The sequence below is a fragment of the Kordia sp. E genome (assembly GCF_056033805.1).
The window spans coordinates 288,358-749,730 of record NZ_JBRASR010000003.1 but is presented as its reverse complement, the minus strand read 5'-3'; the positions used below and the strand labels follow the sequence as shown (position 1 = coordinate 749,730).

Genomic DNA, 461,373 nt, shown 5'->3' with positions numbered 1-461,373 from the left:
ATATGTATCAGTTTCCTGTATTCGTGTAAAAATAGAACCGAAACAATTCCTATTCCTGTAAAAGATACAACAGCAATAATAACAGGAATCAAAGCGCAATTTTCAAAAGATATTACGATCTGTTTACAAGAAGTTTCCGCTTTGCGCGAAGCAACAACAAAAGATAGTATTCTATATTATTTTTCACAATCACGATTAGCCTTTAAGCGATTAGAACCTATTTTATCTTTTTATAATAGTGCGAATTATTATGGACTAAACAAAGCCAACTTACCCAAAGTTGATGAAGGTGACAATGCCGAAAAAGTAATAGAAGCCTCAGGTTTTCAAGCTTTAGAAGAAGCAATTGCTGAAACCGACATAAATATTGAAGCAGTTCATGCGTACGCTAATGATATTTACAAAAAACTACAACTAGAACAAAGACACAATTCTATCTTAAAACATACCGACTATAAATTTTTATGGTTAACTCGACAAGCATTGGTACGTGTAATGTCTTTAGGAATATCAGGATTTGATTCACCTGTGCTATTGCAATCCATTCCTGAGAACAAAGAAGTATTTGTGAGTTTGTCCACTTATTTCAAACTATACGAAGATCATTTTAACGACAAGCAATTATATAAAAGTTGGATGACTGCCTTTAAAGAAGCACAACGAGCATTTGAAAATGCAGAAAGTTTTAATGCTTTTGACCGTTATGGATTTATCAAAAACAACTTGCATCCAATGGTTTCCTTATGGAATCAGACAGCAACGGATTGGAAAGTAGAATTTCCATTAGAACGAAAACTTAACTACGGAATTGAATCATTTTTTGATCCATATACTTTTAATCCAAATTCATTTAAACCAAGACACAGTCCGAAAGTTTCTCCCGAAATTGTACAACTTGGAAAAGAACTCTTTTTTGACGCCTCTCTTTCTAAATCTGGTACAATGAATTGCGCTAGCTGTCATCAACCTGAAAAAGCTTTTACAGATGGTTTACGTTTCTCAAAAGATACTAATGGAAACTCAGTAGAACGAAACTCTCCTAGCCTTTTATACGCAAGTTTACAACAATCGCAATTTTATGATGCGCGTGTGGAAAATTTAGAAAATCAAATCTTAGCTGTCATTAACAATGAAAAGGAATTTCATACCAATACTGATCTTATTATAGAGAAATTAGAGCAATCTACCACTTACAAAAAACGATTCGAATCCTTATACAAAAAAGGAATTGATCATAAATCGGTTCGAAATGCTATTGCAACTTACATTCGTACGCTAACACCTTTCAATTCAAAATTCGATCGAAATATTTCTGGAAAAGAAGACACATTTACTGAAAAAGAAATACTTGGTTTTAATCTTTTCATGGGAAAAGGAAAATGTGCAACATGTCACTTTGCTCCTGTCTTTAATGGAACAGTTCCACCTTATTTTATAGAAAGTGAATTGGAAGTTTTAGGTGTTCCAAATTCAAAAGTTTGGAAAAATGCAACTGTTGATGAAGATGTCGGACGCTATAATGTGGCACAAGCCGAATTGAAACGATTTGCCTTTAAAACACCAACAATTCGCAATGCTTCTAAAACTGCTCCTTATATGCACAATGGTGTGTATGATACCTTAGAAGAAGTATTAAAATTTTACAATCTTGGTGGTGGCTCAGGTATTGGAATTGAGTTAGAAAATCAAACACTTCCTCCCGATCCATTAAACCTAACAGATGAAGAAATAAATGCACTAATTACCTTTATAAACACTTTAGAAGACACACTCGACGAACGTTACAAATTATAATCTAACGGCAACGTATTAGCAATTCGCTTTTCACCAAAAAATCCTCCGAAAGATAATTTTCTCGGAGGAGAAAAGTTTCCAAATTTGTTGATATAAAATTCTTTGTTTTCGTATGGAATGGTCATAAATGACTTATGAAAACGATCGTATACAATCGTAAGTTTTTCAGCTTTCATATCAACTTTGGTATTTTCGCCTTCCTGTGTTATTTCAAAATATCGATATGGTGGCACAATAAATCCTTTCCGAAAAACTTGAAAACCATTTTCTTCCAATTGTTTTTTAGATAACGATCGCATAAAGTATAGAATCGATTGTCCAAACTCTTTTTCTCTAGCCTTTGTATATCGTTTTCGTACTTTTTTACTTAATTCAGTATAAAAACTTGTCCCTTCAACGTATACGCGATTTGTAGTAGTAAATCCATTCCGTGATACATTTAAATTGGCTTCAAACTCTTCCATTGCATACGAAATTGTATATCCTAAGTATTTGTTTTTAATTTGAATTGGCTTAGAAGCATACGCTGTTAAGGTTTTTGTCGTTGGATTAAATACTACTTCAATATCTTTTTCATTTAAAATTTTGCAATCTCTGGCTTCACGGCTATTTCCAATAAATTCACGTCTAAAAATCGCCATCTTTTTTTTACGTGACCACGGATCATTTTCAATGTAAACAACACCTAAAGCTTCTTTCTTAGGCTTTAAATAAATTTTAACTCCGCTGGTTAACTTTCGCACATCAAACGCCTGTCTACTATAGCCTAAATAACTCACAACCATAGCAGACTCAGTAGAAGCTTTGTAACTTATAATAAATTTTCCTTGCGTATCAGTCGCCGTTCCGTTTGTTGTTCCATCAAAATATACAGAAACACCATACAATGGCTCTTTTGTTTTTTCATCAAATACATAACCAGAAAGAGTTTGTGCTGAACACATGTATGAAAAAAGAATGGCAAACCAGAAAAAGTGTCGAGAGTAATTTATAAACATATAGGTGAGATTATCTAAGTAATGAAAATAATAATTATTTTTGTAATAAGACTTCAATTTAATATGAATTTAACTGAATTAAAAGTCTTTCTTGACGAAAAGGTTTTGGAATACAATCAACCGAAATTCGTAGAAAGCGATCCAATTCAAATCCCGTATCAATTTCAACAAAAAGAAGATATTGAAATCGCCGCTTTTTTAACAGCAACGATTGCTTGGGGAAATCGAAAAATGATCAATAAGAATGCAAAGAAGATGATGGATTTGCTAGGAAATTCACCATATGACTTTGTTATAAATCATACTGAAGAAGATTTAGAATCATTACAGTCGTTTGTACACCGTACATTTAATGGAACTGATTTTGTTTTTTTCATAAAAGCATTAAATAATATCTACAAACATCACGGTGGATTGGAAGCTGTTTTTTCTAATTCGGGAGAACCTCGATTACAAAATGTAATTTCTAAATTCAAAGAAGTTTTCTTTAGTATTCCGCATCCTGATCGCACTCGAAAGCATGTTTCTGATCCGAATAAAGGAAGTGCTGCAAAGCGTATTAATATGTTTTTACGCTGGATGGTACGAAATGATAATACTGGTGTTGATTTTGGAATTTGGAAATCTATATCGCCTTCTCAATTATCATGTCCGTTAGATGTACATTCTGGAAACGTAGCACGTAAATTAGGATTATTGAAACGCAAACAAAACGACGGAAAAGCGTTGTTAGAATTGGATACTGCTTTACGAAAACTAGATCCTAACGATCCTGTAAAGTACGATTTTGCACTTTTTGGATTAGGCGTTTTTGAGAAGTTTTAGTCCAAAAAAAAAGCAAACCTGAGTTTGCTCTTTTAATAGTTTCTATTGAATTTACTGATTACAGCATCTAGATTGCTTTGTTGGAACTTGCCCACATGCATAGCAATATGACGCACATTGTGTTCCTGCAGCTGTATAACCGCCTCCTGTAAGTTCTAGTTTGGTAACGTTAGAAACTAACTTTTTGTTTAATGTCAAACTTTTTAAATTCTGTTTTTTCATACTAATCGTTTTTAATGTTTAATTCGAAACGAAACTAATATGAAAAAGTAGTACATACAACAAAAGCAATCTAGTATTAGACAATTATAGACTATACAAAAAAATCATAGCAATCTTATTTTCAATTCATTAAAATAAAAATTTAATTAGTAAGCATAAAAAAACCTCATCAATTGATGAGGCTTCTATTTTCGTATAATTTAAGTCTTTTTTGTTATTTTACGCGGCTAAAAACAATAGCATCTTCTGTAAAATCTGTGGGTCTTCCTGATCCACCGCCAAATGTCATTGCCATTTGCATTTCATTTCTGGATTTCATTTTTATGATTCCTTTTAAACGTCCAAGTTCTTCCTTTGCAACATTGTCAAAAATGATAAAATCAATTGAAGTTGGTGTTGTTCCATTATTTACTGTGTATTTCATAGCTGCATTCACACCTTGGTGATCGTATGATTTTCCACCCATAGTTTGCCCATTGAACTCAAAAGTAGCAAATCCATCTTCCGTTAAGGTTAAAAAACCGATGTCTCCTTTATCTTTTCCTTTCCATTTTCCTACATGTTGACCGGTTGGCGCAGTAAAAGAGAATAATAGCATTAAGGTAACGAGTACAAACGACAGTTTTTTCAAAATTTTCATATCGGGATATTTATTGTTTTTAAGGTTAACAAGATAAATCAATATTTTAAAATAGGCTAATTATTTTTTTTTGATCAGTCTTGTCCATTTTTTTATATATTATTGATAGGTAAGCAAATTATATGCCAATAATTACTGATGACGTTTGTATACTATATTTACTAAAATTTTCTATAACTGGAACGTTAATTTTCAGGCAATTGTTCTTGAATTTGATACGTACTAAAGTTCAAGAAATTCCCAGGATGTGCCAATACGTTTTGCAATAAGAAAGGAGTATCTGGATTGGTTCCTGAATATTGAGTGCTTCCATCCATATTTAGATCAAGGATATCATATCCGTTTACAATATATGTTGGAAAGCTAAGGAAGTTACCAGCATCATTCAGTACTTTCGATAAAATACTTGGTGTGTCAGGAAGTGTTCCTGAATATTGAACGACTATATCTCCATTTGCATTACCTGTCCACATAGCAACAATTCCCGCTGGCATTCCAAAGGTCGTTTGCGCATTTGTTCCGTAAGTAATTTGACTCGCAGCATTTGTAAAATCTACGGAAGTGACAACATCAGTTAAAGCAATTACATTTTCAGTCATGATTCCTAAATGGTTTCGGTGTTTTATAACGACATGATAGTTTGTATGATCGGCTGTAAAGCTTAAGGCAGAAACTCCATCTGTAGCTACCACATCTCCATCACGTTGCAGTAGTGCCGATTGTGACGATGTTACAGTTGTATTGTCATTTTCATCGCGCAATTCTACCCAAACCCAATCCACAATAGCATTGCTTCCAGTAGTAGTAAATACCGCATTTGCAGCAGTTATTCCATCTGTGTATGGACTTGTTGTTGGAAGTAAACTAGCCACTCGTAAATCATCTCTCATAAGTGTTTCTTCAACTGTATTTAGGTCTAAACTTGCTCCTTGCAGATATATTTTTGGTGCGATCACTACTGTTTGACAAGAAACTTCATTGAAACTTGTATGCGCATCTTTATACACCCAATTTGCATTACTATAGGCTTCATTATCTACTTTAATACAAGTTAAATTTGGATTATCATTTGAATCGAAAAAGACTTCAAAATATAAAAGATCTTCTGATAAGATTAAGTGATTTGCTCCATTTTTCATATTTAATACGCTCAAGTTATTATTACTACAGAGGAGCTTTTCTAACTTAGTATTATTACTAACATCTAAATTTGTTAGGGCATTAAAACTACAATGTAAAGATGTTAACATTGAATTATTACTAACATCTAGGCTCGTTATGGAATTATTATTACAATGTAAAGACTTTAGCTTTGTATTGTTACTAACATCTAAACTTGTTAAGTTGTTACCGTACAAACCTAATAATGATAAATTTATAAAATCTTCAATACCTGTGAGATCAGAAATGTTTTTACTACTAACGTCTAAGTTTAATACATTTATTATAGAAGCCGTTGGGACATAATCGTCGTTTGCAATACCATTTCCTAGATTATTTGCTTCTAAATGCGCTTCAAAATTATCATCGGGCACATAGGTAAGACATGATTGACTAAAACTAGCACCAGGATCAATGGTTGTCCAAGTTGTAGTACTGTATGATGCATTATCTACTTGAATACAACTTAAAGTTGGATTGCCTGTTGTGTTGAAATCTACTGAATTATTAATAAGTTGATTGTTTCCATTTTGAAAGGTTAAAAACTGTAATTCATTATTGGAAGCATTGAGAGAACCTAGTACTGTATTATTGTTCAGATTTAAAATTTTCAAATTATTAGCACTACAATTTAAATTAGCTAGACTCACAAAACCTTCAATTCCAGTTAAATCTGAAATGCCTTTATTACTTACATCTAAACTTGTAACAAGATAAATATTTGCTGTTTCTACCTGATCATCTAAAACTGTATCATACCCAAGATCGATTAGTGCTTGCTCAAAATTAGTATCAGGAACGTAGGTTGTACATGATTCGCTAAAGCTTGTATGTGCATCTTTATACACCCAATTTGCATTACTATACGATACATTATCTACTTGAATACAGGTTAAATTTGGATTATCATTTGAATCGAAAAAAATACGAAAATATAAAAGATCTTCTGATAAGATTAAGTCATTTGCTCCGTTTTTCATATTTAATACGCTCAAGTTATTATTGCTACAAAAGAGTGTTTCTAACTTAGTATTATTACTAACATCTAAATACGTAATGTCATTAAAGCTACAACTTAGATAGGTTAACATTGTATTATTACTAACATCTAAACTTGTTAAGTTATTATTATAGAGTTCTAATAATGATAAACTTAAAAAATCTTCAATCCCTGTGAGGTCAGAAATATTTTTACTACTAACATCTAAGCTTAGGGCATTTGTTACAGAAGTCGTTGAGACATAATCATCGTTAGCAATACCATTTCCTAGATTATTCGCTTCTAGATGCGCTTCAAAATTATCATCAGGTACATAGGTAAGACATAATTCACTAAAACTAACGCCAGCATCAATGTTTAACCAATTAGTAGTACTATATAGCGCATTATCAACCTCTACACAGGTTAATCCAGGATTATTATTGATAAAAAACTGAGTGAAATTAGCGTTATTCCCGTTTTTAACATTTAACAGTGTTAATGTATTACTAGCAGCAATGAATTGTGTTAATGCTATATTTGCTTGTACATCTAAATAGCTTATTTGGTTAGCAGAACAAATTAAAGTTTCTAAATTGAGATTCTGACTAAGATCTAAACGCGTTAATTGATTAGCAGCTACAGATACTGAAATCAATGCTGTGTTTTGGGTTAAATCTATCGATGTCAACAAATTATTCTCACAGTTTAAATTGGTTAACAAGCCATTCTGTGTCACATTTAGTGTGCTTAATTGATTGGTATGCACTACTAAAGATTCAAGTGCTGTAAATGCCTCAATGCCTGTTAAATCACTAATGTTTTTATTTGAAACATCTAAAGTCGGTATTACATTGATATTAGAAAATAGCACGTAGTCGTCTAAGGGTCCTGAGTCATAGCCCAAATCTATCAATGCTTGTTCAAAATTATCATCTGGAACATATACTGTTGGAATTGTAAAAGTAATAGACCAATCATCTATTGTTCCTATATCTCCATTTGCAGCATCACAAACATTTAAAGTCCAATCACCATCAGCTATTAGTGTAGCTGGCGTATTAAAACTAGTAAAACCTCCTGCTCCTTGTGGTGCATAATTTCCTGTTATAGAATTGGTAGCTGCGGTAGGAAAAACGCCTCCTCCGTCAATAATAGTACAATTTGTAAAATTATCTCCAAAACCTCCTACTCCTGAATTAATTAAATCTAAAGTAACCATTCCTGAAGGGTCCGTTAGGCTCAATCGAACGTCAGAATTATATATGTGTGTAATATTTAGGGTTACACTTTCGATAGCTGAGCTAGAACTTCCTGCGCCTAATGTTCCTATATTAGTTACAGTTAATGGAATATTTAATTCATCAACCGTTCCGCAGGTTAAATTAACGGTTCCATTTCCATTTTGCATGTCATAAGGACCATTACTATTTGTAAATGTTAAAGATTGTGTACCAAATGTTTGTGCAACAGTTACATTTGCTGTAAAAAATAGCAATGCAAGGACTAAGAGATGTTTCATCTAATTGTTAGTTTAATTATTTTTATACGCAATAATTACTATAAAAAACTATCCTAACAAGTTGGAAGTATAGAGGTAAGTTATAAACACTGATTTAGGGGATCGAGCTATAGCGTTGCCAAGGTAGACATTAATATTTTAACATTTCAATAAAACGTTACAATACTGAATTTCTTTCACTTACACTATAGTTCAAACTAAGTTTTAAATTGTGGATTATTATTTTTAAAACTACAAACCAACAATCGCTGCTTCCGCACAACGTTCGCCATCCATAGCTGCTGAAACGATTCCGCCAGCATAACCGCCGCCTTCTCCGCAAGGAAATAATCCTTTCACTTCTGGATGTTCTAAATTTTCTTTTCTCGGAATGTTTACGGGAGAAGATGTTCGCGATTCTACACCAATAACATTTGCTTGATCCGTATAATATCCATTCATTTTTTGTCCAAAAGCGGCAAATCCTTTGCGCAAACGTCCACCAATTGATTTTGGCAATAACGAATGTAAAGGTGCTGAATTTAAACCTGGTTGATACGAAGTATCATTTAAATCATTCGATAACTTACCTTCTACAAAATCTGTCAATCGCTGTGCTGGTGCTACCTGACTTCTTCCGCCTGCCGTGAATGCTAGTTTTTCTAAGTCTTTTTGAAATTCTAATCCTTTGAGAACACCATATTTTTCGTATTTATATAAATCTACATCTGCATTGATTTCGACCACAATTCCTGAGTTGGCAAATTTGTTATTTCTACGAGATGGTGACATTCCGTTAACCACAACTTCTCCATTGGCTGTTGCCGCTGGAACGATAAATCCGCCTGGACACATACAAAATGAATATACTCCACGATCTCGTACTTGATGTACCAAACTATACGCTGCCGCAGGTAATAATTCGTTGCGTTCACCTGTACAATGATATTGAATGTTGTCAATAATTTCTTGTGGATGTTCTACACGAACGCCCATAGCAAAGGATTTTGCTTTCAATGCAATTTCATGTTTGTGTAATAATTCATAAATATCTCTTGCAGAATGTCCTGTTGCCAAAATGACACGATTTGCTGTCATTTCCCGACCATCTAGTAATTGAATGGCTTGTATTTTATTTTCTTTAATGATAAATTCGGTCACACGTGTGTCAAAATGAACCTCTCCACCATATTTTAGAATCGTTTCTCGTATGTTTTGAACAACTCTAGGAAGTTTATTTGTTCCAATATGTGGATGTGCATCTACTAATATTTGATCCGTTGCACCGTGATAGACTAAGTTTTCAAAGATTCTACGGACATCTCCTCGCTTTAGGCTTCGTGTGTATAGTTTTCCATCAGAATAGGTTCCTGCGCCACCTTCGCCAAAGCAATAGTTTGAATCTTCATTGACAAAATGTTCTTGATTGATCGCTCGCAAATCGCGACGACGGTCTTTTACATTTTTTCCACGCTCAAGAACAATCGGCTTGAAGCCTAATTCTATACAACGCAATGCTGCGTACATTCCGGCTGGACCGAAACCAACAATATGAATTTCTTTCGCATTTGATACATCTTTATAATCAAATTGATATTCGCTGGCTTCTGGAAGTGCCTCATTGATATAAACAGCTACTTTATAATTGAAGATAATCAACGGTTTACGTGCATCAATAGATTTTCGTAACACTTTGATTCCACTTACCTCATCTTTGCTCACACGCAATTGTTTCATTGCTTTTTGCAACACAATATCGTTTTGTGTTTCCTCTTCTAAAGTAACGCGCAACTGAATTTCTTTAATCATGCTGCAAAGCTATTCAATTTTTTGAGAATTAAGTTTATGTGTTTATGTGTAATTATTTTTTTGGCTAAATCTATTTTAATAGAAAAACGTTTACTACATTTTTACAGTTTCGACTTGTATATTATTATAAAAGTTGCCATTTACAATCTTGCTCTATATCAGCAAAGGAAATAAATGGCATTTCTTATATTTAGTTAAAGATTATTAATACTGTATATCGCCTTCATATGGTGGAAGATAGGCTTCTAATAACCTTTTCAACGTTTGGTACTGAGCTGAACCTATTGGGTCTGTCGTAATATAGTCAAAAGCAGCTTGTTCTAATGCAGCTATATCTGATCTGTTACAACTAAATGATTTATTTATATTTTGTTTCAAAGTTGGTTGAATTCTAATTCCAGCTGTAATATTATTAACATCAGAATTGTTTACTATACGACTAAACTCATCATCTGCGGTAAACTGATTCGCATACATTAATAAATCTATAATGCGAGCACGACCAGCTTCTTTTCCATTTATGTTATATAAATCTGCTCCTGCCCAATCATATGAGTCCCAAAAACCATATACTTGTCCGTATTCATGAGGATCAGCATCTGGATGATTACTTTTTTCGTTAGTAACTCCAACACCTCCATTATTAAGGTTAACTCCACAACCTAAAGAAATAACTATAGTATTTTCTAAATCAGTACCGTTTTTGTTATTTTCACGAACCATATTTACTCCTACCATAACTGGGTTGTTAGCGATTACACCACCATCAATTACCCATCTTTCTCGAGCAGAAGATCTTTTATACTCATTACCACCAACATGTGCTATAGGGAAAAATATTGGAGCTGCACTGGTACCCCTAGCCGCTTCCCATGCGTAATAGTTTTCGTTTTTTGTTGCATCGTTTGCATTACTCCATTTAAATTGATAAGGTCCATAATTTACACCTTCTTGTGGAGCTGATTGGTTAGCTCCACCTATTCCGTTAACAACATAACAAGTAGTAAATATTTCACGAACTCTACTATTTTCCATAGTAAGCATATTTTGATACGCTTGTTTCATCGTATACTCTGACCCGACCATTTCTCGCAAATAACGTTCTATTCCTCCTGCTGGATAATTACCAGTTATACCACTAGATTCTGCTCTATCTGCATAGTAAAATGGACCACTATCATCATCAGGAACAGCAAATAGCATATCATTACAATGATTTAAATAAATATCTCGTACTTCTTTTGCCGTTCTTGGAATTGCACTACCTGGTTTCGGTGTCGTTAATCCAATTGTAAGAATACCTCCTGTAGAAGTTCCACCTATAATATCAAACATGGAATAAACTGGTCTTTGCAAATCTTTTTCCAATTTTGCTAATATGGTTGCAGGAACAATTCCTTTAACACCACCGCCGTCAATTGTTAATAAAATCGTTTGATTTCCCTTGTTTACAATAACATCTCCTGTATCAGGATCAGTAGTTTCTGAAGATGAACTCGTGAATTCGTCACATCCTTGACATAGAAAAAGTGTTGTCGCAATAAAGAGTACTAAGAATTTTGTTTTCATTTTTTTGTTAGTTTTAGTTAATGTTTGTGGCTATTAATTAAAAGTAACTTTTCGTCTTGTATGAATTTTCAAATATTTGCACAGCACAATAGATCTGAAGAAAAGGCATTCTAGAATGCATCTTTCTTTACAAAGTACTTTATGTTGGTAGTAATGATTTTTGGCTATTGACATTATTAAGAAATCATTTTCCTATTTGACATAGTAAATAAATGTCTATGGACTTAAGATTCTTAGCGTCTATAAAATGTCAATTTTAGTTGGAGGAAAAATTACATTTGTAGTATTAGCTTAAAGATTGATTTTTTAAACTGTGTAAATATATTATTCTAAACAATGCGAATTATACGTGTTTCTACGTGATTTTAATAGAAGTTTAATTTCACTACTCAAAAAATTGTTTCCAGAACGATTCATCCTTCCAGCGTGTTTCTTGTTGGTATAATTGATTTTTAGATTGTAAATACTGTTGAAAAATCACTTTCATGGTTTTGTCATACTCGGGAAATGCTTCTGCATCGGCTTCTAATAGTTTTTTTTCAATCGCTTTTGAAGCTTCTTTTGAAGTATAGATAGCATTTGTAATTCCGTGTGAAGATAATGGATCAAAAGACATTGCTGCATCTCCAAGTGCTAACCAATTTGTTCCTGCAATTTGTGTAGCAACTGACGAATTTGCATTACCACCTTTGAATTTTATTTGATTGGTTTCTTGTAGAAAATCTTTTAGATATGTCGTTTCACTTAATATGGATTTCCATTGTGAGACATCTTTTAATTTAGACAGAATTTCATTTCCTTTGTGAGTAAATATAGTACAGATATTTTCAGTTTCATTGAGTGCAGAGACAATTCCCCAACCTTTTTTAAAACTTTCCACATAGACTTCATGCGTTAATTTTGGGTGTTTTATTTTTGGAATATGGCAACTTACGGCAACTAATTCATCATATACTTTATGATCAATATTGAGTTTTTGTAATACAGCACGATTTCTTCCTGTAGCATCTACTAGGATTTTTCCTTGCACAATTTTTACACCATCATTTTTGGCCAATACAACTGTGCTTCCATGTTCTTCATGAATGATTTCAAACCCTTTATTGTATGAAATGATGTTTTCTTTTACAATTTCTTGTAATTGTTGAAGTGTCTGTTGCTTGTTTATTTTTAACCCATTTTTATATGGATTGTGATGAAAAAAATTAATATCTGTTACACGTGAACTTCCCCACATGGAATGATATCCGTATGTTTTTCGATACGCATTTTCTTCAAATAAAGAAAGTAATTGTAAGTCATGAAGTAATGGCATCGCTGTAGGTGGCAACGTTTCACCCAAAGCAAAAATTGGTTTTTCACCTTGCCGTTGTAATAATACAAACGGAATCCCTTTTCGTTGTAAAAGCACTGCAAGCGTTAAGCCTGCAATGCCATTACCTATAATAATTACTTCTTTTTTCATGTAATCTAACAAATGATATTAGTTTCAAAGTACTTCTCGATACTATTTTCTATCTATCTCAACTGCTCTCGATATGACAGAAAATCACTCGAAGTGACGTTTTGAGTATCTAACAATCCAATAGTAGAGCAAGTCTAACATCTAGTTATCTTTCGAATCATACGCGACATACACGATCTCAGGAATTCCATCAATATCTAAATCAAGTCTTCTTCCCGTAACAACGCCAATATCTTTCCATTGATACACCATGTTAATCAAGCCATTCATATAACCACCTTCCGCGTGATATCCTATGAATCCTGTGCTTGCCGTGTGTAACCATTCCAAACGATTGGCATAAATATTACGTTTTGTATCATCTGTGATCGTTGGATCTAGCAGTTTTTCATAACTGTCTTTTGGCAATACATGCACTGGTAAATTTGCTGCCCACCAAGATGGAACTGGATATTGTTTTTCAACATACACTGCCTGACAACTTCCTGCATCTGACTGCCACGGAATTCCCATCCATTTCGTTAAATCACCTGGAGTAATTTTCCAAAACCAGCTATCTTTATTTCCTGGTTCCATCGATCTACGGATATCTTCTGAATTCATAGAGAAACCAAAGTCGTTGTAAAAGATGTTCTCTTGTTCTTCTTTAGAAGCTAAGTTTAATCGTACTTCACGTAAACCATACGCACCAATTCTATAGTCATGATTGTCTACAATAAATCGGTATGCTTCTCTATTTTCTGAATAAATATTATTGTGTCGCATTGGCCAAGTCAACTCTACTCCTGGATGAAATCCACCACCATATAAAGTTTCCAAAACTGCTCTTGTCATTAATAAAGGTTTTTTAGCTTCATTATTTGCCGATTCCTGGAATTGATCGCGATAAAACGCACCCATTTCATTCATATCTTTAAAATCGAAACCTTCTGGCGTATAAAAATGTCCATCGCGCCATTGTCTTAATTGTTCATAAATCATTGGTGGAATGGCAAACCATTGTGCTGGACTTCCCGGATAATCAATTGCATCACCAGGATAATATGGTAATTTTAATTCTTCCGTTCCACTTCCACGATTTACTAAATCTGTTGAATTCTTGCTAGGAATAATTGGCTCATTAGACATGTTGTATGCAGGGTTACGGAACATATTGAAAATCTTTTCACGTACTGCATCTGCTTCTGCCTTAGGCTCTTTTTGATAAATGTATTTGAATTGATCTTTTTCTATTAATTCATCGATTGTTTCTTTGAATGATGGCGCTAAAAAGTCACCCAAATTAACCCATTGCATTCTATACAAACGATACATCATTGGAAAAACGGTTCCCAATTCTGGCTCATGATATTCGTTAGAAGCTCCCGTAATTAAATCATACATCGTTGATAATGGCTGAATTTGTGGTGCGTAATCTGGCGGTGCAGAAGCTACCCAAGCAGATGATTTTTCATCTTCTAACTTATATTCTTCTCCAGTATCTTTTCTAACGATTTTTGCAGTAATACGTCCATCACAAATATCATCGTACCAATTTGAGTTATCGGCAAAATCTGTATTTAGATCAGACGGATTCAAAGCAGCAGAAATTCCATCTGCTCCGTAAAATATTAATGTTCCATCATCGTCATACTCAACCGTTCCAAGATTTACATCTTTTGAATCTACATTCATACGTTTTGCCAACATACTAACTCCATCTTTTGAAAATCTAGAAGAAGGAAATTGACCTTTTATTTCTTTGCGTTTCCCGTTTGCATCAACACTTACCATTCCAGGATGATTCACCAAATCTTTGCGATAATCATACCCATCTTTTACTCGCAATCCTTGATCTAATACATTCGGGTTTCGATATGCAGCATTAATTCCTGGAGCCAGTTTATCTTTTACAAAGTTTGGCGATAAGTTCTGATTATCAGCAATTACAGATAAATCTAAACTATTATTGAAATCGTACCAAAATGGTTTTTTATTCGCAACTTCTACTGACCATTCAATATCGAAATCGTCAGTATTAACTTGTCGTGTTGGATTTCCATGATCGTCACATTCGTAAATATAAAAACGTTGTGCTTGTTTCTTTAGACGTCCATCTTTCGTTAAATATTCTTGATCTGTATCATATAAGTTTTTCCAAGGAACTTCTGGACTAAATATTACTTCTTCTTTCGTTGCAGGACCATTTCCAAGTCGTGCAATTCCGATAGAAGGATAAATTCTAAATTTTGGAGTTGTGTTTGACATAATATAGTTGATTTTTAGGTTCTGTTCAAAGATAGAAGTCATGATAATTTTATACTAGCGTGGTTCTACGTGGTTTTATCAAAGTTCAGAAAATACGTGTGCAAGTAAATTGTTTGGTATATATTTAAATATTAAAAAAAGTAATATGAAATACCGAATTATAGCAGAAGAATTTGTTTTCAAAGATTTTTTCAAGATTAAGAAAGCCAAAATACTTCATGATACATTTAATGGAAAAGAGATTACGGTTAATCGATTGTCATTTGAGCGAAATAATTCCGTTGCTATTCTTATCTATGAAAAAGATACAGATACTTTTTTGTTCACAAATCAATTCAGATATCCAACAACAGAAAGTACTAATGGCTGGTTACTTGAGATTCCTGCGGGTTCTATGAAACCTGTGGATGATCCTGAGTATAGAGTTCGACAAGAAGTAAAAGAAGAAATTGGTTATGAAATGGATACTATTGAATTGATTTGTTCGTCATTTGTATCGCCTGGCGGTTGCTCAGAAAAAACGTTTTTATACTTTGCTGAAGTCAATTCTACACATAAAACTTCAAAAGGTGGTGGATTGGAAAGTGAACAAGAAGATATACAATTGGTCAAATTACCAAAAACTGAAGTCATTAAAATGTATCACAATAAAGAGTTTCAAGATGCAAAAACTATTATGGCAATTCAGTGGTATTTGTTGAATAAAAATGATTCCTCATTAACTAACAAGTAATAATAGTAGATAGAAACTCGTTTCATATAGGTAACACCAACCTATTATGTTTTCATCTATTTATACCAAAACTAAACTATTACTATGTTTTAGTTTGATTTTTCTTAGCTTTTCCTCTTGTCAAAAAAATGATAGTGACGAACTAAAAACATTCAATTCCTTTTTGGAAACAGACTACGCTTTCAACACTATTGTTTTAAATAAACTCCAAGCTGATTATTTTAAAGCAAGAAGTGAAAGGCCTAGAATGAATTCGGAACAGCTCAATACTATTGATCTTCATTATGAGCAACTTATCTCAAAAATTGATCATGCTACCACTTCAAAAGAAGCAACTATTGAATCACTTGTACAAGAATATAATCAACTTCTTACTTCTCTTAAAAACATGCTCGCACCATTTTATAAAAAACAACTAGATCAATATATACTTACTGTAAACGGTATGAAATTTAGCAATGAATATCGCTTAAAGATGATGAAAAATAGTCTCACACGTTCAATGATTTATGGATATCAATCCTTTAATGGTAATTTAATAATTGGTGGTGGTTTTTGGAAAGTTCGTGTGAAAACAATGTTAGATCAACATGAAAATCAGGTAAAAATTACTTTAACATCAAATTTTATTCAAACCATGAAAGAAAAGAAGGATATTAAAGTTGATCAAGTAATTTTTAATGGTGTTGATCAAAAAATAAAATACAACATTACTGAAAATCATGATTTTACAGATATTATCCTAGATTCTTTGAAACCTGGAACGTATAAAATTGAAGGAAGTGTTCTGTTTTTTGATAGAAGTGGAAAAAAAGACATTCCGTTTCGTGAGACATTTGAAGTAAATTAATCTAATAAAAGTAAAATTATGCATTCTATATATAAATTGATTCTGCCAACAATCATACTATTTCTGAGTTTGTCATCGTGTCAAAAAAACAATTCTGAAGAGATAAAAACATTGAATTCATTTTTATATGAAAATTTTACTATAAATGCTCAAGTTTTAAAATATCAACAAGAAGAGTATCGTACAAAGGTTTCAGAAAAACCACGAACACGTATTAAAAAGCTTGATACAATTAATGAAACTTATACTAAACTCATTTCAAACATAAGCAATGCTATTGTAGCTGAAAATTCTGAAATTGATTCCTTAAAGACAGAATACAATCAATTGTTAGATGAAATTGGACAGTTTGTAAAATCCGATGAAAATTATACTATCGATCGTTTTTTGACGAATAATAAAGACCTTCAACTTGATTCAAAATATCATTTAAATGTACTACGAAATAACCTTGTGATTGCTATGAGTTATGTATATGATTATTCAAACAAATCGCTAAACATTCAAAATAGTATTAAATCATTAAAACACATTGATACAAGAGTTGATCATTATAATAAACGTACCATTGTAACACTGTCTTCCGCAATTGCACAAACTTCTAATAAAAATAGACATATAGTTATAGATCGGATTACGCTGAATGACTCAGAAACCAAACTAGACTATACAGTGCTGGTAAATGCTGCTTTTGCAGATATTACATTCGATTCTTTACAACCTGGGATATATAAAGTACAAGGGAAACTTCAGTTCCCTGAAGAAGAAAAAGTTATAGACCTTCCATTTTCTCGAAAGTTTGAAGTTAAATAATATACACTTCTCTCCTATTCTAAATCTTAATTTTATGCTAATTATTTGCAAATAATTGATATATCAACTATTATTGTATCAAATATTAAAATATGAATCTAAAATCTCCTTCAGAAACTATTTTTTACACTATAGAATCTACGATTAAAGAATATCGAAAGTCTTCACAGAAACAACTTTCAAGCGAAGTGAGTGATATGACTATCGACCAAGGTATGATTTTAGTTTTTTTAGATAAGTATCCAGATAAAACGCAAAAAGAAATTGCAGCAATGGCTTTTAAAGACAACGCTTCTATGACTCGAATGTTGGATTTGATGGAAAAGAAAAATTATCTAAAACGATCTATTAACGAGGAAAATAGAAGAAGATATAAAATTGAAATTACCACAAAAGGCAAACAAGTTTTAAAAACCTTAGCTCCTACTATTGTAACCAATCGAGAAAATGCGCTCGATGGAATTTCAGAAGCAGAAATTATACAATTAGAAGCAACTTTAAAGAAAATCAAATCAAATTGTACATCATAAAAATGTCATTCATCAGGCGTCATTCATCAATCATTAAATCAAAAAAATGAAACACATCAAATTTAAAACTATCATTGTATACTGTTTGCTCTTATGCGCTACAAGTATGTTAAAAGCTCAAAATGAAGCTGTCAATTTAACGCAAACACAAATTACTAAAGTCATTGATTCCGTTGAAAGTATTTTGACTTCAAATTATGTATTTCCAGAAGTCGCGAATAAAATGACTTCACTGATTAAAAATAATCTTAAAAAAGGAACGTACAAATCTATTACTGATCCGCAAATATTAGCTTCTACACTTACGAAAGATTTGCAGAGTATTAGTCATGATAAGCATTTGAGAGTTATATATAATCCTGCTCAAATTGCCGCTGAAGAACGTGTTGTTACGACAGAAGATAGTTTGGCATACATAGAAAATCGTGTGAACCAAATGAAGTTTCAAAATTTTGGTTTTAAAGAAGTTAAAATTCTAGACGGTAATATTGGTTATTTAGATTTACGTGCTTTTATGAGTACAGAATATGGAAGTGAAACTGCGGTTGCTGCGATGAATTATTTGAGTAATGCAGATGTAATTATTATTGATCTTCGTAATAATGGTGGTGGATCGCCAAGTATGATTCAGTTGATTACAAGTTATTTGTATCGGCCTGAACCAATTCATTTGAATAACTTTTATAACAGACCAGCTGATTCTCGTACACAAACATGGACGTTGCCACATGTGCCTGGCAATCGAAATCCGGATGCAAAAGTATATGTATTAACAAGTAGCAGTACATTTTCTGCTGCGGAAGAGTTCTCGTATAACTTGAAAAACTTAGAACGCGCTACACTTATTGGTGAAACTACTGGCGGCGGTGCGCATCCTGGAGGAACAATCAATGCTGCCGAAGGATTTATGGTTTGGACACCAACGGGAAGAGCCATTAACCCGATTACAAACACCAATTGGGAAGGAACTGGCGTTGTGCCACATATCAAAGTAGAAGCTGACAAGGCTTTGGCTGTTGCCGAAATGAAAGCATTAGAATATTTAGTCAATAAAACTAAGAATCCACAATTAAAATCAAGATACAATTGGGCATTGAGTAGTAAAAAAGCAATCAGTAATCCTATAACAGTACAACAGTCTGTCTTAAAATCGTATGTAGGAACTTATGAAGTTCGAAAAATTTCAATGGAAAACGGAACATTATACTACCAACGTGAAAACCGCGGAAAACACAAATTAGTTCCACTGAATGACAACGAATTTATGGTTGGTGATATTTCGTATTTCAGAGTTCGATTTATAAAAGAAAATAATAAAATCGTTGCCCTTCAGGGAATGTATGATAATGGACGAACTGATAAAAACCTTAAAACCAACTAAACCTAACTAACCTAATTTTTTTTTCATGTCCTAATTTTGAAAAGGAACCTTGTTATGAGGTTCCTTTTTATACTGTTGAGTTTTATCAATTATGAAAATACTTGTTGCGCACACCTAACCTTTATCATATTTTTCAAAAAATATAATAAGTCATTTAATTAAAATTTCCTGTTACACATACATTAGCCTCAATTAAACACAAATCAATAATGAATAGAATACTACTAATACTTGGCTTATCTTTTATATTTCAACAATTTGCAATTGGTCAAACCAATAAGAATATTGAATATTTACAAAAAGTTGGCGCTTTAGATAGCATATATTCCAAAACCTTAAATGAATACAGAAAAATATATATACAACTTCCTTCCAGCTATAACCCAACTGAAAATAAAAAATATCCAATAGCATACATTTTGGATGGAGAAGTATTTCTTCCAACAGTTAATAACGTGCTAAACTATTATAGTGTAGCTTTTATGCCTGAAATGATTCTTGTTGGTATTTCCAATGATAAGAATAGAATGCGTGACTTGACGACTTCAAAAGTAACAGAAATGTATGGAATGCCTTTTACACAAGAAAATGGTGAAGCTGCCAATTTTAGTAAGTTTATAGAAACTGAACTGATTCCTTTTATTGAAAATAAATACCCGGTAACCAGTTTTAGAACGCTAATTGGTCATTCGTATGGAGGAATATTTACATTATATACGTTAATCAATCATCCACAATTATTTTCTAATTATGTAGCTATTGATCCAAGCCTTGATTGGGATAACCAAAATATATTAGCGCAAGCACAAGACAAACTCCCAAATAACAATTATAAAGGAAAGTCTTTGTTTATATCTTTAAGTGGACAACTACATATGCAAAACCCATTGGTTACTTTGAAAAATGTGATGCAAGACACATCAGAGTTTACCTTATTCGCTAGATCTAACATTGCTTTTTCAAATTTCATAAAGCAGAACAAAAATAATGAACTAGCATATAAATGGAAATTTTATCCAAAAGACATACATGGTACGATTCCATTTCCTTCCATCATGGACGGTTTAATTTTCAATTTTGAATGGTATCAAATGGAAAAAACCGATAAATTTAATTTGCCAACAACTCCAAAAGAAGAGTTATATAGCATTATAAACTATCGCAAAAATAAGCTTAAAAACTATTTTAGCTATACTGTTCCACCATATCCTGAAGATTTACTTAATGTGCTAGGTTATATGAGTTTAGATAGGAAACAATTAGAAAAATCCAAAATGTTTTTTGAGTTTGCAATCGAATTTTATCCAAATAGCGCAAACGTATATGATTCTATGGCAGATTATTACGAGAGAAATGAAGATTATAAAAATGCTTTAAAATTTATAAGGAAAGCTTATAATATAAGTAATGTAGATTATTACAAACAGCGAATAAAACAGCTTAAAGAAAAGATAAACAAAGGCTAACATTAAAAGAACGTTACTCAATCCGATAGCATCACAATTTAAAAAAAGGAATCTCGTCATGAGGTTCCTTTTTTAAGTTAACAGAATTTACATTTATTAAAAAATAATACATTTTATTAAAATGTATTCAAATAAAATGTATATTTGTCATATGTATAGCAAAGAACTCACAAAAGGCACCTTGCAACCTATCATTTTAAAGTTGTTAAGTCAGCATGAAAAAATGTATGGTTATGAAATCACTCAAAAAGTAAAAGAACTCACCAAAGGAAAAATTGATATTTCTGAAGGCGCGCTTTATCCTATTCTACATAAGTTAGAAAAGAGCAATGTATTAGAAACGGAAAAAGTGTATATCGGTAAACGTGTTCGGAAATATTATTCGGTAACCAAATCTGGCAAACAAGTTATAGCGGATCAAACCAATCAAATCAATGATTTTATAAAAACACTGTCGTTAATTTTTAATCCTAATCCTGCTTCAAAATGGTACTAACAGACGAAAATATCGATTATATTGCTAATAATTTGGAGTTATATGGTTTAAAAAACGAAGAATTGAAAGAAGACATTTTAGATCATATCTGCACCTATATAGAAAACTCAGAAGCAACTCATTTTGATGAAGCATATAAAGCTGCCATTCAACAATTTGGTGGATATTTAAACATCCATCACATACAAACAGAAACGAATGTGCAATTATATTTAAAATCAGCTAAAAATCGTACTAAACTCTTGTTTATAGTTGGTTTCTTAAGCGCAGTACTAATTGCTTCAGGAAGTTTATTTAAAATTCTGCATTGGCCTTTTGCAGGTCAAATATTATTCTCTGGATTTGTCCTTTTAATTCTGATGACGCTTCCACTCTACTTTTACACTAAGTACAAAGAAAAATTACTAAAATATCAATCATAATACGAACATTAAAAATCAATCAAAAATGGAAAAATCAGTTTATGTTTTAGGCTTTTTTGCCTTATTTATTCTTAGCACAGCAGCTCTATTTAAAATTATGCATTGGCCATATGCTGGCATCTTAATCTTTATCGGTTTTATGCTACTCAACTTTGGCTTTTTACCAACTTTATTTTACAAGTTATACAACACCGAAAAAAGTAAGGTAACTGCATAGTTATAGCAATAATTTTATAAAGTTTGAAAAAGGAATCTTGTAATGAGATTCCTTTTTTTGTTTTGTGAGTTTTATGGATTATGGAAAACCGTAAGGAAAAATGTGGTGCTTATTTTAGTTTTATAAAACTAAAAGGAGACTTAGTTGTAAGTTTCTTTAATATACAATTATGAAATGAACTTATGGAAGTATTTTTAAATAGAGACAATTCTGAATATCGAGCCTTCATTTGTAATAAGTTGAAATATGAAAACTTAATTGATACCGCTATTCCGATTAAGGGAAATAAACATTTTGACAAAGTCATACGAATTGACTTTTTTGGGCTTTCTGGGGCATCACTTTTAAATTTTAATGATGATAGAAAAGGTTTAATTTCTGAAAAATTTGAAGAAATTTTTAAAAATTTAGAAAAGTTTACTTTTGATAGAGTTTTGGTCAAAGTAAGATTCCTTTTTAGTTATGTTTATTCTGACTTTGCTTTTAGCTTAATCGAAGCAGAAAAATCTCAAAATCGAGCAACTGTCAATCAACAAAGTCATTGGTTGAATTTTAATTCAGAAACTGATATTACAGAAGAAGAATTCTACAGTTCTCAAATCTTCAAGAATCAAAATACTGCTTTAAAACATTTACAAAGATTAAAAGAGACTTATAACTCTGAAGAAACAAGCGCACATAAAATAAATATTCGCTTTAGCCCAATTCCAATAAATTATTGTGGTGTATTAATTAATGATTTTACAGCTTTTGATTGTTATTCCTATTCAAAATTAAATAAGTATAGTAGTAAACTGATGTTTGCTTCACCTGTTCTAACATTAACAAAAAATACTTTAAATAAAAGAAAGTTTCAAGAAGTCGAAGACCATTTTAGGTATTTATGGAACCACGAACTAACGTTATTTAGTGAAGATGCCACATTTTTTGATATAAACAAACAACATTCCTTGAGTAAAATTAAAAAACCAAATGAAATAAAATTTGAATATAAATCAAATAAAATAATGGAGTTAGAGTTACTACGAGATTCTAATACCGATAACGTTGAGTCTAGAATGAACTCTTGGTTATTTACTGCAAAAAATAGACTAGTACATAATACTCGAATAATTCAACAACATCCCGTAAAGGAATCTATTTTCATTGCTTGTTGTTGGAAAAAACAGGACGATAATTCATATAAACCAAATTTTATAGCAAAAAGTGTTAATGATTTTATTCAAAAATCATTTGGCTTAAAATCAAAAAGTAAAGTAATTAATACATTATTAGTTGAACCAAACCCAGGAAGCGAGCTTTCTGTTAAAATATATTCTGCATTAAAACAAGCTACTTTATCTATAATAATTTTGACAGATGATATAGTTGCTATCGATGATTCAATTTATCCAACTCAAAATGTTATCCACGAATTAGGGTTTATGATGCATAAATTAAGAGCAAGAATTACAGGTAGAATTTTAATCCTAAAACAAAAAGATGTAAAAATACCCTCTAATGTTGGAAACTATGAATATGTAGAATTTCAGAAAGAAAAATTATTGCTTAAATATTTTGATATTATAGAATGGTTATATGAGAAATGTGCAACTGTAACGCATAAAATGATTAGGCAAACTTTTACCAAATATCAAGAAGAGTTAAATGAACAATTAAAATATAAAAAAATTAACCTCACAGAATATCACGAAATTAATCGAAAAATCACTCTACACAACAACGCATATAAAACATAGTTCACAAATACATAAATCTAAGGCCAAATCTCCCACTCTAGCGCAAGTTTATAACTTGTGCCAACAATCTAACTAAAAAATTAGTAATTTGTGGTAAAATCTCTATTTTCAAACTCTATAACGGCACGAGTTAAAAACTCGCGCTAGCCATTTATCAAAAAAATCATGAGTCGCTCCAAACAAAAAAGTAAAATTCACGGAAATACAATGGCAAAATCTGAAAAAGAAAATAAACAAAATGCTAATAGAAAATTACGCAGAGTTGTAAAACAAAAGGTGAAATTAGAAGAAACAGAATTACCCAATATTCGAGAAGTTTCAAATGTTTGGTGTTTTAATAAAGATGGCAAACGATATAATCCTGACATGACTGAAAAAGATTTGAGAAAATAAATACTTTAAATCTCCTTTTAACACTTCTTTATAAACCACAAAACATGGTAAAATAAAATTAAACGTTTATATTTGACAAACGTTTATTTAGGAATGCAATTCAAATACCCAGAAGTACTTTACGCGCTATTATTACTACTCATTCCTATTCTTGTTCACTTATTTCAATTACGCAGATTTGAAAAGACCGCATTTACGAATGTAAAGTTTCTGCAAAACGTTATTCTTCAGACACGTAAGAGTTCACAATTAAAAAAATGGTTGATTCTTTGTACACGATTATTAGCACTTGCTGCCTTAGTTATTGCCTTTGCACAACCATATTTTGCGAATAGAGATATCGTAAAAACAGAAAACGAAACGGTGATCTATTTAGACAATTCGTTTAGTATGCAAACGAAAGGTGAAAAAGGTGATTTATTGAAACGTGCCGTACAAGAATTACTAAATACTGTTCCAGAAGATGAAGAAGTTTCTATTTTCACGAATACGGAAACGTATAAGAACACAACAATAAAGAGTATTCGAAATGAATTGCTGCAATTAGAGTATTCAAATAAACAAGAAGCGATTCCGGCTGTGATTCTAAAAGGTCGAAAGTTATTTACGAAACAACAGAATTCGGTTAAAAACCTAATTCTAATCTCCGATTTTCAACAACAAGAACAGTTGTCAGTTCAGAATGATAGTACATTTACCACAAATTATATTCAGCTAAAACCAGCAAACGCAAACAACATTGCGTTAGATAGTTTATACATTTCAGAACAAGACGCAAGTTCAATCACGATTGCAGTTGTGCTGAAAAATTCAGGGATTCCTGTGCAAGATGTTCCTGTTTCATTATATGATGGCGGAAGTTTGATTGCAAAATCATCTGTGAATTTAGACACACAAAACGCATCAGAAGTCACGTTTTCGATTCCTTCAAATAAAGTTATTCAAGGAAGTATAAAGATTGATGATAATTCATTACAATTTGACAATCAGTTGTTTTTCAACATTAACAAACCTGAAAAGATTAATGTATTAGCGATTAATGAAGCTGATGACGAATTTTTGAAGAAGTTGTATACAGATGACGAATTCAACCTGATTTCTGCACCTGTAACACAATTGAACTATAACGCAATCGCAACACAACAGTTAATCATTCTAAATGAACTAAAAACGATTCCGAATCCATTGTTGACAGCGTTGCGAAATTTCAAACAAAACGGTGGTTCTTTAGTGATTATTCCCGCTAAGGAAACTAACTTAACAACCTATAACACATTATTACAAGCAAATAATTTTGGGCGTTTTCAAAAGATTCCAAATGTAAGTGAAAAGAAAATCACGAATATTAACTTCTCGCATCCATTGTTTACAAATGTGTTTGAAAAGAAAGTGACGAATTTCCAATACCCGAAAGTGAATCATTATTTAGCACTAGAGAATGCAAGTGCAGCTATTTTACAATTGGAAAACAATGCGCCTTTTTTACTAGAAAAGAACCAAACATATCTATTTACGGCTGCGATTAACAATGAAAATTCTAACTTTAAGAATACACCGTTGATTGTTCCGATTTTGTATAATATTGGAAAAAACAGTCTGCAACTCACAAATCTATATTACACGCTTGGCAAGGAAAACACGTATGATATTCAAACATCGTTGTCTCAAGATGCTGTATTAACAATTGCCAAAGACACGGAAGAGTTTATTCCATTGCAACAAACCGCAAATAATAAAGTACGTTTGACAACGGATGAATTTCCGAATGTTGCAGGAATTTACAATATCAAAAATCAAAATACAGTATTACAACAAGTTAGCTACAATTTTGATCGACAGGAAAGCACATTACAATATCATAACATCGCCAATTTATATCCAAATAACACGCATACAACGGTAGCACAATTTTTTGAAGATTTAAAAAATGAACAGTCCGTAGCTTCACTTTGGAAATGGTTTGTTATTTTTGCCTTACTATTTTTATGTATTGAAATTTTGATTTTAAAATTCGTCAAATGAACCTCATCATAAAATCCGCTACTATTATTGATGTCCAGAATAAACTTCATGGGACTACAAACGATATTTTGATAGAAAACGGAGTTATTACACAAATTGCTTCAAGCATTGAAAATCCAAACAAGTACGATACTATTTCACACGAAAACTTGCACGTTTCGCAAGGTTGGTTTGACAGTAGCGTAAGTTTAGGAGAACCAGGTTTTGAAGAACGTGAAACGATTGAAAACGGATTGAAAACGGCTGCAAAAAGTGGTTTTACAGCAATTGCGGTAAACCCGAATGCAAATCCGATTGCTGACTCGAAAGCAGATATTTCATTTTTGAAAAGTAACGCACACGGAAATGCAGTTAACCTCTATCCTATTGGCGCATTAACAACGAAAAGCGAAAGTGTAGCGTTAGCCGAATTGTTTGATATGAAAAATGCTGGCGCAGTTGCGTTTGGCGATTATCAGAAAGCAATTGACAATCCGAATTTATTAAAAATTGCCTTATTATACGCTTCAAATTTTGATGGTTTAGTTTTATCATTTCCACAAGAAAACAAAATTGCAGGAAAAGGAATTGTCAACGAAGAATACAATAGTACACGTTTAGGATTAAAAGGAATTCCAGCTTTAGCGGAAGAATTACATATTGTTAGAGATTTATTTCTGTTGGAATATACACAAGGAAAATTGCACATTCCAACAATTTCTACAGCGAAATCTGTCGAATTGATTCGTGAAGCAAAAGCAAAAGGCTTGAATGTAAGTTGTTCGGTTGCGATTCATAATGTTGTATTGTCTGATGATGAATTGGAAGAGTTTGACACGAATTATAAAGTATTACCTCCATTACGAACACAAAAGGATTGTGGAGCTTTACTAGAAGGCTTGAAAGACGGAACGATTGATATGGTAACAAGTGATCATAATCCAATTGATGTTGAACACAAGAAGGTTGAGTTTGACAATGCCATGCATGGAACTATTGGTTTGGAAACTGCTTTTGGGGCATTACAAACCGTTTTAGATACAGAGAAAACGATTGAATTACTGACTGCTGGAAAAGATAGATTTGGAATTGAAACAGCTCAAATTGCTGAAGGACAAAAAGCAAATCTGACACTTTTCAATCCAACTGGGAATTATACATTTACAGAAAAGAATATTCATAGTACATCTAAAAACAGTGCTTTTTTAGGGAAAGAACTCAAAGGAACTGTGTACGGAATTGTTCATAATCAACAAAAAATAGATTCAATATGAATCCACAAATAATTGAAGAAGGAAGAAAAAATGCAATTATTTCCTACATCACATTAATAGGAACTGTAATAGCAATTGTTTCAAATGCAAATAAGAAAAATCCATATACAAGTTTTCACATTCGACAAGCGTTAGGGCTCAACACGATGTTTATTGCACTTGCTGTTCTTGTCAGTTATTTTGACAATTGGATGATTTCCGCTGCATTTTATGTATTCTTTGCTGTATTGTGGTTTTTTGGACTTACCAATGCTATTCAGTGTGAACACGAACCGATTCCACTCGTTGGCGAGTTGTTCCAAAAACTGTTTAAATCTTTATAATTTTACCAATATGCAAGCTAAAAAGTTATCACTTCATCATATCATCAAAGCACCAAAAACGGCTGTAGAAAAAGCACCTGTATTATTATTATTTCATGGATATGGAAGTAATGAAGAGGATTTATTTTCGTTCGCTGCCGAATTACCTGAAGAATTATTTATTGTGTCGGTTCGTGCGCCAAGAGATTTACAACCGTATGGATATTCTTGGTATGATATTCATTACACAGCTACTGAAAAAATAAGTAATGACGAACATGCAATCGAATCACGTGATGCAGTTGCTACTTTTATTGATGAAGTTGTGGAGAATTACCCTGTAGATGCATCTAATGTGACACTTTTAGGATTCAGTCAAGGAACAATTTTAAGCTATTCAGTAGCATTTACCTATCCTGAAAAAGTAAAAAATGTGATTGCATTAAGTGGTTATTTAAACCATAAAATATTCGACTTCAATAGTACTGAAAAAGAGTATAGTAATTTAGATTTTTATTGTTCTCACGGAAGTGTAGATCAAGTGATTCCTGTGGAAGCTGCTCGAGAAATTGAACCGTTTATGCAAAAACATAATTTGAAACATGTCTATGAAGAGTTTCCTGTAGGACATGGTGTTGCTCCACAAAACTTCTATTCATTTAAAGCTTGGTTGGAGAAGCGAATTTAGTATGTTTTATAAAAAAGACATTGAAGTTGACATTGAAGCATCTAAAAAATCAAACAAATTAGTTCTTATTCGAAATTATTCTTTTTCGCTTCTATTTGAAATTTTATTGGACGGTATAACTGCCATAACGCTATTTTGTTTCTTTCCCTTTATAAGCATCCTTGTACTTATTAATAACTTAGACGATCAATTTTATTTTATACTCTCTTTAGTATTCTTACTCATTACAGTTCCATTTGGTTGTATATCAATATATTCAATGATTGCTCCTGAAAGACTCCGAAGAATTCGAGGAATATCTATGAAAAAAAACAAACGTGTTTTTAAAGAAATGATAGAAAAATCTGATTGGTACGTTAACAGAAATAGTAAGGAAATGGTTCAGTTTAAAAAAGATTGGAAATGGACATCTATGAATTACGGCCAAGAACTTGTCGTTATCTATGATGATAAAGATGTTTTAATCAATTGTATTTCGTTAGGAAGAGATGGAATAAAATCACCTGTACATTGGTTTAGTAATCGAAAAGTGGAAAAAAAGCTTCAACAACAATTTGTAGAACATATACAATTGACACATCCTAACTCTTGAAGTATTCATTAAAATAAAACAGAAAAAATCTATTCTTTCAAGATGTATCTTGAATCAAGAAGATTATTATTCATAAAAACTCCAGACACACATCATTATTTGAAAATCAAGTATTTACACGCATATAAGGCTTGAGATTTTGTGGTAAATTTAGTACTTAATAGTATTAAATCTACAAATAATGAAAAAAGCAAAAACGAAAAAAGAAGATGTTAAGTTTGTACAAACGAAAGAAACAGAACTCTTACTAAAAAGATATCGAGAAGATTCAAAAGCGCTATTTAGCGAATTAAATGCACCTGTATTGGCAAATGCAAGAGATATTGAATACAGAGCTTTTAAACGTCCATACCAAGGTGGCAATACAAATGTATTAATTATCCTGGCAAACGGATGGTATTATCCAACGCCAGAAGTGAAACTCTATTTTGAGTCTACTGAAAGTGGAGAATTTAAACTAATGCAAAATAATTCTTCTGCTGGTTTTTTCTTAGTAACTTATCATAGTGCACAATGGACTTCTGGAGCCGGTTTAGTAAATTTAGGAAGTACTATTACCGTAGAAGATGCTTATGGAAAGCATACTGTAAAAGTAGAATCTTTGTAATTTTTTTTAAAATGCATTATAAAAACCAAAAGCGCCAAATAATCATTTAGCGCTTTTGGTTTTTATTAATATCATTAGTACTTATCCGTTATATTTATTGTACAATACTTCAGCAATAATTTCAAAAGTTAAGTTTTTGTCTTTGTCAATTTCGTAACGAAGGATAATTTCTCCCCAATAACCACCATCGGAAAAACTACATAAAATCCACTTATGATTAATTACTTTTACTTTATCAATCACAAAAACACCATCCATTCCAGCAAATGGAACTAATGGATTGTCTTTACTAGCAGAGTTTTTATCATAAATAACATCTGCAATATATTGTGATAATTCACCTTGAAATTTATATTCATCAAAATATTGTAATGCTTCACCATTATTAGTTAAAGAGAAATAACTCAAATCTAAATTTTGATTTACTAACAGATTAATAGAATCATTTTTACTAGTGATTCCTTCTTTCAAACCGTCACGTTCTGTTCTCAATTTTTCGATTTTTGAGTTCATCTCCTCATACATTTTATTCGTATTAACATACTGAAATAAAGCGAGTAAAATCACGAAAATAAGTGCGTAGCCAAGAATTCTCTTTGTCATGTTGTTGTTATTTTTTAAATCGTTATTTATATAACGTTAATTGTAAGTGTATCGTACGCCAAAAATACGTTTTCTGGCAATGTTTTGGAAACTTCTGCATGAAAACCTAACAAATGACTTATATGTGTTAAGTATGCTTTTTCTGGTTGAATGTCTTCAATAAAATCTAACGCTTCTTGTAATGAAAAATGTGATATATGTTCTTGTATTCGCAACGCATTGATTACCAAAACTTTTAAACCTTTTAGTTTTGCTCTTTCGGCTGGCTCTATTGTTTTTACATCTGTCAAGTATGCAAAATCATTAAAACGATATCCAAAAACTTGTAATTTGTAATGAAATACATTTATAGGAGTTATGGTTACACCTTTTAATATAAATGGTTCATGATTTACAACTTCATGCTGAATGACGCCTGGCGCACCTGGATATTTATTTTCTGTTGCAAAAATATAATCAAAACGTCTTTCTAATTCTCCAAACACACGTTTGTGCGCATACGTATCAATATCTCCTTGGCGGAAATAAAAAGGTCTAATATCATCTAAACCTGCTGTATGATCTGCATGTTCATGTGTAAATAGAATTCCATCAATATGACGACAATTGGCTCGTAGCATTTGCTGACGAAAATCTGGTCCGCAATCAATCACATATGTAGCATTTTCCCAAGAAATTAACACCGAAACACGCAGACGTTTATCACGTAAATCATCACTCAAACATACAGGATGATCACTTCCGATAATAGGAATGCCTTGCGAAGTTCCTGTTCCGAGAAAAGTAACTGTCATCATAATTTTGGTAATTTGTTAAAAATCAGGTGTGTTTTTAGATGGATGTGTTCAATTCATCGATCATTCTTCAAATTTAACTTATTATTTAACAAAAAACCCGAAATAATGTATTCAAAAAAATAAGGAATGCTTATTTTTGTAATCAACAAATTCAAACTACGCATGGCTATTGTCTATAAAGGTGACACGAACATAGAGAACGTACCTTCCCTAAAAGCGAAAGCACTACGAATCAACTTAAACAGTCAGATCTACGGTACATTTGCCGAAATTGGTGCTGGACAAGAAACTGTTCGTCACTTCTTTAGATCTGGTGGAGCGTCTGGTACAATTGCAAAAGCAATGAGTGCGTATGATAAGGATTTTAGTGATGCAATTTATGGTGTTGAACAAGATCGTCGTTATGTAACAGAAGCCCGCTTAAAGAAGATGTTATCGCATGAAATGAAATTGTTGAATGATCGTATTCCTCGTGATAAACATCCTGATAAAATGTTTTTCTGTTTTGCAAATACAGTAGCTACTATTGATTTTGCAAAAAAATACAAAGGTCATGGTTGGATGGGAATCAAATATCAAACTGATCCAACACAAGAATACAACGAGATTATCTTACACGTTCGTTTTCAAGAAAATGACGCAAAATTGCAACAAGAAACACTAGGGATTATGGGTGTAAACCTTATTCATGGTGCTTTTTATAAATATAACAATCCAAAACATTTATTAAAATATCTATACGATCATATTGATAAAGATAAAATTGAGATTGATACTATTAACTTCTCAGGACCACAATTTAAAGACGTTGATAACCGCTTAATGAGTTTACAACTCTTGAAAAATGGAATGACGCAAGCCGTTATTTTCGGACCTGATGGAAATAATATTCTTCCTGCACGATTACTTTATAAGAAGAACATTTTGGCACTTCGTGGAAGTTTTAGACCTGTGACTAAAGTGAACATGGATATGTTCCAGAAGTCATATGATATTTTTATTCGTGAAAATAAAGTAGAAGAAGAAAAGACAGTAGTATTGTTTGAAATTACACTTTCAAATTTACGTGCGGAAGGAGAAATTGACGAACAAGATTTTATGGACAGAGCACAATTACTCGGTTCACTTGGTCAAACAGTAATGATATCAAACTTTAAAGAATACTATAGATTGGTAGAATACTTCTCTAACTATACAAAAGAACGCATGGCATTAACTATGGGAGTAAATAACCTAGTTGATATCTTTGATGAAAAGTATTATCGTCACGTAAGTGGAGGAATCTTAGAAGCATTCGGAAAACTGTTCTACAGAGATTTAAAAGTTTACTTATATCCAATGAAACGTAAGGAAACTGGTGAATTAGTCAACAGTAATAATATAAAAGTACATCCACGTATGAAAGAATTGTACAAGTTCTTTAAGTACAATGGAAAAATGGTTGATATTTTTGATTTTGACAATGACATTCTACAAATTTTCTCTAGAACAGTATTAAGAATGATTGCTAGTAATGAAGAAGGTTGGGAAAGTATGTTGCCCGATGGAGTCGCTGAAATCATAAAAGAGAAAAAACTATTCGGCTATTTGCAACAAAATAAAAATGAATTGATCGAAAATAAATAATACAATAAAAAGCTCCTTAATAGGAGCTTTTTTTTATACCTAAAAATTTCAACGACTACTACATGACAATTTCTGATTTCACAGCAAATAGTACTCTTTCCAATTGGTATGTTGTAAATGATGGCGTCATGGGCGGACTATCACAAGGAAATTTTATGTTGAATGATGCTGGAAATGGAGTTTTCAAAGGAACGGTTTCACTTGAAAACAATGGCGGCTTCTCTTCTATCCGTTATGAAATTGGAGATACAGATATTACAGGAAAAAGAGTTTTTTCAATTCGTTTAAAAGGTGATGGAAAAGCGTATAAATTTAGAATAAAGCAACATGTAGAAGATATGCATACGTTTATTACAACTTTTAAAACTTCTGGTGATTGGGAAACTATTGAAATTCCACTAAACAGTTTACATGCAAGTTATCGCGGACGCAAATTAGACATTGGACACTTTACTGCAAATAAATTTGAAGAACTTGGTTTCTTAATTGCGAATAAACAGCAAGAATCCTTTCAATTGGAATTGGAGTATATCCGGTTGAAATAAAGAATTAAAAAAACAGACGTTACATATTTGTAAGGTCTGTTTTTTATATTTTATTATAAAATCTTGTCATTCCGCACTTGATGCGGAATCTACTTTTAAACAATATAGATTCCTGTCTTCACAGGAATGACAACTGAGTTAAATTTTGAGAAGGTTAACATCTCAAGACACTACTCCACCAAAGCTAAAATCTGTGCAGCGTGATCTTTCGTTTTTACTTTATCAATTACATGATCTACAACGCCTTCTCCGTTAACTAAAAAGGTTTTACGGTGAATTCCATCATAAATTCTTCCCATAAATTTCTTTTCTCCCCAAACGCCAAATGCTTCAATCACTTCTTTGTTTTCATCTGCTAATAATGGAAATGGAAATTCGTATTTATTCTTAAAATTAGTTTGTCTTTTTTCAGAATCGGCACTTACACCTAATAATTCAAATCCTTTACTTTGCAATTCGGCATAATTGTCTCTCAAATTACACGCTTCTACTGTACAACCTGGCGTACTTGCCTTTGGGTAAAAGAAAACTATCAAGTTTTTTCCAGTAAAATCTGATAAAGAAACTGCATTTCCATCTTGATCATTTACAGTAAAATCGGGTACTTTATCACCTATTTTTAAAGTATTCATAGCGTATCGGTATTTATTATTTATTTTTGCTTAAAAATACTGAAAAATGACCAAACAAGAAAAGGTTCAGTTTGTAATTGATACACTTCAAAGGATATATCCAGAAATTCCTATTCCGCTCGATCATAAAGATCCGTATACCTTATTAATTGCGGTTTTAATGTCAGCACAAAGTACGGATGTGCGTGTAAATAAAATTACGCCGTTATTGTTCGCGAAAGCTGATAATCCGTATGATATGATCAAACTTTCAGTAGAAGAAATTAGAGATATTATTAGACCAGTTGGTTTATCGCCTATGAAATCGAAAGGTATTCATGGTTTATCACATATTTTGATTGACAAACACAATGGTGAAGTTCCACAAAATTTAGAAGATTTAGAAGAATTACCAGCTGTCGGACATAAAACGGCAAGTGTTGTAATTAGTCAGGCATTCGGAATTCCTGCATTTCCAGTAGATACACACATTCACAGGTTAATGTATCGTTGGAATTTGACCAATGGAAAAAATGTAGTTCAGACGGAGAAAGACGCAAAACGTTTGTTCCCAAAGGAAATTTGGAACGATTTACATTTGCAAATTATATGGTACGGTAGAGAGTATTCTCAAGCGCGCGGTTGGAACTTAGATAATGATATTATTACCAAAACTATTGGAAGAAAGTCAGTAATTGATGACTATTATAAAAATAAAAAGACCCGTAGCTAACGAGTCTTTTCCAAAGTTTAGTTGAGAAGCGTTTCAAACTTCATCCTTTTGTAATTAATAACACTTAAAGCCTTTGAATAGTTCAATAAGAAATTAATTGTTTCCTTTTTCGGCAACATTTTTTTCATTTCAGATGAACTTTTAATGTAATTTTTCGCCATACGTCGTTTTTATATTTAAAAGAACAACGCACAGAATTATATTTTATTGTATTAGTTTGTTAAAACTATATTATGTTTATCGATAACTTTTCGCAAATTAATCAACGCGTAACGCATTCTTCCCAAAGCTGTATTGATACTTACGCCCGTTTTTTCCGAAATTTCTTTAAAGCTTAAGTCCTGATACATACGCATCAATAACACTTCTTTTTGATCAGACGGCAATTCATCAACTAAGCGACGAACATCACGTTCTACCTGATTTTTGATGATTTTTTTCTCCGCATTTAAATCTGTATCACTCAAAACTGAAAAGATATTAAAATCACCGCTGTTGTCATACTTTGGCATTCTATTATTCTTTCTAAAATGATCGATTACCAAATTATGAGAAATACGCATGACCCAAGGTAAAAATTTACCTTCTTCATTATAATTTCCTTTTTTGAGAGTTCTGATCACTTTGATAAAAGTGTCTTGGAAAATGTCTTCTGTAATATCTCTATTCAGAACTTTGGAATATATAAAACTATATATTCTTTGTTTGTGACGCTTAATTAATACGCCGAGCGCACACTCGTCACCTTTAATGTAATTAGATACTAATACTGAATCTTGCAGAATCTGTTCCATAGCAATACTTTTTGTAATTGATAATTATCGAGGCTGATAAAATCTATTTAAATTTTCAAAAGTATTTTTTTGCTATAAGCTTCTGTTTTTTGTGGAATAATTTATAAAGTCAAATATAACAACAATAGTTAAAGAAATGCAAATAAAATTCAATATTTTAACATTTATGCTGAATTTATTGACCTGAAACGCTTGTTTTAAAGAATGAAACAGATATTGTTTAGAATATTCTTTGCATCAAATTCATTTTATTTCGAGTTTTAAAAGCAGTATCTTTGCGATTATTTTTTTACAATGACACAAGATCTAGCGACTATAAATCCAAAAGAAAATATTATTATTAAAGGTGCAAAACTGCACAACCTAAAAAATATTGATGTGGTTATTCCACGTAATAAATTGGTTGTGATTACAGGGCTTTCTGGTTCTGGAAAATCGAGTTTGGCTTTTGATACGTTATATGCAGAAGGACAACGAAGATATGTAGAGAGCTTATCTTCGTATGCACGACAGTTTTTAGGTCGTTTACATAAACCTAAAGTAGATTATATTAAAGGAATTGCACCTGCAATTGCCATTGAACAAAAAGTAAACTCTACCAATCCGCGTTCGTCCGTAGGAACCACCACAGAGATTTATGATTATTTAAAGTTATTGTTTGCCCGAATTGGAAAAACCATCTCTCCTATTTCTGGTAAAGAAGTAAAAAAACATACCGTTTCAGATGTAATTAATTATGTAAAAACATTTGAGGAACGAAGTAAACTTTTATTGTTAGCACCTGTAACGGTTCCTGAAGAACGAAGTGCGTTTCACACAATTAAAGTTTTGGCACAACAAGGATATGCTAGAATTCAAAAGAATAACGAAATCTTACGAATTGATGAAATTAATGAAGATTTTTCAGAAGATTTCTCACTCGTCATTGATCGTATTGTAGTTTCGCATGATGAAGATTTCTACAATCGATTAGCTGATGCGGTTCAAACTGCATTCTTTGAAGGAAAAGGCGAATGCTATATAGAAACCGTTAGCGATCAAAAAAGTGCGCATTTTAGCAATAAATTTGATTTAGACGGAATGAAATTCCTCGAACCAAATGTACATTTATTCAGTTTTAATAATCCTTATGGAGCTTGCCCAAAATGTGAAGGTTACGGAGATGTCATTGGAATTGATTCAGATTTAGTCGTTCCAAACACAGGACTTTCAGTCTATGAAAACGCTATTTTTCCTTGGCGTGGCGAAAGTATGAGTTGGTACAGAGATCAATTGGTGAATAATGCATATCACTTTGATTTCCCTATTCACAAACCTTGGTTTGAGTTGACTGAAGAACATAAAAAACTAGTTTGGAATGGAAATAAATATTTTGAAGGATTGCATCAATTCTTTTCATTCTTAGAAGAGAAAAGTTATAAAATTCAGAATCGTGTGATGTTGTCACGATATCGTGGAAAAACGAAATGTGCCACCTGTGAAGGAAAACGACTGCGAGAAGAAGCTAATTATGTGAAGATTGGTGGAAAAACCATTACTGACTTGGTTGTACTACCGTTGGATGAATTGATAGTTTTCTTTGATGAATTAAAGCTGAGTGAACATGATCAAAATATCGCCAAACGTTTATTAAAAGAAATTAAAAATCGTTTGACTTTTTTAACGAATGTTGGACTCGATTATTTAACACTAAATCGTAAATCGAATTCTCTTTCTGGAGGAGAATCACAACGAATTAACCTAGCAACTTCATTAGGAAGTAGTTTAGTTGGTTCAATGTATATATTAGATGAACCAAGTATTGGCTTGCATCCAAAAGACAGTGAACGCTTAATACAAGTATTGATTTCTCTTCGTGATTTAGGAAATACTGTAATTGTTGTTGAGCATGATGAAGATATTATGCGTGCTGCAGATGAAATTATTGATATTGGTCCAGAAGCTGGAACACTTGGTGGACATGTAGTCGCTTTTGGTGATTATGAAACGATTTTGAAAGCAGATTCGCTGACTGCTAATTACCTCAACCAAACAATCAAAATTGAAGTTCCTTCAACACGTAGAACTTCCAACCATTTTATAAAAATTGTTGGCGCACGTGAAAATAATTTAAAAAATATTGATGTTACGTTTCCTTTAAACATGTTAACTGTTGTTACAGGTGTTTCTGGAAGTGGAAAAAGTTCGTTGGTAAAAAAGATTTTATATCCTTCTATGCTAAAAGAAACTGGCGGATATGGAGAAAAAGCGGGTCAATTCACAAAACTGGAAGGAAAATATAGTACTGTTAATCATATCGAATTCGTTGATCAGAATCCTATTGGACGTTCTTCACGTTCAAACCCTGTAACATATATAAAGGCGTATGACGATATTCGCGCGTTGTATGCAAGTCAGAAATTGTCTAAGATTCGTAATTACAAAACCAAACATTTTTCTTTTAATGTAGATGGTGGACGTTGTGAAACCTGTAAAGGTGAAGGACAAGTAACGATTGAAATGCAGTTTATGGCAGATGTACACTTAGAATGTGAAACATGTGGCGGAAAACGTTTTAAGAAAGAAGTGTTAGAAGTTGCCTTTGAAGGAAAAAATATTGATGATATTTTGACCATGACAATTGATGATGCTATGGATTTCTTTACAAAGCATGAGCAAAAGAAAATTCATCGCAAGTTAAAACCATTACAAGATGTTGGTTTAGGCTATGTAACACTTGGACAAAGTTCGTCTACACTTTCTGGTGGAGAAGCGCAACGTATTAAACTTGCATCATTTTTAGTAAAAGGAAATACGAAAGATAAAGCATTATTTATTTTTGATGAACCTACTACAGGATTGCATTTTCATGATATTAAAAAGTTATTGACTTCATTTGATGCGTTGATTGAAAAAGGGCATTCTATAATTGTAGTTGAACATAATATTGAACTTATTAAATGTGCAGATCATATTATTGATTTGGGTCCAGAAGGTGGAAAAAATGGCGGAACACTTGTTGCATCTGGCACACCAGAAGAAATTGTAAAACAGAAAGCTTCATTCACTGGAAAATATTTGAAAGAAAAGTTATAATTAAAAAACTGTCTAAAAATTTAAAAAAACACGTCATTCTGAATTTATTTCAGAATCTCATACTATTGATTTACAATGATTATGGGAAACCAAATCAAGTTTGGTTTGACGAAAATTTAACTTTTTAGACAGTTTTTTTAGTAAGATTACCTTCTATTATTACTTAATAATACGCTTGTATACTTTTCCTTTTTCAGTATTAATCTGAACAAAGTAAACTCCGCTATCAAGATTTGAAAAATCAAGTTTCACAATTGTATCAGTATTTCTTGTTTTAGTTTGAAGTAATTGTCCATTCATGTTGTACAATTGAATCGTTTCAAACGCAACTTTAGAAGCATCAATCGTTAATTCATCTACAACAGGATTCGGATATACTCTAAAATCATCTAATTCAACATCTGGAGTACTTAGTAATTCCGCATCAATTGTGATTTTAAAACTAGTTGTTACACCAGTTCCTGTATATGTATTCTTCATTCTTACATATATATCTTCTAGTGCTGCTGTGTTTGTATATGCTTCAGGACTTACGATTGCATTTGATCCTGTATTTGCATCTGCTTGTGATAGATGATACGTAAAATCGAAAGAATATATAGCTGTATTAATTGTATTTCCTATCATTCTATCTTCAAACATTGTTAAATCAAATGTTTCTGTTCCATTTGTATCATCATCATTAATAACAATATTATCTGGTTCATCATCTATTATAGGAAATGCTCCAAAAGAGTCATTTCTAACAAACAATACAGTATCAAATACATTATCTAAATGATCAGCAACTACAATCTTTAATCTGTAATTGTGTCCCATTGTCAATTCGTCCATTAACACAAATACTTTTGTTTGTCCATTTAAATTAATAGGAGAATTTGCAGCAGGAATTGATGGAATATTGGTATTTGCAACATCGTAATTGTAACGTTCAAAATATGCTGCATTCGAAGGAGCACAAGTATTGTTATTATCACCTCCACGAACATTGGTAATAGATATTGGTGTCATTGAACCTGGAACTACCGCTATATTTTTAGTAGTTCCTGCATCAATATCTGTTAATAAAAATGCGAAAACATCTCCAAATTGACATTCAAATTGTCCATATTCTTCAGAGGCTAATATAAAGTCCAAGCTTATATTAGGTACATCTGCTACAAAATTAAACGATATATAAGAAGCGTTAAACGTATTTGATGTGGATGTATTTAATTCTAAATCAAGATCTCCTGACCAATTATTAACTCCTCCACTAATAGTAGTCGTATTTGCTCCAGGTACATCAGCGACATTTCCTGTAGACAAAACTAATCCTTCATCAAAAGGAAAGTCAGTTCCGTTTGTATAAAAGTATCCAATACCATTTACACTATTAAAAACTGTTCCTGTTCTGGTAACAAAATTAGAAGCAGGAAAATTAGGGTTTCCTATAAATTGATCTTGTATAATTTCTTGCGCAGTAAATCCTTCATTGATTGTCATTTGGGCATCCGCAAAATTAAACGCAATAAGGCAGAATAAGAGTAGTATTTTTTTCATTGGTAACTGGTTTGTAATTAATGTTGCTACTAAAATACTACACATAAGGGAAAAACAATAATAATACATCTTGCAATTCCACAGATTATGCGAGAAAGTATGTAATTAATTATTTATACTTCTTTAGGATACACGCTTAATAAAGAAAAAACGAAACAATCCATAACATCACAAACGTAACTGGTACTACAAAAATTAAGTAAACAAATGATAGTATACAGGTTTTAATAAATGTTTTGATGTATCCTTGTTCGTAGAATCGTTTTAAGCTAATAATCAGATAGAAGAACGTTGATAAAATTAATAAAACATCAATTACATTGGGAATATCTACAATATAGTTTGTCACTAAAATAATGCTTGAAGCCAAAAACATAAAGGCAAAATAGTAAAAACTAAATACCATATGATGCGCAAAACGTCCTTGTTTTCTGTATAATATTTTTAATAAAAATGCAAAAATAGGAATTAGGAAAAACATAGAAATAGGAATGGTGTCAAAGAATGCTTTTAACAATCCTACACCTCTATTATGTCTAAATTTAATGACTTGTTTCCCAACAAATCTTGCAAACCAACCATCATCATCTTTATAGCCAATTGCTTTTAATTTTTCATCAAGACTAGCATTACTATTTTCTAACGAATCCAATAAATCTGTATCAAAATCGAATCCCAGAACACTAGCGTGCATCTTTTTGTTGCCCGCATTTTTTGTTTTTATAGAATCTTCTTCTAAATTTTCAACTAAGACATTTTTCAATTTAGCTATTGCTAAACTATCAGTGCCTTCCATCTTTGCTGCTTGTATTTCCAAAGCCTTTGCTATAGAATCTCTAACACGATTCGCTTCTGTAACAATCTCCCTTTCCTTACCAAATTGTTCTTTCAGAGAGTTATCAAATTGACGCTGACTAGAACGTGTTGCAATTGAAAATAAAAAGAAAAATACAATTGACGCAAATAAATAAAACTGCGCTGGATGCAAGTATAATAAACGTTTCCCTTTAACAAACTCCTTGGCTAAAAATCCTGGTTTTATTAATAATGGAATGAAACTTCTAAAAAATCGGGCATCAACCGAAAAATAATTCATAATCGTATTATGAAAAAGTAAACGCATACTCAATTTATCATCTACTTTCTGACCACAATTTGGGCAAAAGTTATGATACTGTGTCAATTGATAATCGCAATTGGAGCAATGTTTGGCTTCGGATGACATATGTTTTAGTTACGGTTAGTTGGCATTACAATACACGCAAAGATGCTAAATTCTATTTACAATGAACAATTACACTGCAAATAAATACTTGATAATCTATTAATAATTTTATTTAATTCAACGCAATTTTTTATTATACGATGAACTCAAATTTAGTATGCTAATCTGTACACTTTTCCGTTTTAATGTTACATTTTTAAAGATATTTTTTGAATTACGCTTAAAAAACAACTTCTCAAAACCTACCTAAACTACTAACACATAATGCATTACATTTTTGGCACGCAAATTGGTTTTAACTAAGACAAATAGCGCTCGCCGAAAAGCTTAAAGAGTAGGCATAACCCAAAAAGTATACATTATGAAAAAAATTTACCTTTTATTCGTAGGATTGTTACTAAGTGTAACAACTACACAAGCAAGTGAAACTAGCAACCAACTAGAAACTGCCGAAAATGGGTTAACTAATCGCTATCGTTATGCACAACCGATTAAGTTTGTAGAACGAGGTGTAGAGTTTTTCATTTTCCAAAATGGAGAATTTGATTTTAACACACATCCAACGAATTATAATAGAACACGAAGAGGTTCTATTAATTCAACTTATGGAGCTCCAAGAGTTCGTACAAGAGGAAATCGTTACAATACTAGAAATATTGGTGTTCGTGTAGAACATGATCGTAACGGAAGAGTTCGTAGAATTGGAAATCTATTTATCAACTATGATAGTTACGGAAGAGTAAAAAGAATTGGATCTATATATATGCGTTACCATTACAGACATGGAAAAATTAAACAAGTTGGTGGATTACACTTAAAATATAACCGTAGAGGAAGACTCATAAGACAATATGGAAGTGTAAAACCAATTATAACATGTACGTATTGTGGAGTAAACAATTGTGGAATTGATCATACAGATATTAACTTTGATGATGATTTTCAAAATGGACACGATACACCAGCAAATGATGATGATTTATACTATTACAGAAAAAAAGGAAATCAAAAGAAATTGAAGAAACAATAAATAGTAGTAACCAATAGTAATGTAAAAACCTCGTGAAATGTCTGACTCACGAGGTTTTATTTTTTATAGTATAAAGAAAACGCTCCAACTATTTCTTCGCCGTTTTCATATAATTTCATCAATGATAGAGCCAACTAAACTACAAAAATTAAATCGTGTCAGACGAATATAATTTTTTCTCTTCCATGGTTTCAAGAACTAAAACAGCACTACTATAATTTTTGCCTAAAGTAATTATTTGAAACTACTTTTTAGTATGGCAAAACCTTACTTCCTATCCGTTATTTTGCTTATTTAATGACTTATCATTCAATACCTTTTTTATTAGAAGGTGACTTTGGCACGTTGTTTGGTTTATAATTAGCAAGAACATTAAAACAATCTGTTATGAAAAAAATATTAATTGCACTCACGGGACTCTTCTTCTTTGCTACAACAACAGCAGAAGCAAAACGGACTGAAGCTACAGCAGCTTTTGTTTATAACAACTCATTTTCGTTTGTAGAACAAGGAATTACATTTTCAGTATATAATGACGGAGAGTTTGATTTTTATATCAATCGCCTTCATTCTGGAATTAATGCAAACTTGAATACTGGCGGATTAGATATCAGTTTCAATGCTGGATATAACTACAATCCATACATTCAGTATGATGATTACGGAGCTGTAATTCAAATTGAAAACGTTCCTATTTACTACGATTATTATGGTCGCGTTTTTAGAATCGGAAATATTTCTATGAATTATAATAATTTCGGAAATCTACTTCAAGTAGGAAACATGAATGTATATTATGATAATTACGGACAGTATGCATATACATCAGGTTATATAAATAGATTCAATAGAAGAAATGTTTTTTATGGTAATTGGTTCATTCGTCCAAGTGTAAATTTATGTCTTGTAAATTATAGACCATATAGAAGATATTATACACCAATTCGTTACACGTTTTGTTCACCATATAGAAATAACTTCAGACGTTCATATGCATCTGTAGGGCGTACATATCGTTATGCAGCAAACAATTCAAGAAGAAGTGTGTATAGAAATGACAGAAGAGTTACACGTAGAAATGATGTTGCAGTTAATAATACTAGAAGAAATACAGTAACACGTAACACAAGAACAACTAGGAATAACACACGACTTGCGACAACTAGAAACAATACGCTTCAAAACACAACACGCAACAATACACGTACTACTAGACAAAATAGTACACGTAACACACGTAATAATGTAAGAAGTACTAGAAACGATAGAAATACAGCTACAATTGGAAATGTACGTACAGGTAACTCTAGAATTGATAGAAATAATACCACAAAACCATCACGTACTAATAACGTGAGATCAAGTTCAACTCGAAATAATACTAGAGCAGTTTCACCAACAAGAACGACTCGAAATAATAATTCAGTAAGAAGTACACGAAATACAAACACAAGAGTTGCCAATACATCAAGAGGTAATTCTACTAGAAATAGAGCAACACAAACAAATAGAAGTTCTCAAAGAAGCAACGCTACAAGATCGAATAAAAGATCACGTAATACGGCTTCACAAAGATCTAATCGCTCACAACGAAAAGCTACAAGCTCTCGAAAGAGAACTACTAGAAGTAGAAGTTAACACTTAGTTGTTTAGTTATATAAATTAACCTTGCCTGATATTCTTTACCAAAATATCAGGCAAGGTTTTTTTATGAAAGGTTATGAAGTAAGCTAGCCAATCGTTTAGTCAACGCTTTGCGCGAATATTTTTGTAATCCAATTGGCGAAGTAGTAAGTTGTTCCTTTTTATATAAATGATAATACGCCAAAATTTGCGCTTTTAATGCTTCTTTTTCAGAATATAAAAAGTAGGTTCCAGTATTTGTTTCTTTGATAATTTTTGAAATATCAGCGCCTTCTGGACCAAGTCCAATAATTGGTCGTTCGGCAACCATATATTCAAATATCTTTCCAGCAATAATTCCTTTTGTTTTTTCAGCATTAATTTCAATCAACAACAATACCTGTGAAGTTCGTTGCAATTCCAATGCTTTTTTATGAGAAACATAGCCAAAATATTCTGTATACTTATCTAAACCTACTTCACTAATCATTCGTTTAATACGATCACTTATCACACCGGCGAATTGCAACTGAAAATCTTCAGCAAAATCTGTTTCTTCTTGAAGCAATTCTGCCAAGACTTCCCATAATACTGTAGGATTGCGTTCTGATAATAAAGAACCGATATGTGAAATAGTAAACTTTTCGCTTAATGGTTTGTGTTCATATTTTTCAACATCATAACCATTTGTAATGACTTCTATTGGTTGTGTTGTAATCTCGGAAAATTCTTCTTTTGTAGTAAAACTTGTTGTTATAATTGTATCGGCAGTTTGCAACACTTCAGCTTCTAACTGTTTATGTTTTTGCTTTGATTTCTCAGTTAATTTCAATTCTGCATGATATCCAATCGTTGTCCATGGATCTCTAAAATCTGCTAGCCATTTTATAGTTAACTCCTTTCGTAATTGGAGCCCAATCATATGTAAACTATGTGGAGGACCAGTTGTAATAATAGTATCAATATTTTCTTCTTCAAGATATTTTTTTAAAAACTTCACTGAAGGTTTTATCCAATATTTACGTGCATCAGGAATAAAAAAGTTTCCGCGTATAAAAAGCAATAACTTTTCAATTAAGGTTTGTTTTTCTTTTGCGATAATACCTTTACTGATTTTTTTTGTTTTCTTTTTGGAAAAAATAGTTGCAAGCGAATACGGCTCAAAAATTGATTTCCTCAAAATTGTAATATCTTTTGGAATATCACTTGAAAATGATTCGTCTACAATTGGATAATTAGGGTTTTTAGGAATATATAATACTGGTTCAATGTCAAAATCACGTAAATATTTTACGAATTTTAACCAGCGCTGTACGCCTGGTCCACCAGCTGGCGGCCAATAATATGAAACAATGACTACTTTTTTTGGCATAACTCTGAGGGATTAATTATGCGTTCACTTCTCTCCTACGTCTGAACTCGAAATATAAAGCTCCAATGATTAAAAGTACTAAAATTATGGTACTTGCCAATGAAACTGTAATTCCTGTATCTACAATTTTAGGTTCAAATTTAAAATCAATTGTATGTGTTCCTGCTGGAACTTCTATTCCACGTAACACGTAATTCACACGGTAATGCGGCACTAATTTTCCATCTACATAGGCATTCCAACCATATGGATAATGAATTTCTGAAAATACAGCAAAACCAGCTTCTTTATTTTCTGCCTTGTATGTTAGTTCATTAGGCTTGTATTGAATCAGTTCAATAGTTGATAATGAATCTTTTCCGTATGCTGCTTTTAAATTCTCAGCGGCTTCTTGTCCTTTTCGGAACACAACTTCATTTCGTGTGTTTAATCCTGCTAAAGACAACATTTCTTCATCAGCTGTATCAACAAGGTTTAGTTTATTTACAAACCAAGCATTTCCATTCGGATATGGATTTCGCATCGCTACAGCGCCTGCTCCAGCCTGATCTTGTTCTCCTTCCAAGTCTTTAATGATATACTTTACATTTAGCATATTAATAACGCCGATACTGCGCTCAGTTACTTGAAACTGTTCATTGCCATGATCTAAATAGAAATCATACAATTCTTGAAACTGTCGTGGTTTTGCAGCATGATATCCGCCAAGTGTATTGTGAAAATAAGCTGTACGTGAATTTGCCATTCGCAATCGCGGTTCAAATACACGATAATGCCCTTTATCTTTTAAAATTTGTTTATCAACTTCTAAGGTTCTGTATGGTTGTTCAAATTGTGCTTTTGATACAAATCCTTCCGTAGAAACATAACGCCTTGCAACACCTACTAAATCGAACAATAAAAATCCTACTAGTAAAACAATTACGATATTTTCTTTTAGTTTACCCTTGATGAATGCAAATAAAACTGCCGCCGATACTAGAATTAAAAGTAAAGAACGGATTGAATCGTGTGTGAATATTGCCGAGCGATCTTCACGAATGATCTCCATAAATTCTGGGCCAAAAACTGCTTGTTCATAATAGGCATCATTTAAACCAACAAAATCAAACAATGCCGTTTTAAATAATAAAAAGAATACGATAATTCCGCTAAGAATGGCTGCACTTAAAATTAATGCGCGCTTCTTTTGCTCCGTTTTGACTTCTTTATTGAATAAACTTACCAATGCCAATACACCTAAAATTGGAATACACAATTCTAAAATTACTTGTATGGACGAAACTGCTCTAAACTTACTGTACAATGGAAAGTTTTCCAACATGAAATCTGTAAGCCAGCTTAAATTTTTTCCCCAAGACAATAATAATGACATCAAAATTCCACCGACAAGCCACCATTTTGTTTTATTTCTTACCAAGAATAATCCTAACAATGCCAAGAAAATAATAACTGCTCCAACATAAGCTGGCGCAGCAACAATAGGTTGATCTCCCCAATATGTTGGAATATTACGAACAATATCTCTTGCTTGTGTCGGAGAAATGTTTCGTTGTAATAAAAACTTATACGATTTTGAACCAGTTCCTAAATCTTCAGAATTTGCGCCTCCCATAAATCGTGGAATTAACAAATCAAAAGTTTCAACTTTCCCGTAACTGTACTCTGTAATATATTCTTTGGAAAGTCCTTGTGTTTCTTTTTTGCTTCCGTCTGGCTTAATAGTCAATTCACTTTTACCACGCATACTCCAATCTGCATACTGCTTGGTTGTTAATAAGCTTGCCCCATTGACTCCAATTGCCAAAACTACTGCAACAACTAATAATCCGACAGCTTTAAAAAAGTGTTGTAACTCGTTGTTTTTAAATGCTTTTTTTAAATATTTTTGATCTAGTTTAAAAGGTTTTTCTTTACTGAATAAATAATGAACGAAGTATACCAAACCAAGTATAATAACTAACAACATTAAATAATAGGTCATCTGTGGATGTGCTGTCATAATTTCTAATGACATGGCAACTGCGGTTAGCAAAAATCCCCATATATATTTCCGTTGAAACGTTAGTAGAATTCCCGAAAGCACCAACGGAAAGTACGCTACAGCATGTGCTTTGGCGTTGTGACCAACGCCGAGTATAATAATAAAGTACGTGGAAAACCCGAAGGCGACAGCTCCGAGAAACGCGAGTTTGTAATTGACTCGCATCACCAATAATAAGATATAAATTCCTAGAAAATATAGAAAGAGATAATCTGCAGGTCTTGGTAAAAAACGCAACGTTCTATCAAGCGTTTTTACATATGTGTGCGGATAACGCGCTCCGAGTAAATACGTTGGCATTCCCCCAAAAGCATTGTCTGTCCAATACAATTCTTCTCCTGTAGCATCTCTAAAATCATTTTGTTTTTTTGCCATTCCAGCGTACTGGACAATATCGGTTTGCTGAATTTTTTTTCCTTGTATTACTGGATAAAAATATGCCAACGACATTCCAATGAATAGTACTATTGCTATTACATGAGGAATTATTTTTTTGAAATCTATTTGCACTTGATATTATTTTTTAGCGTGTCAATGAATAAAAGCAATATACTACCCTTTTTTAAAAGGCATAATTGAAGTATTAATCTACTTCTTCAAAATCTATATATTCACCCACTTTTTTTGAAGGTTTTGTTTTTGACGCTTTGTCTATAACTGTTTCACCTTCTCTTGGTTGTTGTTGATTTTGTGCGTGTTGCTTGAATTGTTCTGAAAATTTCTTTTCAGCTTTTTTTGCTACATATCGTAACAGAATTGGCGCAAATAATCTGCCTAAAACACGTAATGCGTAAATGACAAGAATTATAATCGCTATTGTTCGTAGTAAGTTTATTAACATAATCCTGAAAAACCTATATTTTTTCAAAAATACAATTTATGAAGATTTAATATCGTTTTTACTAGATAAAAAACTATATTTTTATGTAGTTTTGACTTTAACCCAATAAAAAATGATGAAAACAAATCCCTTCTTAGCAGTCCTCGGTTTTTTATTTTTATCCACTTCTGCCTTTGCGCAATACACAGAAGTAATCAATTCAAATCGTCCTGGAGCTTCTATTAGTGCTTTTGCCGTTGGAAAAAACGTGTTACAGTTTGAAGGTGGAATGTTTGTAGAACAGCAGAAACACAAGAAGCTAAATACCGAAGTGAAAGCTTTTGGGTTAGATTTTGCTTTGCGTTACGGAATGTTTAAGGAACAACTTGAAATTAGTTGGGAAGGAGCATATCAGTTTGATACATTCACAAATAATTCAACAAATCCAGCATTTGCGTTTAACAGAAATGGTTTTTTATCACATACAATTGGAGCTAAATATATGATTTACGATCCGTATATTAAATCTTCACAAGAAAAACCAAATTTATTGAGTTGGAGAGCAAATAACTCGTTTCGCTGGAAAGATTTAATTCCTGCAATAGGTGTTTACGCTGGAGCGAATTTTATATTTTCAGACAATCCATATTTCCCAAGAAACGAACCTTCTTTCAGTCCTAAAGTTACATTGGCTACACAAAGTCATTTTGCAGGACGTTGGGTTTTTGTTTCTAACATTACATACGATCGTATTACTTCTGACACAAAAGAACTAAGCTATATTTTAACATTGACACATGCGTTTGATAATCCAAAATGGTCTGCATTTGTAGAACACCAAGGAATTGACAGCGATCGTTATGCTGACGCCTTATTTAGAGCTGGTGGCGCATATTTATTAGGTGAAGATTTTCAATTAGATGGTTCAATTGGCGCAAGTATAAAAAATACACCAACACGTTTGTTTGCTTCTATTGGTATTTCATACCGAATTGATGATTGGCACGTTGATGAATTGATTCCAATTGACGAACAAGATCCAAAAGGTGACGAAAAGAAGAAGAAGAAAAAAGATGAAGATGAGTTAAAGAAATTTGAAGATGAAGGTGATGGCGGTTCTATCTAATATCCTTTTTTCAAACTAACCCAAATTGATGATTAATGATTGACATTCGTGAAGCTACTTCTAAAAAGGATTTAAAAACTTTTGTAAAATTCCCATTCGGTCTTTATAAAGGTTCCAAATATTGGGTTCCACCTATTATAAAAGATGAATTAGAAACATTTAATAAAGACAAGAATCCAGCATTTATAGATGCTGACGCACGTTTTTTCTTAGCATATAAAAATGGAAAATTGGTAGGTCGTGTTGCTGCAATTGTCAATTGGATTGAAATTAAAGAACAAAAACTTTCCAAAATGCGTTTTGGTTGGTTTGATATGATTGACGATTTAGAAGTTTCAGGTGCTTTACTTGATAAAGTGGCCGAAATTGGAAGATCGCATAATTTAGAATACATGGAAGGTCCGGTTGGATTTTCAAATTTAGATAAAGTTGGCGTGCTTACGGAAGGGTTTGACCATATTGGAACCATGATTACTTGGTATAATCATCCGTATTATGAAAAACATCTTATTCATCACGGATTAATTAAAGAGAAAGAATATTTAGAAAATAAATTTCCTTTTGAGAATGTAAAGCCGAAGTTTTTTGAGCGTGTACAAAACTTAATCAAGAAACGTTATCAACTTCGCGAACTCAATTTTACGAAGACAAAAGATATAATGCCGTATGTAGATCAAATGTTCGATTTATTTAATGCATCGTACGCTTCGTTGTCTTCTTTTGTTCCTATCAATGATATTCAGAAAGCATATTTTAAAGATCGTTATTTGAACTTTATCAATCCAGAATTTATCAAATTTGTGGTTGATAAAGATGATAAATTAGTTGCTTTTGCAATTGTTATGCCTTCATTTGCGGAAGCATTACAGAAGATGAATGGTAAATTATTTCCTTTTGGGATTTTCCACTTATTAAAAGCTCGAAAAAAACCAAAAAATATTACATTCTACCTAATTGGTGTACATCCTGAATATCAAAGTAAAGGTTTAACCGCCATTTTATTCATGGAATACTACTTAACGTTTACCGAAAAAAATATCGAGACTTGTATCCGAACACCTGAATTAATTGAAAATACAGCAATTCACCAGCTTTGGAAACATTTTAAACCTGTAACACATAAGCGTCGTAAAACGTATAAGCGAAATCTTTAGGTTTCTTAGATGTTAGACTCACTCAACTTCGATCAACGTATTTAAAATAACTCTAAATCGTCATTTCGAGTATTATTGAGATCAAAATATATTTTGATTGAAAATACCTAGCATAAGCTATAGCAAGACAAATTTGTATTGAAAAATATTTCTATTTCACTCAATATGGTACTTAAAAATAGTCTAATCTACTCACTACTAAAATCTCAATACTATCTAAAAAGCAGTTAACACTTCATCAAAAGGAACTTCAAGTTGTGTTCCATCAATCATATTTTTTACAACACAAGTATTGTTTTCCAATTCATCTTCACCAATAAGAATCACAAACGGAATGTTACGCTTATTAGCATAATTCATTTGCTTTTTCATCTTAGCCTTATCTGGATACAACTCTGCACTTTTTCCAGCTTCTCGTAAGGTTTTAATCAGTTTCATAGAAGCAAGCGCTTCTTTCTCACCAAAATTAATACACAATACATCTACTTTATCTGTAACAGTTTCAGGGAACAAACCAAGTTCTTCTAATACCAAGTATATTCGATCCAATCCAAATGAAATTCCAACTCCACTCACATTTTTCAATCCAAAAATCCCTGTCAAATCATCATAACGTCCACCGCCGCCAATAGAACCCATTTTCACGCCTTTTGGTGCAGAAACTTCATAGATTGCTCCTGTATAATAATTCAATCCTCTAGCGAGTGTTATGTCTAAATCTAGGGTTGCCGTTTTTAATCCTAAAACCTCAATAGCTTCAAATACAAATTCTAAATCGGCAATTCCTTTCATTCCTTCTTCAGAACTAGAAAGTAATCCTTTTAATTGTGCTAGTTTTTCGTCTAAACTTCCTGAGAAACCAAATAATGGTTGCACTTTTTCTATCGCTTCCGCAGAAATGCCTTTATTGAGCATTTCGTCTTTCACGCCTTGCTCACCAATTTTATCTAGTTTGTCTAACGCAACTGTAAAATCGATTAATTTGTCCTTTGCTCCTATCACTTCCGCAATTCCAGAAAGGATTTTTCGATTGTTTATTTTGATCGTAACACCTTCTAAACCTAAGTTCGCAAATACTTGATCATATAATTGTACAAATTCCACTTCTTGCCATAAAGACTTTGAACCAACTACATCTGCATCACATTGAAAGAACTCTTGGAATCTTCCATGTTGCGGTCTATCAGCACGCCAAACTGGTTGAATTTGATAGCGTTTAAACGGAAATGTAATATCATTTTGGTGTTGCACCACATATCGTGCAAACGGAACTGTAAGATCATAACGTAAGGCTTTTTCGGCTAACGAATTTGAAAAACGTGCTAAATTTCCATCTTCCAATGCTTTCAAATCAGCTTTCTTAACCTTTTCGCCTGAATTCAGTATTTTAAAAATCAAACGATCACCTTCTTCTCCGTATTTCCCAAGCAACGTTTCAGATTTCTCAAAAGATGGCGTTTCTATTGGCTGAAATCCAAAGCTTTGAAAAGCTATTTTTATAATGTTAAATATGTAGTTACGTTTCGTTACTTCTATTGGAGAAAAATCTCGTGTTCCTTTTGGTATGCTAGGTTTCTGTGCCATGATTCTGTATTGTACAGCAAATATAGTTCTATTTTCTTTTTTGTGTAACTGTTTAATGATTGAAAAATTGAATGATTATAAAATTGAAGTATTTCCTAAACTTTTAGGAGCGGTATTTGAAGATTTAAAAATTATTTTAAAGAAAAAACAATTATTTTTGTAGTCCTAGTAAATACCTAATGTAGGAATTAAGTATTAACACTCGTAAATATAACAATCACATAAACTAGTTTTACAATATTATTAATCATAAAAAACTAATCTTATGGGAAACACAATTGGAGCCACTTCTTGGCTTGACAACAACGGACAAATTCACCTTAGAGTTTACAGTTTACAACAATCAAATGGAAAACTATTAGAAAGATGTTGGGATAGTAACAAATGGTACGATGGTAACCTAACAAATCAGTTTGATGCAATTTCTGGTGCTGGAGCAACTTCATGGCTAGATAAAAGCGGGCAGATTCATATTAGAGTATATGCCGTTGGTACCAATGGTAAAATTATGGAATTTTGTTGGGATAAAGACAAATGGTACTCAGGAGCATTAAGCAATCAATATCAAGGAAGTTCAACTCCACAAGCAGCTTCATGGTACGATAAAGATGGACAAGTGCACATCAGAGTATATGCATACAACCAAGACAATGTACAAAAAGAATATGCTTGGGATGGATCAAAATGGTACATTGGTGCATATACTGAATAACTACATTTTTCAACCTACTATTAAAAAAGAGTTTCTTAAATAAGAAACTCTTTTTCTATTATTATTTTTATTTGAATGCTTAGTTCTAAAATATTGAAGAAAGAATTTAGGTTATTTACTTTTATGGAATAACTTATTTTTTTCTAACTTGTTCTCGTTAAGAATTATCAATCATGAATCTCAAACCAATCAATTGCCCAAAATGCCACGAGGAGCAACCTCGAATTCGAAAACCAAAAGGTTGGAAAGAAATTTTATGGGGCGGAAATACCTGTAAAAACTGTGGCTGTAAAATGGATAGATTCGGTAAAGAACGAAAATGATTTTTTACTGAAATACACCCTATGTTTTCAAAATTATCAACTGTGTTCGAATTGACATTTTAGAAAAATCATACATCTAAAATTGTAAATCGCTTACGCCATCATTGCTTCAAACCATTGAAATAACTGACCTTTGGTAATGTTTGAACCTTGTTGCACTAATGCAAATTTATCCGCATTACGATCTTCTGAATACGCTTTATTTGCTGTTAAAATTTCCACTTCTTCCGTAGAATAGTTATCACGTAACCATGCAAACCCTTCTTTTGTTGTAATATCAATACCTTCTTGAAGCACTTTGACAGCAATTAATTTCATTTCATTTTCACCTAAGTGAAATAAATATAAATGTTGCGCCGAAATATTTTCTAAATAGGCAGCTTGCGTCAATACACCTTCCCAAACTAAATCACTAAATACATCAACTTCTTGTTCAGCAACTGCTGGCTTTTCAGTTTTCAACTTGCTCCATTCATCTGCTGTGATGGACTGTGTTGCTAAAAAGTTGATAAATTCTTGGTGTAATTCTTCTAATTGTTCTTTTGTAAGTCTTGCGTATTTCATGATATTCTAAACTAAAAGTGCTTGCTGTTTTGCAAATGAGCGTGCAAATTTACAACTATTACATTATTTCCCATAAAAAAAGCCACTCAAAATTGAGTGGCTTTACACAAACGATATTTGTTTGTTTTATTTTGCTTCTGCAATAACTTCGAATGGTAAGTCTACAACTACACTTCTGTGTAATCTTACTTTCGCTTCGTATTTACCAGTTCTTTTAACACTTCCACCGATAACCTTGATAAATTTTCTATCAAGTGAATGACCAGCTTTTTCAAGTGCTTCAACTAAGTTAATATTGTTTACAGATCCGAAAAGTTTAGTTCCAACACCTGTTTTTGCAGTAATCTTAATTTCTAAGTCTAACAATGCTTTCGCAACTGCGTTAGCCTCACCAACTAATTTCTCTTCTTTGTATGCTTTTTGTTTCAAGTTCTCTGCCAAAACTTTTTTAGCTGAACTTGTTGCTAACGTTGCAAATCCTTGAGGAATTAAGTAGTTTCTTCCGTATCCGTTTTTTACAGTTACGACGTCATCTTTAAATCCTAAATTTTCAACGTCTTGTCTTAAAATAAGTTCCATAATGTGTCTCTATTTTATTTTAACATATCGCCAACATATGGCATTAATGCTAAGTGACGTGCTCTTTTTACAGCTACAGACACTTTTCGTTGATATTTTAATGAAGTTCCTGTTAAACGACGTGGTAATAATTTACCTTGTTCGTTTACGAATTTGATTAAGAAGTCTGGATCTTTATAATCGATATACTTGATACCAGATTTCTTGAAACGGCAATATTTCTTTGCCTTCGTAGTCTCTATGTTTAAAGGAGTTAAATATCTAATTTCACCTTCCTTTTTTCCTTTTGCTTGTTGTTCTATTGACGACATAATTTCTTAAGATTTAGCGGTTTTTCTATTTCTTCTTTTCTCTGCCCAAGCAATAGCATGTTTGTCTAACCTTACAGTTAAATAACGCATGATACGCTCGTCACGTCTAAATTCTAGCTCATAAGGAGTAATAACTTCTCCTGGTGCTTGGAATTCGAATAAGTGATAGAAACCACTTTTTTTGTGCTGAATTGGGTAAGCTAACTTTTTTAGTCCCCAATCTTCCTTTGAAATCATTTTTCCACCTCTAGAAACAACGAAATCTTCAAATTTCTTTACTGTTTCCTTTATCTGAGTTTCAGATAAAACGGGATTTAAAATGAAAACAGTTTCATAATGATTCATAAATACTATTTTTTAATTAAAAATGAGCGCAAATTTACTGTTTTATAATTTGAATGCAAATAAAAAACAATCTTTTTTTTGTGCAAATATGTAATAAAATCCGTAATAAAACCGCGATTTTGTTGCGACTTTGATTTATTTTTTATAACATTGCATGTACCCAAATTTGATAAAATCGCTTTTAACATATGAAGCTTAACTGTATTATCGTAGATGATTCTTCTATACAGCGCATGGCTGTGGCGAAGTTGACGCTAAACCATCCATCTTTGAACCTCATTGCTGAGTACAGCAATGCTATAGAGGCAAAGAATGGACTGAAAACGAACAATGTCGATTTAATCTTTTTGGATATTGAAATGCCTGTTTTAAATGGATTTGACTTGCTAGAGTCTTTAAAAAATCCACCACAAGTAATCATGGTTACTGGAAAAACTGAATATGCTTTTAAGGCATTTAACTATGATGTTACTGACTTCTTACACAAACCTTTAACGAAAGATCGTTTTGACAAAGCCATTTCGCGTGCGCTTGATAAATCTAATTATGGTGGAAAAAGTGCCGAAGATGATGATCATATTTTCGTGAAAAGTAATTTGAAGAAGCGTAAGGTTATTTTAAACAGTATAAAATGGATTGAAGCATTAGGTGATTATGTAAAGTTAGTTACTGATGATAGCAATATTGTTGTTTTGTCTACCATGAAAGCTTTTGAAAAGCAGTTACCTGAGAATAAATTTTTACGAATTCACAAATCCTACATCGTGAATTTGGACAAAGTTGATCGTTTTAATAGTAAGAATGTTGAAATTTCAGGTCAATTAATTCCATTAAGTAGAAATAAGAAAGTAGAACTTTCTGAAGCACTTTCTAATATTTAGAAGATCTAAATACTATTTCTTAATTACTTCTCGATACTATTCTTTCTGAAAATCACTCGAAGTGACGTTTTTTTTAACTTAATATTAAGTCATTCACTTCCTTATACCACTTTAAACTGTATCCACATCAATAATCACACGTACACTTCTATAGTTTGCTATTGAAGAAAAACTATTCTTTATACGATTGATCACATCTTTTGTCTTTGCCAACGATTGTTGCTTTGGTATTTTCAATAAAATATGTTTCAAGTATAGATTTCGAATTCTAGCAATTGCGGGGAATTCTGGTCCCAATACGTTTTCTCCAAAACTATTACGAAGCGATTTTGCAAACCAAGCCGCACTTTCATTGACACGATTGTATTCTTTGTGTTTGAGTGTAATTTTAATTAATCTATAGAAAGGCGGATAATGAAATTGTCGTCGATCATTGAGTTGATCTTTAAACATTTCTTCATAATTTCCAACCGAAACTTGTTGCAGTATTTGATGATACGGATTATACGTTTGCACAATTACTTTTCCACGCTTTTTTGTTCTTCCGGCTCTACCGGCAACTTGCTGAATGAGCTGAAAACTACGTTCATGTGCTCTAAAATCAGGGAAATTCAACATGCTATCTGCATTCATGATTCCAACCAAATTCACATTTCTAAAATCCAATCCTTTTGTCAGCATTTGCGTTCCTACTAAGACTTGAATTTCTTGTTGCTCAAACGCAGAAATGATTTTTTGATATCCGTATTTCCCACGTGTTGTATCTAAATCCATTCGCCCAATTTTTACTTCGGGCATTAGTTCTTTTAATTCCTCTTCTATTTGCTGCGTTCCAAAACCTTTTGAATCTAATTCAGTACTTCCACACGCCAAACATTGATGCTGCATGGCAATGTGATGACTACAATAGTGACAACGCAATTGATTTTTGTAATGATGAAACGTTAAACTTACATCACAATTGGGACATTGTGGCGAATGTCCACATGTATTACATTCAATAATTGGCGCATAACCACGCCTGTTTTGAAATAGAATTATCTGTTCGCCATTTTCAAGCGTTTCTTCCATTTCTTCTAGCAAACGGTCAGAAAAATGACCTTTCATACGTTTTTTACGATGCTTTTCCTTGATATCGACTAATTCCATATCTGGCAATAAAACATTTCCATAACGCCGTGTAATCGTCGCGATGGCATATTTATTTGTTTTCGCATTGTGATAACTTTCTATACTTGGTGTAGCCGAACCTAGTATTATTTTTCCTTGATGCATTTTTGCCAATACAATTGCCGCATCACGTGCGTGATATCGTGGTGCTGGATCAAATTGTTTGAAAGATGTTTCATGCTCTTCATCCACTATGATTAAACCTAAGTTTGAAAATGGTAAAAATAACGAAGACCGCGCACCTAACACAATTTGAGCTTTCGGCTTATTTTCCAACACATTGTTCCAAACCTCAACACGTTCATGAACTGAATATTTGGAATGGTAGATGGCAACTTTTTCGCCAAAATATTGCTGTAATCGCGAGATTAATTGTGTTGTTAATGCAATTTCTGGCAACAGATATAATACTTGTTTTCCAGTTTGTATAATTTCTTCAATCAACTTTACATAGACTTCCGTTTTTCCAGAAGATGTGATTCCGTATAACAAACAAACATCTTGCGTTTTAAAGGCTGATTTGATGGTTTCATACGCTTCCACTTGATATTCATTGAGTTCTTTAGAAGCTTCCGTTTCATCGCCATTATACTCTACTCTATCTTTTTGAATGTAGTATTCCTCAAGAATTTCTTTATTAACCAACGTTTTTATAATTGCAGAACTTGCTTTGCTTTGCTTACTTAATTCCTTGACTGTAATTGGCTTTTTGGTCGTAGCCGAAAGTGAAAATAATGTAAGAATGACTTCACGTTGTTTTTTTGCTCTGCTTAATGTTTCAAGTAGTGTTTGTAGATTTTCTTCCTTTGTGTATGTTTCATGAAGCTTTACGTAGCGAACTAATTTTGGTTTGTATTGCTCGTAAATTTCTTCGTATACCTGAATTACTTCTTTGTCAATTAACCGCTTTAAAACTGGTAACACATTCTTCTTCTCAAGAATACTACTTATTTCCTGAATCTTCAATAATGATTGATGCTGCAAGGCTTCAAAGATTAGAAACTCATCATCTTTTAATTCATTTTCATTTATCTCAGAGTTTTCATTTTTAGAAATTATTGTTTCACTTTCTAATAGAAAAGCACTTGGAACAGCCGAACGAAATACTTCGCCCAAACTAGACATGTAGTAATCTGAAATCCATTGCCAATGCTGCAATTGTTGTTTGGTAACAATTGGGTGTTCGTCTAAAATTTGTTGAATTTCTTTTGCTTCGTATACTTCAGGAGCAATTTGATGAATCTTATACACCAAAGCGGAATATACTTTGCTTTTCCCAAACGGAACAGCGACACGCATTCCTTGTTGTAGAAATTGTGCTTCTGCTTCGGTTATACTATACGTAAATAGTCGTTGAAGCGGAATTGGTAATATGACATCAATGAAATAAGCCATTTTTCAAAGGTAAATACTTTCTATAAAAAGAAGCACTATTCTTCGATCATTTTCATAAGTGTATGATGATTTATTCTACTGATGATTCCAGAATCATATTTAATATAAACTTGTTTGTCTTTAATAAATATTTGATAGTCTTTTGTTGGAAAAACTTTTAAGTACTTATCTACTTTCGTATTCTTTACCGTAAGCACGTTCATTCCCCATACTCCTATTTTTTTATATTCTGCTATAAGAAATCCTAATTCATCACCTTTTTGCAATGTATATACTCCAAAAGAGCCATCAACTTCTATTTTATCATATATCGCTTCCAGTTCTTGTTCTCCATTTGCGTTGTACAAACCATATTTGTCTTTTTTACGAACCATTATTTTATGATTGTGATATAAACCATCAGTTAATAATCCAGGCGGAATTATACCATTCATAGGTCCGTTACTATTTTTTCTATTACTCCCAGAAGAATTTACAGTGACATCCATTTCAAATGGAACAATGATTTCGTCGTATTCCATAGGCAGCAAAAAGCTACCATCTGACTTTACGATTCCCCATATATAGTTTCCGCGCTTTTTCTTAGCCACCAACATCATTGGTTGCTCTCCACGCAACAAGTATGGTTTTCCAATACTATCATATTTTGCAGGAATAACCTCTCTACCAAGCACTAAACCAAATTTTCTTCTATTCTTAAAAACGATATAGTTTTCATGATAATGACGTTCTACATCATTTTTGTGTGATTTTGTTTTGTGATATTCATAGCCAAAATTATAGGATACAATATCTAAATCTTCAACTTTATCAACAGGGATAACCTCAATGGTTTCTTCAGCTTTTTTTGCTTTATTTTTTATCGTTATGAATTGTACTTCATTTCCATTTTGCACAAATTCATATTGAAACGTATTAAATGAAGAAGGTTGTCTTTTTGCTTTCTTCTTTTTATCACTAGCCTTATATCTAGGATCTGCTTCTATTTCTTCTTGCGGTAATTCTTCAAGTTCTTTTTCAGTTGATGGTATTTCTTGTCCAATTGATAGATTAACAAAAGCTACACAACATACCAAAACGATTATTTGTTTACGAAAAATCATATTTCAAAAGTAATTACTTTAACTAAAAAAACCACTCTTTTTGAGAGTGGTTTTTGTGTTTTTATATATGTGTGTTATTGCACACGATACCAATTTTGTGTTCTGTATAGAAATGCCACATAACCACGCACATATAGTTTATTAGAGTCGTCAGTATCTAGCCAAAGTCTACATTTATATTCTTTTCCTTTTTCTGGATCAAGAACTTTTCCTCCTTCATATTCATTATCATCTTTGGTAAGTCCATTGATGATTACCATTCCTAAAACTGGCTTATTTTTTCGATCACCTTTACATTTTTCACATAAACCATCACGTTTTGCAGGGTTTAGAATTTCAATCACTTTTCCGTAGATTTTTCCATCTTTCTGATAGATTTCTACAATCGATTTTGCTTCTCCTGTTTTGTCGTCAATGGTTTTCCATTTGCCTTCTATGCTTTGCGCAAATGCAGCCTGAAAGCTCAAAAACACTATGGTTGTAATTATATAAAGTATATTTTTCATTAATACAACTGCACTTAAACTAGTTACCTAACATTCCTTTTTTCAGCTTTTTATCTGCTGGCTTGTCTGATAACCAGATTCCAAATAATGCTTTTTTAAATTTCAATCCTGAAATTGTTCCTTTTTTAGTTCCGTTTTTATAAACTACTACACCAGTTCCATTAATGTATGCAATATCAAAGATGTCTCCGTCATTAATTTCATCACTAAAAAAACCTTTAAATTTTTCTATTTCTGTTGAAATTGGGGCTACATTTCCACCTGTTGCATTTTCAAAACCTTCATTTACAGCATTGATCATTTTTTTACTAGAAATTAAGCGTGATGTAATGTGTAATTTTATCGCCATTGATTCATCAGCCTCCATGATATCTTTCGCATCACTTGATTTCTGCTTTAGGTATAATCCTCCAGAATATAATTTAAACCAAGCTTTCTTTCTAACTCCTGCGCCATTGTATACAAGCTCTTGACCTTCAAAATTTACTGTCTCAGGAAGTGTCGCTGCACCAATTTCTATTTGTGCATATGAAGCACTCATACCTACGATTAGAAAAGCGATTAACGCATAAATTGTCTTTTTCATTTTATATTGGGTTTATTTATAATTTCGTGTTGTAATATAGTACTTTTTATTATGCAAACATAATAAATTAGTCTACCTGCTTATTCATTTTTAACATATCTAAAGACGCATTTAACTCAAACCCTAAGAGTAATATATTAGCATTCAACCATATATACATCATTAGAATTAACAACGCTCCAATAGAACCATATAATTCATTGTATTGAGAAAAGTTTGAAATATAAATTCCGAACAAATACGATGTCAATACAATTAGTACTGTTGTTAATAAAACGCCTGGAGAGAAAAATTTTGCTCTTCGCCCTTGATACGTTCCAAAATGATATAGAATTGCAGTTCCAATGTAGACCATCAAAATAATAAACAGAAATTTCGCAATGTTAATAGCTGTTTCGTTACCACTTGCAACTTGAATACCAGTTGTTTTTCCTGCTAAATCACTTATGTATGGAATGACATATATTTCTACATATCCTAATACCACAATGGTAAAAATCAATAACAATGCCAAGATTAATCCAACACTTAAAGCAAAAGCATATTGCTTGAAAAAGCTTCTTCTTTTTTGAATGTGGTATGAGTTTTCAAATCCTGCAAAGATAGCACTGACACCATTTGCCATTAAAAATATTGATAATAAGAAGGTTGAAGAAAGTAATCCTCCACGTTTATTTTTCACAATATCTACAATGATTTCATTAAAAAAACTTGCTGTTTCATCAGGCAAGAACGATGTGATTGTGCTTATAAAATCTGCCTGAAAATTTTCAATTGGAACGTATGGTAGTAAGTTCAATAAAAATAGTAACGATGGAAATATTGCCATAAAGAAACTAAATGCAATTGCGCCTGCCCGAGAACCTAATGTTCCATTGGCAATTCCGACAATATACATTTCGATTAAATCGTAGATAGACAAGCCTTCTAACCCAGGAAGTTTTATTTTCTTGAGCAATACTACTAAAATGTTTAGCAGCGGGATTTTGGCTAATTTATCTTCGATGTCTTTAGACATTATTCAACGGCTTTTAGACTTAGATCTAAGTTGTATACAGAATGTGTTAACGCACCTGAAGAGATATAATCTACACCACAAAGTGCGTAATCACGAATAGTTTTTTCGTTAATTCCTCCTGAAGATTCTGTTAGGCATTTATCGCCAATTAATTTTACGGCTTTTCGCGTATCTTCATAGTTAAAGTTGTCAATCAATATTCTATAGACACCTTCCGTTTGAAGAATTTCTTCTATTTCTTTTAAATCGCGTGCTTCGACAATTATTTTTAAATCGCGATTATTTTCTTTTAGATATGCTTTTGTTTGTGTAATTGCTTGTGTAATTCCACCACAGAAATCAATATGATTGTCTTTTAGCATAATCATATCATATAACGCAAAGCGATGATTTACTCCGCCACCAATTTTTACCGCCCATTTTTCAAGCGCTCTAATTCCTGGTGTTGTTTTACGTGTATCGAGAATTTTAGTTCCTGTTCCTTCTAGCAATTCTACAAACATATTTGTTTTGGTAGCAATAGCACTCATACGTTGCATCGCATTAAGCACTAAACGTTCTGCTTTTAGGATGGATTGCGATTTTCCTGTAACGTAAAAAGCAATGTCGCCATATTTTACAGTAGCTCCATCTTCAATAAGTGTTTCTACCTCCATTTCAGGATCTACATAATTGAACACCATTTTTGCAAATTCAATTCCTGCAATAATGCCTTCATCTTTTACCAATAGTTTTGCTTTTCCTATTGTAGTTGCAGGAATACAAGCAAGTGAACTGTGATCGCCATCTCCAACATCTTCACGGATAGCATTTGCGATTATTAATTCTAATTCTTTTTGAAATTGCGTTTCTGAAATCATTTTTTATAAATAAGATAGTATTTATACCAAAATTGCAACGTTTAAATTGTATTTCAAAATTGAAACGGATAATTATTGGAAATAAAAAAGCATCATACATGTTTGTATGATGCTTTTCCTGATTAAAAATTTATTTTTTAGCAATGAAAACTATCATCTGAAGAGCACCAACAGTTTGAGCCAATATCTCTGGACTCTGTCCAACAAATTGTTTCAATAGTTATTGGTTGCGGATCAGCAACTTGACAATTATGACTTCCTGGTGGTCTTCCACCTTGTAATGCTGATAAGTTTCCAATTGTTTTTTTAGCTAAACTTAGTTTACCAATTTGATTCTTTTTTTTCATGATTTTAAATTTTAATGGTTAATAAATTTTAACTTAAAAATACACTGTCTGTTCAATCATAAAAAATGAAACTTATGACATTTTATAAAACATCACCATAATTTATTTTACTTTTACAGTATGAATGTAAGATTGCTCGCCATTGGCCGAACAGATGATAAACAGTTATTGCAATTGATTGATCAGTACCTAAAACGTTTATCACATTATGTAAAGTTTGAGTTAGATATTATTCCTGATATTAAGAACACTAAAAATCTTAGCGAATCACAACAAAAAGAGAAAGAAGGTGAATTAATTTTAAAGAAGCTCTCTCCTACTGATGTATTGGTTTTGTTAGATGAAAATGGAAAACAGTTTACTTCCGTAGAATTTTCAAGCTATTTGCAAAAAAAAATGAATTCTGGCATTAAGACCTTAGTATTTGTAATTGGCGGACCATATGGTTTTTCTGAGTCCGTTTACGCGAAAGCGCAAGGAAAAGTTTCCTTATCAAAAATGACATTTTCACATCAAATGGTACGACTATTTGTGGTAGAACAAATTTACAGAGCCTTTACTATTTTGAGAAATGAACCGTATCATCATCGATAAAATTATACTTATGAAACTCGTATTTGCCACCAATAACCCAAATAAAGTAAAAGAAGTACAATCGTTACTTCCTAAAGATGTTACAATTTTAAGCCTAAAAGATATTGGTTGTGAAGAAGATATTCCAGAAACACAGCCTACAATTAAAGGAAACGCAATTCAGAAAGCTCAATATGTGAAAGAGCATTACGGTTACGATTGTTTTGCTGATGACACAGGTTTGGAAGTGAATGCATTGAATGGTGAACCAGGTGTTTTTTCGGCGCGTTATGCAGGTTCGCAACGAAATGCTGACGATAATATGAATAAATTATTGAATGAACTTCAAGATGAAACTGATCGGTCTGCACATTTTAAAACAGTTGTAGCACTTATCCTAAATGGTAAACAACATACATTTGAAGGCATTTGTGAAGGAACAATTATTGAAGAGAAAAGAGGTGAAAAAGGTTTTGGCTATGATCCTATATTTATGGCAAATGGATTTAAAGAAACGTTTGCTCAAATTTCACTAGCAGAAAAAAATCGTGTGGGACATCGTGGGAAAGCAGTACAAAAATTGATTGATTTTTTGAACAAGAAGCAAAAAAGCTAATTCAAAAATTTTAAACCTGATTACCTAACATAAAACAATTACCTGATTCACAACAAAATACATAACGAACTTATTGCGAATCAGTTTATTATGCTTACACAGCAATATATAAAAATAAAACACTACCTTTGCCGCTTGAAATCCCAGAGCGGGATGAAGTTATGCAGCGTCAAGGTATTTTATTAGGTCGTGCGCTCCATGTAACTTCTCAAGACAGCAAGTAGCTGTACGAACCTTTATAAATTACATTATGACAAAATTTGAAGAATTAGGTCTTCAAGACTCGCTTTTGCGTGCAATTCAGGACATGGGCTTTGAAACGCCTAGTGAAGTACAAGAAAAAGCAATTCCAATTTTACTTAACGAAGACACTGATATTGTAGCATTAGCACAAACAGGAACTGGTAAAACTGCCGCATTTGGTTTCCCGTTAATTCAAAAAATTGACCCAAATAGTAGAACAACACAAGGATTAATTCTTTCTCCTACACGTGAATTGTGTTTACAAATTACAAACGAATTAAAAAACTACTCTAAATACGAAAACATTAATGTTGTTGCTATTTATGGTGGAGCAAGTATTACAGATCAAGCAAGACAAGTAAAGAAAGGTGCACAAATTGTTGTGGCAACACCTGGACGTATGCAAGATATGATCAATCGTCGTTTGGTAGATATCTCTAAAATAGAATATTGTATCCTAGATGAAGCTGATGAAATGTTGAACATGGGATTCTTTGAAGACATTACAGCAATTTTATCGCATACACCAGATGATAAAAGCACTTGGTTATTCTCTGCAACGATGCCTAGAGAAGTATCTACGATTGCTAAGAAGTTTATGCATTCGCCACAAGAAATTACAGTTGGGTCACGTAACTCTGGAACCGATACTGTAAGTCACGAATTTTACGCAGTAAGCGGAAGAGATCGTTATTTAGCATTAAAACGTTTAGCAGATGCAAACCCTGAAATATTCTCAGTAGTTTTTTGTAGAACAAAACGTGATACACAAAGTGTTGCTGAAAAATTAATTGAAGATGGTTACAACGCAGCAGCGATTCATGGTGATTTAAGCCAGAATCAACGTGATTTAGTGATGAAATCATTCCGTACACGTCAAATACAAATGTTAGTTGCAACTGATGTTGCAGCTCGTGGTATTGATGTAGACAACATAACACACGTAATTAACTATCAACTTCCTGACGAAGTAGAAACCTATACACACCGAAGTGGTCGTACTGGTAGAGCTGGGAAATCAGGAGTTTCTATGGTAATTGTTACGAAAAGTGAAATGCGTAAAATCAAATCGATTGAACGTAAAATTCAAAAGAAATTTGAACAAAAAGCCATTCCAACTGGAATTGAAATATGTCAAGTTCAATTATTTCACTTAGCAAATAAAATTCACAATACAGAAGTAAACGAAGAAGTAGAAAAGTTTTTACCTTCTATCAGTGAAATTTTCGAAGATACTACAAAGGAAGAATTAATAAAGCGTATGGTTTCTGTTGAATTTAACAGATTCTTCAATTACTATAATAAAAAACGTGATTTAAATCAACCGAAAGGAAATAGCGAAGAGAGTTCTTCACGTGGAAGAAGTAATGAACACAGTACACGTTACTTCATCAACGTTGGTGAAAAAGATGGATATGATTGGATGCGTTTAAAGGATTTCTTAAAAGAAACTTTAGATTTAGGACGTGATGATGTATACAAAGTTGATGTAAAAGAAAGTTTTTCTTTCTTTAATACTGATGTAGATAAAAGAGAAAAAGTTTTAGCACACTTTACAGATTTCAAAGTTGACGGACGTTTTGTTAATGTTGAAGAATCAACCAACACTGGCGGTGGCGGTGGAAACCGTAGACGTTCTGGCGGCGGCGGTGGAGATCGCAGACGTCGTAGAGATGGCGGCGGAAGCGGCGGTGGAGACCGAAGAAGAAGAGATCGCAGAAGCGAAGGTTCTGGTTCATCTGATGGAGGAAGACGTAGAAGAAGCGGCGGAAGCGAAAGCAGTGGCGGATTCAGAGGAAGATCAAGAAGAAAATAACAATAATATTGTTAATATTAAGTAAAAAGTGCGCTACGGCGCGCTTTTTTTAGTTTTGTTTAGTATTTTTATATAAAATTTAGTCAAGTTGGCTATTTTTAAACATTGCATACATGAAAAAGGCATTTACTTTTCTACTCTTATTTTTAACCATTTCCTCTATTACTGCACAGTCAGTTAAAAAGGAGGTGAAGTTGTACGCAAAAGTTATCAATGACGCAGATGACAAGCCAATGCCAAATGTGCATGTTGTAAACTTAACAACTATTAAAGGTGTTATTACAAATGAAAAGGGAGAATTTGAATTGACTGCAAAAGCAGATGATATGCTATTCTTTTCATTTCTTGGTTTTAAATCGATTAAAGTTCGTGTTACAAATGATATGTTAAAGTATAAAGGTTCTTCAACAATTCGATTGACTGAACTTGCATACGCTTTAGAAAAAGTAGTGCTTACTCCTTATCAATTGACTGGATATTTAGATATTGATGCAAAAAATGTTCCTATTCGACCAAATTACCGTTATCGTATTGCCGGACTTTCATCTGGTTATGAAGCTGGAGGAAATGCACCAGGTGCAATTTCGACGGTTTTAGGAGCTATTTTTAATCCTGGTGACTTCTTACAGAACTTGTTTGGAAAAAAGCAATCACAGATGCGTAAACTGCGTCAAATGAAGGAAGATGATGAAATTAGAAACTTACTAGCTTCAAAGTTCGACCGTCAAATGTTGCGTGAATTATTGCAAGTAGAACGTGTTGATATTGATGAAATTCTATCATTATGTAACTATTCAAAAACGTTTATTACAACTGCAAACGACCTTCAAATCTTAGATGCAATTAATGATTGTTATGAAGAATATAAAATCTTAAGCAGACAAAAAAAGAAGTAATTTATCTGTGCTATTTCATTCCTACGCATTACTTAGATACATCAATCAAACCTTACTAAAACTACTTAGATAATAGTTTTTTTGTGATCTTTTGATTTACAAAATTCATTTGTTAAAGCTCCATAAAATAACCATTCAACATGAATTCCTTTTCTTGTTTGGATAGCTGTATAGATTGTTGCCACAAACTCTATTAAGTTAAAAGTAAGCATGACAATTAAATAAATAATATGATTTCGAGTGAATATTCCATCACTATAAATCACTGAGACTGTCCACCAGAAACCAAAACTATTTATAAAAAACATAGATAGCTGTGATAATAATGCTTGCGTACAATGCCAACGAACAAAATAGGTAGATTTTCTATTGGCAAGATAAAATATGACTGTAGCAATAAGTGTTGCTATTGGTATCGGAAGTCCGACTACAATGACGACTAAAGAAATTAAATAGCTATTTGATGCTGATTCTGCTTCGTATTCTTCAGGTTCGTAACTAAATTTCTTTTCCTCTATCATAATCCTTTTGTGATATTCCAAATCCAATTAATGATTACAAGCGTAATCAATGGTATTGCATATTTTGTTTTTTTTAAATACGTTTCTACTTTTTTATAGAAGTTAAACAAAGAACTTCTTTTCGTCAATACATCTATAACAATCCAAAGTGGAGCAACAAACATAATAATCCCAACAATAAGACCTATTGGATTTATTAGTATAGCTTCACTAAGATTACCATTTGTTAGTGAAATAATTGAACGCGTAGTTCCACAGGATGGACAAGGTATACTTGTAATATTTTTTATAAAACAAACTCCAACAGAGTTGCTTTCTACCGTAGTAGTAGAAATATTATAATAAAGCCAAATATACCCTGTTATACAAGCTATAAATAATAATACATATAGCTTATTCCTGTTGAGTGCTGTTTTAATTTAAAAACTGTTGAATTTTTTGTAAATTCTTTTCTCTTGTAGCTCCTTGAATCATGAACCAGTCAATGATAGCCCAAATTCCCATTCCACCACAAGTTAAAAGTTTACCAACTCCAAGCCCAGTATCTCCAATCATAAATCTGTCTATACCTAAGTTACCCGCTAGGATTGAAACGATAAGTGTAGTTGTAGGATCTTTGAATTGAATAGTTGATAACATCGCCCATTTTGATTCATCAAGTGTAAGTAGTTTTTCTCTAATAGCGTTAATTTGATGACCTTCGAAAAATTTTCCGTTTGTCATAATGAACATGTCGACTTTTTGTGCTTCCATTGTTAGTTATTTAATTATTATTTATCCTACTCATATGGCTTTTTGGCTTCGCCCCGTTTTTTTTATAATGAAGTCAAGTCTCCATTTTGGCTGTTAATACTATAAATTTTGTTTGGGAACTGTAAAGGGTTTGTATGCAAATACAAGTTTCTAAACATAACGATAACACCAAAAAATGGAAATCAAATCTTGTAGATGAATTATTCTAATCTTTATGGTGTTAGTCGCCAATAAAACTATAATAATCTTCATCAAAATCAAAATTAATAATAAGGTTTTTAATCCTAAGAAAACTTTATACACTATCAAAAGCAGAAATATTAGATACAATTTCACATTACAACTGAGCTTAATACACACCTGAAATTCTATTTTTTTGTTAAAAATTTGGTACGCAATCGTTGTAGTTTTTGTTTTTTAATTGAATCTCAATTTCTGAATATGAAAATACTATTGTAACGCTTATATTGCAGTAGTTCAAAACTTAATTAACACCAAAGTATGAAGCCATTATTTGTATTATTTGTTTTATCTCTATTTATTTTCGGATGCAAATCTAACTCATCTGAAGCTACAAAAACGACCTCAAAAGAACAACCATTTGTATGGGAAGCTGCCAATGTATATTTTATGCTTACGGATCGTTTTCATAATGGAAATAAAGCAAATGATGTTGTATATAATAGAACAAATGAACCTGCAAAATTGCGTGGTTTCATGGGTGGTGATATGGCAGGAATTACACAAAAAATAAAAGAAGGATACTTTGATAAATTAGGCATAAATGCAATCTGGTTTTCTCCAGTATTAGAACAAATTCATGATAGCACAGACGAAGGAACAGGAAACACCTACGCTTTTCATGGGTATTGGACAAAAGATTGGACAAATTTTGATGCCAATTTTGGAACAGCCGCAGACTTTAAAGAATTAATAGATACTGCACACGAACATGGAATTCGAGTTTTAATGGATGTTGTCTTGAATCATACAGGTCCAGTTACTGAAAAAGATCCTGTTTGGGACAATAATTGGGTTCGTACTGAACCTGGTTGTAGCTATCAAAACTATGATACTGCGGTAAATTGTACATTGGTAGAAAACCTTCCAGATGTATTAACCAATCGTGAGGAAGCTTCTGATTTGCCAACGCCTTTAGTTACAAAATGGAAAGCTGAAGGACGTTATGAGCAAGAAACAAAAGAGTTAGACGAATTTTTCCAAAATACTGGTCTAGCAAGAAATCCAAAAAACTATATCATTAAATGGTTAACGGATTATGTCCGTGAATATGGCGTTGATGGATATAGAGTTGACACCGTAAAACATGTAGAAGAAGAAGCTTGGAATGCATTAAATGAGCATGCTAAGATTGCTTTTGCTGATTGGAAAAAAACAAATCCAGAAGCTGTTTTAGACGATAATGAGTTTTTCATGTTAGGTGAACTCTATGGATATGGAATTTCACAAAAACGTTTCTACGATTTTGGTGATAAAAAGGTAGATTATTATGCAAATGGGTTTGATAATTTGATCAACTTTCAATTTAGAAGTGATGCAAATCAAGATTATGAAAGTATTTTTTCTAAGTACAACCAAGTACTTCAAAATGATTTAAAAGGAAAAAGTATTATGAATTATATTAGTTCACATGATGATGGACATCCTTTTGATAAAGATCGAACTAAAACCTATGAATCTGCAACAAAACTATTATTAACACCAGGGATTTCACAAATCTATTATGGTGATGAAACGCAGCGTTCATTACGCATTGAAGGTACAAATGGTGATGCTACCTTACGTTCGTTTATGAATTGGGAAACAATCAACAATCCTGAAACGAAAGCTTTACTAACACATTGGCGAAAATTAGGAACGTTTAGAAAAGCGCATCCTGCAGTTGGCGCTGGAACACACAAAATGTTATCAAACAGTCCATATGCTTTTGCAAGAAATTACAAAGATGATACTGTTGTTGTTGGGTTAGATTTAGCAAAAGGAATCAAAGAAATTACAGTTGCCAGTCAGTTTGAAAATGGTGCAACTGTAACCGATCATTATTCTGGAAAAACAGCAAAAGTTGAAGACGGAAAAGTATCAATTGACTCTGAATTTACTATTGTACTTTTACATCAATAAAACTAGTTATGGTTTTGAAAACAAAGCCACTCTATTTCCCTCTGTATCAATAAAAACTGCCATATAGCCAGTTTCAGGAGAAATTTGTGTTTTTCCTTGTACAATAGTTCCACCAGCATCAGAAATAATCGCTAACTCATTTGCAACGTCTTCAGATGCAAAATATACCAATGATCCGTCGGTTTTACTTGGAATGTACGATTCTTGTTGTATCAACGCACCTGTACAATTTTCAGGAGCTGGTTTTGGTGGAAACCAACCGTATAAGACGCTTCCAAAACTTTGTACTTTAATGGAAACTTTAAAAACTGTCTCATAAAATTTTTGAGCGCGATCCATGTCTATGACAGGAATTTCAAACCATGCAATCATAATAATCTATTTTTTATTTTCTAAATATGTTTTTAAATCTACTAATCCTTCTTCAAAATCTTTTCCTACTGCTTTATCCATATTCATGAATAACATGAAAATGCTGAAAGGGAATTTGTTTTTACCCGAAAATCCCCAAGTAACTCTAGTTTCCGTATCATTCACAAATTCAGTACTTAAATACGCATCTGACTCAGATTTCCACGGTTTAAAAAAACGTAGTTTAGAAATTACTTTTTCGTTCTCAACAATTTTCAGAATTTCCTGCTCGCCCATTCCTACATCTTTATTTCCTTCCCATCGTGCAATGAAACCAACTTCTCCATCTGTTCCTTCATACGATTGTTTCATATTTGGATCTTTCTTTTTCCAAGGCGACCAATGATCTTGATTCTTGATAGATTTCATGAACGCGAAAGTTTCCGCTAATGGTCTTTTTACAATTATATCTCTAGAAACAGAAAAATTCTTGGGAGCTATCATTCCTAAAAGAATAATTAAAACAATTAATCCTATTAAAATGTACAATACAATAAGCATAATGAATGGTTTTTTTGGTTTTTCTACTTCACATATTCAGTCAAAAATCAGCATAAAAAACTATAAAACAACGACTTGCAACAGTAAGTATATTCTAAAATTAAGTTTTTATTTCTAGTATTCAAATTATATTAAAAGAATCCTTGTTGTTTTTTAAATTAGGTCATTACCAAAAAATTATTAATTTTAAATACTTAAAAACCTAACAGTATGAAATACGAAGCAAACTCCGTTGATGATTATATTGCTCAACTCCCTGAAGAACGAAAAGTTATATTAGAAAAAATGAGAGCTATTATTTTAGAAAATCTCCCTGAAGGATTTTCAGAACGGTTAGGCTACGGTATGCCTGCATATGTAGTGCCTCATGAAATTTACCCAGCTGGATATCATTGTGATACTAAACTTCCGTTACCATTTATGAATATTGCTTCACAAAAGAATTTTGTTGCCTTATACCACATGGGAATTTATGCAAACCCTGAATTAATGGAATGGTTTGTTGGAGAATACCCAAAACACTGTAAACGCAAGTTAGACATGGGGAAAAGTTGTATTCGTTTCAAAAAAATGGATGACATTCCGTATGATTTGATTACAGAATTGGTAACAAAAATGTCTCCACAAGATTGGATTGATTTATATGAAGCAAATGTAAAAAAGAAATAGTTTTTTAAGCATTATTTTCTTCGTACCGTTTTATAATATCGTCAATACTTTTGATTGTTTTTTTACACCAATCAAATCGTTTTTCTAGAATTTCTTCTTCGGTTAGTTTCCAAGGAATTTCAGAGTTTCGAAGTGTATTTGTTGCATGTTGAATTGTAATCGCTGCTGAAACTGAAATGTTTAAACTTTCCGTAAAACCAACCATTGGAATTTTTAAAAACTCATCAGCTTGCGCTAATACTTCTTCACTTAAACCTTCTGTTTCTTTTCCAAAGAAGAATGCGGCTTTTTGTGTAACATCAAATTCATGTATATATTGAGAATCTTCATGTGGTGTTGTAGCTATAATTCGGTATCCCTGACTTTTTAAGGTATCAATACATGCTTGCGTATTATTATAACGGTGAATATCAACCCATTTTTGCGCGCCCATAGCAATTTCCCTGTCCATTTTTTTACCCAATTGCGCTTCAACAACATGTACATCTTGTAAACCAAAAACATCACAACTTCGCAATACAGCACTTGTATTATGTAATTGATAAACATCTTCTACAGCAACCGTAAAATGTCGTGTGCGTTCTGCTAATACTTTTGTAAACAAACCTCTTCTACGTTCGGTAAGATATCCTTCTAAATGTTCCAATAAATCTTTATCAATCATTCTGCAAAACTATCATAAAAACATATTCGAGCAAAATAGTAGAAAACATTTGAGTAGTCTAAGTAAATTCATTAATTTAACCTTAAAAATTATTGCCGAATGAAATACCATGCATTATTGTGTCTCATACTCTGTATGACGACTTCTTTTGCACAACATACCGAAGAATTTTCCGTTAATTTTGCCGTAAATGATACAATCAATGATGCGAAAGTATTTGCTTTTGCAAATACGCTGCAAACATCTCTCTATAAGCTTGATAAAAAGTTTTTCTTAGAACATTTTGATTCAGCGTCTTTTGCAGATAAAATACTTATGAATGATGAAGAATCTCTGAAAAATAAAGATATTCAAGCATTTAATGAAGCATTTAAAAACGGTTTTTTGAAGAAGTTTGATATTTTCCCTGTGAAGATTATACAAAGCATCGAAAAGAAAGCTTCGTATGATGTGGTAAATTATTATTACGATGAGCTCGAAAAAAAATATCATTTGCTATTCAGAACTTATTCAGACAATGACGGACTCAATTATCATGATTATCAATTGAATTATGTAGCTGAAAAGTTTAAAATAGAAGATATATATATTTATACAACTGGAGAATATTTAAGTGATACCATCAAACAGTTGTACCTAATTAATTTACCAAAAACATATATGGATGGTATTGATAGGAAAGAAAATAGAAGGAATAACATTTTATTTTTTTATAGTTATCAGAAATTAATCGCGCAAGAAAAATTCAAAGAAGCATACGATTTATTGTCAAATTTAGAAGGTGATATTAAAGAACAAAAAGTAATTTATATCATGAAAATTCAAGTAGCTTCAGCCATTAGTGAAGTGTATTATATGGAAGCAATAGATGAATTGTTGAAACAGTTTCCCGATGATCCGTCTACACAATTGATGGCGGTTGATTATTATGTAATGTTGAAAGATTATAATGCAACAATGGCTGCGCTAGATGCGTTAGAAATTGCCACAAGTGACACATTTGTTGAATACATGCGTGGAAATTTGTCTTGGGAATTTAATGATTATGAAGCTGCAGAAAAAGCATATAAAGCAACAATGCAAGAATATCCAGATTTTGAAGCTGCACGATTAAACTTGTTATATATGTACGATGAAGCAAAAATGTTTGAAGCATGTGTTGCAATGCTTGATGATTTTATTGCGAATGATTTTTACACAAAACAAGACTTGATCAATTTTATTGATGCTAAAGCAAACGAATTAAAAAATATACCAACTTCTGAATACTATAAAGAATGGAAAGAAAAAAAATAGTTGTACTAACTGGCGCAGGAATTAGCGCTGAAAGTGGCATTAAAACGTTTCGTGATGCCGATGGATTATGGGAAGGACATGATATTATGGAAGTTGCGTCGCCAATTGGTTTTGAAAAAAATCCAGCGTTGGTACTCGATTTTTACAATCAACGTAGACGACAATTGAAAGATGTGTATCCAAATGAAGGACACAAAGCATTGGTAAATTTGGAAGAAAAGTATGAGGTTTCTATCATTACACAAAATGTAGATAACTTACACGAACGTGCAGGAAGTTCAAAAATCATTCACTTACATGGTGAACTTATAAAATCGAGAAGTACAAAAACACCGTATAAAACGTATACATGTACAGAAGATATCGTTTTAGGTGATTTGTGTGAAAATGGTGCACAATTACGTCCACATATTGTTTGGTTTGGCGAAGCTGTTCCTATGATTGAAACAGCTATTACCGAATGTGCTCAAGCAGATATACTAATTATTATCGGAACTTCCATGCAAGTATATCCAGCTGCAAGCTTGATTGATTATGTCCCGGAAAACACAAAAATTTATTTTATTGATCCAAAACCAGCGCTGCCAAATAAATCTTATCAAAATTTGACGGTTCATGCTGAAAATGGTTCTGTCGGCATACCAAAAGTTGTAAATGAATTATTGAAGTAGTTTAAAAATGGTTTTACATTTAGCATTTTATATTTATAATTGATTTTGTTGATTTGAAAAACAATAGTGTATCTAATTCTATTATTTCTCAATACTAAAATCTAATTCCTCAATACTAAACTTAATGCGCTTGCTCCTTACCTATTCCGTATATAGCTCTAGCATTTGTAACCCAATCCTCTAATTCTTTAATTTGTGCTTCTGTAAGCTCTGCATCACCATGTGTCCATAAGTATGAGGAAATTGGCATGTGTCCTTCTTCTACTTCTTCAATGATTTCTTCTAGTTTATGATCTTTTCTTTTAGTTGAATATGTGCTCCATTCTGAAAAGTTCAATTCATCCTTTCCATGCTTCACATGTCCGTCCATCCAATATGAAACTGGTTCTATATTGCTATACCAAGGATAACGAGTATTACTTGAATGACAATCATAACAAGCTGTTGTTAATATTTTTTGCACAGAAGCTGGTGGATTTGTTTCTGTTATAAAAGGTTCTAAATCAGTTACATTTCCTATATTTTTTTCGGGTCCAAAAAATTGTAAAATTATCAATGCAAATAATGCTAAAACTGCTATTTTTTTAAGTATCTTCATTTCGTTCTTCTTATTTGGTTTAAAAATATAAAAAGTATGACATTTGAACAACTCTATTCGGAGCTAAATTATGTTAATCATTCTCGCGAAAAGCGAAACTACTATGCAAACATCGTTTTAAACAATCTTGAATTGCTTCCAACCTTGCTTGATGTCGTATTTACTGTTGATGATAAAATTTCGGCAAGAGCTGCATGGTTGTTTGAGTTTGTTGCACGTGAACAGTTAGATGCCATTCTTCCACATTTGGACATTTACACAGAAAAAATGCAAACTGTACATTTAGATCCTGCCGTTCGTCCAATAGCTAAAGTGGCTGAATATTTGATTGAAGCATATTATCATAAATCACCAAATGAAACAAAAGAGAAATTAACACTTCAACATCGTGAAAAAATTACAGAAACTTGCTTTGATTGGATGATTAGTGATCAAAAAGTAGCTGTAAAAGCGTATTCTATGCGTTCATTATTTTTGTTAGGAAAAGAATTTGATTGGATTCATGAAGAATTAATCATCATTTTGGAACGTGATTATGCTTTACAAAGTGCCGCTTTTAAAGCAAGGGCTCGCGATTTAATCAAACGTATTAAAAAACTGCGACAGTAAGTAACTAAAATGTAGTGTAATAAATTTTATTTCGTACAACGGAACAAGTATATTTGTCAGCTTAAAACAACAACACAACGACAATGACGCTTACTCCGCTTAACGCAATTTCTCCCATTGACGGAAGATATCGTAACAAAACTATCTCATTAGCTAATTATTTTAGTGAAGAATCTCTTATCAAATATCGTGTTTTGGTTGAGATTGAATATTTTATTGCTTTGTGCAATGTGCCTTTGCCACAATTGGAAAATTTTGATGCTTCTTTATTTGACGATTTACGTAGTATTTATGAAAACTTTTCTGCTGAAGATGCACAAGCAATCAAAGACATTGAGAAAATAACGAATCATGATGTAAAAGCAGTTGAGTATTTTATTAAAGAGAAATTTGACAAATTAAATATCTCACAATATAAAGAGTTTATTCACTTCGGGTTAACGTCTCAAGATATTAATAATACTGCTATTCCACTTTCTATTAAAGAAGCTTTACAAGATGTTTATCTTCCAGAGTTGGTGACTGTTTTGGAAAAATTGAAAGCATTAGCTGCAGAATGGTCAAACATTCCAATGTTGGCAAGAACACACGGACAACCAGCTTCTCCAACGCGTTTAGGGAAAGAAATTGAAGTTTTTATTACACGTATTGAAGCGCAAGTTGAATCTATTTCAGGAATTCCACATGCAGCAAAATTTGGTGGAGCAACAGGAAACTTTAACGCACATAAAGTTGCGTATCCGTCTATTGATTGGAAAGCGTTTGGAAATGATTTTGTAGAACGAATCTTAGGATTGCATCATTCATTCCCAACTACACAGATAGAACATTATGATCATGTAGCTGGAATTTTTGATGGATTGAAACGTATTAATACGATTTTAATTGATTTAGATAGAGATTTTTGGACGTACATTTCTATGGATTACTTTAAACAAAAAATTAAAGCTGGTGAAGTAGGATCGTCTGCAATGCCACATAAAGTAAATCCTATTGATTTTGAAAATAGTGAAGGAAATTTAGGAATTGCTAATGCAATTTTTACACATTTATCAGCAAAGCTTCCAATTTCACGTTTGCAACGCGATTTAACAGATTCTACCGTTTTACGAAACGTAGGAGTTCCTTTCGGTCATACTATTATTGGATTTCAATCTACATTAAAGGGATTAAATAAATTATTATTGAATGCTGAAAAGTTTGAAAAAGATTTAGAAGATAATTGGGCAGTTGTAGCGGAAGCAATTCAGACTATTTTACGAAGAGAAAGTTATCCGAATCCGTATGAAGCTTTAAAAGGACTCACGAGAACTAACGAGAAAATTACTCAAAGCTCAATTGCTTCTTTTATAGATACTTTGGAGACTTCTGATGCTATAAAGTCTGAATTAAAGAATATAAACCCTAGTAATTACACTGGAATATAAATAAAAGCTAGTTTCCCAATATTTTTTATTAATTTTGCAAAGTTATAAATTGTGTAAATAAATGAGCGGTTTAAATATTAATCTAAAGAATCCTAAAAAAAACGAGAGTTTGACTACCAAAGAAAATATAGGACGATTACAAATTAAGAAAATTATTTATAATAAGGCTATCAAGTCATATATTCAAGATAATTATGAGTCTGGAGTACATTTTGGTAGCATGGATAATAACTTAAATGAAATTTTAAAGGATTTATCACTAGACTCCATTATGGAGAGTTCTTTAAAACTACCATTCATTGACATAAACAAGCTTTCTACGATTAATGAAAATGAAAATGAATTTTCAAATTTCAACTTATATGAAAACTTCACTTGTACTTTTGTGGCTAAAGATGGTATAAATTCAAAGGAGTATATGGAAGGTATTCGCAAATTGGAAACTTCTTTCTTGAATATCTACAATGAACAAGCAAATAAAGAAGTTAATGAGCTAGAGCATCAAAATAGAATGGCTATAAGAAAGAGAGAATTGCGAGAAATTATATTTTTCGTAGTTATCGCTATCGTAGCACTCGCTGTTATTTATATGTTTTCAAGATAAAAGAAAACTTATAAAATATATAAAAATTGGATAAATGTATATATAAATACATTTATCCAATTTTTTATTGTGGTATATTCATAAAATTTGAAAATACACCTAAATCCATTCCATCTGCGCTAAAGTCTTGTTCAGAAACTAGCTTATAGAGCTCCATAAATTTATTCATTGTCATATCATCACCAATGATACGTGCAACGGCAAAACCAACATTTTTGTCAGTTACAAACACGACAATTTCGTCAATAGAATCTTCATCACCTGTATATTTAATAACACCACGTGATCCCATACTAATGAGCTCTTGATATTTTTGTTGCTTTAAAATAGACTTTATCTTTTTATTTTCTTCTACGTATGCTTCTTTTAAAGAGTCCGATACTCTATATGCCAATACATTAACACGTTCAATAGCATCATATGCTTCTGTTTGTGCTTCATTCATATCAGAAGCAATTGGCGCTAAAATACTTTTAGGAATACTACTTGAAGAAAAACCTTTGTTTTCGGCATTTGTCAGAATATAGTTTTGCAAGCTATTCTTATCCGAACAACTACTAAAACAAACGAGTAGTATAACTACCGAGATTATTGATTGTAAATTTTTCATTTTTTGATTGATTGATTGATTGATTGATGTAAAAGTAAAAAACGCATCAATAGAACAAGCTATTGATGCGCTTAAATATTAGAATGTTATTTAGTTTTTCTTTTTCGCGTTTTTTAAGTGCTCTCCACCTGGAATGTTCATTTGATTTGTCAATTTTGAAATTTGATTCAAATCAATATCTCCTGTTAACGAAACCACAACTGTGTCAATGTCCATTTCACTATCTTTCACTTTATCTTGAATTCCAGTTATGAACATTAATAACTCTTTTACTTGTGTATCGCTTCTACCTGATTTTACGTAGAACATCATACGAGTACTTCCTTCTTTTACTTCCATTAACTCTTCTAAATCATTAGAACGCTTTCCAACCCATTTTTGAAGATCTGCTGAAATTTTTGAATTACTTGTTGCAATTGTTTTAAAACTTGTGATACTATTCACCATTTGCAAAAATTCTTTTGCATCAGGATCGTCAGAATCTAATCCCATTGTTGCAAGCATCTTAAACATTCTTGGCTTTATAGAAACGTATGCTACGTCTTCATTGTCTGAATATTTATCAAAAATATTTTGTCCAAATGTAACTAATGGCAACGCCATTAAGAATACTAATATTACTATCTTTCTCATGTCTTAATTGTTTTGTGTTATAAAAATTTTGTTTGTTGTTTCTGTAAATTGATTTAAATGATTGATGCTACTTGCTCCCGTATTAAAATTTTCGGAAACTAATGTCATCGTTTCTTTGAATTGTGCATACGCTAATTCAGCTTCTTTTCTTTCCGAATAATCTTTGTATTGCGTAACTCCAATGGCACTCATGAAGATTAATACAGCAGCAACAGAAATCCATTTTAAATAGTTTTTTCTAGGTTGTAATGGAACGTTCTTTGTGTATTGTTCTCCTTTTAAATTAGCAAAGTGTTGAAACATTGATTGATATTCTTGCAAATGTGGCGCCACATTGTCTTGCGAAAAATACAACTGTAACTCTTGTTCTTCTTGAACCGTTGTTGTTGCTTCAAAATACTTGTCTAATAATTTTTCTATGTTAGCTAATTCCATAGTTGTGTTTTTTAATAAGTTCTTGTCTAACGTACTTTCTTGCTCTTGATAATGCAACTCTAATTGCTGTCGGATTCATGTTTACTACTTTCGCTATTTCATCAAAATCATATTGCTCTACATCTCTGAGCTGAATAATAATTTTTTGCTGCGCAGGTAGTTGTTCTAAAATCTGATGAACAAAACTAACACTATCTCTTAATTCTACTTCTTTTTGTAAAGACGTATGTTCGTCTTTATAATTACTGTGAACTAATTTTAAATTACTTGCTTGTTTTGATTTTAATTTATCCAAACAATAATTTTTAGTCATTGTCATTGCAAAAGCTTCTACATTGTTAAACTCTGCAATCTTTGTTTTTTTTGACCATAATTTCAACAATACTTCTTGGGTTGCATCTTCAGCTTCTTCATTAGAAACTAGCAAACGCTTTGCCAATCTGTATAGCTTATCTTTAAACGGCAATATCATATGTAAAAAATCTGCCTGTTTCATCTAATGGTTGTTTTTGTTTTTCGATTGCTTATAAGGAAGACGAACGAGTTACAAATTTGTTACAAATAATTTTTATTTTGCAATAATCTCGCTACTTTTAGTGTTTATAAGTAAACCCACAAGTAAGAAAGTACTATGATAAAGAAAATTATGAATATAAAAAAATTGCTCTTCTTGTTTGTTGCTGCTTCAGTTGTTACTGTAAGTTGTACAGATCAAGATGATAACCTGTTTAGCGTTCCCTCAGACGTGGAAGTACAAGATTTTGTATGGAAAGGATTGAACCTATGGTATTTTTGGCAAGGTGAAGTAACGGATTTAGCTGATAGTAAAGATGATAATAGTGAAAGTTATATCTCATTTTTGAAAAGTTATCCAAATCCTGCAGATTTATTTGAACATTTGCGTCATCCTGATGATCGTTTTAGTGTTATTGTAAGTGATTATGATGAACTTCAGGCTTCTCAACAAGGAAATTCAGATTCTAACGGAGTAGATGTTCGCTATATATTTTTAAATAGTGGAAGTTCAGAAGTTATTGGATATGTTCGATATATTGTACCTAACTCAGATGCAGACGGAAAAGATATTCGTCGTGGAGATGTTATTTATGGTGTAAATGGACAAAGTTTATTTTTTAATTCTGACACAGATAACAACTTAAATTTACTAGATCCTACAAATTACACATTCAACTTAGCTGATTTGACAGTTACTGGCGGTGTACGTTCTATCACTCCAAACGGAAGAGATATCGATCTAACAAAAACAAACATTACTGAAAATCCAGTTTTAGTTGCTTCAACGATTGATGTTGGACCAAAAAAAGTTGGATATTTAATGTACAATCAATTCATTTCTACTTTTGATGCGCAATTAAATGGTGCCTTTGCAACTTTTCAAGCAGAAGGTGTTACAGAATTAGTATTAGATTTCCGTTACAATCCAGGAGGATTTGTCAGTTCTGCAATTGCTTTAGGAAGTATGGTAACAGGACAGTTTGATGGACAGTTATTTACTAAATTCCGTTACAACGATAAAATTCAACCACAATTAACAGATGCACAAGAAAACAGATACTTTGTAAATGCAATTAGCACAGGAGCCGGAATTAGTAGTTTGGGCTTAACTAAAGTATATGTTATTACAACAGGAAGTACAGCTTCTGCAAGTGAATTGGTAATTAACTCATTAGAACCTTATATTGATGTAATTCAAGTAGGAACGACTTCTAGAGGGAAAAATGAAGCATCTGTTTCGTTATACGATTCACCTACTTGGACATTTGGAGATTCACAATTAAATCCAAATCACAAATGGGCAATGCAACCCTTAGTTTCTAGATTAGAAAATAGCGCAGGTTTCTCAAACTATACTGATGGATTAGTTCCAGATATTGAAATTGCTGAAGACTTAACGAATTTAGGTATTTTAGGAGATGAAACAGAGCCACTTTTAGCTGCAGCTATTAATAGTATAGCAAATTCAGGAAGACCTTTAAATACTGATCGAATGAAAATTGTTCCTATTGATGCTATTACTGATACTAAATTGCGAACTATTACTGCTGATCGTATGTATATCGATTTAAAAGTTGGCAAAAACGATGACGGATTGCAAAATTATAAACTAGTGATTCCACAAGAATAATCTAGTCAGGTTACAACATATAAAAAACGCTTCTAATTTCTTAGAAGCGTTTTTTTTGATTAAATTTTAGTGTTCAATCTTCTAAATGGTGAAAATTTCACATCATTAATCTTAGCGTTTAGTTAGCTTACTTTTTATCACAAAAAACGCTTTCACAAACACAACCAGTAAATACAACTGTAGATTGTTGTGTTGTAGGTAATGCTCTACCTCCATTTATTATCGTAACATTACTGATTGTTTTTTTCTTAAGCAATAAACTTTTAGTTTTATTATTTTTCATGGTTTTAAAGTTTTAATTAAACATAGTGTAAAATATAAAAACAGATTATGAACCATTTACGGGAAAACCATAATTATTCTAATAGCATTTACAAAAAACTTCTTTTGTGAATTTGACAATACTAAACCCAATAACATACCTATTGCTTTATTATTTTTCGCATTGCAGTTTCCTTATCGCCTTTCAATGCTAACATATACATTCCTGTTTTAAGATTAGAGACATCAATTGTAATTTCTGTAAAAGAAGTAGTTTTCTGATATACAACTCTTCCAGCTAAGTCATATAGTTCAATTGAGGTAATGTTTCTATTATTCGTACTTGAAATGGTTAAATAATCTTGTACAGGATTTGGGTACGTTACTAATGTATTGGTGAGTTCTGTATCGCTTACGCTTAATAGTGAACTATCTACAAACACCCTGGCTATTCCAGTTCCACTATTACTATTTACTGGATTTGTAGCATTAAATGCTCCAATACTAAAAAATGCACCATTATCACTTAAACTTACAGAAGAACCTGCTAAGTCAGCTGCACTATTTGAGTTATTAAAAATTCCCGATACAGGACTCCATGTGTTTCCAGAAGTATTTTCATATAAATATGCTTCTCCAGAACTAGTTCCATTACTATCATTAAAAGGAGCTCCAACAGCTAAGAAATTAGCATCATCACTTAACGCAACTGAACTTCCATATCGATCACTATTACTTTCTCCGGCAATACTAACTATAAACACATATGTACCAGAAGTACCATTATATTTATATATTCTAACAAACCCTGAACCGTTTGCTGGATCACTTGTTTGTGGTGCGCCTGCAACTAAAACACTACCATTATCACTAAGTGCAACTGTAGTTCCTAAAGCAAAATTTTGACCTACAATTGCATCTACAAAAATTTGACTCCAATTTGATGTGTATTCATACACTTTTACTTGTCCAGAGTTTGTTCCGCTAGCACTACCGTTTGCATCTGAAAAAGGAACTCCTATCGCCAAAAATGTACCATCAGCATTGAAGTTTACAGAGTTTCCAAATCGGTCACCATTTACAACGCCACTCATAGTACTTCCCAATTGTGCCCACGATGTACCATTATACTCATACACTCTAACTTCTCCTTTCGCTGTACTAACTCCAGAAGCTGCAACCGCAAGTTTAGTTCCGTCTGCACTTAAGTCTACAGCACTCCCTAACGTATCAAAATCTGCTTGCCCTATAAAGTCTGAACCAAGTTGCGTCCATGTTCCTGCAATGTTTTCATATACACGCGCATATCCTCGTACAGGTCCGTTTATAGTTCCTTGTGGAGCGCCAACAGCAATTATAGATCCGTCAGCACTAATAGCAAGACTACCGCCAAAATTATCTGTTGCATTATCACCAATTATATCATTTCCGACTTGTACCCAACTACCAGTTGTAAACTGATACACTTGTACTTTTCCTGTATCGGAAGTTGTTCCTGTGATACCATCATATCCTATAGAACTTATGATTATAAAATCGCCTGTAGCATTCATTGCAGAATTGCCACCAAATCTGTCACTTGTTAATCCACCAGCATCTGCAATAATATCTCCTTGCAATGCGTATTGAGAAAACCCTAGTATGGGAATCATTAAAATGTAAAAAAGTAATGCTCTTTTCATGAAATTTGTTTTAATAGTTTGTAAAAAATGTAATAATCATATCTGTTTATATGTATTGATATGATACAATCTGACATTGTTTTACAAAACAAGACTAAAATTGATTTCGCGAAAAATTTTGACCGTCTACAAATGGTCTACATATAGCCATAAACGCCTATAAATAGTGAGATATAGTGTTTTCACCCTATTGATTTAGTATTTTTATTACAAGGTGTATAAAAAGTTTTTCAAATCATCTTCTTTGTTAAGCTCAAGCTTTTTCTTGAGTCTGTAACGATGCATTTTTACACTTTTGGGTTCTATGTTTGTTAGAATAGATACTTCTTTGCTCGACAAATTCATACGGATGTATGCGCATGATTTTAAATCATTATTTGTTAGATTAGGAAACTTGGCATTAAGCACTTTGAAGAAGTTAGGATGTACACTATTAAAATGCTTTTGAAACGTTGACCAATTATCGTCTAAATTCAATCCATGTTTTACTAAACCTTCTAGTTCATTAATTACATTAGATTTTGAAATGTCTATATCTTTTAATGTATTTAACTTATTTCCTAAATTCAAGAGTAGTTCATTTTTTTGGAAAGAATTCATTGTTACAGAACTTAGTTCTACTGCTTTTAATTCTAATTCCTTTTTTTGAAGTGCTACTTCCAGGTTAGCAGCTTTCTTTTCTTTTTGAAGTAAATCTTCTTTGAGCTGAAACCCTTTTCGTTTCATCTTATATCTATTAAACAAAAGGAATAACACAATAATCAACACTACAGAAAAAGCAATTGCCCAATTTCTATATAACTTTGAAACAGCTATCTTTTTATCTTTCTGTACCGTTTCTGTTTTTAAGATTTGTATTTCTTTTGCTTTTTTCTCCGCTTCGTATTGTTCTTGATAAAAAGCTACTTTTTCAGACACATCTTTCGTAAACAAACTATCTTTAGTTGTTATGTATGCGTTAAAATTGTCATGTGATAGTTCATACTTCTTAAGCTGAAAATAACTATCTGTTAATCCTCTATGCGCATCTACCCGATATGGTAAAGAACTAGATTTTTCTGCAGCATCTTTTGCTTGAATATAATATTGATTTGCTTTTGCATAATTTTCTCGTTTGTAATGAAATCCGCCTAAATTAATAAACGTCATTGCAGTATTATCTATATCTCCAATACGAACAAATAGATCATTTGCTTTTACATAATACTCAATAGCTTCTTCTATTTTTTCCTCTGAAGCACTTATGTTTCCTAAGTTTGAGTATACACCTGCAAGCCCTCTTTTATCGCCAATTTTTAATGCAAACGCTAAATAATCTTGATAATATGGTTTTGCTTTTGCATAATTGCCTGTTTCATAATAAATAGTTGCGATGTTATTTATGGAACTCGCAATTAATCTTGGATTTTTAATTTCTTTCCGATACTCATAAGATTCTTCCAAGTATGACAATGCTTTATCATAGTCTTCTAAGTTTTTATACAACAAGCCAATTCCATTTAATGCATCTGAAGTTTCTTTTTTCAATTCATTCGCTTTATAAATTGGCAATGCTTTAAAATAGAAATCTAATGCTTTTTGGTATTCACCTTTTTGTCTGTATAATGCTGCCAAATTATTATATGATTTCGCTATCGAAGTAGAATCGTTCACTTTAATGCGATATTCCAATGCTTTCGCATAATTTACCAAACTAGAATCTATGATTCCAAGTCGTTGATACAGAACGCCCATATTATTATGCGCATCTCCTTTTTTCTTAAAGTTATCAGGAGAAATTAATTCGAGAGATTTAGACCAATATACTTTTGTACTATCGTACTTTCTAGTATAAAAATATGCTGTTCCCAAGTTTTTATAGGAATTTATAAGACCAGTGTTATACTTGAGTTTTTCACTTAACGTGATAGCTTCTGGCAGATATTGAAATGCTAATTTGATATTTTTACTAAAATTCTTTCTGCTAATATCATTCAAGAATAACACTTTAGTAGTATCATTTTTCATTTCTTGAAGTTTCAAATTGAGACTATCAACTTGTGCATACATTTGAAATGACAAGAATAAAATAAGTAGCGTAGCTTTTTTCATAGCTGTTGGTTGGTTAGTTTTTGGTGAGTTAGAAGACTACTTTGCAAGGTTTCAAAGAATCATACCGTTATAACGACAAACAAGATACAAAAAACGCCTCTAAATCATTAGAAGCGTTTTTCTCTGTTTAAATTTTATTATTTAATTTTCTGAATCGTTACAATAGCACCAGTTGCATCTCTATCTGCAAGTGTAGAATCACTTTGTGTTACATCGTCAAAAGCAAAACCATAATCATCTCTATCAATAGCGTTTTCATGAATGAATTTTGAATATACATTAAAGCAATCTAATATACTTTTATCAGCTAATGTCATCGTATTTGTATAGAAATTATCTTTATATGTTGTCCAGTTTTTATCCTGAGTCTTGGTTGTTGGTGGCATTAAAAATAAAGTATCATCTTTAATATTTGGATGTGCTAAAAGTCCAACATTAAATGCAGCTCCTAAATTCTTTGCAGGAACAGATTGTGGTGTATTATTTGGTGCAGCAAATAAATCGGCACAACCAAAAACACTTCCTTTTATCTGGCTACTTCCAGATGGTTTACTAAACGAAATAGCTGGAAGTTTTCCTCTTCCGCCCTTTTCCGAGAATACAAATTTATCATTAGATACAACTCCTTCAAAAACAACTCCTTCATAACCTGCATTTGCTTTCGCAATTTCAGACATATCTACTTGAATCGTTTTGTTTTTTCCTTCTGCATAAAAATTCCAAACTGCGTCTACGTAGTTTTGAAAAGAAGACGCATCAAAATCATTATCTATTACAGGATTTGACACCAATGCTTTGTTTGGCGCAATAATTCTTAATACTCCATCACCATTTGGGTTTTGAATAATTTTTGCCCAATTTCCTTTTAGTCCATCACTAAATGACTTAAAAACTTCTTGTCTGTTTTTGGAAAATCCTTTTGGGCCATTTGTCGTTCCATTTGGTAATTTTTCTTGTAATTGTAAAGGAACACAGAAGAAATCAACATTTGTAATATCTATATATGGAAAACCATCTGTTGGCAAAAACGAAATTTCAAACTTGTCATAAATTACATTAAAACTTGGATCTGAAGGATTTCCAATATTTGGTGGCGAAATACGATCTGCAAACTTTAAGGCACTTCCAAAAGAAAGATATACAATTCCCGAATCTATATTAGGCATGTTAATGATTCCGCCTGTAAAGTCACTTAATTTCATAGCCGTAGCCGTATCTGTCCATGCTTTAGAAGTTGCATTGTAAAATTGTTGTTTTTTATTCCCTGAAATAGAAGCATTAATTCCTTTAATCGTAATATGTATTTCTTCATCTGAACCAGAATTATTTACAATTGTAATTGGAAATGGGTTTGGGCTACTCATTATTGATATGGTTTAAAAGTTAGTATGACAAGATAATGTAACAAAACAAGATATGTAAACGTAGTTATACGTAATTACTAAACTTGAAGGAATCTGACACTGTCTTCTCTCCTCAATACTTTTAAAATTTTTAAAAAATCACCCAAATTGGTGATACAAAATCCTCTTTTTATGTGTTTTATAACATATAATCGCTAACTAATTTTGGTGTAATTAATATTCATTAAAATTTAAAATTATGAAACCAATAAATGATTTAATTATTGTTCATTTTCAAGAAGGCTTTTTTGATAATACGAATCAAGACATTAAAAATACAGTAGTAACGACATTGACACCAATGGTTAAAAACGCAATCAAAGCAAATATGAATGTATGTTTCTGGGAAGATGTAACAACCAGCGATCCGACATCTGTTATTGACCTTTCATCTTTCAATAAAAAAGTAAGTCGCGAGGATGCACCTGGTGGAGTGAACGAATCGTACACAGTACATGGAGCAGAAATTACCTTAACTGGCGGTTGGTTTGGCGCTTGTATCAAAAATGCTATCCGAAGTATTATGATTGCGTTCTTTAAAAATCAAAAACTCATTAAAACAGGTGAACTTACCGTACGTATGCCTGCAAAAGCTGTATATGATGAAAATGAATTGTTAGCAGATATCACAGAAGCTAACATTAAACATGATATCGTAGATGCGCTTGAAAGATCTGCTATTTTAAATAGATTAGAAGTAAAAGAAAGAGGTTTACAAGTAAGAATTATTAAAAGCAAAACACAAGAAACCATTTTAGAAAAAATCCTTGTAGAAGTCCCTACCAAGCCAACATTACAAATTTTTGATGTTGTTTTCTTGATTGACTGATAAAACTTTAAAAAAACGCTGTCTAAAAAGTCGAAATTTTGTCAAACCTAACTTGATTCAGAATGACGATTTTTAAAATTTTTCAGACAGCTTCTTTTATTTTATTATAACTTTTGAATTGTCACCACAGCTTTGGCAGCATTTTTATTAGCTAGTGTAGAATCGCTTTGTGTTACATCATCAAAAGCGAATGCATAATCATCTCCATTAATAGCATTTTCATGAATAATAGCTGCATACACATTATAACAATCAATTACCTTATATGTTGGTGGCGTTGTATTTAAATTGATAATTTTAGTATTTGTATAAAAATAAGGCTTATATGTTTTCCAATTTTTGCCTTTTGGTGATAATTTTGTAGTTGACGGCATTAAATATAATGTAGTGTCTGTAATTTTAGGATGTGCCAAAATACCTACATTAAAAGCTGCTCCTAAATTTTTAGCAGGAACGGATTGTGGTGTGTTGTTCGGAGCATCAAATAAATCTGCACAACCAAAAATACTTCTCTTAATTGAATCGCTTCCTACAGGTTTATCAAATTCTATACTAGGTAAAGCAGTTCCTTGAGCATTTTTCCCTGAAAAAACAAATTTTCCATTGATTACCATTCCTTCAAAAACTACATTATTATATCCTGGATTATTTAGTGCTATCTCTGACATATCTATCTTGATTGACTTTCCATTTCCTTGTCCATAATATTGCCATACATAATCTACATAATGTTGAAAATCAGAAGCCTCAAAATTATGTGTATTTGGAGTTTTTTGTACCAGTGCTTTATTGGGTGCTACAACTCGCAACATTTTTGTCTTACCTGTAGCTGTTGTTATTTCTTGTTTAATTTCTTCCCAATTATTATTGATAAGTCCTTTGGTAAAGGCTGTAAAAACTTTTTTCTGACTTTTTTTAAATCCTTTCGGGCCAATGGTAGTAGCGTTAGATAGCATCATTTCTAATTGCAATGGAACACAAAAAAAGTCAACATTTGTAATATCAATATATGGAAAACCATCTTTTGGTAAGAAAGTAATTTCAAACTTATCGTATATTGTATCAAAACTAGGATTGGAAGGATTTGCAAAATCTGGAGGCGTAACTTTATTAAATTGTAGCGGTTTATCAAATGAAAGATATACAATGCCCGATTCTATATATGGAATATACACAATATTCCCTGTTGGATATTTACTTACTGGTAAACTAACTAATTTTGTTGAAACGATAGTATCTACCCATTTTTTATTTGCTAAATCATAAAATTGTTGTTTATAATTATTTGGAATACTTGCGTCCATCCCTTTCACAATGATATATACCGCTTTCGAAGAGCCTGAATTATTTACAATTTTTACAGGAAACGGAACAGGAGATTGAAAAGGTTGTGCTGGTAATGTGGTTAGATTACTTGACATATTATTTATTTTAAAGATTATACGATCCTTAAACGTAAGAAAATCATCTTGTCCATTTTACCGTACAAATACCTGATTTTCAGCGATATCATATAAAAAAGCCATTGGTTTCCCAATGGCTTTAGTCGACTTACTATATTAAATAAACTCTACAGGTTCAAAGAAAAACCAACGCGAACGTTTGTTCCTCTTGTTGTAAATCCTGTAATCTCTGTGTATTCTTCGTTGAAGATGTTAGAAACCGCTAAGAATCCACTTAAACGCTTGCTAAATTTGTGATTTACATTTGCACCGATTAAGCTAAACGATTCTAATGTTACATCCTCAAACGTTGCAAAGTTTGTATCTAAACGATCAGATGTAAACTGATACGATACAGAAGCATTTGTTTTTTGTGTAAATGCATATCCAACGTTTAAGTTGGCTTTGTGCTTTGGTATACGCAATACTTTTACATCTTTCTTTTCAGTAAATGTATAGTTTGCATCAATTGTTAAGTTTTCAATTGGTTTTGCAGCTACTTCAAATTCGAAACCATTTACTTTGAAATCTTGAGAAACATTTTGGTATTCTCCAGCAAATGTTACAAAATCAGTTACTACATAATTAATAAAGTTTTGCTCGTCTCTGTTAAAATATACGGCACTAGCACGTAATTTTTCAGATAACTTTACTTCTACTCCACCTTCTATCGTTGTATTTTCTTCCGGCTCTAAGTTTGGATTTGGTCCAAAGTTTCCAAATAATTGCGATAATGATGGTGCAATAAATGAAGTACTGTATGAAGCAAATGCTTTTATATATCCTTTTTGGAATGGCATACGGTACGATGGGTTCAAGTTGTACGTAAAGTGACTTCCGTATTCACTATGATTGTTCATTCTCGCCCCAGCGTTTACATTCAATCCAAAATCAGAAACATATACAACATTTACATATGGATCTACAATTGAAGACGATTGCTCTTCTGCATATACAGTTTGATTATCAATATAATTTACACCAATAACTGTATAAAATTTATTATTAAAATTGTATTTATTATAAATATCTAAAGCAATTGTTTCTCCTTCAAAATTAGAAGGGAAATTTGATTTAAATGCACGCTCAATTGAAGTATATGCAGCATTTAACGTTACACTACCATTTTTGTACGTATACTTTGGAGCTACTCCAAAACGGTATTGTTCACTTTCACTTTGAAAGTCTGCATCTTCAATAGGAAATGAGTTGTCATAATCACTATTAAACTTATCTAAAGTACCATAAACACTAGCTTCAAAAGCATCAGAAAATTTATAACCAACTTTTACATTAGTGTTAATTCTTGAAAAAGGATCACTTTCTTCTCCAATTACAGCAGATAGTCCATCAGTACTTTGATGTCCAAAACCAACTACATATGTCAATTTATCAACAGTTCCATCAATACGAGCACTGTTAGAAAAATCGTTAATATCATAGTTTGAATCGTCTTGAGATTGGTTAGTTCCGAAAGAACTATTTACAGTCAATGCGATATCATTTTTAGATGCTTTCTTTGTTGTAATATTAATTACAGCAGTTGCAGCACCACTTCCGTATAATGTACTTGAAGCTCCTTTGATAATTTCGATTGATTCAATTCTATCTAAAGAAATTAGACGTAAATCGAAGTCATTTGCAATAGAAGAAGGATCATTTACTTGAATTCCATCAATTAAAATTAATACTTGGCGGTTATTTCCTCCACGTACAAAATAACTAAGGTTTTGTCCAGCGTTACTTCTACTTCCTAAAATTTCAATTCCACTTTTCGTGTTGATTACCTCAGCAACCGATTTTCCTTGACTTCTTGCAATTTCTTCACTAGAGATAGAAATTACAGTTTTTCCAGAGTTTTCACGTTTTAATGCATGACGTGAATCAGAAATTACAACTTCATCAAGTTGTTCGTTTTCATCTTGTTGTTGTGCAAATACCGCAGTACATGCCAAAAACAAGGTACTAATAGATAGTACAGTTTTTTTCATTTGTTTTCGTTTTATGGGAAAAAGTATGGGTATCCATACGCAAACTCTTATCCCGAAAGTTTGACATTTTATTTACGAAACTTGGCAGGTCTCCTGACTTGCAATTTGCTATATACCTTCCCGAATACTCAGTGGTCATGTAGTTATAGCAGCTCATTTTTGAAATGAGGTACTGAACAATGCTCAGCACATGCTTACAGTTGCGGGAACAGTTCAAGAATGAAGGTTTGTTACCTTGTCACTTGATTCCCTTTTAATTCGCACATACTATTGTATGTTTGAAACCAAAATTCGGCGCAAAAATAAACATTCTTTAGAATCTATCTACTAAAAGATGAAATAATATTACTTTTGGAAAAAATTAGCTAAAACCATTTATGCAATCTTTCAAATCTATTTACTGCCTTCTTATCATACTTTGTGTGTTTTCTTTTTCGTGTAAAACCGAGAAAAAAGAAGCTCCAAAAGAACCCTTACCTGTAACACAAGAAGTTACAAAGACAAACGAATCTTTACGACATGCAAAAAAGTTTTCTATTGAAAAAAGTGGCGATATTACTGTAATTACAGTGTTTTCTCCGTGGCCAGATGCTGAACAAAATTATACGTATGCATTACTTCCTAGAGACAAAGCAGCTGCCGTTACACTAGATCGCGATGCATATGATGCAATTGTATTAACACCAATTGAACGTGTTGTCGTAACTTCTACAACACATATTCCAACGTTGGAAATGCTTGGTGTTGAGCATACATTGGTTGGTTTTCCTGATACAGATTATATTTCTTCTGAAAAGACACGTGCGTTAATTGATGCCAAAAAAATAAAAGATATTGGTCAGAACGATCAAATAAATATGGAATTGTTAATTGATTTACAACCAGAATTAGTCATTGGTTTCTCGATCAGTAATTCAAACCCAACGTATAAAAAGATTGAAGAAGTACATATTCCTGTTGTTTATAATGGTGATTGGACAGAAGGAACACCTTTAGGAAGAGCTGAATGGGTAAAATTCTTTGCACCATTTTTTCATAAAGAAGCTAAAGCAACTAAAGTATTTAATTCAATTGAAAAAAATTACACAGAAGCAAAAAAATTAGCATTAAAAGCAACTAAGAAACCAACAGTTTTAGCAGGTGCTATGTATAAAGATATTTGGTATTTGCCTGCTGGCGAAAGTTTTCAGGCACAATATTTAAAAGATGCGAATGCAGATTATATTTGGAAAGACTCAGAAGGAACTGGAAGCTTATCATTAAGTATTGAAAGTGTATTAGATAAAGCCGTAAATGCTGACATTTGGATTGGACCTGGACGTTCTAAAACCTACGAAGACTTAGAAAAAGCAAGTAAAATGTATGCTGAGTTTGCTCCTTTTAAGCATAAAAAAATATATTCTCCCGCAAATACGATCGGGAAAACTGGTGGAACTATGTATTATGAGTTAGCACCAACACGACCAGATATTGTCCTAAAAGATATTATTAAAGCTGTACATCCTGAGATTTTACCAAATTACGAACCTTACTTTTTTAAACCTTTATTGTAGTTGCCAAATCAATCGTCATATCGAATTACATTTATTGTACTTAGCATAGTATTGATCAGTTGTTTTCTGATCAATATTAGTTTGGGTTCAGTTGCAATTCCATTGAAAGGAATTTTTGCAACGTTTACAGGTGGCGAAATTGATAAAGAAACTTGGCGAATTACTATTTTAAGTATTCGTTTACCGAAAGCAGTTGCCGCAATTTTAGTTGGTTTTGGATTGTCATTAAGTGGTTTGTTGATGCAAACATTATTTAGAAATCCGCTTTCGGGTCCTTTCGTATTAGGATTAAGCTCTGGAGCAAGTTTAGGTGTTGCATTATTAATTATGGGCGCATCTGTTTTTGGCGGCTTTTTTGGAACATTATTATTATCAAGTTATAGTTTGGTTATTGCAGCAAGTATTGGAAGTTTTCTCGTATTGCTTACGGTGATGGCTGTTTCTTATCGTGTAAAAGATACCATGTCCATTTTAATTATAGGTTTGATGTTTGGAAGCATTACAGGCGCAATTGTAAGTGTATTGACCTATTTTAGTGATGCGGACGAATTAAAGCAATTTATGATGTGGACACTTGGTTCCTTAGGTGGTTCTAATGCACAAGAATTAAGTATTCTAGCATTTTTAATAACTATTGGAATTGGATTGAGTATTTGGGCAATTAAATCATTAGACGCATTTCTTTTGGGTGAAAATTACGCTAGAAGTTTAGGTGTAAATATTAATAAGTCGCGTATAATTGTTATTATAGCAACAAGTTTAATGGCTGGAAGTTGTACTGCATTTGTTGGACCAATTGCGTTTATTGGTTTGGCAGTTCCGCATATAACACGTTTATTTTTTAATACGACAAATCATCGTATTTTAGTTCCAAGCGTTTGTATGATTGGTGCAATTTTAATGTTGATTTGTGATAGTATAGCACAAGTTCCATTTAGTGAAATTACGCTTCCTATCAATGCAATTACGTCTATTATTGGCGCACCAGTTGTGATTTGGTTGTTGGTTCGTAAACGGAAAATGATTTTTTAATAATAGATCGCTTCGCTTTTGCGATTGTTGAGATTAATTCAAGATTGCTTAAAAAAGTTTTTATGAAGTAAAATTACTTGTTAAAATTTCTATTTCGTTAGTATAAAAGTTCTTGCAATTTCTATATATATGTCACGAAAATTTTCGAAATCTTCAGTTTTATCTGTCCCATTTAGTATATATCCGTTTTTATTTTTCACAAAGTATATCTGAAGAGATGTAAATTTTCCTCTACCTTCTATTGTACATTCATAAATTACAAATCTTGCTTTAATTCCATTTAAATCTATTGACTTTTCTTCAATTAGCTTTAAGTCTGGAAATTTATTTTTGATAGAAGTTAAATTACCTTCATAATATTCTTCTGTCGAATAGTCTTTATTCTGTTTTTTTATACCCAGTGCAAGTTTACCTTCTTTTTTTGTTTGTTTTAACGTATCGGTTTCTAGTGGCCCACCACTTATTAAAGTAAAATTCTGATAATTATCTATAACAGTCCAATTACTTGGAAAACGCATAGAAAAATGATTAGTAGAATCTAAATACTGTTGTGTTAGTTTATATGTATTCGTAATTGGAAGTTTATCTAAATCGATTCCTAAACTTTGTATTTTTTCATTTTTATCCGTGAATGGTTTTAGTTTTATATCGCTCAACCACTTCTCATACATTGCTGATGTTAGTTTCCCTTCTCTTCCTAACTTATTTATTTTCTCAAGTGCTTGATCAATTTTTGTTTCAAGAAGTTCAATTTTCCTATTATATTTTTTTTCAATTTCTGTATTGCTAATCTTTTTTTTATAATCAGCAATTACTAAATCATAATAATAATTCGTTGAATCTAAGTAATTTGTAATTTCCTTTTTAGTTTCGTCAAGGACTAATTTTGATTCCTTACTAATTTGAGAGTTACATGAAGTTGAAATTAATAAAAGTCCAAATAAAAATATTCTACTACTTTTTCGGACAATACTTGAAAAGGAATGCATATTATTAGTTTTTGTATTGCCTAAACTATTAGTTTCTTAACTGAAAACAAAACTTCATCTATACTTTTTAATGTGCTTTATTTTTAGATATTAGATCAAATTATAAACTCAAAACGTCTTTTCGAGTGATTTCATAGCATAGATAATAGCTAACAAAAAATTAAAAATGTAATTTAGCATTAACAAAAATATTTCTATCAACACAACAAACACACATACCGTTTTACAAGCTTCTTCACTTTCTATTGGTTATCAAGATAAGAACAATACAAAAGTGATTGCAGAAGCTATTAATTTTCAAATTTCTAAAGGAAAATTAGTGGCATTGGTTGGTGCAAACGGAATTGGAAAATCTACATTGTTACGAACGTTGGCAAAGATTCAACAACCACTTTCAGGTGAAATTTTATTACAAAATAAGTCGCTTCACACTTTTTCTAGTGGTGAATTAGCGAAAGAAATTGGACTCGTTTTAACAGAGCAATTGCCTTCTAAAAACTTGACTGTCTTGGAATTGATCGCGCTTGGACGCCAACCATATACCAATTGGATTGGAAATCTTTCAAATCATGATCATGCTATTATTCAAAGTGCTTTAAAGAAAACTAACTTACAGGAATTAAAGCATAGAAAATGTTATACATTGAGTGATGGACAATTGCAAAAAGTAATGATTGCACGTGCATTGGCACAAGATACTTCTATGATTATTCTGGATGAACCCACAACACATTTAGATATGTATCACAAAGCGTATGTGTTGAATTTATTGAAAAAATTAGCACACGATACACAAAAAACGATGTTGTTTTCTACGCATGAAATTGATTTGGCTATTCAATTATGTGATGAAATGATTGTAATGCATGACGGAAATGTATTTTCTGGAACACCGTGCCAATTGATTGAACAAGGTATTTTTGAAACCTTGTTTCCAAATGATTTGATCACTTTTGATGCAACTTCAGGGAGTTTTAAAGTGAAAAGTTGAGTCAATTATTCTTGTGAATTCCAGTAATCAATTAAACCTTTCTCTGAGAATATTTTTGTAAAAGATCTACTTCCTTCAAGACTTGAACCACTTCCTCCATGAACTTCTATAGATGTTTCAAAATCTGCATTTATATTATAGTACCATCTTTTCTGAATTAACAATTGATCGCTTGGAATTTTTTCAATTTCGCCAATCATTTGTACTGTATCTACCATAACGACCTTCAATCGAGCTAGCATTTTTTTCTGCTGTTCTTCTGCATATTTGTCATACGCTTCTGTATTTGCCATATCTTTTAGCATATTTGACATACTCAAAGGCGAGCTAGATTCATAAGTTTCAGTAAGCAAGTAGTATGGTTTTCCTGTTACATTTAATAACAAACCTTTTTGAGTTTCTTCTCTCTTTACATCAACTAAAGTATCTACAAGCACTTTATTTTGATAAATAGATTTTATTTTATTTTCGCCGTAATTGTGTAATAGTGTTTTTGATTCATTCGGTTGTAATACATAAATTTCTTCATTAATATGTATTTCTAGTTCATCCGCTAATTGATTGTGTGTTTGTAATTGCTTTCCCTTATTACATGAATACATGCTTATAATACAAAGGAACAGTAATAGTTTATAAAATTTCATTCGGTTGTTTTGTGAGATAGTAAATATAAAAATTTCTATTAATATGAAAAGAAAAAGCGCCTTATCGAGAGATAAGGCGCTTTTATAAAACTAACCAACCAAAATGTAATGCGACTCTCTTTACTCAAGTAACCAGCTCTATGTACTGTCATCATCGTAATACACATTATATAAGACAACTTCCGTGCCAAAATGTTACAGTTATTCTTAAAAAAATCGTGAAACTGTTAAATAATATGTAAAGAATTGTGAAAATTTTCAAATTTGTAAATTCTACTATCGGGCGGAATTAGTTCAACTTACAACTTTGATTACGCCTTTCAGGTTTTTCAAAGTTGAGTTTCACTAATAAAAAAAACACTTCACAAGCGTGAAGTGTTTTTTTACTAAACTAACCAACCAAAATGTACTATGACTCTCTTTACGCAAGTAACCAGCTCTTTGTACTGTCATTATCATAATACACTTTATATAAAACAACTTCCGTGCCAACATATTGTATGAAACCTTAAAAAGAATTGCTTTTTTTGTTAAATAAAAGTTAGAAAAATCTTTAAATAGGTATAAGCACTAAAAATTGCTCTAAAAAAAATTCCGCTATGTAGCAGAATTAGTTCAACTTACACTATTAATTGTATCCTTCTGACTTTTCAATAGTGAGTTTTACCAACAAAAAAACGCTTCACAAGCGTGAAACGTTTTTTTACTAAACTAACCAACCAAAATGTAGTATGACTCTCTTTACGCAAGTAACCAACTCTTTGTACTGTCATTATCATAATACATTTTATATAATTCAACTTCCGTGCCAAAAATGACATTGAACTATTAAACTTTAGCCAATGTTTTATAATTATATTTAGGTTAGAAAGCTATTTTGTCTAAAATGGGCAGGCATATTATTTGAAACAAAGTGTATCGTTAATACGACTGACTATTCAGCACAGTTAATAACTGAATTTGTACATGTTCTAAGGTCTGAATACTGGCATGTATGTACAACTGATTCTTGTTGACATGCTTTTTTAGAACCACATGCATTTCCACTAATTCCTCCATTAATTTCTTGTACATTGAAATTAGAGATCATTCGTTTTTTAAGTGATAATGATTTAAAGTTTTGTTTTTTCATAATATTTAAATTTTAGTTAATACTTCAAAAGTATTATTAGAAGAAGACAAAATATCTAGTTTTTAAACCTTTGTGATGATGGGATATGTTAATAGTGATCAATGAAAATGATGTGTGATAAAACCAATTAATTTAGGGATAAAACTATTTTTCTCAATTGATTATAATTTACTTGACAGTATCATAAAAGAAAAAACGCTTCACAAGCGTGAAACGTTTTTTTTACTAAACTAACCAACCAAAATTGTACTATGACTCTCTTTACGCAAGTAACCAGCTCTTTGTAATGTCATCATCATAATACAAATACTATAATTCAACTTCCGCGCCAAAACCATCACAGAATTATTAAAAATTTTATAAAATGATTCTATTTCTTGAAGTGAACTGATTCGATTATTGATTGATTTAAATACTATTTCGTTTAAAAACAGCAATACTATCTTATAGATTTAAACGAAATATATAGTTGATTTGTATTTCTAACCGTCACAAACAACACAAGAGTAATAGTTACATGTTCTTTGAATTGTTACAGGCTCACACTTCAAAGATTGTGGACAAGCAACTTCTGTGGCGCATTCATTATTTGCCCATGTTATTCTTCCACCTATAATTGTAGTGTCATTAAAATTAGAAATTGACTTCTTGTTTAATTTTAGTGATTTAAGATTTTGTTTTTTCATGATTTAAAAGTTTTAAATAAAAAAATGCAAACCGAAATCCACATTTTCTTTTAAGGTTTAAATAATTATTTTTCACTAAAACGTAGCAAGTGTACATGTTCTACGATCTGAATAAGCACACGTATGAACGACTGTGTGGAATCCACAAGACTTAGAAGGTCCGCATGCTGTTCCGCTGATTCCTCCATTAATTTCTCCTTGATCGAAATTGGAGATTGTGTTTCTCTTCAATGATAATGTTTTAAAGGTCTGTTTTTTCATAATTTAAAATTTCAGTTATTACTATGATTAATGCTTTCAAAAGTATACATCTGAAAAAATAAAATGCACTATTTTAAAGGCTTCGGGATGGATGCCTATATAAATAGTGACGATTAAATAATGAAGTGGGATGGAATAATAATAATTAGGGATATAATTATTTTGTCTAAAAAATTAATTTAGTCAATTGATCAACATATGAATTGCTCACAGGTAATTTTTCGCCATTAATAGTTACTTCTTTACTATTCTTTTCGGCTACTTTATCTATTCTAATAATATACGAACGATGAATTCTTAAATATTCTAATGGATCTGGAGTCAGTTGTATAAATTCTCCTATTTTATTTCGGATTATATAATTCTTCGTTTCGGTTACTATTTCTATGTAATTTGCTGAAGATTTTACATATAATATGGTATTCGTTTTGATTCTGATCTCTTTCCCCGATTCTTTGAATGAAATGTATTTTTCTTTATGCTTGATTTTTTTAACAAGTAATCGCAGCAATTCCCTAATAATATGTCTATTGTAGGAAAGGATTCTATATTTAAAAAATAGATATATCAGCAATAACCCTGATACTATTACAGAAATGACAAACCAACCTTGTTTCCAAAATGGAGCCTTTATACAAATAGGAATTTCTAAGAATGTTAGATTTTCACTTTTCTCAGAAGTAGTTGCGGCAATTTTTAATGTATAGTTTCCGTATGGCAATGCTGGATATAATATTTGTCTGTGTTTTGTATAAGACCATTTTGTATCTAATCCTTCTATTTTGTATTTATAGACCAATTCGCCAGATTCCCTAAAAGAAATTCCTTCTACCAAAAATTCTATTCTATTTTCTTGATACGAAAGGGTTTTTAATTTTTCTACATCGACAGCTATATCATTCACATATGATTCTTTTATTTGAAGGTAATATGAGCTTGCCTCCTTTTTTTTATCGAATAAACTTTTCGGAGCGTATATAAGTCCATTTCTAGAAGCAATCCAGACAGTATCATTGATAGCTTCTACATCGATTATTCCATCATTTAGTAAACCGTTAGAACTCTTTAATCCTGTTACTTCAAAAGTTTCATCAGTTGTGAATTTTATTTTATTCAATCCAGAATTAGTACATACCCATAATTCATTTTCATTTTCAAGATAAAGTTCATTTATAATATCATTAGACAATCCGTCTTCTTTCGTTATCGTGCTAACTTTTTCCGCCTTTTTATCATATATAATAACTCCAGCGCCTAAAGTTGCAAAATAGATTTCTTTTCGTTTTTTATTGATATCTATGTCATCTACTCTATTTTTAAATAGCGGATTTAGTTTTTCTAGAGAAGTTGTTTCTTCATTTTCAAAAACATGTACTCCAGAAGCTGTTCCTAAATAAATTTCAGTATTCCAAAAACAAGCATCATGAACTCTAAATGGTACATTATGATGCACTGTTCTTTTTTTGTTAATGACTGTAAAAATAGAGTTTTGAGAAATCAAAAGCCCTTCTTTTGTTGGTTCTGATAACTTTAGTGTAAAAGTAGTTAATGAATTTTTCAGGTTTTCCTTTACATTATTATTCTCTTTACGAAAAAATACAGCTCCCGAATTGATATATAAATGATTATAAATAGAATCAAACTCTACAAATGCTCTAAAATTATTATCTGACTTGTATTCAACAGAAAGCTTTTTCTGAGTATCTAATTTTAATACATCTCCCGTATCATATCCTATATATAATTCATTGTCTTTGTTTTTCGTTAATGAATTTATAGGAGCATTTATGGCTGTAGGAACAAACTTTATTGTTGGTTCTTTACTATAGAAAACTCCTGAATTTAATGTTGAAAACCAATAACCGCCTTCATTATCAATTAAAAAGTCGGTAACTGATTCCCTTTCTAAAAAACGTTCTGTAATGTTTCCATCTATGTCTGCAATAACTCCACCTCCAAACTTATACCCTATAAAAAAATGAGTATCGTCAATTGCTTTTAAGACTATAGGCATTTTAGGTGTTTTTATCCTTGTAATAATTTCCCCTTTAGTATTAACTACTGACACAGCATGATCAGCTTTAAACACCATATGTTTATTGCCTTTTAATGTAATGGCTACATGATTACTTCCACTTTCTACTTTAAATGTTACAGTATTCTTATCATTTATAATAGTATCTTTTGTCCAATAAAAAAAAGATTCATTATTACTTTTTATCTCTAACTTCAACCAACGAGCTCCTTCTTTATTCAGTATTTCTTTTTTAGGTTCTTCAAGAATTTTCCCTTCTTTAGAAATAATTAATTTACCGAGCATAAAATTACAACTAAGGTGTAAATTATCTTGATCGTCTATATAAAAACTAGTGATCTGCTGCGTAGGTTTTAATACTCTTTCAAGTATCTTATTATACCTATAAGGCGTAAATCCATTAAAATTTTCATTAAAATAGAATATCTGACGATCCAAAGTAGTGCAATATATAGTACCATCTTCTTGTGGATAAAAGTCTAAAACAGCTGGATTTAAAATACCATCTTTAACACCATATGTTTTAAATTCATATCCATTATAATTTGCTAATCCTCTATCAGTAGCAAACCAAATGACACCATTTTTATTTTGATGAAGATAATATACTTCCAAACTTGGCAATCCTTCATTCGTTCCAAATTCTTCATATATATAATTTTGAGAAAACGAAAATTGACATATCCATAAAAGGATAAAGAGAATATATTTTGAATTCATATTTTTTAATGATGGTGAAGTGTGTTTTTAGTCGGAATAGCTAATATAATAAAGATTTTGAATGTAAAGATCTTCTTGTATTATAAGTCATGTATGTATAAAATAGTCTCATATAAAAAAACACTTCACAAGCGTGAAGTGTTTTTTTAAACTAACCAACCAAAATTTGTAATGCGACTCTCTTTAATTCGAGTAACCAGCTCTGTCTAATGTCCTCACCGCGTTACGTTATAGTATAAAACAAGTATCGTGCCAAAAATAAATTCTTGTATGTTTTTTGTTTGAATTAGAATTCGATATTTTTAAGGATTAATACATTATTCTTGAAAAAAATACTAGAAACCGAACGTCTTGTGTTACGCGAATTTACAGTTGAAGATGCAGCTTTTGTTTTACAGCTTGTCAATTCGCCTTCATGGCTAGAATTTATTGGAGATCGTGATATAAAAACGATAGAAACTGCAACGCTTTACATTAAAAATGATTTAATGCAAAGCTACGAGCTAAATTATTTTGGATTGTGGTTAGTTTCATTGAAAGATACAGGAATTCCTATTGGCATGTGTGGTTTGGTTAATAGAGATTATCTTGAAAATATTGATATCGGTTTTGCACTTTTACCAAAGTATAAACGAAAAGGATATATGTACGAAGCCGCAAATGCAACAATGAATTATGGAAAAAAGGTATTTGGCATTGATAAAATAATAGCAATTACAGATACTAAAAATGTTGCTTCTATTGGATTACTTAATAAAATTGGATTACAGTTTGAAAAAGAATTACAATTATCAAAAAATGATACAGTTTTATTATTTTCATAATTTATAAATATATAAGATGCATCCACAACTAAAAAAAGGAATTTATATAAGTCTAGTAGTGTATAGTGTCATTTTATTAATAACGCTGATATTATATCTAAAAATTCCTCGTCAAACTCATGCTCCGGCGATTTATTTCTTAATTCTAATTGGATTGTTTTATGTATCAGTTGCATGGGCTTTTATAAGCCTAATTTTGATTGTTTTCAAAAAAACGAGAATGCTTGGTTTAGGAATGCTTTCTATAAATAGTATATATATTATTTTCTGCCTGACTTGGGTTTTTATTTTCAATTTAAACCATTAAAAAATTATATTTCTAAACCTTTAACGAAAAACTCTTTAGGTAAATACTGTTCACTAAATTTTTGTTGAAAATAATTAAACCACATTATTTTATATAAAACCTCAAGTACTATTTTCTTTTTCTCCCCATTCAAGTAAAATAAAATCTTGGATGTTTTTTGTTTGAATTAGAATTCGATATTTTTAAAGATTAATACACTATTCTTGAAAAAAATACTTTAAACATACAAAAAATCGTTGCTATTACTGATACTAAAATGTTGCTTCCATTGGATTACAGTTTGAAAAAGAATTGCAACTATCCGAAGATGATACAGTTTTATTATTTTCATAATTCATAAATACAAAAAATGCATCCACAATTCAAAAAAGGGCTTTTAATAACATTACTTGTCCAAACAAGTATCTTTTTAATTTATTCATGGTATACTAATACAAATGTACTTGCATTACAGAGTATGATTCTTATTATTTTATTTTTTATATCGCTTATTTTGACATTCATAAATGTATTCAATTTAGGGTTTGATAAAACACGAAAACTACATCTAGGAATGCTTTATATAAATAGTATCTACACTATTATTTACTTGATTTTAATTTTTATTCTATTTCAAGAATTGAATACTTGATGACTTGTACTATTTTAAAATGGAATACTATCTTTACACAAAATCTAATTCATGTCAGAAATCGTTATCTATATTATCCTTATTGTAGTGTTTTTAGCTGTTGGTATTTTCTTGGGAATGTACATCGGAAATCTTAAAACAAAAGCACAGCAAGAAGGTTTACACGAACGTAATCGTCAATTGCAATCGCAGTTTGATAATTTGAAACAATCCGCTATCGCTGAAACTACAAAACAAAACGAGTCGTTTCAACAACAAGTGAATGATGTAAAAAACAATCTGACAAAAACCGAACAAGAACGTGAAGAAATTCGTCGTGAAAAAGATTTCTTGAATGTAGAATTGGCAAGAAAGAATTCTGAGTTTGAAAATCTACAAAAACAAAACATAGAACGCGATGAAGCCTTAAAAACGCAACAAGAACAACTTCGTAAAGATTTTGAATTGTTAGCCAATAAAATTCTTGAAGAAAAATCATCCAAATTTACAGAGCAAAACAAAGAGAATATTAAAAACATATTGACGCCACTTCAAGAGAAAATTCAACATTTTGAAAAGAAAGTTGAAGACAGTCAAAAAGAAAACATTAGTATTCATTCCGCTTTGCGCGAAAAACTTTCAGAGTTGAGCAAAGCCAATCTACAAATCAGTCAAGAAGCTATTAACTTAACCAAAGCGTTGAAAGGTGATAGCAAAATGCAAGGAAATTGGGGCGAATTGGTCTTAGAACGTGTTTTGGAAAAAAGTGGCTTGGAGAAAGATCGTGAATATGTTGTGCAACAAAATTTTACCCGTGAAGACGGTTCGCGTGTATTGCCCGATGTAATTATCAATTTGCCAAATAACAAGAAAATGGTGATTGATGCCAAGGTTTCATTAACGGCTTATGAGCGATATGTAAACAGTGAAGATGAAGAAAGAGAAGTAAATCTTAAAGAACATTTAACGTCTATAAAACGTCATGTAGATCAACTTTCTGCTAAGAAGTATGAAGATTTATATGAAATGGAAAGTCCTGATTTTGTATTGATGTTTGTTCCGATAGAACCAGCTTTTGCTATTGCAATTAATTCAGATAATACTCTATACAATAAAGCTTTTGAGCAGAATATTGTCATTGTAACACCGACAACACTTTTAGCTACATTACGAACTATTGATACGATGTGGAATAATGAAAAGCAACAACGAAATGCAATTGAAATTGCGCGACAAGCTGGAGCATTGTATGATAAGTTTGAAGGATTTATGGGCGATTTAATCGGGATTGGAAAAAAGATTGATGCTACAAAATCTGATTATTCTGCGGCAATGAACAAACTTTTTGAAGGTCGTGGAAATATTATCAAAAGCCTTGAAAAGATTAAGAAAATGGGCGCAAAAGCAAAAAAATCACTTCCTGAGGCAATCGTTAAACGTGCAGAAAACGATACAGAAGTAAATCAAGATGAAGAACCGAGAAGACTTCTCTAATTTTCAGTTTTCAGTTTTCAGTTTTCAGTTTGTAAAAAATGTCATTTCGAGTGAAATTCGATAGAATTTTGTATCGAGAAATACTCGTTGTATAATACATTTTTATTTTCACAATACTTCTCAATACATTTTTTCTACATTACATTACGAAAAATCACTCGAAGTGACGTAAAAGATATTAATCACCAAAGTGAATAATATAAAAGCAAAACAATCAAAAAAACACCTTATCTGCGAGTTTGATAAGGTGCTTTTGTAACGCTGCCATTCATTTGGTAATGACTTCATATTATACCTGACTTACGGTAATTGAAACAGCATTTCCTAAATCTAAATCTTTGTTTACCTCAACTTTTTCAAGGATTTCTAATAATTTTTTATCTTTTTTCCATTCTCCATTTACTAAGGTTTGTACATCATACATTGCGCCATCAGTTGCAAATTTGATTTTTAATCCTTTGTAGTGAAAATCATATTTTTCCATTGTAGAAGCATAGTTGTCTTGGAACCAAAGTTCAGCTTCTCTAGCTTCTTTTGTTAATTGTTCTGGTGTTCTAGCTCTTCTCTTTTTTGCTGCAACTGATTTTTCTAATGCAAGTTTTAATTCTTCTGCTGCTTGTGTCAAGCTATCATTTAATCGTTGTTCAGCCTGTGCTTCCGCTAATTTTACATAATCCATTGTTTGTGCAATTGCAATACATTCTTCTAATGCTTTTGCTTCAAATTCGCTTGTTGTTTGTGTTGCTACAGGAATTGTTGTTTCAACTGCTGCTACTTCTTCTTGTGTTACTTGTGTTGCTTCTCTTGATGAAAAATTACATGCTGTAAATGCTAATGTTACTAATCCTAAAGTTGTGAATACGGTACGTTTCATAATTGTTGTTTTTAAGTGTTATACTTTATTTATAGTTCAAATATGCGACGAAACGCTGGTACAATTTGGGTAGCTTTAGTATTCGTTATGAATGATCTAGAATTCGTTATAAAAAGATCAATTTGATCATCTTTTTTATAAATTACAATTCAAGAAAACATAACGAAACCCCTGAAGTTAAACACTTTCAAGGGTTTTATTTTATTTACACAAACTATTAAATTTGTGTTTTTTAAAGTTTCGTATAACTTACTCCTTTAATATTTATTGGTAAATATTCTTTTTGATTTGATTTCATCAAAGGTTGCATCACACATAAAACCGTCGTTTTTCCTTTAACACTTAATGTGTTTCCTCTAACTTTTGTCAACCATCTAAATTTCTCTATTGGAATATTAAATTCTTTGATCACATTTACTAAATCGTCACTTTCCAAAATCCAATCCATGATTTCTTGTTTGTTGTTAAAATCTGGAATATCTGCTTTGTCTTCAAATTCAAATTCCCATTCCACAGGAATATTGAAACGATAGGTATACATTTCTCCTTGCAATTGCTCTGTTCTTGTTTTTAGAACTGTTTCCCAATCTGCTTTTATAGTTGGATAATTCTGTTTAAACTCACTTGCCAGCGTTCTTGGTCCAGGCGAATGTGCTGTTGGATAGTAGCCATAATACGTTTTTGCCAAATAATGATCAGCGTATTTCCCACCAAATACATTAAAGTATTCAGAAGCATATATCTTTACAGAAGTATCATGTGTAAACGCTCTTTTTAAGCTTGCTAACAAGGTTTTGTTCTTTCCCAATCCACATGAATGGAATATGATTTTAGTCTGTTGAGAAACAATATTTGATGCTAACGGAATGATTTCTTTGTTGAGTAATGCTTCTTGCAATGTAGCTTCCGTAACACGTTCGCCTTCACTGGACGTTTTCATCGACAAACCACGCCAAGGATTGCTATGACTTACAATATGAATATCTCCATACATAGAACTATCATAATGCAATCGAATCCAATTGAGGATTTCGGCAAACGCTTGCACATCATCAATTAACTGATAATGTGCATTGCTAAAGTAGTTTTTTGCGTTTGTATAATACGTATTATTACCTTCATCAAATCCGGCTATGAATACAATTGCTTGTTTTTGCTGAACTTCTGTTTCAACCTTATGATTTCTTGCGAAAGCAATTATTGAAAAAAAACAGAAAAGAATGATTGTGTATATTTTCATTTTTAATTATTTAATAATAGGTTCATTATAAATTGATATCCAAAATTTTAAAATCTAACGATACAATCTTATTAGGTTTTTAATTTTCTCTTTCTTTGTTTGCCCAAAGAAAAGAAACAAAAGAAAAGGCATTTTTCCAGAGGTGTTTTTAGCTGAAAAAGCTAAAACCGTAATTATTTTTCTAAATTTCCTCCAAGGTTTCAAAAATTTTTAACGAAAAATAATTTCTACACTTCGGAAAAAAGAGAGCTTCAAACTCTATTCTTTAATAGAATCATTGTTAGCTATAGTAATGATGACTTTTTTACCATTTGAAAACGTTTCTATATCTTTAATTTCAAGTAACTTTTCAAGTAGTACTTCATTGGTAATCCATGTATTATTCACTAGAATTTCAACTTTAAAAATTGTTCCATTACTATCTAAATACACTCTGATTCCATCATATTTTGCTAAATACTTTTCAATGATTTGTGTGTAATTTAGCCTAAACCATGCTTTTGCTGCTGCATTTTCAAGAATCGTCGGCATTGCTTTCTTTTTTCTTTTTATGATCGTTTTTCCTTTGATGGAAGCTGCTGCTCCAACCGCGCTATTGTTTACATTTTTTGGCATTGGCAATGGTTGTTTTACCGTTTTTCGACTTCCGTTTGCATTCACAACTTCATTGTCAACAGCTACAAAAGAAGTGTATTGTGTAACTAAGTTGTATTTTATACCTAAGTCGATCACTTCTTGTTTACTATTGTTTCCAAAACGTTTTCTGTAATCATCCAAACGTTCTATTTTTTTACGCGCCCACAAGTAACGCAACGCTTCGTTATCTTTACTCAACATACCATCAGCCACATTAAATTCCTTTCTAAAAATTCCGTTTCCTTGTTGTCCTGTAATGATGAGTTTCCCGTTTAAATCACCTTTGTATTTTCCGAAAAGTAAAATTGGTCGTGATGCAAATACATCTGGAATACTGCTTGGCGTTACATCATACGCTTCAAAACCTTCCGCTTTGATACGAATTTGAGTCAATAATGGTGATTTTATGTAGTTTCTAAACTTTTCAGCAAGTTCATGTGCTTTGTTCATTTCTGTAACTACAAACGATTCGCTATTACTTACTTTTGCCATTCCTTCTAGTAAATATCTGTTCACACTAGAACCAATTCCGAAAGTAAATACATTGGCTTGTCCTAAGTTTTTCTCAATCGTTTCAAACGCTTCACGTTCTATACTAACATAACCATCGGTAATTACTACCATTGATCGTGCGCTCGTTTTGTCCATTCGTGGTAATGCATATGCTGTTTTAAGCGCATTTAATAAACGTGTTCCGCCACCACCACGAACATTAGTTAAGAAATTGACTCCTTTTTGAATGTTTTCTTTGGTACATGCCATTGGTTCAGGTGATAAAACTCTTGATCCGCCAGCAAACAGAAGTATATTGTAATGATCTGTTTCTGGTAAATTCACTAATAAATTACGTAATAGTTTTTTAGAAACTTCCATCGGATATCCATTCATAGAACCTGAAACATCTACTACAAAAAGATATTCTTTCGCTGTAGGTTTTGTTTCTACAGAAGCTTTTGGCGGTTCCATTGTATAAGCAAAAAACTTTTCATCATTGTGTTCGTATAATAATAATCCAGTTTGAATTTCATTTCCACGCATTCCATATGTTAAAATGAAATCACGATTAGATGGATTTTTGTTTTCGTTTGTCAACGAGATTTCTGCAATACGCGTATTTGGATATTTCACCTTAATTTTGTGTGTGTTTGAAGAAACATCTGCAATTGGAATCCCTGAGTTTATTTGCGCTGTTAAGTCAAACTGAAACGTATCCTTTACACCGCTTTTTGTATATGGCTGATTGAATGTTTTTTCACCCGAAGTCATTTCACCTGTAAATCGCGGACCAACAACACCTGGGAATACAAATTCGTATGTTCCGGCAACAGGAACCAACATTTCTGTATAATATATATCAATAGTTATAACATCGTTTTGTACAATGTTTCCAACATTCATTTGAAACACATTTGGTCTATGTTGATCAAGTTTTGCTGCTCTTTTCCCTTCTTTTAATGCTTTATCATATACGCGCTGCGCTTCTTTCTTTTCAAAGATTTTAGCATTAATCGTTCGATCACCAATCGTCATTTGCATTTTGTGTACAGCCGCTTGTGTAGACAATGGAAATACATACTTTGCTTCTATCGGGATGCTTCCTGTGTTTTGATACGTTTGTGAAATATGCACATGTGCAATGTTTCCTGTAATCTTCACATCTGCTTTTGTAGATTTTAAAGGAATTACTGCGTTTGGTGTGAGTACTTCTAAGTATGGGCTTTCCGTTTTTTGGGCGAATCCGAAGCTGGAAATGAATGCGATAATGATGATAAAGATATGTTTCATAGTATTGGATTTTTGATAGTTTTTGTTCTTGATGATTCAAATATCCTATGAAACTGTGGCAGAATGTGTGTCGTTTTAGTATTCGTTAAGTATAGTTTAGTATTCGTTTAAAATCTACATATTCTTAAAAAGAAAACTAATATTTTATATATGTATGATTGAAAAAACCAAAGCGAACTTTCGTTCGCTTTTGTACTGTACTAAAAGTATTTTTTATTAGTTATTCCACGCAAGTTGCTGAATTAACCGTTGTACTTACTGGTTCGCATCTAGCCCAACCTGTTTTACAAGTTACAGCTTCAGAGCAACCATCAGTCACATAACAATATCGTATGGTATCACAATTTATATCTAATGTCGTATTACAGACTCCGGCAGTTGCGCCTCCTTTAGCTTTAAGGGACTGAAGATTTGAAATAAAATTTTTGTTTAATGCTAACTTTGATTTGATGTTTCTTTTTTTCATGGAAAATAAATTAAATGTTCGTATTTATCAATGAATAAGGCTATCTTATTTTACCCTATTTATAAACGAAAATATTTTTTTATACTATATGAAAAAACAGCGAATTAGAAGATGGTTGCTATCAATTAGATATTGGTAGGAATGAATTAGATCATGGAAAAAGAATTTAATTTTTAGCGAACTCTATTTCACGCAAATGAACATATTTTAATAAATATCTGTTATAAGTGTGTTTTGCAGACCTATGTCAAAAAGGAAGTAAGATTGTTCCGAAAATTTTCACCAATTGGAATTTCAATTTCTCCAATTTCAAGATCATTTTTTGTGTAAGCTGTAATTTTATCCTTATTAATAATATATGAACGATGAGTTCTTATAAAGCGTTTATCTAACTTTTCCTTAAAAGCTGATATACTCGATTTAGTAACGTGGCTTTTTTTCTCTAAATGTATTTTTACATAATCTTTTAAACTTTCTATATATAAAATAGCATCTAAGTGTACTTTTACCTGTTTTCTATCTTCTCTTACATAAACAAAAGCATTTTTGTTTTCAGGAGTAACAATATCAATTGGATCAGAAATACTTGCTCTTTGCAAAGTTCTAAATTTTTCTATAGCATTAAAAAAGCGCTGAAAGGTTATAGGTTTTAAAATATAATCTACTGCATTCAATTCAAATCCTTCAACAGCATAATCTCTATAGGCAGTTGTAAAAATAACTTTGGGTTTATGAATTAGGTTTTTAAAAAAATCAGTGCCTTTTAAAACTGGCATTTCTATATCTAAAAACAGTAAATCTATTGTTTCTTCTTGGAGTATTTTACTAGCTTCAATGGCACTACCACAGGAAGCGATCAATTCAAAATCGTCCAATTGAGACAAATGTGTTTTTATAAGTCCTCTTGCCAACTTTTCATCATCAACTATTAAACATTTGTATTTCATTTTACAGGCAATTTTAAACGCACATTAAAGCTATTGGTTTCTTCTTTTATATCTAAAGAATAACTTTCTAAATATACTAATTTCAGTTGTTTTTTTACGTTGGTTAATCCAATGGTTTCTTTTGTGGCTGGTGCTATATTTTTAGCTATAGAGTTTGTGATATCAAACTGAATAAACTTCCCTTCTACTGAGATCTTTATATCTATGTATGCTTTTTTTAGTTCTTGTGAAACACCATGCTTAAAAGCATTCTCTATAAAGGTTAAAAGAATTAATGGCGCAATTCTAACGTCAGTTGTCACATTTTTATTAAAATTAATAACTACACGTTCATCATATCGAACTTTTTCCAAAGCAAGATAATTTTCTATGAGTTCAATTTCCTTATGTAAGGGTACATATTTTTCATTACAACCATATAACATATAATCTAACATCTCAGAAAGTTTTGCAATTACCTCAGGTGCTTCATCAGATTTATCTATAGATAAGGCATATAAATTATTTAGGGTATTAAACAAAAAGTGAGGATTTAATTGATGTTTTAATGCTGATAATTCTGTGGACTTTTTTTGCTCATTAAGTTGTAAATAGACCTGCTTTTCTTTGTGAAATTTAGCTATTACTAATAGTATGGTAGGCGTTAGCAATATTGTAGACTTTCCTAAAAAAACACGAAGACTTAATAGTTTCTTCCAAAATATTTTATTGGAATCATATGCAGAATTATCTGGTGACTCAAAATATTTAGGAATATGATAATATTCGTGAAGCCCTACAAATAAGACAAATACAACAGCTAATAACAACAGTAAACTTATTGCCAATTGAATGTTCTTTTTCGGTGTTAAAAAGCGTGGGATTAAAAAATATAAACAAGTGTACCCCACAATAGCTTGACATAAAACATAAATAGCATAATGTTCTATAACTTCTTGATAACCGCTATAATAACTCATATTCACAGTACCAACGAAATAAGCATAAATTCCTAGCCAAAACAAAATATGTTTGACCTTTGGAATACTAAAAAATGTTGCTAATTTTTTCAAACTACTCATATGCGCACTAAAATACAATTTTAATGAGGATGTAAATTAAAAGTAGCTCAAAACTGGTTTTTTGTAGCTAAAAGAAGAAATACAATAGACAAAACTTTATTTCTTGTAAATACAACTTTCCAAACGTAAAAATAACCTATTAGTCTACTTTCTAAAATAACAATGCATGCTTAAGATAGTTTTGCTTAGTGTTTTTAAAATATCAACACTTTGGTAAACTTTTTAATTTAAGTAAATGAAGAGAATTGTAATTCTTATACTATCAGTTTTTGTGATGCTTCATGTTCAGGCTCAATCTGGATTAGAGTCAAGTAAAATAGTTTTTAGTAACAGTAGTATTCAATTAGATGGAGAACTAAATGAATCTATATGGAATGATCTTATTCCTGAAGGTGGATTCCTTAATTATATACCAAACAATGGAGATTTGGCTTCCAATAAAACAGAAGTAAAAATGTTTCATAACGGAAAAAGTCTGTACATAAGTGCTGTGTATTATGATACAACTCCTAAGGTACAAATTGGATCTTTAAAACGAGATGATATCGGGACTTCTGGAGCCGATAGTGATTCATTTGCCATAATTTTGGACACTTATAATCAACAACAATCAGGATATTTCTTTATTGTTAATATGGGTGGTGCGTTAATAGATGCATTGGTTTCTAGAAGTGGAGATGGCTTCGATGTAAGCACTAGTTGGAATACTGTGTGGAATGCTAAAACTTCTACAAAAGGGAATTTAAAAATATTCGAAATAGAAATTCCCTTAAAGGCACTAGGCTATAAAGCAGATACATCTGAATGGGGAATTATGTTTCACACAAGAAATATTAAATTGAATGAGTGGACAACTAGCACGCCAATAGATCGTAATTACTCGCAATTCGATTTACGATTTACTAAAACTTTTAAGATGGAAAACCTTTCGGAGAACAAATCATCTCGATTTGCTGTAACACCATCTGTCACACTAAATCATACAGAAGATGTTGCTAATAATAGTAAGGATACTACAGTAAAACCTAGTGTAGATGTTCAATACAATGTAAGCTCTTCCTTAAAATTAGATGCTACAATTAATCCCGATTTTTCACAGATAGATGTTGATAGACAAGTAACTAATTTAAGTCGATTTTCGGTATTTTTTCCAGAGCGACGTAATTTCTTTTTAGAGAATAGCGATCTTTTTACAAATCTTGGAGTTGTTGGCGTAAATCCGTTTTATTCTAGACGTATCGGTGCAGACAGCGACATATTATTCGGATTAAAACTATCTGGAAATATTGCCGAGAAAACACGTTTGGGCGTACTAAATGTAGCTACAAAAGCCAAAGATGATAATCCCGCACAAAATTACGGAGCGTTGGTAGTACAACAACAATTGTCCAAATCTTTTACAGCGACAGGATTCTTTATTAATAGACAGGAAACAGATGGTTTCTCTTTTTTAGATGATTATAATAGAGTAGCTGGACTTAACGTAAATTATCAATCCAAAAATAACAAATGGACTGGGCTTGCAAATTTTGCAAACAGTGCTACTAGTAATATTTCAGTTGATACTAACTTTTACAACTTAGGAGTTTGGTACAATACTATAAATACTGCTGGATATGTTGGTATTAGAAAAGTAGAAAAAAATTATATTACAGATGTTGGCTTTGTACCGCGCTTATATAATTATGATGCTATTTCAGAAAATGTTATCAGAGAAGGCTATACACAAGCTAGAGGTCGTATTAGTTTGACTAAATTCTATAAGGATTCAAAAATTATTGACAATCATCGTTATTTGAATTTGTGGAATAACACTTATTGGGACGATCAAGGTAATGTAACGCAATCAACAGTAGTATTAAACAATGATTTAGTATTTAAAAATCAGTCATTTTTGTATGGTGGAATGCGATACGAGTATGTAAACCTAAAGTATGCCTTTGATCCGTTGAATAATGGAAATGCAATTGTAGCTGACAAATACAGATATGTAGATCTTGGTTTTGGGTATTCTTCAGCCGATAATAAGAAGTTTCAATATGGCGGTAATGCAAGTTATGGTAGTTATTATAGCGGGCATAAAAATCGAGTTAGTATGAATGCTCAATATAGATTAATGCCGTTAGCGCGTTTACAAATTCGATACGAACGAAATCATATAGATTTAAAAGAATTGGGAAGTGAAACGTTTCATTTAGCACGCTTTACAAGTGAAATTTTCTTTTCTAATCGATTAAGTTGGACAACTTATATACAATACAATACTCAGTTTGATAATTTCAATATCAATAGTCGTTTACAATGGGAATACAAACCATTGTCATATATCTATTTGGTAATTTCAGATAATTATAATCAGGATATTATTCGTAAAAATTGGGGTATAGCTTTTAAAATGAATTATCGATTTGATTTTTAATCATGCAACTCTAGAGAAGGACAAATTTTATATTTTGTTTTGTGTAGTTTTCTCGCATTGATTTCATTTTTTCAATTTAGCAACTTCTATTGAAATGAATTTCGGAAGATAGCTTGGAACACAATTTTTTGCTACTATTTCATCTTTATAAAGCCCCGTTTTTTCTCCTATTAAAATGCATCTATCACGATACTTCTCTTCCCATTTTCCTATTTGTCCTGCCGTAAAGTTCATTGCCCATTGAACTTCTGGCTTTTCTTTCATTAGGTTTTTCTCTAGTAAACTTAATAAACTTTCAGTATTAGAATGATTTGTATTTCCCATCCATCTTAATCTTGCTTGATAATACCAAAATACTCTTCGTTGTAATTTAGATGAACTTTTCTCCCAAGATTCCATTAAAGATATTATCTTTTTGTCTTTGGCTAATTGATTAGCCATTAACCAATCTATTAATTGATTTCTCTCATCAAACTCGTGTTTCTGAATGTCTTTATCAAGTTGGTCAATCATCTCTTGATTTAGAAGCTTTTTGTCTAGTATTAGAATTGCCAACTGACGAGGTAAAAATTCGTTCGTTGACCAAAGTTCCATAGCCAAAGTGTGATCTTTTTTTATTTCTTTTGCAATTTTCCTCAAGTCTCCCAATTTCGTAGTTTCCTTGTCGATTTCGGAATATATTTTTTGTGCTTTTGACGATAATTTCATTTCGTTCTTGATTGTTTTTATAAATTACACACAACATATGTATAGCAAGAATTCTTGTTATTTCTAGTATAATTTAATCTATTTTATTTCTATAAAACCTGTCATAGTTAAAACTACAATAATCTTATCCAAAGACAAAATCATTTTATAAGGTTTTTAATTCCTATTCAAATCGAAAAAGGTAACACATTACTTATTTTCAACTCAAGTAGAAACACCTGTTTTTGATTGATTTACAACTGATTACACACCATTTCCTATAAAGAATTCTTTTTTTCTTTTATATTTAACTAACGGAAATAATTGATAATCATTTTAAACCAGCCATATGAAACCTACCTTCTCTCTTCTACAGAAAATACTATTTTGTTTAGTATTTATAAGTACTATAACATCTTGTAAAAAAAACGTTGATCCAACAATATCATTTAATACCGAATATGGTATTACTGGTGATTCTATTACTATTATTGATGATGACAATGCAATAATAAATGTTGCTTTGAGTGATCTTGATAAGTATTCACATTATACGTATACATTGCGTAATGCGAATGGAAAAGTGCATACAAACGACACGCTTGAACTTTCTAAAGAGTTTTCCATTGACTTAAAAAATACTGCGAAGCTCAAAAAATATACAAACCAAGATTTAGATGTTGATGTCACGTTGATTGGTGATGGAGTCAGTAAAAAAATCAGACATGATATACAGTACCTATTTGATGCTACAGCTCCAATCCCGTATGTAGTCATTACAACCAAAGATGGAGTGATGCCAGTAGATAGAACACGAATAGATGGAGAGTTTAAGTTTTACGATGTTAGAGAAGATGGTTTATACAGTCTGTCTGGTCCATATCAAGCAAGCTCAGGAACCATTCATGCAAGAGGTCAAGGAAGTTTGGGTTTTCCTAAGAAAAGTTTTTCATTAAATTTTGGAAAAGAGAATCCACTATCCATCATGGGAATGCCTGAAAGTCATAAATGGGTTATGATTGCCAATTGGGTTGACACTTCGCAATTATGCAATAAAGTATCATATGATACCTATGCGGACATGGGACATTATGGACCGCAAAGCAGACATGTACAAGTATTTTTGAATAATCAATATTGGGGATTATATACATTTGGGGAAAAGATACAACAAGGAAAAAATCATGTGAATACTGCGAAGAAAAGTGATGGTGGATTTATTGTGAAAGAAGTAGACAATTCACCTGACTTTACAACGGTTTCTGGAAGAACATTTCAGTATGAATATCCTGATAGTGAAGATGCTACTAACGAACAAAAAACACATATTCAAGAAACTATTAATTCGTACGAAAATGAAGTGATTAATGGAATGGACTGGGAAAAAAGTGTCGCTGAAAAAGCTGAGATTGATTATTTTATTATAACCGATGTTTTTGCCAATCCTGATAGTTATTACAATGGAAAAAATGTGTTCTATTTCCTCAATCTTGATAACGAATTAGAACCTGTTATTTGGGACTATATATGGTCGTTTGGAACGCCATATTATACGTGTTATGGAAATAATCCTTGGTGTTATATTTATTCTCCTATTGGTGCAAACTATTGTACGCCATCACCAAGATGCACATGGAATACAAGCTATATTAACCCAGCGAGCGAACTTATGTATGGAAACCCTAAGTATGTAAATGAGCTTGGTTATAATCGCTTTTTACTGATGGAGGATTATATGAAGACAGCTCAAAATGTGAATATGTTTAAGGATCGATATTTCGATTGGAGAAATGGTACAAACGGGAAAAAACCTGTATTGTCTGATACTCATATTTTAGGAAGAACTCAGAAGTTGATTGAAATTTTACGTTCTGGTGAAATTTATAAAAAAGATAGTATTCGCTGGTCGGTTGATCCTGATTTTAATAGGAAACGTTTTTCTCCAGAAGATATTCGCAATAAAATAAAAGAGCGTTTGGAGTTTATGGATTCGGTTGTTAAGAATTTAAAAGTCGTAAAATAACGAACTATCTATTCATATTAGATGCTTGAACATTGTAATTTCTTTTTTAATGGTTTTTAAATCGTGTAAGAAGCAGTATTTTTATACTATTATATTTTACACTTATATCATCTATTATGTCTATACAATACAAATCTGCTTCAGCATCTAGAGTTGTTATTTCTGAATTAATGCTGCCATCGCATTCTAATTTTAGTGGAAAAATTCATGGAGGTTATATTCTTTCTTTGTTAGATCAGATTGCTTTTGCTTGCGCTTCTAAACATTCGCGAGCGTATTGTGTGACAGCTTCTGTAGATACTGTTGATTTTTTGAACCCGATTGATGTTGGCGAATTAGTCACGATGCGCGCTTCTATTAATTATGTTGGAAAAACTTCAATGGTTGTGGGAATTCGTGTAGAAGCAGAAAATATTCAAACCGGTGAAGTGAAACATTGTAATTCTTCATATTTTACAATGGTGGCACGCGATAATGAAGGAAAAGGTATTGAGGTTGACGGTCTTATTTTAGAGAATACAATAGAGATTAAGCGCTTTTTGAAGGCTTTGAAACGAATTGAAATGAAACGTAAACGTCGTGAAGAGTTTGACCGAGAAGATTTTGTTCCTGCTGATTATTTGTCAGATTTGAAAAACTATAAAGTCAAAGTTACGTGTACGGATACACTTTAGTGTTTGTTGTTCATATGGTCTGGTTATGATGATTAGACCAAGAAATTTATTGCTATTCACGTTTATTTATTCAACCTTTTATTTAAAATGCTATTGAACATGCATTCTCACATCAAAAAGAAGATAATAGAGTTGGATTGCCTTGTAAAATCAACCACCAAAAAAAGAATGTTCATAAAAATTCACTCGTAACTACCATTAAACCGTATCTAAAGATTTATAGAACGGGAAAAAATTCCTATTGCTACTCGTAAAAAGGACAACTTATTACATGTCTTTTCTCCTAGAATAAATCATAATATCCTGTCTGCTTTTTACGCTTATTAACGCAAATACTACGCTTATATCTTCAATCCATCTATAAATAGATTCTCTATTTTTTATACACTTCATACGCTATACTTTTATCAAAGATTAATCTCACTAATTAATAGTATCAAAGATAAAAGCATGATCAGCGTCAAACAATTTGGAGATGATGCATATTTCACAAACATCAATAAAAATAGAGCAATTTCACATTTATATAAACACAAAAATCAAACATTATGAAAAAACAGAATTTAAAGTCATTAAAATTAAACAAAAAATCTATCTCCAATATTCAATCTGAGAGAAATACTGGAGGTCATAATCCTAATACTTGGACTTCATATTGGGCTTACTGCGAAACTAATAATCCAGTACAATGCAGATCAATGAGACATACTGGTTGTTTTTGTGATGCAAATAGCTAACAAGCATTGAATCTTTAATCATAGTCGAAAGTAGTTTTGACCATGATTCTTAAAATATATAGTAACATTAAATAGTATAATTATGAAAAAAATAATGTACGGAATTATATTCCTTTCGCTTATAACAATTGGATTTGTGTCATGTGATAAAGATAGTATAGAATCAATTGAAGATGAAAAAACAGCAATAGTTAATAAAAAACTAGAAGGCATTTATTCCAATGGGGAACTTCTTGTTTTTGAGACTTATAAAGACTTTGAAACAGTGGTTCAAATGCCAACGCCTGAAATAGAAGCAGAATTTATGAGCAAGGTTTCAACGATGGATCACACTTCATATGGAAAAGCAAAAGCATTAGCAAAAAACAAGGTTGATTTGGTAAAGGACGCGTATTTAGCACAAATTCTAAACAAAGACTTAGCTGTTCAAATTGGGGATTGGATTTATAGAGTAAATAAACCAACGGAAAAAGTGTATGCGCTTTCTGTTAAAAACGCTTCTGATTATAATGATTTGATCGCTGAAAATATTAAGAATCCAAATATATTACAATTTAGTACAGAAGAAAATGTAATTGAATTACTTGAAACGAAATTAGATTTTGGAGAAAAAGCACTTCGTAAAGATTGTCAAAGTTCCAAACAAGAGAGTACTGGTTGGAAAGAATATGCTGATTGGGTAGATGAAAATGGAATATATGGTCATGCTGGACGCAGATATAAATTTAATAGTAAGATGAAAGTTCGTTATGATAATTGGGGAATTTACCGAAAACTATTTGCTGAATTTGAGCATAAAGAATCGTTCTGGGGAACATGGGATGAAACTCATTTTTCTATGCAAGTATATGGTAGTTATAAAGTTAGAAATGGTAGTACTGGTAATTATAGTCTTTTCCCAACATATCAAATTTATGGAACATGGCGTATGAATAGCACCAGTGACGATTTTTACGACTTTTTAGATGACAAAAAAGAACTCCAAATTTACCGAGGGACAAAATGTCTTAGTGAGTTTGAATTGAGAGGTTGGGCAATTTTTAGAAATAAAGAAACTCGAAATCCAAGATTAGCTCCAAATGACGGATCAGGAGTTTACATCTTAGGAAATTAATACATAGAAATAATATTTCCGTAGTTATTGATTTGAAAAAGTTATACTCAATAATTTCGAAATTAAACTGACATATTATTTTTATAAAAGCACTATAACTGCAACTTCAAATGTTCAATTATAGTGCTTTTAATATAATGCCTTGTTTGTGAAATATAAATTTGTTGATTCATTTTTCAAAAATGTTTTTTATCCTTTAAAAAAGACAATAGTAGATAACAGAGCTTTAGGACAAACTCTTGCATGTAAACTTTTAAGCTAAAAAAGAATTATTTCTTTACGAAACGTTTTGTAATTGATTTTTTATCTGTAATAACTTTTACAAGATAAATCCCTGATTTCCATGAAGTGATATCGATAGCATTGTGCATTGCTGTCAGTTTCCCTGTATAAATTTTTCTACCTAACAAATTATATACTTCCACAGCAGCATTTTTCTTTTGTGCAAGTCTAATGTTTAATTCGTTGATTCCAGGATTTGGTAAAATATTGAAAACTGTTTCAGTTGTAGAAGCAAAAGCGGTATTACTGCTATTGTTTTGAGCAAACATTGCAGTACCGAAAGAAAATAATAAAATTGTTAAAAGTATTCTTAGCTTCACTCTTGTATCAATTTGGGTGATTTATTACAAAAGTAATAATTATTTACAAATATTACCTCTTTTTAACACTCTGATAAACAATTTTATTTTTTTTATCAGTAGAACTACCTGTTTCTATTTTCGCGTGTAAGTCATCTAATATACAATTACAGAAAATGTTTACTTTGTTTAAAACACATACTTAGTAATTCAAGAAAAAGAAAACATTTTATGAACCCATCAAAAGAACTCTTAAAACAAATTTATAGCTTATCTTTCTCAGTAAATTCAGCTTCCGGTTTATCTTGGAAGCAAACCGATTGCAAAAGCGGAATGATTGAAATGCAATCATATGTAAAAAAAGTAGCTGCTGCTGTCATGTCTGATACAGTTTCAATTATTGGTAATTGGAAAGCAATTTGGGGACCAATTGTATATGCAAACGATCCAACATCAAATTCTGTACATGCAGATAACACCATGGGAATGTATTATAATTCCGATGAAAATGTAGTAGTTATTGCCATTGCTGGAACGAATGTAAATTCACCATTTGGTTGGTTAACAGAGGACTTTTCAGTACATACGACTAAATCTTGGGAAACTGTAACTGGCATTCCAAGTTCTGGAAATATTTCAAATGGAACATATATTGGTTTATCTATTTTACAGAATATGAAAAATAGTAAAGAAGAAACCGTAATTACTGCTTTGAAAAACTTTTTAGGTGAAAATTCTACGTTAACAGGAATGCAAGTAGCTGTTGCTGGACATAGTCTGGGCGGCGCTTTGTCTCCTACACTAGCTTTATACCTTTCAGATACTAAGTCAGAATGGGATCCAAATAACATGACGTCTATTGGTGCTTTTCCAACCGCTGGACCAACACCTGGCGATGAAGCTTTTGCTTCATACTACGAAAAGCAAATTGCGGCTAATAAGATTTATTATTTAAGTCAACACAATGCAATTGATGTAGTTCCACATGCTTGGCAAAAAGACGATTTGGAAAAAATACCAACAATTTATGATGAGTATATTAAACAACCAACTGAAGCAAATCCTTCAGAAACGCTTACTGGAACATTAGCAAGCGCTGCTGCATTGAACGCATTGGCAACAAAAAACATTATTGGAGTTCCAGTAAATCGATATCAGCAAATAAGTCCTTCTACAACTTTGAATGGTACTTTTGATACTTCTATTGACGATCAGATTTCTAAAAAATTAAAATACATAGGATTAGTACTTCCTAGTGCTTTAGGAAAGTATGCAGCTTATTTACGCAACTTGGTGCGTTTTGCTGCACAAGCTGCTATTCAACATACGAGCGAATATCATACCTTATTAGATATTGTTCCTTTTATGACTGCTTACCAAAAAATACTTGCTGCAAATAAGCCCGCAGATCAAGTTGTATTGGAAAATTATGAGTATGCTGTAAAGGAGATTGCAAAAGTTGATTTACGAAAAATTGACGAAGCTGCATTAGCGATTGCGAAAGATAATAGTTAGCAACCAAAGATAATTCAACCAACTATACTACCATTTATTATTAACAAAATGTTTCCAAAGAATCACCTGATTTGATGGAAACATTTTTAGTTTGAATTTGAAATTACATAGAGTGTAATACTTTTATTGCTCAATTCTTCCGTGTGATTTTAAAACTTTTAGTGTCCATAACGTTTGTATTCCTGCCCATTCTAGTTTTGTTCCTTCACTAATTCCATACCAAGTATCCCATCGACCATCATTTTTTTGCTTACTGATTAATCCTTCTATATCTGAATCAATCGCTTCTTTGGAAAAGATGGAATTCAACACGTGATCAGGATATGGAACATAGATCAAACTGTGTGGTTTTTCGTAAAGTCCCCAACCATCATCAGATATGTCTTTGCAAAGTACTCCGTCAACAACGATCCATTTTTTTAAATCGTTGATTGCTTTGTCTGCTTTTTTCCTGTTTTTAGTATATTCCAAAAATTGTAATCGTCTTGGTACACATAAATGGCAAAAAACATGTTTCTCTTGTATTCGTTCTATTTCTTCCCAAACAAATTGTTCAGCCTTCTTCATCCAGGGAATGTCTATTTTATGTTTTTCAAGTATTCCTAATAATGATGAAGTTGTACTTAGCGCTGCCCATTCTTTTACTGTTTTAAAATGTTCACCACATGGATATTCACTTTTTGGTCTAAACATCCACGGTATTCCACCTTTTTCAGTTGTTATACTTTCAAAGTATGGCATAAAATCTTTTAGGATTAATTCTGCGTTTAAATAGTTAACCTCATCTAAAGTTTCAAGCGCCATTATACTAAATAGTGGTTGACTTTCAGGCGATGCTGTATCTGGTTCCATTCCATAACCAAAACCTCCGTCATTGTTTCGATACGCATACACTGAGTGAAAAACTCCTTCTGCCGAACCGTCGTTAAAGTAGAAGTCAAATAGTCTTCGTTCAATCATTCTTGCATTTACTAGAATAAAATCTCTGGCTTTGTCAAAATTTTGCTTCGTTAGTTTCATCATCCTTCTGTTTTTATTCTGGCTTTCTTTTTTGTTGTTCATTAAGATTCCATACAGAATCAAATTTGTTTTTAAAAAACTTAGCAATTGGTTCTAGTTAAATTTCAGTTCTTCTTTATCAATATTCTCAGGATCGAAAACTCGCTAGACATTAAAAAAATACTATTGTTTTCTATAAAAAATGTTTCCCAAAGCCAATTGAATCGAATGTAAAAGCCGTATTATTTTCTGTTTTATCCAGCTTATTGTTAATTGTCAACGCCCACAATACCAATTCCATACAAAAAGCTTGATCTTCTTTACTATAATCGGAAGCATATTCTTCAATGACAGCTACTAAAGGTGTTACAGCATTAATATTCGTATAAAATTCATTATCTGTAGCAGTATAGTTCAATTCCAAAAGATTGTCTTCAAACCAATCAATTATATCTGTGTATGTTGTTTTTACGCCTTCTTTTTCTAGCTTAGGAACACGTGGAAATATATTTTCAAATTGTGTCATCACCGCATCATCAATCAATATTTTTGCAACTTCATCAGCGCCTTCTTGTTCTCCTTCGTATACGAGTTCAATTTTTCCAGTAATGGATGGAATGATAGACATGAAATCCACTAAACGAATTGTTGTTTTCTCGTCTCCAGTTTCAATCAATCGTAATTTTGCAGCTGCCATCAAGTTTTCCATCGCACTAATTGTTAAACGTGCGCTCACACCACTTTTTGCATCTACATATTCACTAGTACGTGCTGCAAAAGCTACTTCTTCTAAAAGATCTTTTGCCATGTTAGGAACTTGTATTGCCGATTTATCTTCTGATGAAATCCTAGCTTCTTGATCTGTAATTTTACGCGCAAGCGTGATTGATTTTGGATAGTGTGTAAAAATCTGTGATCCGATTCTATCTTTTAAAGGCGTCACAATACTTCCTCTATTCGTATAATCTTCTGGATTTGCCGTAAATACAAATTGAATATCGAGCGGCATTCTTAACTGAAAACCTCTAATTTGGACATCGCCTTCTTGCAGTATGTTAAATAAAGATACTTGAATACGCGCCTGTAAATCGGGAAGTTCGTTTAGAACAAATATTGAACGATTTGCACGCGGAATCATTCCATAATGTAATACACGTTCATCCGAATACGGTAATTTTAAAGTTGCTGCTTTTATAGGATCTATATCACCTATTAAATCAGAAACATTAACATCTGGCGTTGCCAATTTTTCAAAGAAACGATTCGATCGATGTACCCAAGAAATTGGAGTTTCATCACCATGTTCTGCAAGTATATCTCTTGCATATTTAGAAATGGGCTCGAATGGATTATCGTTTATTTCAGATCCTTTTACAATTGGCATATATTCATCAAGCAGATCTACCATACTTCTTGCTATTTTGGTTTTAGCCTGTCCTCGCAAACCAAGTAGGTTGATATGATGTCCAGCTAATATCGCTTTTTTTAGCTGTGGAATTACAGTGTCTTCATAGCCCCAAAGTCCTTCAAATACGGACTCATTTGCTTTGATACGTGTTATTAAGTTTGCTTGAATTTCTTCGTTTATTGTTTTATTTGTATATCCAGAATTTTTTAATTCTTTGAATGTGATTTCTTTTTGCATGTTTTTATATTCTTCTTTTTCTATTGACATTTTTAAAATGGAAATAATCTAAACATTTTATATTTCAATTTTAGTTTTTTATTTTCGTTTTCTTTGCTTCCCCAAAGAAAAGAAACAAAAGAAAGGGGATTTTTCCAGAGGTATTTCTAGTTTTTTCGGAAAAAGGAATGTTACGTTTATATTCTTCTTTTTCTATTTTTTTCGTAATCTTCAAAAATCATTTGTCCTAACCCTGATAAACCAGTTAGAAAAGCTTTCCCTCTATTTTGTGCTGTAAAAAGCTCTACAAAGTGTCGCAGATATGGATCTTTAGCAATCATGAAGGTTGTGATTGGAATTTTCAATTTTCTCGCTTGAGCAGCTTTATTTAGACATTTTGAAACAATCATTTCGTCTAAACCATTACTGTTTTTGTAAAATTCTCCTGATGGCAACTGAACACAACTTGGCTTTCCATCGGTAATCATAAAAATCTGTTTGTTTGTATTTCGCTTTCTACGTAGAATATCCATTGCCAATTCCAATCCGGCAACGGTATTTGTATGATATGGTCCAACTTTTAAGTATGGTAAATCTTTTATTTTTATTGGCCACGCTTCGTTTCCAAAGACAATTATATCTATAGAATCTTTTGGGTATTTTCTGTGAATTAACTCTACCAAAGCCATTGCTACTTTCTTTGCTGGTGTAATCCGATCTTCTCCATACAATATCATGGAATGACTAATGTCAATCATTAACACCGTACTCATTTGTGATTTGTGTTTCGTTTCTTCAACAATTAGATCATTTTCGGTAATGCGTAAATCGCCAATTCCGTTATTGACTTGTGCATTTTTCAGGCTTTCTGTCATGTTAATCATTGCCAAATCATCACCAAATTGAAACGCACGATTTTCGCCATTGCGCTCATCACCTACTCCTAATTTTGTAGTTTTATGACTTCCTAAGCCACTTCTTTTTAGTTTCCCAAATATTTGATCTAATGCAGACGCACGCAAAGCAGATTCTAATTTTGCTGTCAATATATTTTTACCGTTTCCACTTCCATTTCCAGTGTTCCCTTTTTCAGGATCAATTTCTTCTTTGATATATCCACGTTTTTTTAGATCGTCTTTAAAGTCTTGCAATGTATATTCATCTGTAAAGATTTCATATTCTTTGTCGAGTGTATCGAGCCAATCGAATGCTTCTTCTATATCGCCTGATGTATGTGTTAGAACATCTTTAAAAATTTCAAATACACGATCAAAATGCGATATTTCCTTTGGAATGTGTTTACTGATGGTAAACCCTTTTTCGTAATTAAACTTCATATCTTTCATCTTCTTACGCTATTTCTTGTTCAATTTATCTGAATTACAATTGTGAAGATTTGTATCAGATTATTCTTTTTTATAAAAATACGAGAAAGATTGCAGATAGGCAATTTGTGAGGAAGTCCTTTATTATTTACCAAGGTAATCCATTCAGCTTGACTAGCTTTGGGTACATCCTTTGATTTTTTGTCAAAAACATTGCATTGGCATTCCATAGTTTTTGTCCACTAGATTGATCGAAATACATTGGACAATCAATTTTATACCAATTTAATCTTTCATAAAATGGTATCAACTCATCAGCACATAAAAGAACTCCTAACTCAGATTTTAAATCATCAAAAATTAGATTTTCTGTTTCTTTTAATATTTTTGAGGCATATCCTTTTCCTCTAAATTCTTTTGGGGTAATAACATTATTTATCCCAGCGATTTTTACTTCATTATTGTCTATAAATATTTTTCGTTCAATAATGTTGTAAAAAGAAGCTATTTCGTTGCCTTGATAGTAAATGATGGTCCAATCTGGTTTAGCCCATTCAGTTTCGTTTACAATTGGGATATGCCCAAATTCATCTTCAATAAATTTTTCAAGCTTACTTTTAGCTTCTATATCAAGTTCTGAATATTTTGTGATTTTCAACATTTTTAATTCAGTTTTACTTTAATGCATCACAACATCTCAGTTGTGGTTAACAAGAATATTTTTTCCTATTCTAATTCTTTTTTCAATTCTTTTCTATATCCGTAAAAATCAACCCTAATAGTATGCCTCGGAGTATCTACATATTCTGATTTGAGTTTTTTAATTTCTTTATCTATCTGTTTATCTAAATTTTCTGGTAATTTATACTCTCCTAGTATTTTTTTAACTATTAATTTTGATTGCAAATCTGATAAAGGCCAAATACATCCATTTGGCTGAATTAACCCTGTAAAGAAAAGATTGTCATGTATAGGATGGAATATTTTTTTATATAATCTTACATCTCCATTTTCAAAATCTATGAAAGATTTTTTAAAGAATGGATGAACAATTTTATAACCAGTACACGCAATAATCACATCAAAATCTTCACTAGTACCATCATCAAAAAAAACAGTTTTATTATCAAAGTATTTTACATCTACTTTTGGTTTAATTTTTCCATGTTTGATAAAATATAGTAATTCAGAATTTATAATAGGATATGATTCAAATAATTCATGGTCTGGCTTTTGAAAACCATAATCTTTATATGTCCCAACAGATAATTTGAGTAATAATTTAAATATTTTACGTTTAATGAATTTTGGTATAAAAACAACTCCATCATTTAATTGGTCTACAGGTTTTCCCATAAGAATTTTGGGTATAAAGTGGTAGCCTCTTCTCATGCTTAATACTGTCTTTTTTGATACTCTGGATGTTTCAACAGCAATATCACAGGCAGAGTTTCCTCCTCCGATGATTAGAATTTTTTTATTTTCAAATCCAGCATTATTTTTATAATCATGTGAGTGGATATATCTTCCTTTAAAATTTCCTTTATAAGTAGGGAATCTTGGAGACCAATGATGACCATTAGCAACAATTAAGTTTTCAAAAAGCTCAATCTCGCCATTTTTTAATTTAACTTCCCAAATGGAATCATCATTCAAGGTAGCATATTCAACAGAAGTATTGAATTGAATGTAATCTACTATTTTAAAATACTTTGCATAATCATTAAAATATTCATACATATTTTCTTGCGACGGATAATCGGGGAAATCATCAGGCATTGGAAAATCTTCAAACTTGGCTATGGGTTTAGAACTTAATATGTGTGTTGTTTCAAATACGCTCGAATGTTCATTGGTTTCAGAATAAACCCAATTACCTCCTATGAAATTTGATTTTTCATAAACAATAAAATCAGTAATCCCTGCTTGTAAAATATTTTTTGCAGCAGTAATTCCTGAAGGACCAGCACCTATTATACATATTTTTCTCATAAAAAGAATTTCAAGTTTAATGGTTCAAATAAAGTTTTGCTTCTAACTTAACTCTAATTGCTTTAAAGGCTTCAATTGTTCTCTCTACATCAGCAATTGTGTGTGATGCTGTCGGAATTAAGCGCAAAAGTAAAAGTCCTTTTGGAATAACTGGATATATAACAATAGAACAGAATATTTTGTGATTTTCTCGTAAATCATATACTAAAGCCATTGCTTCTGGTACACTAACCTTTAAAAAAACCGGTGTAATACATGAGTTCGTTTTACCTAAATCAAAACCTTCATTTCTTAATTCCTTTTGTAATTTATTTGTTATTTGCCATAATTTATTTTTAAACTCTGGATTTTCTTTAATCATTTTCAATCTACGCAAACCTGATTTTACCATTACCAACGGTAAAGATTTTGCATACATTTGAGAGCGAGTATTGTATTTTAAGTAGTCGATTAAAAATTTATCACCAGCCATAAAAGCACCTATTCCAGCTAAAGCTTTCGTGAAAGTAGCAAAATATAAATCTATTCCTTCTTGACAACCTTGTTCAAATCCAGCTCCATTTCCATTATCGCCTAAAGTTCCAAAACCATGAGCGTCATCAATTAAAAATTTAAAATCATATTTCTTTTTAAGAGCTACAATTTCTTTTAATATTCCTTGTTGACCTCTCATACCAAAAACTCCTTCAGAAATAACTAGAATACCACCTCCACTTTTTTCTACAATTTTTGTCGCCCGTTTTAAATTCATTTCTAAGCTTTCAATATCATTATTCTTAAAAGCAAACCTTTTCCCCATATGTAACCTTACTCCATCAACAATACAAGCATGAGAATCTCTATCATATACAATTACATCATTTTTATTGACTATTGCATCAATAACAGAAAGAATTCCTTGGTAACCAAAATTGAGTAATAATGCTTTTTCCTTACCAACAAATTTAGCCAACTCGTTTTCGAATTCCACATGATAATTTGTTTCTCCAGTCATCATTCTCCCGCCCATTGGATAAGCAATTCCGTATTCTTTTATGGCATTTGTATCAAATTGTAATACTTCTTCATTATTTGCCAAACCAAGATAATCGTTCACGCTCCACATTACTACTTCACTTCCATTGAACTCCATTATATTTGAAATTTTTCCTTTCAATTCTGGAAAAACAAAATATCCTTCTGCTTTGTTTGCCCATTTCCCCAATGGTCCTTTATTTTCTCGTATTTTTTGAAATAAATCGCTCATATATTTTTTATGAATAAAGTTAAATGTTAATTATTTTTGTGATTTCTTTTCCAGTAGAGGGACAATAATATACCAGATATTACATTCCAGACAGCCCAAAAACCAACACAAAGTGCCATTCCACCTAATCCATTAAAAAAAGCAAAAACTAAAAGCAGTGCTAGACCTACATTAGGAATAGCTAACTCAAAAGCCAATGTTTTTTGATTGGGTAAGGATAGTTTCATAAGTTTTCCAAAGTAAAAACCAGATACCATACCAGTAAGGTTATGTAGAATTACAATTAGGATAACATATTGTATATAGTTAATGAAAACGTCAAAGTTATTTTTAACAATGACAATTATAAAACCAATGAAAATAAGGAGGGAAATTGGTTTAAGGATTTTAGATATCTTATTTGCTAATGACTTCCAATAGTGATTAATGAACATACCAATGATTAATGGTACTCCTAACGTTAAAATGACAAGCTGCACTAATTTATAGTGGTCTAATTCTATTTCTTTAAGGATGTCACTAGTTGGTTCATATAAATTTCCCAAAAAACTTAAACAAAATGGTGTAAAAAGTCCGGCAAATAAAGTCATGAAAGCTGTTAAACTTATCGAAAATGCCGAATTACCGCCTGATAATTGAGTTAAAAATATTGAGACATTCCCGCCAGGACACGAAGCAATTAGTATCATGCCTAATGCTACACTTGAAGGAGGTTTGATTATAATTATTAATAGAAATGTTATCAAAGGAAAAATCAAAAGTTGTGCAAATAACCCCGATAACAATATTTTTGGTTTGTTTAATAAGTTCTTAAAATCTTCTTTTGTAATACTTAATGCAACTCCAAACATGACTAAAGCAATTACAATATTAAATATCCAAGTATCATTAGCGTCAAAAGAAACAATTACTTCATCTAAATTTTTCAAGTTTTGCATCATAATTTTAAAGATTAAATAAACAGTTTCACAATAATTAATTTTACATAACGTATGTAAGCCCATACAAATTATTTAAAATTTGCACAGTTTTTCAATCACTAATTATTTATAAGTAAATGTTTCCCCTATTACTTGCGATGATCTTTTGTATAAAACGTAGTGTATAAATAAACACTAAATTTTCAGATGATACACAAGTCTATTTTTCTATTTTGTTTTTAATTTTTAGATTCTAAAAGTCAAACGAACGATGTGTCAGTATTGGTAAATAGCACTGCACTTTTGTTATGTTTTTTCTTTTTTAATGAAATCATAATATTCTACAAATTCTTTCATTTTTGGAGGAAATCGGAAAGTTTTTAGGTTCGCAATTTTGATTATTTCATCAACAAGCTTTTTGCTTTTTCTGATAATCAAAAAGTGCTTCTTATTTAATGTGTTTTATATTTTTTTAATCATTTTCATATGATACACAATGTACGTATATCAATTTTAAACAATAACAGGATTTTTTTTAATTAACACCCTCTTATTTTCCATAAATGTAAAATAAAGATTATACATATGCAATGTAATTTTCCGTAATGCACAGAAAGTAATTTGCGAAATGAATTCTCGCTACGCAGAAATGGAAATTTAATTAATTGGTAATCATGAAGTTGAGAATCAAGTTTAAGGATGACGATTGAATCGAAAATTTCAAAAAAGCTACAGGAGTTTCCTTAGAATTCAAACCAAAAATGCTCCCAAAAACCGTAAGATTTATGGAAGCATTTCATTAATTATTACTACGATATTCAACTATCTAACTTTTCACAAACCGTTTTGTCTGTGTAAAATTACCTGCAGTAACCTTAATAATATATATTCCGCTATTCCAATTAGAAGTATTGATATGAGTGCTTTGTACATCTAGTTTCTTTGTCAGAAGTTGTTTCCCTAACATATTATAAATTTCAACCGTCGCTATATTATTTTTATTAGGCAATGTGATTGTAAAATTTGAAGTTGATGGGTTAGGACTTAATGAAAAGTTTGCTAATTCAAAACGATCAACTCCAAGTGTAAAATTGGCAACTACGCCGCCTCTACCGCCAGAATGATAACCAAATGTTAGTCCGCCACCTTTTGCCCACAATAATGGAATAGGTCCATTTGAAGTTGGAAATACGTAATCATTAGCATCTCCTGTATTGATGGCTCTAGTAGCTACTATAGTTCTTGTAGCACCTGAAGGAGTATTTGTTATTAGGCTCCAATCTTGACTAGCATCTAAATTAGGCATTCCGTTACCAGCTAACATATTTCTATCTTGTAGTCCAACTGAGTTATATACTACTGCATCATCTCCTGCATTTCCCATCATATTACCCGCAGAAACTCCTGGAGCAACCCCTAACCATCTATTAGCAGGTCCTATCATTGTCATAGTAACCAATCCTGTACCTGAATCTACATCAAACTTCACAGAAAAGTCAGTATCTAATGCTACAGTTCCAGTACTCCATGACTGCGCATTACTGAAACTTAAATTAAGTAATATAATAGTAAATAATAAAGTAATTTTTTTCATAGTTTTTGTTTTTTTATTAAGGTCAGTATTTCTTCATTTTTATAGCTTGTTATGTAATCAAATGCTGTTTTTCCATTAGCATCTTTTATATCAGATTTTGCGCCGGCGTTAATTAGTTTTTTAGCAATACTGGTATTATTAAACATTGTCGCATAATGTAATGCCGTTATACCTTTTCCATCTGAAATATTCACATCTACGTGATGATTCAGTAATATGTCAATTACCTTTTCATCTCTCTTATAAACAGCTGCCATTAAAGGTGTTCCATATTTACTTTCTCCGTTAATGTTTTCAACTTTAGCAACTAAAAATTTTACAACTTCAATATTTCCATTATAGCATGCCAGTAAAAATGGTGTATATCCTTCATTATTTTTTGAATTGATAATTTCTGGAGTTTCCTTATAAATTTTTGCTATCTCTTTTTCACTACCATTTCTTGCTACATTAAACACATCTTCTTGTGCATGAATAAGTACTACACTTGTTAAAAAAAGAATTGTTATGATTTTACGCATAGGGTATTTTGACTTAAAACTGTTTTATAATAATTATATCTGTTACTTATATTCATATACTATAAGTTAGCTATACAAAGCTATTTGTTCACAATAAGTTAGTTGATATGAAAAAAAGAGTTTTACATATTAATTTATTCCCTCAATACTATGATTACAAAAAAAAATGACATCCCTATACATGACTTATCTACTATTGATACAATTAATATCGAATTAATATCACACACAAATAGTTATGATTACAGAGCTATTCATAGACATAATTATTATGAAATTTTGTTTTTTACAACTGATGGAGGTTATCAAACTATAGATTTTAAAAAATATCCTATTCATAGTAACAGCTGCTATATCGTAAAACCTAGACAAGTACATTTGATAAAACGTGAAGAACAAGCTGATGGTTTATTAATTCAGTTTACAGAAACAATGATTTTTTCGGATGTATTGAAACAATCATTATCTGTTTTAGATAGACTTTATAATCAACCAGTTATTTTTGAACACAACAAAGTATTGACTGATTTCTTTATCGTTGCTTTAGAGAATATAAAACATCTATCGGATCAAAAACGTATGTATTACAAGCAAAAAATAGCGCATGAGCTTTGCACTATTTTATATAGTATTGAAGAATTTTTACAAAAAAATAATCCTGAAGAAACTCGAATCCACAATGATTTGATTTCTAATTTCGCCAATCTTATAGAAACAAATATGACAAAGTTTTCTGTAAAAGAATATGCCGATTTATTACATGTTTCCACTAAAAAACTAGCTCAAGTTACTAAGAAGCAATTAGGATTGACTCCTTTGAAATATATTCATAAACAGTTACTTATAGAAATTAAACGAGATCTTACATTTAAAGAACTGAGTCATAAAGAGATTGCGTATAATTACAATTTTGATTCTCCTTCTAACTTTAGCTTATTTGTAAAATCTCAAACAGGATTAAGTCCTTCTGAATTACAAAGACAGTTGCTAAAAAATTATGAAGTGTAACAAAAAATGCTTCCAAAAAACCATACGGCTTTACGGAAGCATTTTTTATTTGTTATGTTTTTGAGGAAGTTTTACGCTTCCTTTTTTTGAATGCTTGCTAAAATAATGTTTACAAATGGAACTAAAAATAGCCAGCGATTATAACCTGCATCGTTCAGTCTCCTAAAACCTAATGCTATGAAAGGTATAAGTGTTAGAAGCAAATAGATATCTCCTAGATTATTGATTTGCAATTTGACACTCAAAATTCCTAATATAATTACAATGATATTTTCAATTAGAAAAAATATCCAAAATTGTTTTACTGTTGATTTTCCTGTAAAATCAAAAGTTTTTAGTAACGGTTCAATAAAATAATTCATATTTTTTATTTTAACAGTTTTCAGCCATACATATAGCTGTTTCTTGTGCTATGCATGGTAATCCCATTCTAACAGCGCAAGATATTTTTTTAAAAGTACTCCATTCGTTATAAACAGCATTCTGTACACAATCTTGTATTCCATCATAAGTACAAGGATATGTTGTTTTAAATTGAATGTTTTTATTTGTTATTGTATTGTTTATTTCTCCATTTACTATAGAAATTGTTAGAAACACATCATCATTAATTACATACTTTAAAGTTCCATCAATTGAAGTCAAATTGTCATTAATATAGGTGTTTAATTCATTATCAGACAAATTTTCTGGAATGTAAAATGTTGTTTCAAATTCTGAATGTATATAGTCTTCAGTATTATTTGAAGTTTTCAACTTATTTCCTATTTTACTATTCACAATTTCAGTAAAATTAATTTTCTCAGATGTATACAAAAATGTTTCTTCTTGTTTAGTATCTATAGTATCTTCACTACAAGCAAAAAATGTAAATAGTAACATCATAGTGAATCCTATTTTTAATATATATTTCATTCGTTAATTCATTTTTATGAAAATATCTTTTTTAAAGACCTCTTCTGTTTTTAGTTGTTTATCTTCTTAAATTTCCACTTACAGATAGCTACTCCAACTTTAAACATTAAATTATTTGTCATAAAAACAAAATGTCATAATTATATGTAATATTATGCTTAAATTTTAGGGAAAATAAGAAATTTATTTAAAAATAACTGTTATTTCCTACAAATAAATAAATAAACTATTTGATAACCCTACGGTTTCCCTCAGCAGATTATCTTTTTTTTGTTTGTATATTTATAGATTCAAAAAATGCTTCCAAAAAACCAAGTGGTTTCATGGAAGCATTTTTATATGTTAGAATGATTTTTTAAGCTTACTTACTCAAATACATTTTTCTTCGTGAATATAAGTTGTAGAATTCATCGTCTTTTAAACTATCGATGAATAAGATACTTTCTCCTGTACTTTTCATTTCTGGTCCTAAACGCTTATCAACATTTGGAAATTTATTGAAAGAGAATACTGGTTGCTTGATTGCGAATCCTTCTAATTCTGGTTTGAAATCAAAATCAGTGACTTTCTTTTCACCCAACATTACTTTTGTTGCATAATTTACATATGGTTCTTTGTATGCTTTGGCAATGAAAGGAACCGTTCTAGAAGCTCTTGGATTGGCTTCAATGATGTATACCATATCATCTTTAATTGCAAACTGTATGTTGATTAAACCAACAGTATTTAATGCTAACGCTATCTTTTTGGTGTGATCTTTTATTTGTTGCATTACAAACTCACCTAAGTTAAATGGTGGCAAGGTTGCGTTTGAATCTCCTGAGTGAATTCCACAAGGTTCAATATGCTCCATAATTCCGATGATGTATACATTTTCACCATCACAAATTGCATCTGCTTCTGCTTCTATAGCTCCATCTAAATAATGATCTAACAACAATTGGTTTCCTGGCATTCTTCTTAGTAAGTCTACTACAGTTTCTTCCAGTTCTTGCTTGTTGATCACAATTTTCATTCCTTGTCCTCCAAGTACATATGAAGGTCTTACTAAGATTGGAAAATCTAACACATCTGCAATTGCAGCAGCTTCATCAGCCGTTGTTGCAATATCAAATTGTGGATATGGAATGTTGTTTTCTTTAAGCATATTAGAGAATAAACCTCTGTCTTCTGCTAAATCTAATGCTTCAAAACTAGTTCCTAATATTTTAATACCATATTTAGATAGCTTTTCAGCAAGTTTCAATGCGGTTTGTCCACCAAGTTGTACAATGACACCTTCTGGCTTTTCATGTCGAATGATATCGTATATGTGTTCCCAAAAAACTGGTTCAAAGTATAATTTGTCAGCCGTATCAAAATCTGTAGAAACCGTTTCAGGATTACAGTTAATCATGATGGTTTCATAACCACATTCAGCTGCAGCTAAAACACCATGCACACAGCAGTAATCGAATTCAATTCCTTGTCCAATTCTGTTTGGTCCAGAACCTAATACTACGATTTTCTTTTTATCTGTTACGATACTTTCGTTGTGAACGTAACGCTTTCCGTCAGCAGTTTCAATTTCTGCTTCAAATGTAGAATAGTAATATGGAGTTTTTGCCGTGAATTCTGCCGCACATGTATCAACTAGTTTGTACACACGTTTTACGCCTAATTCTTCACGTTTTTTGTAGACTTCACTTTCCCAACAACCTAACATATGTGCTATTTGTCGGTCTGCAAATCCTTTTTGTTTTGCTTCTAATAATAAATCTCTAGAGATTGAATCTATTTTATTATGTGAAGCTATTTCTTTTTCTAATTGATGTAATTCTTCATATTGTCTTAAGAACCACATGTCAATTTTTGTGATTTCGTGAATTCTACTTAACGGAATTCCCATCTGAATGGCATCATAAATTACGAAAACTCTATCCCAAGAAGCATGTTTTAATTTGCTAAGAATTTTTTCATAATTTTTATATCCTTTTCCATCAGCGCCAAGTCCATTACGCTTTATCTCAAGTGATTGTGTTGCTTTGTGTAATGCTTCTTGGAACGAACGTCCAATTCCCATTACCTCACCAACTGATTTCATTTGAAGTCCAAGTTCACGATCAGAACCTTCAAATTTATCAAAGTTCCAACGTGGTATTTTTACAATTACATAGTCTAATGTTGGCTCAAATAATGCCGAAGTCGATTTTGTAATTTGATTGTCTAATTCGTCTAACGAATATCCAATAGCTAATTTTGTAGCAATTTTTGCAATCGGATATCCAGTTGCTTTACTTGCTAATGCCGAAGAACGTGATACACGCGGATTGATCTCAATAGCAATAATTTCTTCATTTTCATCTGGACTTACAGCGAACTGAACATTACATCCACCTTCAAAATCTCCAATACTACGCATCATTTTTATTGCCAAATCACGCATTTTCTGATACGTACGATCTGATAATGTCATTGCTGGCGCAACTGTGATAGAATCTCCTGTGTGGATTCCCATAGGATCCATGTTCTCAATAGAACAGATAATGACTACGTTGTCATTTTTATCGCGCAATAATTCTAATTCGTATTCTTTCCAACCCATCATCGCTTTATCGATCATTACTTCGTGAATTGGAGATATCTCAAGTCCACGACGCAATAATTCGTCAAAATCTTCTGGATCATATACAATTGAAGCTCCTGCTCCACCTAAAGTGTAAGAAGCTCTAATTACTAAAGGAAAACCAAACTCTTGTGCGATTTCTTTTCCTTTTAGGAAAGAAGTTGCTGTTGCTTGTGGCGCCATTCCAACACCAATTTCAAGCATAAGTTCTCTAAACTTTTCACGGTCTTCCGTAATATTAATTGCTTCAATATCAACTCCGATTAGTTTTACATCAAAGTCTTTCCAAATACCTTTTTCATCTGCTTCAATACATAAATTTAAAGCAGTTTGTCCTCCCATTGTTGGTAAAACAGCATCAATTTGCGGATGCTCTTTTAGGATTTCAATGATTGATTTCGTCGTTAAAGGTTTTAAATATACATGATCCGCCATCGAAGGATCGGTCATGATAGTTGCGGGGTTTGAATTGATTAGAATCGTTTCGATTCCGTCTTCTCTTAGTGATCTAAGTGATTGCGATCCTGCATAATCAAATTCACAGGCCTGGCCAATTACTATTGGTCCTGACCCGATAAGTAAAATAGAATTTAGGTCTTTTCTTTTTGGCATTTTGTTTTCGTGTGTGTTGTGTTGCTAAAAATAAAAAATGATCAGGTATAAAAAAAGGTGTTGCTTCTAAAAAACAACACCTTAATTTATATGATTATATATCATTACTTCTTATGTCTCAATTCAGATGACACAGAAACTTTCTTTCTTCCTTTTGCTCTTCTACGGGCTAGCACTTTTCTACCGTTAACAGAAGCCATTCTTTCTCTGAAACCGTGCTTGTTTCTTCTTTTTCTTTTCGATGGTTGAAATGTTCTTTTCATTATATAATATCTTTAATTTCTCTTGAAAATAATTGTAAGTGCACGAGAGATTCTTTCTAAAAGTGCGGCGCAAATATACAAAGAGTTTTTACTTTCACAAATAGATTTTAAAAAATATTTACGATTGTTTTTTATACATTTGCATCCTCGATTAATATATACGGTTTTATGTTCAACAAAAATATCAAATTAATTATAGCGGCAGCAATTTTTGCGTTCGCAATTTATCAATTTACAGAAAGTTATATTGGTAATGGAATTTTCTTAATTCTGTTAGCTGCCATCTTTGTAGTGTTATACTTTAAGAATGAATTTATTTTATTATCATTTTTAAAATTACGTAAGCAAGATTTTGATGGTACGAAACGATTGTTAAGTAAAATTAAAAATCCACAAGCAGCTTTAACCAAGAAGCAACAAGGATATTATTATTACTTACACGGCATTATGGCGTCTCAAACTAATTTAACAGAAGCTGAGAAACATTTGCGAAAAGCAGAAAAGCTTGGTTTAAGTATGGATCATGATATGGCAATGGTAAAAATGACCTTGGCAGGAATTGCATCTCAGAAAAATAGAAAGGTAGAAGCTAAGAACTTAATTAAAGAAGCTAAGACGCTTGATAAGCGAGGAATGATGACTGAGCAGATAAAGATGATGGAACAGCAGATGAAACGCGCCTCAAACGCTCCAAAACAGCATTACGGGAATCGTCAGCAAATGCGCAGAAGATAATTTCGTAGCCTGAAAAAGAAAATATATTGAAAAAAGCGACTTGTAAAAGAGTCGCTTTTTTAAGTTTTAGAAGTAATCAAGTAATAATATACTCTTATTCATCTCTTTTGAGTATGACTCCATCTTGACCGACAGCATATAGTTCTCCATTTGGAGTTGATGTCATTGAAATAAGATGAAATCCAATATCTTCGTGTTCATATTCTATATTCCACGTTGAACCTCCATTAGTACTTTTATAAATTGAATTGCCACTTATTATGTATCCTTCATCTTCATTAAGAAAATGTATATCAGCAATGCTTCCTACATAACCGCCTGATACCAAAGTCCAATTTACTCCACCATCAGTTGTTTTATAAACACTTCTATCAAAAGTAGCTATAAATCCATAATTTTCATTGATAAATTCAATAGACCTTATTTCAAAATCTCGAATTGGTAACGGTAAATCTAATTCTTGCCAAGTTTGTCCGCTATCAATAGATTTGTGAAGTTTCCCAAAACTTACACTATCATTAGTTAATCCGCCTGCCAAGTATATCGTTTCATTGCTAGCAACTTCTAATCTAGTAGCATTAATATATCCTGAGTATGCAACATTCCAGCTTAAACCACCATTTTCAGTTCTCAAAACTTTTGAGCCTTTGACTATGATTCCGACTTGAGGAGAAAAAAAATGAATATGAAAAATAGTTCCAAATTGACCACTCAGATTTCCTATTTCATTGAACGTTATTCCTCCATCGGTTGTTTTATACAATCCTTTTCTTGAAGTAAAGAATTCATTTCTATTATTAATAAAAACAGTATTAAAAGAAGCACTTATATTTGTATTTAATTCTTCCCACGTTTCACCTCCATTTTCTGTTTTCATTAGTGTACTTATTCCTCCGCAAGTAACACCAAAATCTTCATCAAAGAATTCAACATCAACTAATGTCATTGCTGTAGGACTATTTAGTTCACTCCATAACATTGGACTTGGAGTGTTAATTGAATCTTTTGAACAACTAAAAGTTATAAGTAAGAAACAACTATAAATTATCTTTTTCATGTACCATATTTTTATAATTCATACACACTAAAACAAGGTGTATTTCTTATTATATAATGATTTTTGTAATTGTTTGTGACATTTTAATTTAACTTTTCTTGAAATTAAACTCAAAATAATCAACTGAACTTCCTTTATTTTCTAGTGCGATGTCGAATAATATCTGGAACTATTTGCGAATCTTCATTTACAAAATGATGCAGATTTGATAAGGCTTCCGAGTTTTTGTTGTTTTTTGAAACTAACTCATACGCAATGTTTTGAATGTTCTCTTTTGGAGCAATATCTTTTTTAAATTCTGTTTTTAAAACTTTTAAGAAATTCAGGTCATTTGCTTTGTGTACTTCATATTTGTAAAAACTATTGATTTCTTTTTCAAGTGCTTTTTTATTTTCAAAGTGTACCAAATGATTGTTTAAACAATTAACTGCATCTTTGTTTTCTCTCCAACCTTTAACCAATAGTTTGCTTGCAGCAGTTTTATCGTGCATTTTTTTACGATAAATCAAGGATGCTTTTACATATTGATCGTTTTTAGCATAGTCATCCACTACAATTTGATAATGATGATGTGCATTTTTGGTATCTTTTATTTTAGTATATATATCGCCTACAGATTCATGCTGATCGAGTTCTTTGTAGAGTTTTATTGCTTTTTTATACGAACGCGCTTTTTCATAACTTTCTGCAGCATTTGCTTTATCATTACATTTTTTTAGATAGATTAAAGCCGCATCATTGTGCAAATTTGCTTCATCAAAAATATATGCTGCTCTGTATGGATTTCGGAGTAATTTTAGTTGAATGTACGCTGCTTTTTTGAATTGTTTTTTCTCAATGAAATCATCACAAAGTTTTTCATAACGATCCATTAGTTTTTGAAACTGCTCATCACCAATCGTTGTTGCGCCTCCACTACCCGATCCTTCATATCCATTTGACCCAAATAATGAACCTAGAAACATTGCTGAGACTAAAAATAACACGATGATAACAACTATTGCAATTAAAAAATCCCAAAAACTACCATTTATGAAAGCATCAAAAATGACGTATAGCAATTTCAATAGCAATATTGCTATGATGAAATGAAATATTTTATTTTCAAATCTACTCGTCATCTTCGTCAAATACTTGGTTCTTATTTAGTAATGTATATAACATTCGCAATACGATAAATCCTATAACTATACCAAAAGTTATCGGAAAACCACTTTGATTAAAAAGTGGATAAAAAAGGTATATTAACAGGCCTGAAAGTAATATAAAAATAATGATTTTACCTTGAAATGATACTTCATCTCCTCCAAAGTAGAAAGCACTTCCATCTTCTTTTTTACTTTTGCTTTCCTCTTCATGAATATTAAAAAGTTCACTTTCATCAGGTAAATCTAACCATGAATGCTTTGTTACAAGCCGTTGTTTCTTTTCTTTTTGTTTTCGATAACTTATTAAATATCGAATTAGTAGTAACAATGATAAAACAGCAAGTACAAGCAAAATGTTTTGAATGATGTTACTTTCTGGTTTTGGTTCAATTGCTTCTTGACTTTCCCTCGTTCCTGAAGTATCTAAATCATTTCCAGTATCTACATAGGTAATTTCTGCATCGTTTGTAGTTTCTACATCTTCATACGGATTTACAATTTCCTTCTTGGATCTAGTTTCCTTTACAGCATGTAATACTTCATATCCAATCCAAAAAAGCGCAATTATTGCAATGAATGCAAATACTGTACGTACAATATTATTTTTTCCATCTGATGAACCTCCAAAACCTAAAGATTCAAAAAAGCTATTTTTAAATTTGTATTTGGCAAATGCTTTTCCTCTTGAAGTTCCCAACATGTCTAATGGAATTGCCATTTTGAGTGCCGCATCAGGATTTTTTTCTAAGTAGTTTAGATATTTTGCAACCTCAGCATTGTTTCCTTCCAATACTTTTTTCATGTCAAAAGGCAAATCTTTCGGATCTACTTCTTCTGAACCAAAAGGATTCCCCAATGCTTCCGCTTCCTCTGCTTCTTCTATTTCTATACTAAAAGACGCAACCTTATTGGGTATTTTGACACCTTTTGCGGGCGTTTCTATTGTTGGAAATACTTCTGCTGGATTTTGTATAATTGTTGACCAATTTAGGATTTCATTGAGTTCAATCATACCAAATTCATGGTGAAAAAAATGTGGAATTCCGTTTAGCAATTTTGAAAATTCTTCTTCCGTTAACGCCATATTCAACGTTGTGTTTTCCGGAATAAAGAAACTTTCATGCACTTTTTGTATGGTTATATTGTTGCCAATATCTATATTTTTTTGTGCTTTTTTAAGAATTAACAAAACGCCTGAAATACAATTTGCTTCTAGACTTGGACATGCATAAGCCGTACAATCAGATAACTGAAGTTGCATCCGTTTTATTTCTTGCAACCACATTTTTGGAGATTCATGTTTGATGAAAATTCCACAACGAGGATACGGATTGTTATCGATAAATTTCAGCGCTAATTTCATGAGTTCATAATATTTACGATGAATGGATCAATGTATTTCCGTTTGAAATCTTTTACGCTAATTACTTTTAAGCTTGAGTTTTCAGGCAAGAAATATTCGTTTCCAGCAAATTCAGTTTCCGTTGCCATTCCCAAACTTACTTCAATATAAGACGATAGATAGAAAGCTTCTACAGCAGGATTTGCACTTGAAAACGTTAGAATTCCTTTTTTATCTATTGTAATTTTACTTCCGTTGTTAAATCTAAACTCTTTTCTATTAACATATTCTGCAACAGCTGAAAAAGCTTGTTCACTTTTATCCAATCGGAATATCAAGTAATTATCATTAATTTCTAGCCTATGCAAATTATTAAAGATAAACGCTGATTTTTCAGTAATCGCAATCGATTTTATTTTAGTAAATATACAGCCTGCAAAATATCCAAAGTAGTTCGCAATAGAAGCTTCAAAAGCTTTATTGAGCTCTTCAGAAGGCGCTGTAATTTTATCAATAAATTTATGTTTAATATCAATTTTCAGAAACTTAGTATCGTCACTATAATGCTTAGTTGTCGCTAAATATAATTCGTCTTCAAATACTAGTAAATGTTTGCGGAAAGCGTTATTTTGCTCACTGTAATCTCCTGTAAATGTGTAGGATTGATATTCGCTATTTATAACAATAGCACTTGTTGAACTCCAAGTAACAGTGATAATTTCATCTTCAAACATGGTTACTACCATTGGTTTTTTCATTCCAGTTACAAAACGGATATCTGTTCTTAAGAGATTGAATCCTTTACTGTAATCGTTCATTTTATATAGAGCGCCACGTTTTTGTAATACATATCCTCCTCCATCTGCCGTAAAAAAGTGTGTTAAATAACCATTTGGATATCCGTATAATAAAGGATATTCAATGATTGGTTCACTTTTACGAGGTTTTTGTATTTGTTTCCGTCTATTACTTGGTGGTTTTGCCCATAGTTCTTTTAATGGTAATTGAATGTGTTTTACCAATCGTTTTGCACCGTTTTTTAGTTTATACACATCAATATTTCCTTCAGTATCCGCTGTGATGATTCCGCCAAATTTATCATGATGCAGATTGAAAACACGTTGCATTGTTACATGTTGCAACGTTTTTGGAGACGTGAATACGGTGATTTCTATATTTTCTTCTTCACATGTATCTATAAATTGTAGTATCGCGCTTGACGCATCTAATAAAGGAGCTGTTATTTGTAAACCTTCAATGATGTTTATTTTTTCATCAAATGCAAGTTTGGCAACTGTTTCACCAATTGCATATGATTGAAAGTTCATTTCGTTTTTAGGATGATGAATTAACGCAAAAGCCGTTGCGAACGATAGTATTTTTGGCGTTCCCCAATTTTTTATTGTTGTATCAATTAAAAATATACGTGTGCGTAAGTCTTCTTCTGGATTCGTTTCACGACGAATAAATAGTGCTTCTTTGTTAGCAATTCTATGCAGAAAAGTTAGATCATCATTCGCAAATTCTGAAATTAATAGATTGTCAAAGTTTCCTTTGTTCGTAATATCTGAAATTCCTCCAAGCGGCATTTCTCCTGGATGCATATAGTGCATAGGCAATTGAATTCCTGACCAAATTCGCTTGATTAGATTTCCCATGAAGAATGTTCTTGAGTCTTCAATCAATTGCTGAATTAAATCTGGATCTTGACTTACCGAAGCAATTTCAGTATCTTCTGGTTCAATTTCTACAGGAACAATTTTACCCCAAGCTTCTAGCAATGCTTTTCCCGTTGGATATCGTTCATTTAAAACCGCTAATGCATTTATATCTTTCGCCACTATTGACATTGAACTATCTACTTTCCGACTACATTCATTGAGTTCAAATGCTTTGTTTTTTATATAAACATGAATTGCTTCTGAATATTTTTTTGGCAAATTATAGTTTCCACCTTTAAATAAGAATATAAAAAGTTCTAATCTGTTTTTTCCTTTTTTATATTGTAAAGGAATTGAAATTATAGTTCTTAGGAATTCGTGTGCATCAAGAAAACTGATACTTTCTACAGTTCCAAAATCTGAATATTCTTCATAAAATTTATCAAAAATTTTGTCTATTGCTAAATTAGTTTCTCCTGAATTTGTTGCTAAAAACATCAATATCAACGCTCCAAACGGCGGCAAACCAAGTTCTGAAAGTGATGTTAAAACTTCTTGTATTTGCTCTTTATAAGCTATGGTAACTCCATCAGGAATTGCGATACAATTGATTCCTCCATGATAATCATACGCGTTTTCAATAACATCTCTATCAAACATATAATCAGTTTCCCATTGCCAGAAATAGTCTGTATAGGATTGAAAATAATTTATAGCTGTTTGCTGTGCTGTATTCATGTTATTGCGACAATTTGTAACTACTAATGCTTAGTGGTTTTAATTGGTCTTTTGATAATTTATAATATGTATGATCTGGTTGTAATACGATATATTGATTGATTTCGGCTTGTATTTTTTTATGATAGAAATTACTCAATTCTGGATGTTCAAAATCGTATCCTGTCGGAATTAAAAAGTTTTGTTGTTGCCAATAACTCTTCCCTGGAATTGGCAGTAATGGAATTCCAATTAATACTGCTTTCTTGTCGATGATTGTCCACTCAATGGATTGTAATCGAATTGCTGGTGCTTTTATAATGTACTTGTCTAGTATTTCAAGATCGACGACTAACGCTTTAGATTCACGTTCTACGCTTGAAACTACAAGTTTGAAGTCAATGGTTTCGTGTACACCAAAATAGTTGAAATTATAGTTTGGCATTTCTACAGGAAGTGCTTTACTTATTGGTGACCAAAGCAATGAAACTTTTAAACGTTCTTCGGGTAAATTCCCGCCAAGGAGAAATAAAGCATTGTCTTTTTGAAAGTATATTTTTTTGAATGGAATGCTTCGTATTTCTGGGCTATTCAATTGTTCAGGCAATATACCACGAACCCAAATATCACCTTCATCAGTTGCCATACGCAATGACTTCCACACGCGAATTTGTGAAAGTTTTTCTTTGTATTTTAATGGCAATCGTAACCAATATTCAGTTACGCCTTGTGTAAGATTTCTTTCCACAACTGATCAATTTCATTGTTTATGTATTGTTTTTTCTGCTGATCTTTGATCCAATCTGTACGATTTTGAAGGTAGCGAAGTTTGTCTTTGATAACATTTAGTTCTTGCAACGACAATCCTTCATTTGAGAATTTTAGTTTTAGGTTTGACACTTCATTCATCAATTCTTCAGGATTTGGCGCTTTGTTGAAAAACGCTTGTGGATGCGAACGCTCCGTTGTTTCTTCTTTTTCAATTAGCGCATTTACTGTTCCTTGCAAGGTTTCTATTTGTTCTTCCGTATTCCAAATGTATTTTAACACCCATAAATCAGATAGAATTGCTTCTGTACGATCACATAGCATTGCACTTGCTGCAACTAGGTTTTGCATTTTTACTGCTCGCCTATCCGAAACTTCAATTCCTGTATTTCGTAAACTGTGAATTAATTCGATATACGAACTTCGTATTGGTGATAAATCGACTGCTTTTACTTTGTGTTGTAATCCTTTTATTTCTTCTGGAGAAATGAGCGTGCGTTCTATTTTTTCATTTCGTTCTAACTTCCAACCTGCGTGTAATACTTCTTCTAAGCGATCGGGTTTTACATTGTCAACTTTTAATCGAATTAGAAAACGATCTAGTAATGCTGCCAACGCTTCATCTTCTGGCAATAAGTTACTCGCGCTTATGAACATTAACGCTGGCAACTTTTTTGTTTCTTTTCCACGACGGAATATCTTTTCGTTCAACGCCATTAATAGACTGTTCAAAATAGCAGAGTTTGCATTGAATATTTCGTCCAAAAAGACCAAAGAAGCTTCTGGCAGCATTCCGTCTGTATTCGTTTTTAATTCACCTTCTTTTAGCAAACGTATGTCCAACGGTCCAAATATTTCGTTTGGTTCCGTGAATCGCGTGAGTAGGTAATCAAAATTGATTCCACCAATCACATGACTTGATAGTTGCTGTACGATGGCGCTTTTTGCCGTTCCTGGTGGTCCTAAAAGAAATACGTTTTCTCTTGCCAACAATCCAATTCCAAGTAAATCAATCACTTCATCTTTTCCGACAAATATGTTTTTGATTTCTTCAAGAATGGTTCGTAATTTTTTCGTTTCGTTCATAATGCGTTAAACTTCAGAAACAAACGCTCTCCAGAAGTAGTTTTTATGTTCTCCTAAATGAATTGCGATGTTTTCGTGAATGATTTTATGTTCAGTAAGACTGATATCTTTTTTTTCTATTACTCTATCAATGAATACCGTTTTAAAACAATCGTCTTGAAAGAGTTCTGTAAGCTCTTCTTCATTGATTTCCAAGTCAAAACCTTGCCCAATAGCTGAATATTGAAATTTTTGAAGGTGTTTTTTTAGAATCGTAACCAACCAGTCTTCAAAGTCAATAGCTTCCAATTCTTTGATAATAAATGGCAAAAACCGCAGTGACAAATCTGCCGAAAGGCAACAACTTGATGTTATTTGACTTTTTAATTCTTCAAAGTATTGATTTAAATCTTTTGGCTCTTCATGTCTATGTGCTAAGAATTGTGCTCCAAAATAGATCATTTTTGCGCCCCAAATTGCGGCTTCTCTATCAAAACTTGGTATTTCAAACGGATAATTTATACTTTCGTTTTCATATTCTTGTTCTAAAAAATCGCCTAAATCATTCAATTCATTTTCATTTACTTTAGGTTTATTCGTGTATAAGACGAATTGCCCAGAAGTTCGTAAATGATGAATGGTTTGCAGTATGTTATTTTGTGTGCTCAAGAGAGTAAAAAAGTAATAACTTGTGTATTAATCGGTTGGTAACACTCAAAAGAACGAAAATTTTATGGAATTGACAATTTTAACAACTAAGTTTTGAAGACTAGTTAATAAGCGTAAAAGTTAAAAATACTTATGAAGCCTTTTTTTCAATTTTTAATTTTTTTATCAAATCTCCGGGTTTAAGCCCAAAGCGTTTTACAAATACTTTGTTGAAATATGAACGGCTATTTAATCCAACTGCATATAAAACCTCACTAATATTTTCATAGTTATGATTCACTATCAAGTCATATGCTTTTCGCAAACGAATTTCTAGAATCATTTTTACTGGTGTTAACCCAGCTCTTTCTTGTACAATTTGTATAAATTGCTTGTGACTGTATCCGCAGGAAGCTGCTAAATCATTAATTGAAAACTTACTATTGGTTATATTTTCTAAAATGATTTTGTTTATTTTTTCCATAAATTCGGAATATGCTCCATTGTACACAATCATCTCTTTTTCTGAGTTTTGCAATTGTTTTTTGTATATATTTTTTTCTATATGATGGTTAATTCTTGTTATTAATTCTATCGCTTCAAACGGTTTTATTAAATAATCATTAATTCCGAATTCTTCCTTTTTGTTTTCTAGATATTCTTCAACAGATGCCGTCATAATCATAAAAGGAACTGCTTGATAGTTTTCAAATTTATTTAATGCGATTTTCAATTCGTGTCCGTCTATTAATGGCATTCGTAAATCGGTTAAGATAATATCATATTGTTTTTTTTTAGCAAATACTAATGCTTGTGCTCCATCAAATGCGAACGTACAGTTTAGTGTTGGTGATAATAATTCTTTTAAATACCCTATCATTTCTATGTTGTCATCTACAATTAATATTTTCGGTAAATTGTCGTGATTGCTATCTACTACCATTTCTGGCTTCGATATGCTTTTATAGGTATTTGATTTTTCATCAATATACAGGTGTGGGTTTTCAAGTGCTAATGGTAGTTGTACAGTAAAAATACTTCCCACATTTTTTTCACTCTCAAGTTGTATGGTTCCTTTCAACTTAGTTATCAACTCATTTACTAGCGACAGGCCAATACCAAACCCTCCATTCACTAAATTGTTTTTAGTTTGATAGAATCTGTCAAAAATCAACTTTTGTTCTTTCTTTTCAATTCCAATACCTTCATCTTTTACAATGATATTTAAATATTGTTCATCAATGTAGGTATCAACATAAATTCCATGCTTTGGGTTTGTATACTTTAGTGCGTTAGATACTATGTTGTTAATTATTTTTCGCAAATCGTCATAGTGATAATCAATTTTTCGGTTTGACTTCAGATTTGATTTGTAATATATATATACACCTTTAATTTCTGCAACTCCTTGAAAATCTTGTATTTTTTTTCTTAAAAACATTTCCATTTTATCAGAGGTCTTTTTACTTTCTATTGGGTTTTTATCAAGTTTTAATAATGTTAAGAAGTTATTCAACATTCCTATAATTTGTTCATTATTCCGAATGGTTAAATCAGCATATTTAACAATTTTTGAATAATCCATTACGCTATTCGCGATCATCTGTAAATATCCTGTTGTTATAGTGATTGGTGTACGAATTTCATGTGATAGGTTTTCAATGAAGTTATTTTTCATTTCGGAAATCTCTTTCATTTTTTCATTTTCGTATAGTAGTTTTAAGCTTTTTTTTCTTCTTTTATGCTGAACAATTAGAAAAATAAGAATTGAAACGGAAACTGAAATTAACAGTGTAGAAAAAATATAAAATCTTTTTTTCTCCTCCATTACTAACGAATTCATTTCACTCTTTGCCTCTAGATCTTTGATCTTTTTATTGTTATTCAACTTAAAATTTAAAATAGAAGCATTTAGGTTTAAATTGAAATTCTTAATTGAGTTTCTAACAGAATGGTACATTGTTGAAGCTTCCAGTGCTTGTTTATATTTACCCAACATTTTATTAGCTAAATATTCTATTTTATAAAGTTTTATAAGCTCAAATTGCTCTACATATTTCAATGCAGGGTTCTTATGCACTAAATCAACATACCCTAAAGCTTCTTTATACCTTTTTTCTTTTACAGCAAACATTCCAAGTGAAATATCCTGCATGACTGCATCGTCTAACTCCGATGTATTTGGAATTTCATACATTTTCTTCAAATATATACTTGCAGAATCAATCTTATCCAATTTTGTATAGCGATTTTTTAATTCTTTGTAATAATGCTTTAGTACATATGGAGTTTTAGATAAATCATTCACATTTATTTTTTTTAATAAATTTATTGCTTGCTTATTCTTTCCTAAAGAAGCTATATATGAGGCATGATTTATTTGTATTTGACTTTTTAGAAGTATTGGGATTGGGGTTTTTAAATAATGGTTTATCAAAATAGAATCCATTTCTCTAGATAGATCTTTATTTTTGGCTTTCTTATACATACCAGCCAGTTTCAAATATGCAATAACTTCTTTCTCTACCGCATTTACTTTTTTAAAATATCCAAGGGCTTTATATAGAGATCGAATGGCATCAAAATACTTATTTTCAAACATCTTTTTTTCAGATATGTATAATTCTGCAATGCCAAGTACTTCTTTATCATCAATTTTATTTTCAATTTTAGAATAATAATAACTTACAGAATCATATTCTTTTTGGATATCATATATATTCATTAACAATAACAGAGTTTCGCCACGAATTTCATCGACAACAGCATATCTTTTACTTGTATGCATCTGTTTTTCCTCCAGAATATCTAAAATCTTTTCGGCTCGAATTAATGTTGTATCCATTGGAACTTTAAACACGTCTGTAAACATTTCGTTATAGAGCTTGTGTAAATAATTGGGATCAAATAAATTATTTCTAGTTTTTGAATGGAGAAAACACGTAAAAATTAGAAAAATAAGTAGGTAGGGTTTTTTCATAAAATTAATATACACAAAAGAGAAAGAATTGCAATTACGGTTTTCCCTTTAAAAGGGATAAGGTTTAAAAAAAGAGAATTAAAGTAAAAAAAGAGTAACTATTTAAGAATAAAGAAACAATCATAGTTAAAAAAGGAATAATTAGACTCGTAACTTTTATAAACATTTGTAGCGTTGAGTTTAAGTAACAAATTTGAGTGCGCATTAAAATTGATTCTTTACCTATTTTATGTAGAATCTGCTTAAAAATTCAACAAAAGAGTAAAACTTAACCAAGTCTTACAAATAATTAATAATAAAACAGATTAAACATGAAAAAATTTAAACAAAGGAGTAAACGCTTTTTGCTCTCACTTTCTGTACTGCTCGCCTTTGGGCTAACAAGTTGTCAAGACGATGACTATATTATTAAGGATGATCTAGCTGAAGAAGCATCAAGCGAAGTTTTTGATTCAGTAGACTTTCTAATGGATGCAGAAGGAAAAACTATTGGATTTTTAAACAAAGAGTTAAAAAAGATTGATCTAGATGGTAAGTTAGTGGCAGATGACAATGCTAAATATAATTCTTCTACACCTCAGCGAATGGTTATGTATCAACATACCAATTTTAATGGTTCAAGGTGGGCTTGGTATGGAGGTTCTTTGAACGTTCTCATTAAACTTGACACATCGTATTCAGGAGTTGCAAATAACCAGGGAAGCTCAGCTGTGGTAGCACCGAATTGTAGTGTTACATTTTATGATAATACTAATGGAACAAGTGTGATACAAAGTTACCCAAGTGTACCTTTTCCTCGCTATATAGTAAATTTTGTTCCTCTTAACTTAAATGATAAAGTAAGTTCTATTAGAGTAAATTGTGCTAGCAACGCAAACAGTTTTGCGGGTTATGCCTATGATGGAACAAACTATAGTGGTAAATCTTTTCCTTTTTACGCAGGCGATAACATCAATCCTAGAAGCTTTAGTGGATGGTCAAACACAACTATTTCTTCAATTGCCATGAATGGGCTTAGTGATGCGCACTTTTTGCATTTAGATGACACAACAGATGGAGAGTTTCATCGTGCTCTTTCGCAAAACAAAGATATATCCAATGTTCGTTGGAAAGGAATGGAAAGTTCTAATGTACGATTTTTAGCAACAGATTATGATAGTGATTTAGCAGACATAGATATTAATACGCTAGCAGGTGGTAAATGGCAAACTACAAATGATTTATATTATGAGCTTGCTGCCAATCAAGATCACCCAACTATTACAGTTACACAGGCTGAACTTGACGACTTTTGTGTTACAGCTGCTTTCCAGTGTCAAGGAAGTCTTGGAACTTTAGAAACAAAACAAACTGAAGTAGAACTATGGCAGGCAGTTATTGGAGGTGTTTTTGGTCCTCTTGCTGGAATTTCATATACTAGCGTTGCTACTAGGCTTGGTACAGAAGGCTTTTCACCTGGAGAAGTTGCACATGCCTTTGTTAGAGGATTTAGTAAGCTCTCTTCTAGAGGTCATCAATTTGCAATGGAAGAAGAATTAGCAGGAGACAGCGCCTCAGAAAGTGAATTATCAGCAGCTTTTTCTAATGGATCGATTGATACAGCACCAGAAGCTGGTGAAAGTCTTGCCGGAACTTTTACTTCCAGTAGCGGTGAAGCGATAGAGGTTGTAGCAAACTCAGCTGGAGAGATCACTGAAATTGCAGGTGTATTAATCGAAAATGCTGTAGTTGATACGAGTGCTGCCATAGGGCTCGAGGTTACAGGGGCTGCAGCTGCTGGTACTGCTGTTACCGCTGGTGCTTCTGTTGCTGGTGTAGAAGCTGGTGAAGCACTATTAGCTGCAAGTGTTGTGGAAATTGGTGCAATGACTTGTGGTATAGGAGCCTTAGTTGTTGTTGGTGGTATCGGAATATGGAAAATAACACACAGACATAAAATTGATCAACATGAAGATTGTAAAATCTTTGCATCCGATTGTGAATCTAAAGGATTTAGTGGTCTTTTTGAAGTAGGCGTTGATTATACAAATCCTCCTGGAACCATTACAGCTAGAGCGCAAATAAATGCTGCTGAAGCAAAGGAAAAAGCATTTGACAACAGTATTACGACAAAATGGTTAGATAATGGAGGTAGACCAAGTACTAGTAATCCTAGTTGGATACAAATTGTTCTTCCACAAGCAAAAGTTGTTGATAGACTTGTCATTACAAGTGGAAATGATGCTCCAAATCGTGATCCTCAAAACTTTAGACTACGAGGTTCTAACAATGGAAGTAGTTGGACAACTCTTAAGAGTTGGACTTCTGAAAGTTGGAATGCTCGTAGAAAGAGAAGAGAATTTAAATTCGATAACACTTTTACATTTAAGTATTACAGATTTGAAACTACTAAAAATAAAGGAAATATAAGTATGACTCAACTAAGCGAAATCGAATTATTCGGTCCCGTACAGTAATGAATTAATAAGTACTTTGGCAAATTTTGTCAAAGTACTTATTTTATTGTTTATAAACTACTTTATATAAATCTTCTACCATAGTTAAGAACACTACCTATTTCTATAGTTTTTAAACAGTTAAGTTCTACTAATATATCTAACTTCAATACAAAAAAAATGAAAAAATCAATACTTATTACTCTTATAAGTTTACAAATACTTGTACTAGCAATGGTATCTACTATTGCCTATTTTACCTATATAAATAAGACTAGTATACAAACAAACCAGCAAGTACTGTTGCACACGCAAGAACGTCTTAGTACCACCTTTACCTTCATGGATAATATGACTGGCAAGAAACCTAAGGAAGTAGCCGAAACTTCTTCTCTTTCCAGAGGTAGCGAGGCACCTACCTTTTCGTTACAAGATGAAAACAATCAAGAAATAAAACTAGAAGATTATAAAGGCAAAAAAACACTTTTGGTGTTTTCTCAAGAAGGCTGTGACTATTGTGAAAAATTCTATCCAGTACTCAATGCATTTCTAACTGACAAAAAAGACGTACATGTAGTTGTTATGCAAATAGGCTCTACACCAGCGCAAAATAAAATATACAAAGAGCAGCAAGGTATTCAACCTACAGTATTAGCGGCTACCGTAAACGTCGTAAAAGATTACAAAGTGGAAGTCACACCAACTTCTGTATTATTAAATGAAGAAGGAAAGATTATAGCTAGTAAAGGTATTTCTGAACTTGATGAACTATACGATTTTGTTAAGAAATCATAATTAGGATAGATATGATTTTGCTTGTTTTTAAAGTTTTTCAAAAGAAAATCTCCCGCAGTGCCTAACACAACACTTTGGGAGATTTTTATATTTTATGCTGAATTTCGAAATGTAGTTAGTAGCTGTTTAAATGTAATTTATCAGCTTCTTATGAGAAGCTGAATCAAGTTCAGCTTGACGATACTATTTCGAGTAATATCCGTCTTCTGGAATTGAGATTTCGTATTTCTTTCTTGATTTGTTATTCAACTTGTTTTCGCGCAACCAAGGATTGTGAATTTTTAAGATTTTGTAATTGATATCAAACTTCTTTGCAAAACTTGCGAAGTTTGTCACTGCCGAATCCACTTCTACTTCATACGTTGGAATATATGTATATAAGTGTTTTTCATCAAAGTTGAAACCGTACTTTTTAGCATTGGTAAAGATTTCTTTTAACGCAATCACTCTAAAAATATAACGACCAGTTTCTTCTCCAAGTAATAAATCGTAGTATGAATCTACTTGTTGTTTTTTCATGCGTCTACCAATTCCAGCATTTCCTGCATTGTAAGCTGCTGCTGCTGCTGTCCAGTTTCCAAAACGTTTTTTTGATTTCAACAAATATTTACATGCAACATGTGTAGCTTTTTCTAAATGAAAACGTTCGTCAACATTTGAATTGATTTCCATTCCGTTTTCTCTTCCAGTTGCTTTCATTATTTGCCAAAAACCTCTTGCACCAGCTGGAGATGTTACGTTTTGCAATCCACTTTCAATCACTGCTAAGTATTTAAAATCGTCTGGAACACCATATTCTTTTAAAATAGGCTCTATGATCGGAAAATATTTATTCGCTCTTTTAAACAATAACAAACCGTTTGATTGCCAGTATGTGTTTACTAACAATTCACGATCCATGCGCTCTTTAATATCTGGTAAGTGTAATGGAACTTGTTCTCCCGCAAAATTTAGTGTTTCAGGAACTTCTAAAGCATATACATTGTAATCATTTTCATCATTGATTACTGGTTTATCTACTTGTGTTGCAACTGTTGATTCCGATTCAACTGTCATTGCTTCGTCTTGCTGTACAGCATTCATTAATAATATTCCAAGAAATATTAATCCTAAAAAGGCAAATCCATTTTTAATTTTACGCATTGTATATTGTTTTAAATATTTTCTTAATCGACTTTAAGTTAAGTATTTTTTGGCGAATTGTAAAAAATGATTGGGTAGAGATTACAAAAATAAGAAACTGATTTAGAATACAGCTATTTTTTGTAGGATTAGTTTGATTGATAATTGTTATTCTTTTTTTAAATATTTTTCATTTTAGATTGACTGACTTTTCAGATACAGGTTTTTATTCTTTGATCAATCTTGGAAGATTTTCATTGAACCATTTGTATTTATTGATAATCATAATGTGCGTTCCGCCTTTGATTTCAATGTAATTAGAAAGATATTCCTTTGGAAACACACCATCTTTTTCTCCGTGAATATGAATCGTGTTTGGCAACATTTTTACTTGCTTCCAATTTATAATTTGCTCTATTGACCAATCTAAATAATATTTATCACGAATTGATAAGTATTCTTCATATAGTTCTAAACGTCTCTTTATAGTTTTGTTAAAAGCGTATTTACGTACTACATCTAAAACACCAACTAAACTCGTTGGCACTAGTTTATAAACTTTTGTTTTTTTAGCAAACTTTAGTCTTTTTGGAAGTTCATACATTGTTTTTACACTAGAAACCACAAAAAGCTTACGAATACTGATATAATGCGCCATTTCTTGCACTAAAATCCCTCCAAAGGAAACACCAATTAAGATGATATTTTCATGTGTTATATTTCGCGTCATACGCAATGCATACGCTTGTAAAGTTTCATCTTTTTCGGGAACAAACCATTCTAAAAAATACATTTCGTATTCTTCTTCTGGCAGCTTAATATGTTTAAATATTGAAGGATTTGCTGCCATTCCTGGCATGAAATATACAGGTATTTTAGTAGGCTTCATACAGATAGTAGTACTAATAGCTCGGAAATCTACTCTAAATTTAGTATCTTTGCAACTTAACCCAAGATTTTTTCTTCTAAAGGACCATTTAAAGATTAATTTAAATTAAACTGCTATGGATAATGAGATTGTTATCAACGATAACGAATTTTTAAGACAATTCGAATACAAGACTGATAACGGAATTGCTAAGATTGAGTATTCACTCCAAGAACGTAAAATATTTTTAACGAAACTGATTGTCCCAGAAGGATTGGACGACGCAACGTTTAAAGATGCTTTTATTAAAATCGTTTTGGACACTATTCAAGATCGAAACTTAAGAGTTGTACCAACTAGTCCAAAAATTGCTAGTTTTTTACGAAAACACAAAGAGTATAAAGATTTATTGCCAGTCGGCGTTAGAATCTAATTCAACTAAAAAAAGGGAACTTCATCAGTTCCCTTTTTTTATTGCTTATTTTTTTAGTCTACTTTTTCTTCAATTCCGACAACGCTTCTGCTGCTCTTTCCTCTACTTTCCTTAGTAATACTTTTAATTCTTCTGGCGCACTGTATTTATCACGAATTTGAATCTTTTTACCTTTATATGTCAAATACGTATTTTGTATATCCATGATACGTTCGTTGTCATATTTATCTTGAAAATTCGAAAAATTAGCTTGCTCAAATTCTGTAAATAGTTGTTTTGATTTACCAGTGGTTAATTTTACAACATGTTTCCCTTGAACTTTTGCATTGAATCTTCCTGTGTAATATACCGTTCCATCTTCATACAAAACCATTGTGTATTCTTCGCAAGTTCCTTTACATGGCGATTTGTATAATGTAATAGATTCTCCTTTAGGCGTAGTATTCGTATTTGTCTGTGCTTGGTTTTCATCAGGCTTTTCTATTAAACCAATATCAGTAGTTCCCTGATTTCGTGTTTTTTCACCTTTTGTAAACTTCCCAACTTCTTTTGTTATTGGCTGCTTTGCTTCTTGTGATGCTTCATGTTTTTTAAACTGAATTGTCACATCATTTCCAGATAATGTAGCTTTTTCTTTTTCAAAATTCACAGTTGTAACGTTATACAATGCGTTTGATACTGCTATTGAAAAACCTGAGTCGCAACACATTTCTGTACAACCAAGATTGCTTAATTTGATTTTATTATTTCCTGTTATTGTGTAGGTTCCGAAACAATTATTTTTATCAAGCTTTAGTGTAAATTCTGTAGCACTTTTTATAGTGAGAATTACATCATTGGCAGCTTTAATAGTTGTATCACCTTCTATCAACTCCGTAACTTTCCATGAAGTTCCGATGAATTCTTTTGTTGTAGCATCACAACTAATTAAAGTTAGTACTAATATAGAGAGTATAGTTGTTTTCATTTAGGTTATTTTATAGAGTTAAATATAAGTATCTATTTATAATTATGAATAGATACAGTATGATAATTACAGGAATCGTACCAAACTCAAATAAAAACGATAAAGTGTTAATTTAACTAGAAGCTACTGTTTCTTTAACAAAATCAAAACGAACCATTCCATCATCGTCAATTTTGGTTAAGCTAACTTCATGAAGTGTATTTACCAATTCAGGATTCCAAGGTGCTTTTACCTTTACATAGTTTTCTGTAAAACCATGAATATATCCTTCTTTGTTTTCACCTTCAAACAATACTGTTTTCGTTTTCCCTATTTGACTTTCATAGAATGCTCTGCGCATTTTTACAGAGAGTCCACGCAACATTTTACTACGTTTTTTACGAACGTTTATAGGAACAACATCTTCCATTTCCGCTGCAACCGTATTTTCACGTTCAGAATACGTAAATACGTGTAAGTATGAAATGTTTAATTCCGTTAAGAAGTTATACGTTTCTAAAAACAATTCATCTGTTTCACCAGGAAATCCAACAATTATATCTACACCAATACATGCATCTGGCATTACTTCTTTAATTTTCGTTACACGATCAACATATAGTTCACGCATGTAACGACGACGCATTAAACGCAGTAATGTATTGCTTCCACTTTGTAATGGTATATGAAAATGCGGTACAAATGTGTTACTTTTTGATACGAAATCAATCGTTTCATTTTTTAATAAATTTGGCTCAATAGAGGAAATTCGTAAACGTTCTATTCCTTCTACTTTATCAAGTTCTTGTACTAATTCTAAAAATGTATGTTCGTGTTTTTTGTTTCCAAATTCACCTTTTCCGTAATCACCAATGTTTACACCAGTTAGGACTATTTCTTTAATGTTTTGTTCAGAAATTTCTTTGGCATTTTTTAATACATTTTCAAGTGTATCGCTTCGTGAAATTCCTCTTGCCAATGGAATTGTACAATACGTACATTTATAATCGCAACCATCTTGTACTTTTAAGAACGCACGTGTACGATCGCCAATTGAGTAACTACCGACATAGAAATCTGCTTCTTCAATTTCACATGAATGTACTTCTCCAAAGTCATTTTTAGAAAGATCGTTAATGTAATCTGTAATCTTAAATTTTTCTGTCGCGCCAAGTACTAAATCTACACCATCAACAGCTGCTAATTCTTCTGGCTTTAGTTGTGCATAACAACCAACTGCCGCCACAAAGGCATCAGGATTTACTTTTTGTGCTTGTTTTACAATAGTTTTGAAGCGTTTATCCGCGTTTTCCGTTACACTACATGTATTAATAACATACATGTCTGCATGCTCAGAAAAAGCTACCTTTTCAAATCCTTCATCCTGAAAGTTTCGAGCAATTGTAGACGTTTCTGAGAAATTCAGTTTGCAACCTAGCGTATAAAAAGCGACTTTTTTTCTATCGTTCATTCCTGTACTTTTCTACCAAAACGGTAGTATTTTCTATTTTTTATTATGTACTTTTAAACCTTCTAAATCAACACGATATTGTGTAGTTGTTAAAGGCAAAAGCCTGCAAATTTACAATTAATTCAGCATATGATAAAATTAACAATACAACATTTTAAATTGGTAATCACTTATATATCAATACTTTGTTTGTTGTTGGTTTCTTTTTCATGTCAACAAGACAATTCTAGCAATAGAGATCATTTGGTTTTTCGCTATAATGAACATGCAAATATTACTTCTTTAGATCCTGCTTTCGCGAAAGATCAACGAAATATTTGGGCAGTGCACCAACTGTTTAATGGTTTGGTTGAAATGGATACTGATTTGAATGTAATTCCTTCTATTGCAAAGTCTTGGTATATTTCTGATGATGCACGAACTTATACTTTTGTTATTCGTAATGATATACAATTTCACAAGCATGAATTGTTTGGAAAAGATAGTACACGAACCGTCAATGCATTTGATTTTGAGTATAGTTTTAATCGAATTTTAGATGATAAGGTAGCTTCTAGCGGACGTTGGATTTTTAAAAGTGTAGAAAGTTTTAAAGCATTGAATAACGATATATTTGCCATTACTCTAAAACAACCGTTTCCTGCTTTTTTAAGCTTGCTTACCATGAAGTACTGTTCAGTTGTTCCTAAAGAAATTGTAGAACATTATGGAAATGATTTTAGAGCGAATCCAATAGGAACTGGTCCTTTTAAATTTAAGGTTTGGGAAGAGAATACAAAGTTAGTCTTACGAAAGAATTTAACCTATTTTGAGAAAGATGCTGCAGGAACTAATTTGCCATATTTGGAAGCAGTTGCCATTACTTTTTTACCAGATAAACAGAGTGAGTTTTTACAGTTTGCACAAGGAAATATAGATTTTCTGAATTCGCTTGATCCATCATATCAAGATGAAATTTTAGATGCTTCAGGTCAATTACGAGAAACGTATTCCGAAACCGTTAATATGATTTCTGGACCATATTTAAATACTGAATATTTAGGAATCTTTATTGGCGATAGTACTAATGTTTCTAGTCATCATTTGCTACGAAAAGCCATGAATTATAGTTTTGATCGTCAAAAGATGATTACCTATTTACGAAGCGGAATTGGAACACCTGCAATTCATGGTTTTATCCCGAAAGGCTTGCCAGGATTTGATAATATTAAAGGGTTTGATTACGAACCAGAACTTGCCAAAAGTCTGGTTACTCAATATATACAAGAAACTGGAAATACGTCTCCAGAAGTTTCTATTACCACAAACGGACAGTATTTAAATTTCTGCGAGTACATTCAGCGAGAGCTTGAAAAGATTGGTATGAAAGCTAGTATAAATGTAATTCCAGCTTCTACTTTGCGTGAATTACGTTCTAAAGGAGAGTTGCCAATTTTCAGAGCCAGTTGGATTGCCGATTATCCAGATGCTGAAAATTATTTATCGCTTTTTTATAGTAAGAACTTCACGCCAAACGGCCCAAATTACACACATTTTATACATCCTCAGTTTGACGAATGGTACGAAGAAGCATTACATGAAATTGAAGTAGACAAACGTACCATACTCTATACAAAAATGGATTCTTTGCTGATTTCTGAAGCACCATTAATTCCTTTGTATTATGATCAAGTAGTTCGATTTACACAAAAAAACGTAGAAGGATTAGGCATTAACGCACTGAATTTGCTAGAGTTAAAACGTGTAAAGAAAATCAAATAATAAATCGGACCTGTAACATTTTTATTTTTTCGGATACAGATATAGTATACGTTAATTTAAAGAAGATGATTATGATAGGAGCGACAAGTGGACTTCACGCAGTTGAAGCACTCAAAAGACAAAAAAGTAGACGTAATAGAAGAAAGCCTTTTGATAAAGATCTTCATTATTACAAAGACGAAGGTCTAAAAAAAACATTCCCCAAAGTTTCAGAAATTAAATTAAACGCCATTAGAGAAAAGATAAAAAAGCAAAATCGTAAGGAGCGAAATAAATTAATTATCTCTTTTATAGTAGCAATTCCTGTTTCTATTGTACTTGTAATCAGTATTGTTATGTTTTGGAATCATATTAACGTTTAAATCATAGAAACTATGCCCGTAATTGTAAAATCAGCTTCTACAGTTGCGTTTAACAATAGTAAACGCAGGCTAGAACACAGACAAAGTCAACGAAAATTATATCTTCAAAAAGATACAGAAAAAGCTGTATACGAAGAAGCTACAGAAAGTCAGTTGAAAAATATTCGATTTGAAATTCAACAACAAGAGAAAAATCGAAAACAACGAAACATCAAAGCAGGAATCATTTTTGGAGTTTTAATCACACTCGTTTTTTGCTATTTCATGTTTTTCAAATCATTTGATTCAGATTTAATGTCTATTTCAATTTTTGAATAGAATTTATACCAAAAAAATATTAACACTAAATACTAATACATATGTCTGGATTTTTATCACACGCAAATAACGTCATCCGAAATAATAGACGCAAACGTATTGATAAACTTGAACGTGTAGAACGTTATATTGGTACAGAATCATCTACTGCGGAATATAATGAAGCTTCTGAGTTTATGTTGAACAAAATAAAAAAGCAAATGCAAGAAGAGCGACGAAAATCACGTCGTAAGACTATCATAATTTTCACTATTGTTGGAGTTGTTTTGATTAGTGCAATGTGCTACTTTTTATTTATTCATGAATTTTCAAATGAAGTACCACTTTTATTCAAACTGGATTGACAAAGAGTTAGTGTAACATTTTTACCATTTTCAATACAGATATAATATATGTTTAACTTAAAAGGATAACGCTATGATGGGATCAGGATCAGCATTTGATGTGCTCAGAGATATTGCTAGAACGAAGCAAAGGCGTAGTAAAAGAATACCTTTTGATCACGGTAAACGTTATTATAAAGATGATGGAGTCACACATGAATCTCCAGAAGTAAGCACTCAAGTTTTAACTCAAATTAGAGAACGTATACAAAATGAAGAGAAAGAATCAAGACGAAAAACTATGATTATCTTAAGTATTGTTGGCTCTATTATATGCTTAGCAATGTATTACATTTTATTTGTACATGAATTTTCAGGTGAAACGCCAAGTATATTTCAATTTGGCTGGTAATCAAAAAAAATTAGATATATAAAAAGCCGTTACTTTATAAAGTAACGGCTTTTCTATTATTTTTAGATTGGCAATTTTAAAAACGCCAATTATCGTCTTTCTTTTTTGTTAAACCACTTAAATCTTTGTTTCCAATCAAGAAGTCTTCTTTTGGTTTTTCATCTTCTTCCGATTTTCCAATATCAGAGATTTTTGGTTTTAAGCGTTGTTTTTCTTCAAATTTCTTTTTCCAAGATTTTTTTAATAAATGATAAAACCCTAAACATGATATAACACCTAATATGATAGAAAGTATTGTTAGTGTAATATCAGACATATTTTCTATAGAACCACTACCTGTAAATTCCATAAAAATAGCAATTATAACGCCTCCAATAAATCCTCCTGCATAGTAAGATAAAATACCAAGAATGGGATATACCCATGCGGTATTTTGCTCGTACTTTTTTGCTAATTCATAAAATTGTCGTCCGACAACAATTAAGATAATGATTCCTAACATATTATTTTGGTATTATAATTATATCTGTTTTTTTTAATCTTTACGCCATTTCTTTGTTTCTTCAAAAACATGTGTCAATATCGCTTCGTCTTGTTCTGTAAAATCCATTTTACGACGTGACATGACTACTTTAGCTACTTCAAACGCTTTTTTGGTTAGATATGTAGTAAATCCGCTTGCGCCTCCCCAACTGTAACTTGGTACAAAATTTCTTGGAAATCCTGATCCGAAAATATTCGCATTTACACCAATAACAGTTCCTGTATTGAACATTGTGTTAATTCCACATTTACTGTGATCGCCCATCATAAGTCCACAAAACTGCAATCCTGTTTTTGCAAAGTTTTCTGTTTCATAACTCCATAAACGCACAGGTGCATAATTATTTTTTAAGTTTGAATTGTTGCTATCTGCTCCAATATTACACCATTCACCTAAGACTGAATTTCCTAAAAATCCATCATGTCCTTTGTTTGAATATCCCATTAATACAGAGTTGTTCACTTCTCCTCCAACTTTGCTATATGGTCCTAAAGTTGTTGCTCCATAAATTTTTGCTGAAAGCTTTAATACTGAACTTTCACACATTGCCAATGCGCCACGAACAACTACACCTTCCATGATTTCTGCATTTTTCCCTATATAGATAGGTCCAAAACTTGCATTTAACGTACAAAAATTTAATGTTGCGCCTTCTTCTATAAAAATATGTTCCGGAGCAATTACATTGACGGTTGCAGGAACTGGTTGTGATGTTCTATCTTTTGTAATTAAATCAAAATCTGCTTGAATTGCTTCAGCGTTTTTTGAGAATATATCCCAAGTATTTTCTATTCGCAAACAATCTTCTTCATAAGAAATAACCTCATATGTATCAAAATCTATCTCATCTTGTTCATCTGTAGAATGAAAAGCGATGATTTCATCTCCTGAAAAAATTGCTTGTTTTTCTGCCAATCCTTGAATTAATGCGGTTAATTCTGCATTTGGCAAAAAGGAAGCATTAATCATTACATTTTCTTCCAATTCTACCATTGGGTATTTCTCAGAAAGATATTCTTCTGTAATCGTTGTAGTTGTGCCTCCTAAGTGTAATTCCCACTTTTCTCTAATCGTTAGTATTCCAACTCTAATATCGGCAACAGGTCGTGTATAAGTAAACGGCAACAAAGAGTTTCTAACAGTTCCATCAAAGAGAATATAGTTCATGAGTGTATTGAATTTTTGTAAATTTAAAAAAAGCTAGGCTTTTGTTATGACTTTGTTATTAATTTTTCAAAAAAAAATGTCTTTCAGTTTCCTGAAAGACATTTTTTAATTTGTGATCGAGATTCTTATTTCTTGAATTTCGAGTATTTGTTTTTGAACTTATCAATACGACCAGCTGTATCTACTAATTTAGACTTACCAGTATAATATGGATGTGAAGTTCTTGAAATTTCTAATTTGTATAGAGGATACTCAGTTCCTTCGTGTTCGATAGTTTCTTTAGTATCTACTGTAGATTTTGTAAGAAATACATCATTGTTAGACATATCTTTAAAAGCTACTACTCTATAATTTTCTGGATGTATACCTTGTTGCATCTTGTAATTTTTATTGTGACTTTCTCAATTTTCGAGGTGCAAATTTAATTATTATTTCTGAATGTACAACATTTAAATAGAAATTTTTTGACATTTTCTACGCTTGAATTTCTATATTTGTGTCTTGCATTAAAAAATACATTCATGTTTTCAAAAACATCTCATTTCGGAATTGCGTTAGGAATTGTCCTTATCGCATCCTTCGTTTTGCAATATACATTAAATGTTCATACTGATCCTACAAATGTATATTCATTATCAATGATCTTAGTTATGTCGCTATTTATGGTGTTAGCCATTGTAAAAGCAAGTCGTACTAGTGAAGAGTTTTCTATACGAGAAGGTTTAAAAACAGGAATTGGAGTTATTCTTCTCGGGAGTTTAATGATATGGCTTTATATTATTATACATGCAACTTATATTGAACCTGATTTTGTAGATAAATTAGCTGCAGTTGCAGAAATAGATTTGAAGGCAAATAGTGATTTTACAGATACACAAATTCAAGAAAAACTAATGTTTTTAAAAACAAATTTTAAATTCAATATGTTTATTGAAAATGTTTTTAAAGGTTTATTAACTGGAGTTGTTGTTTCGCTAGTTACGTCTTTAGTGATTAAATCAAAAATACTTACAAACCCTTAAGAATTAAATCATCGTATGAATATATCCGTAGTTATACCACTACTTAACGAAGAAGAGTCTTTACAGGAGCTTTATGATTGGATTGCACGTGTAATGAAAGCAAACCAATATACCTATGAAGTACTTTTTATTGATGATGGAAGTACAGATCGTTCTTGGGAAATTATTGAAGAGTTATCTTCAAAATATTCAGAAGTAAAAGGAATTCGTTTTTTACGAAATTATGGAAAATCACAAGCATTGCATGCTGGTTTTAATAAAGCAATTGGTGATGTTGTAATTACAATGGACGCAGATTTACAAGATAGTCCTGATGAAATTCCTGAATTGTTCAATTTAATTACAGAAAAAAAGCTTGACCTTGTTTCTGGCTGGAAAAAGAAACGCTATGATTCTGTCATTGCAAAAAATATTCCTTCAAAACTATTCAATTGGGCAGCAAGAAAAACTTCAGGATTAAAACTAAACGATTTTAATTGTGGTTTAAAAGCTTATAAAAATATTGTCATAAAGAATGTCGATGTATATGGAGAAATGCACAGATACATTCCTGTATTAGCTAAAAATGCTGGCTTTGTCAACATTGGTGAAAAAGTTGTACAACATCAAGCGCGTAAGTATGGTAAAACGAAGTTTGGATATGATCGTTTTATCAATGGCTTTTTAGATTTGATTACAATTTGGTTTTTATCAAAGTTTGGGAAACGGCCAATGCATTTATTCGGCGCACTTGGCGTATTAATGTTTATGATTGGATTTGCCTCCGCTGGATATATAGGAATTACTAAACTGTATAAACTTGCGAACGATTTGCCTGCTATTTTAGTAACAAACAATCCTTGGTTCTACATTTCATTAACAACAATGATTATAGGAACACAACTTTTCTTAGCTGGATTTTTGGGTGAAATTATTTTACGAAGCAAGCGCGATAAGGAACGATATCAAATTAACGCAACCACAAATCTTAACGCTTAAGCGTTACATTTCCTTTGATAGTTCTTCCGCCTTCTAATGTAAGTTTGTACCAATAATCGCCTGATGGCAATGGACTTCCTCTATACGTTCCATCCCATGCTCTATCTGCTTTTATATAATCGAGGTTTTTACCATATCTATCATACAATTCAATAATTGCATTCGGATACAATTCTTTATTAATTAATGACCAAGTATCATTAATATTGTCACCGTTTGGTGTAAAGAATTTTGGAAATCCTCCAATTAAAACTGTTTCTGAAGTAGCATTACAGTTTTCTCGTTTTACAACGATATTATACGCGCCAGGAAAAAGATTCGTGAACTCATTGGTTTCAAAAAATGTAACACCACCATTTATAGAATACGAAATGGATTGACTACTTGGTACTGTGAGAATTATTTTGATAGAATTTCGATCTTGAAAATCAGATACTTCTACACGTTCTATGGCTACTGGCGGTTCTTCAATAACTTCAAAAGCAACCTCAGTTTCACAACCTGCTCCATTAGTAATTACTACATAATAGGTTCCTGTTTCAGAAACAGAAATCATAGGTGTCGTCTCATTAGTAGACCAAGTATATCCCATAAAATTCTCTTCAAGTTCTAAGATTACTTCTGCTCCATCTTCTCCACACAAAAATACTTGTTGATTTTCAACTTGTGGTTGTGCAATAAGATTTATAGCAAGGTTACCTATTGCTACACAATTTTCGTCTCCATAAACAACTTTAAAGAAAAGTTGATCAATTGCCATATCGATTTGTACAGTATCAGACAATCGATCTCTATCTAATATTGCATCTGAATTGGATAAATAAATAGATACTGCTCCACCAACAAAATCTTCAGAAAGCTCTGCAATGATTTGCGATATTGCAATTCCGTTGGTATCTAATTCACAAACATCAATGCTTGTATATTGATCTAAATATGCTCCTACCTCAACGTGTAGTACAACAGGTCTCACAACAAAACATTCTGGGTCATTAAATATCCTAGCATACAAAATTTGATCATTTACTGTATTTGAATAAAAAGGACCATTGATGATATTCTGATTTAATTCTGCATCATTTAAACTCTCAAAAAATGTTATTTGAACATCTTCAGGTGAAGAATTACTTTGAAGATAAGCTGTAGCAATTTCAAGATTAAAAATAGAAAGACCATCATTCGGATTACTATCTGCGTCACATTGTACTATAGAATACGGTACATTTGAGACAATAGGAACTTCATTTATGATGACAACTTCATTAAAGGTTCTATCTGGTTCATTCGTATAAACGACATCTGCTGTAACAATATATACACCTGTATTTGTAAAAACATGCGAAGGTGACATTTGCGTAGAAGTGTTGTTTGCTCCTGAAGCCGGATCATCGAAATCCCAGCTAATCGAAACAATATCAGGATTTGGATCTACTGTAAAAGTTGTTGCATCTCCTAAGCATTGGTTTTCAATAAGAGCAATACTTTCAAAATACGATTGTACATATGACGGCAAACCAAAACGTGCAAAATCAGTTCCTAAATTTACACTATTGAATTGAAAATTACATGCCGGACCTGCCAAATTGGGTGCATTTATTGATGATAAATTTGAACCAGGTAATGAATGGTAAATTTTCTTATTAAACCCTATCTGCAAGCTTCCTCCTAAAGAAGGTGACACTTGACTTTGTACATAATTATATACAATATATCGTGTATTGCCAACATTAGCTGCATCAACATCAAACTGCTGCAATTGTATATTTGAAAGTGCATTATCTGCTGTAAATAATTTTCCAGTGGCATATAATTTTGAAGAGTTTGAAGAAAACTCAACTCCATAATATGTAATATTTTCTCCTAAAAAATCTGCATTTTGTACAGTACCATTTGTTTTATTAAAGTCATATAAGTACAAGTACCCTTTTTGTTCTGGAAAAAAGAATGCGTGCGCAATTGCTAACTTTTCTCCATTCGGAGATATTTTCATATTTCCTCTAAAATTTCGGTAACTATCTACATTAAAAGAAGTTGTAGAAATTACAGGAACTGTATTAACTCCTGCTCCAGTAACTTTGAATGCATAGAATGAGTTTTCATAATGCGTAACAACCCAAAAATTTCCGTCATCGCTTAATGAAGAACTTACTTTTTCAGAAGTATTTGGCATTAAATTGACGTTTTTATCCGTAACTGCTCCCATTCCACCGTCAAGTGTCATGTCAACTATTGAATAATTAAATCCGTTACTTAAATTTGTTGTTGGATCATACGCATCTACTACATCCGTAGTAAAAATGTAATAAATATTAGGACTATCAGGGTTTGGTACAATAATCGATGATTGTGTGCTCGAAAAGCTACCTATCAAACCAGTTCCGTTAGACATAATTTCGTGCATACTATTCCAAACGGTTATTCCATCTGTATAGAATAACAAGGAACCATTCTCATCTGAAATCGTTGAGCAACCTTCAAGCGTATTCACCTGACTATTTCCTAACAATGCTGGAGTTCCAGTGTTAAAATTTAGCCCAGCATTTACACCAAAAAACCAGTTAACGGTTTCTCGTTGCGCATTAATTGTGGTACAGAAAAAGAATAATATGCAAAAGAGTTTTAGAGTATTTTCTTTCATATTAATCATAGCAATACAATAAAGTTATCCAAAATATCTTACCTAGCAAAATAGAAACCAAATGAATTCATTATTTTTGCATCTTAAACAATTTATTAATGACAAAGATTGACGCTAAAATTTTGGAAAAAGCAACTGCTTGGTTACATCCAAATTTTGATTCAGATACCACTACTAAAGTGCAACAACTTATTGACACAAATCCTACAGAGTTAACAGAAAGTTTTTATAAAAACTTAGCTTTCGGAACAGGCGGAATGCGTGGCGTAATGGGACCTGGGACAAATAGAATCAATAAATATACACTTGGAAAAAACACACAAGGATTGAGCAATTACCTCAAAAAAGTGTATCCGAATGAAGCATTAAAAGTTGCAATTGCATACGATTGTAGACATAATAGTAAATCATTAGCACAAACCGTTGCTGATGTATTTTCTGCGAATGATATTGAAGTATTTTTATTTTCAGATTTACGTCCAACACCCGAATTATCATTTGCTGTAAAGTATTTAGATTGTCATTGTGGAATTGTTTTAACAGCTTCTCACAATCCTCCTGAATATAACGGTTACAAGGTGTATTGGACAGATGGTGGGCAAATTGTGCCACCACAAGATGAAGAAATTATTAATGAAATCAATCGATTAGAATTTTCAGAAATTAAGTTTGATTCAAAAAATGAGTTGATCAAATTAGTCGATAAAGAAGTAGATGAAGCATTTGCAAATGCAAGTGTCGCGAATGCTGATTTTAAAGCACCAAAAAAAGATGATGTACATATTGTATTTACATCTTTACATGGAACTTCTATTACGATGATTCCAGAAGTTTTGAAAAGAGCAGGATATAATAATGTACATATTGTTGAAGAACAAGCAAAACCTGATGGGGATTTTCCTACAGTAAAATCACCAAATCCAGAAGAGCCAGAAGCTTTAAAAATGGCTTTAGAACTTGCAAACAAAACAAACGCTGATATTGTCATTGGAACAGATCCAGATAGTGATCGTTTGGGAGTTGCAGTACGTGATTTGGACGGAAACATGATATTGCTAAACGGAAATCAAACAATGGTTGTCATGACTGATTTCTTGTTACAACAATGGAGAAACAACGATAAAATTAACGGAAAACAATTTATTGGCTCTACCATTGTGTCAACACCAATGATGATTGATTTGGCAAACGCATACAATGTTGAATGCAAAATTGGCTTAACTGGTTTTAAATGGATTGCCAAAATGATCAAAGACTTTCCTGAATTAGAATTTATTGGCGGTGGTGAAGAAAGCTTTGGTTTTATGACAGGAGATTTTGTTCGCGATAAAGATGCAGTTACTGCTGCTTTATTAGCCTGTGAAATTGCTACACAAGCTAAAGCCAATGGAAGTTCTTTTTATGAAACGTTGATTGATATGTATGTTGCACATGGTTTTTATAAAGAAAAGTTAGTTTCTTTAGTCAAAAAAGGAATGGATGGCGCGGCAGAAATAAAACAAATCATGATTGATTTACGCGAAAATCCATTGACAAGCATTGATGGTTCAAAAGTGATTCGTATTGAAGATTATCAAACTTCTGTTTCCACTGACATGACAACAACTGTCACAACGCCTATTTTAGTGCCAAAATCGAACGTATTGATCTATTACACAGAAGATGGTACTAAAATTGCAGCTCGTCCAAGTGGTACAGAACCAAAAATTAAATTCTACTTTAGCGTAAATCTGCCATTGACAAACAAAGCAGATTTTGCAAACGTAGAAAAACAACTCGATGCAAAAATTGATCGCATCGTTCAAGAAATGAAACTCAACTAATGGATTACATAAAGAAGTTATCACATTACATAATTCCTTATAAAAAATACGCATACTTAAATATTTTCTTTAACGTTTTATATGCTTTATTTGGAACACTTTCATTTGTATCATTGATGCCGATGCTGAAAGTTTTACTAAAAACTTCTAAGCCAATAATGGAAGCTCCTGTTCGTAGTAACTACGAAGGTTTTACCGCGTATGGAGATTATTTGAATGATTGTTTAAACTTTTTTATCACACAAAAAGTTGAGCAAGACGGACAATATTCGGTATTAATTTTAATGATTTGTATCGTTATTTCCACATTCTTACTCAAAAATGCGGCAGGATATTTTTCAAATTTCTTCTTGGCATATTTGCGAAATGGAATTCTGAAAGATATTCGAAATAAGCTATATCATAAAGTAACGACGTTGCCTATCTCCTACTTTTCTGAGAAACGAAAAGGTGATATTATCGCACGAATTTCTAATGATGTCAATGAAATACAAAATTCTTTACTAGCAATTTTAGAACTGTTAGTTCGTGAACCCTTGACAATTTTATTCACAATTATTGTCATGTTTTCAATTAGTACAAAATTGACTTTATTTGTCTTTATTTTTATTCCTGTTTCAGGATTTATCATTTCGCGAGTTGGAAAAAGTTTGAAAAAACATTCGGATCGAGTCCAAAAAGAAAATGGTGTATTTCTGTCTATTTTAGATGAAACGCTCAACGGTTTAAAAGTGATTAAAGGGTTCAACTCCGAATCACATTTTAATGATTCTTTCAATAATTCTACTTCTAAATTATACAAGTATTCTAACAATTTGGCGCACAGACAAAACTTGGCGTCTCCAACAAGTGAATTTTTAGGAATCGTGGTAATTGCAGTAATCCTATTATACGGAGGAAAATTAGTTTTGATTGATAAAATACTAACACCTGACGAATTTATCACTTACATGGCACTGGCTTACAATATTCTAACACCTGCTAAAGCGATTAGTAAAGCGAGTTATAAAGTAAAAGCTGGTAATGCTTCTGCTGATCGTGTATTGGAAGTTTTGAGTACAGAATCTCCAATTATTGATTTACCAAATGCTAAAGTTAAGGAAGGATTCACATCAAGTATTGAATTGAACAATATTTCGTTTAAATATGAAGATGAACTTGTCCTTAAAAACTTCTCGCTTAAAGTTCCGAAAGGAAAAACGGTTGCCTTAGTTGGACAATCAGGAAGTGGAAAAAGTACCATTGCAAACCTTGTGACGCGCTTTTATGATGTAAATGAAGGAAGTATTGATATTGACGGAGAAAATATAAAAACGCTCACAAAATCATCTTTACGTGGTTTGATGGGATTGGTAACACAAGATTCTATCTTATTTAATGAAACGATTCGTAATAACGTAAAACTTGGAAAACAAGATGCTACAGACGAAGAAGTGATTGAAGCCTTGAAAATTGCCAATGCATGGGAATTTGTCAAAGACTTACCGCAAGTTTTAGATCATAATGTTGGTGATTCAGGTGGAAAGCTTTCTGGTGGACAAAAGCAACGTTTGAGTATTGCTAGAGCCGTTTTAAAGAATCCGCCAATCATGATTTTGGATGAAGCTACTTCTGCCCTAGACACTGAAAGTGAACGTTTAGTACAAGTTGCCTTAGAAAATATGATGAAGAATAGAACTTCTATCGTTATTGCACACAGATTGTCTACAATTCAAAATGCAGATGTCATTGTTGTGATGCAAAAAGGTGAAATTGTAGAACAAGGAACACATGAAGAGTTAATCAAAAACAATAATGTTTACACTAAACTTGTACAGATGCAAACGATTTAAAAAATCTAATCAAGCTGTATTTTTTTTCTGATTGATTTAATTTTGAGTCTTGTAAAGTATAGGATTAAAAAGAAAATTGCTAGAATTCCTAGCAACACGATACCAAATGCAATTGGATTAGTAGACTCATCTTTTATAATCATATCTATAAAGAGTCCTATTATCACTAATGGAATCCCAATTAAAAACATATAAACGCGAAATGTTGGCTTAATCTGTATACAATCAAGATTGTTTTTTTCAAATAAAAAACTTACGGAAAACAGCATTGGATTGGCTCCTTCTGCCCATCCATAATCTAACACAAATCCACCATGTATCTCTGATTCTGTTTCGAAAAACTCAAAATCCTTTAAACCACTGATATATTCCCTCACTTCAATTTGAGTTAACGAAGTTGTTGGTTTATACAGCTTTTCAAGTCTAAAAATTGTACATAACATGTTTTCTATATGAATTAAGAAGTGTCTATTTTCAGCGGGTTAATATACTTAAAGTTATGAATGAAAAACATAAGTACCACTACTTAAATTTCGATTACAATTAAACTTTTTTTATCTTTAAATTAAACCATTTTATCTTTACAAAGTCAAAGAAGAAAATACAGATACATTGAACGTCGTAGAAACAACGCTGATAGATGACTTAAAGAACCCAAAAACGCAACAAAAAGCGTTTCGAGAACTTGTGTCTACCTATAAAGAACGTTTGTATTGGCATATTCGAAGAATGGTAACACACCATGAAGATGCAGATGATGTACTTCAAAATACATTCATTAAAGTTTTTAGAAGTATTGATAAATTTAAAGGTGATAGTAAATTATATTCATGGATGTACAGAATTGCAACAAATGAATCGATTACATTTATCAATCAGCGATCTAAAAAAGCAGGAATATCTTCGGAGGAATTACAAGATCATTTAGTGAATAATTTACAAGCTGATGTATATTTTGAAGGTGACGAAATTCAATTGAAATTACAAAAAGCAATTGCAACGTTGCCGCAAAAGCAACAATTGGTTTTCAATATGAAGTATTTTGAAGATATTACTTATAATGATATGAGTGAAGTATTAGACACGTCAGTTGGTGCGTTGAAAGCTTCGTATCATCATGCTGTAAAAAAGATAGAACATTTTTTAACAACACAACATTAAACCTTTTAAACAATTTAGAGTCAAACTATTGTGAAAAATAACGATTTACATAACAAAAAATTAACGGAAGGGTTTACAACTCCAAGCGATTACTTTGATACGTTTGAAGATCGACTTTTTGAAAAGCTTCAAGCGGAAACTATGATTCCAAAAGAAGATGGTTTCAAAGTTCCTGATGCTTATTTTGATGGTTTAGAAGATACGTTGTCAGCACAATTATTTTCTGCTCCGACAGAAGAAACAAAAGTGATTCCTTTATCTGGCAGAAAACCATATTTAAAATATATCGGATATGCAGCAGCAGCTTGTATGTTACTATTTATAATTTCAACTTTTATAACTACAAAACCTATTGAAGGTACTGATATTGTCGATAGTGATATCAATACATTTATTGAAGATGATTTAATTGCAATGAATAATTACGAATTAGCTACTGCATTTGAAGAAGAAAATATAGACATATCTACACTATTTCAAGTAGATTTAAACGAAACAGAAACAATAGATTATTTGGAAAACGTAACAGATCCATATGATTTATTAATTGAATAATATCATGAGCAAAAAATTATACACTACATTATTATTTTTGTGCTTTGGACTTTTAGTCGGATTTGCACAAAACGGTGAACGCGGGAAAAAAAGCAAAGAAAAGATCAAGAAACTGAAGATTGCTTACTTTACAGAAAACTTAAATTTTACAGAGAGCGAAGCTGAAAAATTTTGGCCTATTTATAATGCATACGATGATAAAAACCATGACTTGCGTGTGAAAGGTTTTTATAAAATTAAAAGAGAAATAAAAGACATAGAACAAATGTCTGAAGCTAAAGCACAAGAAATATTAACACGTTTTGAAGCTTTGGAAACTCAAATGCATGAGAACAATAGAGATTTAGTTCGAAAGTTAAAAAAGGTACTTACTGCAAAGAAAATTATATTACTTAAGAAAGCAGAACGCGATTTTAACAGAAAGTTAATGAAAGAGTATCGTAGAAAACGTCATGAATAACACACATCAATGTCCTAAAAAACCTAGAGTAGTTTCTACTCTTACTGCATTGATTAGAAAAGAGCATTTTTTTATAAAAAATGCTCTTTTTGTTTTAAACCTTTACAGGCAAATAATGTCTAAAAGATATAGTACACAACTAGTAATAGGTATGTAGTACATTATAATTTTTGGTGATTGGTGAAAAAGAGCGTTTTGTAAAACGCTCTTTTTTTATGAAATACTTATGTATAGGTATTTAAATTATTAGAGATTAATCGTATTTTTCTGAAAATTTTTTAGGGAAATGTCATTATTTAAAAACTATAATCCATATACATACATACAACAAAAAGGCTATACAAAACGGCTCATCATTATTTTGGTGATTTTATCTGTATTTATGAAAATTGCTACAGGATTATTTTCATTAAAAGGCTGGATTAAAGTTCCTCAGTTTAATGAAAAAGATTTGACAAATGACTGGTTTACTAATGCTATAAAGGAATTCCCCGAACAACTCTCCTATTTTAAAGCATATTTCATTATTGATTATTTTTGGTCGTTTTTGCTATTCTTTTTATTAGGCTTATACGTTTATAATAAAGCGACATTAAACAAAGAAAAAATAAAGTGGTTTTATTGGCCTTTTTTAATCATTAGTATACTCACCTTTCTATTAGATTGTGCAGAAAACACATCCTATTTAATCACAAAAACATATCCCGAAACTATTGCTTCATTTAAAGTTATCGGGTTTTCTATTGCAATTATATATGTAATTGTAGTCGCAATGTATTATTCTTTAAAAGATAGATTAACTATTTTAAGAGACTTTATAGCATCTGCTTGGATTAGCCTGCTATTTCTTGTTATTATTGGACTTACCTTACCAAAAGCACCACAAGTAAACTCTATTGTTGTGGATTTGTATTATCATCCTTTTCTATTTGTGATTGTATTATTAGTCTTTTTTGTGCCAATATTTTGTATTGCGCTATCACACTATCCTGCTTATTTTCTATTTTCTTCTTCCAACAAACGAGTTGGCAAGAAAACATGGCGTATACATAAACCTGTAGGCTTTTTTGGAATTATTTGGTATAGCAGCGATAGTAAAAGAGAAAAAGTAGATAAGACACAAAGTTTCATGTATGAGAATGCATTAGGTTTTTTAAGAAGAACCATCGGTATTTTCTTCTATGTGGCACTTTTTTATATGATTGCCTATACAACAGATACTAATTTTGATACACCTATTAGTATTAGTGGCTCTTCCATATTTTTCTTACTATTATTTATTTGGTGGCTGTATGAATTGAAAGAGAAAAAAGATACATGGTATGAATATTACAAAGCAGACATAAAAGCGATAGATAATGATCATCCTGATTTGTATTATGTAAAACAGAAAAAACCAAGTTTACGCAAAGAGATCATGACGTATGTTATCTTTTTAACACTTACGATTGTGGTACATGTTGTGTTGTTTGTTTTATTAATGATATTTTCCTGTCAAGGTCAATGTCCGTATACATTAGTCACTGTAGTATTTAGCCTCTTCTGCATTATTCTTCAAACCATCACATACATGTATTACCGTACATTTCGGTCTGTATTTAAGTATGCTTTTTTCAATGAAAAGATTCCTGCTATTTTTTACAGTTTCATCATTATGCGTGATAAAAGTTATCCAGGAACAGAAGATGAGAAAAAACAACAAATTCTAAGAAAATTTGAACAGAACGAATTATACAATGAAGGTTCCTTGTTTCAACGTATTGCCAAACTTCGAATCGGAAGTGTAAGTTTAGGTTCAATGAGTAATAACATCATCTTTCTGAAAATTATGGCGTATTTCGGATTCCTTAACGCTGTGTTTTTAATTGTGATTAATATTTGGCCAACTTTAGCTTTAGATATAAACGCTATTTTAATTTTATTTTCATATTTCTATCTTTTCTATGGAATGATTGTCATTATATTAAAACACTATATTTATTATAATGCTAAAGCTGAAAAGGCAGCTGAAAAAGAAAGAAAGCTTCTTAAAAAAAGAGACAAGCTTGAAGCTAAAAAAGTAGACGAAATTCCTAACATAGAAGATTCAACAGAAAGAGCTATCTTTTTAAAAGAAATTGTAGCAAAGCTTGCAGAATTGAAGCTTGAACTTCCAAAAGCTACAGCAGAAAAAATAAAACGAATTCGCAAACAGAAACAATTCTTGTTTATACTATATGTCTCTGTATTAGCAATTGTAGTATTCAACTTTTTAGCAAGATTTAATGAAGATAGTCGAAGTAATTTATTTGAATTGACACAGATAAAAGAAACGCTACCTAAAGAAGCTATTGATTTTACAACTTATGCCAAGAACTTACCTAAAACACGCTATTATATTGGTTGTTACGGTGGTGGAATGAAAGCAAATGCATGGACAATGACCGTACTAAATGCATTAGATGAGAATAACACACTGTACAACAAAACAGCGTGTTTATCAGGTGCGTCAGGTGGAACAATTGGATTGATTAATTATTCGGTTATTAAACACGAAATTGATTCAAAAGAATTACAAGAAAAAGCAATTCGAAAGATTGGTACAGAAAATATCTTATCCATGGATTTAACGCATGTATTTGGAAGAGATTGGCTAAATCATATTTTGGTTCCATCAAAAAAACTACAAGGAAAAGATCGTTCTACAGGTGCAATGAAAGTGTATGCAAAATATTCAAATCCGTCATGTTATGATGAAGAAAAAGAATTTGATGAGAAAAGGTTTCATACAACTTCATATCGACAGTATTGGCATGATATGTATTCAGATAGAAAAAAAGGATTTCCAATACTTATTAGCAATACAACTGATATTAGTGGACGCCAAGGAATGGCAGTTTCCATCAAATCAAATGACAACACTGTAAATGATATATTGTACGCAGGTGCATGTGATATTTTAGATTTAGATAACAAAAACACATTGAGTTTTTACAATGCAGCTTCTACAACTAATAGATTTCCATTGATAAGTCCTGCAGCAACTATTAAAGGAAAAGGACAGTTTAATGATGGTGGAATTTACGAGAATTCTGGTTTATTATCTGCGTATAAATTATATCTAGCAGTTGACGCAGCTGATAATACTGCAAAAGATCAAAAATCAATTTTTATCAATATTGTGAATGACAAAGCTGCTTATATAAGACATCGATTAGATTCTATTATGATGACTTGTAAAGGAGATAAATTAAATATTTCCAATGAAGTTTCTGCCATTTTAAATTCTGTAGCGGCAACAGAAATGTTTCCAAATTATATAAAAGATAAATTAACACTTTTGGACACGATACAAAAAGACAAAGTAACTTTTAAAAGTATTCATTTGCCACATCGTTTTAGTTTTGATGATGTAAAAGCTATTTATGGAGCGGATTTTAAAAACCTTGTTTGTGTTGATGATGTTTATGATATTATTAAAGAAAATAATGATGAAATACGCGACTTAACAAAAGGTCAAAAAAGTAAAACCTCAGCAATTATAGAGCCTGAAATGAGTCGTGTAATGGCAATTCCAGCATTTGAATTTATGCAATCAATGCTTGGACATAGTAGTATTCAAAAAACAATAAAAGAATTGCAGTAAAATTTAAAAGCTTGGTGGCTTTCTAAAAAATGTTATATTTTTTCTTTGATTCCTTTTCTCAAATAATAAATACCGAAAGCAAAAGTCACAATCGCAAACATAATTCCGTTTTCTCCAAGCCAATATTCTGCTCCTTCTATTTTGGTTGTTAATTCAGGAAGTATTTTTTGAATATAAACATTACTTACAGCGTGAAATAGTACTGCTGGCCATAAGCTTTTAGATTTAAATGTGTAATAAGTCATTATAAATGACATTGATATAATTACAACATAAAAAGTTGTCAATTCCAATATAATATTTTTACCATAATATACTATTAGTGGCCAATGCCAAGTTGCCCAAATAATTCCACTAAAAATAGAAACTCCTGTAAAAGAAAACACTTTTCTTAATTCATAAATAAAAAAACCTCGCCATCCAATCTCTTCTCCTAAAGTTGTTGCCGCTGCTCTTATTACTTCAATAGTTCCTAGTAGAATAATAACAATGATGATTATAGATGTAGTATTTAATGTTCCAATTCCTACTAAGCCAAGTTCTTTAGCCCATTGTGTAATTACTTCTCCACTTGCTAAACCTCCAAATCCGAAAATCCAAATTAATAAATAAGTGATTACTCCATACAGAGCAGGAATAAAATAAGAAAGTCTAATATATTTCCAATTTCCCCAATTCCAATTTAAAGAAGAGATGGAACGCCCTTTTAATTTGAGTGTAATTATTGTAGCTAATGCCGGGCACCACATAAGTCCACCAATGTATATTCGTGAAGGATATAAATTAACTATTGCATAATGAAAGATTGAACTTAAAACTGTGACAATCATTAAAAAAATCAAGATTGTTTTCCACGTTTCTTTAGTTTCCGATGCTGTTTTTTCCATTAACTTCTTTAGGTTGGTTTTAAAGATAACGAATGACGGAATGCTTTGTTACAGTATGACTAACGTGTTTGTTTATGAAACGTAGCATAAAAAAGGTGCTCATTTTTCGGCAAAAAGAACTAATTAGCTATTTTATATACACCATTATAGCAAATGTTATTTAGTGAAATTCAAAACCTATTTGAGTTACCTTACCATCTTTAAATCCAAGAACGGCAAAAGTGTTTTTTTTCTCTGTCAAAGGTTTAGACATTAAAAGTCCTGGCATAATTGTTAGGAATTCCACGTTTTTAATATTTGAAACAACTTCTTCATTTGCATCTTTATCAAATTCTACTCCGTCAATTTTCAACTTTCCAATGTAAGTGGTTTTGGGAAACGATTTATCTCCATCCCAATTATAATTAGCTCCAATAAATAAAAGTTTGTCATTTACTATATGTACTGAAAGTCCAAGTTCTTTGTAATGATAATTTGTTTTACCTGTTGGATATTTTTTATATACAGTAGGTTCTCCAAGTATATTTTTTATAACATTAAAAGATGTTGTTTTATCTATTTTAGTATTATTAAGTAGCACATTTGTCTCATCCACAAATTCAATATCTATTTTATTTTGGGAATAAATGAAATTTGAAAAAAAGGCAAAAGTTAGAATTAGTAATAATCTTTTCATTGTATTTTGAATTTATATATTTAATGTTTGCTAAGTATTTGTGTATGGTTAGTTGCTGTGAGCACTAAGATAGCAAAAAGGAGAAGTTATTGAGGTTTCGGCTGAAATACTTTAGAAGCTCTTAAATACCATCCAGCAATTGATTATGCACGTCTTTGTTGTAACATGTTTTTTAGTAGAGCCATATATATGCAAGATAGCATAGATAAATGAGTAATAAATAAAGAACAACTTTGAACCATCGACCGACTATTTTATTTTTTTTGAATTCTTCTGGAGTATAGATCGAATTAAATTTTCGCTTTCCTAAAAACCAAAAATATCTTAAGATTGAACCAAACCATTCAGAAGTATTTGGTTCATATTCTGCATAAAGTCTATCAGGAAGGTTTTCTAAAAGTTTCTTGCGATGAGGATGTTCTTTCTTTAACAATACTTTGAGTTTATTAGTTAGTCGCTGTAAGGGATAATATGTTACAACATAGGTATATTTCTATGATAACTAAATTTAGTTATCAGTTAGCGCTAATAGAATCTTTATTAATCTCAAAAGAGTATATGAGTTTTTAACTCTTTACAGTTGTTTTTTTTAAAATATTATTTAAACATCAAACGTGCTATTCTATTTTTTCCTGCGGCATATGCAATAGAATCATTTACAAAACGAATGGTATAAAATCCTTCGTCTGATAAATGTGTCCATGTATCACCTGAATCTTTAGAGTAGTCAATTCCTTTAAAACCAACTGCTACCAAATGCTTTGCATCACCATTTGGAATGTATTGTACACAACTCCTATATCCTGGCTCGTTATTCTTAGCAACTATTTCCCAAGTTTTTCCTCCATCTGAAGTTCTAATTTTGTTAGCTTCGTTGCCATCAGGTTTAGTATAATCGCCACCAATGGCAAAACCATTTTTAGCATCATAGAAATCTATTGAATACATTCCTGTAGTTTCTCTTCCTTGAACTATAGGCGTTTCATACGATGTCCAAGTATTCCCTTTATCTGCTGAATATAGTATTCTACTTGTCTTTCCTCCTGTTGCAACCCAAGTTTCATTTCCTTTTGCTACAATATTTGTATTACTAGCTGCAAAAGCTGCTTCACCTTCTTTTGCTTTTGGTAAATTTTCACATGCTATTTTTTGCCATGTATTTCCTCCATCACGCGTTACAATCATACTCATGCAATCATCCGTAGGATCACCAATGGCAATTCCTTCTTTATCATTCCAAAAAGCCATTGCATCATAAAATACTTTTTCATGTTCTTCTTTGTACACTAAAGAAACCTTTTTGTCTGGCGTAATTTTATATAATAGTGCAGGATTTACAATAGAGATTCCAAATGTATTTCCATTTACATACGCTGTCGCTCTAAAACTTACTTCTAAAGAATCTGACACGTTTCCTTTTAACAAAGGTGTATGTACATCGTTTTTTGCATCATAATAGCCTATTGTTGTTTTGTTTCCTCCATAAATCAAATCATTATTTGAAGCGACAGCGATTGCTCTAATGCTTACTTCGAAATCATAAATTTCTTCTATGGCAACCGAACTAATTTCTTTTGGTTGAACCTTTTCTGCTTGTTTATTTCCACAAGAAAAACAAAGAATTGATAAGAATACTATAATGATATAACGCATGTTTGTTTATGTTTTTTTAGGATTGAATATAGAAGCTCCAATCGATTTTATAGAAATTATATTTAATGGAAATTCCATAAATACATGTAATAAACTTAAAAATAATAGTAATGTGAGCCCAACTCTATAATTATAGAAATATAGCGCAACGGAAACCATCCATAATACAATGATGAATATGGAACGCTTTTGAGTTAACTTTTTATGCCAACCAATAACCGTTGTTTTTGAAAACCAATTTAGGTAATGATATGTATATGCAAATGCTATGAATATTTGAATTTTTACATCTATAATATTTGATAATGAAAATGAAGTTCCGTCTGAAAAACCAAGTAATTTAGAAATGTTCATGTTCAACCAATGAAAGTTGTTTTCATTGTAGATATCTGTAGTCGTATCTCCTATTGAGAAACCATACAGTGAATAGTTTGCGAATGCAATAATGAAAGGAATTGTGAACATCAAAATAACATTAAAATACCCTATTCTAGACTTAGCTTTTAGATTTCCATACCACATAAATAATAGTGTGAATAGATACACATGGATGACCGTTGGTAGCAAAACTCCAAAGACAACGTGGTATAGCGGATAAAAGTGTAGTAATACTGCTAAAACAGCTCCTAAAGCAATCGTTAAGTATTGATGTGTTTTCTTTTTAAACCCAACAAATGCAATAGCACATGCGATAGCTATAAAAAAACACGAGTTTAAATATGTTGGTAAGTAAAGTATAATTTGCTTAATGATTGTGTGCTCATGAAATGCTTCAAAAATTGGCAACCGTAGCAATAATGGAATTGATAATAATGTCGAAAAAAGTATCGTACCATAAATCCAAACTTTATTGTTCGCTACAAAATATTCTTTATCACGAATCCAGTTGATTTCTGTAAAATAATGTAATGGACCTAGTACGGCATATGCAAAAAGGAAAAGTTCAAATGGCAACCAATAGGCAAATATGAGCGAGATTAGTATTAATCCTGTATTTAAAAGATCTACATTATGCGTTTTCATAGTGTTTAAAAATAAAAAAAGCTCCGTAAACTACGAAGCTTTTTTGTTTTAATTTGAGAATTGAATACAAATTGTATTGTACACAACTTATTGTATAATCATTTTCTTAGTATCTACTTTCTGACCACCAACATATAAAGTGTAGTAATACATACCTGAAGATAATGTTCTAGTATTAATATTTAATTCTTGATCTCCTTTTTGATCTAAATCTACTTGCGAAATAATTTGTCCAGCAGTATTTACAAATACAATAGTAGCTTGTCCTGACATTGTTTGTGGAACAAAGTAACGAATTGCAGAAGTATCATTAAATGGATTTGGAATATTTTGGTATAAGATAGCTGCATCTCTTGATGCATTTCCTCCACCTGAAACTCCTAACGTTCCATCACATGCACATAATTCAATATCAGTAACTCTTGTAAGTAAGTCATCAATTTGTGCTTGTTGTGCAGTATTTTCAGCTTCTAAAGTTGCTAAGATTGGTGATAAATCAACATTTACAGAAGTTCCACCTTCAATAGCAACCGTTAATGTGTTACCACTTAAAGTTGCAGAAGTTAAATTTTGATTATCTGTTCCTGTTCCATCAGCAATTGAAGCTAAGTCAACTCCAGTTCCACCAGAAATATTTAATGTAGTTCCCGACAATGATAAATCTTGACTATCAGTTCCTGTTCCATCAGCTAATGAAGATAAATCAACTCCAGTTCCTCCAGAGATGTTTAATGTACTTCCTGATAATGATAAATCTTGACTATCTGTATTATCTAGGTATCCTGATAAGTCTACTGTTCCAGCGCTTCCTGTAATACTTAAAGTATTAGTAGCTAAAGAGATTGCTTGTGCATCTGTACCTGTTCCATCTTGTAATGAAACTAAATCAACTCCTGTTCCTCCAGAAATATTTAATGTAGTTCCTGATAAGGATAAACCTTGTGCATCTGTATTATCTAAATATCCTGATAAATCAACTGTTCCAGCGCTTCCTGTAATACTTAATGTATTTGTTGCTAATGAAATTGCTTGCGCATCTGTTCCTGTTCCATCTTGTAAAGAAGACAAATCAACTCCAGTTCCACCAGAAATGTTTAATGTAGTTCCAGATAATGATAAATCTTGTTCATCTGTATTATCTAAATATGGTGCTAAATCAACTGTTCCAGCACTTCCAGTAATACTTAATGTATTTGTTGCTAATGAAATTGCTTGCGCATCTGTGTTGTCTAAATATCCTGATAAATCAACTGTTCCAGCATCACCAGTAATGCTTAAAGTATTTGTTGCCAAAGAAATTGCTTGTGCATCTGTATTATCTAAATATGGAGATAAATCAACTGATCCACCATCTACTAAACTCAATGTGTTTGTAGCGAGTGATAAATCCTGAGTATCCATATTCATCATACCTTTCCATTGCGTTCCATCCCAATAAAATGCATTATCAGTTTCTGTATCGTATACAACCATACCTTCATCAGTTGCTCCTAGCGAGCTTCCAAACGCAGTACGTTCAGCAGTTGTCATACGGTTTAAGTGTAAACCTTTTGTTGTTCCTGTTAAGTCTAAAGAAGCTCTTGCATTTGGTGCATCTGTACCAATACCAACACTTAATGGATTTGTACTTCCACCAAGAACCATTGTATTATCATTTACTGCTGTTGCAGCATTACCAATAGCAACCGAGTTGAATCCTTGTACGTTTGCGGCATTACCAATAGCAATGTTATTTGTAGGATTTAAAGCACTTGGATCTGTAGAAGAGGCCTGATATCCAATTACAATTGCTCCATCATTTTGTGCTACTGTAGTAGAACCGATTGCTATCGCAAATGGGTTGTCAATATCTACAGAACGCCCAATACCTACAACATCATTTTCTTCAATATCTACACGATCACCAATACCAACAGAATAATCTGCTAGATTAGACATATTTCCTAAGTATCCCATCATAATAGAGTAATCTCCTCTAACATCATGATCATGTCCTAAAGAAACTGAATATTGTCCATCAATAAATGCTCTGTTACCAAATCCCATTACATTGTTATTACTTACCGTAATGTCGTAACCATAAAACACGGCGTTAGAACGGTTTGTATTATCAAAATCTGCTAACGATCCCATACCAACGTTGTACTGACCTTCACGGTTAGAAAAACCAGTAGAGAAACCTACATATGTATTGTGATTTGCGTTTGATGTATTATTAGTACGGTTGTTATCCCAACCTGCTTGTGCTCCAATGAATGTGTTATAATCTGCCCATTCTGTAGCTACACCGGCAGCGGCACCAACCATTGTGTTGTAAATACCATCTCCAATATCAATTGCAGCAGAATCTCCAACTCCCGTGTTGTGGTGACCATCATCAACATCACTCATAGCTTCACTACCAATAGCTGTGTTTCGGTAACCTACATCAGAAGAAATACCCACTTCGTTACCTACAAATGTTTGTTTGTAACCAGTTGTGTTACTAAAACCTGCATCTTCTCCAATAAACGTGTTTTCATAACCAGTTGTATTGTTTGCTCCAGATTCTTCTCCGACGAACGTATTGTCATAACCAGTTGTGTTATTTTCTCCAGATTCAGCTCCGATAAATGTGTTATCTCCACCAGTAAGAGTTAATCTACCAGCTTCATATCCGATAAACGTGTTATCGAAACCAGTTGTGTTAGAATATCCTGCAAGATACCCGATTGCAACTAGCTCACTAGTTGTAACACTACGTCCTGCACTATAACCGAATAATGTTACTCTCGATCCAGAGGTAATGAAACTACCTGTACTATCTCCGTAAAATGTGTTGAAGTCTCCTGAAGTGATTGCTACTCCAGAACCAGTACCCATGGTTTCGTTTAATGTCTGTGCTTGCATGCCTGTTACTCCTAATAAGCATAGCAAAAACACAACTACGAGGGGTAATTGTTTTTTCATAATAGAATTGTTGTTAGTTTATTTATATGGTATATCAAATATAGTAATTATAATTTTAACATATTGTTCAAATATAATTAACAAGCCGTTAAGATTACTGGGTAGATATACCTGTTTTTAGAAATTATGTATTATTGGTACTATTTTATTTATAATTGGTAGTTTTGGGATTGAATAATTCTTTTATATTGCATGAAAATTAACCTAACTGTAATGCCAAAAGCTAAAAATTTTATTAGCTGGATGCTTTTCGCATTCGTGTTTATTATATACGCTATATCATCATCTAGAACCATTGCGTTTTGGGACAGTCCGGAATTTATTACTAGTAGTTATACACTACAAGCATCACATCCAGCTGGTGCTCCTTTTTACACTATTTTATCAAAAATTATATTGTCATTTTTCCCAACAAGCATGGCAGCATACGTTAGTAATTTGATTTCTGCTTTTTTTGGAGCTTTGACTATTACACTGTTGTTTAGAATTGTTATAAATATATCGGAACGTATACTTTCAACATCAAAAAGTAATCATCCACCTACATTGATCTTGATTTCTGGAATTATTTCAGCATTAACCTTAGCATTTTCCGATAGTTTTTGGACAGCATCTACTGAAACTGAAGTATATACGCTATCATTTGCTTTGATGACAGGAATGGTTTATGTGATGTTACTATGGGAACAAACCACAAATAAGAGAAAAGAAATACGGTTACTTTTATTCTTTTCCTTGCTTTTAGGAATCGCTACAGGAGTTCACTTGATTTTAATAGCCATTGTAATTCCGCTTTCTATTCTCATTGCACACAAAAAATTTGAACTTACGATTAAGAGTTTTATAATTGCCATTTTACTTGGTTGCATCGCTTTCTTTTTTATCTACGGATTCGTGGTACAAGGAAGTATCAAACTAACAAATAGCTTGGATATTTGGTTGGTAAACTCTTTCAATATGTCATTAAACACAGGAATTATTGGTATACTTTTACTAATTGCAATACTATTTAGTTTCTTACTTATATATTCGCGAAAGCGACAAAAAATAACGCTTCATCATAGTGTTTTAGGAGTTATCTTCTTTTTGATTGGAATGAGTTCTTTTTTCATGCCAATGCAACGATCTGGAGCAAATACTTTGATTGCAGAAAGTGTAAAGAATAGTAATAAAATGTTGCAATATGTTCGTGCAGAACAGTTTGGAGTTTCTTCCATTCCATTACTAAAAGGACCTGTTTATAATGCGCCTTTGGATAAAGATGTTGGTTTTGTTGATGGAAAACCTACATATACATACAATTCAGATTCGGAACAATACGAAATGGTACATGATGGTAAATTCAAAGAAGTGAATTATTCTGATGAGTTTACTACGTTTTTTCCACGAATGTTTGATAAAGGTGATGCCGAAAAATACAAAGCGTGGACGCCTATTTTTGGAGAACCAATCAACTATCCTGTACGTGGTGAAATGGTTACCATTAATAAACCAACTTTTAATGAAAATCTAAGCTTTTTCATTAATTATCAAATGATTTGGATGAATGCACGGTATTTATTTTGGAATTTTATTGGAAGGCAAAACGATCATCAGGGATTAGGTTATATTAAAGATGGTAATTGGATTAGCGGAATTAACGCATTGGATAAATACAGAATCGGAGATCAATCTATTATTCCTGAATATTATAAAAACCACAAAGGAAATGATGCGTATTACTTTTTACCATTTATTCTAGGTATTTTAGGATTGATTGCATTATGGAAACATAAACAATATTTTTGGACAACCTTACTCTTATTTCTAACTTTTGGTATTGGAATTACAATTTATGTAAATCCTGTTCCTTCAAGTATTTTGGTGCGTGAACGCGATTATATATTTATTGGTTCTTTCGTCATTTTTGCACTTTGGGTAGGACTTTCTGTCATTGCCTTATTTCAATTTACCAAGTTCATAACAAATCAAAAAGTTCGTTTTGCAGTAGTTGGTTTGATTGCCTTTTTAGCGGCACCAGGACAGTTATTTGCAAAAGGTTGGGACAATCATCAACGTAGTTACGATGATTTTGCATACAACTTTGGAAAAGCCTATTTAGATGCCTGTCCGCAACAAGCTATTTTAATTACCGATGGAGATAATATGACATTCCCTATTTGGTATTTACAACAAGTTGAAGGCTATCGAACAGATGTACGCGTGATTAATTTTGATCAATTAAATATTGAAACACATATTAATAATTTAAAACGTAAATTATTCCAATCAAACCCAATAAAACTCAGCTTAAACAAGGAATTTTACATTAGTGGTGTTGAAAAATTAATTCCTTTACAGGAAGAAATAAAAGAAGCTGCCAATCTTCCTGTAATGTTTAATTTCTTGAATAGTGAAACTACTCGTGTTAACTGGAATGGACGTATGCGTCATTACATTCCGTCTACTTCATTTTCAATTCCTATTGATACGCTAGGGCTTCAAAAAATACTTGATCCAACAGAGTTAAATGCTTCCCACACATCAACAATAACATGGAATCATCCAAAAAAGTTTTATGGTTTAAATGAAATTGTGTTAATGAATATTTTAACTAACAATATTCAAGATCGTCAAATATGCTTCGCTATTAATGGAAAAAAACGACACAATATAGGTTTGGAACTATATTTCGTTCAAAATGGAATGATTAATATTCTGTCACCAATTCAACGCAAAGACCCAAAACTCAACCCAAAAATTGTCAATACAAACATGATGCATTCATATCTAATGAATACTGTTGATTTTAAAGGATTGGATGATGAAGATCGTTTTATAAGAAATGAAAATGCAACGTACGTTCGTGAAATTTTAAGACAGAACTATTATTTTCTTGCGCAAGCATTATTAGAAGAAGGAAAAACTAAAGAATCAATTGAAGTTTTAGATAAATGCATTTCACTTTTTCCTAATAAAACCATTCCATTCAAACAGTTTTCATTTGCTATTGGTAAATTGTATGTAAGAGCTGGACAATTGGAAAAAGGGACTCAAATTTGTAGAGAAGCCATGCAAAATATCTGGGATGAATTGCAATGGATGACTTCTTTTGATCCTCCACATCCTATTATAAATTTACGTCATGCATATCGATTAAAAGAAATGTATGCACAAATGTTAAAACAATTTCCAAATGGTATTGAAAACGCACCAATAAGTCAAGAAATATTTCAACGATTTAATGCAGCTTTTTTAACATGGCAAAAACGAAATTGGCCATATTAATTCCCCTAACTATGTTATTCTCAACTGAAGTTACTTCTTCAAAAATTATATCCGACAATCCACTATTCCAACGAACACTGAAAGCGTATCATTTAGTTGCACCACATATTCATGGAAACGTACTTGAAATAGGCTGTGGAGAAGGTTATGGAGTTGAATTATTATACAAAAATGCTGATAAATTAACCTTGATTGATAAATCACTATATACATCCGAAATTATCAAAAAGAAATATCCGAAGGTAACCGTTATACAAGAGAAAATTCCGCCATTAACGAATTTAGCAGATAATAGTTTTGATGTTATTGTTTCGTTTCAAGTAATTGAACATATTAAAGAAGCTGATTTATATTTACAAGAAATTCATCGTGTATTAAAACCTTCAGGAAAGGCTTATATTTCTACACCTAATGCTTTAAAAACAATTGCTAGAAATCCTTGGCATTACAAAGAATATACGTTTGAAAATTTATCAACTTTATTTCAAAAAATCTTTTCAAATTATACGATTCAAGCTATTAAAGGAAATGAAAAAACGACTGCCTATTACGAGAAGAATAACAAATCGGTAAAGCATTTTTTAAAGTTTGATATTTTTAATTTACAACACATTCTTCCTGCAGGATTGTTACAAATCCCTTATGAAATTGCCAATCGGATGAATCGTAAAAAGTTATTAAACAAAAATCCTGATTTGGTAAATAGCATCACATTAGAAGATTATTCGCTTACTGCACATTCGGAAGCAACACTTGATTTCTTTTGTACGCTTGTTAAATAGATATTAGACCGCTGCGCTGCTAGATATTAGATCGCTCTTAGCATTTATTATAAAAAAAAGCTCCACAATATCACTTGCAAAGCCTTTTCTATTACACTAAACTAATCCTTATTATTCTAATTGTAATGTTTTAATGTCTGCAATTAATTGTTCAACAGCCGTTTTGTTCAAGCCGTTGTAAATTCCTCGTATTTGTCTGTTTTTATCAATCAATACAAAGTTTTCCGTATGTAAAAAATCGTCATCAGTTTTGTTTTCACCTAAGTCTTCTTCTACAAAATAGTAGTTTCTACCTAAGTCGTAAATCTCAGAACGTTTACCAGTAACTAAATGCCATTTTTTGCTATCTATTCCTTTATTTTTAGCATAATCATTTAATACCGAAACAGAATCTATTTCGGGTGTTACCGAATGTGATAACAATAAAATTTCATCATCATTTTTAAATTCCTGTTGTAAAATGTCCATGTTTGCTGTCATTTTTGGACAAATTCCTGGGCAAGTTGTAAAGAAGAAATCTGTGATATAAATTTTATCTTTAAACGTAGTTTCTGTAATCGTTTTTCCTTTTTGATTCATTAAACTAAATGCAGGAATTTGATGAAATGATTGCTGTGCTTCACTTCCATTTTCCAACCAATGTGGTGTAAAAGATGCTTCTTTGTAAAAAGGCAATGTTGCAACACGACTGCCCAATTGTTTTTTTCCGCTGTTTTCACAACCGAAAAACACTAAGACACTCATTATTAATAGCAAAAAACTACTTTGTCTGTACAATTTCATTTTGTAATTCATAACACAATCCTGATCGTTTTAAACCAAAAATACGTCCGTTTTTAGCTTCGTAATTATTAAATAGTTTTCCGTTTTTACGCCATGCTTTTTGTAAACCTTCTTCTCTTCCATTTACAATTGTGAGCATTTTGAATTTTTCTCCCGTTATATACCATTGTTCTTGAATTCCGTTTACAACGCCATCGGTATGATGTGAGATAGAACGTAGATTTCCATTTCTCCACCAGGTTTTGGAAATTCCATGTTGTTTTCCATTAACATAGTTTGCTTCAAAACTCAATAAACCATTTGGAAACCATTTTTTTCGTTCGCCATTCTTCTTTCCTAATACATACGTAACTGTTTCTGAAATTACTGCATTTGCGTATGTTGCTTCAGAAACTCCAGAAAATGGTTTCTCTTCAAAATATATCAATCCTAATGTCTGCTTTAATTCAAGCATTTTGTTAGAAACTACTACCGAAGTTTTTGGGGAAGTCACTTCGGTAGTTGTTTCTGTCTGCTGAGTAACTTTTTTGCATGATATTACTAAAAACATCAATGCAAAAAGTATTGTAAAACTATTGTATGTTACTTGCAGTTCCCTGATAATTTCCTGGAAATAAGATATAATACGCATTCAAATAAAGTTCGTTTTGTATGTGGTAATGATATTCTGCATCAGCAGTATGTTGTGTTGTGCTTGTGTGTCCGCCTGAAGCATCTAAATTTGTTGGGTAAGCTCCTGTTGAGTTACATTTTCTTCCATATAAGAAAAAGCCATCCGAAATGATTCCAATTAGTTTTTCATCATCATCAGACCATGCTTTTGGCTCTAAATGGTAATGGTAACTTTGCGGTCCTGTATGCGCTGCAGTATAATCTAAAGAAGGTAGTGCACTATCTATTGGTACATTAGGTCCTTCTTGATCATTATAAATCATAGCGCCTGAAATTGCAATTCCGATAGCTCCCAAACCAGTTGCACTAGAACTTGAAGCCAAGGTTGGACTTGCAGAAACTGTCAGCGAATACGAACCATTAAAATCATCAATATTCCCTGGTGCCATATTATCAAATGAAGTTACTGTTGGCGCTACAAATAATGGATGATCTGTTGATACAGCAGGCGTTCCAGCTCTAGCTGTTGTGCTTGACCAATATGGAGATGTATGATTTGGCATACCATTAGCTTCTATTTCTACATTAGTTCCATTCAACATAATGGTTACATTATCCGTATCAAATTCATCAAAAGCCGCGTGCAATGTTGCTGTGTCATCTCCTCCGTCAGTTGGAGTTGTTGTCGCATCATCATCACTTCCGCAAGCAACTATAAAAGTTACTGAGGCAAGTACTAAAAGTAATATTATTAGAGGTTTTCTGTTCATGTTTTTAGGTATTTAATTAGGTATATTTTTTATTTAGATGTGTTTGATTAAAAAAACTTGCGTAAAAATTTAAAATTATTGTCTTCCTCCGCGTTGTCCTCTTTGTCGACCACGTTGTCCGCCTTGTCTCCCTTCTCGTTTTGGTGCATTTTCTAATTCTTTCTTTGTAATAAATCCGTCATCATTAGTATCAATTCTTGAAAAATCGCGTTGCAATGGTCCTTTTACTTCATCTTTCTCTAGTTTACCATCTTCATTTGCGTCCATTTGTTGAAATACCTCAGCAATACTTGGACGTTCTCTATTGTTTCTGCGATTGTTTCTTCTCGGGAAACCGTTATTCCCACCACGCATTCCGCCACCAACTTTAAAACTTTCGTTTGGTGTTCCTACAAAAAATCGTGGTAAGGATGGGAAACTATCTGTTATGACATAATAATAAGTTCCGTTTGGAAATTCAGGAGTTTTACCAAAACGACCATTGGCTTCATCCAAATTGCCATGATCTTTTACATATTCAAAATCACGTGCGTACGTTCCATCATAGACTCCATTTGGTGCTGTAATTCCGTCTCCAGGACGATTCCCTTCTTTCAGTTTATAACTAGAAGTCAATTCAACCAACTGAGTACTTTCTGCGGAAGCGTACCCATATTTGTAATAAATAGGAAACCCATCTGCTGCCCAACCTAATAGAAACATACTATTTTTTTTAGCGCGCTCTACAATTCCCCAAGGTGTTCCATGGTAATGATATTCGCCTGTTGGTTGTACATGGGCATTATTGCAGTCATCACCTAAATCAACATTTGTGCTGAGTGCTTCTTTAGACCAAGCCATGTTCATTTCGCGTGTGTTTGGATTCACGAAAAACTCCATTGCTGTTGGTTCCATCTTTACACCATTAATTGCAACACCAAAAACATAATTAGGTCTTCCCTGTCCTAACATTCCATCACTATATACAGAAGTTAGTTTCTTCTTCTTTTTGGGTTGTAAATCGACTTTATAGGTTTTACTTTGAGGAGAAATAGTATTCGGGTTTCCTGCATTTGGAAATTTACCTGTCAAATGAGCAGGAATTGCATTTGATTTGATAACTCTGTACTTTCCTTGTTCAGAAACAGTTACAATACTTTCATACCGTACCATTTCAGTACATTTATATCCGTCAGTTACGGAAAAAGTATTTACAGTTGTTTCCTGTGCAAAAGAAGCAAAGGCTACTAATAAAACTGTAACGAGAAGTATGTTTTTCATATCAAAAGAATTTCATCATATTTTGTAGTTAGATGCCTTCTTTTAGAAAAACTTGTGCGAAATTTTAAATTATTTTGGTTTTTTCCTTCCGTGTCGTTTTAAAGCTTCTTGAACTATCGTATTAAAACGTGTGCGCTGTTCATCTGTACAAATCTTTTGTACTTCTTTAAAATGATAAAAGGTTTTTACATCTTTTTGACGTTCTTTTTCACCAATACGTCTTACCAAGTCATTAACTTTTGCTTTATCTACTGTAGTCTCTGCAATATGTGCGAATAATTCATCTTTTAATTCTTTGATTTCACGAGAGATTTTTTGCATTGCTTGATGATGTGTATCATTCAACGCATTGAAATCATTCATTTGTGCATTATCAAATTGTAATTCTTTAGCTATAAACTTTCCAGGATTAGGTCTTTGAGGATGTTTATCTCCAAAAATTTTAAACATAAAAAAACCATTCATTACAACAAGAAAAATCAATATGATATATAAGAGAGTATTTTTTTTCATACGCTTGATTAATTAAATAATGGTGCTTGTATGTCTTGCGACAACTCATAAGCATTGGCAAATTCAGAAACACTTTCGTTATATTCTGATTGTGTCAATTGTAAAATTCCAAAAACGTTTATAATTAATATACATATTAACGTTACAAATTGTAGTTTTGGTGTAAACCAACCAAAACCTGTTGAAACTATTGTTTCTTTTTCTGAGAATAAACGTTGCATTGTTTTATCTTTAAAAAAACCAGAAACATTGACTTCATCGATGTTTTCTAAAACATCAAATGTAGCTTCAATCTGTTCGTTTATATTTTTATGTGTCTTCATAACTATTAGTTAGATGCAATATTTTTTAAAAACTTGCGTTAGATTGAATTTTTATAAAAATTATTTAAAATCTTTTGTAAATTTTTCTTTGCTCGAAACAGTAATGATTCAATAGATGAAACACTTTTTTCTGTAATTTCGGCAACTTCTTTATAGCTTAAACCATCAACCTTATTTAGAGTAAACACAACTCTTTGTGCTTCTGGCAATTGATTGATTGCTTTAAAAATGGTTTCACTTTTTTCTTTATTTTCTAATAAAATCCCAGGATGATTCATTTCGGTAAAATATGCTGTTTTATCGATTGGAATATCATTTCCAAATATCGATTGCATAAACGCAAACCGCTTCTTTGTATTTTTCTTTCGAATGAATTCTAATGATTTATTTACAGAAATACGATACATCCATGTAGAAAGTTTTGCATTTCCTTGAAATTTATGAATCGATTTAAAAACTTCAACAAAAACCTCTTGCGCAATGTCTTCAGCATCTTCTCTATTGGGCACAAAAGATAAACACGCATGAAAAACCTGTTGCTCATATTCGTCTAGTAAACGATTATATGCTTCACGTTTTCCTGCTTGTAAATCTGCTATAAAAGTAGTTTCGCTCAATGATTTTGTTTGATTGTTTAAATTAACTAAAAATTCTAAACATAAAACAATACCTTTGCGGTTTAATTTTTATCACATGCGATTACACAGAAATTTAGTCTTTTCGGTCATTGATGGACTAAACTTAATATTTAATGAAGGAGATTATGCAGACAAGGTAGTTGAAAAACTACTGAAGCGAGACGCCCGTTGGGGAAGTCGTGATCGTAAGTTTGTTGCAGAAACTACTTATGAAATAGTACGCTGGAAGCGTTTATACGCTGAAATAGCAGATATTAAAGAAAATTATTCTCGCGAAAATTTATGGCGCATATTTGCAGTTTGGGCGACGCTTAGAGGAATTGAATTACCTGACTGGAACCAGCTAGCTGGAACACCAACACGAAGAATTAAAGGTCGTTTTGATGAAGTTTCTAAAATCAGAAAGATTAAAGAATCTATTCCAGATTGGTTAGATGAATTAGGTGTTTCTGAGCTAGGCGAAGCTGTTTGGACAAAAGAAATTAATGCTTTAAACAAACAAGCTGATGTTGTTCTTAGAACAAATACCTTACGAACTACCAAAGAAAAATTACAAGCATTATTAGCTACATATGAAAATGAAACAGAGTTTATAAAAGGACATCCTGTAGCATTACGATTAAAAGAACGCGCTAATATTTTTAGAAATGAGGCTTTTAAAAATGGTTTCTTTGAAGTACAAGATGCAAATTCGCAATTAGTTTCTGAGTTTTTAGATGTAAAACCAGGAATGAAGGTTGTAGATACTTGTGCTGGTGCTGGTGGAAAATCATTGCACTTAGCCGCTTTAATGGAAAACAAAGGAAACTTAATTTCTTTAGATATCTATGAAGGAAAGCTACGCGAATTAAAACGTAGAGCACGACGAAACGGAGTACACAATATTGAAACACGCGTGATTGATTCCACGAAAGTGATCAAAAAATTATATGACAAAGCAGATCGTGTATTGATTGATGCACCTTGTTCTGGATTGGGCGTTTTACGTAGAAATCCAGATGCAAAGTGGAAAATTCAACCAGAATTTTTAGAGAAAGTAAAAAATACACAACAAGATATTTTACAACGGTATTCACGTATGGTAAAATCGGGTGGAAAATTAGTTTATGCTACTTGTTCTATCTTACCATCTGAAAATCAAGAACAAGTAGAAAAGTTTTTAGCTTCAAATGAAGATTTTACACTTGTAGAGGATAAAAAACTATTAGCTTCTGAATCAGGATTTGATGGTTTTTACATGGCTTTATTAGAACGAAAATAGAACCCTAAATCACTTCAATATATTTTTACAATGAAAAAAACAATACTTATTTTAATCGGATTAATTTCATTTGTAGGTTTTTCACAACAAGCTTACTATAATGATGTAAATCTTACACTTACAGGAACACAATTACGAGATGCTTTAGCAACGAAAGTGATTAACACACATTCAAATTCATTATCATATTCTGAAATTTGGACAGCAACTATGGTTACTGATTTAGATCCAAGTAATTCAAATAATGTATTATTACTTTACGGATGGGAGAATGGAAGTGACGGAGATGTGACTAATGACTTATTTAGAAGTAAAAATGATAATGGTGGAAATGTTGGAGATTGGAATAGAGAACACACATTTGCAAATTCATTGGCTAGTCCTGATTTAGATGCTTCTGGACAAAGTGGGCCTCCATATAGTGATGCTCACAATTTACGTTCTACTGATGTACAAAGAAATGGGCAACGTGGAAGTCGTTTATTTTCTGCTGGTTCTGGAAATTCTGGAACTGTTGGTGCGTTTTGGTATCCTGGTGATGCTACAACTGGTGGAACTGACTGGCGTGGAGATGTTGCCAGAATTGTAATGTATATGTACTTACGCTATGGAAATCAATGTGCGCCAAATTTAGTTTCAAACGGAACTACAAACAGCGTAGATTCAAATATGATTAACTTATTATTAGACTGGAATGCTGCCGATCCTGTTTCTACGTATGAAGATGCTCGTAATACATTTCATGAAAATATTGCCAACTCAACTGCACAAGGAAATCGTAATCCTTTTATTGATAATCCACGTTTGGCAACTCAAATTTGGGGAGGAACTCCAGCAGAAGATCGTTGGGGAATTTTTACTACTGATACAGAATTACCTACTGTTCCAATGAATGTGATGGTAAGCAACGAAACAAGTAACAGCATTGATGTTTCTTGGACAGCTTCTACAGATAATATTGGTGTAACTGGATATGACGTGTATGTAGATGGAATGTTCAATCAAACCGTAGCTGGAACAACTGCAACAGTAAGTAGTTTAGCTGCTTCAACAACATATGGTTTTACAGTAAGAGCAAAAGATGCTGCTGGAAACAATTCAGCACAATCTTCTTCAACAGATGGTACAACTTTAGCTGGTGGCGGAGGCGGAACAGGTTCAAGTTTATACTTATCTGAATACATGGAAGGTAGTTCGTTCAACAAAGCACTTGAAATTGCTAATTATACAGGTTCAATTGTTGATCCTAATGATGTTGCAAATACTTATACTTTAAAAATAAGTACCAACGGAAGTGCTACTTGGAATTCTACCTACACATTTCCAATGGGAGCAATGATCAATGATGGTGACGTATACGTAATTGGAAATACTGGTTTGGCTGTTTGTACAGGTGTTGTAGATGATTCTAATGATACAATCACAGGATTTAATGGAAATGATGCGATTGGATTATTTAAAAATGATGTATTAATTGATATAATTGGAACTTTAGGAGATGGAACAACATTTGCTTCAAATACTACTTTAGTTAGAAAAGCAGATATAAGTATACCTAACCTAACATACACAGCTTCTGAATGGGATAGTTCTGCTTCAAATACATGTACAGACTTAGGAATGCATACACAAACACTTAGTGTAACTACATTTGATACTGAAACGTTTTCAGTGTACCCAAATCCAACAAATGGAGATATTGTATACATCAACACAAAAAATAATGTAGAAATCTCTTCTGTACATGTATATGATATGACAGGAAAGCAAGTTTTAACACAAGTAAACTCTACAAACAAAATTAACGTTCAAAGTTTAGAACGCGGATTGTATATTTTACAATTAAACATTGGAAATCAAACGATTAACAAGAAGTTAATAAAGCAATAAAATATAAATTCCACTATAATATAATGGCTCTGTAAATTCTTATAGAGCCATTTTTTTCTTATACTTACGTAAATAATTTCAGACTAATGAACCAATTTACGCTATTTATCACACTTCTTTTTATAAGTTTTTGTGGCTTTGCGCAAGATACAGAATCACCAACAACACCTACTAATTTTGAATTTCCTTATTATTCTGGTGTATCTGGTCCACAAGCTACTGTCATAGAATGGGAACATTCAACAGACAACATTGGTGTAACCGAGTATGAAATATATGTTAATGGAGAATATCTTGAAACCGTGCCATTTGATAGTAACGATGTTATACAGACTGAAGGCTTTTCAGGCTTAACAAATGGTACTTATTGTTATAAAGTACGAGCAAAAGACGCTGCTGGAAATAGTTCCGATTTTACAAATGAAATTTGTTTTTCTGTAAACTGTGCTTGGTGTGTACCAGATCCTACCGATTTATACATATCTTCAATTATGAATTATTCAGGAAATAATAAAATAATTGAAATTACAAATTTAACAGAGAATGATATTGACTTATCTTCTTACTCTTTGAAAATTAGTTTTAATGGATCAGTAACTTGGTATAATTTAGTGTATACATTTCCTAACAATACAACTCTTTCAGTTGAGGATACCTTTGTTATTGGTAATTCAAGTATTACGATGTGTGCAGATAGAGTTGATGATTATAATAATATTATCACTTTTTTTGATGGAAATGATGTTATTGGTTTATTTAAAAATGATGTGCTCATTGATATTATTGGAGAACTTGGTAGTAGTGCTACGATAATGAATTATAATACATATGCAAAAGTAACAACTATGGTAAATGATGGATTACCTAATACAACATATAATCCATATAGGTGGTTTCCTAGTAGCAACAATACAAATAGTTGTCCAAATGACCTTGGATATGCGTTTTTATATGTTTTGGATACTGAAGAAGTCGAAACAAACAGTTTCCAAATCTACCCAAATCCTGTAAAAGGAAATTCATTATATGTTGATACAAAAAACAATCAAACTATTGATACAGTTTCAATTTTTGATATAAATGGTAGAAATATACGAACCTATACAACAATCCTTAACAATCAACTAGATATTCAAAACATCAAACAAGGTGTGTACTTTGTGAAAATTCAATCTGGAAATAAAATCAGCACACACAAATTAGTCAGGCAATAAAATCAATCTTACTAAAAAAATAAAAGCTCCGAACGTACATCCGAAGCTTTTTTATATTACACAATTATGCCAGTAATAATGTAATTATTTATAAAAGTATACACTTTTTTCTATTTCTAAAAATTGTTTCACAACTATTTATACAACTAACGCAACGCCAAATCCATTGCTTTGGTAGCATGAATTGTTGTAGTATCAAACACAGGAATTGTAACATCTTCTTGTTTTATGAGCAATGGAATTTCGGTACAGCCTAAAATAACTCCTTCCGCACCAGCTTGTCGCATGCGTTCAATAACAGCTAAATACCTTTCTTTAGAGCTTGGTTTTAATTCTCCTTTAGACAATTCGTCATAAATAACACGATGAATTTCATCTCTATCTTCATCATTCGGAATCAAGGTTTTTATACCGAAAGAAGACAATACATCTTTGTAAAAATCTTTCTCCATTGTATATTTTGTTCCCAACAAAGCCACTGTTTTTAATTTCTTTTCTTGAATCTTTTCTGAAGTCGCTTCTGCAATATGAATAACAGGAATAGAAGTATGCTTTCGTACGGCGTCAATTGTTAAGTGCATCGTATTTGCACAAATTAAAATACAATCTGCACCAGCATTTTCTAAACTTTTTGCTGCATTTGCCATCAATTCATCTAACAAATCCCAGCGACCTTCGGTCTGTAATCTATGTATTTCTTCAAATTGTACAGTATAAATAATGCTTTTTGCAGTATGTTTTCCGCCAAGTCGTTCTGCGGCTAATGTGTTTAAAACCTGATAATATAAAATGGTAGATTGCCACGTAATTCCACCAATAAGTCCAATAGTTTGCATGATTGTGAATTTATGAGTCTAAAATTAGGGATTTATTCGCTTTGCTTCTACTTTTGCACATATATATTTTTAGCATATGACAACCTTATTAATCAACATCAAAGAATTACTTCAAGTTCGAGAAACAGCTATTTCTAAAATTTCTGGAGCTGACATGAAACAGCTTCCCATTATAGAAAATGCATATGTATATATTGTAGATGATGTAATTTCTAGTTACGGTTCTATGAAAGAAATTGAAATCGCTTCCGCAGATAAAATCATTGATTGTACAGGAAAGGTTGTCTTACCAACTTGGTGCGATAGTCATACACACTTAGTGTACGCTGGAAACAGAGCGCAAGAATTTGTAGATCGTATCAATGGTTTGAGTTATGAAGAAATTGCAAATCGTGGTGGCGGTATTTTAAACTCAGCTAAAAAATTGCAAGAAGCTTCCGAAGATGATTTATTTACACAATCTGCCAAGCGTTTAGAAGAAGTAATGCATATGGGAACTGGCGCTATAGAAATCAAATCTGGTTACGGGTTAACAACTGAAGCCGAACTCAAAATGCTGCGTGTTGCCAAACGTTTAAAGGAAACTTATAACTTTCCAATCAAAACAACGTTTTTAGGCGCACACGCCATTCCTGCAAATTACAAAGGAAATCAAGATGGTTATATGGATTTGGTAATTGATGAAATGTTGCCAAAAGTTGCTAAGGAAAATCTTGCTGAATATGTAGACATCTTTTGTGAAAAAGGATATTTCACATTGGAAGATACTGAACGACTTTTAAAAGCTGCACAACAATACAATCTTACACCGAAAATACACGTAAATCAATTCAATGCTTTTGGAGGTGTTGCACTTGGCGTGAAATACAACGCACTTTCCGTGGATCATTTAGAAGAACTCAATGACGATGATATTTTGGCTTTACAAGGAAGTAATACAATGCCAGTTGCGTTACCGTCATGTTCTTACTTTTTAAGTATTCCATATACGCCAGCCCGAAAATTAATGGATGCTGGTTTACCGGTTGCATTAGCTACTGATTACAATCCTGGTTCTACGCCTTCTGGAAACATGAATTTTGTAGTAAGTACGGCGTGTATAAAGATGAAAATGACACCAGAAGAAGCAATCAATGCTGCTACAATTAACGGCGCATATGCTATGGGACTTTCGGAAACACATGGAAGTATTACAGTTGGAAAAGCTGCAAACCTAATTATCACTAAAGAAATTGAATCGTACAATGTATTGCCATATGCATTTGGTGATAACAATATTGAGTACGTTTTAATTAATGGAAAAGTTATTGTCTAGACTATATTAGATTGTTAGACAGACTTAGACTTCTTGAATTCTTGGATGTTTGTCATTCTTGCGTAGGCAGGAATCTATTTTTTATCGTAGTCAATTGTTGTAAAATAGTATCACTTTATATAAATAATCACAATGTTTAATTTCTCGCTTTCGCTGAATTCGCCACTTTCCAAGTTATTGCTTGATAAGAAAATTATAGATTTCAAAAGCGCAATTGCATACGTAAATCAATTGCCATATGGACGCACTTCTGATCGTAGCGATTATCGTTTAATCATTCCTGAAAACAAAGGAACCTGTTCTACAAAACATGCTTTCTTGAAGCAACTTGCAATTGAAAATAATCAGGAAACAGTAGAATTATTCATTGGAATTTATCAAATGAATGAAATCAATACCAAAGGTGTTGGAAGCGTTTTAACGAAATATCAGCTCAATTATATTCCAGAAGCACATACATATCTTAAAATCAACGGAAATCTACTTGATATTACGCGAACAACGGAAAACAGTACTTCTTTTGAAGATAGTTTACTAAAAGAAGAACAAATTCTTCCACATCAAATTGCGGATTACAAAGTAACTTGGCATCAAGATTTCCTCAAACAATGGATTTCTGCCGAACAACGCTCCTATTCTTTTAATGAAATATGGAAAATTCGTGAAGAATGTATTGCAGCAATCTCGGAATAGTTATATTTTCATTTACATATTTATTTTTTTCAACTCACAATCATACGTCAAATCATATAAAAACGTACATTAGCACTTACGTAACTGACTAAAAACCCATGCTACAATTTTACACAAAAGCTACACTTGATACATTTATCAGTCCACGCAAAGGCGAAACGAAATTTGGCGAAAAAGTAGAAACACTTTACCTACAAGAAAGCTTAGAACTACAATTACAAGAAAGTAATGCGAAGTATGTTTTACTTGGAATTCCTGAAGATATTGGCGTATTGGCAAACCGAGGGAAAGCTGGTGCTACAACAGCATGGAAAGCCGCTTTGAGCTCTTTATTAAATACGCAGCACAATGCGATCAACAATGGAAAAAAGGTGTTGATATTAGGTCATTTAGACTTCTCTGAATTCCTCCAAACTGCAAAAAATTTAGACAAAACTGCAATTGATTATTATAAACAACTTTCAAGTTTAGTCAGCAAAATTGATGAAGAAGTTAGCTATTTGATTTTTCAAATTATAAAAGCTGGAAAAAAACCAATCATTATTGGTGGTGGACACAACAATGCTTACGGAAATATAAAAGGAACTGCACTTGGACATAGCAAAGCAATTAATGTAGTGAATTTTGATGCGCATACCGATTTTAGAAGTTTAGAAGGAAGACATAGTGGAAATGGCTTTAGTTATGCATTTAAACAAAACTTCCTACAGAATTATTTTATGTTTGGATTGCATGAAAATTATACCTCCAAAAAAATATTCAATACAATTGAAGAATATCCTGATCGCTTACAATACAATACATTTGAAAGTATTGAAATTCGTGAAGAACAAGGATTTTCATTTCAAATGAATCGAGCATTAGACTTTATCAAAAATCGTCCTTTTGGTGTAGAAATTGATTGTGATTCTATCGAAAATGTACCAAGCAGCGCTATGACACCAAGTGGTTTTAGCGCCAATCAAGCACGTGCTTTTTCTTCTTTCTTTGGTAAACATAAAAATGCTGCATATCTACATTTATGCGAAGCTGCACCAAATGAAAATGATACAAATGAAATGTATCGAATTGGAAAATTATTAAGTTATCTTATCACAGATTTTATGCGTAAATAAGTTATTTCATTTGGAAATTATAACAAAACTTTATACTTTTACATAAGTACTTATATAAACAGTTATCTAAATGGATGCATTACGTAATTTTAGAGAAATAGGAATTGGTTCAAGATTGACACGTGTCAGTGAATATATGATGAAAGAAACGCAAAAAGTATATGATACACTTGCAATAGATTTTGATCCATATCTCTTTCCAGTTTTCAAAATGATTTCACTTGAAAACCGAACAACAAACACAGAACTTAGAGAAGTATTGCATGTGTCACAACCTGCAATTACACAGACCTTAAACAAATTAGTAAAGAAAGAATTGATTGTTATAAAAGCGGATGAATCCGATAAACGCAAAAAGAACATTTGCTTATCACCTAAAGGAGAAAAACTCTTAATTCGAATCATTCCTATTTGGAATAGCATGCATGAAGTTTTGCATGATTATACGACGCATTCATCAGGTTCATTAGTAGAACATTTAGACAAATTGGAAAGCAAGTTTATACAAAAAGATATGAGTAAAACTATGCTGGAACATATTCAAAATTCAGCACAAACAGAAGTTTCAATCATTTCTTTTGAAGAACAGTACGCAAAAGATTTTTACGATTTAAATATTGAATGGTTAGAAACATTTTTCTATGTAGAACCACATGATGAAGAAGTACTTAGTCAGGCCAAGAGTTATATCATTGATAATGGCGGTCATATCTTTTTTGCCAAAATAGGAGACAAAATTGCAGGAACAGTAGCACTTATAAAAATAGAAGATGGAATTTTTGAATTGAGTAAAATGGCAGTTAGTGTTTCTTTTAGAGGTAAAAAAATTGGGCAACAATTATTACAATACTGTTTAGATTTTTCCAAAGCACAAAAATTTGAAAAGCTTCTACTCTATTCCAATCGAAAACTTGAAAACGCTATTTATATCTATGAAAAATATGGCTTTGTAGAAATTCCAATAGAAAACGACAATCCGTATGCACGTGGTGATATTAAGATGGAATTAATTTTAGATCGTTAGATTTCTTTGGTTTTAGACCTCATTAGATTTATTTGTTAAAACGTAAATCTTCTACAATTTAAATTCGACATTTAAAATAAAATAATTTCTTCTCGTAACATTTGTGTAGTTTTATCGTCTAGTATGCGTATTGAATTCTAAATCATCAATGAAAGAAAGTTACATTACATTTTTTAGACGCTTTTGGATTGTAATAATCGTTGCGTTTATAGCGTATAATTTTATATATCCAGAAACGTTTTCCAGAGAAAACATAGCCACAAATATTCAAGCATTTGGAAATTATGGCTTAGCAATTTTCTTCTTTTGTCACCTTATCAGAGGTTTTGTAATGTTGCCAAGTACAGCCTTAATTTTTGCAGGTGTTTTTCTATTTCCGAATGATTTATTTTTAGTCTTAATTCTTTCCGTGATCGGAATTGTAATTTCTTCAATGATTGTATATTACTTCTCAGATAAATTGGGATTTGCCAAACTTTTTGACAAGAATACCAAAACGACAAATCTTGTAAAAGAAAAACTTTCTGGAAAATACGGTCCACTATTTATTATATTTTGGGCGTTCTTTCCATTTGTTCCAACAGATTTAATCTGCTATACAGCTGGCGCAATGAAGATTAACCCAATCGTTTTTGCAATTAGTATTTTTATTGGAGAATTGATTTTGTGTAGTTTATACGTGTACGGAAGTGCTTATTTTATATAATATTCACGTATAAATTTTTCAGTATAATTTGATGAAACTCTTCAATATCATACGGTTTGATGATAAAATCATTCATACCAGCTTCATAAATTTTACCTTTAATTTGTTCTTCTTCAACGGCAGTTAATGCAATAATTGGAGTTTCAATCTCTAGTTCTCGTATTTGCTTTGTCGTTTCAATTCCATCAATTTTTGGCATATTAATGTCCATTAGAATTAAATCGTACACATTGCTTTTTATCTTTTCTAATGCTTGAAAACCATCTTCTGCAACATCACTTTGATAACCTTTACTCATTAAAATACGCTTGGTTACAACACGATTAATTTTATTATCATCCACAACCAAAATTCTCTTTTTATTATTTTCAATAGTATCTTTAGAAGTTAAAGAAACTTTCTCTAACAACTCTTTACTTTCCTCAAAAGCAATAGAAAATGTAAATGCTGCACCTTTATCTTTTTCACTTTTCAGTGAGATATTACTATTAAATAATTCAAGTAAGCTCTTTACAATTGGCAGGCCTAAACCAGTTCCTTGATAATTTTTTTCAATAGGACGCAATTGTACAAACTTGTCAAAAATGGCAACTTGTTTTTCTTTTGGAATTCCTAAACCATCATCTTTAATTGTAAACTTTATAGTGTGTTGTGATCCTTCAATCTCTACTAAATCGAGTTGAATCCATATGTTTCCAGATTCAGTAAATTTGATTGCGTTTCCAATTAAGTTCATTAATATCTGAGACAATCGAACCGAATCACCTAAAAGTATTTCGGGAATCTTTGTATCTATTTCTTTATGTACACTATTATTATTTTGATTGATTGCAAAACCAAACGAATTCACAACTTCATTGACTAATTTTTTAATATCAAATGGAATACGCTCTAGCTTTACACTTTTAGATTCTATTTTATTAATTTGAAGCACATTATTGATCAATGACAACAAATATTTACTCGAAAATTTTAACGATTTAAAGTTCTCATTTTGTTTCAAATTCGGGAAATCTTCTGACAATAATGAAGTTAAACCAACAACTCCATATAAAGGTGTTCGCAATTCGTGACTTACTGTAGAAAAGAACTGTGATTTTAGATTAGCTTGTTGCTCTGCTTCTTCTTTAGTCGCTCGTAATTCAGAGTTTTTCAAGCGTAGTTTTGCCAATGCTCTATTCCTAAATTTATAATTCTTAAACATGTTTATCAGTAGCAATACCAAAATAAAACCTGCAATCATCAAAATATATAATATCTGCTGCGATTGCTGCAAAATAATATCTTGATCATGTTTCTCAGCCTCAACTAACTTATAATTCTTCTTAATTTCTTCTACTTCAAACTTTATCTGCGCATTTTGTAACTCACGTAATTTTGTTTTGCTGTATAAAGAGTCTTTATACCGTAGATGTTCTTGTAATCGAATATATGCTTCGTCTGCATCACCTTGTTTCTTCGCTAATTGAGAATATGATTTATAAATTTCTGTTAGCTCATTCAATAAGTTTTCTCTTTTAGCATATAAAATTGATATTCTAAAATAGTTATTAGCTACTTCATAGTTTCCTTTATGCGTATGAAAACGTCCTAACAAGAAATTAATCTGAGCTTTTGCAGAAGTATCACCATGCTCAGTATTGATCATCTTCTCAGAATCTATTAAATACGGATACGCAGTATTGTACTTTTTCAGATCCATATAAGTCCATCCAATATTTAAAACCGGTGTGTAAATTTCGACAGTGTCATTCAGTTTTAAACCAATTTTCAAAGACTCTTTATAATAAAAGAGGGCGGAATCTGTATTTTTATAACCTTCTGAATAAATGTTTCCTAAGTTATTATAATACCAACACTTTAGCGTATCATTCTTGACGCGCTTTGCGTATTTTAATGCTTTTAGGTAATTAGATTTTGATTTGTCAAATTCGGAAAAACTTTCATAAACTAATCCCAAATCATTGTATAATATTGACAAATTATAATCATCATCAATCCGTTCAGCAAATTCAATTGCTTTATTTGCGGCTTCTAATGATTCTTTATAGTTATAACTGTTAAAGCTATCATCAACTTCGTAAGAGTATTTTTTTATACTATCTTTTATAGCTGTGCTATCTATATCCTGACTTTGCAAGAAGAGCACAGAAAAGAAGCATAGTATGGTAGGCGCTAATTTAAATTTCAAAAATAGAGGCTTTGGTTATTTCATCTACAAAATACAAAAAAATAAGATAGTGTAACATTCTTATACTTTCTATTGATTAAAAATGAGGATCTTAATATATTATAATATTATTAAGGTTGTATAACATTAATCTTTCGCTTATTTTTAGAGAGTAATACAATTACTAACCACTCATGAACATTTTTCACTACGCCTTCAAAGTAAAAGACATAACATCTACACGTAAATTTTATGTTGAATTATTAGGTTGTAAAGAAGGTAGATCAACTGAAAACTGGATAGATTTTGATTTTTACGGACATCAATTATCTGGTCATGTAAGTGAGCACTTTCCAGAGTTAGATTACTGCGGAAAAGTTGATGGTGTCAATGTTCCAATTCCACATTTTGGTTGTGTATTAACGATTTCACAATTTGAAACATTACAACAAACTTTTGAAGCTAATAATATAGAATTTGTCGTAAAACCACAAACACGTTACGCTGGACAAACTGGAGAACAACGTACCATGTTTGTCTTTGACTTTAGTGGAAATCCGTTAGAGTTTAAAGCATTTTCAAATGAAAACGAAGTGTTCGCCAAATAAAAACTAAAGTATCTTAGAAAAATGAACGCACTAAAACTACCTTTTGAATTTGATGTAGAGATTATAAAAAAAGAACTTTCTCAGTTTTCAAAAACTGACTATCAAGATATTTATAATTCTTCTGTCATGTTGGAAACCTTGTGGCTTATACATTTTATAGAACCTATTCTCGGCGATGATGGACTTCCAATTTTCTTACCAAATGAGGCACTCAAAAAATGTCCATATCTACTTTCTATATTCGAAACTTTTAAATGTCAGGTAGAAACTTTTCGAATTCACACCTTAGATGCTGGTGCAAGTATAATGAAACATAGAGATACTGGTTATAGTTTTGAAATGGGACAAGTGCGACTTCATATTCCTATATACACAAATGAAAAGGTAGAAATAATAGTAAACGACGAAGTTATAAAAATGAAAGAGGGCGAATGTTGGTATTGTAATTTTCACCTTGAACATGAAGTCAAAAATAACAGCGACCAACCACGCGCGCACATTATTTTAGATTGCATTGTAAATGATTGGTTGACTGGAGTTTTTGAGGAAGCTGGAGTTAAAAAATAGTATAATTCTTTTTTCTTTACGGAAAACCTCATTGTATAGCTGTAATCTTTATCTTATTTTTATAGAAAATAAAGTAAAATAATGAGTTATTTCTTAACAGGTAAAAAACTTGAAGACAAGCTTACTGATATCATATGGAATGCCAAAAGATATGTTGTAATTATTTCTCCATACATAAAATTAGACAATCATGTTAAAAGCATTTTTGAAAAAATTAAAACTGGGCATGAAGTAAAGATATATTTGATTTTTGGAAAGAATGAAGATTCTAAACATAGTAGTTTCAATAAAAGTGATTTTGAGTATTTTAAAGAATTTAAAAATATTTCAATTTTATATTTAAAAGATTTACATGCTAAACATTATTGTAATGAAAAGGAAGGATTGATTACATCTCTAAATCTATATGATTATTCCATGATAAATAATATAGAATATGGAGTTCATTTTAACAAAACTGTACTTAACCCTATAGATAAATTATTTGAAGAAACTGAAGCATTTACTGATGATTTAATTTTTGAAAAAAGTGAGGTTGTATTTTTAAAAAGACCTCGGTATAAAAAAAAGATGTTTGGCTTAACTAAATCTTACCAAGAATCATCTGTAATTTTTGATGTTTCAGATAACTTTTTTAGAGGTAGAAAGTATGATACAAAGAATTTATGCGACTTTGAAGATGAACATGTAACTGATGTAGATGTGATTTTTGATAAAAAGCCTCAAAGGCAAGATCATTCAGAACAAAAAAACTCTACTAAAACAAAATATCAACGAAAAGAAAAGAAACAAGCTCATGGTTTTTGTATAAGAACTGGAGAACAAATTCCTTTTAATCCAGAAAGGCCATTCTCATATAATGCTTACAAAAAATGGAGTCAATTTGAAAATTATGACTATGGCGAAAATTATTGCCATAAAACAGGAAAAAGGAGTAATGGAAAAACTAGTATGAGAAATCCAACCTTAAGATGATAAACCATATGGTTTTTTAAAACTATAATGTCACCTCACTAGCCCGAGTTTATAGCTCGTGTCGATAAACAAACTAAAAATAATTGTGAATTTAAATGCATAAACTCATATCATACATTATAAAAAAATTACTTCATTAGTCTTACTCATTACGGCACGAGTTTCAAACTCGCGCTAGCATCAGAGTATGAGGCAGCCTATTTTAAAAAGATAAACAAAAAACCCACGCAAATAGCGAGGGTTTTTGGTTATATGATGTAGATTCCTGCCTTCGCAGGAATGACAAAGTCAATCAATTAACGAATCAACTTCTTATACTTAATACGTTTTGGCATTAAATCACCACCTAAACGTTTCTTTTTGTTTTCTTCATAGTCTGAGAAGCTTCCTTCAAAAAAGTATACTTGCGAATCTCCTTCAAAAGCTAAGATGTGTGTACAAATACGATCTAAGAACCATCTATCGTGCGAAATTACTACTGCACAACCTGCAAAATTTTCCAAACCTTCTTCCAACGCTCGTAATGTGTTTACATCCAAGTCATTTGTTGGCTCATCCAGTAATAAAACATTTCCTTCTTCTTTTAGCGTCATGGCTAAATGCAAACGGTTACGTTCTCCTCCAGAAAGTGTATTTACCTTTTTGTTTTGTTCGCTTCCTGCAAAGTTAAATCGGCTTAAATAAGCTCTAGAATTCACTTGCTTTCCGCCCATCATTACCAATTCCTGCTCATCAGAGAAGTTTGCCCAAATTGATTTTTCTGGATTAATGTTTGAATGCGCTTGATCTACATATGCGATTTTTGCAGTTTCACCAACCGTAAAGCTTCCTTTGTCTGCTTCTTCTTCTCCCATAATCATTTTGAAAATGGTTGTTTTTCCAGCTCCATTCGGTCCAATAATTCCAACAATTCCTGCTTGTGGCAAGTTGAAGTTTAAGTCTTCATATAATAATTTGTCGCCAAATGCTTTTGAAACACCAGTAGCTTCAATTACATTGGTTCCTAAACGTGGACCATTAGGAATATAGATTTCTAATTTTGCGTCCGTTTGTTTTTGATCCTGACTCATCAATTTGTCATAGTTCTTCAAACGTGCTTTTTGCTTTGTTTGACGACCTTTTGCGCCTTGACGAACCCATTCCAATTCTCGTTCTAATGTTTTTTGACGTTTGGAAGCTGTTTTACTTTCTTGCGCCATACGCGTAGATTTTTGATCTAACCAAGAAGAATAGTTTCCTTTCCAAGGAATTCCTTCTCCTCTATCCAATTCTAAAATCCAACCAGCAACATTATCTAAGAAATATCTATCGTGTGTTACCGCAATTACGGTTCCTTTATATTGTGCTAAATGATGTTCTAACCAATGTACAGATTCTGCATCCAAATGGTTGGTAGGCTCATCAAGTAATAAAATTTCTGGTTCTTGTAATAACAAACGACATAATGCAACACGACGACGTTCTCCTCCAGAAAGTACACCAATCAATTTATCTGGTTCTGGCGTACGTAACGCATCCATTGCAATTTCAAGTTTGGTATCTAATTCCCAAGCGTTTGAAGCATCAATTTTATCTTGTAAATCTGCTTGTTGCGCCATTAACTTGTCCATCTTGTCAGCATCAGAATATACTTCTTCCAATCCGAACATATCGTTGATTTTGTTATATTCATCCAAAATTGCAACCGTTTCGGCTACTCCTTCTTTTACAACTTCCATCACAGTTTTTGTTTCGTCTAATTGTGGTTCTTGTTCTAAATAACCCACATTATACCCTGGTGAAAACGTAACATCACCTTGATAGTTTTTCTCTACTCCTGCAATAATTTTTAGTAAAGTAGATTTACCAGAACCGTTTAAACCGAGAATCCCGATTTTAGCTCCGTAGAAAAAACTTAGGTATATATCTTTTAAAACTTGTTTGTTGGTACTTTGATAGGTTTTAGAAACCTTATTCATGGAAAAGATAACTTTCTTATCGTCTGACATAATTGATCTTAAATTTAATTGCTATGCCACAAATATACATAATTGTACGAGCATTCTCATATATAAATACTTATTGAAAAATTGAATGATTAAAATTTACCTTTATTCCGTTTTATTAAATAATCTCCAAGTTAACATTGCTGTTATTGCTCCTACTGTTGGTGCAATAATATAAATCCAAAGTGCCGTAAAGTTTCCAGATACAATTGCTGGAGCCAAACTCCTTGCTGGATTAAATGAACCGCCAGAAATTGGTCCTGCAAATAATATGATTCCAGTAACGACCAATCCTATTATGAGTCCTGTCATATTAGAAAATTCCTTTTTAGATGTTATCCCCAAGATAGTAAGCATCAAAAAGAATGTCAATACAAACTCAATAATGAAGGATTGTACTAATTCGCCAGAAGGAATTGTTGCTCCTAATGTTAAGTTTTGAGGAAAGATAAGTTTAAGAAAACTACTTGCTAATATTGCTCCTAAAATTTGAGCAACAACATAAAACATTGCAACTGTTTTTGTTATTTTCTTTCCTATTGTTAAAGCAACTGTAACAGCTGGGTTTATGTGTGCGCCAGAAATATTTCCAAAAACATAAATCATAGCACTAATAATAATTCCAAAGGCTAAAGCAATTCCTACTAAACCCAAAGCCCCATTAGTTTGTTCATTTACAATTACCGATCCTGTACCACAAAAAACTAAAGCAAATGTGCCAATACATTCAGCTAGATATTTTTTCATATGATCCATAAAAAGAAAAGAGGATAATCAAAATTAATCATCCTCTTTACATTAAAATTAGTTTGTTATTAAATTGCTGATGCTCCAGCTTCAGCAACAGTATGGTCATTTTCTACCGAACTACCACTTACTCCAATAGCTCCAATAACTTCTCCTGCTGCATTTTTAATTGGAACACCTCCTGGAAAAGTAATTAGTCCATTATTTGAATGCTCAATATTGTATAGAGCGCCTCCTGGTTGAGATAATTCTCCGATAATTCCAGTATTCATATCAAAATAACGAGCTGTTTTTGCTTTTTTAATAGAGATATCAAGCGAACCTAACCAAGCGCCATCCATTCTACCAAATGCTACTAAATTTGCTCCTGCATCTACAACTGCAATATTCATTTTTGTATCAATTGCAATAGATTTCTTTTTTGCTTCTGAAATAATTTTTTCAGCTTGTGCTAATGTAATATTCATATTTTTTTGTTTTAGTATTGTTTCTAATTTGATGCAAATGTATTCCATAAGTCATTTTACCTAGTTACCAAAACAGGTCAATAACTTATGAAATCAGGTCAAGTTTAAAAGAAGTATTTTAAATAGAAGTTTGTTTTGGACTAAAACCGAATTTGTTTTTAAATGCGATACTAAAGTTAGAAAGGTTGTTATAGCCAAAATCTAAGTAGATGTCTGATGGTTTTAGATCTCCTTGTTCTAGTGTTTCCTTTGCTTTTTGAAGTCGTTTGTCTTGAAGCCATTTTCCAGGTGAAACTTGATATTCTTTAACAAAATGACGTTTAAAAGTAGACAAGCTCATATTGCATAAAAATGCAATTTCTTCTAATTTTAAATTAGAATGTATTTTACTTTCAACTATTTTTCTAAAAGGAGACGTTTCTTTAACAATTAAAGAATGGAGATATAATTCAAATTTCTTTCCATATTTCTGAAGAAGGTATAACATCAATTCTTCAAATTTCACTAAAAGTAAATTCTCCATAAAAACCGTTGGAGCATCACTAATCGTTGATAATGAGTTTAAATATGAAGTTATGTATGAATCATTCCTAATTATGAAATATGGTATTTCATCTTTTACAATTGGAATGTTTTCTGTATGTCGTTCTAAAAATTCTTTGAGTTTTTTTTCAGAAAAGAACAGAAGCTTGCAATAATAAATTGCTTCTGTATCTAACAACTCTGTCCAAAGCCAATTTCCTTTTTTTAGTAATAATGATTGGTCTTTATTTACAGCAACTGATGTTCCTGCAAAGTGTACTTGCTTTTTTCCAACTTGTAAAAAGCTGAACATATTCATACCTAAATTGACTTTACTTTTAACAACATCATTAGTCATTTTAAAATCATAAACAAATACATCTGGAATTTCATTTTTATCCTTAATGTAGATTTCTGGTATGTTTTCTATTGACATTTGCTTTTTATTGATTTGAAGTCTGTTTAACTATTTTCCAAGTTTCCAAAATTTGATTCAATCTTGATTTAAACTCTGTGGAATCTTTACTTTTTTCAATGATAGAAAAAATATCATGTAATTCTCCACGAAGTAATGGATATTTATCTGATACTTTTCTAAAATCTAGCCAAGCATCAATATGTTTATCAAATGCTGATTCAAGTCCTTTTGGACAATTAGAATAATCAAGTGACTTTGAATTCTTAGCATAATTATTAATTGCTTCGCTTAATGAAACTTTCTCAGAATCGTGATTTCTGATATCACCAAAGATGCTGTCTTTTTCAAATAACTGCTTCACACAATTGTTACTTTTCTCTTTCACATCTGAAAAAGAAGCATTTTCTCTTTTATTTGAACCATTACAGCCAAAAAGTAAGAGTACTAAAAATAAGATTATTGGTTTTATCATAGTTGTATTGAATTAGAATTAGAACTTATTCATTCACAGTTAATTTCAATAAGTACTAAGATAATAAAAAGAAAAAAATTAAATAAATATATATTATTTTTCAACTTAAAATCACTGACAATCAATTATTTAAACATTAAAATCTATTAATTTCAAATCTTTTTTATTTTTTAGGAAACCGTGTTGTCCTTCTTCTCGTATATACCTTCAAACAATAAAAATCTAATTAAACTTTTAAGATTATGAAACGAGTAACAACCATTTTAGGAATCAGTATTGTATTGATAGGTAGTTTCTTTTTAATTGCAGCCGATCATATAGACGCGCCAGCTATACAAGGAACAACTTCTGATATTACAGATTTCTATGCTTTTCAAGGAGAAGACACAAATACAATTGCGTTTGTAGTTAATACACAAGGATTATTGAGTCCTACAGCAACATCAGGAGCTTCATTTGATGAGAATACATTAATAGAAATTAATATTGATAATACAGGAGATAACATTGAAGACTTGGTGATTCAAGCAATTCCAAGAGATGGCAAAATGTATTTCTTTGGTCCAGTTTCACCAAGTGCATCCGGATTGAATAGCGTTATTGAAACTTCAGGAACTGCTTCTTCAGTAGATATTACAGCCTACGGAAGTAACGCAATTACAGCAGATACTAATGGAATGAAATTTTTCGCAGGACCAAGAGATGATCCTTTCTTTATGGATTTTGCTCAATATGGAGAAATCATCACTGGAAACGCAACAACTTTTAACGATCCTGGTACAGACACTTTTGCAGGTTCAAATGTATTATCCATTGTTGTAGAAGTACCAAAATCTCAAATTGGTGGCTCAGGAACAATCAATGTTTGGGCAGAAGCAAAAGGAAAGCAATAATTATTTTATTTTCAAATGATTATATCAATACAAAATCTAAAATCTTAACAAAAACTCGATTATACAGTTCATTATTGACTTTTAAATTTCATTTTCTTTGCATGCCCAAAGAAAACGAAACAAAAGAAAAGGCATTTTTCTGGCAGGTATTTTAAGTTTTCTCGATGGAAAACTAAAACCGAAAAACTTTTGCTAAATTTTCTCCAAGGTTTCGAAAATTTTTAACGCAAAACCATTTCTATACTTCAGAAAAAAACGAATTACAAAACATCCAATTCGTTTTATTTAACTGTAATCAATCTATAAAATTCACAATTTAAACAGAAAAAACATGAAAACTATACAAGCAATTTTAGGAATCGTACTCGTAAGTATGCTTACATTAACAAGTTGTTCTTCAGACGACAATATAATTATTGTTGATAACGGACCTGATTTTTCAGGAACGTTCGCACAACAAGATCAAATGGGAAGACCTGCAGTAAATACTGTTTTTGTTTCTCAAGCGAATAAAGATGCATTTAATATCACAGTTCCTTCTCTACAAAATGCAGCGTTTCAAGGAATGTTTCAAACAAACTTAACAGGATTAAGTCCAGCATTTGCAAATCCTGGAGATCAAAATGCTTTAGGACAAGATGCAGCTGCTTTTACAGGATTATTAGCTACAGATGTATTAAATGTTTCTTTAGACGGCACAACAACCTTTTATGATGGAACAAATGTATTAACTGGTCGTGCACTAGCCGACGATGTAATTACGGTTGAATTATTATTAATTTTTGGAGGCGAAGACTTCACAGAAAACCCAAATCTTTCTGATGATCATGTTGACGCCAATGACAAACCTTTTTTGTCCTCATTTCCATACTTAGCCTCACCGTGGTAATCTGATTTGCTATTGAGAGCATTTAGTTTTTAGCAATTTAACGTGTTATTTAGTTGAACGATCACGCTAGATGCTCTCTTTTTAATTCAAATTATTTTTAATCATCTAAAAAATCATCAATATGAATACCAAAATCGTTTTTCAAATTTTAGGAATCTGTGCATTTCTTATAAGTTGCACGTCTACTCCATCTCAAAAGGTTACAGCTTCCGCTGAATATGACTCATATTTAGAAATTGCTGAAAATAAATTACTTATAGATGCATCTGAAATAAAAAAATTCTGGACTGCAAAGCTTGAAAATACTCCAAATCAATATCCATATCATGCCAAAATAGCTAGCTCGCATTCGCAGTTATTTAAAGCTACTGGTGAAATTTCTCATTTGATGGAAGCTTCACATCATTTAGAAGTTTTAAATGAAAAAACAAAATATCAAAACGCAGGTTACATTAGAAGTTTAGTTCGGAATTACATTTCACAACATCGCTTTCAGGAAGGATTAGTTTTATTGAAAAAAGCAGAACTGTTAGGTGAAAATTTAGATGCAACACAGAAAATGCTATTCGATATACATTTAGAACTCGGAAATATTGAAGAAGCCGAACAGTATTTAGCAAATTTTAAAGATGACAATAGTTTTGATGCATTAATTCGTTTATCAAAATGGTATGATCATGAAGGCAAGTTGATGGCAGCCATTAAAGCAATGGAAAGAGCAAAATTGAAAGCTGAAGACGCAAATAACAACTATTTAAAACAATGGTCGTATACAAATTTGGCAGATTTTTACGGTCATGCCGGAAGAATCAAAGACGCTTACGAGCATTATTTAAAAGCCTTAGCATTAGATCCAAATGATGCATATGCAAAAAAAGGAATTGCTTGGATTGTGTTTTCACACGAGAAAAATCCAGCGGAAGCTTTACGTATTTTAAATACAATTATGATACAACACAAAGCACCTGATTATTATTTATTGAAAGCTGAAATTGCCGAATACATGGGAGAAAATGCTGAAAAAGAACAAAATATTCAAGCTTTTATGACAGCTATTCAAGATAAAAATTATGGAGTTATGTATACTTCCTATGCAGTTTCTGTTCTTTCAGAAGAATTAAATAATACTGAGAAAGCACTCAAAATTGCACAACAAGAAGTTGCATTACGCCCAACCGCACAATCGTATGATTTATTGGCTTGGACCTATCATTTACAAGGAAATTCTGCAAAAGCCTTAGAAATTATTCAAAATCATGTCATAGATAAAACGTTTGAACCTGTTGCCATGTATCATGTAGCAGAAATTTTAAAAGCAAACGGAAACACAAAAAATGTACTAGAGATTAAATCAGAATTATTGGAAAGTAGTTTTGAAGTTGGTCCAGTACTTACAGAAAAAATACAGCGCTTATAGTTTTGGTAGGCTATATACTGAACTAACTTTAGTTAGACGATTGGTTTTTATTGATTGAAAAGACACTTTATACTAAAGTGTCTTTTTGTGTTATAAAAACTTTACTTCAACACTGTTAATTACGGCAATACCGTAAGCAATCTTGACTTGTTCTTTTTATTTTATAAATACATTTAACCAAAAAAAAGAAATCATGAAAAAGAGAAATTTTAAATCGTTGACATTAAACAAAAAAGCAATCTCTCATTTAGAAGTTAAAGAATCTAAAATTGGAGGTCGTGGTGCAAGTGACCGACTTACAGAATGTAGAAATGACTATTGTGTATCATTATACAATAGTTGTCCTTGGGTTTGTTAATAAATACATTTTCTTAAACATAAAGCGGATTCTAACGGTTCGCTTTTCTTTTGTTTAAAAAAAGTGATGTGCTGCAAGTCTAAACATGCATCAAAAGTAAAATCAACTTTGCCTCAACTAGACAAATGATTTTATATTTTCAGGAACTTTTTCCCTTTTTGTAACGTCTATAGTAATATGGGATGTTCCTATAAAACATAAAATTATATATCATGAAAAAAAGAAGCTTTAAGTTATTAATTCTCAACAAAAAATCAATTTCACTAATCGGTAAGCATCAAATTTTAGGTGGTGACGCAGGTTCTAGCGGCAATGCAGGAAAATCCAGTGATGATATGGAAACGCTTGTTGATCATACTTGTTATTCCTGTTACGGTGGTGATTGTGGAGATTGGGATTAATTCTTAGCGAACTTCGGTTCGCTTTTTTTATGTCTAAAAAGTATGTTTTAAGGATTCGAAGCAACTATACCAAGTGTGTACAATTGCTCAAGCGTTGGCGATTCACTTCCACCTTCAGGTTCTAATGTAATTCCGAAAGCTTCAGATTCATTAGCATTAGAAAGATCAAACACTTTGTCTTTGTCTGTAGTAAAATCGTCTATAACTCCTAAACTTGTTGGTGTTAATGGATTTAATGTTAACGACCAAACTTGATATACTTTACCTTTTGGCGGTTCTGGCAATCCTTGTAAATCTAAATACACTTGATTCGCTTTTTTATCCCAATATACTTTTGCATACGAAGTTGGCGAAACTGCTTGTCCACCAAGTGGAACAGAAATGATATCTTTTGTACGCAAAACACTTAACAATTCCGTTGCAGCTGTTAAGTCACTATTTGCTTTATAAATTTGTTCTTTTAATGCTTCTTTTTCAGCTGTTACAGTATCAATTTCAGATTGCAAGTCTCCAGTTTTTAATACAGTATATATCAATCCAATACCTAATACCACAGCGGCTGCCCAACCTGCATAACGGAAAATAGAACGTGATTTTTGAATCGGAATTACTTTTGTTTCTTCTGAAGTTTCTAAATCAGTTAGTTGTAATTTTTCTTTAATAACATCAAATACAGCAGAAGTCTCCTTTGAACTTGTTGCAGCAGTTAAGTTTACAATAGCTGCTTCAATTTCCAAGACTTCTTGCATGACTTCAGGATATTTTAGCATCATTGCATGCACTGCTGCGTTTTCCTTTTCGGAAAGCGTGCCAGCTACATACAGCTCTAATATTCCTGATGCTATGTATTCTTTACTATTCATTGTTATACTTCCAACATTTTTCGAAGTTCGTTAATACAATTTCTATTTCGAGTTTTTATCGTTCCTAATGGAATGTCTAGGGTTTCTGCCGTTTCTTTTTGCGTGTATCCTTTAAAATATAGGTAATCAATAATTTTTTTGCATTTTTCAGCAAGGGCATTTACGTATTTTTTGATACCAATAGCATTTGTTTTTTGATCCAAACTATCATTGGTTTCAATACTATGTACGAAAAAATCAATATCAAGGTTTTGTTGTGCGTTCTTAAAAGATTTTGAACGTGTTTTATCAATTGCTGCGTTTCTTGCAATATTTAACAACCATGTAAAAAAACGTCCTTTACTTACATTATAAGTATCTGCTTTGTTCCATGCTTTTATAAATACATCTTGCAAAATTTCCGTAGCAATATCTTCATTTTTTACAATTGTATGTATAACACCAAATATACTTTCACTATACATCACATATAATGATTCAAAGGCTTTAGCGTCTTTATTTTGAAAATTTTCTATGAGTTTATTTAACTCCATACATACAATTGATCAGCTATATTTTTCCTCTTGAAAAAGAAATTAATTTTGATTCTTAAATCTACAATTTTTTAGTGTGATTTTTTCATTTTTAGGCATAAAAAAAGCTTCATTAAATGAAGCTTTTATATTTTTTAAATTTTTAGTATTTACACGCGACCTTTCAAGGCATTGAAAACCCATGCAATGGCAAAGAATCCTATTCCTACTGCTGAAAATCCTATAGCTGCTACTTCTTCATATTTTAGAATCCCTAAAATAATCAAGCCAACTCCTACGATTATCATGACCCATGTTGCCCATGCTAATACTGTATTTTTGTTCATTCCCATATGTTATTTGTTTGGGCGCATCTTTTATATATGCTTAGAGTTGCCTCAGCATACATAAAAGTCAGGCTTTCGACAGTCGCTCTCTTCGAGGAGCTTCAACATATGTCTCTATCCTTTGCGCTTTTATGAACTACAAATATCTAATTTTTAATTCAAAAACTAAAAATTTAATAGCTACAATTCAAAATGACTTCCTACGCTGTTTCAAATAATTCGCTATGTTTTTTTAGTATCTTTCGAAAAATTTATTCAAATACACATACATTTAAATCATTCTCATGTACAGAAAGCTTTCATTATTAACACTTTGCATACTTACATTTTTTATTAGTTGTAATTCTACAAAATCAGTTACTAGTAAGTCAAAAACGCCAAAACTAGAAAACTCATTACTTTGGAAAATCTCAGGGAATGGTATTGAAAAACCTTCATATTTATACGGAACAATTCATTTAACGTGTGATTATGTTTTTACAGATAAGCTAAAAAAAGCCTTTGATGAAACGGATCAATTAGTTTTAGAAGTTGATTTGTCCAATCCAAGTTTACAAGCAGATATGATGAAACTCATATTTATGGAAAATGGAAAAACAATTCAAAGTATTTTGAGTAAAGAAGATTATACCACTTTGGCAACTTTTTTTAAAGAACAAGTCGGAATGGATTTAAAATTATTCAACACCATGAAACCCTTGGCTATTACCTCAACAATCACTTCAAAAATGGCAAGTTGTAAAACAGGAACAGCATATGAAACTGAGTTTATGAAAGTAGCAAAAGAGCAAAACGAAAAAATAATAGGCTTGGAAACTATTGCTGATCAGGTAAAAGCTTTTGATAATATTTCATATGAAGAACAATTAAAAACACTTGTGGAAATGGCAGAGAAAGGACTTGAAAAAAGCAAAGAAGAATTTGCCGAAATGACTAAGTATTACAACGCTGAAGATTTAGAAGGTCTACAAAAAGTAGCCGCTGATCAAGGTTTTGAAGGTGATTTTCAAGAAAACTTATTAGATCAACGCAATAGAAATTGGATTCCATTAATTTCAAAAATTACGAAAGAAACATCAACATTTATCGGTGTTGGCGCATTGCATTTACCTGGAGATCAAGGTGTGATAAATTTATTGAGAAAACAAGGATATACGGTTGAGGCTGTGTATTAGGTTGCTTTCACAACCAGAAATTAGACCGCTACGCTATTAGATGTTAGATCGCTTCGCTGTTAGATTATTTGTTGTTGATTACTCAGTTGCTTCGCAACTTGATTGTACTATAAATTCCTTTTTTAAATATAAAAATCCGCAATATTCTAGTGAACGTTGCGGATTTTTTATGTGTGGTAATTTATCTTTTTACAACTTCGCAGCCAAACGACTTCCTTGATCAATGGCGCGTTTTGCGTCTAATTCGGCAGCAATATCTGCGCCACCAATTACATGAACTGTCATTCCTTTCGCTTGTAAAGGATCTAATAATTCTTTTAATGGCGTTTGCCCTGCACAAATTATAACATTGTCTACTTCTACTACTTTAGCTTCATCATTTTGTGTATAATGTAAGCCTTGATCGTCAATTTTTGTATACTGAACTTCATTTACGAAGTTTACTTTTTTCTTTTTCAGGTTTGCTCTGTGAATCCAACCTGTAGTTTTTCCTAAGTTACCACCAAATTTACCTTTGCTTCGTTTAAACATGTAAATCTCTCTTAGCGAACCGTGAAAGTTAGGCTTCATATTTTCAATTCCACCACGTGCTTCTAAAGTTTTATCAATTCCCCATTCTTCTAACCAAGCATCAATATTTTGCGAAGTTGCTTCTCCTTCATGTGATAAGTATTCAGAAACATCAAAACCAATTCCTCCTGCTCCAATAACTGCAACACGTTTTCCTACTGGTTTTTTATGTTTTAGTACATCTATATAATTTAATACTTTTTCGTGTTCAATTCCTTCAATTTTTGGTGTTCTAGGTTTAATTCCTGTTGCCAAAATGATTTCTTCAAAGTTACCTTGTGAAAGTTCATCAGCATTTACACGCTTACCAAGTTGTAATTCAACATTGTGTAATTCAATTTGTTTGTTGAAATAACGAATTGTTTCGTAAAATTCTTCTTTTCCTGGAATCTGTTTTGCAATATTAAATTGTCCACCAATTTCCTTATTATCGTCAAATAAGGTTACTTCATGACCACGCTGTGCAGCAATAGTTGCAGCCGCTAATCCTGCTGGACCAGCACCAATAACGGCAACTTTCTTCTTGATACTTGCTGGTCTGTAATCAAATTCTGTTTCGTGACACGCTCTTGGATTTACCAAACAAGTTGCTACTTTTTGCTTAAATATGTGATCTAAACATGCTTGATTACAAGCAATACATGTATTAATTTCATCATCGTTTTCTGCTGCTGCTTTGTTTACCCATTCAGCATCTGCTAAAAATGGACGTGCCATTGATACCATATCTGCTTGTCCATCAGCAAGAATTTTTTCAGCAACACTTGGCATATTAATTCTGTTAGAAGTAATTAAAGGCAGACTTACTTCTTTCTTCATTCGTTCCGTAATCCAAGTAAATGCTGCTCTTGGAACTGACGTTGCTATTGTAGGAATTCGTGATTCATGCCAACCAATTCCTGTATTTATAATTGTTGCTCCTGCTTTTTCAATCGCTTTTCCAAGTTGTACTACTTCTTCCCAACTACTTCCTTTATCTACCAAATCTAACATTGATAGACGGTATATTATGATGAATTCGGCACCAACTGCTTCACGAACTGCTTTTACTGTTTGTACAGCAAATTTCATTCTATTTGCATAATTCCCTCCCCAATCGTCAGTACGTTGATTTGTTCTTTCAGTAATGAATTGATTGATTAAATATCCTTCAGAACCCATTATTTCTACACCATCATATCCTGCAAGTTGTGCCAATGAAGCAGATTTCGCAAAGTTTTTGATAGTTTTTTTAACTCCTGAATTACTAAGTTTTTTAGGTTTAAAAGGTGTTATTGGAGATTGAATTGCCGAAGGTGCTACATTTAGCGGATGATATCCATAACGACCTGCATGCAAAATTTGCATACATATTTTCCCTCCATTTTTATGAACAGCTTCTGTGATAACTTTGTGTTTCCTGGCATGTTTTTTTGTGCTCATTCGGGATGAGAAAGGTGTTAGCCAACCGCGAACACTTGGTGACATTCCTCCAGTAACAATCAATCCTACACCACCTTTTGCACGTTCACCGTAGAATGTAGCTAATCGTTCAAATCCATTTTTCTCTTCTTCTAAACCTGTATGCATTGATCCCATTAACACTCTATTTTTAAGAGTTGTGAATCCTAAGTCTAATGGTTCAAAAATATGCTTGTACTTCATGTATTTCAATGGTTTTACTGATTGTATTAAATATAGTGCAATTCTATCAATAAAGCATTATATTTTATTATGCACGCATAATATATTGCAATATAAGTAATATTTTGAAACTTGGCGAAGATTATTCGTTGATTGCTTTAGAATTGTAGTTGTTTGAAATGAAAAAGCCTAAGTTTTGACTTAGGCTTGATAAGTTTAATTTGAGATTATTATACTATGTATAAAAGCAAATTATGTCATTTCAGATTTCTGTTCAACAGATTCGGTATGATTAATAGTTTTAAATTAACTACATTTCGTAAAAGTCGTTTTTGAATCATCGGTTTTAATTACGGGAGAAGTCCCAGAACCATAAATTCCCCAATGTGGTCCCCAAGCGCCTTCCGCTGTTTTCCATGGTTCATCAAACATTTCAAACCACATCGTAATAAAAGCCTTCTTATATATATTTGTACCATTAACCCATTTACATGTAGCGTTAAAATTGGTCACTTCAGCTTTCCAATTGGTATCAGCATTACTGTCTCCATCACTTGGCCAACCTATTTCAGCAATTACAACTTCCAATCCAGCTGTTATAGCTTGCGCCATTCCGTTGTTATAGGAATACTGCATATTTCCTGTAATCTCTCCAGGAGTCATTGGAAAATTTTTAGGATTGCTTTCATGATTCCCTTTTTGTCCATACCACGGATAAATAGTGAGAAACGCATAACTCTGCATTATACTCAATAATGGTGACCAAGTAGCACTCATTGGGCCAGCACCAGTCATACAAATGGTTAAAGGAACATTAGCAATTTTGGGATATTTGACTAATTCTTTTTTTGCATACTCAAAAGCAGCTTTTACTTCATCAAATTTATAACCATTTGAAGCTAGATCTACTTCATTACCAATTACAATGACTTTTACCTTTCCAGGATATGCATTTGCCTGCTTAAGTGCAGTGTCTATTTCTGTTTGTGTACTTGCACTATCGCCCTGAAAAATCCATGCTCCTAAAGCGACACCTATACTGTATTTAGCACACAGTTCTGGTAAGTGTTCTTGGCATCCTTGTACCGTATAGGTACGAATAAATGTCATGTTGAAGTCATTGATAATCTTTAAATCTGCATCTACATTTGCTTTGGTATAGGCTGATTTTTTTACGGTAGCAGCTTGATGATAAGGAGCGTAACATACGCCCATCATATCACTGCCACCAAATAATGAATTGGTGTTGCTCATGGTTGGTTTTATTTTTTTAAAAGATACGTATAAAAGAAATAACCTTTAGTAATGATGGATGTCTTAATATTTCGGAAAAAGAAAAAGACTATCTGTAGTTTTAATTTCTAGATAGTCTTTTTACTATAAATTTATGCTTGTTTTATTAATTCATTGGAACTTCAATCGCTAGAATTTTAGAATCTTCTTTTATACTGATGTTTACCTGCTTCGTTTCCCAAACACCTAAAGCATCTCTAGTAGTTAAAGTTTCGTCTCCAATAGCAATTTCGCCTTCTAGTAAGAATATATAGATTCCATGAGCAGCATTGTTGAGTTTAAAATCAATTGTTTTTTCTGCATCAAAGTTTCCGATAGAAATGTACGCATCTTGATGAATCCAAAGTGCATCGCCAATGACGTTATTTTTTGGTGCAACTAACGTTTGAAATTGGTTTTCATGCTTTGTATAATCAAATTCTTTTTGTTCATAACGCGGCGTTACTCCTAATTCTTGTGGTTGAATCCAGAGTTGTAAAAAGTTTACCTCATCAGTTTTACTGTCGTTGAATTCAGAGTGTTGCAACCCTGTTCCGGCAGACATTACTTGTACTTCTCCTGTAGTAATCGCTCTTTTGTTGTTCATACTGTCTTTATGTGACAATGCGCCACTTAATGGAATAGATATGATTTCCATGTTTTGATGTGGATGTGTACCAAAGCCCATTTTTGGTTGTACAATGTCGTCATTTAATACTCTTAGTTGTCCAAATCCCATTCGGTCTGGATTGTGATAGCTTGCAAAGCTGAAACTGTGATGACTTTTTAGCCAACCATGATCTGCTTTTCCACGTGTATTTGCTGGATGATATGTTGTTTTCATTGTTTTTCTTTCTGTCTTTTGTCGATTTGTTAATTTGTTTATGAGAAACGTCTCAATTCTCAATACTAACATCTCATTTCTAACTTCGCGTAAGCGATTGAAAAATTTGTTGAAGCTCCTCGTAGAGAGCGACTTTTGAAAGCGCGACTCCCGATTTTCTCGGGAGTTACGCCTAAAAACTATTTATATTAATTGTTGCTCTGTTTTCAAAATACTTCTCGATACTAAATTTTATGCTAAAATTTCACTCGAAGTGACGAGTTGATTTGCTTGTTTAGAGCTTCAGAACATATTTCGAAACTCCTCAATTCTCAATACTAAGCTCTCAATATTTTTGGATTCCTGCCTACGCAGGAATGACAAATTGTTTAGTAAAGATGTCCCATTTTTCCTTGTTGATAGTCGCGCATTGCTTCCATGATTTCGGTTTGTGAATTCATCACATATGGTCCCCATGAAGTTACTTCTTCTTCTATTGGTTCGCCAGAAAGGATTAGAAGTGTACTGTTTTTATTCGCTTCTAAGTTGATTGCTTCTCCATCTTTATCAAACGTGAGCATTTGCAATTTGTCATCTTTTAAAGTTTGTGCATCGTTTACACGTGTTTCTCCTTCTAATAGATATACTAATAATTCATGATGTTTTGGAATTGGAATTGTACTCTTTCCAGTTGCTTCTATGTTCACCACAAATGCATTGATTTCCGTGAATGTACTCGTAGGTCCTTTTTGCCCATTGAGTTCACCTGCCACTATTTTTATGGTTCCTTTGCTGTTTTCTATAGGAATTATAGGCATTTTCGCCGCTTTTACATCTTGGTATTTCGGTGTTGTCATTTTGAACTTTTTCGGAAGATTTACCCACAATTGAATTCCTTCCATAGTTCCAACAAATTCTTTGCTTGGTCCTTCATCATGAACAATTCCGCTTCCTGCAGTCATCCATTGAACATCACCAGCATTTAAAATACCTTCATTCCCGAGTGAATCTCTGTGTAATTGTTCTCCTTTGAAAATAAACGTTACAGGTTCGAATCCGCGATGAGGATGTGGTGATAGTGATAATCCTGGACTGTATGGTCCGACATCATATTTGTAATGATGTAACAATAAGAATGGATCTACTTGATCTAAACTTTCTGTTGGTAATGGCTGACGGATTAAGTTTCCGCCCATATTTACATAGTCACTTTTTCCTTTGTATGCTATGCTTCGTAGTGTTTTCATTTTGTTTTCCTTTCTTCTACTTTTTAATTGTTATTTTATTTTCCATGGAAAATATTTAGTCAAATGAATTATAACTCTTCAGTATAAATCATTTATAATATTAACGGATTTTGTCTAGCAAATCACTTAATAAAATGGCTTCTTTATTTGATAAATTTTTCAATGGATTTATACTGTCTAAATTTACCTCAATCTTCCCTAAGAGTTTGATTCCATTGTCAGTAATTGCTATATGAACTACTCTTCTATCACCTGGACATGAGATTCGTTCAATGAGCTCTTTTCCACAAAGTTTATCCATAAGTCTTGTTGCATTTGGTGCTCTTTCTATCATACGATCTTTGATTTCTTGCACCTTTATTGCTTTTCCAGCACCTTTTAAGATTCTTAGAATATTGAATTGTTGTGGTGAGATTCCGAATGGCTTGAAAAATTCGTTCTCTTGACTACTTAACCAATTCGCAGTATATTTTATGTTGATGAAAGCCTTCACTTTTTCAGATGGAAATGTTGATTGTATGTCTTTAGAAATATCTCCCATTTATAATTTATCAGTAATTTTATTTTAAATCATCCTTTGAAACCAGCTTCAACATGAGCTCCATCACAATACGGCTTGTTTTTGGAAGCACCACATCTACAAAATGCTGTTGTTTTATTTCGTTTATCGGTAGTTCCATCAGAATTCGTAATATGTAATGTTCCATATACTAATAATGGTCCATTTTCTAAAGCTTCAACTTTTGTTTCTAGATGCACTTCTTCTTGGTCATCTGCTTTATTACTTCTGTATGATAATGCTCCGGATGGACATGCTTCAATTTGTGTTTTTATTTCTGCTGTAGTAGCACCTTCCATATTTACCCAAGGTTTTTTTCTTGGATCAAATACTTGAAGTAAATCTTTCCAACATTTTTTAGAATGAATACAGGATCTTGGTTTCCAAACTACTGTAATATCCTCATTACTATATTCCTTGATGATTTCTTTTTTCGACATGGTTGTTATAGTTTTTAATTGGTTAACTTTCTTAAAGATACTAAAAAAACATCTTGATTTACCCTTTAGTTGCCACTGACAAAGCAGCAACAGCTTTTCCTAATTTTGCATTCAATTCGGCATCTTTTATTCCGTTTTCTGAAAAATTATCTCCAAAAAATGGCAATGAATAATCAGCTACAATATTTCCTCCCATGTATGGAAATCTTCCTTTTGCAATGTCTAAAACAGTTTGTCCGCCTCTGCCTCCTGGCGATGTTGCCATTAATAACATTGGCTTGTCTGACCATAATTTTCCATCAATTCGTGACATCCAATCAAAGATATTTTTGAATACTGTTGCATATGCGCCATTGTGTTCTGCTAAAGACAAAACAATTCCGTCTGCTTCTTTGATTTCTGTTAAAAATTTGTGTGCATTGTCAGGAATTCCGCTTTCCAATTCTCTATCTATTCCATACAATGGAAGTTCGTAATCGTTTAAATCTAATACTTTTACTTCAGCTCCATCAACTAAACTTGCTGCATATGTTGCTAATTGTTTATTGATTGATGCTTTACTGTCACTTCCTGCGAAGGCAATTATTGTTTTCATGTTTTATTGTTTGTTCGTTTGTTATTGTAATTTTAATTGTTTGCAATTTTTTTCGCAAAATAATAAGATGCTATTAAGAATACCATTCCGACAATTGAAGCACCTTGTTCTCCATCGCCAATCATATAATGTGCAAAAAAGGCTAAGATTAAATCGAAAAAGAATCCTGCATATGCCCATTCTTTTAGTGTTTGACTTTTGCTTTGCCAAATTGCAATAACTCCTAATATTTTAGCAATTGCTAACGGATAAATAATGTATGTTGGATATCCAAAATTTGTAAACATTCCAGCAACTTCTGCATTGTTGAAAAAATACATTCCTGCAGAGAATAACATTAATAAAGATAATAATCCTGTAGCTGCGTAATAAATTATTTTTTGAGTTTTCATGTTTGTTAGTTTTTAATTACTGTGCAAATCTACAAATAATATTTTTATTTTCCAAGGAAACTATTTCCATGTAAATTAATTATCGGTTTTTTAAGAAAACTTTCAAACTTGGTTCCTTTCAATAGCCATAATTGTTTCGTATTTTAGCGCTGGAAAATTTTATAACCATGGACATTAACTTCAATAAAAACGAAGATCACAATAAACTTTTAGTATCAGAATTACGTCGTCGCTTAGTCAAAGTAAGCTTAGGTGGCGGACAGAAACGCATTGATAAACATCATAGCAAAGGAAAAATGACTGCGCGTGAACGTATTGATTTCCTGTTAGATGACAAAAAACCTGCTATTGAAATTGGTGCTTTTGTTGGTGATGAAATGTACGAAGAACATGGAGGTTGTCCTTCTGGTGGTGTTGTGGTAAAGATTGGTTATGTACAAGGAAAGCAATGTATTGTCGTTGCCAATGATGCTACAGTGAAAGCTGGTGCTTGGTTTCCAATTACTGCAAAGAAGAACTTACGCGCACAAGAAATTTCTATTGAAAATAGATTACCAATTATATATTTAGTTGATAGTGCTGGTGTGTATTTGCCAATGCAGGATGAAATTTTCCCCGATAAAGAACACTTCGGACGTATTTTTAGAAATAACGCTGTAATGAGTAGTATGGGAATTACTCAAATTTCTGCTGTAATGGGAAGTTGTGTTGCCGGCGGTGCATATTTACCTATTATGAGTGATGAAGCCCTAATTGTTGATAAAACAGGAAGTATTTTCCTTGCGGGAAGTTACTTGGTAAAAGCGGCTATTGGCGAAAGTATTGATAATGAAACCTTAGGTGGCGCAACTACGCACTGTGAAATTTCGGGTGTGACAGATTATAAGTCGAAAGATGATAAAGATGCCTTAACTACGATTAAGAATATTGTTGGAAAGATTGGTGATTATACGCCAACAGGATATAATCGTGTGAAAGCGGCTAAACCCAAAGAGAATCCTGAAGAGATTTTTGGAATCTTGCCAAAAGCACGTCACGAGCAATATGATATGAAAGAAATCATCAAGCGAATTGTAGATGATTCTGAGTTTGATGAATATAAAGCAGGTTACGGAAAAAGTATTATTACCGCTTACGCTAGAATTGACGGTTGGGCAGTTGGAATTGTTGCTAATCAACGTAAGTTGGTAAAAACGAAGAAAGGTGAAATGCAGTTTGGAGGAGTAATTTATTCTGACTCTGCTGATAAATCCACACGATTTATTGCAAATTGTAACCAAAAGAAGATTCCGTTGGTATTTTTACAGGATGTTACTGGTTTTATGGTTGGAAGTAAATCTGAACATGGTGGTATTATTAAAGATGGTGCCAAAATGGTAAATGCTGTGAGTAATAGTGTGGTTCCTAAGTTTACAATTGTAATTGGAAATTCATACGGAGCAGGAAATTACGCCATGTGTGGAAAAGCATACGATCCACGACTGATTGCCGCTTGGCCAAGTGCTGAATTAGCGGTAATGAGTGGAAATTCTGCCGCAAAGGTATTATTACAAATAGAAACTGCTTCACTGAAGAAAAAAGGTGAAAAAATTACCAAAGAGCAAGAAGAAGAATTATTCAATAAAATAAAATCACGTTACGACAAACAAATCTCTCCATACTATGCAGCTGCACGTTTATGGACAGATGGTATTATAAACCCGTTAGATACACGAACTTGGATTTCTATGGGAATTGAAGCTGCCAATCAAGCTCCAATTGAGAAACCATTTAACTTAGGCGTAATTCAAGTATAAGTACAACAAAAAATATATAAACAAACCGCTTTGCATTCCTGTAAAGCGGTTTTTTTGTTACCTGATTATATCTAAAAACAATTACTCAAAATTGTTTTCTTTTTTAAACTTTTCTAGTGTTTCTACAAAACGATTTAAGGAACGATCGGAGTTCACTTTTGCCAGTGCTACCGCCTTTTTATAGTGTTTTAATGCTAGCTTCTTTTGTTTATTCTTTGCGAGTGTTTCCGCATAACTATCATGAGCGTTTGGCGAATTAGGAAAAAGCGTAAGATTCGATTTGAAAACAGCAAGTGCAGTCGTTATATTATCATTATCTAGATAGGAATATCCCATATTGTTTATCATAAAATCTTCTAGATGTTTTCGTTCTAACAATACTGAAAATAGTTCGTTTATTTTGTTTTCATCTGCTATAGAAATCTTCTTTTTACCTAAAATAGTTTTTAACGTATTAAATGGTGTTTCTCTATACTTTTTAGCGGCAATTTTCGCCAATTCTTTTCCTTTGTTTAAAGCTTCTTCTTTAGACGTTTTCACATCTGGAATTACACCAGTTCCTTCCCAATTGGTTTTTGTAACTGGATTGAGTGATTCACTATCTGGTACAATAAGTCCAAATCCTTTTGGCAAGGGAATAAAATTAACTGGATGTGCTCCGCCGCCCGTACTTTCTCCAATAATGGTTGCTCTTTTTCTACTTTGCAAATCGTATGCAAAAGCTTCAGCGGCAGAAAATGAAAAACTACTTGTGAGTATAAAAATAGGCATATCAAGCCTTTTTCTACCTTTTACTTTTTCTGTTATATAATCCACTGTTTTATTCGTTACTCTTGTATATCTACTGTTTAAATGTATTCCTTCTTTAAAGAAATAACTACTCCAATATTCACCTAAAACGCTTCCTCCTCCATTTTCACGTAAGTCAATAATGATGGCATCTGCAGTAGAAAACAAACTCATTATATCATCAACTTTTGAAAGATCTTCTCTTCTAAAACCTATTAAGTTAACATAGGCTACATTTCCTTCAAATAAGTTCAATTCACCAAAACCTCTAGTTCTAAATTGTACCATATTACGTAAATGCCTTTCTACAAATTCAGAACTTGTTTGTCGTGGTCTTGGCGGTCTTGGTGGCGCAACATTCAAGTGTTTATCCTTTGTTATTTTTTGCATTTCTTTACTTAGCGCTTTGGCAAATTCATTCGGGTTTTTGAATTTATTGAAATAATTTTCTTCAATTAATTTATCTAAATGAATATTGGTTTCTTTCGCTTTATCGAGAATAATATAATTTTCTAATAGTAGTTTTTGAACTTCTTTTACAATTTCATTGTTTGACTGCGCATAGTGTAATAATGGCATCATCAAGAATAATACTACTAGTAATTTTGTGTGTTTCATATTATGTATTTTATTCTACAAATGTAGAGGTAATATTTTAACTCTACAAACGTAGAACAATAATTTACTCCATTACATAAATTGAAAGGATTTTATTAATCAATATTCATTCGATTATCTTCTGAATTTGTATCAATTAGTTTAAGATAAGGATCTACTCCTATCGCAGTTGGTTTCTTGTTTACAATAATGCTGATTGTATTGTGAATGCTAGTAATTTTATGTTTTTTCAGGTATAGTTCAACTTCTTTCTTTTCTCCATTGATTTCTTCTTCAGTAAAGACAGCTATATCAATGTAATCAGCTAATGGTAACGATTTCAATTCATCATCTGTAGTATTAGAAGATTCTAACTCAGTATCACTATATGATCGATTTCCTTTGCTATCGCTTCTGTATTTGCTCACTGTAAAATTAATATCAACTTTATAAGTTCCATCAGCTAATGTTGTGGTTTTAAAATCTGTCACACTGTTCTCATAAAGCGTTATTGTTTCAAACATATCTTTGATTACATATTGTAAAGAATCTGGAGTTACTTCTTTTATGTAATTCACCAATTCTATTGAAGTTGTATACGGTGGTTCTTTAAATTTATTTTTTTCTACGAATTTATGCAGTGCCTTGTTTAGGTTTTTTTCGCCTATATAATCGCTCAATGCATAAAATACAACTGCTCCTTTTGAATAACGGATATACGGTTGCCCGCTAATATACATCAATGGATCTTCACCTATTGCTTCATTTTTTCTTCCTCTTAAGTAATGATCTGAAGCATATTTTAAGAATGAATACATATTGTTTTTTCCATATACGCGTTCTAATGTTTTTAAACGTACATATTCAGAGATGCTTTCTGTTAACATTGTTGCGCCCAAAACATCTGCTCCAATTACTTGATGTGCCCACCATTGATGCGCTACTTCATGTGAAGTTACCGCAAATGCATAGTCAATTCCTCCAATATCATTGTCGTCTACATCAGCAATAAATCCGTGACTTTCAGAGAATGGAATTGTATTTGGATACGATTGTGCAAAGCTTCCATAGGTTTTAGGAAATTCTATGATGCGCGCTTGTTTGTGTTGATATGGACTAAAATTTTCAGCGTTGTATGTTAATGATGCTTTCATTCCAGCCATCATTCTATCTAGGTTTTTGTCATGTCCTTTGTGATAGTAAATTTCTAACGCAACATCATTCCAGGTATCTTTTTTTACTTCGTAACGTGCAGAGTTAAACGAATAGATATTCAACATTTTTTGATCCATTTTGTAATGAAAATAACGCCTATCATTTTCAATCCATTCTTTTTGCAAATACCCTGGTGCGATCGCAATTTGATCTTTGGAAGTACTTACCGTTGCTTCAAAATCTATCCAATCGGCATCACTTGTTAAACTATTTGTACCTAAAGCACTAGCGTTTGAAGGATGTGCTTTCAATGCAGCTTCTGGAAGTTCATGTTTTTTACGAACGTCAGGATCAGTCAATCCTATTCTTTTGTAACCAATAGAAGGAACTAGTTTTAAACTACTTAAGAATGTACCATTTTCTAATACAGGTGAATGTGTATTTAGGATTGTATTAGATATATTTTTGACCGTAAAATCTAGTTGAATACTATCTCCAGGTTGCAGCGCTTTTTCTAAACGATAGATATTAAATTGAAAAAGGCTGTCTTTAGACACCAAAGTACTTGATTCATCAAACTTAAATGTACTCGGATAGTTTTTATACTTTACTAATATACTATCAATAGCAATCGTAGCTTTATTTACTAATACATACCTTCCGTTTAAGTTAAAATTTAATTCTTTCGGATACACGTCTAATTCAATATTTACTGCAACAATTTTTGGTTGTACGTAATTTTCATATTTGGCATATTTCTTTTCTACATCCACAATTAGCAGTTCCATATCTTTTGCAGAAACTGTTGTATTGATCACATTATTTTCATAATAAATACAAAATCCGGTACTCACAAAAACCATAGAAACAATTCCAACTCCTAAAACTACTTTTTTAGTAAAGCGCGATTTAGCAATAGCTACACGTTCTTTAAGTGAACCTACTAATCCTCTGCTATAAAATAATCCTGCGCCTATGATTAATAAGGTTCCAAATAAAAGCCAATAAAAACTGTAGATAAAAATGCTTGATAAAGAGCTTCCATAACCATTCATATCTGAATAACTATATCCAACAGTTCCTTTATTGAATAGGAATATATTTTGTGTAATACCTATTAAATTAGGTATGGCTGTGCTTACAAAAATAAATAGGATGAATAATAAAAATAACCCTATATATGTGTTCTTTATGAGCGTTTGTACATATACTGCCATCATTGCCCATAAAGCATAATATATGAAGTTTAACACGTATAATTCGAATAGATAGTGTCCAATTTCAAACTGATAATACTCGTTATAAATTTGAAAAGAAATTCCCGTAATCATTATAACAGTTAATAGTATCCATTGCATCTTGAACAACGCTATTAGTTTTGATAACAGAAGTGACCAATTTGGAATCGGCATACTATCAACCAATATGTTGATATTTGAAGTTTTTGCTCTTTGATTTAATATTCCAGCATATAAAAACGTACAAATAATAATAGCTAATTGAAAAGCTTCTCCATAATCGAGCATTCGCCAAGTTACAGGCAATCTGGAAGTTCCTCTAAACTTGCTTCCTTCAAAGTAATCCAGTAATAAACTTATGGTTACACCTAAAAGAATAATGATAAACGGAATGCTTTTGGTTATGTATTTAAAATCAATATTGGATAGTTTCCACGTAGTTTTTAGGTATTGCTTGAATGAAAAATCAAAGTTTACTTTTGGCAATTGTACACGTATGATACTTCCAAAATTACTTTTTATAGTACGTTCTCCTTTTTGTTTCCTGAATGATAAGCTTATTGGCTGTTGATTGAATTTAAAGTATTTATAAACGAATCCAAAGATTAAAATTGCAATTCCTGTCCATAAGAGTCTGTTATATATAATTAATTCTTTTATTGGAACTGCTACTGAGTTCTGTTCTGCAACTGTCCAATATTTGATATAATATTCGGTAGCTGATATTCCACTTGGATCTAATAATCCTGTAATAAAGTCATATCCTGGATTAGAAAATAATGCCATCAATGTAGATTGCAATACTATTAGAATAATAAGAACTGTAAAGCTAGCTACAATTTTTCTAGTAAATACCACAACAGCAAATATGATTGCTCCATACAATAGAATGTTTGGCACTAAATAGATGAAATACGTTTGTAGGTAAGGCATTATGCTAAATTCTCCCAAAAGAGCCAGATTCGTTCCTGGCAAGCTATATCCAATAGAAAGGCCTATCCCAACAAATAAAACTATAATTAGTACAATCAATACGCTACTAAAAAATTTAGCAAATAAGTAATTGGCTTTTGTAAAAGGATATGAATATAGAATCGTGTGCATTTCACTTTTATAATCTCTATACACAGAAAACCCAATAATAGATGGAAATAAGAAGAAAATGATTGTCGCTAAAGTGCTAAACATATTTCCAATTCGCATTGGTGAGTTTACAATGAATGAGGTTCCATTAGTTGCAGTAGTACTCTCAAAAATTCCTGCAGAAGCAGCCGATAGTAAGGTCGATATTACTAAGAATAAAAACACGTATATATAGAAAGAAGGGTTTCTAAACCAGTATTTTAGTTCGTATTTAAATATTGTAGAAAACATTTGTATGTGTGTTTAAATGATGAAAGTTGAATTAGTTTATAAGCACAGACTCGTCTTGTTTTAAAGCAATGAAATACACATCGTCTAATTGCGGTGTAGCTTCTCTAAAATCTCCGTCTGGTTTTGTACTTGAGTATATTCTAACCGTTATAGAATTATCTTGATTGTAATTTGAGGATAACACATCAAAATTAGTTTCCATTAATTCTAATTCGTCTCTAGTTATAACAGTTTTCCATATTTGACCTTTTAACGCTGAAGTTGCTTCTGTTGGAGTTGTATTTGACAGAATTCGTCCTCCATTTAGAATTGCCATTTTATTGCATAATTCTTTCACATCTTCAACAATATGGGTTGAAAAAATGACCGTATTGTTCGTTCCTATTTCTCTTAAAACATTTAAAAAACGATGTCTTTCTGCTGGATCTAAACCTGCTGTAGGCTCATCAACAATGATAAGTTTTGGTTTGTTCAATAAGAGTTGTGCAATTCCAAAACGCTGTTTCATTCCTCCCGAATAATCATGTACATATTTTTTACGAACCTCATATAAATTGGTGATTTCTAATACTTCAGTTACTATTTTTTTTCGATCAGATTTTGAACTAATTCCCTTTAATGTGGCAAAATAATCTAGCAACTTTTCTGCTGACATTTTTGGATACACGCCAAATGATTGTGGTAAATATCCTAGTACTTTCCTGAGACTTAAATTATCTTCTAAAACATTAATATCTCCAAACGTAATCGTTCCAGAATCTGGAATTTGTAATGTTGCTATTGTTCGCATTAAAGAAGATTTCCCTGCGCCGTTCGGACCAAGTAATCCAAACATTCCTGTTCCTATTTCTAAATCTATAGAATCAATGGCTTTTACTCCATTTTTATATGTTTTTGATAGATTTTTGATGATTAATTCCATAACTGTTCGTTTTTTGATTGCTTATGATAAAAAGTGCTCTATTATTTTAATTCGATGCTAACTTACCAGCAATCTTACTGAAGAAGAAATAGTTATGACATACAAACTTGTTTTTGGCATACACAGAATATGAATTGACATAAAATAATGTTCAGCCTTATTTCTATAACGTTTATGCCTAAATTTTGCATGTTCATCATTTTATATTTCTATATGGTTTTATTTATGTATTATTGATCTACATGAAGCAACACATTAGGCAACATAGTATCCTTAATTTTATCACCATTCTAGTAACGTGTGCACTAGGAATATTTGCTATGACGAAAGGTTATGAAATAACAGGTAACATACTACTAATTACTGTTTCATATCTTATTGTATCGTTGCTGTTTTTTAAAACAAGTACACTACCAGAAACAAGTAATTGGCTCAGGTATGATCGTAGAATACTTTTTGGACTCGCTAGTTTGATTAGTTTTTTTGGAATGATAGAATCAAGTCCTAACTTTATATTTATTCTTGTATTTGCCGAGCTTCTTGCATTTCTTCATGTATACGCTTATTTCACTTTTAGAAATAGAAATAAACTTGCAAATAGTGAAAGTATCATTCAAAAATGGGGAATCATTCGGTTTTGTTTTCGCATGTTTTTTATTGCAGTTACAGTACTCTTATTACTTTCTGTTCTCAAAGAATACAGACCTTCAACAAAATATTTAGACCCTTATTATTTTATCCTTTTATTTGTTTTCTTGACAGAATGGTTAATCAGTCATCTTAACAATACTGTTCGTTTAAAGAATGAACAAACACAAGCAGAATTATTACATCTAAGAAGTCAATTAAATCCGCATTTCTTTTTTAATACGTTGAATAATCTATACGCATTAACGATAAAGAACTCAAAGCAAGCGCCAGAAGTTATTTTGAAATTATCTGAAATGATGCGCTATACAATTTATGAAGGAGAAAAAAGTAATGTTACTATTAAAGATGAAATTACGTATTTAGAAAATTATATAGAGCTGCATAAAATCAGGTACAAAAAACCTGTTTCTATTCAATTCAATCATACTATAAATGAAAATCTAACTATTCCTCCATTGTTATTTATCAATCTTTTAGAGAATGCTTTTAAACATGGTGTTGATACTTTGACGGAAAATGCTTTTATTAAAATGGAATTGACAAATGATACTAATTTCATCTATTTTACAATTGAAAATAATTTTGATGAAAAAGTAAAAAATGAAACCGTTGGTATTGGATTAACAAATTTAAAACGAAGATTATCATTGCTATATCCAAAATCGCATCAATTAAAATTTACACAACAAGACAACATTTATAAAGTAACACTAAAAGTTCCTATATGAATACATTTATCATTATAGATGACGAGCCTTTAGCTCATGAAATCATCGAAGAATACTGCGGCATGCTTCCATATTTACAGTTGAAAAAAAACTGTTATAATGCAATAGAAGCCATGCAGTTTTTAAATGAAAATACGGTAGATTTTATGTTTTTGGATATTCATATGCCCAAATTAAAAGGATTGGACTTTTTAAGAACATTAACCAATCCGCCTAAAGTGATTGTTACAACTGCCTATAAGGAGTTTGCCATTGAAGGATTTGAATTGAATGTAGCCGATTATCTTTTAAAACCGTTTAGTTTTGATCGTTTAGTGAAAGCTATCAACAAAGTAATTATAAGTAATACAATTTCAGGTAAGAAAGAAATTAGCACTACAAAAACTGAGCAATTAAAGTTCTTTGTAAAAGGAGATAAAAAACAGCATTATATAGATGCAAGTACAATTCTATTTATTGAAGCTTTTGGAAATTACACAAAAATATTTTTTGAAGATGAAATGATTATCAGTCATGAAAAAATATCTCATTATGAAACTTTCTTAAATGCAAAAAACTTTTTGCGAGTGCACAAATCATTCATCATTTCTATAGATAAAATAAAGCTGATTGAAGGAAATAGAATTCAAATAGCGAATCATAAAATACCAATCGGACTAACTTATAAGAGCAATGTCAGTAAATTATACAATCACTAAGTAAGTTTTTCAAACAAATAAGAAAAGGCCTAGTATACTAAATACCAGACCTTTTCTCCCTAAAAAACCTAAAATAACCTAATCTTTATTCCTGTAAGAAGGCAAAGATTTACTGCGTGATAAGTCACAAATTCTATGCCAATCTTTAATATTTTTATGCTTTTTTTAACACAATCAGAAAAACCTAATACGTTATGAATTTACTAGGCTTTCCTGAATAAACAACTAAACAACCAACCTTGTGTTAAATATATTTTAAAAGTACAGCACTGACTTTGATTCTGAAACCTATAATGAGGGAACACGTCGTTTTGATGAGTGAAATACCTTCATTATTTAGTAGAAGATACTAACCTGATAAATTCGGCTCTGTATCCATTGCTATCTTTTCCTCTTCCCTGTTCTGCTAAAGTTACTACTGTTTCTAAATTTGTATTGTTGTGAAATTTAGAAGATTTTAATTGCATTCCGTATAAAGCAACAGCTGCCGTAAAATTAAAATCACTTGACAAATTTTCTGTCAAAGTATTAGCAACTACTTCTTTTAATTCGATACTAGTATTTTCGCTTGGCTTCTTGTAACGTAACTTTACTGTTAGTAGTTCACCTGAATATGAAGTATTTATTGCTGTCGTTTTTGTGTATTTCAAACTATCAACTTCTTTTAAAAATTCAGTTTTTACACCAACCGGGATAATTTCATACAACGCTGTAACTGTATGTCCAGCGCCCAATTCGCCAGCATCTTTTTCATCATCTTTAAAATCTTCATCTGCCAATAATCTATTTTCATATCCTATTAAACGATATCCTTGCACAATTGTTGGGTTAAATTCTAACTGTAGTTTTACATCTTTTGCAATCGTATATAATGTGCCGCCAAATTCTTTTCCGAATATTTTATTGGCTTCTTGCATCGTATCAACATATGCGTGATTTCCGTTTCCTTTGTCAGCTAACGCTTCAAGTTTATCATCTTTATAATTTCCGTATCCAAAACCTAATACCGATAAGAAAACACCTGTTTTGCGTTTTTCTTCAATCAATGTTTCCATATCACCAACACTCGATCTTCCAACATTAAAATCACCATCTGTTGCTAAAATCACTCTATTATTTCCATCTTTCACAAAATTCTCTGAAGCTATTTTATAAGCCAATTCAATTCCTTGTCCGCCAGCAGTGGAACCACCAGATCTTAAATTATTTAATGCTGCAACTATTTTTTCTTTGTGGTCTCCAGAAGTTGGTTCTAACACCAAACCTGCAGCGCCAGCATATACTACAATTGCTACTTTATCTTGTGGTCTCAACTTTTTTACCATTAATTTGAAAGCTTCTTTAAGTAATGGTAACTTGTTTTGACTTCCCATAGAACCTGAAACATCTATTAAAAAAGTAAAGTTAGATGCTGGAATTTCCGCTAACGGAATCTCTTTTCCTTTCAATCCAATCTTTAATAATTTAGTTTGATTGTTCCAAGGTGTTGTCGCCAATTCTGTATGAACTGCAAAAGGATGTTCATCTGTCGGCTGCTTATATTCATAATTGAAATAATTAATCATTTCTTCAATTTTCACTGCATCAACAGGAATTTCTTGCCCATTATTAATCATTCTACGAATATTACTATATGCCGCTTTATCAACATCAATAGAAAACGTAGATAAAGGCGCTAAAGCTGTTCTTTTAAAAGTATTTTCATTGATTTCCTTATATGATTCAGTATTTGTATTTATAGTATTTGAAGAAGCCATTCCACGATGCATAACCTGTTGTGCTGGGCTTTGAGAAGTACTATTAATTGTAAGTCCAGCAGTTTGCCCTTGAAGTATTTGGCTAGCTTGACCATTTCTTTTAGCGCGTCGTGCTGCTCTTCGTTCTTGTCTCGCTCGCTTTCTTTGTTGACTTCTATAGTTATTATAGCCTTTACTTCCATGCGCCATAACAACAACTTCAGATAATTCATTACTTACTTCTAATTGAACATTTATTTTTAATGAACTTCCAACAAAGACTTCTTTAGACTTATAGCCTACATATGAAAATATTAGTGTTTGCTTAGGACTTGCTTTTATTTTATACTTCCCATCAAAATCTGTTGTTGTACCAATAGTTCTACCTTTAATGATTACAGAAGCGCCAGGTAATGGCAAGCCTACATCATCTGATACAATTCCTTCTACGAAAATTTCTTGCGCAATTACAGTACTGCTTATTGCTAGGAATACGATCAATATTATGAGTCTTTTCATCTTTATTAATTTTTAAATTCTTAGCTAAACTACTAGGTGAAGATTTCTTAAAAAACTAACATTGAGTGAAATGGCTGTTTGGATGAGGGAAAGGTGTGTTGAATGTTGAAGATTGAATCCTTTTTTTTATACATATTGATTAACTGTAATTTATGTTTTAAGGAATTCTAAAAACTATCGATTTCATTCAATTTCGGTGCTCTACAAAAGTACTACTAGTGTTAATACTATATAATAATCTAGGAAACCAAAATACATTTTATGATGAATGATCAGTTGCAATTTTTACACTATAAAACAAGTAACTGTACTATTGTTATTTCAATTAATAAGTTCTAAATTAGTGATAACCAATTCGGTAACGTAATGAATCTTAAGAAACAACATAAATCACATCCTTCTACTCATAAATCAAATGATACATTTGTACGTCCATCTTCAACTCAGGCTACACGAATGAACAAGGAAAACCCCGACAAAAAAGTTACGAATTCTGGTTTCGATTCAGGAGTTAAGTCTGATTTTTTTGGTGAACCAGCTTTTATTCAGGCAAAAGCAAAGAATGATAGTCCATCTACAATTCAATCCTCTAACACTGAAGGAAACTCCCAAACAAAAAATAAAACAGGAATGCCTTCAAGTCTAAAATCTGGACTTGAGAATCTTTCTGGAGAAGATTTATCTGGAGTTCGTGTACATCGGAATTCATCTAAACCAGATAAAATTGGTGCACATGCTTACGCACAAGGAGAAAACATTTACCTAGGACAAGGTCAGGAGAAACATCTTCCTCACGAAGGTTGGCACGTTGTACAACAAAAACAAGGAAGAGTACAGCCTACTATTCAGCAAAAAAACAAGCTCATTAATAATGATGCTAGCTTAGAGAAAGAAGCAGATATTATGGGAGAAAAAGCAGTTCAAATGAAATCAAAAGACGCTCCCATTCAAGCAAAAAATAATAGAAATGCTACCAGAAATGGAGTAATTCAACGTGCAATGAAGTATGAGTGGCAAACGAAAAATAGCAACAAAATGTATAGAGATACAGGATCCAAAGTGCAAGAACTTCCTAGAAAATTTGGCCCTGAAGATTTCGTCACAAAAACTAAATCAGGAGCAAGACTCGAAACTGAAACAGGAGGGAAACTTGAATTTGAAACTCCTTGGGAGAGAACTTGGCTAAAGCTTGCAATGCAAGTTTCAGAAGCTCAACAAATGGTTCGTAATATTAATACCGTTAAAGAAGAGAAAGCCAGTGATGGTCTTTCTTACAGAAAGTTTCCAGCAAGCCACTTAGGACTAGAACACCTAGCTCCGGGTCAAGGATTTAAAACGACTGGTTCAAGATGGGATAGATCTCAAAATACAGGAAAAAGAGTTGTTACAAAATCTGTAGAAAACGTGCGTTCTTCTCCAGAGTATAAGAAAAGTGATCCAGAATTTAATAAAATTGGGGAATTAAAACAAGGGAATAAACTTAAAGTAAAAGAAGAGTCCAGTGATGGAAAATGGCTTAAGTTTAAAAGCTCTAGTATTAACGGATGGATCTGGAAAGGAAGTACCAAACTTGAAACGAAAAGGTATGAGAGCGAGCTAAACTCCGACAAAGTTAATATAGATACAGAACTACAAGACCACGAATATTTACTTATTAAAGTAGGTGATACATCATGGAAGGCAGATTTTCAAGTATCAGAATCTTTTGAACTTGGTCAATTTGATTCATATTTAAAAGATAATCACCCAGCGGCTGAGCCTACTGTAAAACTTAAAACCGATTCGTTAATGGCTCTCGCAAGTGCAAAAGGTGGATCAAAGGAACTGCAAAACTTTCTAATGATGGTCGTTTACTTCATACATCGGGCAAGGTCTGTTAATCTAGAGCGACCTGGAAAGACACCTTATTATGCCAAAGCAGCTTTTAAATTGATGAACAGAACTAACTTTGGGTCGATTTATAAATCTTCTAATCTGACTGATACGGATCGAGCTATATTCAAAACTTTAGTGAATGGTACAACGGAAGGCATACTTCCAACCATGTTACTCGATAGATCATCAGAAGTATTTGTTAAAGGACAAGGCTCAAAAGGAATTAACCCAACAGTTTATAAGTGGCTTACAAGTATAGTCAATGGAAGTGATTATCTTTCTGGCCCAACTGGTCGCGTATCGGGGGCAATGGGTAAATTTGACATAAATGCTGAACAAGGGAAAAACGATAACCTTGTTCGATATGAAAACCGAGGTGCTGAAAATCGCACACAACCTGTTGATAATTGGCTGGAATGGACAACAGAGCATTACCTTAGAGCAATGAAGAATAGACCCAGAAGTTTTGGTAAAGGAGAAACAGGGCTAAAATTATGGTAGTTAAAGCATCACAATACTGAATGTTGAATGTTGAATGTTGAATGTTGAAAAACTAAACTAGTACATTCACAAGCCAAGCGAAGCAAGCGTTTTATTACGTTGTACCTTTCCTGTATTGGTTTCTATAAAGTTATAAAGTATATGTATTTCTTTAGGAATTTCAAATTTAGTGAAGGCTTTTGACATTTTTATTTCCTGTAAAAGCTGTTCTGAATCAATCGCCTTTTGAGCATTTTCAATTAAAAGAACTAACTTTTTTCCAAACTGAACATCATCAATTCCTGTGACAAAGTATCTGCCAGAAATAAAAGGACTCAGCTTCTCCTCTATTTGTTCAGGATGTAATTTAATACCGCCACTATTGATTACATTATCAAAACGACCTAACCAATCAAATTGTGTTTCTGAGATAATTTCGACAACATCATTTGTAATAATATCTGCTGCTGTAATTCTTGGAGCATGAATCACTAAACAATCACGATTATCATTTTGTACCGTAATATTTGATAAAGTTGAGAAATGTGCGTTTGTTCCTTTCGGAAGATGATTTAATGGTTTTGCTGCAATATGTGTAATGGTTTCAGTCATTCCGTACGTTGCAAAGATATTCGTAGAAATGTTCTGTAATTGTTCTATTAATTTAGAAGAAGCTGGCGCGCCACCAACAATTAATGTTTTAACTTTGTGTAAATGTTCAAGCGAATTCTCTACTTGAATCGGAACCATTGCGCAAAAATCATACTTCGTTTGAATTTCCGCTAACGGATGCATTGAAGGCGAAACTAAATCAATTGACAACCCTAAAACCATAGCACGTACCAACATCATTTTCCCTGCAATAAAGTTTGAAGGTAAACACTGTAAAGCTGAATCTCCAGGCTTAATTCCGAAAAAATCGCCTGTTGCCAATGCCGAATGCACCATTGCTTGTTTATCCAATCGGATTGACTTTGGTTTTCCTGTAGAACCTGACGTAAAGACATCAATAACAGCATGATCGTTTAACCAATCAATCAAAAAGTTTCCAATTTCTTTTTCATGCAAATTTCCTTCTTTTACAAAGCTATATGCTACTTCTTTTAGTTCTTCTCGATTGAAATAAGTACCATCAAGTTGAAACTTTAGATGTATATTTTTAAAGCTTGGAATCATTTTTGTTATAGTTCTTCTGTAAATTTAAAAATAAGCTTGAAAAAATCAATGTTTTCTAGGTAAGTTTTTAGTATTTTAGTGGTTTACGCTTGCGTTTTCACACAATATTTCCCCATAAGTATTGTTAGTTTTATACGTTAGCTTCTCCACATCGATTTTAAATTATAATTTATGACAACATCGTATTTAAAATTCTTTTATTTGATTCTTTTTTTGTGTGCAAGTATTTGCATGGCACAAAATGATACTTCTGAAGATTATCAATTTTTAGAACGAAATGAGGCTATTCATATAAAATTAAATAAAGGCCAATTTACTATTGTAAAAAGTGTGCATGAAAAAGCTGAATATATTACTTCTAACAAGTTATATTTTGCCAATGAAGTACTAGGTTTTGATAGTTTTACAAAGCTTGAAGATATTGAAGCTACGACACATTTACCTGATGGAAAAAAAGTTGTTGTTGATTATATAGAAACAAAACATGAATTTGATGATGGTATTTTTTACAGTGATCAGCAAACCAAAAACTTTACGTTTCCGGCTGTTACCAAAGGCGCTATTACTGAATTAAAGTATAAAGAAGTTATTTCTGATCCACACTTTTTAGGATTGTTTCGATTTGGAACATTTGCACCTACAAAAAAAGCAGAACTTTCTATTGAATTTCCTAAAAATATTCAAATTGGATATAAAGAATTTCACACTGAAAATATTCCTGTAAATTTCACAAAAGAAGAAACTGAAAATTCATTCATATACAGATGGAATGTTGAAAATGTAGCAAAATTTTCTAGCGAAGAAGATGCAGAATCAGCATTGTATTATTTACCACATATCATCATTCACGTTAAAAATTACAAGGAAAAAGGAAAAACAATTCCTGTGTTGAGTAATGTAACAGATTTGTATAGTTGGTATGCTTCTTTGGCCAAGCAAGTTGATGAAAATGAATTGGAAAAAGTGTATCAAATTGCAGAAGATATTGCATCAAAACATACGACAGATATTGATAAAGCAGAAGCAATATATAATTGGGTTCAAGGAAACATTACTTATGTCGCTTTTGAAGATGGCTTAGGCGGATTTATTCCACGTGGTGCAGCAAGTGTTTGCAAAAACCGTTATGGCGATTGTAAAGACATGGCAAACTTATTATATGTAATGTTAAATCATATTGGAATTCCTTCATTTAGAACTTGGATTGGTACACGCGATCGTCCATATTTATACGATGAAGTACCAACACCAATGGTAGATAATCATATGATTACGGCAACTGTAATTGATAATGACACTATTTTTATTGATGGAACCGACAGTTATGTCAATTTTGGTATGCCGAGTTCATTTACACAAACAAAAGAAGCTTTAATCGGGATTTCACCTGAAAAATTCATCTTGAAAAAAGTTCCAAAACAACCTTCTGAAAAAAGTAAAGCTATCGTAAATACAACGATTACATTTGATGATGGAAAAATAAATGCAAAAGAAAAACGTGTATTAACAGGCTATGAAAGAGTTGATTTTGTCACCGACTATTTATACAAGAAAAAAGACAATACAGAAGAAGAGTTCTTAAACACAACATTGGCTTTAGGAAACAACAAAACAAAGTATCAGAATATTAAAGTTTCTCCGCTGGAATCCAAACATAAATCATTAACAGTTTCCTTTGATTTAGTGATAGAAAGTTATGTAAAAACAATTGGTTCAAAAACAATTTTAAACCTAAATATTGATCGTGCTTTATCCAAAGAAAAGATTGACATTGATAATCGTAAATACACTAAAAAGATTGATCATCAATTTCAAAAAGAATACACAACAACATTCAAAATTCCTGAAGGTTACAAAGTGACTTCTGTGCCAAAGCCTATCAAATATGATGGAAAAGCGTATGGCTTTGCTATTTCATATGAAGAAAAAGAAGGCAATATCATTCAGCACAAAAATATTTATGTAAATAGTTTACGCATTGAAAAAGAAGATTTTGAAGCTTGGAATACTTTTGTGAAAAAATTAATAAAAGCCTACAAAAAAAGTATTATTATTGAAAAGTAAAATTAAAAATATGAGAGCATTAATTGTTATCCTTTTATGTTTGTGCTCAACACAAGCATTTTCACAATACTATAAAGATTACGATTGGGAGAAAAATCCAAAGCTGCATCAACTTTCTGAAAAGGAAGCGAATGAATCTTCCATTGCCATTGTAGAAAAATATATTATTGAATATTATGTATCTGACGATGGACGTATCAGTAAGTTAGAAACGAATCACACCATTACACGTGTTCATGATGAAAAAGGAATCAAAACACATAATACAGTGTACATTCCAATGTATGGTGTAAAAAACATTGTTGATATCAAAGCACGTACGATTTCGCCAGACGGAAAAGTGACACTGCTGAATAAGGATAACATTAAAGAAGTAAAGAATGTAGAAGAATATGGTGATTTTAAAATCTTTGCTATTGAAGGTGCTCAAAAAGATTCTGAAATTGAAGTTTTGTATACGTTAGAAAAAGATTATTCGGCTTTTGGTAGAGAAACATTACAACAAAACTATCCGATTAAAACATTAGAATATCATTTTATTTATGGGGATTTAGAAGGACAAATTAAACCGTATAATACAGCAGGTCAGTTTGAAAAAACTGCGTATAACAATCGTGCAGCATTAAAATTAATATTGAATGATATTGTTCCGATGATTGAAGAAGAATATTCTACATCAGACGCAAACAAAATAGCAGTTGCATATCAATGCTTTGGAAAAGGCACTGGCGTAACAGACGCGTTATTGTGGAACAATGTAGTTTCTAATATTTCAGAAGGAATGTTTCCTGAGGTACCAAACGAAGAAATTAAAAAGTTGGTTGCTGAAATTTTAAAAGATCAAAAAGAAGACGATTTCACAAAAGCATATTTAATTGATGATTATATAAAGAGAAACTTCTCCGTTATCAAAAATAATAACAATCAACTCTCTGATATTGAATACATTCTTAAAAATAAATCGGCAAGTGATTTAGGAATTATAAAAGTATACGGACACTTTTTAACAGCAGCAAATGTGGAATATTTACCAATGATTACGGCAAATATTTACCAACATCGATTTGATGCAGAATTTTTTAATCCAAGTGCTTTGCGCGAATTTTTAATCTATGTTCCAAAAACTGGAAACTATATTACGCCTGATCGTATTGAGTATCGTTTAAGTGAAATTCCATTTTATATTCTAGGAAACACGGGAATGTTTATCAATAATAAATTACAATACAGTTTTTACAAAACGAAACAAAGTGATCCAGATTACAGTCGTGTTGTTCGCAATATGGATATTTCATTTGAAGATGAAGTCGAATCTGTAAAAATTGCACAAAAGCAAGAATATTATGGCTTTTGGTCTATTACAAACAGAGCTGTGTTAAACTTAGCGCCAGACAAATCTATTAAAGAATTTGAAGATTACTTAACAGGTTCTGGAATTGAAGACAAAGTTGTAAAATCGTATACAACCGAAAATAAAGACATCACGCAATTAGAATACAACAAACCATTTATTGTAAACTCTGTAATCACTTCAGAATCATTACTAGAAGAAGCTGGTGATAGTTATATATTTCAAGTTGGAAAAGTGATTGGAACGCAAAGTGAATTGTATCAAGAAACGAAACGCGTAAACCCAATATTAATGCAATATCCTAATCATTACGATTACGAAATTGTAATGACCATTCCGGATGGTTACGATGTTGAAGGTTTAGAATCGTTAATTATCAAGAAAGAATTGTTAGACGAAGAAGGAAACCAAAAATGTAAATTTGAATCTAATTATACATTGGATGGAAATAAGCTAACAATCATCATTCAAGAATTCTACAAAACAAGTGAATATGACATTGCAGAATATGATACATTCCGAAATGTAATTAATGCAGCTTCAGACTTTAACAAAGCTGCTATTTTAATGAATCCGAAAGAGTAAATTTTGAACATAAAACAAAAACGCTTCATGATTTTTAAATTATGGAGCGTTTTTTGATAGTATTTATTTGCATTAACTAATGATACCAAATAAAAACTATGAAGAAAATTACCATTTTCCTCAGCCTATTCCTTACAGGCTGTCTATTTTCCCACGCACAAATTCTTGATGATACTGCAAACCACAGACTTGTTGTCCAACATGAATTAGTCGCTTCCAAACAACTCAAAGAAAATATTTACATTCATACTGATAAGGATATTTATGAGCCTGGCGAAGATTTGTGGTTCAAAGCTTATATTCTGAATGCAAATGATTTAAAAATATCACAAAAAACTACACAAATTTTTGTAGAGTTATACAAACTAGGAGAAGAAAAAGTTATTACAAAGGAAACTTATAGTACAGCCAATGGTTTTGCTAGTGGGCATTTATTTTTGGCAGACATATTAAAAGATGATGTTTATCAATTGGTTGTGCATACGAAAAACACTTTAGAAAGCGCTTCTGAAACTATTTTGGCTAACAAGCAAATTGAAATCAGAGAAAATATTATTCCTAAAATATTGATTGATACAGAATTTCATCAAAAATCATATGACAGAACAGAAGAAGTCCAATTAGAAGTTGCCGTATTTTCTAGAAGTAAAGTTCCATACACAGATGCTTCTATTACAGCTGACATTTTTTCTCCAGATAAAAAAATTGGACGCATAAAAGTGAAAACCGATAACAAAGGAGAAGCCAAGTTAATTTTTCCTGTAAAAAAAATTGTCAATGCTGCCTTTTTAAAATTACGCGTACGTTACAATGACGAAACTGCATATCATACGGTAGATATTCCGTTTACTAATGTTGCTGCGATTCAATTTGGAATGTATCCAGAAGGTGGGAATTTAGTTGAAAACCTTCCAAACACAATGGCTTTTAAGTCAATTGATCATCATGGAAAACCATTAAATGTAAAAGGTACGCTCTATGAAGATGGAAAAAAAGTACGTTCATTTGAAGCAACTCATTTTGGAATGGGAAAATTTTCATTTACTCCAAAACCTTTTAAAAAGTATACTGTACAACTTAAAAATCCACAACTTGATTCTATTTTTCAATTACCAGATATTCGCAAAAGCGGTATCAAGTTACAAGTGGACAAAAACAATCAGAAAAATGTACATTTTAGCATTACTAAAACAGAAGATATTTCACTTGAAAAAGTATATATCAGAGCGCAAAGTCGTGGTAATGTTTATTGGATGGCAACTACTTCCTTAACAAAAGATCGTATTCGTTTTAAAATTCCTTGCAACAAACTACCACAAGGAATTGCAGAAGTCACCATCTTTAATGAACGCTTTCAACCATTAGCAGAACGTTTGGTATACACAAATCTTGATCAAAAGTTACAAATTGAATTGGCAGAAATGTCAAAATCACTATATCGTCAAAAAGATAAAGTAGATTTGAAATTCGCCGTAAAAGATGAAGAAGGAAAACCAGCTATTGGACATTTTAGCTTGAGTGTTTTTGATCATCTCTATGCGAATAAAGATAATGATTATAGTATGTTACCACATTACTATTTGTTTTCAGAATTAAAAGGTCATATATACAATGCATCCTATTATTTTGATGAAAAAAATAAAAATCGTGAAGAAAAACTAGATTTATTATTGCTTACACAAGGATGGCGTTCGTACACATGGAATCCTCAAAAATTTTCAAGAGATAAAATACAAAGTTTTAGTGTTGATGTAAAAGGACAAGTGTTTGAAAAGACTGAAGATCAAACTTTAAAAAACGCGAAAAATGTTCCGATCAATATAATGCTTCCTAAAATGATAGCTGAGATAAAAGGCGATTTGGGAGGAAATTTTGTCTTACCATCGACTTATTTAAGATTCGGACGCGGAAAAAAAATTCTTTTAGCTCCTGTAAATAATGAAAAGTATACCTTAGAAGCCTATTTGCCTTTTGATGAGATTTTAAAACGTAACCAAAATAAAAGATTTCTTTTTCCCAAGAGTGATTATCGCATTGCCGAGAAAAAACAATCTTCTTATGATCCGTCGTTTAGTTTTAACGAAACCAATTATTTGGAAGAAGTAAAATTAACAGCATATAAAGAACGAAAAAAGAACAAAGGTGAAGGCGCAAAATTTACACTAGGTATCACAAGCGGAGATTATGTTTGTTATGAATATGAGATTTTGAATTGTACAAATCACACTTCAGGTTCTAGACCTATTGACGGTAAGCTATATTATAAAAACAATGGAACGCTTGTAAAATACAGAGCTCCAATAAAAGACGAAGATGATATTGAAAAGAATTTTTTAATGGTAAGAGGATTTTATCCCATAAAAGAATATTACAATCCAATCTACGATAAAGCAGAAGACAAATTATTTCCTGATAATCGAAAAACGCTGTTTTGGTCGCCAAATTTAATTTCAAATGAAAAAGGAGAAATTAATGTAAGTTTTTATACATCAGATGTACAAACAACATTTTTCGGAAAACTCGAAGGAACAAATGGAAACGGATTATTAGGCGCAAAAAATTTTCAGTTTAATGTAAATTAATTAAAATCAGAAGCTATCAAAACTGGTACTTCAATACATGAATTAATAACTTTAATTAGGAGAAAAATTTGTATATTTATAATCGACACCGACCTGCTTTAACAGGAACTATGAAAAAATCTTATTGTATTTGTGTCTTATTTCTAATAAGTTACCTAACTACTTATGCACAAGTTTTAGATAAAACTGCAAACAAAACTTTGGTTGTCAACCATGAATCACTAGCCGAAAAACAACTCAAAGAAAATATTTATATCCACACTGATAAGGATATTTATGAACCAGGTGAAGACTTATGGTTTAAAGCATATATTTTAAATGCAAATGACTTAAAAATTTCTTTAAGTACTACTATGATTTTTGTAGAATTAATCAAGCAAGAAAAAGATACAGAAGATGTGCTTGTTAAAGAAATTTATATGGCTCAAAATGGAACTGCAAGTGGACATTTATTTTTAGAAGATATTTTAAAAGATGGAACTTATCAGATAATCATTCACACAAAAAACACTTTAGAAAATGCTTCCAAAACGATTTTAGGGACCAAACAAATTGAAATCAGAGAAAGTATTATCCCAAAAATATTGATCGACACAGAGTTTGCTGAAAAGTCCTATGAAAGAACTGATGAAATTGTCATGGAATTATATACATTTTCAAGAAGTAGAGTTCCATATGTAAATGCTACAGTGACTGCTGATCTATTTTCAACAACTAAAAAGGTAGGTCGTGTAAAAGTAAAAACAAATGAAAAAGGAGAAGCAAAATTTCTATTTCCAATCAAAAAAACTGCAAATGCTGAATATATTAAATTACGCGTACGATACAAAGATGAAACTGTATATCATACTATAAAAATTCCTTTTAAAAAACCTGCGGCAATTCAATTTGGAATGTATCCAGAAGGTGGAAATTTAATAGAAAATTTAAATAATATCGTTGCCTTTAAAGCAATCAGTCATATTGGAAAACCATTAAATGTAAAAGGTGTTTTATATGAAGATGGAAAAAAAGTACGCTCGTTTGAAGCTTCTCACTTTGGAATGGGAACGTTTTCATTTGTACCAAAACCCTATAAAAAGTATACTGTACAACTTACAAATCCACAACTTGATTCTATTTTTCAATTACCAAATATTCGCAAAAGCGGTATCAAATTACAAGTAAACAGAAGCAATCAAAAAAATGTACATTTTAGTATTACAAAAACTAATGATGTTTCACTTGAAAAAGTATATATTAGAGTACAAAGTCGTGGAAATGTGTATTGGATGGCAACAGCTTCCTTAACAAAAGATCGTATTCGATTTAAAATTCCACTTGAAAAACTTCCACAAGGAATTGCAGAAGTCACTATTTTCAATGAACATTTTCAACCTTTAGCAGAACGATTGATCTATGCAAATCTTGATCAAAAACTACAAATTGAATTAGCCGAAATGTCTAAATCCTTATATCGTCAAAAGGATAAAGTTAATGTAAAGTTTACTGTAAAAGATCAATATGGAAAACCAGCTATTGGGCATTTTAGCTTGAGTATTTTCGATCATCTATATGCTAATAAAGGTAATGATTATAGTATGTTACCACATTACTATTTATTTTCAGAATTGAAAGGTCATATATACAATGCATCCTATTATTTTGATGAAAAAAATAAAAATCGTGCTAAACATCTTGATTTATTATTATTAACACAAGGTTGGCGAACCTATAATTGGAATCCAGAAAACTTATTAAACGGGCATAATTTTGTAAAACCATTTCGTGAAGAAGTAACAGGACGTGCATTTCAAGTAACAAAAGAAAAAACCTTGAAGAATGCTAAAGGTGCTGAAATCAAAGTAGTTCTTCCAAAACAAATTACTTCTATAAATACGGATAGCAACGGGAATTTTGCACTTCCTATTAATTACCTAAGAATAGGTCGTGGATATGAAATTACATTTTTACCTATTGATTCTAAAAGCATTATACTAGAAGCAACATTTCCTTTCGATGAAATTGGCAAACGCACCAAAAAAAAGCTATTATTATTTCCAAAAAGTGATCGTTTGGTCTCCGAAAAAAAACAGTCATCATACGATTCAAAATTTAGTTTTAACGAAACCAATTATTTAGAAGAAGTAAAACTAACAGGTTATAAAGATCGTGATAAAAACAGTGGTGAAAATGTTATTTATAAAGACTTCCCTAGCGGAGATTATGTATGTCATGAATACGGTGTATTGAATTGTAGAAATCACCGTACAGGTTTTCCTCCAATTGAAGGAAAACGCTACATACTTAATAGTGGACAATATATTGTGTTCGGAAATACCAAAGTTAAAAAAGATGAGAAAAAAACTGGTTTCTTAATGGTCAAGGGTTTTTACCCAACTAAAGAATTTTACAATCCAACTTACGACAAAGCAGAAGACAAATTATTTCCTGATAATAGAAAAACATTGTTTTGGTCACCAAATTTAATTTCTAATGAAAAAGGAGAAATCAATATAAGTTTCTATACATCTGATATACAAACAACATTTTTTGGAAAACTAGAAGGAACCAATGGAAACGGATTACTGGGCGCAACTTCTTTTCAGTTTAATGTGAATTAAATACAATCAAAAAACTGTTAATTTTTTATTAAAATTATAATTTCAATACATTAAACAAGAATTGAAAAATAGAATATTCCGTATCTTTAAAAAAACCGACTTGTAGCATACATTAAGACTATGAAATACTATACCATTTGGATCAGCTTATTACTTTTTAGCTGTTTTTTTTCGCACGCACAAGTGTTAGATGATTTTGCGAATGAACGATTAGTTGCACGTCATGAATCACTTGCCGAAAAGCAACTCAAAGAAAACATTTACATTCACACTGATAAAGATATATACGAACCGGGCGAAAATATTTGGTTCAAGGCATATATTTTAAATGCAAACAATTTGAAAGTATCAAAAGATACCAAAATCATTTTTGTAGAGTTGTTGAAAGAAGAAGAAAATGAAGAAAGTATTATCGTCAAAGAAATTTATACTGCAAAAAATGGTTTCGCAAGTGGTTATTTATTCCTAGCGGAAATTCTGGAAGAAGGAAACTATCAATTAATTATTCATACCAAAAATACACTTGAAAATACTTCGGATGAAATCACTGCCATCAAACGTTTTGAAATTAGAGAGAGTATTATTCCCAAAATACTAATCGATACTGAGTTCTTAGAAGATGCATACGATAGAAACGATGAAGTTGTACTAGATGCAGATGTATTTTCAAGAAGTAGACTTCCGCTAAAAGAAGCTTCTATTTCTGCTGACATCTACTCTACCGAAGATAGACTCGCTCGTGTAAAGATAAAAACAGATTCACTCGGTCAAGCCAGAATTATTTTTACTGAAGAAGAAACCGCTAAAGCTGAATTTATAGAATTACGCGTAAAATATGGAAAGGATATTGTATATCATATTATAGATATTCCGTTTAAAAAACCTGCCGCAATTCAATTTGGAATGTATCCTGAAGGTGGAAGTTTGATAGAAAACTTACCAAATACTGTAGCATTCAAAGCGTTGAATCATCATGGAAAACCCTTGAATGTAAAAGGAACGTTGTATGAAGATGGAGAAAAATTACGCTCGTTTAAAGCAACTCATTATGGAATGGGGACATTTTTATTTACACCAAAACCAGATAAAAAATACACGGTAAAACTCTCGAATCCAAGGCTAGATAGTGTTTTTCAATTACCACTAGTTAAGAAAAAAGGACTTCGATTACACGTAGAAAAACGAGATCCAGAATATATACAATTTGGCATTACCAAAACAAAAGATGTTACACTTGACAAAGTGTATATAAGAGCACAAAGTCGCGGTTATGTATATTGGATGGCAATAGCATCACTTACTAATGATTATGTTCGATTTAAAGTTCCATTGGAAAAATTGCCGCAAGGAATTGCAGAAATCACCTTATTTAATGATCGATATCAACCATTAACAGAACGTTTAGTATACACCAATATGTACAATAAACTACATATTGAACTTGTAGAAATGTCAAAGTCTTTATACGGACAAAAAGATAAGGTAGATTTAAAGTTCTCTGTGAAAGATCAATTTGGGAAACCAGCAGTTGGACATTTTAGCTTGAGTGTTACTGATCAACTATACACAAAGAAAAATAATGATTATGCAATGATGCCATATTATTATTTATTCTCAGAATTGCGAGGTCACGTATATGATGCATCTTATTATTTTGATAAAAAAAATAAAGATCGAGAACAACATTTAGATTTGGTATTATTAACGCAAGGTTGGAGAAATTACAATTGGACATCAGGTAATTTACTCAAAAACATGTATGATAAAGTAGATCCATTTAGCGAAGAAATCACAGGTCGTGCCTATTATCGTACGGAAAAAGGTACGTTACAAAATGGTGCTGGCGCCATTGTACAAGCATTATTACCAAAGGTTGCCGTTGCCATTACTGCTGATAAAGGCGGTAATTTTAGTGTTCCACTAAATTTTTTAAAGGCTTCAACTGGTTCGCGTCTCACGTTGTTACCTATAATTCAATCAACTCCTGATACTAAAGGAAAACATGCATCACCTGATCAAGCTTTTTTAGAAATTAAAGAACCTTTTAATGAAATCTTCCAACGTACGATAAATAAACAACTTATGTTTCCGAAAAATGATCGTATGATAGATGAAAAGAAACAATCTTCGTATGATACTTCTTTTAGTTTTACAGATACTAATTACTTAGAAGAAGTTGAGTTGACAGGTTTTAAAGATCGTGATAAAGATCGTGGTGATAAAGTGATTTTTGAAGGTGTTTCAGGTGATTATCTTTGTATAGAATATAATATCTTAAATTGTGAAAATCATTATTCTGGACCAGCGCCAATACATGGAGAAAAGTATAAATTAAATGATGGAACTGAAGTAATATATAAAGCTTCAAAAGAAACGCTTGCTCAAAATGCTAAAGAAAATAATTTTCTGTTTGTAAAAGGTTTTTATCCAACGAAAGAATTTTACAGTCCTTTGTATGATAAAGAGGAAGATAAATTGTTTCCTGATAACCGAAAAACATTGTTTTGGGCACCAAATTTAATTTCTGATAAAAATGGAGAAATTAATGTTAGTTTCCACACATCAGACATTCAATCTATATTTTCAGGAAAGCTTGAAGGAACAAATGGAAATGGCTTGTTAGGAACAAAATTGTTTGAAATTAATGTAAAGTAATGTGACTTTGATGTAAACATTGAGAGTTATTTTCTCCTTTTCCGCAGTATAGCAGGGACTTTTCGTTAAGAATTTTTGAAGCCTTGGAAAAAATTTAGAAAAATCACTGCAGTTTTAATTTTTCCCTTAAAAAAAATTAAAAATACCTCTGGAAAAGCACACTTTCTTTTGTTTCTTTTCTTTGTGTGAGCAAAGAAAACGAAAATAAATAACTGAAATTTATATTGAATTCAGATTAAAGCAATAACATGTTATACTGTTTCACTTCTAAGTTTATTTATAATGATTTTGCTAAAATCAGTACTCAACTCATCAATTAATCCTGAATAATGACAATAGTATAACATTCCGCTTTTTTCATCTTCTTTTACGGCAATGATTCCGTCATCAAATTCGGCTAAATGATAATAATTTCCATCATCAAGTGAAGTTGTTCGTACTTCTGAAACTCCAAGAATGCAGAATTGTTCAAAGTCAATTCCTTCTGCTTGTTTGATGAGTTCTAAATAATCATTTGGTAATACTGCCGTAATCGTTTTTGTATAATTCGTAAGAAATGATGGATCTATTGGATGAAATACATCTTTTATTTTAGCAATTTCAGTTAACTCTTGTAGCCAACCATGAAACGTTGGAGTCGATGTTATTTTTTCCTTTTCATACACTGGTTGTGTAAATGAATTTGGATCGTTATTAATTTTCTTGCTTGTAATAACAACCGATTGCAGCTTTTGTATAGATTTAGGATTCGGTCTTATTTTCCAACCCCACAATCGTCCTTTATAACTATTAAACTCTATTGTGTATTTTTCTTCTTGCGCCTTAAATCTAATAGTTGCTAATTTACTTTCGTCTTTTCTATTAAATCGATGTTCATCTGACAATGGAATATTTGCAGTTTCATAACATTCTATAGACATGCTTTTTTCCCAATACTGTCTCCATTTTTGTCTCGTTTCCAGATACGCTACTTGTGTTTTTAACTTCGTTGCTAAATCTGTGTCAAACAAACTATAAAACTCCGACAGCAAACTTTTCTCTAATGATGTAAATCCTTTTGTAGTATACTTTGGACGTCTTCTTCTTGCTGCAATTACCAATCCAAGAAAAATCAATCCAATGATTCCAATAAGTATTGCTAAGGTTATTAAAACTGTTTTCATCTAATGGTATGTTCATTCCTAAAATTCCACCATTCTATGATTTCTTCAGCCATTTGTTCTGAATCTTCTAAATTGCATGACAATCCATAGGTTACTATCAATTCACTACCTATAACGCGGGAAATTTTCTCAAAATCTGCGCCTTTATATAAATGACTTAATAGTTGATGATTTAATGAAGTGAATTCATCTTTTGGAACACCAGGAATTAATTCCCACGAATTCAATAGCTTTCGTAATGACCTGAAATTTTCCTGAAACTCTTTTTTTATTTGTGCCTTGTTTATGTTCAATTGTTTTCAATATAGAATTATGGTTGGTTAAAGTTAATAAATTGAAAAGAATTAAAGAAAAATCTTATGCACGTAAAATATGAAAGCTCATTGTTTTTATATATTGTTACAGTGTCACTTTATCCATATAAAAACTCACTCATCTCGCTCGGTTTTGGATATTTATTTTTTTGTCTTGCAATCAATATTATTTCTCCTAAATGAAATGATAAATGTGTGCTTGAATCTTGAATTAACTTAAGTTTCGCTTCTAATTTCAAATCCGATGCATCAAGATTTTCTATTAAATTTTCAATTTGTTCAGTTTGATTTTTAAATTTCTTTCGTTTTATTCTCCACTCATCTGAGCTTTTCGGTTTTGATTCTGCTATCCAAGATTCAGATTCGACAAAGTCAATTTTTGTATTACTATTTTTGAGTTTTTGTATTTGAAAATCTCTCCAGCGTATTAAATGATTCAGTGTTTGCCAAATAGTTTTAGAATGTCCTTCTATTAAAATTCCGCTAATTTCAATCGGAATAGTTTCAAAAACTTTGAAAGTTTCAAATGCGTTTTGGAAAATAAATTTAAAATTAAGTTCTTTCATACTTAAATTACGTGTCCAATAGTTTGTGTATAATTAGTTGCGTTTTACACCACTAATTTAGCAAATACAAACTGAATAGAGAATTTTGTAAACAACCTAAAAATAAGCAATTAAGTACATACAGCTTAAGATAGTATTTATTTCACTGCGTACCTTTTCATCTGCATTGTATTTGGTTCAATCATATTTACAAAATCTGTCACAGATTTATCTTCCATGAACTTTCGCATTGATGCTTCGGCATCTGTATTTGTTTTCCATTTTACAACAACAAGTACTTCATTATTTTCATTCGAGTAACCACTTTCACGGCTTATAAAGCCAGATTGTTGACTTGTATAGTTTATCTGAATTTCGGAATCTTCTTTCCAAAAATCTACTGACTTTACAGACGGTTTAATTTTAAAAGTTACTATTTCTATAACATATGGTCTCATAATTTCAGCATTTTTTGGTGAGCAACTTACAAGTAAAGCTGTAAATAATAGAACAAATACCCTTGCTTCCATAATTTCGATTTTAGTTCATTGATTTCGAAAAATTAAATTTTCCATTAGAGTTTTTCCATTCAGATTCTGGCATGATAGTTTCTATAACATCCCAATGCTCAACAATTTTTCCGTTATCTACTCTAAATAAATCATAATATGAAGTAGGATTTCCTGCAAATGCACCTTCGCTAATAGCCAATACAAAATTTCCTTCTCCAAGAACCTTATGAACTGTTTTGTATTCCATTGTGATGCCTTGTTTTGCCATACCTTCTAATGCTTTACCTAAACCAGACAATCCATCTGCAATTGCTGGATTATGCTGAATGTAGTTTTCTATACCACCATCAATAAAGTTTCCTAATTTATCCATTTCGCCTTTCATTAAAATCGTAGAAATAAAGTCACTTACCATTGCTTTATTTACTTCAGTTTTATCAAGATCTCTTGATGTTGTTGGACCATCAGTTTGCGTATGACCACTTGGATTCGGTGAAGCTATCTCAATTAAATTATCCCAATGTTCTACAATTAAACCATTTTCAAACTTAAATACATCAAATCCAATTTTTGGTCCAAAGAAATCATATATAGTATGTGTAAATACGTAATTCTCATCTTGATAAGCTCTTACAACATTAGCTTTAAAACCTCCTTCTGGTGCATTTTGTAATACTGCTCCAAACCCTTCTAAACCATCGGCTACAGCCAAATTATGTTGTGTATAATTTTCTGCATTGATATAACCGACTGGCGTTTGGTCTCCAGTTTCTAGACTTCTTAATAAAGCCACTCCTTTTTCTTTGTTTGATAATTCCATTTCTTCTTGTTTTTGTGAATTAGTAATTACTTCTTTCTTGTTTTCATTTTTGCAAGCGGTAAATGTGATAATTAACACAAATACCATTCTGATGTTTTTCATACTACTTAAAGTTTAACTTGATGCAAAATTATGAAAGAGTAGAAGCTATTTACTGGTAAAAATGAAGATCAAAAGGGTAAATATCAAACCTATTATTTTAAATATGTAGTTTTTTAAACTTATTTGGGGTTAATCCTGTATGTCTTTTGAAATACTTTACGAAATTTGTAGATTCTTCAAAACCTAAAGAATAACCGAGTTCGGTACTTTTAATTGTTGAATTAATTAATTTTCGCTTTGCTTCTAATATTATGAACTCATCAATAAATCGCTTTGCTGTTGTATTCACAATTTCTTTACAAATGACATTCAGGTGTTTGTAAGTAATGTTCATTTTTTGAGCATAAAAATCTGCATTTCTACTTACTGTGTAATTAAGTTCTAAAAGTGATTTGAATTTTAAAAAAGCTTCTAACCTGCTATTTTCTTTTAAATGAAAAGTCTGATATTGCTTGAGTTGCTCCAATTTTGAAAAAATTATAGTGTATAAAGCATCAACAATATATTTTTTGTTGAATTCATCTTTGTTTTCATAAAACTCACCAAACAAAAGTTGTATATAATTTGAAGTGTTTGAATTTTCTGGAATTTGAATTTTTGGTGAAAATAGATGTGAAGTAAATAGGCGTATTACAGCATTTTTTGTAAGTCTATTTAATTGTGTTTTAAAATACTCTTCAGTAAATAGAATAATAAAACCCTTCAATTCTTTATTGAACTTAAAGGCATTGACTTGTCCTTTTGATAAATAAAAAATACTATTCTTTTGTGCCTTATGCCAAACAAAATCTACAAGGTGTTCAGTTACTCCCTTTGTATACATCACCAACATATAAAAATTTAGTTGATGCGCCTTTTCTGGGAAGTGATCTAAATAGTCTTTTCGTTGAATTAAACTTTCTAGAGTTATAATCTCAATCCCTTTAATTTTAGAATTTTTTGACTCAAATGCTATATTTGGAATTTCGTTGATCATATTACTTACAACGTTTATGTATAAGAATAGTGCGGTTTTGTGTGCGAGGATTTTCCGCAGGAAAATCAGACGTAACAAAAGTGCACTGACTCTTACTAAGTATTAATTTTATACGATGTTGTAACACGTTTTTATTTTTTGGCTACTAATTTATATAGTTTTATAATTCCGATTATTATAAAGTGTAAAAGCACAAATATTCCTCCATAAAACAAGACAACAAGTGAATTGCCATATCTGAAATTTTCTGAATCTAAAAAAACATAAATCATTATTACTAAATAGATTCCAAAAAAAAGAAAATTCCATTTGTAGAATGCTTTATTTTTTGATTTTAACAAACCAAAAATTAGATACATTAACATTAATAAATATGCTATATAAAGAGTTGTAAATTCGCTATCTGTTGGAAACATTTTTATTCAGTTCTATCTTTTAAGTATTTCAATAAATTCACAAGATGTTGTTCAGAATGATGTTTCATTAAAAACTCAAATTGGTAAAGTCCATCTTTTTCGCTGTTATTTTCCAATCTCCACTGAATCTCAATTAAATCTTTTATTATGTCAGTCAAATCATCGATTGAATCTCCTGTTGTCAATTCAGCATCTTCATTAATTTTATGACTTTCCCAAACTGAATGATACCGCCGAAATCTGGAAAATGTTCTGTTACTATACTTCTCATTCCGTCATAATCTAAATTAATCGGTTCTTCATAATCTGTCTCATCAAATTCCGTTTCTACTTTCAGATATTCAGCGTAAATTCCAACTAATAGTCTTTGAATTTCTAGTTTTTTGTTTTCGGATTCAAGTTTTTCATTTGTCCTAAATTCAACAATTCTATCTATTAATTTCTTTAGTGTACTCAATGTTTCTTGGTTTGGTCAAATGTGTTACAACATATTTTTGAATCTAATAATTTAGTTAAGAAACTAAAATTAAAAGAATTTCATGTGAAATCATATTAAGAAGTAGGTTTTTTAATATTTATAGTAAATCAATATTGTATATGAAGTTCATTGTTTTACTTTGAACACTTCTCACAATACATTTTCTTTACATTTTTATTACGCAATAATTGAAAGTCATTCTGAATCCAATCACACCATTTTTGTGCATCAAATGTATAAGCTTTTTTCATAACTCCATTGATGATTTTTTCATCAACTTCTAACATCATTGTCGTTTGCGCTAATATAAATGCTCCTTCTTTATTGAGTGTTTTTTTCTTGAAACTGTCTAGTAATAAATTATGACTCAATCTAAATGAACTCCAATGATTAAAGAACAATGCCAGCTTTACTTTGTCTTTGATGGTTAGTGCTTTCTTTTTGTAATATTCAGAGATAAATTGAAATGCGTAGATTAATTTTTCAGTATCTCTAACATGCGAATAGTAATTGATCGTAGCAATATGAAAGTTAAGCAACAACGGATGTGTTTCCTTTGAATCGTCGTATTCTTCTAACAGTAGTGACGTTTTATCAGGATGCATGATTCGCGCAATCTTTTCGGCTTCTACATCCCAAAAACTCAATAATCTATCTGTTGTAATTGCATATAAATTCAATAGATTTTCCGTGGCTTCTTTTGATAATTCGGGTGCTTTTTTTAACCAATTCCGAACATACAAAGCAATCATCTCTGTATCATATGAATTTATATCTTTCAATAACATTGCTGATGTATTTGTAACCAATTCGGACGCTTCTAAAAATTCAGGTAACCATTCACCATTATTAAAAAATGAAATTCTTTTATCTGCTTTGTATAATTCGTACAATGCCTCATTGACAAGTTTGTAGTTGTTACTTTTTACACCTGTAAGCAAATTCATTTCTAAAAATAAATCGTTTGAATTCGCTAATGTGCCTGTGTAAAATATTCTAGCTTTGGAAACACGTTGCTTTTCTAAAGCTGCTTTCCATTGCTTATTACTATTTTTATTGATATACCTACGAATGACTTGTTTTTCTTCATCAACCAAATCATCTAAGCCAAATAATTCTAGTTGAATTTTACACAATTCCCAATTCTCTTTTGCATCAGATTTGATAGTTACTTCTTTATTTTCAATTTCAGCTAACAAGAACTTTTTGATGAATTTTGCTCTTTCTATGTGTAGTGTATTGTTATCATTTTCGTTTCCTTCTACAGAACTGTAACTCATAATCTCAATACTGTGAATTCCAATTTTCGCCTGTAACTTTGGAGTATTTGTCGCTATAATTTCATCTCGATCAAAGTTAAAATATACATCTTGCATTCCTATAATTCCTTCTGTTACAAAATCGATCGTTTCTTGTTGCAAGTTTGGCGGAAATGGTAGTAAATCGTAATCTTTTCTGGAAATTGTTATCGGATAATTATAGTCACATTTAACGCCACTTTTAATGAGTACCATGCTCATTTGAATATCTTTTCCGACTAAATGATCTGGAAGTTCACCAATTTTAGTAATCAACCTGTAGGTACTTTTTGAACTATTATTTGCAAAAAGCTCTTTTTTATAGATTGGTCTTAGCAGAATACCATCGTATATCTCTGAAACGTCTAAATTGTTTTTCTTTCCACATTCAAACTGATTTCGCTGTATAATATCTATTGCAATTCCGTCATTTTCATTTTCTATTAATTCAGCAACAACGCGTTTATCATGGTAATACAAAAAAATATCTTTTCCTTCAATACTGACAGAATTCCCAAGATTTATAGCAATATTCCTTTCGTTTCCCATTAAGCTAAAACAATCAAGCATTTCGATTTCTGTTGGTGATTTTATTTCAAATGCGTTTAAAGAAAGTTGTCCTTCAATGCTAATTCCCATGCCGCCAAATACATGTGCTGCAAAAATCCGCTTGCTTTTTTTGTCATAGGCAAAGCCAAAATCGCCATGTGTATAATTGTCTGAAATCATGTTTGCATAATGTCCAGGAGAATTTTTCCAAGCAATAAACATTTCATGTGCAATACGCTTAAGTAATGTTTTTTTTATCGGTGTTTTTTTAGGTTTTGTATATAGAATATTCTCGCCGAACACACTGAATTCCTTAGAAAATTGTTCGATTCTTTTTCTTGGAGTTCGTAACGAATCAATACGTTGTTCATGCGACAATTTCCTGTTTTTCTGTATATAGTTTGCATGCAATTGTGCCGCTTTCTGTAAATCTACATGTAAGATAAGTGGTTGTATACCTTGACTTTTTCGTAAGGTGTTTACTTTTTTGAAAAGTATTTTTCGTATTTCTTCCTTGTCAGAAACTCTAAGTTGTGCATAACCAACTTGAAAGATCATAAAAGAAAGTACGAACAAAAACCACCTTTTCATCATATAATTTTATACTTCTGGAGTTGTGTTGATTTCTGCTATTTCATTTTCAACAATTTTATTATCAGGAACAATTCCAAAGAGTTTTTCTTTCCAGTTTTTCCATTTGTAGATTTTCGCCAAGATGAATAGCATCAATGGATAAATTACCAATACAGGAAAAATGATATCGAAGAATCCGGCAGAAGGTTCAGAAGTATCTACAAATATTGCGTCTGTTTGCAATGCTGACCAATTAGTTGTCACTAGTAATGCAGTTAAGATATTGTTTCCTGCATGATATCCAAGTGCTAATTCCATTCCATCATCCATTAGCGTCATGATTCCTAAAATTAATCCTGTTCCAATGTAGAATACCATTGAAATATATCCGAGTTTTTCTACTTCAGGATTAGCGGCATGCATGACACCAAAAATTACAGAAGTGAATAATAATGGCACCCATTTTCTGTGTAGTATCGTTGGTCTTTTTTTACTTTCATGATCCAAGATATATGTTATTAACAACATCAATAACCCAGTAATTCCTATGTTTGGCCAAAACTCAAGTTTTAGATTTGCATATAAAATAAAGTATACTACAGGCGCTATTGCCATGACAGTTAACAAAATAGGAATCCATTTGTTTTCTTTTAGATTCACGCCAATTCCTTGCATCAAATACCCTCTAAAAAGGTATTCTTCAAAACTTGTTTGTATCGGAAGAAATAGCAAACAGATAACTAATAAGGTGAGAAATGGACCTAGTTTAAAGTTCCATTCCAAGCCAGTTGGCGATAAATAATAACTAACAGCAAAGATTATCAAATTGAAAATTACGACAAGAAAGAAACCTACAAATATTCGTTTCCAATCTATTTTACTTCGTGAAGTTGTTAGTGAAAGAAACGATAGTTTGTGCAATACTTTGTTTGAGAATAATACACCGGCCAACCCAAAAGCAAAGGAAACAATCATCATAAATAGGAATAAATTACTTCCCATTAGCTCAACCATTCCGCCGATAGATGTTGGTGCTAGATCTGAGTTCATTATTTCTTGAACACTCATTCCTGATTCACTAGCATTTTGAAACATTTTGACAAATAATACAATCACTAATGGAATTGCGCCTATGAGTTGCCATGTAATAAATGTAATCAACGTTCCGATGATGTATCGCCAAAATTCGTATAAACCTTTGTAAGCTTGTTTAATAAACATAGTTGTTTTATTTTTTTATGTATGGTACATTCCATACTTTTTCTGCATTGTATTGTAATGCACCATTTTTTATAGTTAATGGTGAATCGAAATTGTTTGTATATAAACTTCCTGTTCCTAAACCTTGTGGTAAGTTACTTTGCAATGTATGTGTCCATTGTGCAATAGCATTGAGTCCAACGTTACTTTCTAACGCACTTGTAATCCACCAATCGATGTTTTGCATTGATGCTAATGAAATCCATTCTGAACTTCCTGCATATCCACCAACCAAACTTGGTTTCAAGATAATATATTGTGGTTGAATGGTTTCGAGTACTTTTTTCTTGTCTTCTGTATGAAAAACACCAATCAATTCTTCATCTAACGCAATTGGCAATGGTGTTTCTTTACAGAGTTTTGCCATTGCTTCATATTGTCCTTGCTTGATTGGTTGTTCTATGGAATGCAATTCAAATTCTGCCAAGCGTTTTAACTTTTCCAAAGCAGTTGCAGGTGTAAATGCTCCATTTGCGTCTACACGTAATTCAATGTCATTTACTGAATATTCCTTACGAATGCTTTGCAATAGTTGTAGTTCTGTTTCGAAATCAATCGCACCAATTTTCATTTTGATACATGAAAAACCAGTTGCGAGTTTTTCTTTTATTTGCGATTTCATGAAAGCTGCATCGCCCATCCAAATTAAACCATTGATATTTATTGCTTCTTTTCCTTGCGTAAACGAAGATGGATTTAGCAAAAATGGAGTTTCAGATTGTAATGATAAAAATGCTTGTTCTACTCCAAATTGAATCGATGGAAATGTTATTAATTCTTTTAGTAAAACATCTCTACCTAATTGTATATTTTCACATGTCCAACGTAATTTTTCTTCATAGTTTGGGACATCATCAATACTTAAACTTCGCAAAATACCGCACTCACCTATTCCTTGTTTTTCTCCATCAATAAGATGAATAAACCAAGTTTCTTTTTGTTTTAATACACCACGCGACGTTCCGCTTGGTCGTTTAAAATCTAAGATATGTTTGTGATATGTTGCTTTCAATTTGTTGATATGTTGGTATTTGGGTTTTGGGTTTTGGGTTTTGGGTTTTGGGTTTTGGGAAAATAAACTAAACTTTTATGCTTTTTCCTATTTCTAATAAAACTAGTTCTTTATGTCTGTCTGCAAATTTTTGTTTCGCTTCCGCTTGATCAATCTTTATTGGTGGAAATGAATCGTAATGATATCCTAAAACTTTATCGCATTCCACAAAATCACTTGCAATAATTGCATCATCAATGCCCATTGTAAATGTATCTCCAATTGGCAAGATTGCTAAATCGAGCTTTGTTTGTAATGGAATGAGCTTCATGTCGTATGTCAACGCTGTATCGCCAGCAATGTATATTGATTTTCCATTAGCTGTTAAGACAAATCCGCCTGGTTGTCCGCCATACGAACCATCTGGAAATGATGAGGTATGAATTGCATTTACATATTTTGCTGAGAATGTTTCTGTTTTATACGTTCCGCCATGATTCATTCCAAAGACTTTAAAATCTTTTCCTCCATAATGCATTGCAATTTCATAGTTAGAAACTATCGTTGCGCCTGTATTTTTAGCTATGGTTTCTACATCTAATATATGATCTTGGTGTGCATGCGTCACTAAGATATAATCCGCTTTTAAGGCATTTATATCAATATGAGCAGCCATAGGATTTCCTGAAATAAAAGGATCAACAATAATGTTTGTAGCGCCAAACTCAATATGTAAAGAAGCGTGTCCTAAATATGTAATGTTCATGCTGTGTTTTTTTTAGTGTTAAATTATTCTAATACTAGAAATTGTTTTTTCTTCCTTCTTGTTGTCGTTGTGATAAATTTTCCATCGGTAAACGTTCCATAAAAAGGCATATAATATACTTTTCCTCTGTTATCTTGAATTTTATCATATGTAACTTTTCCGTCACTAGAATATACAATATCGTATAGCGATGAAGATTCAAACCAGCCTTTTGATACTTTGGTACGACCATCTTTCTTTTCTAGCAAATTTTTACCCGAATTTAAGATCACGTGCAATTCATCATTCTTTAAAAACACATTATACGAAGGTGCCGTCGATCTTTTAAAGATACTTCTTCCCCAACTTAGTTCGCCATTTCCATTAAATTTCAAAATTAAAATATCGTCATAATGTGGAACCGAACGCCAATAACCTCCATTCACTCCTGTGCTCACATATTGTGTTGTGATGTAGAATTCCTCCGCTAATATATACGTATTTCCTTGTGTATCTTCTATCGTATAATCAACGTAAAAGTTACGTAATTCTTTTGCCTTTTTCTTTTTGCGTTCTCCTCTTCGATATCCATATAAGTCTTCATATACTTGCTTTGGCAATTCTGTTACTCTTTTGGAAGCTACCTTTAAATCGGATTCATTTATAACGAAGTTACAACCGCCTTTTAGTCTTCCAGAGTTTTTTTCAGAGTAAAAACCAAGCAAATGCAATTGATTATTTTTTTGACTTATGATTAATGTTCTAACAAATTTATCATCTAGTGTTACGTTTACTTGAGAGATAGTGGTTTGAGAAATTTTGTGCAATACAAATTCATAATTAGCTTTCCCTTTTTTCTTATCAAATTTCCCATCAAGATATAGTTTTCCTAAGCTATACACTGTTGCTTTATCATCAATAATTAAATCGTTGTGTGAAAAATGTTGTTTTTCATGATCGCGATAGGACTTATTATATACAAGATTTAAATTTTCTGTTTCAAATACATGAATACGATATGAATTACTTTTCTTCTTGATATTGTCCGTTGCAATAGCAATGTATTGTTGATTGGGAGATATTGCAAAACTCGTTTGACGTTTGTTACCTCCTGAGAAGAGTTCGTTACCTCTTTTTACATTTGCCTCAAAAAGCTTTGTTTTTTTGTGTGTATTGTTTTTAATATTGAAAGTATGACAGTATAGAATTCGTTCTCTCTTTTTAGGGGAATAGACTGTAAACACTTTAATTTCATTATCAAAACTCAAATGACCTTTGTATACTTCTTTCTTATCTTTTTTGATGATTTTGAAAAATTCTTTATCCAAATTACCATTAAAAACATCTAATAAGATATTCTTTTTTCCAAAACGAACAATCGCCGTTTTTCCTGCTGGATTTGTATACATAACGTCAATTCCGCCAACTTTTACTTCATCTTTGAATTGAGCACTTTCTGTAATTTTCAATTTTGTGGTAACTTCTTCTTGACTGTTTAACACAAAACTCAAAAGACAACATAATACTAATACTACGGTTTTTTTCATGTGTGATTTTAATTGAATATCGCAAATAAAATAGCGTATAGAAATGTACTTAACGCAACTTTTTTTAATTCAGGATCTAGTTCTTTGTGGATGATGTTTTTTCCAACAACAATCATATTCATTACTAATGGAATGAATGCAATGAGAAATATAAATTGTGTTGGTGAATGATAATTTTTGTTTACATATACTATTGAACAAATCAATGCGCCAATAATTAAACCATAATGATATAATTTGGCTTTTTGACTTCCTATTTTGACAACCAACGTGTTTTTTCCATGCGATTTATCCTTGATACGATCACGCATATTGTTAAGATTCAACACGGCTGCACTCAACAATCCGATTGCAGTTGCTGGCAAGAAAATGTCAAAATTTAATGATTTTGTATATAAAAAGTAACTTCCCACAACACTTAACCAACCAAAGAAGAGAAAGACAAAAATGTCTCCTAAACCTGAATATCCATACGCACTTTTACCAACTGTATATTTTACAGCTGCTATAATTGAGGTTATTCCTAAGAAGAAAAATAGTATTGAATAGCTAAAATTTTCGCTTCCAAATGCAACATAAATAACTGACAATGCTAAAATTAGCGTAATTACTGCCGTAATAATCATGGCACTTTTCATTTGCTTTGGCGAAATAATCCCCGAAGCTACCATGCGTTTTTCTCCTTCTCTATCATCATCTGTTCCTTTAATTCCGTCTCCGTAATCATTGGCAAAGTTTGATAATACTTGAAAACCTATTGTAGTTAGAATACATAACCAGAAAAGTAGTGACATCCATACTTGTGGACATCCAAAACAACAATTAAAAACTCCGCCTTCATTCAATAAACTATATTCATTACCTAATGAACAACCTATTATAATTCCAGAAATAGATAAAGGTAAAGTTCGTAATCGAGCGGCAGCCAGCCATGCTTTTATCATGTATACTAATTTTTGTAAATATACAATTTCAAAAAATATTGAAAAAGGTAATGGTATTGTTTTTGATTTACTTCTTTTATCATAATATTCTATTAATTTTGCACACACAATTCTCAGTTTTGAGTACATTGCGTTTTACTTTTTATTTTACATCTATGAAATTGAAATTCAGCTTATTATTTCTACTTTTTCCACTGTTTTTTATGCTTGCGCAAGATGGAGCTGTTTGGAATACGTATCAGGCAAAACAAGAAAAAGGTGTAAGTTCTACAAATGTCCGAATGGATTTGATTGAGAAAGCGCCTATAAATGGTTATGACTTTCTTTTTTATGTAAAAATTGACTATCGTGTTACAAAAGAGAGTGATTTCCCGATAGGAAATAAATTGAAAAAATTATACCAAATTAAAGATGCTATTTTTGATACGGTAAACGGTAATACAGACACATATTATGCAGGTTCGTTTATGTATGATGGCAATCGTTTTGAGTATTATTATGTAAAAGATGCTTCAGGTCTTGAAGATAAAATTGACAAGTTATTTAGCGAAAAATATAGTAGAGAAAAGTACAAAGTATTCGTCCGAGAAGATAGTTCTTGGGAATTATACAAAGATTTTTTGTATCCGAATGATGAAATAAAAAACTTTATGTCGAATCGTGATACGCTGATTCAACTTAGAAATGTGGGCGATGTTGCTGAGCATGCAAGAAAGATAGAACACTACGCAAAATTTTCAACAAAAGAGGATAGAACCAAGTTTATTGCAGACATAAAACAGCTTTCATACACGATTGAATACAAAAAAACTATTGATGATGAGTCACGTCCGTACGAAGTAAAGTTTCATAGAGATGATAAAACATCAATGGAACGTATTTCTAAGATTACCACAGAACTGATCGAATTTTCCAAAAAATATTATGGTAAATATGATGGTTGGGAAACGTTTGTTTGGAAGAAGTAATAGTTATCAGTTATCAGTTATCAGTTATCAGTTGAAAATACATTTACATTTTAAATTCGACATTTATTCTTTGTTGATTCGTTAGTTTGTTACACTCTGAACTCATCACTTTTAACTCTTAACTTTTGTTGATTTGTTATTCGTAATTGGATCTTGGTTGTTAAATCTGAAATACATTTAACACACTTAAAGTCGCATACCAATTCCCATGCTTACGGTATGAATGTTTTCGTTGAATCTGTTCCCAGAAATTTCTCCATCTAGCGAAAGCTTTATAAAATCTGCCGAAACTTCTACAAAAAATCGACCTGTAACGTCATATGCTGCACCAAATCCGTAGCTAATTCCACTTTGTGTATCTGTAACTCGTTCACCATTTGGCTGCACGCCAGGATCAGGATTATTAATAATATCAAAACCCGTAGTTGACGTTTTCAGCGAGACTGTATAAAAGCTATATCCTAAAGACACGTATGGTTTTAGTTTTGGAAGATTGGTAATGTTGAATTCTCCAATGATTTCTGGTTTAATGACAAATGCACCTCCATTTATATCATCAAAAAAAGTGTAATCAAAATAGTCTACAGCTATAGCTGCTTTTACAGAAACCAACTGTGTATCTGCAAATTGATACCGAAAGTCAGCTCCAATCAAACCTACATATCCATTCGCTATAAAGTTATCACCTGTAGATAACGGGTAATGTAATCCGACATCAAATAAAGGTTCAACAGCTACTGTATCTTGATCTTGTGCATTTCCCAATTGAAAACTTAGAAATACTAAAAGGATGATGAGTTTTTTCATGTAGTTGTTGTTGGTTTGTTATTCGTTTGTTTGTATAACGCCACAGAGTACTTTTTATTGAAAGAGAAATTATTTAAAATATCTATAGTGTATACAGAGGCTTATTGCTGCTTTCTCTTCAATAAATTCAGTCACTAAACAGAAACAAAAAATCTCAATACTAACAACTAATATCTCAATACTAGCCTATGGAATCCATTTTTTCTCAAAGTTTGGCTTGCGTTTTTCTAAGAATGCATCTCTACCTTCTTTGGCTTCTTCTGTCATGTATGCTAAGCGTGTTGCTTCACCGGCAAATACTTGTTGACCAACCAATCCGTCGTCCGTAAGATTCATGGCAAACTTCAACATTTTTATAGACATTGGCGATTTTGCTAAGATTTCTTGTGCCCATTCAAAAGCTGTATCTTCTAATTCGTCATGTGGAATTACCGCGTTTACCATGCCCATTTCATACGCTTCTTGTGCTGAATAGTTTCTTCCTAAGAAAAAGATTTCTCTCGCTTTTTTCTGTCCAACCATTTTTGCCAAATATGCCGAACCATATCCTGCGTCAAAACTTGTTACATCTGCATCCGTTTGCTTGAAGATTGCATGTTCTTTACTTGCTAACGTTAAATCGCATACAACGTGCAAACTATGTCCACCACCAACTGCCCAACCTGGTACTACACAAATAACTGCTTTTGGCATGAAACGAATTAAACGCTGTACTTCTAAAATATTTAATCTATGGTAACCATCTTGTCCAACATATCCTTGATTTCCTCTTGCTTTTTGGTCACCGCCACTACAAAAAGAGTATACGCCATCTTTACTTGATGGACCTTCAGCAGAAAGTAAAACTACACCAATAGTTACATCTTCGTGTGCATCTCTAAACGCATCTAACAACTCACTTGTCGTATGCGGACGGAATGCATTACGAACATCTGGTCGGTTAAAAGCGATTCGGGCAACACCATCAGCTTTTTTGTATGTGATATCTTCATATTCTTTTACCGTTTTCCAATCAGGTTTACTCATATTTTTTAGTATTTTGCGTAAAAATAATTCATTTTACACACTTTTCAAGATTTTATTGATTCAAATTCTTCTAAAGTAATACTTATTAAACCAACCTATTTGCGATGAAAAAAATATTGTTATCCGTTTTCTTACTGAGTTTTTCAATCAGCACTTTTGCACAAGATTATGAGTTTAAAACTACTGTTGATTTAGAAGCAACACCTGTTATTAGTCAAGGACGTACAGGAACTTGTTGGAGTTTTTCGGCTTCTTCTTTTTTAGAATCTGAAATCATTCGTTTGACCGGCAAGCAAATTAATATTTCTGAGATGTATAACGTACGAAATACGTATCCAAAGAAAGCCTGGAATTACGTAATGCGCCAAGGAAAAACACAATTTAGTGAAGGTGGATTGGCACATGATGTTATCAATGCAGTTGCTGCTAACGGACTGGTTCCAAATAGTGCGTATTCCGGTTTGAAAGCTATAGAAACTACACATAATCATGCTGAAATGGTTGCTGTTTTGAAAGCAATGTTGAATGTCTATATCAAAAATCCTGGAAAGAAATTATCAACTAATTGGAAACCCGCTATTGAAAATGTATTGAATGTATATTTAGGAAAACGCCCAGAATCATTCAAGTTTGAAGGAAAAACGTATACACCACAATCATTTTTAGAAATGACAAAGATTAATCCGGATGATTATGTTACGATTACATCTTTTACGCATCAACCGTATTATGAATCATTTGTTTTAAATATTCCTGATAACTTTTCTAACGGAAGTTTTTATAATGTAACCTTAGACGAATTGGTTGCTGTAACTAAAAATGCATTGAAAACTGGTTATACTGTTGAGTTGGATTGCGATGTTTCTGAAGCTACATTTTCTTCAAAATATGCAGTTGCAACAATTCCTGAAAAAGCAGTTAAAAGTAGAAAAGATTTCTCTGCGAAAATTCGTAAAGAAAAAACGATTACTGCTGATTATCGCCAGCAAGAGTTTGAAAATTTCACGACTACAGACGATCATTTAATGCACATTACTGGGTTATCAACTGATCAAAATGGAAATACTTATTTCCGAGTAAAAAATTCTTGGGGAAGTAATACTGATCGTGTTCCAAATGACGGACATGTGAATATGAGTGAAGCATTTTTTAGATTGAAAACTATTTCTGTAATGGTTCATAAAGATGCATTACCAAAAGCATTACGTCAAAAATTGAATTTGTAACATTTCTATTAGATTTCATACTGATTTTATATGAAATCGAACAAAAGAATACAGCTTAAACAACGCCTAAGTATTGCAGGTATCGGAAAACTTCGTTTTTGGACAGGTATTGGTTTGGGTGTTTTTAGTGCGCTCTTATTTTTTGGTTTTATCTTTTATATACTAGAACTCGTTGACCTTTTTAGAGTTATTCAAAATTTTGACTTCAGTATAAAAAATAAAAAACAACTTCAGTTTGAAAAGCTATTCTTATTAGCACTTTCTATTGCTTTTGGAAACAATACAATGCTTAAATATTGGTTTGTAAGACCTTCAAAATATCTTACTAAAACCTATAAATATACTTCTGCACGTATTGTTAACTATTCACTATTTATAGAATATGTTGTATTGTTTGGAGCTCTAAGTTTTATCACTCGTTTTTTACTATATGCGCCATTTATTGATATTAATATTTTTAATGAATATGGGTATGTATTGTATTTATTTCCTGTGTACTTATTTTACATCTCTTGGACAGAGATTTCTAGATATATTAAGACGCAACGTTGGATGCTCTATGTTTTTGTTATGACTATTTTATTTGTTGTGTTATTTAGTTTTATTGATGTTTCTTCTTATAAGATAGGAGAAATCGCTTTTAGAAAAATGCATGATGAAGAAATCACTTATATCGAAAATGAAGTTGAAAAGGCGAAGCGTAATTACAATATTACTTTTTCTGATGAAACTATTAATACTTTAAAAGAATTACGCACTGAACGAGCATATAGTTTATTAGAAAAAACACGTCTTGCTTTTAATATTGATGGAAAAGTATCACTAGACACAATAGTTTTAGAAAAAATATTGCTTCACAATATGAAAGGATATTATATAGACATTCGCAATCCATACACATACACAACTCCTGTTAAAGTTTATGAACAACTCAGGAAAGTAGATCCAAATTCATACGAAGCTACTGAGTTATTAAATTTAATAGCAACTTTCCATGAAGTAGGAACATATTTATACAATGATGATATTGTAGAAATCGACACTTCAATTAGAGGCAAAAGTAGTTTATTATACAATAATACCTTACCAGGATTGAATCGTGATTATGATATAATGTATAGTCAAACTTCTTTTTTACTATATAATCTTCAAAAGTTAGGTACTTATAATCATCATCCTTTTTTTAATTCCAAAACTTCTTTTCCGCCTCCAATTCCAATATTCTATAATGGATTAGAAGATAAATTCCCTGAATTTGAACACTAATTAAAAAATATGCTATTTTGGTATCATTTTTGATGCATTATAAAAATCAATCATCATTCATCAAAAAACTGATTTTACCATGAGAACCACATATCTAATTAGCTGCCTTATAGCACTTTTGGCTTTTAGTAGTTGCAGCATCGAAGAAGAGGAACAAACATTTGATTTAACTCAAAAATTAGTCGCACATTACGCATTTGACGGAAATACTAAAGACGCAAGTACTTTTAATGTAACTGCGGAAACTAGCGGTGTAAAACTTACATATGACCGATATGCAAATCCAAGACATGCATTTTATTTTGACGGGAACGATGATAAAATTGTAATTCCTGCAAATGAGCATATCAACTTTACAAATGAGTTTACTATTAATTTATGGGTAAAAACGGACGCAACACATTTACAACAAGTATTATACAAAAATGTAGCAGACGATAAACAATTAAATGCTGCTTATGGCATTTCATTAGGTCACACACCAAAAGATCGAGTTCAAAGAGCCACAAACGATATCATTTTCTCTATTGCTCCATATGGAACTGTACAAGAATTACGAAAATTCGATTATGAAGAAGAAACTTGGTATATGATTACATGCATTTTAAAAGATGACATCATGTATTTGTATATTAATGGAAAACCTGCCGTATTGAAATATATTGATGGCGAGTTATCTACCTCATCGTTGCCATTGATCTTAGGAAATGATCCAACAGGAAAGAATCCATTTCAAGGAAGTATTGATGATTTGCGTATGTATAGTGAAGCAAAGTCTTTAGATTTTATTGAATACTTACACAAACAATAAATAGACAAAAACAAAACATAAAAAAAGGCGCGTTTTTCAACGCGCCTTTTTTATATTATGTTAATTTGATTCCGTCAGAATTAATTACAATTTGCTTTTCTTTATACAAGCTTCCAATCGCTTTCTTAAAGGTCTTTTTACTCATCTTTAAGCGTTTTTTTATCTCTTCTGGATCACTTTTATCGTGTAATGGCAAAGTTCCACCATTTCGTTCTAACGCATCCAAAATTATTTGCCCAGAAGGTTCTATATTTTTGTACCCAATAAGTTGTAACGATAAATCAATTTTATTGTCTTCACGAATTTTTGAGATAGCACCTTTTAGCTTTTGCCCAAGTTTTAAATCCTTAAAAATTTCATCATTGTATACCAATCCTTTGTGTTTTTGATTGATAATCATTTCTACACCTAAATCAGTAAAACGAGAAACAATTAAATCAACTTCCTCAAAGCGTTCTACAGTTAATTCCTCATTGCTTATATATTTATTCGTCTTGCTCGAACCTACTAAACGATTAGTTTCTTCATCTAAATAGCAATATACAACATACCATTTACCTTCTTCCATGTCGCGCGCTTGTTCTTTAAACGGCACAAACAAATCTTTTTCTAATCCCCAATCTAAAAAAGCTCCATAATCACTCAATGCAGTTACACGTAATAAAGCAAATTCATTTACTTTCATGTGTGGTTTTAGCGTTGTTGTTACTGGACGCTCATGACTATCTAAGTAGGCAAAAACAGAAAGCTTATCTCCTATTTCAAAAGAAGTTGGCACATACTTATTCGGTAACAAAATTTCATTTCCTTCATCATCGCCTAAGAAAAGTCCTGGAGGCGTTTCTCGTAATATCTCTAATGTATTAAGTTGTCCTAAATGAATCATTATGTGTAAATTTTCGCCAAAGGTACGTTTTATCTAACTATTACAATAAAAAAACGCCATCCTAGTGAAGGATAGCGCTTATTAAAACATATATAATAGTACTCTTAACTGTATATTTCTTGTTTTCCAAAATGTACTGTTAGTAAATAATATACAACAGCTCTGTATTTATTTCTGTTTGAACGACCATACTTTTCAATAACTGCATCAATTGCCTTATCTAAATCAGCGCTATCTGCTAATCCTAATTTTTTAATTAAGAAATTGTTTTTTACAGTAGCTAACTCTTTTTCGTCAGTTCCTGAAACAGTAGCAGCATCTTTATTGTAAATAGCTGGACCACATCCTATAGTTACTTTTGTCAATAAATCCATATCAGCAGTAACTCCGCATTTATCTTTTAAATCTGCAGCATACTTTGTAATTAACTCATCTCTTTTACTCATAATACTTTGAAATTTTTAATAATAAAATGATTAATAATATCTATTTTCAAATGTACTAGAAGTAGAAATATTCCTTCTTTTTTGGAATAACTAGTTATTAATTTTCGTTGAAGAACTTAAAATAATCGATCAACGTAACATCATTGTCAATTCGTGGTGTAAAAACTTCTAAAATCTTAGGTTTCTCACTTTCATTGTAAAAAGTTTGAAGTTCGGTTTTAAGTGTCTCTTGATCAGTAGCCGTTAGATATTCAAACTGATACATTTCTGCCAACTGTTTTGCCGTATGTGAATGAATGGTTTCAAAATACGTATTGAAGTTCACTGTATTTTTATTTCCAGGCAAAATTCTAAAAATTCCACCACCACTATTGTTCACTAAAATGATTCGAAAATTTTTCGGAATGTAATTATTCCATAGTGCATTACTATCATAAAAGAAACTTAAATCACCTGTAATTAACATCGTCTGTTTGTCTGCCACTACGGAAGTTCCAACAGCTGTAGACGTACTACCATCAATTCCGCTTGTTCCTCTATTACAGTACAATTCAATATTTGAATCTATTTCAAATAATTGTGCATATCGCACAGTAGAGCTGTTTCCTAAATGCAAAATTAATGATGTTGGTAAAGAAGCAATAATAGTTTCAAATGCTTTTAAATCTGTAAACTCTATTTGTTGTAAATACTGTGCATGTTTTGCTTCACGATCAATCTTTATCGCATTCCAAAAATGTTTATACGAACTTTCAATTGGTATTATTTGTCCAAAAAATGATTCAAAGAAATCATTCGGATTCATCTGAAAGAAATGTTCCAAACAAAAAAACGTATCAAATACTCTATTATCGTGAATATGCCAATGATGCTTCGGTTGTCGCTTTCGCAAGATAGCTTTTATCTTCTTGGAAACAATCATTCCGCCAAGTGTCAACATTATTTCTGGTTGAAACTCATCAAGCAATGTTTCGTTTTTTTCAATAGGTAAAATTAGTTGATCTATCGCATTAAAAAATCGTTCATCACGTAAGTTTGAAGTCGTTTCGGTTAACACCATTACAGAAGGATCTTCTGCTAAGATTTCTAAGTACTTTTTTAGAATTGTATTCGGCGGTAATGTACCTACCAATACTAACTTTCTTTTTGCCTGACTCCAAATTGATGCAGCAGTAGTAATTCTTGAAGGTTCTATTGATGTTTTTGGTTTCTCAGGAATTAATTTTGGCAAAATATCTTGCGTTTCCTGCATTGTATACAAAGGTTCATCAAAAGGAGCATTGATATGAACTGGTCCATTTGTTTCAACAGCAGCATTTAATGCCATGTTAATTTCCTGCTCATTGTATGTTTGCACTTTACTCTGTAATTCACGTTCCATCTCCTTCGATAATTGATGTGTGTCACGTAAAATTGTGCTTTTATGAACAATATCCTGCTTTAGATTTGCTTCATAATTGATATGATTTTTAAACACATGCTTTTGTCGAATCGTTTGTCCGTCTCCAACATCAATTAAATAAGCTGGTCGGTCTGCCGAAATTACCACAACAGGAACATTACTATAATAAGCTTCTGCAATTGCCGGATAATAATTTAACATTGCCGAACCCGAAGTACAAATAACAGCTACAGGTTTCCCCAATTGTTGTGCCATTCCTAATGCAAAAAATGCTGCACAACGTTCGTCAACAATACTATATGCGTGAATTTCTGGATGTTGTGAAAAACTCAAGGTTAATGGTGCATTTCGTGAACCCGGAGAGATCACGATATGGTTAATTCCTTTGGCAATACAAAGCGCAACTAAGGTTTGCGCAAGTGGGATTTTTGAGTATATCATTTGTATGACAAAAATACAATTTTCAATGTACTTTTTATAATACTCGTTTCATTATTTGTGATTTAGCAAGTGTTTCTTGCCATTCCGATTCTGGATTTGAATCTTTGACAATTCCGCCGCCAATGTAAAGTGTTGCTCTTGTATCGTTTAACTCCATACAACGAAGGTTTACATACAATTCCGAATTGGTTCGCACAGCTCTATATGCGCTGTTTTCTTGATTTTTTCGATTTCTATTTCTTGAAGTTTCTTCACGCACATTCAATTCGCCTAAATATCCTGTATAAAATTTACGATCATAATCTTCTTCCTTCAAAATAAATGCTTTTGCTTCAACCGTTGGAAAACCACAAATGGCTGGCGTTGGATGTAAAGTTGTAATGATATCTCCTATATTGATTGCTGGTGAAATTCGTCCTGAAATCATCGAACGCAAGTGAACTAAACTTCCAGCCTGATGTGTTTCGACCGCACCAACCGTAACATTAGACGTTACATCTTGTAATCGATCTACAATATAATCTGTGACAATTTGTTGTTCATCTATTTCCTTTTGATCCCAAGAAACTGCTACATTTTCTTCTAGTTTTCGTGTTCCTGCTAAAGACATCGTTGTAAATGTACTTCCTTTTGCATGTACTAAAGTTTCAGGCGTTGCGCCAAGCCACATTCCTACTTTCGGGTGAAACCAAATGTATACAAATGCTGTTTTATATGTAGTCAACAATTGTTGAAATAAGGTAAAAGGATTTTTCTCTGTTGTAATTTCTTCTTTTCGAGATAATACAATTTTTTTTATATCTGAGTTTTGAATCGTATCAACTCCTTTTGCAACTAAATTGATATGTTTTTGATGCGCTTTCGCGGAAATATTCTCTGAAATAACTGATACTTCAGGTATTGAAATATCCTCAATTGTAGTTTGTTGAATAGCTCTAAACGGAATTAAAACTGCTTGTTTTGTTGCATCAAACGGAGCAAATACAAATCCGCTTTCCGTAAAGTTTGAAACTTCATGTACAATATCATCATGTTGAAATATACTACTCATCAACGTCGCATTCGGCTTACGATACGCAACAAAAGGCAAGTTTTTTTTAAAGTGTGCAGCTAAAGTTTCAATCATGAATATCCGTTGAGATTATTTAGGCAATACAATCGTTGTTAATTTACACAATGAAATTAATGTTCCTGTTTCATCTTCTACTTTAATTTCCCATAAATGCGTTGTGCGTCCTTTATGAATTGGTCGTGCAGTAGCAAATACTTCTCCTTCACGTTTACTTTTTAAATGATTTGCTGAAATCTCTAATCCTTTTACTTTAAATTTTGTAGCATCAATGAATAAATGTGAAGCTGTACTTCCTACTGTTTCTGCCAACGCAACAGTTGCGCCACCATGCAGTAATCCTTGTGGTTGATGCACACTTGGATTTACGGGCATTTTTGCAGTCAAGTAATCTTCTCCAACATCTGTATATGAAATTTGAAGCGTTTCAAGCAATGTATTTGGAACAATTGCATTGAGTTGTTTCAGAATTTCGTCTTTTTTTAAATTCATTTAATATATTTATAGAATTGTATCAACAATCATTTTTTGATATTACAAAAATACAAAACACTAGCGCAAATTTAATGATGAACGAAAAAGAAATATCATACGAAATCACAAATACATATACGACAGTTAACAAACTTACTTCTAAAACTAAGAATGTATGGTTTGCTTGTCACGGAATTGGTTTTTTAAGTCGCTATTTTGCAGCTTATTTTGGAGCATTAAACCCTGAAGAGAACTATATTATTGCTCCACAAGCTTCATCAAAGTATTATTTAAAAAACGAATATAAACATGTTGGTGCTAGTTGGCTCACAAAAGAAAATACCCAAAAGGAAATTGAAAATGTGATGAAAAATTTAAATGCTATTTATGCTTCAGAGCAAATTCCTGATGATGTAAATTTTTATATTTTAGGATTTTCGCAAGGTGTTTCTGTGGCGTTGCGTTGGGTTGCACGTTATAAAATTCCATGTACCAAATTAATAATTTACGCAGGAAGTATTCCACATGAATTAAAAACTGAAGATTTTGAGTTTATCAATCACAATACAACCAAAGTGATTAATATTGTTGGAGATAAAGATGAATATTTTACTGAAAAACGCATGCGACAAGAACTTGAAAAGATGCAATTATTGTTTGGAGATAATTACTTTTTCAACACTTATGAAGGTACGCATCAAATGTCTGGAAATGTACTTTTAGAACTTGCTGATTAATAAATATTTACGAAAATTACCTACCTATTGTACGGCGATCACGTAATGCAAAGTGTTATTTTATATATAAGTTTACTGCATCAAAAAAATATTGAGTTAAATTGAAGATTTCCTAAAAAACCTAAATTTAACTCAACAACGACCAAATAACCAATCACAACCAATCTTAAAAAGCACAACGTTATAAAACGTTGTGCTTTTTTACGTTTGTCATTTTTTTGTCATAAAATCGCTTCGTTTGTATTGAATATTATTTAGAATTAATGAAAATAAAACTACTCATAAGTAGCTATTTTTTGTTTTCTTTGTAAGATATGATAGCCCTAAATAAAATTAAAAGTACCCTAAAAGAATATTTTGGTTACGACCAATTTAGACCATTGCAAGAAGAAATTATTCATTCAATTTTTGAAGGAAATGACAACTTAGTTATTATGCCTACAGGTGGCGGAAAATCGATCTGTTTCCAGTTGCCAGCACTATTATTAGAAGGAATTACAATTGTTATTTCTCCCTTGATTGCATTGATGAAAGACCAAGTTGATGGATTGACTACAAACGGAATTGCCGCAGCGTATATTAATAGTAGTCAGTCAGAAAGTGAACAACAAGAAATTTATGCCAAAATTGCAGCAAACGAAATCAAGTTATTATATACAGCTCCTGAAAGTTTATCATACTTAGAACACATTTTTACAAGTCAAAAAATTAGCCTAATTGCTATTGACGAAGCACATTGTATTTCATCTTGGGGACACGATTTTCGTCCTGCGTATACAAATCTTGGTTATTTAAAGAATCGTTTTCCAGATATTCCAGTAATTGCATTAACAGCAACTGCCGATAAAGCAACTCGTGAAGACATTGCAAATCAACTAAATATCCCAAATGCAACACAACATATTGCCTCGTTTGATCGTAAGAACTTAAAATTAGAAGTTCGTCCTGCAAATGATCGTGTGACACAAATTATTAATTTTATTCAAGATCGTCCAAACGAAAGTGGAATTATATATTGCTTAAGTCGAAAAGCTACCGAAACAGTTGCTGAGAAATTGCAAGCTTCTAATGTAAATGCCATGGCATATCATGCAGGAATTGCACATAATATTCGTTCTCAAATTCAAGAAGACTTTATTAATGATGCATGTCAAGTGATTTGTGCTACGATTGCTTTTGGAATGGGAATTGACAAATCGAATGTACGTTGGGTTATTCATTATAATTTACCCAAAAACATAGAGGGTTATTATCAAGAAATTGGTCGTGCTGGTCGTGACGGATTGCCTTCAAACACCTTGCTTTTTCACAGTTATGGTGATGTGATTCAATTACAGAAATTTGCGCAAAATTCTGGAAATGTAGATGTACAACTTGCGAAGTTGGATCGCATGAAAGAATATGCAGATGCATTGAGTTGTCGTCGAAAAATTTTATTGAGTTATTTCGGAGAACTAATTAGTGAAGATTGTGGAAATTGTGATGTATGTGAAAATCCACCACAGTTTTTTGATGGAACTATTATAGCTCAAAAAGCCTTATCTACAGTTGCTCGTTTAGACGGACAAGAACCTATTGGAACTGTAATTGACGTACTGCGTGGCGCACAAAATAGCACCATTTTTGAAAAAGGTTATGAAAATGTAAAAACCTATGGAATTGCAAAAGAAATAGCTTGGCTTGACTGGAAACAATACCTGACACAATTAATTAATCAAGGATATTTAGAAATTGCTTTTCATGAAAATAATAAATTAAAGCTCACGCAATTTGCAAAAGATGTACTGTTTAAAGCACAGAAAGTTGATTTAGCAAATTTAGTAGAAGCGAAAAAAGAAGAAGAAAAACAAAAAGTAAAAACTCCAAAAGCATCGAAGAATTCATTGTTTGAACGTTTACGTCAATTACGACTTACAATTGCTCGTGAAGAAGAAGTTCCTGCGTATCAAATTTTTAGTGATGCTACATTAAAAGAAATGGAGATAGAGCGGCCAATGTCGGACGAAGAGTTTATACAAATTAATGGTGTTGGACGTAGAAAGTTAGAAAACTATGGATACCAATTCATCAAAGAAATTATAGCATTTTCAAAAGAAAAAAAGCCAAGACGTAATAAAGGTGAAACTACAAAAAAGACCTACGAATTATACCAACAAGGTTTATCAATCCCTGAGATTGCGGAAGTTCGAAAACTTGCCGAAACTACTATTTTTTCTCATATTTCTAAATTGTATGATGAAGGAAAAGATATCAATTTGATGCAATTTATTGAAAAGCACGATTTACAGAGTATTAGAGAAGCAAAAGAAACACTTGGAGATCCAGATACGTTGAAAGCATATTTTGAGCATTTTGAAGAAGCAATTCCGTATGCTACAATTCGTGTTGGATTAACCGTTTTAAATAATGAAGCATAATCAATCGTATTAACCTTTTTGAAAAAAATAGTCATTTTAAAAGTACATCCATAGCAACTAAAGGATTTTTTTAGCAGTATTACTCTACTATTCTTTAGTATTCCTCCTGGTTTTATTCTTTTCATACTTTCGATAAAAAATTTGATAGTTTTATAAATTTCAGCTAACTTCCTGTCTTTAATTTATTTAAAACTAACAACCAACCAATTATGAAAAAAAAACTACTCTTTTTGCTCCTGCTCTGTACAGGAGTTTCTTTTACCTATGCACAAGGAATTTTTGACGATTCCATTCATACAGCTACCAATTTTGGAAGTGTAAACTCGCCTGGTGGAGAAGCTGTACAAAACGTTATTGACCAGAATTCTAATACTAAATTTTTAGATTTCAATGCTTTTGACGGTATCGGTTTTGAAGTAGATTTATTAGGCGTAGCCAAAACTGCTATCGCCATGGAGTTCGTAACAGCAAACGATGCGCCCGAAAGAGATCCTACAAACTATGAAATCTCAGGATCTAATGATGGTACGATGTATACAAGCATTGCAACTGGAACAATTCCGTGTATTTCAACACGTTTCTTTTCAAGAACATTTTCATTTACAAACACAAATTCATACACATATTATAGAGTGAATTTTACAGGAACTTGTGGAACTTCATCCATTAATCAAATTGCGGATGTCCAATTATTTGAGTCTATTGGAGATTCGCCAGTAATAACATGTCCCGCAAACATTAGTGTTAACAATACTCCTGGACAATGTGATACTGTTGTAAATTATAATGTAACAGCAAATGATACTGAAGATGGAATGTTGACTCCAACAGTTACTTCTGGTTTAGCTTCTGGAGCTACATTTCCAGTAGGTGTAACAGAAGTTTTTATGAGCGTTACTGATTCTGACAACAATACTTCTAGCTGTAGTTTTACGGTTACAGTTATTGACAATGAAGATCCTGTTGCTGGTTGTCCTGCAAATATTATGCAAACTGCTGCAAACTTTGGAGATACAACAGCTGTGGTCAATTACGCTTTAACGCCAACTGATAATTGTGTATTAATTAATCCATTGACAAACTTTACACCGTTGACAAATATTAACGGAAAAGCATATTATTTATCAGACAATACATTTACGCCAGACAATGCTTTTACTGATGCAATTGCACAAGGTGGATTTGTTGGTACTATTAGAAATGCCACAGACAATACAACGATTACAGAAGCCATCAATACTGTTGGAGGAGCTGGAGACGTACTTATTGGTTTCAGTGACACAGCTACTGAAGGAAGCTTTGTATGGCAAAGTGGCGATACTTCAACGTACGACAATTGGAATCCTGGTGAGCCAAATAATGCCGGAAATGAAGATTATACAGTAGTTCAATCTAGCGGTGGCTGGAATGACGTAACAAATGGTACTGCATACAGATATCTTTTAGAAATTGATTATGTTCCTACGCAAACAGCTGGTTTGGCTAGTGGAAGTGATTTCCCGATAGGAACTACTACAAATACATTTACAATTACTGATTTGGCAGGAAACGCTGTCATGTGTTCATTTGATGTGACGATAGATGAAAATTTAAGTGTTGACGAAAATGCATTCTCAAATAGTATAAGGCTTTCGCCGAATCCTACAAAGAATGTAATTACGATTAATAGTGTTACAAATATTTCATTGAACGCTGTCCGTATTCTTGATTTAAATGGTAGAACATTACAAACCGTTTCAAACATTGGACAGTTAGCAGATGGAAAAACAATTGATGTTTCAAATCTTGCCGCAGGAATGTATTTTATGCAGCTTGAAGATACAGACAATAGAATAGCTGTGAAACGAATCGTGAAAAATTAAAAAACTTATATTTTATTTCGACTGTGCTCGATATAACAATAAAATAGTACTTTGAAAAAGTAACGCATAAAAAAAGCTCCTCAATTGAGGAGCTTTTCTTTTTTATATATTAAAGTAAATTACTTCACTTCTTCGAAGTCTACGTCTTGAACGTCTTCTCCATCTTTATCATCTCCACCAGTTGAAGCTTCTGGTCCAGCAGCTCCACCTTGTTGTGCTTCAGCTTCCGCTTTGTACATTTCTTCACTTGCTACTTTCCAAGCTTCGTTAATTTTCTCTAAAGCTGGGTCAATAATTGTAACATCTTTTGTTTCATATGCTTTTTTCAATTCTTCTAAAGCATCTTCAATTGGTTTTTTCTTATCATCAGATAATTTCTCACCAAATTCTTTTAATTGCTTTTCTGTTTGAAAAATCATTGAATCAGCTTCGTTCAATTTGTCAACAGCTTCTTTAGCTATTTTATCCGCTTCCGCATTTGCTTCCGCTTCTTGCTTCATTTTCTCGATTTCTTCTTCTGTTAATCCTGAAGAAGCTTCAATACGAATATTTTGCTCTTTATTTGTTCCTTTATCTTTAGCAGAAACATTGATAATTCCGTTAGCATCAATATCAAATGTTACTTCAATTTGAGGAACTCCTCTTTGTGCTGGTGGAATTCCATCTAAATGGAAACGACCAATTGTTTTGTTATTTGCTGCCATTGGACGCTCACCTTGTAATACGTGAATTTCCACAGATGGCTGATTGTCTGCTGCCGTTGAGAATACTTGAGATTTCTTTGTTGGAATTGTAGTGTTAGCATCAATTAGCTTTGTCATTACATTCCCCATTGTCTCAATTCCAAGAGAAAGTGGTGTTACGTCTAATAATAAAACGTCTTTTACATCTCCTGTTAAAACTCCACCTTGAATTGCAGCTCCTACAGCTACTACCTCATCAGGGTTTACACCTTTACTTGGTTTTTTACCAAAGAATTTCTCTACTGCTTCTTGTACAGCTGGAATACGTGTAGAACCACCAACTAAGATAATTTCGTCAATGTCTCCAGTTGATAAACCTGCATTTTTTAATGCTGTTTGGCAAGGCTCAATTGTTCTTTTTACTAAATCGTCAATTAACTGCTCAAATTTTGCTCTAGATAATGTACGTACCAAGTGTTTTGGTCCACTAGCTGTTGCCGTAATATATGGTAAGTTAATTTCTGTTGAAGTTGTGCTTGATAATTCAATTTTTGCTTTTTCAGAAGCTTCTTTCAAACGTTGTAACGCCATTGGATCTTTACGTAAATCCATTCCTTCTTCACTGTTGAACTCATCTGCCAACCAGTTAATAATTTTCTCATCAACATCATCTCCACCTAAGTGTGTATCTCCATCTGTTGCTAAAACTTCAAAAACTCCGTCTCCTAATTCTAAAACAGAAACATCATGTGTTCCTCCTCCAAAGTCAAAAACAACAATTTTTTGGTCTTGTCCTTTCTTATCCATTCCATAAGCTAATGCCGCAGCAGTTGGCTCATTGATAATTCTTCTAACTTTTAATCCTGCAATTTCTCCTGCTTCTTTCGTAGCCTGACGTTGTGCATCATTAAAATATGCTGGTACTGTAATTACAGCTTCTGAAACGTCTTGTCCTAAAAATTCTTCAGCAGTTTTCTTCATTTTTTGAAGAATCATTGCAGATAATTCTTGTGGAGAATATAAACGTCCGTCAATATCTACTCTTGGTGTATCATTATCTCCTTTTACTACTTTATATGGAACACGTCCAGCTTCTTTAGAAGATTCTGAAAACTTGTTTCCCATAAAACGTTTGATAGAATAAACCGTTTTTGTTGGGTTCGTTACAGATTGTCTTTTTGCAGGATCACCAACTTTGATTTCTCCTCCTTCAACAAAAGCAATTACAGAAGGTGTTGTTCTTTTTCCTTCAGCGTTTGCGATTACTACTGGCTCATTTCCTTCCATTACGGAAACACATGAGTTGGTAGTTCCTAAATCGATTCCAATAATTTTACTCATAATCTTATTTTTTACTTTTATCTATTGTATTGTGATTTCACTTTTTTTAACTGATTACCAATAAGACAATGACTATGCCAACCCTAAAATGCTAAAGTTTTGTCAGACAGATTTACGATTATGCTAAGATTGAATGACAGGTTGGCAGAACTTTTGTTTTTTATCAGCCATATGCTGTTCGTTATTAATCATTTCTTTAGATGATAAACTTCTTACCATGCTCGTTTCATAGATAAATTTCATGAAATACATACATTTTGTTAATCTTAATCCTATATATTTGTTTTACTAAATTGAATATCTAATGGAATACATCAGTGTTTTTGATATGCTTAAAATTGGCGTTGGTCCTTCAAGTTCACATACATTAGGACCTTGGAGAGCGGCTGAAAGCTGGATTAAAGAATTAAAAGCTTCCAATCTTTTTGATGACGTGACTTCTGTCAAAGTAGACTTATACGGTTCATTATCTTTAACAGGAAAAGGGCATGCTACAGATTTAGCTGTGCTGCTTGGTTTGTATGGAGCTGACCCTGAAACGATTCCTACCGAAAAGATTCAGACTATTGTTGATACCATCAATGAACAAAATATTCTATCCTTTAATAAAGAAAAAGAGATTCCATTTACGCCAAGTAAAGACATTATATTCAATTCAGATTTTTTACCTTTTCATCCTAATGGAATTACATTTCATGCAATTGTAAATCATAAATTACATTCGTCAACTTTTTATTCTATTGGTGGCGGATTTGTAGTGAAAGAAAAAGAGAGTCATGATAATACTGATCATCCAATTCGTATTTTTCCGTTTCCTATAAATAAAGCTACAGATTTAATTGATTTCTGTAATCAAGAAAAAAAGAAGATTTCTGAGATTGTGTTACTAAATGAAACCTTGTTACGTTTTCCTGAAGAAATTGATGCCGAATTGCGTCGTGTATGGAAAACCATGTTAGAATGTATGTATACAGGTTGTCATACGACAGGAGTTTTGCCTGGCGGATTGAATGTGAAACGTAGAGCTTTTGATATTCATGAAAAGTTAAAAGGCGATTTACCGTATACTACTCCTGAAGATTGGTTACAAAAGATTCGAAAAACAACCGTTAGGTTTCGTCAAATTTTTAAATGGGTAAGTTGCTTCGCGCTTGCCGTAAATGAAGTAAATGCTTCATTAGGTAGAGTTGTGACAGCGCCAACGAATGGAAGTGCTGGCGTAATTCCTGCTGTTTTAATGTATTATATGGTGATTGAAAACCATAAAGCAGATTTTAGTCATATCAAACGATTTTTATTAGTCGCTGGCGAAATTGGAAGTATTTTTAAGAAAGGTGCTACTATTTCTGCGGCTATGGGCGGTTGCCAAGCTGAAATTGGCGTTTCTTCTGCCATGGCTGCTGGCGCATTGACAGAATTGTATGGTGGTTCACCTGAACAAGTAATGATTGCTGCCGAAATTGCCATGGAACATCATTTAGGTTTAACCTGTGATCCAATTGGTGGTTTGGTACAAGTTCCGTGTATTGAGCGAAATTCTATGGGCGCAATTAAAGCTATTAATGCTGCCGAATTGGCTATGGAAACAAATCCTGAAGATGTAAAAGTTCCATTGGATAAAGTTGTGAATACCATGTGGGAAACGGCTAAGGATATGAATTCTAAATACAAAGAAACATCTGAAGGTGGATTGGCAGTTGGCGTAAACTTAGCAGATTGTTAATAGTCCATTTTATATCCCGAAATTAAAGAATTTCGGGTAATCATTATTTTCTACAAGTATTGGTTTTCTTAATTTTCTTCCAATAATAATCAATACTTTATATCATGTTAAAAAGCATTTTAAATTTAAATGGAGCTAAAACTATAGCTAAATCTGAACAAGTAAAAATTCTTGGAGGAGGAAACAGTTGTATACGTCAATGTCGTCAAGATTTTGTAGACTGCAGAGAAGATGGACATTCTCATTGCGCAGCTAGTCTTGCTGTTTGCAAATCTAGATGTTAATCTTTCAGTATGTTTAAGCGAGCTTCGGTTCGCTTTTTTTTGCACTTATACTCGTTATTTATAAATAGCGAGCAATATTATTTTTTGCCTTATCTATTTTGAATTAGTTTTGACTTATTGTCTAATTAAAACCTTGTTTTATGAAAAAAAAGAATTTAAAATCATTAAAGCTTAACAAAAAATCAATTTCAAATTTTGAAATTTTAAAGTTTGTTGGTGGGTCAGGATCTTGTGGTGTATGCCAAGATTCAGAGTATCCAACTTGTGGTACGAACACTGTTGGTCCAACGGTATTTGAAACCATGTGTGATCCAGATTTTCCAGTTCCTTTAGACCCAAATAAAATGTAATTCATTATTAAACACATTATATTTTAAAGTTTAGCGAACTTCGGTTCGCTTTTTTTGTTTTATCTAGATACATTCTACTTCACTCTTTAACATCACAACTATCACGTCTTCTCGTATCAATCAAATAAATAATTTTCCACTTTCCATTGTCTTTAAATAGTTGAAACGAATTTACTCCACAATGTAAAAATTTTCCATCGAGCCAAAACTCGTAAGGCGTCCACACATTTGCCATGGTTCCATCAACTTGCACGTTGTATGATTGTATACGTTCATCCCACGTTGGACTGTCAGCTCTAGTTACAACTGCTTTTATAAAACCATCTGCTTTTTGATTTCGCAATACTGCTTCTCCTTTTTTGGTCATAAAAGTTGTTTGCAGAATGATATCTTTATGAACGACTGCTTGCATCATGACAGAATCTTTTTGATGAAATCCTTCAAAGAATTGAATAACTGCTTGTTTTGCTGCTTTTTCGTCATCCGTTTGTGCATTCAAGCGAAAGCTTACAACTAAAATTAGAAAGAATATATATGGTTTCATGTTGATTGATTTTTTAGGAAATTAACTTAAATAAATTAAACTTAGTAGAGATTTATCATAGTTTTAAGATTTTTAACAGAATATAATTTTTAATAGACAAAAATAGTTTGATGTAGCGTTCAAAAGATACTGTCTTACAAAAGTTCATTTCATTTATTATCACTACATTGTTTTTCTAAAATAACTTAACCAATGATTACTACTATTTTAACCAAAGTATTACTTCCTTTATCGCTCGGTATTATTATGCTTGGTATGGGAATGACCTTAGTTCCAAAAGATTTTACACGAATTACAAAATATCCAAAAGCTGCTTTTATTGGTATTGTAAATCAACTTATATTTTTACCTATTATTGGGTTTTCATTAGCTATTGCATTCGATTTAGATGCTACGATGGCAATTGGATTGATGATTTTAGCAGCCGCACCTGGTGGACCAACAAGTAATTTAATTACACAGATTTGTAAAGGAAATATCGCGTTATCAGTAACATTGACAGCTATTGTCAGTTTTGCAACTATTTTGACGATTCCTGCTATATTATCATTTGCGCTTGATTATTTTGGAAGCAATTCTGAGGTTGTCATTAACTTACCTATAGTAGATATTATACTTCAAATACTTGTCATTATTGTAATTCCTATTACGATTGGAATGATTATTCGCCGTTATAAACCTGAGTTTGCAACACGCATGGAAAAACCAATGCGAACTGCTTCTACAGTAATTTTTATTTTAATTTTTGTCGCTATTGTTGCTGCAAAATGGAAGTTTTTAGGAGACGCCATGAAACAAGTCGGTTTGGTTACATTAGTTCTTAATATTGCAACCATGGCATTAGGATATGTAACTGCTCGCCTATTTAAGTTAAACTTAAAAGATTCTATTTCTATTACCGTGGAAAGTGGTATTCAAAACGGAACACTTGCTATTGTTATTGCTACTACAATTTTGAATAATTTAGACATGGCAATTCCTATTGTTGCCTATTCTATTTGGATGTTTGTTACAGGAAGTATTTTAATGTGGTATTTTGGTAGACGAAAAGATACAGAAGAATAATTCATGAAAAACGAACCAACAATACAAACGCTTCCGCAGAAAAAACTCGTCGGGAAATCAGCACGCATGTCTTTAATACAAAATACAACTCCAATACTTTGGAAAAGTTTTATGCAAAACCGAAAAAGTATCAAAAATGCAATTGGCACAGATTTGTATTCAATTCAAGTGTATGATGATTTATCATATTTTAGAAATTTCAATCCGCAAGCAACGTTTACAAAATTAGCAATGACAGAAGTGACTGATGTTGAATTGATTCCTGATGAAATGGAAACGTTGACAATCGAATCTGGATTGTATGCGGTCTTTATCTATAAAGGTTTACCTGAAGATTTTGCGCAATTCGCAAACTATATTTTTGGAACATGGTTACCAAATTCTATGTACACTTTAGATAATAGACCACATTTTGAAGTTTTAGGCGAACGCTATAAAAGAGCGAGTAAAGATTCTGAAGAAGAAGTTTGGATTCCGATTAAAGAAAAGAATTAAATAAATTATCTTTTACTACATTTTATGTACATCATTTCAATTACCTATAAAGTTCCGTTAAAAATTGTGAATCAGCACTTAGATGCTCACATTCATTATTTGGATCAACAATACGAATTGGGAAATTTTCAAGCTTCTGGCAGAAAAGTTCCTAGAACTGGTGGAATTATTTTATCTACAATAAAAGATAAACAAAGTTTGATGAATGTCTTAGAAAAAGACCCTTTTAAAATACATGATTTAGCAACTTATGAAGTAACTGAATTTATCCCTAGTAAAACATCGGAAGCATTTGCTTTTTTAAAAGAAAGTATTGTTAAATAAAAACCCTAGAAATCTTACTAATCGCACCGTAAGATTCCTAGGATTAACTAAACTAACTTGTATTACATTGTTTTCATAGAATATTAAAAGCAAAGCTGTGTACAAAGCCAATAATATGCTAGTAACAAGTAAACTTGTTATACAAAATCATATTAATTCAACATGTGTAAACTGTTTAATTTTTATGATTAAATACTAAATAAAGATACTTTATATTCATGTAAATTTTATAAAAAAAACGCCCTTCTAATTACGGACAAACTGTAATTATCAATGTTTCTACATTCAAAATGTGCCTATTACTTTTATTCCGTTTTTAAATTATTTCTCTCATCATCTGCTAACACTAGGTTTTTTATATTATTTTTATAGCCTTACAAAAATTTATATATGTCAGTAGCAAAAAAGCAGTACAAAAGAGTGACCGTAAAATCATTAGTAGACATGAAGAACAATGGAGAAAAAATTTCCATGTTGACTGCATATGATTATACCATGGCAAAAATTGTAGATGGTGCTGGAATTGATGTTATTCTTGTTGGCGATTCTGCAAGTAATGTAATGGCAGGGCACGAAACTACACTTCCTATTACATTGGATCAAATGATTTATCATGCATCTTCCGTAATTAGAGCTATAGATAGAGCTTTGGTTGTTGTCGATTTGCCTTTTGGAAGTTACCAATCAGATCCTAAAGAAGCATTACGTTCAGCGATTCGAATTATGAAAGAATCTGGCGGACATGCCGTAAAGGTTGAAGGTGGAAAAGAGATTAAAGAATCTGTTAAGCGTATTTTAAATGCTGGAATTCCTGTTATGGGACATTTAGGTTTAACGCCACAATCTATTTATAAATTTGGAACGTATACAGTTCGTGCGAAAGAAGAAGCTGAAGCTGAAAAGTTAAAAGAAGATGCTAAAATGCTTGAAAAAGCTGGATGTTTTGGGCTTGTTTTAGAAAAAGTTCCTGCTACATTAGCAAAAGAAGTTGCCGAAAGTCTTACGATTCCTGTAATTGGAATTGGTGCCGGAAATGGTGTTGATGGACAAGTATTAGTAACACATGATATGTTGGGAATGACACACGAATTCAATCCGCGTTTTTTACGTCGTTATTTGAATATGTATGAAGAAATGACAAATGCTTTTAAACAATATGCTGCTGATGTAAAATCTGTTGATTTTCCTAACGAGAAAGAACAGTACTAAGTATTGAGTATTGAGTATTGAGTATTGAGTATTGAGTATTGAGTATTGAGTATTGAGTATTGAGTATTGAGTATTGAGTATTGAGTATTGAGGAATTTATGTTTTTTAAATTCCCAATCATCATTTCGAGTGATTTTTTAAAAAAATTGTATCGAGAAATACTTAAAATCTAAGTAGTCTAAAAAATGTCTAAAATAATTTCAAACAAAAACAATCTCCAAGTACTTTTTGAAGACAATCATATGATTATTGTCAATAAGCGTGCAGGTGATATTGTACAAGGTGATAAAACAGGTGACAAACCACTTAGTGATGTTGTAAAGGAATATATAGCTGAAAAGTATAACAAACCTGGGAATGTATTTTTAGGCGTTGTACATCGCTTAGATAGACCAACAACTGGCATTATCGTCTTTGCAAGAACTTCGAAAGCTTTACCTCGATTAAATTTATTGTTTGCAGAAAAAAAAGCAAAGAAAACGTATTGGGCAATTGTTAAAAATGAACCGCCAAAAACACACGACACCTTAACACATTGGCTGCGCAAGAATCCAAAGAATAATAAATCGACCGCATTTGCAAAAGAAATTGCGGGAAGCAAAAAAGCAATCTTAGACTACGAAGTAAAGAAACGACTAGATCGATATATATTATTAGAAATTGCTTTACATACGGGAAGACATCATCAAATTAGAGCGCAATTGGCAACAATTGGTTGTGCTATTAAAGGCGATTTAAAGTATGGATTTGATCGTTCTAATAAAGATGCAAGTATACATCTACATGCGCGAAAACTTGTGTTTACACATCCTGTAAAGAAAGAATCATTAGAAATTATTGCGCCTTTACCTAAAGATCCAGTTTGGAACGCATGCACTTAATCCTTCACTAATTTCTTATCAAACATTGTTGATAAACTTTCTGAAAAAGAATATTGGCAAGTTCCCTTTTTTCAAGATTAATTTTTACTTTTAATAACAACCAAATACAACCAAATATGCGCATTGAAAGTGATATAAAGTTAGGCTTCAAAGATGTTATGATTCGACCAAAACGTTCTACTTTAAAAAGTCGTTCACAAGTTTCATTACAACGTACCTTTAAGTTTCTACATAGCGCTTATGAATGGACAGGAATTCCTATTATGGCAGCAAACATGGATACTGTAGGAACATTTGAAATGGCAAAAGTGTTGGCTTCCAAACAATTATTTACAGCTATTCATAAACATTATAGTATTGACGAATGGAGTACTTTTATAGCGTCTATTCCTGAAAGTTATATTCCATATATTGCTGTTAGTACTGGAACTAGTCAAAAAGACAATGATAAATTAAGAGCAATTTTCACTATACATCCGCAACTCAAATTTATTTGTATTGATGTAGCTAATGGATATTCACAACATTTTGTAGATTTTGTAAAAAATGCACGCGCTCAATTTCCTAGTAAAGTTATTATTGCTGGAAATGTGGTTACAGGCGAAATGGTAGAAGAATTAATTCTTTCGGGCGCTGACATTGTAAAGGTTGGAATTGGTCCAGGTTCGGTTTGTACTACACGTGTAAAAACTGGCGTTGGTTATCCACAACTTTCTGCAATTATAGAATGTGCTGATGCTGCACATGGTTTAGGCGGACAAATTATTTCTGACGGTGGTTGTTCCATTCCTGGAGATTTGGCAAAAGCTTTTGGTGCTGGTGCAGATTTTGTAATGCTTGGCGGAATGCTTTCAGGACATTACGAAAGTGGTGGTGAATTGATAGAACGTAATGGAGAAAAATTCAAACAATTCTATGGAATGAGTTCTAAAATGGCAATGGAAAAACATGTTGGTGGCGTTGCAGAATATAGAGCTTCCGAAGGCAAAGCGGTTGAAATTCCTTTGAAAGGTCACGTTTCTGATACGATTCAAGATATTTTAGGAGGTATTCGAAGTACCTGTACATATGTTGGCGCACCAAGACTGAAAGAGTTAACCAAACGTACTACTTTTATTCGTGTATCGGAGCAAGAGAATAGAGTGTATTCTTAGATATTGAGTATTGAGTATTGAGTATTGAGTAAAAATACTTTTACATTTAGCCTTTTGTTTTTATAGTTTTATTGACTTTTTTTTCGGTTCTAGATATTCCTTTCAAATCAATAAACTAAAATAACTTTTTAACTATTTTTTAAAGCATTTGTATGAAATGCCACTAAACCTTCTATTGGTCTTCTAACAATATTACCAACTGTAAAACCAAATTCTTTTGCAACCTCTTTGATTTCATTTTCTGAGAAAAACGCAATAGAACCCGCAAAATGAACAGGAACCGTTTTTAGTTCTTCTTTGTATTGCATAATCATGTTTTCAGCAAATTCGCGGAAGCCTTTTTTGATAAGGTTTACAATGTATTCTGAATCTTTGTTTAAAAACATGAATTCTGCAAAGTTTGCCAAATATGCATTCGGATTGGGTTGTTTATACAAGTTGTATTTGATGTAATCACTTTCAAGATTGTACTTTTCTTCAAATGCAACGCGAATTGAACTTGGCATTTTATTGAAGTAATAATCTCGGATTAATTGTTTTCCATAGTAGTTTCCACTAGCGTCATCCATTAGGCTATAGCCTAAAGAATTTACACGTTGATGTAGTTTTTCACCATCATAATAACTACAGTTAGATCCTGTTCCTTGTATACATACAACCGCAGCTTCAGAAGCATTATTTACAGTTGCATAAACCGCAGCTAAGGTATCTTCGTTTACAGAAGCTTGTGCATTTGGGAAAAAGTTTTCTAATACTCCTTTTAGTAATAAGCGTGGATTTTCCGTTCCGCAACCGGCTCCATAGAAAAATATATGTGTTACCGTATGACGATGTGCTGAAAGTTCTTTGCTTTTTTTGATGGTTTTCTTTAGCTTTTTCTCTGCCAATATCGCAGGGTTTAACCCTTTTGTACGAAGCTTATCTAATAATTGATTTCCATCTTTGTCCACTGCAATCCAATCGCACTTTGTGGAACCACTGTCTACTACTAAAATCATAGGATGAATATAAAATAAATTTCCTGTTTACAGAAAATGTTTTTTTAAAGAAGTATTATTTATAAATCGAATAAAGCGCAATCGATACTATTCGGTTGCGCTTTATTGACATTTTATATTATAAGTTGTGAACGTATAATGCTAAATCAACTAATTTGTTTGAGTATCCAAATTCATTATCATACCAAGATACGATTTTGAAGAATTTTGAATTTAATTCAATTCCAGCACCTGCATCAAAGATACTTGTACGATCATCACTTACAAAATCTTGAGAAACAACTGCTTCTTCAGTATAACCAAGAATTCCTTTTAATTCTCCTTCAGATGCATCTTTGAATGCCTTTTTGATTTCTTCGTATGACGTTTCTTTTTCTAAACGAACTGTTAAGTCAACTACAGAAACATCAACTGTTGGTACACGGAAAGCCATTCCTGTAATTTTTCCGTTTAGTTTAGGGATTACTTTTCCAACTGCTTTTGCAGCTCCTGTACTTGTTGGAATGATATTGTTCATTGCAGAACGACCTAATCTATAGTTCTTTTTCGATGGAGAATCTACAGTGTATTGTGTAGAAGTTGCTGCGTGAATTGTTGTCATTAATGCTTCTTCAATAACGAAGTTATCATCTAATACTTTTGCCATAGGCGCTAAACAATTTGTTGTACAAGAAGCGTTTGAAACAATATTGTCAGAAGCTTTTACATCTTTATGATTTACGCCCATTACAAACATTGGTGCATCTTTAGAAGGTGCAGAGATTACAACTTTTTTAGCTCCAGCTTGAATATGATAATCAGCAGTTTCTAATGTTGTGAAAATTCCAGTACATTCTGCAACTACATCAACTCCAGCTTCATCCCATTTTAAGTTTTTTGGATCTCTTTCCGCTGTAACACGAATTGTTTTTCCATCAACAACAAGGTTTCCATCTTTTACTTCAATCTTTCCATCAAATCTTCCATGAACAGAATCGTACTCTAATAAATACGCTAAATGATTTACATCTAATAAATCATTAATAGCAACTACATCTACATTGTCACGCTTTATTGTTGCTCTAAATACTATTCTTCCAATTCTTCCAAATCCGTTAATTCCTAATCTTGTCATTTTATTCTCTTTTTTCTTTCTATTCTTACTTTACACTGATAGTATATCAGATATTCTCAATAATTCTTTATTTATGTTATGCTCGCCTTTTACAGCTTTTTCAATACTTGTTACGACTACTTTGTTATCTGATAAACCAACCATTACATTGGTTTGTCCATCTAAAATTAATTCTACAGCTTTTACACCAAGTCTACTTGCCAATACACGATCAAAACATGTTGGTTTTCCTCCACGTTGCATGTGTCCTAATACAGATACACGTGCTTCATAATCTGGTAAGTTTTCGGTAACATATTCTGCTAATTCAAATACATTTTTACCTATTTTATCTCCTTCAGAAACCACTACAATACTTGACGATTTTCCGCTTCTGCGACTTCTTTGTAATGATTCTAATAATCTGTCCAATCCTAAGTCTTCTTCAGGAATTAAGATTTCCTCTGCTCCTGCTCCAACTCCAGCGTTTAAAGCAATAAATCCAGCATCACGTCCCATTACTTCCACAAAGAATAATCGGTTGTGTGAACTTGCTGTATCACGAATTTTATCAATGGCTTCTACAACTGTATTTAATGCTGTATCATAACCAATTGTAAATTTTGTTCCGAAGATGTCATTATCAATTGTACCAGGAACTCCAATTACAGGAATGTCATATTCTTTACTAAAAATCATTCCTCCAGTAAATGTTCCGTCTCCACCAATAAGTACCATTGCTTCAACACCTTCTTCTTTAAGGTTATCATATGCTTTTTTTCGTCCTTCTTTGGTTTTGAATTCTAGTGAACGTGCCGATTTTAAAATCGTTCCACCTTTGCTCACAATATTTTTCACACTACGTGCAGTAAGTTCTACACTATCGGCTTCAATCATTCCTTGATAACCTCTATAATATCCTACACATTTTACATTGTAATATGAACATGCTCTTGCTACAGCTCTGATGGCTGCGTTCATTCCTGGAGCATCTCCTCCAGAGGTCATTACGCCTATTTTTTTGATGTTACTTTGCATGCAATTTTTAATTTGAATAGTAAAGCTAGTAAACTTATTTTGATTTTATAGTACGCTTGAGACTAATTTTATAGTGTTCGAAAATTTCAAACGTTTTCGTTAATAAGTTCTCAGAATTTTAACGTTTTAATCGCTACTTTTTTCAGTTTTATCAAACTTTTCTGAAAGTGAAAATTGATTTTTTGGAGAGTTTTAATTTTACTTTCTTGAATAAAAAGATGCTGTTTTTTACTGATCTTTTTCAGTCTTCTTAGCTTCTGATTTTTTAGAATCTTCTTTTTTTTCAGTTTTCTTTTTGTCTGTAGTTTTTTTGGCGTCTTTTTTGGGTTCGTTTTTATTCACAAATTCTACGACTCCATTTCCAGCTTTGGCTTCTTCCTCATCTTTTTTCCTCTTTTCTTCTGCCATTTTCTTTTTCCCCTTAAAAACTTTGTCGACCAATTCTTTTAAGGTATCAAAATCTACTTGGTATGATAATCCAATTCCTTGTGTAAATCCTTGAATTTCTCCAACATATTGAATTTGATTTTGACGATTGAATATTTTTGCTGTCAGCGTACGATCTTCATTTAATGAGATTTCTATTTCTGCATCTCCAACTATTGCCGTTTGTGTAACACCGCCAACTGGAACTCCTATTTGTCCATTAAAAGTAATTTTATCACTAATTCGGCTTGAAACAGTTAAACCTAATTGATCCGCCGTTTCTAAATTTAAGGAACGATCAGCTTGACTGTAATTTACACCAACATTGAATTTACCATCTCCATCTCCAGAAAGTGCATCATTAATGATTCCTGTTGCTGTTTCTATTAAGTTTCCTGTGAGTACATTTTGATTGATGTTTACATCATTTACAAAACGACCTTGCGATAATAAGGATAATGCTTGTAATCTTCGTTTGTCGTCATCATTTAATAAAAAGTCTGTCAACTCAGACTGTGCAACACCACGCGTTGTTGGAAACGTAATATTGAATAACGGATCTGGCTTCATTAAATCTCCTGTCAATCGAATGCCAACTTCTACAGGGATTTTTTTGTTAAATGTAGGACTGTCTAATAATACATCAGGATTTGCTTCTAGATTGTAAACCGCTTCTACATTTAATTGCGCTTTGAATGGATCGCCTTCCCAAGTAATGGTTCCTTCTGGTTTTACCGTGAATTTTTTATTGATGATTCCACGATATTTAAAGTTGTATTCACCTTTGTATGTGATAAAATCTCCCCACATATTGAATTTACCATTGGTATTGATTTCCATTAGTAAACTTCCTACTCCACTTCCTTTTATGGTACTTCCTGTACTTTTGTCAACTACAATTTCAACTTCGGCATCTGGTGTAACATCTAAATCAAATTCTAATTCCAATCCTTTGAAATCATCTAAAGCATTTTCTGCTTGACTTTTTGGATCGTAGAATTCTTCTTTGGATACAAATTTTATAAATGATGCATCACCAATGGAAGCCACATCACTAATAGGGATTTTTAACGACGTTCCTTTTTCCGTCTTTCCTTCTACACGGATTAAAAGTTCGTCTGTCGGACCTTCTATCCAAGCTTCTCCACTGATATAACCTGTTCCATAGTATAAGGCTTCTTCATCTTCATCCAAGTCTGTATTTAAAACTAATAAACGATCTGTATTAATGTTTAAACCAAGAATCCAATCGCCAAATGATGTATGCGAAATGGTTCCGTTGAGTTGTCCTTTAGTATAATCTTGTGTATCGAGAATGGTTACATCATCAAATTCAAATGTTTGATTGTATAATTTTACAATAGAACTGTTTGCCAAATCTAAATCTACATTGAGATATGGAATGTACAATCCGCCAGCCAAAATACTGAGTTCTCCATTGATTGCTGGATTGTTAAGATTTCCAACCACTTTAGCATCACCCGAAATTAATCCTCGAATCTCCGTTATAACGTCTTCGCCTAATGGGCTAAATGGAGAAATGTCAAATTTGTCAATTTTTGCATCTACATCAATCGTATTGACTTTTCCAGACATGTTAATGTTTCCAACAGCCACTAACGATTCAATCGTTTCGTTAACCAATTTTGCGTTGACATCAAATTTTTCAAGACTTTCGTCACCTGTGATGTCAATATTTAAATCTCCTAATAGTTTATCATTCACTTCTAAACTTGCAATATCAAGTTTAGATTTTGGCACATAACCACCATTTATTTGCTTAATATCAAGTTTCCCATTGACTTTTCCGCCTAAGCGAATACTATCAATAGAAGGTGTAATTTTTTCTAATCCGACATCAATAAACTGCAATCGAATGCTTTTATCATTCTTCCCAAATAACTGTCCTTCTAAGTCAATTTCTTCATTTTCATGATTCATGACAATTTTTTCAATGAAAATAGAATCCAGCGTTTTATTAAAGATGAATCTGTTTTGACGATTGTTTTCATTGTTTACAAACCATTTATTTCCTCTAAATGAAACATCAGATCTTTTGAGTCCGACAACCGATTTGTTAGTATTATCAATTGTATGATAGAAACTCAGGTTGTAAATATCATCAAATCCTTTTCCACCTTTAAATTCTGTTCTAAAGAATAATGTATCGTTGATGGTTTTATTAATTAGATTGAATTCACTTGCGTCATACCATTTTGTAGTGATTCCTGCAATTTCAAGATATGTATTGAATACTGGATTTTTATTATCTATTTGCAACTCTACATTATCAACTTTGTTTCCGTAAGCAACTATTTGTGGCGTTTTGAAAGTCAGTTTAAATTTGTTTTCATCACCACTAATACTTCCACGAAGCGATGTGTTTTTTGATAACTCTACATCTGGAAGAAATACATCTACAATTTTATTATAAATTTTAAAATTGAACGTTAAATACTGATTCGGAAGCACTTTTATAGGTCTGTAATTGGCGTAAATACTTCCGACAGAGTTTTGCACCAAGTCAATAACTTCATCAAAATGAAAACGTCCTGTAAGCGTTCCTTGAATGATATCGGGTGAATCGACCGTGATTTTCCGAATGTCTTTGTCAAACTCAGAATTCACATTAAAATTCTGAAAAGCATAGGTTGCATTCTGATTGGTATATGCAATTTTCTTGAAGAAAATATCACCAGCCATATTATCAATATTGTTTCCAACAACATCCAATACAACATCTCCTTTTAGAATCGACGTTTTGTCTCTTGTCACAAAATTTAGTTTGTGTAAATCTAAAAAGTCTATGGATGCTTTGAAACGAAATTCATTTTCAGCACCTGATAAATCTGCCAATCCTTGAAAGTTGAATTTTGCATTTGGATCGTTTGAAACTAAATTCCCATCAAATAATTGATCTTTTAAAACTCCAGAAACATTCAGGTTTTGATATTCATACTCATTATATTCTAGCTTAAAAATACGTCCAACAATTTCAGTATTTAGTTTTTCTTGTGTAAATCCTTTTCCATCAACATTTGCGTCTAATGTTATTTTCCCAATCGTTGGATCATCAATAAAAACTCCTAAATCAAAATCTTCTAACGTAATATTCCCAACATAGGAAGCATTATCAATATCATCAATTTGTGTTAATTTTAAATCAGATACTGAACCACCGATTTCTGTATCTATAATTAAGTTAGCATCTATCGATTCTTCCGTAATTTCTGTTGTACCACGTATATTGAATTGTCCAAACTTTTGAAATGATGATGGCAAGGTTCGTCCAAGTATATTTGGTAATAAAGTTCGTAATTGATAATAATTTGAAGACAATCGATCAAAGTCTCCTTTCATATAAAAAGGTCGTTGTGACGTAAATAGGTTTTGATAACGAACATCTCCATTGATGACTGTACTTGGTGAATTGAATTTGAAATTTTTCGTTGTAAAATCATTTAAAACACCTGTTATATCTGTAGAAAACGTTCCTTTTTTGTTTCCAAATTCATCATAGAAGTGATTCAGTTCGTTGAAATCTAGCTTAGAATCATTAAAACTTGCAGTAACTTTCACTTTGTCTAAAAAGTTTGCAAAATCTTTTCGATCATAATCAAAAATAACAAATCCGTTGAGTTCCGAACCTTTTGTTTTGATTACTAAATCTTCAAAACGCATTTGTGTCAACGTATACTGAAACTTAGAGTTCATTTTATCCACACGCAATCCACGATGATCTAAAAATGTTAAACCCTTTACATTTCCGTACACATTTGGACCTTGTACTTTGAAATCATGAACAATTCCTGAAAGCTCTTGAAAATCAAGGATATTTGTACTTTGATGGTTTTGATCTTTGTATCTAAATTTACTATTCGTAAGTTTTAATTTGGAAGTCGTCAATAAGAAATTAGAAGGAGTTCCATCAGAAGGTTCAGAATCTAGTTTGGCAATAAAAACATCTAAAGTCGTATCAATAGAATCTTTTTCTGTGTTTATATTTAATGTTAAACCATCAATATTTACACCGCCAAACTCTAATTTACTATTAATTGCATTTTTTACACTTAAAATAGAAGCTTCAAGTGTTTGCACATGAATCAAGGTATCTTTTAGGTAATCTTCAATGTAAATATCCTTCAAAGAAATATCACCATTCCATTTCAATCCAATACGATCTATATTAATATTTGTCTTGTAATGATCATTCAAGCTTTTCGTCACTTTTCGTCCAATGGCAGTCTGCACAGCTGGAATCGAAAAGAAAAGTAATAAAAACATAAAAATTAGCAGAATTGCTAATAGAATACGTTTGATTATTTTCCAGGCTCTTTTGATGATGTAAAGGATTAAATGTTATATCTCGTTAGACAGTGCAAATTCATAAAAAAATAATAAAAAACACGATGTTTAGCATATCTTTGTGAACTTATTATCAATTTTCATGCCTTTCAAAATTTATGAGCACAAAAGATGTATATATTTTAGCTATTGAATCATCGTGTGATGATACATCTGCCGCGGTATTGAAGAACGCAAAAGTTTTATCAAATGTTGTTGCAAATCAGAAAATTCATGAAGCATACGGAGGTGTAGTTCCTGAATTAGCTTCGCGTGCACATCAACAAAACATTGTTCCTGTCGTACATCAAGCATTAGCTAATGCAAATATCGATAAAAAACAGCTAACTGCCATAGCTTTTACGCGCGGACCTGGATTAATGGGTTCTTTGTTAGTTGGAACTTCTTTTGCAAAGTCGTTAGCACTTGGTTTGGATATTCCATTGATTGAAGTAAATCATATGCAAGCGCACATTTTAGCGCACTTTATTGAAGATGATTCACAAGAAATTCCAACGTTTCCTTTTTTAGCAATGACCATTTCTGGTGGACATACACAAATTGTGGTTGTCCGTAATCATTTTGATATGGAAGTTATTGGTGAAACGATTGATGATGCTGTTGGAGAAGCCTATGATAAAAGTGGAAAAATATTAGGATTGAAATATCCTGCTGGACCAAAAATTGATAAGCTGGCAACACAAGGAAATCCAAAAGCGTTTCCATTCCCTAAACCTAAAGTACAAGGATTAAATTTTAGCTTTTCAGGATTGAAAACAGCTATTTTATATTTTATTCAAAGACAAACGAAAGAGAATCCAAATTTTATTGAAGAGAACTTAGTTGATGTTTGTGCGTCTATTCAATATACAATTGTGAATATTATTTTAGATAAACTAAAGAAAGCTGTCAAACAAACTGGAATTAAAACCATTGCAATTGGTGGTGGCGTTTCCGCGAATTCTGCCATTCGAAAAGCATTAAAAGATGGAGAACATAAATTTGGTTGGAAAACACATATTCCAAAATTTGAATATACAACTGATAATGCCGGAATGATTGGAATCGTTGGCTACTTGAAATATTTACAAGAAGATTTCACTGATGAAGCTGTGACGGCGAATTCTAGGATTAAAATATAGTTTTGAGAAGTTAGTATTGAGTATTGAGAGTTTTTAATTACTAGTTTCTAGAAAGTATAGAAACGTCGGTTCGAGTGATTTTCGATAGAAAATTGTATCGAGAACTACTTTAAAAACGGATTTGTATTTTTATTATATGGTTTAAGAAACTAATACTTCTCGATACAACGAATCGTAGATTCGTCACTCGAAGAGACGAATAGTTTATTTTGAATTCAACATTTAGCATTTAAAATCTCAATAAAAACATGGCATTTAACGAACGTTTAGCAAACAGAATTAGAGAACAGTTTACTTTTTTTTCTGAGTCTTTTACAGAGAAGAAAATGTTTGGTGGTATTTGTTTTTTGTATGAAGGAAAAATGACCATTGGTATTGTGAAAGAAGATTTAATGGTTCGTGTTGTATCTGAAAAGATGGAAGAAAACTTAGCAAAAAATTTTGTGCGTCCGATGGATTTTACAAAGAAACCAATGAAAGAGTTTATTTATGTTTCGCCTGAAGGTTGTGAAACCGAACATCAATTGTTATTATGGATTGAACTCGGTTTGGAACATGCGAAGTATAAATTGAAGCAATAAGGCTCTTGGCTCTTGGCTCTTGGCTCTTGGCTCTTGGCTCTTGGCTCTTGGCTCTTGGCTCTTGGCTCTTGGCTCTTGGCTCTTGGCTCTTAAAAAGTATCCTATTTATTTAACATTCAATATTTATAATTCATAATTTAGCATTCACAATTGATAATTTTCGAAAATGCAACTTTTTTACACACCAGAATTAACACCCGAAACCAAAAACTACACGTTTTCTAAAGAAGAAAGCAAACATATTGTGCGTGTGTTACGTAAAAAAGAAGATGATATTCTACATATCACCAACGGAAAAGGATATATTTTTTCTGCTCAAATTACCATTGCGGATCAAAAAAATTGCATGATTGAAATACAATCATACGAATTTCAAGAACGTACTAAATATCGAGTACATTTAGCAGTAGCTCCGACAAAAATGAACGACAGATATGAATGGTTTTTAGAGAAAGCTACCGAAATCGGAATTGATACGATTACACCGATTATTTGTGATCGATCGGAACGAAAAGTGGTTAAAGCAGAACGTTTTGAAAAGATTATTCAATCTGCAACAAAACAATCATTAAGTGCTTATTTTCCTAAATTGAAATCTGCAATTTCGTTTTCAAACTTTATCTCAACACATAGAGACGAACAATTGTTTATTGCGCATTGTGAAGAAGACAAAAAGCAATCGTTAAAACAAGCATTGCAATTAAAAAAAGATGTTACCATTTTGATTGGTCCAGAAGGTGATTTTTCTCCGAAAGAAATTGAGCTTGCTTTAGCAAATAATTATATTCCTGTTACCTTAGGTGACACACGTTTACGTACCGAAACTGCTGCAATTGTAGCGTGTCATAGTGTTGCTTTTTTGAATCAGTAATGATACTTACTTGATAATTTGAGAATTATTATGGACTTATACAATAGTACGTCATTCTGAGCTTGACTCAGAATCTCATAAAATATTTCCTTACTGTTATGTGAAGCTGAATCAAGTTCAGCTTGACGCTAGTTTCTAAAACAATACGTATCTATATCTACCTAAATACCAAGAGCAAAGCAATATTAAAGAGTCAACTTTTGTGCACTCAAAATATCTTTTCGTTCGTTTTCAAGAATTAATAAAACCGTTAATTTATCATTCTTAGTTACAATTTCAGGAATGTGAAATGTATAGTTTCCTGTTTTTTTGACTTCCGTCAGATAGTTCTCTGCGACAACAATATTGTTATTTTTCAAGGTTCTTCTAGCATTTTCACCACGTTTCACTTCCGTTGTACGTTCTTGAATAGCTAAAACAACTCTTGCCTTTGTATTTGATATATCACCTTCAATTGTATAATTGAACTGAACCGAATTCTCAACTTGTTTTTTCGCGCTAAGCGAAATACCATATTTAGAAGACTTCTTTTTATATTCTTTAATCTTCGCATACATTTTTGAACGGTTTGAACCTACAAAATGCTCTTTCCCATTGACAACAACTGCTGGTGTATATATTCTATTGTCATTAAATTTTCGTGCGTATGAACGTTGTTTTTCTGTAAATTTCTTTTGACTAAACGGATCTTTCCAACCGATATAATCCCAATAATCAACATGATACGATAACGTAAATACATTGTCAGCTTTATATTCATTTCCAACCTTGTCTAATAATACATCTGCACTCGGACAGCTTGAACAACCTTGGGATGTAAATAGCTCCAATACAACCACAGATTCCTGTTTTTTATCCTCATTATCTACAAAAGAGGCAAAAAAGAATACGGCAAAAAGTGAAAGTGTTATTAAATATTTTCGTTTCATGATCTTAAAGTTTAACTTGCAATATATAATACCAAATAAACTTTAAAATGAGCGTTTAAAATCGTTTTTATTTACTTTATATTTTAATATAAAACAGAACCGTAGCTAAGGCTATGCTTATATTTTCTATTTCATCTAAAGCAACTATAATTCAATTTTTTATCAATCATTTTAAAGACTATTTGATATAAGACGATTTTACATGAAGAAGCTTACGTTACTTTTATTTTTATTGAGCATTTCGCTTACATATTCACAAGAAATTGGCATTTTGAAATATGGCGGCGGCGGCGACTGGTATTCTAATCCCACTGCGATTCCAAATTTGATTAAGTTTTGTAATCAGAATATAAATACTGCTATTAAAGCAAAACCAAAAACTGTAGAAGTTGGAAGTACTGACATATTTCAATATCCGTTTTTACATATGACAGGACATGGAAATGTTTTGTTCTCAGAAGAAGATGCTGAAAATTTACGTAAGTATTTAACTTCTGGCGGTTTTTTACATATTGATGATAATTATGGAATGAATCAATATATTAGAAAGGAACTGAAAAAAGTATTTCCAAATCAAGAATTAAGAGAAATTCCCGCGACACATCCAATTTTTAAGCAACCATATTCATTCCCGAAAGGATTACCAAAAATTCATGAACACGATGGTTTGCGTCCGCAAGCATTAGGTATGTTTCATGAAAATAGATTGGTTTTATTATTCACGTTTGAAAGTGATTTAGGTGATGGTTGGGAAAACAAAGAAATTCACAATGACTCTGATGAAGTTCGCTTGAAAGCCTTGCAGATGGGCGCAAATATTGTGAACTATGCTTTTAAACATTAATTAAAACTTCTTAAAGATTTAGTTATGAAACTTAGTTATTATTGTGCTTCAACTTCTTGTGGAAAGATAAATTATATCAAAGTGAAATCTGATAATCGCTATGATTTGAAGGACGAAATCGGTGAAGAATTCAATGAACGCTGCAAACATTGTGGAAAACATACCAAGAAACATATCAATAGACTTTACGGAGAAATGGATATGACAGTTGTATGGATTGCTTTCCTTATTGCTGCTATACTTACAGTTATTGTTTGGAATATAGGTTTTATTAGTGGCGCAGTAACTTTTGGTATTCCAGGATTTTTTTGGTTTGATCAAAAAAGAAGAGCTACTAAATTTAATAAATTGATGCTAGATTAAATTTTATGAGTTACAACCTTTTTTTAGATGATATTCGCGTACCAGAAATGGTTTATAGGAATCCTGATGATTATAACTTTGTGATTGTACGTACGTATGAAAAATTTGTAACGTATATTGAAACAAATGGACTTCCAAAATATATTAGTTTTGATAATGATTTAGGATTAAATGCAGATGGAGAAGTTGCAGAAGATGGTTATGCAGCTGCAAAATGGTTGGTATACACTTCTGGGTTAGATTTAACACAACTAGACTTTTATGTCCATTCTGCAAATCCTGTGGCAACGAAACAAATTGAAGGTTTATTGAACAATTACATCAAACATTTAAAATCGAATACTTAATAAGCAATATTTATATATGATTTTAGAGTTTATTTATGATAAGAAAGCAGTTAGCAAAGACGAGCAAGAATTTCTAAAAAAAGTATACTATATTGCTAAAAAAGAATTTGACAGTATAGATGATATTATTAAAGTCATTCAATATTTTCCACATGAGTATGTTGAATCTGAAAATGGCTGGGAAAATGCTATCTATCCCGGAAAAACGGAAACTATTCCTTCAACAAAAAAGAATATTGCTTCGGGAATTATTTTTAATGCTTTAGAAAAGGCACTAACAATTAAGTAAATACCTTTCATGTCACAACTCACACATTATACCACCAATTTTAACAAACGAACATTTCCAATTACCTTGGTTTCTGATCAAGTATCAAATGCGCCAAATATTGGTTCATTGTTTCGTATTTGTGATGCTTTTGGTGTGGAAAAAATTATTTTTTGTGGTGATGAAATTCCTGTTTTTGGACGAAAGATGACGAAAACATCGCGTGCAACTGAAAAAGTTATGCCTTTTGAGATAATTCCAGATATTCATCAAGTTGTTTCAAAATTACAAAAAGAAGGATATACTATTATTTCGTTAGAGATTACAGAAGAAAGCCAATCTATTCATACTATTGATTTTTCTAAGTTTGAAAAAATAGCATTGGTTATTGGCGATGAAAATTTTGGTGTAAATCCAGAAACTTTATATGAATCAGACATTATAACTCATATAGAAATGTTTGGACAAAATAGTAGTATGAATGTTGTACAAGCTACAAATATTGTTCTTTATGAAATAACGCGTCAACATGTTGCGAACTAATTTTATTGTATTATTTTTATCTACAAACCAATTTTTATGACTTCATCAAATACAATTGCAAACGGAATTTTAAAAGCTGCGGGAGTTATTTTTGCACTTTGGTTACTCTACCATTTTCTCGATAAAATTCAGTCAGTGATTGTATATATTGCTATTGCTGCCGTAATTTCGCTAATTGGACGACCAATTATTCGTTTCTTAAAAAAACGTTTAAAATTCAAAAACACATTGGCCGTCGTTTTTACAATGGCACTTATGATTGGATTATTAGTTGGATTAATTTCAATGTTTATTCCACTAATTGCTGAACAAGGACATAACTTATCGTTGGTAGATATTGACAAATTACAAGAAAATGTACAAAGTTTATACGCACAAATCTCAGAATACTTAGCGGCTAAAAATATAGATTTTGAACGATCATTAGATGAGTCAAAAATATTTTCAAGTTTTGATTACACCATTATTCCAAACTTTTTTAATTCGCTCGTCAGTGGTTTAGGAAACTTTAGTATTGGTTTATTATCTGTATTATTTATTTCGTTCTTTTTACTAAAAGACAGCCAATTACTAGAAGATGGCGTGATGGTTTTTGTGCCAGATAGTAAAGAATCAAGATTGAGCAAATCATTTGAAAAGATTAAAGATTTACTCTCAAGATATTTTGTAGGATTGGTTTTTCAGATTCTAATTCTATTTGTTATTTACACAATCGCACTTTTAATTTTTGGAATAAATAACGCTATTGTAATTGCTTTTTTATGTGCTTTGTTAAACTTAATTCCATATATCGGACCTTTATTTAGTGGAGTTTTGATGTTGTTATTATGTATGACAAGTAATTTAGAAGCTGATTTTAGTACCGTAATTTTACCAAACACTATTGGTGTGATGATTTTCTTCCTTATCGGACAATTGATCGATAATTTCTTGAGTCAACCACTAATATTTTCAAGTTCTGTAAAATCGCATCCGCTAGAAATCTTCTTGGTTATTATCATTTGGGGAATTCTGTTTGGAATCTTAGGAATGGTTGTTGCCGTGCCTTCATATACTGCGATTAAAGTAATTTTGAAGGAGTTTTTATCCGATAATAAAATTGTAAAATCGCTCACAAAAGATCTATAAATCTTGAATCCTGCATTATTATCTTCTGAAATTCAACAATTCATCAACGAACATCTTCATGATGATTTGACAAAACTTTTGTTGAAATACAAAACAGTTGAAGGGATTCCATTTTCTGAAATTATTGAGCAAATTGAAGCGAAAGCACGATGTCAAAAAAAGTTACCAACTTGGTTTACTTCCGAAAATATCTATTATCCAAACAAATTAAACATTGAACAAACTTCCTCTGAACAAACAGCAAATTACAAAGCTAGTTTGATGCAAGGAACTAAAATCATTGATCTAACAGGCGGTTTTGGTGTAGATTGTTATGCCTTTTCAAAACAATTTAAAGAAGTAACGCATTGTGAAATTTCGCAAAAGTTATCCGAAATCGTGACACATAATTGCAAAGCGCTTCAAGTTCCAAATATAAAAACTATCAATGAAGATGGAATTGCATATGTACAAAATGCACAACAAACCTACGATTGGATATATATTGATCCTTCTCGTAGAAATGATGTAAAAGGAAAAGTTTTTTTATTAGAAGATTGTTTGCCTGACGTTGTTACGCATCAAGAAACATTATTTAAATATACTGACAACATCCTTATTAAAACATCTCCGCTGCTCGATATCACCAATGGTTTGCGCTCGTTACAACATGTAAAAGAAGTTCATGTGGTTGCTGTACATAACGAAGTGAAGGAGTTATTATGGTTGTTAGATAAAAATACAATTACTGAGGACGTTTGTATTAAAACCGTAAATCTCAAAAAGGAAGCAACAGAAACATTCGATTTTCAGTTATCTGAAGAAAAAGAACAAACCGTAGATTTTGCACTTCCAAAAAAATACTTGTACGAACCAAATGCTGCGATTTTAAAAGCTGGTGGATTTTTGAGTATTGCAACTACTTTTAAACTTCAAAAACTGCATCAACATTCACATTTATATACATCTAATACATTGGTTTCCTTTCCAGGAAGATGTTTTACGGTAGAAAAAGTATTGCCATACACAAAAAAGATTATCAAAAAAGAGCTAAATTTGAAGAAGGCAAATATCACAACTCGAAACTTTCCAGAATCAGTTGCAACAATTCGCAAAAAATTAACACTTGCCGACGGCGGAACCGACTTTTTGTTCTTAACCACCGTATTTACTGGAAAAAAAGCGGTTATTCATTGCAAAAAAGCATAAGAAATACTTCAAGAAAATCGTTTTTACGGTTTTACCGTAGCATTTATAATCACACACCTTATCTCATACTTAAGACTTCTGCCTACATTTGAACCATGCAATACAGTTTTAGGGATTTAGGGGAATCCACTATACTTTGGGGAACTTTTAATTAAGTTCCCCTTACTTCTTTTATAGGGTTATGTGAATTTCAAAAAACTATTCACTATTAAGATTTTTCATCGAATTAATGTTTCATATCGAATAAAAGATACACTTTAACGATTCAACATATTCTTCACAACATAAATACCTTTTAAGCATATCAAACCTATAAATTTGGGTATTGGTTTTTAGATAACTAGTAAATAACGATAAATGTAGCCGTGCTTGTAGTTTTGCACGGCTTTTTTTATGCTATTTATTTCAAATAAGTACTTCTAGTCTTTTACTATCATAAAAAATATCTATTTTTTTATATAGAAAAAATCCTACAATTAGTAGCTTTAAACGATTATATGTGGAGTTTATAGAATGTAAATTCAAAATTCAATAAATTATCTAATCTTATCTATAGATTTGTTCGACTGAATTCAGAATGAGGATCTTTAATTTATTTATTGCACATAACACTCAATCATTCTAACACATACGTTTGTAATTTTTTTAAGCCGAAAACTACAAATGAATATTCAGAAAAACAGCAAATGAAAGTTTGGTAACAAATTTTCACTATTGTTGTATGCAAATACAACTCTTATAAAAGGAAGGTTTATGGTAGGGCCTTCCTTTTTTTTATACCCTTTTTCCAAACTTTTTTAAAATTAAATCTTCAAAAATAACATCTAATTAAAAAACATATTGTAATATTGCAATATGGGAATAACAAAAACAATTGGATTTTCAGAAGATATTATTCAGATGGCTGACATTTTAAAAGTATTAGGTCATCCTGCACGCTTGTCCATTATGGAATTTTTAGCAAATAGTCCATCATGCATTTGCAATGATTTGGTCGCAGAACTTCCGTTAGCACAACCGACAATTTCTAGGCATTTGTCTGAATTGAAACGTGTTGGATTGATTCAAGGACAAATCTCTGGAAAGAATATTTGCTATTGCATTAATCCAAAAAAATGGGAAGAAGTTATACAGCATTTAAAAATGATCACTACTTCCCTATTCACAACAAAAAAATGTTAATTACACTAAAAAAAATATTATGAAATTATCAGAAGTAAAAGCACATTTGCAAAATATAGAACAATTAGATTTTGTTTTACCTAATTCTCAAAAGGTAGAACGTCATTTTCATGTAACAGAAGTTGGTATGATTACTAAAAACTTTATTGATTGTGGTGGAAAAATCCGCAATGAGAAAGTCGTGAATTTTCAATTATGGTCTGCTGATGATGTTGATCATAGATTAGAACCAAAGAAGTTGATGAATATCATTACACTTTCTGAAAATACATTAGGTATTGAAGATTTAGAAGTTGAAGTAGAATACCAAGCAGAAACTATTGGTAAGTATGGATTAGATTTTGACAACGGACATTTCTTATTAACAACAAAGTTTACAGACTGTTTGGCAAAAGATAAATGTGAAATTCCAGCAGGAAAACCAAAAATGAAACTCTCAGAATTACAAGCACAAATGAATGGTGGTTGCACGCCAGAATCAGGTTGTTGCTAAGAAATAGTTATGATCCTAGATTATGCATTAGAAATTATATAATACATTCCTAATGCATAATTCAGGATTAAATTAGATTCATATCGTCGATATTATAAAAAAACTATAACTTTGGCGGATATTTTTAAGCTATTTTTAGAAACAAAGTATTCGTAAATGGAGAAAGAACTAACCATCGTTGTTCCTGTATATAATGAGGAAGATAATTTAGAACGAGTTGAAAAAGAGTTGGCTGACTATTCAAAAGCCGCTAAGATTCTCGTAAAAGTTTTGTTTGTAAATGATGGCTCTAAAGATAAAAGTCAGGAAATGATTGAAAAAATCTGTACTGATAGTGACATCTTCAATTTTATTAGTTTCAAAGAAAATCGTGGTTTGAGCGCTGCTATAAAAGCAGGTTTTGATGAAACGCAAACTAGCTTAGTTGGCTATATTGATTCCGATTTGCAAACTGCGCCTGCTGACTTTGATTTATTGTTAGAACATATTGGAGAAAACGATTTGGTAACTGGCGTTCGTGCCAACCGAAAAGATTCGTTTGTAAAAAATATGTCTTCAAAGATTGCCAACGGAATTCGTAGATCATTTACTAAAGATGGCATGGACGATACAGGTTGTCCATTGAAAATCATTAAAACTGATTTTGCAAAACGCATTCCAATGTTTAAAGGATTGCACCGTTTCCTTCCTGCCATGATTTTATTACAAGATGGAAAAGTGAAACAAATTCCTGTGCAACATTTCCCTAGAATTGCTGGAGAAGCTAAATACGGTTTATGGAACCGTTTGTTGGGTCCATTAATGGATTGCTTTGCCTATGTTTGGATGAAGAAAAAGTACATCAATTATTCTATTGCCAAGAAAGGATGATGACTTGGTTTATTTATGGTGTTGGCGCACTTGCGCAATTGTTATTTTCAGGAAGAACTTTGCTACAATGGATTGTTTCTGAAAAGAATAAAAAAGTATTAACACCTTCTCTTTTTTGGAAGTTAAGCTTAATTGCTTCCTTTATCATGTTCATTTACGGGTATTTACGTGAAGATTTCTCCATTATGCTTGGACAAGTTTTAACATATTTTATCTACATAAGAAATATGGAGTTGCAAGGCGAATGGAAAAAGATGCATCGATTCATTCGTTTCTTTATTTTAATGTTTCCTGCCATTATTATCACAATTGGATTTAACAATAACAAACAAGATATTGACAATTTATTAAACAATGAAGCCATTCCTGATTGGTTATTAATTTTAGGTATCGTTGCACAAATTATCTTTACCTTACGCTTTGTATACCAATGGATTTACTCCGAAAAGAACAAAGAATCTAGTTTACCGTTTGGTTTTTGGATGTTAAGTTTGCTCGGTTCAAGTTTGATATTTATTTATGCAATTTTTAGAATTGATCCAATTTTAATTGCAGGACACGTTTTCGGAATTGTTACCTATGTGAGAAATATAATGTTGTTAAGAAATCAACCATGAATTTTATACAAGAAAAAAATTACATTTGGATTTTAATCATTGTTTGCTTTGCAATATTTTTTGTAAACCTAGATGTGTTGTATCCAAATATTATGGAAGCCCGAAACTTTATTACCGCGCGTGAAATGGTTTCAGATGGCAATTGGTTATTGACTACTATGAATGGTGAACCGCGTTATGAAAAACCGCCTTTACCTACTTGGTTAGCTGCAATTTCAGGAATGCTTTTCGGATTTAAAAGTTTGATGGCATTACGAATTCCTTCAGCAATTATCACCTTTGTTTTAGTGCTATTTTCATATCGTTTTGGTGTTTATTTCATTCAAAATAAAAAACAGGCATTTATCAATAGTTTGATACTTGCAACTTCGTTTTATATCATTTTTGCAGGACGAAACGGAACGTGGGATATTTTTGCACATGGTTTTATGATTGTTGGAATTTACTATATTTTTCAATTCTTCTCATCCATCGAAAACATCTGGAGAAATTCTTTATTAGCCGGACTTTTCATAGGATTGTCTTTTATGAGTAAAGGTCCTGTTTCACATTTTGCATTATTTTTACCTTTTATTATTGCGTACAGTGTTGTGTACAAATATGAAGGTTTTAAGAAAAAATGGTTGCCATTACTGGGTTTACTCGTTGTTACTATACTTTTATCATCTTGGTGGCCATATTATGTAAATATGTTTGATGGCGATACTGCAAAAGCTATTGCTGAAAAAGAAACGACCGCTTGGCAAGATAGAAACGTGCGTCCATTTTATTATTATTGGAGTTTCTTTGTACAATCTGGCATTTGGACAGTTGTTGCGTTTGTGAGTTTATTGTATCCGTATTTAAAATCGAGAGTTGAGAATTTAAAAGCCTATAAATTCAGCTTATTTTGGACACTTTTTGCAGTCATTTTATTGTCTGTGATTCCGGAAAAGAAATCACGCTACTTATTACCTGTTTTAATTCCGTTAGCATATACAACAAGCTTTTTTATTGAATATGCATTCAGATCGTTTAAAACACGTATGAAAAAACTTGAAACAGTTCCATTATACTTAAATTTTGGACTGGTAGGCTTGATTAGTTTAGTTTTCCCTATCGTTGGTTATATTTTATTAAAAGATCGATTAGACGGTTTTTATACACGATTTGGCATTACTTCAGTAGCCTTAGTTCCGATTGGGTTTTATATTTTGAAATATTTATATCAAAAAGAAATTCAAAAAACGTTTTACCTCATCATTTTATTCTTGATGACAACCATTGTACTTGGTTTTCCGTTGGCAAATGCTTTCTTAGACAATCCAAAGTATAATTCGTTACAAGACATATCGCGCAAAGCGACAGCAGAAAAAATTCCTGTGTATATGTTCAATATTCAATCGCCTGAATTGGTGTGGGATTATGGAGGAATGATTCCGTTAGTGCATAGTCATGCTTTAGAGGTTCCAAAAGAAGATTCATTTAAAGTATTGGTGATGATTGATGGAAAAAAAGGGGTAGAAAAAGCATTTCCAAATTATAAAGTTACCTATCAAGAAACCTTCGATTTGAATCCTATTGACAGTTCTCAAGGCGGTTATAAAGATCGTTTACGCACAGAAATGTATTTGGTTGAAAGAAATTAAAGGATTGAAAAGACTGAAAGTTTTAGCTTCAATAGGTTTTTATATATCAAAAACAAACCCTCAAACTGTTATAGTCAGAAGGTCCATTTTAAAAAATAATTTAATTATCTTTTTCCTACATTGGAACTGGTAAACCACCAGATCCAGAGCCAGATCCGCAATAATATGTTACACATCCACCTAATCTTGAATCACACATATGATTAGAGCATGCAGCAATTAATGTATTTGTTGGACATCCGTTAGTTACACATAGCATGTTACCGCTTCCTCCCGTTACACTAAGTGTCTCACTCAAGTTTGACACTAATTTCTTGTTAAGACTTAAATTGTTTAAATTTTTCTTTTTCATTATGGTAGATTTAAAAAAATTAATAATTAACAAGTTACAAGGTTCTACTTGAAAAACAGTGAGGCTTTTCTGTAAAAATGCTATGGTGAATTATAAGCTAAACGGTAAAAAATAAAGTGCAAAATTATAAGTTACGAAACCAAGTCAATTGCTCCGCAACACCTTCTTCCAACGTTACTGTAGGATTATAGTTTAAGAGTTTACGAGCTTTATCAATGTTAGCTTTTGTACGTTGCTGATCACCTGAACGTGGTGGCAATTCGTTAAATTGTATTGTTGTGTTTAATAGTTTTTCAACTGCATCAACACCTTGCTGGGTAGTATATTCGGCTTCCGTTCCAATATTGAATATTTCACCATTACATACATCTTCTTTACCAATAACACTTGTAATTCCTTTTACAATATCGCTTACATGTGTAAAGCTTCGCAAATGCTTCAAACTTCCTGTAAATAGTGGAAATGTTTTAGTATTTAAACCACAATCTAACAGTTTTGTAAAGAGTTTGTCTGGACGTTCGCGCGAACCGTAAACCGAATATAATCGTAATGAACATGCTTTGAGTTTATTCAACCTTGAGTTGCATAACACTAATTGTTCGGCAGCCAATTTTGTAACTCCATAGTGTGAAGCTGGTTGCGGCGCCACGGATTCTGGATAAGTAGCATTTAAACCATATATAGACGATGTACCAATGTTTACAAATAGCTTCAATTCTTTTTGTTCTAATGCGTAATTCATTAGATTTTGAGTAGCTATTACATTGTTTGTCAGGTAATCTTCAAACGTAGAAGTTGCGGCAATTCCGGGTTGTGCGGCAAAATGAAAGATGTATTCTATGTTTTCGGGAAGTTTTTCAATGGAAGAAACATCGCGTAAATCTGCTTGTAGAACTTCAATACCTTTCGATTTGAGTACGGCAGCATTTTTATTTTTTAAATCAACTGGATAATAATCTGAAAAGTTATCAATTCCAATGATCGTATGTCCTTCATTTTGTAAATATTCTGCGACATGTGATCCAATAAATCCAGCAATTCCCGTGATGAGTATCTTCATTGATGTACTTCGTAATGTGTTTGACGCATAAAAGTATACATAATTTATGAAATGCTTTTATTATTTTTTGAGAACAATTAAATTCTCTGATCTCTTTTTACAATAAGATTAGTTCAACTTACAATTTTGTGTGCGTCTTTCAGACTTCTCAAAATTGAGTTTCACTAAATTCAAAAGGCTTTCCAATGAAGGAAAGCCTTTCTTAATATGCATAATCAACGCAAAAAATGATACAAGTTTTTCAGTTGGTCTGATTTTCATTGTATCCATCATACATATGTCTTCAATGATTCATAATTTGGGTAATTGGTGTTTATTGTTTGATCAGTTTTGCCGTATACGAATTGATTCCGTTGGAAACTTTCACAAAGTAAATACCTGTTGCCAATTGCTGTAAGTTCAATACTGTTTTTTGCGTTTTTGTATTGAATTTTAATTGCTGTACTCCTTGAATATTATGAATAGCTATTTCATAAGTTATTCCTTTTTCATAATTTTTTATATCAACAGTTGCTTCATTCGAAGTAGGGTTTGGATAGAGTCCTATTGCATTTTCATCAAGTTTACTGTCTGACTTTATATCTTCACGAACTTGTTGTGGTTTTACAAATATAGGTTCCGCAATTGCTGTACGCATTTTTTCACAAGGCACAATTTCTGCAAAATAATTTCCGCCTGGCTCAACAGTAAATCCTGCATTTAACATGATTTCTGTTCCTGCACGCATTTCTACATCTGCATTGCTCGTTACCGTTACATTGAATGCTGGTGCTACATCAATTGTACTTATTACTCGATAATCTAATAGACCTACTCCTGGAAGTAATGTATTATCTATAATTAAATCTGGTTCATATACACAACATGGCGCTGGTGTGATGACTCCTGAAGTATTACATATTATATTGTTGACGACAGGCGGATGATTTCCACTTTTTACAACTACTGATGTTTTTGTTTCTGTTCCACAATCGTTTGTGTATGTAACTTTTAGTAAATAGGAAGCATTTGCTACTAAGCCGTCTGTATTGTCTCTTCCATCCCAATAAATTGGATCTACAATACCATTTGTACAACTTACAGAATAGTTCCATATTGATGTTCCAAGCATGGTAAATATTTCTGTTGAAACAGTTTGCACATTGTCTAAGTTTGTAATTTCTAACGGAACTGTTGTTGACACCAATCCGTTATGATTTGGATACACTTCACCACTTAGTCTACTACAACTTGGAAATTCGCATGTTTTTACTAGTTTAAAATCATCTAAAAGTATGTATGGTCCATCACAAAGGTTTGCCGATTCAGTTTCTATTACAATCCAATCATAACTATCTGCTGGTGCTGTAAATTCTATTGTAATTGGGTACCATTCACCAGTTGGATAGTTTACAAGGTCAATAGGTTTGTTTAACACTTGTAATGTGTTTGACGTACTTTCCTTGTTGTAATATTTACTTGGATCGCATCGGTTATTAAATTGATTTGCTCCAATAGAATATTCCATATCATTTTTCCTGAAATACACATTTAAATCTAATCCTGAAGACCAATCACGCAATGGATCATCAATAGAACGTATGTAAAATTGTAATGTATACGTTTCTCCTTCTTCAAACTTATTGGCATCAAAGAATTTTTGCTGCACCAATTCCCCTGGTCCCATTCCCATATATCCGAGTCCAGCATGTGGCATAATGTCCGTTCCACCTTCTGAAAGTCTTAGTTTTTCATAACCAGCATATTTATTAACCATATACCAATCTGGCGAATGCAATTTGAATTGTATTTTCTCTGGTAATTCTCCTGGTGCAGTAATGACCTTTGTTACAGTTTTCATGTCACTTTCCCATACAGAAAGACCTTCTTGATTTCCATGATTTGTAGTGTTCCATCCTCCCGAATATGTATATGTTTTTGGAGAATAATCATCCACTAAAGCTAAATAAAAAGGTGTTTCATTGTACGTCGGTTGATCCGCAACTGCGTTATGAATCATATTATCTTGTCCAAAAGACATCCATCCAAAAAACAAGAATACTGCTAGTATTAGTTTGCTCTTGTTTTTCATTATTTCTTCTTCTTTAGTTCATTGATTTCCTTTTTTAATTCGATAACATATAAGGTAAGTTCTTCCACTTTTTCTAATAGTTTTGCATCCATTTCTCCTAAGTTTAGTCCTTCTTTTTCAACTTCTGCAGCAGATGGAACATTAGGCAAATGTCCGTTTGTATTGATGAATGCTTCTACTTCTTCTAATGGTTTTAGGTTGTAATTTTTATGAAATACATAGTCTGCCCAAACACCAGCGGCCAACTCTACTTTTACTTTTTCCGTACGAATTCCTTTTTTTACAAATAATTTATATTCGTCACAGTCAGTACAAGGATCAAAATCGAACCAATCTCCAATCATTGTCTTTTTTGCATTTATCCACAATCTTCCTTTACCTCCTTTACTGTTAATTCCTAGTATATTATCATATCCACCATGAAAATTACTATATGCTCTTATACGCCAATTTTCACTACCATCACTATGTTTAAAAGAAATTCCTCCATACGTATTTGGTATTTCTGATTGTATTCTAATTTCTTGTTTGTCACCCAAACGAACGTCTAAACGCGCTTGTGGATCATCAGTAGCAATTCCTACTTTTGCTCCAATAGTAGTGTCTTTCGTTGCCATAAATACAGGTTGTTGATGCTCGAACCCAATTAGGAATGAATAGTTTTTTGTGTTTACCGTATTTCTTCCAATAGCAAATGAAAAAGCTCCATTTGCTTGATTCGTATGACCTAAAGCGAATGAAAAACTTCCATTCGTTTTGTTACTATGTCCAATAGCAAACGAGTTTAATGAGTTTACATAGTTATTTACACCAAAAGCTCCTGATTGCATGTTTTGCACTGCGTTTGACATTCCAAAAGCAAATGAATAACTATCATTTACTGTATTTCTATGTCCTGCGATGAATGAAGATCTTTTTGTATTAAGGTTCATGTTATTTTCTGTACCAACTACTGTAGAAGTATTTCCTAATACTAGGTTTCCATCTCCTAAAGCTGAAGAAGAAGGATCAACTGTATTTGTTCCCCAATTTGTTTGAGCGTTACTATTTGATAGTATAAATAATCCCAATGCAAGGATTAAAAAAGGTAATTTATTTTTCATGATTGTTTTATTAATGATTATCTCTACTCTCTTGAAAGGTTTTCGAGTTTTCCCTTGATAGATCTATTTATCTATAAGGGATTTTTTGAGAGATTCATTACCCAATTAAAAATGAAAATTTATATTTCTATTTTTAATTATCAACCTAAAATCGTGAAAAACAATTAATTACGATTTATAAAATAATTGTTTTTTATACATAAAATATATTCCTAAAATTACACCTAGTGCAATTCCTATAATTATATATAAAGTGTATGATACTGTTTCAACTTCTATCGTATTCGTACTTCCAGTAAGCGTAAAAGCTGCCCAATAATAGGGTTCATTTTGTGAAAATTGATGTTGTTGTAAGTATTCTTTTTTAGCTAATTGTAATGCTTTTGATTTTGAAGTTCCGCTTGCTAGTTCGTGATAGAAACTTTGTAATATTTCGTTTCCTGATTGTTCGTTTACATTCCAAAGAGAAGCCATGACACTTTGCGTTCCATTGTAAAAGAATCCTCTTGAAAGATTGATCACGCCTTCTCCCGATATATTGATTCCGTCATTTGTTTGACATGCATCTAGAATAACCAAATCTGCTTGATTTTCCAACCCGAAGAGTTCGTTCAGTGTCATTTTATCTTCATGAAAAGCAATCCAAGGTTTTTGTGTAATGCTATCTAAACCAGCGTGTGTATTGAAGTGTATGATTTCAAAATTCTTTTGCTGTTTTAGAAAATTAGCTTTTGATGCTTCTTGCTTTGTCAGTACAATTGATTTACCAAAATTTGCAACTAACTTTATAATACTTTCAGTTTCTGTTAAAGTTGGTAATTGTGCATCTTTAAATTCTTCTGGTGCAATTGTTAGTAGTTTTTGCGTTGGTTTATTTTGTTTTTGTTGAATTTGATCAAATAGTGAGAATGATTGTAAATACGATGTTTCCGTGTTATTTACTAAGTAATTTTCAACGAGTTTGCCATCTTTTCTAATTGGCAAAATTTCAAAAGGTATGTATTGCAATGCTTGATCGGCAACAATGGTAAGTTTTTTGTTTTGCAAACGTTCGGCGGCATTTTCAAATGGAAATAATTCTTTAAACACTGCATACCCAACTTCTTGATAGTTTTGTAATTCTTCTTTTTTTAATGAACGTCGCGTTAGAAAAGCTTTTAATATTTCTAACTTTTCTTGAAATATTGGTGTGTTGTTTATTTTAAAGAATATTGGTTTGCCACTATCATAATAAATTCCGTAACCATCTGCTTCATTTAAAATATATTCAACAAACGATTCTTTTCTTTGTGTGAATTTTTTAATGATATTGTTTAAATTTGCAATTACAACTTCCTGTTTGGTTTTCATGTATTCAGGATATACGCGTTGCATGGAATCAACGAGTTGCTGATATTCTTCATTCATTTTGGCATATGCTTTTTGCCAAACTTCGTTTTGTATATTTTTCTGAAATTCATCTTGCAATGCTAATATTTTGTAATGCAATTGCTGCTCACGCGCAACTAATTCTTCTGGAATATTTAGTTTTAATTTCGCTTGAAGTGTTTTTATATTTTCCTGTAATAACAATGCTTTATTCTTTTCCATGTAGTAGAATGCGCTTACTGGATCGTTTAATAAATAACAAACTTCCACAGCTAACATGTAGGTATTCACACCTTTTTCAATCCAAAATAATTTTGACGCTTCTGTATCCATTTCATACCGAATTAACGATACTAATTGGTCAATAATATGCACTGTTTTTTTCGCTTTATGAAGATACGTTACTTCTTGTTCTTGTGTGTACGCTTGCACATAATGATCTGCTAAATCTATTAGATAAGTCAATATATCTTGCCCATAATCAGAATCTCTAATCTCATCTAGTGTTGGAAATTGAAAAGCTTCTTTTGTGTCTTTTTCAAGTATTGTTGTGATTGCTTTTTCAAAGTATGGTATTTTTTCTTTGGCAATATCCGAATCAAGATAATAACCCATGTTGTCCAAAGCTGTAGCGATTTGTTCTTCATCATCAGATTCATTTAAAACTCTTTTATAAAATTGTGCTGCTAATTCATACTTTTCTTGTTTTGAGTAAATGATACCTATATTCGTAATAACATCTAATTCGTCAGAATTTTTGTTTATTTCAACAAAACCTTTTGCTGCTTTTTTATAGAAAAATAATGCACGGTCAAAATCCTTAAAAGCATCATATACAACAGCCAAAGCATTATTTAATGCAACTCTATTGAATTGAACTAAACTATCAACTTGTATTAATCTTTGATGCTCAGTAATAATTTTTAAGTCATTATTACTATCGTTAATTGTATATATACTTTCATATTTTTTCGCATACGTGTTTATGATATCAAATCGTAAATTGCTTTCAATTTTTGGATTTTTGCATAATTTTTTATTTGCTAAACCAGAGTTTAGGTAATGTAATGCCGATGGAATATCACCCCTTTTTTTCGCGTTTCTTGATAAAAAACGATACGCATATGATGTGTACTTGTCATCTCCTTCATCATTGATAATTTTGAGTAACAGTGCGTGTTCTTTTTCAAACTTTTTCTTATTCGCATAGATACGTGATTTATGATATCTACTCTGATTGTAAGCGACCTTATCGTTAAATTTTGATCGTATGGCAATTGCATTTATACACAAAGGAAGCGCTTTATCATATTCCTCTTGCTCATAATAACAAGCAGAAAGTTTATGAAAAAGCGTCCCTAAGTCTTCTGTATATTGAAGTGTATCTTGTAATTGAAGTAATTTTTGGAATCCTTCAATTTTGTTTTCTACTACCTCTAATCCTTTTATGCTGTCAATTTTTATTTTTAGTGTACTTTGCCCATTCATACACCAAACAAAAAGTAAGCAAGTAGATAACAATAATTTTCTTAGCGATATCATTTTTTTCCTTTAAAATTAGAAAATATTTCTAATCTTCAGCTATAATGTATCTATTGTGTAATGTATTTTTAATTTCTTCTTCGCCTGTATAGAAATTTATTACGGTTTGAAAAATTCCTGTAGCAGGTAATCCTAGCATTGCAACTCTATCAACCATTGGTAAATCAGAAGTTTCTCCTGAATCTATTATTTTTGCCACTTCAATAACAATTTGTGGTGCCGCAAAAGAAGTTCCCTTTACAGTACCGCCATAAAAAGAAATTCCTTCTCCTTTTGTATAAAAATCTACACTACTGCCATAATTTGAAAAATCTGAGGCATGTGAATAGCCTTGATTACATGAAGCGACAGCAATTATATTGTCAGCATCATACGACGAAGGATAGTGTGCGATGATGTCATTGTTATGACTTGTATTTCCTGCAGAAGTAACAAATACTACATCTGGGAACATCGTTAGTATATTTTGAAAAATGGTGTTTCCAAAATCTCCAAAAGGATCATCTTGCCAGCCAAAACTCATGTTTACGATATCTGCACGCTCCCCAGCATATACAGATGCGCAAATCATATCAAAGTAACTTATGTTTCCTGCTGCATTTGAAATTTTTACAGGTAATAATTGATGATCTATATTTAAACTGATTAATGCAGAATGAATTTGATTTCCAATGATACTTCCATGCATATACGGATCATCATCAAATACATTATGATCTCCATTAACATAATCCCAACTAGACGATTCTTCACCGACAGCAGTTAGCGCTGCATTGTATAAAAATAGATTATCATCAGCTGAAGTTGAATCGAAAACTGTAAGTGAAGCCGCCAAACCAGTATCTAATATGGCAACTGTAATTCCTTCATTTACAGGTTTTATGTGCGTTTCATACGAAGTATCAGCATCAGTTCCTGTGGTTGGGCTATCTACATCAAATCCAAAAGTAAATTCATAATCTACATCAAGAACATCGAAAGTTTCGCCTCCTATTTTACCTTCTATTACTTGCTTTTTAGGCTCTATACCTATGGTTCCAGGTGGGAAAATCCATTTTTCAATGTCTTGATTATCACATCTACAAATTTCAAATATTCCGAAACCTTGTAGTGGATTTATATTATCCCCATCAATTCCTTCACTTTCTCTAATGGCATATTTTACAGCTTCTGGTGTCCCGGATATATATTGAATAATTAATTCATTTTGTGAATACACAGGCATATTTCCAGGGATGAAGCCTTGTGCGTTATTTCCACTATTAGTTGCATTACTATTTTTTGCAATTGCATTTTGTGTAGTATCAATAAAAGTATCATCTTTTGTGCATGACATACTACTGGTCAACAAAAGGATTGCAATAAGTTTTTGTATATTTCTCATTTTATTAAAATTTTGCGTTCATATAGTAGGGAACAAACGCATGAAACATTACCCATTTTTTTTAATTATTTTTAAGATTTATGAAAGATAGTGAAAGATTCGTAAATGCTCTTACATCTGGAGATGAACGGATTATAAAGGAAATTTACACTGAATTATTTCCTAAAATCAAATCCTTTGTACTTAAAAACAGAGGTGATACACAAGATGCATCTGATGTTTTTCATGATGGACTTATGTATATTATTGTTACGCAAAAAGAAAAAAAGACTGAAATAAAATCTTTTGAAGCCTATCTATTTGTCATTTGTAAAAATATTTGGAAAAGAACTTTAAAAAATAAGGTAATAAAAACCGATCCTTTGACACTAGTAGATAAGGAAGCCGAATTAGGTGCGCATATTTTGGAGCAAGAACTCTTTGATTTTTATATCGAAAAATTTGATTTACTATCCGACAATTGTAAAGAAATTTTGAGTAGCTATTTCAATGGATTGAGTTATGAAGATATCGTAACAGAACATTCATATGCTTCTGTTAATACAGTACGACAACGTGTTTTTAAATGTCGCAGCAAACTAGTGAAATTAATAAAAGAAGACAATAAATACCAAAAAATAAGAAGATGGCGTCAGAACTAACCGAAGCACTTTTAGCCGAAATGAATCGTTACCTCAACGGTGAAATGAACGAATTGGAACGCAAACGTTTTGAACAAAAGTTAGAAAACGATGAAGAACTTAGGAAAGAATTAACTCTTGAAACAGAACTTAAAGAAGTTTTAAATGAAAATAATGAATACAATCTTTTTTCTGGAAATCAGCAAAATGAAGAACTTGCCAAAGTAAAAACAAAATTGAGAAGTGACGAATATCAAGCGTTATCTAATACAATTAAAACCGTTGGAAAAGATTATTTAGAAGAAACAACAACTGTAAAACCTCGTAAAAATTATTACAAATACATTTCAATAGCAGCTGTATTGGTTTTGTTTTTTGGAATTTATTTTTCTCAGGTTAATGCTTCTTTAGATTCTTATTACGAAGCAAATGTGAATTGGAGCGAACTACCTTCGTTTACTGAAAAAGGAAAGCAAGAAGATTTATTTTCGCAAGGAGAACTCGCTTTTAAAGCTTCAAATTATGAGGAAGCTATTACAAAATTTACACAAATAGAAACTACACATGAATTATATGGACATAGCTTACAATATTTGGGCGCTTCTTATGATTTACTAGATCAAAATGAAAAGGCTATTGTTATATTTCAACAACTTTCAAAACTTGGAAATTCAAATGAAAGTTCAAAAGGATATTGGTATGAAACGTTGATACATTTTAAGATGAATAACAAAGAAAAAGCTATTGCTTCATTAGAAAATCTCATAAAAGATCCGGCAAATTATAAATATAAAGAAGCTAAAAAACTATTGAGTAAGTTAAAGTAATAACTCACATCTTCAACCCAACGAAAAGTAATTGATTTTCAACAATATAACTTCATTTATTTTTAAATATAAAAATAATTTTAAACTAATAATTTAGCTGAAAAAGTATTGAAAATAAATTTTTCCTGAGAATTTTCAACGCAACCATTTGAGTTTATTTGTATCTGTTATGTAAACAATAAAACCAAATGAAGAAAATTACCAAACTAATTCTTGCATTGCTACTCACCTTTTCACTGCAAAATTGTCAAGACGATGAATTTGACAACTCAATCGATACCGATAATGCTCCTCAATTAAATTTAAAAGACGATATTTTTCAATCTGAAAACTTTGGAAATGCTACTACTGGAAATTTCATAGGTGCTGTTACAGATATATTAGGAAATAAATTAGCAAATGTATTTATCACAGTTGGAACCATTACAACAATGACAGATCGGAATGGAGTATTTGTAATGAATAATGCAAATGTTTATGAAAACTTCGCTTACATAAAAGCAAAGAAAGATGGATATATTGATGGTTCAAGAGTTGTAATTCCGAAAACGAATGGTGTAAACAATATAAACATCGTTTTACTAAAAAAAGAAGTTACAGCAACTGTAAGTTCTGGGCAAACTTCACAAGTATCTTTGCAAAATGGTGGACAAGTAAACTTTAGTGGTAATTTTATAAATGCAGATGGAAATTCGTATAACGGTCAAGTAGAAGTAGTTTTACATTACGTTTCTCCAAACTCAATAACAACATATACAGAAATGCCTGGTAGTTTGTTGGCTCAAAATGAAGCAAACGAAGCAAGAAACCTGGAAACATACGGAATGTTAGCTGTAAATCTATTTTCTCCTTCTGGCGAAGAATTAAATATTGACTCAAATAGTCCTGCAACACTAACATTTCCTGTAGATGATACACAAACAAGCATCGCTCCCGAAACCATAAATTTATGGTATTTTGATGAAGCTGTTGGTTATTGGAAAGAGGATGGACAAGCTGTGAAAAATGGCAACGCTTACACTGCTGAAGTCACACACTTTACATGGTGGAATGTTGATGTTCCTTTTAATCCTATTGAATTTTGCTTTTCATTAACTGAAACAAGCAATACTGCTCAAACTCCTTACTATGTGTTAATTAGAAGAAACACAAATGATCAATTATTATTTTCTAGAATTGTAACAGCAAATGATGGAATAGAATGTGGCAGAATTCCTCAAAATGAAGATGTAACTGTGTCCATTTACGGACTTGCAGGAACATGTTATGGGCAATTAATGCACGAGCAAGTTTTTGGTGGATATACTACAGATACAACTACAGATATCTCATTTTCTACTACAAATCAAATTTCAACAACAAACATTACTGGAATAGCTAATGATTGTAATGGAAATCCAATTATAGATGGTTACATATTTATTGATGAAGCAAACATGTTTAGCATTACAGATGGAATCATAAATATTGGAGTTCAACATTGTAGCGATGATATCATCACAGTTCAAATATTTGATGCTGCATCTGGTCAATGGTTAATTGCTAACAATGTTCCATTAGATGGGAATAGTTTCAACTTAGGAACCATAAGCACTTGTGAAGATACTGGTGGTATTTATAATGGAGATGTAAATTTAGAAAGTCAAGAAGAAGTAGATAACTTTGGACAGTTTGGTTTCACTGCTATTGATGGTAATGTTGTAATAGGTATAAATTATCCCGAAACTACCAATATTGTAGATTTGACATCTTTACATACCTTAGAAAATATTTACGGAGACGTTGATATATTTTACAATGAAAATTTACAAAGTTTAGATGGCTTACATAATATAACAACCATAGAAGGTTTTTTTACTATTATATATAATGATGCATTAACTTCTTTTGATGGTTTGGCTAGCTTAACAAGTGTTCGTAATTTATCATTTGGAGATAATGAAGCATTAACATCTATAGTAGGCTTAAGCAATTTAACAACAATTGAAAATGGCTTATCTGTTGGTCGTAATAACTCTTTAACATCATTAGCAGGCCTTGAAGGTATTACCAGTTTACATAAATTACAAATTCATTATAACGATGTTTTAAGTTCCATTGCAGTAATGCAAAATCTAACATCCTTAGATCAATTACTTATAGAAGGTAATAATTCCTTGACAACCTTAACTGGACTAGAACAAATCACAGCTTTAGATATTATCAGAATAGAAGACAATAGTGCACTAATAAATCTTAATGGGTTAGAAAATCTTGTATATCTTGATCCAAATACGGCTTCTTCTCAAGTCTATATTGGGCTAAAATTTAATGGTACTAATAATCCTCCTGCTCCAGCACCAAATCCAAATTTAACAGATTTATGCGCATTACAAAACCTATTTATAAATGGTAATGGTACAAATCCAAATGTAGAAATACTAATCGAAAATAACGGTTACAATCCTACAGCACAAGATATTATTGATGGGAATTGCAGTCAATAATTGTTATGAATTAGAAAAAGAGAAAGCCTTTCTACCATCATAGAAAGGCTTTTAAATTTTATGTGTTTTAGTTTAAAGTGACAAATCAAACGTATTTACTGCATCTGAAATTTCATAACCTAAACGCAATCCTTCCGTACAATCCATTCGTAAATGTACACCTAGTGGTAAACGTGAAAATCCATTCTCTGTTGCCATCTGTGTAAACGTTGTATAGGCTCTTGGTGTACCATTAAATTCTGTTCTTCCTTCATGAGAACGATCTATAAAATCTGTATTGTTTCCAAAATGATGAATAAAAATTCCCGCTGCAGCGGAAGCAAACGTAGAATGTCCTGATGGATAACTAGGAAAAGAAGGATTTGGCCATGAAATGTATGGATATAAATTTGTTTGAAAATCTGGATCAATAAATTCTTGAATATATACACTTGGACGCATCACCATATACTCATACTTATCAGCCCAAGTAGAAACGGCTGCATCATTTAAAGAAAACCCTAATTTAAGCAACAAAACTAATGCGCTTTCATGATCTACATTGTATTGTTCTATCAATTGATTTGCGATAGAAATTTGTCTCCCAGGTGGTCCCATCATCAAACCTTCTACATCATTCGACCAAAATTCTGCTATCCATAAACCTTCTGTGTCAGTGGTTCTTGCAGCTTCACTTGCTGTATAAACATCTTGCATTGCTGTATAAAATTCACTCGTAGTATTTTCATTATATGTTAATGATGGTGGAACAGAAGAAGTTTCATTTGAAGAAATCACAAACGTTCTTACGGAAGACCAATATGGAAATAAAGCTCTTTCTGCATCATCACTATACGTCCAAAAACCAACTCCAACTGGTGGTTCATATGACGTAGGTTGCGGACTTCCTATTTGACTTTCCGCTGCAGTATCCGTTAAACTATAAGCAATTACTTGATCAGCTACATAATTTCCCCAATCAATAGAGTTTAAAACAACTTCTTCACTTACATTCTCTGAAAGTGCTAATTGTTTTTGTTGATTCAACAACCCAATTTTAGTATCAATTGCTGCTGGTACATTATACATAAAATGATCAATTGCTCTTGCATAGCATGCGTTTAAAGCTAAACCTACATTAACATTCGCTTCTCTCTGAGAGAAATCAATATCAAATTCAGCATATCTATTTTTGTTAGAAGTATATCCTAACATATCTTCGACACAAACTTCAAAAGCAGCCAAATGAATGTATGCTAAAGCACGTGTAGAAGCATTTGGACGCATTCCTGTTGCATGTCGATCTAGCTCACACCATAATTGATTCCAGTCTAAAATTACTTGTGTGGAAGTATCTATAGTATTTGGAGTCGTTGGTTGTACACTTACATCTATTTGTTCATTGGTACAAGAACTCCATAAAAATATCGTTAATGTACAGACTAAAAAGGTGCGAAATGATAGATTCATCTTGGTAAGTTTTTTTAATATGGTGTCAAATTAATTTATTTTTTAAGACTATACCTAAAAAATTGGAAATAATTCTACCAAAAAAATATTCATAAAAAAAGCCTTTCCAATACGGAAAGGCTTTTTTATATAATTTTAAAAGTGTCGTATTACTTAGACCACTCTTTGATAGAATCTTTGTTCATCTTCACATAATCACCGTTTCCAGCATCTTGAGCTAACGTCATTGATTGTTTTGCAATCTTTACAGCTTCAGCTTTCTTACCCATTTTAGCATAGATTAATGATTGTTGTCTTAAGTACCAAAATCTTGGCTTTTCGTTTGTCATTTCAACAGCTTTGTCAATCCACATTTTAGCTTTTGACATATCTTTTCCTTCTTCTAAGAAATAACGAGCAGAAGAGAAATAATCTCCAGCAGTTGGTCCAGCCATTGCTTTATCAATACTAGCTGTCGTTTTTCTGTCTGTAGGAACTTTAAAAGGAACAACTACATATGTTTTATCCCAGTTGAATGCTAAATCAGCTCCACCATTAGATAAGTTTTCAATTGCGATAGTAAATGATTCCGTCGCATATGGCAATGTATTTACAGGTGCAGTAGCTTTTGCAACTACTTTTGCGTCATCCCATTTCCCTGGTGTTCCCCAGTTTGAAGTATCATTATAAATAATAACTTCCCATGTTTGTGCAGTTGGCTTTACAAAAATTGCATATTCTCCTGCTTTTACAGAAGTTCCACCAATAGTTACATCATCGTTAAATGAAATTTTCGTATTTGCGTTGGCTCCAGTTCTCCACATTTGTCCGTAAGGTACTAACTCACCAAATATTTTTCTTCCTTTCATTGCTGGTCTTGAATACTCAACAGATACTTCTGTTAAACCAACAGTCTGTGTTAATTTTGCGCTTGGGCTAGGTTGTGGAGTTTCTATTTGTGCTTGAACACTGATTCCAGCAGCTAAGAAACATGCTAAAAGTAATTTTTTCATCTTATTATTATTTTAGTTTTTTTTGATTTGACGAAGTTACGCAGAAACCTTACGTACAAATGTTAACAAATACTTAAAATAAGAAATAGTATTTTTGAACTCTTATCATACTTTTTTTAATATGAAAAATTATATCGCTGAGTTTTTAGGTACGTTTGCCATGGTATTTTGTGGAACAGCTGCTATGGTTGTAAATGATTTAACTGGAGTTATAACACATCCAGGTGTTGCTATTACTTGGGGATTAATTGTCATGGGGATGATTTACGCTTTCGCTGAAATTTCAGGAGCGCATTTCAATCCAGCAGTAACGATTGCCTTTTCATATGCGAAAAAGTTTCCTTGGAAAGAAGTTCCAAAATATATTTTAGCACAATGTTTAGGTGCTATCTGCGCTAGTTTACTCGTTTTTATGTTTTGGCCAGAAAGCGAAACCTTAGGTGCAACAATTCCAACAGTTGTTGTATGGAAAGCATTTATCATGGAATTTCTACTTACCTTTTTCTTAATGCTTGTCATTATAAATGTATCAACCGGAAGTAAAGAAACTGGAACCATGGCAGGAATTGCAATTGGTGGAATTGTACTGCTTGAAGCCATGTTTGCAGGTCCTATAACGAAAGCTTCTATGAATCCTGCGCGTTCTCTTGGTCCTGCTTTGGTTTCTGGAAACCTTTCAGAATTGTGGTTATACATCTTAGCACCAATTTTAGGAGCAGTTGTTGCAGTTATCAGCTGTAAGTTAGTCAAAGACGAAAACTGCTGTAATACTGACTGTTAGCCTGCAAAAATCTACTTCTCTTCTTTACTATTTTGCCTTCTTACTATTCGTTTTAAGAAAACTTTAACAATGCTTTCATTTTTTTTGTTTAACTAAACTTAAAATAAGTTAAACAAAATTTTGTATTTTTATACCGTTTTAAAATATAAATCATGGCAAAGAAAAAAAATATAACCTCAAACACTGTAGTTTCGTTCTACATGGACTATGTGTTAGCACATGGCAAACAACCTAAAAACGTCTATTCATTTGCAAAAGAAAATAACTTTGAAGAATCAAAATTTTATGAATTCTTCAGTTCGTTTGATGTTTTAGAAGAAGAAATTTTTACAATATTCGGCGCAAACACCATTGAATTACTAGTTAAAAGTGAAGAATTTGAAACGTTTGATGCACGAAATAAATTATTGAGTTTCTACTATACCTTTTTCGAACAATTAACTGCCAACAGAAGTTATGTTGTACATAGCTTAACAGCTGACAAGAAACCATTACAATCCATGAAACGACTTAAAGGACTCAAACATGTGTTTGCTTCTTTTGTTGAAAGTTTGGATGTAAAAACGCTCGATCTGAATCAAGAACGTTTGGAAAATCTTCAAAATAAAGCCATTAAAGAAACTTCTTGGATACAACTTATGTTGACCATAAAGTTTTGGTTAGACGATACTTCTAAGAATTTTGACAAAACAGATCAGTATATCGAAAAATCTGTGAATGCAAGTTTCGATTTAATTGATAATACACCTCTCAAAAGTATTATAGATTTTGGGAAATTCATTTTAAAAGAAAAACTAGATATCAGATCATAATGAAAACAATTGATAGAATTCCTATTAGTAAAATCCAGCGAGCTGGAAAATTAGTAACTACTGGCGCTAAAGTCGGAGTTAATTACTTAAAGTATTATGGAGATAAGCTTATCAATTCGGAACAAAAAGCAAAAGAACGCTTAGACGAATCGAATGCAGAAGATATTTATGACGGATTAAAAAGCTTAAAAGGAAGTGCACTAAAGGTTGCACAAATGTTGAGTATGGAAAAGAACATGTTACCACGTGCGTATGTGGAAAAGTTTTCTTTATCTCAATTTTCAGTACCGCCATTATCGCCTCCATTAGTAATAAAATCATTTAAAAAATACTTTGGCAAAACGCCAAGTGAAATTTTTGACAAATTCAATTCTACTTCTTTAAATGCTGCAAGCATTGGACAAGTACACGTTGCCGAAAAGGATGGGAAAAAACTTGCTGTGAAAATTCAATATCCAGGAGTTGCGCAAAGCATCTCCTCAGACTTAGCAATCGTAAAGCCAATCGCAATTCGCATGTTTAACATTACCGGAAAAGGTTCTGATAAATATTTTAAAGAAGTAGAAGATAAGTTGATTGAAGAAACAAATTACTTACTCGAAATTGAGCAAAGTAAAGCCGTTTCTGAAGCTTGTAAACATTTGCCAAATCTTAAATTTCCAACGTATTATGATTCGCTCTCTTCGGAGCGAATCATCACTATGGATTGGATGACTGGTGAACATTTATCCGAGTTTACAGATAAAAACACAGATCAAGAAAAGGCAAATCTTTTAGGACAAACACTCTGGGACTTTTACATGTTTCAAATTCATAAGTTTCGTAAAGTACATGCAGATCCGCATCCAGGGAATTTCTTAGTTTCAAAAGACACAGAACTCATTGCACTAGATTTTGGCTGTATGAAAGCAATTCCAGAAGATTTTTATGTTCCTTATTTTGAATTATCCGATCGAGAAACTCTAAATAATCCTGAATTATTTACTAAAAAATTATACGAATTAGAAATTATTCGAGAAGATGACTCAAAAGAAGAAGTAGCATTTTTCTCTGAGATGTTTCATGAATTATTAGGCTTATTTACAACACCTTTTAATTCTGAAGTATTTGATTTCTCTGATAAAGATTTCTTCGGAAAAATTGCAGATATCGGAGAACGTTATTCAAAAAATACACAATTGCGAAGCATGAATGCTAATAGAGGTTCTAAACACTTTATTTACATGAATAGAACATTTTTTGGACTCTATAATTTATTGCATGATTTAAAAGCAAAAGACGTTAAAATCAACAATTTTAAAAATTTATAAATGATAACACTAACACGAACAGATATTGACAATATGGATAAGTTATATCGTATCAATCTTATCAATAGCTGTTCTGGTTACAAATCAGCAAATCTAATTGGTACACAATCTAATGATGGAAACACAAATGTTGCTGTTTTTAGTTCCGTAACTCATTTGGGTTCCAATCCTCCATTATTAGGTTTCATTATGCGTCCGAATGTAGTTCCTCGTAATACTTATAAAAATATAAAAGAGACTGGTTTTTACACCATAAATCATATTCATCAAGGAATTACAGAAGATGCACATCATACATCTGCAAAATATCCAAAAGAAATTTCTGAATTTGATCAAACTGATTTAGAAATCAAATATAGAGAAGGTTTCTTTGCTCCTTTTGTAAATAGTTGTCATGTGCAAATTGGAATGCGCTATGTTGAAGAATACAATCTTCAAGTAAACGGAACTATTTTAGTTATAGGTGAAATTGAAAAACTATATATAAACGATACAATTTTAGAAACAGATGGTTTTATAAATCTTGCAAAAGCAAAAACCGCAACCGTCAATGGACTTGATGCATATGCCGTACCAAAAGAACATATACGTCATCCGTATCAACGACCTAAATTAACATAAAAATGAAAATTCTACTTACAGGTGCAACTGGCTATATTGGAAAACGACTGATTCCTATTCTATTGGAATTGGGTCATACCCTAGTTTGCAGTGTAAGAGATAAACAACGTGTTCCTGACGAAATTGCAAATCATGAACGTATAGATATTATAGAAGTTGATTTTTTAAATCTTTCTAGTTTATACAAAATTCCAACAGATATTGACATTGCCTATTACCTAATTCATTCTATGTCGTCTTCGTCAGCGTTTGAAAAAATGGAATATGATTGTGCTGTACATTTCAAAACGTATTTAAAACAACAAACCAACGTAAAGCAAGTCATCTATTTAAGTGGAATTGTAAATGATAAACAATTATCAAAGCATTTGCTTTCGCGAAAAAATGTTGAGGAAACATTGCATTCTAGCTCTTATGCATTAACAACTTTTAGAGCCGGAATCATTGTTGGAAGCGGAAGCGCCTCTTTTGAAATCATAAGAGATTTAACCGAGAAATTACCAATAATGGTTGCTCCAAAATGGATTAAAACCAAATCGCAACCTATTGCCATTAGAGATGTATTATCATACTTATCCAAAGCGATTGGAAACGAAGATTTATATAACAAGTCTTATGACATTTATGGACCAAACACTTTGACTTATCGAGAAATGATGTTGCAATTTGCAGAAGTTAGAAACTTTAAACGTACCATAATTTCAGTTCCTGTAATGACTCCAAAATTGTCATCGTATTGGTTGTATTTCATAACAACAACTTCATACAAACTCGCGATCAATTTGGTAGATAGTATGAAAGTTGAAGTCATTGGGAAGCCAAGTGATATTAATGAAATATTAGGCATTCAACCAATTCCGTACAAAGAAGCTGTAAAACGTGCATTTATCAAGATTGAACAAAATGGTGTGATTTCTAGTTGGAAGGATTCGTTAATTAGTGGACGCTTTCGCGAAAAAATATCTCGTTATATAAAAGTGCCAGAATATGGTTGTTTTAAAGATATTAAACGTCGCAAAATTATAGACGAAGAAGATACACTCGATAAGATTTGGGCAATTGGCGGAACAACTGGTTGGTATTATGCAAACTTTCTTTGGAAACTTCGCGGATATCTAGACAAAGTATTTGGTGGTATTGGATTACGTCGCGGACGTACACATCAAACAAAACTCAATGCTGGCGATCCATTAGATTTTTGGCGCGTATTATATGCCAACAAAGAAGAAAAAAGATTGTTACTTTTTGCAGAAATGCGTTTACCTGGAGAAGCTTGGCTTGAATTTAAAATTATAAAAAACGAATTGCATCAACGTGCAATATTTAGACCTAAAGGAATTTTGGGACGTATATATTGGTATGCCGTATTGCCTTTTCACGGAATTATTTTTAATGGAATGATTAACAAATTGGTGAAGAAAAAATGATTATCAAAACGACCTATACTGATAAAGAAATTGAAAAGTTGATTGATACACATTTGGGAACCTCGTTCTCTATAATGAAGCGCATCAAGTTAAATGGAATAGGTTCAAAACGAATGATTATTCATGATACGAGTCCAAAATTTAAACAATACTTAAACCGTGTTGATGATTTAAATTATGGAAATATCGAATTACGTCCGAAAGGAATTTTAGTGCATATCCATAAAAAACTTGAAACCTATTCGTGGATGATTCCGTATTACAAATTGAATATTTATACATCATCTTTTTTTAGCATTCATGCAGATGGAAGTTTTATTCAATTCAAAAAAAATAAATTTTTCGTAGAGAATAAATTATTTATTGAAAAAATGGTTACTCAAAAAAATATAGCTTTAAATACAACAGAATATTACGGATGAAGCACAATTTAAATCTTATACAAATAGATCGCATTATAGAAATGGCATGGGAAGATCGTACAACTTTTGATGCAATAAAATTTCAATTTGGACTCAAAGAGCAGGAAGTCATTGACTTAATGCGAACTAACTTAAGGAGGTCTAGTTTCAAGCTTTGGAGAAAGCGTGTTTCTGGAAGAAATACAAAACATGAAAAAAAACGTGATTTTTTGAAAGGACGCTTCAAGTGTTCACGACAAAGAAGTATAAATAATAACAAAATATCGAAACGCTAATAACATTATAGTTTTTATCTATACTAGTATCAATATTTTTGGCGAAGAATCTTTTATATTATCGTTGTTTTGTTTAACTTTATAATTAAATAATTAAACATTTTTAAAATTTATGAAAACTGCTGACGTTTTAGATCACCTAAATGGTAGTTCAGTCTCAATAAATGGATTCAATCATGATGAAATTGGAGATGAACATATCCTGACAGGTATGGAAACTCCCATGCGTTCAGATGCTTTCCAAACCTCTGATGAAGAGAAGAAGCAAAAGATTGCCTATCATTTCTCTGAAATCATGGAAACCTTAGGGTTAGATTTAACAGATGATTCATTACAAGGAACTCCATCACGAGTTGCCAAAATGTATGTAGAAGAGATTTTTTCTGGTTTAGATCCAAAAAATAAACCAAAAATAGCCCTGTTTGATAATAAATATCAATATAATCAGATGCTAATTGAGAAAAATATCTTATTTTACTCGAATTGTGAACATCATTTTGTCCCAATTATGGGAAAAGCTCACATATCTTATATATCTTCGGGGAAGGTAATTGGATTATCGAAGCTTAACAGGATTGTGCAATATTATGCAAAGCGACCACAGGTTCAGGAACGGCTGACCAATCAAATCGCAATGGAATTACGTGATGTTTTACAAACTGAAGATGTTGCTGTAATTATTGACGCGAAACATTTATGTGTTTCTTCACGAGGAGTCAAAGATGATTCTTCTACAACAATTACATCATATTATGGAGGTGTTTTTAATACACCTGAAAAAATTCAAGAATTACAAAACTTTTTAAATAATTAAACTTATGGCACCTATTTTTTCAGACGTTATGGCTTTTGAAAATACAAAGTTCATATCAAGGAGTGATAAAATTTCGGCTTCACGCGAAGCAAAACGATTGATCTTAGGATTAAATGAAATATACAAGGAGAAGAAAGATCCAGCTATTATGGAGATGATGAAAAGGCTAACAACCTTAAAACGTAAGTACGAGAAGCGTTTATAAACAAATTTAAAACTTATAGAAATACGTAGTACTGTTAAGAGTTATATTTACTGTTAACATTGCTACGTATTATTATAATTGGCACTTAATAATATCAAATTATAAATGAAAAATATACTTATAATTGGAGGAAGTAAAGGTATTGGTGCTGCAATTGTAAAATCGCAACTAACACATCATAACGTACTAAATATTAGTCGTTCTAGTCCAGAAATCCATGCTTCCAACTTCACACATTACACTTGTGATGTTTTAGAAGATGAACTTCCAGATATTGAAGCCATTGATGCTTTAGTATATTGCCCAGGAAGTATCAACTTAAAACCAATCTCACGTTTAAAAATTGACGATTTCAAAAAGGATTATGATATTAATGTAATTGGCGCTGTAAAGGCAATTCAGAAATATTTACCTGTTTTAAAAAATGGAGAAAATCCAAATATTGTCCTTTTCAGTACAGTAGCTACTAAACTAGGTATGCCATTTCACGCAAGTATTTCTGCAGCAAAATCAGCTGTAGAAGGATTGGTGAAATCGTTGGCAGCTGAGCTTGCACCAACAATTCGTGTAAATGCAATTGCACCGACAATTACAAATACTGATTTAGCAAGTAAGTTATTACGAAATGATAAGATGATAGAAAATATAGCGGAACGGCATCCACTAAAGAAATTTTTAGAACCACAAGAAGTTGCAGATATGGCTGACTTTTTAATCTCTGATAAGTCACGTTCAGTTTCCGGGCAAGTTTTCACGATTGATTGCGGAATTGTTAGCCTTAAATTATAATAAATGAAGTTTTATATTCGACTTGTATTATTCCTAATCATTAATTTTAGTGCTTTAGGGATTGGAATGGTTTTAATGAATAATGGACCACAGACATCTTGGTACTTAGAATTGGCCAAAGCACCTTGGACGCCACCAGGTTGGGTATTTGGATTTGCATGGACAACTATTATGATTTGTTTTTCTGTTTACATGGCTAAACTTATAACAGTAAAAAACATAAAAAATGCTTCCATTCTTTTTGCGGTACAATTTGTATTAAATGTAAGTTGGAACTACGTATTCTTTAATCAACATATGATAGCATTAGGATTGATAAATCTAATTTTACTATTAGTAATCGTTTCATTTATAGCATTCAACTACAAATCTGAATTAAAGAAATTTACACTATTCATAGCACCTTATATTATATGGTTGATTGTAGCCACTTCTTTAAATGGTTATATTCTATTCAACAACTAAAAAATCATGCAAAAATTTAGTACTAAAGGAATTGTCTATCGATTGCACAGCAAACAAAACTTCCCCATATCTCTTGAAAAAGCATGGGATTTTTTATCAAATCCTAAAAACTTAAAAACTATAACTCCTGATTACATGAGTTTTGATATTCTCACAGAGAATGTTGGTCCAATGTATTCTGGGCAGATAATACAATATATTGTAACTCCAATTCTTAATATTAAAACACATTGGGTTACCGAAATTACACATGTAAAACATCAACATTATTTTGTAGATGAACAACGTTTTGGACCTTATACTATGTGGCATCATAAACATTTTATAAAAGAAATTCCAGGCGGAGTTGAAATGGAAGATATTATAGATTACAAAATACCATTAGGTTTTCTTGGAAGGCTTGTTCATCCAATTATTGTAAAACCAAAACTCAAAGAAATATTTGAATATCGTACTAAAAAATTAACTGAATTATTTGGCGCTTATGAAGGATAATTATGTGCTTTTTTGGTTTCGTAGAGACTTACGAATAGAAGATAACATCGGATTACACCATGCATTAACTTCAGGAAAGAAAGTAATTCCTTTATTCATATTTGATAAAGATATCTTAGATAGATTAGCAAAAGATGATGCTCGTGTAAATTTTATTCATGAAGAACTCCAAAAGATACATAACACACTTTTAACACTAGGTTCTTCCCTATTGGTAAAACATGGAAATCCTATTGACACAATTAAAGAGTTAATCAAGCTACATAATATTACTGAAGTCTATACAAATCATGATTACGAACCGTATGCGATTGCTAGAGATAAAGGAATAAACGAATTTCTATCTTCTCAAAATGTTGAATTTAAAACATATAAAGATCAAGTAATTTTTGAACGTGATGATATCGTTAAAGAAGATGGAAAACCGTATAAGATATATACGCCTTTTTCTAAAAAATGGTTAACGAAACTAACAAAAGAAGATTACACAAGTATCAACTGTGCTTCTCATTATGATAATTTTGCTAAAATTTCCTTTGACTTTCCTTCCTTAAAAGATATTGGATTTACAACTTCAGACATTAAAGTGCTGCCTTATAATATGACAGCGAATATTGTAGATAATTATGAAGATACACGTAATTTCCCTGCTATTGAAGGAACTTCTAGACTCAGTCCTCATTTACGTTTTGGAACGATTAGCGTTCGGAAATGTGTTCAAAATGGATTGTTATCTGAAAATACTATTTTTTTGAAGGAATTGATTTGGCGCGAATTTTTTATGCAAATTCTTTGGCATTTTCCAAAGTCCGTAACGCATAACTTTAAATCCAAATATGATGGCGTGAAATGGCGTAATAATGAAGATGATTTTAAAGCTTGGTGCGAAGGAAAAACTGGTTATCCGTTAGTAGATGCTGGCATGCGTGAACTCAATGAATCTGGTTACATGCACAATAGAGTGCGGATGATTACGGCAAGTTTTTTATGCAAACACTTATTAATTGATTGGAAATGGGGAGAAGCATATTTTGCTCAAAAGCTTTTAGACTTTGACTTAGCGCAGAATGTTGGAAATTGGCAATGGGTTGCTGGAACTGGTTGCGATTCTGCTCCATATTTTAGAATTTTTAATCCAACAACGCAAATTCAAAAGTTTGACAAAGCACATGGTTACATTAAAAAATGGGCTTCTGATTATCAAGAATTTACATATCCACAACCAATTGTTGAGCACAAATACGCACGCGAACGCTGTTTAGAAACGTATAAAAAAGGTTTAACATAATATCGCCCAAAAAAAGCATATCTTAAGAGGAAAAAATATGCTCATGAAAAATTCCTACTCTTTTATTTTTACGTTATTATTTTCAATTAGTTGCTTTGGTCAAGTCACTTTCTCCAACGGATCTAGTTCTTTAACGAATTCCACTTTAAAAAGTGGTGTAGCTATTGGTGTTACTGATATGAACGGTGACCAATTAGACGATATTATACGACTTAGTAATGCAAGTGATCTTCAAATAGAATACCAACAAGCTTCGGGAATGTTCACCAATTACACATTTGGAAGTACTGGGTCAGGTAGCGAATGGGGATTTGCAATTGCAGATGTAGATGACAATGGTTATAATGACATTATTGTTGGAGGTGCTTATAATAATTTAAAGTTATTGACTGCAAATAGTTCTGGTAGTGCCTTAACTTCTTCAAACTTAAGTACTCCAAGTATATTTTTACAGAATATAAATTTTGCTGATATTGATAATAACGGATCTATTGATATTTTTGCTTGTCATGACGATGGCGTTTCTGCTGCTTATAATAACGATGGAAGTGGTACTATGACTCATGATACTGGACTCATAAATGCTACTTCTACAGTTGCATCTGATAACTCAGGAAACTATGGAAGTATTTGGACAGACTATGATAATGATGGTGATCAAGATTTATACATCTCAAAATGTAGATTGGGCGTTACTGATGTTATGGATGGAAGACGGTTAAATTTACTTTTTCAAAATGATGGTAGTGGAAATTATACTGATGTAGCAAGTGCAGCCGGATTACAACCTATGGGGCAATCGTGGGCAGCAAGTTTTGAGGATTTTGATAATGATGGAGATATGGATTGTTTTATCATCAACCATGATATTCGTGACAATTTATATAGAAATAATGGAGATGGAACTTTCACTGACATTACCGCTACTTCTGGAATTCTTACAGAACTAGATTCGTATGGATTTGGAATACAAATAATTGCTGAAGATTTTGACAACGACACTTTTGTAGATATTTTATTGACTACACGAACAGCTTCAGGATCACATTATCTATTTAAAAATAATGGTAATCTTACATTTACTGCCATGACTGCTCCTTTTCCAACCTCTGGATTAAATATTCAAAGTGCAGCTACTGGAGATTTAAACAATGATGGATTTATGGATATCGTTGCTGGATTTGCTTCTGGATTCAATAGTCCATCTACAGATGCAGATATTTTATTTACAAATAATGGAAATAGTAATCATTGGAGTAAAATAGCATTAGAAGGTGTTACGAGTAATCCAAATGGTATTGGTGCGCGTATAGAGCTTCATGGTTCATGGGGAACGCAAATCAGAGAAGTACGTTCTGGAGAAAGTTATGGAATTATGAATTCACTAACAACTCATTTTGGCTTAGCAACTAATACTTCTATTACTAAAGTCGTTGTAAAATGGCCTTCAGGTACAGTTGATGAAGTTTTAAATCCTTCCATTGATCAACTATTAACAATCACTGAAGGAAGTGCTCCATTATCAAATGAAGAATTTAAAAAAGACTCCATTGTATTATTTCCAAATCCGACTTCTGGTCAAGTTGCAATACAACTACCAAATAACGCAATCGATGTTTCAGTTAAAGTAAATTCAATCACTGGCGAGGAAATCAGTAATTTTACAGCAAACGCTACTTCTAGCACTATTTTAAATCTAAACTTAGAGTCATTATCTAATGGAATCTATTTTGTAAATATAAACACTAGTAAAGGTTCATACATTAGAAAATTAGTAAAGAAATAACTCACGGTTGCACCTTTTTCAGGCAATATAAACTTATAATTAAAGGCATGCTAACGCATGTCTTTTCTCTTTTTTGTTTAACGTTTATGCTGTTTTAACAAACAATTAACATATTTTGTTTATACTTTTTTAAAAATGATTAAACAAAATTAATATATTTGTACCGATCGTTAAATAAAAAAAATGTTATGAAAAAGAAAACAACTTCAATTTTAATGGCTATTATTATTTCCCTATTCGCATTAACTTCATGTAGTGACGATGATAACAATACAGCCGTTACCAGTATTACAATCGCAGATTTTGTAAGTGCAAATTCTGATTACAGTTCTCTATTAGCTGCTTTAGAAAGAGCTAATTTAACTTCAGTATTAGCTGGAACAACTGAATACACTGTCTTTGCTCCTAATAATGCTGCTTTTGACACCTTCTTAAGCGCTAACAATTTTGCAAGTCTTGATGATGTACCTACAAATGTATTAACTCAAGTATTATTAAATCATGTTGTAAATGGTACAAACAATTCATCTTCTTTGAGTACAGGTTATATCAAAACATTAGCAGAAGAGGTTACTACTAGTAATAAACTTAGTATGTATGTCAATACTACTTCAGGAGTAATGCTTAATGGGCAATCTATGGTAACTGCAGCAGATATTTCTGTTGATAATGGAGTTATACATGCAGTAAACACTGTTATTGACTTACCAACTGTAGTGACATTTGCTACTGCTGACGCTACATTTGGAATTTTAGTTCAAGCATTGACTAGAGAAAATAGTTTCACATACGTAACTACACTTTCTTCTACAACCTCACCTGCTCCATTTACCGTATTTGCCCCAACTGATGCAGCATTTGTTGACTTATTAACAGAGTTAAATGTAACCGCATTAGGAGATATTGCAACAGCAACTTTAGAAGCTACTTTAAATACACATGTAATAGCTGGAGCTAATGTATTGTCTACTACTTTAACAGATGGCATGACAGTAAATACATTAGGAGACAATTTTACAATTAATACAGTTAGCGGAGCTACTTTCACTGACTCCAATAATAGAACCGGTAACATTATCGTTACAGATGTTCAAGCAGCGAATGGTGTAATTCATGTTGTGGACAAGGTTATTTTACCAGGCTCATAATAGTAAGTCTAAATTATTTTAAAACACAAGGATAACTAAAATGAATAGTTATCCTTATTTTTTTGGTTTAATTTTGTACCTTTTTGATCCCAAATGTCTCACTCATGAAACCATTGCCAATTATTATATTTTTTTTCATGCTCTCTTTTTGTCAAGCACAACATGTAGAGTTTGAAGTCTATTTTGATTTAGGCAAGTTTACATTGTCAAAAGCACATCAGAAAACAATCAATGAGCAAATAGCAAATTTAGACAGTACTCAGACGTATAACTTTATGATTAAAGGTTATACAGATTTTGTTGATACAGAAAACTTCAATTTAGAATTATCCAAAAATAGAGCTAGCGCCGTATATGATTATTTAGAAGCGTCATACAAATCGTTTATCAATTCTATTGAAAAAGAAGCAAAAGGTGAATTGCCACCTGATGTAAAGAAAAACGAACGTATTGGTGTAAAAAAACATCGTAAGGTTTCCATCACTATTTCAGAAAATGATCATGTACCAAAAATCACCAAACGTAAAGAAAACATTTATGCTGTTCCTGTCGAAAAGCTTCAAATAGGAAAATCCTATGAATTAGGGAAAATCAATTTTAAAACAGGAAGAGTAACACTTATAAAAACTTCAAAAAAACAACTTGAGAGACTTGTTCAGTTTTTAAGACGTAATCCAAAAGTACATATAGAGATTCAAGGTCATGTATGTTGTGGAGGCGACGATGACTCAGATGCCTTGAATAGTGATACTGGAACTACTACACTTTCTGTTGATAGAGCTCATTTTATTTATAGATATCTTATAAGTAGAGGTATTTTAAAAAAACGTTTAACCTACAAAGGATATGCTTTTAAAGCTCCTTTACGTTTTCCTGAAAAAGGTCGTCGAGATCGTAGCGCAAATAGACGTGTAGAAATTATGGTTACGAAGAATTGATATTTTGACCCAACTCATAACATAAGTTCACTATAACTATTTGATAGTACTTTTTTGAATAAACTCTTATTAAAACAACTAATTATTTAACACCTTTAATAAATCTATACTTTCTTTCATTTTATAGCCAGATTTAAGATTATCTAAAGAATCTAATTGTACAATCACCTGCTTTTTGTCGCCTTTTTTTAATGCTATCAATGCACTATACCAATATAATTGCGGTGTAAATAAAGTGGTTTCCTTTTTTAAAGCTTGCAAATTTTTGTAAGCCGTTTCGATATCTCCTGAATTCAGTAAACTCATTGTATAATAAAATTGAATATCTACATCATACTTCTTATCAAGCATTTTTTTAAATCCATGTAATGCAGTTTCGTAATCTCCGTTTTCATACGCCGCAAATAGTTGCGCCTTCTCCCCTTTATTATTTCCTCTAGTAATTGGATATAATGCATTTGGATACGGCTCAAAATATGTTGCATACAGTTCGTTTGAAGCATTATTAATTGTCAATTGATAATACCCAATACTAATTAATAGCATAAAAGCTGCTGCAATTGCCAACCATTTTTTATTGAAAAATAGAGTCCTTTTTTTTGTGGTTTCACTTTCTAATGATTGTAAGTATGTTTTTAATTCTTCACGCTCACTAGCCTGAATTGCTTTTTGTAAATCTGTATGTTTAGCTACTTTTTCGGCAAAACTTACATCTTTTTCTATTAATTCAATATAGTGCAACTCTTCTTTTTCTGAGAGTTTCCCTGCCAAATATTTTTGTATTAATATATCCTGCTCCATTAGTTTTTATGTATGAATGTCGTAAGCTTCTTAAGACATCTTGATTTGTGACTTTTTACAGTATTTTCATCTTTATAATGTGTGTGAAAAACAATATCTTTTATACTAAATCCTCTATAGTAAAATAGCTTTAGAATCTCTTTGCAACTATCGCCTAGCTTATTGAAATTCAGTCCTAATAACTTCTGTTTAGCTGTTGGCACTTCGTCTTCTATATTTATTTCTACAACTGTATGTAAAGGTGTATCTGTGAGTGCAAACATTTTTTTATTTGCTTTCAAGTAATCATAAATTTTATGTTTCCCGATTCCAAATAAATATGTTTTTACAGTACTATTTTTAAGTACTGTTTGCTTTGTAACAAAGTTTTGATGCATGGCAATAATTGCTTCTTGATATATATCTAAGATTGTATCTATATCTATATCATATTGTTTTGCATAATTTATAAAAGCCTCTTTAAAAGACAGGTAAACTTCTCCTAGTGCTTTTTTGTCATCGTTACGCAATCGCGATTGTAAATCTAATTGTTTCTTTTCCATTCAGTGCAAAATCAAAACAAAAGGTTAACAAAAAAAATAAAAAAAGAAAAAATGTTAACCTTTTCAGTTGTAAATATATAAAGAGGAAACGAAATGTAATAATCATGAAAACAATTTTTAGACTCAGCATTTGTATTAGCTTCTTTTTAACAACACAAATATCGAATGCACAACTACTAAAACGCATTCAAAACAAAATAGAAAACAAGGTTGAGGAAAAAGTAGAACAAAAAGCAATGGATGAAGCTGAAAAAGCCGCTGATACTATGCTCGATAAAGTTTTAGGAAAGAAAAAAACAACGAACGTAAATAAGACATCTAGTGTATACACATTTAATCAAAGCATTACGCTCGAAATACAAACTGAAGGCAATGAAAAAGCACAAATCGATTTTCTCTTTGATAGTAAAAACTCAGAAGTTATTTGTATGAAACTTGACAATGCAGGTGATGATAATGACGGAAAAGTATATGTCGTCATGACTCCAACTTCTAGTACGATGTTTATGGACATGCCTGGTATGAAAATAAAAAAGAAAGTATCTAAAGAAGAGCTAGGACAACTCGATTACGCAGACAAAATAACACAGCACAACGATTTAACAAAAACGGGACGTACCAAAACTATTCTTGAATATACATGTCATGAATATACATATGAAAACGAAGGTGGAAAAGTACATGCGTGGGTTACAAAAAACTTCCCGATCAATCAAAAATTTGTACCGATTCTTGGAATGAAAAAAGAAGGTCCATTTGAAGGTTTTGTACTAGAGTTACAGTATAAAGCTTCCAACGAAAGTGGTACTATTAAAGTAGTAAAACTTGATACCAACACAACTGTAAAAATCGACACAAACGTATATCAATCAATGTAAAAATAAAACTATGAAATTTATATACACTCTATTCTTTTTATGCACTACTCTAGCGTTTTCACAAAGTAAAAAACACTTCATAACTATTGCTTTTAGTGATGGTCCATTAAAAGGGACACACACATTTTATCCTGAAAAAGGAAACTATGCAAGTCAAGCCAATCTTGAATTATTTGAAGGTGTAAGCAACGTAAACGCTTCTAAATTAATGACCAAAGATGGTTTTCAAGTGCATTATATCAATCGTTATTTTTTGAAGGAAGCAGTCGCTGGAACACACAAGCCTAAAAAAAATACTTCGGGCTGTGGAAGCTTGAATTTTATTGATCTGAATAATACTAAATCGTACAAACGTATTGATGGTGATTTTACTGGTTGTACGCAAACAACCATCACAAAAATTTCTCCTTGGAAAGAAGGAATTGTCAAAAAACGTAGAACCGTTTCTGGTCATTTTGAAGAAACGCTTACCATGCGCATTCGCATGGATGATGGATCTGAAAAAACGATGAAAACCACTGTAAAAGTTACTTTTTCTGTGAACGAATCTAAAATGAAATAATATCAAAAAAATATCAAAATGAAAAAAATACTACTCGGACTTCTCTTATTTTTAGGGCTACATGCAAATGCTCAATATAACTTTGAAGAATTAGAAATAAATCCTAACTCCAATGGGGACTCTTCTCCACATAGTTTTGTAGAATTTAATGGAGAAATTTACTTTAATGCCTTTAATGATAATTCTGGTAGAGAATTATGGAAAACAGACGGAACACAAGCTGGTACAGTATTAGTAAAAGACCTATATACTGGCACAAGTTTTTTTCAGCAAAATAGTGGAGATCCTAGGCGATTAACTGTATTAAATGGTGAATTGTTTTTTACTGCCAAAACCAGTGCAGAGGGTAGAGAGTTATGGAAAACAGATGGTACTGAAGCAGGTACAGTAATAGTTAAAGATATTTTAACTGGTGTTGGAGACGGAGTAGTTTCAGGCTACCAACCTTTTACAATCTTTAACAATAAAATTGTATTTATAGCAGATGAACCTGGAGCTTCTAATACGTATCTGTATGAATCTGATGGAACCAATACTGGTACAAAACCCATTTCAACATTAGCTCAAATGTGGTTTAGTTCTCAAATAGAATTAGACATGTGCGTCTATAATGGTTCTCTAATCTTTGAAGGTAGAAACTCAAATGGAGCCAATTTAGGGAGAGAATTATGGAAAACAGACGGTACACAAGCTGGTACAACATTAGTTAAAGATATTAATCCTGGTTCTTCCAATTCGTTTCCAAGAGAAATGACAGTTTTTAATAACATCGTGTATTTTCATGTAGAAGATAATACATATGGTGATGAACTCTGGCAAACCGATGGTACACTGGCCGGAACTTTACTTGTAAAAGATATCAATACTGGAAGTATAGGAGGTATTGGAAGCTTTGCAAAATTTACTGAATTTAACAATAGGTTATATTTTTTGGCTGACGATGGTACTCATGGTAGAGAAATCTGGTTTACGGATGGAACTGAGTTAGGTACTGAAATGCTTTTAGATATAAATTCAACAGGAAACCAATGGTCTATTCCCATAGGAGATGGTACACAACAAACTTTTTATGTATTCCAGAACAAATTATACTTTAAAGCTACTGACAGTTTTAACGGAGGAAATATTGTAGACAACTTAGAACCTTGGGAGAGTGATGGAACGGCTTCTGGTACTAATATGATTAGCGATTTAAATACTTCTGGAAACTCTATGAACGAATACAACTATTTTATTGGCCACAATGACAAGCTTTTCTTTACTACGAATGATTTTAGTAATGCAACATTAGGAAACCTATATGTATATGACTTGACGAACACTCCAATAAAAATTTCACCACCAAACACAACGGCAACAGATGTAGACACTGATTTTCTTAGGCCTATTGTCTTTAATGAAAACTTATATATAAGTGCTTCTTTTGAAATTAACAACGTAGATAAAGGATCAGAATTATGGAAAATATCAGACAACACATTGAGTACTGAAATTATAGAGGAGGAGAAAATTTCTATCTATCCAAACCCAACATCTTCAGCACTAAAAATTAATTTCTCTAATAAAGATGCTATAAAATCGGTAAAACTATACAATGTAAGAGGGCAAAAAATGACTTTTAATTTTGACAAACAGAATAATATAATTGATGTTAGAGATCTTGCTAAAGGAGTTTACATTTTAAATATAAAAACTGATAATAAAACGTTCACTAAAAAAATTATTAAAGAATAGTAATTATTAAAAAATGAACTCACAAATGAAAACACAATACTCACTTCTTTTACTGATTCTTTTTTGTATGGGAACAGTTTTTTCGCAATCACGCGGTATCAACTATAAAGCTGTCATTGCGGACAATAACGGAACTCCGTTAGCAAATCAAGCAATTACAGTTCAGTTTACCATTCTAGAAGGTAATATGGGGATCAATGAAATATATAAAGAAACACATACAACGACAACGAATGCAAACGGAATTGTGATTGTAAGTATTGGAGAAGGACTAAATATTTCAGGAGATTTTCAAACCATAAATTGGGGATTTGATACACATTTTGTAAAAACAGAAGTTGATACAGGAAGTGGTTTTGTTGATTTTGGGACAACAGAATTCAAAACAGTTCCATATGCATTACATGCAGAAACAGTAAGTCCGTCAGGAGATATTAGTGCTTTCTCAGAATCTGCACCAAATAGAATTACAGCAGTAAATACAAATGCAGATTTTGTAGTAGGGAGCACTAGCACTGAAGATGAAAATAATATCAACCTAGACAGCCGCTTATTTTTTGATAAAACGAAAGTCGCTTTTAGAGCTGGTGCAGTTGATGGAACACAATGGAATGATTCAAATCGTGGTTTATATTCATTTGCAGGTGGAAGAAACAATACTGCAAATGGAATTGCTTCGACTGCTTTTGGTGTAAATAATCAAGTCGCTGGCTCAAACGCTTTAGTTTTAGGAAGTCAAAATACAGTAAATGGTTCTAATTCTTTAGTGGCAGGTTTTGGAAATATATCTAGTAATCAAATCAATGCACAAACGGTGTTAGGAAAATGGAATGAAGTTGAAACTGATGCTTTATTTATTATTGGAAACGGTGCCGATGATACAACTAGAAAAAATGTATTAAGTGTAAAATCTGATGGAAATATCATCGCTAATGATTTAGATATAGCAGAAATTACACAAAATAATGCTTTAGTTACAAAAGCCTACGTAGATGCCAATGCAGGAACTACTAGCACAGGATTAGAACAACTCGACGAAGGCAATGGAAATGGTTGGCGATTAATTGGGCAAGATGCAAACAATTATGGTAATATTGGTATAGATGCCGTCGATTTTTCTGCTAATTATGTATCATCAACTACAGGTGGTGCCACAGGGAATATAGCAACGGCTTTTGGATATAATACAACTGCTTCTGGTAATAGAGCTTTTGCATCTGGTGATGGAACACAAGCTACAGGTTTAATTTCGACAGCAATGGGATTACAGAGTGAAGCATCGGGAAGCTACTCAACTGCACTTGGCTGGGATACTACTGCTTCTGGTGTGGCTTCTACAGCTCTTGGTGATGACACAATTGCCTCAGGTACTGGTTCAGTCGCAGTAGGTTCCTATAATGTAGATGATAGCAATGCAAAGTTTATGGTTGGAAATGGTAGTCTTCATGATAGAAATACAGCGTTTAAAATAATGAACTCTGGAGTAGTAAATATTGATAATTTAACAGGAACTGGAACACGTAATGTTACTGTTGATGCTAGTGGAAATCTTTTAGCAACAACTACTGAAAAAAGTGATATTTTAGTCATTACTCCTTTTGATTTTAATAAAGAAAATATAGTTGGTGGTATTACAATGACAAGACATAGAATTGATGGCGCTTATATTGACGTACCGGGTGATGTATCGGAAATTTACGCTCCTATACAATTTCCTAAAGATGCTACCATAACAGCTGTAGAATTTATTTATACAGACTTTAATACAATTTCAGGGCGTTCGTTAGAATTTACTATAGGATTTCAACAATTTGATGCTTCTAACAATAATACACAAGCATTTTTTGTGGTAGGAACTCAATTAAATACCGACAGTTACAGCCCTGCAAACCGAATTGCTACTGCGAATAATGTAAATTTTCCTATTTCTGGATTTAACGCGAACCTTTACCGAGCTTATTATGTACGTATTAAACCCGTTTCGGGTGGTTCATGGTCTGGAACTTCCGATACAGCAATTAAACAAGTTAGAATACATTACACACATTAAAAGTAGCATTATGAAGTATTTAAAACTCATCATTTTATTTTGTAGTAGTATTAGCTTTGGCCAAATTTTAGAACGAAGCTCCATAGACTCAGGTGGCGCATCAAGTACAGCTTCCAATTTACAATTAGTGTATAGTATTGGTGAAACTAACATTCAGGAACTCTCTGGAAGCTTTCAAATTTCTGAAGGTTTTATAATTCCAAGTTTTAAAATTAAAATAGATCCTATTGTGTTTTTACAAGGTCCGTTGTTTAACACTAATAATGCGGGTTTAATGAATGACGACTTGCGTTCTAATAATTATATACCAACTACAAGTCCATATGCAGATAATGCTATTGTAGATGCTTCGGTATTTACTGTTACAGGCAACAATGCTATTGTAGATTGGGTTTGGGTAGAATTAAGATCTGAAAATGATACTACAAAAATAGTTGCATCAAAATCAGCATTATTACAACGCGATGGAGATGTCGTTGCATTAGATGGTAGCTCCACATTGGTATTAAATGTATCTCCTGGCAATCATCATGTAGTCATTAAACACCGTAATCATTTAAGTGTAATGTCTGCGAACCCAATTGCACTTATAGAAGCAAGCACAACAACAGTCAATTTTACAGACAGTACATTTTTAACCTTTGGATCTAATGCACAAGTACAATTGGCAACTAATGATATGGCACTCTGGGCAGGAAATGTAAATGGAGATGATATCGTGCAATATTCAGGGACTAATCCTGATGTTCCTAGCATTTTATCGGAAGTTTTAAATGACTCAGGGAACTTCCTTAATTTTCCAACATACATCGTAAATGGATATAACATTCACGATATAAATATGGATGGTAAAACGCAATACACAGGAACTCAACCAGATTCACCTTTAATTCTTCAAAATGTATTAGCGCATCCAGGAAATTTCTTAAACTTTAGCACCTATCAAATACAAGAAGAATTACCAGAAAACTAAAAAATAATTCCTTTTTATAAAAAAATAATAAATCAAAAAACGATGAAATCAATTATAAAAATAATACTTATCGTTTGTTTAGTCTCTTGTGGAAGAAACGCAGAAGAGCAAAAAGCAGTCGATAAAAACGTACAAGAAGTCCTAGAAGTAGTAAAGGAATTACCTGCCATACAAAAAGAAGTTAATGCGTTTGAAGAAAAGTTGGCAAAACAAAAAGTAACAGGAAATTTTGAAGCAACAATGGACAACAAAGCGTTAAACATAAACAGTTGGAGCGGCAAAAAAAGTACCGTACATTTTTTAAATGGTAAAGCCATATTTCTATTTTTCACTAGAGACGATCGTAATGAATATGTATCTGTGATTATTAATAGAGAAGATTTGTTCAATAATTTAAATGAGAAAACTTTTGCCCCAACTACACTAGTAGTCGATTTCTCAGATACTAAATTAATAGATCAAATCGCTAAAGGAAGTATTCAATTAGCATATCATAACAAAACTACAAATGAAGAATACGAGTCAGCATCTGGTGACATGCGTTTGGAAAAACTTTCGGACAATCAACTACAAATTACTTTTAAAGGAAAAGGATTTAAAGGCGATTGGAAAGAAAAAAACTATGTTCCGTTTACTGCTACTGTAGATTTGAATTATAATTTCTTAAAAGACAACCGTACAAAGTAAAACTCATGATAAAAGGATTTTATATAAAACTCTTTGCGATTGGAAAATAACTATCTTACAATTTCTTAAAAACAAACCATGCGCATCCTATTTATTACTCTTCTTATATGTTCTTTTTTTCAATCTGCATTAGCGCAAACAAAAGAAAGAGACAGCATCTTAAATGTACTTGATGAATACTCTTCCAATTATGATGCTAAAAATGTAATACGCATTAGTAATGAAATTGAAAAATATACTACAGAGAACTCTTTAAGCGATAGCTTATTTATAGCAAATGTATTGTTTTACAAAGCAGAAGCTATCAGCTATTCTGCAAACTTATTAGACACACGAAAAGCATACGAAGACGCTATTCAGATGTGTCCAAATTCACAAGATGGTAAAGCATTAAGAATATTAGCCATCTCAGAAAGTACAACTATTGAAAGTATAAAAGGCTTAAACATTATTGTTTACAAAAAACTTAAGAAAGCAAGTTCATTGATCGAGAATACTAAAAACATATCTCCTTCTATATTGATAAATACCTATGGAGAAATTGCATTTCTTTCTAAAAGTTTTGGAGAAAATACTATTGCAAAATCATACCTAGAAAAGACGCAAAAAGTTTTTAATGAAAACAAACACACTTTAAGTTATTTAACCAAAAGTAATTATTATGGCACTATTTTAGATTTTTATAAAAATACTGACATTGACGAAAGTATAATGACAGCGATTTTTGATAAAAATAAAGAACTATATATAAACAGACCTATCAATGCTAATCTTGAAATTCTTAGAGCTTCTAAATTCCTGAATACACAAAATAGAATGTCAGAATTCTATCTTTATAGGTTAAAAAAAGGAAAAAAGAATAGTGCTAAAAAAGCGCTTTTCCATTTGAATAATGTATTGTCATACGACAAGCAACATAACTTAACTGACCATTACAAAAAAATAGCTTGGTATTTAAAAAATGAAGTCTTCATATTTCAAAATAAATTAAACGAAGCAATAGAGAGCAATATAAAGCTCATCAATTTTTCCAGAGAAAAAGAAACAAGAATGGCTTATAACAGGGCACAACGTATTCATCTATTATTACGCATGAATAAAGTAAAAGAAGCCCGAAAAGAAGTCTATAAAATGGTGATGATATTCCATACTGGAGAAGAAAACTTAAAAAAAGATTTTTCTAATTTCAAACCATATCAACTACTGGAATATGCATCTATGTTCCTAGATTTATCAGATGACTTTAAAAAACAAGGAGACACTAATATAGAAACAAAAAAGCTTATTGTACAATTAAATACACTCGCATTAGTACAGTTTAAAAATTCTATTGAAAATAAACTAACAACACCTAAAGTCAGAAAACTATTTGAACGTATTATCTCTAATTTTGTTACTACAAAAGAATCTGATAAACGACACGGAATGACAATTCCTAAGCTATTGGAAACTATTGAAAACATAGAGAATACTTTAGACTGGCAAGAATTTTTACAAAATAGAGAGTATTCAGAACTTACTTTTATTGATGATTATAAATATGAAGAAGTTGAACTTAGAAGTCAATTGGTCAAAGCCAGAAAGCAACAACAAGATAGTATTGTTTTAGCACTCGAATTAAAGTTAGAACAATTAAACTCAAGTTTTAAAGACCAATACCCAAACCATTCCAAATTAGCATTATCAAACTTTAAGACTACTGATTTTCAGAATAAATTAGATGATTCTGAAGTGGTTCTTCGCTATGAAAATATCCAAGATTCATTGTATGTATTTGTAATTAACAAAAGTAACATTCAACTCTTAAATCTTGGAACCTCTTCAACTATTTCAACACAAGTAAAAAGTTATGTTTCTGGCATTTCTAATAGAATAATTAATGATGAAATTTCAAAAAAACTATATCAACAATTAATTCCAACATCAGCACTTTCATTTGAACATCTAAATATTGTGCCTGATAATTATCTATTTAAACTTCCTTTTGAAACCTTAAAAAGTACTACTAATCGTTATTTGTTAGAAGATAAAACCGTTATTTATACTCCATATCTTTCTTTATTACAACACGATACTGTAGTTAACAATGAAAATCAACAAGATTCTAATCTTATGATTTTCACACCTTCGTATGATGAAATTGCAGATACAGAAGTTGTTGAAGTCACAAGAGGCAATGAATATCGTTTAAATGGCGCAAAGAAGGAATCGGAATTACTCGCCAATTTATTTAAAAATGCTTCCTTTTCTGATTATTCAGCAACGAAAGAAAACTTTAAAAATCATGCGCCAAACGCACAATTATTGCATTTATCAATGCATGCAAATGTAGATCCTGTAACTCCTGAACTTAGTTATCTATTATTCACAGAAGGGAATACTGATAATAAATTATACATAGAAGAATTATATGGTATGAATTTAAAAGCCGATATGGCTGTTTTAAGCGCATGCAATACTGGAGATGGTGTTTTGGACGTAAAAAAAGGAATGATTTCTATACATCGTGCATTTACACAAGCCGGAGTTCCAACAACAGTTGCAAGTTTATGGAGTGTTCCGGATAATGCAACTCAGAAAATTATGCTCCAATTTTATACAGAATTAAAAGCTGGAAAAACAAAAGCTGAAGCCTTACAATTGGCAAAACTTCACTATTTAGAAACTACTGATGATCCAAATTTTAGAACTCCATTTTATTGGGCAGGTTTTGTTATCAATGGAACAAATAATCCTGTTGCTTTTCCACAATCTGAAATCAATTATACAGTATATATTCTAATTGGATTTATGTCAATTTTGTCACTCCTTATTTTATTTTGGAGAAAGAAGAAATTCTTATAAATAATAGTACGAGTAGTTAGCAACTATGACTTCAAACTCAAATTCATCAAACAAAAAAAGAATTACTAGTTGCCTAATAATTCTTTTTGAATATTTTTATTTGAGATTTAATTACAAACGAACAATCTTTGCTCCTATAGCTCGTAAACGTTCGTCAATGTTTTCGTAACCTCTGTCTATTTGTTCAATATTATGAATCGTTGATGTTCCTTTTGCAGATAAAGCGGCAATCAATAATGAAATTCCAGCTCTAATATCCGGAGAAACCATTGTTGTAGCTTTTAATTGTGATTTGAAATCATGTCCAATAACACTTGCTCTATGCGGATCACAAAGGATAATTTTTGCGCCCATATCAATTAGTTTATCTACAAAGAATAAACGACTTTCAAACATTTTTTGGTGTACTAAAACACTTCCACGTGCTTGTGTTGCAATTACTAAGATGATACTTAATAAATCAGGTGTAAACCCTGGCCAAGGCGCATCGGATATTGTTAAGATTGATCCGTCAATATAGTTTTGAATTTCGTAACCATCCTTATGTTCTGGCACATAAATATCATCACCTTTACGTTCAATTGTGATTCCTAATTTTCTGAATACATCAGGAATTTGACCTAAATCATCCCAACTTACATTTTTGATTGTTAATTCGCTTCGCGTCATCGCAGCCAATCCAATCCAACTTCCAATTTCAATCATATCTGGAAGCATTCTGTGTTCCGTGCCACCTAATTCTTCTACACCATCAATCACCAATAAGTTAGAACCAACACCTTTTATCTTTGCGCCCATTCTGTTCAACATATTACATAGTTGTTGTAAATATGGTTCACAAGCGGCATTATAAATTGTGGTTGTACCTTCTGCTAATACGGCAGCCATTACAATATTTGCAGTTCCAGTAACTGAAGCTTCATCAAGAAGCATGTAAGTTCCTTTCAGTTTTTTAGCTTCTACTCCGTAGAAATAATCTTCTCGGTTATAACGGAATTGTGCTCCTAACTTTATAAAACCTTCAAAGTGTGTATCTAGTCTTCTACGACCAATTTTATCACCTCCAGGTTTAGGAATATATCCTTTTCCAAAGCGTGCCAATAACGGTCCAACAATCATAATAGAACCACGCAATCCGCGCCCTTCTTCTTTAAATTGTTCAGATTCTAGGTATTTTAAATTGATATCATCTGATTGAAACGTATAGGAACCTGGTCCGTTTTTCTGAATTTTCACACCTAAGTTTCCTAAAAGCATGATTAATTTATTTACATCAACAATATCAGGAATGTTACTAATTGTAACTTTTTCTGGAGTCAACAAAACTGCACATAAAATTTGTAAAGCTTCGTTTTTTGCTCCTTGCGGTTGAATACTTCCTTTTAACTGATGACCACCTTCAATCTTAAAAGTCCCCATAAAATATAGTAATGAATTTTGTTAGTAACGCTTTCTATTGTTACGATTATTATTTTTGTTGCGCTGTTGATTTTTGTTGTTGTTGTTAGAAAACTTTTTCTTTTGCTTTAACAAGTTTGAAGCATCAGATAAACTTTCTTCTCTTGAAGCAAGGTCAATTTCACCGTTACTCAATTCAAGTAAATGTCTAAAAATCACATAATCTTCAACAGTGTCTTTGTTCCAATTGAGGTAACATTTTTTCATATGATTTGCAATTGCAAATTCTAATGCTTCCTTCATTTCACCTTTATCCCAACTATTGGCAACATCAATCATACGTTTGATGTTATTTCCATAGAAACGATATTTTGGAAAATTTTGAGGATACCCAAGCGGTTGTGGACGCTCTTGTAATACTTCTCGCGAAGGTTTTGGATATGGTGAATCAACATCTAGACGAAAGTCTGACATGATAAATAATTGATCCCATAATTTATGCTGAAAATCAGGTACATCACGTAAGTGTGGCTGTAAATTCCCCATTACGCCAATAATAGATTTTACTATTTTATTGCGTTCTTCTGCATCTTCTGTGTCTATAGCATGGTTGATCATTTTTTGAATATGTCGTCCATATTCTGGAATAATCAATCGTTTACGCTCTGTGTTATACTCTAACTGGTCAATCAAAATGAAATTTGTTTGTAAGGTAAATAATGAAGTAAAATAAAGTTCTCGTGAAGATTATTTTGTGATTGCAAAATAGTAAAAAATTCTATAAAACACTGCTCATTATAAAGAAATTATACCTTCTACAGCACTTGCTTCTTTATATTTCTTAATAATCGCATCCGCACTTTTCATATTTACGGTAATTGTTACACTAGTATAGGTTCCTTTTGAAGATTGTTTAGTGTCTATAACTGCTCCAATATTGTCGAATATTTGATGTACTTGCTTTATTTTTTCTTCACTAGAAGGAACAATAAATTTATACATATAAAGTGAAGGGAATTCTGTAGTATCTTCTAATTGTGTTTTTAATTTGGCATAAAACGCTGCTGTATCGTTTTTTGAACTCATGCTGTATTTTTTTCTTATGAACGGCAAAGATACAGCTTCTTTGAAAACTTTCTATAGTTTAACTATTTGATAACTTTTTTGATTCGGATTGTATTGTCTACTCTAATTTTTAAGAAATATGTTCCTGAACTCAGTTGTAATACATTTAAAGATATTGTTTGTTCGCCTGATCCTTCTTGCTTTTGAATTAATCTTCCCAAACCATCTACCAATTCTACTGATTGTATTGGCTTTTCAGAAGATATATTAAGTTGATTTTTAATAGGATTTGGATAGACTTCCAATGTGTTTTCTGCTACCTCACCAACGCTTAAAATACAATTAATCCCTGTTCCTGCTGAAGCGACAAATGTTCCATTATTTACAGACCAATGTTCCCAAATTCCTCCAGAACCAGTTTGCCAATCGCTTAAGTCAAATGTATTAGTTCCGCCAGTATTTCCTTTGATTCTATATACTTTTAAAGCTTCTCCGCCTCTATTCCAGTGCAAAGATGTATTTGGTTCGCAGGTTTCTGGTATCATGTCCGTAAGTTCACAATTTGGTTGAATAAAGTAAGCGTTATCATCAAATGAAGGATAATCGCCATATACACGCGCCAAACCATTTTCATCAATGCAAACAGCTGTATATTCATCACAAGCAATTCCTCTCACATTTAAAATACCTGCATTACTATTATCAGTTAATATACGCGCCATAAATACTACATGACGACCTCTTCTATCGGGATCATCATAATGTGTATCTGTAATAACATCATTTAAAAACCAATTTTCTAAAAACGGAGCGCTTGAAACAGTTGCGTCATTAGCATACGGATTCGCTAATGCTTGTGCAGACGTAATCGTTCCATTTTCTGCTGAAAAGTAATGTTTTCCTAAAATTGCCATTCCAGCACTTGTACCACCAATTACTATATTTCTATTATTAATAGCGTCATTAATTAAATTTTGAATTTCCGTATTTCGCCAGTAAGAAACATAATTCCATTGATCACCACCAGCAAACCAGATTGCTTCTGCTTGTTGAATTTTTTGATGAATATAATTTACAGAACTTGCGTCGCTATTATTAAATACAATCGTTTCCACAGAATTTACCGTGACTCCAAGATCAGAATACATATAATTATTATAACCGTCCGAACCACTAGCACGAAGTACTAAAATATCGCCTCCATTTGCGCGTTCTAAAAACCATTGCATCGCATCATCAGATTCTGTTGATCCGCCCATTAAACAAGATCCACCTAAAGGATTTGTAACAATATCTGTTACATTCCCTGTTTGATAACTGGTGTAAGATTGTGAAAAACCATTCCACACAAACAAGAAGCAAATTATAAACGTAAAACTAGTTTTCATAAACGAAATTGTAAGGTTTTAAATCTAGCGAAAGTTACACAACTCACAAAAAATTCTACTACGGGAATCTATTACTTTTCGTTAGGGTTGTTTTTTATTGCATTATAAAGTTTTAAAATAGGAAACCAAAAAAACAGATTACAAAAACACCTAAGTATTATATGCAATCTGTTTTTAAAATAAACTAAATCCTATTGTATTCTTATTGTTGTTCAACTTTAAACCAACCATTCCATATTCCATCAACTTGATAGCATATAAAATACTCTTCCGCTTTTGTAACAGCAACTACTTGAATTTGACCTTCACCATTAGTTGTTGCGGCTACTCTAACAGCATCTTTTAAAGGTCCATTTGAGCCTTCTGCTGTTCCGAAAAGCGCACTTGCTTCTGACCATACTAACTTGTTTCCTGCTTCTACTTGCCATGTATGTGCCACCATATTTGCTTCATCAATATAAAAAGCTTCCACACGGCCATCTAAGTTTGTTGCTATAACAAAATTGTTCATAATATTAATCTTATACTTTCCTACTCTCTTTAAAATTGGCTTTTCGGATTTCGCCTGTAAAACCAAAAACAGAATGTTATCAATTATCTAACTAATTTGCTTTTGATTACAATACAAATGTGCAATAGTTCCTTATTTTTCTATAAGTAGAAACTACCTGTTTCTATAAAACAGATAGAATTACTAAGAAGCTGATTTGATTAGAAATTAATTCGTTTACTTATTAAATATTGAATCTTGTTCTATGTAAAAAAACAACTTACAATCAGTAACAATCAATTAACTATAATTTTACTATTTCATATTCCTCACATTTTCCGTAATTTTACACCATAAATTATTCAGATTGAACACAAAAAGAATACTCATCATTGGTGGACCAGGAACTGGAAAATCAACTTTGATTACCGAATTAGAACAACAAGGACATACTTGTTTTCATGAAATTTCAAGACAGGTTACGGCAGCCGCTCAAAAAAAAGGCATTGAACAATTGTTTTTAACGCAACCATTATTGTTTAGTGAATTATTGTTAGAAGGCAGAATTCAACAATTTAAAGACGCTAAAAATCTTGATATTGACTACGCTTTTTATGACAGAGGAATTCCTGATGTAGCTGCCTATATGGATTATACTGGTGACGAATATCCTGATATGTTTCGTGATGCATGCAAAAATCATACTTATGATGTTGCTTTTATGCTCGCACCTTGGAAAGAAATCTATGAGCAAGACAACGAACGTTACGAAAGTTTTGAGCAAGCAGAAAAGATTCAAAAGTATTTGACAGCTGCTTATGAAAACTACAATTACAATTTAATTAATGTTCCTTTTGGAACTATTTCAGAACGTGTTTTATTCATCCTAAATACACTTAAAAACCACTAATGACCAAACCGCTTGCAATTTTACAAAAATATTGGGGACATACTTCATTTCGTCCATTGCAAGCCGAAATCATACAATCGGTCATTGAAAAAAAAGATACATTAGCTTTATTACCAACTGGTGGTGGAAAATCGGTTTGTTTTCAAATTCCTGCATTGGCAATGGATGGAATTTGTATTGTAATTTCTCCTTTAGTTGCCTTAATTCAAGATCAAGTTGCCAATTTAAAAGCAAATGGAATTAAAGCGATTGCGCTCACAGGCGGATTAAGAAATGACGAAATTGGTACATTGCTCGATAATTGTGTCTATGGCGATTACAAATTTCTATACCTTTCTCCTGAACGTTTACAACAAGAAATCATTCAGGAACGCATTAAGCAAATGCCCGTAAATTTAATTGCTGTTGATGAATCGCATTGTATTTCACAATGGGGAAATGATTTTCGCCCAGCATATAGACACATTAATACACTCCGTGAATTGCTTCCAACAATTCCATGTATTGCACTCACGGCAACAGCCACACCAAAAGTCGTTCAAGACATTGAAGAAAATTTACACTTAAAAGATGTACAACGTTTTCAGCAATCATTTACACGTGAAAATTTAGCGTATACCGTTTTAGAAACTGAAAATAAAGTACTTACTATTCAAAAAACATTACGCAAATATCCACAATCATGTATTGTATATGTTCGAAATCGTAAAAGTACTGTAATGATTCATGAAGCCTTGCAACGCAAAGGATTTACGAGTTTGTATTTTCATGGCGGACTTTCGTCAGAAGAAAAAAAAGTTGCATTACAAAAATGGTTGAATGGAAAAGTTCAAACCATAGTAGCAACAAATGCATTTGGTATGGGAATTGACAAACCTGATGTCAAAAATGTGATTCACATTCAATTGCCTGATAGTTTAGAAAATTATTACCAAGAAGCTGGACGCGCCGGAAGAAATGGTGAATATGCAAACGCCATTATTCTCACAGATAAAAACGATAGTAAACAATTACAACAACAATTCATTCATAATTTACCAGATGTTAATTTCTTGAAACTTGTTTTCAGGAAACTTTGTAGCTTCTTTCAGGTTGCTTATGGAGAAGGTTATAATACCAAACATGCGCTTCCATTTTATGAATTCTGCAAAGCGTATCAATTTCCAACACAAAAAACATTTGCCGCTTTACAATTATTAGACAGACATAGTGTTTTACAATTATCACAACATTTTCATCAAAAAACGATCATTAAATTTACACTTGATCAATATAATTTGATGAAGTATTTGGATAGTCATCCACATTTGAGTTTAATTACGCAAGCTATTTTACGAACATATGGTGGCGTTTTTGAACAAAAGATAAAAATCAATACTAAATTCTTAGCACAGAAATTAGGCTTACCTAAAGAAAAAATCAACGATACAATTCAACAATTGGCAAAAGATGAAGTTTTAGTGTTGGAAGAATTACAAACCGATGCAGAAATCACGTTTTTAGTTGCACGTGAAGATGATAAAACCATCAGTCCAATCGCAAAAGATGTCATTCATCAAAATGAATTAAAAAAGAATCGTGTACAAGCTGTTATTGCATATGTTCAGAATACTGAAATCTGTAAAAACAGTCAGCTTCTCTCCTATTTTGGTGAAGATTCAAAAAAGCCATGCGGAATTTGTTCTGTGTGTAAAACGAAAAAAACAAAAACGCCCGATAGAGAATTACAAATGCTGATTCATGATGATATTTTAAAAGTATTGAAAGCTAATCCGATGACTTCTACTGAAATTTGTGAAGTTTTACCATATCGTGAAAACCTAATTGTAACAATTATTCAATTACTTTTGGAAGCAGAAAAAATTAAATTAACAGAAACAAATACTTATACCATATAATATATGAGAGATCTTAGAATCGTTTTTATGGGCACACCCGATTTTGCAGTTGCAACATTAAAAGCATTATTAGAAGCTAAATACAATGTTGTTGGTGTACTAACGGCTCCAGACCGACCAGCAGGACGCGGACGAAAGCTAAATCAATCTGCCGTAAAGAAATTTGCATTGGAACATAACTTGAATGTATTGCAACCAACTAATTTGAAAAGAGAATCTTTTGTTGAAGAATTACGTGCGTTAAACGCGAATTTACAAATTGTGGTGGCTTTTCGTATGTTACCTAAAGTTGTTTGGCAAATGCCCGAATATGGAACGTTTAATCTACACGCTTCGTTACTTCCTGATTATAGAGGAGCAGCTCCAATAAACTGGGCTGTTATTAATGGTGAAACAAAAACTGGTGTTACAACTTTCTTTATTGATGAGAAGATTGATACTGGCGCGATGATTTTTCAAGAAGAATTAGCTATTGATCCAGATGAAAATGCAGGTTCATTACATGACAAATTAATGAGCATTGGAAGTGGATTAGTTGTAAAGACTGTTCAACAAATAGAAAAGGACGAAGTTTCAACGACAATTCAACCACAAAATGACGATATTAAAACGGCATATAAAATTCATAAAGAAACCTGTGAGATTGACTGGACAACTTCTATAGACAATATATATAATAAGATTCGTGGTTTAAGTCCGTATCCAGCTTCTTGGACAACATTACATAATGGAGATGAAACTTATGCTATTAAAATATACGAAGTAGCAAAAGTGATAGAATCCCATTCATATGAAGCAGGAAGCATCATATCTTCTAAAAAAGAAATTAAAGTAGCTGTAAAAGATGGCTACATACTTTTAAAGGTAATACAACTTCCAGGGAAACGTAAAATGGAAATTTCTGCCTTATTGAATGGTTTCAAATTTGAAAAAGACGCAAAAGTCTCGTAACCCTTATATCTACTGATATCAGAGAAAACCTATAAAAAACCACTACCTTTATTAACAATCGCGTTAAGTTATTAACAAAATAGCGCTTTTCCCGCGCTATTACTTGCATGAGAAGGAAATCCGTATAAATTTGTACTGCTTTTAAAAAATAATGTTTAACCAACAATTAATAATTCAACAATTATGAACAAAACAGAATTAATTGACGCAATGGCTGCTGATGCAGGAATTTCTAAAGCGGCAGCAAAGAAGTCATTAGAATCATTTTTAGGAAATGTAGAAGGAGCTTTACAAAAAGGCGGAAGAGTATCTTTAGTAGGATTTGGATCTTGGTCAGTTTCAGAAAGAGCTGCTAGAGACGGAAGAAATCCTCAAACAGGAGCTACTATTAAAATTGCTGCTAAGAAAGTAGTTAAGTTTAAAGCTGGTTCTGATTTAGGAAATGCTGTAAACAACTAGTATACTTTACTAAATACAACAGATAAAAAGCGCTCAATTGAGCGCTTTTTTAATGCTTTATATTTTCGTTAAGGCTAGCAAATTTGATTATTTCATTTTTTTTTAATAGATTTAAGTAACCTAAAATTTCATAAATGGTAGCCTTAAAACCCAATAAAGGACATCTTTTAGTTGCTGAACCATCTATTATTGGAGACGTATCTTTCAACAGATCAGTAGTATTACTTGCCGATCACACAAAGGAAGGATCGATTGGTTTTATTTTAAATAAACCACTCAACGTAAGCCTATCTGACTTGATTCCTCAGTTTGCCAACCTAAAAACTACGTTTAAAGTGTATAATGGCGGACCTGTAGAACAAGATAATTTATACTTTATACATAAAATACCGCACTTAGTTCCGAATAGTATAGAAATATCGCTTGGTATTTATTGGGGCGGCGATTTTTCATCGATTGCAAAACTCTTAGAAGAAGATAAGTTGAATGAAGATGATATTAAGTTCTTTTTAGGATATTCTGGCTGGCATGCCAATCAATTAAGTGATGAATTAAACTCAAATTCATGGGTTATTGTTAAAAATGAACTCAAAAAAGAGATTATTTCAAAATCATGCAAATCAATTTGGCGTAAAAAAATGATGGAATTTGGTGGTGAATACTTGATTTGGTCAAATGCACCTGAAGATCCAAGTCACAACTAAAGCTCAGCTCTTTTCACTTTTTTGTTCGAAAAGCATCATCTCGACTCGCTCGATATGACATTTTATGTAGAGAATAGAAAATTTTAACCTAATCGAATTCTCATATTCAATTTTGCAAGTAGATCTTTAGCAATCACATTTGTAAATTGCTTTTTTCTATATTTAGTAATCGGAACAATTCCTTTAATCACGTTTGTAACAAAGAACTCATCTGCTTTTTGAATTTCAAATGGAGAAATACTTTCCTCTTTTAATTGGTAATCAGGCAATTTTTCAAGAATTTCAATTAGTTGCATTCTCAAAATTCCTTTTAGGCAACCATCAGTTATTGGTGGTGTTTTGATAACGTTTCCTTTTACCAAGAAAATATTTCCATTTAAGGCTTCCACAACACTTTTATCTTCGTTTACTAATAAACAGTTGTCTAAATCATTTTCTTTCGCGTAAACGCTTCCTAAAACGTTTATAATCTTATTATTTGTTTTAAGTGTAGAAAGTAAACCTTTGTTGATATAAAAATCTTTGTATAAATCTACTTCATATGCTACTTCCGAAAGTAAGTAAAAAGGTGAATTTAGTTCATTAGCAGAAATAATATATTCGATTTCATTTGAGTTAGGCAAGTACAATCCTTCATTTCCTCTGAAAATTGTACAACGTACACGTGCATTGGTAAGTTCGTTTGCCTTTAGTGTTTTAAGAACTTCTTCTTCTAGAAATTCCATTGTAAAGTTCATTGGAATTTCCATTCGTAAAATTCGCATAGATTCCATGAGTCTGAAATAGTGATCTTCCCAAAAAAGAATTTTATTTGCTACAACTCGTAAGGTTTCAAAAAGCGAATCTCCATACTTTAAGCCTCTATTTTCAACATTGATTACTGTTGTTTCTTTGCTCAAATTTCCGTTAAAATTTACCATAAAAAAAGCCTTGATATTATCAAGGCAAATATAGTTTTTAAAAATGGTTTTTTTAGCTAGAACCTAAAACTTGTTTTAGACTTCCAATTTGATTTTCCCACAACATCTTACCTTCTTCCACTTCATCATCATCTGCAAAATCTGTAACAATTAGTGAAACATCTTTTGTAATCTCATCGACAACAATCTTCATTTCAAAATAATCTGATGTATCTTCATCTTCTTCCCACTGAAATCGGATACGTTCGTTATTTTTCTTCCCCAATAACTTTGCTGTTTCTTCACTATCATCCCAAATGAAGGTAAAAACCTCTCCTCTAGAATTTACATTATCTGCATACCATTCAGATAATCCTGAAGGTGTAGATAAATATTGGAACAAAAGCTGTGGCGAAGATTGTATAGGGAACTCAATTTCGTATTTAACTCTATCTGACATACTTTAATTTATAATTATGTTGTTGACAATATATACATTAATTGTTTAGTTTAAAAGAAAACAATAAAAAAAATAAAAATTGAGTATTATTTGCTCAAAAAAAAATTGTTTATATATTTGCACCCGCAAACACGGCGAGGTAGCTCAGTTGGTTAGAGCGTCGGATTCATAACCCGGAGGTCACGAGTTCAATTCTCGTTCTCGCTACTACTATAAACATTAGAAAAGCTAAGATTCTGAATCTTAGCTTTTTTCATTTCTGTACAACATATGTACAACAACTAATGTTTTTCTATTTTTTCTTTCCACCACCTGCTTTTGATGGTGTTCTTGGCACATTATTTGAACGTCCTTTACCTGATTTATTACCTGTACTACTTGGCGCATTTTTTAAGCCACTTGATTTTTTAGCCATGATTTTAAAGTTTTAATTAAATTTTCACTTAAAATAAGCTTATTCAACTTACTAACTTTACGGCTTTCCTCATCTAAATTGTTATGTATATCTCTATTTTTCTAAAATTATATGAGAATTAATTTTAATTCACTTTCCAAAGAAGATATAGGTATTTTAGAAGCCTATGAACCAAACCTAGAACAAAATCATTTGTATTTGTTTTTTTTACGTCTACTTAATTATGAAAAAAGGAAAGATACAAGCTAAAAAAGCGAAAATGCAAGTTTCTATTCCTGTGCAAGTTTGATTGAAAAGATTAGTTTAGCACTAGTTCGAACCACTATAACAAATTCAATATTTGAATTAATACATTTATTTTCAAAAGTTTAAGAAAACAAAAAAGCGGACAAAAAAACAATAATGTTAATTCGTCCGCTCTTGTGAGCCCGATAGGATTCGAACCTATGACCGCCTCCTTAGAAGGGAGGTGCTCTATCCAGCTGAGCTACGAGCCCGTAACTCTCAATATATTTGTCGGGGTGGCAGGATTCGAACCTGCGACCTCCGCGTCCCAAACGCGGCGCGATAACCGGGCTACGCTACACCCCGAAAAGTTATCAATAATTCAAAAAAAGCGGAGAGACTGGGATTCGAACCCAGGCATCCCTAAGGATGACAGCTTAGCAGGCTGCTGCATTACCACTCTGCCACCTCTCCAATATTCTTTGTTTTTAAGAACTTACGCAATCCTTAAATTGCGGTTGCAAATGTAACAGTTCATTTTGTATGACGCAACTATTTATGAGTTTTTTTAGTCTTTTTTTGCTATTTTTTTCACAATAATTTAATTTTCAATAAACTACCGTTTATTCAGGGTATTCAATTCGTAAATGGTAAATGTTATTTAGCTTCTTTTTTAGCACTTTTTTGATGGTCACAATTTCTTTCAATGTAATATCTGCATTCATAAATTGTAATTCGTCCATTTGCTTATCTATGATGCGTTCTACAAATTGATCAATTTTTTGTGATGTTGGCTCTTTTAAACTTTTTGAAGCTGCTTCTACAGAATCTGCCATCATTAATATTGCTGTCTCTTTAGAAAATGGAATCGGTCCAGGATATTGAAATTTCTCAATAGAAACTTCCTCATCTAATTCTTTTGCCTTTTGATAGAAATAATACACTGTTGACGTTCCATGATGTGTTCGTATAAAATCAATGATACGATCTGGTAGTTTATTACTTTTTGCAATTTCAATTCCGTCTAATACATGATCAATAATCATTGCAGCACTTTCATCTGGTGCTAATTCATCATGCGGATTTACGGAAGTTGCCTGATTTTCTATAAAGAATGTCGGATTATTCATTTTTCCAATATCGTGATACAACGCTCCTACTCTAACCAACATTGTGTTTGCTCCTATCTCACTTGCTGCGGCTTCCGCCAGATTTGCCACTTGAAGTGAATGATGAAACGTTCCTGGTGCTTCGTTAGCAAGTCGTTTCAAAAGTTTGGAATTTGTATCTGACAATTCTAACAGCGACACATCTGACACCAGTCCAAAAATCTTTTCATAAATATAAATTAGCGGTTGCACAAATAATGTTGCCAATCCACATAGCATAAATTGCATAAAGTAAATCCAAGTGACATGCACATTCCCTAATTCATTTTTACTAAATACTTCTGTGAATTTTATTCCACCTTCATGTGTAATGTAAAATGCGAAATAAGCCACTATATAGATTAATGTGATCTGTCCGACAGAAATAAAGAGATTCGCACGCTTATACAACTCAGAAACCGTTAAAATGGTAACTATTCCAGCTATGATCTGTAAAAAGATGTATTCTGAACTGTTTGGCACAATAAAACCTAGTAACAAAACCGTCAATACATGTGCAAATAATCCCAATCGAGCATCAAAGAATGCTTTTAAGATTAACGGAAGAATACACAACGGAACTACATATACATAATTTGCATTGTATTTTACCACCAAAGTCGTCAGGACAATCATAAACACAATGTTCATAAAAATGAACGTGACTTTGTTATTATTTTCATAGATATCTGGACGATATTTACGAATGAATAATAACAGCATCAATAAAGCTAATGCTACTAAAATTGTGTACCCAAAGACGATCCAGTTGTAATTTGATTCATTCCAAATTTGCGATTCATACTCCTTTTTGAGTGAATTTAATTGTGCTAGCTTGTCTCCTTCAACAACTTCTCCTTTGGCAATAATCCGAATACCTTCTTGAATGTTTCCACGTGTTGGAGCTATTTTGCTTAATTCTTGCGCAAGCGCATTGTTTGTAATTTCTGTATTAATAGATACATTTGGTTCTATAACATCAAAAAATAAACTATATAGCTGTGTTTCATAGTTTTCTAGGAACTCACGTGCTACAAAATCGTTGATATAATTTTGAAGATTGTTTAGTTTGACAAATTTATTGTAACTAACATTTCGTCCTACGTTGTCTTGCATCAACACAACTAGTTTGTCTGTTTTAGAATCATCAGTTGCAGCTATAACACCATTTCTGTAAAAGTTAGACAATAGCCTAGTTGTTTTGGTTTTTAAGATTGAGAATGCTTGCGATTCTACAATACTATCACTGGCAAAAAGTTCATCAAATTCTTCATTAAAATCACTTTTAACACGCTGTGCTATGTTTACATCATAGTCATAATACGCTTTTGCATTTGTATTTATTGCTGCTTTCTCAGCTTCTATTTCATCAGCTGTTTTTGTGATAGGAAAATCAAAAGGTGCAATTAAGGTTTCATACTGCCAAGGTTTTCCTTTTTGAAACTCATATTGAAACTTTCCGCCTTTAGGAAAAAGGTACACAACCAAAAAAGTTGTCAAGACATATAAAAAGATTTTATAGACAAGTGATTGGTTCTTGTATAACTTGTTGATGAGCTGCTTCATGAAACGAATATATGGTAATATTCAAAAGTAATAAAATTAAGCATGTCTTAATATCGCTTAAATTGATAATTTATACGGATATCTTCTAAAAAATAATTAAATTCGCAGCAATTAAACTTTAAGCAAAAATCATGAGTAAAGAAGTTGTTATTGTAGCAGCTGCGAGAACTCCAATAGGAAGTTTTTTAGGCGCTTTATCCACTATACCAGCTCCAAAGTTAGGAGCAACTGCCATAAAAGGTGCATTAGCACAAATAAATTTGGCTCCAGAACATGTACAAGAAGTGATTATGGGAAATGTTGTGCAAGCTGGAACAGGACAAGCTCCTGCTAGACAAGCCGCAATTTTTGCTGGAATTCCAGATACTGTCCCATGCTCTACCGTAAATAAAGTATGTGCATCAGGAATGAAAGCTGTAATGCAAGGTGCGCAAGCAATTGCTTTAGGTGACGCTGATATTGTTGTTGCTGGAGGAATGGAGAATATGAGTTTAATTCCACATTACTACCATGCAAGAACTGCAACAAAGTTCGGTCCTGCTAAGATGGAAGACGGAATGCAGAAAGATGGTTTAGTAGATGTATATGACAATGTAGCTATGGGAGTTTGTGCAGATGCCTGTGCAACTGAGTATAGTTTTTCAAGAGAAGATCAAGATGCTTTTGCAATTCAATCATACGAACGTTCAGCGAAAGCTTGGGCAGAAGGAAAGTTTGCTAATGAAGTTGTCCCAGTAGAAGTTCCACAACGACGTGGAGAACCTGTTATCGTAAATGAAGATGAAGAGTTTAAGAATGTAAAGATGGAAAAAATTCCTGCTTTACGTGCTGCATTTACAAAAGACGGAACAGTTACTGCTGCCAATGCTTCTACTATTAATGATGGTGCTGGAGCAATGGTATTAATGAGTGCTGAGAAAGCTGCTGAATTAGGCTTAACACCTTTAGCAACCATAAAAGGATATGCAGATGCTGCACACGAACCAAAATGGTTTACAACTGCACCAGCAAAAGCACTTCCAAAAGCATTAGCAAAAGCAAATGTAAGCATAGAAGATATTGAATACTTTGAATTTAATGAAGCTTTTTCAGTCGTTGGATTGGCAAATATGAAAATCTTAGGTTTATCTGACGAAAACGTAAATGTAAATGGTGGAGCAGTTTCTTTAGGACATCCATTAGGTTGCTCAGGAGTTCGTATTTTGATTACTTTATTAAATGTTTTAGAACAAAATAATGCAAAATTAGGAGCTGCAGCTATCTGTAATGGTGGCGGTGGAGCTTCTGCTTTGGTATTAGAAAGAGCTTAATATTTTCAACCTAAAAATCATCCGAATCTAATACATGCAATACGGAATTTGCAATTTGAGTATTGTTCCGCTTCGTGCCGAACCAAGTGATATGAGTGAACTTGTATCACAAATTTTGTATGGCGAACATTTTAAAGTGTTGGAAAAACGCAAAAAATGGAGTCGTATTCGAATTGCATTTGATAAGTATGAAGGTTGGATTGATAATAAACAGTATTTAGAAGTTTCTGAGGAAATTTATAAAGAGAAGGACAAAGAAGAGTTACTTCTTTCTTCTGATTTGGTCGAATTTATTACAGATGACACACAGTTGATGCCGATTCCTATTGGTTCAGTTTTAAATCCTTTGTCGCTATTCTCACATCAATATGATGGAGACACCGTAAGCGGAATTCTTTTAAAAGAAAATATTGTCAAAACTTCATATATGTATTTAGGCGCACCTTATTTATGGGGCGGAAAAACACCTTTCGGAATTGATTGTTCTGGGTTTACACAAATGGTCTATAAATTGAATGGTTACAAACTATTACGTGATGCTTCACAACAAGCAACTCAAGGTGAAGCATTGAGTTTCATTGAAGAAAGTGAACCAGGTGATTTAGCTTTTTTCGATAATGAAGAAGGAAATATTATTCATGTTGGAATCATTATGGAAGATAATTATATCATTCATGCACACGGAAAAGTTCGTGTTGATCGTATTGATCATTCAGGAATTTTCAATGTAGAAACTAACCGTCATACACACAGACTACGTGTTATTAAGAAGATTATCTAAATAAAAAATATTCACATTTAGACATAAAAAAACCTCGTTAATTACTTAACGAGGTTTTTTATTTTGTGTATCTGTAGTCTAAAACTATTGTCCTAGCTCAGTTAATTTAGCTTTTACAGCTTTCATTTTATCATCTTCTCCTAAGAAAGAATATAAACCTTTTAACTGCTTTAAGATTTGAACATTATCAGGAACATTTTTAGAAAGTCCTTCTAATACAACTAACGACTTTTTATAAAGTTCAGTTTGCTTTGCTTGTAACTCGTCAAACTTTTTGTTATCAGCACTAGAGTTTCCTAGTTGATTCATTTTATCTACCACATCAGCAGCGTCATCAATATATGTTTTAGATAAGTTGATTCCAGCATTTGTATATGCAGGATCAATTTCTAGTACTCTGATATATGCTTTTCTAGCTTCTTCTACTTCTCCGTTCTCAGCACTAATTACTCCAATGTTGTAATGTGAATCAGCATCATTAGGGTTTTTAGTAATGATTTCTTGCATGATTTCTTTGAACTTATCTTTTTTACCTTGATCGTAGTAGATTTTACCTTTTGATAGTAATAAAGATGAATCATCTGGATTTGCTTCAATTGCTTCATCAATAGCTACCAATGCTTTATCAGTATCTCCAACATGGTTTGAGTATATCCAAGAAATGTTTTTAATGATTTCTGGGTATCTAGATTTAGTTTTGTTTTCTGTTGGTGTTTTATGTGTTCCACCTCGTACAGAAAAATCTCTTACTGTTTTTTCTGGAAAAGCTTCTTTTTTTCCATCTTCAACATTAATTGCAAAATACTCAGTTTTCACACCTGTATAATTCAAATCTTTCAATTCTTCATAATACTTTAATGCATCATCGTAATTTCTTCCAGTAATTGAATTTGAAGCTGCAAAGTATAAGTAATCTTTGTTTGAAGAATCCATTTTATACGTCATGTATAAGATATCAGCTGCTTTTTTATAATCTTCTGCTTTCTGCGCTTTGATAGCATTATCTACCAACTTACCGACCATTTGCTGCATTAAAGGCTTTGTTTCCTTTGTATACTTAAATTTCTTTTGTCCTTTTTCGAACTCAAGTAATTTTTTAAAGTTATCACTTGCTGTTTTAAAAGAATTTTCTGTATCCATTCCTTTTTTAGCTAACTCATAATACGTTTTTCCTTTTAGGAAATAGTACTGCGCTTTGTATTTTGCGTCAGCACTTTCAATCAAGGATTCTACACTTGTCAATGCGGCTTTCGCTTCTACAGTATTTCCTTTTTTTAACTCTTTCTCAGCCGTTTTTAATTCTTTCTTTTGTGCAAAAGTAAATGCGGTAATTAATAAAGCTGCGAAAATTGAAATTGTCTTCTTCATTTTTCTAATGTTTAAAATAATTTGAGAGTTTGTTATTATTATTCTTCTGTTTCGTTGTCACTATCATTGTTATTATCAACAGCCGTGCCATCTTCTGAAACCTCAGTGTTATCAACACCTTCCAAGTCTTCGATCTCTTCTTCCTCTTCATTCATTACTTTGGCTACTGCAGCAATTGAATCTTTTCCTTTAATGTTGATTAATCGAACTCCTTGTGTTGCACGTCCCATAACTCTTAGGTCGGAAACTGCCATACGAATTGCAATTCCTGATTTGTTGATGATCATCAAACCATCTTCATCAGTTACATTTTTGATAGCAACTAATTCTCCTGTTTTATCAGTTACAGAAATTGTTTTTACTCCTTTTCCTCCACGATTGGTAATTCTGTAATCTTCTAAACTAGATCGTTTTCCATATCCGTTTTCAGAAACTACTAGTATATTACTTTCCATATCGTTTACAGCAACCATTCCAACTACTTCGTCATTGTCATTAGCGAGTCTAATTCCGCGAACTCCAGAAGCATTTCTTCCCATTGGTCGTGTTTTCTCTTCTTCAAATCGGATCGCTTTACCAGATTTTACAGCTAACATTACTTGACTGTTTCCAGTTGTTAATTTCGCTTCTAGTAACTCATCTCCTTCTTTAATTGTAATGGCATTAATTCCATTTGTACGTGGACGCGAATATTGCTCTAAAGGTGTCTTTTTTACTTGACCTTTTTTCGTGGCCATAATCACATAATGATTATTGATATATTCTTCGTCTTTTAAGTTTTGTGTACAAATAAATGCTTTTACTTTATCGTCTTTTTCAATGTTGATTAAGTTTTGTATAGCTCTTCCTTTAGAAGCTTTACTTCCTTCTGGAATTTCATATACACGCATCCAGAAACATTTTCCTTTTTGTGTAAAGAATAACATGTATTGGTGATTCGTTCCAACAAAAAGATGCTCTAAGAAATCTTCATTTCTAGTTGCACTTCCTTTTTGACCAACGCCACCTCTATTTTGTCTTTTGTATTCATTTAATGAAGTACGCTTGATATAACCTGCATGCGAAATTGTAATTACTACTTTTTCATCAGGGATTAAATCTTCAATACTTACATCTCCACCAGCATATTCAATTAAAGAACGTCTTTCATCACCATACTTATCTTTGATGACATCAAGTTCATCTTTGATGATGTCCATTCTTCTTGACTTATTTGCCAAAATATCACGGTAATCTTCAATACTCTTCATGATTTCGTCATATTCTCCGCGTAACTTGTCTTGTTCCAGACCTGTTAACTGACGTAATCGCATTTCAACAATTGCTTTGGCTTGAATTTCTGTCAATTCAAAACGCTTGATCAAGTTGTTACGAGCATCTTCAGCATTTTGCGAACCTCTTATAATTGCAATTACCTCATCAATATTATCAGAAGCAATAATCAATCCTTCTAAGATATGTGCACGTTCTTCTGCTTTTCTTAGTTCGTATTCAGTTCTACGCGTTACAACTACATGTCTATGTTCTACAAAATGATGAATCATTTCTTTTAGATTCAATAATTGTGGACGTCCATGAACTAATGCAATATTATTTACACTAAATGAAGATTGTAATGCTGTATACTTATAAAGTTTATTTAAAACGATATTTGGAATTGCATCACGCTTTAAGATATAAACGATACGCATTCCTTTTCTATCCGATTCATCACGAATTGTAGAAATACCATCAATCTTTTTATCATTGATCAAGTCAGCAGTTTTCTTAATCATGTCTGCTTTGTTCACTTGATATGGAATTTCAGTTACAATGATACATTCTCTACCTTGTACTTCTTCCATCGTAGCTTTTCCTCGCATCACAACTTTTCCACGTCCAGTTTTGAACGCTTCACGAACACCATCATAACCATAGATAATTCCACCTGTTGGAAAATCGGGTGCTTTTACATGCTGAATCAACTCATCGATTTCAATATCAGTATTATCGATATATGCATGAATTCCATCAATAACTTCAGATAAGTTATGTGGTGGCATATTTGTTGCCATACCAACAGCAATACCTGATGCTCCATTGATTAATAAACCAGGAACACGTGTTGGTAAAACGGTTGGTTCTTTTAGTGTATCATCAAAGTTTAATGAATGATCTACTGTATCTTTATCAATATCTGCCAACATATCGTCAGATATCTTACGCATTCTTGCTTCCGTATAACGCATTGCTGCAGGACTATCACCATCAATAGAACCGAAGTTTCCTTGCCCATCTACAAGCATATAACGCAAACTCCATTCTTGCGCCATACGAACCATTGCGTCGTATACAGATGTATCACCATGTGGATGATACTTTCCTAATACTTCTCCAACAATTCTTGCAGATTTTTTATGAGCAGAACTAGATCTAACTCCGAGTTCATGCATTCCAAATAATACTCTTCGATGTACGGGTTTCATACCATCTCTAACATCTGGAAGTGCACGTGACACAATGACTGACATCGAATAATCGATGTAAGCAGACTTCATCTCATCTTCTATATTAATAGGGATTAACTTTTCTCCTTCTGCCATGTATTTTATATTTTAATATTTCGAGTTTTACAAATCGGGTCAATATACAACATTTGCTAGTATTCAGCGAGGATTTCTAGCAGCATTTTAACGTTTTTTTATTAACAATTTTTAATAAGTTTTTTTGATAATTTAATATTATAATTTTTGAATTCGCTGTTTTTTTTCGTCTATTAGCTTTGACAACCTTCCATCACGGAACAATTTTTGTATTATTCGTTCCGAAGTATTAATTTTAATGTCGAAAGGAAACAAGATTTATGGATGACAATTTCTCCCCAAGAGTAAAAGATGTAATCGCCTACAGTAAAGAGGAAGCATTACGTTTGGGCCATGATTTCATTGGTACTGAACACTTAATGCTAGGACTTCTTCGAGACGGAAATGGCAAGGCTATCAATATTTTGAATGCATTAGATGTCGATTTGACACATTTACGCAGAAAAGTAGAGATTTTAAGCCCTGCAAATCCAAATGTGGCAGTCGCTCCTAACGAAAAGCGAAATTTACACTTAACTCGCCAAGCCGAGAGAGCACTAAAAACTACATTTTTAGAAGCAAAACTTTTTCAAAGTTCTTCTATCAATACCGCACATCTATTATTGTGCATTTTAAGAAATGAAAATGATCCTACTACAAAACTTTTAAATAAGTTAAAAGTGGATTATGATAACGTTAAAGAGCAATTTAAGTATATGATAACAAATGATGATGATTATATAGATTCGCCGCAAGCTAACTCTGACTATGATGATAATAGCGGAGCGCAAGAACCTTCTAAAGAAAATCCGTTTGGATCTTCTAACACTGGAGGAAAAGTAAACAAGAAATCAAAAACGCCTGTACTAGATAATTTTGGACGCGATCTTACAGCAATGGCTGAAGAAGGAAAACTCGATCCAGTTGTTGGGCGTGAGAAAGAAATTGAACGTGTTTCACAAATTCTAAGCAGACGTAAAAAGAATAATCCAATTTTAATTGGTGAACCTGGTGTTGGTAAATCTGCCATTGCTGAAGGTTTAGCAAATAGAATTGTAAAGCGTAAAGTATCACGTATTCTTTTCAACAAACGTGTTGTTACGTTAGATTTGGCAAGTTTAGTTGCTGGAACTAAATACAGAGGTCAGTTTGAAGAACGTATGAAAGCCGTGATGAATGAATTGGAAAAGAATGATGATATTATTCTTTTCATTGATGAAATTCATACGATTGTTGGTGCTGGTGGTGCTACAGGAAGTTTAGATGCTTCTAACATGTTTAAACCTGCATTAGCAAGAGGTGAGCTGCAATGTATTGGAGCTACCACTTTAGATGAATATAGACAACATATTGAAAAAGATGGTGCTTTAGAGAGACGTTTCCAAAAAGTAGTGGTACAACCAACTACTGTTGCTGAAACTATTGAAATTCTAGAGAATATTAAAGATAAGTATGAAGAACATCACAATGTTAGTTATACACCTGAAGCTATCAAAGCATGTGTTACATTGACAAATAGATATATGTCTGATCGTTTCCTTCCGGACAAAGCTATTGATGCGTTGGACGAAGCAGGTTCTAGAGTTCATATCACAAATATTGATGTTCCAAAACAGATACTTGATTTAGAACGCCAACTTGAAGAAGTTCGTGAACTAAAGAATTCTGTTGTCAAAAAACAGAAATATGAAGAAGCTGCTAAATTGAGAGATGACGAAAAACGTCTTGAAAAAGAATTAGCTATTTCACAAGAAAAGTGGGAAGAAGAATCAAAACAACACAAAGAAACTGTTGACGAAGAAAATGTAGCTGATGTAGTTTCAATGATGACAGGAATTCCTGTAAATAGAATTGCGCAAACAGAAAGTAACAAATTAGCACAACTTCCTGAATTGATCAAAGGAAAAGTTATTGGTCAAGATGAAGCCGTTGGAAAAGTTGTAAAAGCTATTCAGCGTAATCGTGCTGGACTTAAAGATCCAAATAAGCCAATTGGCTCATTTATCTTTTTAGGACAAACTGGAGTTGGTAAAACGCAATTAGCGAAGGTGTTAGCACGTGAGTTATTTGATTCAGAAGAAACACTCATCAGAATTGATATGAGTGAATACATGGAAAAATTTGCGATTTCTCGTTTAGTTGGAGCACCTCCAGGATACGTTGGATATGAAGAAGGTGGACAATTAACAGAAAAAGTTCGTAGAAAGCCATATTCAGTTATTTTACTTGATGAAGTTGAAAAAGCACATCCAGATGTGTTCAATATGTTATTACAAGTATTAGATGATGGTTATTTAACAGATAGCTTAGGTCGTAAAATTGATTTTAGAAATACAATCATTATTATGACATCAAATATTGGTGCACGTAAATTGAAAGATTTTGGAGCTGGTGTTGGTTTTGGTACAAATGCCAAAAAGACACAAGCAGATGATCATGCAAAAGGTGTTATTGAAAATGCATTGAAAAAAGCATTTGCACCTGAATTCTTAAATAGAATTGATGATGTTGTGATCTTTAATGCACTTGAGCGTGAACATATCCATAAAATTATTGATATCGAAATCGCTAAATTATATTCAAGAATCAAAGATTTAGGATATGATTTACTTTTAAGTGACAAAGCAAAAGACTATATCGCTGATAAAGGTTTTGATAAACAATACGGAGCAAGACCATTAAAAAGAGCAATTCAAAAGTATGTTGAAGATGCGCTTGCAGAAGAAATAATTACATCAAAAATTCATGAAGGTGACAAAATTTTCATGGACTTAGATGAGAAAACTGATGATTTAACTATTAAGATTGAAAAAGCAGAAAAGCCTGCTAAATCTTAATAGTAACATTTAAAAAATAATTATTAAATCCTGTTTTTTTCGAAAAGCAGGATTTTTCTTTTTACCTGTTTTCGCGCTCTTTACAGATAAAATTAGGTTGTTTATCTAAAATACTCTTAAAGTATACTAAAATAGGATGAATACTACAAAATGAAAAGTAATTTAGCAATCTAAATAAAACAAAACTACCTCATATAATGCAGATTGCAGGAAAACAATTAAGAGACATCTACAATTTTGATGATGGAATATTATACTTGTATAATGATTTGATTATTGGCGAAATTTTTGAAGGTGTACATGTATCTATAGAAGAAATGCTTCCTTTCTTTGAATTTTTTCAAGAAAACTTTAAAACTCCTTTCGGATACATCTCTTATCGTAAAAATTCGTATTCTATTGATCCACAAATTTATAAAATGCTTCCAGCAAACAATCTACTAAAAGGTATTGCTGTAGTATCTGAAGATAAATTTTCTTCTTTAAATGCGCACGTAGAAAAAAACTTTTTTGACGGAAACTACGAACTATTCACTACACTCGGAGCAGCAATAAATTGGCTAGACACTATTATTCCATTAAAAAAAGAAAGTAGTAACGTTAAGAAAAGTATTATTTAAAGATTCTAAATGAAACGTATTCTTTCAGTAAAAACATGCAATTACAAAAAAAGCATGTAGTTCATCTATTATTTATTCGTTTTAAAATAAAAAAAAGTATCTTTAGTAAAAGCTTCGAACATTGCAGTTAACTAACGGACATCAAAACTCGTATATTAAAAAGTATACTTTGAGTATTGGGAAAATCAAAATCTATGAAGATTATATGGTTGCCCAACTCAATGAAGGTATTACGCTTAATATTGATACTGTACATGAAATTATATTAATTGCGCAAAAACACTTTCCAAAAAAACCATTTGCTTACATTACTATTCGCAAAAACTCGTATGCAGTTGATCCAATGATGTATTTAAAAGTGTTTGAAATTGAAAACTTAAAAGCTATCGCAATTGTTTCGAATAAATTTATTGACAATCATAACGTTAAAATTGAAAAGCATTTTTTCAACAAACCTATGAGTATCTTCAAAACGCTTCCAGAAGCTGTGAGTTGGGCAAAAGAGTATTTACAATAAGTATTTAAATTTCTTTATTATAATTCTAGAATTGACTAAGTAAGCATCCTAGAAATTTTAACCAAACAATACCTCAGCTTCAATTACCATATTCTGCATAAAAGTCAATGTATTTTTTATATCAATATGCAACTCTCTATCTTCATCTACAAAAGGAACTTCTTCACGATACATTTGTAAATATGTCTCAATGAATTCTGAACTTTTTAATGGCGCTCTAAACACTAATGCTTGTGAAGCATTGAACAACTCAATTGCCAAAACACGCTCAACGTTATCAATTACCCTTTTAGCTTTTGTAGCGGCATTTGCGCCCATACTTACATGATCTTCTTGTCCGTTAGATGAAACAATAGAATCAATACTAGCAGGTGTAGCAAATTGCTTATTTTGACTAACAATACTTGCTGCTGTATATTGTGGAATCATAAAACCAGAATTCAATCCTGGATTATTGACTAGAAAATCGGGCAAACCTCGTAAACCAGAAACTAATTGAAAAGTTCTACGTTCAGAAATGTTTCCTAATTCAGCCACAGCAATTGCCAAATAATCAAGCGCCAATGCTAAAGGTTGTCCATGGAAATTTCCACCTGAAATAATAGCATTTTCTTCAATAAATATATTTGGATTATCCGTTACCGAATTAATCTCTGTTTCAAATGTCTTTTTTATAAATGTCAATGTATCTTTTGTTGCACCATGAACTTGCGGCACACAACGAAAAGAATACGGATCTTGTACATGTTTCTTTTCTTGAGAAATCAATTGGCTACCTTCAGTAAACTCTTGAATTCTTCGAGCAGTTTTTAATTGTCCATTATGTGGACGAATTAAATGAATTAAATCATTAAAAGGTTCTATACGTCCATCAAAAGCCTCCAACGAAATTGATGCAAAGAAATCAGCAAAATACGATAGCTTATAAGCTTTTAACAATGTATGAACTCCATACGCACTCATAAATTGAGTTCCGTTTAATAGAGCTAAACCTTCTTTTGCTTTCAATTCTATTGGTTCCCAGTTAAATTCTTTTAAAACTTCACTAGCAGGAACTTCTTCTCCTTTATAATATACACTTCCTTTTCCTAAGAGTGGTAAAGACAAATGAGCTAAAGGTGCTAAATCACCTGAAGCACCAAGTGAACCTTGTTCAAAAACAACTGGCAAAATATCATGATTATAAAAATCAATTAAACGTTGTACAGTTACCAATTGGGCAGCAGAATGTCCATAACTCAACGATTGTACTTTTAACAACAACATCAGCTTTACAATCTCTTTAGAAACACGATCACCAGTTCCGCAAGCGTGCGACATTACTAAGTTTTCTTGTAATTTAGAAAGATGTTCATCTGAAATTTTCACATTACACAAAGAACCAAAACCCGTATTTATACCATAAATAGGTGTTTTCTGATCTTTCAATCGTTGTTCTAAATATTCGCGACACGCAACAATTTTATTCATTGCGGATTCTGACAAAGAAAGCTTTGCGTTAGACAGTACTAATTCTTGAATATCCTTAATATCAAGCAACTGAGAACTTATTTTGTGTATCATGTTAAAGGAAGCTATAAATTTAATTCAAAAGTGAAAATTCAAACGGTATAAACCAAATAATTGTTAATAATTTATTGATTAAAAAAAGAATCGTTTAAATTTGACCAAACAAACTTTAGAAAAATGAAAAAAATATTGCTATTGATTGCGGCATTGGCAATCTTCTCGTGTAAAACAGAACCCAAAGTAGACTATGTATTACTATCTGGGAAAATTGAAAATCCAAAAGGAGATAAAATAAATATTTCTGGAAACGATTTCAAGAAAGAAATTAAAGTAAATGAAGATGGTTCATTTGCTGATACATTACATATTGAAGCTAACGGATATTATTCATTCATTCACGCAAGAGAGCGTACATCATTATTCACACAAGCTGGTGACGAATTAAAAGTAACGTTAGATGCTTCTAAATTTGATGAAACAATTAAATATGAAGGAAAAGGTGCTGAAAGAAACAATTATATCGCATCGAAATTTCTAGCAAATGAAGATTTTAATTTTCAAGAAGTTTATGCAGAAGAAGAAGCTGATTTCTTAAAAACAATTGGAGATTCGAAAACGAAAATGGAAGAAGCGTTAACAAATGCTAAAGGATTAAGCGCTGATTTCGTTGCTTTGGAAAAAGAAAATATCAATTATGAATATTTAGCAAACCTTTCAAGATATCCTAATTATCACCCATACTTTGCAAAGAAAGAGAATTTTGAGCCTTCTAAAGATTTATTAAATCCTTTAAAAGACCTTAATTACGACGACGGAAAAGCTTTTGGTTTATATGAATCATATAAAGAAATTACTACAAGTCATTATATGAAAAAAGTATATGAAGACTCATTAATGACGACAAGTTTAGACATGGTAAAAGGGCTAAAGTCGCAGAATATTAAAAATGAGTTAGCCGGACAAATGGCTTATATGTTAACGCCTTCAAACGAGAATGCTGATAAATTATACAAAGCGTTACAGGTAATTTCTGATAAAGAAGAATTCCAGAAAGAATTGACTACTAAATATGACAAAGTAAAAAACTTAGTAACTGGAAAAGCCTCTCCTAAGTTTGATTATGAAAATCATAAAGGTGGAAAAACTAAACTAGATGATTTAAAAGGAAAGTATGTATATATTGACGTTTGGGCAACTTGGTGTGGACCTTGTATTGGTGAAATTCCTTCATTACAAAAGGTTGAAAAACAATATCATGGTAAAGACATTGAATTTGTTTCAGTATCAATTGATACGAAAAAAGCGTATGATACATGGAGAAAAATGGTAGACGATAAAGAATTAGGCGGTATTCAAGTTATTGCTGACAATGCTTGGAAATCTAAATTTGTTACGGACTACGCAATTGAAGGTATTCCTAGATTTATCTTAATTGATCCAGAAGGAAACATTGTAAACGCAGATGCTCCAAGACCATCAAATCCAAAATTAATTGAACTATTTAATGAATTGAAAATATAAATTTTTCATTCATACTCAATATAAAAAAAGCGCTTTGAAATTATTCAAAGCGCTTTTTTATTACTGTGCTTCTTCTTCTTGTGGTGGTTCTTCTTCTTTTTCGAATAAATCCAAATATGCAGCACCTATATTTCTCACTATATCACTAGCAGTCAATGCCTGATACCCTAATCCTGTCAGTGCAATATCTCCTGCTTTTCCATGTAAATACACTCCAAAAATTGAAGCCGTAATCGGATCATAACCTTGTGCCATTAATCCAGTTAACATTCCTGTCAACACATCACCACTTCCTGCTGTTGCCATTCCTGGATTTCCAGTATTATTTATATATAAAGAGTTGTCATAAATTGTAATAGTATTTGCTCCTTTTATAATAAGAACAATGTCATACTTTTTAGCAAATGCTTTTGCTTTCTCTAATTTATCAAAATCATCAGACCACTCACCTACTAAACGTTCCAATTCTTTTGGATGCGGCGTTAAAATAGATTTTGCAGGAACTGATTTTAACATCGTTTTATTTGTTGCCAAAATATTCAATGCATCTGCATCAATTATCAATGGCTTTTTGTTGGTCTTCAAAAATGCTTTTAGCGCTTTTACAGTTGCTGCATCAGTTCCCAGGCCAACGCCCATTCCAATAACTGTTGGATCAATATCATACTTTATACTCGAAATATTTTTTTCTCCTTTATCACAAATTACCATAGCTTCTGGCAAAGCAGTTTGTAAAATACTGTAACCACATTCAGGAATGTACGATGTAACTAATCCTGTTCCAACGCGTAAACAAGCCGAACTTGCCAAAGTTACTGCGCCTATCTTTCCAAAACTTCCACCAACAATCATACTATGTCCATACGTTCCTTTATGTGCATATTTCTCTCTAGGAATATATAATGGTAATGCTTCAAACTTATCAACTAATTGAACTTCTGTATCGGTTGTTTGTAAATATTCCAAGTCTAATCCAACATCCAATGCTTCCCATTGTTGCATATATACTCCTGTTTCTGGTAAAAAGAAACTCAATTTTGGTGCTTGTCCTGTTAAGGTATAATTACTATTAATCACTGCTTCTTTATCTTCTGGTGCATGATCTGGATATAATCCTGAAGGAACATCCAACGAAACTGTATAGGCAGCTGAAGCATTAATATATTTAATTAAGCTTTTTACCCAATCAGAAGTTTCACGATTTAAACCTATTCCAAAAATGGCGTCTACAATAATATCTTCTTTCTGCATTTCAGGAAATTCCTCTCCTGAACTCAATAATTTTGGCCAAACTTTAAATTCTTTAATTCGATCATAATTAACCAAAAAATCTTTCGAACGCTTATCACTAAAATTCACTACATACGTATGTACATTATATCCATGATGTAGCAATTGTCTTCCTAAAACCAATCCTAAACCACCATTATTTCCAATTCCGCTAAAAATATGAATCGGAACTTGTGCACCTTGCATTCGCATGTGAAACCAGTTAAAAATTTGAGTACCTGCAAATTCTAGTAAGTCACTGGACGTAATTTTATTCTTTTCAATAGTTGTATTGATTGCTTCGTAGATTTGATCTGCTGAATATATCTTCATGTATTAAGTTTATTAAAGCAAGGGATTACGTTTTTGATGAAATCACTTGCAATTTACTATACTTTTTTAGTGCATTTTTAATAAAAAGGCATTTTCACTACACATCCGTGAAAAATAAATTTATAGTTTGTTAATGACCATAAAAGTAATACATTTGAACAATATCATACAATAAAATATGCGCTTAGTAGCAAACAATATTACTTTTATTAATTGCTTTACAGTTATCACTACAACTGTAACAATTTCTACTACAACCCCTTTTGGGGTCTAGCTATTTTACCATCCGGTGTTTATTCACATATTTATACAATACGTACTCATCTATAAACACTTTTTAAAGTTTCCATAATAACCATATCAATACAATACCCATGAACGTACTAAAATTTGGCGGTACTTCTGTCGCCAATGCACAAAATATAAGTCAAGTAATCGAAATCATATCGAAAGCTTCACAAAATGAAAAAGTTGCCGTTGTTGTTTCCGCTTTTGGAAATACAACAAACATGCTACTGAAAACTGCCGAACTCGCTGCTGTAAAAGACGAACATTACAAATCACTGTTGCAAGAAATTGAAAACAGACACATGCAAGTGGTAAAAGATTTAATTCCTGTAACTGATCAAAGTGCAATTATAAGTCATACAAAACGCTTACTAAACTATTTAGAAACATTATATGAAGGTTGTTATTTGCTTCGCGAATTGACACCTAAAACATTGGCTACTATTGCAAGTTTTGGAGAGTTATTATCTTCATATATCATTTCGGAAATTATGAAATTTCGTAAACTTGATAGCATTTACAAAGACAGTCGCGAATTAATTATCGCTTCTGACAGTTATGAAAATGCACAAGTAGAAATGAAGATCACAGCTAAAAACTGTGCTACTTATTTTAAAGAAAACAAACATGCAATTGTTATTTTACCTGGATTTATTGCAGCAACTGAAAATGGCGAAACGACAACTTTAGGTCGTGGAGGATCAGATTATACAGCAGCAATAATTGCCGCAGCAGTACATGCTTCACAATTGCAAATTTGGACAGACGTAAGCGGAATGTATACTTCAAACCCACGAATTGTAAAACAAGCAACTCCAATTCCACATATATCGTATCAAGAAGCGATGGAATTATCACACTTTGGTGCAAAGGTGATTTATCCGCCGACAATTCAGCCTGTGCTAAAAAAGGAAATTCCAATTTTAATAAAAAACACATTCAGTCCTGAAGAAGAAGGAACGCTTATTACAAAACATACAAACGGAAAACAACAGCCTGTAAAAGGTATAAGTTACATTGAAAATGTTTCATTACTAACGTTAGAAGGAAGTGGAATGATTGGAATTCCAGGGTTTTCAAAACGATTATTTGAAACATTACTAGCACAAAAAATAAATATTATTTTAATTACGCAAGCTTCATCCGAACACTCAATTTGTATTGGAATTAATGATAAAGAAGCATCCAAAGCAAAAATTGCAATTGATGAAGTATTTGCATATGAAATAGCTTCTGGAAAAGTAAACCCAATTTTGGTAGAACAACAATTAGCAATCTTAGCGCTTGTTGGTGAAAACATGAAAAACCATCAAGGTTTAAGTGGTAAAATGTTTAGTACGCTTGGGCGAAATAATGTAAATATTAGAGCAATCGCACAAGGTGCTTCTGAAAAAAATATTTCGGCAGTAATCAATAGTGATGATGCAAAAAAAGCATTAAATGCGCTTCATGAAGAATTCTTTGAAGAAAAAATAAAACAACTCAATTTATTTGTAATTGGTGTTGGAAATGTTGGCGAACGTTTCTTAGCGCAATTACAACAGCAAAATGATTTCTTATTGAAACAATTAAAATTGAACATCAGAGTTATAGGTGTTTCAAATTCAAGAACCATGCATTTTGATGAAGAAGGAATCGATCTAAACACTTGGAAAGATTCACTTGCAAAAGGAGATAAAGCAAGTTTGACTGAATTTCATGAAACTACAAAATCGTTAAATCTTCGTAACAGTATATGCATTGATATTACAGCAAGCGAAACGGTTTCAAAAGTATACGAACATTATTTACGCAACAATATTGCTGTTGTAACATGTAATAAAATTGCCTGTGCTTCACAATATGAAAACTATCAAAACTTAAAACGTATTTCCAGAAAATACAATGCTCCATTTCTATTTGAAACAAATGTTGGTGCAGGATTGCCAATAATTGACACGCTTAAAAACTTGATTGCTTCTGGAGACAGAGTTCACAAAATTCAAGCAGTTTTATCGGGTAGTTTAAATTTTGTCTTTAACAACTTTAGTACTGAAAATACATTTCGTGAGATTGTAATTCAGGCACAAAAAGAAGGTTACACAGAACCTGACCCAAAAATTGACTTAAGCGGTGTTGATGTTGCTCGAAAAATATTAATTCTAGCGCGTGAAAGTGGTTATATCATGGAATTAGAAGATATTGAAAACAACTCATTTCTTCCTGAAGAAAGTTTAGCAACGGCAACAAATGATGATTTTTATGCTTCATTAGAAAAGTTTGAAACACATTTTAAAAAAATATATAACGAAGCAAATGACAAAGACTGTCGTTTAAAATATGTGGCTACTTTTGAAGACGGAAAGGCACAAGTTGGATTGCAACACATTCCTGCTGATCATCCTTTCTACAATTTAGAAGGAAGTGATAATATAGTATTATTTTATACAGATCGTTATGTTGCGCAACCATTACAAGTAAAAGGTGCTGGTGCTGGTGCAGAAGTAACTGCTTCAGGAATTTTTGCAGATGTAATTAGAATTGGAAAATTTTAAACAATGAATGAACTAAAAATATTTGCTCCAGCAACCATTGCAAACGTATCCTGTGGATTTGATGTCCTTGGACTTTGCTTAGACACTGTTGGTGATGAAATGATCATTCGGAAAACTGCTGAAAAAGGTATTAAAATAACGAAACTTGTCGGGCAAGATTTACCACTAGAAACTCATAAAAATGTTGCTGGTGTTGCAGGATTAGCAATGCTTGAAAAGCTCAATTTAGATCACGGTTTTGAAATTGAAATTTATAAAAAAATCAAAGCTGGAAGCGGAATTGGTAGCAGCGCGGCTAGTTCGGCAGGAACTGTGTACGCAATGAATGAATTGCTTGGAAAACCGTTTACATTAAAAGAATTAGTTCCTTTTGCCATGGAAGGTGAAAAACTTGCTAGTGGAACTGCGCATGCTGATAATGTAGCTCCTGCCCTTTTGGGCGGATTTAGCTTAGTTAGAAGTTACAAACCATTAGATATCATCAAAATTCCAACGCCAAGTGAGTTATTTGCTACGGTAATTCACCCGCAAATTGAAGTAAAAACATCAGATTCTCGTTCGGTATTGAAACAGAATATTTCATTAAAGAAATCAATTATACAAATAGGAAATTTAGGTGGTTTAATTAGTGGATTATATACTTCCGATTATGATTTAATTAGTAGATCATTGCATGACGAAATTGTAGAACCATTGCGTGCTATCTTAATTCCAGGATTTAAAGAAGTTAAAGAAAATGCTATTACATGTGGCGCTTTAGGTGCAGGAATTTCAGGTTCTGGACCTTCTATATTTGCATTAAGCAAAGGAAAAGAAATGGCGGAAAAAGTAGCAAAAACCATGACCGAGACTTATAAAGCACTTGATATCGATTACGATGTGCATGTTTCAAAAATAAACACCAATGGTTGTCGGGTTATTGAGTGATTTGCATTTCGACTGCGCTCAATGTGACAGGTCTTGGGTCAAAATTATACACCAAACGTCACTTCGAGTGAATTTGTGAAACAAATTAGTATCGAGAAGTACTTTGAAATTCTAAATAGTTCTCGATACGCCAAATTAAAAATTTGTCACTCGAACTGACGCTTATAGAAAATAATAGCTAAAAGCAAACGGCTAGAAGCTTAAAAAAATAAAAAATGAATTATTACAGTTTACACCATAACGCTCCAAAAGTTTCTTTTAAAGAAGCTGTCATTAAAGGATTAGCGCCCGATAGAGGAATTTACTTTCCAGAAAACAGTACGCCATTATCAAAAGATTTTATCCAAAATATTGGCGATTATTCACATGAAGAAATTGCTTTTGAAGTAATTCAACAATTTGTCGGAAACGATATTCCAACAGATATTCTAAAAGAAATTATTGCAGAAACCTTGAGTTTCGATTTTCCGATTGTTCCGATTGAAGATAATATTGGAACCTTAGAATTGTTTCACGGTCCAACGATGGCGTTTAAAGATGTTGGTGCACGATTTATGGCACGTTGTTTAGGATATTTTAATCGTGATAAAGAAGAAAAAGTGACTGTTTTAGTGGCAACTTCTGGTGATACTGGTGGCGCAGTTGCTAATGGATTTTTAGGCGTAAAAGGTGTTGATGTTGTCATTTTATATCCTAGCGGAAAAGTCAGTGATATTCAAGAAAAACAACTAACAACGCTTGGTCAAAACATTACAGCTTTAGAAGTTGATGGCGTTTTTGATGATTGCCAAGAAATGGTCAAAACTGCATTTTTAGATTCAGAAATAGAACGTACACTAACATCCGCAAACTCGATCAATATTGCACGTTGGTTACCACAAATGTTCTACTTTTTCTTTGCCTATAAAACATTACACAAAAAACATAAAGACATAGTTTTTTCTGTTCCGAGTGGAAATTTTGGAAATATCTGTGCTGGAATCATGGCGCAAAAACTAGGTTTACCAATTCAACATTTTATCGCTTCAACGAATGTAAATGATACCGTTTCAAATTATTTAGAAAGTGGAGAATACGTTCCAAAGAAATCGATTGCAACTATTTCAAACGCAATGGATGTTGGAAATCCGAGTAACTTTATTCGTATTCAAGAATTGTATAATAATGATTTAGCAACGATTAAAAAGCATTTTTCATCTTACAGTTTCACAGATGACGAAACGAAAGTTGCCATGAAATCTATATACAATCAACATGGTTACATTGCCGATCCGCATGGCGCTGTTGGCTATTTAGGTTTAAAGAATCATGATTTACGAGATGCATATGGTGTTTTTCTAGAAACTGCTCATCCTGTAAAGTTTTTACCAACAGTAGAATCGACCTTGAGTCTAAAATTAGACATTCCTGAACAGATTCAGGAGATTATGCATAAAGAGAAAGAAGCAATACAAGCTGCAGATTATGATGATTTGAAACGTTTTTTGAATGCATAATGAACTAAAAAAAGAAAGCGATTTGAGTTAAAATTCAAATCGCTATTCTTATGTTTTTTGTGATCGTTATTATTTTACTTCTTTCAATAATTCAGTTGCCGCTAATTTCCCAAAATTGTTTGCTGCTTGAGGACTAGCTCCAGTAATTAACTTTCTATCTACATTAACAGTGTTGTCTGCTTCTTGATTAATAATTGTGACTCCCAAATTGTTTAACTTCTCTCCATATATCCAAGGCATTTCCCCAGGTGTATAACCGATCATTGGTCCTTGCGCATCTACAGTATCAGGAAATGAGGCAATTTTATACCCATTATATATATACGAATCTTTATCACCATCTGTACTTGCGGCTAACAAAGCTGCTGGACCATGACAAATAGCTAATGTGTATAAACCGTTATTATGTGACCAATGAATTAATTTATTTAAATCTTTATTTTCTGGTAAACCAAGCATTGCTCCGTGACCTCCAGGAATAAATATTGCTGCGTACTCTGAGGTATCATTCATTGAATTTTGAACAAAATTTGACAAGCTTCCTGGGTTCTCAAATTTCTTTTTAAATTCTGCATAAATCACTTTTACATTTTTATCATCTTCTGGCATTGCCCACATTTCAACTGCAACTGGTTTTCCTGTTGGCGTTACAACATCTACATCAAAGCCTGCATTTTTTAAATGTAATATTGGCAGAAGCATTTCTACAGGGTGATTTCCTGTTGAAAATTTTTTCCCATTAGCCATGGTCATATTTCTTTCCTCAGTACAAATCATTAACACTTTTTTAGTTCCCGTATACGGATTTTCATATTTAGTATTGTCAAAATCTGTTGTAGAAGATGTTGCTAACATTAATGCTAATGTAGATGGCGTGTATGCTCCATCTTCCGTAGACGTTGGCCTAGTTGTTATATATAACGTGATAAAAACAAGGATAATAATGCTTACTAAACTAATTACTATTTTTTTCTTCATGATCTTTAATCTTTATCTAGTTAATTATATAAAAGTTACTAATTTTTCTATTGGCTTTCTCACCTTAACAAGATTTACCAACCAATCCTTATCTGCATCTTTATATCCTATTGGTAACAATAGTGTACTGCGTAATCCTTTTTCACGTAAGTTTAAAATTTTATCTAATGCATTGGGATCAAAACCTTCCATTGGAGTACTGTCTACACCTTCGTACGCTGCTTGAGTAATGGCTGCCATAAAAGCAATATATGTTTGTCTTGCTGCGTGTTCAAAATTTGTTTCTGCATCTTTTTGCGGGTACGAAGACAATAACATTTGACGATAGTTTTCCCAACCTTCATTTTTAAAACCTCTAATTTCATTTGTTAAATCGAACATATAATTAATACGATCTTCTGTATAATTGTCCCATGCGGCAAATACTAATAGATGAGAACAATCAGTTACTTGCGATTGATTCCAAGCAATTTCTTTAATACTTGATTTAATTTCATCGTTTGTCACTACAAACACTTCAAAAGGTTGTAAACCACTTGATGTTGGCGCCAATCGAATAGCTTCTAAAATGTTGTTTATTTTTTCTTGTGGAACTACTTCGCCATTCATCGCCTTCGTAGCGTAACGCTCATTTAATTTATCTAAAAAACTCATTGTCATATTTTATTTATATGACAAAAGTATATGATCACATGAACGTGAAAATGAACCTATGGTAATAAATTAGTTTTTTATTCTTTGTTTTCGTACTCTACTTAAACTCTGTGGTGTTATTCCTAAATATGAAGCAATTTGGTAGTTAGGAATTATTTTTTCAAATTCAGCATAATCATTAACAAATTGATTGTATTTTTCTGATGCAGAAAGCGTTAACAAACTTAAAACTCGCTTTTGAAGTGTTGCGATACGCTTTTCAAAATTTTTACGTTGGAAGGTTTCAAACTGAGGATATTTTTTATAAAAGTCTTCAACTTTAGTTTTATCTATTATCAAAATTTTTGAAGCTGTCAAACTCTCTATTGACACTATCGATTTGTCAGTTGTATACAGTGTAATATAATCACTAATCCACCAATTTTTTATAGCAAATTGTATCGTGTATTCTTTTCCATCTTCTGTTTTATAAAAAGATCGTAAACAACCACTTGCAACAAAAACATGTTCTTTTCTCATAGAATTATCTGAAAGGACAACTTCTCCTTTAGCCAATTCTTTTTCAATGATGATTTCATTTAGGTAATTTTCTATTTCATCAGAAATAGAAGTGTAATTTTTAAAATAATCTAAAAGTTCGGTCATATATTCAAATTAACGTCAACACGTTTGTATATAATAAGCTGTTTGGATAGTCCTAAATTAGTAAAAGAAAAATAACAAGCAAGCAAAATAATATATGATAGAAAGAAACTCTTAAAATCCACTACAAAAACAATCAAATTTGTGAAATTTTCAAAAAGTCATGTTAATTTAAGAATCAAGTAAAAATTCATCATTTTTTTATATCTATTTTTCATAAATTCGCAATCAAATTAAGACAAAACAAACATGAAGGATACAGCTCTCTCAGAAATTCATAAAGCATTAGGCGCAAAAATGGTTCCTTTTGCAGGTTATAATATGCCCGTACAATACGAAGGCGTTAAAGTTGAACATGAAGTTGTTCGTACTGGCGTTGGTGTTTTTGACGTAAGTCATATGGGAGAATTTGTAATTTCTGGACCAAATGCATTGGCACTAATTCAAAAGATTGGAACAAATGATGCTTCCAAATTAGTTGACGGAAAAGCACAATACAGTTGTATGCCAAACAATGATGGTGGAATTGTAGATGATTTAATTATTTACAGAGTCAATGAAGAAAAGTACATCTTAGTTGTAAATGCTTCTAATATTGAAAAAGATTGGAACTGGATTTCTAGTCACAATGATGTTGGAGCCGAAATGAGAGATGTGTCTGATGACTATTCTTTATTAGCTATTCAAGGTCCGAAAGCGGTTGAAGCAATGCAGTCGTTAACGGAAGTTGATTTATCAAATATAAAATACTATACATTCCAAATTGCAAAGTTTGCTGGTGTAGATAATGTAATTGTTTCTGCTACTGGATATACAGGTTCTGGTGGGTTTGAAATTTACTGTAAAAATGATGTTGTTGCCGAAGTTTGGGCAAAAGTTTTTGAAGCTGGTGCTGATTTCGGAATCAAGCCGATTGGTTTGGCTGCAAGAGATACATTACGTTTGGAAATGGGGTATTGTTTATATGGAAATGATATTGACGATACAACTTCTCCTATTGAAGCTGGTTTAGGTTGGATTACAAAATTCACGAAAGAATTTACAAATTCAGAAGCCCTTCAAGCACAAAAAAGAACTGGTGTAGAACGTAAATTAGTTGCTTTTGAAATGCAAGAACGTGGAATTCCAAGACAAGGATATGATATCGTAGACGGAAATGGAAACAAAATAGGAAACGTAACTTCTGGAACCATGTCACCTTCAATGGGAATCGGAATTGGATTAGGATATGTTCCAACCGTATTTACAGATGTAGGAAGCAATATTTACATCCAAATTCGTAAAAATAGAGTTGCTGCAAAAGTGGTAAAGCTACCTTTTTATAAAAAATAGAAATTACATTTGAATAGAATTTTAATATTAGGAGCAAGCGGATATATAGGTCAAGCGATTTATAAAGAGCTTTGCTCCTATTTTGATGTTTACGGAACTTTTTACAGCAACAAATCATTCGCGAAGAATCAACATTTTTTTCGATACGATTTGGATTACGATGGTATTGATGAAATTGTACTGCAAGTACAACCTACAATTATCATTTCTGCTTTGCGTGGCGATTTTGCTGCACAAATTGAAGCGCATATTTTTTTAACAGAATATGTAAAGACAAAACCCTGTAAACTCTTTTTCTTGTCGTCTGCAAATGTCTTTGATGCTTATAGTAGTTATCCGTCGTATGAATATGACAAAACACTTTCGGAAAGTATTTACGGAAAATTAAAAATCAGGATTGAAAATATGCTCATGCGCTTGCCGCAGAAAAAATATGCAATCATACGTTTACCAATGGTTTTTGGACATAATTCGCCACGAATTCTTGAAATAAAGCAATGTTTACAAGAGAAAGTTTCTATTGAAGTATTTCCAAATTTGGTGATGAATACAATTTCTGATAAAAAGCTAACACAGCAAATTCATTACATGATTAACAGACGTAAAAACGGAATTTTTCATTTAGGCGCTGAAGATTTAATACATCACGAGGAATTTTTTACAGAAATATTGAAAAGCATGAATGTTGAAAAACCTATGTTTAAAAATGTATATACCTCAAATTTTGACCGTTTTTTAGCCGTTTTACCAAAAGACAACAAACTTCCAAAACATCTGGCTACGAGCAATCAGGAAACAATAGAATATATTTCTGGAAAGAAAACTTCATAAACTATCTCTTTTTAAATACTTTCCTACGTTAGCTAAAAAAGATTTGTTAAATTAGTGACTTTGATACACTACAAATTTTTATTCGCTTTCATGCACAAAATCTTAGGTTTCATATTGCTTTTGGTAGTTACTAACGCATTTGCGCAAACTGATTCTACATTTTGTAAAAAAGCTACCTTAGTATTAGAAACGTTAGACAAAAACCATTACCAACCAAAAGCAGTTGATGATGATTTTTCAAGTTATGTATTGAAAACGTTTTTCAAGCGGATTGACCCAAAACGAATCCTATTTGCTGAAAGTGATATTGCTACTTTTGAAAATCTTCAAACAAAACTAGACGATTTTCTATTGGGTAACGAATGTGATTTTATTCAAGAATTCAGTAAATCTTACGAGAAACAATTATTAGCTGCTCAAAAAAGCATTAAAAAAGTAGCAAAAAGTAGACTTGATTTTTCAGGGAAAGACAATATTACCTACGGAAGTATCAAAGATGAATCGCAATTTTCAAAAAATAGAAAGACACTTCAAAAACGTTGGACAAAGAAAATCCGAATTGAAGTTATTCGCGATTACTTATCCTTATCAAATCCATCAAATTTTAAAAAGATAAAAGCACAAATAAAATCTAAAATCATTGCTGAAAATAACTGTTACATTCAAGATAAATTGAATGCAGTTAATGGAATTCAATCTTTTATTGAAACCACTTTTTTAGATGTAGTTTGCTCCTATTTTGATCCGCACAGCAGTTATTTTGACCCAACAGACAATAGTAATTTTTTAAACTCTATTGGAACAGAAACAAACTCTATTGGCGTTTGGTTTTCTAAGAATAGTGATGGAAAAATCATTGTTTCTGGTTTGCAAACTGGAAGTAAAGCTTGGAAAGAAAAAGAAATTAATGCTGGTGATTTGGTCCTTTCATTAAGTGCTGGAGACACTGTTTTAAACACAACATGTCTTTCACTTTCGAGCTTGTACGATTTTATAAATGATGAAGCAAATACTTCGATTGCTATTAATGTATTAACATCAAAAAATACAAACAAAACTATTACGCTAGAAAAAGAGAATCTGAAAATTGAGCAAAACGCGATCAATACATTTATTCTAAAAGGCGAATATACTATTGGATATATTTCATTGCCAAGTTTTTATACGAACATGGATTACGGTTTTGGAAGCGCTAATGATATTGCAAAACAGTTGTTTAAACTAAATGCTGTTGATATTGATGGTTTAATTTTGGATTTGCGCGATAATGGTGGTGGATCAATGAAACAAGCAATCGATTTAGCCGGAATGTTCATTGACAAAGGTCCATTGGGCATTTACAGAGACGCAAGAAATAATAGAGAAATTATTAAAGATTTTAATCGTGGTACATTATTCACGAAACCTATGGTAATTCTGGTAAATCAAGGAAGTGCTTCAGCTTCTGAATTTATTACAGCGGCGTTGCGCGATCACCATAGAGCTATTGTGGTAGGTAGTAAAACCTATGGAAAAGGAACAATTCAAACTGTAATGCCGTTGCAAGATGATGCTGGTTTTATTAAAATAACGATTGATAAAATGTACGGTTTCAAAGGAAACACGCATCAAGCATCTGGGATTGTTCCAGATATTGTATTTCCAAGTTTGCATGTAGGTATTGAAGATGGTGAAAGTGGAAATGCTAACTTCATTCAAAATGATACTGTTTTAAAAGATGTTTATTTTAAAATGCCAAAAGCTGTTGATTATGAAAATATTCGTGCAAGAAGTTTGACACGTATGGAACAAAATTCATCTGTAAAAACGATAAAAGAAATCAATTCTAAATTATTGTCATATTTAAGTAAAGATCGAAAACTGGCGCTATCAGTAGAAGGAATTCAAAAAGACAATGACACTTTTGATACAATTTTTGAAAAAAGTGACGATTTAGAAATGAAACACACCACTTTTGAAGTTCTTAATTTAGAGGATTACAAAGAAATTTTAGCCTACAATAAAAATAAAGCCACGCTAAATTCATACACAATCAAAAACATTCAAACGGATCACGAAGTTGAAGAAACGTATCAAATTATTTCAGACTATATAAAACAACTTGCCAACTAACAATTCTATGAGATCAAACTACTTTCGTTTTATAATTCTTGTACTTAGTGTACTTACCATTCAAATCGCGTCAGCTCAAAGAATAAAAAACGCGAATGATTACTTAAGTTTTATCGGAAAAGAAAACGGTAAGATTAGTAAAAGTATGTGGAATTACACAAAATCTTTAGCACATAGTAAAAGTCCACGTAAAATTGAAGGCGATAGAAAACGATTATTGAAATCACTTGAACGTGCAATTATTAAAATAAAAAGAGCCAAAGCATACGAAGGTGAAGACGCATACAAAACACAAGTATTAGAATACATGGATTTGTATTCGAGCTTGTTAAAGAATGATTATGCTAAAATTGTAGACATGAAAGAGGTTGCAGAACAATCGTACGATTTTATGGAAGCATATATTTTAGCACAAGAATTGGCAGATAAACGCATGCAAGAAGCTCAACAAGCGTATGCAAGTGCGCAAAAAGACTATGCGACTCGTAACAACATTCGATTAGTTGATAAAGAAACGGAATTGAGCAAAAAAATGAAAATTTCAAATGAAGTCTTTGATCATAAAAATGATGTTTATTTAGTGTTTTTCAAAAGCAATATTCAAGAACGTTTTATGTTAAGTGCTTTATCTTCAAACGATATTAGCGCAATTCAACAAAATGCAAACGCACTGCAAACATTTGCCAAAGAAGGAATGACAGCTGTGGATACAATTGCTTTATACAAAGAAGACAAAGCATTGGTAAAAGCTACAAAAGTTGCGTTGCAATTCTATTTGGATGAAACTCAAAATACAGTTCCACAACTTATAGAATTCTTCTTGTTGAATGAAAAATTTCAAACTATAAAAGACGCTATTGAAAAAAAATCACAAAAAGATAGAACAAAAAAGGAAATTGATACGTATAATAACATGGTGAATGAAATTAATAAAGCCGTAGAAGATTTCAACAAAACAAACGCACAATTAAATAAAGAACGAAATAAAATTATTACGCAATGGAATGAAGCTTCAGCAAAATTTTTAAGCCGACATATTCCAAAAGAGTAATACAACATATATATTTGTAAAAAATAAAAAGAACTAGCACATGGGAAGAGCATTTGAATTTAGAAAAGCACGAAAAATGAAACGTTGGTCAGCAATGGCAAAAACCTTTACTCGTATTGGTAAAGATATTGTAATGGCTGTAAAAGAAGGTGGACCAAATGTTGATACAAATTCAAGGTTGCGTGCAGTAATTCAGAATGCAAAAGCTGCTAACATGCCAAAGGACAATGTTGAGCGTGCTATAAAGAAAGCATCTGATAAAAATACAGACAACTATAAAGAAGTACTTTTTGAAGGGTACGGACCGCATGGAATTGCTGTGTTGGTAGAAACTGCAACCGATAATAATAACAGAACTGTTGCCAATGTTCGTAGTTACTTTAACAAATGTGACGGAAACTTAGGAACACAAGGTTCGGTAGAATTTATGTTTGATCATACTTGTAATTTTAGAATTCCATCTGAAGGACAAGATCCTGAAGAATTAGAATTAGAATTCATTGATTTTGGTGTAGAAGAAGTATTTGCCGATGAAGATGGTATTTTATTATACGGACCATTTGGTAGTTTTGGAACTATTCAAAAAGAGTTAGAAAACAGAGAACTAGAAATTTTATCTTCTGGTTTTGAACGTATTCCACAAGTTACCAAGCCATTAAATGAAGAACAAACTGCTGATATTGAAAAGCTTCTAGAAAAGCTTGAAGAAGATGATGATGTACAAAATGTATATCATACGATGGCGGAATAAAATAGATCACATCTAAAAAATTATAAGTCGTTTGCGAAAAGTAAACGACTTTTTTTATGGCACAACCGTAACGCGCTGAAAATCAATTGTATTATATTGTAATCTATAACTAATAAATTATAGATCATGTTAAAAAACATCTTAAATCTAAAAGGAATAGAAAAACTAACTAAGAATTCACAAAAAGAAATTTTAGGAGGACGTAGAAAACTTGCAGAATGTGTAAATGCATCACATTGTCCAATAAATCATATTTGTCAAAACGGAACGTGCTTTAATTGCTACGCAGGAAATGGATTATGGTATTGTTAAAAAATGAAATAAATATCGGTTTTGCATTAATTTTCTAAAAATCAATATTTTACAAAATCGCAATTCACATGAATCATTAATATCAATATTATTAATCATAAATCTACGATCATGAAAAAAAGAAATCTAAAATCACTTCAGCTAAACAAAAAATCAGTTTCTAAACTACAAGTAAATAATGTACATGGAGGTCTTATGACACAAGATCAAGATGATGGTTTACTAACTTGGGGTTGTACTTTCAATTTTGCCTGTTGGTCCATTGTATGTCCAACAGATTTATGTAGTGAAGGATGCAATTAAAATAGTCCATAATAAAAAAAAGTATTCTTTGGGAGATTTTTTTCAATTATTAAATACGGTTTTACCTTACAAATAATATACGTTTCTTACACGCAACAATCAAAAACCAAGCGTACATTTACACTAATTAAAATTAGTTTATTTAAAGTTATTTCAAAATTGAATTTGAGTGTTAGTGCATAAATAAATTAAGGAGAGAATTCGCTGAAAAATTTGTATCATTTTTTCATATGTGAATTATTAAGTTAATACTAAGTTTTCTTCAAATTTTTGATAAAAGCGTATTTCTCTTCTTTTTTATGCCATCTCATAAAAATACTTTGAAATTTCACTTGCCAATAAGATTAGTCTTGCCTAAGACTTAAAATTCACCTTTGCAAAATTGAATTCCATTAAAATAGAAGCTATAAAAATAAAAATTCGCTAGTTAGCGAATTTCTCTAAACCTGAGTTTCATTAAAAAAAGCAGGCCGTAAGCCGAATCCTGTCTAAGCCTTATCATTTATCTAAAATTATCGTTACCAATAACTTTTATCTGCCTACCCTTGAACATTGAGCGTGCCGCTCTTAAACGTTCATATACATGGCATTGCACCTCGTAGAGTTTACCTGGTTTCACTACAGCATTACCTGTACATACTTTCTGCTGCACTTGTCCTCGCCTTTCGACGGACGGATGTTATCCGCTACAATGCACTATGGTGTCCGGACTTTCCTCTCCTTCCCGAAAGAAGCAGCGATAAGGTAGCCTGCTCTGTCGGCAAAAATACACATTTGTTTGAGATTGGTATGCTGTAATGCTAAAAAATGAAGATTTAAAATGGTTTGCTTTCTACATATAAAACTGTTAATAAAAAAGCAGAACTATCTTCTTATTTGAGATGTTTCATTAGAATTCTATTATTATATTTGCTGTCATAAGATTACCTTTTTTCTATGGAACATTTTATTGTATCAGCTCGTAAATACAGACCGCAAACATTTAAAGATGTTGTCGGACAGCAAGCGATTACAAATACTTTAGAGAATGCCATAGAACGCAGTCACTTGGCACAAGCATTATTATTTTGTGGTCCAAGAGGTGTTGGGAAAACAACCTGTGCTCGTATTTTAGCAAAGAAGATCAATCAGGATGGAACTGAAAACCCTGATGAAGATTTTGCTTTTAATATTTTTGAGTTAGATGCCGCTTCCAACAACTCTGTAGATGATATTCGTAGTTTAATAGAACAAGTTCGTATTCCACCACAAGTTGGAAACTACAAAGTGTATATTATTGATGAGGTTCATATGTTATCGCAAGCAGCATTTAATGCTTTTCTAAAAACATTAGAAGAACCACCAAAACACGCCATTTTTATTCTGGCTACGACCGAAAAACATAAAATTATTCCAACGATTTTATCAAGATGTCAAATTTTTGATTTTAAACGAATCGGTGTAAAAGATGCCAAAGAATATTTAAAATATATTGCTGAAAGTCAAGGTGTAGAAGCTGATGATGATGCACTTCATATTATTGCTCAAAAAGCAGATGGCGCCATGCGTGATGCATTGTCTATTTTTGATAGAGTTGTGAGTTTTTCAGGAAAACAGTTGACAAGACAAGCTGTAACAGAGAATTTAAATGTTCTTGACTACGAAACGTACTTTACAGCAACTGATTTAATGTTAGAGAATAACATTCCACAATTATTAGTCGATTTCAACAAAACCTTATCAAAAGGATTTGATGGACATCATTTTGTTGCTGGAATTGCTTCGCACTTTAGAGATTTACTTGTCTGTAAAAATCAAGCTACGATTGCTTTATTAGAAGTTGGTGATCAAACAAAACAGAAATATTTAGAACAATCACAAAAAACAACGCAGCAATTCTTAATGAAAGGAATTGAATTGGCAAATGATTGTGATTTGAAATATAAAACAAGTAGAAATCAACGACTCTTAGTTGAATTATGCTTGATGCAACTTGCCTCTATCAATTATGATGGAGAAAAAAAAAATAGCGATCGGTTCATAATTCCTGCTACTTTCTTTTTGGTAAATGGTAAAAAAATTGACCCTATTGCAAAAGTTAGCACGCCACAACAAACGAATTCACACGAAAATACAGCAACTCCAGCAGTTACAAATACAGTAACTGAAGAAAAGTCAGTTCCACAAAAACCAGTAGTAATTCCTACGGAGAAACCAAAGATTAATATTTCTGCAATGCGAAATAAAGTTTCTGGTTTATCATTATCAAGCATAAAAGCTAAGCAAGAGCATTTGAAAAAACAACAAAATAAAGTTGTGGATCAAAAAGACTTGCCAAGTGATCCTTTTACGGAAGAACGCATGTTAGAAGTTTGGAATGCTTATGTGGAACGAATTGATAGAAAAGGAGAGAAAATTATGTCTTCTTTATTATCTACAGATATTCCGAAGTTAAAAGGTGATTCAACAATTACGATAGAATTACCAAATGAAACAATGCGTATTGAGATAGAACGTGCTCAATATCCACTATTGGAATATATTCGTAAGGAATTGAATAATTACGATGTTACGCTTGAAATAGATGTAAACGAGCTTACTGTAAAAAAGTATGCGTTTACATCACGTGATAAATACGAGAAACTAAAAGAAATCAATCCGTTAGTAGAACGATTACGAAAAGAGTTTGATTTAGAAATTTAATATTGAACATACAATGATGTTAGGTTTAAAATTACCAACAGATCCACGTTGGGTGAATATTGCAGAGAAAAATATTGAAGAGATTTTAACAGATCATGCTTTTTGTGAACAGAAAGCTACAAGTACTGCAATTTCATTAATTGTGAGTTTTCCAGAATACTCTGAACTTGTGGAAGCTATGATTGCGTTGGTAAAAGAAGAAATAAGTCATTTTAAAATGGTGCATGATCACATTCTTACCAGAGGTTGGAAATTAGGTCGTGATCGTAAAGATGCCTACGTTTCTAAATTGCTGCAATTTTTTCCTAAAGGTGGTAGCAGAACAACTCAACTAGTACACAGGTTATTATATGCTGCATTAATTGAAGCTAGAAGTTGTGAACGTTTCAAATTGCTTTCGGAACACATAGAAGATCAAGAACTAGCAACTTTCTACAAAAATTTAATGGTAAGCGAAGCCAATCATTATACAATGTTTTTAGGTTTTGCAAGACAATATGGAGATAGAACTGAAGTAGATAAAAAATGGGATGCATTATTAGATTTTGAAGCTGAAATCATGAAAGGCTTAAGCAAGAAAGAAACCATGCACGGATAGTTTTCTTTTAGACATGATGTCGCTCTTAGATTATTGGAAACGTTTTTTTAATGACTGTACTCTTAGAATGTAAAATCTTTGATATTTTCTCTTCTTATTATAAAAACATTAACTTTAATATCGTGATTTATAAATTGTGACTAACAACTCTATTATCATTACTTATTGTATCTTATATTTGAATATACTATCTAAATACAATTTCATGAAAAAAATCTACGTTTCTATTTTATTACTATTTCTAAGTTATTCTATACATGCACAAATTGATCCTGATTTATTAGGACAATGGTATTTACATTACATGGAAGTAAATGGTACTAGAACTTATATTCCAGCAGTTACAGATAACCCTGCAGTTTTTATAACTTTTAACAATGATGCAAGTCCTGGATTTCCTACAATAGGAGGTGATAGTTCTTGTAATTTCATTATGGGAGAATATGATGCTAATGCTACAAACGGCACTATCACCTTACCTTTTATTACAGCAACATTACTCTTATGTCAAGGAGATACTTTTGAAACACCTTACATGGCTATTCTATTAAACACCAATCCTTTCGACTACACAATAGATATTCCTAACGAATCCTTAACAATGGTTGATTTGTCAGGTAAAAAACTTGTATACGGAAGGCAAGTTTTATCTGTAGAAGACAATAAAACGCTTTCAAATGCTTTAAAATTATATCCAAATCCAGTAAAGAATCAACTTTCTATTTCTGGAATTTCAACTAATGCAAAGACCGTTTATTCAATTTATAACCTTGTTGGAAATATTATAATTTCTGAAAATTCATTACAACAAAATCAAATTAATGTGAGTTCTTTAAAAACAGGAATTTACTTTTTAAAGGTTACGAGTAATGGTAAAACTGCTATCAAAAAGTTTGTAAAAATATAGATTATTAGAATCGTTACACTTTAGGTTTTTAGATCAAAAAAACGTCAAACTGAAAATTTCAGCTTGACGTTTTTTATTGAGGGATTTATTTAGGCACTATTATAGATTCCTGCCTAGACAAGAATAATAAGATATTTAGGTCAAAGTCTATATTACAGTCTATACGTAACTCCAATTTGAATTACTGCATTTTTCCCTTCTATATTTGGCGCTCTGTCTTCATCAAACATATCTGCTAAACCAAGACTATAACGTGCTTCTATTGAAACGTTTTCAAGTACATTTAGACCAAAACCAGCATTTACAGCAAAGTCAAAATTTTTGAAATTGTCTTCAAATTCGTGTACTTTGAAACCAACTTGTGGTCCAACTTGAATGTTGATAAAGTTTGTTAAATCATACTTTAGCATTAACGGAATTTGTAAATAATCGGCACGTAATTCTTTTTGTTTTGAACCTTGCGCTGAGTATAGAAATTCTGGCTGAAAACGTAAATTTCCAGTAACGTGCATATCTACTAAAAAGCCAAATACGGCTCCTATTCTTGAGTCATTAAAACCATCTTGAAGGTCATCAAGATTTGTAGCACTATAATTTGAAAGGTTGATTCCGGCTTTAAAACCATATCTAGTTTCTGTGTCAGTATCTTGCTCATCTTCTGTATATGAAACTGTGTCAGCATCTTTATCTGATTCTTTTTCAGACTCTTGCGAAAACACACTAAAGCTACATATCAAAAATGAAAGTAATAGTATTTTTTTCATCTGTTTGGTTTTTTATTTTTGAGATTAAGTCACATAAAATTCATCTACAAATTAATCTTATAGATTTATTTATATAACTTATTAAGTTAGTTTGAATTAAATGTAAGTATTGGGTATTTAAAAACTTAAAATATTCGATGCATTTTTGTCATTTTTCGATGTCTCGAAGAATAATGTCTTTATAATACCATCTGCAAGTCCAATTTTTGGCACAAATATCTTTCTAGCTCCACTCCATTTACATGCGGAAAGATAAATTCGTGTTGCTGGAATGATTACATCGGCTCTATCAGGGTTTAATCCTAATTCTGAGATTCGTTCTTCATACGTTAAACTTTGCAAGAATTGATATTGCGCATTTAGGTAGATGTACGATAATGGTTCACCAACGGTTGTACCAGACATTTTGTATAGTTTATTGATGTTTCCACCAGAACCAATCAATGAAAGTCGTTTTAAGTCTTTTGTATTCTTTTTGATCCACTTTTCAATTTCTTTCCAAAAACTTTCATCAACCATTTTGTTTAATAACCGAACAGTTCCTATTTTGAAAGAGCGTGATGTTTTTATTTTTCCGTTTGAAAATATGGTAAATTCAGTACTTCCTCCACCAACATCAACGTATAGATAATCTTTTTCTTTTTCAATTACATTATGCAAATCAGTAGAAGCAATAATTTCCGCTTCTCGTTTACCATCAATAATTTCAATATTGATATTTGCTTTTTTCTTTACTTTTTCAACAACAGCATTTCTATTTTTAGCTTCACGCATTGCAGAAGTTGCGCAAGCCATATACATTTCTACACCATGAATATCCATCAATAAACGATAGGATTTCATCGCATTCAACATTCGTTCTACATTTTTTGGAGAAATCATTCCATCCGTAAATACGTCTTGTCCTAAACGAATAGGCACACGTACTAGGGAACTTTTTTTGAACTTTGGATTTTTATTTTCTTCTTCAATTACATTTGCAACTAATAATCGTATAGCATTCGATCCAATATCAATGGCAGCAAATTTTCTAATCTTCAAAATGAAATTCTTTTTTATGTGTTAATTTGACATTTTTTGTAAATAATAGTCATACGTTGCAAATTGCGAGCGTACTTTTATAAGTTGATTGGCACGATATGCATTATCTTGTTTTGATGAAAAAATACGCGCTTTTACATTATCACTCCAACCAATATTGAACGTATCCAAGAGCTCTTGTTTGATGCCTTCATCATATATTGGACAGGAAACTTCAACGCGTTTGTCAATATTTCGTGTCATCCAATCTGCAGACGATATATATACTTTTGAATCTCCGTTATTCCCAAAGATAAACATTCTTGGATGTTCTAAAAATTTGTCGACAATACTTATCGCTTCAATATTTTCACTCATCCCTTTTACTCCAGGAATTAAACAACATATTCCTCGAACAATGAGTTGTACTTTTACACCTGCTCTACTCGCATCATAAAGTTTATCTATAATTTTATAATCAGATAAGCTATTGACTTTGATTTTTATATATGCCTCATTTCCTGCTTGTGCATTTTTTATTTCTGTATTGATAAGTTTGTAAAGCATGTTACGTGTATAATGCGGAGAAACGATTAAATGCTTGTATTTCGTGACTTTGTAATTGGTTTCAAAGAAGTCGAATACTTTATCAACTTCTTTTAAGATATCTTGATCAGCCGTAAATAGTGTGTAATCTGTGTAAATTTTCGCAGTAGATTCGTTTACGTTTCCAGTACTTACAAAACCATAACGTACCATTTTATTATTTTCTAAACGTTGTATTACACAGGTTTTACTATGTACTTTTAAACCTGGCACACCAAAGATTAGATTTATTCCTTCACTTTGTAATTGTTCGGCGTATTTGATGTTTGCAGCTTCATCAAAACGTGCTTGTAATTCAATTTGAACCGTTACTTTTTTACCATTTTTCACTGCATTGACTAATGAACTTGCAACATGCGATATTTTTGCCAAACGATAAATAGTGATTTTTATGTTTTTTACTTTTGGATCTAATGCAGCTTCACGCAAGAAACGAACAACGTATGAAAACGTATGATACGGTGCATATTGTAAATAATCTTTTTCTGCAATTTTCTCAAAAATACTTCCTTCCATACTAAATCCTTTGATAGGTAATGGAGGATATGGCTTGTAGAGTAAATCTTTTCGACCTAAACTTGGAAACGACATGTAATCTCTACGATTGTGATATCTTCCACCAGGAATTAAGCTATCAATATCGTCAATTTCCATTTTATCTGTAAGGTATTCAAATGTAGCTTTTCCAATGGTTTTATCATATACAAAACGAACAGGTTCACCACTTTTTCTACCTTTTACACTTGAAGAAATTTTCTGAATAAAACTTTTTGACAAATCATTATCGATGTCTAATTCTGCATCACGTGTAATTTTAATCATGTGTGCCGACAAACTTTCGTATTCAAAAATACTGAAGATGTTTGCCAAACAGTGACGAATTAAATCATCTAAAATTATAATATAACGCTTGTCTCCTTCAGTTGGTAATACAATAAAACGATCAATTGTTTTTGGAATTTCAATTAATGCGTGACGAATTTCTTTTACTTTTGGCTTAAAGAAACGCGTCACTTTACTTGTATTTTTGACTTGTGTTTTTAACACCATTCTAATTGCCAAATATGCTGCTTTATCTTTTAAGCTTGGCATTTCATCAATATCATCTAAAATTATTGTTACCAACGCTGGACTTACTTTTTCGATGAAATATTTTTCGATGTATTCACTTTGACTTTTAGATACTTTTTGTTCGTTTACAATAAAAATATTTTCCTTTTCAAGTTCGTTTTGAACTTCATTCAGGATGCGTAAACTTTCCGTTTGTTGCTTGATTACAATTTTTGTGATTTGCTCTAATAAGTCTTTTGCCTTTGATCCTCCTAAAACACTTCGTCCACCTTTTCCTGCTTGAGCAATACGTTTTACGGTTGCATAACGCACTTTAAAAAACTCATCTAGATTGTTTGAAAAGATTCCGATGAATCGAAGTCGTTCAATCAATGGAACTGTTTTATCGGCTGCTTCTTGCAATACACGCCCGTTGAATTCCAACCAACTGAGTTCTCTATTTATGTATGTATTTTTTGATTGTTGCATTGTTATTTTAAGTCTTTAGGGAATACTTTTAATATTGTTTTTCCGTCTTCAAGTTTTCTCCAAGAAGTTGTATTAAACTGAATCATTACTAGACCACTTGTTGGCACATTGTCAAAAAAATTGTCTCCATAGGTATTTACTACTGCAGTGATTGCATGATTATGTCCAAAAACCATCAATCGATCTACAGCATCATCACAAGATTTTATGGTTTCCAATAAGCTTGATCCACCAAAATCATACATTCCTTCTTTGATGGTAATTTCTTCAAATGGGTAGTTCAATGTTCTACAAAAAATTGCGCAAGTATGTAACGCTCTATTTGCAATACTTGAATAGACAACTTCTGGCAATTCAATTTTATCTACAACATGATTTGCTACTAAGTGTGCATCTTGTATTCCTCGCAATTTTAGCGAGCGATCTTTGTCATCTACAGGATGTTCCCAAGACGATTTTGCATGTCGAACAATGATTAGTGTTTTCACTTTTGCTTCTTTTTATGGCGATAAACGCGCTATTTCCCATGAATAGTCTTCTTGTAATTGATAACGTATTCTGTCATGCAATCGATTGGCTCTACCTTGCCAGAATTCTATTTCTTGTGGTTTTATAATGTATCCGCCCCAATATGAAGGTCTTTCTATTTCTTTTCCATCGTAAGCAGTTTCTAAATCTTTTAACTTTTCTTCTATAACTTCTCTAGAAGTAATTACTTCGCTTTGCTGTGAAACGATAGCACCTAATTGACTTCCGCGTGGACGCGATTCAAAGTATCCATCAGAAAGGTTTTTAGCAATCTTTTCTGCTTTTCCTTTGATGATAATTTGTCGTTCCATTGCTGGCCAAAAAAACGATAAACATACATTTGGATTTTCGGCAATAGCCAAGCCTTTTTCACTTTCATAATTTGTGTAAAAGATAAAACCTTCATATGTATATTTTTTGAGTAGCACTACTCTACTTTTCGGAAAACCATCTTTCCCAAGCGTACTTATGGTCATGGCATTTACTTCCGCAACAGTTTCAGATTTTTCTACTTCTAAAAACCAATTTCTGAACATCTCTATTGGATTCTCAACACAGTTTTCTTCTAGCAATTCGCTTTTTTCGTATGATTTTCTGTAATCGCTTAAATCTTGTTTCATTTGGCTATATTAATGCATTTTAGCAACATTTGATAGTGAATGCAATTTACAGTTTTTCATTCATAATGTAAAGTAAAAACAACTGCATTTATATTAAGTTTTCAGAAAGTATTTGTGATAACTTTTATGTATAAAAAAAGGGACAACAATTGTTGTCCCTTTTTAGTTAAGTGCAATTTAACACATTAATTTTCTTGTTCGTATGTACATCCGCCAGCGCCAAACTCGCTAGGTCCATTTTCACAAAGAATTGAATATGCCGTACACATGTTATTTGCTGATTGACAACCTCCAACACTACAAAAAGCTGAACATCCTAATGTTCCAGCTCCATGAATCATTTTTTGATCTAATGAAGAAATAGAATTCTTTTTAAGTTTTAATTTTACAGTCTTTACTTTTTTCATGATTATAACTTTATTTGCCTACGTTTTTATAGGTTTTCGGCAACACCTTTCAATCGATTAATGTTTCGAAATTAGAAAGGATTTCACATGAAAAAAAACATGTTTAACGTAAATTGGATGATTTAAGGACATAAAAAAAGACAGCTTAAAAGCTGTCTTTTTATTGTTATATTTTATTTCTATTCTATGGCATAGCAAACACCATTTTCGTCTGGTAAATCAGTCATCCTATATCTACCTGGGAGATTTGTTTTTAAATCTTCAGATATTGGATCAGTTCCACCTTTTAGGTTTTTTTGAATTAGTCTATCAATAGCTGCAATAGATACTTTCGAGAATTTTAGATTTTGTTTTGTCGATTTCTTCATACTAATATGTTTTAATTATTTTCTATTCTAAATATAAAAAACTAAGATTTACTTATACTTCTCTTCTCACCTTAAATTAGACAATTTAAGGGAATTAATAAGTTTTCAAAATACTAACAATCAAACACTTGAACCACCCTATCCTTTTTAAAAATATTATTTTATTGTATAAAAAAAAGGAGCGATAAACGCTCCTTTTTCAACATATTGCTTTTTGATTTTAGTGACATTGCATGTTTCCACACATACTGTATAATGCCGTTTGCGTACATGTTGGTGTACATGTATGATGCCAACCACCATTTACTGCATTTTCTTCTAAAGTTGAAATTTTCTTTTTGTTTAAATCTAATTTTAAAGTTCTTGATTTTTTCATGGTTATAAGTTTTAATAGTGCCTACTATTGTTAAAGGCTTTCGGCTATGCCTTATCAATTTTTGTAGGTAAATTGATATTGCAATCTATTGAAGAATTAAGAGCATAAAAAAAGCTACCTCCTTAAATCAGCTAATTTAAGGTTCAAAAAACTAGAGGCAATTTAGGTTTCCGCATTGAGATCCCTTAGCCGATAAATGTCCAGGAATTGAGATTGGATCAGTTCCTCCTATTATCTTAGTATTGAGCATGATGCTAATTTTTGCAATTTCAATTTTTGATAATTGCAACTTTTTAAGTTTCTTTTTTTTCATGATCGTAACGTTTTTAGTATTGTTAATATTGGTTTGTTTTAGTCACTAAAGCTATTAATTATGATTTGTTAATTAATTGTTACGAACCTTAAATTAGATAATTTAAGGCATGAAGAAACTAAAATAAAGTCTATTACACCTTATTCTCAATACGCTTTTCTAACTCTTTTATGTAGTATGAAGGATTTATCCCAGTTGCTTTTTTAAAGTGCTTTGTAAACGATTCTGGACTTTTGTAACCAACATCTAATGCTATATGCTTGATAGCATATTTACGAAATTGGCTGTCAGTATTTAATCGATCGATTGTATAATTAATGCGCAGTTCATTTAGATATTCGTAGAACGTTTTCTCTTTGTATTGCTTTAATATTTGCGTCAAATAAGTAGTATTCGTTTTGACTTTTTTTGCCATGTTTGCCAACGAACAAGAAGATTCCAGAAAATAGGTTTGTGTTTCTATTTTTTCTAATCGTTTTAATACCTGCTCAACTTTTGCATCTTTTATGATAATCTCTTTAGGCTTTTGAACAACTTGATTTTCTTTTTTCTCTTGCGCTTGAATTAATTTTTCAAAGATTTCCTTATTCGCTTTTGCTTCTTTTTTGTAATAAAATAATAACCCTATTGAAATGATACACAGAAAACCAATAATGATTAAGATTCCTTTGTACCTAGACAATAATTGTTCATTTGCTGCTAAAACTGTTTTGATAAAGTCATTGTTAATATTGAATTCACTTTCATGTAATGCTTTCGCTATTTGATTATTCTTTTTGTTTTTAGCTTTGTTGATTTGATTTCGCTGTTCTTCATACATCTGTGATTGTGAAGTATTTCCGATTGCTAGGTAACATTTCGAAAAAAGATCGTACATATCTTCTAAATAGATTGGATCAAATCCTTTACTATCTAATTTTTCTGCTTGATTCATGATAGAAGTCACTTCATCAAAGTATCCAATAGCAATTTCATATTCTTGCAATTTATAATAACATCTTCCCGTATTGAAAAGTGTTTCAGATAAACGTTCATCATTTTTTAAAGAGATGATATATGTTTTTGCTGTATCAAGATGTTTTAATGCTTTTGCGTACTCTTTCTTTAAATAATATGCAACTCCAAAATCGTGTTGAAAAAAGCTTTCTCCAGATTTATCATTAATAGATTGACTGATTTTAAAACCTTTCTTACTATAGTTTAATGCAGAATCAGGTTCTTGCATTTTTAAAAAGGTTCCGCCAATTCCCATCAACACTCTCGCAACATTTTTTTCTTTAATCTTTAATAATTTTGCCTGCGTATATGCATCTTTATACATTAGTAATGCTTCTTCAAATCGCTTTGCATTCCGCATTATTTTTGCCATGTTAGCAGAAGCCAAGAAGATTTCTTTTTTATTATCCTTTGCAGATGCATCTTCATATACTTTGGCATAATAGTTCATTGCAATATCACTTTTATCAGCCAAGGCGTATACATTTCCTATTCTAAGTAGAAATAGATTTTTTAGTGGTAAATTTTTGATGTCCTTTATCATATTTACACCACTTATTAATGTATCTCTCGCATTTGTAAATTCTCCCTTTTTCGTTAGTAAAACACCTTTTTTTAAGTAGATATTTGCTTTTAACAATACATCATCATTTGCATTTGCCTTACTAAGTAATTCTTCTATCAGCTGGTTTGCTTTGCGTATATCTTCATTAATTACATTGCCAATAGTAGATAAACGCTCAGCATCATCTTTTGAAATTGTCTGAGTTACTTCTTCTTTACTACATTGCCAGAAACAAAGAAGCATCACAATTCCTATAGTAATTCTTAGAATTCTATACGTTCGTGCAGGTAAGATCATATTTTTTTTAATTAATTAAACTCAAACACTTTTCCATCGTCTGCTAGTACCACATTTTCAAAAACGGTTTCGGCTTCTTCTTTAAATTCTTGAAAACCATCATAACGTGTTGAAAAATGACCTAAAACTAACTGACCAACATTGGCTTCTTTAGCAATCATTGCTGCTTGCTTCGCTGTTGTATGCTTGGTTTTTAAGGCTAGTTGATCGTGTTTATCAAGAAATGTAGCTTCATGATATAATACATCTACATCTTTGATTTGATCAATTATTTGGGGAAAGTATACGGTATCGCTACAAAACGCGTACCCTTTTGATTTCGGAGGATCGAACGTAAGTTTTTCGTTTGGAATTACTTCGCCAGAATCGAGCGTAATGTCTCTACCATTTTTTATATTTTGATAGTAACAACGTTCTATTTCATAATTGAGCACAGCATTGATATTCAACTTGCGCTCTTTTTCTTTTTCTTTGAATAGAAAACCATTTGCATAGATGCGATGTTCTAACGGAATTGTTGAAACCGTTACTTTCTCGTCTTCAAATACAATTTCTGACTCATCACTTTCCAATTCATGAAAACAAAGCTTATAACTTGTCCATGATTTAGTAATTTTTAATTGTAATAATGTTAGTTCTTTGAGTCCTTTTGGACCGTAAATATGCAAGTCAGTATTTCTACCTAATAACATAAACGTAGAAATTAATCCTATCAGTCCATAGAAATGATCACCATGTAAATGTGAGATAAATATATGTTTGATCCGTGCAAACTTTACTTTGCTACGTCGAAGTTGCACTTGTGTTCCTTCTCCACAATCTATTAAAAAGATATGATTCCGTATCTCTAAAACTTGTGCCGTAGGATTTGTATGCTTTGTTGGTGTCGCTGCGTAACAGCCAAGTATTGTTAATTTCACACGTTTAAATTTTATTTTTTAACAAAAGTATAATTATAAAATTAAGAACGTGTGCAAACACTTCGTTCTCTCATTAAAAATTTAAAAAACAGCTTGAAAATACATTTTAAAAATTTATTAATGCTCGTTTTATGTAGTATTTTTTTCGTTGAAAGCTAGAAACCTAAATCGCGTTCTATTTCTTCCATTTCGATGACATCAAAAGCTTCTTTTAATGTTGGAACTGTCATGATCGCTTCTGGCAAATCGTCAGTACTTATTTTGTTGGTAACAATGACAAATGAATGCTTTGCGAGTCTGTGTTTTTTAGAAATTTGCAAAAATTCTACTAAATCACTTTTTGTCAAGTTCTCAAATGAAAAAAGGTTTACAATAATATTATCATTTTCCATTTCATCGTAACGTGCGTCAATTTTTTTCACAAGTTCCACAGTATCTGTAGATTCCTGCGTTATGATCAGAATGTTTTCTTGTTTATCTAAAATCATAGGCTAAGGTTTTTGAGGGTTTTTAGGTTCTATTTTTATGATGTCCTAACAATTTACAAAATTTACAGCATATTTTACCTTGTTAAAACATGTTTAACGCCATTTTTCATGAATCTTTTAGAAAGCTAAAACTTGTGTTATTGTTTTATTTTAGAAGCTAACAAATAAATGACTGCCATACGAACAGCAACACCATTTTCTACTTGATTTAGAATAATAGATTGTTTCGAATCGGCAACATCACTCGTAATTTCAACACCTCTATTAATTGGTCCTGGATGCATGATGACAATTTCTTTGTCAAGTGAATCTAGTAATGTTTTGGTAACTCCATACTGTTGTGCATATTCGCGTGTAGACGGAAAATAACTAATATCCATACGTTCGTTTTGTACGCGTAGCATGTTTGCCACATCGCACCATTCTAGTGCTTTTCGTAGATTTGTTTCTACTTCAACACCTAAGCTTTCAATGTATTTTGGCAAAAGTGTTTTTGGTCCACAGACTTTTACATTTGCACCTTGCAATTTTAAGGCGAAGATGTTTGATAATGCGACTCTACTGTGCAAAATGTCTCCGACTATAACTACATTTTTTCCAGCTACATCGCCCAATTTTTCCCGAATAGAATACGAATCCAACAATGCTTGTGTCGGATGCTCATGTGCTCCATCACCAGCATTTACAATACTTGCATTTACATTTTTAGATAGAAAAACTCCCGCTCCAGGATTTGGATGTCGCATCACAACCATATCAACTTTCATTGAAAGAATGTTGTTTACGGTATCTATTAATGTTTCTCCCTTTTTTACAGAAGATTGCGAAGCTGAAAAGTTTATGACATCTGCTGATAATCTTTTTTCTGCTAATTCAAACGAAAGTTTCGTTCGTGTACTGTTTTCAAAGAATAGGTTTGCAATTGTAATATCGCGTAAAGAAGGTACTTTTTTTATAGGACGATTGATTACTTCTTTAAATTGATCAGCCGTTTCAAAAATGAGTTGTATATCTTCTTCTTTGAGATATTTTATTCCTAGCAAGTGGTTTACACTTAATTCACTCATTTTTAATTGTCTTTTTCTTGATTAATAAGATATATCATGTCTTCTCCATCATTTTCCTTCCAATTCACTTTTACTTTCTCTTCATTGATGGCGTCTACTTGTCGTCCACGATAGTTTGGCTGAATTGGCAAATGTCTGCTAAAACGTCTATCGATTAGTACAAGTAATTCAATTTCTTCTGGTCGCCCAAATGTTTGAATTGCAGTCAACGCTGAACGAATACTTCTCCCAGTATATAACACATCGTCAATGAAAACGACTTTTTTGTTTTCTACGACAAAGTTAATATTCGTTTTATTGGCTTCTAGTATTTTTTCGCTTCTGCGGAAATCGTCTCGAAAAAAAGTGATGTCTAGTTGACCTAATTTTATATCGTTCACTTCATATTCATCGCGTAAAATACTGGCCAAGCGTTCTGCAAGATAGATTCCTCTTGGTTGAATTCCGATAAGTACAGTATTTGAAAAATCAAGATGGTTTTCGATAAGCTGACACGCTAATCGATGTAGAATGATTCCGATCTCTTTTGAGTTCAATAAGATTTTTTGACTCATAATTAACTCCAAATGGTATTTGGAATACAAAAGTACAGATTTATTTTTTATTAAAATATAATTTTAAAGTTTGTTCTTCACCGAAAAAAAGAAGTTCAGTGTTAATTTTTATTCAATTATTGCTTTCACTTGTTTCTCTAGATCAGAAATTCCGTTAAACTTTTTAAAATCTAAATCTTTTTTTAGTGATTTTAATTCGGTTGTTAATTCCAGAATTAATTCCAAAGGCTCTGCTTCAAATCCAAACATATTTTGGTCAAATTCTGTTCCTATTAAAAGATCATCATTTTCCATACCGATACACCAGTTCTCCATAAATTCTGCTAAAGAAATCGCTACTACTTTATAGTTTTTCCAGTTTCCCTTAATACACGATTTTGCTCTTGCCTTTTCTGCCCAAAAACATATAATTCCAATAGGTTTTCCTTTTTCATCTTCATAATGAACAGAACTTGATGTTGCAAACCCTTCACTATTTTTAAGTGCATACACAATTTCTGAGTTACATACTTTTTTTATAAATTTCTTATGCCGATTCTTGGTTACTATTGAATCTTGAAACTGTTCTCTTTTTTGATTTTCTAGTTTTTTGTCATTGAATAAAAAGTCAAAAAGTCCCATTTTTGCTGTATTAAGAGAGAATATTAATAAAATTAAAGATACAACACCTATAATTAAACTTTTCATTTTAATGTTTTTATTAAAGTCAAACTTACTAGTATTTAATTCTTTTTCAAAAAAGTTTGGTTACCTTTTTGATGTTATACCATTAAGTATATAAACGTATTATTTATGAAAGATCAATCAGTATTACAAATGTTAACTTCCGAGAAGAAGCAACAAGCATTTGTAAAGATTTATCGATACTTTCCAAAGGTATCGCGGTTTATATGCAAGTATGGAGGAACAAAGGAAGAAGCACAAGATGTGTTTCAGGAAGCGTTGCTTATTTTTTATAGAAAAGCTAAAACGCCCAATTTTAAATTGACAGCAAGTATTGAAACCTATGTGTTTAGTATTTGCAAGTATTTATGGAAAGATCAATTGAAACAAAAGAATAAACAAACCGATTCGTTCGATTATTCTTTTATGTCAGACGACTCAATTCCTATTGAAATTCATGTACAAGAAGAACAGAAATATCAGTTAGCCGAAAAAGCATTACGATCTATCGGAGATAAGTGTCTGCAATTACTTTCGCTCTTTTATATTAAAAAGGAAAAGATGCGAGCAATTGCAAACTTGTTAGGGTTTACTTCAGAATCATCTGCCAAAACACAAAAGTATAAGTGTTTGGAAAGAGCTAAAAAAGAATTACAAACTTTAAAAGCAAACAGATGAGACTCGAATTACAAACCATAGCATATATAGAACAGTATTTACTACACACACTTACTGATGCCGAAATCAACTTATTTGAAGAACGTATGGCAACTGATCCTGATTTTAAAAACGAAGTAGAGTTACAAGAACTATTAATAAAAGGTTTGGAGCATATTTCGTTGCAACAAACAATTCAAAACGCACAGAAAACATATGCTTTTTGGAAACTTTTCAAGTTGATCGGAATGATCTTAATTCCAGTTTTATTGATATTGACAACTTGGTATTTTACAACCTTAGCAGCTAAAGCTTCAACAGAAACTGAGACCGTTCCAACGAAAGTTGAACAAGAAATATACAAAGAAACAACATCAAAAACAGTTTCAAAAGACAAAGAAGTTGCTATTATTCCTGATACGATTCCAAAACAGAAAGCTGTTAAAGTTACCAAGATGAAAACAACTATTTATGCAGAGAATACAGTTGTAGATCCGTTGGAAACTATAGTACCAGAGTTTTTCACAATCGCAGCAAAAAAAGATACAATTATAGAAACACAAAACGGAATTGTGTTTTTGATTCCTGAGAATACTTTTGTCGATAAAAATAAAAATGTAATACATGGAAACATTCAAGTTAAGATAAAAGAAGCTGTCGATTCGCATACCATTATGACTTCAGGCTTGTCTACGCTGTTTAATGATAAACCGTTGGAAACTGGTGGCATGTTTTTTATTGAAGCCAAAAAAGATGGTGAAACACTACAAATTCATCCTGATAAAGAAATTACCGCAGACATTCCAACCCAAGATTATAAAGAAGGCATGCAATTGTTTGATGGAGAAAAAGCTGAAGATGGAACAATTAATTGGACAAATCCGAAACCATTGAATAAAGCGTTGATTCCGCAAGATATTTATAGTTTAAATTTTTATCCACTAGATTATTTAGAGACACTTTCTGAAAAGGGATATGATAATTCGGATAAGAAGTTTACTGATAGTTTGTATTATAGTTTTTCTAATACTACTGTAGATAAAACTCTTTCTAATAAAATTAAATTTACCAATGACGCTTTAGATATTGGAAGACCTAGAGATTCAGTAATTGTACAAAGAGACTCTATCAAATCAGATAGAACAGCTAAAAAAGCTCTTCTAGGTTTAGATCCTTTGAAAGTAAAGGTAATTTGGAATGAACGTTATCAGAATACATTTATCGCTACCAAAGCTTTTGAAGAACGCTTGAGAGTGATTCACCAAAATTGTAATGAAGCAAACGCTATCTTTGATCTATATGTTCAAAATCTTGATCGTGATTTATATGAAGTTGATGAAATGATTGTTACTAAATATAAGTATACTTCACTCCGTGAGCAATTTGAGGTTTTTGCAGCCCAAAGATTGACGAATGTTGCCAATGTCAATTCAGAAGTTTCTAAGCTGAATGAATACTATGTAAAACAACAAAAAGTATATCGTTTGGCTTTGACAGAAACACAACGAAAAATGGATTCGTTACTAAGTGTTGACAAGAAGTATAAAGCCTTTTCAAAACAACAGTTACAGAATTATTATTTGAGAGAATTGGCAATTACTACAGATAAAGTGGCAAAAGATTTCGGAGCAAGATTACCTCGCAGTTTTAATCAGACTAGAAGTAATCGAACTCAAATTAGCCGAACAAATACAGTTTCATCTAAGATTACTTCTGTGGCAAGCACTATCAAAAAAGAAAAAAGAAAACGTCGTTATAGAGCGCCAATTCGAACAACAGGTTGGAAAAATATTGATCGAATTCTTAATGAAGATGTAGTTTCTAGCGTTAAAAGTAGAACTACTACAACTGTTAAGACTAGAAAGAAGAGTGTTACAATTAGTTATTCTGAATATGAAGTTTCTATTGAGAACACAGAGCGTTTTGACAAGTTGTTTGTGTATTTGGTTCCAACTAAATTCAACAGTTTTGTAAGACTTAAAGCTGAGAATGGTCGTTTTACGTATAAGTTAAATGATTTACTAAAGTATCGTGTGCATTGTATTGGATATTTGAATGATGTTCCTTATTACATTGATAAAACCATTAAAAATACTTCTGATAAACTAAAGCTTCGTCAAATTACTACTGAAACTTTACGTGAACGATTGGCAAATATGAACAATGAAAACAGTTCGTTGGAAACTGAAATTTCGTATCAAGCTACTAGAAAAACAAATCAGAGAAGATTGAAAAGATATCGTGAAATTGTAAAATTAAAAAGAGAACTAAAATCTATTGTTTTTCCTTGTCAACAATATAAAACGGTGAAATCACTTCTTAATGATGCGCTTGAAGCAGAAACAAGAGAAGTAGATATTGTTGATGTTATAGAAGATATTGAAGAAATTCCTTTTGCATTTGTAGAAATCGCGCCTATTTTTCCAGGTTGCGAAACGTTAAATACTGAAGTAGCACGTAAAAAATGCATGAGTGAAAAAATTCAGCGATTTATTAATAGAGAGTTTGACACAAGTGTCATTTCTGAAGTTCAACAACTAAAAGGCACACAAAGAATTAATGCCGTCTTTAAAATAGATACTTCGGGAATTGTTAATGATATTCGAGTTCGTTCAAACCATCCTAAGTTAGATGCAGAAGCAAAACGGGTTATACAATCACTACCTAAAATGATACCTGCAACACAACGAGGAAATTCCATAAACGTTCGATATACACTACCAATTATATTTAAAGTAGGTGAATAAAAAAAAGCCGTTTCAAAATTGAAACGGCTTTCTTATATATGATAAAATGATTGGAAATTATTTCTTCCCTTCCATTTTGTCTTTTAACTCTTGTAAAGCATCTAAGTCTCCAAGCGTAGTTTTTTCAGATGACTGCTGTTTCTTAGCAGCTGCCTGAATATTCTTTTGCTCTTCTTCTCTAAAGATTGCTGTATGAGAAGCTACAACTCTTTTGAATTCTTTGTTGAACTCAATTACTTTGAACTCAGCTGTTTCACCTTTCTTCAATTTCTTTCCGTCTTCTTTTTCTAAGTGACGAGAAGGAATGAAAGCTACTACATCTTCGTTTAAAGCTACTGTTGCACCTTTATCATTTGTATCAGTAATTTCTGCTGTATGTAATGTACCTACACCAAATTCACCTTCATACTTATCCCAAGGATTTTCAGTAGTTTGTTTGTGACCTAAACTTAATTTACGTCCATCTACATCTAATTCTAATACAAGTACTTCTAATTTGTCACCAACAGTAACAAACTCAGATGGATGCTTCACTTTCTTAGTCCAAGATAAATCAGAGATGTAAATTAATCCATCAATACCTTCTTCTAATTCTACGAATACACCAAAGTTAGTGAAGTTACGTACAGTTCCTGTGTGTTTAGAACCTACAGGATATTTTGTAGTAATATCAGTCCATGGATCTGGCGTCATTTGCTTGATACCAAGAGACATTTTACGATCTTCTCTATCTAAAGTTAAGATTTTAGCTTCTACTTCATCTCCAACTTTTACGAAATCTTGTGCCGAACGTAAGTGTGTAGACCAAGACATTTCAGAAACGTGAATTAATCCTTCAACTCCTTCTGCAACTTCGATAAATGCACCGTAATCAGCAATAACAACAACTTTTCCTTTAACTTGATCTCCGATTTTTAATTCCGAATCTAAAGCTTCCCAAGGATGAGCGCTTAATTGCTTTAATCCTAATTGGATTCTTGATTTGTTATCATCAAAGTCAAGGATTACAACGTTAAGTTTCTGATCTAATTCAACAACTTCATTTGGATGATTAATTCTAGACCAAGAAAGATCTGTAATGTGAATTAATCCATCAACTCCACCAAGATCAATAAATACACCGTAAGAAGTAATGTTTTTCACAATTCCTTCTAGTACTTGACCTTTTTCTAATTGACCAATGATTTCTTTTTTCTGTAATTCGATATCAGCTTCAATAAGTGCTTTATGCGATACAACAACGTTTTTGAATTCATGATTAATTTTAACCACTTTGAATTCCATTGTTTTATTCACATACTGATCGTAATCTCTAATTGGCTTCACGTCAATTTGAGATCCTGGTAAGAACGCTTCTATTCCGAATACGTCTACAATCATACCACCTTTAGTTCTGCATTTTACAAAACCGTTAACGATTTCACCATTGTCATGAGCAGCATTTACTCTTTCCCATGCTTTGATTGTTCTCGCTTTTCTGTGAGATAATACTAATTGTCCAGTTCTGTCTTCACGAACGTCAATTAATACTTCTACTTTGTCTCCTACTTTTAAGTCTGGATTGTAACGAAATTCGTTTAAAGAAATTACACCTTCAGATTTTGCATTGATATCAATGATCGCTTCTCTGTCAGTCATTCTTACTACAGTTCCATCTACTACAGCATCATCATCTGTATCAACGAAATTGTCCGCTACTAATTTTTCAAATTCTTCTAGCTTTTCGTCTTCAACTTGGTCAATTCCTTCTTCGTAATTGTGCCAGTTAAAATTTGCTAAAAATTCTTCAGGGTTTTTAACTTCCTGAACGTCTGTGTTTGTGTTTTCTTCAGCCATTGCTGATGTATTATTTGTATATCACTTTTGTAGAGAGTCTTCGCATGTAAAAGCAATAGAATGTTATGTTTATATATAATTATCTTTCCTTTTCTGATTCTCCATCATGCTAAAAAGGAGTGCAAAATTACCATTATTATTTTGATTTACAAACTAATACTATACAAATAGACTCCTATTTATTCAATTTAGCTGCAAAATGTGATTTTCATCGAAAAAGCAGATTATAACACGCTCGTAACTTAAAATCTATTTTTTTAATTTATCTTTATGATATTAATAATTAAAATATAAAGAATAATGAGTGTAAAATTAAAATATCAAGGAGTTCTTGACCTTGGTGAGGCTTTAGGGATTCAAAACGGAAATGTAGAAGAAGTTGATGGAGTATTAAAAGTTTCTGGTGTTGCAGGTACGCCACACGAAAAGAATTTAATTTGGGACAAAATTAAAGAAGCTGGTGGAGAATTAGCATCTGATATTGAAGCAAATATTGAAGTAGCTGATGATTCAGTATATCACCGTCATACAGTAGCTAGTGGAGACACGTTAGGTAAAATTGCAAAAGAATATTATGGTAAAGCTGGAAAGTATACTGCTATTTTTGAAGCAAACACAAATATTTTAAAGAACCCAGATGTTATACATCCAGGTCAAGAGTTGGTTATTCCAAACTTATAATAGTTTATTATATAACAATATTGAAAAAGCTTCCAATTTGGAAGCTTTTTTATTTTTTACAATTTATCAAAAGTAACTTTTGTTTCAAAAAACCAAGATTCTCCTGCATTTAAATTAATATATTGAAGGTACCTATAATACTTCCCATAATATTGACTATCCCATATTTGTTGAGTAGCATAATCATTATATATACTAAAAATGCTTTCTATATTTACAGATAGCTTATTTTTGTCGTTCCACATGAATAACCTGTCACAAAAACCTTCAAGTTTTTTGTTTCCATCTTGATTAAAACTAACAACATTTTCATAATTAGCGGCAGATCCTTTTCCAGCTACATCAATACTAGTTGAAACTATAGATCCATAACAAACATTTAAAGGTATGTCTACTATAGCTGTAATCGTATTTTCAGTAAAGTATCCACTATCTAAAATCTCAGTTGTCTTTATATGTGTTGCATCTTCTGTATGTGCATCATCATCTCTGTACATGATACTCTTTTGTGTATATGTAAACCTTTCGCATGCTCTCATCTTAAATTGAGTAGTTACATCATTTATTAAATTATCATCAATAAAAAAGCTTACTTCTGTAAATTTTTCTCTCCCATGATAGCCGCCTGTATAATCTAAAGCGTCAGATCTTTTATATGCAAACTCAGACTCTCCAAGATATAACAATGCAGATCCAGTTGGAAGCATTTCTTTTCCGTTATATGTAAATTCTTTACAGTTTATTATTCTGTATTGATCCGAATATACATTGTTTGACAAATCCTTCTCACGAGCAATGGTAAAACCCCAGTAATAATTAGGCTTTGTATTACTTTGTGTATATACTGTAAAAAGATGATTGCCTTTATGTCCTACAGGATTAAAAGTCACATAACATTTTTTAAATTGTTCAGTTAAACTTGCTTGATAAATAGTAACCTCAGAAGTATAATTGTCAGATTTTATTTTAATCTTTCCATTCCTCAAAAAAGAGTCTTCATTTTTAAAAATAGTGATTAGTAGATTTTTATCATCTTCTAATACAACTTCTAACCATTCTGGTTGAGCTATTATTTCCCAATCAGTATCGGATGAAATATTAATCTGTAAGTCAGTTCCTTCTTGTGGAGCGTATAATTGAGTTTCACTAACTTCAAGATGAATTTTATTTTGAAATATTTCGCATGAAAACACAAATAATGTAAAAAAAATATTTATAGCTATTAAAAATAACAGTTTAGAAATTTTCATATTATGAGAGAACTAATGTGATTTCTTTTTCCTTTGTCAAGATAGAAAAAGATACTTCAAAAAAGTACTACTTGAAAAGTATTTTATTAAGCCTAAGGGTTTTTAAGCATTTGTAGTTCGCTGGACAAGATTGAATATACGTTCAAACTGTTCTTTGAGTCCCATATCGCTATTATCAAAGCCAATAGCATCTTCTGCTTGTCGCAGTGGTGAATCTTCTCTGTGAGAATCTATATAATCTCTATTTTGTACATTTCGCAATACTTCTTCATAGTTGACATCATCACCTTTGTCAATTAGTTCTTTATAACGACGCATGGCTCTTTTTTCTGGTGAAGCCGTCATGAATAGTTTCAATTCTGCATCTGGGAAAACAACTGTTCCTATATCTCTTCCGTCCATCACAATTCCTTTTTCTTCGCCCATTTTTTGTTGTTGCTTTACCAACTGATAGCGAACTTCTGGTACCGCAGCAACTTTGCTTACATAGTTAGAAACGTTCATCGTTCTAATTTCTTTTTCAACATTTTCACCATTTAAGTACATTTCGGCAAAACCGACATTTTCATTGTACTGAAACGTTAAGTGAATCGCATTTAAATCTGCTACCAAATCATTGATAGAGAAATCTTCGTCATTTATAAATCCTTTGCGAAGCGCGTACAACGTCACAGCTCTATACATAGCGCCTGTGTCTACATATATATATTCTAATGCGTTGGCAAGTTGTTTTGCAATCGTGCTTTTTCCTGTAGATGAAAAGCCATCAATGGCTATTGTAATTTTTTTCATGATGTAGTACTTTGTAGCCGCTTACTAAGCTGTAATTATTGAAGATTTACAGTTACTCCAAACATACTTGTGTTTGCTGCAATTGAATATCTAGCGTACGTATAATCAAATTTTAATTTGTTGATTTTAAGTCCAAATCCTGCAGTAATTCCTGAAAAGTTACGTTGATCAACAATTTTTAATTCTTCTCCTCTTCTAAAGTTGTATCCAACTCTAATGTTGAATCCTTTATCTGGGAACACTTCCATTCCTACGATTGTATGACGAATTAAGTTTTTTAGAAAGGTTACTTTTTCTTCTGAAACTCCACCTTCAATCGATTGTTCTGCTCTATTTGGGTTTGCAAAAGCAATATTCCATTGTTGCAGGTTTTCAAATGTTAAGTGCCAACGAATTGGAACATGTTCTAGTTTTTGAGAAATTCCAAAGATTAATTCAAACGGTAACTGTTCCTGTAAGCCTGCGTATGTTGTAAATTGAAACCCTAAGTTTCTTGCTGCTAAAGCAATATTTAGTTCCAATTCTTCATTGACATACATAATCCCAAGATCTACAGCTCCTCCAAATGAGTTGTATTGCTCTAATTTTGAATTGATAAATTTTGCGCTTCCTCCAATATGAATATCTGTCCAAGGAATATTGTACGCATATCCCATTGACAAAGCAATTTCATTTCCTGTAAAACTTCCAGTTTCATTTCCTTGTTCATCATATCCATCAAACTGTCCATAACTTACATAAGTGACTCCAGCGTGAAATGTCTGCACTCTTCTATCCCAAGTATATGCATACGAAGCAGATCCATAATTTACATCGCCTAAATAGTTGACATAATTTAAAGATAAGTGATTATCCATTCTGTAGTTTATACTTGCAGGATTGAAAATTGCTTGTGTAACATCTTTATCGTAATTAGTAATAACTTTTCCACCAAGTGCTGCTTGCCTAGGTGATGAAATTAAGTTTAAAAACTGATACGTATACCTTCCCCCAATTTGAGCGGAGGCTATTGTTGTTATAAACAAAAAAAAGTAAAAAAGGTTCTTTTTCTGCATGGGTGCAAAGTAACTAAAATCTTTATTCAAAACGTTTAGATATCATAAATATTTTACACTTTTTAATAAAATTCTTAGATTTTTCTATTTCCCTTTTTTTAAAGGGCTAAAAACACTCTTTCTTTCAACAATCCTATATGAATATTGACTTTCCTCTTCATAATACATAATGATATTTTATAAAAGCGCACTTAGTTTCCTTGTTTTTCATTTAAGATTAGTCTTACATTACATACGAGTTAACTCTATAATGGAGGATCCAAAAAAGCCATTTAAAACATTAGAGTATGGATTAATTACAATCAAACTATTATGAAAAAAAAGTTTTTTTTACACAAAACTGTTGATGCTTTATCTGAAAAGCAAGTTGAAGATTTAAACAAAGTATTTGGAGGATTATCTACAAATGCAGCTGATGCAGCTGGTATTCCTTATGATGATGATATTATTCATTACCCAACTGGTGGTGGTGGTCCAAGATGCCCATGGGGATATTACTGGCATGAAGGTGTACAAGATTGCATAAAGAATGGAACGTATCCTGCATTACCACATGATCATCAAGTAAGATTAGGATAATCCTAACTAAGTAATACATTATATTTTTCAGTTGCTCAACATTTTACAATAGTTAAATATTGTTTAGTTTAACACGTTGGGCAACTGTTCTTTAAATTTTTCATTAAAATCTTTCCTATGCATTTCAATCGATTAGTCTTAAAAGTTGCCAGCAGATGTAATTTAAATTGCTCTTACTGTTTTATGTATAATTTAGGAGATTCTACTTTTAGAAATCAACCAAAATTCATGAAAGAAAGTATGATTCCAACGATTATAAAACGTGTTTCCTTGTATTTGCAAGAATATCCACAAGAAGTATTTACGTTTACATTTCACGGTGGCGAACCATTATTAATTGACAAATCATTTTTCGGGAAATTCATCACGCAAGCAGAAGTTTTAAAAGAGCAATTTCCAGACACTACATTTGATTATAACATTCAAACAAATGGTGTATTGATTGATGAAGCTTGGGCAGAAATACTTAAAGAACATAGAATTTTTCCAGGTGTAAGTTTAGATGGAACCAAAAAAGCACACGATATGTATCGTGTAGATCACAAAGAAAACGGAAGTTATGATGATGTCATGAAAGGGTTGAAACTCTTGAAACGAAAACTTGGCTTTGTCTCCGTTATTAGTGTGATGAATATTGATGAAACAGCAGCTATAACATATAAACATCTTACGGACATTTCTTCTGATTATGTAAATTTCTTGTTGCCCGATTATACACATGACAGTTTTCCATACGAATCCAAAGCTATGGGAAGTTGGCTAATTGAATTATATGATTTATGGATTAATGACGCAAACAGACCAGTGATTCCTTTCTTTAATGGACTTACTAATGCAATTTTAGGTTCAAGTAAATCGGTACGACATGAAGCGCATGCATTAGTTATTGAAACGAATGGCGATATTGAAGCAATCGATTCTTTAAAAGGTTGCGGAGAAGGTTTTACGAAAACCAACATGAATATTTTTACACACAATTTTAAAGAAATTGTAAAATTGCCGCTTGGAAAACTATATTTTGAAGATAGTACTGAAAAACTATGTACACAGTGTTTAGAATGTCCTATAGTTAATGTTTGTAGAGGCGGACGATTAGTACATCGTCACAAACAAGAAAACGGATTCAACAATCCTTCTATTTACTGTGAAGATATGATTATGATTATTTCACACATACAAAACAAAATGATGGAACTCGTTCCAAGTATGTATGATGAAAGCATTTCTAAAATGGATGCTACTGAAATTATTGACTATCTAAATGAACTTGATATGTCAAACATTGAAGAAACATATAAAAAAGATTTAGAGTTTTTTAGCGTACAACCTGTATAAAACAGCAGACATTCAAAACTCTAAATCATTTTAGTATATCAGTTTATCAATTGTTAGAGTGTTTTGTGATTTTTCACGCTTTCCTTTGTGACAGCGTGTTTAATCACGTCACTCATTTCTGTTACATAATGAAACGTAAGTCCTTTTAGATAGGATTCTTTTATTTCTAAGATATCACGTTCATTTTGCTTACACATGATAATTTCCTTGATTCCTGCGCGTTTTGCAGCAAGAATTTTTTCTTTAATTCCACCAACTGGTAACACTTTTCCTCGCAATGTAATTTCTCCAGTCATGGCAATATCTTTCTTCACTTTTTTCTGAGTAAATAAAGATACTAACGAAGTTAACATTGTAATTCCTGCGCTTGGTCCATCTTTTGGTGTTGCACCTTCAGGAACGTGAATGTGTACATTATATTTTGAAAATACTTCTGGATCAATTCCTAAAGTATCAGCATTCGATTTCATGTATTCCATTGCAATCGTTGCCGATTCCTTCATTACTTTCCCTAAATTTCCAGTAATGGATAAGTTTCCTTTTCCTTTGGAAAGAATAGATTCTATAAATAAAATATCACCTCCAACACTCGTCCAAGCTAAACCTGTAACAACGCCAGCAACATCATTATTTTCATATTTATTACGTTCCATACGTGCTGGACCCAATACATCTATAATGATATCATTTGTAATTTTCTTCTCGTATTTTTCTTCCATTGCAATGGATTTAGCTGCATAACGAACCATTTTCGCTAATTGCTTTTCTAATCCACGGACACCACTTTCGCGCGTGTATCCTTCTACAATTTTTTCAAGTTGCTTCTTCCCTATTTTTAAATCTTTTTCGGTAAGTCCGTGTTCTTCCAATTGTTTTCCTAACAAATGTTTTCCTCCGATTTCAACTTTTTCTTCTGTTGTATATCCTGTTACGTTGATGATTTCCATACGATCACGTAATGCAGGTTGAATGGTACTTAGACTGTTTGCTGTTGCGATAAACATCACTTTCGATAAATCATAACCCATTTCTAAGAAGTTGTCATAGAACGCTGTATTTTGTTCAGGATCTAATACTTCTAACATTGCCGAAGATGGATCGCCATTATGACTGCTTGATGATAGTTTATCAATTTCATCCAATACAAACACAGGATTTGAAGTTCCAGCTTTTTTCAAGCTTTGAATAATTCGTCCTGGCATAGCACCGATGTATGTTTTTCTGTGTCCACGAATTTCCGCTTCATCACGCAATCCACCAAGTGAAATACGCACATATTTTCTTCCTAACGCTTCTGCAATTGACTTTCCTAAAGAAGTTTTTCCAACTCCTGGAGGACCATATAAACATAAAATTGGCGATTTCATATCGTTACGAAGCTTTAAAACTGCTAAGTATTCAATGATTCGCTTTTTTACATCTTCTAACCCTGAATGATCGCGATCTAATATTTCCGTAGCTTTTTTCAGATCGAATTTATCCTTACTGAATTCATTCCAAGGTAAATCTAAAAATAACTCTAAGTAATTACGCTGAATTGAATATTCCGCTACTTGCGGATTCATACGCTGCATTTTTGCTAGTTCCTTTTCAAAATGCTTCTTTATACTTTCATCCCAATTTTTCTTTTTCCCACGAGCACGCATTTCTTCTACTTCTTGCTCATATGAAACGCCACCACCAAGTTCTTCTTGAATGGTTTTCATTTCCTGATGTAGAAAATATTCACGTTGTTGTTTGTCTAAATCATGACGCACTTTCGATTGAATATCATTTTTCAATTCAAGTTTTTGCATTTCCAAATTCATAAACTTTAACGTTGCTAACGAACGTTGTTTTAAATCTGTAATCGCTAATAATTCTTGTTTTTCCTTTACTGGCAAATTCATATTTGATGATATGAAATTGATTAGGAACGAAGAACTTTCTATGTTTTTGATTGCAAATGATGCTTCCGAAGGAATGTTTGGACTTTCCTTTATGATTTGTAATGCAAGGTCTTTTATTGAATCTAAAATGGCGCGAAATTCGTCATCCGTAGTTTCTGGTCGTGTTTCAGGCACTTCCTTCACGGTTGCTTCCATATATGGATCTTCTTGCAACATACTATCGATTTCAAAGCGTTTTTTACCTTGAATGATAATCGTTGTATTTCCGTCTGGCATTTGCAATACACGCAAAATTCGGGCAACCGTACCTAATGTATTAATATCATTTAATGTAGGATTTTCGACAGCTTCATCTTTTTGAGAAACAACTCCGATTACTTTTCCACCATTATTGGCATCTTTTATTAATTGAATAGATTTGTCTCTTCCGGCAGTAATAGGAATTACAACACCAGGAAACAATACTGTATTTCGCAACGGAAGTATTGGTAATGTTGCTGGTAAAACTTCTCTATTGATTTCCTCTTCGTCTTCAGGCGTCATTAATGGAATCAATTCCGCATCTTCATCAATGGATTGAAATGACAAACTGTCCATATTTAAAAACTTTGTTTTGCTCATATTTCGTTTCTAGGTCATTCTGTCATAATAACAGAACGATATATCTATATTTCTTTTTCTCTAAGTCGTTTAAAACACTATAAATCAACAGTAATTCTCTATTCATCTAGTATTCTACTTTGTTTTAAGACAATTGTTATGCCAAGCTTTTACTTTAAAAACAATTAAATTCAAGAAATATTAAATAATTTTAGGGAAAACTGTAACAAATGAATTTTTCTGTAATCCTTACAATAAACTAAAACTTTTTGAGCCACCAAAAGTTACATACTGAACAACTCATTACGTTGTGCAAAGAAGGAAACCAATCTGCGCAAATGGAGATTTACAATCGTTATTATAAAGCGATGTATAATACTGCATTTCGAATTTTGAAAGATAGCGCAGAAGCGGAAGATGCCATGCAAGAATCATTTTTAAATGCATTTTTGAAATTGGACTCTTTTAGTGAAGAAGTTTCATTCGGAGCATGGTTAAAGAAAATCGTAGTGAACAAAAGTATTTACTTGTATAAAAAACAACAGCGAAAAGAAGAAGTTCCATTTGACACTGTATTACATAAGGTCGAAGATAATGACGGAATTGCTTCAGACGAAGAGTTTACAAGCTTACAGGCTCAAAAAGTATTGCAGACTTTGAAAACACTGAAGGAAAATTACAGAGTTTCTTTGACCTTACATTTGATTGAAGGGTTTGATTATGACGAAATTTGCAGCATTCTGGATATTAGTTATGCAAATTGTAGAACAATGATTTCCAGAGCAAAGGAAAGTTTGCGAAAAAAATTAGAATTATGCGTATGAAAGAGGAAGATCACATTTCAAAATTATTTGAACGATTAGAAGGAAAGTTTGATGTAGAAACTCCTGATACTAATCATGAGAATCGTTTTTTAACGAAGTTGAAACAACAACAAGGGAAAGAAGAAACACCAGCATTAAAAGATGATACTTCTAAACCTGTGATTTTGTTTACTTGGTGGAAACCTATAGCTGCTGCATGTATTATTTTATTAGGCTTAGGAGTTTTTATTGGTTCTAATTTTCAATTTGGAGAAGGAACAGAAGAAGTTACATTTTCGCCTGAAGTAGAGAATTCACAATTGTATTTTGCTTCTTTAATTGAAGAAGAATTAGTAAAAGTAAAAGCAGCCGAAGATGAAGATACGAAAGAGATTATCCAAGATGCTTTGTTGCAATTAGAACGCTTAGAGAAAGATTATACAGATTTAAAAAATCAATTAATTGAACACGGAGATGATAAACGTATTTTGTATGCAATGGTTGCAAATTTTGAACTTCGCATTGATCTATTAAAGAATGTATTAGTACAAATTGAAGAAATTAAATTATTCAAAAATGAAGACACAGTTATATAAATATATACTCCTTGCTTTTTTAGTACCTATTGTGGCTTTTGCTAATAATGGTAAAAAATTTAAAGGAAAATATACCAAAGAAAAAACAATTACCAAAGAGTTTTCGGTAACATCAGACGCACTTTTGAAAGTATCAAATAGTTACGGAAATGTTCACCTGACTTCTTGGGATAAAAATACCGTTGCTATTGAAGTTGTCATTAAAACAAATGGAGATGATGAGAGTAAAGTTGTTGAACGTTTAGGACAAATTGATATTGATTTTAATAACACCAATTCAATGGTAAATGCTAGTACACATTTTAGCAAAAATAAATCGAAATCTTGGTGGAAATGGAAGAAACGAAATAAAGTAAATGTGACAGTGAGTTACACGATTAAATTCCCGAAAGGAAATGAATTAAATATATCAAATGATTACGGGAAAATTATCCTGAATCGTGCTGAAAATAAAGTTGCGCTCAATTGTGACCATGGAAGTATGGAGATTGGAGAATTACTTGGAGATGATAATTCTTTAAATTTTGATCATACTAATAACGTAACGATTGCGTATATAAAAAGTGGTCGCATCAATGCAGATTATTCTTCATTTACTGTAAAAAAGGCAGAAAACATCCAATTGAACGCTGATCATACAAAATCGCGCTTTGGAACAGTTAGTTATATGGAATACAATTGTGATTATAATGTATTACAAATTGAGCAAGCATACAATGTAAAAGGAATGGGAGATTATTTATCCTTACGCTTGGGTGGAATTTCAGGGAGTTTAGATTTAAAAGCTGATTATGGATCTATCAAGGTTGCAGAAATGGCAGATGATGCAGGAGACATCAGGATTGAATCTGAGTTAGCTACTATTAAAATTGGATACAACTCACAATATAGCTTTAATTTTAAGTTGAATCTTGAATATACTAGTCTAAAAGGTGAAGATGCTTTCACTATGAATAAAAAACGAATTGAATCTAAAGAACGCTATTATGAAGGTTTCTATGGAGACAGTACTAGCGGAAATACTATAAATATTAACTCAGAATACGGAAGTATTCGATTTGAAAAATTATAATACACAATCAATTAATCAACGAACAAAAACAAGAATTATGAAAAAAGTAACAGTATTTATCATCGCATTATTTTTATCAACAACAGTTTCACATGCATTCGGTTGGGGAAAGAAAATTAGAGGAAATGGAAAAATGACAACCACTACACGAACAACATCAGATTATGACGCTATTGCAGTAGCAGGCTCTTTTGATGTAGAATTAGTTTCTGGAAAAGAAGGGAAAATTACTTTAGAAGGAGAATCAAATTTACTTGAGCATATTCTAACGGAAGTAAACGGCGGAACATTAAAAATTAAAGCTAAAAAAGGATATAGTTTACGTGTTAGTAACGGTAAAAAATTAGTAATTACAGTTCCTTTTGAAGATCTTGACAAAGTAGCATTAGCAGGTTCTGGAGATGTATACACAAAGAATGCAACTATTAAAGGAGACGATTTAAAAATGGCATTAGCAGGTTCTGGAGATGTTATTTTAGATGTTGATGTAGATAATTTAAAAATGGCCGTTTCTGGATCAGGAGATATGACTGCTAGAGGAAATGCTGATGATGCAGAAATAAAATTAGCAGGTTCTGGAGATATTCATGCATACAAATTAAAAGCTAAAAACGCAGTAGTAAGTTTAGCAGGATCAGGAGATATTAGATTATACGCTGAAAATAGTTTAAAAGCTCGTGTTGCAGGTTCAGGAGATATTACATATAAAGGAAGACCTTCAAAAGAAGACACGAAAGTATCAGGTTCTGGAAGTATTTCTATGAACTAGAAGATTCAAAAAATTAATTATTGGGCATAAAAAAACCACTCAAGTTGAGTGGTTTTTTTATGTTTATTTCTGTATACTTATTTATTGATACGTTACTTCAAAAGCACCTTCTGTGATTTCGTAAACCGGTTCAGGATTTCCTAAAAAAGAAGTTGCTGTATAAGAAAACGTTCCTTCTATCCTATTATTTTCAGTATCATGAACAGTTATTATTAACGTTCCATCTCCAATAAAAGCGTCAGTTTGACTCACGTTATATTGACCTACTGGACTACCATCACCTGGCAAACCAAATGTATATTCTCCTAGTGTAATATCATTAGGAACTGTAATTCCAATCGTCTCAAAACTATTTTTAACAGCTGTAATTCCTATTGTATTAAAAACACCAAGAACTTCAATTCCATTAACTGCGTCTTCTACAAATTCAACTCCATCTACTTTTGCGAAAAAACTATTATCAGGATTATTTATATCTCCTAAATCTCCAGAATATGGAATATTTGTGAAACTTCCGTTTGTAAATTCTAAAGTTTCTACATTTCCAAGAGTTTGCTCACGATACGCTGTAAAATTAAACGTTCCAGACAAAGTTTGATTAGTTTCATCAATTTCTGACAAATTTATTTCTCCTTGCGAAATCATATTTCCTTCTAGTGCAGAAACAAATCCATTTGCTCCAGCTTCAGGCACATATGCCGCTCCGTTTACAAAAAACTCTCCTGGATTTGCTATTCCTAATTGATAAATTCCTGTTTGATTGGCTTGAAATGTAATAGTAATAGTTTCTTCATTATTATTTCTAAAAGCAGTAATATTAACAACTCCATTTATAAAAGCTCCACTAGTAATTTCGGATACATACGTTTCACCATCAATATCCACTTGAAACGTTGCATCTGCAGAACCGCCACCAGTAGTAGGGTTCCCAGTTGTTGGATTTTGTGCGGCATTGGTTTCATCAACTAATTGCTGCAATTCTAAATCTATGGCTTCATCGTCACAAGAAGTAAACATGACAATAGCAAAAATTGCAAGAATAGAAAAAACTTTTTTCATAGTATATCGGTTTGATTTTCGAGCAAATTTAATAAAATTCCTGACATTCAATATAATATACTACATAAGTTATTTCATACGCATTATTGCACATATTTTGTTTTCTTAATAAAACTTAATATAATAAAGGAAATTAAGAAGAAAATTGCCAAGAATAATACTGACCATTGCATAGAACCTGTAATTGCGTTTAATGCTCCAAACACAATCATTCCTAAGACAATCGCTACTTTTTCAGTTACATCGTAAAAGCTAAAATAGGTTGCTGTATCTTCAGTTTCTGGCAATAATTTAGAATAGGTTGATCGTGACAAGGATTGAATCGCGCCAAGTACTAATCCTATTAATCCACCTAAACAATAAAAGTACATTTCTATATTATCTTGATTCTTATCTAGTGAAAACGCTACAAAACAAACAATTCCCCAAATGACAATTGTAATTTTTAAAGCCTTTAAATTTCCATATTTCTTAGAAACATTTGAAAAAATGTAAGCTCCAAAAATAGCGACAATCTGCACTAACAAAATAGCACCAATTAAATTAGTTGTTGGTAAGCCCAATTCCGTGCTTCCAAAAATCCCTGCCATATAAATAATGGTTTGTACGCCAACACTAAAAAAGAAAAATGAAAGTAAAAATGTTCGCAATTGCGGATAGTTTACTAATTCGCCACACACTTTTCCTAACTCTTTAAAACCACTTGTTAAATAGCCTTTTTGGGGTTTCCGAATGTTTTCATTCTTTGGTAATTTACGATAGGTTATTTGTGCAAAACCAAGCCACCAAAGACCTACAACGACAAAAGAAATTCGCGTTGGTAAAGTTCCCTCTTCCAAACCTACTAAATTTGGCTTCATTATAATTACCAAACAAATAATAAGCAATAATATAGACCCTATATATCCCATAATGAATCCTTTAGCACTTGCTGCATCTTGTTGTTCAGGGTGTGCAACTTCGGGCAAATACGCATTATAAAACACAATACTTCCCCAAAATCCAATTCCTGAAGTTATAGTCAGTAAAATTCCAACCCATAAAGTGGATTCTCCTTGAAAGAAATACAATCCCATGATTGATAATGAACCTAAAAGGCAAAAGAATTTTAAAAACTTAAGTTTGTTTCCTGTATAATCGGCAATTCCTGAGAGTATTGGAGAAATAATTGCAACGATAAACATAAAAAATGCAATTGTATAATTGTAAAGTGTTGTTGGATCCCAATCTGTCCCTAAAAACTGAATCTTTTTAGTAAGCTCAAAACTCTTAAAACTTTCAGTAATGGTTGCATAGTAAATCGGGAAAACCGCCGTGCTAATTACGAGTGAGTACACAGAGTTTGCCCAATCGTAAAACGCCCAAGCATTAATAAGTTTTTTATCTCCTTTTTGCAATCCAGTAGTTTTTTCCATGTGTTTTTAAATAAAAAAAGCTGCTCTAAATTGAGCAGCTTCTAAAATACATATTTATTTTGAATGTCTTTGTTTAAAATTTTCCTAATGGACGATATGAAGTCACACCAAATTTTTCTGCTTCTACTCTTGCACGCGCTGCTTCAGCTTGAAGGTTTTTCACACGTGTTTCACTAGCTGGATGCGTACTTAAAAACTCAGGTGGTGCTTTCCCACTACTTTTTGCGCCCATACGTTTCCACAATTCAGCAGCTTCATCAGGATTATACTTTGCAATTGCCATTAAATAAATTCCAATTTTATCAGATTCATTTTCATGCGCTCTACTAAATGGTAACATTCCTAATACTGTTGATCCAACTCCATAATATTGATTAAACGCTTGACGCGATTTATCATCTTTAATAGCAATATTTCCTGCCAAAGCTAAACCTTGTTGTAAATAACCAGCACTCATTCGTTGTTGTCCATGATTTGCCAATGCATGTGCAACTTCATGTCCCATAATTGCTGCGATAGCTGTTTCATTTTGTGCTACATCTAATATTCCTGTATAGAAAACAATTTTTCCTCCTGGCATACACCAAGCATTTACTGCCGGATCGTTTACCAAATTGTATTCCCACTTATAATCTTTTAAATATCCTTGCTGCCCATTTGCATCAAGCCAACGTTCTGCTGCTACGGCAATACGTTCTCCTACTCTTTTGATCATCTCTGCTTTTGCAGTTCCAGTAACTACTTTGTTTTCAGTCAAAAATTGATCATATTGCGCAAAAGCAGTTGGAAATAATTGTGCATTTGACACAAACGCCATTGTTTTTTTTCCTGTAAAAGGATTTGTTGCACATGACAACAAAAACAAGAAAACGGAAAGGAATGCTAACTTTTTCATGTATTTAGATTTTAGGTATCTTTTAATTTTTCACTTTCTAATTGATAAGATAATTAATACAAAATTACTAATAATTCAATTAGTTTGATAAAACTACGCAATGTATTTCCGAAGCTCGAAAATTTATCTCAATTTTGAATGATCTTAGACATGCTACCAAAAAATGAGTCAAACTGCACAAAATATAAAATCAGAACCTGCTGTAGAAGTACCTAAAGTAATTTTATACACAGGGCGTTTTTTACAATTTATTTCTACTTCGCTTGCCGCAAAATATGCGCAACGTTTATTTATTACTCCTTTGAAACACAAAATGCCAAAGCGTGAGTTTCATATGGATAAAGAAACTGAACAAACACAACTTGATATTCCCGAAATATTGAAAACTGTAATTGTATATCGATATGGGAAAAGTGATAAAAAAATATTACTAGCACACGGTTGGAGCGGACGCGGAACACAATTAGTAAAAATTGCAGATCATTTTTTGAATTTGGGTTACGAAATTATAAGTTTTGATGCGCCTGCACACGGAAAAGCACCTGGGTCAACAACTTCTATGCCTGAGTTTATAGAATCTATTCATGAGATAAATAAACAATATGGACCTTTTGAATTTGCTGTCGGACATAGTTTAGGCGGAATGGCCTTATTAAACGCGGTTCGTGAAGGTTTTAAAGTAAAAAGACTTGTTACTATTGGTGCAGCGGACGTGATTACGGATATTATTAAACATTTTACGCGTACACTTACACTGAAAGATAAAGTTGGAAAAAAGATGAAAGCAAATCTTGATCGATTATTTGGTCGTGATATAGATTATGCTTCTGCTCATAATGCAGCCAAAAAAGTAAATATTCCTACATTGGTTATTCATGATGAAAATGATGTAGATGTTCCTATTGATTGTGCACATGCAATATATAATGAGCTTCAAGATGGAAGTATTCACATTACAAAAAGGTTAGGACACCGTAGAATTCTTGGAAATATAGAAGTTATTCAGAAGGTTGAGGAGTTTCTTGTTGAAGTAAATTGAATTATTTAAAGATTGAAAAGGTAAAAGAGTTTATTATTCTATTTTTCTTTTATACCTCAAAACATATTGACCCGTTCTGAAAACTGTAATGTTTTTTAGAACGGGTCATTTTTTGAATCACTTTTTACTGTGAGATCACTTTATTATTATTTCAATTTCATCTTTATGTATACCTTTAATTCTTTTTTTAAAATAATTATAAATTTCAACTTCACCTTTTAGAGCAATAGTATCATTAGCTTTAATCAGTTCAATTTTTTGCAACTTTTGAACATAACTTTTTAGTTGTGATTCAGTCCATAAATTTCCGAATCCTAATATTATATATTTTTCACTCAAAGCTGGCACATGAATACTTATTGTATCAATAGCAGCATTTTCATCTGTTTCTTTTTTATAATATCTGTAAATAACATCATCTTCTGTCTTATTTCTAATCAATATCTTTCCAGGTATATCACAACCTAAAAATAAAGTGATTAGAAAAAAACAAAACAATTTATTTAAAAAACTAATTTGTATGTCTACCGCCATGATAATAATATCCTACTTGTTGTAATGCATATCTATCTGCATTGTATTCTAATGTATTTGGTATACCATAAACATTGTTGATTCCAAAATTAAAATATTCGCTTATTGTTTGTGTATAAAAGTTGAATACTCCCATTTCCCTTTGTTGAGCATAATGTCCAGTTTCATGAGCTCTTAAGTAATTATTATAATCCTCATCTCCTTTTAATTCATTTGTAATAAGATTACGTCCTAAAGCTACTCCTGAACCTCCTCCTGCGAAAGCTCTTGTTATAAAAGTACCTTTTCTGTATACTGGTTTATTTTTCCCGAAATCACCATATTCACGGTCAGGCTTATAAGAGACTCCAAAAACAGCTATGGCTGCAAAAGATTGACTTGCAGCTCCCATTGCTCCATTTTTAGCTCCATTTAAAATACCATCTCTAATATTTCTACCGTCAACAAGAGCTCCAAATCCACCAGATACGGCACCTCTTAGACCTCCTCTCATTCCACTGTAAGCAAGTTCTCCTAATGCATTTTTAAGCGCTCCTCCTTTTACTCCACTCCAGGCAGGTATATTAGCTCCGGCAAATCCACCAGCAATTCCACCGGCAATTGTTCCTAATGTAATACCATCTCCAAAAACTAAACTTGTTCCTACTTGAGAAGCTACTTCACTTAATACATTATATGTTGCACTTTGCCAAAAAGCACCTGTTCCTCCATTAGCAACTGCAGATGAAAACAGTGCGTTTCCTGCACAACTCAGACCACCGGTAATAGCACCTCCTATTGCTCCGTATAAGATGGATCTTCCAAAATCACTCCACGACCAATTACCCGTAACGAGAGCCGTAACCGTATATACTGCCGCCGCTGTGGCTGCTCCAACTAAAGCTCCTATAAGAATGGCTCCAAGTATTGGAATAATTTCCCCACTTGGATCATTATAGCTAAGTGGATTATTCCAAACATACCCATACCTATTAAAACTTTGCGTATTGTATGGATCTTGAATGTAGTTATCGGGCGAAAGAAAACGTCTTAATTGCGCATCATACATACGCCCATTCATATGGATTAGCGATACTTCAAAAAAGTGTTCGTGTCCTGTATAGCCACGCCCAATTAATGAGTCATGATTAAATTCAGCTGTAGCATTTCCTTTTTTAAAGGCGTCAGTGACACCCCATGCACCAAATTGACGTTGTTCTAATATGTTTGTAGATGAATCGGAAATTGCAAGAATACTTCCCAGATAATCTCTGTGTAAATACATGTATTCATTGACATCACCACTTGGGTTTCCATCTGTTTTAATGTGCACAATAGGAGCTGTATATCCATTGCCTCCTATATATGTAATAATTTTTGTGCTTCCATTAACATTATCATATACTGTTTCTACAGGAATGATACTTGAATATTGTTTATGATATCTTCTATCCGTTTTATTTTCGTCCAATCCGCCATAAAACGAATGTGTACGATTCATCATAGGACCATATTCAAAACTTACACGTCCTTTTTCTTCTTCAAAAATTTCAATAGGTTTTTTGAAAGCATTATAGGTAATTTGTTGCAAGCTATTTTGTTGATAGTATAAATCTCCTTGATTATTTAAATCAACATTTGCAAGTTGGTACATACTAGCGCTCGTATAGTTATAATCTCCAACAAATGAATTGTTAGTAATACGTCCACGGTTGTCATATGTGTTATTTTGCGAAGCCGGACCATTGATATGTGTTAGTCTATCTAAATTGTCATGTGTAAAGCTTTCATTCCAATTTGTAAAGGCATAATTTTTACGACTGTTTAAGATACCTCGTTGCGTATCAAAACTGTAATCCATTCGTAAAGCCTGTACGCCTCCAGTTGAGCTTTCTTTATCCGTAATATTAGTTAAGAAACCATATTGGTCATACTGTTTGGTTTTTGTAATACCATTTCCTAATAGAACATCCAACACTTGCCCTCTGGCGTTTTCGTCATTTACTTTCCAAAGTAGATTATTGGTATTGAAATCTCTTGTTTCTGTGAGAATACCAGCTGAATCATATGTGTTTTTAGTTTTTATATTACTATTTACACCCGAACCAGAATGATTGCTAATGTAGTTTTCACTTGATACTCTTCCAAAGGAATCAAATGTCATTCGTTTTTCAAAATTTCCTGTTTCTGTTGTTTCCTTTATTTTGTTTAAACGTTTGTAACTATCGTAGTAATAATTGTATGTATAGTTAGAATATGTATTGCTTCTACTATTAGTACCACTTATGCTATTTAGTAATTTAGTTGTTCCATCATATAAATAATTTGATGAAAGATTTGTTTGATCTCCATTTACCGTCTTAGTATCCAAACGACCATACGCATCATATCCATATGTAGTAGTTCCTTTTGGACTGGTTTCTTCAATAACTTCACCTAAAATATTGTATTGGTATGAATATGTTCCTGCCGAAGGATCAGAAAGTGATGCTTTACGTCCCCAACCATCTATAGTTACTGAAACAGTGTGACTACCATAATTTGCAGATTTCATTGCTCCATTACCAAAATACTGATAGTTAATAGTTCCGCCAGGATCTTGAAGTGTGGCTATATTACCTGCAGCATCTTTAGTGGTTGTAATTGTTTTTGTACCATCATCAACTGTAATAGAAAGTCCATTATAAGTTGTATTGATTACTTTTCCTGTAAACGAAGTATTTGTTACCTGCCTACTATATTGATCATAAAAAGTCTGATTCCAATGTGTTGGGCTACTATTGCTGAAATATGGTTCGCTTTTTCTAGTTTGACGTCCCATGACATCATACTCAAAGCGTCTTTGTACCCATTTGTTATTAAGACTCAACCTTTTACTTTGTACTAACCATCCAAAAGAGTTGTAATACATTTTTTCATCTTCTCCTTCAGGATAATCAATGTTTTTGGTAAAACACCAACCTAAACCAGAAATATATTCCTTGGCATATGTATAAGCAGTTTCTTTTCCTAAGTAATCTGTTTCTTTTGTCAAACGTTGCCAACCATCATATTCCAACATAGTTGTTAGCCCGTAAGGACTCACAGAGGAGGCTGGGTTACCAGTAGTATTGTTGTAGGTAAATGTAGTTTCCAGACCAAGTACATCCTTACTCTTGGTCATAAAACGACCACTAGCATCATATTCGTATTCCTCCACTCTATTGGATATCCCTGAACCACTGGTAGTTTTTTTTGTGGTATTTCCAAATGCATCAAATAGGAAACTCTCCGTAAGCCAAGGTGTCCCATTTCCTTTGTTTTTAGTTTGAGTCACTAAGTTATTACTATATGTAAACTGTACTTCTGAACTGTATGAATTTCCATTTAACACATTGACCTCGGTCTTTTTAGTAGGACGACCAACATGGTAATATTGACTTGTGGATGTAGGATTGTTTGAAAACAGATAACTTACTGTTTTAGAACCTCCTGTAAATGTAGTATTGATAGATAGCGGATTTTTATATGTATCATAGGTATAGGTTTCCGTAGAACTAATACCTTGTAAGCCATCTTCTCTTACAATTTGAGTCGGCACGTTGACAAATACTTTATTTGAAAGTAGTTGTGTTGAATAAGTATAGGTTGTTTTACTTGCAAAACTAGACGGCAGATAACTTGAAGACGATGTAGAAACCCATTGTTCTGTCATAGCGGCTCGTTTTTGCATGTCGTATTTGGATACATCCCAGAGCTGTCCTACATCATCACCAAACCAATTGGATTTTTTAAATTCTTTAAAACCTAAAAAGCCGAGTCCTTCAGCATTTGAAACTGCTCCTTTGTATTGATATAATTGTTTTTGTGTTTGACCGCCACCAGTATGTTTTGCTTCGCTAACTACTTTTAAAGATGGTGCCACATTGATATTGACAAAAGGATAGTTTTCATTATAATCCGGGGAATAGATATATGTAGCATATGGTGATGAGTTATCTGTAACTCCAATACGTTCGTAGAGAATATCAGTTACAACACCGTTATTGCTAATTCTTTTGAGCGAAGTATCTTTTTTACTGTCTCTTCTAAATTCATACGTATGTACATTATTTCCATCAATATAGGCGTATTCTAAATTGCTATTTGTTCCTTTAGCTTCTAAGAATAATGGAATACCAAATTTGGTAACACCATTGTTTACTGCTAAAGAATTGGTTGTTAGTTGGAAAGATGGTGTACTTTCACTACTATTTTGTTTGTTGGTATATAATTGCAATCTATCACTAACAACATTATACGACGAGTATGGTGATACTACTTCATGTTTTAAGATGTCTGATTTCCCATCACCATTGTAATCCTGTGCTATGTAATGATACTCATACAAAGGGTTGCTCATTGAAACACCATTTACATTTCTTGATCCGTTATGTACGTAGTTTTCTTTGTATAGAATTCCGATACTTTTTGAATAGTAATAGATGTTATTGCCTCTTGAAAGATAAAAACGCCATGTAGAACTATTTTCAGCAGAAGGCTGTACAAAATCCGTTTTTCCATCACCATTATAATCTCCAAATAAGATTGGTTTGTCTTTATCGATATGACTATATGATAAGTATGCAATTTGCACCAATTGATTGGAAGAATTCATAGAATATACTCTAACCAATCCATCTCTAAAGTGCATTAAATCTGTTTTTCCATCACCATCAAAATCCAATCCAAATAGTTTATCAGAATTATCTTGAATACGGTATGCTAACGAACCAATATTAACAGCACTTGTACTTGCCGTACGCTTTAAATCTACAAAGTATACTTCTGAGTTTCCTTGTGAAACTGATTCACTTTCACATTCGCATTCATCATACCCGTAATCGTCCCATGGATCATATACTTCGTCGCAAACTGTTCTATAATACCTTTTAGGAATGGCTAAAACATCTGTTAATCCGTCTCCGTTAAAGTCTCCACTTATATATTTTTTTGGAATTTTTCGGTCTTCATTACTGATATTTCCGCCGTAACTACAATAGTCTATCGGAGCAGGTCCTATTGGGAAATTTACATTTTTATCATACTGTAATACAGGTCCGTATGCCGCCATTGCAAAAGTTCTAAAACGAACTGTAGAATTGGAACTATTAATGGTTTCTCTTGCCGTAGTTATTCCTTGTTGTGATAATATTTTTCCATTCCATGATAAAATGGTACTTGCAAAAACATCATCAAATTTTTCCGTATTTACCGCATATCCCAACGAAATACCTGAACCGTAATCATCAAAAATATCCATGAATACATTCAGTTTATTTCTCGAATTTTTATTGTAGGTAATAAAGTCCATCTTTCCATCACCATTCAGCTCTCCAACAGCAATTCTGTCGGTATTGTAGTTAATTCCTGGATAAATGTCTAATGTATTACCATCTCTTGTTACACCGCTTGAAGAGTATTCATATGAAAATGTGATTGATGGAAACGATTGATTTGAACCATTGTATTCTCTAATTGACGACATTCGTTGATATCCTAATGAAGTTGTGTTATGCGAAAGTTGATATTTTCTGTACAATTGTCCGCCGCCTTTTACCTCAATACGATCTAAAATGTTGCTTCTTTTAAATGTGATTCCTTGCACATAAGAAATATCTGGTCGTGTTCTGGTTTTATAATAAAAATAAATATCATTTGGAGGTGTTGTCCCTGTTCGTGATCCGTAACGTATTCTATTTATACGCAATAAGTTATTACTCTGAGAATAATTGTATTCAATGTAGTTTCCTTGTGGATCTTGTCGTTTGTACAACGCCCATTCCAGTCTTCCTCTCGAAGATCCACTATTACCATACCAAGCACGTGTTCCGTCAGGATAGAAAACTATAAAATAAGATGGTCCGTACGAAGCCCCATATGGAGAAGTTCCATACGCTTTGATTTTGATATTTGAAAAGTTTTCAGTTTGGTATTCCGAACTATTTGCTCCATAAGTTCCTGATTTTAATAGCAGTCGCTGTCCGTCAAAAGCAAATCTATCTTTGTTATCAAAATCTACTCCGTCAATAAATCCATCATGATATTTTGTAGATGAGATTCTTGTAATAGTTGATAAACCTTCAATATTCCATCCCCAACCTGCAAGACCATTAGCTGCCTGACTACTAAATGACAGAGCAATACTTGGAGCAATGTCTTTAATTCCAGGTGGTAAAGTTAAAGGTACACGATAAGAGGCAGCACCTGATAATGAAACTGCAAATCCATCAGGAGTGCTTCCTGCTGACACCGTAGGTATAACAGGTGGATCAATAGGATCGATAGGGTCAATCGGATCTATTGGATCTATCGGGTCTATGAAATCTATACAATCTCCAGTAATTGGATCAATTAAACATGGTTCATCAATAAGTCTATTCTGTAATGCATTAGCGGCTTTTATTTTATCATTTTTGGTTACTTTAATCTTTTGAAAATCCATTTTTTTAGTATTAGATGGATCTTCAAGAAGTTTATTAGGAGTTTGTGCAAAACCAACAAATCCTGTGAAAAGTAATACGAAGCTTATATAATATGTCTTTAATTTCATTGTTCTGGCTGTTTAGTTTTTGATAATTTGCTCGTTTGCTACTGTCCCATTAGAAAAGTGCATGTGAATAAAATAAATTCCTGACGTCATATTGCTCAGATCTATTTGCATTTGATTAGTAGGACTACTAATATTTATCACCTTAACAAGAGCTCCATTTACACTATAGATACTTATTAAATTTGTTAAATTAAAATCTTTCCCAGATAGCTGAATGGTTACCTGACCATCGGTTGGGTTAGGAAAGATTGAATGCTTTACATCAAGTATATCTTCCTCTTCTTCAATTTCTTCTCCTGGTAATAGCACATCCGTTTGTTCTGGTACTACTGCACCTTGCTCTTCTTCTATTTTGACACCTTCTTCATTAATTGTTCTATTAGATGGCGCTACAGGAGAGCAGAACCCATCTTGAGCACAGTAAAAACGTTGTTTTTGATTTCCAGCAACATCATAACTAAAGATGAGTGTCGAATTTTCATTAAGATGTAATAATTCTTTAATAGTAGGCTCATTTCCTGTTATTGGATCAATTCGCGGAGCCCAAAAATATTGTCTATCAGAGATATCAGTATCATAATAAAGGTAAGATCGATGTCTTAAAGCCGTAACTGTATTTTTTTGTTTGTAATCTGTTATACTTGTTACCTCTTCTCCTGTAACACCGTCGTAAATACGTCCAAGGTTTGTTGTTGAAGAATAACTACTTTTATGAAGGTACCCTACAACCAAATACCATCTATTTAGTTTTGGTAAATCTCCTACCCAGAAATATGGGTTAGAATTGTAAGTACCATTAAGCCCTAATGAACCACTATTGTTGGCATAAAAACCTAAATAAGAATGCCCGTTATTTGAATTCGTTTTCTTTAACCAAACACTAAATCGATATGTTGTATTATGATTTGTACTGTTAATCCAACCTGTATTCCAACCACCATCAGCATTGCTTGAACTATCATTCCCACCTTTCCAAAGAACAACTTCTTCTCCTACATGATTTCTTCCCAGTTCTCTACAGTTTTCATCTGTTGTTCCATTCATTCCAAATCCTGATACAGAACCGCATCCAACTGTCCAAGATGATGTGTTTAAAAGATTCGTATCTGCTCCATCTAAACCTAGTAGACTTGAAATTGAAGGCTCATCTCCATCCACCATTTCCATACGTGGAGCATAGAAAAATTGCCTGTCTGAAGTATTTGTATCATAGTATAAATAAGTCCTATGTCTTAGCTTTGTTGTTGAATTAGCAAATTTGAAGTCTGTGATATTGACAACTTTAGTTCCTGTAGTAGGATCATATATGCCTCCATAACTTAAGTTTGAATTATAATTTTGCCCATGAACATAGGCTACTAACATGTACCATTTATTAAGCTGAGGTAAATCACCAACCCAGAAATAAGGATTGGCTCTAAGACTTCCGCTCAAATTTAAAATAGAATAATCGTACATCGTTGTATCTGAGCCACTTTGCCATTGTTGACAGCCCAAATAAGTACTTCCATCATTCGAATTTGTTTTTTTTATCCAAACAACAAGACGATAGGTTTCTGTATTGTCTATTGGAACATAGCTGGCGTTCCATCCACCATCACCGTCACTTGCACTGTCATTTCCTCCTTTCCATAAAATTGAGGAACCTCCAAATGGATTAGTACCAAATTCTCGGCTATTTTCACTGGTAGCCCCATTTTGTCCAAAACCAGAAACTGAACCGCTACCAACAGTCCAAGTTGAGGTATCTAATAAGTTTTGTGCTTTTATAAAAGTAGAGTTAAACACAAAAGCAAATAAAATAATGAGTAGTCTTAACTTCATATTTTGTTATTTAAAAATTGATGTAGTATTCTAATCAAATAAACGTAAAAAAAATATAAATACATGGGCTTTCACCTTTAAAAAACTCACTCTAAACACTGATTTTTAAAGATTTACGGTTTTACCGTAATTCCTTTACAGAAAACATATTTTTATTAAACCAAGACTCTTTTTGAATTTACAATGAATTTTCTGACGGAAGTATTCACATTACAAAAAACTTAGGACACTACTGAATTTTAGGAACTATAGAAGTGATTTAAAAGATTGAGAAATTTTTGTTGAAATAACTTCAACAAAAAAGAGTCAAAACTAAACGTTTTAACTCTTTTTTATATACTCACTTTCAAGAAATTATCTGATATTATGAATCAACTTCATTTTCAAAACATTTCTCAATAATATAAATGTATTGTTTATTGAATTGGAACTGGACATGCAAAATATCGAATACTTTTAGGATATTGGCAAGGTCCAGGATTTCCTTGATAGCCTGGACATGTTACACGATCTGCTGCAAACGTAGGACAGACATATTGTGTGCCTCCAGTTATCTTTTCTTTCGCTAAGTTAGAAATGACTTTCCTATTTAGCTTTAAATTTTTAAGATGCTTTTTTTTCATGGTTGTAAAGTTTTGGTTATTAGATAATAAAATACTCCAAAAATGACACAAAAAGAAACTAATGTGACGAATGCATAGCTTTTGTGGCGAAATATTGAAAAACTACAGCTATTTCACAATCCAAAACATCTTTTAAGCTAATTTATAATGCACTAGGCTGATCAACCTGTTTTTATAAAACGAGTTGAATCACTCTTAAACAAAATCAACATTAGGAATACATTTGAAGAGTAAACATAAAACACAGTTGAGCCAAATACTCAGCTATATTTTCTGTGCTTTTTATTAACTCTAAAACACCATCTCAATGTCGAATTCAACATTTACCCAACCATCAACAAACTGCGGATGGGATCTCGTAAGCAGCATGAACAGTTCAGGAGTGAATTATTTCTTGAATAAAATGATTCCTAAAAGTTTTGCTCTTGGTATTGCCAACAATTATGGGCCCTATTCTATTTATACGAATCCTAGCGGAGCTACTACTGAAATAACAACAACTCAAAACATCATAAAAATTACGATCCCAATTACTGGAAATCCTAATCCTGCTGATGATACAAAGCCTTCAATTGAGGAAGGAAGTACGATGACAATTCAATTTAATGTATCTAATATGGTCATCAGTACACATGAAGACGGACCAGCTGGAACTGTGTACATTTCATGGAAAAGCCCAAACATCGGTCTAATCGTTACGAGTTCGTTAGTTGGAGGAATGGATGAAGTTGACTTTAATGCGGCAATGACCACTTTAATCAACTCGTATTTAACCAAAGAAACGGCGTTAAAAATGAAACTTCGCTTTGGAGTTTATGGGCTAGTAATCAATCCAACGTATTGGAATTTTATTTCTATTCCAAACGGAAGTTCTAATCAGCTTACAGCATTGGCGATGTTTGATTACCAAGATGCTCCGCCTCAAAATCAAAATTCAGTTTTTCAATTCAACGATGCTATTAAAGTTCCTGATGGTTCCAACATAATTATATCCTTGGCAGATTATACCATTTTAGGAGATGTGGAAAACTTACTCATACGTAAAGGGTTTGGTATTTTTGATGATTCAAGTTTTAACTTAACGCAAGAAAATGGTCAATCAAAATTAAGCTTAGTAGACAGGATAGCATTGATTAAGCATTTATTCATTTACTTAATCACCTTTACTGTTAATATTGTTCCAAATGGATTAAAATTCTTAATCAGATTGTCAACACCAGTGGTTATTTTTAACGATGTTACGGCAACTGTCAACGCCGTTCCTGAAGCAACACGTGATACAAAAGGGCAGCCGATCGATATTACGCTCAAAGACACGAAAGCACCTGTAGAACCGAATTTTGGCTGCATATTAATTGTTGCCTTTATCCTTATCATGTTAATTATCGTTGCTGCAACGGTTTCTGGAACATTGCTTTTGTTATTAGGTATTATTTTGGTAATAGTTGCTGCCATCGGCATATATTATCTTTTTAAAAGTGCCGCAGATGAAATTTCCGAAAAACTGGAGGGTAAAATGGAAAGTTTTCAAAAAACGCGGTATAATAAAAACCAGAACTTTTTTATCAATGACATTGTTTATAATGAAGCAATTATCATGCAAGGTGTTATTGGAAGTCCAGATTTTACGATCTCGCTTGTGAATGACACTACGCAATCGCCCGTAATTTATGCAAACGTTGAAACCAGCGTTACAATCAATTTGATAAATAATACTTTGAATCCTATCGCCTTGAACGATTCAAGTTCAGGAAATCCGACAAAAGTAACGATTCAATTGCCTGACTTTTTCAATAGCGAGGATTATACGAATCTATCGATAAACCAAACAGGGTGGAATTATGAACTCTCGGGGCAACTCTTAGTATTAACAAACAACAGCATTGAAACTTGGAACGAAGGAGCATACAACAGCATTCCATTAACAATAAATGGGTTGACTTGTTCGAATGATACCAACGCAACAGATTCTGTTCAAGTAACCGTGGAGAATACGGCGTATCCAAATGAAATTGAGACAGCAACACGATTGACACTGAAGAAGTTTGAACCAACGATGTATCCAACTTCGTGGGAGATTGTAAATATTGATGAAAGCGGATTCCAAAATTTCAGTGAATCATCTGGTACAGTAACTGTTGATAGTTCTACGAATACATTTATTGTTCTAGCCACAGCAACCTTAGAGAGTGGTATAGGTGAAGATATTCTTTGGCAATTTGGATATCAATTCACAAACAATTCAAATGGGCAACCAACCTTGACAGCAAAGCTTCAATCGACTGGACGTCCTTCACAGGAAGAAAGCGGAACTTCCTTGCCAATAAATTCAGACATCACTTCGACTGCCTTCTATAAAGGAGTATTTGGACAGACAGGAATCGCAATCAATTTTGTACAATAAAATTAAATAGTAAGTAATTAAAATTAGAGAAAAGCACGATACGAGAAAGTGTCGTGCTTTTGCTTTTGTATCGTTTATGCTATTGGTTCGTTTTCTTTTCCTAACTTAGTTCCAACCAACGAAACTAACCATATACAAACAGGCTTTAACCAATTATGACTTACGAAGAAAGCACTACAGAAGACATAATAGAGCGAAGAGGTTATCGAAAGAATATAAAAGGTGACAAATTCTCATTATATATTTCGAATTATCCTTCAAATGCAAAATATTTGAAATCCAGAATTGGAAACTCAAATTTAGTGTTAGCAGAATTATGTTGCAGTATTGGAATTACTTTAGAATATTTAGCACCTAGTTTTAAGAAAATAATTGGTCTCGATATTGATAAAGATATTCTAAAAACCTGTAAAGTTAATTTAACAGAAGCTGGTCATATATCTAAAACCGAACTTATTCATGGAAATGTATTTGATGATAATATATTAAAAAGTATCAATGCAGATATAGTAATCTATGATATTCCTTTTTGGTATCCACATACACAAGAAAACCAAGGTGATTTAGTGTTAAAAAACCCTCCATTAAAAGAGTTGATAAAAAAGATACAAGAAAATATCACGTCAAATATTATTATTTTTTCACCTCCTGAATGGAATTATGAGTATTTTAAAAAACAATTGGGAACTATTGAATTTGAACAAGTTTTCATAAATAAAACACACAATAGAAATCAAATATATTTGGGGAGTTTAATAAACCAAAAAGGAAAAACAGAAATAAATCTAAGCAGTTATTAAAGAATAACTACAGGTTTGACGAAAATTTAATTTCACAACTGCGAACCAAATACTAAAACAAAAACATTTTCGTAATGATTCTATTTTTCATACGACAGATTGTTTATATAAAAAATCATGTTTTCAAGGAATAAATTTGACTTGAACAGAATTAAAAAGAACTTATGAAGAAGATATTCTTAGTTGCCATAATTGGATTGTTGTTTAGTTGTAATTCATCTGCTCAGAAAAAAGAAAGCGACACAAAGGAGCAAGAAACTTTCAAGGTTACTAAAACCAAAGAAGAATGGAAAAAACTGTTAAGCGCAGAAGCTTATTATGTACTTCGTGAAGCTGGGACAGAACGCGCTTTTTCGAGTCCGTTAAATAAGAATTACAAGACAGGTACTTATCATTGTGCAGCTTGTAACACACCTTTATTTAAGAGTAAAGATAAGTTTGATTCTGGAACAGGTTGGCCAAGTTTTGATCGTGAGATTGAAGGAAATGTTTCTTTTTCAACGGATTACAATATTGGTTACGCACGCACCGAAGAACATTGTGCAACTTGTGGCGGACATTTAGGACATGTTTTTAATGATGGACCAAGAAAAACTACAGGGAAAAGACATTGTATTAATGGTGTTTCTTTGAAGTTTGTTCCTGAGAAATAGACTTCTTAGACTTGCTTTACGCTTAGATTTACTTAAATTGTTAACCTTGTTCATATAGACGACTTAGATTTTATGGAAAACTTATTGGAAGAAATATTAGGTTGTAGAATTTGTCAAGATCATCTGCAACTTGGTCCAAATCCTGTGTTGGCTGCACATGAATCGTCAAAGATTATTTTAATTGGACAAGCGCCAGGATTGAAAGTTCATCAAAGTGGAATTCCTTGGGATGATATGAGCGGAAGACGATTAAGGCAATGGCTCAATGTGTCTGATGAAGTTTTTTATGATGCAGAAAACATTGCATTAATTCCTATGGGTTTTTGCTATCCAGGAAAAGGAAAATCTGGTGATTTACCACCACGGAAAGAATGTGCAGAAACTTGGCATGAACAGTTATTATCTAGAATGCAAAAAGCAGAATTGGTATTGCTTGTTGGACACTATGCACAGAAGTATTATTTAAAAGAAAAAGCAAAGAAAACCTTAACCGAAACCGTTTCAAATTACGAAGATTATCTTCCAAAATACTTTCCGTTACCACATCCATCACCAAGAAATCGTTTTTGGTTGAGCAAAAATCCTTGGTTTGAAAAAGATGTGATTCCTAAATTACAATCAGAAGTTTCAAGATTATTAGATTCTTAACGATATTGTTTCAACTGTATACTACGCATCATTTTTAGTATATTTACCGTATGGAGAAACGGTACTTTGTCTTAAAGAAAGGCTATTTGAATATTAATGAAGATTTTTTCTATTTCAGCGATCATGGAAATTGGGAAACTTGTAAAATATTAGAAGAAACTGAAAATCCAAAACTGACATTTTTTTATGTTTCTAATCATATTATTAAAATTACATATTCCATTATTATAATTGCTATTGCACTTTATTTTATTACTGGTGAAATTAACTTTTCTGCAGGTACATTGCTTTTTGGGGTTGTACTACATTTTCTAAATCGTAGATATAAAATAAAGCATTTTAAAATTCCTCTTCATAAAGTTGAACGTATACAGGTTATTAAAAATAAGCTTGTACTAACGTTTGCCAATATTAAAAATGAACAAATTGTTCATACAGTACAACTAGATGATAGAAACGAAACTGAAGATATTAAGAAGTATCTTAAAGAATATTTTAATCAAAAAGTTAAGGTTGCATGAGTTCTATAGCTGAAAATTATTTAGAAAGTACACGCAAACAATTTGCCTATTATAAAAGTCTTGGTGATAAAACTTTTGCGCAATTGAATGAAGATGATATTCATTGGCAACAAAACGAAGACAGTAATAGTGTTTCCATTATTGTAAAACATATTGTTGGAAACATGCTGAGTCGGTGGACAAATTTCCTTACGGAAGATGGTGAAAAAGAATGGCGACATCGCGATACAGAGTTTGAAGCTACATATAAAACAAAAGCCGAAATGATTACTGCTTGGGAAAAAGGCTGGAACTGTTTGTTTGATGCAATCAATCCGTTGCAAGCAGAAGATGTTTCACGAATTATTTACATTCGAAATCAAGGACATACGGTTTTAGAAGCTATTACACGACAATTGTGTCATTATCCATATCATATTGGACAATTAACTTATATTGCCAAATTGATTCGTGGGAATGAATGGACTTCTTTATCAATTCCGAGAGGACAATCTTCAACGTATAATACAGACAAGTTTAACAAAGAGAAAAGTAAAAAGCATTTTACGGATGACTTGTAAACTCCTTGAGTTGTTAGACTATGCCAACTAAATTTACCGTTTGAGTGTTTGAATTTCTGATCGGGTTTCTAGTTTTTTGACAATTGAAAAGATCGTGAGTCCAAGTATAACTGCATATCCAATAATAAGTTTTACAGTTCCGAATGTTGCCAAACCAATAGCGATTCCTGTAATTCCTCTTGCAGCTTCGTATTCGTAACCTTGTCCCATTTGAACAGCAAAGTAAGTTGCCCAAAGAAAAATAGCGGTTAAAACGATAATTCCTATAATTTTTGGGCGTACATATGTAAATGCATCTGGAATTTTGGATGTGTACTGAAAAGAGCTGAATTCACTTTTTAAGTATTCAAAGATTTCATCTTTTAGTGTTTCATCTTCTACAAACAATTCTTCTTCTAAATCTTCACCCAATACTAATTTGATATGATTGACTCCTCTTTGATTGATGATTCCTTGAATGTAATTATAAGGTATACCATGTAAACTTTGCAAAACTTCTTGTTTACTTTGATCAGATTCTACCGAAAGCCTGTTCATGATTTCAACACTTGGACTTCCTTTACAAATACGATTATCATGAATGATGATGAGTTTATCTGATTTCTTTCCCTTGGGTTTCCAAATTTTATCCAATTGTATGTTGATTTTGTATTGAGTTGTAAATATATATGTTTGAAATTACTTTTTTATTCTTATTCCGAACGCACACGTTTTATCCAAGTATAATCATATACACTTGCATCAATAAATTGTTTTTCACCAGTTTCTTTATTGAGAATTTCATTGTAATCGTGATCTTTAAAGAATGGACTTTTAAATATAGTATGAATATCTAATCCTAAAAATTGCAACTTCCCTACCATATGATTGAATTCATATGTATTTGACAGATTCTTTTCTCTTAAGATATAATTCCCAATGCTGTTGCACAAAGAAGCATACCCAACACAGTTTGCTATTTGCGTTGTAAAATTAATATTTGGATTGTTTGAAGCTTCTGCTACTTCAAAGTATAATTGTTTAGCAGTAATTTCTAAACTAAGTTTAATAATATCATCTATCGTTAACTCTTTTTCTTTTATAGCAGTTTTAATAGTTTGCACAAGATTTTTGTTCGTGATTACATAGCTTTTTCTAGTATCAATTTTAGTGTAATTCACTAGTTTCCGATACAAGAATCCTTTACATATAAATAGTAAAACAAACACTATACATGCGTTTTTCATGTATTTCTTTAGCCTACTCATTATTCCTTGCATATTTTCTTGCGAAGAAAAAAACTATAAATAACATGCATGTTATTGCTAATGAAATGGCTAATCCAACATAGCTAAAGAGTTTAGAATCTTCATATATTATTGATGTGAATTGCCCTATGGCATAAACTATTATTCCAGAAATACTAGCAAGTAATGCTAGTACAATTGTCAAATATTTTGGGTTTGTGTAGCGTGTGATTATTGACAAAACGATAACTCCTACAAACACTTCTGCAATAGTATAAAAGAATATTCCACTAATTAGATAGAATACATTGTCATCAAAATTTCCCATAGAAATTTGAGAAAACTGTACTAATGCTAACGACCCAAACAGGAAGCCTAAAGCAATTTTTAAAAATCGAGATTGATGAAATTTTAACCAGATAATCCCAAATATTATAAGTAATGGTATTAGAAGAACTGCATCAATATAATCTAATATTCCTTTCGAAAAATAGGCTTCTATTCCATTCATAAAACTTTCATCTCCTAGCAACATATATCTAGGAGTTGACGATATTTCATATAATCCCCAAAAAGCTACTGAAACAAATATTGCTAATATTACATAAAGTATGTTATTACTTGACAAACTTTGCGCATCATATTCTAATTTTTCTGATGTTTCAGAGATCAGTAAGGATAATGAAGATGTTACGATATACATTATAGCTACAGTTCCAAATCCGATAAGAAAACCAAATTCATTACTGATATATGCCAGTAGAGCAACACCAATAAATGCGCCAATATTTATAATTAAATAGTAAAGTGAAAAAGCTGAATCTAAGTATTTTGGTTTATTGTAATATGTTTTTCCATAGACTGCTAACATGTTAGGTTTTAAGAACCCAGAACCGAGTGTCATTAAGACCAACCCTGTATATAACATATATATATCTTGAATACAAACAATCACGCATCCAAAAGCAGCTAACACTCCACCAAGAAGTATCGATTTTTTATTTTTCAATATAAAGTCTCCAAAAATCCCTCCTATTAATTGAGTGAGTAATAAAAAGAGTGATAAATACATATAAATAGTTATCGCTCCAAGGTTTACCATTTGAAATGTTTCACTTATCATATACAGGATAAGTATTGAACGAACTCCATAATAACTCATTCGTTCGAATAAAAGTGAAAATGTAATGACAACTGTATTGTTGATTCTTTTTTGTTGTATGCTATTTTCCATAAATAGAAGTGTATGTTTTTTATGCATAAATAATTTTAGATCAATAGTGTAGAATTACTTCCCTTTTTTAACTGTAGAACTTGCCGTTGGTTTTATTCTTTCATCTAAAACTTTGATAACTAAGTTTTTTAAATCATCATATTTAAAAACTTCATCAAAGCCATAACCTATGGTACTATGTACATTACCTTTATCCATTCCAAGCATATATCTTGCTTCTCCGAGTTCTATAGCAATTGGAGAGTTTTCGGTTTGAATTGTGCAATTGATTCCTCCATCTGCATTCAACACATAAAAAATATGCTTGTAATACAATTTACTTTTTGTGTCTTCATATCTTTCAAATACTCGAATCTTTTTGTCTTTCCAGATAAACTGATCAAAGCAAAACATATTGTTTAAGTTTCCTTTTAGCAATCCATCTTTTTGTGCTTTGTATAGTTTTTCACGAAACAAGTTTGCCTTTTCGTATTCTTTATTTCCGTAATATACTTGTATTAATTTTGAATAGGTTTGGTAATCATTTGGAGCTTTTTCTAATAATTCGAAATATGCAATTTCAGATTTATCAAAATTCTGATTTAAGTATTCATACAATCCAATGTTATATAGAATTGTGATATATGAATTTGTATTTTTCTCTACACTGTTTTTTGCTTTATAAAATGCTTCTAATGCTTTTTCTTCTTGATTAAGTTTAGCATATACTTGCGGAATCATGATGAATGAACGATCTGTAGGGTTTTCAGTCATCGTTCCTGTTTCATAAGCTTCCAATGCTTTTTTAAATTGTTTTGATGTAAAATATGCATCTCCCAAACTGCTGAAAAATTCACCATCGGAATCATCTAATTCAATTCCTTTTTTTATCAATACAATTGCTTTATCAGGTTGATTCATATAGTTATACGTAACTCCTTTCATGTGATACGCTTTTGCAAACTCAGGGTCTTTCTCAATGGCTAACGTCATCATTTTTAGTGAATTCGCATCATCAGAAGTCATAAAATAAGTCATGCCAATTAAAAAAACGGCTTCTGCTTCATAATCGTTTGCTTTTGGCGCGTGTGTACTTTTTATGAGATCAAATTTCTGTTGATCAAAAAGCATTTTTAATTCGTCTGTAACTTCATTTTGTGCAAAAACATTGATACTCAAAAAGCAGATTAACAGTGTAAGAATGATTCTTTTCATAATAAAAAAGTGTGAATTGGTATGTATATTCGATTTTATGTAAACGAAATATACGCATCATTTTTTAAAATAAATCCATAAAAAAAGCACAAACTATGTAGTTTGTGCTTTTACAATATGCATTTACTCCATTATTTACGAACAAAACGAACATTCTGAATTCTTCCTGAACTCACTAAAATTTCTTTAATAGTTCCATCGGTATCTTTTTCAAACGAAAGGTTATAATCTTCCACTAACATTTCATCTGCATACACTAACAAACCTTTTATTGTTTGCTTGCCCATTTTTACTTCGTACGAATCTGCTTTTATATGTTTTATGGTAAACGAAACGTCCGTTTCATAATTTTTAAATGTACCATTCAATGCTTTAAAGTTAAACGTACTTAAATCACTTTCAATACGTGTTAATGTAAATGGCGCTACTGATGAATAATACGCTGTAATTTGCATAATTCCGTCTTTATTTTTTGTAAATTCTTGTTTAAAAGGCGCATCATTCCATTGCTGAAAAACATTCGCAGCTTCACGAATTAATCTCATATCATTTCGACCTGAACGCAACATGTACAAATCACCATCACGTTCTTCAAACTTCATAATATATCCACTTTTCGTTCTATAAATTCCCAACACATCTTCAATAGTTACCTTCTCGCCTATTCTTTCAGGTGTGATTCGGAATGTTTCTTTTTCGTTGGTTTTGTTTAATAAAACGTCTGCCATTTCGAATGTTTGACCTGTTGGATCAATTTTTCCACTATTAATCATCGTAACAATTGAAAAGTTTTTTGAAGGAAAACGTGTTACATATGCTTTCCAAGCACCTGTAGAACCTGCGTGAAATGCATATGAAACTCCTTTATATTCGGCAAATTCTAAACCATAACCATACTTTTCAATAGTTGCATTTGCAATTGGTTGTTGACTTTTTTCTAGAATTTCTGTTGAAAAAGCATCACTTTTCTTCGTTTGAATAATTTTTTCCCATTGCAATTGATCTTGTAATGTGGTAAAAATATTTCCATCACCATGAATATTACATGTCCAATTGTAGGTTGTCCAGGTATTGAAATTGAAATATGGTTTTGCAATTGGTCTTTTTATATTATTAAAATCAGAAACAAATGAAGTGTTTGGCATTCCTAATGATTGAAAAAGCTTATTTGTATACGCTACAAAGCTTTGTCCTGTTACTTTTTCAATAATTTGTGTCAGTACAATATAATTGGAGTTACTGTAAGAATAGTTGGAGCCTGGTATGAAGTTTAAATCGTTTTGCTTCGCTAATAATTCCATCGCTGCTGCATTATCAAACTTTTTTTTCCACCACGTAATCCCTTGTAAACTCCACAAATCATGCACACCACGAATTCCGCTAGAATGATTTATTAAATGTTTTATTTGAATCGGCTTTTTGACATTTTTATAGAGATTTGGTAAATACTTCCGAATATCATCATCCAAACTCAATTTGTTTTTTTCAACCAACGTCAACACAGCAAATGCTGTAAATTGTTTTCCGGTAGAAGCAATATTGAATCGTGTATCTTTTCCAATAAAAATACTATCTTTTAGATTGGCAAAACCTGCATAATTTTCATATACAATTTCACCATTTTTGACAATTCCGACGGCAATTCCTGGTCCACCTTTTGGAACATCTTTTATGATTATTTTGTCTAATTGTGTTCGTTGCTCTTCGGTAATTTCTTGTCCGAAAGTAATAAATGATGTAAATAAAAATACTAAGAATACCATATTGAATTTCATTGAATACTGTTTTGCGTTTTTTGATGCTACAAAAATGCTATTCTTATGAATCAAAAGCGCGCCAAATCGTGATTTGACACTTCTTTTTTTAGCTTTTTTTACTAAAATACTCTTTTGGTGTTTGTTGTGTATGTTTCTTAAAAGCTCTGTTAAATGTTGATTTTGAATTAAATCCAGAATCCAAAGCTATTCCTAATAACGTTTTTAAGTCATTTTCATTAGAAGTCACTTTTTTGATCACTTCTTGCGTTCTGTATGAATTTACAAAATCATTAAAGTTCACTTTAAAACCTTTATTAATAATATTTGACACTTTTTTTGGATGTGTTTCTAGTTTGTTTGCTACATCAAATAATGTCAAACTTGGATTTTTAAAAAGCTGCTCAGTAGTCATTAAATCTTCCAACTGTTTCTTCAATTTTTCGTCTTCCGCTGTGATTTCAATTTCGTTTGTATTCGTTTTGGTAACTTCTGCTATTTCTTCTTCCGCTTCCGCGAGATAATCCTCAGAAAATAGTGTTGCCAATTTTGGTTGAAAAGAAGCTTTCATCTTTATGATATGTACATATCCACTTAGTGAGATGTAATAAAACAAAATTGAAAACGAAAGATAGTACCAATATTTCCTTCCAAAATTTGCCCATTCAGGATTTAGAATAAAAAATAAAAATCGAATTAAAAGTAATCCTAAAAAAGCAAGTAAAAATCGTTGAATCCAAGCATATAAAATTGAATCGGCATAACTTACGGTTTCATAAGTTTTCTTTTTATACTTCGCATATAATTTTAGACATTTAAACAAATAGAAAACTAGCATGATAAAACCTAAAACTTGATACCAAAGTGCCATATCTTTATCACGCCCGTCTGCATAAAAATAGTATTCGTCTAGCACTAACGCATCCGTAATCCAAATCACCAAACTATAAATTCCATACAGAATCGCAGGAATGAAATGTAACCAATCTTTTCTCTGAAATTTAAAAGAAATATTTAACGAACTTTTTACATAGAAATACAACAATGGTGGCATTAAGAATAATTGCTGAAATGGTACAAAAAACAGTATTTCACGATATATATCTTGCCCATACCAACCTGCATAACCAAACATAAAAGGTGCAATATATAACGAACATAAAAAGATAAACGCAGCTAACCAAAAGCTTGATTTGTTTTCGTTTCTAATTCCTTTATACATCAACAATATCGTAAATATAAGACCATGAATAAAGAAAATAAGTAAAGTAGAACTTTTGAAACCGAAGCCAAAATGCATTTGATTGATTATTTTTTTTAGGTGATTAGTTTACTGTGAATGTAAGTCAAGCTAATATACATTAAATAATCTCAGGAAAATTACGCTCAAAACGTGTAAAATAGTCTTTTCTATTTCGTTTTAGAATTTCAAGTAATTGATCTGTAACTATTTTCACATATAACAAATTAAATGTGTGAACACGATTATTTACAGTTCCGATGACTAAATCAAAATATCCTCTTTTCCCTCGTTTGTTTACAATGCGAAAATCAACAATGTCATGCCAAAAAATTCGTTTTCCATCACAAATAAAACCAAGTTCGTCAGTAATGAATCTATTTTTTGCAGGTGTATAATATTCTACAACAGCTCTAATAATAGTAAAGCATAAGGCTACAAAAGCAAAAAAGCCAAACAATAATTTGAAACTGTTTCCAACATTGAATGTTAGTATTGAAAAAGTAATTAATGATAACAGCCCAAACTGAAACGAAATACTTCCTTGCTGTATTTCTTTAAATTTGAGTTTATGTGTGTTTTCCTTAGTATAATATTTAGAATAGAATGGTTGACTTGGCAGTATATAATTCTCTTTTTTAAGTCTTAATAAATCGTAATTAGAACGAATATGCTTTAAAATTCCATTGTGTGCTTCAATTTCTTTGCCTTCCACCGCATCAAAATCTAATTGCATATCAGTACATTCTTTTTCAAAATCAGCCACTTTATTTGTGAGCCCACAGGTAATTCCCGCTGCACTGTCAAGAGATCTCAGATTACAGAGTTTACAATAGGCAAGTTGATATGTTCGTTCGTCCGAAATGGGCATAAATATGATACAATAAAGTGTGAATACGAATTTCCAAGATATGGAATTCAATAATATTAGTAGTCAAATTTGAAAGATTGTAACAGACTTTCAATATTTTTTTCTGCAGATGTTGCACTATCAACCTCAATAATTTTACACGAAAGTGAAGCTAACCAATCACGATGAATTTTGATAGAACGTCCAGTAAACTTAAAATCGTCATACCTCGTTGCCCAAGCTAAAAATGCTTGTGATCGTTCTTGAATTATTGGATCTGATTGCAATTGATCTCCATAACGTTCTTGTTCACGCTGTTTGAGTCGTTCCAAACGAATTTCTTTATCTAAGGTTACAAATACTACCAAATCGAACGCTGTTTGCCAATAGTTTCCCCAACTCACCAATGAACCACTGACAATGATATTTTCGTGTTTTTCAAAATCAGTCTGTAGATTTTTAGTTCGAACGGACATTTCTTCTTTCAACTGAAATGGCGGATTTGTAGGTTTCCAATAGTAATCGTCTACATCTAAGTGTTTAAATTCAGTCACATGCGCAAGTTCCTTTGCTAATGTAGTTGTTCCTGAACCTGATGCGCCGATAATGAGGAGTTTCATTTTTTGGGGTTTTGTATCTCAACTATTACTACAATACGTTAGTTGTTACAATGTACTCAAATGTTACGTTTCCTACAAAATTACTTCTTAAGTTTTCAATTGTCATTCCTGCGCAGGCAGGAATATATAGAGGATAAAAGTGGATTCCGCATCAAGTGCGGAATGACAAGCAGTTTCCAAATTTTCACAAACGTCACTTCGAGTGTCCTGAACTTGTTTCAGGATTTATCGAGAAGTACTTTGAAGTGCTAAGCTGTTCTCGATACATTTTTTGCCTATCTCGACTGCGCTCGATATGACAAAACCACTCGAACTGACGTTTACAGGTTAAAAACAAAAATCCATAGAAAACAAATTGACACATTGAACTCAGCCAAAAGACAAAGCCACAACTCATAACTCATAACTCATAACAGACAACAAACCCGCAAACAAACTCCGAGTTAGCGATAGCAGTGGAAAGCCCACAGCGAGTTTGCGAGCGAGGACTTGTAACAAATAGCGCGACCTGAAGCGATAGCGAAAGGAAACTTCCAAAAAATTAATATAACAATTTGATGATTTGAAAATGTAGCAATGTGGAAATTTTGTTCAAATATGTAGGTATTAAAACATCAAAATACTAAGAGCGAAGCGATACCAACAATCTAAAAGCGTAGCAAATTCAACAGATTCCTGCCTACGCGAGAACGAGTCCAAAAGCGAAGCGCGTCCAACAAACAAAAACAATTGCATATAGTTTATAGTTATCTTAGAATTGCGTAAATTTGCATTTCGAAATCAGACAACAAAATTTTAAGATATGAATACATACGATATCATCGTTTTAGGAAGTGGTCCTGGAGGATATGTTACTGCCATTAGAGCTTCTCAATTAGGTTTGAAAGCTGCTATTGTTGAGAAAGAAAGTCTTGGTGGTGTTTGCTTAAATTGGGGATGTATTCCAACGAAAGCATTATTGAAATCAGCACAAGTTTTTGAATATTTGAAACATGCTGAAGATTACGGATTATCAGTGAAAGAATACGACAAAGATTTTGACGCAGTTGTAAAACGTAGTCGTGGCGTTGCTGACGGAATGAGCAAAGGTGTTCAGTTTTTAATGAAGAAGAATAAAATTGATGTTCTTAACGGTTTTGGAACTTTAAAAGCTGGAAAGAAGATTGATGTAAAAGATAAAGACGGTAAAACGACTGAGTATAGTGCACAACATATTGTAATTGCTACTGGAGCACGCTCACGTGAGTTACCAAGTTTACCTCAAGATGGTAAAAAAGTAATTGGATATAGAGAAGCAATGACATTGCCAACACAACCAAAGAAGATGATCGTAGTAGGATCGGGAGCTATTGGTGTTGAGTTTGCATACTTTTATAACTCAATGGGAACAGAAGTGACTGTTGTAGAGTATATGCCAAAAATTGTTCCTGTAGAAGATGCTGATGTATCAAAACAATTAGAACGTTCGTTTAAGAAAAGTGGTATTAAGATTATGACATCTGCTGAAGTGACTTCGGTTGATACTTCTGGTGATGGTGTAAAAGCTACTGTGAAGACGAAAAAAGGTGAGAAAGTTTTAGAAGCTGACATCGTACTTTCTGCTGTTGGAATTAAAACGAATATTGAAAACATTGGTTTAGAAAATGTTGGAATTGCTACTGATAGAGATAAAATTTTAGTAAACGATTATTATCAAACAAATATCCCTGGATATTACGCAATTGGAGATGTTACTCCTGGACAGGCTTTAGCGCATGTTGCTTCTGCGGAAGGAATTTTATGTGTGGAGAAAATTGCAGGAATGCATGTTGAAGCATTAGACTATGGAAATATTCCTGGTTGTACGTATTGTTCTCCTGAGATTGCATCTGTTGGATTAACAGAAGCGCAAGCAAAAGAACAAGGATATGACATCAAAGTTGGAAACTTCCCGTTCTCTGCATCTGGAAAAGCAAGTGCTGGTGGAACTAAAGAAGGTTTCGTAAAAGTAATCTTTGATGCAAAATACGGAGAATGGTTAGGTTGCCATATGATTGGTGCAGGAGTTACCGATATGATTGCCGAAGCTGTTTTAGGTAGAAAGTTAGAAACTACAGGTCATGAAGTATTGAAAGCGGTACATCCGCATCCAACTATGAGTGAAGCTGTAATGGAAGCAGTTGCCGCCGCATATGATGAAGTAATACATTTATAATATATATTTTAAAAAGCTGCTCGTTGAGCAGCTTTTTTTATGCTTTTTTTAAACCAGAGTACAAATTAATATAGAACTCACATTTTAATAGTTATGGATACAACATTCACTGAAACTAAAAACACAAAACGATTTGGATTATTAGCGGTACTTGAAGGAATTTCATATTTAGCACTTTTCATTACAATGCCATTAAAGTATTTTATGGAAATGCTAATGCCTAATAAAATTGTAGGTATGGCGCATGGATTTCTATTTATTGCTTATGTTGTGTTTGCTTACATTGTCGTTCGCGAACAAAAGTGGTCTATGAAACGATTTGCTATTTTCTTTGTTGCTTCGCTAATTCCGTTTGCTACTTTTTATATTGAGAAAAAATATTTAAAGTAATTTCATTTAAGTAGAAATACGTATCCTCAATTAGTGTTTAGACTCTTTTAGCAATTGTATGTTTTTTTGACCTTAGCGTTATTAATTTAAAAACTTTAAGTCATGAAAAAAACAAAATTTAAACACTTAACATTAAACAAGAAATCTATTTCTAATCTTAATGGTGGTGCGCCAGCTATAGATTCAGATTTGTGTGATTATTCACTATCATGCCCAACATACTGCGGTACATGCTATACAGTTTGCGGACCGTGTACTATTCATGATATTTACACACCTTTAGTTAATTTTCCATAATTACTAAAGTTTATTGGAACTATTAAAACAAAGCGAACTTCGGTTTGCTTTGTTATTTTGTATAGAATACTTAGTATAAAATTTTATGTCTTAAATCATCCAATTTAAGGTAACGTGCTTTTATTTAATGAAATATTTCTTCGTCATTTGATATATGTTTAACCAAAAATTATATCATGAAAAAAAACATTTTAAACTTAAAAGGTGCTCAAGAATTGAATAAAACAGCACAAGCAAAAATTAACGGAGGAAATACAGGCATGCAATGTTATAATCATGGCGATTGTCAGATTCTTAAATCTTTACCAGGTATGCAGTATGAAGAGTTTTTCTGTTATTGGGGATATTGTCAAATAGCATAATCTTAGGGCGAACTTCGGTTCGCTTTTTTTATGCGTTCTTTTTCAATCAATACTACTTTTATAACTCGTTTCAAAAAAATCATACATTTTGTACGAATAATCAGTTTTTCTTTTCATGTAGTTTTATGGTATTAATATTTAAAACAAAATTATTATGAAAACAAAGAATTTAAAATCGTTAGTATTAAACAAGAAAGCAATCTCTAATTTAAAATTTGAAGATGCCAAAGGAGGAAGAAAACAGATTGATACTTTATATCAGGCATCTTGTCCTGGTGGACCGATATGTGACACTACTTTTTAGTAAAAATTAAGCGAACTTCGGTTCGCTTTTTTTATAGCATTAAAGAATATATTGTATACTAACTATTTCATGTAAATGCTACTGTAAAGATCAATGAAATTTATTACTTTTAATTTATGAGAACTAATTCTCATGCATTACTCATAAAAGTTATATTTAAACTGTTAGCTGTAACCTTACATAATGAATAGAATCATACTTATAGCATGTGCAATGTTAACTCTTTGCACCACATCTCAAAAGGAAACTAATCATATAGAAAGTTTAAAAACATTTGCAAAAGCATACGGCTATGTCAAATATTTTCATCCTAGTGATGAAGCTTCTTCAATTGATTGGAATCGTTTTTCTGCCTATGGAGCTAGTGAAATTATGACATGTAAAACTCAAGCTGAGGTTATTAAAAAGCTTAATACATTATTCAAACCCATTGCGCCTACTATTGTTTTTTCTGATAAAAAATTAAATTACAAAACAAACATTTTAATTCCTGCCAAAAAAAGAGAATACACAACTACCTATTGGCAACACAGAGGTGTATCAAAAGGTATGAATGCGAGGCATAATGCTTATAGTAGTATTCGCGTAAATGCTTCAAACAAAACCACAAAAAACGAAAAAACAAAAGTTACAAAAGGCAAACCTAAATTTGATGCATCGCCAGAATTTGGAGAGCTTATAGAAGAAGAAATTGGAAATAATATCTATTGCCAAATTCCTTTAAGATTATATGTCAACGATAAAGGAACGTATCCTAAAAGTGAGGCATTAAACACTTTACAAAAAAAAATAAATACAATCAATGTTACATCTATTGACTTAGCTACACGACTAGGAAATATTATAAATACTTATAATGTATTTCAACATTTTCATCCTTATTTTAAAGAAGCCGGAGTTGATTGGGACAAAGAATTTGAAACTGCATTGAACAGAAGTTTTGATGACAACACATACTTAGATCATCAAATTACATTACAAAAATTTACAGCTACATTAAAAGATGGACATACTAGAGTTTCTGGTAATAAAACCAGGCCTTTTTATCTACCACCAATATATTGGGAGTTTATTGAGAATAAGCTAGTTATTACAAAAGTTCTTGATGATAAAGTAGCGTTACAGGTTGGAGATATTGTTACTAAAATAAATAATACACCTGTTGAAGAATATTTTAAGGAATTAAAATCTACTATTTCCGCAGGTACTGATGGTTGGGCTAACTTTATGGCACAAATTGAAAGTTTGCGAGGCAATAGAGATACCAAATTAATCATCGAAGTAAATTCAAAAACCATTACGTTAAAGCGTGATATCATGTATACTTCAGATGCTACAAAAATGTCAATTCAGGAACA

General features: G+C 32.1%; 415 protein-coding genes, 4 tRNA genes, 1 other RNA gene and 1 riboswitch (2 of these 421 cut by a window edge). Of the genes, 202 read left to right on the top strand and 218 right to left on the bottom strand.

The annotated features are described in order from the left end of the window. Positions 1-1,794: the 3' portion of a cytochrome-c peroxidase gene (locus ACUUYC_RS16520; RefSeq protein WP_474267693.1), read on the top strand. The gene continues 54 nt to the left of window position 1, outside the view; the window shows 1,794 of its 1,848 coding nt (coding positions 55-1,848); the start codon falls outside the window, past its left edge; the stop codon is at positions 1,792-1,794. On the opposite strand, the gene ACUUYC_RS16515 is transcribed toward ACUUYC_RS16520, so the two are convergent. Beyond that, entirely contained in the window at positions 1,782-2,792 is a 1,011-nt protein-coding gene (locus ACUUYC_RS16515) for a carboxypeptidase-like regulatory domain-containing protein (protein ID WP_474267691.1), read from the bottom strand. The two genes, ACUUYC_RS16520 and ACUUYC_RS16515, sit on opposite strands and share 13 nt — an antisense overlap. Before the next feature lie 63 nt (positions 2,793-2,855). Here ACUUYC_RS16515 and ACUUYC_RS16510 point away from each other — a divergent pair, with 63 nt between their 5' ends. After that, positions 2,856-3,617, top strand: a complete 762-nt coding sequence (locus ACUUYC_RS16510; RefSeq protein WP_474267689.1) for a TIGR02757 family protein — start codon at positions 2,856-2,858, stop codon at positions 3,615-3,617. 51 nt (positions 3,618-3,668) lie between these two features. Here the strand turns inward: ACUUYC_RS16510 and ACUUYC_RS16505 are convergent, their stop codons facing one another. The 7 genes from ACUUYC_RS16505 to ACUUYC_RS16475 all read right to left on the bottom strand — a co-directional run bounded on the left by ACUUYC_RS16505 (position 3,669) and on the right by ACUUYC_RS16475 (position 15,210). Then, the gene (locus tag ACUUYC_RS16505) at positions 3,669-3,839 is read right to left on the bottom strand and encodes a hypothetical protein (RefSeq protein ID WP_474267687.1); all 171 of its coding nucleotides are present in this window, start codon (positions 3,837-3,839) and stop codon (positions 3,669-3,671) included. A gap of 214 nt (positions 3,840-4,053) precedes the next feature. After that, the gene (locus ACUUYC_RS16500) at positions 4,054-4,479 is read right to left on the bottom strand and encodes a hypothetical protein (protein WP_474267685.1); all 426 of its coding nucleotides are present in this window, start codon (positions 4,477-4,479) and stop codon (positions 4,054-4,056) included. A gap of 185 nt (positions 4,480-4,664) precedes the next feature. Beyond that, positions 4,665-8,141 (bottom strand): hypothetical protein, encoded by a 3,477-nt coding sequence (locus tag ACUUYC_RS16495; RefSeq protein WP_474268522.1) that lies wholly within the window; start codon positions 8,139-8,141, stop codon positions 4,665-4,667. Positions 8,142-8,372: 231 nt separating this feature from the next. Further along, positions 8,373-9,929: an NAD(P)/FAD-dependent oxidoreductase gene (locus tag ACUUYC_RS16490; RefSeq protein WP_474267683.1), complete on the bottom strand. Its 1,557-nt coding sequence runs from the start codon at positions 9,927-9,929 to the stop codon at positions 8,373-8,375. Positions 9,930-10,133: 204 nt separating this feature from the next. Continuing rightward, complete coding sequence (locus ACUUYC_RS16485) at positions 10,134-11,498, bottom strand: patatin-like phospholipase family protein (RefSeq protein ID WP_474267680.1); 1,365 nt, start codon at positions 11,496-11,498, stop codon at positions 10,134-10,136. Between the two features lie 385 nt (positions 11,499-11,883). Continuing rightward, positions 11,884-12,963, bottom strand: coding sequence for an NAD(P)/FAD-dependent oxidoreductase (locus ACUUYC_RS16480; protein WP_474267678.1), 1,080 nt, complete (start codon positions 12,961-12,963; stop codon positions 11,884-11,886). A 141-nt stretch (positions 12,964-13,104) separates the two neighbouring features. Then, on the bottom strand, positions 13,105-15,210 hold the full coding sequence (locus ACUUYC_RS16475) for a LodA/GoxA family CTQ-dependent oxidase (protein ID WP_474267675.1): 2,106 nt from the start codon (positions 15,208-15,210) through the stop codon (positions 13,105-13,107). Between the two features lie 145 nt (positions 15,211-15,355). Here ACUUYC_RS16475 and ACUUYC_RS16470 point away from each other — a divergent pair, with 145 nt between their 5' ends. From ACUUYC_RS16470 to ACUUYC_RS16390, 17 genes are all read left to right on the top strand, one after another. After that, a complete protein-coding gene (locus ACUUYC_RS16470) occupies positions 15,356-15,943 on the top strand; it encodes an NUDIX domain-containing protein (RefSeq protein WP_474267673.1) in 588 nt (195 codons plus the stop codon). 163 nt (positions 15,944-16,106) lie between these two features. Further along, entirely contained in the window at positions 16,107-16,793 is a 687-nt protein-coding gene (locus ACUUYC_RS16465; protein ID WP_474267671.1) for a hypothetical protein, read from the top strand. Between the two features lie 18 nt (positions 16,794-16,811). Then, the gene (locus ACUUYC_RS16460) at positions 16,812-17,606 is read left to right on the top strand and encodes a hypothetical protein (RefSeq protein WP_474267669.1); all 795 of its coding nucleotides are present in this window, start codon (positions 16,812-16,814) and stop codon (positions 17,604-17,606) included. A 92-nt stretch (positions 17,607-17,698) separates the two neighbouring features. After that, a complete protein-coding gene (locus ACUUYC_RS16455) occupies positions 17,699-18,136 on the top strand; it encodes a MarR family winged helix-turn-helix transcriptional regulator (protein WP_474267667.1) in 438 nt (145 codons plus the stop codon). A gap of 46 nt (positions 18,137-18,182) precedes the next feature. Beyond that, positions 18,183-19,517, top strand: coding sequence for a S41 family peptidase (locus ACUUYC_RS16450; RefSeq protein ID WP_474267664.1), 1,335 nt, complete (start codon positions 18,183-18,185; stop codon positions 19,515-19,517). A 209-nt stretch (positions 19,518-19,726) separates the two neighbouring features. Next, positions 19,727-20,983: an alpha/beta hydrolase-fold protein gene (locus tag ACUUYC_RS16445; protein ID WP_474267661.1), complete on the top strand. Its 1,257-nt coding sequence runs from the start codon at positions 19,727-19,729 to the stop codon at positions 20,981-20,983. 151 nt (positions 20,984-21,134) lie between these two features. Beyond that, positions 21,135-21,479: a PadR family transcriptional regulator gene (locus tag ACUUYC_RS16440; RefSeq protein ID WP_474267659.1), complete on the top strand. Its 345-nt coding sequence runs from the start codon at positions 21,135-21,137 to the stop codon at positions 21,477-21,479. After that, on the top strand, positions 21,470-21,901 hold the full coding sequence (locus ACUUYC_RS16435) for a hypothetical protein (RefSeq protein WP_474267656.1): 432 nt from the start codon (positions 21,470-21,472) through the stop codon (positions 21,899-21,901). The genes ACUUYC_RS16440 and ACUUYC_RS16435 overlap by 10 nt, the downstream gene beginning before the upstream one ends. A 25-nt stretch (positions 21,902-21,926) precedes the next feature. Continuing rightward, complete coding sequence (locus tag ACUUYC_RS16430; RefSeq protein ID WP_474267654.1) at positions 21,927-22,118, top strand: GldL-related protein; 192 nt, start codon at positions 21,927-21,929, stop codon at positions 22,116-22,118. A gap of 182 nt (positions 22,119-22,300) precedes the next feature. Continuing rightward, positions 22,301-23,857: a TIR domain-containing protein gene (locus ACUUYC_RS16425; RefSeq protein WP_474267652.1), complete on the top strand. Its 1,557-nt coding sequence runs from the start codon at positions 22,301-22,303 to the stop codon at positions 23,855-23,857. 165 nt (positions 23,858-24,022) lie between these two features. Further along, the gene (locus tag ACUUYC_RS16420) at positions 24,023-24,250 is read left to right on the top strand and encodes a hypothetical protein (protein WP_474267650.1); all 228 of its coding nucleotides are present in this window, start codon (positions 24,023-24,025) and stop codon (positions 24,248-24,250) included. 93 nt (positions 24,251-24,343) lie between these two features. Next, positions 24,344-26,272: a vWA domain-containing protein gene (locus ACUUYC_RS16415; protein ID WP_474267648.1), complete on the top strand. Its 1,929-nt coding sequence runs from the start codon at positions 24,344-24,346 to the stop codon at positions 26,270-26,272. Next, a complete protein-coding gene (locus tag ACUUYC_RS16410; protein WP_474267646.1) occupies positions 26,269-27,525 on the top strand; it encodes a dihydroorotase in 1,257 nt (418 codons plus the stop codon). Before ACUUYC_RS16415 ends, ACUUYC_RS16410 begins: the two co-directional genes overlap by 4 nt. Beyond that, positions 27,522-27,848, top strand: a complete 327-nt coding sequence (locus ACUUYC_RS16405) for a hypothetical protein (protein ID WP_474267644.1) — start codon at positions 27,522-27,524, stop codon at positions 27,846-27,848. Before ACUUYC_RS16410 ends, ACUUYC_RS16405 begins: the two co-directional genes overlap by 4 nt. A 10-nt stretch (positions 27,849-27,858) precedes the next feature. Next, positions 27,859-28,515, top strand: coding sequence for an alpha/beta hydrolase (locus tag ACUUYC_RS16400; RefSeq protein ID WP_474267642.1), 657 nt, complete (start codon positions 27,859-27,861; stop codon positions 28,513-28,515). 1 nt (position 28,516) lies between these two features. Then, on the top strand, positions 28,517-29,107 hold the full coding sequence (locus ACUUYC_RS16395) for a hypothetical protein (protein WP_474267640.1): 591 nt from the start codon (positions 28,517-28,519) through the stop codon (positions 29,105-29,107). 181 nt (positions 29,108-29,288) lie between these two features. Next, on the top strand, positions 29,289-29,714 hold the full coding sequence (locus ACUUYC_RS16390) for a hypothetical protein (RefSeq protein WP_474267638.1): 426 nt from the start codon (positions 29,289-29,291) through the stop codon (positions 29,712-29,714). An 81-nt stretch (positions 29,715-29,795) separates the two neighbouring features. Here ACUUYC_RS16390 and ACUUYC_RS16385 read toward each other — a convergent pair whose 3' ends face one another. Then, positions 29,796-30,227 carry a hydrolase gene (locus tag ACUUYC_RS16385; protein WP_474267636.1) on the bottom strand — a complete coding sequence of 144 codons (432 nt, stop codon included), beginning with the start codon at positions 30,225-30,227 and terminating at the stop codon, positions 29,796-29,798. 116 nt (positions 30,228-30,343) lie between these two features. Then, entirely contained in the window at positions 30,344-31,111 is a 768-nt protein-coding gene (locus tag ACUUYC_RS16380; protein ID WP_474268514.1) for an MBL fold metallo-hydrolase, read from the bottom strand. 165 nt (positions 31,112-31,276) lie between these two features. Between ACUUYC_RS16380 and ACUUYC_RS16375 the strand changes: the two genes are divergently transcribed. After that, positions 31,277-32,740 (top strand): nucleotidyl transferase family protein, encoded by a 1,464-nt coding sequence (locus tag ACUUYC_RS16375; RefSeq protein WP_474268512.1) that lies wholly within the window; start codon positions 31,277-31,279, stop codon positions 32,738-32,740. A 62-nt stretch (positions 32,741-32,802) separates the two neighbouring features. Beyond that, positions 32,803-33,285 (top strand): CIA30 family protein, encoded by a 483-nt coding sequence (locus ACUUYC_RS16370; protein ID WP_474267634.1) that lies wholly within the window; start codon positions 32,803-32,805, stop codon positions 33,283-33,285. 170 nt (positions 33,286-33,455) lie between these two features. Here the strand turns inward: ACUUYC_RS16370 and bcp are convergent, their stop codons facing one another. Continuing rightward, positions 33,456-33,917, bottom strand: a complete 462-nt coding sequence (gene bcp, locus ACUUYC_RS16365; RefSeq protein ID WP_474267632.1) for a thioredoxin-dependent thiol peroxidase — start codon at positions 33,915-33,917, stop codon at positions 33,456-33,458. A 46-nt stretch (positions 33,918-33,963) separates the two neighbouring features. Between bcp and ACUUYC_RS16360 the strand changes: the two genes are divergently transcribed. Next, entirely contained in the window at positions 33,964-34,629 is a 666-nt protein-coding gene (locus ACUUYC_RS16360) for an endonuclease III domain-containing protein (RefSeq protein WP_474267630.1), read from the top strand. Between the two features lie 212 nt (positions 34,630-34,841). Here ACUUYC_RS16360 and ACUUYC_RS16355 read toward each other — a convergent pair whose 3' ends face one another. Then, a complete protein-coding gene (locus tag ACUUYC_RS16355) occupies positions 34,842-35,423 on the bottom strand; it encodes an RNA polymerase sigma factor (protein WP_474267628.1) in 582 nt (193 codons plus the stop codon). Between the two features lie 294 nt (positions 35,424-35,717). On the opposite strand from ACUUYC_RS16355, the gene uvrA reads away from it, so the two are divergent. Further along, positions 35,718-38,498 carry an excinuclease ABC subunit UvrA gene (uvrA, locus tag ACUUYC_RS16350; protein WP_474267625.1) on the top strand — a complete coding sequence of 927 codons (2,781 nt, stop codon included), beginning with the start codon at positions 35,718-35,720 and terminating at the stop codon, positions 38,496-38,498. A 159-nt stretch (positions 38,499-38,657) separates the two neighbouring features. Here uvrA and ACUUYC_RS16345 read toward each other — a convergent pair whose 3' ends face one another. Further along, positions 38,658-40,040: a choice-of-anchor L domain-containing protein gene (locus tag ACUUYC_RS16345; RefSeq protein ID WP_474267623.1), complete on the bottom strand. Its 1,383-nt coding sequence runs from the start codon at positions 40,038-40,040 to the stop codon at positions 38,658-38,660. A gap of 136 nt (positions 40,041-40,176) precedes the next feature. Beyond that, positions 40,177-41,265, bottom strand: a complete 1,089-nt coding sequence (locus ACUUYC_RS16340) for a DUF3667 domain-containing protein (RefSeq protein ID WP_474267621.1) — start codon at positions 41,263-41,265, stop codon at positions 40,177-40,179. A 361-nt stretch (positions 41,266-41,626) separates the two neighbouring features. Between ACUUYC_RS16340 and ACUUYC_RS16335 the strand changes: the two genes are divergently transcribed. Together ACUUYC_RS16335 and ACUUYC_RS16330 are read left to right on the top strand one after the other, a co-directional pair. Next, positions 41,627-42,295, top strand: coding sequence for a hypothetical protein (locus tag ACUUYC_RS16335; RefSeq protein WP_474267619.1), 669 nt, complete (start codon positions 41,627-41,629; stop codon positions 42,293-42,295). A gap of 387 nt (positions 42,296-42,682) precedes the next feature. Next, positions 42,683-43,933: a hypothetical protein gene (locus tag ACUUYC_RS16330; protein WP_474267617.1), complete on the top strand. Its 1,251-nt coding sequence runs from the start codon at positions 42,683-42,685 to the stop codon at positions 43,931-43,933. A 70-nt stretch (positions 43,934-44,003) separates the two neighbouring features. Here the strand turns inward: ACUUYC_RS16330 and ACUUYC_RS16325 are convergent, their stop codons facing one another. From ACUUYC_RS16325 to ACUUYC_RS16315, 3 genes are all read right to left on the bottom strand, one after another. Continuing rightward, the gene (locus tag ACUUYC_RS16325) at positions 44,004-45,290 is read right to left on the bottom strand and encodes a glycosyltransferase family 4 protein (protein ID WP_474267615.1); all 1,287 of its coding nucleotides are present in this window, start codon (positions 45,288-45,290) and stop codon (positions 44,004-44,006) included. Between the two features lie 16 nt (positions 45,291-45,306). After that, entirely contained in the window at positions 45,307-47,844 is a 2,538-nt protein-coding gene (locus ACUUYC_RS16320) for a YfhO family protein (RefSeq protein ID WP_474267613.1), read from the bottom strand. Positions 47,845-47,917: 73 nt separating this feature from the next. Continuing rightward, a complete protein-coding gene (locus tag ACUUYC_RS16315; RefSeq protein WP_474267611.1) occupies positions 47,918-48,175 on the bottom strand; it encodes a DUF4834 family protein in 258 nt (85 codons plus the stop codon). 112 nt (positions 48,176-48,287) lie between these two features. Between ACUUYC_RS16315 and ACUUYC_RS16310 the strand changes: the two genes are divergently transcribed. Together ACUUYC_RS16310 and ACUUYC_RS16305 are read left to right on the top strand one after the other, a co-directional pair. Next, complete coding sequence (locus tag ACUUYC_RS16310) at positions 48,288-49,280, top strand: transporter (RefSeq protein ID WP_474267609.1); 993 nt, start codon at positions 48,288-48,290, stop codon at positions 49,278-49,280. 35 nt (positions 49,281-49,315) lie between these two features. After that, positions 49,316-50,434, top strand: coding sequence for a GTP cyclohydrolase (locus ACUUYC_RS16305; protein ID WP_474267607.1), 1,119 nt, complete (start codon positions 49,316-49,318; stop codon positions 50,432-50,434). Between the two features lie 216 nt (positions 50,435-50,650). On the opposite strand, the gene hisS is transcribed toward ACUUYC_RS16305, so the two are convergent. After that, positions 50,651-52,018 (bottom strand): histidine--tRNA ligase, encoded by a 1,368-nt coding sequence (gene hisS, locus ACUUYC_RS16300; RefSeq protein WP_474267605.1) that lies wholly within the window; start codon positions 52,016-52,018, stop codon positions 50,651-50,653. 265 nt (positions 52,019-52,283) lie between these two features. Here hisS and ACUUYC_RS16295 point away from each other — a divergent pair, with 265 nt between their 5' ends. Both ACUUYC_RS16295 and ACUUYC_RS16290 read left to right on the top strand, forming a co-directional pair. Continuing rightward, the gene (locus ACUUYC_RS16295; protein WP_474267603.1) at positions 52,284-52,730 is read left to right on the top strand and encodes a hypothetical protein; all 447 of its coding nucleotides are present in this window, start codon (positions 52,284-52,286) and stop codon (positions 52,728-52,730) included. 173 nt (positions 52,731-52,903) lie between these two features. Further along, positions 52,904-53,053, top strand: a complete 150-nt coding sequence (locus ACUUYC_RS16290) for a hypothetical protein (protein ID WP_474267601.1) — start codon at positions 52,904-52,906, stop codon at positions 53,051-53,053. 93 nt (positions 53,054-53,146) lie between these two features. On the opposite strand, the gene ACUUYC_RS16285 is transcribed toward ACUUYC_RS16290, so the two are convergent. The 4 genes from ACUUYC_RS16285 to rpsF form a co-directional block, all read right to left on the bottom strand. After that, positions 53,147-53,617 (bottom strand): DUF6495 family protein, encoded by a 471-nt coding sequence (locus ACUUYC_RS16285; RefSeq protein WP_474267599.1) that lies wholly within the window; start codon positions 53,615-53,617, stop codon positions 53,147-53,149. A gap of 126 nt (positions 53,618-53,743) precedes the next feature. Further along, entirely contained in the window at positions 53,744-54,196 is a 453-nt protein-coding gene (gene rplI / locus ACUUYC_RS16280) for a 50S ribosomal protein L9 (RefSeq protein WP_474267597.1), read from the bottom strand. Positions 54,197-54,210: 14 nt separating this feature from the next. Then, positions 54,211-54,510 (bottom strand): 30S ribosomal protein S18, encoded by a 300-nt coding sequence (gene rpsR / locus ACUUYC_RS16275; protein WP_187563951.1) that lies wholly within the window; start codon positions 54,508-54,510, stop codon positions 54,211-54,213. Positions 54,511-54,513: 3 nt separating this feature from the next. Beyond that, the gene (gene rpsF, locus ACUUYC_RS16270) at positions 54,514-54,852 is read right to left on the bottom strand and encodes a 30S ribosomal protein S6 (RefSeq protein ID WP_298420285.1); all 339 of its coding nucleotides are present in this window, start codon (positions 54,850-54,852) and stop codon (positions 54,514-54,516) included. A 188-nt stretch (positions 54,853-55,040) separates the two neighbouring features. On the opposite strand from rpsF, the gene ACUUYC_RS16265 reads away from it, so the two are divergent. Beyond that, entirely contained in the window at positions 55,041-55,733 is a 693-nt protein-coding gene (locus ACUUYC_RS16265; RefSeq protein ID WP_474267595.1) for a LytR/AlgR family response regulator transcription factor, read from the top strand. 111 nt (positions 55,734-55,844) lie between these two features. Here the strand turns inward: ACUUYC_RS16265 and priA are convergent, their stop codons facing one another. The 7 genes from priA to ACUUYC_RS16230 all read right to left on the bottom strand — a co-directional run bounded on the left by priA (position 55,845) and on the right by ACUUYC_RS16230 (position 62,718). Continuing rightward, entirely contained in the window at positions 55,845-58,298 is a 2,454-nt protein-coding gene (gene priA / locus ACUUYC_RS16260; RefSeq protein ID WP_474267593.1) for a replication restart helicase PriA, read from the bottom strand. 35 nt (positions 58,299-58,333) lie between these two features. Further along, positions 58,334-59,401, bottom strand: a complete 1,068-nt coding sequence (locus tag ACUUYC_RS16255) for a hypothetical protein (protein WP_474267591.1) — start codon at positions 59,399-59,401, stop codon at positions 58,334-58,336. A 74-nt stretch (positions 59,402-59,475) separates the two neighbouring features. Then, positions 59,476-59,907, bottom strand: coding sequence for a DUF2147 domain-containing protein (locus ACUUYC_RS16250; RefSeq protein WP_474267589.1), 432 nt, complete (start codon positions 59,905-59,907; stop codon positions 59,476-59,478). 19 nt (positions 59,908-59,926) lie between these two features. After that, on the bottom strand, positions 59,927-60,493 hold the full coding sequence (locus tag ACUUYC_RS16245; RefSeq protein ID WP_474267586.1) for a chalcone isomerase family protein: 567 nt from the start codon (positions 60,491-60,493) through the stop codon (positions 59,927-59,929). Positions 60,494-60,560: 67 nt separating this feature from the next. Beyond that, positions 60,561-61,511 (bottom strand): YihY/virulence factor BrkB family protein, encoded by a 951-nt coding sequence (locus ACUUYC_RS16240; protein WP_474267583.1) that lies wholly within the window; start codon positions 61,509-61,511, stop codon positions 60,561-60,563. Next, a complete protein-coding gene (nadC, locus tag ACUUYC_RS16235; protein WP_474267581.1) occupies positions 61,511-62,371 on the bottom strand; it encodes a carboxylating nicotinate-nucleotide diphosphorylase in 861 nt (286 codons plus the stop codon). The genes ACUUYC_RS16240 and nadC overlap by 1 nt, the downstream gene beginning before the upstream one ends. Before the next feature lie 137 nt (positions 62,372-62,508). Further along, the gene (locus ACUUYC_RS16230; protein WP_474267579.1) at positions 62,509-62,718 is read right to left on the bottom strand and encodes a class I lanthipeptide; all 210 of its coding nucleotides are present in this window, start codon (positions 62,716-62,718) and stop codon (positions 62,509-62,511) included. Between the two features lie 120 nt (positions 62,719-62,838). On the opposite strand from ACUUYC_RS16230, the gene rlmH reads away from it, so the two are divergent. The 4 genes from rlmH to ACUUYC_RS16210 all read left to right on the top strand — a co-directional run bounded on the left by rlmH (position 62,839) and on the right by ACUUYC_RS16210 (position 66,862). Beyond that, a complete protein-coding gene (gene rlmH / locus ACUUYC_RS16225; protein ID WP_474267577.1) occupies positions 62,839-63,312 on the top strand; it encodes a 23S rRNA (pseudouridine(1915)-N(3))-methyltransferase RlmH in 474 nt (157 codons plus the stop codon). Between the two features lie 10 nt (positions 63,313-63,322). Beyond that, positions 63,323-63,907 carry a non-canonical purine NTP diphosphatase gene (locus tag ACUUYC_RS16220; RefSeq protein WP_474267575.1) on the top strand — a complete coding sequence of 195 codons (585 nt, stop codon included), beginning with the start codon at positions 63,323-63,325 and terminating at the stop codon, positions 63,905-63,907. A 250-nt stretch (positions 63,908-64,157) separates the two neighbouring features. Next, positions 64,158-65,966: a DEAD/DEAH box helicase gene (locus ACUUYC_RS16215; protein ID WP_474267573.1), complete on the top strand. Its 1,809-nt coding sequence runs from the start codon at positions 64,158-64,160 to the stop codon at positions 65,964-65,966. Positions 65,967-66,079: 113 nt separating this feature from the next. Continuing rightward, positions 66,080-66,862, top strand: coding sequence for a carboxypeptidase-like regulatory domain-containing protein (locus ACUUYC_RS16210; RefSeq protein WP_474267571.1), 783 nt, complete (start codon positions 66,080-66,082; stop codon positions 66,860-66,862). Positions 66,863-66,927: 65 nt separating this feature from the next. On the opposite strand, the gene ACUUYC_RS16205 is transcribed toward ACUUYC_RS16210, so the two are convergent. From ACUUYC_RS16205 to ACUUYC_RS16195, 3 genes are all read right to left on the bottom strand, one after another. Further along, on the bottom strand, positions 66,928-67,383 hold the full coding sequence (locus ACUUYC_RS16205) for a magnetosome magnetite crystal formation protein family (protein WP_474267568.1): 456 nt from the start codon (positions 67,381-67,383) through the stop codon (positions 66,928-66,930). Then, on the bottom strand, positions 67,380-67,673 hold the full coding sequence (locus tag ACUUYC_RS16200) for a DUF2752 domain-containing protein (protein WP_474268509.1): 294 nt from the start codon (positions 67,671-67,673) through the stop codon (positions 67,380-67,382). Before ACUUYC_RS16200 ends, ACUUYC_RS16205 begins: the two co-directional genes overlap by 4 nt. Positions 67,674-67,797: 124 nt before the next feature. Further along, positions 67,798-68,136, bottom strand: coding sequence for a TM2 domain-containing protein (locus ACUUYC_RS16195; RefSeq protein ID WP_474267566.1), 339 nt, complete (start codon positions 68,134-68,136; stop codon positions 67,798-67,800). A 501-nt stretch (positions 68,137-68,637) separates the two neighbouring features. Between ACUUYC_RS16195 and ACUUYC_RS16190 the strand changes: the two genes are divergently transcribed. Next, on the top strand, positions 68,638-70,278 hold the full coding sequence (locus tag ACUUYC_RS16190) for an alpha-amylase family glycosyl hydrolase (protein ID WP_474267564.1): 1,641 nt from the start codon (positions 68,638-68,640) through the stop codon (positions 70,276-70,278). Positions 70,279-70,284: 6 nt separating this feature from the next. Here ACUUYC_RS16190 and ACUUYC_RS16185 read toward each other — a convergent pair whose 3' ends face one another. Both ACUUYC_RS16185 and ACUUYC_RS16180 read right to left on the bottom strand, forming a co-directional pair. Next, positions 70,285-70,650 (bottom strand): VOC family protein, encoded by a 366-nt coding sequence (locus ACUUYC_RS16185; protein ID WP_474267562.1) that lies wholly within the window; start codon positions 70,648-70,650, stop codon positions 70,285-70,287. 6 nt (positions 70,651-70,656) lie between these two features. Beyond that, positions 70,657-71,190, bottom strand: coding sequence for an SRPBCC family protein (locus ACUUYC_RS16180; RefSeq protein ID WP_474267560.1), 534 nt, complete (start codon positions 71,188-71,190; stop codon positions 70,657-70,659). Between the two features lie 210 nt (positions 71,191-71,400). Here ACUUYC_RS16180 and ACUUYC_RS16175 point away from each other — a divergent pair, with 210 nt between their 5' ends. Next, positions 71,401-71,859 (top strand): DUF1801 domain-containing protein, encoded by a 459-nt coding sequence (locus ACUUYC_RS16175; protein ID WP_474267558.1) that lies wholly within the window; start codon positions 71,401-71,403, stop codon positions 71,857-71,859. Positions 71,860-71,863: 4 nt separating this feature from the next. Here the strand turns inward: ACUUYC_RS16175 and ACUUYC_RS16170 are convergent, their stop codons facing one another. Beyond that, positions 71,864-72,523: a TrmH family RNA methyltransferase gene (locus ACUUYC_RS16170; protein ID WP_474267556.1), complete on the bottom strand. Its 660-nt coding sequence runs from the start codon at positions 72,521-72,523 to the stop codon at positions 71,864-71,866. Between the two features lie 99 nt (positions 72,524-72,622). On the opposite strand from ACUUYC_RS16170, the gene ACUUYC_RS16165 reads away from it, so the two are divergent. Then, positions 72,623-73,819, top strand: coding sequence for a tetratricopeptide repeat protein (locus ACUUYC_RS16165; protein ID WP_474267554.1), 1,197 nt, complete (start codon positions 72,623-72,625; stop codon positions 73,817-73,819). Beyond that, positions 73,801-74,490: an SIR2 family NAD-dependent protein deacylase gene (locus tag ACUUYC_RS16160; protein WP_474267552.1), complete on the top strand. Its 690-nt coding sequence runs from the start codon at positions 73,801-73,803 to the stop codon at positions 74,488-74,490. The genes ACUUYC_RS16165 and ACUUYC_RS16160 overlap by 19 nt, the downstream gene beginning before the upstream one ends. 121 nt (positions 74,491-74,611) lie before the next feature. Here the strand turns inward: ACUUYC_RS16160 and ACUUYC_RS16155 are convergent, their stop codons facing one another. Next, positions 74,612-75,088, bottom strand: a complete 477-nt coding sequence (locus ACUUYC_RS16155) for a heme-binding domain-containing protein (RefSeq protein ID WP_474267550.1) — start codon at positions 75,086-75,088, stop codon at positions 74,612-74,614. A 36-nt stretch (positions 75,089-75,124) separates the two neighbouring features. Between ACUUYC_RS16155 and ACUUYC_RS16150 the strand changes: the two genes are divergently transcribed. The 3 genes from ACUUYC_RS16150 to ACUUYC_RS16140 all read left to right on the top strand — a co-directional run bounded on the left by ACUUYC_RS16150 (position 75,125) and on the right by ACUUYC_RS16140 (position 77,728). Then, positions 75,125-75,697 (top strand): adenylosuccinate lyase, encoded by a 573-nt coding sequence (locus ACUUYC_RS16150; protein ID WP_474267548.1) that lies wholly within the window; start codon positions 75,125-75,127, stop codon positions 75,695-75,697. A gap of 83 nt (positions 75,698-75,780) precedes the next feature. Beyond that, positions 75,781-77,124 (top strand): adenylosuccinate lyase, encoded by a 1,344-nt coding sequence (gene purB / locus ACUUYC_RS16145; RefSeq protein ID WP_474267546.1) that lies wholly within the window; start codon positions 75,781-75,783, stop codon positions 77,122-77,124. Positions 77,125-77,185: 61 nt separating this feature from the next. Further along, positions 77,186-77,728 (top strand): hypothetical protein, encoded by a 543-nt coding sequence (locus ACUUYC_RS16140; protein ID WP_474267544.1) that lies wholly within the window; start codon positions 77,186-77,188, stop codon positions 77,726-77,728. A gap of 64 nt (positions 77,729-77,792) precedes the next feature. On the opposite strand, the gene ACUUYC_RS16135 is transcribed toward ACUUYC_RS16140, so the two are convergent. The 4 genes from ACUUYC_RS16135 to ACUUYC_RS16120 all read right to left on the bottom strand — a co-directional run bounded on the left by ACUUYC_RS16135 (position 77,793) and on the right by ACUUYC_RS16120 (position 79,902). After that, positions 77,793-78,338, bottom strand: a complete 546-nt coding sequence (locus tag ACUUYC_RS16135; protein ID WP_474267542.1) for a DUF4252 domain-containing protein — start codon at positions 78,336-78,338, stop codon at positions 77,793-77,795. A gap of 90 nt (positions 78,339-78,428) precedes the next feature. Then, the gene (locus tag ACUUYC_RS16130) at positions 78,429-78,971 is read right to left on the bottom strand and encodes a DUF4252 domain-containing protein (RefSeq protein ID WP_474267540.1); all 543 of its coding nucleotides are present in this window, start codon (positions 78,969-78,971) and stop codon (positions 78,429-78,431) included. Positions 78,972-78,974: 3 nt separating this feature from the next. Next, the gene (locus ACUUYC_RS16125; RefSeq protein ID WP_474267539.1) at positions 78,975-79,406 is read right to left on the bottom strand and encodes a hypothetical protein; all 432 of its coding nucleotides are present in this window, start codon (positions 79,404-79,406) and stop codon (positions 78,975-78,977) included. After that, positions 79,393-79,902, bottom strand: coding sequence for an RNA polymerase sigma factor (locus ACUUYC_RS16120; RefSeq protein ID WP_474267537.1), 510 nt, complete (start codon positions 79,900-79,902; stop codon positions 79,393-79,395). The genes ACUUYC_RS16125 and ACUUYC_RS16120 overlap by 14 nt, the downstream gene beginning before the upstream one ends. A gap of 150 nt (positions 79,903-80,052) precedes the next feature. Between ACUUYC_RS16120 and ACUUYC_RS16115 the strand changes: the two genes are divergently transcribed. Further along, complete coding sequence (locus ACUUYC_RS16115) at positions 80,053-81,552, top strand: S41 family peptidase (protein WP_474267534.1); 1,500 nt, start codon at positions 80,053-80,055, stop codon at positions 81,550-81,552. Between the two features lie 127 nt (positions 81,553-81,679). On the opposite strand, the gene ACUUYC_RS16110 is transcribed toward ACUUYC_RS16115, so the two are convergent. The 4 genes from ACUUYC_RS16110 to ACUUYC_RS16095 form a co-directional block, all read right to left on the bottom strand. After that, a complete protein-coding gene (locus ACUUYC_RS16110; protein ID WP_474267531.1) occupies positions 81,680-81,835 on the bottom strand; it encodes a hypothetical protein in 156 nt (51 codons plus the stop codon). A 139-nt stretch (positions 81,836-81,974) separates the two neighbouring features. After that, on the bottom strand, positions 81,975-83,495 hold the full coding sequence (locus tag ACUUYC_RS16105; protein WP_474267528.1) for a T9SS type A sorting domain-containing protein: 1,521 nt from the start codon (positions 83,493-83,495) through the stop codon (positions 81,975-81,977). A 207-nt stretch (positions 83,496-83,702) separates the two neighbouring features. Next, positions 83,703-85,586, bottom strand: coding sequence for a tetratricopeptide repeat protein (locus ACUUYC_RS16100; RefSeq protein WP_474267526.1), 1,884 nt, complete (start codon positions 85,584-85,586; stop codon positions 83,703-83,705). Positions 85,587-85,723: 137 nt separating this feature from the next. Then, a complete protein-coding gene (locus ACUUYC_RS16095; protein ID WP_474267523.1) occupies positions 85,724-86,950 on the bottom strand; it encodes a beta-1,3-glucanase family protein in 1,227 nt (408 codons plus the stop codon). Between the two features lie 238 nt (positions 86,951-87,188). On the opposite strand from ACUUYC_RS16095, the gene ACUUYC_RS16090 reads away from it, so the two are divergent. Further along, entirely contained in the window at positions 87,189-87,818 is a 630-nt protein-coding gene (locus ACUUYC_RS16090; protein WP_474267521.1) for a hypothetical protein, read from the top strand. Positions 87,819-87,922: 104 nt separating this feature from the next. On the opposite strand, the gene ACUUYC_RS16085 is transcribed toward ACUUYC_RS16090, so the two are convergent. Together ACUUYC_RS16085 and ACUUYC_RS16080 are read right to left on the bottom strand one after the other, a co-directional pair. Beyond that, a complete protein-coding gene (locus ACUUYC_RS16085; protein WP_474267519.1) occupies positions 87,923-89,239 on the bottom strand; it encodes a beta-1,3-glucanase family protein in 1,317 nt (438 codons plus the stop codon). A 149-nt stretch (positions 89,240-89,388) separates the two neighbouring features. Continuing rightward, positions 89,389-91,251 carry a TonB-dependent receptor plug domain-containing protein gene (locus ACUUYC_RS16080; protein ID WP_474267516.1) on the bottom strand — a complete coding sequence of 621 codons (1,863 nt, stop codon included), beginning with the start codon at positions 91,249-91,251 and terminating at the stop codon, positions 89,389-89,391. A 66-nt stretch (positions 91,252-91,317) separates the two neighbouring features. Then, a riboswitch (cobalamin riboswitch) is annotated at positions 91,318-91,555 on the bottom strand. A 73-nt stretch (positions 91,556-91,628) separates the two neighbouring features. Here ACUUYC_RS16080 and ACUUYC_RS16075 point away from each other — a divergent pair. After that, positions 91,629-92,804 (top strand): ABC transporter substrate-binding protein, encoded by a 1,176-nt coding sequence (locus ACUUYC_RS16075; RefSeq protein ID WP_474267514.1) that lies wholly within the window; start codon positions 91,629-91,631, stop codon positions 92,802-92,804. Continuing rightward, positions 92,805-93,836: a FecCD family ABC transporter permease gene (locus ACUUYC_RS16070; RefSeq protein WP_474267512.1), complete on the top strand. Its 1,032-nt coding sequence runs from the start codon at positions 92,805-92,807 to the stop codon at positions 93,834-93,836. It abuts the gene before it with no gap. Between the two features lie 89 nt (positions 93,837-93,925). Here ACUUYC_RS16070 and ACUUYC_RS16065 read toward each other — a convergent pair whose 3' ends face one another. Continuing rightward, the gene (locus ACUUYC_RS16065) at positions 93,926-94,825 is read right to left on the bottom strand and encodes a hypothetical protein (protein WP_474267510.1); all 900 of its coding nucleotides are present in this window, start codon (positions 94,823-94,825) and stop codon (positions 93,926-93,928) included. 196 nt (positions 94,826-95,021) lie between these two features. On the opposite strand from ACUUYC_RS16065, the gene ACUUYC_RS16060 reads away from it, so the two are divergent. Then, a complete protein-coding gene (locus ACUUYC_RS16060; RefSeq protein WP_474268507.1) occupies positions 95,022-95,816 on the top strand; it encodes an ABC transporter ATP-binding protein in 795 nt (264 codons plus the stop codon). 5 nt (positions 95,817-95,821) lie between these two features. On the opposite strand, the gene ACUUYC_RS16055 is transcribed toward ACUUYC_RS16060, so the two are convergent. From ACUUYC_RS16055 to ACUUYC_RS16035, 5 genes are all read right to left on the bottom strand, one after another. Next, entirely contained in the window at positions 95,822-96,460 is a 639-nt protein-coding gene (locus tag ACUUYC_RS16055) for a hypothetical protein (RefSeq protein WP_474267508.1), read from the bottom strand. A 934-nt stretch (positions 96,461-97,394) separates the two neighbouring features. Beyond that, entirely contained in the window at positions 97,395-97,592 is a 198-nt protein-coding gene (locus ACUUYC_RS16050; RefSeq protein WP_474267506.1) for a hypothetical protein, read from the bottom strand. A gap of 482 nt (positions 97,593-98,074) precedes the next feature. Further along, positions 98,075-98,278, bottom strand: coding sequence for a hypothetical protein (locus ACUUYC_RS16045; RefSeq protein WP_474267504.1), 204 nt, complete (start codon positions 98,276-98,278; stop codon positions 98,075-98,077). A 75-nt stretch (positions 98,279-98,353) separates the two neighbouring features. Beyond that, entirely contained in the window at positions 98,354-98,539 is a 186-nt protein-coding gene (locus ACUUYC_RS16040) for a hypothetical protein (RefSeq protein WP_474267502.1), read from the bottom strand. Between the two features lie 166 nt (positions 98,540-98,705). Continuing rightward, positions 98,706-101,294, bottom strand: coding sequence for a ligand-binding sensor domain-containing protein (locus ACUUYC_RS16035; RefSeq protein ID WP_474267500.1), 2,589 nt, complete (start codon positions 101,292-101,294; stop codon positions 98,706-98,708). 323 nt (positions 101,295-101,617) lie between these two features. Between ACUUYC_RS16035 and ACUUYC_RS16030 the strand changes: the two genes are divergently transcribed. Beyond that, a complete protein-coding gene (locus ACUUYC_RS16030) occupies positions 101,618-102,118 on the top strand; it encodes a GNAT family N-acetyltransferase (RefSeq protein ID WP_474267498.1) in 501 nt (166 codons plus the stop codon). A gap of 989 nt (positions 102,119-103,107) precedes the next feature. Beyond that, positions 103,108-104,529 (top strand): DNA recombination protein RmuC, encoded by a 1,422-nt coding sequence (locus tag ACUUYC_RS16025; protein WP_474267495.1) that lies wholly within the window; start codon positions 103,108-103,110, stop codon positions 104,527-104,529. Between the two features lie 289 nt (positions 104,530-104,818). On the opposite strand, the gene ACUUYC_RS16020 is transcribed toward ACUUYC_RS16025, so the two are convergent. The 6 genes from ACUUYC_RS16020 to ACUUYC_RS15995 all read right to left on the bottom strand — a co-directional run bounded on the left by ACUUYC_RS16020 (position 104,819) and on the right by ACUUYC_RS15995 (position 111,529). Continuing rightward, positions 104,819-105,403, bottom strand: coding sequence for a hypothetical protein (locus ACUUYC_RS16020; protein ID WP_474267493.1), 585 nt, complete (start codon positions 105,401-105,403; stop codon positions 104,819-104,821). 232 nt (positions 105,404-105,635) lie between these two features. Further along, positions 105,636-106,643 (bottom strand): hypothetical protein, encoded by a 1,008-nt coding sequence (locus ACUUYC_RS16015; RefSeq protein ID WP_474267490.1) that lies wholly within the window; start codon positions 106,641-106,643, stop codon positions 105,636-105,638. Positions 106,644-106,901: 258 nt separating this feature from the next. After that, entirely contained in the window at positions 106,902-109,064 is a 2,163-nt protein-coding gene (locus ACUUYC_RS16010; RefSeq protein ID WP_474267488.1) for a VIT and vWA domain-containing protein, read from the bottom strand. Between the two features lie 220 nt (positions 109,065-109,284). Next, positions 109,285-109,530 (bottom strand): hypothetical protein, encoded by a 246-nt coding sequence (locus ACUUYC_RS16005; protein ID WP_474267485.1) that lies wholly within the window; start codon positions 109,528-109,530, stop codon positions 109,285-109,287. Positions 109,531-109,772: 242 nt separating this feature from the next. Next, complete coding sequence (locus ACUUYC_RS16000) at positions 109,773-110,477, bottom strand: LytR/AlgR family response regulator transcription factor (protein ID WP_474267482.1); 705 nt, start codon at positions 110,475-110,477, stop codon at positions 109,773-109,775. Further along, positions 110,474-111,529, bottom strand: a complete 1,056-nt coding sequence (locus ACUUYC_RS15995) for a sensor histidine kinase (protein ID WP_474267479.1) — start codon at positions 111,527-111,529, stop codon at positions 110,474-110,476. Before ACUUYC_RS15995 ends, ACUUYC_RS16000 begins: the two co-directional genes overlap by 4 nt. Before the next feature lie 244 nt (positions 111,530-111,773). On the opposite strand from ACUUYC_RS15995, the gene ACUUYC_RS15990 reads away from it, so the two are divergent. Beyond that, positions 111,774-113,957 carry a DUF5916 domain-containing protein gene (locus tag ACUUYC_RS15990; RefSeq protein ID WP_474267477.1) on the top strand — a complete coding sequence of 728 codons (2,184 nt, stop codon included), beginning with the start codon at positions 111,774-111,776 and terminating at the stop codon, positions 113,955-113,957. Between the two features lie 63 nt (positions 113,958-114,020). On the opposite strand, the gene ACUUYC_RS15985 is transcribed toward ACUUYC_RS15990, so the two are convergent. Beyond that, a complete protein-coding gene (locus ACUUYC_RS15985) occupies positions 114,021-114,665 on the bottom strand; it encodes a DNA alkylation repair protein (protein ID WP_474267475.1) in 645 nt (214 codons plus the stop codon). A 328-nt stretch (positions 114,666-114,993) separates the two neighbouring features. On the opposite strand from ACUUYC_RS15985, the gene ACUUYC_RS15980 reads away from it, so the two are divergent. The 3 genes from ACUUYC_RS15980 to ACUUYC_RS15970 all read left to right on the top strand — a co-directional run bounded on the left by ACUUYC_RS15980 (position 114,994) and on the right by ACUUYC_RS15970 (position 119,192). Further along, on the top strand, positions 114,994-116,667 hold the full coding sequence (locus ACUUYC_RS15980; RefSeq protein WP_474267473.1) for a CotH kinase family protein: 1,674 nt from the start codon (positions 114,994-114,996) through the stop codon (positions 116,665-116,667). A gap of 116 nt (positions 116,668-116,783) precedes the next feature. After that, positions 116,784-117,341, top strand: a complete 558-nt coding sequence (locus tag ACUUYC_RS15975; protein ID WP_474267470.1) for an acyl-CoA thioesterase — start codon at positions 116,784-116,786, stop codon at positions 117,339-117,341. Positions 117,342-118,160: 819 nt separating this feature from the next. After that, a complete protein-coding gene (locus ACUUYC_RS15970) occupies positions 118,161-119,192 on the top strand; it encodes a hypothetical protein (RefSeq protein WP_474267468.1) in 1,032 nt (343 codons plus the stop codon). Positions 119,193-119,461: 269 nt separating this feature from the next. On the opposite strand, the gene ACUUYC_RS15965 is transcribed toward ACUUYC_RS15970, so the two are convergent. Next, positions 119,462-119,794, bottom strand: coding sequence for a T9SS type A sorting domain-containing protein (locus ACUUYC_RS15965; protein ID WP_474267466.1), 333 nt, complete (start codon positions 119,792-119,794; stop codon positions 119,462-119,464). Between the two features lie 210 nt (positions 119,795-120,004). On the opposite strand from ACUUYC_RS15965, the gene ACUUYC_RS15960 reads away from it, so the two are divergent. Continuing rightward, positions 120,005-121,288, top strand: coding sequence for a lipase family protein (locus ACUUYC_RS15960; RefSeq protein WP_474267463.1), 1,284 nt, complete (start codon positions 120,005-120,007; stop codon positions 121,286-121,288). Between the two features lie 123 nt (positions 121,289-121,411). Here ACUUYC_RS15960 and ACUUYC_RS15955 read toward each other — a convergent pair whose 3' ends face one another. From ACUUYC_RS15955 to ACUUYC_RS15915, 9 genes are all read right to left on the bottom strand, one after another. Then, a complete protein-coding gene (locus tag ACUUYC_RS15955; protein ID WP_474267461.1) occupies positions 121,412-122,311 on the bottom strand; it encodes a hypothetical protein in 900 nt (299 codons plus the stop codon). 169 nt (positions 122,312-122,480) lie between these two features. After that, a complete protein-coding gene (locus ACUUYC_RS15950; protein WP_474267459.1) occupies positions 122,481-123,962 on the bottom strand; it encodes a sigma 54-interacting transcriptional regulator in 1,482 nt (493 codons plus the stop codon). A gap of 146 nt (positions 123,963-124,108) precedes the next feature. Continuing rightward, positions 124,109-125,257 (bottom strand): vWA domain-containing protein, encoded by a 1,149-nt coding sequence (locus tag ACUUYC_RS15945; protein WP_474267457.1) that lies wholly within the window; start codon positions 125,255-125,257, stop codon positions 124,109-124,111. A gap of 127 nt (positions 125,258-125,384) precedes the next feature. Continuing rightward, positions 125,385-125,897 carry a GNAT family N-acetyltransferase gene (locus tag ACUUYC_RS15940; RefSeq protein WP_474267455.1) on the bottom strand — a complete coding sequence of 171 codons (513 nt, stop codon included), beginning with the start codon at positions 125,895-125,897 and terminating at the stop codon, positions 125,385-125,387. 65 nt (positions 125,898-125,962) lie between these two features. After that, the gene (locus ACUUYC_RS15935; protein WP_474267452.1) at positions 125,963-127,228 is read right to left on the bottom strand and encodes a flavin-containing monooxygenase; all 1,266 of its coding nucleotides are present in this window, start codon (positions 127,226-127,228) and stop codon (positions 125,963-125,965) included. Between the two features lie 16 nt (positions 127,229-127,244). Then, entirely contained in the window at positions 127,245-128,474 is a 1,230-nt protein-coding gene (locus ACUUYC_RS15930) for an aminotransferase class I/II-fold pyridoxal phosphate-dependent enzyme (protein ID WP_474267450.1), read from the bottom strand. Positions 128,475-128,500: 26 nt separating this feature from the next. Continuing rightward, positions 128,501-129,415 (bottom strand): bile acid:sodium symporter family protein, encoded by a 915-nt coding sequence (locus ACUUYC_RS15925; RefSeq protein ID WP_474267448.1) that lies wholly within the window; start codon positions 129,413-129,415, stop codon positions 128,501-128,503. An 805-nt stretch (positions 129,416-130,220) separates the two neighbouring features. Then, positions 130,221-130,988, bottom strand: a complete 768-nt coding sequence (locus ACUUYC_RS15920) for a T9SS type A sorting domain-containing protein (RefSeq protein WP_474267446.1) — start codon at positions 130,986-130,988, stop codon at positions 130,221-130,223. Beyond that, positions 130,985-131,509 (bottom strand): ankyrin repeat domain-containing protein, encoded by a 525-nt coding sequence (locus ACUUYC_RS15915; RefSeq protein ID WP_474267444.1) that lies wholly within the window; start codon positions 131,507-131,509, stop codon positions 130,985-130,987. The genes ACUUYC_RS15920 and ACUUYC_RS15915 overlap by 4 nt, the downstream gene beginning before the upstream one ends. Before the next feature lie 150 nt (positions 131,510-131,659). On the opposite strand from ACUUYC_RS15915, the gene ACUUYC_RS15910 reads away from it, so the two are divergent. Further along, positions 131,660-132,517, top strand: a complete 858-nt coding sequence (locus ACUUYC_RS15910; RefSeq protein WP_474267441.1) for a helix-turn-helix domain-containing protein — start codon at positions 131,660-131,662, stop codon at positions 132,515-132,517. Between the two features lie 71 nt (positions 132,518-132,588). Here ACUUYC_RS15910 and ACUUYC_RS15905 read toward each other — a convergent pair whose 3' ends face one another. From ACUUYC_RS15905 to rpmH, 4 genes are all read right to left on the bottom strand, one after another. Continuing rightward, positions 132,589-132,879, bottom strand: a complete 291-nt coding sequence (locus tag ACUUYC_RS15905) for a DUF805 domain-containing protein (RefSeq protein WP_474267439.1) — start codon at positions 132,877-132,879, stop codon at positions 132,589-132,591. Between the two features lie 10 nt (positions 132,880-132,889). Further along, on the bottom strand, positions 132,890-133,432 hold the full coding sequence (locus tag ACUUYC_RS15900; RefSeq protein ID WP_474267436.1) for a hypothetical protein: 543 nt from the start codon (positions 133,430-133,432) through the stop codon (positions 132,890-132,892). A 361-nt stretch (positions 133,433-133,793) separates the two neighbouring features. Continuing rightward, positions 133,794-136,649 (bottom strand): carbamoyl-phosphate synthase large subunit, encoded by a 2,856-nt coding sequence (gene carB, locus ACUUYC_RS15895; protein WP_474267434.1) that lies wholly within the window; start codon positions 136,647-136,649, stop codon positions 133,794-133,796. Between the two features lie 104 nt (positions 136,650-136,753). Continuing rightward, entirely contained in the window at positions 136,754-136,912 is a 159-nt protein-coding gene (rpmH, locus tag ACUUYC_RS15890) for a 50S ribosomal protein L34 (protein ID WP_082113443.1), read from the bottom strand. A gap of 168 nt (positions 136,913-137,080) precedes the next feature. Here rpmH and ACUUYC_RS15885 point away from each other — a divergent pair, with 168 nt between their 5' ends. Continuing rightward, entirely contained in the window at positions 137,081-137,647 is a 567-nt protein-coding gene (locus tag ACUUYC_RS15885) for a DUF2892 domain-containing protein (RefSeq protein ID WP_474267431.1), read from the top strand. A gap of 94 nt (positions 137,648-137,741) precedes the next feature. Here ACUUYC_RS15885 and ACUUYC_RS15880 read toward each other — a convergent pair whose 3' ends face one another. The 8 genes from ACUUYC_RS15880 to ACUUYC_RS15845 form a co-directional block, all read right to left on the bottom strand. Then, complete coding sequence (locus tag ACUUYC_RS15880) at positions 137,742-138,704, bottom strand: WD40/YVTN/BNR-like repeat-containing protein (protein WP_474267429.1); 963 nt, start codon at positions 138,702-138,704, stop codon at positions 137,742-137,744. 134 nt (positions 138,705-138,838) lie between these two features. Continuing rightward, positions 138,839-139,771 (bottom strand): tetratricopeptide repeat protein, encoded by a 933-nt coding sequence (locus tag ACUUYC_RS15875; RefSeq protein WP_474267426.1) that lies wholly within the window; start codon positions 139,769-139,771, stop codon positions 138,839-138,841. Positions 139,772-139,814: 43 nt separating this feature from the next. Beyond that, positions 139,815-141,215 (bottom strand): hypothetical protein, encoded by a 1,401-nt coding sequence (locus tag ACUUYC_RS15870; RefSeq protein ID WP_474267423.1) that lies wholly within the window; start codon positions 141,213-141,215, stop codon positions 139,815-139,817. Continuing rightward, on the bottom strand, positions 141,212-143,593 hold the full coding sequence (locus tag ACUUYC_RS15865; RefSeq protein WP_474267421.1) for a hypothetical protein: 2,382 nt from the start codon (positions 143,591-143,593) through the stop codon (positions 141,212-141,214). The genes ACUUYC_RS15870 and ACUUYC_RS15865 overlap by 4 nt, the downstream gene beginning before the upstream one ends. A gap of 1 nt (position 143,594) precedes the next feature. Then, the gene (locus ACUUYC_RS15860; protein ID WP_474267418.1) at positions 143,595-144,320 is read right to left on the bottom strand and encodes a hypothetical protein; all 726 of its coding nucleotides are present in this window, start codon (positions 144,318-144,320) and stop codon (positions 143,595-143,597) included. Further along, positions 144,293-145,426 carry an AAA family ATPase gene (locus ACUUYC_RS15855; protein ID WP_474267415.1) on the bottom strand — a complete coding sequence of 378 codons (1,134 nt, stop codon included), beginning with the start codon at positions 145,424-145,426 and terminating at the stop codon, positions 144,293-144,295. Before ACUUYC_RS15855 ends, ACUUYC_RS15860 begins: the two co-directional genes overlap by 28 nt. A gap of 6 nt (positions 145,427-145,432) precedes the next feature. After that, on the bottom strand, positions 145,433-146,074 hold the full coding sequence (locus ACUUYC_RS15850) for a hypothetical protein (protein ID WP_474267413.1): 642 nt from the start codon (positions 146,072-146,074) through the stop codon (positions 145,433-145,435). A gap of 130 nt (positions 146,075-146,204) precedes the next feature. Then, on the bottom strand, positions 146,205-148,925 hold the full coding sequence (locus tag ACUUYC_RS15845; RefSeq protein WP_474267411.1) for a hybrid sensor histidine kinase/response regulator transcription factor: 2,721 nt from the start codon (positions 148,923-148,925) through the stop codon (positions 146,205-146,207). 419 nt (positions 148,926-149,344) lie between these two features. Here ACUUYC_RS15845 and ACUUYC_RS15840 point away from each other — a divergent pair, with 419 nt between their 5' ends. Together ACUUYC_RS15840 and ACUUYC_RS15835 are read left to right on the top strand one after the other, a co-directional pair. After that, positions 149,345-151,489, top strand: coding sequence for a discoidin domain-containing protein (locus tag ACUUYC_RS15840; protein WP_474267409.1), 2,145 nt, complete (start codon positions 149,345-149,347; stop codon positions 151,487-151,489). 159 nt (positions 151,490-151,648) lie between these two features. Further along, positions 151,649-152,263, top strand: a complete 615-nt coding sequence (locus tag ACUUYC_RS15835) for a TlpA family protein disulfide reductase (protein WP_474267407.1) — start codon at positions 151,649-151,651, stop codon at positions 152,261-152,263. A gap of 183 nt (positions 152,264-152,446) precedes the next feature. On the opposite strand, the gene ACUUYC_RS15830 is transcribed toward ACUUYC_RS15835, so the two are convergent. Both ACUUYC_RS15830 and ACUUYC_RS15825 read right to left on the bottom strand, forming a co-directional pair. Next, entirely contained in the window at positions 152,447-153,406 is a 960-nt protein-coding gene (locus ACUUYC_RS15830; protein ID WP_474267405.1) for a lytic transglycosylase domain-containing protein, read from the bottom strand. A 205-nt stretch (positions 153,407-153,611) separates the two neighbouring features. Next, positions 153,612-154,274, bottom strand: a complete 663-nt coding sequence (locus ACUUYC_RS15825) for an alpha/beta hydrolase (RefSeq protein WP_474267403.1) — start codon at positions 154,272-154,274, stop codon at positions 153,612-153,614. A 115-nt stretch (positions 154,275-154,389) separates the two neighbouring features. Between ACUUYC_RS15825 and ACUUYC_RS15820 the strand changes: the two genes are divergently transcribed. Further along, positions 154,390-154,686, top strand: coding sequence for a GNAT family N-acetyltransferase (locus ACUUYC_RS15820; protein ID WP_474267401.1), 297 nt, complete (start codon positions 154,390-154,392; stop codon positions 154,684-154,686). 58 nt (positions 154,687-154,744) lie between these two features. Here the strand turns inward: ACUUYC_RS15820 and ACUUYC_RS15815 are convergent, their stop codons facing one another. Both ACUUYC_RS15815 and mtaB read right to left on the bottom strand, forming a co-directional pair. Continuing rightward, positions 154,745-155,653: a DUF6438 domain-containing protein gene (locus tag ACUUYC_RS15815; protein WP_474267398.1), complete on the bottom strand. Its 909-nt coding sequence runs from the start codon at positions 155,651-155,653 to the stop codon at positions 154,745-154,747. A gap of 112 nt (positions 155,654-155,765) precedes the next feature. Further along, positions 155,766-157,103: a tRNA (N(6)-L-threonylcarbamoyladenosine(37)-C(2))-methylthiotransferase MtaB gene (gene mtaB, locus ACUUYC_RS15810; RefSeq protein WP_474267396.1), complete on the bottom strand. Its 1,338-nt coding sequence runs from the start codon at positions 157,101-157,103 to the stop codon at positions 155,766-155,768. A gap of 129 nt (positions 157,104-157,232) precedes the next feature. Between mtaB and ACUUYC_RS15805 the strand changes: the two genes are divergently transcribed. The 5 genes from ACUUYC_RS15805 to ACUUYC_RS15785 all read left to right on the top strand — a co-directional run bounded on the left by ACUUYC_RS15805 (position 157,233) and on the right by ACUUYC_RS15785 (position 160,279). After that, a complete protein-coding gene (locus tag ACUUYC_RS15805; RefSeq protein ID WP_474267394.1) occupies positions 157,233-158,864 on the top strand; it encodes an ABC transporter substrate-binding protein in 1,632 nt (543 codons plus the stop codon). Between the two features lie 71 nt (positions 158,865-158,935). After that, a complete protein-coding gene (locus ACUUYC_RS15800) occupies positions 158,936-159,226 on the top strand; it encodes a hypothetical protein (RefSeq protein WP_474267391.1) in 291 nt (96 codons plus the stop codon). Between the two features lie 12 nt (positions 159,227-159,238). Then, positions 159,239-159,544, top strand: a complete 306-nt coding sequence (locus tag ACUUYC_RS15795) for a hypothetical protein (protein ID WP_474267389.1) — start codon at positions 159,239-159,241, stop codon at positions 159,542-159,544. 41 nt (positions 159,545-159,585) lie between these two features. Further along, entirely contained in the window at positions 159,586-159,888 is a 303-nt protein-coding gene (locus ACUUYC_RS15790; RefSeq protein ID WP_474267387.1) for a hypothetical protein, read from the top strand. Positions 159,889-159,961: 73 nt separating this feature from the next. Continuing rightward, positions 159,962-160,279: a hypothetical protein gene (locus ACUUYC_RS15785; RefSeq protein WP_474267385.1), complete on the top strand. Its 318-nt coding sequence runs from the start codon at positions 159,962-159,964 to the stop codon at positions 160,277-160,279. 76 nt (positions 160,280-160,355) lie between these two features. Here the strand turns inward: ACUUYC_RS15785 and ACUUYC_RS15780 are convergent, their stop codons facing one another. The 3 genes from ACUUYC_RS15780 to ACUUYC_RS15770 all read right to left on the bottom strand — a co-directional run bounded on the left by ACUUYC_RS15780 (position 160,356) and on the right by ACUUYC_RS15770 (position 162,367). Further along, positions 160,356-160,781: a hypothetical protein gene (locus tag ACUUYC_RS15780; RefSeq protein ID WP_474267382.1), complete on the bottom strand. Its 426-nt coding sequence runs from the start codon at positions 160,779-160,781 to the stop codon at positions 160,356-160,358. A gap of 33 nt (positions 160,782-160,814) precedes the next feature. Beyond that, the gene (locus ACUUYC_RS15775) at positions 160,815-161,990 is read right to left on the bottom strand and encodes a GlmU family protein (RefSeq protein WP_474267380.1); all 1,176 of its coding nucleotides are present in this window, start codon (positions 161,988-161,990) and stop codon (positions 160,815-160,817) included. Between the two features lie 125 nt (positions 161,991-162,115). Then, on the bottom strand, positions 162,116-162,367 hold the full coding sequence (locus ACUUYC_RS15770; RefSeq protein ID WP_430409028.1) for a type B 50S ribosomal protein L31: 252 nt from the start codon (positions 162,365-162,367) through the stop codon (positions 162,116-162,118). 144 nt (positions 162,368-162,511) lie between these two features. Here ACUUYC_RS15770 and ACUUYC_RS15765 point away from each other — a divergent pair, with 144 nt between their 5' ends. Together ACUUYC_RS15765 and ACUUYC_RS15760 are read left to right on the top strand one after the other, a co-directional pair. Then, complete coding sequence (locus ACUUYC_RS15765; RefSeq protein ID WP_474267378.1) at positions 162,512-163,012, top strand: DUF4199 domain-containing protein; 501 nt, start codon at positions 162,512-162,514, stop codon at positions 163,010-163,012. 15 nt (positions 163,013-163,027) lie between these two features. Continuing rightward, positions 163,028-163,990, top strand: coding sequence for a glycosyltransferase family 2 protein (locus ACUUYC_RS15760; RefSeq protein WP_474267376.1), 963 nt, complete (start codon positions 163,028-163,030; stop codon positions 163,988-163,990). Here ACUUYC_RS15760 and ACUUYC_RS15755 read toward each other — a convergent pair. Next, positions 163,980-166,628: a T9SS type B sorting domain-containing protein gene (locus tag ACUUYC_RS15755; RefSeq protein ID WP_474267374.1), complete on the bottom strand. Its 2,649-nt coding sequence runs from the start codon at positions 166,626-166,628 to the stop codon at positions 163,980-163,982. The two genes, ACUUYC_RS15760 and ACUUYC_RS15755, sit on opposite strands and share 11 nt — an antisense overlap. Before the next feature lie 98 nt (positions 166,629-166,726). Here ACUUYC_RS15755 and ACUUYC_RS15750 point away from each other — a divergent pair, with 98 nt between their 5' ends. Continuing rightward, positions 166,727-168,451 carry a phospho-sugar mutase gene (locus tag ACUUYC_RS15750; protein ID WP_474267372.1) on the top strand — a complete coding sequence of 575 codons (1,725 nt, stop codon included), beginning with the start codon at positions 166,727-166,729 and terminating at the stop codon, positions 168,449-168,451. Next, on the top strand, positions 168,451-170,283 hold the full coding sequence (locus tag ACUUYC_RS15745) for an ABC transporter ATP-binding protein (protein ID WP_474267370.1): 1,833 nt from the start codon (positions 168,451-168,453) through the stop codon (positions 170,281-170,283). Before ACUUYC_RS15750 ends, ACUUYC_RS15745 begins: the two co-directional genes overlap by 1 nt. A 5-nt stretch (positions 170,284-170,288) precedes the next feature. Here the strand turns inward: ACUUYC_RS15745 and ACUUYC_RS15740 are convergent, their stop codons facing one another. Further along, positions 170,289-170,660, bottom strand: coding sequence for a hypothetical protein (locus ACUUYC_RS15740; protein ID WP_474267368.1), 372 nt, complete (start codon positions 170,658-170,660; stop codon positions 170,289-170,291). Positions 170,661-170,895: 235 nt separating this feature from the next. On the opposite strand from ACUUYC_RS15740, the gene ACUUYC_RS15735 reads away from it, so the two are divergent. The 4 genes from ACUUYC_RS15735 (at position 170,896) to ACUUYC_RS15720 (ending at position 176,084) form a co-directional block, all read left to right on the top strand. Continuing rightward, positions 170,896-171,444: an RNA polymerase sigma factor gene (locus ACUUYC_RS15735; RefSeq protein WP_474267365.1), complete on the top strand. Its 549-nt coding sequence runs from the start codon at positions 170,896-170,898 to the stop codon at positions 171,442-171,444. A 30-nt stretch (positions 171,445-171,474) separates the two neighbouring features. After that, positions 171,475-171,999, top strand: coding sequence for a hypothetical protein (locus tag ACUUYC_RS15730; RefSeq protein WP_474267363.1), 525 nt, complete (start codon positions 171,475-171,477; stop codon positions 171,997-171,999). Positions 172,000-172,003: 4 nt separating this feature from the next. Further along, a complete protein-coding gene (locus ACUUYC_RS15725; protein ID WP_474267360.1) occupies positions 172,004-172,459 on the top strand; it encodes a hypothetical protein in 456 nt (151 codons plus the stop codon). A 286-nt stretch (positions 172,460-172,745) separates the two neighbouring features. Beyond that, a complete protein-coding gene (locus tag ACUUYC_RS15720) occupies positions 172,746-176,084 on the top strand; it encodes a hypothetical protein (RefSeq protein WP_474267358.1) in 3,339 nt (1,112 codons plus the stop codon). A 32-nt stretch (positions 176,085-176,116) separates the two neighbouring features. Here ACUUYC_RS15720 and ACUUYC_RS15715 read toward each other — a convergent pair whose 3' ends face one another. From ACUUYC_RS15715 to ACUUYC_RS15695, 5 genes are all read right to left on the bottom strand, one after another. Beyond that, positions 176,117-176,971: a CPBP family intramembrane glutamic endopeptidase gene (locus ACUUYC_RS15715; RefSeq protein WP_474267356.1), complete on the bottom strand. Its 855-nt coding sequence runs from the start codon at positions 176,969-176,971 to the stop codon at positions 176,117-176,119. 160 nt (positions 176,972-177,131) lie between these two features. Next, a complete protein-coding gene (locus tag ACUUYC_RS15710; protein WP_474267354.1) occupies positions 177,132-177,647 on the bottom strand; it encodes a DUF7738 domain-containing protein in 516 nt (171 codons plus the stop codon). Positions 177,648-178,244: 597 nt separating this feature from the next. Next, positions 178,245-179,300 (bottom strand): sialidase family protein, encoded by a 1,056-nt coding sequence (locus ACUUYC_RS15705; protein WP_474267352.1) that lies wholly within the window; start codon positions 179,298-179,300, stop codon positions 178,245-178,247. Between the two features lie 6 nt (positions 179,301-179,306). Beyond that, positions 179,307-180,323 (bottom strand): hypothetical protein, encoded by a 1,017-nt coding sequence (locus ACUUYC_RS15700; protein WP_474267350.1) that lies wholly within the window; start codon positions 180,321-180,323, stop codon positions 179,307-179,309. Between the two features lie 87 nt (positions 180,324-180,410). Then, positions 180,411-183,272, bottom strand: coding sequence for a T9SS type A sorting domain-containing protein (locus ACUUYC_RS15695; RefSeq protein WP_474267348.1), 2,862 nt, complete (start codon positions 183,270-183,272; stop codon positions 180,411-180,413). A gap of 213 nt (positions 183,273-183,485) precedes the next feature. On the opposite strand from ACUUYC_RS15695, the gene ACUUYC_RS15690 reads away from it, so the two are divergent. Together ACUUYC_RS15690 and ACUUYC_RS15685 are read left to right on the top strand one after the other, a co-directional pair. Next, positions 183,486-186,539, top strand: a complete 3,054-nt coding sequence (locus tag ACUUYC_RS15690; RefSeq protein ID WP_474267346.1) for a protein O-mannosyl-transferase family — start codon at positions 183,486-183,488, stop codon at positions 186,537-186,539. 11 nt (positions 186,540-186,550) lie between these two features. Then, a complete protein-coding gene (locus tag ACUUYC_RS15685; protein ID WP_474267344.1) occupies positions 186,551-187,321 on the top strand; it encodes a class I SAM-dependent methyltransferase in 771 nt (256 codons plus the stop codon). A gap of 111 nt (positions 187,322-187,432) precedes the next feature. Here ACUUYC_RS15685 and ACUUYC_RS15680 read toward each other — a convergent pair whose 3' ends face one another. The 7 genes from ACUUYC_RS15680 to ACUUYC_RS15650 form a co-directional block, all read right to left on the bottom strand. Beyond that, positions 187,433-188,065 (bottom strand): SCO family protein, encoded by a 633-nt coding sequence (locus ACUUYC_RS15680; protein WP_474267342.1) that lies wholly within the window; start codon positions 188,063-188,065, stop codon positions 187,433-187,435. A 16-nt stretch (positions 188,066-188,081) separates the two neighbouring features. Then, positions 188,082-188,597 (bottom strand): toxin-antitoxin system YwqK family antitoxin, encoded by a 516-nt coding sequence (locus ACUUYC_RS15675; protein WP_474267339.1) that lies wholly within the window; start codon positions 188,595-188,597, stop codon positions 188,082-188,084. A 79-nt stretch (positions 188,598-188,676) separates the two neighbouring features. Beyond that, on the bottom strand, positions 188,677-189,486 hold the full coding sequence (locus ACUUYC_RS15670) for a YHYH protein (RefSeq protein WP_474267337.1): 810 nt from the start codon (positions 189,484-189,486) through the stop codon (positions 188,677-188,679). A 75-nt stretch (positions 189,487-189,561) separates the two neighbouring features. Next, the gene (locus ACUUYC_RS15665; protein ID WP_474267335.1) at positions 189,562-190,746 is read right to left on the bottom strand and encodes a YHYH protein; all 1,185 of its coding nucleotides are present in this window, start codon (positions 190,744-190,746) and stop codon (positions 189,562-189,564) included. A 69-nt stretch (positions 190,747-190,815) separates the two neighbouring features. Further along, the gene (locus tag ACUUYC_RS15660) at positions 190,816-191,259 is read right to left on the bottom strand and encodes a Spy/CpxP family protein refolding chaperone (RefSeq protein ID WP_474267333.1); all 444 of its coding nucleotides are present in this window, start codon (positions 191,257-191,259) and stop codon (positions 190,816-190,818) included. 8 nt (positions 191,260-191,267) lie between these two features. Beyond that, the gene (locus tag ACUUYC_RS15655) at positions 191,268-191,582 is read right to left on the bottom strand and encodes a hypothetical protein (RefSeq protein WP_474267331.1); all 315 of its coding nucleotides are present in this window, start codon (positions 191,580-191,582) and stop codon (positions 191,268-191,270) included. Positions 191,583-191,620: 38 nt separating this feature from the next. Beyond that, complete coding sequence (locus tag ACUUYC_RS15650) at positions 191,621-192,199, bottom strand: RNA polymerase sigma factor (RefSeq protein WP_474267329.1); 579 nt, start codon at positions 192,197-192,199, stop codon at positions 191,621-191,623. 76 nt (positions 192,200-192,275) lie between these two features. On the opposite strand from ACUUYC_RS15650, the gene ACUUYC_RS15645 reads away from it, so the two are divergent. From ACUUYC_RS15645 to ACUUYC_RS15635, 3 genes are all read left to right on the top strand, one after another. Beyond that, positions 192,276-193,481, top strand: a complete 1,206-nt coding sequence (locus ACUUYC_RS15645) for an RsmB/NOP family class I SAM-dependent RNA methyltransferase (RefSeq protein ID WP_474267327.1) — start codon at positions 192,276-192,278, stop codon at positions 193,479-193,481. A 30-nt stretch (positions 193,482-193,511) separates the two neighbouring features. After that, a complete protein-coding gene (locus ACUUYC_RS15640; RefSeq protein WP_474267325.1) occupies positions 193,512-195,371 on the top strand; it encodes an endonuclease in 1,860 nt (619 codons plus the stop codon). A gap of 86 nt (positions 195,372-195,457) precedes the next feature. Next, positions 195,458-196,585 carry a T9SS type A sorting domain-containing protein gene (locus ACUUYC_RS15635; protein WP_474267324.1) on the top strand — a complete coding sequence of 376 codons (1,128 nt, stop codon included), beginning with the start codon at positions 195,458-195,460 and terminating at the stop codon, positions 196,583-196,585. A 146-nt stretch (positions 196,586-196,731) separates the two neighbouring features. Here the strand turns inward: ACUUYC_RS15635 and ACUUYC_RS15630 are convergent, their stop codons facing one another. Beyond that, the gene (locus tag ACUUYC_RS15630; protein ID WP_474267323.1) at positions 196,732-197,421 is read right to left on the bottom strand and encodes an aspartate/glutamate racemase family protein; all 690 of its coding nucleotides are present in this window, start codon (positions 197,419-197,421) and stop codon (positions 196,732-196,734) included. Between the two features lie 76 nt (positions 197,422-197,497). On the opposite strand from ACUUYC_RS15630, the gene hutI reads away from it, so the two are divergent. The 5 genes from hutI to ACUUYC_RS15605 all read left to right on the top strand — a co-directional run bounded on the left by hutI (position 197,498) and on the right by ACUUYC_RS15605 (position 202,274). Further along, complete coding sequence (gene hutI / locus ACUUYC_RS15625; RefSeq protein ID WP_474267322.1) at positions 197,498-198,736, top strand: imidazolonepropionase; 1,239 nt, start codon at positions 197,498-197,500, stop codon at positions 198,734-198,736. A gap of 132 nt (positions 198,737-198,868) precedes the next feature. Continuing rightward, the gene (locus ACUUYC_RS15620; RefSeq protein WP_474267321.1) at positions 198,869-199,429 is read left to right on the top strand and encodes a hypothetical protein; all 561 of its coding nucleotides are present in this window, start codon (positions 198,869-198,871) and stop codon (positions 199,427-199,429) included. Positions 199,430-199,527: 98 nt separating this feature from the next. Continuing rightward, positions 199,528-200,544, top strand: a complete 1,017-nt coding sequence (locus ACUUYC_RS15615; RefSeq protein WP_474267320.1) for a formimidoylglutamase — start codon at positions 199,528-199,530, stop codon at positions 200,542-200,544. A 70-nt stretch (positions 200,545-200,614) separates the two neighbouring features. Beyond that, positions 200,615-201,568, top strand: a complete 954-nt coding sequence (locus tag ACUUYC_RS15610; protein ID WP_474267319.1) for a bifunctional helix-turn-helix transcriptional regulator/GNAT family N-acetyltransferase — start codon at positions 200,615-200,617, stop codon at positions 201,566-201,568. 148 nt (positions 201,569-201,716) lie between these two features. Further along, complete coding sequence (locus tag ACUUYC_RS15605) at positions 201,717-202,274, top strand: TVP38/TMEM64 family protein (RefSeq protein ID WP_474267316.1); 558 nt, start codon at positions 201,717-201,719, stop codon at positions 202,272-202,274. On the opposite strand, the gene ACUUYC_RS15600 is transcribed toward ACUUYC_RS15605, so the two are convergent. Beyond that, complete coding sequence (locus ACUUYC_RS15600) at positions 202,267-204,465, bottom strand: tetratricopeptide repeat-containing hybrid sensor histidine kinase/response regulator (protein ID WP_474267314.1); 2,199 nt, start codon at positions 204,463-204,465, stop codon at positions 202,267-202,269. The genes ACUUYC_RS15605 and ACUUYC_RS15600 overlap by 8 nt on opposite strands. A 173-nt stretch (positions 204,466-204,638) precedes the next feature. Here ACUUYC_RS15600 and ACUUYC_RS15595 point away from each other — a divergent pair, with 173 nt between their 5' ends. The 3 genes from ACUUYC_RS15595 to ACUUYC_RS15585 all read left to right on the top strand — a co-directional run bounded on the left by ACUUYC_RS15595 (position 204,639) and on the right by ACUUYC_RS15585 (position 206,594). Next, a complete protein-coding gene (locus ACUUYC_RS15595; RefSeq protein ID WP_474267312.1) occupies positions 204,639-205,052 on the top strand; it encodes a VOC family protein in 414 nt (137 codons plus the stop codon). 21 nt (positions 205,053-205,073) lie between these two features. Continuing rightward, the gene (locus ACUUYC_RS15590) at positions 205,074-205,619 is read left to right on the top strand and encodes an aspartyl/asparaginyl beta-hydroxylase domain-containing protein (protein ID WP_474267310.1); all 546 of its coding nucleotides are present in this window, start codon (positions 205,074-205,076) and stop codon (positions 205,617-205,619) included. An 81-nt stretch (positions 205,620-205,700) separates the two neighbouring features. Then, positions 205,701-206,594 (top strand): phospholipase D family protein, encoded by an 894-nt coding sequence (locus ACUUYC_RS15585; protein WP_474267308.1) that lies wholly within the window; start codon positions 205,701-205,703, stop codon positions 206,592-206,594. A gap of 296 nt (positions 206,595-206,890) precedes the next feature. On the opposite strand, the gene ettA is transcribed toward ACUUYC_RS15585, so the two are convergent. The 5 genes from ettA to ACUUYC_RS15560 form a co-directional block, all read right to left on the bottom strand. After that, positions 206,891-208,582: an energy-dependent translational throttle protein EttA gene (ettA, locus tag ACUUYC_RS15580; RefSeq protein ID WP_474267306.1), complete on the bottom strand. Its 1,692-nt coding sequence runs from the start codon at positions 208,580-208,582 to the stop codon at positions 206,891-206,893. Between the two features lie 102 nt (positions 208,583-208,684). Continuing rightward, complete coding sequence (locus ACUUYC_RS15575; protein WP_474267304.1) at positions 208,685-209,326, bottom strand: MIP/aquaporin family protein; 642 nt, start codon at positions 209,324-209,326, stop codon at positions 208,685-208,687. A gap of 68 nt (positions 209,327-209,394) precedes the next feature. Then, positions 209,395-209,793, bottom strand: coding sequence for a GlcG/HbpS family heme-binding protein (locus ACUUYC_RS15570; RefSeq protein WP_474267302.1), 399 nt, complete (start codon positions 209,791-209,793; stop codon positions 209,395-209,397). A 118-nt stretch (positions 209,794-209,911) separates the two neighbouring features. Beyond that, a complete protein-coding gene (locus ACUUYC_RS15565; RefSeq protein WP_474267300.1) occupies positions 209,912-210,751 on the bottom strand; it encodes a helix-turn-helix domain-containing protein in 840 nt (279 codons plus the stop codon). A gap of 7 nt (positions 210,752-210,758) precedes the next feature. Then, positions 210,759-211,205, bottom strand: a complete 447-nt coding sequence (locus tag ACUUYC_RS15560) for a hypothetical protein (protein WP_474267298.1) — start codon at positions 211,203-211,205, stop codon at positions 210,759-210,761. 242 nt (positions 211,206-211,447) lie between these two features. Here ACUUYC_RS15560 and ACUUYC_RS15555 point away from each other — a divergent pair, with 242 nt between their 5' ends. From ACUUYC_RS15555 to ACUUYC_RS15535, 5 genes are all read left to right on the top strand, one after another. Then, the gene (locus ACUUYC_RS15555) at positions 211,448-212,098 is read left to right on the top strand and encodes a DUF4331 family protein (RefSeq protein ID WP_474267296.1); all 651 of its coding nucleotides are present in this window, start codon (positions 211,448-211,450) and stop codon (positions 212,096-212,098) included. 331 nt (positions 212,099-212,429) lie between these two features. Beyond that, positions 212,430-212,987, top strand: a complete 558-nt coding sequence (locus ACUUYC_RS15550; protein ID WP_474267294.1) for a DUF4331 family protein — start codon at positions 212,430-212,432, stop codon at positions 212,985-212,987. A gap of 121 nt (positions 212,988-213,108) precedes the next feature. After that, positions 213,109-214,404, top strand: coding sequence for a tetratricopeptide repeat protein (locus ACUUYC_RS15545; protein ID WP_474267292.1), 1,296 nt, complete (start codon positions 213,109-213,111; stop codon positions 214,402-214,404). Positions 214,405-214,597: 193 nt separating this feature from the next. Further along, entirely contained in the window at positions 214,598-214,762 is a 165-nt protein-coding gene (locus ACUUYC_RS15540; RefSeq protein ID WP_474267290.1) for a hypothetical protein, read from the top strand. A 212-nt stretch (positions 214,763-214,974) separates the two neighbouring features. Next, positions 214,975-215,163: a hypothetical protein gene (locus tag ACUUYC_RS15535; RefSeq protein ID WP_474267287.1), complete on the top strand. Its 189-nt coding sequence runs from the start codon at positions 214,975-214,977 to the stop codon at positions 215,161-215,163. 47 nt (positions 215,164-215,210) lie between these two features. Here ACUUYC_RS15535 and ACUUYC_RS15530 read toward each other — a convergent pair whose 3' ends face one another. The 3 genes from ACUUYC_RS15530 to ACUUYC_RS15520 all read right to left on the bottom strand — a co-directional run bounded on the left by ACUUYC_RS15530 (position 215,211) and on the right by ACUUYC_RS15520 (position 216,891). Further along, complete coding sequence (locus ACUUYC_RS15530) at positions 215,211-216,026, bottom strand: anti-sigma factor (protein WP_474267285.1); 816 nt, start codon at positions 216,024-216,026, stop codon at positions 215,211-215,213. Positions 216,027-216,028: 2 nt separating this feature from the next. Continuing rightward, positions 216,029-216,559: an RNA polymerase sigma factor gene (locus ACUUYC_RS15525; protein WP_474267283.1), complete on the bottom strand. Its 531-nt coding sequence runs from the start codon at positions 216,557-216,559 to the stop codon at positions 216,029-216,031. Between the two features lie 149 nt (positions 216,560-216,708). After that, the gene (locus ACUUYC_RS15520; protein WP_474267280.1) at positions 216,709-216,891 is read right to left on the bottom strand and encodes a CAL67264 family membrane protein; all 183 of its coding nucleotides are present in this window, start codon (positions 216,889-216,891) and stop codon (positions 216,709-216,711) included. Positions 216,892-217,169: 278 nt separating this feature from the next. Here ACUUYC_RS15520 and ACUUYC_RS15515 point away from each other — a divergent pair, with 278 nt between their 5' ends. Further along, positions 217,170-218,060, top strand: a complete 891-nt coding sequence (locus tag ACUUYC_RS15515; RefSeq protein WP_474267278.1) for a TraB/GumN family protein — start codon at positions 217,170-217,172, stop codon at positions 218,058-218,060. Positions 218,061-218,249: 189 nt separating this feature from the next. Here ACUUYC_RS15515 and ACUUYC_RS15510 read toward each other — a convergent pair whose 3' ends face one another. The 8 genes from ACUUYC_RS15510 to ACUUYC_RS15475 all read right to left on the bottom strand — a co-directional run bounded on the left by ACUUYC_RS15510 (position 218,250) and on the right by ACUUYC_RS15475 (position 225,581). Further along, complete coding sequence (locus ACUUYC_RS15510; protein ID WP_474267275.1) at positions 218,250-220,274, bottom strand: 2,4-dienoyl-CoA reductase FMN-binding domain-containing protein; 2,025 nt, start codon at positions 220,272-220,274, stop codon at positions 218,250-218,252. Between the two features lie 285 nt (positions 220,275-220,559). Next, positions 220,560-221,507, bottom strand: coding sequence for a glycosyl hydrolase family 17 protein (locus ACUUYC_RS15505; RefSeq protein WP_474267273.1), 948 nt, complete (start codon positions 221,505-221,507; stop codon positions 220,560-220,562). Between the two features lie 145 nt (positions 221,508-221,652). Further along, a complete protein-coding gene (locus ACUUYC_RS15500; RefSeq protein ID WP_474267271.1) occupies positions 221,653-222,369 on the bottom strand; it encodes a pirin family protein in 717 nt (238 codons plus the stop codon). Between the two features lie 368 nt (positions 222,370-222,737). Then, a complete protein-coding gene (locus ACUUYC_RS15495) occupies positions 222,738-223,595 on the bottom strand; it encodes a pirin family protein (protein ID WP_474267269.1) in 858 nt (285 codons plus the stop codon). A gap of 100 nt (positions 223,596-223,695) precedes the next feature. Next, complete coding sequence (locus ACUUYC_RS15490; RefSeq protein ID WP_474267267.1) at positions 223,696-224,136, bottom strand: MarR family winged helix-turn-helix transcriptional regulator; 441 nt, start codon at positions 224,134-224,136, stop codon at positions 223,696-223,698. A gap of 29 nt (positions 224,137-224,165) precedes the next feature. Beyond that, positions 224,166-224,594 carry a (4Fe-4S)-binding protein gene (locus ACUUYC_RS15485; protein ID WP_474267265.1) on the bottom strand — a complete coding sequence of 143 codons (429 nt, stop codon included), beginning with the start codon at positions 224,592-224,594 and terminating at the stop codon, positions 224,166-224,168. 58 nt (positions 224,595-224,652) lie between these two features. Next, positions 224,653-225,189 (bottom strand): NADPH-dependent FMN reductase, encoded by a 537-nt coding sequence (locus ACUUYC_RS15480; protein ID WP_474267263.1) that lies wholly within the window; start codon positions 225,187-225,189, stop codon positions 224,653-224,655. Positions 225,190-225,221: 32 nt separating this feature from the next. Then, positions 225,222-225,581: a DoxX family protein gene (locus ACUUYC_RS15475; protein ID WP_474267261.1), complete on the bottom strand. Its 360-nt coding sequence runs from the start codon at positions 225,579-225,581 to the stop codon at positions 225,222-225,224. A gap of 167 nt (positions 225,582-225,748) precedes the next feature. Between ACUUYC_RS15475 and ACUUYC_RS15470 the strand changes: the two genes are divergently transcribed. Next, a complete protein-coding gene (locus ACUUYC_RS15470; RefSeq protein WP_474267259.1) occupies positions 225,749-227,377 on the top strand; it encodes an acyl-CoA carboxylase subunit beta in 1,629 nt (542 codons plus the stop codon). A gap of 81 nt (positions 227,378-227,458) precedes the next feature. Here ACUUYC_RS15470 and ACUUYC_RS15465 read toward each other — a convergent pair whose 3' ends face one another. The 3 genes from ACUUYC_RS15465 to ACUUYC_RS15455 all read right to left on the bottom strand — a co-directional run bounded on the left by ACUUYC_RS15465 (position 227,459) and on the right by ACUUYC_RS15455 (position 233,452). Next, positions 227,459-228,784 (bottom strand): S41 family peptidase, encoded by a 1,326-nt coding sequence (locus ACUUYC_RS15465; protein ID WP_474267257.1) that lies wholly within the window; start codon positions 228,782-228,784, stop codon positions 227,459-227,461. A gap of 95 nt (positions 228,785-228,879) precedes the next feature. After that, positions 228,880-232,530: an ABC transporter permease/M1 family aminopeptidase gene (locus tag ACUUYC_RS15460; RefSeq protein ID WP_474267255.1), complete on the bottom strand. Its 3,651-nt coding sequence runs from the start codon at positions 232,528-232,530 to the stop codon at positions 228,880-228,882. A 31-nt stretch (positions 232,531-232,561) separates the two neighbouring features. Continuing rightward, positions 232,562-233,452: an ABC transporter ATP-binding protein gene (locus ACUUYC_RS15455; RefSeq protein ID WP_474267253.1), complete on the bottom strand. Its 891-nt coding sequence runs from the start codon at positions 233,450-233,452 to the stop codon at positions 232,562-232,564. 242 nt (positions 233,453-233,694) lie between these two features. On the opposite strand from ACUUYC_RS15455, the gene ACUUYC_RS15450 reads away from it, so the two are divergent. Both ACUUYC_RS15450 and ACUUYC_RS15445 read left to right on the top strand, forming a co-directional pair. Then, complete coding sequence (locus ACUUYC_RS15450) at positions 233,695-234,831, top strand: sensor histidine kinase (protein ID WP_474267251.1); 1,137 nt, start codon at positions 233,695-233,697, stop codon at positions 234,829-234,831. Next, positions 234,828-235,529: a LytR/AlgR family response regulator transcription factor gene (locus ACUUYC_RS15445; RefSeq protein WP_474267248.1), complete on the top strand. Its 702-nt coding sequence runs from the start codon at positions 234,828-234,830 to the stop codon at positions 235,527-235,529. Before ACUUYC_RS15450 ends, ACUUYC_RS15445 begins: the two co-directional genes overlap by 4 nt. 332 nt (positions 235,530-235,861) lie before the next feature. Here ACUUYC_RS15445 and ACUUYC_RS15440 read toward each other — a convergent pair whose 3' ends face one another. Continuing rightward, positions 235,862-237,784 (bottom strand): vWA domain-containing protein, encoded by a 1,923-nt coding sequence (locus ACUUYC_RS15440; protein ID WP_474267246.1) that lies wholly within the window; start codon positions 237,782-237,784, stop codon positions 235,862-235,864. Positions 237,785-238,150: 366 nt separating this feature from the next. Here ACUUYC_RS15440 and ACUUYC_RS15435 point away from each other — a divergent pair, with 366 nt between their 5' ends. Further along, complete coding sequence (locus ACUUYC_RS15435; RefSeq protein ID WP_474267244.1) at positions 238,151-240,160, top strand: eCIS core domain-containing protein; 2,010 nt, start codon at positions 238,151-238,153, stop codon at positions 240,158-240,160. Positions 240,161-240,226: 66 nt separating this feature from the next. Here ACUUYC_RS15435 and ACUUYC_RS15430 read toward each other — a convergent pair whose 3' ends face one another. Next, positions 240,227-241,315, bottom strand: a complete 1,089-nt coding sequence (locus ACUUYC_RS15430; RefSeq protein ID WP_474267242.1) for an AMP-binding protein — start codon at positions 241,313-241,315, stop codon at positions 240,227-240,229. A gap of 171 nt (positions 241,316-241,486) precedes the next feature. Here ACUUYC_RS15430 and ACUUYC_RS15425 point away from each other — a divergent pair, with 171 nt between their 5' ends. The 5 genes from ACUUYC_RS15425 to ACUUYC_RS15405 all read left to right on the top strand — a co-directional run bounded on the left by ACUUYC_RS15425 (position 241,487) and on the right by ACUUYC_RS15405 (position 253,155). Then, the gene (locus ACUUYC_RS15425; protein WP_474267240.1) at positions 241,487-243,379 is read left to right on the top strand and encodes a DUF3857 domain-containing transglutaminase family protein; all 1,893 of its coding nucleotides are present in this window, start codon (positions 241,487-241,489) and stop codon (positions 243,377-243,379) included. 10 nt (positions 243,380-243,389) lie between these two features. Beyond that, positions 243,390-245,315, top strand: a complete 1,926-nt coding sequence (locus tag ACUUYC_RS15420; RefSeq protein ID WP_474267238.1) for a hypothetical protein — start codon at positions 243,390-243,392, stop codon at positions 245,313-245,315. A gap of 98 nt (positions 245,316-245,413) precedes the next feature. Then, the gene (locus ACUUYC_RS15415) at positions 245,414-247,897 is read left to right on the top strand and encodes a hypothetical protein (RefSeq protein WP_474267236.1); all 2,484 of its coding nucleotides are present in this window, start codon (positions 245,414-245,416) and stop codon (positions 247,895-247,897) included. 110 nt (positions 247,898-248,007) lie between these two features. Then, positions 248,008-250,500 carry a hypothetical protein gene (locus ACUUYC_RS15410; protein WP_474267234.1) on the top strand — a complete coding sequence of 831 codons (2,493 nt, stop codon included), beginning with the start codon at positions 248,008-248,010 and terminating at the stop codon, positions 250,498-250,500. Between the two features lie 120 nt (positions 250,501-250,620). Then, on the top strand, positions 250,621-253,155 hold the full coding sequence (locus tag ACUUYC_RS15405; protein ID WP_474267232.1) for a hypothetical protein: 2,535 nt from the start codon (positions 250,621-250,623) through the stop codon (positions 253,153-253,155). Between the two features lie 251 nt (positions 253,156-253,406). Here the strand turns inward: ACUUYC_RS15405 and ACUUYC_RS15400 are convergent, their stop codons facing one another. The 14 genes from ACUUYC_RS15400 to menA all read right to left on the bottom strand — a co-directional run bounded on the left by ACUUYC_RS15400 (position 253,407) and on the right by menA (position 266,388). Then, entirely contained in the window at positions 253,407-254,318 is a 912-nt protein-coding gene (locus tag ACUUYC_RS15400; RefSeq protein WP_474267230.1) for a hypothetical protein, read from the bottom strand. Next, the gene (locus ACUUYC_RS15395) at positions 254,315-254,611 is read right to left on the bottom strand and encodes a hypothetical protein (RefSeq protein WP_474267228.1); all 297 of its coding nucleotides are present in this window, start codon (positions 254,609-254,611) and stop codon (positions 254,315-254,317) included. The genes ACUUYC_RS15400 and ACUUYC_RS15395 overlap by 4 nt, the downstream gene beginning before the upstream one ends. 119 nt (positions 254,612-254,730) lie before the next feature. Next, positions 254,731-255,198 (bottom strand): hypothetical protein, encoded by a 468-nt coding sequence (locus ACUUYC_RS15390; protein ID WP_474267226.1) that lies wholly within the window; start codon positions 255,196-255,198, stop codon positions 254,731-254,733. Positions 255,199-255,335: 137 nt separating this feature from the next. Then, entirely contained in the window at positions 255,336-255,707 is a 372-nt protein-coding gene (locus tag ACUUYC_RS15385; protein ID WP_474267223.1) for a hypothetical protein, read from the bottom strand. A gap of 10 nt (positions 255,708-255,717) precedes the next feature. Then, positions 255,718-256,611, bottom strand: a complete 894-nt coding sequence (locus ACUUYC_RS15380; RefSeq protein ID WP_474267221.1) for a nuclear transport factor 2 family protein — start codon at positions 256,609-256,611, stop codon at positions 255,718-255,720. A gap of 97 nt (positions 256,612-256,708) precedes the next feature. Then, entirely contained in the window at positions 256,709-257,587 is an 879-nt protein-coding gene (locus ACUUYC_RS15375; protein WP_474267219.1) for an AraC family transcriptional regulator, read from the bottom strand. A gap of 418 nt (positions 257,588-258,005) precedes the next feature. Continuing rightward, complete coding sequence (locus tag ACUUYC_RS15370) at positions 258,006-258,188, bottom strand: hypothetical protein (RefSeq protein WP_474267217.1); 183 nt, start codon at positions 258,186-258,188, stop codon at positions 258,006-258,008. Continuing rightward, positions 258,185-258,460, bottom strand: a complete 276-nt coding sequence (locus ACUUYC_RS15365) for a hypothetical protein (RefSeq protein WP_474267215.1) — start codon at positions 258,458-258,460, stop codon at positions 258,185-258,187. The genes ACUUYC_RS15370 and ACUUYC_RS15365 overlap by 4 nt, the downstream gene beginning before the upstream one ends. Positions 258,461-258,615: 155 nt before the next feature. Further along, on the bottom strand, positions 258,616-260,886 hold the full coding sequence (locus ACUUYC_RS15360) for a CAP domain-containing protein (protein WP_474267213.1): 2,271 nt from the start codon (positions 260,884-260,886) through the stop codon (positions 258,616-258,618). Positions 260,887-260,928: 42 nt separating this feature from the next. After that, positions 260,929-262,122 carry a CPBP family glutamic-type intramembrane protease gene (locus ACUUYC_RS15355; RefSeq protein WP_474267211.1) on the bottom strand — a complete coding sequence of 398 codons (1,194 nt, stop codon included), beginning with the start codon at positions 262,120-262,122 and terminating at the stop codon, positions 260,929-260,931. A 7-nt stretch (positions 262,123-262,129) separates the two neighbouring features. Continuing rightward, complete coding sequence (locus ACUUYC_RS15350; protein ID WP_474267209.1) at positions 262,130-263,173, bottom strand: o-succinylbenzoate synthase; 1,044 nt, start codon at positions 263,171-263,173, stop codon at positions 262,130-262,132. A 67-nt stretch (positions 263,174-263,240) separates the two neighbouring features. After that, positions 263,241-263,918 carry a metal-dependent hydrolase gene (locus ACUUYC_RS15345; protein ID WP_474267207.1) on the bottom strand — a complete coding sequence of 226 codons (678 nt, stop codon included), beginning with the start codon at positions 263,916-263,918 and terminating at the stop codon, positions 263,241-263,243. 23 nt (positions 263,919-263,941) lie between these two features. Next, positions 263,942-265,444, bottom strand: coding sequence for a hypothetical protein (locus ACUUYC_RS15340; protein ID WP_474267205.1), 1,503 nt, complete (start codon positions 265,442-265,444; stop codon positions 263,942-263,944). Between the two features lie 8 nt (positions 265,445-265,452). Continuing rightward, positions 265,453-266,388, bottom strand: coding sequence for a 1,4-dihydroxy-2-naphthoate octaprenyltransferase (menA, locus tag ACUUYC_RS15335; protein WP_474268505.1), 936 nt, complete (start codon positions 266,386-266,388; stop codon positions 265,453-265,455). A 155-nt stretch (positions 266,389-266,543) separates the two neighbouring features. On the opposite strand from menA, the gene ACUUYC_RS15330 reads away from it, so the two are divergent. After that, positions 266,544-267,356 (top strand): DUF695 domain-containing protein, encoded by an 813-nt coding sequence (locus ACUUYC_RS15330; RefSeq protein WP_474267203.1) that lies wholly within the window; start codon positions 266,544-266,546, stop codon positions 267,354-267,356. A 186-nt stretch (positions 267,357-267,542) separates the two neighbouring features. Here ACUUYC_RS15330 and ACUUYC_RS15325 read toward each other — a convergent pair whose 3' ends face one another. Continuing rightward, positions 267,543-268,163: an outer membrane protein gene (locus ACUUYC_RS15325; protein WP_474267201.1), complete on the bottom strand. Its 621-nt coding sequence runs from the start codon at positions 268,161-268,163 to the stop codon at positions 267,543-267,545. Between the two features lie 186 nt (positions 268,164-268,349). Further along, positions 268,350-269,189 (bottom strand): 1,4-dihydroxy-2-naphthoyl-CoA synthase, encoded by an 840-nt coding sequence (locus ACUUYC_RS15320; RefSeq protein WP_474267199.1) that lies wholly within the window; start codon positions 269,187-269,189, stop codon positions 268,350-268,352. Between the two features lie 104 nt (positions 269,190-269,293). On the opposite strand from ACUUYC_RS15320, the gene ACUUYC_RS15315 reads away from it, so the two are divergent. From ACUUYC_RS15315 to ACUUYC_RS15305, 3 genes are all read left to right on the top strand, one after another. Then, entirely contained in the window at positions 269,294-270,415 is a 1,122-nt protein-coding gene (locus tag ACUUYC_RS15315) for a C1 family peptidase (protein ID WP_474267197.1), read from the top strand. Positions 270,416-270,445: 30 nt separating this feature from the next. Beyond that, on the top strand, positions 270,446-271,681 hold the full coding sequence (locus ACUUYC_RS15310; RefSeq protein ID WP_474267195.1) for a hypothetical protein: 1,236 nt from the start codon (positions 270,446-270,448) through the stop codon (positions 271,679-271,681). A gap of 79 nt (positions 271,682-271,760) precedes the next feature. Beyond that, positions 271,761-272,492, top strand: a complete 732-nt coding sequence (locus ACUUYC_RS15305) for a LamG domain-containing protein (RefSeq protein WP_474267193.1) — start codon at positions 271,761-271,763, stop codon at positions 272,490-272,492. Positions 272,493-272,547: 55 nt separating this feature from the next. Here ACUUYC_RS15305 and ACUUYC_RS15300 read toward each other — a convergent pair whose 3' ends face one another. From ACUUYC_RS15300 to ACUUYC_RS15280, 5 genes are all read right to left on the bottom strand, one after another. Beyond that, positions 272,548-273,378, bottom strand: coding sequence for a CvfB family protein (locus ACUUYC_RS15300; protein WP_474267191.1), 831 nt, complete (start codon positions 273,376-273,378; stop codon positions 272,548-272,550). A gap of 104 nt (positions 273,379-273,482) precedes the next feature. Next, the gene (locus tag ACUUYC_RS15295; RefSeq protein ID WP_474267189.1) at positions 273,483-273,824 is read right to left on the bottom strand and encodes a DUF2853 family protein; all 342 of its coding nucleotides are present in this window, start codon (positions 273,822-273,824) and stop codon (positions 273,483-273,485) included. A 97-nt stretch (positions 273,825-273,921) separates the two neighbouring features. Next, positions 273,922-275,667, bottom strand: a complete 1,746-nt coding sequence (gene menD, locus ACUUYC_RS15290) for a 2-succinyl-5-enolpyruvyl-6-hydroxy-3-cyclohexene-1-carboxylic-acid synthase (protein WP_474267187.1) — start codon at positions 275,665-275,667, stop codon at positions 273,922-273,924. 34 nt (positions 275,668-275,701) lie between these two features. Continuing rightward, positions 275,702-276,793, bottom strand: a complete 1,092-nt coding sequence (locus ACUUYC_RS15285) for a chorismate-binding protein (RefSeq protein WP_474267185.1) — start codon at positions 276,791-276,793, stop codon at positions 275,702-275,704. A 15-nt stretch (positions 276,794-276,808) separates the two neighbouring features. Further along, positions 276,809-277,228 carry a PaaI family thioesterase gene (locus tag ACUUYC_RS15280; protein ID WP_474267183.1) on the bottom strand — a complete coding sequence of 140 codons (420 nt, stop codon included), beginning with the start codon at positions 277,226-277,228 and terminating at the stop codon, positions 276,809-276,811. 74 nt (positions 277,229-277,302) lie between these two features. On the opposite strand from ACUUYC_RS15280, the gene ACUUYC_RS15275 reads away from it, so the two are divergent. From ACUUYC_RS15275 to ACUUYC_RS15265, 3 genes are all read left to right on the top strand, one after another. Continuing rightward, positions 277,303-277,947: an alpha/beta hydrolase gene (locus ACUUYC_RS15275; RefSeq protein WP_474267181.1), complete on the top strand. Its 645-nt coding sequence runs from the start codon at positions 277,303-277,305 to the stop codon at positions 277,945-277,947. Positions 277,948-278,261: 314 nt separating this feature from the next. Continuing rightward, positions 278,262-280,364: a DNA helicase RecQ gene (gene recQ / locus ACUUYC_RS15270; RefSeq protein WP_474267179.1), complete on the top strand. Its 2,103-nt coding sequence runs from the start codon at positions 278,262-278,264 to the stop codon at positions 280,362-280,364. A 209-nt stretch (positions 280,365-280,573) separates the two neighbouring features. Then, complete coding sequence (locus tag ACUUYC_RS15265) at positions 280,574-282,226, top strand: HYR domain-containing protein (RefSeq protein ID WP_474267177.1); 1,653 nt, start codon at positions 280,574-280,576, stop codon at positions 282,224-282,226. Between the two features lie 119 nt (positions 282,227-282,345). Here ACUUYC_RS15265 and dnaK read toward each other — a convergent pair whose 3' ends face one another. Next, positions 282,346-284,250, bottom strand: a complete 1,905-nt coding sequence (dnaK, locus tag ACUUYC_RS15260; protein ID WP_474267175.1) for a molecular chaperone DnaK — start codon at positions 284,248-284,250, stop codon at positions 282,346-282,348. A 304-nt stretch (positions 284,251-284,554) separates the two neighbouring features. Between dnaK and ACUUYC_RS15255 the strand changes: the two genes are divergently transcribed. Beyond that, positions 284,555-285,973 (top strand): L-serine ammonia-lyase, encoded by a 1,419-nt coding sequence (locus tag ACUUYC_RS15255; RefSeq protein WP_474267173.1) that lies wholly within the window; start codon positions 284,555-284,557, stop codon positions 285,971-285,973. 424 nt (positions 285,974-286,397) lie between these two features. Continuing rightward, entirely contained in the window at positions 286,398-286,607 is a 210-nt protein-coding gene (locus tag ACUUYC_RS15250; protein ID WP_474267170.1) for a hypothetical protein, read from the top strand. 79 nt (positions 286,608-286,686) lie between these two features. Here ACUUYC_RS15250 and ACUUYC_RS15245 read toward each other — a convergent pair whose 3' ends face one another. Then, a complete protein-coding gene (locus tag ACUUYC_RS15245) occupies positions 286,687-287,151 on the bottom strand; it encodes a nuclear transport factor 2 family protein (protein ID WP_474267168.1) in 465 nt (154 codons plus the stop codon). 192 nt (positions 287,152-287,343) lie between these two features. On the opposite strand from ACUUYC_RS15245, the gene ACUUYC_RS15240 reads away from it, so the two are divergent. The 6 genes from ACUUYC_RS15240 to ACUUYC_RS15215 all read left to right on the top strand — a co-directional run bounded on the left by ACUUYC_RS15240 (position 287,344) and on the right by ACUUYC_RS15215 (position 292,279). Beyond that, entirely contained in the window at positions 287,344-288,216 is an 873-nt protein-coding gene (locus ACUUYC_RS15240; RefSeq protein WP_474267166.1) for a bile acid:sodium symporter family protein, read from the top strand. Between the two features lie 3 nt (positions 288,217-288,219). Continuing rightward, the gene (locus ACUUYC_RS15235) at positions 288,220-288,711 is read left to right on the top strand and encodes a GyrI-like domain-containing protein (protein WP_474267164.1); all 492 of its coding nucleotides are present in this window, start codon (positions 288,220-288,222) and stop codon (positions 288,709-288,711) included. Between the two features lie 24 nt (positions 288,712-288,735). Beyond that, positions 288,736-289,035, top strand: a complete 300-nt coding sequence (locus ACUUYC_RS15230; RefSeq protein WP_474267162.1) for a YciI family protein — start codon at positions 288,736-288,738, stop codon at positions 289,033-289,035. Positions 289,036-289,425: 390 nt separating this feature from the next. After that, positions 289,426-290,244 carry a 3-methyl-2-oxobutanoate hydroxymethyltransferase gene (gene panB / locus ACUUYC_RS15225; RefSeq protein ID WP_474267160.1) on the top strand — a complete coding sequence of 273 codons (819 nt, stop codon included), beginning with the start codon at positions 289,426-289,428 and terminating at the stop codon, positions 290,242-290,244. Between the two features lie 185 nt (positions 290,245-290,429). After that, complete coding sequence (locus ACUUYC_RS15220) at positions 290,430-291,125, top strand: RluA family pseudouridine synthase (RefSeq protein WP_474267158.1); 696 nt, start codon at positions 290,430-290,432, stop codon at positions 291,123-291,125. A 116-nt stretch (positions 291,126-291,241) separates the two neighbouring features. Continuing rightward, on the top strand, positions 291,242-292,279 hold the full coding sequence (locus tag ACUUYC_RS15215) for a GMP reductase (protein WP_474267156.1): 1,038 nt from the start codon (positions 291,242-291,244) through the stop codon (positions 292,277-292,279). A 128-nt stretch (positions 292,280-292,407) separates the two neighbouring features. On the opposite strand, the gene ACUUYC_RS15210 is transcribed toward ACUUYC_RS15215, so the two are convergent. The 4 genes from ACUUYC_RS15210 to ACUUYC_RS15195 form a co-directional block, all read right to left on the bottom strand. Continuing rightward, on the bottom strand, positions 292,408-293,277 hold the full coding sequence (locus ACUUYC_RS15210) for an N-acetylglucosamine kinase (protein WP_474267154.1): 870 nt from the start codon (positions 293,275-293,277) through the stop codon (positions 292,408-292,410). A gap of 118 nt (positions 293,278-293,395) precedes the next feature. Beyond that, positions 293,396-294,391, bottom strand: a complete 996-nt coding sequence (gene gap, locus ACUUYC_RS15205) for a type I glyceraldehyde-3-phosphate dehydrogenase (protein ID WP_474267152.1) — start codon at positions 294,389-294,391, stop codon at positions 293,396-293,398. Positions 294,392-294,421: 30 nt separating this feature from the next. Beyond that, the gene (gene pfkA / locus ACUUYC_RS15200; protein ID WP_474267150.1) at positions 294,422-295,408 is read right to left on the bottom strand and encodes a 6-phosphofructokinase; all 987 of its coding nucleotides are present in this window, start codon (positions 295,406-295,408) and stop codon (positions 294,422-294,424) included. A 228-nt stretch (positions 295,409-295,636) separates the two neighbouring features. Then, positions 295,637-300,118: a translocation/assembly module TamB domain-containing protein gene (locus tag ACUUYC_RS15195; RefSeq protein WP_474267148.1), complete on the bottom strand. Its 4,482-nt coding sequence runs from the start codon at positions 300,116-300,118 to the stop codon at positions 295,637-295,639. 179 nt (positions 300,119-300,297) lie between these two features. Here ACUUYC_RS15195 and tsaD point away from each other — a divergent pair, with 179 nt between their 5' ends. From tsaD to ACUUYC_RS15180, 3 genes are all read left to right on the top strand, one after another. Further along, positions 300,298-301,320 (top strand): tRNA (adenosine(37)-N6)-threonylcarbamoyltransferase complex transferase subunit TsaD, encoded by a 1,023-nt coding sequence (gene tsaD, locus ACUUYC_RS15190; protein WP_474267146.1) that lies wholly within the window; start codon positions 300,298-300,300, stop codon positions 301,318-301,320. Between the two features lie 248 nt (positions 301,321-301,568). Further along, positions 301,569-301,901 carry a TfoX/Sxy family protein gene (locus ACUUYC_RS15185; protein ID WP_474267144.1) on the top strand — a complete coding sequence of 111 codons (333 nt, stop codon included), beginning with the start codon at positions 301,569-301,571 and terminating at the stop codon, positions 301,899-301,901. A gap of 166 nt (positions 301,902-302,067) precedes the next feature. After that, positions 302,068-302,772 carry a 16S rRNA (uracil(1498)-N(3))-methyltransferase gene (locus ACUUYC_RS15180; RefSeq protein ID WP_474267142.1) on the top strand — a complete coding sequence of 235 codons (705 nt, stop codon included), beginning with the start codon at positions 302,068-302,070 and terminating at the stop codon, positions 302,770-302,772. Between the two features lie 185 nt (positions 302,773-302,957). Here the strand turns inward: ACUUYC_RS15180 and ACUUYC_RS15175 are convergent, their stop codons facing one another. Beyond that, positions 302,958-303,701 (bottom strand): DUF1223 domain-containing protein, encoded by a 744-nt coding sequence (locus tag ACUUYC_RS15175; protein ID WP_474267140.1) that lies wholly within the window; start codon positions 303,699-303,701, stop codon positions 302,958-302,960. Between the two features lie 202 nt (positions 303,702-303,903). Between ACUUYC_RS15175 and ACUUYC_RS15170 the strand changes: the two genes are divergently transcribed. The 12 genes from ACUUYC_RS15170 (at position 303,904) to ACUUYC_RS15115 (ending at position 313,172) form a co-directional block, all read left to right on the top strand. Beyond that, positions 303,904-304,545, top strand: coding sequence for a DUF4159 domain-containing protein (locus tag ACUUYC_RS15170; protein ID WP_474267138.1), 642 nt, complete (start codon positions 303,904-303,906; stop codon positions 304,543-304,545). A 24-nt stretch (positions 304,546-304,569) separates the two neighbouring features. Beyond that, on the top strand, positions 304,570-304,908 hold the full coding sequence (locus tag ACUUYC_RS15165) for a bL33 family ribosomal protein (RefSeq protein ID WP_474267136.1): 339 nt from the start codon (positions 304,570-304,572) through the stop codon (positions 304,906-304,908). Positions 304,909-304,913: 5 nt separating this feature from the next. Further along, entirely contained in the window at positions 304,914-305,255 is a 342-nt protein-coding gene (locus ACUUYC_RS15160; protein WP_474267134.1) for a cyclic-phosphate processing receiver domain-containing protein, read from the top strand. A 16-nt stretch (positions 305,256-305,271) separates the two neighbouring features. Then, complete coding sequence (locus tag ACUUYC_RS15155) at positions 305,272-305,544, top strand: hypothetical protein (RefSeq protein WP_474267132.1); 273 nt, start codon at positions 305,272-305,274, stop codon at positions 305,542-305,544. Between the two features lie 9 nt (positions 305,545-305,553). Beyond that, positions 305,554-306,066, top strand: a complete 513-nt coding sequence (locus ACUUYC_RS15150) for a TrmH family RNA methyltransferase (protein WP_474267130.1) — start codon at positions 305,554-305,556, stop codon at positions 306,064-306,066. 36 nt (positions 306,067-306,102) lie between these two features. Further along, entirely contained in the window at positions 306,103-307,194 is a 1,092-nt protein-coding gene (locus tag ACUUYC_RS15145; protein ID WP_474267128.1) for an AI-2E family transporter, read from the top strand. A 3-nt stretch (positions 307,195-307,197) separates the two neighbouring features. After that, positions 307,198-308,382 (top strand): THUMP-like domain-containing protein, encoded by a 1,185-nt coding sequence (locus ACUUYC_RS15140; RefSeq protein ID WP_474267126.1) that lies wholly within the window; start codon positions 307,198-307,200, stop codon positions 308,380-308,382. 855 nt (positions 308,383-309,237) lie between these two features. Next, on the top strand, positions 309,238-309,564 hold the full coding sequence (locus ACUUYC_RS15135) for an ArsR/SmtB family transcription factor (protein ID WP_474267124.1): 327 nt from the start codon (positions 309,238-309,240) through the stop codon (positions 309,562-309,564). Between the two features lie 19 nt (positions 309,565-309,583). Next, a complete protein-coding gene (locus tag ACUUYC_RS15130) occupies positions 309,584-310,057 on the top strand; it encodes a DUF6428 family protein (RefSeq protein WP_474267122.1) in 474 nt (157 codons plus the stop codon). A gap of 156 nt (positions 310,058-310,213) precedes the next feature. Then, the gene (locus ACUUYC_RS15125) at positions 310,214-310,927 is read left to right on the top strand and encodes a glycosyltransferase family 2 protein (protein WP_474267120.1); all 714 of its coding nucleotides are present in this window, start codon (positions 310,214-310,216) and stop codon (positions 310,925-310,927) included. Beyond that, positions 310,924-311,544, top strand: a complete 621-nt coding sequence (locus tag ACUUYC_RS15120) for a lipid-A-disaccharide synthase N-terminal domain-containing protein (RefSeq protein ID WP_474267117.1) — start codon at positions 310,924-310,926, stop codon at positions 311,542-311,544. The genes ACUUYC_RS15125 and ACUUYC_RS15120 overlap by 4 nt, the downstream gene beginning before the upstream one ends. Further along, the gene (locus tag ACUUYC_RS15115; protein ID WP_474267115.1) at positions 311,541-313,172 is read left to right on the top strand and encodes an ArnT family glycosyltransferase; all 1,632 of its coding nucleotides are present in this window, start codon (positions 311,541-311,543) and stop codon (positions 313,170-313,172) included. Before ACUUYC_RS15120 ends, ACUUYC_RS15115 begins: the two co-directional genes overlap by 4 nt. A gap of 115 nt (positions 313,173-313,287) precedes the next feature. Here the strand turns inward: ACUUYC_RS15115 and ACUUYC_RS15110 are convergent, their stop codons facing one another. The 6 genes from ACUUYC_RS15110 to ACUUYC_RS15085 all read right to left on the bottom strand — a co-directional run bounded on the left by ACUUYC_RS15110 (position 313,288) and on the right by ACUUYC_RS15085 (position 322,052). Further along, positions 313,288-313,524 (bottom strand): hypothetical protein, encoded by a 237-nt coding sequence (locus tag ACUUYC_RS15110; RefSeq protein ID WP_474267113.1) that lies wholly within the window; start codon positions 313,522-313,524, stop codon positions 313,288-313,290. 124 nt (positions 313,525-313,648) lie between these two features. Further along, complete coding sequence (locus ACUUYC_RS15105) at positions 313,649-314,584, bottom strand: NAD-dependent epimerase/dehydratase family protein (RefSeq protein ID WP_474267111.1); 936 nt, start codon at positions 314,582-314,584, stop codon at positions 313,649-313,651. Positions 314,585-314,897: 313 nt separating this feature from the next. Next, entirely contained in the window at positions 314,898-316,655 is a 1,758-nt protein-coding gene (locus ACUUYC_RS15100) for a T9SS type A sorting domain-containing protein (RefSeq protein WP_474267108.1), read from the bottom strand. Further along, positions 316,655-317,758, bottom strand: coding sequence for a hypothetical protein (locus ACUUYC_RS15095; protein WP_474267106.1), 1,104 nt, complete (start codon positions 317,756-317,758; stop codon positions 316,655-316,657). Before ACUUYC_RS15095 ends, ACUUYC_RS15100 begins: the two co-directional genes overlap by 1 nt. A 168-nt stretch (positions 317,759-317,926) precedes the next feature. Beyond that, complete coding sequence (locus ACUUYC_RS15090; protein WP_474267104.1) at positions 317,927-320,668, bottom strand: CHAT domain-containing protein; 2,742 nt, start codon at positions 320,666-320,668, stop codon at positions 317,927-317,929. Between the two features lie 28 nt (positions 320,669-320,696). Then, complete coding sequence (locus tag ACUUYC_RS15085; RefSeq protein WP_474267102.1) at positions 320,697-322,052, bottom strand: S8/S53 family peptidase; 1,356 nt, start codon at positions 322,050-322,052, stop codon at positions 320,697-320,699. Positions 322,053-322,132: 80 nt separating this feature from the next. Here ACUUYC_RS15085 and ACUUYC_RS15080 point away from each other — a divergent pair, with 80 nt between their 5' ends. The 3 genes from ACUUYC_RS15080 to ACUUYC_RS15070 all read left to right on the top strand — a co-directional run bounded on the left by ACUUYC_RS15080 (position 322,133) and on the right by ACUUYC_RS15070 (position 325,985). Beyond that, positions 322,133-322,693 carry an RNA polymerase sigma factor gene (locus ACUUYC_RS15080; protein WP_474267100.1) on the top strand — a complete coding sequence of 187 codons (561 nt, stop codon included), beginning with the start codon at positions 322,133-322,135 and terminating at the stop codon, positions 322,691-322,693. Then, the gene (locus ACUUYC_RS15075) at positions 322,678-323,499 is read left to right on the top strand and encodes a tetratricopeptide repeat protein (RefSeq protein ID WP_474267098.1); all 822 of its coding nucleotides are present in this window, start codon (positions 322,678-322,680) and stop codon (positions 323,497-323,499) included. Before ACUUYC_RS15080 ends, ACUUYC_RS15075 begins: the two co-directional genes overlap by 16 nt. Positions 323,500-323,687: 188 nt before the next feature. Further along, positions 323,688-325,985, top strand: coding sequence for a leucine-rich repeat domain-containing protein (locus ACUUYC_RS15070; protein ID WP_474267095.1), 2,298 nt, complete (start codon positions 323,688-323,690; stop codon positions 325,983-325,985). A gap of 72 nt (positions 325,986-326,057) precedes the next feature. On the opposite strand, the gene ACUUYC_RS15065 is transcribed toward ACUUYC_RS15070, so the two are convergent. Together ACUUYC_RS15065 and ACUUYC_RS15060 are read right to left on the bottom strand one after the other, a co-directional pair. Then, entirely contained in the window at positions 326,058-327,434 is a 1,377-nt protein-coding gene (locus ACUUYC_RS15065) for a vanadium-dependent haloperoxidase (protein ID WP_474267092.1), read from the bottom strand. A 149-nt stretch (positions 327,435-327,583) separates the two neighbouring features. Continuing rightward, the gene (locus ACUUYC_RS15060) at positions 327,584-328,426 is read right to left on the bottom strand and encodes a DUF2911 domain-containing protein (protein ID WP_474267090.1); all 843 of its coding nucleotides are present in this window, start codon (positions 328,424-328,426) and stop codon (positions 327,584-327,586) included. A gap of 121 nt (positions 328,427-328,547) precedes the next feature. On the opposite strand from ACUUYC_RS15060, the gene ACUUYC_RS15055 reads away from it, so the two are divergent. The 16 genes from ACUUYC_RS15055 to ACUUYC_RS14980 all read left to right on the top strand — a co-directional run bounded on the left by ACUUYC_RS15055 (position 328,548) and on the right by ACUUYC_RS14980 (position 342,002). Beyond that, on the top strand, positions 328,548-329,207 hold the full coding sequence (locus ACUUYC_RS15055) for an MIP/aquaporin family protein (protein ID WP_474267087.1): 660 nt from the start codon (positions 328,548-328,550) through the stop codon (positions 329,205-329,207). Positions 329,208-329,359: 152 nt separating this feature from the next. Further along, the gene (locus tag ACUUYC_RS15050; protein WP_474267085.1) at positions 329,360-330,019 is read left to right on the top strand and encodes a TetR family transcriptional regulator C-terminal domain-containing protein; all 660 of its coding nucleotides are present in this window, start codon (positions 329,360-329,362) and stop codon (positions 330,017-330,019) included. Next, positions 330,019-331,329, top strand: coding sequence for an ABC1 kinase family protein (locus ACUUYC_RS15045; protein ID WP_474267083.1), 1,311 nt, complete (start codon positions 330,019-330,021; stop codon positions 331,327-331,329). The genes ACUUYC_RS15050 and ACUUYC_RS15045 overlap by 1 nt, the downstream gene beginning before the upstream one ends. Further along, positions 331,330-331,950 carry a flavin reductase family protein gene (locus tag ACUUYC_RS15040; RefSeq protein WP_474267080.1) on the top strand — a complete coding sequence of 207 codons (621 nt, stop codon included), beginning with the start codon at positions 331,330-331,332 and terminating at the stop codon, positions 331,948-331,950. It begins immediately after the preceding gene. Between the two features lie 2 nt (positions 331,951-331,952). Further along, positions 331,953-333,377 carry an SDR family oxidoreductase gene (locus ACUUYC_RS15035; protein WP_474267078.1) on the top strand — a complete coding sequence of 475 codons (1,425 nt, stop codon included), beginning with the start codon at positions 331,953-331,955 and terminating at the stop codon, positions 333,375-333,377. Then, positions 333,374-333,799 carry a hypothetical protein gene (locus tag ACUUYC_RS15030; RefSeq protein WP_474267075.1) on the top strand — a complete coding sequence of 142 codons (426 nt, stop codon included), beginning with the start codon at positions 333,374-333,376 and terminating at the stop codon, positions 333,797-333,799. Before ACUUYC_RS15035 ends, ACUUYC_RS15030 begins: the two co-directional genes overlap by 4 nt. Further along, positions 333,796-334,074 carry a TIGR03643 family protein gene (locus ACUUYC_RS15025; RefSeq protein ID WP_474267073.1) on the top strand — a complete coding sequence of 93 codons (279 nt, stop codon included), beginning with the start codon at positions 333,796-333,798 and terminating at the stop codon, positions 334,072-334,074. The genes ACUUYC_RS15030 and ACUUYC_RS15025 overlap by 4 nt, the downstream gene beginning before the upstream one ends. 112 nt (positions 334,075-334,186) lie before the next feature. Continuing rightward, complete coding sequence (gene folE / locus ACUUYC_RS15020) at positions 334,187-334,888, top strand: GTP cyclohydrolase I FolE (protein WP_474267070.1); 702 nt, start codon at positions 334,187-334,189, stop codon at positions 334,886-334,888. 4 nt (positions 334,889-334,892) lie between these two features. Then, a complete protein-coding gene (locus ACUUYC_RS15015) occupies positions 334,893-335,093 on the top strand; it encodes a hypothetical protein (protein WP_474267067.1) in 201 nt (66 codons plus the stop codon). Between the two features lie 105 nt (positions 335,094-335,198). Beyond that, positions 335,199-335,882: an SDR family NAD(P)-dependent oxidoreductase gene (locus ACUUYC_RS15010; RefSeq protein ID WP_474267064.1), complete on the top strand. Its 684-nt coding sequence runs from the start codon at positions 335,199-335,201 to the stop codon at positions 335,880-335,882. A gap of 3 nt (positions 335,883-335,885) precedes the next feature. After that, positions 335,886-336,347: a TspO/MBR family protein gene (locus ACUUYC_RS15005; protein ID WP_474267061.1), complete on the top strand. Its 462-nt coding sequence runs from the start codon at positions 335,886-335,888 to the stop codon at positions 336,345-336,347. 6 nt (positions 336,348-336,353) lie between these two features. Continuing rightward, entirely contained in the window at positions 336,354-336,842 is a 489-nt protein-coding gene (locus ACUUYC_RS15000) for an SRPBCC family protein (protein ID WP_474267059.1), read from the top strand. Continuing rightward, positions 336,832-338,130, top strand: coding sequence for a cryptochrome/photolyase family protein (locus ACUUYC_RS14995; RefSeq protein ID WP_474267057.1), 1,299 nt, complete (start codon positions 336,832-336,834; stop codon positions 338,128-338,130). Before ACUUYC_RS15000 ends, ACUUYC_RS14995 begins: the two co-directional genes overlap by 11 nt. Positions 338,131-338,173: 43 nt before the next feature. Continuing rightward, positions 338,174-339,916 (top strand): T9SS type A sorting domain-containing protein, encoded by a 1,743-nt coding sequence (locus ACUUYC_RS14990; RefSeq protein WP_474267055.1) that lies wholly within the window; start codon positions 338,174-338,176, stop codon positions 339,914-339,916. A 188-nt stretch (positions 339,917-340,104) separates the two neighbouring features. Continuing rightward, entirely contained in the window at positions 340,105-341,064 is a 960-nt protein-coding gene (locus ACUUYC_RS14985; protein WP_474267052.1) for a fasciclin domain-containing protein, read from the top strand. A 137-nt stretch (positions 341,065-341,201) separates the two neighbouring features. Continuing rightward, complete coding sequence (locus ACUUYC_RS14980; protein ID WP_474267050.1) at positions 341,202-342,002, top strand: OmpA family protein; 801 nt, start codon at positions 341,202-341,204, stop codon at positions 342,000-342,002. Between the two features lie 78 nt (positions 342,003-342,080). On the opposite strand, the gene ACUUYC_RS14975 is transcribed toward ACUUYC_RS14980, so the two are convergent. Both ACUUYC_RS14975 and ACUUYC_RS14970 read right to left on the bottom strand, forming a co-directional pair. Beyond that, the gene (locus tag ACUUYC_RS14975) at positions 342,081-342,803 is read right to left on the bottom strand and encodes a hypothetical protein (RefSeq protein ID WP_474267047.1); all 723 of its coding nucleotides are present in this window, start codon (positions 342,801-342,803) and stop codon (positions 342,081-342,083) included. Beyond that, complete coding sequence (locus tag ACUUYC_RS14970) at positions 342,803-343,345, bottom strand: RNA polymerase sigma factor (protein WP_474267045.1); 543 nt, start codon at positions 343,343-343,345, stop codon at positions 342,803-342,805. The genes ACUUYC_RS14975 and ACUUYC_RS14970 overlap by 1 nt, the downstream gene beginning before the upstream one ends. 104 nt (positions 343,346-343,449) lie before the next feature. Here ACUUYC_RS14970 and ACUUYC_RS14965 point away from each other — a divergent pair, with 104 nt between their 5' ends. The 7 genes from ACUUYC_RS14965 to ACUUYC_RS14935 all read left to right on the top strand — a co-directional run bounded on the left by ACUUYC_RS14965 (position 343,450) and on the right by ACUUYC_RS14935 (position 353,073). After that, positions 343,450-344,223 (top strand): DUF4412 domain-containing protein, encoded by a 774-nt coding sequence (locus ACUUYC_RS14965; protein ID WP_474267042.1) that lies wholly within the window; start codon positions 343,450-343,452, stop codon positions 344,221-344,223. A 10-nt stretch (positions 344,224-344,233) separates the two neighbouring features. Then, on the top strand, positions 344,234-344,785 hold the full coding sequence (locus ACUUYC_RS14960; RefSeq protein WP_474267039.1) for a hypothetical protein: 552 nt from the start codon (positions 344,234-344,236) through the stop codon (positions 344,783-344,785). Between the two features lie 18 nt (positions 344,786-344,803). Then, positions 344,804-346,519 carry a T9SS type A sorting domain-containing protein gene (locus tag ACUUYC_RS14955; protein WP_474267036.1) on the top strand — a complete coding sequence of 572 codons (1,716 nt, stop codon included), beginning with the start codon at positions 344,804-344,806 and terminating at the stop codon, positions 346,517-346,519. A 25-nt stretch (positions 346,520-346,544) separates the two neighbouring features. Then, positions 346,545-348,569, top strand: a complete 2,025-nt coding sequence (locus ACUUYC_RS14950) for a hypothetical protein (protein ID WP_474267033.1) — start codon at positions 346,545-346,547, stop codon at positions 348,567-348,569. 10 nt (positions 348,570-348,579) lie between these two features. Then, the gene (locus ACUUYC_RS14945) at positions 348,580-349,542 is read left to right on the top strand and encodes a hemagglutinin protein (RefSeq protein ID WP_474267031.1); all 963 of its coding nucleotides are present in this window, start codon (positions 348,580-348,582) and stop codon (positions 349,540-349,542) included. 42 nt (positions 349,543-349,584) lie between these two features. Continuing rightward, entirely contained in the window at positions 349,585-350,229 is a 645-nt protein-coding gene (locus tag ACUUYC_RS14940; RefSeq protein ID WP_474267029.1) for a hypothetical protein, read from the top strand. 78 nt (positions 350,230-350,307) lie between these two features. Continuing rightward, positions 350,308-353,073, top strand: a complete 2,766-nt coding sequence (locus ACUUYC_RS14935; protein WP_474267027.1) for a CHAT domain-containing protein — start codon at positions 350,308-350,310, stop codon at positions 353,071-353,073. 111 nt (positions 353,074-353,184) lie between these two features. Here ACUUYC_RS14935 and murA read toward each other — a convergent pair whose 3' ends face one another. The 5 genes from murA to ACUUYC_RS14910 form a co-directional block, all read right to left on the bottom strand. Further along, complete coding sequence (murA, locus tag ACUUYC_RS14930; RefSeq protein WP_474267025.1) at positions 353,185-354,492, bottom strand: UDP-N-acetylglucosamine 1-carboxyvinyltransferase; 1,308 nt, start codon at positions 354,490-354,492, stop codon at positions 353,185-353,187. 21 nt (positions 354,493-354,513) lie between these two features. Beyond that, positions 354,514-355,164, bottom strand: coding sequence for a DUF4290 domain-containing protein (locus ACUUYC_RS14925; RefSeq protein WP_474267023.1), 651 nt, complete (start codon positions 355,162-355,164; stop codon positions 354,514-354,516). A 102-nt stretch (positions 355,165-355,266) separates the two neighbouring features. After that, positions 355,267-355,557 carry a DUF493 family protein gene (locus ACUUYC_RS14920; protein WP_474267021.1) on the bottom strand — a complete coding sequence of 97 codons (291 nt, stop codon included), beginning with the start codon at positions 355,555-355,557 and terminating at the stop codon, positions 355,267-355,269. Between the two features lie 62 nt (positions 355,558-355,619). Then, positions 355,620-356,924: a T9SS type A sorting domain-containing protein gene (locus tag ACUUYC_RS14915; RefSeq protein ID WP_474267019.1), complete on the bottom strand. Its 1,305-nt coding sequence runs from the start codon at positions 356,922-356,924 to the stop codon at positions 355,620-355,622. A 202-nt stretch (positions 356,925-357,126) separates the two neighbouring features. Continuing rightward, a complete protein-coding gene (locus ACUUYC_RS14910; RefSeq protein WP_474267017.1) occupies positions 357,127-357,435 on the bottom strand; it encodes a hypothetical protein in 309 nt (102 codons plus the stop codon). Positions 357,436-357,781: 346 nt separating this feature from the next. Here ACUUYC_RS14910 and ACUUYC_RS14905 point away from each other — a divergent pair, with 346 nt between their 5' ends. From ACUUYC_RS14905 to ACUUYC_RS14885, 5 genes are all read left to right on the top strand, one after another. Further along, on the top strand, positions 357,782-358,324 hold the full coding sequence (locus ACUUYC_RS14905) for an AAA family ATPase (protein WP_474267015.1): 543 nt from the start codon (positions 357,782-357,784) through the stop codon (positions 358,322-358,324). Continuing rightward, a complete protein-coding gene (locus ACUUYC_RS14900; RefSeq protein ID WP_474267013.1) occupies positions 358,324-360,222 on the top strand; it encodes a RecQ family ATP-dependent DNA helicase in 1,899 nt (632 codons plus the stop codon). The genes ACUUYC_RS14905 and ACUUYC_RS14900 overlap by 1 nt, the downstream gene beginning before the upstream one ends. Positions 360,223-360,225: 3 nt before the next feature. Continuing rightward, entirely contained in the window at positions 360,226-361,173 is a 948-nt protein-coding gene (gene fmt / locus ACUUYC_RS14895; protein WP_474267010.1) for a methionyl-tRNA formyltransferase, read from the top strand. Positions 361,174-361,356: 183 nt separating this feature from the next. Next, positions 361,357-361,632: an HU family DNA-binding protein gene (locus ACUUYC_RS14890; RefSeq protein ID WP_474267008.1), complete on the top strand. Its 276-nt coding sequence runs from the start codon at positions 361,357-361,359 to the stop codon at positions 361,630-361,632. Positions 361,633-361,766: 134 nt separating this feature from the next. Continuing rightward, positions 361,767-362,336 carry a YqgE/AlgH family protein gene (locus ACUUYC_RS14885; protein WP_474267006.1) on the top strand — a complete coding sequence of 190 codons (570 nt, stop codon included), beginning with the start codon at positions 361,767-361,769 and terminating at the stop codon, positions 362,334-362,336. Positions 362,337-362,419: 83 nt separating this feature from the next. Here ACUUYC_RS14885 and ACUUYC_RS14880 read toward each other — a convergent pair whose 3' ends face one another. Together ACUUYC_RS14880 and ACUUYC_RS14875 are read right to left on the bottom strand one after the other, a co-directional pair. Beyond that, positions 362,420-363,256, bottom strand: coding sequence for an aminotransferase class IV (locus tag ACUUYC_RS14880; RefSeq protein ID WP_474267004.1), 837 nt, complete (start codon positions 363,254-363,256; stop codon positions 362,420-362,422). Between the two features lie 52 nt (positions 363,257-363,308). Then, positions 363,309-363,695 carry an START-like domain-containing protein gene (locus tag ACUUYC_RS14875; protein ID WP_474267002.1) on the bottom strand — a complete coding sequence of 129 codons (387 nt, stop codon included), beginning with the start codon at positions 363,693-363,695 and terminating at the stop codon, positions 363,309-363,311. 133 nt (positions 363,696-363,828) lie between these two features. Here ACUUYC_RS14875 and ACUUYC_RS14870 point away from each other — a divergent pair. Continuing rightward, a tRNA-Met gene (locus tag ACUUYC_RS14870) sits at positions 363,829-363,902 on the top strand. Positions 363,903-363,987: 85 nt separating this feature from the next. On the opposite strand, the gene ACUUYC_RS14865 is transcribed toward ACUUYC_RS14870, so the two are convergent. From ACUUYC_RS14865 to ACUUYC_RS14845, 5 genes are all read right to left on the bottom strand, one after another. Next, positions 363,988-364,110: a hypothetical protein gene (locus ACUUYC_RS14865; RefSeq protein WP_474267000.1), complete on the bottom strand. Its 123-nt coding sequence runs from the start codon at positions 364,108-364,110 to the stop codon at positions 363,988-363,990. A gap of 423 nt (positions 364,111-364,533) precedes the next feature. Continuing rightward, positions 364,534-364,607, bottom strand: a tRNA-Arg gene (locus tag ACUUYC_RS14860). 19 nt (positions 364,608-364,626) lie between these two features. Next, positions 364,627-364,701, bottom strand: a tRNA-Pro gene (locus ACUUYC_RS14855). Between the two features lie 26 nt (positions 364,702-364,727). Beyond that, positions 364,728-364,809: transfer RNA gene (locus ACUUYC_RS14850), tRNA-Ser, on the bottom strand. Positions 364,810-364,958: 149 nt separating this feature from the next. After that, positions 364,959-367,049: an HD family phosphohydrolase gene (locus ACUUYC_RS14845; RefSeq protein WP_474266998.1), complete on the bottom strand. Its 2,091-nt coding sequence runs from the start codon at positions 367,047-367,049 to the stop codon at positions 364,959-364,961. A 131-nt stretch (positions 367,050-367,180) separates the two neighbouring features. Between ACUUYC_RS14845 and ACUUYC_RS14840 the strand changes: the two genes are divergently transcribed. Continuing rightward, positions 367,181-368,359: an acetyl-CoA C-acyltransferase gene (locus tag ACUUYC_RS14840; protein WP_474266996.1), complete on the top strand. Its 1,179-nt coding sequence runs from the start codon at positions 367,181-367,183 to the stop codon at positions 368,357-368,359. A 34-nt stretch (positions 368,360-368,393) separates the two neighbouring features. Further along, positions 368,394-369,140, top strand: coding sequence for a C40 family peptidase (locus tag ACUUYC_RS14835; RefSeq protein ID WP_474266994.1), 747 nt, complete (start codon positions 368,394-368,396; stop codon positions 369,138-369,140). A gap of 84 nt (positions 369,141-369,224) precedes the next feature. On the opposite strand, the gene ACUUYC_RS14830 is transcribed toward ACUUYC_RS14835, so the two are convergent. Then, positions 369,225-370,508 (bottom strand): tetratricopeptide repeat protein, encoded by a 1,284-nt coding sequence (locus ACUUYC_RS14830; protein WP_474266992.1) that lies wholly within the window; start codon positions 370,506-370,508, stop codon positions 369,225-369,227. Positions 370,509-370,546: 38 nt separating this feature from the next. After that, positions 370,547-373,090: a DNA gyrase subunit A gene (gene gyrA / locus ACUUYC_RS14825; RefSeq protein WP_474266990.1), complete on the bottom strand. Its 2,544-nt coding sequence runs from the start codon at positions 373,088-373,090 to the stop codon at positions 370,547-370,549. A 260-nt stretch (positions 373,091-373,350) separates the two neighbouring features. Between gyrA and ACUUYC_RS14820 the strand changes: the two genes are divergently transcribed. The 3 genes from ACUUYC_RS14820 (at position 373,351) to ACUUYC_RS14810 (ending at position 377,043) form a co-directional block, all read left to right on the top strand. Next, on the top strand, positions 373,351-375,906 hold the full coding sequence (locus ACUUYC_RS14820; protein WP_474266988.1) for an ATP-dependent Clp protease ATP-binding subunit: 2,556 nt from the start codon (positions 373,351-373,353) through the stop codon (positions 375,904-375,906). Between the two features lie 197 nt (positions 375,907-376,103). Then, the gene (locus tag ACUUYC_RS14815) at positions 376,104-376,526 is read left to right on the top strand and encodes a hypothetical protein (protein ID WP_474266986.1); all 423 of its coding nucleotides are present in this window, start codon (positions 376,104-376,106) and stop codon (positions 376,524-376,526) included. 121 nt (positions 376,527-376,647) lie between these two features. Further along, positions 376,648-377,043: an STAS/SEC14 domain-containing protein gene (locus ACUUYC_RS14810; protein WP_474266984.1), complete on the top strand. Its 396-nt coding sequence runs from the start codon at positions 376,648-376,650 to the stop codon at positions 377,041-377,043. A gap of 57 nt (positions 377,044-377,100) precedes the next feature. Here ACUUYC_RS14810 and hutH read toward each other — a convergent pair whose 3' ends face one another. Then, entirely contained in the window at positions 377,101-378,606 is a 1,506-nt protein-coding gene (gene hutH, locus ACUUYC_RS14805; protein WP_474266982.1) for a histidine ammonia-lyase, read from the bottom strand. 123 nt (positions 378,607-378,729) lie between these two features. Between hutH and ACUUYC_RS14800 the strand changes: the two genes are divergently transcribed. Next, positions 378,730-380,073, top strand: a complete 1,344-nt coding sequence (locus ACUUYC_RS14800; protein ID WP_474266980.1) for a TlpA family protein disulfide reductase — start codon at positions 378,730-378,732, stop codon at positions 380,071-380,073. Between the two features lie 60 nt (positions 380,074-380,133). Here the strand turns inward: ACUUYC_RS14800 and ACUUYC_RS14795 are convergent, their stop codons facing one another. Continuing rightward, on the bottom strand, positions 380,134-381,675 hold the full coding sequence (locus ACUUYC_RS14795) for an NAD(P)H-hydrate dehydratase (RefSeq protein ID WP_474266978.1): 1,542 nt from the start codon (positions 381,673-381,675) through the stop codon (positions 380,134-380,136). Between the two features lie 374 nt (positions 381,676-382,049). On the opposite strand from ACUUYC_RS14795, the gene thrA reads away from it, so the two are divergent. The 3 genes from thrA (at position 382,050) to thrC (ending at position 386,920) form a co-directional block, all read left to right on the top strand. Then, entirely contained in the window at positions 382,050-384,497 is a 2,448-nt protein-coding gene (thrA, locus tag ACUUYC_RS14790; protein ID WP_474266976.1) for a bifunctional aspartate kinase/homoserine dehydrogenase I, read from the top strand. A gap of 3 nt (positions 384,498-384,500) precedes the next feature. Then, on the top strand, positions 384,501-385,424 hold the full coding sequence (locus ACUUYC_RS14785; protein ID WP_474266974.1) for a homoserine kinase: 924 nt from the start codon (positions 384,501-384,503) through the stop codon (positions 385,422-385,424). A 215-nt stretch (positions 385,425-385,639) separates the two neighbouring features. Beyond that, on the top strand, positions 385,640-386,920 hold the full coding sequence (gene thrC, locus ACUUYC_RS14780; RefSeq protein ID WP_474266972.1) for a threonine synthase: 1,281 nt from the start codon (positions 385,640-385,642) through the stop codon (positions 386,918-386,920). A gap of 69 nt (positions 386,921-386,989) precedes the next feature. On the opposite strand, the gene hchA is transcribed toward thrC, so the two are convergent. From hchA to ACUUYC_RS14765, 3 genes are all read right to left on the bottom strand, one after another. Next, positions 386,990-387,898 carry a glyoxalase III HchA gene (hchA, locus tag ACUUYC_RS14775; RefSeq protein ID WP_474266970.1) on the bottom strand — a complete coding sequence of 303 codons (909 nt, stop codon included), beginning with the start codon at positions 387,896-387,898 and terminating at the stop codon, positions 386,990-386,992. 24 nt (positions 387,899-387,922) lie between these two features. Then, entirely contained in the window at positions 387,923-388,552 is a 630-nt protein-coding gene (locus ACUUYC_RS14770; protein WP_474266968.1) for an NAD(P)H-dependent oxidoreductase, read from the bottom strand. 69 nt (positions 388,553-388,621) lie between these two features. Beyond that, a complete protein-coding gene (locus tag ACUUYC_RS14765) occupies positions 388,622-389,197 on the bottom strand; it encodes a Crp/Fnr family transcriptional regulator (protein WP_474266966.1) in 576 nt (191 codons plus the stop codon). 246 nt (positions 389,198-389,443) lie between these two features. On the opposite strand from ACUUYC_RS14765, the gene gcvT reads away from it, so the two are divergent. The 7 genes from gcvT (at position 389,444) to ACUUYC_RS14730 (ending at position 395,886) form a co-directional block, all read left to right on the top strand. Continuing rightward, on the top strand, positions 389,444-390,526 hold the full coding sequence (gene gcvT, locus ACUUYC_RS14760) for a glycine cleavage system aminomethyltransferase GcvT (protein WP_474266964.1): 1,083 nt from the start codon (positions 389,444-389,446) through the stop codon (positions 390,524-390,526). 9 nt (positions 390,527-390,535) lie between these two features. Continuing rightward, a complete protein-coding gene (locus ACUUYC_RS14755) occupies positions 390,536-391,357 on the top strand; it encodes a sugar nucleotide-binding protein (protein ID WP_474266962.1) in 822 nt (273 codons plus the stop codon). A 90-nt stretch (positions 391,358-391,447) separates the two neighbouring features. Further along, positions 391,448-393,469 carry a S41 family peptidase gene (locus ACUUYC_RS14750; RefSeq protein ID WP_474266960.1) on the top strand — a complete coding sequence of 674 codons (2,022 nt, stop codon included), beginning with the start codon at positions 391,448-391,450 and terminating at the stop codon, positions 393,467-393,469. A 7-nt stretch (positions 393,470-393,476) separates the two neighbouring features. Further along, on the top strand, positions 393,477-394,520 hold the full coding sequence (locus ACUUYC_RS14745; protein WP_474266957.1) for an LIC11966 family surface protein: 1,044 nt from the start codon (positions 393,477-393,479) through the stop codon (positions 394,518-394,520). Between the two features lie 40 nt (positions 394,521-394,560). Next, a complete protein-coding gene (locus ACUUYC_RS14740; RefSeq protein ID WP_474266954.1) occupies positions 394,561-395,271 on the top strand; it encodes a YebC/PmpR family DNA-binding transcriptional regulator in 711 nt (236 codons plus the stop codon). Between the two features lie 126 nt (positions 395,272-395,397). Further along, entirely contained in the window at positions 395,398-395,583 is a 186-nt protein-coding gene (locus ACUUYC_RS14735; RefSeq protein WP_474266952.1) for a hypothetical protein, read from the top strand. A gap of 111 nt (positions 395,584-395,694) precedes the next feature. Further along, positions 395,695-395,886, top strand: a complete 192-nt coding sequence (locus ACUUYC_RS14730; RefSeq protein WP_474266950.1) for a hypothetical protein — start codon at positions 395,695-395,697, stop codon at positions 395,884-395,886. Positions 395,887-396,344: 458 nt separating this feature from the next. On the opposite strand, the gene rnpB is transcribed toward ACUUYC_RS14730, so the two are convergent. Further along, an RNA gene (rnpB, locus tag ACUUYC_RS14725) (RNase P RNA component class A) lies at positions 396,345-396,642 on the bottom strand. Between the two features lie 180 nt (positions 396,643-396,822). Between rnpB and ACUUYC_RS14720 the strand changes: the two genes are divergently transcribed. From ACUUYC_RS14720 to ACUUYC_RS14710, 3 genes are all read left to right on the top strand, one after another. Beyond that, on the top strand, positions 396,823-398,568 hold the full coding sequence (locus ACUUYC_RS14720) for a DNA polymerase III subunit gamma/tau (RefSeq protein ID WP_474266947.1): 1,746 nt from the start codon (positions 396,823-396,825) through the stop codon (positions 398,566-398,568). Positions 398,569-398,584: 16 nt separating this feature from the next. Continuing rightward, positions 398,585-399,166, top strand: a complete 582-nt coding sequence (locus ACUUYC_RS14715; protein ID WP_474268503.1) for a MiaE family protein — start codon at positions 398,585-398,587, stop codon at positions 399,164-399,166. 205 nt (positions 399,167-399,371) lie between these two features. Next, the gene (locus ACUUYC_RS14710; RefSeq protein ID WP_474266944.1) at positions 399,372-400,073 is read left to right on the top strand and encodes a T9SS type A sorting domain-containing protein; all 702 of its coding nucleotides are present in this window, start codon (positions 399,372-399,374) and stop codon (positions 400,071-400,073) included. Positions 400,074-400,225: 152 nt separating this feature from the next. On the opposite strand, the gene ACUUYC_RS14705 is transcribed toward ACUUYC_RS14710, so the two are convergent. From ACUUYC_RS14705 to ACUUYC_RS14635, 15 genes are all read right to left on the bottom strand, one after another. Continuing rightward, positions 400,226-400,837, bottom strand: a complete 612-nt coding sequence (locus ACUUYC_RS14705) for a porin family protein (RefSeq protein WP_474266942.1) — start codon at positions 400,835-400,837, stop codon at positions 400,226-400,228. Between the two features lie 117 nt (positions 400,838-400,954). Then, positions 400,955-401,881 carry a Ppx/GppA phosphatase family protein gene (locus tag ACUUYC_RS14700; protein ID WP_474268501.1) on the bottom strand — a complete coding sequence of 309 codons (927 nt, stop codon included), beginning with the start codon at positions 401,879-401,881 and terminating at the stop codon, positions 400,955-400,957. A gap of 18 nt (positions 401,882-401,899) precedes the next feature. Continuing rightward, entirely contained in the window at positions 401,900-404,002 is a 2,103-nt protein-coding gene (ppk1, locus tag ACUUYC_RS14695) for a polyphosphate kinase 1 (protein ID WP_474266940.1), read from the bottom strand. A gap of 2 nt (positions 404,003-404,004) precedes the next feature. After that, entirely contained in the window at positions 404,005-404,490 is a 486-nt protein-coding gene (locus ACUUYC_RS14690) for a SixA phosphatase family protein (protein ID WP_474266938.1), read from the bottom strand. Between the two features lie 12 nt (positions 404,491-404,502). After that, the gene (gene pdxH, locus ACUUYC_RS14685; protein WP_474266936.1) at positions 404,503-405,150 is read right to left on the bottom strand and encodes a pyridoxamine 5'-phosphate oxidase; all 648 of its coding nucleotides are present in this window, start codon (positions 405,148-405,150) and stop codon (positions 404,503-404,505) included. A 185-nt stretch (positions 405,151-405,335) separates the two neighbouring features. Beyond that, positions 405,336-405,557 carry a hypothetical protein gene (locus ACUUYC_RS14680; RefSeq protein ID WP_474266934.1) on the bottom strand — a complete coding sequence of 74 codons (222 nt, stop codon included), beginning with the start codon at positions 405,555-405,557 and terminating at the stop codon, positions 405,336-405,338. Positions 405,558-405,736: 179 nt separating this feature from the next. After that, positions 405,737-405,925, bottom strand: coding sequence for a hypothetical protein (locus ACUUYC_RS14675; RefSeq protein WP_474266932.1), 189 nt, complete (start codon positions 405,923-405,925; stop codon positions 405,737-405,739). 220 nt (positions 405,926-406,145) lie between these two features. Beyond that, a complete protein-coding gene (locus tag ACUUYC_RS14670; protein ID WP_474266930.1) occupies positions 406,146-406,301 on the bottom strand; it encodes a hypothetical protein in 156 nt (51 codons plus the stop codon). Positions 406,302-406,452: 151 nt separating this feature from the next. Further along, positions 406,453-406,614 carry a hypothetical protein gene (locus ACUUYC_RS14665; protein ID WP_474266928.1) on the bottom strand — a complete coding sequence of 54 codons (162 nt, stop codon included), beginning with the start codon at positions 406,612-406,614 and terminating at the stop codon, positions 406,453-406,455. A 133-nt stretch (positions 406,615-406,747) separates the two neighbouring features. Further along, a complete protein-coding gene (locus ACUUYC_RS14660) occupies positions 406,748-408,472 on the bottom strand; it encodes a tetratricopeptide repeat protein (protein WP_474266926.1) in 1,725 nt (574 codons plus the stop codon). Positions 408,473-408,483: 11 nt separating this feature from the next. After that, on the bottom strand, positions 408,484-409,392 hold the full coding sequence (locus ACUUYC_RS14655) for a ribonuclease Z (RefSeq protein ID WP_474266924.1): 909 nt from the start codon (positions 409,390-409,392) through the stop codon (positions 408,484-408,486). A 155-nt stretch (positions 409,393-409,547) separates the two neighbouring features. Next, positions 409,548-409,880: a ribonuclease Z gene (locus tag ACUUYC_RS14650; protein ID WP_474266921.1), complete on the bottom strand. Its 333-nt coding sequence runs from the start codon at positions 409,878-409,880 to the stop codon at positions 409,548-409,550. Between the two features lie 137 nt (positions 409,881-410,017). Beyond that, a complete protein-coding gene (locus ACUUYC_RS14645) occupies positions 410,018-410,947 on the bottom strand; it encodes an aspartate carbamoyltransferase catalytic subunit (protein WP_474266919.1) in 930 nt (309 codons plus the stop codon). 2 nt (positions 410,948-410,949) lie between these two features. Then, positions 410,950-411,501, bottom strand: coding sequence for a bifunctional pyr operon transcriptional regulator/uracil phosphoribosyltransferase PyrR (gene pyrR, locus ACUUYC_RS14640; protein WP_474266916.1), 552 nt, complete (start codon positions 411,499-411,501; stop codon positions 410,950-410,952). Positions 411,502-411,609: 108 nt separating this feature from the next. Beyond that, positions 411,610-412,188 (bottom strand): DUF2750 domain-containing protein, encoded by a 579-nt coding sequence (locus tag ACUUYC_RS14635; RefSeq protein ID WP_474266914.1) that lies wholly within the window; start codon positions 412,186-412,188, stop codon positions 411,610-411,612. Positions 412,189-412,293: 105 nt separating this feature from the next. Here ACUUYC_RS14635 and ACUUYC_RS14630 point away from each other — a divergent pair, with 105 nt between their 5' ends. Together ACUUYC_RS14630 and ACUUYC_RS14625 are read left to right on the top strand one after the other, a co-directional pair. Continuing rightward, positions 412,294-412,842, top strand: a complete 549-nt coding sequence (locus tag ACUUYC_RS14630; protein ID WP_474266911.1) for an RNA polymerase sigma factor — start codon at positions 412,294-412,296, stop codon at positions 412,840-412,842. Beyond that, entirely contained in the window at positions 412,839-415,568 is a 2,730-nt protein-coding gene (locus ACUUYC_RS14625) for an energy transducer TonB (RefSeq protein WP_474266908.1), read from the top strand. Before ACUUYC_RS14630 ends, ACUUYC_RS14625 begins: the two co-directional genes overlap by 4 nt. 57 nt (positions 415,569-415,625) lie before the next feature. On the opposite strand, the gene rpsA is transcribed toward ACUUYC_RS14625, so the two are convergent. Further along, the gene (gene rpsA / locus ACUUYC_RS14620) at positions 415,626-417,404 is read right to left on the bottom strand and encodes a 30S ribosomal protein S1 (RefSeq protein WP_474266906.1); all 1,779 of its coding nucleotides are present in this window, start codon (positions 417,402-417,404) and stop codon (positions 415,626-415,628) included. A gap of 300 nt (positions 417,405-417,704) precedes the next feature. Here rpsA and ACUUYC_RS14615 point away from each other — a divergent pair, with 300 nt between their 5' ends. Next, positions 417,705-418,085, top strand: coding sequence for a LysM peptidoglycan-binding domain-containing protein (locus ACUUYC_RS14615; protein WP_474266904.1), 381 nt, complete (start codon positions 417,705-417,707; stop codon positions 418,083-418,085). A 56-nt stretch (positions 418,086-418,141) separates the two neighbouring features. Here ACUUYC_RS14615 and ACUUYC_RS14610 read toward each other — a convergent pair whose 3' ends face one another. The 3 genes from ACUUYC_RS14610 to porQ all read right to left on the bottom strand — a co-directional run bounded on the left by ACUUYC_RS14610 (position 418,142) and on the right by porQ (position 421,182). Beyond that, entirely contained in the window at positions 418,142-419,335 is a 1,194-nt protein-coding gene (locus ACUUYC_RS14610; RefSeq protein WP_474266902.1) for a BACON domain-containing protein, read from the bottom strand. 102 nt (positions 419,336-419,437) lie between these two features. After that, positions 419,438-420,127, bottom strand: coding sequence for a (d)CMP kinase (gene cmk / locus ACUUYC_RS14605; protein WP_474266900.1), 690 nt, complete (start codon positions 420,125-420,127; stop codon positions 419,438-419,440). Between the two features lie 35 nt (positions 420,128-420,162). Beyond that, a complete protein-coding gene (gene porQ / locus ACUUYC_RS14600) occupies positions 420,163-421,182 on the bottom strand; it encodes a type IX secretion system protein PorQ (protein ID WP_474266898.1) in 1,020 nt (339 codons plus the stop codon). A 312-nt stretch (positions 421,183-421,494) separates the two neighbouring features. On the opposite strand from porQ, the gene ACUUYC_RS14595 reads away from it, so the two are divergent. Then, on the top strand, positions 421,495-421,761 hold the full coding sequence (locus ACUUYC_RS14595; RefSeq protein WP_474266896.1) for a hypothetical protein: 267 nt from the start codon (positions 421,495-421,497) through the stop codon (positions 421,759-421,761). Between the two features lie 117 nt (positions 421,762-421,878). Next, positions 421,879-423,096, top strand: coding sequence for a radical SAM protein (locus ACUUYC_RS14590; RefSeq protein ID WP_474266894.1), 1,218 nt, complete (start codon positions 421,879-421,881; stop codon positions 423,094-423,096). A gap of 53 nt (positions 423,097-423,149) precedes the next feature. Here ACUUYC_RS14590 and lon read toward each other — a convergent pair whose 3' ends face one another. Then, entirely contained in the window at positions 423,150-425,606 is a 2,457-nt protein-coding gene (gene lon / locus ACUUYC_RS14585) for an endopeptidase La (protein ID WP_474266892.1), read from the bottom strand. Between the two features lie 248 nt (positions 425,607-425,854). On the opposite strand from lon, the gene ACUUYC_RS14580 reads away from it, so the two are divergent. From ACUUYC_RS14580 to ACUUYC_RS14565, 4 genes are read left to right on the top strand one after another with little or no spacing between them, the layout of a single operon-like run. Beyond that, a complete protein-coding gene (locus tag ACUUYC_RS14580) occupies positions 425,855-426,409 on the top strand; it encodes an RNA polymerase sigma factor (RefSeq protein WP_474266890.1) in 555 nt (184 codons plus the stop codon). Continuing rightward, complete coding sequence (locus tag ACUUYC_RS14575) at positions 426,406-426,984, top strand: hypothetical protein (protein WP_474266888.1); 579 nt, start codon at positions 426,406-426,408, stop codon at positions 426,982-426,984. Before ACUUYC_RS14580 ends, ACUUYC_RS14575 begins: the two co-directional genes overlap by 4 nt. Further along, on the top strand, positions 426,965-428,056 hold the full coding sequence (locus ACUUYC_RS14570; protein WP_474266886.1) for a DUF4097 family beta strand repeat-containing protein: 1,092 nt from the start codon (positions 426,965-426,967) through the stop codon (positions 428,054-428,056). The genes ACUUYC_RS14575 and ACUUYC_RS14570 overlap by 20 nt, the downstream gene beginning before the upstream one ends. A 37-nt stretch (positions 428,057-428,093) precedes the next feature. Next, positions 428,094-428,825 (top strand): head GIN domain-containing protein, encoded by a 732-nt coding sequence (locus ACUUYC_RS14565; protein WP_474266884.1) that lies wholly within the window; start codon positions 428,094-428,096, stop codon positions 428,823-428,825. Positions 428,826-428,906: 81 nt separating this feature from the next. On the opposite strand, the gene ACUUYC_RS14560 is transcribed toward ACUUYC_RS14565, so the two are convergent. The 3 genes from ACUUYC_RS14560 to ACUUYC_RS14550 form a co-directional block, all read right to left on the bottom strand. Beyond that, entirely contained in the window at positions 428,907-429,884 is a 978-nt protein-coding gene (locus ACUUYC_RS14560) for a DUF6252 domain-containing protein (protein ID WP_474266881.1), read from the bottom strand. 83 nt (positions 429,885-429,967) lie between these two features. Beyond that, positions 429,968-431,299: an MFS transporter gene (locus ACUUYC_RS14555; protein ID WP_474266879.1), complete on the bottom strand. Its 1,332-nt coding sequence runs from the start codon at positions 431,297-431,299 to the stop codon at positions 429,968-429,970. A 73-nt stretch (positions 431,300-431,372) separates the two neighbouring features. Continuing rightward, positions 431,373-432,194 (bottom strand): M48 family metallopeptidase, encoded by an 822-nt coding sequence (locus tag ACUUYC_RS14550; RefSeq protein ID WP_474266877.1) that lies wholly within the window; start codon positions 432,192-432,194, stop codon positions 431,373-431,375. Positions 432,195-432,357: 163 nt separating this feature from the next. Here ACUUYC_RS14550 and ACUUYC_RS14545 point away from each other — a divergent pair, with 163 nt between their 5' ends. Then, positions 432,358-433,233, top strand: a complete 876-nt coding sequence (locus tag ACUUYC_RS14545; RefSeq protein WP_474266875.1) for an alpha/beta fold hydrolase — start codon at positions 432,358-432,360, stop codon at positions 433,231-433,233. Positions 433,234-433,368: 135 nt separating this feature from the next. On the opposite strand, the gene ACUUYC_RS14540 is transcribed toward ACUUYC_RS14545, so the two are convergent. From ACUUYC_RS14540 to ACUUYC_RS14525, 4 genes are all read right to left on the bottom strand, one after another. Then, on the bottom strand, positions 433,369-433,767 hold the full coding sequence (locus ACUUYC_RS14540) for a hypothetical protein (protein WP_474266873.1): 399 nt from the start codon (positions 433,765-433,767) through the stop codon (positions 433,369-433,371). Continuing rightward, entirely contained in the window at positions 433,745-440,317 is a 6,573-nt protein-coding gene (locus tag ACUUYC_RS14535; RefSeq protein ID WP_474266871.1) for an RHS repeat-associated core domain-containing protein, read from the bottom strand. Before ACUUYC_RS14535 ends, ACUUYC_RS14540 begins: the two co-directional genes overlap by 23 nt. Positions 440,318-440,329: 12 nt before the next feature. Continuing rightward, complete coding sequence (locus ACUUYC_RS14530) at positions 440,330-442,141, bottom strand: T9SS type A sorting domain-containing protein (RefSeq protein ID WP_474266869.1); 1,812 nt, start codon at positions 442,139-442,141, stop codon at positions 440,330-440,332. Positions 442,142-442,557: 416 nt separating this feature from the next. After that, positions 442,558-442,764: a hypothetical protein gene (locus tag ACUUYC_RS14525; RefSeq protein WP_474266867.1), complete on the bottom strand. Its 207-nt coding sequence runs from the start codon at positions 442,762-442,764 to the stop codon at positions 442,558-442,560. Positions 442,765-443,071: 307 nt separating this feature from the next. On the opposite strand from ACUUYC_RS14525, the gene ACUUYC_RS14520 reads away from it, so the two are divergent. The 6 genes from ACUUYC_RS14520 to ACUUYC_RS14495 all read left to right on the top strand — a co-directional run bounded on the left by ACUUYC_RS14520 (position 443,072) and on the right by ACUUYC_RS14495 (position 448,350). Continuing rightward, the gene (locus ACUUYC_RS14520; RefSeq protein WP_474266865.1) at positions 443,072-445,168 is read left to right on the top strand and encodes a hypothetical protein; all 2,097 of its coding nucleotides are present in this window, start codon (positions 443,072-443,074) and stop codon (positions 445,166-445,168) included. A 155-nt stretch (positions 445,169-445,323) separates the two neighbouring features. Further along, positions 445,324-445,968, top strand: coding sequence for a class I SAM-dependent methyltransferase (locus ACUUYC_RS14515; protein ID WP_474266863.1), 645 nt, complete (start codon positions 445,324-445,326; stop codon positions 445,966-445,968). A gap of 164 nt (positions 445,969-446,132) precedes the next feature. Next, the gene (msrB, locus tag ACUUYC_RS14510) at positions 446,133-446,621 is read left to right on the top strand and encodes a peptide-methionine (R)-S-oxide reductase MsrB (RefSeq protein ID WP_474266860.1); all 489 of its coding nucleotides are present in this window, start codon (positions 446,133-446,135) and stop codon (positions 446,619-446,621) included. 72 nt (positions 446,622-446,693) lie between these two features. Further along, the gene (locus ACUUYC_RS14505) at positions 446,694-447,269 is read left to right on the top strand and encodes a uracil-DNA glycosylase family protein (RefSeq protein WP_474266858.1); all 576 of its coding nucleotides are present in this window, start codon (positions 446,694-446,696) and stop codon (positions 447,267-447,269) included. Positions 447,270-447,355: 86 nt separating this feature from the next. Then, entirely contained in the window at positions 447,356-447,790 is a 435-nt protein-coding gene (locus ACUUYC_RS14500; RefSeq protein WP_474266855.1) for a hypothetical protein, read from the top strand. Further along, entirely contained in the window at positions 447,787-448,350 is a 564-nt protein-coding gene (locus tag ACUUYC_RS14495; protein WP_474266853.1) for a DUF1572 domain-containing protein, read from the top strand. Before ACUUYC_RS14500 ends, ACUUYC_RS14495 begins: the two co-directional genes overlap by 4 nt. A gap of 33 nt (positions 448,351-448,383) precedes the next feature. Here ACUUYC_RS14495 and ACUUYC_RS14490 read toward each other — a convergent pair whose 3' ends face one another. The 8 genes from ACUUYC_RS14490 to ACUUYC_RS14455 all read right to left on the bottom strand — a co-directional run bounded on the left by ACUUYC_RS14490 (position 448,384) and on the right by ACUUYC_RS14455 (position 456,468). Beyond that, positions 448,384-448,983: a hypothetical protein gene (locus ACUUYC_RS14490; protein ID WP_474266851.1), complete on the bottom strand. Its 600-nt coding sequence runs from the start codon at positions 448,981-448,983 to the stop codon at positions 448,384-448,386. A 59-nt stretch (positions 448,984-449,042) separates the two neighbouring features. Then, positions 449,043-449,453, bottom strand: coding sequence for a hypothetical protein (locus ACUUYC_RS14485; RefSeq protein WP_474266849.1), 411 nt, complete (start codon positions 449,451-449,453; stop codon positions 449,043-449,045). Between the two features lie 136 nt (positions 449,454-449,589). Then, a complete protein-coding gene (locus ACUUYC_RS14480) occupies positions 449,590-450,837 on the bottom strand; it encodes an MFS transporter (RefSeq protein ID WP_474266847.1) in 1,248 nt (415 codons plus the stop codon). A 27-nt stretch (positions 450,838-450,864) separates the two neighbouring features. Beyond that, positions 450,865-452,004, bottom strand: coding sequence for a tetratricopeptide repeat protein (locus tag ACUUYC_RS14475; RefSeq protein ID WP_474266845.1), 1,140 nt, complete (start codon positions 452,002-452,004; stop codon positions 450,865-450,867). 131 nt (positions 452,005-452,135) lie between these two features. Further along, positions 452,136-453,779 carry a serine hydrolase domain-containing protein gene (locus tag ACUUYC_RS14470; RefSeq protein WP_474266843.1) on the bottom strand — a complete coding sequence of 548 codons (1,644 nt, stop codon included), beginning with the start codon at positions 453,777-453,779 and terminating at the stop codon, positions 452,136-452,138. Between the two features lie 88 nt (positions 453,780-453,867). Then, positions 453,868-454,980 (bottom strand): helix-turn-helix domain-containing protein, encoded by a 1,113-nt coding sequence (locus ACUUYC_RS14465; protein WP_474266841.1) that lies wholly within the window; start codon positions 454,978-454,980, stop codon positions 453,868-453,870. A 139-nt stretch (positions 454,981-455,119) separates the two neighbouring features. Beyond that, entirely contained in the window at positions 455,120-455,869 is a 750-nt protein-coding gene (locus tag ACUUYC_RS14460; RefSeq protein WP_474266839.1) for a hypothetical protein, read from the bottom strand. Positions 455,870-455,925: 56 nt separating this feature from the next. Next, the gene (locus ACUUYC_RS14455) at positions 455,926-456,468 is read right to left on the bottom strand and encodes an AAA family ATPase (protein WP_474266837.1); all 543 of its coding nucleotides are present in this window, start codon (positions 456,466-456,468) and stop codon (positions 455,926-455,928) included. 802 nt (positions 456,469-457,270) lie between these two features. On the opposite strand from ACUUYC_RS14455, the gene lpdA reads away from it, so the two are divergent. The 6 genes from lpdA to ACUUYC_RS14425 form a co-directional block, all read left to right on the top strand. Next, positions 457,271-458,662 (top strand): dihydrolipoyl dehydrogenase, encoded by a 1,392-nt coding sequence (gene lpdA, locus ACUUYC_RS14450; RefSeq protein ID WP_474266835.1) that lies wholly within the window; start codon positions 457,271-457,273, stop codon positions 458,660-458,662. Positions 458,663-458,755: 93 nt separating this feature from the next. Beyond that, on the top strand, positions 458,756-459,052 hold the full coding sequence (locus ACUUYC_RS14445) for a DUF3817 domain-containing protein (RefSeq protein ID WP_474266833.1): 297 nt from the start codon (positions 458,756-458,758) through the stop codon (positions 459,050-459,052). Positions 459,053-459,154: 102 nt separating this feature from the next. Then, the gene (locus tag ACUUYC_RS14440; protein ID WP_474266831.1) at positions 459,155-459,349 is read left to right on the top strand and encodes a hypothetical protein; all 195 of its coding nucleotides are present in this window, start codon (positions 459,155-459,157) and stop codon (positions 459,347-459,349) included. A gap of 176 nt (positions 459,350-459,525) precedes the next feature. Then, a complete protein-coding gene (locus ACUUYC_RS14435; RefSeq protein ID WP_474266829.1) occupies positions 459,526-459,711 on the top strand; it encodes a hypothetical protein in 186 nt (61 codons plus the stop codon). Between the two features lie 154 nt (positions 459,712-459,865). Then, positions 459,866-460,015, top strand: a complete 150-nt coding sequence (locus tag ACUUYC_RS14430; protein ID WP_474266827.1) for a hypothetical protein — start codon at positions 459,866-459,868, stop codon at positions 460,013-460,015. 183 nt (positions 460,016-460,198) lie between these two features. Beyond that, positions 460,199-461,373, top strand: the 5' portion of a protein-coding gene (locus ACUUYC_RS14425; protein WP_474266825.1) for a S41 family peptidase. It continues 604 nt past the right edge of the window; 1,175 of the gene's 1,779 nt are visible here — the first part of the coding sequence; the start codon lies at positions 460,199-460,201; its stop codon lies off the right edge, out of view.

Bases quoted from the DNA above. Each gene is read 5' to 3' on its own strand.
- ACUUYC_RS14540 (WP_474266873.1), bottom strand. From the start codon at position 433,767: ATGGCGGTAGACATACAAATTAGTTTTTTAAATAAATTGTTTTGTTTT.
- ACUUYC_RS14545 (WP_474266875.1), top strand. From the start codon at position 432,358: ATGAGTCAAACTGCACAAAATATAAAATCAGAACCTGCTGTAGAAGTA.
- ACUUYC_RS14610 (WP_474266902.1), bottom strand. From the start codon at position 419,335: ATGAAAATTTCTAAACTGTTATTTTTAATAGCTATAAATATTTTTTTT.
- ACUUYC_RS14830 (WP_474266992.1), bottom strand. From the start codon at position 370,508: ATGAAGAAGACAATTTCAATTTTCGCAGCTTTATTAATTACCGCATTT.
- ACUUYC_RS15420 (WP_474267238.1), top strand. From the start codon at position 243,390: ATGAGAGCATTAATTGTTATCCTTTTATGTTTGTGCTCAACACAAGCA.
- ACUUYC_RS16345 (WP_474267623.1), bottom strand. From the start codon at position 40,040: ATGAAAAAAATACTACTCTTATTCTGCCTTATTGCGTTTAATTTTGCG.
- rplI (WP_474267597.1), bottom strand. From the start codon at position 54,196: ATGGAACTTATTTTAAGACAAGACGTTGAAAATTTAGGATTTAAAGAT.
- ACUUYC_RS15015 (WP_474267067.1), top strand. From the start codon at position 334,893: ATGGCACCTATTTTTTCAGACGTTATGGCTTTTGAAAATACAAAGTTC.
- ACUUYC_RS15795 (WP_474267389.1), top strand. From the start codon at position 159,239: ATGCCCGTAATTGTAAAATCAGCTTCTACAGTTGCGTTTAACAATAGT.
- menD (WP_474267187.1), bottom strand. From the start codon at position 275,667: ATGATATACTCAAAAATCCCACTTGCGCAAACCTTAGTTGCGCTTTGT.
- ACUUYC_RS14515 (WP_474266863.1), top strand. From the start codon at position 445,324: ATGACTTACGAAGAAAGCACTACAGAAGACATAATAGAGCGAAGAGGT.
- ACUUYC_RS14680 (WP_474266934.1), bottom strand. From the start codon at position 405,557: ATGAAAAAAGTAAAGACTGTAAAATTAAAACTTAAAAAGAATTCTATT.
- ACUUYC_RS15340 (WP_474267205.1), bottom strand. From the start codon at position 265,444: ATGAAAAAAACCGTAGTATTAGTATTATGTTGTCTTTTGAGTTTTGTG.
- ACUUYC_RS16105 (WP_474267528.1), bottom strand. From the start codon at position 83,495: ATGAAAAGAGCATTACTTTTTTACATTTTAATGATTCCCATACTAGGG.
- ACUUYC_RS16315 (WP_474267611.1), bottom strand. From the start codon at position 48,175: ATGTTAATAAACTTACTACGAACAATAGCGATTATAATTCTTGTCATT.
- ACUUYC_RS14940 (WP_474267029.1), top strand. From the start codon at position 349,585: ATGAAATCAATTATAAAAATAATACTTATCGTTTGTTTAGTCTCTTGT.
- gcvT (WP_474266964.1), top strand. From the start codon at position 389,444: ATGAAGGATACAGCTCTCTCAGAAATTCATAAAGCATTAGGCGCAAAA.
- ACUUYC_RS15560 (WP_474267298.1), bottom strand. From the start codon at position 211,205: ATGATAAAACCAATAATCTTATTTTTAGTACTCTTACTTTTTGGCTGT.
- ACUUYC_RS15355 (WP_474267211.1), bottom strand. From the start codon at position 262,122: ATGTTTATTAAACAAGCTTACAAAGGTTTATACGAATTTTGGCGATAC.
- menA (WP_474268505.1), bottom strand. From the start codon at position 266,388: ATGATAAAAGCATGGCTGGCTGCCGCTCGATTACGAACTTTACCTTTA.
- ACUUYC_RS16050 (WP_474267506.1), bottom strand. From the start codon at position 97,592: ATGAAAAAACAAAACTTTAAATCATTATCACTTAAAAAACGAATGATC.
- ACUUYC_RS16055 (WP_474267508.1), bottom strand. From the start codon at position 96,460: ATGAAATTTTATAAACTATTACTGTTCCTTTGTATTATAAGCATGTAT.
- ACUUYC_RS16220 (WP_474267575.1), top strand. From the start codon at position 63,323: ATGAAACTCGTATTTGCCACCAATAACCCAAATAAAGTAAAAGAAGTA.
- ACUUYC_RS15920 (WP_474267446.1), bottom strand. From the start codon at position 130,988: ATGAAAAAAATTACTTTATTATTTACTATTATATTACTTAATTTAAGT.
- ACUUYC_RS14535 (WP_474266871.1), bottom strand. From the start codon at position 440,317: ATGAAATTAAAGACATATTATATAAGCTTCGTATTACTTTTCACAGGA.
- ACUUYC_RS15310 (WP_474267195.1), top strand. From the start codon at position 270,446: ATGAAATCGAACAAAAGAATACAGCTTAAACAACGCCTAAGTATTGCA.
- ACUUYC_RS14815 (WP_474266986.1), top strand. From the start codon at position 376,104: ATGCAGATTGCAGGAAAACAATTAAGAGACATCTACAATTTTGATGAT.
- ACUUYC_RS15830 (WP_474267405.1), bottom strand. From the start codon at position 153,406: ATGCGTAAAATTAAAAATGGATTTGCCTTTTTAGGATTAATATTTCTT.
- ACUUYC_RS15215 (WP_474267156.1), top strand. From the start codon at position 291,242: ATGCGCATTGAAAGTGATATAAAGTTAGGCTTCAAAGATGTTATGATT.
- ACUUYC_RS15005 (WP_474267061.1), top strand. From the start codon at position 335,886: ATGAAGTTTTATATTCGACTTGTATTATTCCTAATCATTAATTTTAGT.
- lon (WP_474266892.1), bottom strand. From the start codon at position 425,606: ATGAGCAAAACAAAGTTTTTAAATATGGACAGTTTGTCATTTCAATCC.
- ACUUYC_RS15130 (WP_474267122.1), top strand. From the start codon at position 309,584: ATGAAATTATCAGAAGTAAAAGCACATTTGCAAAATATAGAACAATTA.
- gyrA (WP_474266990.1), bottom strand. From the start codon at position 373,090: ATGGCAGAAGGAGAAAAGTTAATCCCTATTAATATAGAAGATGAGATG.
- ACUUYC_RS15855 (WP_474267415.1), bottom strand. From the start codon at position 145,426: ATGAACGAAACGAAAAAATTACGAACCATTCTTGAAGAAATCAAAAAC.
- ACUUYC_RS15915 (WP_474267444.1), bottom strand. From the start codon at position 131,509: ATGCGTAAAATCATAACAATTCTTTTTTTAACAAGTGTAGTACTTATT.
- ACUUYC_RS15160 (WP_474267134.1), top strand. From the start codon at position 304,914: ATGAGTTACAACCTTTTTTTAGATGATATTCGCGTACCAGAAATGGTT.
- ACUUYC_RS16155 (WP_474267550.1), bottom strand. From the start codon at position 75,088: ATGAAGATACTTAAAAAAATAGCAGTTTTAGCATTATTTGCATTGATA.
- ACUUYC_RS16330 (WP_474267617.1), top strand. From the start codon at position 42,683: ATGAAAAAAATATTAATTGCACTCACGGGACTCTTCTTCTTTGCTACA.
- ACUUYC_RS16170 (WP_474267556.1), bottom strand. From the start codon at position 72,523: ATGATTGATAAAGATTTATTGGAACATTTAGAAGGATATCTTACCGAA.
- ACUUYC_RS14900 (WP_474267013.1), top strand. From the start codon at position 358,324: ATGACCAAACCGCTTGCAATTTTACAAAAATATTGGGGACATACTTCA.
- ACUUYC_RS15720 (WP_474267358.1), top strand. From the start codon at position 172,746: ATGTCATTATTTAAAAACTATAATCCATATACATACATACAACAAAAA.
- ACUUYC_RS15360 (WP_474267213.1), bottom strand. From the start codon at position 260,886: ATGATCTTTCAAGTTGGTTATGCACAACTTAGAGTTTCTGACAAGGAA.
- ACUUYC_RS15665 (WP_474267335.1), bottom strand. From the start codon at position 190,746: ATGAAAAACATACTTCTCGTTACAGTTTTATTAGTAGCCTTTGCTTCT.
- ACUUYC_RS14435 (WP_474266829.1), top strand. From the start codon at position 459,526: ATGAAAAAAAACATTTTAAACTTAAAAGGTGCTCAAGAATTGAATAAA.
- ACUUYC_RS15515 (WP_474267278.1), top strand. From the start codon at position 217,170: ATGTACAGAAAGCTTTCATTATTAACACTTTGCATACTTACATTTTTT.
- folE (WP_474267070.1), top strand. From the start codon at position 334,187: ATGAAAACTGCTGACGTTTTAGATCACCTAAATGGTAGTTCAGTCTCA.
- ACUUYC_RS15545 (WP_474267292.1), top strand. From the start codon at position 213,109: ATGAATACCAAAATCGTTTTTCAAATTTTAGGAATCTGTGCATTTCTT.
- ACUUYC_RS16150 (WP_474267548.1), top strand. From the start codon at position 75,125: ATGACATTTGAACAACTCTATTCGGAGCTAAATTATGTTAATCATTCT.
- ACUUYC_RS15080 (WP_474267100.1), top strand. From the start codon at position 322,133: ATGAAAGATAGTGAAAGATTCGTAAATGCTCTTACATCTGGAGATGAA.
- nadC (WP_474267581.1), bottom strand. From the start codon at position 62,371: ATGATTTCAGAAACGCAATTTCAAAAAGAATTAGAATTAATAATCGCA.
- ACUUYC_RS15635 (WP_474267324.1), top strand. From the start codon at position 195,458: ATGAACCAATTTACGCTATTTATCACACTTCTTTTTATAAGTTTTTGT.
- ACUUYC_RS14635 (WP_474266914.1), bottom strand. From the start codon at position 412,188: ATGAAAAGTTTAATTATAGGTGTTGTATCTTTAATTTTATTAATATTC.
- hutI (WP_474267322.1), top strand. From the start codon at position 197,498: ATGACAACCTTATTAATCAACATCAAAGAATTACTTCAAGTTCGAGAA.
- ACUUYC_RS14460 (WP_474266839.1), bottom strand. From the start codon at position 455,869: ATGCCCATTTCGGACGAACGAACATATCAACTTGCCTATTGTAAACTC.
- ACUUYC_RS16295 (WP_474267603.1), top strand. From the start codon at position 52,284: ATGGGAAACACAATTGGAGCCACTTCTTGGCTTGACAACAACGGACAA.
- ACUUYC_RS16180 (WP_474267560.1), bottom strand. From the start codon at position 71,190: ATGCTTATTGTATTGTACATTTTAATAGGATTAATTGTTTTAATTATT.
- ACUUYC_RS14660 (WP_474266926.1), bottom strand. From the start codon at position 408,472: ATGATCTTACCTGCACGAACGTATAGAATTCTAAGAATTACTATAGGA.
- ACUUYC_RS16505 (WP_474267687.1), bottom strand. From the start codon at position 3,839: ATGAAAAAACAGAATTTAAAAAGTTTGACATTAAACAAAAAGTTAGTT.
- ACUUYC_RS14985 (WP_474267052.1), top strand. From the start codon at position 340,105: ATGAAAAAGAAAACAACTTCAATTTTAATGGCTATTATTATTTCCCTA.
- ACUUYC_RS14920 (WP_474267021.1), bottom strand. From the start codon at position 355,557: ATGAGTTCAAAAAACGATACAGCAGCGTTTTATGCCAAATTAAAAACA.
- ACUUYC_RS14575 (WP_474266888.1), top strand. From the start codon at position 426,406: ATGAAAGAGGAAGATCACATTTCAAAATTATTTGAACGATTAGAAGGA.
- ACUUYC_RS15505 (WP_474267273.1), bottom strand. From the start codon at position 221,507: ATGAGCAACACCAATTCATTATTTGGTGGCAGTGATATGATGGGCGTA.
- ACUUYC_RS15705 (WP_474267352.1), bottom strand. From the start codon at position 179,300: ATGCGTTATATCATTATAGTATTCTTATCAATTCTTTGTTTTTCTTGT.
- ACUUYC_RS15235 (WP_474267164.1), top strand. From the start codon at position 288,220: ATGAAAAACGAACCAACAATACAAACGCTTCCGCAGAAAAAACTCGTC.
- ACUUYC_RS15450 (WP_474267251.1), top strand. From the start codon at position 233,695: ATGAAGCAACACATTAGGCAACATAGTATCCTTAATTTTATCACCATT.
- ACUUYC_RS15940 (WP_474267455.1), bottom strand. From the start codon at position 125,897: ATGTTGAAAATCACAAAATATTCAGAACTTGATATAGAAGCTAAAAGT.
- ACUUYC_RS15945 (WP_474267457.1), bottom strand. From the start codon at position 125,257: ATGAAAGATATGAAGTTTAATTACGAAAAAGGGTTTACCATCAGTAAA.
- ACUUYC_RS15610 (WP_474267319.1), top strand. From the start codon at position 200,615: ATGGATGCATTACGTAATTTTAGAGAAATAGGAATTGGTTCAAGATTG.
- ACUUYC_RS15510 (WP_474267275.1), bottom strand. From the start codon at position 220,274: ATGAAGTACAAGCATATTTTTGAACCATTAGACTTAGGATTCACAACT.
- ACUUYC_RS16045 (WP_474267504.1), bottom strand. From the start codon at position 98,278: ATGAAAAAACAAAATCTTAAATCACTAAAATTAAACAAGAAGTCAATT.
- ACUUYC_RS14880 (WP_474267004.1), bottom strand. From the start codon at position 363,256: ATGGTAAATTTTAACGGAAATTTGAGCAAAGAAACAACAGTAATCAAT.
- ACUUYC_RS16310 (WP_474267609.1), top strand. From the start codon at position 48,288: ATGATGAAAACAAATCCCTTCTTAGCAGTCCTCGGTTTTTTATTTTTA.
- ACUUYC_RS15905 (WP_474267439.1), bottom strand. From the start codon at position 132,879: ATGAATTATTTTATTGAACCGTTACTAAAAACTTTTGATTTTACAGGA.
- ACUUYC_RS14455 (WP_474266837.1), bottom strand. From the start codon at position 456,468: ATGAAACTCCTCATTATCGGCGCATCAGGTTCAGGAACAACTACATTA.
- ACUUYC_RS16415 (WP_474267648.1), top strand. From the start codon at position 24,344: ATGCAATTCAAATACCCAGAAGTACTTTACGCGCTATTATTACTACTC.
- ACUUYC_RS15035 (WP_474267078.1), top strand. From the start codon at position 331,953: ATGAAAATTCTACTTACAGGTGCAACTGGCTATATTGGAAAACGACTG.
- thrA (WP_474266976.1), top strand. From the start codon at position 382,050: ATGAACGTACTAAAATTTGGCGGTACTTCTGTCGCCAATGCACAAAAT.
- ACUUYC_RS15845 (WP_474267411.1), bottom strand. From the start codon at position 148,925: ATGTTTACAGACGTGTTTAAAGTTCCAATGGATACAACATTAATTCGA.
- ACUUYC_RS15425 (WP_474267240.1), top strand. From the start codon at position 241,487: ATGACAACATCGTATTTAAAATTCTTTTATTTGATTCTTTTTTTGTGT.
- ACUUYC_RS14820 (WP_474266988.1), top strand. From the start codon at position 373,351: ATGGATGACAATTTCTCCCCAAGAGTAAAAGATGTAATCGCCTACAGT.
- ACUUYC_RS15570 (WP_474267302.1), bottom strand. From the start codon at position 209,793: ATGAATATTACATTAGCACAAGCTGAAAAAATTATTTCAGAAGCAAAA.
- ACUUYC_RS15495 (WP_474267269.1), bottom strand. From the start codon at position 223,595: ATGAAAACACTACGAAGCATAGCATACAAAGGAAAAAGTGACTATGTA.
- ACUUYC_RS15680 (WP_474267342.1), bottom strand. From the start codon at position 188,065: ATGAGTGTCTTAGTGTTTTTCGGTTGTGAAAACAGCGGAAAAAAACAA.
- ACUUYC_RS16355 (WP_474267628.1), bottom strand. From the start codon at position 35,423: ATGGAACAGATTCTGCAAGATTCAGTATTAGTATCTAATTACATTAAA.
- ACUUYC_RS14890 (WP_474267008.1), top strand. From the start codon at position 361,357: ATGAACAAAACAGAATTAATTGACGCAATGGCTGCTGATGCAGGAATT.
- ACUUYC_RS15255 (WP_474267173.1), top strand. From the start codon at position 284,555: ATGGAATACATCAGTGTTTTTGATATGCTTAAAATTGGCGTTGGTCCT.
- ACUUYC_RS14845 (WP_474266998.1), bottom strand. From the start codon at position 367,049: ATGAAGCAGCTCATCAACAAGTTATACAAGAACCAATCACTTGTCTAT.
- ACUUYC_RS14750 (WP_474266960.1), top strand. From the start codon at position 391,448: ATGCACAAAATCTTAGGTTTCATATTGCTTTTGGTAGTTACTAACGCA.
- ACUUYC_RS15010 (WP_474267064.1), top strand. From the start codon at position 335,199: ATGAAAAATATACTTATAATTGGAGGAAGTAAAGGTATTGGTGCTGCA.
- ACUUYC_RS15070 (WP_474267095.1), top strand. From the start codon at position 323,688: ATGAAGAAAATTACCAAACTAATTCTTGCATTGCTACTCACCTTTTCA.
- ACUUYC_RS16265 (WP_474267595.1), top strand. From the start codon at position 55,041: ATGAAGCTTAACTGTATTATCGTAGATGATTCTTCTATACAGCGCATG.
- ppk1 (WP_474266940.1), bottom strand. From the start codon at position 404,002: ATGCAACAATCAAAAAATACATACATAAATAGAGAACTCAGTTGGTTG.
- ACUUYC_RS15595 (WP_474267312.1), top strand. From the start codon at position 204,639: ATGAACATTTTTCACTACGCCTTCAAAGTAAAAGACATAACATCTACA.
- ACUUYC_RS14980 (WP_474267050.1), top strand. From the start codon at position 341,202: ATGCTCTCTTTTTGTCAAGCACAACATGTAGAGTTTGAAGTCTATTTT.
- ACUUYC_RS15415 (WP_474267236.1), top strand. From the start codon at position 245,414: ATGAAGAAAATTACCATTTTCCTCAGCCTATTCCTTACAGGCTGTCTA.
- ACUUYC_RS14835 (WP_474266994.1), top strand. From the start codon at position 368,394: ATGCAATACGGAATTTGCAATTTGAGTATTGTTCCGCTTCGTGCCGAA.
- ACUUYC_RS14645 (WP_474266919.1), bottom strand. From the start codon at position 410,947: ATGAGTGAATTAAGTGTAAACCACTTGCTAGGAATAAAATATCTCAAA.
- ACUUYC_RS16370 (WP_474267634.1), top strand. From the start codon at position 32,803: ATGACAATTTCTGATTTCACAGCAAATAGTACTCTTTCCAATTGGTAT.
- ACUUYC_RS15805 (WP_474267394.1), top strand. From the start codon at position 157,233: ATGATAAAATTAACAATACAACATTTTAAATTGGTAATCACTTATATA.
- ACUUYC_RS14955 (WP_474267036.1), top strand. From the start codon at position 344,804: ATGAAAAAAATACTACTCGGACTTCTCTTATTTTTAGGGCTACATGCA.
- ACUUYC_RS14705 (WP_474266942.1), bottom strand. From the start codon at position 400,837: ATGAAAAAAATACTATTACTTTCATTTTTGATATGTAGCTTTAGTGTG.
- ACUUYC_RS14960 (WP_474267039.1), top strand. From the start codon at position 344,234: ATGAAATTTATATACACTCTATTCTTTTTATGCACTACTCTAGCGTTT.
- ACUUYC_RS14555 (WP_474266879.1), bottom strand. From the start codon at position 431,299: ATGGAAAAAACTACTGGATTGCAAAAAGGAGATAAAAAACTTATTAAT.
- ACUUYC_RS16000 (WP_474267482.1), bottom strand. From the start codon at position 110,477: ATGAAATACAAATGTTTAATAGTTGATGATGAAAAGTTGGCAAGAGGA.
- ACUUYC_RS16240 (WP_474267583.1), bottom strand. From the start codon at position 61,511: ATGTCTAAAGACATCGAAGATAAATTAGCCAAAATCCCGCTGCTAAAC.
- ACUUYC_RS15820 (WP_474267401.1), top strand. From the start codon at position 154,390: ATGGATAATGAGATTGTTATCAACGATAACGAATTTTTAAGACAATTC.
- ACUUYC_RS15065 (WP_474267092.1), bottom strand. From the start codon at position 327,434: ATGAATCTATCATTTCGCACCTTTTTAGTCTGTACATTAACGATATTT.
- ACUUYC_RS15725 (WP_474267360.1), top strand. From the start codon at position 172,004: ATGAGCAAAAAATTATACACTACATTATTATTTTTGTGCTTTGGACTT.
- ACUUYC_RS15980 (WP_474267473.1), top strand. From the start codon at position 114,994: ATGAAACCTACCTTCTCTCTTCTACAGAAAATACTATTTTGTTTAGTA.
- ACUUYC_RS15375 (WP_474267219.1), bottom strand. From the start codon at position 257,587: ATGATCAACGAAATTCCAAATATAGCATTTGAGTCAAAAAATTCTAAA.
- ACUUYC_RS16400 (WP_474267642.1), top strand. From the start codon at position 27,859: ATGCAAGCTAAAAAGTTATCACTTCATCATATCATCAAAGCACCAAAA.
- ACUUYC_RS15870 (WP_474267423.1), bottom strand. From the start codon at position 141,215: ATGAAATTAGCGCTGAAATTTATCGATAACAATCCGTATCCTCGTTGT.
- ACUUYC_RS15075 (WP_474267098.1), top strand. From the start codon at position 322,678: ATGGCGTCAGAACTAACCGAAGCACTTTTAGCCGAAATGAATCGTTAC.
- ACUUYC_RS15950 (WP_474267459.1), bottom strand. From the start codon at position 123,962: ATGTCAATAGAAAAAGAAGAATATAAAAACATGCAAAAAGAAATCACA.
- ACUUYC_RS16040 (WP_474267502.1), bottom strand. From the start codon at position 98,539: ATGAAAAAACAGACCTTTAAAACATTATCATTGAAGAGAAACACAATC.
- rpmH (WP_082113443.1), bottom strand. From the start codon at position 136,912: ATGAAAAGAACATTTCAACCATCGAAAAGAAAAAGAAGAAACAAGCAC.
- ACUUYC_RS15800 (WP_474267391.1), top strand. From the start codon at position 158,936: ATGATAGGAGCGACAAGTGGACTTCACGCAGTTGAAGCACTCAAAAGA.
- ACUUYC_RS15620 (WP_474267321.1), top strand. From the start codon at position 198,869: ATGTTTAATTTCTCGCTTTCGCTGAATTCGCCACTTTCCAAGTTATTG.
- ACUUYC_RS15385 (WP_474267223.1), bottom strand. From the start codon at position 255,707: ATGGAAGCAAGGGTATTTGTTCTATTATTTACAGCTTTACTTGTAAGT.
- ACUUYC_RS15245 (WP_474267168.1), bottom strand. From the start codon at position 287,151: ATGAAACCATATATATTCTTTCTAATTTTAGTTGTAAGCTTTCGCTTG.
- ACUUYC_RS15925 (WP_474267448.1), bottom strand. From the start codon at position 129,415: ATGATGCAAAACTTGAAAAATTTAGATGAAGTAATTGTTTCTTTTGAC.
- ACUUYC_RS14495 (WP_474266853.1), top strand. From the start codon at position 447,787: ATGAGTTCTATAGCTGAAAATTATTTAGAAAGTACACGCAAACAATTT.
- ACUUYC_RS14865 (WP_474267000.1), bottom strand. From the start codon at position 364,110: ATGGCTAAAAAATCAAGTGGCTTAAAAAATGCGCCAAGTAGTACAGGT.
- ACUUYC_RS14945 (WP_474267031.1), top strand. From the start codon at position 348,580: ATGAAGTATTTAAAACTCATCATTTTATTTTGTAGTAGTATTAGCTTT.
- uvrA (WP_474267625.1), top strand. From the start codon at position 35,718: ATGACACAAGATCTAGCGACTATAAATCCAAAAGAAAATATTATTATT.
- ACUUYC_RS16210 (WP_474267571.1), top strand. From the start codon at position 66,080: ATGAAAAAGGCATTTACTTTTCTACTCTTATTTTTAACCATTTCCTCT.
- ACUUYC_RS16285 (WP_474267599.1), bottom strand. From the start codon at position 53,617: ATGAAATACGCAAGACTTACAAAAGAACAATTAGAAGAATTACACCAA.
- ACUUYC_RS16250 (WP_474267589.1), bottom strand. From the start codon at position 59,907: ATGAAAAATATACTTTATATAATTACAACCATAGTGTTTTTGAGCTTT.
- ACUUYC_RS16120 (WP_474267537.1), bottom strand. From the start codon at position 79,902: ATGAAACAGGCAGATTTTTTACATATGATATTGCCGTTTAAAGATAAG.
- ACUUYC_RS15275 (WP_474267181.1), top strand. From the start codon at position 277,303: ATGATGAACGAAAAAGAAATATCATACGAAATCACAAATACATATACG.
- purB (WP_474267546.1), top strand. From the start codon at position 75,781: ATGACGCTTACTCCGCTTAACGCAATTTCTCCCATTGACGGAAGATAT.
- ACUUYC_RS14995 (WP_474267057.1), top strand. From the start codon at position 336,832: ATGAAGGATAATTATGTGCTTTTTTGGTTTCGTAGAGACTTACGAATA.
- ACUUYC_RS16190 (WP_474267564.1), top strand. From the start codon at position 68,638: ATGAAGCCATTATTTGTATTATTTGTTTTATCTCTATTTATTTTCGGA.
- ACUUYC_RS15030 (WP_474267075.1), top strand. From the start codon at position 333,374: ATGATTATCAAAACGACCTATACTGATAAAGAAATTGAAAAGTTGATT.
- ACUUYC_RS15325 (WP_474267201.1), bottom strand. From the start codon at position 268,163: ATGAAAAAACTCATCATCCTTTTAGTATTTCTAAGTTTTCAATTGGGA.
- ACUUYC_RS14770 (WP_474266968.1), bottom strand. From the start codon at position 388,552: ATGAGTTTTTTAGATAAATTAAATGAGCGTTACGCTACGAAGGCGATG.
- ACUUYC_RS16445 (WP_474267661.1), top strand. From the start codon at position 19,727: ATGAATAGAATACTACTAATACTTGGCTTATCTTTTATATTTCAACAA.
- ACUUYC_RS15135 (WP_474267124.1), top strand. From the start codon at position 309,238: ATGGGAATAACAAAAACAATTGGATTTTCAGAAGATATTATTCAGATG.
- panB (WP_474267160.1), top strand. From the start codon at position 289,426: ATGTCAGTAGCAAAAAAGCAGTACAAAAGAGTGACCGTAAAATCATTA.
- ACUUYC_RS15490 (WP_474267267.1), bottom strand. From the start codon at position 224,136: ATGGGAGATATTTCTAAAGACATACAATCAACATTTCCATCTGAAAAA.
- ACUUYC_RS14765 (WP_474266966.1), bottom strand. From the start codon at position 389,197: ATGACCGAACTTTTAGATTATTTTAAAAATTACACTTCTATTTCTGAT.
- ACUUYC_RS15975 (WP_474267470.1), top strand. From the start codon at position 116,784: ATGTCTATACAATACAAATCTGCTTCAGCATCTAGAGTTGTTATTTCT.
- ACUUYC_RS16385 (WP_474267636.1), bottom strand. From the start codon at position 30,227: ATGAACTCAAAAATCGAAAAATTGAGAACAGAACGTGACGGTTTGAAA.
- ACUUYC_RS14650 (WP_474266921.1), bottom strand. From the start codon at position 409,880: ATGATTTTAGATAAACAAGAAAACATTCTGATCATAACGCAGGAATCT.
- ACUUYC_RS14735 (WP_474266952.1), top strand. From the start codon at position 395,398: ATGTTAAAAAACATCTTAAATCTAAAAGGAATAGAAAAACTAACTAAG.
- ACUUYC_RS16110 (WP_474267531.1), bottom strand. From the start codon at position 81,835: ATGAAAAATAATAAAACTAAAAGTTTATTGCTTAAGAAAAAAACAATC.
- ACUUYC_RS16100 (WP_474267526.1), bottom strand. From the start codon at position 85,586: ATGAAAAAAGCTACGCTACTTATTTTATTCTTGTCATTTCAAATGTAT.
- ACUUYC_RS15265 (WP_474267177.1), top strand. From the start codon at position 280,574: ATGAAAAAAAAACTACTCTTTTTGCTCCTGCTCTGTACAGGAGTTTCT.
- ACUUYC_RS15990 (WP_474267477.1), top strand. From the start codon at position 111,774: ATGAAGAGAATTGTAATTCTTATACTATCAGTTTTTGTGATGCTTCAT.
- ACUUYC_RS14800 (WP_474266980.1), top strand. From the start codon at position 378,730: ATGAAAAAAATATTGCTATTGATTGCGGCATTGGCAATCTTCTCGTGT.
- ACUUYC_RS16470 (WP_474267673.1), top strand. From the start codon at position 15,356: ATGAAATACCGAATTATAGCAGAAGAATTTGTTTTCAAAGATTTTTTC.
- rlmH (WP_474267577.1), top strand. From the start codon at position 62,839: ATGAATGTAAGATTGCTCGCCATTGGCCGAACAGATGATAAACAGTTA.
- ACUUYC_RS15000 (WP_474267059.1), top strand. From the start codon at position 336,354: ATGCAAAAATTTAGTACTAAAGGAATTGTCTATCGATTGCACAGCAAA.
- pyrR (WP_474266916.1), bottom strand. From the start codon at position 411,501: ATGAGTCAAAAAATCTTATTGAACTCAAAAGAGATCGGAATCATTCTA.
- ACUUYC_RS14550 (WP_474266877.1), bottom strand. From the start codon at position 432,194: ATGAAAAAGTTAGCATTCCTTTCCGTTTTCTTGTTTTTGTTGTCATGT.
- ACUUYC_RS15460 (WP_474267255.1), bottom strand. From the start codon at position 232,530: ATGTTTTCTACAATATTTAAATACGAACTAAAATACTGGTTTAGAAAC.
- ACUUYC_RS15060 (WP_474267090.1), bottom strand. From the start codon at position 328,426: ATGAAAAAATTACTTTTAGCATGTTTCTTAGCTGCTGGAATCAGTGTT.
- ACUUYC_RS16165 (WP_474267554.1), top strand. From the start codon at position 72,623: ATGAAATACCATGCATTATTGTGTCTCATACTCTGTATGACGACTTCT.
- ACUUYC_RS14910 (WP_474267017.1), bottom strand. From the start codon at position 357,435: ATGAACAATTTTGTTATAGCAACAAACTTAGATGGCCGTGTGGAAGCT.
- pdxH (WP_474266936.1), bottom strand. From the start codon at position 405,150: ATGAAACAAGATTTAAGCGATTACAGAAAATCATACGAAAAAAGCGAA.
- ACUUYC_RS15700 (WP_474267350.1), bottom strand. From the start codon at position 180,323: ATGAAAACGCATAATGTAGATCTTTTAAATACAGGATTAATACTAATC.
- ACUUYC_RS16440 (WP_474267659.1), top strand. From the start codon at position 21,135: ATGTATAGCAAAGAACTCACAAAAGGCACCTTGCAACCTATCATTTTA.
- ACUUYC_RS15280 (WP_474267183.1), bottom strand. From the start codon at position 277,228: ATGAATTTAAAAAAAGACGAAATTCTGAAACAACTCAATGCAATTGTT.
- ACUUYC_RS15615 (WP_474267320.1), top strand. From the start codon at position 199,528: ATGCTACAATTTTACACAAAAGCTACACTTGATACATTTATCAGTCCA.
- ACUUYC_RS14520 (WP_474266865.1), top strand. From the start codon at position 443,072: ATGTCGAATTCAACATTTACCCAACCATCAACAAACTGCGGATGGGAT.
- ACUUYC_RS15930 (WP_474267450.1), bottom strand. From the start codon at position 128,474: ATGAGCGATTTATTTCAAAAAATACGAGAAAATAAAGGACCATTGGGG.
- ACUUYC_RS15455 (WP_474267253.1), bottom strand. From the start codon at position 233,452: ATGGAATTAATCATCAAAAATCTATCAAAAACATATAAAAATGGAGTA.
- carB (WP_474267434.1), bottom strand. From the start codon at position 136,649: ATGCCAAAAAGAAAAGACCTAAATTCTATTTTACTTATCGGGTCAGGA.
- ACUUYC_RS15790 (WP_474267387.1), top strand. From the start codon at position 159,586: ATGTCTGGATTTTTATCACACGCAAATAACGTCATCCGAAATAATAGA.
- ACUUYC_RS15690 (WP_474267346.1), top strand. From the start codon at position 183,486: ATGCCAAAAGCTAAAAATTTTATTAGCTGGATGCTTTTCGCATTCGTG.
- ACUUYC_RS16325 (WP_474267615.1), bottom strand. From the start codon at position 45,290: ATGCCAAAAAAAGTAGTCATTGTTTCATATTATTGGCCGCCAGCTGGT.
- ACUUYC_RS14840 (WP_474266996.1), top strand. From the start codon at position 367,181: ATGAGTAAAGAAGTTGTTATTGTAGCAGCTGCGAGAACTCCAATAGGA.
- ACUUYC_RS14675 (WP_474266932.1), bottom strand. From the start codon at position 405,925: ATGAAGAAATCGACAAAACAAAATCTAAAATTCTCGAAAGTATCTATT.
- cmk (WP_474266900.1), bottom strand. From the start codon at position 420,127: ATGAAAAAAATTACAATAGCCATTGATGGCTTTTCATCTACAGGAAAA.
- ACUUYC_RS15125 (WP_474267120.1), top strand. From the start codon at position 310,214: ATGGAGAAAGAACTAACCATCGTTGTTCCTGTATATAATGAGGAAGAT.
- ACUUYC_RS15550 (WP_474267294.1), top strand. From the start codon at position 212,430: ATGAAAACTATACAAGCAATTTTAGGAATCGTACTCGTAAGTATGCTT.
- ACUUYC_RS16140 (WP_474267544.1), top strand. From the start codon at position 77,186: ATGAGCGGTTTAAATATTAATCTAAAGAATCCTAAAAAAAACGAGAGT.
- ACUUYC_RS16135 (WP_474267542.1), bottom strand. From the start codon at position 78,338: ATGAAAAATTTACAATCAATAATCTCGGTAGTTATACTACTCGTTTGT.
- ACUUYC_RS15410 (WP_474267234.1), top strand. From the start codon at position 248,008: ATGAAAAAATCTTATTGTATTTGTGTCTTATTTCTAATAAGTTACCTA.
- ACUUYC_RS14570 (WP_474266886.1), top strand. From the start codon at position 426,965: ATGAAGACACAGTTATATAAATATATACTCCTTGCTTTTTTAGTACCT.
- ACUUYC_RS15670 (WP_474267337.1), bottom strand. From the start codon at position 189,486: ATGAACAGAAAACCTCTAATAATATTACTTTTAGTACTTGCCTCAGTA.
- ACUUYC_RS15745 (WP_474267370.1), top strand. From the start codon at position 168,451: ATGGATTACATAAAGAAGTTATCACATTACATAATTCCTTATAAAAAA.
- ACUUYC_RS15105 (WP_474267111.1), bottom strand. From the start codon at position 314,584: ATGAAGATACTCATCACGGGAATTGCTGGATTTATTGGATCACATGTC.
- ACUUYC_RS14935 (WP_474267027.1), top strand. From the start codon at position 350,308: ATGCGCATCCTATTTATTACTCTTCTTATATGTTCTTTTTTTCAATCT.
- ACUUYC_RS16460 (WP_474267669.1), top strand. From the start codon at position 16,812: ATGCATTCTATATATAAATTGATTCTGCCAACAATCATACTATTTCTG.
- rpsF (WP_298420285.1), bottom strand. From the start codon at position 54,852: ATGAATCATTATGAAACTGTTTTCATTTTAAATCCCGTTTTATCTGAA.
- lpdA (WP_474266835.1), top strand. From the start codon at position 457,271: ATGAATACATACGATATCATCGTTTTAGGAAGTGGTCCTGGAGGATAT.
- ACUUYC_RS15040 (WP_474267080.1), top strand. From the start codon at position 331,330: ATGATAACACTAACACGAACAGATATTGACAATATGGATAAGTTATAT.
- ACUUYC_RS14795 (WP_474266978.1), bottom strand. From the start codon at position 381,675: ATGAAGATATATTCAGCAGATCAAATCTACGAAGCAATCAATACAACT.
- ACUUYC_RS15760 (WP_474267376.1), top strand. From the start codon at position 163,028: ATGAATATATCCGTAGTTATACCACTACTTAACGAAGAAGAGTCTTTA.
- ACUUYC_RS14710 (WP_474266944.1), top strand. From the start codon at position 399,372: ATGAAAAAAATCTACGTTTCTATTTTATTACTATTTCTAAGTTATTCT.
- ACUUYC_RS15815 (WP_474267398.1), bottom strand. From the start codon at position 155,653: ATGAAAACAACTATACTCTCTATATTAGTACTAACTTTAATTAGTTGT.
- ACUUYC_RS15390 (WP_474267226.1), bottom strand. From the start codon at position 255,198: ATGAAAGAACTTAATTTTAAATTTATTTTCCAAAACGCATTTGAAACT.
- ACUUYC_RS15530 (WP_474267285.1), bottom strand. From the start codon at position 216,026: ATGAATAGTAAAGAATACATAGCATCAGGAATATTAGAGCTGTATGTA.
- ACUUYC_RS15485 (WP_474267265.1), bottom strand. From the start codon at position 224,594: ATGTCGAAAAAAGAAATCATCAAGGAATATAGTAATGAGGATATTACA.
- ettA (WP_474267306.1), bottom strand. From the start codon at position 208,582: ATGTCAGACGATAAGAAAGTTATCTTTTCCATGAATAAGGTTTCTAAA.
- ACUUYC_RS15330 (WP_474267203.1), top strand. From the start codon at position 266,544: ATGAAATTGAAATTCAGCTTATTATTTCTACTTTTTCCACTGTTTTTT.
- ACUUYC_RS15045 (WP_474267083.1), top strand. From the start codon at position 330,019: ATGAAAACAATTGATAGAATTCCTATTAGTAAAATCCAGCGAGCTGGA.
- ACUUYC_RS16005 (WP_474267485.1), bottom strand. From the start codon at position 109,530: ATGAAAAAAAGAAACATCAAATCAAAGTTAGCATTAAACAAAAATTTT.
- ACUUYC_RS16065 (WP_474267510.1), bottom strand. From the start codon at position 94,825: ATGCATTCCTTTTCAAGTATTGTCCGAAAAAGTAGTAGAATATTTTTA.
- ACUUYC_RS15710 (WP_474267354.1), bottom strand. From the start codon at position 177,647: ATGAAAAGATTATTACTAATTCTAACTTTTGCCTTTTTTTCAAATTTC.
- ACUUYC_RS16390 (WP_474267638.1), top strand. From the start codon at position 29,289: ATGAAAAAAGCAAAAACGAAAAAAGAAGATGTTAAGTTTGTACAAACG.
- ACUUYC_RS15145 (WP_474267128.1), top strand. From the start codon at position 306,103: ATGACTTCATCAAATACAATTGCAAACGGAATTTTAAAAGCTGCGGGA.
- ACUUYC_RS15305 (WP_474267193.1), top strand. From the start codon at position 271,761: ATGAGAACCACATATCTAATTAGCTGCCTTATAGCACTTTTGGCTTTT.
- ACUUYC_RS15880 (WP_474267429.1), bottom strand. From the start codon at position 138,704: ATGAAAAAGATAATTTATAGTTGTTTCTTACTTATAACTTTTAGTTGT.
- ACUUYC_RS15120 (WP_474267117.1), top strand. From the start codon at position 310,924: ATGATGACTTGGTTTATTTATGGTGTTGGCGCACTTGCGCAATTGTTA.
- ACUUYC_RS15910 (WP_474267441.1), top strand. From the start codon at position 131,660: ATGATTACAAAAAAAAATGACATCCCTATACATGACTTATCTACTATT.
- ACUUYC_RS15575 (WP_474267304.1), bottom strand. From the start codon at position 209,326: ATGAAAAAATATCTAGCTGAATGTATTGGCACATTTGCTTTAGTTTTT.
- ACUUYC_RS15590 (WP_474267310.1), top strand. From the start codon at position 205,074: ATGAACGCACTAAAACTACCTTTTGAATTTGATGTAGAGATTATAAAA.
- ACUUYC_RS16360 (WP_474267630.1), top strand. From the start codon at position 33,964: ATGACCAAACAAGAAAAGGTTCAGTTTGTAATTGATACACTTCAAAGG.
- ACUUYC_RS15025 (WP_474267073.1), top strand. From the start codon at position 333,796: ATGAAGCACAATTTAAATCTTATACAAATAGATCGCATTATAGAAATG.
- ACUUYC_RS14565 (WP_474266884.1), top strand. From the start codon at position 428,094: ATGAAAAAAGTAACAGTATTTATCATCGCATTATTTTTATCAACAACA.
- ACUUYC_RS14665 (WP_474266928.1), bottom strand. From the start codon at position 406,614: ATGAAAAAAAAGAAACTTAAAAAGTTGCAATTATCAAAAATTGAAATT.
- ACUUYC_RS16430 (WP_474267654.1), top strand. From the start codon at position 21,927: ATGGAAAAATCAGTTTATGTTTTAGGCTTTTTTGCCTTATTTATTCTT.
- ACUUYC_RS14525 (WP_474266867.1), bottom strand. From the start codon at position 442,764: ATGAAAAAAAAGCATCTTAAAAATTTAAAGCTAAATAGGAAAGTCATT.
- ACUUYC_RS14615 (WP_474266904.1), top strand. From the start codon at position 417,705: ATGAGTGTAAAATTAAAATATCAAGGAGTTCTTGACCTTGGTGAGGCT.
- ACUUYC_RS15655 (WP_474267331.1), bottom strand. From the start codon at position 191,582: ATGAAGACACATAAAAATATAAACGAACAGATTGAAGCTACATTTGAT.
- ACUUYC_RS15960 (WP_474267463.1), top strand. From the start codon at position 120,005: ATGAACCCATCAAAAGAACTCTTAAAACAAATTTATAGCTTATCTTTC.
- ACUUYC_RS15835 (WP_474267407.1), top strand. From the start codon at position 151,649: ATGAAAAAATCAATACTTATTACTCTTATAAGTTTACAAATACTTGTA.
- ACUUYC_RS15465 (WP_474267257.1), bottom strand. From the start codon at position 228,784: ATGAAACACACAAAATTACTAGTAGTATTATTCTTGATGATGCCATTA.
- ACUUYC_RS14990 (WP_474267055.1), top strand. From the start codon at position 338,174: ATGAAAAATTCCTACTCTTTTATTTTTACGTTATTATTTTCAATTAGT.
- ACUUYC_RS15155 (WP_474267132.1), top strand. From the start codon at position 305,272: ATGATTTTAGAGTTTATTTATGATAAGAAAGCAGTTAGCAAAGACGAG.
- ACUUYC_RS15165 (WP_474267136.1), top strand. From the start codon at position 304,570: ATGAAACTTAGTTATTATTGTGCTTCAACTTCTTGTGGAAAGATAAAT.
- ACUUYC_RS15195 (WP_474267148.1), bottom strand. From the start codon at position 300,118: ATGTTTTTATTACTTTTCTTTTCGATTCCAGCTGTGCAGACTGCCATT.
- ACUUYC_RS14595 (WP_474266896.1), top strand. From the start codon at position 421,495: ATGAAAAAAAAGTTTTTTTTACACAAAACTGTTGATGCTTTATCTGAA.
- ACUUYC_RS14530 (WP_474266869.1), bottom strand. From the start codon at position 442,141: ATGAAGTTAAGACTACTCATTATTTTATTTGCTTTTGTGTTTAACTCT.
- ACUUYC_RS16485 (WP_474267680.1), bottom strand. From the start codon at position 11,498: ATGAAAACAAAATTCTTAGTACTCTTTATTGCGACAACACTTTTTCTA.
- ACUUYC_RS15780 (WP_474267382.1), bottom strand. From the start codon at position 160,781: ATGTTAGGAATCATTATCTTAATTGTTGTCGGACGACAATTTTATGAA.
- ACUUYC_RS15480 (WP_474267263.1), bottom strand. From the start codon at position 225,189: ATGAAAACAATAATTGCCTTCGCAGGAAGTGACAGTAAAGCATCAATC.
- ACUUYC_RS14440 (WP_474266831.1), top strand. From the start codon at position 459,155: ATGAAAAAAACAAAATTTAAACACTTAACATTAAACAAGAAATCTATT.
- ACUUYC_RS16195 (WP_474267566.1), bottom strand. From the start codon at position 68,136: ATGGAAGCACAAAAAGTCGACATGTTCATTATGACAAACGGAAAATTT.
- ACUUYC_RS16375 (WP_474268512.1), top strand. From the start codon at position 31,277: ATGGCTATTGTCTATAAAGGTGACACGAACATAGAGAACGTACCTTCC.
- ACUUYC_RS16095 (WP_474267523.1), bottom strand. From the start codon at position 86,950: ATGAGTAGCCCAAACCCATTTCCAATTACAATTGTAAATAATTCTGGT.
- ACUUYC_RS14715 (WP_474268503.1), top strand. From the start codon at position 398,585: ATGTTAGGTTTAAAATTACCAACAGATCCACGTTGGGTGAATATTGCA.
- ACUUYC_RS15750 (WP_474267372.1), top strand. From the start codon at position 166,727: ATGACAAAGATTGACGCTAAAATTTTGGAAAAAGCAACTGCTTGGTTA.
- ACUUYC_RS15150 (WP_474267130.1), top strand. From the start codon at position 305,554: ATGTCACAACTCACACATTATACCACCAATTTTAACAAACGAACATTT.
- ACUUYC_RS14430 (WP_474266827.1), top strand. From the start codon at position 459,866: ATGAAAACAAAGAATTTAAAATCGTTAGTATTAAACAAGAAAGCAATC.
- ACUUYC_RS16335 (WP_474267619.1), top strand. From the start codon at position 41,627: ATGAAAAAAATTTACCTTTTATTCGTAGGATTGTTACTAAGTGTAACA.
- ACUUYC_RS15840 (WP_474267409.1), top strand. From the start codon at position 149,345: ATGAAAAAATTTAAACAAAGGAGTAAACGCTTTTTGCTCTCACTTTCT.
- murA (WP_474267025.1), bottom strand. From the start codon at position 354,492: ATGGGGACTTTTAAGATTGAAGGTGGTCATCAGTTAAAAGGAAGTATT.
- ACUUYC_RS16035 (WP_474267500.1), bottom strand. From the start codon at position 101,294: ATGAATTCAAAATATATTCTCTTTATCCTTTTATGGATATGTCAATTT.
- ACUUYC_RS16510 (WP_474267689.1), top strand. From the start codon at position 2,856: ATGAATTTAACTGAATTAAAAGTCTTTCTTGACGAAAAGGTTTTGGAA.
- ACUUYC_RS15865 (WP_474267421.1), bottom strand. From the start codon at position 143,593: ATGAATACAGCACAGCAAACAGCTATAAATTATTTTCAATCCTATACA.
- ACUUYC_RS16480 (WP_474267678.1), bottom strand. From the start codon at position 12,963: ATGAAAAAAGAAGTAATTATTATAGGTAATGGCATTGCAGGCTTAACG.
- ACUUYC_RS15240 (WP_474267166.1), top strand. From the start codon at position 287,344: ATGATTACTACTATTTTAACCAAAGTATTACTTCCTTTATCGCTCGGT.
- ACUUYC_RS15440 (WP_474267246.1), bottom strand. From the start codon at position 237,784: ATGAAAAGACTCATAATATTGATCGTATTCCTAGCAATAAGCAGTACT.
- ACUUYC_RS16305 (WP_474267607.1), top strand. From the start codon at position 49,316: ATGATTGACATTCGTGAAGCTACTTCTAAAAAGGATTTAAAAACTTTT.
- hutH (WP_474266982.1), bottom strand. From the start codon at position 378,606: ATGATACACAAAATAAGTTCTCAGTTGCTTGATATTAAGGATATTCAA.
- ACUUYC_RS14885 (WP_474267006.1), top strand. From the start codon at position 361,767: ATGGTAGCCTTAAAACCCAATAAAGGACATCTTTTAGTTGCTGAACCA.
- ACUUYC_RS14745 (WP_474266957.1), top strand. From the start codon at position 393,477: ATGAGATCAAACTACTTTCGTTTTATAATTCTTGTACTTAGTGTACTT.
- ACUUYC_RS16025 (WP_474267495.1), top strand. From the start codon at position 103,108: ATGTCAGAAATCGTTATCTATATTATCCTTATTGTAGTGTTTTTAGCT.
- ACUUYC_RS16160 (WP_474267552.1), top strand. From the start codon at position 73,801: ATGGAAAGAAAAAAAATAGTTGTACTAACTGGCGCAGGAATTAGCGCT.
- ACUUYC_RS15250 (WP_474267170.1), top strand. From the start codon at position 286,398: ATGAAAAAAAAGAATTTAAAATCATTAAAGCTTAACAAAAAATCAATT.
- ACUUYC_RS14470 (WP_474266843.1), bottom strand. From the start codon at position 453,779: ATGAAATTCAATATGGTATTCTTAGTATTTTTATTTACATCATTTATT.
- ACUUYC_RS16080 (WP_474267516.1), bottom strand. From the start codon at position 91,251: ATGAAAAAAACTGTACTATCTATTAGTACCTTGTTTTTGGCATGTACT.
- ACUUYC_RS16185 (WP_474267562.1), bottom strand. From the start codon at position 70,650: ATGATTGCATGGTTTGAAATTCCTGTCATAGACATGGATCGCGCTCAA.
- ACUUYC_RS15430 (WP_474267242.1), bottom strand. From the start codon at position 241,315: ATGATTCCAAGCTTTAAAAATATACATCTAAAGTTTCAACTTGATGGT.
- ACUUYC_RS15755 (WP_474267374.1), bottom strand. From the start codon at position 166,628: ATGAAAGAAAATACTCTAAAACTCTTTTGCATATTATTCTTTTTCTGT.
- ACUUYC_RS15475 (WP_474267261.1), bottom strand. From the start codon at position 225,581: ATGAAAACTCAAAAAATAATTTATTACGCAGCTACAGGATTATTATCT.
- ACUUYC_RS15715 (WP_474267356.1), bottom strand. From the start codon at position 176,971: ATGGAAAAAACAGCATCGGAAACTAAAGAAACGTGGAAAACAATCTTG.
- ACUUYC_RS15400 (WP_474267230.1), bottom strand. From the start codon at position 254,318: ATGAAAACAGTTTTAATAACCTTAGCAATACTTATTGGAATCATTGGA.
- ACUUYC_RS14965 (WP_474267042.1), top strand. From the start codon at position 343,450: ATGAAAACAATTTTTAGACTCAGCATTTGTATTAGCTTCTTTTTAACA.
- ACUUYC_RS15090 (WP_474267104.1), bottom strand. From the start codon at position 320,668: ATGATATCGCTAAGAAAATTATTGTTATCTACTTGCTTACTTTTTGTT.
- ACUUYC_RS15210 (WP_474267154.1), bottom strand. From the start codon at position 293,277: ATGATTTTAGTAGTAGACAGTGGTTCCACAAAGTGCGATTGGATTGCA.
- ACUUYC_RS14445 (WP_474266833.1), top strand. From the start codon at position 458,756: ATGGATACAACATTCACTGAAACTAAAAACACAAAACGATTTGGATTA.
- ACUUYC_RS15220 (WP_474267158.1), top strand. From the start codon at position 290,430: ATGTCTAAAATAATTTCAAACAAAAACAATCTCCAAGTACTTTTTGAA.
- ACUUYC_RS14975 (WP_474267047.1), bottom strand. From the start codon at position 342,803: ATGGAGCAGGATATATTAATACAAAAATATTTGGCAGGGAAACTCTCA.
- ACUUYC_RS15315 (WP_474267197.1), top strand. From the start codon at position 269,294: ATGAAAAAAATATTGTTATCCGTTTTCTTACTGAGTTTTTCAATCAGC.
- ACUUYC_RS15170 (WP_474267138.1), top strand. From the start codon at position 303,904: ATGAAGAAGCTTACGTTACTTTTATTTTTATTGAGCATTTCGCTTACA.
- ACUUYC_RS16085 (WP_474267519.1), bottom strand. From the start codon at position 89,239: ATGTCAAGTAATCTAACCACATTACCAGCACAACCTTTTCAATCTCCT.
- ACUUYC_RS16125 (WP_474267539.1), bottom strand. From the start codon at position 79,406: ATGGAATTAGCTAACATAGAAAAATTATTAGACAAGTATTTTGAAGCA.
- ACUUYC_RS15470 (WP_474267259.1), top strand. From the start codon at position 225,749: ATGGACATTAACTTCAATAAAAACGAAGATCACAATAAACTTTTAGTA.
- ACUUYC_RS15435 (WP_474267244.1), top strand. From the start codon at position 238,151: ATGAATCTTAAGAAACAACATAAATCACATCCTTCTACTCATAAATCA.
- ACUUYC_RS14785 (WP_474266974.1), top strand. From the start codon at position 384,501: ATGAATGAACTAAAAATATTTGCTCCAGCAACCATTGCAAACGTATCC.
- ACUUYC_RS15955 (WP_474267461.1), bottom strand. From the start codon at position 122,311: ATGATGAAACTAACGAAGCAAAATTTTGACAAAGCCAGAGATTTTATT.
- ACUUYC_RS15300 (WP_474267191.1), bottom strand. From the start codon at position 273,378: ATGATTCATTTAGGACAACTTAATACATTAGAGATATTACGAGAAACG.
- ACUUYC_RS15645 (WP_474267327.1), top strand. From the start codon at position 192,276: ATGCGATTACACAGAAATTTAGTCTTTTCGGTCATTGATGGACTAAAC.
- ACUUYC_RS16130 (WP_474267540.1), bottom strand. From the start codon at position 78,971: ATGAGAAAGATAGTAATATTAGTATTCTTAATGGCGTTGCCATTAGTT.
- ACUUYC_RS16490 (WP_474267683.1), bottom strand. From the start codon at position 9,929: ATGATTAAAGAAATTCAGTTGCGCGTTACTTTAGAAGAGGAAACACAA.
- ACUUYC_RS16450 (WP_474267664.1), top strand. From the start codon at position 18,183: ATGAAACACATCAAATTTAAAACTATCATTGTATACTGTTTGCTCTTA.
- ACUUYC_RS16515 (WP_474267691.1), bottom strand. From the start codon at position 2,792: ATGTTTATAAATTACTCTCGACACTTTTTCTGGTTTGCCATTCTTTTT.
- ACUUYC_RS15110 (WP_474267113.1), bottom strand. From the start codon at position 313,524: ATGAAAAAGAAAAATTTAAACAATTTAAGTCTTAACAAGAAATTAGTG.
- ACUUYC_RS15095 (WP_474267106.1), bottom strand. From the start codon at position 317,758: ATGAAAAATAAATTACCTTTTTTAATCCTTGCATTGGGATTATTTATA.
- ACUUYC_RS15100 (WP_474267108.1), bottom strand. From the start codon at position 316,655: ATGAAAAACAAGAGCAAACTAATACTAGCAGTATTCTTGTTTTTTGGA.
- ACUUYC_RS16420 (WP_474267650.1), top strand. From the start codon at position 24,023: ATGAGTCGCTCCAAACAAAAAAGTAAAATTCACGGAAATACAATGGCA.
- ACUUYC_RS15660 (WP_474267333.1), bottom strand. From the start codon at position 191,259: ATGAAAAAAAATACTCTCTTATATATCATATTGATTTTTCTTGTTGTA.
- ACUUYC_RS14560 (WP_474266881.1), bottom strand. From the start codon at position 429,884: ATGAAAAAAGTTTTTTCTATTCTTGCAATTTTTGCTATTGTCATGTTT.
- ACUUYC_RS14590 (WP_474266894.1), top strand. From the start codon at position 421,879: ATGCATTTCAATCGATTAGTCTTAAAAGTTGCCAGCAGATGTAATTTA.
- gap (WP_474267152.1), bottom strand. From the start codon at position 294,391: ATGACAAGATTAGGAATTAACGGATTTGGAAGAATTGGAAGAATAGTA.
- ACUUYC_RS15985 (WP_474267475.1), bottom strand. From the start codon at position 114,665: ATGAAATTATCGTCAAAAGCACAAAAAATATATTCCGAAATCGACAAG.
- msrB (WP_474266860.1), top strand. From the start codon at position 446,133: ATGAAGAAGATATTCTTAGTTGCCATAATTGGATTGTTGTTTAGTTGT.
- hchA (WP_474266970.1), bottom strand. From the start codon at position 387,898: ATGAAGAAAAAAATAGTAATTAGTTTAGTAAGCATTATTATCCTTGTT.
- rpsA (WP_474266906.1), bottom strand. From the start codon at position 417,404: ATGGCTGAAGAAAACACAAACACAGACGTTCAGGAAGTTAAAAACCCT.
- ACUUYC_RS15230 (WP_474267162.1), top strand. From the start codon at position 288,736: ATGTACATCATTTCAATTACCTATAAAGTTCCGTTAAAAATTGTGAAT.
- thrC (WP_474266972.1), top strand. From the start codon at position 385,640: ATGAATTATTACAGTTTACACCATAACGCTCCAAAAGTTTCTTTTAAA.
- ACUUYC_RS14915 (WP_474267019.1), bottom strand. From the start codon at position 356,924: ATGAAAACTAGTTTTACGTTTATAATTTGCTTCTTGTTTGTGTGGAAT.
- fmt (WP_474267010.1), top strand. From the start codon at position 360,226: ATGAGAGATCTTAGAATCGTTTTTATGGGCACACCCGATTTTGCAGTT.
- ACUUYC_RS15555 (WP_474267296.1), top strand. From the start codon at position 211,448: ATGAAACGAGTAACAACCATTTTAGGAATCAGTATTGTATTGATAGGT.
- ACUUYC_RS15055 (WP_474267087.1), top strand. From the start codon at position 328,548: ATGAAAAATTATATCGCTGAGTTTTTAGGTACGTTTGCCATGGTATTT.
- ACUUYC_RS14950 (WP_474267033.1), top strand. From the start codon at position 346,545: ATGAAAACACAATACTCACTTCTTTTACTGATTCTTTTTTGTATGGGA.
- ACUUYC_RS15885 (WP_474267431.1), top strand. From the start codon at position 137,081: ATGTTCAACAAAAATATCAAATTAATTATAGCGGCAGCAATTTTTGCG.
- ACUUYC_RS16015 (WP_474267490.1), bottom strand. From the start codon at position 106,643: ATGAAAATATACACAATCATTCTTTTCTGTTTTTTTTCAATAATTGCT.
- ACUUYC_RS14475 (WP_474266845.1), bottom strand. From the start codon at position 452,004: ATGAAAAGAATCATTCTTACACTGTTAATCTGCTTTTTGAGTATCAAT.
- ACUUYC_RS16075 (WP_474267514.1), top strand. From the start codon at position 91,629: ATGCAATCTTTCAAATCTATTTACTGCCTTCTTATCATACTTTGTGTG.
- ACUUYC_RS16010 (WP_474267488.1), bottom strand. From the start codon at position 109,064: ATGAAACATATCTTTATCATCATTATCGCATTCATTTCCAGCTTCGGA.
- ACUUYC_RS15115 (WP_474267115.1), top strand. From the start codon at position 311,541: ATGAATTTTATACAAGAAAAAAATTACATTTGGATTTTAATCATTGTT.
- priA (WP_474267593.1), bottom strand. From the start codon at position 58,298: ATGGCTTATTTCATTGATGTCATATTACCAATTCCGCTTCAACGACTA.
- tsaD (WP_474267146.1), top strand. From the start codon at position 300,298: ATGAGCACAAAAGATGTATATATTTTAGCTATTGAATCATCGTGTGAT.
- ACUUYC_RS14630 (WP_474266911.1), top strand. From the start codon at position 412,294: ATGAAAGATCAATCAGTATTACAAATGTTAACTTCCGAGAAGAAGCAA.
- ACUUYC_RS16425 (WP_474267652.1), top strand. From the start codon at position 22,301: ATGGAAGTATTTTTAAATAGAGACAATTCTGAATATCGAGCCTTCATT.
- ACUUYC_RS16495 (WP_474268522.1), bottom strand. From the start codon at position 8,141: ATGAAACATCTCTTAGTCCTTGCATTGCTATTTTTTACAGCAAATGTA.
- ACUUYC_RS16175 (WP_474267558.1), top strand. From the start codon at position 71,401: ATGAAATACGAAGCAAACTCCGTTGATGATTATATTGCTCAACTCCCT.
- ACUUYC_RS16435 (WP_474267656.1), top strand. From the start codon at position 21,470: ATGGTACTAACAGACGAAAATATCGATTATATTGCTAATAATTTGGAG.
- ACUUYC_RS15175 (WP_474267140.1), bottom strand. From the start codon at position 303,701: ATGAAACGAAAATATTTAATAACACTTTCACTTTTTGCCGTATTCTTT.
- ACUUYC_RS14465 (WP_474266841.1), bottom strand. From the start codon at position 454,980: ATGTATAAAGGAATTAGAAACGAAAACAAATCAAGCTTTTGGTTAGCT.
- ACUUYC_RS14505 (WP_474266858.1), top strand. From the start codon at position 446,694: ATGGAAAACTTATTGGAAGAAATATTAGGTTGTAGAATTTGTCAAGAT.
- dnaK (WP_474267175.1), bottom strand. From the start codon at position 284,250: ATGAGTAAAATTATTGGAATCGATTTAGGAACTACCAACTCATGTGTT.
- ACUUYC_RS15785 (WP_474267385.1), top strand. From the start codon at position 159,962: ATGATGGGATCAGGATCAGCATTTGATGTGCTCAGAGATATTGCTAGA.
- ACUUYC_RS16455 (WP_474267667.1), top strand. From the start codon at position 17,699: ATGAATCTAAAATCTCCTTCAGAAACTATTTTTTACACTATAGAATCT.
- porQ (WP_474266898.1), bottom strand. From the start codon at position 421,182: ATGCAGAAAAAGAACCTTTTTTACTTTTTTTTGTTTATAACAACAATA.
- ACUUYC_RS14875 (WP_474267002.1), bottom strand. From the start codon at position 363,695: ATGTCAGATAGAGTTAAATACGAAATTGAGTTCCCTATACAATCTTCG.
- ACUUYC_RS16290 (WP_474267601.1), top strand. From the start codon at position 52,904: ATGAATCTCAAACCAATCAATTGCCCAAAATGCCACGAGGAGCAACCT.
- ACUUYC_RS14480 (WP_474266847.1), bottom strand. From the start codon at position 450,837: ATGCATAAAAAACATACACTTCTATTTATGGAAAATAGCATACAACAA.
- ACUUYC_RS15765 (WP_474267378.1), top strand. From the start codon at position 162,512: ATGTTTTCAAAAACATCTCATTTCGGAATTGCGTTAGGAATTGTCCTT.
- ACUUYC_RS14670 (WP_474266930.1), bottom strand. From the start codon at position 406,301: ATGAAAAAATCAAGAACTTTAAAATTAGATTTAAACAAAAAGAAAATT.
- ACUUYC_RS15050 (WP_474267085.1), top strand. From the start codon at position 329,360: ATGGCAAAGAAAAAAAATATAACCTCAAACACTGTAGTTTCGTTCTAC.
- ACUUYC_RS15285 (WP_474267185.1), bottom strand. From the start codon at position 276,793: ATGATTGAAACTTTAGCTGCACACTTTAAAAAAAACTTGCCTTTTGTT.
- ACUUYC_RS16090 (WP_474267521.1), top strand. From the start codon at position 87,189: ATGAAACCAATAAATGATTTAATTATTGTTCATTTTCAAGAAGGCTTT.
- ACUUYC_RS15380 (WP_474267221.1), bottom strand. From the start codon at position 256,611: ATGAAAAACATCAGAATGGTATTTGTGTTAATTATCACATTTACCGCT.
- recQ (WP_474267179.1), top strand. From the start codon at position 278,262: ATGATAGCCCTAAATAAAATTAAAAGTACCCTAAAAGAATATTTTGGT.
- ACUUYC_RS15900 (WP_474267436.1), bottom strand. From the start codon at position 133,432: ATGAAATATATATTAAAAATAGGATTCACTATGATGTTACTATTTACA.
- ACUUYC_RS16230 (WP_474267579.1), bottom strand. From the start codon at position 62,718: ATGAAAAAAAAGAATCAAATTGGTAAACTAAGTTTAGCTAAAAAAACA.
- ACUUYC_RS15825 (WP_474267403.1), bottom strand. From the start codon at position 154,274: ATGAAGCCTACTAAAATACCTGTATATTTCATGCCAGGAATGGCAGCA.
- ACUUYC_RS15535 (WP_474267287.1), top strand. From the start codon at position 214,975: ATGAAAAAAAGAAGCTTTAAGTTATTAATTCTCAACAAAAAATCAATT.
- ACUUYC_RS16255 (WP_474267591.1), bottom strand. From the start codon at position 59,401: ATGATTTTTCGTAAACAAATAATCGTTTTGGTATGTTGTGTAGCTTTT.
- ACUUYC_RS15320 (WP_474267199.1), bottom strand. From the start codon at position 269,189: ATGAGTAAACCTGATTGGAAAACGGTAAAAGAATATGAAGATATCACA.
- ACUUYC_RS14740 (WP_474266954.1), top strand. From the start codon at position 394,561: ATGGGAAGAGCATTTGAATTTAGAAAAGCACGAAAAATGAAACGTTGG.
- ACUUYC_RS15935 (WP_474267452.1), bottom strand. From the start codon at position 127,228: ATGAGAAAAATATGTATAATAGGTGCTGGTCCTTCAGGAATTACTGCT.
- bcp (WP_474267632.1), bottom strand. From the start codon at position 33,917: ATGAATACTTTAAAAATAGGTGATAAAGTACCCGATTTTACTGTAAAT.
- ACUUYC_RS15345 (WP_474267207.1), bottom strand. From the start codon at position 263,918: ATGAACATTACATATTTAGGACACGCTTCTTTACATATTGAGTTTGGC.
- ACUUYC_RS16245 (WP_474267586.1), bottom strand. From the start codon at position 60,493: ATGAAAAAGACAATTTATGCGTTAATCGCTTTTCTAATCGTAGGTATG.
- ACUUYC_RS15295 (WP_474267189.1), bottom strand. From the start codon at position 273,824: ATGAGTAAAAGAGATGAGTTAATTACAAAGTATGCTGCAGATTTAAAA.
- ACUUYC_RS15585 (WP_474267308.1), top strand. From the start codon at position 205,701: ATGAGTTATTTCTTAACAGGTAAAAAACTTGAAGACAAGCTTACTGAT.
- ACUUYC_RS16215 (WP_474267573.1), top strand. From the start codon at position 64,158: ATGACAAAATTTGAAGAATTAGGTCTTCAAGACTCGCTTTTGCGTGCA.
- ACUUYC_RS15970 (WP_474267468.1), top strand. From the start codon at position 118,161: ATGAAAAAAATAATGTACGGAATTATATTCCTTTCGCTTATAACAATT.
- ACUUYC_RS15445 (WP_474267248.1), top strand. From the start codon at position 234,828: ATGAATACATTTATCATTATAGATGACGAGCCTTTAGCTCATGAAATC.
- ACUUYC_RS15185 (WP_474267144.1), top strand. From the start codon at position 301,569: ATGGCATTTAACGAACGTTTAGCAAACAGAATTAGAGAACAGTTTACT.
- ACUUYC_RS15685 (WP_474267344.1), top strand. From the start codon at position 186,551: ATGTTATTCTCAACTGAAGTTACTTCTTCAAAAATTATATCCGACAAT.
- ACUUYC_RS16380 (WP_474268514.1), bottom strand. From the start codon at position 31,111: ATGACAGTTACTTTTCTCGGAACAGGAACTTCGCAAGGCATTCCTATT.
- ACUUYC_RS15770 (WP_430409028.1), bottom strand. From the start codon at position 162,367: ATGCAACAAGGTATACATCCAGAAAATTATAGAGTAGTAGCTTTTAAA.
- ACUUYC_RS16410 (WP_474267646.1), top strand. From the start codon at position 26,269: ATGAACCTCATCATAAAATCCGCTACTATTATTGATGTCCAGAATAAA.
- ACUUYC_RS16205 (WP_474267568.1), bottom strand. From the start codon at position 67,383: ATGATAGAGGAAAAGAAATTTAGTTACGAACCTGAAGAATACGAAGCA.
- ACUUYC_RS15775 (WP_474267380.1), bottom strand. From the start codon at position 161,990: ATGAACTATATTCTCTTTGATGGAACTGTTAGAAACTCTTTGTTGCCG.
- ACUUYC_RS15405 (WP_474267232.1), top strand. From the start codon at position 250,621: ATGAAATACTATACCATTTGGATCAGCTTATTACTTTTTAGCTGTTTT.
- ACUUYC_RS15695 (WP_474267348.1), bottom strand. From the start codon at position 183,272: ATGAAAAAACAATTACCCCTCGTAGTTGTGTTTTTGCTATGCTTATTA.
- ACUUYC_RS15630 (WP_474267323.1), bottom strand. From the start codon at position 197,421: ATGCAAACTATTGGACTTATTGGTGGAATTACGTGGCAATCTACCATT.
- ACUUYC_RS15640 (WP_474267325.1), top strand. From the start codon at position 193,512: ATGAAAAAAACAATACTTATTTTAATCGGATTAATTTCATTTGTAGGT.
- ACUUYC_RS15500 (WP_474267271.1), bottom strand. From the start codon at position 222,369: ATGAAAACAACATATCATCCAGCAAATACACGTGGAAAAGCAGATCAT.
- ACUUYC_RS14970 (WP_474267045.1), bottom strand. From the start codon at position 343,345: ATGGAAAAGAAACAATTAGATTTACAATCGCGATTGCGTAACGATGAC.
- ACUUYC_RS16475 (WP_474267675.1), bottom strand. From the start codon at position 15,210: ATGTCAAACACAACTCCAAAATTTAGAATTTATCCTTCTATCGGAATT.
- ACUUYC_RS15180 (WP_474267142.1), top strand. From the start codon at position 302,068: ATGCAACTTTTTTACACACCAGAATTAACACCCGAAACCAAAAACTAC.
- ACUUYC_RS14625 (WP_474266908.1), top strand. From the start codon at position 412,839: ATGAGACTCGAATTACAAACCATAGCATATATAGAACAGTATTTACTA.
- ACUUYC_RS15525 (WP_474267283.1), bottom strand. From the start codon at position 216,559: ATGGAGTTAAATAAACTCATAGAAAATTTTCAAAATAAAGACGCTAAA.
- ACUUYC_RS14720 (WP_474266947.1), top strand. From the start codon at position 396,823: ATGGAACATTTTATTGTATCAGCTCGTAAATACAGACCGCAAACATTT.
- ACUUYC_RS15565 (WP_474267300.1), bottom strand. From the start codon at position 210,751: ATGTCAATAGAAAACATACCAGAAATCTACATTAAGGATAAAAATGAA.
- mtaB (WP_474267396.1), bottom strand. From the start codon at position 157,103: ATGAACGATAGAAAAAAAGTCGCTTTTTATACGCTAGGTTGCAAACTG.
- ACUUYC_RS15605 (WP_474267316.1), top strand. From the start codon at position 201,717: ATGAAAGAAAGTTACATTACATTTTTTAGACGCTTTTGGATTGTAATA.
- ACUUYC_RS16500 (WP_474267685.1), bottom strand. From the start codon at position 4,479: ATGAAAATTTTGAAAAAACTGTCGTTTGTACTCGTTACCTTAATGCTA.
- ACUUYC_RS15085 (WP_474267102.1), bottom strand. From the start codon at position 322,052: ATGAGAAATATACAAAAACTTATTGCAATCCTTTTGTTGACCAGTAGT.
- ACUUYC_RS16395 (WP_474267640.1), top strand. From the start codon at position 28,517: ATGTTTTATAAAAAAGACATTGAAGTTGACATTGAAGCATCTAAAAAA.
- hisS (WP_474267605.1), bottom strand. From the start codon at position 52,018: ATGGCACAGAAACCTAGCATACCAAAAGGAACACGAGATTTTTCTCCA.
- pfkA (WP_474267150.1), bottom strand. From the start codon at position 295,408: ATGCAAAGTAACATCAAAAAAATAGGCGTAATGACCTCTGGAGGAGAT.
- ACUUYC_RS16020 (WP_474267493.1), bottom strand. From the start codon at position 105,403: ATGAAACGTACCGTATTCACAACTTTAGGATTAGTAACATTAGCATTT.
- ACUUYC_RS14730 (WP_474266950.1), top strand. From the start codon at position 395,695: ATGAAAAAAAGAAATCTAAAATCACTTCAGCTAAACAAAAAATCAGTT.
- ACUUYC_RS15540 (WP_474267290.1), top strand. From the start codon at position 214,598: ATGAAAAAGAGAAATTTTAAATCGTTGACATTAAACAAAAAAGCAATC.
- ACUUYC_RS15520 (WP_474267280.1), bottom strand. From the start codon at position 216,891: ATGGGAATGAACAAAAATACAGTATTAGCATGGGCAACATGGGTCATG.
- ACUUYC_RS16115 (WP_474267534.1), top strand. From the start codon at position 80,053: ATGAATATAAAAAAATTGCTCTTCTTGTTTGTTGCTGCTTCAGTTGTT.
- ACUUYC_RS16405 (WP_474267644.1), top strand. From the start codon at position 27,522: ATGAATCCACAAATAATTGAAGAAGGAAGAAAAAATGCAATTATTTCC.
- ACUUYC_RS16340 (WP_474267621.1), bottom strand. From the start codon at position 41,265: ATGTCATCCGAAGCCAAACATTGCTCCAATTGCGATTATCAATTGACA.